Origin of the sequence: Pseudomonas sp. Irchel 3H7, from assembly GCF_900187605.1 — a bacterium.
In the GTDB taxonomy this organism is placed as follows: Bacteria; Pseudomonadota; Gammaproteobacteria; order Pseudomonadales; family Pseudomonadaceae; genus Aquipseudomonas.
Map to the genome: position 1 here is coordinate 115,344 of NZ_FYEA01000001.1, position 450,496 is coordinate 565,839.

455 protein-coding genes, 5 tRNA genes and 4 pseudogenes (2 of these 464 only partly in view) are annotated in these 450,496 nt (G+C 58.6%); 212 read left to right on the forward strand and 252 right to left on the reverse strand.

What is annotated here, in order from left to right; genetic code table 11:
- A protein-coding gene (gene yecR / locus CKW38_RS00465) for a YecR family lipoprotein (protein ID WP_095111477.1) crosses the window boundary here: on the forward strand, positions 1–157 show its 3' portion. Its footprint begins 152 nt before the window's first position; the window shows 157 of its 309 coding nt (coding positions 153–309); its start codon lies off the left edge, out of view; it ends in the stop codon at positions 155–157.
- 116 nt (positions 158–273) lie between these two features.
- Here yecR and CKW38_RS00470 read toward each other — a convergent pair whose 3' ends face one another.
- Positions 274–1,902, reverse strand: coding sequence for a hybrid sensor histidine kinase/response regulator (locus CKW38_RS00470; RefSeq protein WP_095111478.1), 1,629 nt, complete (start codon positions 1,900–1,902; stop codon positions 274–276).
- Positions 1,903–2,017: 115 nt separating this feature from the next.
- Here CKW38_RS00470 and CKW38_RS00475 point away from each other — a divergent pair, with 115 nt between their 5' ends.
- Positions 2,018–2,617 carry a response regulator transcription factor gene (locus CKW38_RS00475; RefSeq protein WP_007910868.1) on the forward strand — a complete coding sequence of 200 codons (600 nt, stop codon included), beginning with the start codon at positions 2,018–2,020 and terminating at the stop codon, positions 2,615–2,617.
- 93 nt (positions 2,618–2,710) lie between these two features.
- Here the strand turns inward: CKW38_RS00475 and CKW38_RS00480 are convergent, their stop codons facing one another.
- Positions 2,711–3,709, reverse strand: coding sequence for a bile acid:sodium symporter family protein (locus tag CKW38_RS00480; protein ID WP_007910866.1), 999 nt, complete (start codon positions 3,707–3,709; stop codon positions 2,711–2,713).
- An 84-nt stretch (positions 3,710–3,793) separates the two neighbouring features.
- On the opposite strand from CKW38_RS00480, the gene CKW38_RS00485 reads away from it, so the two are divergent.
- Complete coding sequence (locus CKW38_RS00485) at positions 3,794–4,582, forward strand: helix-turn-helix domain-containing protein (protein WP_095111479.1); 789 nt, start codon at positions 3,794–3,796, stop codon at positions 4,580–4,582.
- Here the strand turns inward: CKW38_RS00485 and CKW38_RS00490 are convergent, their stop codons facing one another.
- Positions 4,583–5,527, reverse strand: a complete 945-nt coding sequence (locus CKW38_RS00490; RefSeq protein ID WP_007910862.1) for a Dyp-type peroxidase — start codon at positions 5,525–5,527, stop codon at positions 4,583–4,585.
- Between the two features lie 164 nt (positions 5,528–5,691).
- On the opposite strand from CKW38_RS00490, the gene CKW38_RS00495 reads away from it, so the two are divergent.
- On the forward strand, positions 5,692–6,666 hold the full coding sequence (locus CKW38_RS00495; protein ID WP_007910861.1) for a TerC family protein: 975 nt from the start codon (positions 5,692–5,694) through the stop codon (positions 6,664–6,666).
- 116 nt (positions 6,667–6,782) lie between these two features.
- Here CKW38_RS00495 and CKW38_RS00500 read toward each other — a convergent pair whose 3' ends face one another.
- Together CKW38_RS00500 and CKW38_RS00505 are read right to left on the reverse strand one after the other, a co-directional pair.
- Complete coding sequence (locus tag CKW38_RS00500) at positions 6,783–7,883, reverse strand: polyamine ABC transporter substrate-binding protein (RefSeq protein WP_007910859.1); 1,101 nt, start codon at positions 7,881–7,883, stop codon at positions 6,783–6,785.
- 249 nt (positions 7,884–8,132) lie between these two features.
- Positions 8,133–9,539: a cytosine permease gene (locus CKW38_RS00505; RefSeq protein ID WP_095111480.1), complete on the reverse strand. Its 1,407-nt coding sequence runs from the start codon at positions 9,537–9,539 to the stop codon at positions 8,133–8,135.
- A 324-nt stretch (positions 9,540–9,863) separates the two neighbouring features.
- Here CKW38_RS00505 and CKW38_RS00510 point away from each other — a divergent pair, with 324 nt between their 5' ends.
- Positions 9,864–10,349: a flavin reductase family protein gene (locus tag CKW38_RS00510; protein ID WP_007910854.1), complete on the forward strand. Its 486-nt coding sequence runs from the start codon at positions 9,864–9,866 to the stop codon at positions 10,347–10,349.
- Between the two features lie 152 nt (positions 10,350–10,501).
- Positions 10,502–11,545 carry an LLM class flavin-dependent oxidoreductase gene (locus CKW38_RS00515; protein WP_007910852.1) on the forward strand — a complete coding sequence of 348 codons (1,044 nt, stop codon included), beginning with the start codon at positions 10,502–10,504 and terminating at the stop codon, positions 11,543–11,545.
- A gap of 71 nt (positions 11,546–11,616) precedes the next feature.
- On the opposite strand, the gene CKW38_RS00520 is transcribed toward CKW38_RS00515, so the two are convergent.
- Positions 11,617–12,066, reverse strand: a complete 450-nt coding sequence (locus CKW38_RS00520; protein WP_095111481.1) for a helix-turn-helix domain-containing protein — start codon at positions 12,064–12,066, stop codon at positions 11,617–11,619.
- A 180-nt stretch (positions 12,067–12,246) separates the two neighbouring features.
- Here CKW38_RS00520 and CKW38_RS00525 point away from each other — a divergent pair, with 180 nt between their 5' ends.
- The 6 genes from CKW38_RS00525 (at position 12,247) to argE (ending at position 17,374) form a co-directional block, all read left to right on the forward strand.
- Entirely contained in the window at positions 12,247–13,065 is an 819-nt protein-coding gene (locus CKW38_RS00525; protein ID WP_095111482.1) for an alpha/beta fold hydrolase, read from the forward strand.
- 63 nt (positions 13,066–13,128) lie between these two features.
- On the forward strand, positions 13,129–13,395 hold the full coding sequence (locus tag CKW38_RS30525) for a DUF4880 domain-containing protein (RefSeq protein ID WP_007910846.1): 267 nt from the start codon (positions 13,129–13,131) through the stop codon (positions 13,393–13,395).
- Between the two features lie 207 nt (positions 13,396–13,602).
- Positions 13,603–14,922: an NAD(P)/FAD-dependent oxidoreductase gene (locus CKW38_RS00535; protein WP_095111483.1), complete on the forward strand. Its 1,320-nt coding sequence runs from the start codon at positions 13,603–13,605 to the stop codon at positions 14,920–14,922.
- Between the two features lie 58 nt (positions 14,923–14,980).
- Positions 14,981–15,397, forward strand: coding sequence for a RidA family protein (locus tag CKW38_RS00540; protein WP_007910844.1), 417 nt, complete (start codon positions 14,981–14,983; stop codon positions 15,395–15,397).
- A gap of 154 nt (positions 15,398–15,551) precedes the next feature.
- Positions 15,552–16,229 (forward strand): DUF1028 domain-containing protein, encoded by a 678-nt coding sequence (locus CKW38_RS00545; protein WP_095111484.1) that lies wholly within the window; start codon positions 15,552–15,554, stop codon positions 16,227–16,229.
- Complete coding sequence (gene argE / locus CKW38_RS00550) at positions 16,226–17,374, forward strand: acetylornithine deacetylase (protein WP_095111485.1); 1,149 nt, start codon at positions 16,226–16,228, stop codon at positions 17,372–17,374. Before CKW38_RS00545 ends, argE begins: the two co-directional genes overlap by 4 nt.
- Positions 17,375–17,392: 18 nt before the next feature.
- Here argE and CKW38_RS00555 read toward each other — a convergent pair whose 3' ends face one another.
- Positions 17,393–18,304 (reverse strand): LysR family transcriptional regulator, encoded by a 912-nt coding sequence (locus CKW38_RS00555; protein WP_095111486.1) that lies wholly within the window; start codon positions 18,302–18,304, stop codon positions 17,393–17,395.
- Between the two features lie 235 nt (positions 18,305–18,539).
- Here CKW38_RS00555 and CKW38_RS00560 point away from each other — a divergent pair, with 235 nt between their 5' ends.
- Together CKW38_RS00560 and CKW38_RS00565 are read left to right on the forward strand one after the other, a co-directional pair.
- Complete coding sequence (locus CKW38_RS00560; protein WP_095111487.1) at positions 18,540–19,955, forward strand: cytosine permease; 1,416 nt, start codon at positions 18,540–18,542, stop codon at positions 19,953–19,955.
- Between the two features lie 99 nt (positions 19,956–20,054).
- Positions 20,055–20,678, forward strand: coding sequence for a glutathione S-transferase family protein (locus tag CKW38_RS00565; RefSeq protein WP_007910836.1), 624 nt, complete (start codon positions 20,055–20,057; stop codon positions 20,676–20,678).
- Between the two features lie 6 nt (positions 20,679–20,684).
- Here the strand turns inward: CKW38_RS00565 and CKW38_RS00570 are convergent, their stop codons facing one another.
- Complete coding sequence (locus CKW38_RS00570; protein ID WP_095111488.1) at positions 20,685–21,182, reverse strand: helix-turn-helix domain-containing protein; 498 nt, start codon at positions 21,180–21,182, stop codon at positions 20,685–20,687.
- Positions 21,183–21,280: 98 nt separating this feature from the next.
- On the opposite strand from CKW38_RS00570, the gene CKW38_RS00575 reads away from it, so the two are divergent.
- Together CKW38_RS00575 and CKW38_RS00580 are read left to right on the forward strand one after the other, a co-directional pair.
- Entirely contained in the window at positions 21,281–21,919 is a 639-nt protein-coding gene (locus tag CKW38_RS00575) for an isochorismatase family cysteine hydrolase (protein ID WP_095111489.1), read from the forward strand.
- On the forward strand, positions 21,916–23,481 hold the full coding sequence (locus CKW38_RS00580) for an aldehyde dehydrogenase (NADP(+)) (RefSeq protein ID WP_095111490.1): 1,566 nt from the start codon (positions 21,916–21,918) through the stop codon (positions 23,479–23,481). Before CKW38_RS00575 ends, CKW38_RS00580 begins: the two co-directional genes overlap by 4 nt.
- A gap of 27 nt (positions 23,482–23,508) precedes the next feature.
- On the opposite strand, the gene CKW38_RS00585 is transcribed toward CKW38_RS00580, so the two are convergent.
- Entirely contained in the window at positions 23,509–24,387 is an 879-nt protein-coding gene (locus tag CKW38_RS00585; RefSeq protein ID WP_007910829.1) for a LysR family transcriptional regulator, read from the reverse strand.
- A 103-nt stretch (positions 24,388–24,490) separates the two neighbouring features.
- Here CKW38_RS00585 and CKW38_RS00590 point away from each other — a divergent pair, with 103 nt between their 5' ends.
- Positions 24,491–25,882, forward strand: a complete 1,392-nt coding sequence (locus tag CKW38_RS00590) for an aldehyde dehydrogenase family protein (RefSeq protein ID WP_095111491.1) — start codon at positions 24,491–24,493, stop codon at positions 25,880–25,882.
- Positions 25,883–26,131: 249 nt separating this feature from the next.
- Here CKW38_RS00590 and CKW38_RS00595 read toward each other — a convergent pair whose 3' ends face one another.
- Both CKW38_RS00595 and CKW38_RS00600 read right to left on the reverse strand, forming a co-directional pair.
- On the reverse strand, positions 26,132–27,676 hold the full coding sequence (locus tag CKW38_RS00595; protein WP_095111492.1) for an MFS transporter: 1,545 nt from the start codon (positions 27,674–27,676) through the stop codon (positions 26,132–26,134).
- 132 nt (positions 27,677–27,808) lie between these two features.
- Positions 27,809–28,639 (reverse strand): oxidoreductase, encoded by an 831-nt coding sequence (locus CKW38_RS00600; RefSeq protein WP_095111493.1) that lies wholly within the window; start codon positions 28,637–28,639, stop codon positions 27,809–27,811.
- A gap of 130 nt (positions 28,640–28,769) precedes the next feature.
- Between CKW38_RS00600 and CKW38_RS00605 the strand changes: the two genes are divergently transcribed.
- Positions 28,770–29,660, forward strand: a complete 891-nt coding sequence (locus CKW38_RS00605) for a LysR family transcriptional regulator (RefSeq protein WP_095111494.1) — start codon at positions 28,770–28,772, stop codon at positions 29,658–29,660.
- Positions 29,661–29,663: 3 nt separating this feature from the next.
- Here CKW38_RS00605 and CKW38_RS00610 read toward each other — a convergent pair whose 3' ends face one another.
- Complete coding sequence (locus CKW38_RS00610) at positions 29,664–30,833, reverse strand: DUF1624 domain-containing protein (protein WP_095111495.1); 1,170 nt, start codon at positions 30,831–30,833, stop codon at positions 29,664–29,666.
- Between the two features lie 219 nt (positions 30,834–31,052).
- On the opposite strand from CKW38_RS00610, the gene CKW38_RS00615 reads away from it, so the two are divergent.
- Positions 31,053–31,649 (forward strand): paraquat-inducible protein A, encoded by a 597-nt coding sequence (locus tag CKW38_RS00615; RefSeq protein ID WP_007910822.1) that lies wholly within the window; start codon positions 31,053–31,055, stop codon positions 31,647–31,649.
- Positions 31,646–32,332: a paraquat-inducible protein A gene (locus CKW38_RS00620; RefSeq protein WP_007910821.1), complete on the forward strand. Its 687-nt coding sequence runs from the start codon at positions 31,646–31,648 to the stop codon at positions 32,330–32,332. Before CKW38_RS00615 ends, CKW38_RS00620 begins: the two co-directional genes overlap by 4 nt.
- Here the strand turns inward: CKW38_RS00620 and CKW38_RS00625 are convergent.
- The gene (locus CKW38_RS00625) at positions 32,265–35,291 is read right to left on the reverse strand and encodes an FAD-binding and (Fe-S)-binding domain-containing protein (protein WP_095111496.1); all 3,027 of its coding nucleotides are present in this window, start codon (positions 35,289–35,291) and stop codon (positions 32,265–32,267) included. The genes CKW38_RS00620 and CKW38_RS00625 overlap by 68 nt on opposite strands.
- Positions 35,292–35,448: 157 nt before the next feature.
- On the opposite strand from CKW38_RS00625, the gene CKW38_RS00630 reads away from it, so the two are divergent.
- Positions 35,449–36,333 (forward strand): LysR substrate-binding domain-containing protein, encoded by an 885-nt coding sequence (locus tag CKW38_RS00630; RefSeq protein WP_095111497.1) that lies wholly within the window; start codon positions 35,449–35,451, stop codon positions 36,331–36,333.
- A gap of 97 nt (positions 36,334–36,430) precedes the next feature.
- Here the strand turns inward: CKW38_RS00630 and CKW38_RS00635 are convergent, their stop codons facing one another.
- Both CKW38_RS00635 and CKW38_RS00640 read right to left on the reverse strand, forming a co-directional pair.
- Complete coding sequence (locus CKW38_RS00635) at positions 36,431–37,705, reverse strand: glucarate dehydratase family protein (RefSeq protein ID WP_095111498.1); 1,275 nt, start codon at positions 37,703–37,705, stop codon at positions 36,431–36,433.
- A gap of 30 nt (positions 37,706–37,735) precedes the next feature.
- On the reverse strand, positions 37,736–39,103 hold the full coding sequence (locus CKW38_RS00640; protein ID WP_095111499.1) for an MFS transporter: 1,368 nt from the start codon (positions 39,101–39,103) through the stop codon (positions 37,736–37,738).
- A gap of 117 nt (positions 39,104–39,220) precedes the next feature.
- Between CKW38_RS00640 and CKW38_RS00645 the strand changes: the two genes are divergently transcribed.
- Positions 39,221–40,120, forward strand: a complete 900-nt coding sequence (locus CKW38_RS00645; protein WP_095111500.1) for a LysR substrate-binding domain-containing protein — start codon at positions 39,221–39,223, stop codon at positions 40,118–40,120.
- 139 nt (positions 40,121–40,259) lie between these two features.
- Here CKW38_RS00645 and CKW38_RS00650 read toward each other — a convergent pair whose 3' ends face one another.
- Together CKW38_RS00650 and CKW38_RS00655 are read right to left on the reverse strand one after the other, a co-directional pair.
- Positions 40,260–40,865 (reverse strand): DUF6338 family protein, encoded by a 606-nt coding sequence (locus CKW38_RS00650; protein WP_095111501.1) that lies wholly within the window; start codon positions 40,863–40,865, stop codon positions 40,260–40,262.
- Positions 40,866–41,065: 200 nt separating this feature from the next.
- Positions 41,066–41,401: a hypothetical protein gene (locus CKW38_RS00655; protein ID WP_007910806.1), complete on the reverse strand. Its 336-nt coding sequence runs from the start codon at positions 41,399–41,401 to the stop codon at positions 41,066–41,068.
- Positions 41,402–41,586: 185 nt separating this feature from the next.
- Between CKW38_RS00655 and CKW38_RS00660 the strand changes: the two genes are divergently transcribed.
- On the forward strand, positions 41,587–41,826 hold the full coding sequence (locus CKW38_RS00660; RefSeq protein WP_007910805.1) for a hypothetical protein: 240 nt from the start codon (positions 41,587–41,589) through the stop codon (positions 41,824–41,826).
- A 66-nt stretch (positions 41,827–41,892) separates the two neighbouring features.
- Here the strand turns inward: CKW38_RS00660 and CKW38_RS00665 are convergent, their stop codons facing one another.
- Entirely contained in the window at positions 41,893–42,090 is a 198-nt protein-coding gene (locus CKW38_RS00665) for a hypothetical protein (RefSeq protein ID WP_007910804.1), read from the reverse strand.
- 225 nt (positions 42,091–42,315) lie between these two features.
- Here CKW38_RS00665 and CKW38_RS00670 point away from each other — a divergent pair, with 225 nt between their 5' ends.
- Complete coding sequence (locus tag CKW38_RS00670) at positions 42,316–42,678, forward strand: NUDIX hydrolase (protein WP_095111502.1); 363 nt, start codon at positions 42,316–42,318, stop codon at positions 42,676–42,678.
- 4 nt (positions 42,679–42,682) lie between these two features.
- Here CKW38_RS00670 and CKW38_RS00675 read toward each other — a convergent pair whose 3' ends face one another.
- The 3 genes from CKW38_RS00675 to CKW38_RS00685 form a co-directional block, all read right to left on the reverse strand.
- Complete coding sequence (locus CKW38_RS00675) at positions 42,683–42,925, reverse strand: DUF1652 domain-containing protein (RefSeq protein WP_007910802.1); 243 nt, start codon at positions 42,923–42,925, stop codon at positions 42,683–42,685.
- A 108-nt stretch (positions 42,926–43,033) separates the two neighbouring features.
- Positions 43,034–43,933 carry a polysaccharide deacetylase family protein gene (locus CKW38_RS00680; protein ID WP_095111503.1) on the reverse strand — a complete coding sequence of 300 codons (900 nt, stop codon included), beginning with the start codon at positions 43,931–43,933 and terminating at the stop codon, positions 43,034–43,036.
- Positions 43,934–44,064: 131 nt separating this feature from the next.
- Positions 44,065–45,012 (reverse strand): ABC transporter substrate-binding protein, encoded by a 948-nt coding sequence (locus tag CKW38_RS00685; RefSeq protein WP_095111504.1) that lies wholly within the window; start codon positions 45,010–45,012, stop codon positions 44,065–44,067.
- A gap of 294 nt (positions 45,013–45,306) precedes the next feature.
- On the opposite strand from CKW38_RS00685, the gene CKW38_RS00690 reads away from it, so the two are divergent.
- The 4 genes from CKW38_RS00690 to CKW38_RS00705 all read left to right on the forward strand — a co-directional run bounded on the left by CKW38_RS00690 (position 45,307) and on the right by CKW38_RS00705 (position 48,504).
- Positions 45,307–46,287, forward strand: coding sequence for an aliphatic sulfonate ABC transporter substrate-binding protein (locus CKW38_RS00690; RefSeq protein ID WP_007910797.1), 981 nt, complete (start codon positions 45,307–45,309; stop codon positions 46,285–46,287).
- 60 nt (positions 46,288–46,347) lie between these two features.
- Positions 46,348–47,190: an ABC transporter permease gene (locus tag CKW38_RS00695; protein WP_095111505.1), complete on the forward strand. Its 843-nt coding sequence runs from the start codon at positions 46,348–46,350 to the stop codon at positions 47,188–47,190.
- Positions 47,191–47,219: 29 nt separating this feature from the next.
- Positions 47,220–47,900, forward strand: coding sequence for an SOS response-associated peptidase (locus CKW38_RS00700; protein ID WP_007910787.1), 681 nt, complete (start codon positions 47,220–47,222; stop codon positions 47,898–47,900).
- Between the two features lie 331 nt (positions 47,901–48,231).
- Positions 48,232–48,504 carry a hypothetical protein gene (locus CKW38_RS00705; protein WP_007910785.1) on the forward strand — a complete coding sequence of 91 codons (273 nt, stop codon included), beginning with the start codon at positions 48,232–48,234 and terminating at the stop codon, positions 48,502–48,504.
- Positions 48,505–48,551: 47 nt separating this feature from the next.
- On the opposite strand, the gene CKW38_RS30105 is transcribed toward CKW38_RS00705, so the two are convergent.
- Genes CKW38_RS30105 through CKW38_RS00715 form a run of 3 tightly spaced genes read right to left on the reverse strand, consistent with a single transcriptional unit; the run spans position 48,552 to position 49,761 of the window.
- The gene (locus CKW38_RS30105; RefSeq protein WP_007910783.1) at positions 48,552–48,698 is read right to left on the reverse strand and encodes a hypothetical protein; all 147 of its coding nucleotides are present in this window, start codon (positions 48,696–48,698) and stop codon (positions 48,552–48,554) included.
- Positions 48,699–48,751: 53 nt separating this feature from the next.
- Positions 48,752–49,063 (reverse strand): AzlD domain-containing protein, encoded by a 312-nt coding sequence (locus CKW38_RS00710; protein WP_176472272.1) that lies wholly within the window; start codon positions 49,061–49,063, stop codon positions 48,752–48,754.
- Positions 49,063–49,761 carry an AzlC family ABC transporter permease gene (locus CKW38_RS00715; protein ID WP_016983007.1) on the reverse strand — a complete coding sequence of 233 codons (699 nt, stop codon included), beginning with the start codon at positions 49,759–49,761 and terminating at the stop codon, positions 49,063–49,065. Before CKW38_RS00715 ends, CKW38_RS00710 begins: the two co-directional genes overlap by 1 nt.
- Positions 49,762–49,947: 186 nt before the next feature.
- On the opposite strand from CKW38_RS00715, the gene CKW38_RS00720 reads away from it, so the two are divergent.
- On the forward strand, positions 49,948–50,322 hold the full coding sequence (locus CKW38_RS00720; protein ID WP_095111506.1) for a DUF2784 domain-containing protein: 375 nt from the start codon (positions 49,948–49,950) through the stop codon (positions 50,320–50,322).
- Here the strand turns inward: CKW38_RS00720 and CKW38_RS00725 are convergent, their stop codons facing one another.
- Positions 50,323–50,850: a DUF3087 domain-containing protein gene (locus CKW38_RS00725; protein ID WP_095111507.1), complete on the reverse strand. Its 528-nt coding sequence runs from the start codon at positions 50,848–50,850 to the stop codon at positions 50,323–50,325.
- Positions 50,851–51,073: 223 nt separating this feature from the next.
- Between CKW38_RS00725 and ppnN the strand changes: the two genes are divergently transcribed.
- Complete coding sequence (gene ppnN / locus CKW38_RS00730; protein WP_007910770.1) at positions 51,074–52,447, forward strand: nucleotide 5'-monophosphate nucleosidase PpnN; 1,374 nt, start codon at positions 51,074–51,076, stop codon at positions 52,445–52,447.
- 58 nt (positions 52,448–52,505) lie between these two features.
- Here ppnN and CKW38_RS00735 read toward each other — a convergent pair whose 3' ends face one another.
- Positions 52,506–53,477 (reverse strand): hypothetical protein, encoded by a 972-nt coding sequence (locus CKW38_RS00735; RefSeq protein ID WP_221178395.1) that lies wholly within the window; start codon positions 53,475–53,477, stop codon positions 52,506–52,508.
- A gap of 347 nt (positions 53,478–53,824) precedes the next feature.
- Here CKW38_RS00735 and CKW38_RS00740 point away from each other — a divergent pair, with 347 nt between their 5' ends.
- The gene (locus CKW38_RS00740) at positions 53,825–54,766 is read left to right on the forward strand and encodes a polyprenyl synthetase family protein (RefSeq protein WP_095111508.1); all 942 of its coding nucleotides are present in this window, start codon (positions 53,825–53,827) and stop codon (positions 54,764–54,766) included.
- Between the two features lie 52 nt (positions 54,767–54,818).
- Here CKW38_RS00740 and CKW38_RS00745 read toward each other — a convergent pair whose 3' ends face one another.
- Positions 54,819–56,219 (reverse strand): FAD/NAD(P)-binding protein, encoded by a 1,401-nt coding sequence (locus CKW38_RS00745; protein ID WP_095111509.1) that lies wholly within the window; start codon positions 56,217–56,219, stop codon positions 54,819–54,821.
- Positions 56,220–56,783, reverse strand: a complete 564-nt coding sequence (locus tag CKW38_RS00750; RefSeq protein ID WP_007910768.1) for a helix-turn-helix domain-containing protein — start codon at positions 56,781–56,783, stop codon at positions 56,220–56,222.
- 85 nt (positions 56,784–56,868) lie between these two features.
- Between CKW38_RS00750 and CKW38_RS00755 the strand changes: the two genes are divergently transcribed.
- The 7 genes from CKW38_RS00755 (at position 56,869) to CKW38_RS00785 (ending at position 64,109) form a co-directional block, all read left to right on the forward strand.
- A complete protein-coding gene (locus CKW38_RS00755; RefSeq protein WP_095111510.1) occupies positions 56,869–57,810 on the forward strand; it encodes a DMT family transporter in 942 nt (313 codons plus the stop codon).
- A gap of 241 nt (positions 57,811–58,051) precedes the next feature.
- Positions 58,052–60,970, forward strand: coding sequence for a monovalent cation/H+ antiporter subunit A (locus tag CKW38_RS00760; protein WP_007910764.1), 2,919 nt, complete (start codon positions 58,052–58,054; stop codon positions 60,968–60,970).
- Positions 60,970–61,314, forward strand: a complete 345-nt coding sequence (locus CKW38_RS00765) for a Na+/H+ antiporter subunit C (protein ID WP_007910763.1) — start codon at positions 60,970–60,972, stop codon at positions 61,312–61,314. Before CKW38_RS00760 ends, CKW38_RS00765 begins: the two co-directional genes overlap by 1 nt.
- Positions 61,311–62,990 (forward strand): monovalent cation/H+ antiporter subunit D, encoded by a 1,680-nt coding sequence (locus CKW38_RS00770; RefSeq protein ID WP_007910761.1) that lies wholly within the window; start codon positions 61,311–61,313, stop codon positions 62,988–62,990. Before CKW38_RS00765 ends, CKW38_RS00770 begins: the two co-directional genes overlap by 4 nt.
- A complete protein-coding gene (locus CKW38_RS00775; protein WP_095111511.1) occupies positions 62,987–63,475 on the forward strand; it encodes a Na+/H+ antiporter subunit E in 489 nt (162 codons plus the stop codon). The genes CKW38_RS00770 and CKW38_RS00775 overlap by 4 nt, the downstream gene beginning before the upstream one ends.
- Positions 63,472–63,750 (forward strand): K+/H+ antiporter subunit F, encoded by a 279-nt coding sequence (locus tag CKW38_RS00780; protein ID WP_007910754.1) that lies wholly within the window; start codon positions 63,472–63,474, stop codon positions 63,748–63,750. Before CKW38_RS00775 ends, CKW38_RS00780 begins: the two co-directional genes overlap by 4 nt.
- Positions 63,747–64,109: a Na+/H+ antiporter subunit G gene (locus CKW38_RS00785; protein ID WP_095111512.1), complete on the forward strand. Its 363-nt coding sequence runs from the start codon at positions 63,747–63,749 to the stop codon at positions 64,107–64,109. The genes CKW38_RS00780 and CKW38_RS00785 overlap by 4 nt, the downstream gene beginning before the upstream one ends.
- Positions 64,110–64,205: 96 nt before the next feature.
- Here the strand turns inward: CKW38_RS00785 and CKW38_RS00790 are convergent, their stop codons facing one another.
- Positions 64,206–64,646: a DUF3995 domain-containing protein gene (locus CKW38_RS00790; protein ID WP_007910751.1), complete on the reverse strand. Its 441-nt coding sequence runs from the start codon at positions 64,644–64,646 to the stop codon at positions 64,206–64,208.
- 94 nt (positions 64,647–64,740) lie between these two features.
- On the opposite strand from CKW38_RS00790, the gene CKW38_RS00795 reads away from it, so the two are divergent.
- Positions 64,741–65,130 carry a DUF2946 domain-containing protein gene (locus CKW38_RS00795; protein WP_095111513.1) on the forward strand — a complete coding sequence of 130 codons (390 nt, stop codon included), beginning with the start codon at positions 64,741–64,743 and terminating at the stop codon, positions 65,128–65,130.
- Positions 65,131–65,223: 93 nt separating this feature from the next.
- Complete coding sequence (locus tag CKW38_RS00800) at positions 65,224–67,356, forward strand: TonB-dependent siderophore receptor (RefSeq protein WP_095111514.1); 2,133 nt, start codon at positions 65,224–65,226, stop codon at positions 67,354–67,356.
- A gap of 89 nt (positions 67,357–67,445) precedes the next feature.
- Here the strand turns inward: CKW38_RS00800 and CKW38_RS00805 are convergent, their stop codons facing one another.
- The 3 genes from CKW38_RS00805 to CKW38_RS00815 form a co-directional block, all read right to left on the reverse strand.
- Positions 67,446–68,462 carry an ABC transporter substrate-binding protein gene (locus tag CKW38_RS00805; protein WP_007910744.1) on the reverse strand — a complete coding sequence of 339 codons (1,017 nt, stop codon included), beginning with the start codon at positions 68,460–68,462 and terminating at the stop codon, positions 67,446–67,448.
- A gap of 130 nt (positions 68,463–68,592) precedes the next feature.
- Positions 68,593–68,787, reverse strand: a complete 195-nt coding sequence (locus CKW38_RS00810; protein WP_007910742.1) for a hypothetical protein — start codon at positions 68,785–68,787, stop codon at positions 68,593–68,595.
- The gene (locus CKW38_RS00815; protein WP_038366424.1) at positions 68,784–69,254 is read right to left on the reverse strand and encodes a hypothetical protein; all 471 of its coding nucleotides are present in this window, start codon (positions 69,252–69,254) and stop codon (positions 68,784–68,786) included. Before CKW38_RS00815 ends, CKW38_RS00810 begins: the two co-directional genes overlap by 4 nt.
- Before the next feature lie 400 nt (positions 69,255–69,654).
- On the opposite strand from CKW38_RS00815, the gene CKW38_RS00820 reads away from it, so the two are divergent.
- Together CKW38_RS00820 and CKW38_RS00825 are read left to right on the forward strand one after the other, a co-directional pair.
- Positions 69,655–69,906, forward strand: a complete 252-nt coding sequence (locus tag CKW38_RS00820) for a hypothetical protein (protein ID WP_095111515.1) — start codon at positions 69,655–69,657, stop codon at positions 69,904–69,906.
- Positions 69,907–69,954: 48 nt separating this feature from the next.
- Positions 69,955–70,191, forward strand: a complete 237-nt coding sequence (locus CKW38_RS00825; protein WP_007910733.1) for a DUF2789 family protein — start codon at positions 69,955–69,957, stop codon at positions 70,189–70,191.
- 7 nt (positions 70,192–70,198) lie between these two features.
- Here the strand turns inward: CKW38_RS00825 and CKW38_RS00830 are convergent, their stop codons facing one another.
- The 3 genes from CKW38_RS00830 to CKW38_RS00840 form a co-directional block, all read right to left on the reverse strand.
- Positions 70,199–70,402: a hypothetical protein gene (locus tag CKW38_RS00830; protein ID WP_095111516.1), complete on the reverse strand. Its 204-nt coding sequence runs from the start codon at positions 70,400–70,402 to the stop codon at positions 70,199–70,201.
- Between the two features lie 113 nt (positions 70,403–70,515).
- Positions 70,516–72,120 (reverse strand): methyl-accepting chemotaxis protein, encoded by a 1,605-nt coding sequence (locus tag CKW38_RS00835; protein ID WP_095111517.1) that lies wholly within the window; start codon positions 72,118–72,120, stop codon positions 70,516–70,518.
- Between the two features lie 227 nt (positions 72,121–72,347).
- A complete protein-coding gene (locus tag CKW38_RS00840) occupies positions 72,348–72,752 on the reverse strand; it encodes a TraR/DksA family transcriptional regulator (protein WP_003225981.1) in 405 nt (134 codons plus the stop codon).
- Positions 72,753–73,153: 401 nt separating this feature from the next.
- Here CKW38_RS00840 and CKW38_RS00845 point away from each other — a divergent pair, with 401 nt between their 5' ends.
- Complete coding sequence (locus CKW38_RS00845) at positions 73,154–74,062, forward strand: MurR/RpiR family transcriptional regulator (RefSeq protein WP_007910728.1); 909 nt, start codon at positions 73,154–73,156, stop codon at positions 74,060–74,062.
- Positions 74,063–74,118: 56 nt separating this feature from the next.
- Here the strand turns inward: CKW38_RS00845 and CKW38_RS00850 are convergent, their stop codons facing one another.
- Complete coding sequence (locus CKW38_RS00850; protein WP_095111518.1) at positions 74,119–75,345, reverse strand: hypothetical protein; 1,227 nt, start codon at positions 75,343–75,345, stop codon at positions 74,119–74,121.
- Between the two features lie 364 nt (positions 75,346–75,709).
- On the opposite strand from CKW38_RS00850, the gene CKW38_RS00855 reads away from it, so the two are divergent.
- The 4 genes from CKW38_RS00855 to CKW38_RS00870 all read left to right on the forward strand — a co-directional run bounded on the left by CKW38_RS00855 (position 75,710) and on the right by CKW38_RS00870 (position 79,795).
- Positions 75,710–76,315, forward strand: a complete 606-nt coding sequence (locus tag CKW38_RS00855) for a glutathione S-transferase (RefSeq protein WP_095111519.1) — start codon at positions 75,710–75,712, stop codon at positions 76,313–76,315.
- Positions 76,316–76,317: 2 nt separating this feature from the next.
- Positions 76,318–77,424, forward strand: coding sequence for a DNA alkylation repair protein (locus CKW38_RS00860; RefSeq protein ID WP_095111520.1), 1,107 nt, complete (start codon positions 76,318–76,320; stop codon positions 77,422–77,424).
- Between the two features lie 480 nt (positions 77,425–77,904).
- Complete coding sequence (locus CKW38_RS00865) at positions 77,905–78,822, forward strand: hypothetical protein (protein ID WP_095111521.1); 918 nt, start codon at positions 77,905–77,907, stop codon at positions 78,820–78,822.
- Positions 78,823–78,832: 10 nt separating this feature from the next.
- Entirely contained in the window at positions 78,833–79,795 is a 963-nt protein-coding gene (locus tag CKW38_RS00870; RefSeq protein ID WP_218222320.1) for a hypothetical protein, read from the forward strand.
- Positions 79,796–79,984: 189 nt separating this feature from the next.
- Here CKW38_RS00870 and CKW38_RS00875 read toward each other — a convergent pair whose 3' ends face one another.
- The 10 genes from CKW38_RS00875 to CKW38_RS00920 all read right to left on the reverse strand — a co-directional run bounded on the left by CKW38_RS00875 (position 79,985) and on the right by CKW38_RS00920 (position 87,601).
- A complete protein-coding gene (locus CKW38_RS00875) occupies positions 79,985–80,641 on the reverse strand; it encodes a DUF2931 family protein (protein ID WP_095111523.1) in 657 nt (218 codons plus the stop codon).
- A gap of 31 nt (positions 80,642–80,672) precedes the next feature.
- Positions 80,673–81,332, reverse strand: coding sequence for a DUF2931 family protein (locus CKW38_RS00880; RefSeq protein WP_095111524.1), 660 nt, complete (start codon positions 81,330–81,332; stop codon positions 80,673–80,675).
- Positions 81,332–82,873, reverse strand: a complete 1,542-nt coding sequence (locus tag CKW38_RS00885; protein WP_095111525.1) for a phospholipase effector Tle1 domain-containing protein — start codon at positions 82,871–82,873, stop codon at positions 81,332–81,334. Before CKW38_RS00885 ends, CKW38_RS00880 begins: the two co-directional genes overlap by 1 nt.
- A gap of 138 nt (positions 82,874–83,011) precedes the next feature.
- Positions 83,012–83,374, reverse strand: coding sequence for a DUF6124 family protein (locus CKW38_RS00890; RefSeq protein WP_016982978.1), 363 nt, complete (start codon positions 83,372–83,374; stop codon positions 83,012–83,014).
- A 391-nt stretch (positions 83,375–83,765) separates the two neighbouring features.
- Positions 83,766–84,272: an excinuclease ABC subunit C gene (locus tag CKW38_RS00895; RefSeq protein WP_176472262.1), complete on the reverse strand. Its 507-nt coding sequence runs from the start codon at positions 84,270–84,272 to the stop codon at positions 83,766–83,768.
- Between the two features lie 169 nt (positions 84,273–84,441).
- On the reverse strand, positions 84,442–84,804 hold the full coding sequence (locus CKW38_RS00900) for a DUF6124 family protein (RefSeq protein ID WP_095111527.1): 363 nt from the start codon (positions 84,802–84,804) through the stop codon (positions 84,442–84,444).
- A 496-nt stretch (positions 84,805–85,300) separates the two neighbouring features.
- Complete coding sequence (dapF, locus tag CKW38_RS00905) at positions 85,301–86,119, reverse strand: diaminopimelate epimerase (RefSeq protein WP_095111528.1); 819 nt, start codon at positions 86,117–86,119, stop codon at positions 85,301–85,303.
- On the reverse strand, positions 86,100–86,603 hold the full coding sequence (locus CKW38_RS00910) for a GNAT family N-acetyltransferase (protein WP_095111529.1): 504 nt from the start codon (positions 86,601–86,603) through the stop codon (positions 86,100–86,102). Before CKW38_RS00910 ends, dapF begins: the two co-directional genes overlap by 20 nt.
- A gap of 13 nt (positions 86,604–86,616) precedes the next feature.
- Positions 86,617–86,829 carry a DUF4287 domain-containing protein gene (locus tag CKW38_RS00915; RefSeq protein ID WP_016982975.1) on the reverse strand — a complete coding sequence of 71 codons (213 nt, stop codon included), beginning with the start codon at positions 86,827–86,829 and terminating at the stop codon, positions 86,617–86,619.
- A 223-nt stretch (positions 86,830–87,052) separates the two neighbouring features.
- Positions 87,053–87,601 (reverse strand): cytochrome b, encoded by a 549-nt coding sequence (locus CKW38_RS00920; protein WP_095111530.1) that lies wholly within the window; start codon positions 87,599–87,601, stop codon positions 87,053–87,055.
- A gap of 209 nt (positions 87,602–87,810) precedes the next feature.
- Between CKW38_RS00920 and CKW38_RS00925 the strand changes: the two genes are divergently transcribed.
- From CKW38_RS00925 to CKW38_RS00960, 8 genes are all read left to right on the forward strand, one after another.
- Positions 87,811–88,488, forward strand: coding sequence for a thermostable hemolysin (locus CKW38_RS00925; protein WP_095111531.1), 678 nt, complete (start codon positions 87,811–87,813; stop codon positions 88,486–88,488).
- On the forward strand, positions 88,478–89,959 hold the full coding sequence (locus CKW38_RS00930) for an AMP-binding protein (protein WP_095111532.1): 1,482 nt from the start codon (positions 88,478–88,480) through the stop codon (positions 89,957–89,959). The genes CKW38_RS00925 and CKW38_RS00930 overlap by 11 nt, the downstream gene beginning before the upstream one ends.
- Entirely contained in the window at positions 89,956–90,630 is a 675-nt protein-coding gene (locus tag CKW38_RS00935) for a TenA family transcriptional regulator (protein ID WP_095047431.1), read from the forward strand. The genes CKW38_RS00930 and CKW38_RS00935 overlap by 4 nt, the downstream gene beginning before the upstream one ends.
- Positions 90,617–91,426 (forward strand): SDR family oxidoreductase, encoded by an 810-nt coding sequence (locus CKW38_RS00940; protein WP_095111533.1) that lies wholly within the window; start codon positions 90,617–90,619, stop codon positions 91,424–91,426. Before CKW38_RS00935 ends, CKW38_RS00940 begins: the two co-directional genes overlap by 14 nt.
- Complete coding sequence (locus CKW38_RS00945) at positions 91,423–92,067, forward strand: tetratricopeptide repeat protein (protein WP_095111534.1); 645 nt, start codon at positions 91,423–91,425, stop codon at positions 92,065–92,067. The genes CKW38_RS00940 and CKW38_RS00945 overlap by 4 nt, the downstream gene beginning before the upstream one ends.
- Before the next feature lie 11 nt (positions 92,068–92,078).
- Positions 92,079–92,741 (forward strand): response regulator, encoded by a 663-nt coding sequence (locus tag CKW38_RS00950; protein ID WP_007910671.1) that lies wholly within the window; start codon positions 92,079–92,081, stop codon positions 92,739–92,741.
- Complete coding sequence (locus CKW38_RS00955; protein ID WP_095111535.1) at positions 92,738–94,153, forward strand: ATP-binding protein; 1,416 nt, start codon at positions 92,738–92,740, stop codon at positions 94,151–94,153. Before CKW38_RS00950 ends, CKW38_RS00955 begins: the two co-directional genes overlap by 4 nt.
- A 157-nt stretch (positions 94,154–94,310) precedes the next feature.
- The gene (locus CKW38_RS00960; protein WP_095111536.1) at positions 94,311–94,874 is read left to right on the forward strand and encodes a GNAT family N-acetyltransferase; all 564 of its coding nucleotides are present in this window, start codon (positions 94,311–94,313) and stop codon (positions 94,872–94,874) included.
- Positions 94,875–94,923: 49 nt separating this feature from the next.
- On the opposite strand, the gene CKW38_RS00965 is transcribed toward CKW38_RS00960, so the two are convergent.
- Positions 94,924–95,997, reverse strand: a complete 1,074-nt coding sequence (locus tag CKW38_RS00965; RefSeq protein ID WP_095111537.1) for an NAD(P)-dependent alcohol dehydrogenase — start codon at positions 95,995–95,997, stop codon at positions 94,924–94,926.
- 249 nt (positions 95,998–96,246) lie between these two features.
- Here CKW38_RS00965 and CKW38_RS00970 point away from each other — a divergent pair, with 249 nt between their 5' ends.
- Positions 96,247–97,173 carry a universal stress protein gene (locus CKW38_RS00970; RefSeq protein ID WP_095111538.1) on the forward strand — a complete coding sequence of 309 codons (927 nt, stop codon included), beginning with the start codon at positions 96,247–96,249 and terminating at the stop codon, positions 97,171–97,173.
- 28 nt (positions 97,174–97,201) lie between these two features.
- Here CKW38_RS00970 and arsH read toward each other — a convergent pair whose 3' ends face one another.
- From arsH to CKW38_RS01000, 6 genes are all read right to left on the reverse strand, one after another.
- Positions 97,202–97,897 (reverse strand): arsenical resistance protein ArsH, encoded by a 696-nt coding sequence (gene arsH / locus CKW38_RS00975; RefSeq protein WP_095111539.1) that lies wholly within the window; start codon positions 97,895–97,897, stop codon positions 97,202–97,204.
- A gap of 9 nt (positions 97,898–97,906) precedes the next feature.
- Entirely contained in the window at positions 97,907–98,377 is a 471-nt protein-coding gene (locus tag CKW38_RS00980) for an arsenate reductase ArsC (RefSeq protein WP_007910659.1), read from the reverse strand.
- A 28-nt stretch (positions 98,378–98,405) separates the two neighbouring features.
- The gene (locus tag CKW38_RS00985; RefSeq protein WP_007910657.1) at positions 98,406–99,689 is read right to left on the reverse strand and encodes an arsenic transporter; all 1,284 of its coding nucleotides are present in this window, start codon (positions 99,687–99,689) and stop codon (positions 98,406–98,408) included.
- Positions 99,690–99,712: 23 nt separating this feature from the next.
- A complete protein-coding gene (locus CKW38_RS00990) occupies positions 99,713–100,060 on the reverse strand; it encodes a metalloregulator ArsR/SmtB family transcription factor (protein WP_007910655.1) in 348 nt (115 codons plus the stop codon).
- A 53-nt stretch (positions 100,061–100,113) separates the two neighbouring features.
- Entirely contained in the window at positions 100,114–100,584 is a 471-nt protein-coding gene (locus tag CKW38_RS00995; protein WP_095111540.1) for a GNAT family N-acetyltransferase, read from the reverse strand.
- 74 nt (positions 100,585–100,658) lie between these two features.
- Entirely contained in the window at positions 100,659–101,564 is a 906-nt protein-coding gene (locus CKW38_RS01000) for a LysR family transcriptional regulator (RefSeq protein WP_007910650.1), read from the reverse strand.
- Positions 101,565–101,697: 133 nt separating this feature from the next.
- Between CKW38_RS01000 and CKW38_RS01005 the strand changes: the two genes are divergently transcribed.
- Both CKW38_RS01005 and CKW38_RS01010 read left to right on the forward strand, forming a co-directional pair.
- A complete protein-coding gene (locus CKW38_RS01005) occupies positions 101,698–103,344 on the forward strand; it encodes a GMC family oxidoreductase (protein WP_095111541.1) in 1,647 nt (548 codons plus the stop codon).
- 170 nt (positions 103,345–103,514) lie between these two features.
- Positions 103,515–105,137: an MFS transporter gene (locus tag CKW38_RS01010; RefSeq protein WP_007910646.1), complete on the forward strand. Its 1,623-nt coding sequence runs from the start codon at positions 103,515–103,517 to the stop codon at positions 105,135–105,137.
- A 54-nt stretch (positions 105,138–105,191) separates the two neighbouring features.
- On the opposite strand, the gene CKW38_RS01015 is transcribed toward CKW38_RS01010, so the two are convergent.
- Entirely contained in the window at positions 105,192–105,560 is a 369-nt protein-coding gene (locus CKW38_RS01015; RefSeq protein ID WP_095111542.1) for a DUF427 domain-containing protein, read from the reverse strand.
- Between the two features lie 807 nt (positions 105,561–106,367).
- Entirely contained in the window at positions 106,368–107,774 is a 1,407-nt protein-coding gene (locus CKW38_RS01020; protein WP_095111543.1) for a serralysin family metalloprotease, read from the reverse strand.
- A gap of 277 nt (positions 107,775–108,051) precedes the next feature.
- Here CKW38_RS01020 and CKW38_RS01025 point away from each other — a divergent pair, with 277 nt between their 5' ends.
- The 3 genes from CKW38_RS01025 to CKW38_RS01035 all read left to right on the forward strand — a co-directional run bounded on the left by CKW38_RS01025 (position 108,052) and on the right by CKW38_RS01035 (position 111,387).
- The gene (locus CKW38_RS01025) at positions 108,052–109,995 is read left to right on the forward strand and encodes a DNA topoisomerase III (protein WP_042705047.1); all 1,944 of its coding nucleotides are present in this window, start codon (positions 108,052–108,054) and stop codon (positions 109,993–109,995) included.
- A gap of 48 nt (positions 109,996–110,043) precedes the next feature.
- Positions 110,044–110,547 (forward strand): GNAT family N-acetyltransferase, encoded by a 504-nt coding sequence (locus tag CKW38_RS01030; RefSeq protein ID WP_095111544.1) that lies wholly within the window; start codon positions 110,044–110,046, stop codon positions 110,545–110,547.
- 510 nt (positions 110,548–111,057) lie between these two features.
- Positions 111,058–111,387: a hypothetical protein gene (locus CKW38_RS01035; RefSeq protein ID WP_007910633.1), complete on the forward strand. Its 330-nt coding sequence runs from the start codon at positions 111,058–111,060 to the stop codon at positions 111,385–111,387.
- A gap of 257 nt (positions 111,388–111,644) precedes the next feature.
- On the opposite strand, the gene cynR is transcribed toward CKW38_RS01035, so the two are convergent.
- A complete protein-coding gene (gene cynR / locus CKW38_RS01040) occupies positions 111,645–112,532 on the reverse strand; it encodes a transcriptional regulator CynR (RefSeq protein WP_095111545.1) in 888 nt (295 codons plus the stop codon).
- Between the two features lie 121 nt (positions 112,533–112,653).
- Between cynR and cynS the strand changes: the two genes are divergently transcribed.
- The 3 genes from cynS (at position 112,654) to CKW38_RS01055 (ending at position 114,111) form a co-directional block, all read left to right on the forward strand.
- A complete protein-coding gene (gene cynS / locus CKW38_RS01045; protein ID WP_095111546.1) occupies positions 112,654–113,121 on the forward strand; it encodes a cyanase in 468 nt (155 codons plus the stop codon).
- An 81-nt stretch (positions 113,122–113,202) separates the two neighbouring features.
- Positions 113,203–113,439, forward strand: coding sequence for a DUF2790 domain-containing protein (locus tag CKW38_RS01050; RefSeq protein ID WP_095111547.1), 237 nt, complete (start codon positions 113,203–113,205; stop codon positions 113,437–113,439).
- A 12-nt stretch (positions 113,440–113,451) separates the two neighbouring features.
- Entirely contained in the window at positions 113,452–114,111 is a 660-nt protein-coding gene (locus tag CKW38_RS01055; RefSeq protein WP_095111548.1) for a carbonic anhydrase, read from the forward strand.
- A 122-nt stretch (positions 114,112–114,233) separates the two neighbouring features.
- Here CKW38_RS01055 and CKW38_RS01060 read toward each other — a convergent pair whose 3' ends face one another.
- Together CKW38_RS01060 and glsB are read right to left on the reverse strand one after the other, a co-directional pair.
- Positions 114,234–115,736, reverse strand: coding sequence for an aldehyde dehydrogenase family protein (locus CKW38_RS01060; RefSeq protein WP_095111549.1), 1,503 nt, complete (start codon positions 115,734–115,736; stop codon positions 114,234–114,236).
- A gap of 199 nt (positions 115,737–115,935) precedes the next feature.
- On the reverse strand, positions 115,936–116,844 hold the full coding sequence (gene glsB, locus CKW38_RS01065) for a glutaminase B (protein WP_007911001.1): 909 nt from the start codon (positions 116,842–116,844) through the stop codon (positions 115,936–115,938).
- Between the two features lie 138 nt (positions 116,845–116,982).
- Here glsB and CKW38_RS01070 point away from each other — a divergent pair, with 138 nt between their 5' ends.
- Positions 116,983–117,471 (forward strand): GFA family protein, encoded by a 489-nt coding sequence (locus CKW38_RS01070; protein WP_007911003.1) that lies wholly within the window; start codon positions 116,983–116,985, stop codon positions 117,469–117,471.
- Between the two features lie 102 nt (positions 117,472–117,573).
- Here the strand turns inward: CKW38_RS01070 and CKW38_RS01075 are convergent, their stop codons facing one another.
- The 3 genes from CKW38_RS01075 to CKW38_RS01085 form a co-directional block, all read right to left on the reverse strand.
- The gene (locus tag CKW38_RS01075; protein WP_095111550.1) at positions 117,574–118,860 is read right to left on the reverse strand and encodes an ATP-binding protein; all 1,287 of its coding nucleotides are present in this window, start codon (positions 118,858–118,860) and stop codon (positions 117,574–117,576) included.
- Positions 118,861–119,568, reverse strand: coding sequence for a response regulator (locus CKW38_RS01080; RefSeq protein ID WP_095111551.1), 708 nt, complete (start codon positions 119,566–119,568; stop codon positions 118,861–118,863).
- A gap of 245 nt (positions 119,569–119,813) precedes the next feature.
- Entirely contained in the window at positions 119,814–120,422 is a 609-nt protein-coding gene (locus CKW38_RS01085) for a tRNA-(ms[2]io[6]A)-hydroxylase (protein ID WP_095111552.1), read from the reverse strand.
- Between the two features lie 159 nt (positions 120,423–120,581).
- Here CKW38_RS01085 and CKW38_RS01090 point away from each other — a divergent pair, with 159 nt between their 5' ends.
- Positions 120,582–121,445, forward strand: coding sequence for a universal stress protein (locus CKW38_RS01090; RefSeq protein ID WP_007911011.1), 864 nt, complete (start codon positions 120,582–120,584; stop codon positions 121,443–121,445).
- A gap of 87 nt (positions 121,446–121,532) precedes the next feature.
- Here the strand turns inward: CKW38_RS01090 and CKW38_RS01095 are convergent, their stop codons facing one another.
- Positions 121,533–122,003 (reverse strand): DUF1289 domain-containing protein, encoded by a 471-nt coding sequence (locus tag CKW38_RS01095; RefSeq protein ID WP_038366489.1) that lies wholly within the window; start codon positions 122,001–122,003, stop codon positions 121,533–121,535.
- A 468-nt stretch (positions 122,004–122,471) separates the two neighbouring features.
- Here CKW38_RS01095 and acnB point away from each other — a divergent pair, with 468 nt between their 5' ends.
- Positions 122,472–125,081 (forward strand): bifunctional aconitate hydratase 2/2-methylisocitrate dehydratase, encoded by a 2,610-nt coding sequence (gene acnB / locus CKW38_RS01100; protein WP_042704862.1) that lies wholly within the window; start codon positions 122,472–122,474, stop codon positions 125,079–125,081.
- A 303-nt stretch (positions 125,082–125,384) separates the two neighbouring features.
- Here the strand turns inward: acnB and CKW38_RS01105 are convergent, their stop codons facing one another.
- Complete coding sequence (locus CKW38_RS01105) at positions 125,385–126,665, reverse strand: HAAAP family serine/threonine permease (protein ID WP_007911014.1); 1,281 nt, start codon at positions 126,663–126,665, stop codon at positions 125,385–125,387.
- A gap of 486 nt (positions 126,666–127,151) precedes the next feature.
- Entirely contained in the window at positions 127,152–127,397 is a 246-nt protein-coding gene (locus CKW38_RS01115; RefSeq protein ID WP_095111553.1) for a hypothetical protein, read from the reverse strand.
- Between the two features lie 241 nt (positions 127,398–127,638).
- Here CKW38_RS01115 and CKW38_RS01120 point away from each other — a divergent pair, with 241 nt between their 5' ends.
- The 5 genes from CKW38_RS01120 to CKW38_RS01140 all read left to right on the forward strand — a co-directional run bounded on the left by CKW38_RS01120 (position 127,639) and on the right by CKW38_RS01140 (position 131,176).
- The gene (locus tag CKW38_RS01120; protein ID WP_095111554.1) at positions 127,639–128,022 is read left to right on the forward strand and encodes a tautomerase family protein; all 384 of its coding nucleotides are present in this window, start codon (positions 127,639–127,641) and stop codon (positions 128,020–128,022) included.
- A 218-nt stretch (positions 128,023–128,240) separates the two neighbouring features.
- Entirely contained in the window at positions 128,241–128,765 is a 525-nt protein-coding gene (locus CKW38_RS01125) for a cysteine hydrolase family protein (protein WP_007911018.1), read from the forward strand.
- Between the two features lie 344 nt (positions 128,766–129,109).
- Positions 129,110–129,592, forward strand: a complete 483-nt coding sequence (locus CKW38_RS01130; RefSeq protein ID WP_095111555.1) for a DUF4822 domain-containing protein — start codon at positions 129,110–129,112, stop codon at positions 129,590–129,592.
- Positions 129,593–129,607: 15 nt separating this feature from the next.
- Positions 129,608–130,036, forward strand: a complete 429-nt coding sequence (locus tag CKW38_RS01135; protein WP_095111556.1) for a hypothetical protein — start codon at positions 129,608–129,610, stop codon at positions 130,034–130,036.
- A 171-nt stretch (positions 130,037–130,207) separates the two neighbouring features.
- Positions 130,208–131,176, forward strand: coding sequence for a 2-hydroxyacid dehydrogenase (locus CKW38_RS01140; RefSeq protein ID WP_007911024.1), 969 nt, complete (start codon positions 130,208–130,210; stop codon positions 131,174–131,176).
- Here the strand turns inward: CKW38_RS01140 and tssA are convergent.
- The 5 genes from tssA to CKW38_RS01165 are packed head-to-tail and all read right to left on the reverse strand — an operon-like array spanning position 131,173 to position 138,679.
- Positions 131,173–132,255 (reverse strand): type VI secretion system protein TssA, encoded by a 1,083-nt coding sequence (tssA, locus tag CKW38_RS01145; protein ID WP_095111557.1) that lies wholly within the window; start codon positions 132,253–132,255, stop codon positions 131,173–131,175. The two genes, CKW38_RS01140 and tssA, sit on opposite strands and share 4 nt — an antisense overlap.
- Positions 132,252–136,073, reverse strand: a complete 3,822-nt coding sequence (locus tag CKW38_RS01150; protein WP_095111558.1) for a type VI secretion protein IcmF/TssM N-terminal domain-containing protein — start codon at positions 136,071–136,073, stop codon at positions 132,252–132,254. The genes tssA and CKW38_RS01150 overlap by 4 nt, the downstream gene beginning before the upstream one ends.
- Entirely contained in the window at positions 136,070–136,834 is a 765-nt protein-coding gene (locus tag CKW38_RS01155; RefSeq protein ID WP_095111559.1) for a DotU/TssL family secretion system protein, read from the reverse strand. The genes CKW38_RS01150 and CKW38_RS01155 overlap by 4 nt, the downstream gene beginning before the upstream one ends.
- An 18-nt stretch (positions 136,835–136,852) precedes the next feature.
- Entirely contained in the window at positions 136,853–138,184 is a 1,332-nt protein-coding gene (tssK, locus tag CKW38_RS01160) for a type VI secretion system baseplate subunit TssK (RefSeq protein ID WP_007911031.1), read from the reverse strand.
- A 45-nt stretch (positions 138,185–138,229) separates the two neighbouring features.
- A complete protein-coding gene (locus CKW38_RS01165) occupies positions 138,230–138,679 on the reverse strand; it encodes a hypothetical protein (RefSeq protein ID WP_007911033.1) in 450 nt (149 codons plus the stop codon).
- A gap of 227 nt (positions 138,680–138,906) precedes the next feature.
- Here CKW38_RS01165 and tssB point away from each other — a divergent pair, with 227 nt between their 5' ends.
- From tssB to CKW38_RS01220, 11 genes are all read left to right on the forward strand, one after another.
- Complete coding sequence (gene tssB, locus CKW38_RS01170) at positions 138,907–139,449, forward strand: type VI secretion system contractile sheath small subunit (RefSeq protein WP_007911036.1); 543 nt, start codon at positions 138,907–138,909, stop codon at positions 139,447–139,449.
- 31 nt (positions 139,450–139,480) lie between these two features.
- On the forward strand, positions 139,481–140,962 hold the full coding sequence (gene tssC / locus CKW38_RS01175) for a type VI secretion system contractile sheath large subunit (RefSeq protein WP_007911038.1): 1,482 nt from the start codon (positions 139,481–139,483) through the stop codon (positions 140,960–140,962).
- A 102-nt stretch (positions 140,963–141,064) separates the two neighbouring features.
- Complete coding sequence (locus tag CKW38_RS01180; RefSeq protein WP_007911046.1) at positions 141,065–141,562, forward strand: Hcp family type VI secretion system effector; 498 nt, start codon at positions 141,065–141,067, stop codon at positions 141,560–141,562.
- 15 nt (positions 141,563–141,577) lie between these two features.
- The gene (gene tssE, locus CKW38_RS01185) at positions 141,578–142,021 is read left to right on the forward strand and encodes a type VI secretion system baseplate subunit TssE (RefSeq protein ID WP_042704864.1); all 444 of its coding nucleotides are present in this window, start codon (positions 141,578–141,580) and stop codon (positions 142,019–142,021) included.
- The gene (gene tssF, locus CKW38_RS01190; protein ID WP_095111560.1) at positions 142,005–143,798 is read left to right on the forward strand and encodes a type VI secretion system baseplate subunit TssF; all 1,794 of its coding nucleotides are present in this window, start codon (positions 142,005–142,007) and stop codon (positions 143,796–143,798) included. The genes tssE and tssF overlap by 17 nt, the downstream gene beginning before the upstream one ends.
- Positions 143,762–144,787, forward strand: a complete 1,026-nt coding sequence (tssG, locus tag CKW38_RS01195; RefSeq protein ID WP_007911053.1) for a type VI secretion system baseplate subunit TssG — start codon at positions 143,762–143,764, stop codon at positions 144,785–144,787. The genes tssF and tssG overlap by 37 nt, the downstream gene beginning before the upstream one ends.
- 2 nt (positions 144,788–144,789) lie before the next feature.
- Positions 144,790–147,330, forward strand: coding sequence for a type VI secretion system ATPase TssH (gene tssH / locus CKW38_RS01200; protein WP_095111561.1), 2,541 nt, complete (start codon positions 144,790–144,792; stop codon positions 147,328–147,330).
- 111 nt (positions 147,331–147,441) lie between these two features.
- Positions 147,442–148,125: a hypothetical protein gene (locus tag CKW38_RS01205; protein WP_174245056.1), complete on the forward strand. Its 684-nt coding sequence runs from the start codon at positions 147,442–147,444 to the stop codon at positions 148,123–148,125.
- A 72-nt stretch (positions 148,126–148,197) separates the two neighbouring features.
- On the forward strand, positions 148,198–149,268 hold the full coding sequence (locus tag CKW38_RS01210) for an OTU domain-containing protein (RefSeq protein WP_007911069.1): 1,071 nt from the start codon (positions 148,198–148,200) through the stop codon (positions 149,266–149,268).
- A 64-nt stretch (positions 149,269–149,332) separates the two neighbouring features.
- On the forward strand, positions 149,333–151,342 hold the full coding sequence (gene tssI / locus CKW38_RS01215) for a type VI secretion system tip protein VgrG (protein WP_095111562.1): 2,010 nt from the start codon (positions 149,333–149,335) through the stop codon (positions 151,340–151,342).
- Positions 151,343–151,354: 12 nt separating this feature from the next.
- Positions 151,355–151,897 carry a toxin-antitoxin system YwqK family antitoxin gene (locus CKW38_RS01220; protein ID WP_007911071.1) on the forward strand — a complete coding sequence of 181 codons (543 nt, stop codon included), beginning with the start codon at positions 151,355–151,357 and terminating at the stop codon, positions 151,895–151,897.
- Positions 151,898–152,156: 259 nt separating this feature from the next.
- On the opposite strand, the gene CKW38_RS01225 is transcribed toward CKW38_RS01220, so the two are convergent.
- Positions 152,157–152,552, reverse strand: a complete 396-nt coding sequence (locus tag CKW38_RS01225) for a DUF4280 domain-containing protein (RefSeq protein ID WP_007911072.1) — start codon at positions 152,550–152,552, stop codon at positions 152,157–152,159.
- A gap of 190 nt (positions 152,553–152,742) precedes the next feature.
- Here CKW38_RS01225 and CKW38_RS01230 point away from each other — a divergent pair, with 190 nt between their 5' ends.
- Both CKW38_RS01230 and CKW38_RS01235 read left to right on the forward strand, forming a co-directional pair.
- Positions 152,743–153,810 carry a phosphotransferase family protein gene (locus tag CKW38_RS01230; protein WP_095111563.1) on the forward strand — a complete coding sequence of 356 codons (1,068 nt, stop codon included), beginning with the start codon at positions 152,743–152,745 and terminating at the stop codon, positions 153,808–153,810.
- Positions 153,811–153,832: 22 nt separating this feature from the next.
- Positions 153,833–154,600, forward strand: a complete 768-nt coding sequence (locus CKW38_RS01235) for an SDR family oxidoreductase (RefSeq protein WP_007911074.1) — start codon at positions 153,833–153,835, stop codon at positions 154,598–154,600.
- Positions 154,601–154,723: 123 nt separating this feature from the next.
- Here the strand turns inward: CKW38_RS01235 and CKW38_RS30300 are convergent, their stop codons facing one another.
- The 3 genes from CKW38_RS30300 to CKW38_RS01250 form a co-directional block, all read right to left on the reverse strand.
- Positions 154,724–154,864: a hypothetical protein gene (locus tag CKW38_RS30300; RefSeq protein WP_256588323.1), complete on the reverse strand. Its 141-nt coding sequence runs from the start codon at positions 154,862–154,864 to the stop codon at positions 154,724–154,726.
- A gap of 1,081 nt (positions 154,865–155,945) precedes the next feature.
- On the reverse strand, positions 155,946–156,203 hold the full coding sequence (locus CKW38_RS01245; protein ID WP_007919628.1) for a DUF1652 domain-containing protein: 258 nt from the start codon (positions 156,201–156,203) through the stop codon (positions 155,946–155,948).
- A gap of 135 nt (positions 156,204–156,338) precedes the next feature.
- The gene (locus tag CKW38_RS01250) at positions 156,339–157,835 is read right to left on the reverse strand and encodes a helix-turn-helix transcriptional regulator (protein ID WP_095111564.1); all 1,497 of its coding nucleotides are present in this window, start codon (positions 157,833–157,835) and stop codon (positions 156,339–156,341) included.
- A 290-nt stretch (positions 157,836–158,125) separates the two neighbouring features.
- Between CKW38_RS01250 and CKW38_RS01255 the strand changes: the two genes are divergently transcribed.
- Positions 158,126–158,317: a hypothetical protein gene (locus CKW38_RS01255; RefSeq protein ID WP_007919624.1), complete on the forward strand. Its 192-nt coding sequence runs from the start codon at positions 158,126–158,128 to the stop codon at positions 158,315–158,317.
- Positions 158,318–158,501: 184 nt separating this feature from the next.
- Here CKW38_RS01255 and CKW38_RS01260 read toward each other — a convergent pair.
- Positions 158,502–158,763, reverse strand: a pseudogene (locus CKW38_RS01260) (helix-turn-helix domain-containing protein); the annotation flags it as partial.
- A gap of 130 nt (positions 158,764–158,893) precedes the next feature.
- On the opposite strand from CKW38_RS01260, the gene tssI (CKW38_RS01265) reads away from it, so the two are divergent.
- The 3 genes from tssI (CKW38_RS01265) to CKW38_RS01275 are packed head-to-tail and all read left to right on the forward strand — an operon-like array spanning position 158,894 to position 163,700.
- A complete protein-coding gene (gene tssI / locus CKW38_RS01265) occupies positions 158,894–161,185 on the forward strand; it encodes a type VI secretion system tip protein VgrG (RefSeq protein ID WP_095111565.1) in 2,292 nt (763 codons plus the stop codon).
- Positions 161,182–162,753 (forward strand): hypothetical protein, encoded by a 1,572-nt coding sequence (locus CKW38_RS01270; protein WP_095111566.1) that lies wholly within the window; start codon positions 161,182–161,184, stop codon positions 162,751–162,753. The genes tssI (CKW38_RS01265) and CKW38_RS01270 overlap by 4 nt, the downstream gene beginning before the upstream one ends.
- A 5-nt stretch (positions 162,754–162,758) precedes the next feature.
- Positions 162,759–163,700 carry a PoNe immunity protein domain-containing protein gene (locus CKW38_RS01275; protein WP_176472263.1) on the forward strand — a complete coding sequence of 314 codons (942 nt, stop codon included), beginning with the start codon at positions 162,759–162,761 and terminating at the stop codon, positions 163,698–163,700.
- 6 nt (positions 163,701–163,706) lie between these two features.
- Here the strand turns inward: CKW38_RS01275 and CKW38_RS01280 are convergent, their stop codons facing one another.
- Together CKW38_RS01280 and CKW38_RS01285 are read right to left on the reverse strand one after the other, a co-directional pair.
- Complete coding sequence (locus CKW38_RS01280; protein ID WP_095111568.1) at positions 163,707–164,153, reverse strand: NUDIX hydrolase; 447 nt, start codon at positions 164,151–164,153, stop codon at positions 163,707–163,709.
- Positions 164,154–164,241: 88 nt separating this feature from the next.
- Entirely contained in the window at positions 164,242–164,481 is a 240-nt protein-coding gene (locus tag CKW38_RS01285; protein ID WP_095111569.1) for a hypothetical protein, read from the reverse strand.
- 98 nt (positions 164,482–164,579) lie between these two features.
- Here CKW38_RS01285 and CKW38_RS01290 point away from each other — a divergent pair, with 98 nt between their 5' ends.
- Complete coding sequence (locus CKW38_RS01290) at positions 164,580–165,011, forward strand: nuclear transport factor 2 family protein (protein ID WP_007919607.1); 432 nt, start codon at positions 164,580–164,582, stop codon at positions 165,009–165,011.
- 165 nt (positions 165,012–165,176) lie between these two features.
- Here CKW38_RS01290 and mqo read toward each other — a convergent pair whose 3' ends face one another.
- On the reverse strand, positions 165,177–166,823 hold the full coding sequence (mqo, locus tag CKW38_RS01295; protein WP_007919606.1) for a malate dehydrogenase (quinone): 1,647 nt from the start codon (positions 166,821–166,823) through the stop codon (positions 165,177–165,179).
- A gap of 470 nt (positions 166,824–167,293) precedes the next feature.
- Between mqo and CKW38_RS01300 the strand changes: the two genes are divergently transcribed.
- Positions 167,294–167,725, forward strand: a complete 432-nt coding sequence (locus tag CKW38_RS01300; RefSeq protein WP_095111570.1) for a nuclear transport factor 2 family protein — start codon at positions 167,294–167,296, stop codon at positions 167,723–167,725.
- A 179-nt stretch (positions 167,726–167,904) separates the two neighbouring features.
- On the opposite strand, the gene CKW38_RS30560 is transcribed toward CKW38_RS01300, so the two are convergent.
- Both CKW38_RS30560 and CKW38_RS30565 read right to left on the reverse strand, forming a co-directional pair.
- Positions 167,905–168,768: a methyl-accepting chemotaxis protein gene (locus CKW38_RS30560; protein WP_371857955.1), complete on the reverse strand. Its 864-nt coding sequence runs from the start codon at positions 168,766–168,768 to the stop codon at positions 167,905–167,907.
- Positions 168,763–169,518, reverse strand: a pseudogene (locus CKW38_RS30565) (MCP four helix bundle domain-containing protein); the annotation flags it as partial. The pseudogene CKW38_RS30565 and the gene CKW38_RS30560, both read right to left, overlap by 6 nt.
- Before the next feature lie 244 nt (positions 169,519–169,762).
- On the opposite strand from CKW38_RS30565, the gene sodC reads away from it, so the two are divergent.
- The 3 genes from sodC to CKW38_RS01320 all read left to right on the forward strand — a co-directional run bounded on the left by sodC (position 169,763) and on the right by CKW38_RS01320 (position 171,241).
- Complete coding sequence (gene sodC, locus CKW38_RS01310; RefSeq protein WP_007919603.1) at positions 169,763–170,284, forward strand: superoxide dismutase family protein; 522 nt, start codon at positions 169,763–169,765, stop codon at positions 170,282–170,284.
- Positions 170,285–170,444: 160 nt separating this feature from the next.
- Entirely contained in the window at positions 170,445–170,759 is a 315-nt protein-coding gene (locus tag CKW38_RS01315) for a DUF2388 domain-containing protein (protein WP_095111572.1), read from the forward strand.
- A gap of 80 nt (positions 170,760–170,839) precedes the next feature.
- Positions 170,840–171,241, forward strand: coding sequence for a hypothetical protein (locus tag CKW38_RS01320; RefSeq protein WP_176472264.1), 402 nt, complete (start codon positions 170,840–170,842; stop codon positions 171,239–171,241).
- Here the strand turns inward: CKW38_RS01320 and ligD are convergent, their stop codons facing one another.
- The 3 genes from ligD to CKW38_RS01335 are packed head-to-tail and all read right to left on the reverse strand — an operon-like array spanning position 171,242 to position 176,192.
- Positions 171,242–173,833, reverse strand: a complete 2,592-nt coding sequence (ligD, locus tag CKW38_RS01325) for a DNA ligase D (protein ID WP_007919600.1) — start codon at positions 173,831–173,833, stop codon at positions 171,242–171,244. It abuts the gene before it with no gap.
- Between the two features lie 17 nt (positions 173,834–173,850).
- Positions 173,851–174,804: a class I SAM-dependent methyltransferase gene (locus CKW38_RS01330; protein WP_095111574.1), complete on the reverse strand. Its 954-nt coding sequence runs from the start codon at positions 174,802–174,804 to the stop codon at positions 173,851–173,853.
- An 11-nt stretch (positions 174,805–174,815) separates the two neighbouring features.
- Positions 174,816–176,192, reverse strand: coding sequence for an iron-containing redox enzyme family protein (locus tag CKW38_RS01335; RefSeq protein ID WP_095111575.1), 1,377 nt, complete (start codon positions 176,190–176,192; stop codon positions 174,816–174,818).
- A 244-nt stretch (positions 176,193–176,436) separates the two neighbouring features.
- On the opposite strand from CKW38_RS01335, the gene CKW38_RS01340 reads away from it, so the two are divergent.
- Positions 176,437–176,895, forward strand: a complete 459-nt coding sequence (locus tag CKW38_RS01340; protein ID WP_007919594.1) for a transposase — start codon at positions 176,437–176,439, stop codon at positions 176,893–176,895.
- Between the two features lie 92 nt (positions 176,896–176,987).
- Here the strand turns inward: CKW38_RS01340 and CKW38_RS01345 are convergent, their stop codons facing one another.
- Positions 176,988–177,761, reverse strand: coding sequence for a tellurite resistance TerB family protein (locus tag CKW38_RS01345; protein WP_095111576.1), 774 nt, complete (start codon positions 177,759–177,761; stop codon positions 176,988–176,990).
- Positions 177,762–178,020: 259 nt separating this feature from the next.
- Between CKW38_RS01345 and pcsA the strand changes: the two genes are divergently transcribed.
- Positions 178,021–178,743 (forward strand): phosphatidylcholine synthase, encoded by a 723-nt coding sequence (gene pcsA, locus CKW38_RS01350; RefSeq protein ID WP_007919592.1) that lies wholly within the window; start codon positions 178,021–178,023, stop codon positions 178,741–178,743.
- 125 nt (positions 178,744–178,868) lie between these two features.
- Here the strand turns inward: pcsA and CKW38_RS01355 are convergent, their stop codons facing one another.
- A complete protein-coding gene (locus CKW38_RS01355) occupies positions 178,869–179,681 on the reverse strand; it encodes a class I SAM-dependent methyltransferase (protein ID WP_007919589.1) in 813 nt (270 codons plus the stop codon).
- Positions 179,682–179,714: 33 nt separating this feature from the next.
- Positions 179,715–179,987, reverse strand: a complete 273-nt coding sequence (locus CKW38_RS01360) for a DUF4242 domain-containing protein (protein ID WP_095111577.1) — start codon at positions 179,985–179,987, stop codon at positions 179,715–179,717.
- Between the two features lie 225 nt (positions 179,988–180,212).
- Here CKW38_RS01360 and CKW38_RS01365 point away from each other — a divergent pair, with 225 nt between their 5' ends.
- Entirely contained in the window at positions 180,213–180,674 is a 462-nt protein-coding gene (locus CKW38_RS01365; RefSeq protein WP_095111578.1) for a GNAT family N-acetyltransferase, read from the forward strand.
- Between the two features lie 17 nt (positions 180,675–180,691).
- Here CKW38_RS01365 and CKW38_RS01370 read toward each other — a convergent pair whose 3' ends face one another.
- From CKW38_RS01370 to CKW38_RS01380, 3 genes are read right to left on the reverse strand one after another with little or no spacing between them, the layout of a single operon-like run.
- A complete protein-coding gene (locus CKW38_RS01370; protein ID WP_095111579.1) occupies positions 180,692–181,903 on the reverse strand; it encodes a cytochrome c biogenesis protein DipZ in 1,212 nt (403 codons plus the stop codon).
- A 36-nt stretch (positions 181,904–181,939) separates the two neighbouring features.
- Positions 181,940–182,194, reverse strand: a complete 255-nt coding sequence (locus CKW38_RS01375) for a hypothetical protein (protein ID WP_007919581.1) — start codon at positions 182,192–182,194, stop codon at positions 181,940–181,942.
- Positions 182,195–182,223: 29 nt separating this feature from the next.
- A complete protein-coding gene (locus CKW38_RS01380) occupies positions 182,224–182,487 on the reverse strand; it encodes a DUF2790 domain-containing protein (RefSeq protein ID WP_095111580.1) in 264 nt (87 codons plus the stop codon).
- A 298-nt stretch (positions 182,488–182,785) separates the two neighbouring features.
- Between CKW38_RS01380 and CKW38_RS01385 the strand changes: the two genes are divergently transcribed.
- The 4 genes from CKW38_RS01385 (at position 182,786) to CKW38_RS01400 (ending at position 188,269) form a co-directional block, all read left to right on the forward strand.
- Positions 182,786–183,526 (forward strand): response regulator, encoded by a 741-nt coding sequence (locus CKW38_RS01385; RefSeq protein ID WP_095111581.1) that lies wholly within the window; start codon positions 182,786–182,788, stop codon positions 183,524–183,526.
- Positions 183,523–184,830, forward strand: coding sequence for an ATP-binding protein (locus tag CKW38_RS01390; RefSeq protein ID WP_095111582.1), 1,308 nt, complete (start codon positions 183,523–183,525; stop codon positions 184,828–184,830). The genes CKW38_RS01385 and CKW38_RS01390 overlap by 4 nt, the downstream gene beginning before the upstream one ends.
- 240 nt (positions 184,831–185,070) lie before the next feature.
- The gene (locus CKW38_RS01395; RefSeq protein ID WP_095111583.1) at positions 185,071–187,254 is read left to right on the forward strand and encodes a hypothetical protein; all 2,184 of its coding nucleotides are present in this window, start codon (positions 185,071–185,073) and stop codon (positions 187,252–187,254) included.
- A complete protein-coding gene (locus tag CKW38_RS01400; protein WP_095111584.1) occupies positions 187,241–188,269 on the forward strand; it encodes an NAD(P)/FAD-dependent oxidoreductase in 1,029 nt (342 codons plus the stop codon). Before CKW38_RS01395 ends, CKW38_RS01400 begins: the two co-directional genes overlap by 14 nt.
- A gap of 1 nt (position 188,270) precedes the next feature.
- On the opposite strand, the gene CKW38_RS01405 is transcribed toward CKW38_RS01400, so the two are convergent.
- Positions 188,271–189,023 carry a DUF2063 domain-containing protein gene (locus tag CKW38_RS01405; RefSeq protein ID WP_095111585.1) on the reverse strand — a complete coding sequence of 251 codons (753 nt, stop codon included), beginning with the start codon at positions 189,021–189,023 and terminating at the stop codon, positions 188,271–188,273.
- Positions 189,016–189,855, reverse strand: coding sequence for a DUF692 domain-containing protein (locus CKW38_RS01410; RefSeq protein ID WP_095111586.1), 840 nt, complete (start codon positions 189,853–189,855; stop codon positions 189,016–189,018). The genes CKW38_RS01405 and CKW38_RS01410 overlap by 8 nt, the downstream gene beginning before the upstream one ends.
- Before the next feature lie 402 nt (positions 189,856–190,257).
- On the opposite strand from CKW38_RS01410, the gene CKW38_RS01415 reads away from it, so the two are divergent.
- Positions 190,258–191,304: a class I SAM-dependent methyltransferase gene (locus CKW38_RS01415; RefSeq protein WP_095111834.1), complete on the forward strand. Its 1,047-nt coding sequence runs from the start codon at positions 190,258–190,260 to the stop codon at positions 191,302–191,304.
- 54 nt (positions 191,305–191,358) lie between these two features.
- Positions 191,359–192,201 carry an NAD-dependent protein deacetylase gene (locus tag CKW38_RS01420; RefSeq protein WP_007919572.1) on the forward strand — a complete coding sequence of 281 codons (843 nt, stop codon included), beginning with the start codon at positions 191,359–191,361 and terminating at the stop codon, positions 192,199–192,201.
- Positions 192,202–192,551: 350 nt separating this feature from the next.
- On the opposite strand, the gene CKW38_RS01425 is transcribed toward CKW38_RS01420, so the two are convergent.
- A complete protein-coding gene (locus tag CKW38_RS01425; protein ID WP_095111587.1) occupies positions 192,552–193,439 on the reverse strand; it encodes a LysR family transcriptional regulator in 888 nt (295 codons plus the stop codon).
- Between the two features lie 267 nt (positions 193,440–193,706).
- Here CKW38_RS01425 and CKW38_RS01430 point away from each other — a divergent pair, with 267 nt between their 5' ends.
- From CKW38_RS01430 to CKW38_RS01440, 3 genes are read left to right on the forward strand one after another with little or no spacing between them, the layout of a single operon-like run.
- Complete coding sequence (locus tag CKW38_RS01430; protein ID WP_007919568.1) at positions 193,707–194,405, forward strand: CoA transferase subunit A; 699 nt, start codon at positions 193,707–193,709, stop codon at positions 194,403–194,405.
- A 23-nt stretch (positions 194,406–194,428) separates the two neighbouring features.
- On the forward strand, positions 194,429–195,094 hold the full coding sequence (locus tag CKW38_RS01435) for a CoA transferase subunit B (protein WP_007919566.1): 666 nt from the start codon (positions 194,429–194,431) through the stop codon (positions 195,092–195,094).
- An 11-nt stretch (positions 195,095–195,105) separates the two neighbouring features.
- Positions 195,106–196,287, forward strand: coding sequence for an acetyl-CoA C-acetyltransferase (locus CKW38_RS01440; protein WP_095111588.1), 1,182 nt, complete (start codon positions 195,106–195,108; stop codon positions 196,285–196,287).
- A 224-nt stretch (positions 196,288–196,511) separates the two neighbouring features.
- Here the strand turns inward: CKW38_RS01440 and cobF are convergent, their stop codons facing one another.
- Together cobF and CKW38_RS01450 are read right to left on the reverse strand one after the other, a co-directional pair.
- Positions 196,512–197,267 (reverse strand): precorrin-6A synthase (deacetylating), encoded by a 756-nt coding sequence (gene cobF / locus CKW38_RS01445; protein WP_095111589.1) that lies wholly within the window; start codon positions 197,265–197,267, stop codon positions 196,512–196,514.
- Positions 197,267–197,836: a histidine phosphatase family protein gene (locus CKW38_RS01450; protein ID WP_007919562.1), complete on the reverse strand. Its 570-nt coding sequence runs from the start codon at positions 197,834–197,836 to the stop codon at positions 197,267–197,269. Before CKW38_RS01450 ends, cobF begins: the two co-directional genes overlap by 1 nt.
- A 329-nt stretch (positions 197,837–198,165) precedes the next feature.
- On the opposite strand from CKW38_RS01450, the gene CKW38_RS01455 reads away from it, so the two are divergent.
- From CKW38_RS01455 to CKW38_RS01490, 8 genes are all read left to right on the forward strand, one after another.
- Entirely contained in the window at positions 198,166–199,020 is an 855-nt protein-coding gene (locus CKW38_RS01455; RefSeq protein ID WP_007919561.1) for a MurR/RpiR family transcriptional regulator, read from the forward strand.
- Positions 199,021–199,022: 2 nt separating this feature from the next.
- On the forward strand, positions 199,023–199,667 hold the full coding sequence (locus CKW38_RS01460; protein WP_007919558.1) for an isochorismatase family cysteine hydrolase: 645 nt from the start codon (positions 199,023–199,025) through the stop codon (positions 199,665–199,667).
- Positions 199,664–200,995, forward strand: a complete 1,332-nt coding sequence (locus CKW38_RS01465; protein ID WP_095111590.1) for a glutamine synthetase — start codon at positions 199,664–199,666, stop codon at positions 200,993–200,995. The genes CKW38_RS01460 and CKW38_RS01465 overlap by 4 nt, the downstream gene beginning before the upstream one ends.
- Positions 200,979–201,731: an N-formylglutamate amidohydrolase gene (locus tag CKW38_RS01470; protein WP_095111591.1), complete on the forward strand. Its 753-nt coding sequence runs from the start codon at positions 200,979–200,981 to the stop codon at positions 201,729–201,731. The genes CKW38_RS01465 and CKW38_RS01470 overlap by 17 nt, the downstream gene beginning before the upstream one ends.
- 81 nt (positions 201,732–201,812) lie before the next feature.
- Positions 201,813–203,162, forward strand: a complete 1,350-nt coding sequence (locus tag CKW38_RS01475; RefSeq protein WP_007919552.1) for an APC family permease — start codon at positions 201,813–201,815, stop codon at positions 203,160–203,162.
- 118 nt (positions 203,163–203,280) lie between these two features.
- The gene (locus CKW38_RS01480; protein ID WP_095111592.1) at positions 203,281–204,297 is read left to right on the forward strand and encodes an arginine N-succinyltransferase; all 1,017 of its coding nucleotides are present in this window, start codon (positions 203,281–203,283) and stop codon (positions 204,295–204,297) included.
- 61 nt (positions 204,298–204,358) lie between these two features.
- Complete coding sequence (gene astA / locus CKW38_RS01485) at positions 204,359–205,393, forward strand: arginine N-succinyltransferase (RefSeq protein WP_095111593.1); 1,035 nt, start codon at positions 204,359–204,361, stop codon at positions 205,391–205,393.
- Between the two features lie 167 nt (positions 205,394–205,560).
- Positions 205,561–206,430 carry an oxaloacetate decarboxylase gene (locus CKW38_RS01490; RefSeq protein ID WP_007919546.1) on the forward strand — a complete coding sequence of 290 codons (870 nt, stop codon included), beginning with the start codon at positions 205,561–205,563 and terminating at the stop codon, positions 206,428–206,430.
- Positions 206,431–206,562: 132 nt separating this feature from the next.
- Here CKW38_RS01490 and CKW38_RS01495 read toward each other — a convergent pair whose 3' ends face one another.
- Positions 206,563–206,865 carry a hypothetical protein gene (locus CKW38_RS01495; protein ID WP_007919544.1) on the reverse strand — a complete coding sequence of 101 codons (303 nt, stop codon included), beginning with the start codon at positions 206,863–206,865 and terminating at the stop codon, positions 206,563–206,565.
- Between the two features lie 799 nt (positions 206,866–207,664).
- On the opposite strand from CKW38_RS01495, the gene CKW38_RS01500 reads away from it, so the two are divergent.
- Both CKW38_RS01500 and CKW38_RS01505 read left to right on the forward strand, forming a co-directional pair.
- Positions 207,665–208,618 carry a reverse transcriptase domain-containing protein gene (locus CKW38_RS01500; protein ID WP_007919542.1) on the forward strand — a complete coding sequence of 318 codons (954 nt, stop codon included), beginning with the start codon at positions 207,665–207,667 and terminating at the stop codon, positions 208,616–208,618.
- Positions 208,618–209,958 (forward strand): ATP-dependent endonuclease, encoded by a 1,341-nt coding sequence (locus CKW38_RS01505; protein ID WP_007919540.1) that lies wholly within the window; start codon positions 208,618–208,620, stop codon positions 209,956–209,958. The genes CKW38_RS01500 and CKW38_RS01505 overlap by 1 nt, the downstream gene beginning before the upstream one ends.
- Before the next feature lie 80 nt (positions 209,959–210,038).
- On the opposite strand, the gene CKW38_RS01510 is transcribed toward CKW38_RS01505, so the two are convergent.
- Both CKW38_RS01510 and CKW38_RS01515 read right to left on the reverse strand, forming a co-directional pair.
- On the reverse strand, positions 210,039–211,277 hold the full coding sequence (locus tag CKW38_RS01510) for a M20/M25/M40 family metallo-hydrolase (RefSeq protein WP_095111594.1): 1,239 nt from the start codon (positions 211,275–211,277) through the stop codon (positions 210,039–210,041).
- Positions 211,278–211,488: 211 nt separating this feature from the next.
- Complete coding sequence (locus tag CKW38_RS01515; RefSeq protein WP_095111595.1) at positions 211,489–212,562, reverse strand: diguanylate cyclase; 1,074 nt, start codon at positions 212,560–212,562, stop codon at positions 211,489–211,491.
- Positions 212,563–212,739: 177 nt separating this feature from the next.
- Between CKW38_RS01515 and CKW38_RS01520 the strand changes: the two genes are divergently transcribed.
- From CKW38_RS01520 to CKW38_RS01595, 16 genes and pseudogenes are all read left to right on the forward strand, one after another.
- Positions 212,740–214,194 (forward strand): NAD(P)/FAD-dependent oxidoreductase, encoded by a 1,455-nt coding sequence (locus CKW38_RS01520; protein WP_095111596.1) that lies wholly within the window; start codon positions 212,740–212,742, stop codon positions 214,192–214,194.
- Positions 214,195–214,215: 21 nt separating this feature from the next.
- Complete coding sequence (locus tag CKW38_RS01525; protein WP_007919529.1) at positions 214,216–215,142, forward strand: alpha/beta fold hydrolase; 927 nt, start codon at positions 214,216–214,218, stop codon at positions 215,140–215,142.
- A gap of 132 nt (positions 215,143–215,274) precedes the next feature.
- Positions 215,275–216,774 carry a glycolate oxidase subunit GlcD gene (gene glcD, locus CKW38_RS01530; protein ID WP_095111597.1) on the forward strand — a complete coding sequence of 500 codons (1,500 nt, stop codon included), beginning with the start codon at positions 215,275–215,277 and terminating at the stop codon, positions 216,772–216,774.
- On the forward strand, positions 216,774–217,823 hold the full coding sequence (gene glcE / locus CKW38_RS01535) for a glycolate oxidase subunit GlcE (protein ID WP_095111598.1): 1,050 nt from the start codon (positions 216,774–216,776) through the stop codon (positions 217,821–217,823). Before glcD ends, glcE begins: the two co-directional genes overlap by 1 nt.
- Before the next feature lie 2 nt (positions 217,824–217,825).
- Positions 217,826–219,046 carry a glycolate oxidase subunit GlcF gene (gene glcF, locus CKW38_RS01540; protein WP_095111599.1) on the forward strand — a complete coding sequence of 407 codons (1,221 nt, stop codon included), beginning with the start codon at positions 217,826–217,828 and terminating at the stop codon, positions 219,044–219,046.
- 88 nt (positions 219,047–219,134) lie between these two features.
- Entirely contained in the window at positions 219,135–220,514 is a 1,380-nt protein-coding gene (locus CKW38_RS01545; protein ID WP_095111600.1) for a VOC family protein, read from the forward strand.
- Positions 220,515–220,944: 430 nt separating this feature from the next.
- Complete coding sequence (locus tag CKW38_RS01550; protein WP_007919523.1) at positions 220,945–221,460, forward strand: Hcp family type VI secretion system effector; 516 nt, start codon at positions 220,945–220,947, stop codon at positions 221,458–221,460.
- 131 nt (positions 221,461–221,591) lie between these two features.
- Positions 221,592–223,634, forward strand: coding sequence for a type VI secretion system tip protein TssI/VgrG (gene tssI, locus CKW38_RS01555; protein ID WP_095111601.1), 2,043 nt, complete (start codon positions 221,592–221,594; stop codon positions 223,632–223,634).
- Complete coding sequence (locus tag CKW38_RS01560; protein WP_095111602.1) at positions 223,624–224,361, forward strand: DUF4123 domain-containing protein; 738 nt, start codon at positions 223,624–223,626, stop codon at positions 224,359–224,361. Before tssI (CKW38_RS01555) ends, CKW38_RS01560 begins: the two co-directional genes overlap by 11 nt.
- The gene (locus CKW38_RS30305) at positions 224,361–229,070 is read left to right on the forward strand and encodes an RHS repeat-associated core domain-containing protein (RefSeq protein ID WP_095111603.1); all 4,710 of its coding nucleotides are present in this window, start codon (positions 224,361–224,363) and stop codon (positions 229,068–229,070) included. Before CKW38_RS01560 ends, CKW38_RS30305 begins: the two co-directional genes overlap by 1 nt.
- A gap of 10 nt (positions 229,071–229,080) precedes the next feature.
- Positions 229,081–229,434 carry a hypothetical protein gene (locus CKW38_RS29420; RefSeq protein WP_141232643.1) on the forward strand — a complete coding sequence of 118 codons (354 nt, stop codon included), beginning with the start codon at positions 229,081–229,083 and terminating at the stop codon, positions 229,432–229,434.
- 184 nt (positions 229,435–229,618) lie between these two features.
- Positions 229,619–229,766, forward strand: a pseudogene (locus tag CKW38_RS30570) (RHS repeat-associated core domain-containing protein); the annotation flags it as partial.
- A 375-nt stretch (positions 229,767–230,141) separates the two neighbouring features.
- On the forward strand, positions 230,142–230,762 hold the full coding sequence (locus CKW38_RS01580) for a hypothetical protein (protein WP_095111605.1): 621 nt from the start codon (positions 230,142–230,144) through the stop codon (positions 230,760–230,762).
- 374 nt (positions 230,763–231,136) lie between these two features.
- Complete coding sequence (locus tag CKW38_RS01585; protein ID WP_095111606.1) at positions 231,137–231,424, forward strand: barstar family protein; 288 nt, start codon at positions 231,137–231,139, stop codon at positions 231,422–231,424.
- Between the two features lie 102 nt (positions 231,425–231,526).
- Complete coding sequence (locus tag CKW38_RS01590) at positions 231,527–231,886, forward strand: SMI1/KNR4 family protein (RefSeq protein WP_095111607.1); 360 nt, start codon at positions 231,527–231,529, stop codon at positions 231,884–231,886.
- Between the two features lie 139 nt (positions 231,887–232,025).
- Entirely contained in the window at positions 232,026–233,051 is a 1,026-nt protein-coding gene (locus CKW38_RS01595; protein ID WP_095111608.1) for a hypothetical protein, read from the forward strand.
- A gap of 72 nt (positions 233,052–233,123) precedes the next feature.
- Here the strand turns inward: CKW38_RS01595 and CKW38_RS01600 are convergent, their stop codons facing one another.
- The gene (locus CKW38_RS01600; protein ID WP_095111609.1) at positions 233,124–234,098 is read right to left on the reverse strand and encodes a tetratricopeptide repeat protein; all 975 of its coding nucleotides are present in this window, start codon (positions 234,096–234,098) and stop codon (positions 233,124–233,126) included.
- A gap of 51 nt (positions 234,099–234,149) precedes the next feature.
- Positions 234,150–234,968: a VanW family protein gene (locus tag CKW38_RS01605; protein ID WP_095111610.1), complete on the reverse strand. Its 819-nt coding sequence runs from the start codon at positions 234,966–234,968 to the stop codon at positions 234,150–234,152.
- Between the two features lie 224 nt (positions 234,969–235,192).
- Here CKW38_RS01605 and CKW38_RS01610 point away from each other — a divergent pair, with 224 nt between their 5' ends.
- On the forward strand, positions 235,193–235,996 hold the full coding sequence (locus tag CKW38_RS01610) for a glycosyltransferase family 2 protein (RefSeq protein WP_095111611.1): 804 nt from the start codon (positions 235,193–235,195) through the stop codon (positions 235,994–235,996).
- Between the two features lie 341 nt (positions 235,997–236,337).
- Here the strand turns inward: CKW38_RS01610 and CKW38_RS01615 are convergent, their stop codons facing one another.
- The 7 genes from CKW38_RS01615 to CKW38_RS01645 form a co-directional block, all read right to left on the reverse strand.
- On the reverse strand, positions 236,338–236,922 hold the full coding sequence (locus CKW38_RS01615) for a hypothetical protein (RefSeq protein WP_042704991.1): 585 nt from the start codon (positions 236,920–236,922) through the stop codon (positions 236,338–236,340).
- A gap of 85 nt (positions 236,923–237,007) precedes the next feature.
- On the reverse strand, positions 237,008–237,205 hold the full coding sequence (locus CKW38_RS01620; protein WP_007919492.1) for a hypothetical protein: 198 nt from the start codon (positions 237,203–237,205) through the stop codon (positions 237,008–237,010).
- Positions 237,206–237,215: 10 nt separating this feature from the next.
- A complete protein-coding gene (locus CKW38_RS01625; protein WP_095111612.1) occupies positions 237,216–237,458 on the reverse strand; it encodes a hypothetical protein in 243 nt (80 codons plus the stop codon).
- A gap of 166 nt (positions 237,459–237,624) precedes the next feature.
- Positions 237,625–238,692: a lipocalin-like domain-containing protein gene (locus tag CKW38_RS01630; protein ID WP_095111613.1), complete on the reverse strand. Its 1,068-nt coding sequence runs from the start codon at positions 238,690–238,692 to the stop codon at positions 237,625–237,627.
- Entirely contained in the window at positions 238,682–241,153 is a 2,472-nt protein-coding gene (locus CKW38_RS01635) for an FtsX-like permease family protein (protein ID WP_095111614.1), read from the reverse strand. The genes CKW38_RS01630 and CKW38_RS01635 overlap by 11 nt, the downstream gene beginning before the upstream one ends.
- Positions 241,150–241,803 carry an ABC transporter ATP-binding protein gene (locus CKW38_RS01640; protein ID WP_007919484.1) on the reverse strand — a complete coding sequence of 218 codons (654 nt, stop codon included), beginning with the start codon at positions 241,801–241,803 and terminating at the stop codon, positions 241,150–241,152. Before CKW38_RS01640 ends, CKW38_RS01635 begins: the two co-directional genes overlap by 4 nt.
- Positions 241,804–242,002: 199 nt before the next feature.
- Entirely contained in the window at positions 242,003–243,700 is a 1,698-nt protein-coding gene (locus tag CKW38_RS01645) for a sulfatase-like hydrolase/transferase (RefSeq protein WP_095111615.1), read from the reverse strand.
- A 386-nt stretch (positions 243,701–244,086) separates the two neighbouring features.
- On the opposite strand from CKW38_RS01645, the gene CKW38_RS01650 reads away from it, so the two are divergent.
- From CKW38_RS01650 to CKW38_RS01725, 16 genes are all read left to right on the forward strand, one after another.
- A complete protein-coding gene (locus CKW38_RS01650) occupies positions 244,087–245,439 on the forward strand; it encodes a UDP-glucose/GDP-mannose dehydrogenase family protein (protein WP_095111616.1) in 1,353 nt (450 codons plus the stop codon).
- Positions 245,436–246,473 (forward strand): NAD-dependent epimerase, encoded by a 1,038-nt coding sequence (locus CKW38_RS01655; RefSeq protein ID WP_007919479.1) that lies wholly within the window; start codon positions 245,436–245,438, stop codon positions 246,471–246,473. The genes CKW38_RS01650 and CKW38_RS01655 overlap by 4 nt, the downstream gene beginning before the upstream one ends.
- Before the next feature lie 18 nt (positions 246,474–246,491).
- Entirely contained in the window at positions 246,492–247,238 is a 747-nt protein-coding gene (locus CKW38_RS01660) for a sugar transferase (RefSeq protein ID WP_007919478.1), read from the forward strand.
- Positions 247,238–247,885 (forward strand): CpsD/CapB family tyrosine-protein kinase, encoded by a 648-nt coding sequence (locus CKW38_RS01665; protein ID WP_095111617.1) that lies wholly within the window; start codon positions 247,238–247,240, stop codon positions 247,883–247,885. Before CKW38_RS01660 ends, CKW38_RS01665 begins: the two co-directional genes overlap by 1 nt.
- Before the next feature lie 21 nt (positions 247,886–247,906).
- The gene (locus CKW38_RS01670) at positions 247,907–248,929 is read left to right on the forward strand and encodes a polysaccharide biosynthesis/export family protein (protein ID WP_007919474.1); all 1,023 of its coding nucleotides are present in this window, start codon (positions 247,907–247,909) and stop codon (positions 248,927–248,929) included.
- A 16-nt stretch (positions 248,930–248,945) separates the two neighbouring features.
- On the forward strand, positions 248,946–250,538 hold the full coding sequence (locus CKW38_RS01675; protein WP_095111618.1) for a Wzz/FepE/Etk N-terminal domain-containing protein: 1,593 nt from the start codon (positions 248,946–248,948) through the stop codon (positions 250,536–250,538).
- Positions 250,535–251,623, forward strand: coding sequence for a glycosyltransferase family 4 protein (locus CKW38_RS01680; protein WP_095111619.1), 1,089 nt, complete (start codon positions 250,535–250,537; stop codon positions 251,621–251,623). The genes CKW38_RS01675 and CKW38_RS01680 overlap by 4 nt, the downstream gene beginning before the upstream one ends.
- Positions 251,620–252,987 carry an O-antigen ligase gene (locus tag CKW38_RS01685; RefSeq protein WP_007919446.1) on the forward strand — a complete coding sequence of 456 codons (1,368 nt, stop codon included), beginning with the start codon at positions 251,620–251,622 and terminating at the stop codon, positions 252,985–252,987. The genes CKW38_RS01680 and CKW38_RS01685 overlap by 4 nt, the downstream gene beginning before the upstream one ends.
- The gene (locus CKW38_RS01690; RefSeq protein ID WP_095111620.1) at positions 252,984–253,952 is read left to right on the forward strand and encodes a glycosyltransferase; all 969 of its coding nucleotides are present in this window, start codon (positions 252,984–252,986) and stop codon (positions 253,950–253,952) included. Before CKW38_RS01685 ends, CKW38_RS01690 begins: the two co-directional genes overlap by 4 nt.
- The gene (locus tag CKW38_RS01695; RefSeq protein WP_007919437.1) at positions 253,945–255,081 is read left to right on the forward strand and encodes a glycosyltransferase; all 1,137 of its coding nucleotides are present in this window, start codon (positions 253,945–253,947) and stop codon (positions 255,079–255,081) included. Before CKW38_RS01690 ends, CKW38_RS01695 begins: the two co-directional genes overlap by 8 nt.
- Positions 255,082–255,094: 13 nt before the next feature.
- The gene (locus CKW38_RS01700) at positions 255,095–256,096 is read left to right on the forward strand and encodes a polysaccharide deacetylase family protein (RefSeq protein WP_007919436.1); all 1,002 of its coding nucleotides are present in this window, start codon (positions 255,095–255,097) and stop codon (positions 256,094–256,096) included.
- A complete protein-coding gene (locus CKW38_RS01705; protein WP_007919435.1) occupies positions 256,093–257,400 on the forward strand; it encodes an oligosaccharide flippase family protein in 1,308 nt (435 codons plus the stop codon). The genes CKW38_RS01700 and CKW38_RS01705 overlap by 4 nt, the downstream gene beginning before the upstream one ends.
- A complete protein-coding gene (locus CKW38_RS01710; protein WP_095111621.1) occupies positions 257,397–259,316 on the forward strand; it encodes a hypothetical protein in 1,920 nt (639 codons plus the stop codon). Before CKW38_RS01705 ends, CKW38_RS01710 begins: the two co-directional genes overlap by 4 nt.
- Before the next feature lie 68 nt (positions 259,317–259,384).
- A complete protein-coding gene (locus CKW38_RS01715; protein ID WP_095111622.1) occupies positions 259,385–260,074 on the forward strand; it encodes a GNAT family N-acetyltransferase in 690 nt (229 codons plus the stop codon).
- A 4-nt stretch (positions 260,075–260,078) separates the two neighbouring features.
- Positions 260,079–261,269 carry a GNAT family N-acetyltransferase gene (locus CKW38_RS01720; protein ID WP_095111623.1) on the forward strand — a complete coding sequence of 397 codons (1,191 nt, stop codon included), beginning with the start codon at positions 260,079–260,081 and terminating at the stop codon, positions 261,267–261,269.
- Entirely contained in the window at positions 261,266–261,958 is a 693-nt protein-coding gene (locus CKW38_RS01725) for a hypothetical protein (RefSeq protein ID WP_007919427.1), read from the forward strand. Before CKW38_RS01720 ends, CKW38_RS01725 begins: the two co-directional genes overlap by 4 nt.
- Before the next feature lie 125 nt (positions 261,959–262,083).
- On the opposite strand, the gene CKW38_RS01730 is transcribed toward CKW38_RS01725, so the two are convergent.
- A complete protein-coding gene (locus CKW38_RS01730) occupies positions 262,084–262,881 on the reverse strand; it encodes a class I SAM-dependent methyltransferase (RefSeq protein ID WP_095111624.1) in 798 nt (265 codons plus the stop codon).
- Positions 262,882–263,139: 258 nt separating this feature from the next.
- Between CKW38_RS01730 and CKW38_RS01735 the strand changes: the two genes are divergently transcribed.
- Positions 263,140–263,487: a hypothetical protein gene (locus tag CKW38_RS01735; protein WP_095111625.1), complete on the forward strand. Its 348-nt coding sequence runs from the start codon at positions 263,140–263,142 to the stop codon at positions 263,485–263,487.
- 146 nt (positions 263,488–263,633) lie between these two features.
- Here the strand turns inward: CKW38_RS01735 and CKW38_RS01740 are convergent, their stop codons facing one another.
- From CKW38_RS01740 to CKW38_RS01760, 5 genes are all read right to left on the reverse strand, one after another.
- Positions 263,634–265,076 (reverse strand): sigma-54 dependent transcriptional regulator, encoded by a 1,443-nt coding sequence (locus CKW38_RS01740; RefSeq protein WP_095111626.1) that lies wholly within the window; start codon positions 265,074–265,076, stop codon positions 263,634–263,636.
- Positions 265,045–266,535, reverse strand: a complete 1,491-nt coding sequence (locus CKW38_RS01745) for a HAMP domain-containing sensor histidine kinase (protein ID WP_095111627.1) — start codon at positions 266,533–266,535, stop codon at positions 265,045–265,047. Before CKW38_RS01745 ends, CKW38_RS01740 begins: the two co-directional genes overlap by 32 nt.
- 94 nt (positions 266,536–266,629) lie before the next feature.
- A complete protein-coding gene (locus CKW38_RS01750) occupies positions 266,630–267,733 on the reverse strand; it encodes an SCO family protein (RefSeq protein ID WP_095111628.1) in 1,104 nt (367 codons plus the stop codon).
- Complete coding sequence (locus CKW38_RS01755; RefSeq protein ID WP_095111629.1) at positions 267,730–270,537, reverse strand: multicopper oxidase domain-containing protein; 2,808 nt, start codon at positions 270,535–270,537, stop codon at positions 267,730–267,732. The genes CKW38_RS01750 and CKW38_RS01755 overlap by 4 nt, the downstream gene beginning before the upstream one ends.
- A gap of 355 nt (positions 270,538–270,892) precedes the next feature.
- A complete protein-coding gene (locus tag CKW38_RS01760) occupies positions 270,893–272,341 on the reverse strand; it encodes a sensor histidine kinase (protein ID WP_095111630.1) in 1,449 nt (482 codons plus the stop codon).
- A gap of 425 nt (positions 272,342–272,766) precedes the next feature.
- Here CKW38_RS01760 and CKW38_RS01765 point away from each other — a divergent pair, with 425 nt between their 5' ends.
- The 6 genes from CKW38_RS01765 (at position 272,767) to CKW38_RS01790 (ending at position 279,150) form a co-directional block, all read left to right on the forward strand.
- Positions 272,767–274,113 (forward strand): hypothetical protein, encoded by a 1,347-nt coding sequence (locus CKW38_RS01765; RefSeq protein WP_095111631.1) that lies wholly within the window; start codon positions 272,767–272,769, stop codon positions 274,111–274,113.
- A 35-nt stretch (positions 274,114–274,148) separates the two neighbouring features.
- The gene (locus CKW38_RS01770; protein WP_095111632.1) at positions 274,149–276,377 is read left to right on the forward strand and encodes an Ig-like domain-containing protein; all 2,229 of its coding nucleotides are present in this window, start codon (positions 274,149–274,151) and stop codon (positions 276,375–276,377) included.
- Between the two features lie 73 nt (positions 276,378–276,450).
- Positions 276,451–276,915, forward strand: coding sequence for a curlin (locus CKW38_RS01775; RefSeq protein ID WP_007919411.1), 465 nt, complete (start codon positions 276,451–276,453; stop codon positions 276,913–276,915).
- Between the two features lie 26 nt (positions 276,916–276,941).
- Positions 276,942–278,393, forward strand: a complete 1,452-nt coding sequence (locus CKW38_RS01780; protein WP_095111633.1) for a curlin — start codon at positions 276,942–276,944, stop codon at positions 278,391–278,393.
- Between the two features lie 276 nt (positions 278,394–278,669).
- Positions 278,670–278,876, forward strand: a complete 207-nt coding sequence (locus CKW38_RS01785) for a hypothetical protein (protein WP_034152589.1) — start codon at positions 278,670–278,672, stop codon at positions 278,874–278,876.
- Entirely contained in the window at positions 278,866–279,150 is a 285-nt protein-coding gene (locus tag CKW38_RS01790) for a type II toxin-antitoxin system RelE/ParE family toxin (protein ID WP_080761993.1), read from the forward strand. The genes CKW38_RS01785 and CKW38_RS01790 overlap by 11 nt, the downstream gene beginning before the upstream one ends.
- A gap of 172 nt (positions 279,151–279,322) precedes the next feature.
- Here the strand turns inward: CKW38_RS01790 and CKW38_RS01795 are convergent, their stop codons facing one another.
- The 21 genes from CKW38_RS01795 to CKW38_RS01895 form a co-directional block, all read right to left on the reverse strand.
- Complete coding sequence (locus CKW38_RS01795; RefSeq protein ID WP_095111634.1) at positions 279,323–279,694, reverse strand: DUF6124 family protein; 372 nt, start codon at positions 279,692–279,694, stop codon at positions 279,323–279,325.
- A 905-nt stretch (positions 279,695–280,599) separates the two neighbouring features.
- On the reverse strand, positions 280,600–281,460 hold the full coding sequence (locus tag CKW38_RS01800; protein WP_095111635.1) for a CsgG/HfaB family protein: 861 nt from the start codon (positions 281,458–281,460) through the stop codon (positions 280,600–280,602).
- A 28-nt stretch (positions 281,461–281,488) separates the two neighbouring features.
- The gene (locus CKW38_RS01805) at positions 281,489–281,920 is read right to left on the reverse strand and encodes a curli assembly protein CsgF (RefSeq protein ID WP_007919401.1); all 432 of its coding nucleotides are present in this window, start codon (positions 281,918–281,920) and stop codon (positions 281,489–281,491) included.
- Positions 281,917–282,309, reverse strand: a complete 393-nt coding sequence (csgE, locus tag CKW38_RS01810; RefSeq protein ID WP_095111636.1) for a curli production assembly/transport protein CsgE — start codon at positions 282,307–282,309, stop codon at positions 281,917–281,919. The genes CKW38_RS01805 and csgE overlap by 4 nt, the downstream gene beginning before the upstream one ends.
- Positions 282,306–282,845 carry a type II secretion system protein gene (locus CKW38_RS01815; protein ID WP_095111637.1) on the reverse strand — a complete coding sequence of 180 codons (540 nt, stop codon included), beginning with the start codon at positions 282,843–282,845 and terminating at the stop codon, positions 282,306–282,308. The genes csgE and CKW38_RS01815 overlap by 4 nt, the downstream gene beginning before the upstream one ends.
- Complete coding sequence (locus tag CKW38_RS01820; protein ID WP_007919395.1) at positions 282,820–283,194, reverse strand: type II secretion system protein; 375 nt, start codon at positions 283,192–283,194, stop codon at positions 282,820–282,822. Before CKW38_RS01820 ends, CKW38_RS01815 begins: the two co-directional genes overlap by 26 nt.
- 5 nt (positions 283,195–283,199) lie before the next feature.
- Complete coding sequence (locus CKW38_RS01825; protein WP_095111638.1) at positions 283,200–283,673, reverse strand: type II secretion system protein; 474 nt, start codon at positions 283,671–283,673, stop codon at positions 283,200–283,202.
- 2 nt (positions 283,674–283,675) lie between these two features.
- Positions 283,676–285,523, reverse strand: coding sequence for a secretin N-terminal domain-containing protein (locus CKW38_RS01830; protein WP_007919391.1), 1,848 nt, complete (start codon positions 285,521–285,523; stop codon positions 283,676–283,678).
- Complete coding sequence (locus CKW38_RS01835; protein WP_095111639.1) at positions 285,520–286,032, reverse strand: hypothetical protein; 513 nt, start codon at positions 286,030–286,032, stop codon at positions 285,520–285,522. The genes CKW38_RS01830 and CKW38_RS01835 overlap by 4 nt, the downstream gene beginning before the upstream one ends.
- Positions 286,032–286,580 (reverse strand): GspMb/PilO family protein, encoded by a 549-nt coding sequence (locus CKW38_RS01840; protein WP_095111640.1) that lies wholly within the window; start codon positions 286,578–286,580, stop codon positions 286,032–286,034. The genes CKW38_RS01835 and CKW38_RS01840 overlap by 1 nt, the downstream gene beginning before the upstream one ends.
- Positions 286,567–287,112, reverse strand: coding sequence for a PilN domain-containing protein (locus tag CKW38_RS01845; RefSeq protein WP_007919382.1), 546 nt, complete (start codon positions 287,110–287,112; stop codon positions 286,567–286,569). The genes CKW38_RS01840 and CKW38_RS01845 overlap by 14 nt, the downstream gene beginning before the upstream one ends.
- 1 nt (position 287,113) lies before the next feature.
- On the reverse strand, positions 287,114–287,917 hold the full coding sequence (locus tag CKW38_RS01850; protein WP_095111641.1) for a hypothetical protein: 804 nt from the start codon (positions 287,915–287,917) through the stop codon (positions 287,114–287,116).
- Positions 287,898–289,604 (reverse strand): GspE/PulE family protein, encoded by a 1,707-nt coding sequence (locus CKW38_RS01855; protein WP_095111642.1) that lies wholly within the window; start codon positions 289,602–289,604, stop codon positions 287,898–287,900. The genes CKW38_RS01850 and CKW38_RS01855 overlap by 20 nt, the downstream gene beginning before the upstream one ends.
- An 81-nt stretch (positions 289,605–289,685) precedes the next feature.
- On the reverse strand, positions 289,686–290,216 hold the full coding sequence (locus CKW38_RS01860) for a response regulator (RefSeq protein ID WP_007919379.1): 531 nt from the start codon (positions 290,214–290,216) through the stop codon (positions 289,686–289,688).
- 219 nt (positions 290,217–290,435) lie between these two features.
- Positions 290,436–291,197 carry a SurA N-terminal domain-containing protein gene (locus CKW38_RS01865; RefSeq protein WP_007919377.1) on the reverse strand — a complete coding sequence of 254 codons (762 nt, stop codon included), beginning with the start codon at positions 291,195–291,197 and terminating at the stop codon, positions 290,436–290,438.
- A 15-nt stretch (positions 291,198–291,212) separates the two neighbouring features.
- Positions 291,213–292,763 carry an ABC transporter substrate-binding protein gene (locus CKW38_RS01870; RefSeq protein WP_095111643.1) on the reverse strand — a complete coding sequence of 517 codons (1,551 nt, stop codon included), beginning with the start codon at positions 292,761–292,763 and terminating at the stop codon, positions 291,213–291,215.
- 9 nt (positions 292,764–292,772) lie between these two features.
- Positions 292,773–293,393 carry an SCO family protein gene (locus CKW38_RS01875; RefSeq protein WP_095111644.1) on the reverse strand — a complete coding sequence of 207 codons (621 nt, stop codon included), beginning with the start codon at positions 293,391–293,393 and terminating at the stop codon, positions 292,773–292,775.
- Positions 293,390–294,040: an SCO family protein gene (locus CKW38_RS01880; RefSeq protein WP_095111645.1), complete on the reverse strand. Its 651-nt coding sequence runs from the start codon at positions 294,038–294,040 to the stop codon at positions 293,390–293,392. The genes CKW38_RS01875 and CKW38_RS01880 overlap by 4 nt, the downstream gene beginning before the upstream one ends.
- 14 nt (positions 294,041–294,054) lie before the next feature.
- Complete coding sequence (locus tag CKW38_RS01885) at positions 294,055–295,977, reverse strand: YncE family protein (RefSeq protein ID WP_095111646.1); 1,923 nt, start codon at positions 295,975–295,977, stop codon at positions 294,055–294,057.
- A 640-nt stretch (positions 295,978–296,617) separates the two neighbouring features.
- Entirely contained in the window at positions 296,618–302,452 is a 5,835-nt protein-coding gene (gene mnxG, locus CKW38_RS01890; protein WP_095111647.1) for a manganese-oxidizing multicopper oxidase MnxG, read from the reverse strand.
- 199 nt (positions 302,453–302,651) lie between these two features.
- Entirely contained in the window at positions 302,652–303,260 is a 609-nt protein-coding gene (locus tag CKW38_RS01895) for a lytic transglycosylase domain-containing protein (protein WP_053119059.1), read from the reverse strand.
- A 206-nt stretch (positions 303,261–303,466) separates the two neighbouring features.
- Between CKW38_RS01895 and gspG the strand changes: the two genes are divergently transcribed.
- From gspG to CKW38_RS30280, 3 genes are all read left to right on the forward strand, one after another.
- Positions 303,467–303,895: a type II secretion system major pseudopilin GspG gene (gene gspG / locus CKW38_RS01900; RefSeq protein ID WP_007913548.1), complete on the forward strand. Its 429-nt coding sequence runs from the start codon at positions 303,467–303,469 to the stop codon at positions 303,893–303,895.
- 14 nt (positions 303,896–303,909) lie between these two features.
- Positions 303,910–305,097, forward strand: a complete 1,188-nt coding sequence (locus CKW38_RS01905) for a type II secretion system F family protein (RefSeq protein WP_095111648.1) — start codon at positions 303,910–303,912, stop codon at positions 305,095–305,097.
- Between the two features lie 75 nt (positions 305,098–305,172).
- Positions 305,173–305,751 carry a hypothetical protein gene (locus CKW38_RS30280; RefSeq protein WP_095111649.1) on the forward strand — a complete coding sequence of 193 codons (579 nt, stop codon included), beginning with the start codon at positions 305,173–305,175 and terminating at the stop codon, positions 305,749–305,751.
- Between the two features lie 266 nt (positions 305,752–306,017).
- Here CKW38_RS30280 and CKW38_RS01915 read toward each other — a convergent pair whose 3' ends face one another.
- Positions 306,018–306,917 carry a LysR family transcriptional regulator gene (locus CKW38_RS01915; protein WP_007913544.1) on the reverse strand — a complete coding sequence of 300 codons (900 nt, stop codon included), beginning with the start codon at positions 306,915–306,917 and terminating at the stop codon, positions 306,018–306,020.
- 161 nt (positions 306,918–307,078) lie between these two features.
- On the opposite strand from CKW38_RS01915, the gene CKW38_RS01920 reads away from it, so the two are divergent.
- The gene (locus CKW38_RS01920) at positions 307,079–308,101 is read left to right on the forward strand and encodes an alpha/beta hydrolase (protein WP_095111650.1); all 1,023 of its coding nucleotides are present in this window, start codon (positions 307,079–307,081) and stop codon (positions 308,099–308,101) included.
- Positions 308,102–308,209: 108 nt separating this feature from the next.
- On the forward strand, positions 308,210–309,637 hold the full coding sequence (locus CKW38_RS01925; protein WP_095111651.1) for a mechanosensitive ion channel family protein: 1,428 nt from the start codon (positions 308,210–308,212) through the stop codon (positions 309,635–309,637).
- 78 nt (positions 309,638–309,715) lie between these two features.
- Here the strand turns inward: CKW38_RS01925 and ycaC are convergent, their stop codons facing one another.
- The 7 genes from ycaC to CKW38_RS01960 form a co-directional block, all read right to left on the reverse strand.
- On the reverse strand, positions 309,716–310,339 hold the full coding sequence (gene ycaC / locus CKW38_RS01930) for an isochorismate family cysteine hydrolase YcaC (protein WP_007913541.1): 624 nt from the start codon (positions 310,337–310,339) through the stop codon (positions 309,716–309,718).
- A gap of 70 nt (positions 310,340–310,409) precedes the next feature.
- Positions 310,410–312,248, reverse strand: coding sequence for an amidohydrolase (locus tag CKW38_RS01935; protein ID WP_016987824.1), 1,839 nt, complete (start codon positions 312,246–312,248; stop codon positions 310,410–310,412).
- 43 nt (positions 312,249–312,291) lie between these two features.
- Positions 312,292–312,918, reverse strand: coding sequence for an antibiotic biosynthesis monooxygenase (locus CKW38_RS01940; protein WP_095111652.1), 627 nt, complete (start codon positions 312,916–312,918; stop codon positions 312,292–312,294).
- On the reverse strand, positions 312,911–313,324 hold the full coding sequence (locus CKW38_RS01945; protein WP_007913538.1) for a DoxX family protein: 414 nt from the start codon (positions 313,322–313,324) through the stop codon (positions 312,911–312,913). The genes CKW38_RS01940 and CKW38_RS01945 overlap by 8 nt, the downstream gene beginning before the upstream one ends.
- Positions 313,325–313,579: 255 nt before the next feature.
- On the reverse strand, positions 313,580–313,939 hold the full coding sequence (locus CKW38_RS01950) for a DUF6124 family protein (protein WP_095111653.1): 360 nt from the start codon (positions 313,937–313,939) through the stop codon (positions 313,580–313,582).
- Between the two features lie 516 nt (positions 313,940–314,455).
- Positions 314,456–315,379, reverse strand: a complete 924-nt coding sequence (locus tag CKW38_RS01955; protein ID WP_095111654.1) for a LysR family transcriptional regulator — start codon at positions 315,377–315,379, stop codon at positions 314,456–314,458.
- A gap of 54 nt (positions 315,380–315,433) precedes the next feature.
- Entirely contained in the window at positions 315,434–316,417 is a 984-nt protein-coding gene (locus CKW38_RS01960) for an MBL fold metallo-hydrolase (RefSeq protein WP_095111655.1), read from the reverse strand.
- Positions 316,418–316,665: 248 nt separating this feature from the next.
- On the opposite strand from CKW38_RS01960, the gene CKW38_RS01965 reads away from it, so the two are divergent.
- Together CKW38_RS01965 and CKW38_RS01970 are read left to right on the forward strand one after the other, a co-directional pair.
- Positions 316,666–317,097, forward strand: a complete 432-nt coding sequence (locus CKW38_RS01965; protein WP_007913516.1) for a helix-turn-helix domain-containing protein — start codon at positions 316,666–316,668, stop codon at positions 317,095–317,097.
- A gap of 125 nt (positions 317,098–317,222) precedes the next feature.
- Entirely contained in the window at positions 317,223–320,111 is a 2,889-nt protein-coding gene (locus CKW38_RS01970; RefSeq protein ID WP_095111656.1) for a winged helix-turn-helix domain-containing protein, read from the forward strand.
- Here CKW38_RS01970 and CKW38_RS01975 read toward each other — a convergent pair.
- Both CKW38_RS01975 and CKW38_RS01980 read right to left on the reverse strand, forming a co-directional pair.
- Entirely contained in the window at positions 320,088–321,545 is a 1,458-nt protein-coding gene (locus CKW38_RS01975; protein WP_095111657.1) for a winged helix-turn-helix domain-containing protein, read from the reverse strand. The genes CKW38_RS01970 and CKW38_RS01975 overlap by 24 nt on opposite strands.
- A gap of 90 nt (positions 321,546–321,635) precedes the next feature.
- Positions 321,636–322,586, reverse strand: coding sequence for a GlxA family transcriptional regulator (locus CKW38_RS01980; protein ID WP_007913509.1), 951 nt, complete (start codon positions 322,584–322,586; stop codon positions 321,636–321,638).
- A 215-nt stretch (positions 322,587–322,801) separates the two neighbouring features.
- Here CKW38_RS01980 and CKW38_RS01985 point away from each other — a divergent pair, with 215 nt between their 5' ends.
- Positions 322,802–323,524 (forward strand): pirin family protein, encoded by a 723-nt coding sequence (locus tag CKW38_RS01985; protein WP_007913508.1) that lies wholly within the window; start codon positions 322,802–322,804, stop codon positions 323,522–323,524.
- A gap of 49 nt (positions 323,525–323,573) precedes the next feature.
- Here CKW38_RS01985 and CKW38_RS01990 read toward each other — a convergent pair whose 3' ends face one another.
- Positions 323,574–324,038, reverse strand: a complete 465-nt coding sequence (locus CKW38_RS01990; protein ID WP_238539533.1) for a hypothetical protein — start codon at positions 324,036–324,038, stop codon at positions 323,574–323,576.
- 177 nt (positions 324,039–324,215) lie between these two features.
- Positions 324,216–325,091, reverse strand: a complete 876-nt coding sequence (locus tag CKW38_RS01995; protein WP_007913506.1) for a LysR family transcriptional regulator — start codon at positions 325,089–325,091, stop codon at positions 324,216–324,218.
- A gap of 111 nt (positions 325,092–325,202) precedes the next feature.
- On the opposite strand from CKW38_RS01995, the gene CKW38_RS02000 reads away from it, so the two are divergent.
- The 3 genes from CKW38_RS02000 to CKW38_RS02010 all read left to right on the forward strand — a co-directional run bounded on the left by CKW38_RS02000 (position 325,203) and on the right by CKW38_RS02010 (position 328,519).
- Positions 325,203–326,402 carry a YbfB/YjiJ family MFS transporter gene (locus CKW38_RS02000; RefSeq protein ID WP_095111658.1) on the forward strand — a complete coding sequence of 400 codons (1,200 nt, stop codon included), beginning with the start codon at positions 325,203–325,205 and terminating at the stop codon, positions 326,400–326,402.
- A gap of 61 nt (positions 326,403–326,463) precedes the next feature.
- Positions 326,464–327,462 carry an NAD(P)H-quinone oxidoreductase gene (locus CKW38_RS02005; RefSeq protein ID WP_095111659.1) on the forward strand — a complete coding sequence of 333 codons (999 nt, stop codon included), beginning with the start codon at positions 326,464–326,466 and terminating at the stop codon, positions 327,460–327,462.
- A 112-nt stretch (positions 327,463–327,574) separates the two neighbouring features.
- Entirely contained in the window at positions 327,575–328,519 is a 945-nt protein-coding gene (locus CKW38_RS02010; RefSeq protein WP_007913502.1) for an alpha/beta hydrolase, read from the forward strand.
- Here the strand turns inward: CKW38_RS02010 and CKW38_RS02015 are convergent.
- On the reverse strand, positions 328,516–330,327 hold the full coding sequence (locus tag CKW38_RS02015; protein WP_007913497.1) for an ABC transporter ATP-binding protein: 1,812 nt from the start codon (positions 330,325–330,327) through the stop codon (positions 328,516–328,518). The two genes, CKW38_RS02010 and CKW38_RS02015, sit on opposite strands and share 4 nt — an antisense overlap.
- A gap of 222 nt (positions 330,328–330,549) precedes the next feature.
- Here CKW38_RS02015 and CKW38_RS02020 point away from each other — a divergent pair, with 222 nt between their 5' ends.
- Positions 330,550–330,963 carry a VOC family protein gene (locus CKW38_RS02020; RefSeq protein ID WP_007913495.1) on the forward strand — a complete coding sequence of 138 codons (414 nt, stop codon included), beginning with the start codon at positions 330,550–330,552 and terminating at the stop codon, positions 330,961–330,963.
- A gap of 57 nt (positions 330,964–331,020) precedes the next feature.
- Here CKW38_RS02020 and CKW38_RS02025 read toward each other — a convergent pair whose 3' ends face one another.
- Positions 331,021–331,350, reverse strand: coding sequence for a hypothetical protein (locus CKW38_RS02025; protein ID WP_007913493.1), 330 nt, complete (start codon positions 331,348–331,350; stop codon positions 331,021–331,023).
- A gap of 154 nt (positions 331,351–331,504) precedes the next feature.
- Between CKW38_RS02025 and CKW38_RS02030 the strand changes: the two genes are divergently transcribed.
- Positions 331,505–331,780, forward strand: a complete 276-nt coding sequence (locus tag CKW38_RS02030; RefSeq protein ID WP_007913492.1) for a hypothetical protein — start codon at positions 331,505–331,507, stop codon at positions 331,778–331,780.
- A gap of 336 nt (positions 331,781–332,116) precedes the next feature.
- On the opposite strand, the gene CKW38_RS02035 is transcribed toward CKW38_RS02030, so the two are convergent.
- Entirely contained in the window at positions 332,117–332,578 is a 462-nt protein-coding gene (locus tag CKW38_RS02035) for a hypothetical protein (protein ID WP_007913491.1), read from the reverse strand.
- Between the two features lie 762 nt (positions 332,579–333,340).
- On the opposite strand from CKW38_RS02035, the gene CKW38_RS02040 reads away from it, so the two are divergent.
- The 3 genes from CKW38_RS02040 to CKW38_RS29435 all read left to right on the forward strand — a co-directional run bounded on the left by CKW38_RS02040 (position 333,341) and on the right by CKW38_RS29435 (position 334,429).
- Positions 333,341–333,550 (forward strand): hypothetical protein, encoded by a 210-nt coding sequence (locus tag CKW38_RS02040; RefSeq protein WP_095111660.1) that lies wholly within the window; start codon positions 333,341–333,343, stop codon positions 333,548–333,550.
- A gap of 111 nt (positions 333,551–333,661) precedes the next feature.
- On the forward strand, positions 333,662–334,063 hold the full coding sequence (locus CKW38_RS29430) for a hypothetical protein (RefSeq protein ID WP_141232644.1): 402 nt from the start codon (positions 333,662–333,664) through the stop codon (positions 334,061–334,063).
- Positions 334,064–334,228: 165 nt separating this feature from the next.
- A complete protein-coding gene (locus tag CKW38_RS29435) occupies positions 334,229–334,429 on the forward strand; it encodes a hypothetical protein (protein ID WP_141232645.1) in 201 nt (66 codons plus the stop codon).
- A 175-nt stretch (positions 334,430–334,604) separates the two neighbouring features.
- On the opposite strand, the gene CKW38_RS02045 is transcribed toward CKW38_RS29435, so the two are convergent.
- Positions 334,605–334,817: a hypothetical protein gene (locus tag CKW38_RS02045; protein ID WP_095111661.1), complete on the reverse strand. Its 213-nt coding sequence runs from the start codon at positions 334,815–334,817 to the stop codon at positions 334,605–334,607.
- Between the two features lie 195 nt (positions 334,818–335,012).
- Between CKW38_RS02045 and CKW38_RS02050 the strand changes: the two genes are divergently transcribed.
- Positions 335,013–335,402 (forward strand): hypothetical protein, encoded by a 390-nt coding sequence (locus tag CKW38_RS02050; protein ID WP_095111662.1) that lies wholly within the window; start codon positions 335,013–335,015, stop codon positions 335,400–335,402.
- On the opposite strand, the gene CKW38_RS02055 is transcribed toward CKW38_RS02050, so the two are convergent.
- The 31 genes from CKW38_RS02055 to CKW38_RS02205 form a co-directional block, all read right to left on the reverse strand.
- Positions 335,384–335,890 carry a lysis system i-spanin subunit Rz gene (locus CKW38_RS02055; RefSeq protein WP_095111663.1) on the reverse strand — a complete coding sequence of 169 codons (507 nt, stop codon included), beginning with the start codon at positions 335,888–335,890 and terminating at the stop codon, positions 335,384–335,386. The two genes, CKW38_RS02050 and CKW38_RS02055, sit on opposite strands and share 19 nt — an antisense overlap.
- Positions 335,890–336,312 (reverse strand): cell wall hydrolase, encoded by a 423-nt coding sequence (locus CKW38_RS02060; protein ID WP_095111664.1) that lies wholly within the window; start codon positions 336,310–336,312, stop codon positions 335,890–335,892. Before CKW38_RS02060 ends, CKW38_RS02055 begins: the two co-directional genes overlap by 1 nt.
- Positions 336,313–336,369: 57 nt before the next feature.
- The gene (locus tag CKW38_RS02065) at positions 336,370–336,612 is read right to left on the reverse strand and encodes a hypothetical protein (protein WP_095111665.1); all 243 of its coding nucleotides are present in this window, start codon (positions 336,610–336,612) and stop codon (positions 336,370–336,372) included.
- A complete protein-coding gene (locus CKW38_RS02070; protein WP_095111666.1) occupies positions 336,609–336,899 on the reverse strand; it encodes a hypothetical protein in 291 nt (96 codons plus the stop codon). The genes CKW38_RS02065 and CKW38_RS02070 overlap by 4 nt, the downstream gene beginning before the upstream one ends.
- Positions 336,900–336,909: 10 nt before the next feature.
- Positions 336,910–337,878, reverse strand: coding sequence for a phage tail protein (locus tag CKW38_RS02075; RefSeq protein WP_141232646.1), 969 nt, complete (start codon positions 337,876–337,878; stop codon positions 336,910–336,912).
- 89 nt (positions 337,879–337,967) lie between these two features.
- Positions 337,968–338,651, reverse strand: a complete 684-nt coding sequence (locus CKW38_RS02080) for a hypothetical protein (protein WP_095111668.1) — start codon at positions 338,649–338,651, stop codon at positions 337,968–337,970.
- Between the two features lie 316 nt (positions 338,652–338,967).
- Complete coding sequence (locus tag CKW38_RS02090) at positions 338,968–342,573, reverse strand: DUF1983 domain-containing protein (protein ID WP_095111670.1); 3,606 nt, start codon at positions 342,571–342,573, stop codon at positions 338,968–338,970.
- Positions 342,574–342,631: 58 nt separating this feature from the next.
- Complete coding sequence (locus CKW38_RS02095) at positions 342,632–343,192, reverse strand: tail assembly protein (protein ID WP_095111671.1); 561 nt, start codon at positions 343,190–343,192, stop codon at positions 342,632–342,634.
- Positions 343,193–343,264: 72 nt separating this feature from the next.
- Positions 343,265–343,663, reverse strand: a complete 399-nt coding sequence (locus tag CKW38_RS02100) for a hypothetical protein (protein ID WP_256588329.1) — start codon at positions 343,661–343,663, stop codon at positions 343,265–343,267.
- 32 nt (positions 343,664–343,695) lie between these two features.
- Positions 343,696–344,589, reverse strand: coding sequence for a hypothetical protein (locus CKW38_RS02105; protein WP_095111672.1), 894 nt, complete (start codon positions 344,587–344,589; stop codon positions 343,696–343,698).
- Positions 344,590–344,622: 33 nt separating this feature from the next.
- Positions 344,623–345,378, reverse strand: coding sequence for a C40 family peptidase (locus CKW38_RS02110; protein ID WP_095111673.1), 756 nt, complete (start codon positions 345,376–345,378; stop codon positions 344,623–344,625).
- 2 nt (positions 345,379–345,380) lie between these two features.
- Entirely contained in the window at positions 345,381–346,130 is a 750-nt protein-coding gene (locus CKW38_RS02115) for a phage minor tail protein L (protein WP_095111674.1), read from the reverse strand.
- 9 nt (positions 346,131–346,139) lie between these two features.
- On the reverse strand, positions 346,140–346,478 hold the full coding sequence (locus tag CKW38_RS02120) for a phage tail protein (RefSeq protein ID WP_095111675.1): 339 nt from the start codon (positions 346,476–346,478) through the stop codon (positions 346,140–346,142).
- Positions 346,478–349,528, reverse strand: a complete 3,051-nt coding sequence (locus CKW38_RS02125; protein ID WP_095111676.1) for a phage tail tape measure protein — start codon at positions 349,526–349,528, stop codon at positions 346,478–346,480. Before CKW38_RS02125 ends, CKW38_RS02120 begins: the two co-directional genes overlap by 1 nt.
- Before the next feature lie 27 nt (positions 349,529–349,555).
- Positions 349,556–349,825: a DUF1799 domain-containing protein gene (locus CKW38_RS02130; RefSeq protein ID WP_095111836.1), complete on the reverse strand. Its 270-nt coding sequence runs from the start codon at positions 349,823–349,825 to the stop codon at positions 349,556–349,558.
- A 53-nt stretch (positions 349,826–349,878) separates the two neighbouring features.
- Positions 349,879–350,259 carry a phage tail assembly chaperone gene (locus CKW38_RS02135; protein ID WP_064116694.1) on the reverse strand — a complete coding sequence of 127 codons (381 nt, stop codon included), beginning with the start codon at positions 350,257–350,259 and terminating at the stop codon, positions 349,879–349,881.
- Between the two features lie 9 nt (positions 350,260–350,268).
- Complete coding sequence (locus CKW38_RS02140) at positions 350,269–350,928, reverse strand: phage tail protein (RefSeq protein WP_095111677.1); 660 nt, start codon at positions 350,926–350,928, stop codon at positions 350,269–350,271.
- Between the two features lie 39 nt (positions 350,929–350,967).
- Positions 350,968–351,396, reverse strand: a complete 429-nt coding sequence (locus CKW38_RS02145) for a phage tail terminator-like protein (protein WP_095111678.1) — start codon at positions 351,394–351,396, stop codon at positions 350,968–350,970.
- Positions 351,393–351,989, reverse strand: a complete 597-nt coding sequence (locus CKW38_RS02150; RefSeq protein WP_095111679.1) for a hypothetical protein — start codon at positions 351,987–351,989, stop codon at positions 351,393–351,395. Before CKW38_RS02150 ends, CKW38_RS02145 begins: the two co-directional genes overlap by 4 nt.
- A complete protein-coding gene (locus tag CKW38_RS02155; protein ID WP_095111680.1) occupies positions 351,986–352,354 on the reverse strand; it encodes a hypothetical protein in 369 nt (122 codons plus the stop codon). The genes CKW38_RS02150 and CKW38_RS02155 overlap by 4 nt, the downstream gene beginning before the upstream one ends.
- Positions 352,355–352,396: 42 nt before the next feature.
- Positions 352,397–352,621 (reverse strand): hypothetical protein, encoded by a 225-nt coding sequence (locus CKW38_RS29440; RefSeq protein ID WP_141232647.1) that lies wholly within the window; start codon positions 352,619–352,621, stop codon positions 352,397–352,399.
- 40 nt (positions 352,622–352,661) lie between these two features.
- Positions 352,662–353,165: a DnaT-like ssDNA-binding protein gene (locus CKW38_RS02160; RefSeq protein WP_095111681.1), complete on the reverse strand. Its 504-nt coding sequence runs from the start codon at positions 353,163–353,165 to the stop codon at positions 352,662–352,664.
- Between the two features lie 57 nt (positions 353,166–353,222).
- Positions 353,223–353,813 carry a hypothetical protein gene (locus CKW38_RS02165; RefSeq protein ID WP_095111682.1) on the reverse strand — a complete coding sequence of 197 codons (591 nt, stop codon included), beginning with the start codon at positions 353,811–353,813 and terminating at the stop codon, positions 353,223–353,225.
- 45 nt (positions 353,814–353,858) lie between these two features.
- Positions 353,859–354,821, reverse strand: a complete 963-nt coding sequence (locus CKW38_RS02170) for a major capsid protein (RefSeq protein WP_095111683.1) — start codon at positions 354,819–354,821, stop codon at positions 353,859–353,861.
- Between the two features lie 12 nt (positions 354,822–354,833).
- On the reverse strand, positions 354,834–355,562 hold the full coding sequence (locus tag CKW38_RS02175; RefSeq protein ID WP_095111684.1) for a hypothetical protein: 729 nt from the start codon (positions 355,560–355,562) through the stop codon (positions 354,834–354,836).
- Positions 355,563–355,641: 79 nt separating this feature from the next.
- Positions 355,642–356,307 carry a hypothetical protein gene (locus CKW38_RS02180; protein ID WP_095111685.1) on the reverse strand — a complete coding sequence of 222 codons (666 nt, stop codon included), beginning with the start codon at positions 356,305–356,307 and terminating at the stop codon, positions 355,642–355,644.
- Between the two features lie 51 nt (positions 356,308–356,358).
- Entirely contained in the window at positions 356,359–357,447 is a 1,089-nt protein-coding gene (locus tag CKW38_RS02185; protein ID WP_095111686.1) for a minor capsid protein, read from the reverse strand.
- Positions 357,422–358,840 (reverse strand): DUF4055 domain-containing protein, encoded by a 1,419-nt coding sequence (locus CKW38_RS02190; protein ID WP_095111687.1) that lies wholly within the window; start codon positions 358,838–358,840, stop codon positions 357,422–357,424. The genes CKW38_RS02185 and CKW38_RS02190 overlap by 26 nt, the downstream gene beginning before the upstream one ends.
- On the reverse strand, positions 358,837–360,138 hold the full coding sequence (locus CKW38_RS02195; RefSeq protein ID WP_095111688.1) for a terminase large subunit domain-containing protein: 1,302 nt from the start codon (positions 360,136–360,138) through the stop codon (positions 358,837–358,839). Before CKW38_RS02195 ends, CKW38_RS02190 begins: the two co-directional genes overlap by 4 nt.
- Positions 360,125–360,586, reverse strand: coding sequence for a DUF2280 domain-containing protein (locus tag CKW38_RS02200; RefSeq protein ID WP_095111689.1), 462 nt, complete (start codon positions 360,584–360,586; stop codon positions 360,125–360,127). The genes CKW38_RS02195 and CKW38_RS02200 overlap by 14 nt, the downstream gene beginning before the upstream one ends.
- Before the next feature lie 32 nt (positions 360,587–360,618).
- Positions 360,619–361,242: a putative metallopeptidase gene (locus tag CKW38_RS02205; protein ID WP_095111690.1), complete on the reverse strand. Its 624-nt coding sequence runs from the start codon at positions 361,240–361,242 to the stop codon at positions 360,619–360,621.
- 107 nt (positions 361,243–361,349) lie between these two features.
- On the opposite strand from CKW38_RS02205, the gene CKW38_RS02210 reads away from it, so the two are divergent.
- Positions 361,350–361,859 (forward strand): hypothetical protein, encoded by a 510-nt coding sequence (locus CKW38_RS02210; RefSeq protein ID WP_095111691.1) that lies wholly within the window; start codon positions 361,350–361,352, stop codon positions 361,857–361,859.
- 32 nt (positions 361,860–361,891) lie between these two features.
- On the opposite strand, the gene CKW38_RS02215 is transcribed toward CKW38_RS02210, so the two are convergent.
- The 13 genes from CKW38_RS02215 to CKW38_RS02265 form a co-directional block, all read right to left on the reverse strand.
- Positions 361,892–362,224, reverse strand: coding sequence for a phage holin, lambda family (locus CKW38_RS02215; RefSeq protein WP_095111692.1), 333 nt, complete (start codon positions 362,222–362,224; stop codon positions 361,892–361,894).
- Between the two features lie 161 nt (positions 362,225–362,385).
- Positions 362,386–362,739: an SPOR domain-containing protein gene (locus CKW38_RS29445; RefSeq protein WP_141232648.1), complete on the reverse strand. Its 354-nt coding sequence runs from the start codon at positions 362,737–362,739 to the stop codon at positions 362,386–362,388.
- Between the two features lie 282 nt (positions 362,740–363,021).
- Complete coding sequence (locus tag CKW38_RS29450; protein WP_141232649.1) at positions 363,022–363,201, reverse strand: hypothetical protein; 180 nt, start codon at positions 363,199–363,201, stop codon at positions 363,022–363,024.
- A 111-nt stretch (positions 363,202–363,312) separates the two neighbouring features.
- Positions 363,313–363,615: a hypothetical protein gene (locus CKW38_RS02220; RefSeq protein ID WP_095111693.1), complete on the reverse strand. Its 303-nt coding sequence runs from the start codon at positions 363,613–363,615 to the stop codon at positions 363,313–363,315.
- Positions 363,616–363,774: 159 nt separating this feature from the next.
- The gene (locus CKW38_RS02225; RefSeq protein WP_095111694.1) at positions 363,775–364,452 is read right to left on the reverse strand and encodes a hypothetical protein; all 678 of its coding nucleotides are present in this window, start codon (positions 364,450–364,452) and stop codon (positions 363,775–363,777) included.
- On the reverse strand, positions 364,449–365,030 hold the full coding sequence (locus CKW38_RS02230) for a recombination protein NinG (RefSeq protein ID WP_095111695.1): 582 nt from the start codon (positions 365,028–365,030) through the stop codon (positions 364,449–364,451). Before CKW38_RS02230 ends, CKW38_RS02225 begins: the two co-directional genes overlap by 4 nt.
- Positions 365,027–365,497: a hypothetical protein gene (locus tag CKW38_RS02235; protein ID WP_095111696.1), complete on the reverse strand. Its 471-nt coding sequence runs from the start codon at positions 365,495–365,497 to the stop codon at positions 365,027–365,029. Before CKW38_RS02235 ends, CKW38_RS02230 begins: the two co-directional genes overlap by 4 nt.
- Positions 365,490–365,717, reverse strand: a complete 228-nt coding sequence (locus tag CKW38_RS02240) for a hypothetical protein (RefSeq protein ID WP_095111697.1) — start codon at positions 365,715–365,717, stop codon at positions 365,490–365,492. Before CKW38_RS02240 ends, CKW38_RS02235 begins: the two co-directional genes overlap by 8 nt.
- Complete coding sequence (locus tag CKW38_RS02245) at positions 365,714–366,511, reverse strand: hypothetical protein (RefSeq protein ID WP_095111698.1); 798 nt, start codon at positions 366,509–366,511, stop codon at positions 365,714–365,716. Before CKW38_RS02245 ends, CKW38_RS02240 begins: the two co-directional genes overlap by 4 nt.
- Complete coding sequence (locus tag CKW38_RS02250; protein WP_095111699.1) at positions 366,498–367,469, reverse strand: phage replication protein; 972 nt, start codon at positions 367,467–367,469, stop codon at positions 366,498–366,500. Before CKW38_RS02250 ends, CKW38_RS02245 begins: the two co-directional genes overlap by 14 nt.
- Position 367,470: 1 nt before the next feature.
- Positions 367,471–368,193, reverse strand: a complete 723-nt coding sequence (locus tag CKW38_RS02255; RefSeq protein ID WP_371857956.1) for a Rha family transcriptional regulator — start codon at positions 368,191–368,193, stop codon at positions 367,471–367,473.
- Between the two features lie 153 nt (positions 368,194–368,346).
- On the reverse strand, positions 368,347–368,772 hold the full coding sequence (locus tag CKW38_RS02260) for a phage regulatory CII family protein (RefSeq protein ID WP_095111701.1): 426 nt from the start codon (positions 368,770–368,772) through the stop codon (positions 368,347–368,349).
- Between the two features lie 79 nt (positions 368,773–368,851).
- Entirely contained in the window at positions 368,852–369,058 is a 207-nt protein-coding gene (locus CKW38_RS02265; RefSeq protein ID WP_007965032.1) for a Cro/CI family transcriptional regulator, read from the reverse strand.
- A 107-nt stretch (positions 369,059–369,165) separates the two neighbouring features.
- On the opposite strand from CKW38_RS02265, the gene CKW38_RS02270 reads away from it, so the two are divergent.
- Genes CKW38_RS02270 through CKW38_RS02280 form a run of 3 tightly spaced genes read left to right on the forward strand, consistent with a single transcriptional unit; the run spans position 369,166 to position 370,820 of the window.
- Positions 369,166–370,032, forward strand: coding sequence for a S24 family peptidase (locus tag CKW38_RS02270; protein ID WP_095111702.1), 867 nt, complete (start codon positions 369,166–369,168; stop codon positions 370,030–370,032).
- 25 nt (positions 370,033–370,057) lie between these two features.
- The gene (locus CKW38_RS02275) at positions 370,058–370,285 is read left to right on the forward strand and encodes a hypothetical protein (protein ID WP_095111703.1); all 228 of its coding nucleotides are present in this window, start codon (positions 370,058–370,060) and stop codon (positions 370,283–370,285) included.
- On the forward strand, positions 370,272–370,820 hold the full coding sequence (locus tag CKW38_RS02280) for a hypothetical protein (protein WP_256588330.1): 549 nt from the start codon (positions 370,272–370,274) through the stop codon (positions 370,818–370,820). The genes CKW38_RS02275 and CKW38_RS02280 overlap by 14 nt, the downstream gene beginning before the upstream one ends.
- 37 nt (positions 370,821–370,857) lie before the next feature.
- Here the strand turns inward: CKW38_RS02280 and CKW38_RS02285 are convergent, their stop codons facing one another.
- Complete coding sequence (locus CKW38_RS02285) at positions 370,858–371,178, reverse strand: DUF1654 domain-containing protein (RefSeq protein WP_095111704.1); 321 nt, start codon at positions 371,176–371,178, stop codon at positions 370,858–370,860.
- 891 nt (positions 371,179–372,069) lie between these two features.
- On the opposite strand from CKW38_RS02285, the gene CKW38_RS02295 reads away from it, so the two are divergent.
- The 4 genes from CKW38_RS02295 to CKW38_RS02310 are packed head-to-tail and all read left to right on the forward strand — an operon-like array spanning position 372,070 to position 373,315.
- Positions 372,070–372,261: a hypothetical protein gene (locus tag CKW38_RS02295; protein ID WP_095111706.1), complete on the forward strand. Its 192-nt coding sequence runs from the start codon at positions 372,070–372,072 to the stop codon at positions 372,259–372,261.
- Between the two features lie 27 nt (positions 372,262–372,288).
- Entirely contained in the window at positions 372,289–372,585 is a 297-nt protein-coding gene (locus CKW38_RS02300) for a hypothetical protein (RefSeq protein ID WP_095111707.1), read from the forward strand.
- Between the two features lie 28 nt (positions 372,586–372,613).
- A complete protein-coding gene (locus tag CKW38_RS02305) occupies positions 372,614–372,862 on the forward strand; it encodes a hypothetical protein (RefSeq protein ID WP_095111708.1) in 249 nt (82 codons plus the stop codon).
- A 3-nt stretch (positions 372,863–372,865) separates the two neighbouring features.
- On the forward strand, positions 372,866–373,315 hold the full coding sequence (locus tag CKW38_RS02310) for a hypothetical protein (RefSeq protein ID WP_095111709.1): 450 nt from the start codon (positions 372,866–372,868) through the stop codon (positions 373,313–373,315).
- Positions 373,316–373,333: 18 nt separating this feature from the next.
- Here CKW38_RS02310 and CKW38_RS02315 read toward each other — a convergent pair whose 3' ends face one another.
- Complete coding sequence (locus CKW38_RS02315; RefSeq protein WP_095111710.1) at positions 373,334–373,654, reverse strand: hypothetical protein; 321 nt, start codon at positions 373,652–373,654, stop codon at positions 373,334–373,336.
- A gap of 94 nt (positions 373,655–373,748) precedes the next feature.
- Here CKW38_RS02315 and CKW38_RS02320 point away from each other — a divergent pair, with 94 nt between their 5' ends.
- The 5 genes from CKW38_RS02320 (at position 373,749) to CKW38_RS02340 (ending at position 377,417) form a co-directional block, all read left to right on the forward strand.
- The gene (locus CKW38_RS02320) at positions 373,749–374,639 is read left to right on the forward strand and encodes a RecT family recombinase (RefSeq protein ID WP_095111711.1); all 891 of its coding nucleotides are present in this window, start codon (positions 373,749–373,751) and stop codon (positions 374,637–374,639) included.
- Complete coding sequence (locus tag CKW38_RS02325; RefSeq protein WP_095111712.1) at positions 374,636–376,264, forward strand: YqaJ viral recombinase family protein; 1,629 nt, start codon at positions 374,636–374,638, stop codon at positions 376,262–376,264. Before CKW38_RS02320 ends, CKW38_RS02325 begins: the two co-directional genes overlap by 4 nt.
- The gene (locus CKW38_RS02330) at positions 376,261–376,503 is read left to right on the forward strand and encodes a hypothetical protein (RefSeq protein WP_095111713.1); all 243 of its coding nucleotides are present in this window, start codon (positions 376,261–376,263) and stop codon (positions 376,501–376,503) included. Before CKW38_RS02325 ends, CKW38_RS02330 begins: the two co-directional genes overlap by 4 nt.
- Positions 376,500–376,964 (forward strand): hypothetical protein, encoded by a 465-nt coding sequence (locus tag CKW38_RS02335; protein ID WP_095111714.1) that lies wholly within the window; start codon positions 376,500–376,502, stop codon positions 376,962–376,964. The genes CKW38_RS02330 and CKW38_RS02335 overlap by 4 nt, the downstream gene beginning before the upstream one ends.
- 75 nt (positions 376,965–377,039) lie before the next feature.
- Positions 377,040–377,417: a hypothetical protein gene (locus CKW38_RS02340; RefSeq protein ID WP_095111715.1), complete on the forward strand. Its 378-nt coding sequence runs from the start codon at positions 377,040–377,042 to the stop codon at positions 377,415–377,417.
- Here CKW38_RS02340 and CKW38_RS02345 read toward each other — a convergent pair.
- Together CKW38_RS02345 and CKW38_RS02350 are read right to left on the reverse strand one after the other, a co-directional pair.
- The gene (locus CKW38_RS02345; protein WP_095111716.1) at positions 377,404–377,631 is read right to left on the reverse strand and encodes a hypothetical protein; all 228 of its coding nucleotides are present in this window, start codon (positions 377,629–377,631) and stop codon (positions 377,404–377,406) included. The genes CKW38_RS02340 and CKW38_RS02345 overlap by 14 nt on opposite strands.
- Positions 377,632–377,760: 129 nt before the next feature.
- Positions 377,761–377,949, reverse strand: coding sequence for a hypothetical protein (locus CKW38_RS02350; RefSeq protein ID WP_095111717.1), 189 nt, complete (start codon positions 377,947–377,949; stop codon positions 377,761–377,763).
- Between the two features lie 80 nt (positions 377,950–378,029).
- Here CKW38_RS02350 and CKW38_RS30575 point away from each other — a divergent pair, with 80 nt between their 5' ends.
- Positions 378,030–378,197 (forward strand): hypothetical protein, encoded by a 168-nt coding sequence (locus CKW38_RS30575; RefSeq protein ID WP_371857952.1) that lies wholly within the window; start codon positions 378,030–378,032, stop codon positions 378,195–378,197.
- Positions 378,167–378,433 carry a hypothetical protein gene (locus CKW38_RS02355; RefSeq protein ID WP_371857953.1) on the forward strand — a complete coding sequence of 89 codons (267 nt, stop codon included), beginning with the start codon at positions 378,167–378,169 and terminating at the stop codon, positions 378,431–378,433. Before CKW38_RS30575 ends, CKW38_RS02355 begins: the two co-directional genes overlap by 31 nt.
- Here CKW38_RS02355 and CKW38_RS02360 read toward each other — a convergent pair.
- Complete coding sequence (locus CKW38_RS02360; protein ID WP_095111718.1) at positions 378,430–379,089, reverse strand: hypothetical protein; 660 nt, start codon at positions 379,087–379,089, stop codon at positions 378,430–378,432. The two genes, CKW38_RS02355 and CKW38_RS02360, sit on opposite strands and share 4 nt — an antisense overlap.
- Positions 379,090–379,140: 51 nt before the next feature.
- Here CKW38_RS02360 and CKW38_RS02365 point away from each other — a divergent pair.
- Positions 379,141–379,414: pseudogene (locus tag CKW38_RS02365) on the forward strand (cytosine methyltransferase); the annotation flags it as partial.
- 177 nt (positions 379,415–379,591) lie between these two features.
- Here CKW38_RS02365 and CKW38_RS02370 read toward each other — a convergent pair.
- Entirely contained in the window at positions 379,592–379,837 is a 246-nt protein-coding gene (locus CKW38_RS02370) for an I78 family peptidase inhibitor (RefSeq protein ID WP_080761994.1), read from the reverse strand.
- A gap of 85 nt (positions 379,838–379,922) precedes the next feature.
- Here CKW38_RS02370 and CKW38_RS02375 point away from each other — a divergent pair, with 85 nt between their 5' ends.
- The gene (locus CKW38_RS02375; protein ID WP_095111719.1) at positions 379,923–381,980 is read left to right on the forward strand and encodes a DNA cytosine methyltransferase; all 2,058 of its coding nucleotides are present in this window, start codon (positions 379,923–379,925) and stop codon (positions 381,978–381,980) included.
- Between the two features lie 388 nt (positions 381,981–382,368).
- Here CKW38_RS02375 and CKW38_RS02385 read toward each other — a convergent pair whose 3' ends face one another.
- Complete coding sequence (locus tag CKW38_RS02385) at positions 382,369–383,034, reverse strand: DUF2971 domain-containing protein (RefSeq protein ID WP_095111721.1); 666 nt, start codon at positions 383,032–383,034, stop codon at positions 382,369–382,371.
- A gap of 52 nt (positions 383,035–383,086) precedes the next feature.
- Between CKW38_RS02385 and CKW38_RS02390 the strand changes: the two genes are divergently transcribed.
- Entirely contained in the window at positions 383,087–383,734 is a 648-nt protein-coding gene (locus tag CKW38_RS02390; RefSeq protein ID WP_095111722.1) for a hypothetical protein, read from the forward strand.
- Here CKW38_RS02390 and CKW38_RS02395 read toward each other — a convergent pair.
- The 3 genes from CKW38_RS02395 to CKW38_RS02405 all read right to left on the reverse strand — a co-directional run bounded on the left by CKW38_RS02395 (position 383,731) and on the right by CKW38_RS02405 (position 385,761).
- Entirely contained in the window at positions 383,731–383,961 is a 231-nt protein-coding gene (locus tag CKW38_RS02395) for a hypothetical protein (RefSeq protein ID WP_095111723.1), read from the reverse strand. The two genes, CKW38_RS02390 and CKW38_RS02395, sit on opposite strands and share 4 nt — an antisense overlap.
- A 369-nt stretch (positions 383,962–384,330) precedes the next feature.
- Entirely contained in the window at positions 384,331–385,281 is a 951-nt protein-coding gene (locus tag CKW38_RS02400) for a hypothetical protein (RefSeq protein ID WP_095111724.1), read from the reverse strand.
- A 138-nt stretch (positions 385,282–385,419) separates the two neighbouring features.
- Positions 385,420–385,761, reverse strand: a complete 342-nt coding sequence (locus CKW38_RS02405) for a hypothetical protein (protein WP_141232650.1) — start codon at positions 385,759–385,761, stop codon at positions 385,420–385,422.
- A gap of 595 nt (positions 385,762–386,356) precedes the next feature.
- Between CKW38_RS02405 and CKW38_RS02410 the strand changes: the two genes are divergently transcribed.
- Positions 386,357–386,569 (forward strand): hypothetical protein, encoded by a 213-nt coding sequence (locus CKW38_RS02410; RefSeq protein ID WP_034152736.1) that lies wholly within the window; start codon positions 386,357–386,359, stop codon positions 386,567–386,569.
- Entirely contained in the window at positions 386,569–387,681 is a 1,113-nt protein-coding gene (locus CKW38_RS02415) for a tyrosine-type recombinase/integrase (protein WP_095111726.1), read from the forward strand. The genes CKW38_RS02410 and CKW38_RS02415 overlap by 1 nt, the downstream gene beginning before the upstream one ends.
- An 89-nt stretch (positions 387,682–387,770) precedes the next feature.
- On the opposite strand, the gene CKW38_RS02420 is transcribed toward CKW38_RS02415, so the two are convergent.
- The 9 genes from CKW38_RS02420 to thrS form a co-directional block, all read right to left on the reverse strand.
- Positions 387,771–387,847: transfer RNA gene (locus tag CKW38_RS02420), tRNA-Pro, on the reverse strand.
- Positions 387,848–387,936: 89 nt separating this feature from the next.
- Entirely contained in the window at positions 387,937–388,293 is a 357-nt protein-coding gene (locus CKW38_RS02425; protein WP_003179985.1) for a MerR family transcriptional regulator, read from the reverse strand.
- A complete protein-coding gene (gene ihfA / locus CKW38_RS02430; RefSeq protein ID WP_002553164.1) occupies positions 388,274–388,576 on the reverse strand; it encodes an integration host factor subunit alpha in 303 nt (100 codons plus the stop codon). The genes CKW38_RS02425 and ihfA overlap by 20 nt, the downstream gene beginning before the upstream one ends.
- Positions 388,577–388,579: 3 nt before the next feature.
- Positions 388,580–390,958 carry a phenylalanine--tRNA ligase subunit beta gene (gene pheT, locus CKW38_RS02435; protein ID WP_095111727.1) on the reverse strand — a complete coding sequence of 793 codons (2,379 nt, stop codon included), beginning with the start codon at positions 390,956–390,958 and terminating at the stop codon, positions 388,580–388,582.
- 26 nt (positions 390,959–390,984) lie between these two features.
- A complete protein-coding gene (pheS, locus tag CKW38_RS02440) occupies positions 390,985–392,001 on the reverse strand; it encodes a phenylalanine--tRNA ligase subunit alpha (protein ID WP_003226365.1) in 1,017 nt (338 codons plus the stop codon).
- A gap of 109 nt (positions 392,002–392,110) precedes the next feature.
- Positions 392,111–392,467, reverse strand: coding sequence for a 50S ribosomal protein L20 (rplT, locus tag CKW38_RS02445; protein WP_007913489.1), 357 nt, complete (start codon positions 392,465–392,467; stop codon positions 392,111–392,113).
- A 28-nt stretch (positions 392,468–392,495) separates the two neighbouring features.
- A complete protein-coding gene (rpmI, locus tag CKW38_RS02450) occupies positions 392,496–392,690 on the reverse strand; it encodes a 50S ribosomal protein L35 (RefSeq protein WP_002553160.1) in 195 nt (64 codons plus the stop codon).
- Positions 392,691–392,750: 60 nt separating this feature from the next.
- On the reverse strand, positions 392,751–393,302 hold the full coding sequence (infC, locus tag CKW38_RS02455; protein WP_171057393.1) for a translation initiation factor IF-3: 552 nt from the start codon (positions 393,300–393,302) through the stop codon (positions 392,751–392,753).
- Positions 393,302–395,224, reverse strand: a complete 1,923-nt coding sequence (gene thrS / locus CKW38_RS02460; protein ID WP_007913488.1) for a threonine--tRNA ligase — start codon at positions 395,222–395,224, stop codon at positions 393,302–393,304. Before thrS ends, infC begins: the two co-directional genes overlap by 1 nt.
- A gap of 371 nt (positions 395,225–395,595) precedes the next feature.
- On the opposite strand from thrS, the gene CKW38_RS02465 reads away from it, so the two are divergent.
- Together CKW38_RS02465 and CKW38_RS02470 are read left to right on the forward strand one after the other, a co-directional pair.
- Positions 395,596–395,898: a hypothetical protein gene (locus CKW38_RS02465; protein ID WP_095111728.1), complete on the forward strand. Its 303-nt coding sequence runs from the start codon at positions 395,596–395,598 to the stop codon at positions 395,896–395,898.
- 288 nt (positions 395,899–396,186) lie between these two features.
- Positions 396,187–396,399, forward strand: a complete 213-nt coding sequence (locus CKW38_RS02470; RefSeq protein ID WP_003179963.1) for a cold-shock protein — start codon at positions 396,187–396,189, stop codon at positions 396,397–396,399.
- 72 nt (positions 396,400–396,471) lie between these two features.
- Here the strand turns inward: CKW38_RS02470 and CKW38_RS02475 are convergent, their stop codons facing one another.
- Both CKW38_RS02475 and CKW38_RS02480 read right to left on the reverse strand, forming a co-directional pair.
- On the reverse strand, positions 396,472–396,789 hold the full coding sequence (locus CKW38_RS02475; RefSeq protein ID WP_095111729.1) for an I78 family peptidase inhibitor: 318 nt from the start codon (positions 396,787–396,789) through the stop codon (positions 396,472–396,474).
- Positions 396,790–396,958: 169 nt separating this feature from the next.
- Entirely contained in the window at positions 396,959–397,264 is a 306-nt protein-coding gene (locus CKW38_RS02480; protein WP_007913485.1) for a hypothetical protein, read from the reverse strand.
- A 131-nt stretch (positions 397,265–397,395) separates the two neighbouring features.
- On the opposite strand from CKW38_RS02480, the gene CKW38_RS02485 reads away from it, so the two are divergent.
- The gene (locus CKW38_RS02485) at positions 397,396–397,608 is read left to right on the forward strand and encodes a hypothetical protein (protein ID WP_095111730.1); all 213 of its coding nucleotides are present in this window, start codon (positions 397,396–397,398) and stop codon (positions 397,606–397,608) included.
- Between the two features lie 32 nt (positions 397,609–397,640).
- Here the strand turns inward: CKW38_RS02485 and CKW38_RS02490 are convergent, their stop codons facing one another.
- From CKW38_RS02490 to CKW38_RS02525, 8 genes are all read right to left on the reverse strand, one after another.
- A complete protein-coding gene (locus CKW38_RS02490) occupies positions 397,641–398,669 on the reverse strand; it encodes a nucleoside hydrolase (RefSeq protein WP_007949847.1) in 1,029 nt (342 codons plus the stop codon).
- A 32-nt stretch (positions 398,670–398,701) separates the two neighbouring features.
- Positions 398,702–399,106, reverse strand: coding sequence for a D-ribose pyranase (gene rbsD / locus CKW38_RS02495; protein ID WP_007913481.1), 405 nt, complete (start codon positions 399,104–399,106; stop codon positions 398,702–398,704).
- Complete coding sequence (gene rbsK / locus CKW38_RS02500) at positions 399,103–400,020, reverse strand: ribokinase (RefSeq protein WP_095111731.1); 918 nt, start codon at positions 400,018–400,020, stop codon at positions 399,103–399,105. Before rbsK ends, rbsD begins: the two co-directional genes overlap by 4 nt.
- Positions 400,021–400,044: 24 nt before the next feature.
- On the reverse strand, positions 400,045–401,064 hold the full coding sequence (locus tag CKW38_RS02505) for a LacI family DNA-binding transcriptional regulator (RefSeq protein WP_007913479.1): 1,020 nt from the start codon (positions 401,062–401,064) through the stop codon (positions 400,045–400,047).
- Between the two features lie 3 nt (positions 401,065–401,067).
- On the reverse strand, positions 401,068–402,045 hold the full coding sequence (locus CKW38_RS02510) for an ABC transporter permease (RefSeq protein WP_007913478.1): 978 nt from the start codon (positions 402,043–402,045) through the stop codon (positions 401,068–401,070).
- Entirely contained in the window at positions 402,042–403,595 is a 1,554-nt protein-coding gene (locus CKW38_RS02515) for a sugar ABC transporter ATP-binding protein (protein WP_007913477.1), read from the reverse strand. The genes CKW38_RS02510 and CKW38_RS02515 overlap by 4 nt, the downstream gene beginning before the upstream one ends.
- Before the next feature lie 56 nt (positions 403,596–403,651).
- Positions 403,652–404,608, reverse strand: a complete 957-nt coding sequence (locus CKW38_RS02520; protein WP_007913476.1) for a sugar ABC transporter substrate-binding protein — start codon at positions 404,606–404,608, stop codon at positions 403,652–403,654.
- Between the two features lie 201 nt (positions 404,609–404,809).
- Complete coding sequence (locus CKW38_RS02525; RefSeq protein WP_007913475.1) at positions 404,810–405,259, reverse strand: hypothetical protein; 450 nt, start codon at positions 405,257–405,259, stop codon at positions 404,810–404,812.
- A 348-nt stretch (positions 405,260–405,607) separates the two neighbouring features.
- Between CKW38_RS02525 and CKW38_RS02530 the strand changes: the two genes are divergently transcribed.
- The 3 genes from CKW38_RS02530 to CKW38_RS02540 all read left to right on the forward strand — a co-directional run bounded on the left by CKW38_RS02530 (position 405,608) and on the right by CKW38_RS02540 (position 407,858).
- A complete protein-coding gene (locus tag CKW38_RS02530) occupies positions 405,608–406,696 on the forward strand; it encodes an asparaginase (protein ID WP_095111732.1) in 1,089 nt (362 codons plus the stop codon).
- 198 nt (positions 406,697–406,894) lie between these two features.
- On the forward strand, positions 406,895–407,164 hold the full coding sequence (locus CKW38_RS02535) for a DUF1654 domain-containing protein (protein WP_090282667.1): 270 nt from the start codon (positions 406,895–406,897) through the stop codon (positions 407,162–407,164).
- A gap of 4 nt (positions 407,165–407,168) precedes the next feature.
- Complete coding sequence (locus CKW38_RS02540; RefSeq protein WP_095111733.1) at positions 407,169–407,858, forward strand: endonuclease; 690 nt, start codon at positions 407,169–407,171, stop codon at positions 407,856–407,858.
- A 103-nt stretch (positions 407,859–407,961) separates the two neighbouring features.
- Here CKW38_RS02540 and CKW38_RS02545 read toward each other — a convergent pair whose 3' ends face one another.
- Together CKW38_RS02545 and CKW38_RS02550 are read right to left on the reverse strand one after the other, a co-directional pair.
- Positions 407,962–408,153, reverse strand: coding sequence for a hypothetical protein (locus CKW38_RS02545; protein ID WP_371857954.1), 192 nt, complete (start codon positions 408,151–408,153; stop codon positions 407,962–407,964).
- 10 nt (positions 408,154–408,163) lie between these two features.
- Positions 408,164–408,532 (reverse strand): hypothetical protein, encoded by a 369-nt coding sequence (locus CKW38_RS02550; RefSeq protein ID WP_007913471.1) that lies wholly within the window; start codon positions 408,530–408,532, stop codon positions 408,164–408,166.
- A 250-nt stretch (positions 408,533–408,782) separates the two neighbouring features.
- Between CKW38_RS02550 and csrA the strand changes: the two genes are divergently transcribed.
- Positions 408,783–408,977: a carbon storage regulator CsrA gene (csrA, locus tag CKW38_RS02555; RefSeq protein ID WP_003179932.1), complete on the forward strand. Its 195-nt coding sequence runs from the start codon at positions 408,783–408,785 to the stop codon at positions 408,975–408,977.
- A 218-nt stretch (positions 408,978–409,195) separates the two neighbouring features.
- On the opposite strand, the gene CKW38_RS02560 is transcribed toward csrA, so the two are convergent.
- Entirely contained in the window at positions 409,196–409,651 is a 456-nt protein-coding gene (locus CKW38_RS02560) for a DUF2214 family protein (protein ID WP_007913470.1), read from the reverse strand.
- Positions 409,652–410,352: 701 nt separating this feature from the next.
- On the opposite strand from CKW38_RS02560, the gene CKW38_RS02565 reads away from it, so the two are divergent.
- From CKW38_RS02565 to CKW38_RS02580, 3 genes are all read left to right on the forward strand, one after another.
- Positions 410,353–411,309 (forward strand): site-specific integrase, encoded by a 957-nt coding sequence (locus CKW38_RS02565; protein ID WP_095111734.1) that lies wholly within the window; start codon positions 410,353–410,355, stop codon positions 411,307–411,309.
- Between the two features lie 622 nt (positions 411,310–411,931).
- On the forward strand, positions 411,932–412,633 hold the full coding sequence (locus CKW38_RS02575; protein WP_095111735.1) for a hypothetical protein: 702 nt from the start codon (positions 411,932–411,934) through the stop codon (positions 412,631–412,633).
- Between the two features lie 109 nt (positions 412,634–412,742).
- Positions 412,743–413,375, forward strand: coding sequence for a hypothetical protein (locus tag CKW38_RS02580; protein ID WP_095111736.1), 633 nt, complete (start codon positions 412,743–412,745; stop codon positions 413,373–413,375).
- A gap of 536 nt (positions 413,376–413,911) precedes the next feature.
- Here CKW38_RS02580 and CKW38_RS02585 read toward each other — a convergent pair.
- Positions 413,912–414,220, reverse strand: coding sequence for a hypothetical protein (locus CKW38_RS02585; protein WP_095111737.1), 309 nt, complete (start codon positions 414,218–414,220; stop codon positions 413,912–413,914).
- 113 nt (positions 414,221–414,333) lie between these two features.
- On the opposite strand from CKW38_RS02585, the gene CKW38_RS02590 reads away from it, so the two are divergent.
- From CKW38_RS02590 to CKW38_RS02610, 5 genes are all read left to right on the forward strand, one after another.
- On the forward strand, positions 414,334–414,555 hold the full coding sequence (locus CKW38_RS02590; RefSeq protein WP_082149858.1) for a helix-turn-helix domain-containing protein: 222 nt from the start codon (positions 414,334–414,336) through the stop codon (positions 414,553–414,555).
- A 32-nt stretch (positions 414,556–414,587) separates the two neighbouring features.
- Positions 414,588–414,803: a hypothetical protein gene (locus CKW38_RS30325; protein ID WP_095111738.1), complete on the forward strand. Its 216-nt coding sequence runs from the start codon at positions 414,588–414,590 to the stop codon at positions 414,801–414,803.
- A gap of 87 nt (positions 414,804–414,890) precedes the next feature.
- Positions 414,891–415,652: a recombinase family protein gene (locus tag CKW38_RS02600; RefSeq protein ID WP_095111838.1), complete on the forward strand. Its 762-nt coding sequence runs from the start codon at positions 414,891–414,893 to the stop codon at positions 415,650–415,652.
- A gap of 327 nt (positions 415,653–415,979) precedes the next feature.
- Positions 415,980–416,729 carry a hypothetical protein gene (locus tag CKW38_RS02605; protein WP_095111739.1) on the forward strand — a complete coding sequence of 250 codons (750 nt, stop codon included), beginning with the start codon at positions 415,980–415,982 and terminating at the stop codon, positions 416,727–416,729.
- Between the two features lie 346 nt (positions 416,730–417,075).
- On the forward strand, positions 417,076–417,708 hold the full coding sequence (locus CKW38_RS02610) for a hypothetical protein (protein ID WP_095111740.1): 633 nt from the start codon (positions 417,076–417,078) through the stop codon (positions 417,706–417,708).
- A gap of 54 nt (positions 417,709–417,762) precedes the next feature.
- Here CKW38_RS02610 and CKW38_RS02615 read toward each other — a convergent pair whose 3' ends face one another.
- A complete protein-coding gene (locus CKW38_RS02615) occupies positions 417,763–418,338 on the reverse strand; it encodes a hypothetical protein (RefSeq protein ID WP_095111741.1) in 576 nt (191 codons plus the stop codon).
- 226 nt (positions 418,339–418,564) lie between these two features.
- Here CKW38_RS02615 and CKW38_RS02620 point away from each other — a divergent pair, with 226 nt between their 5' ends.
- Positions 418,565–419,998, forward strand: coding sequence for a hypothetical protein (locus CKW38_RS02620; protein ID WP_095111742.1), 1,434 nt, complete (start codon positions 418,565–418,567; stop codon positions 419,996–419,998).
- Positions 419,999–420,139: 141 nt separating this feature from the next.
- Here CKW38_RS02620 and CKW38_RS02625 read toward each other — a convergent pair whose 3' ends face one another.
- From CKW38_RS02625 to CKW38_RS02635, 3 genes are all read right to left on the reverse strand, one after another.
- Entirely contained in the window at positions 420,140–421,132 is a 993-nt protein-coding gene (locus tag CKW38_RS02625) for a hypothetical protein (protein ID WP_095111743.1), read from the reverse strand.
- Positions 421,129–421,488 (reverse strand): nucleotide pyrophosphohydrolase, encoded by a 360-nt coding sequence (locus tag CKW38_RS02630; RefSeq protein ID WP_095111839.1) that lies wholly within the window; start codon positions 421,486–421,488, stop codon positions 421,129–421,131. The genes CKW38_RS02625 and CKW38_RS02630 overlap by 4 nt, the downstream gene beginning before the upstream one ends.
- 294 nt (positions 421,489–421,782) lie before the next feature.
- Positions 421,783–421,859 (reverse strand) — tRNA-Val (locus tag CKW38_RS02635).
- A 183-nt stretch (positions 421,860–422,042) separates the two neighbouring features.
- Here CKW38_RS02635 and CKW38_RS02640 point away from each other — a divergent pair.
- Complete coding sequence (locus tag CKW38_RS02640) at positions 422,043–423,326, forward strand: FAD-binding oxidoreductase (protein ID WP_095111744.1); 1,284 nt, start codon at positions 422,043–422,045, stop codon at positions 423,324–423,326.
- 42 nt (positions 423,327–423,368) lie between these two features.
- Here CKW38_RS02640 and CKW38_RS02645 read toward each other — a convergent pair whose 3' ends face one another.
- The 23 genes from CKW38_RS02645 to leuC all read right to left on the reverse strand — a co-directional run bounded on the left by CKW38_RS02645 (position 423,369) and on the right by leuC (position 448,548).
- Positions 423,369–424,340 carry an XdhC family protein gene (locus CKW38_RS02645; protein WP_095111745.1) on the reverse strand — a complete coding sequence of 324 codons (972 nt, stop codon included), beginning with the start codon at positions 424,338–424,340 and terminating at the stop codon, positions 423,369–423,371.
- Position 424,341: 1 nt separating this feature from the next.
- Positions 424,342–425,577 (reverse strand): cytochrome c, encoded by a 1,236-nt coding sequence (locus tag CKW38_RS02650; protein WP_095111746.1) that lies wholly within the window; start codon positions 425,575–425,577, stop codon positions 424,342–424,344.
- A gap of 2 nt (positions 425,578–425,579) precedes the next feature.
- Positions 425,580–426,119 (reverse strand): (2Fe-2S)-binding protein, encoded by a 540-nt coding sequence (locus tag CKW38_RS02655; RefSeq protein WP_007913466.1) that lies wholly within the window; start codon positions 426,117–426,119, stop codon positions 425,580–425,582.
- On the reverse strand, positions 426,112–428,943 hold the full coding sequence (locus CKW38_RS02660) for a xanthine dehydrogenase family protein molybdopterin-binding subunit (RefSeq protein ID WP_095111747.1): 2,832 nt from the start codon (positions 428,941–428,943) through the stop codon (positions 426,112–426,114). Before CKW38_RS02660 ends, CKW38_RS02655 begins: the two co-directional genes overlap by 8 nt.
- A gap of 473 nt (positions 428,944–429,416) precedes the next feature.
- A tRNA-Asp gene (locus CKW38_RS02665) sits at positions 429,417–429,493 on the reverse strand.
- Positions 429,494–429,587: 94 nt separating this feature from the next.
- Positions 429,588–429,664: transfer RNA gene (locus tag CKW38_RS02670), tRNA-Asp, on the reverse strand.
- A gap of 56 nt (positions 429,665–429,720) precedes the next feature.
- Positions 429,721–429,796 (reverse strand) — tRNA-Val (locus CKW38_RS02675).
- A 216-nt stretch (positions 429,797–430,012) separates the two neighbouring features.
- Positions 430,013–430,789 carry an SDR family oxidoreductase gene (locus CKW38_RS02680; protein ID WP_007913464.1) on the reverse strand — a complete coding sequence of 259 codons (777 nt, stop codon included), beginning with the start codon at positions 430,787–430,789 and terminating at the stop codon, positions 430,013–430,015.
- On the reverse strand, positions 430,786–431,997 hold the full coding sequence (locus CKW38_RS02685; protein ID WP_095111748.1) for an O-succinylhomoserine sulfhydrylase: 1,212 nt from the start codon (positions 431,995–431,997) through the stop codon (positions 430,786–430,788). Before CKW38_RS02685 ends, CKW38_RS02680 begins: the two co-directional genes overlap by 4 nt.
- Before the next feature lie 73 nt (positions 431,998–432,070).
- On the reverse strand, positions 432,071–433,576 hold the full coding sequence (gene purF, locus CKW38_RS02690) for an amidophosphoribosyltransferase (RefSeq protein ID WP_007913462.1): 1,506 nt from the start codon (positions 433,574–433,576) through the stop codon (positions 432,071–432,073).
- Positions 433,577–433,617: 41 nt separating this feature from the next.
- Entirely contained in the window at positions 433,618–434,178 is a 561-nt protein-coding gene (locus tag CKW38_RS02695; protein ID WP_007913461.1) for a CvpA family protein, read from the reverse strand.
- A gap of 98 nt (positions 434,179–434,276) precedes the next feature.
- The gene (locus CKW38_RS02700) at positions 434,277–434,927 is read right to left on the reverse strand and encodes an SPOR domain-containing protein (RefSeq protein ID WP_007913460.1); all 651 of its coding nucleotides are present in this window, start codon (positions 434,925–434,927) and stop codon (positions 434,277–434,279) included.
- A complete protein-coding gene (gene folC, locus CKW38_RS02705; protein ID WP_095111749.1) occupies positions 434,911–436,218 on the reverse strand; it encodes a bifunctional tetrahydrofolate synthase/dihydrofolate synthase in 1,308 nt (435 codons plus the stop codon). Before folC ends, CKW38_RS02700 begins: the two co-directional genes overlap by 17 nt.
- Positions 436,215–437,135 (reverse strand): acetyl-CoA carboxylase, carboxyltransferase subunit beta, encoded by a 921-nt coding sequence (accD, locus tag CKW38_RS02710; protein ID WP_007913458.1) that lies wholly within the window; start codon positions 437,133–437,135, stop codon positions 436,215–436,217. The genes folC and accD overlap by 4 nt, the downstream gene beginning before the upstream one ends.
- A 227-nt stretch (positions 437,136–437,362) precedes the next feature.
- Entirely contained in the window at positions 437,363–437,983 is a 621-nt protein-coding gene (locus CKW38_RS02715; RefSeq protein WP_095111750.1) for a phosphoribosylanthranilate isomerase, read from the reverse strand.
- Positions 437,984–438,048: 65 nt separating this feature from the next.
- Positions 438,049–438,873 carry a tRNA pseudouridine(38-40) synthase TruA gene (gene truA, locus CKW38_RS02720; RefSeq protein WP_034152768.1) on the reverse strand — a complete coding sequence of 275 codons (825 nt, stop codon included), beginning with the start codon at positions 438,871–438,873 and terminating at the stop codon, positions 438,049–438,051.
- A gap of 244 nt (positions 438,874–439,117) precedes the next feature.
- Positions 439,118–441,763 carry a FimV/HubP family polar landmark protein gene (locus CKW38_RS02725; protein ID WP_095111751.1) on the reverse strand — a complete coding sequence of 882 codons (2,646 nt, stop codon included), beginning with the start codon at positions 441,761–441,763 and terminating at the stop codon, positions 439,118–439,120.
- A gap of 208 nt (positions 441,764–441,971) precedes the next feature.
- On the reverse strand, positions 441,972–442,982 hold the full coding sequence (locus CKW38_RS02730; protein WP_095111752.1) for an aspartate-semialdehyde dehydrogenase: 1,011 nt from the start codon (positions 442,980–442,982) through the stop codon (positions 441,972–441,974).
- Positions 442,983–443,258: 276 nt separating this feature from the next.
- Positions 443,259–444,371: an aspartate-semialdehyde dehydrogenase gene (gene asd, locus CKW38_RS02740; RefSeq protein ID WP_007913448.1), complete on the reverse strand. Its 1,113-nt coding sequence runs from the start codon at positions 444,369–444,371 to the stop codon at positions 443,259–443,261.
- Positions 444,372–444,436: 65 nt separating this feature from the next.
- Positions 444,437–445,519 (reverse strand): 3-isopropylmalate dehydrogenase, encoded by a 1,083-nt coding sequence (gene leuB / locus CKW38_RS02745; protein WP_003226430.1) that lies wholly within the window; start codon positions 445,517–445,519, stop codon positions 444,437–444,439.
- A gap of 54 nt (positions 445,520–445,573) precedes the next feature.
- Positions 445,574–446,341: a class I SAM-dependent methyltransferase gene (locus CKW38_RS02750; RefSeq protein ID WP_095111754.1), complete on the reverse strand. Its 768-nt coding sequence runs from the start codon at positions 446,339–446,341 to the stop codon at positions 445,574–445,576.
- Between the two features lie 132 nt (positions 446,342–446,473).
- Positions 446,474–447,118, reverse strand: coding sequence for a 3-isopropylmalate dehydratase small subunit (gene leuD / locus CKW38_RS02755; RefSeq protein ID WP_007913445.1), 645 nt, complete (start codon positions 447,116–447,118; stop codon positions 446,474–446,476).
- A gap of 11 nt (positions 447,119–447,129) precedes the next feature.
- A complete protein-coding gene (gene leuC / locus CKW38_RS02760) occupies positions 447,130–448,548 on the reverse strand; it encodes a 3-isopropylmalate dehydratase large subunit (protein ID WP_007913443.1) in 1,419 nt (472 codons plus the stop codon).
- A gap of 140 nt (positions 448,549–448,688) precedes the next feature.
- Here leuC and CKW38_RS02765 point away from each other — a divergent pair, with 140 nt between their 5' ends.
- Together CKW38_RS02765 and CKW38_RS02770 are read left to right on the forward strand one after the other, a co-directional pair.
- Positions 448,689–449,573: a LysR family transcriptional regulator gene (locus CKW38_RS02765; RefSeq protein WP_007913442.1), complete on the forward strand. Its 885-nt coding sequence runs from the start codon at positions 448,689–448,691 to the stop codon at positions 449,571–449,573.
- A gap of 74 nt (positions 449,574–449,647) precedes the next feature.
- Positions 449,648–450,496: the start of a PAS domain S-box protein gene (locus CKW38_RS02770; RefSeq protein WP_095111755.1), read on the forward strand. Its footprint extends 2,430 nt past the window's final position; only the first 849 of its 3,279 coding nucleotides appear in the window; its start codon is at positions 449,648–449,650; its stop codon lies beyond the right edge, outside the window.

Below are 450,496 nucleotides of genomic sequence, written 5' to 3' on the forward strand. Positions count from 1 at the left end.
CGCCGAACAAGGCCTGACCGTCGCCGCACAACGCTGCAAGACCTGGGGCTACAAGAACGCCGAAGTGACCGGCTCGGAGAAAAACATCTGCCGCACCATGGGCCAATACAACTGCCTGCAAACCATCATCACCCAGGATTACCTGTGCAAACGCTAGACGCTTGACCCTGTAGGAGCTGTCGAGTGCAACGAGGCTGCGATCTTTTGATCTTGCTCTTCTCATCAGCATCAAAAGATCGCAGCGTGCCGCAGCTCCTACAGCCCCATGGACACCTACAAGGCATTTTCGGTGGGTTCGGGCTGGCGATCGCGCAGGGCTCGCAAGGTCGCGCGCAGTTCGGCCGGGCGTACCGGTTTGGACAGGATGGCGATGTCGCGGTCGTGCAGGGCTGCCTGGATTTTCTCGACGTCATGCCCGGTGATGATCATCGCCGGTACCGCCCAACCGCGCTGCCTGCGCACATCATCAATACATTCGATGCCGGTGGCATGGGTGCCGAGGTCATAGTCGGCGACGATGATGTCGCAGTCGGTGACCAGATCCTGAGCCGTCAACTCGGCCTGAACCACACAGCCCCAGCGCTCCAGCAACGCTGAAGTCGCCAGCAGCACATTGCGGTCATCTTCCACCAGGCACACCTTCAGCCCGGTCAGCAAACCGACTTGGCGCGCCTCATTCCGATTAATCGTTAACGGCGCTGGCGCGGCGATCGGCAACCCGTACAAAGTCACCGCCGTTCCGCGCCCAAGCCGCGAACGCAGAGTAACGCCGACACCAATCAACTCACCCAGACGCTTGACGATCGACAGCCCCAAGCCCACGCCTTCGACGTCTTTATCGCGCACTTGCCGTACCCGATAAAACTCCTCGAACACCTTGGCCTGATGCTCCTCGGCGATACCGTTGCCACGGTCATAAACCACGATTGACAGCCCTGCCCCGTGCCGACGCACACCGATCAATACCGGCCGATGCGCACCGTATTTGAAGCAGTTGGACAGTACGTTCTGCACCATGGTCGCGAGCAACGCCGGATCCGTGCGCACCCAATATTCACAGGGGCGCACATGCAATTCGACCCCGGCCCAACGCGCGGCTTCAGCGTTCTGGCGAATCAGATCCGCGAGCCATTCCCCTAAATTGAGGGTTTGCAGTTTGGGCAGAACCCGGCCGTTATCAAGGGTGTACAGATCGAGAATCGAGCGGAACAGTTGCGAAACGTTGAGCAACGAACGGTCGATATTGTCGACCAAGCGCCGTTCCTCCTCGCCCAGTCTCGACTCACGCAGACAGGCAGTAAACAGACCGATGGAATGAATCGGCTGACGCAAATCATGACTGGCCTGGGCGAGAAACCGCGACTTTTCCAGATTCGCCGCCACCGCCTCTTCGGAGGCCTTACGCGTGCGTTCCAGCAACAAGTGCGCATAGAACGGAATCACCGTGCTGGTGAGCATCAGCATCAACACCATGAACGGTTGCGCCTGCCACACCGGCGTCAGGCGATAAACACACAGCAATGCCAGCAGCGCCAGCGCCGTGGCAATCGCCAGATAGCGCGAGCCATAGCGCATGCCATTGCCGAGGTTGACCCAGATGATCACCGCGTACAGCGGCAACGCCATCTCGCCGCCCACCACCAGACCAAAGCAGGTGCCGGTGTAATCATGGATCATGGCGAAAATCCGTCGCGCCGGGTAATGCCCTGGCCAGCGCGCAATCGCCTGACGCAGGGCGATCGAGGCCAACAAAAACACAATGATGTAGGTAATGATCGGCAGGTATGTATCGAAGCGCTGGCCTGGCAAAAAACCCAGTATCAGCATGTAAACCACGGCAATACTGGCAATGATAATGCGCAGGTTGGCCTGATCGAGTTCGGTGTTTTTCTCGAACTTCATGGTTAAACGTCCTTGTGCGGCAATCGTCAGTTTCCGAATCAGCCTACAGGCAACCTTCGCGCCCGGTGCTAAGGTGCAAGCCTTGAGTAACGCCTGACCCAGGGAGGGTCATGCCATGACCTGCCGAATTATCATAGCCGACGATCACCCGCTGTTTCGCGAAGCGATGCTGCGCACGGTGCAGCGATTGCTGCCCGAAGCCGTTATCGAAGAAGCGGGCGATCTCGACGCCGTACTGGCGCTGCTGCCTTTGGGCGAGCCGGACACATTGATTCTCGACTTGCGCTTCCCCGGGCTCACGTGTGTGAGCCAGCTCGCCGAACTGCGTCGACGCTTGCCGCGTACCACGCTGATTGTGGTGTCGATGGTCGATGATGAGTCGTTGATCAGCGAAGTCATGACCGCTGGCATTGACGGTTTTATCGGCAAAAACATTGCCCCCGATGAAATCGGTCAGGCGATTCTGGCGATTCGTGAAGGTGAGGTGCTGGTGAAGTTTGCGCCGTCCGGCTTGCTGCCGCTGGAAACCGGCGCCGCCCTTACGCCTCGTCAGCAAGACGTCCTGCGCTTGATCGCGCAAGGCAAGACCAACAAGGAAATCGCCCGTGAACTGGATATTTCCCCGTTCACGGTGCGGATTCATGTGTCTTCTTTATTACGCACACTGAACGTGCCCTCACGGGCGGCTGCCGTGAAATACGCCGGAACTCTGTAGGAGCTGCCGAAGGCTGCGATCATTTGACTTTGTTTTTTAAAAGACAAGATCAAAAGATCGCAGCCTTCGGCAGCTCCTACACGAGGCGGTGCGTTATGGATCGACTTGCGCCATCAGCTCCGGCACCGATTCCGGCCGTTTCGCATAACGCTGAGCGAGCACCGCGCAGACCATCAATTGAATCTGATGGAACAGCATCAACGGCAGAATCAACACACCAATCGTGCTACCGGCAAACAACACCTGCGCCATCGGCACACCGGTGGCCAGGCTCTTTTTCGAGCCGCAGAACAAAATGGTGATGCGATCTTCCTGGCTAAAACCGAACGCCTTGCCGAGCAGCGTCGACGCCAGCAAGACCAGCGCCAGCAGGATGCAGCAAACCACCACCAGCCCCAGCAACTCGACCAGCGGGATCTGATGCCAGATGCCTTCGTTGACCGCTTCACTGAATGCGCCGTAGACCACCAACAGAATCGAACCCTGATCAACGAACTTCAGCCAGTTCTTGTTGCGCCCCACCCACGCGCCGATCCAGCGACGGGCGATCTGCCCGGCAATGAATGGCAGCAACAACTGCACGCTGATTTTCAGAATCGCATCCAGCGTCGATCCGCCATCACCGTGGACGTCGAGCAGCAGCGTCACCAGCAATGGCGTGAGGAAAATCCCGAACAGGCTAGAAGCTGCCGCGCTGCAGATCGCCGCCGGAATATTACCGCGCGCCAACGAGGTGAAAGCGATCGCTGACTGCACCGTGGCCGGCAAGGCGCACAGGTAAAGCATGCCCATATACAGCTTGTCGCCGATCAGTGGAGACAACAGCGGTTTCAGCGCCAGCCCGAGAATCGGGAACAGCACAAAGGTCAGGCCAAATACCAGCAAGTGCAGGCGCCAGTGCCCGGCACCGGCGATGATCGATTCGCGGGACAGTTTGGCGCCGTGCAGGAAAAACAGCAGCGCGATGGCGATGTTGGTCAGCCAGCCGAAGCCGACGGCGACCTGGCCGCTGGCCGGCAGGAAACTGGCCAGCAGTACGACGCCGATCAGCGTCAGGGTGAAGTTGTCGGGCAAAAAGCGTGGGCGAGTCATGGTCGGTTCATCCGGGGGTTGCCAGGGCGTGCCGACGACTCTAACGTGGCTGCGAATTACCGACTAACGCCGAAGGGCCACAAGATGCCGCCTAAAGGACATGACAAAAGCGTTCGGCGCAGCATTCCCGGGCTGCCCAGCCTGCCGCGTCCACTGTACGGGCGCACCGAATCGCTGCCCAATCGCGCGCTGACCCGGCGCCACAGTCACCCGTGGGTGCAGTTGTCCTATGCGATTCAGGGTGTGCTGGAAATCCAGACCAGCGCCGGCCGCTTTGTCGCCCCGCCCGAACGCGCGGTGTGGATCCCGGCGGGCGTACCGCATCGGGTGTTCAGCTCGCCGCACACGGAAATGCGCAGCCTGTACATAGATTGCAGCGTTGCCGGATGGGCGCTCGAGCGCTGTCATGTACTCGGCGTCAGCGATCTGCTCAGGGAGCTGATCCGCGCGTTCAGTCAGGTTCCGGTGGAGTACGACCAGAGCGGCCCGCATGGACGTCTGGCGCAAGTGATCCTCGATCAACTGGCCGAAGCGCCGCAGATCGACCTGATGCTGCCGCTGCCGCAAGACGCGCGCTTGAAGCAGATCTACCAGAGCCTTGAACAACACCCGGAACAACAGACCACGCTGAGCCACTGGAGCGAGAAGTTCGGCGTCACCGAGAAGACCCTGACCCGCCTGTTTCTGCGCGACACCGGCCTGACCTTCCGCGCCTGGCGCCAGCGCTTGCGCCTGCTCGGCGCGCTGACACCGCTGGAGAAAGGCGAACGCGTCACCGACGTCGCGCTGGCCTGCGGTTACGACTCGACATCGGCGTTTATTGCCGCGTTTCGTCAGCAGTTTGGGGAGACGCCGGGGGAGTTTTTTCGTTGATCAGCGATCCGCCAGCTCTTCCAGTAAATCCGCCGACGGCACGAAATACAGGCTACCGGTGACCGCCGTGCTGAAATCCAGCAACTTGTCGTAATTACCCGGCGGCTTGCCGACGAACATGTTTTCCAGCATCTGCTCCATCGGTTCCGGCGAGCGCGCGTAACCGATAAAGAACGTGCCGAACTCCCCTGCCCCCGGTCGGCCGAACGGCATGTTGTCACGCAGGATCTTCACTTCCTCGCCGGCTGCGTTGGTGATAGTGGTCAGCGCACTGTGCGAGTTGCTCGGTTTGACCGCGTCATCCAGTTCGATGTCGGAGAGCTTGGTGCGCCCGATAACGCGTTCCTGCGCTTCAACGCTCAAACCGTTCCACGCGGTCATGTTGTGCAGGTACTTTTGCACCAGCACATAACTGCCACCGCTAAAGCCCGGATCTTCGTCACCGACGATGGTGAAATTGACCGCTTTGCGTCCGACCGGGTTTTCCGTGCCGTCGACAAAACCGATGATGCTGCGCATGTCGAAATAGCGGAACCCCTGAACCTCGTCGACCACCGTCACCGCATCGCCGAGAACCGCCATGATTTGCGTGGCCAGTTCAAAACACAGATCCATTTGATCGGCGCGAATGTGCAGCAGCAGATCGCCCGGGGTTGCCGGCGCGTGCCGCCCTTCCCCGCCAAATTCGCGAAAACCGTGCAGCGATGCCGGGCGTGGATTACCGAAAAGTCGATCCCAGGCGTTCGAGGAAAAGCCGCAGATACAGGTCAGATTGCCTGTCGGTACGCGCTTGCCAACCGAACGCACCAGCCCGGCGACATCGCCGCACCAGTCTTTGACGGTTTGCGCGGCTTCAGCCCCGTCGTTGAGCGTCGCAACGATGAAAATCGCGCTGCTGGTGATCGGACTGCACACCGCTTGAGGTTCGAGAATGTCGGTATTCATCGCTGAAAACATTGCTCCGTAAAAAGTGCCCGAGCTGTTAACGAGGGCGGATAGTTCGTTTTTAACGAACTGTTGCGCAGAAATAAACGATTTTTCTTTGCCGCAAACTGGTCGCTAGCATGGCCTCGTCTGACCCCAATCCAAGAATAGACAGGGAGCGTGACATGCCAGCCACCAACATCAATATCGGCGAACCATGGATGTGGGGCGCCTTCATCGTCTTCGTACTTGCCATGCTGGCATTGGACCTGTTTGTCTTCGGTGGGCGCAAGGCGCATCGGGTCTCAGTGCGCGAAGCCTTGTCCTGGGTCATCGCCTGGTGCCTGCTGGCATTGAGTTTCGCCGCCCTGCTCTGGTGGTATCTGCACGGCGCGTTCGGCGCCGAGATTGCCCGGGAAAAAACCCTCGAATTCCTCACCGGTTATCTGATCGAGCAATCGCTGTCGATCGACAACATGTTCGTCTTCGTGATGATCTTCAGCTACTTCGCCGTGCCGCCGGAGCTGCAACGGCGGGTGCTGTTGTACGGCGTGCTCGGCGCGATCGTGATGCGCGCGGTGATGATTTTTGCCGGGGTGTGGCTGGTGTCGCAGTTCGAATGGCTGCTGTATGCGTTCGGCGTGTTCCTGATCTTCACCGGGATCAAGATGCTGGTGTTTGCCGACCACCAGCCGGACCTGGACAAGAATCCGCTGCTGCGCTGGGTGCGCGGGCATATGCGCATCACCAGTGGTTTTCACGGCGAACGGTTTTTCGTCCTGCAGAACGGCGTGCGCTGGGCCACGCCGATGTTTCTGGTGCTGGTGCTGATCGAGGCCAGTGACTTGATGTTCGCGGTCGACAGCATCCCGGCGATTTTCGCCGTGACGACTGATCCGTTCATTGTGTTCACTTCGAATATCTTCGCGATCATGGGCCTGCGCGCGCTGTACTTCCTGCTGGCGGACATGGCGGACCGCTTTCACTTGCTCAAGTACGGGCTGGCGATTGTGCTGGTGTTCATCGGCGGCAAGATGGTGTTGATGCCGTGGTTGCACATGCCGGTGGAATGGTCGCTGGCGGTGGTGGGCGGGGTCATCCTGAGTTCGGTTCTGCTGAGTCTGGTGATGACTAGAGAAACCGAACGCAGCACGGAATGACACACCACAAAACCTTGTAGGAGTGAGCCTGCTCGCGATAGCGGTCTGTCAAACGACGCGATGTTGACTGATCTGGCGCTATCGCGAGCAGGCTCACTCCTACAGGGGGAGCGGTGTTACTTATCGGACTTGATGTTGGTCCACACGCGGGTGCGTACACGCTCAAGTTTTTGCGGCAACGGCTGCACGACGTAGAGGTTTTTCAGCGCTTCCGGGGTCGGTGTCAGGTTCGGGTTGTCAGTGATTTCCTTGTTGATCAGCGGCATCGAATCCTTGTTCGCATTCGGGTAGCCGAGGAAGTCGCTGATCGGCGCAATCACTTTCGGGTCGAGCAAGGTGTTGAGGAATTCATGCGCCTCGGCGACGTTCTTCGCGCTCTTCGGAATGGCGAAGGTGTCGAACCAGATCGGCGCGCCTTCCTTCGGCAAGCGCCAGTCGACCACCACGCCGTTTTTCGCCTCTTTGGCGCGATTGCCGAACTGGTAGAAGCTGCCGGAATAACCGATGGCCACGCAAATATCGCCGTTGGCGATGTCAGTCATGTATTTGGCCGAGTTGAAGTAAGTCACGTACGGGCGAACCTTGAGCATCAGCTCCTTGGCTTTTTCATAGTCGGCGGGGTTCTGGCTGTTCGGGTCGAGGCCCAGATAATGCAGGGCCAGCGGTAGGATTTCCGTCGGCGAATCAAGCATCGCCACGCCGCAGGATTTGAGCTTTTCCATGTTCTCCGGCTTGAACACCAGATCCCAACTGTCCACCGGCGCGTTGTCGCCCAGTGCCGCTTTGACTTTGGCCGGGTTGAAGCCGATCAGCACGGTGCCGACCATGTAAGGCACGCCGTACTGGTTGCCCGGATCGTTCTTGCCCAGCAGTTTCAACAGTTCCGGGTCCTGGTGGCTCCAGTTCGGCAGTTTGGATTTATCCAGTTTCTGAAACACGCCAGCCTTGATCTGCGTTTCAAGGAACTGGTTCGACGGCACCACCAGGTCGTAGCCGGAGTTGCCGGTCAGCAGTTTGGCTTCGAGGGATTCGTTGGTGTCGAAGGTGTCCCAAGTCACTTTGATGCCGCTTTTTGCGGCGAAATCCTTGGGCACGGACGGCAGGATGTAATCCGCCCAGTTGTACACGCGCAGTTCGCGTTGCTCAGCCTGGACCGCGCCGGCCAACAGCGACAGCCCACACACAGTGGCACCCAGAATGCGTTTCATCGTGACCATGGTTGTTCCCCAAAAGGCAGCGTGAGTTCGATGGTTTTTATGTTCTGTACACGGCAGCGGCTGTAAAGGTAGCCAAGGGTAAAAAGGGTCGAGCGTCTCGTTGTGGTTTTGATTCTTGCTGACAGCGTAGCTGGAGCACAGTGGGGGATGGGCCAAAAGGGGATCGATGTGGCCAATTTGATTGACCGCCGGGATGCGGAAACAACAATGCCCGGCGAAGGGCCGGGCATTGTGCTGAAGCAGATCAGGTCAGTCGGTGTAACCCAACCTGGCCGCCCTGCTCTGCTGAGTCTGGCCGCGTGTCGCCAGGCAGTAATACAACGGAACGGTCACCACCAGGCCGACCAGCCAGGACAAGTCCGCGCCCTCAACCAGATTGGCGTACGGTCCGACGTACAGCGAGGTGTTGGCGAACGGCAACTGCACGAGGATGCCGATAAAGTACGCAATGATCGCGTGCTGATTGAAGCGCCCGTAAATCCCGCCATCGGCGCGGAAGATCGAGGTAATGTCGTAGCAGCCGCGCTTGATCAGATAGAAGTCGATCAGGTTGATCGACGCCCACGGCACCAGCACCAGCAGCAGCGCCAGAATCAAACCGATGAACTCGGAAATAAAATCCGCCGACGCGCCCAGCGCAACCACGCAGCAACCCGCGAGCACGACGCTCGACAACACGACGCGCACCTTGATGCTCGGCGTCCATTGGCTGGCGAAAGTCTGGATCGAGGTAATGATCGACAGCACCGCGCCATACAGATTCAGCGCGTTGTGGCTGATGATATTGAGCAGAAACAGCACCATCAGAATCGGCCCGAGCCAACCCGTCGACTGCTTGACCGCGACCATCGCTTCAGTGCCTTCCGGGGTCGCCAGCACGGCCACCGCGCCGAAGCTGAACGACAGAATCGTGCCCAGGGTCGCGCCCAGATAAGTCGCCCAGAACGGTTTGGCAATGCCAATATCCGCCGGCAAGTAACGCGAATAGTCGGACACATACGGCGAGAAACTGATCTGCCAGATGATCCCCAGCGACACCGTCGCCAGCCACCCCGACAGGTTAAAACTGCCGCGAGTGAGAAAGTCCGCCGGTAAGTCATGGGCGAAGATATAGATGAAACCGGCGAGCAACGCGCTGCCCATCACCCAGGTGCCAATGCGGTTCAGCGTGTGAATGAAGTTGTAGCCGATCACCCCGATCGCCGTGGCCGCGAGTGCGCCGATCAGAATGCTCAGCGGCGCCGGCACCGAGGGCGCGATGCCGACGATGGATTTGCCGGCGAGCACGATGTTGGAAATAAAGAAACCGATGTAGATCAGCGCGGCGAAGAACACGATCAACAGCGCGCCATAACGGCCGAACTGGCCGCGACTCTGGACCATCTGCGGAATGCCCATGCGCGGGCCTTGCGCCGACGCCAGCGCAATCACCACGCCGCCAATCATGTGTCCCAGCGCAATCGCCAGCAGCCCCCAAAGCAAATCGAGGTGGAACACCTGAACCACCATGGCGCCGGTGACGATGGGCAGTGGCGCAATGTTGGTGCTGAACCAAAGGGTGAATAGGTCGCGGGCCTTCCCGTGGCGTTCCGCGAGTGGGACGTAGTCGACCGTATGGTTCTCGATCAACGGATCTTGCCGGGACATCTGGGACATATGCATGAACTCGAGTTTGTCTGTTCTTATCGTTGTATGAAGCCAAACCGGGAGGACTCTATGGTCGCCCCTCAGATGCAGACCATATTATGGTATTCCAAACAATTCACAAGACTGATCCGCAGTTTGCGGCGCCATCTGATATGCCATGCTCGCTGAATCCGTGGCCTGCAGACCAGCCGAAAGCCCCGTAAATGCTGAGTTCCCGACGAACGCGGCACGTTTATCGGTTCAGCTTAAAAGCCCTTGCAAAGATTGAATACTGGTATACCATCAGACCAACAAACACATAAAAACAGCAGCACCACACCCGAGGACCGACCAATGATCGATGCCGCCATCTACAAACAAGTCATGGGCTCGTTCCCGTCCGGCGTAACCGTTATTACCACCCTGGACGATGACGGTCAGATTGTCGGCCTGACTGCCAGTGCGTTCAGCTCGCTGTCGATGGACCCGGCGCTGGTGCTGTTCTGCCCCAACTACAGCTCTGATTCCTACCCGGTACTGATCAAGAACAAGCGTTTTGCGATCCACGTTCTGTCCGGCGGCCAGCAAAGCGAAGCCTATGCCTTCGCCCGCAAAGGCAAAGACAAGGCGCAAGGCATCGAATGGACCTTGAGCGAACTGGGCAACCCGATCCTCGCCAACGCGACGGCTATCATCGAATGTGAACTGTGGCGCGAATACGAAGGCGGCGACCACGCCATCATGGTCGGCGCGGTGAAGAATCTGATCGTCCCCGAGCAAATTAGCGGGCCGCTGGTGTACTGCCACGGCAAGATGGGCGCCCTGCCCGTCCTGGCCTGATCGTCAGCCCCGCACAATTCAACTGTAGGAGTGAGCCTGCTCGCGATAGCGATTTATCCGATGTCGATGTTTTTTCTGACACACCGCCATCGCGAGCAGGCTCACTCCTACAAGTTTTGTAGCCTCAACAACAAAAAATCCGAGGAAGCGTCATGAAATTTTCCCTGTTCATCCACATGGAACGCTGGGACGAAAGCGTCAGCCACCGCCAACTGTTCGAAGACCTCACGGAACTGACCCTGATGGCCGAGGCCGGCGGTTTCAGCACCGTGTGGATCGGCGAACACCACGCGATGGAATACACCATCTCGCCAAGCCCGATGCCACTGCTCGCCTACCTCGCCGCCAAGACCACCACCATCCACCTCGGCGCCGGCACCATCATCGCGCCGTTCTGGCACCCGTTGCGGGTAGCCGGTGAATGCGCGTTGCTCGACGTGATCAGCAACGGTCGCATGGAAGTCGGCCTGGCCCGTGGCGCCTATCAGGTTGAATTCGATCGTATGGCCGGCGGCATGCCTGCCTCCAGCGGCGGCCAGGCATTGCGCGAAATGGTCCCGGTGGTCCGCGCCCTGTGGCAAGGCGATTACGCCCACGACGGCGACATCTGGAAATTCCCCACCTCGACCAGCGTGCCGAAGCCGATCCAGAAGCCGAATCCGCCGATGTGGATCGCCGCCCGCGACCCGGATTCGCACAACTTCGCCGTGGCCAACGGCTGTAACGTAATGGTCACGCCGCTGATGAAGGGCGACGAAGAAGTTCTCGACCTGAAGAACAAGTTCCAGACCGCACTGGATAACAACCCAGACGTGCCGCGTCCGCAATTGATGGTGCTGCGCCACACCCACGTGCACACCGCTGATAATCCGGACGGCTGGAAAGTCGGCGCGAAAGCGATCTCGCGTTTCTACCGCACCTTCGATGCGTGGTTCGGCAACAAGCAAACCCCGGTCAATGGCTTCCTCGCGCCAAGCCCGGAAGAGAAGTTTGCCGGGCGTCCGGAATTTGAGCTGGAGAGCCTGCACAAGACGGCGATGATTGGTACGCCCGAAGAGATCATTCCGCGGATCAAGTACTACCAGGAACTGGGGGTAGATGAGTTCAGTTTCTGGTGTGACAACAGCTTGCCGCATGAAGAGAAGAAGAAATCGCTGGAGCTGTTTATCAAGCATGTGGTGCCGGCGTTTCGCTAAGTAACCTGGCATCGGAAAGACTTGAAACACGTCATCTGTGGCGAGGGGGCAAGCTCCCTCGCCACACTGAATCAGTGTTCTACGCCAAGCCGCGTCGCCACATCTGCGGGGCCAAGCGTTCGGCCATCGGCAGACTGCAATTCCAGCTTGCGAATGGGCTGGCGGTCCCTTGCATCGACCATCACCGAACCTGGCTCACCCGGCCCATACATGAACTCTCCCCCCCACTGCGATAGCGCAACGATCACGGTCTGCAAGGCTTTGCCGCGCTCTGTCAGCACGTATTCCTTATAGGCACCGCCATCAGCAGCCGGCGCGGTTTGCAGGATGCCCTGCTCCACCAGCCCCTTTAAGCGCGCGCTGAGCATGTTTTTTGCGATATCCAGACTCTTCTGAAAATCATTGAAACGGCGAATTCCGTCCAGCGCATCGCGGATGATCAGTAGTGACCACCAGTCGCCGATCAGGTCCAGCGTGCGGGCAACGGGGCAGGCGTTGCCCTGCAAACTTTTGCGTTTCACTTAGACGTACTCCCTCGTATCAGTGGCCGACCGTGCGGCTTTGGGTTGCATCATACAACTCTGCAGCAGATCCACGACTGTACCGACGCAAAACCAGCACCTGCATACAAGTAGCCGGCGCGCTTTGCGCTGATAGTGAATGCCGCCATTTCGGCACTGAACCCCGAAGCAGGAGTTTCCATGAGTACATTCACCACGCAAGACGGTACCGAGATTTACTACAAGGATTGGGGCAGCGGCAAACCCGTGCTGTTCAGCCATGGCTGGCCGCTGGATGCCGACATGTGGGAATACCAGATGGAATACCTGAGCAGCCGTGGCTTTCGCACCATTGCGTTCGATCGCCGTGGTTTCGGCCGTTCCGACCAGCCGTGGACCGGTTACGACTACGACACCTTCGCCGATGACATCGCGCAGCTGATCAATCATCTGGACCTGCGCGACGTGACCCTGGTCGGCTTCTCCATGGGCGGCGGCGACGTCAGCCGCTACATCGCCCGGCATGGCAGTGAGCGGGTTGCCGGTCTGGTGTTGTTGGGCGCGGTGACGCCACTGTTCGGCAAGAAAGCCGACTTTCCACAGGGCGTCGACACCTCGGTGTTCGATGGCATCAAGGCCGGCCTGCTGCAGGATCGCGCGCAGTTCATCGCCGATTTCGCTGCGCCGTTCTATGGCACCAACCAAGGCCAGAAAGTCTCTGCCGGCGTGCTCACGCAAACCCTGAATGTCGCCCTGCTGGCGTCACTCAAAGGCACGGTGGATTGCGTTACCGCATTCTCGGAAACCGACTTCCGCCCGGACATGGCCAAAATCGATGTGCCGACGCTAGTGATCCATGGCGACGGCGATCAGATCGTGCCGTTCGAAACCACCGGCAAACAGGCTGCCGCACAAATCAAAGGCGCCGAGTTGAAGGTCTACGCAGGAGCGCCACATGGCTTTGCGGTGACCCATGCGCAGGCGTTGAATGAGGATTTGCTAGCGTTTCTCAAACGCTGAAAATTCGCCATTAAAAAAGTCCGTCGGCATCGGCTTGACGGACTTTTTTGTTACCCTCGTCAAATGACCCCTTCCGACCTCAACGCAATGGACGAAGACATCTCTGTGCAAGCCGCCGATTGGTGCATGCGTCTGCACGATGACGATTGTCCGCCGGCTGTCCGCCAGGATTTCCAGCGCTGGATAGAGGTCGACCCGCGCCACGCTTTCGAATACGCCAAAATGCTCGAGATCTGGGATCTCAGCGGCCAATTGCCGGATGAACCCGAGACGGCGAAAAAACTCCTCACCGCTCATGGGGTAGCGCCTGAGCGCAAGCGTGAAATCTAGCCGCCAGGTTTTGCCCTTCCCTTCCCGCGGCCAGAGCTGCAGCCCGCATTGTTAAAGGCTTTCGCCGCTCTGCATCAGAATTTTATCTTCACATCCCAGCTTAATAATATTTTACCGATATCCCCCCTCTCCCTAGTCTGACCTCAAGCCAAACGGACAAGCCAACAGCGGCCCGAATCCCACTGCCTTGCTAGGAAGGATGTAGAGATGACCCCTGAAATAATAAAAACAGACACGCTGATCGTGGGTGCCGGCCAAGCGGGCGTGGCCATGAGCGAGCACCTGAGCAAACTCGGTGTGCCGCACCTGGTGCTGGAGCGCAATCGCATTGCCGAACGCTGGCGCACCGGGCGCTGGGACTCGCTGGTTGCCAACGGCCCGGCGTGGCACGACCGCTTCCCTGGCCTGGAATTCGATGACGTCGATCCCGACGGATTTGCCCCGAAAGAACGTGTGGCGGATTACTTCGAAGCCTATGCGAAGAAATTCAATGCGCCGATCCGCACCGGCGTTGAGGTGAAAAGCGTGGTGCGCAATGTCGGTCGCCCGGGTTTCACCGTCGAGACATCCGAAGGTGTGATCGAAGCCAACCGCGTGGTCGCCGCGACTGGCCCGTTCCAGAAACCGGTGATCCCGGCGATTGCTCCGCAAGACCAACGTCTGTTGCAGATACATTCCGCTGATTATCGCAACCCGCAGCAACTGCCGGCAGGCGCAGTGCTGGTGGTCGGCGCCGGTTCTTCCGGGGTGCAGATCGCCGATGAACTGCAACGTTCCGGCACGCAGGTTTACCTGTCGGTCGGCGCCCATGACCGCCCGCCTCGCGCTTATCGCAACCGGGATTTCTGCTGGTGGCTGGGCGTGCTCGGCGAATGGGATCAGGCGGCGATGAAACCGGGGCGCGAGCACGTGACCATCGCCGTCAGCGGCGCCCATGGCGGTCGCACCATCGATTTCCGTGGTCTGGCCCATCGCGGCATGACCCTGGTCGGCGTCACCGAATCATTCAATAACGGCGTGGTGACCTTCAAGCAGGATCTGCTCGGCAACCTCACTCGCGGCGACGAAAATTATCTGGCGTTGCTGGATGCCGCCGATGCCTACATCGAGCGCAACGGCCTCGACCTGCCGGAAGAACCGGAGGCGCGCGAAACCTATCCGGACCCTGAGTGCGTGAAGAATCCGCTGGCCGATCTGGATCTGGCCAAGGCTGGCGTCACCTCGATTATCTGGGCCACCGGGTTCGCCGTGGATTACTCGTGGTTGCAGGTCGCGGCGTTCGATGACAAGGGCAAGCCTGTGCATCAACGCGGCGTGTCGAGCGAACCGGGGGTGTATTTCCTCGGGCTGCCGTGGCAGTCACGCCGGGGGTCGTCGTTCATCTGGGGTGTGTGGCACGACGCCAAGCATGTTGCCGATCACATCGCCACCCAGCGCAAGTATCTGGATTACCGCGATGCCGAGCAGCGTGAAGCCGCACTGCATTCGAGCAGCCACAACAAAGCCGCCGATACCGTCGACGCTTGATTGCCTTTTTTCGCTCCGGCGCCGATTGCGCCGGGCCAACCTTCTTCAGGAGCCTTTCATGAGCCAGCCCACCCACACTCGCATCCGCATGTTCAACACCAAAGACACCTACCCCAACCAGACGCTGGACAACGATCTGTGCCAAGCCGTGCGCGCCGGCAACACCGTGTATGTGCGCGGTCAGGTCGGCACGGATTTCGACGGCAATCTGGTCGGTCTCGGCGACCCGCGCGCGCAGGCTGAACAAGCGATGCGCAACGTCAAGCAACTGCTGGAAGAAGCCGGCAGCGACATGAGCCACATCGTCAAAACCACCACTTACTTGATCGACCCGCGTTATCGCGAGGCGGTGTATGGCGAAGTCGGCAAATGGCTCAAGGGTGTATTCCCGATCTCCACCGGGTTGGTGGTGTCGGCACTGGGGCAGCCGCAGTGGCTGATGGAGATTGATGTGATTGCGGTGATTCCTGAGTAAGGCATCACACCGCGTTATGGCCATCGCTGGCAAGCCAGCTCCCACAGGTATCGGGTTGATCACAACATCTGGGCTTAACTCAAAACCCTGTGGGAGCTGGCTTGCCAGCGATGAGGCCCTCAAGGACAACATCTTCCTAGAAAGGAATAAGCAGATGACCTTTTCAATCACAGCCCGCTGCGCCGAAACCGGCCAGTTCGGTGTCGCCATCAGCTCCTCCAGCATCGCCGTCGGCGCCCGCTGTCCGTGGCTGCTGCCGGGGGTCGGCGCGGTGTCGAGCCAGAACATCACCCTGCCGTCCCTCGGCCCGGAAGTCCTTGCGCTGATGGAGCAAGGTTTGACGCCGGACGATGCGCTGGACAAAGTCCTCACCCGCAACGGCTACAGCCAGTACCGCCAGATCACCGCGATCAACCACCTTGGCCAGACCGCGTATTTCAGCGGTGCGCAAACCCTCGGCGTGCACAACGCCGTGACCGGCGAACAGTGCGTCGCCGCCGGCAACATGCTCGCTGGGCGTTCGGTCATCGAAGCGATGGTCAGCGCCTTCGAGGATGGCGAAGGTCAACTGGCTGATCGCCTGCTCAAAGCCCTGCACGCCGCACAAGCGCTCGGCGGTGAAGCCGGCCCGGTGCATTCGGCCGCCGTTGTGGTGGTCGGCGAGCAGACCTGGCCGATCGTCAACCTGCGCGTGGATTGGGCCGATGAAGACCCGATCGGCCAGCTGCAAAAACTCTGGAACGCTTACGAGCCGCAGCTTCAGGACTACATCGACCGCGCCCTCGATCCGGCCAAGGCACCGGGTTATGGCGTGGCCGGGGATGATCGATGAACAGTGTCGAGTTGCTCAAGGCGCTGGTGGCGTTCGACACCACCAGCCGAGAATCCAACTTGCAGCTGATCGAATTCGTCCGCGATTACCTCGAAGGTTTCGACGTCCCGAGTGCGCTGATTTACAACGACGAGCGCAGCAAAGCCAACCTGTTCGCCACGATCGGCCCGGTGGATCAACCGGGCATCGTGCTGTCCGGGCACACCGATGTGGTGCCGGTCGATGGCCAGCCGTGGACGCTGCCGCCGTTCGAACTGACCGAACGCGACGGCAAGGTGTTTGGGCGTGGTACCGCAGACATGAAGGGTTATATCGCCTGCGTGCTGGCCTTGGTGCCGTTGCTGGTTAAAACGCCGCTGCGCCTGCCGGTGCACATTGCCCTGTCTTACGACGAAGAGGTTGGCTGCCTCGGCGTGCGCTCATTGCTCAAGGTCTTGCAGCAACGCCCGATCAAGCCATTGTTGTGCATCATCGGCGAACCGACCGAACTGAAACCGGTGCTTGGCCACAAAGGCAAACTGGCAATGCGCTGCGACGTGCACGGCCATCCGTGCCATTCGGCGTACGCGCCGCTCGGCGTCAATGCGATTGAATACGCCGCCGAACTGATCGCTGAGCTGGGTCGTCTCGGTCAGCAACTGAAAGCGCCGGAGCATCACGATGCGCGCTTCGACCCGCCCTACAGCACGGTGCAAACCGGGGTGATCAGCGGCGGCAAGGCCTTGAACATCGTGCCCGCCGATTGCCGTTTCGATTTCGAAATCCGCGCCCTGCCCTCGCAGGATCCGGCGCTCGTTGCCGAAGCGCTGCAAACCTATGCTGAACGCGAAGTGCTGCCGCGTATGCGCGCGGTCAGTGCGCAGAGTGATATCCGCTTCAGCGCCTTGTCGGCGTATCCGGGATTGGCCACCGATGCACAAAGTCAGGCCGCCGAGCTGATTTCAGTGTTCTGCGGTTCAAAGGATTTCGGCACTGTAGCGTTTGGTACCGAAGGCGGACTGTTTGATACCGTAGGGATTCCCACGGTGGTCTGCGGCCCCGGCAGCATGGATCAGGGCCACAAACCCGACGAGTTTGTCGCCCTCGAACAGTTGCAGGCGTGCGATGCCATGCTGCAACGGATGCTGGCGTTTATCAGCCTCTGACCAGCGGCTCGACGGCACTCACGAGTGCAGTCGGGCCATTTCTACGCGGCAATGGTCAACAAACAACTGCACCGGTTTGGTCAGTTGCACCCGCCGCAACCAGGCCGCCGACAAGCCCGACCCGGTGACGTTTTCCGCCAGCGGCACACAGACGACTTGCTGGCCGTCGTAGGTGTAGTCGCTGAACGGTTTGGTCACCAGAATCGAGAAGCCGAAACCGTTGCCGACCATGCCGCGCACCATCTCGATCGATGGCGAGCTGAAGACGATGTTCGGCGTCAGCCCGCGCTCTTCGAAGATGCTCACGAAATAGGTGCGGCTCGGCACCACGTCGAGCAGAATCATCGGTTCCAGCACCAGATCATGCAGCGAGACTTTCGCCTGTTGCGCAAAGCGATGGCTGGCCGGCAGCAACGCATAAGGCTGCTGCGGCGGCATCAGCGGCGTGGTTTCAATGGTGCTGTCCAGATCGTGCTCGAACATCATCGCGACGTCGATGCTGCCAGCGGTCAGAGCCTGCACCAGCTCTTGTTGCTCGCCATCACGAATGCGGATTTCCACCCCCGGCCAGCGCGCCTTGAACCCGGCGATCAGGCGCGGCAGGTACAGCGGCGCGACGGTTTCGAAGCAGCCGATATCGATCTGCCCCGCGACCACATCATTGTCGGCCAGGGCGTTCTGCTCAAACTCATGGGCCACCCGCAGCAGTTCCAGCGCCTTGCGATAAAACCGCGAACCGCTGGGCGTCAGAGAGACGCCTTGGGCGTGATGGCGAATGAACAACTGCACGCCGAAACTTTCTTCCAGATGCTTGATGGCCGTGGAGACCGATGGTTGCGCGATGTAGAGCTTGCGCGAGGCTTCGGCGACGCTGCCGCAATCAGCCGTGGTGACGAAATATTTGAGCTGGCGCAGGTTGTAGGCGGCCATGTGAGTCTCCCAAAGAGCGCGGGTGTTCGCCCTGTTTCCCTGGCGCACGATCAAGCTTGAACATACCGGACGCCGGCGCCAGCCGAAGCATATTTTTTTTAAGGTCTGAAGCAACAAACTTACTAATTTATCTATGCCGATGCTTTGCACATGATCACTTCAACAAGAAATGCGCCGCCCGTGCCGGCGCTTGCCGAAGTACGTCCACGTACTCATCCTTGCCTTGGAGTTCGTCATGGCTACCCCTGCAGCATCCTCCGCTCCGCTGATTGAAAAACACACGATAGGCTACGTGCCCCCCGAAGATCGCCACGGAAAGGTCAGGGATCTGTTCACGCTCTGGTTCGGCGGCAACATCGCACCGTTGCCCATCGTTACCGGTGCACTGGGCGTGCAGTTGTTTCACTTGAATCTGCTCTGGGGCATCGTCGCGATTCTCGTCGGCCATCTGGTCGGCGGCGTGCTGATGGCGCTGCACTCGGCGCAAGGCCCGCAGATGGGCATCCCGCAGATGATCCAGAGCCGCGCGCAGTTCGGCTCCCTCGGCGCATTGCTGGTGGTGTTGATTGCCGGCGTCATGTACATCGGCTTTTTCGCTTCCAATATCGTGCTGGCCGGCAAATCGCTGCACGGTGTGGTCGACAGCGTTCCAGTGCCCGTCGGCATCGTCATTGGCGCAGTCGGCTCGGGGATCATCGGCATCATCGGCTACCGTTTTATCCACGTGCTCAATCGCATCGGCACCTGGGTGCTGGGGATCGGCATCGTCGTCGGTTTCGGCTACATCTTCACTCACATCCAGACTGACGACTTCCTCACCCGGGGCAGTTTCAACCTCTCCGGTTGGCTGGCCACCGTGTCGCTGGCGGCGCTGTGGCAGATCGCGTTCGCGCCGTACGTGTCCGACTATTCGCGTTACTTGCCAGCGGACGTAAAAGTCTCGTCGACATTCTGGACGACCTATCTGGGTTCAGCGCTGGGTTCGAGTCTGGCGTTCATCTTCGGTGCCGTCGCCGTGCTGGCAACCCCGGTGGGCATGGACACCATGGACGCGGTCAAACTCGCCACCGGTTCCATCGGCCCGCTGATGCTGGTGCTGTTCCTGCTCAGCGTGATCAGCCACAACGCCCTCAACCTGTACGGCGCGGTGCTGTCACTGATCACTCTGGTGCAGACCTTCGCCTACCGCTGGATCCCCACCGCCAAGAGCCGCGCAGTGATCTCGATTATCGTGCTGCTGGCCTGCTGCTTTGCCGCCGTGGGCGCCTCGAAAGATTTCATCGGCCACTTCGTCGACATGGTGCTGGTGTTGCTGGTAGTGCTGGTGCCGTGGACGGCGATCAACCTGATCGACTTCTACGCCATCCACAAAGGCCAGTACGACATCCTGTCGATCTTCCAGGTCGACGGCGGCATCTACGGGCGCTACAACCCGCAGGCGTTGCTGGCTTACGCGATCGGCATCGCCGTGCAAATTCCGTTCATGAACACGCCGCTGTACGTCGGCCCGGTGTCGGCGCACATCAACGGTGCGGATCTGTCCTGGCTGGTGGGACTGCTGGTGACCTCGCCGCTGTATTTCTGGCTGGCCAACCGCGACACGTCTTATCGTCGGCGGATGATGGGCGGGAAACTGGCGAGCAGTCTGTGAGATTGATGCGCTGAAAAAGAAGGCCCGCACTGTGCGGGCCTTCTCCGTTACGCTGTGGTATTTCTGTAGGTCTGACGACAATTGGGTAAGGGACATCCAATGCTGCGAATACTCGGTAAAGCCTCATCGATCAACGTGCGCAAAGTGCTGTGGACTTGCGCTGAATTGCACATTCCTTTCGAGCGCGAAGACTGGGGGTCGGGCTTCAAATCGACCAACGATTCGGCGTTTCTCGCGCTCAATCCCTGCGCCATGGTGCCGGTGATTCAGGACGGTGATTTCACGCTGTGGGAATCGAACACGATCATTCGTTATCTGGCCGCACGGTATGACGGTTCGCACCTCTATCCGACTGACGCGCAAACCCGGGCGCGGATCGATCAGTGGATCGACTGGCAGGCGTCGGAGCTGAATCGCTCGTGGTCGTACGCCTTCATGTCGCTGGTGCGCCAGTCGCCCGACTATCAGGACAATGCCGCGCTGGCGAACGGCATTGAGCAATGGTCGAAGACCATGGCCATCCTCGACCGGCAACTGGAAAAGACCGGCGCCTACGTCAGCGGCGAACAGTTTTCCCTGGCGGACATTCCCATCGGACTGTCGGTGAACCGCTGGTTCGAAACCCCACTGGCTCACCCGGATTTTGCCGCGGTGAAAGCCTATTACGAGCGCTTGAGCCTGCGTCCCGGCTACTTGCTGCACGGTCGCAACGGCACGCCGTGATCGAGCTTATTTGCCTTTGAACGCCTCACGCCGCGCCTGCCGTTCGGCGGCGTAGGCTGCTTGTGGCTGACTGATCAGATCCTCCCGACGCAACGGTTCGCCGCAGTGCTCGCACAGCGGCCCGAGGCCGGCGTCGTGGTTGCAGTTTTTGTGGGTCATGTTCACTGCAAGCCCCTCTTCCGGTGTTTTGCACCAGGTTTCTCCCCACGCCCGCAACGCAATGATCACCGGATAGAACGCCTCGCCCTTCGCGGTGAGGTGGTACTCGTAGCGTTTCGGTCGCTCGTTGTACAAGCGGCGCTCGACCAGCCCATCCGCTTCCAGACATTTCAGACGCGCGGCGACCATTTGCGGCGTACCGCCGGTCTGCGCCTGAATCTCGTCATAGCGATGATTGGCCATGAACAACTCGCGCAAAACCAGCACCGTCCAGCGGTCGCCGACGATCGTTTCGGCCCGGGAAATCGGGCACAGCGTGTCGGGAAGACTATCGTTTACTGCCATCAGGGCTTGCCTCTTTTACAGTTACTATGATTATCATATCTACAAGATGCCGGGACAAGCCCTGTGCACCGATAATCCCATTGCCGGAGCAAGCCGCCATGTCGAATACCGCCTACCCGCTGGACAGTACCGCCTATCTGCTGGTCGATCCATACAACGATTTTCTTTCGGACGGTGGCAAGATTTTCCCTTTGATCAAACCGATGGCTGAACAGAACGGCCTGCTCGACAACCTGCGCAAACTCGACCGCACGGTGCGCGAGCTGAACATTCCGGTGGTCATCGTACCCCATCACCGCTGGGAAAAAGGCGACTACGAAAACTGGGATCACCCGACTCCCACGCAATGCAAAATCATGCACATGCATCATTTTGCCCGGGGCGAATGGGGCGGTGAATGGCACCCGGATTTTGCGCCGAAGGACGGCGATATCGTGGTTCAGGAGCACTGGGGTTCCAGCGGTTTTGCCAACACCGACCTGGATTTTCGCCTGAAGCAGCAAGGTGTCACCCACGTGATCATCGTCGGCTTGCTGGCCAACACCTGCATCGAAGCCACCGCGCGCTATGCCTCGGAACTGGGCTACCACGTCACCCTGGTCCGCGATGCAACAGCGGCCTTCAAAGCGGAAATGATGCACGCCGCCCACGAACTCAACGGCCCGACATTCGCGCACGAGATTGCCAGCACGGACGAACTGATTGCCAACCTCCAATCACAAGGTGAAGCGCAATGAATCTGACCGGCCACTTGCTGATTGGCGCGGCGGATGTCGCCGCCACCGAAGGCACGATGAAAGCCCTGAATCCGGCCACTGAACATTTGATCGAACCGGACTTCGCTTTCGGCGGTGCGGCACAGGTTGATCAGGCAGCGACACTTGCCGACGTGGCATTCGACCGCTACAGCCATACCTCGTTGGCCGAACGCGCGGCATTTCTCGAGAGCATCGCTGACAACCTCGACGCAGTACGCAGCGAACTGGCGGCACGCGCGGCACTGGAAACCGGACTGCCCGAAGCTCAGCTTGAGGGCGAAGCGTTGCGAGCCGCGACCCAGTTCCGCCAATTCGCCGATGTGGTGCGCCGGGGCCGCTTTCTGCAATTGGCCATCGACCCGGCGCAACCCGAACGTCAGCCGCGCCCACGGATGGATCATCGCCTGCAAAAAATCGCCATCGGCCCGGTGGCGATTTTCGGCGCGAGCAACTTCCCGATTGCCTATTCGGTGGCGGGCGGCGATACCGCGTCGGCACTGGCGGCCGGGGCAACGGTGATTCTCAAGGCACACAACGCGCATCCCGGTGCCTCGGAAATCCAGGCCCGCGCCATTCGTAAAGCCGTGCAGGCGCATGGCTTGCCCGAAGGTGTTTTCTCGATGGTGCGCGGTGGCGGCAATGCCATTGGCCAAGCGCTGGTCGATCATCCGCTGATCAAAGCCGTGACCTTCACTGGCTCCGAACCGGGTGGCATGGCGCTCTATCGCCGCGCGCAGTTGCGCCCTGATCCGATCCCGGTGTTCACCGAGATGACCAGCGTCAACCCGACCTTCATCCTGCCCGAGGCACTGGCGGCTCGCGGCGCCGAGATCGGTGATGGCTTTATCGAACGCATGCTGGTCAACGTCGGCCAGGCCTGTTTGTGTCCGTCGATCCTGATCGCCATCCGCGGTGCGGGGTTTGATCAGCTGCGCAACGCCATGCGCAAACGGGTCAGTGAGGCGCCGGCGCGGACGATGCTGACGCCGGGCATTCATGGTTCCTACGTCGAGGGTCTGATGGCGATGGAGCACGCCGGCGCGCAGCTGATCGCGGCAGGCATACCGGCGGATGCCACGCTCGCCGGACGTGCTGCGTTGCTGGAAATCGAGGGACACCAATTGCTCGGCGAACCAGAGTTGGCCCTCGAAGTGTTTGGTCCGTCGGCGCTATTGGTTGCTGTCAACGATGAGGCCGAGCTGCTGGCCGTCGCCCGTTCGTTCAAGGGTCAGCTCAGCGCGGCGATTCACCTTGAAAGTATCGATCTGGAAGTGGCGCGGCGCCTGCTGCCGATTCTCGAACGGCGCACCGGACGCATCGTAGTCAACGCCTTCGCCCACCCACAGGAGGTGACCTTCGCCACCGTACACGGCGGGCCGTTTCCGGCTACATCGGACAGCCGCTTCACGTCGGTCGGCATGACCTCGATCGAGCGCTTCTTGCGGCCCGTCGCGTATCAGGGGTTTCCCGATGAGTTGTTGCCAGAGGTGTTGCGCGAAGGGAATCCGCTGAATCTGCCGCGCAGCGTCGACGGGCAATAACGGCGATCCGGTGCGCGGCAGCTGCGATCAAGCATCTGCACGCACCACCCCGCGCTCTTCCAGCAAGCGCACAAACATGCTCAAACTGCGCGACACCGTGCCCCGCCGCCACACCAGCCAGGTGGTCAGATAACGAAAGTCCGCCGCCAATGGCCAGACGCTGACGGTCGCACTGCCGGGCATGCTCTGGAGCATTTTGCGCGGCATCAAGGCCAGCCCGGCACCCGCACTGACACAGGCGAGCATGCCGTGGTACGACTCCATTTCGAAGATCTTGCCCGGGACCGCCGCGTCGGTGCTGAACCATTTTTCAAAGTGGTGACGGTAGGAGCAGTTGGAGCGGAAGGCATAAATGTTCTCGCCGTTTACGTCCGCTGCGCGCTCGACGGGGGCGTGATTGATCGGGGCGATGATGACCATTTCTTCCTCGAACGCCGGCACGCCTTCCAGCGTCGGATGCAGCACCGGGCCGTCGACAAACGCTGCGGCCAGGCGCCCGGAGAGCACGCCGTCGATCATTGTGCCGGACGGCCCAGTGGACAGGTCGAGGTCGACTTTCGGGTGCAACTGGTTGTACGCCGCCAGCAATTCGGGAATGCGCACCGCCGCCGTACTTTCCAGCGAACCCAAGGGAAAAGCGCCCTGCGGTTCCTCCCCCGCCACCGTCGCCCGCGCCTCTTGCACCAGATCGAGAATGCGCCGTGCATATTCGAGAAAACTCCACCCCGCCGGCGACAGACGCAAACGGCTTTTCTCGCGAATAAACAGATCAACACCCAGATCCTGCTCAAGCTGTTTGATCCGCGTGGTCAGGTTCGACGGCACGCGATGGATCTGCGCGGCGGCGGCACTGATGCTGCCGTGCTCGGCAACCGCTTTGAAGATTTCCAGCTGCACCAGATCCATAGTCATTCTCCATTCGTGAAAGAAACGATCTTTATTATTCAGTTTCCAGAAAACAAACACCACCCTACTCTAGGCTCATCCGACGAACATGCAGGACGAAGCCATGAGCCAGATTTCCAGCCAGACCCACGCCATCTCGATCAACCCCGCCACCGGCGAGCAGATCGGCCACTACGCGTTTGAATCCGCCGCCGCCCTCGACGCCGCGCTGACCCGCGCAGCTTTCGGCTTCGGCAAATGGAAGCGCAAGCCGTTGCAGGATCGCTCGCGCTTGTTGACCGCGCTGGCCGCTGCGCTGCGTGAAACCAGCGATGCCATGGCGACGATGATCACTCAGGAAATGGGCAAGCCCATTGCTCAGGCCCGTGGCGAAATCGAAAAATGCGCCAAGCTCTGCGAGTGGTACGCCGAGAATGGCCCGGCGATGCTCGACGCTGAGCCGACCCAGGTTGAAGGCGGCAAGGCGCGCATCGAGTACCGTCCGCTCGGCCCGATCCTCGCGGTCATGCCGTGGAACTTCCCGATCTGGCAAGTGCTGCGCGGTGCCGTTCCGGCGTTGATCGCCGGCAACACTTACGTGCTCAAACATGCGCCGAACGTGATGGGCAGCGCCTATCTGTTGCGCGATGCCTTCACCCGCGCCGGTTTCGCCGAAGGTGTTTTTGAGGTGATCAACGTCACTCCGGAAGGCGTTTCCACGGCCATCGCTGACCCGCGCATTGCCGCCGTGACCCTGACCGGCAGCGTACGTGCCGGCATGGCCATCGGCGCTCAGGCCGGTGCCGCATTGAAAAAATGCGTGCTGGAACTCGGCGGCTCCGATCCGTTTATCGTGCTCAACGACGCCGATCTGGATGAAGCAGTGCAAGCCGCTGTGATCGGTCGCTACCAGAACTCCGGCCAGGTTTGCGCCGCCGCAAAACGCCTGATCATCGAAGAAGGTGTGGTCGAGGAATTTACCCGCAAGTTCGTCGAGGCTACGCGTAAGTTGAAGGTCGGCGATCCATTGTCCGCCGAGACCTACATCGGCCCGATGGCGCGTTTCGACCTGCGTGATGAACTCGACCAGCAAGTGCGCGACACCCTGGAAGAAGGCGCCACCTTGCTGCTCGGCGGCGGCAAGCCAGAAGGCCCGGGCAACTACTACGAGCCGACCGTACTGGCCGATGTCACCGACCGCATGACCTCGTTCAAACAGGAACTGTTCGGCCCGGTCGCTTCGATCATCACCGCCCGCGATTGCGCGCATGCCGTGGCCTTGGCCAACGACAGCGAGTTCGGCCTGACCGCGACCATTTACACCGCCAACGTGGCACTGGCCCAGCAACTGACCAGCGAACTGGACACCGGCGGCGTATTCATCAACGGTTACTCCGCCAGCGACCCGCGCGTGACTTTTGGCGGCGTGAAGAAGAGCGGTTTCGGTCGTGAACTGTCGCACTTCGGCGTACGCGAGTTCTGCAACGCCCAGACCGTTTGGCTGGATCGCAAATAATCCAGACACCGGAAAACCCTGTGGGAGTGAGCCTGCTCGCGATAGCGGTACATCAAGCGATGAAGATGCTGAATGCAGCGGCCCCATCGCTGGCAAGCCAGCTCCCACAATGACTGCGGTGTAACCACTGATGCTGCAGACACCCTGGAACCCTGTGGGAGCTGGCTTGCCAGCGAACGCGGTGCATCAGTCGATATTTATGCCAACTGATAGTCCGCTTTCGCGAGCAGGCTCGCTCCCACATTGAGTTTATGCGGCAGCCTGTTGTGGCTCGGCGATGCTGCGATCCTTGCTTAACAACCCCAGCACCACCGCCGCCGATGCGAGGGTAATCACCGTCAGGATGTGCAGCAAATACTGAAACGCCGCAGCATACCCTTGCACCAGACGTTCGTTGGCCAGACCTGGCACGGTATTGATCGCATGCGCCATATCGCCGGTGGTCACCCGGTGCGCGGTCTCGGCAATCAGCGACGCCTCGGCACTGCCTGTCACCGCGTGTACGGCACCCGACAGATCAGCGTGCAGCAATGACGCCAGCACCGCCGCGACAATCGCCAATGCAATTCCCTCACCCGCCACTCGCACAGTGCTGAAGATGCCCGCCGCCATGCCTGCGCGCTCTTTTGGCACGACACTGACCGACAAACCATCCATCAGCCCCCACGGCAAACCGGCGCCAATGCCGATCAGCAGCATCGGCACCACCAGCGCAAATTTCGCGTCACCGACGTTGTACAGACTCAGCCAATGCAGGCCCACGGCAGCAATCAGGAACCCCGCGCCAGACAAGATGCCAGCGGAAACAAAACGCGCCAGCGAGGCCGCCAGCATCGGCACCACCAGCATCGGTGCGGACAACGCCAGTAGCAGCAGACCGGCATCGATCTCGCTCAAGCCCTCAACGCCGATGAAGCGCAGCGGCAACATCACCACCAGCACGATGTAGCAGAAACAGGTGCCGATCGGCAGCATCTGCACGCCAATGAATCGCGGATAACGGAACAGAGTCAGATCGAGCATCGGCCGTTCGACACGCGTTTCGACGATCACAAAAGCTGCCAGCAACAACGCGGAAGCGCCTAATAAAGTGATCACCAAAGGACTGTCCCAACCACTGTCCGGCGCCTGGATCAGGCCAAACGTGAACAACGCCAGCATTGCGCTGAATAGCAGCGTGCCCGGCCAGTCCAGCCCCTTGGCATCGGGGTCGCGGGTTTCGCGCATGCGCGGCAGACCGAAGACCATCGCAATCATGCCGATCAACGCGGTAAAGACAAAAATCGCCCGCCAGTTGAAAGCCTCGATCAGCGCACCCGCCACCAACGGCCCGAAGGCCAGACCAATGCCGAACGTCGTGCCAAGCACGCTGTAAGCGCGAGTCCGGGCATGCCCTTCGAACTCTTGCGCCAACGCCGCCGAACCGCTGGCCAGCGCCGCCGCCCCAGCCACACCTTGTACGGCGCGCAACACATCCAGCCAGAACACCGACGGCGCCAGACTCTGCGCAAACGAGGCAGCGGTGAACAGCAACATGCCGAAGGTGAACAGGCGTTTGCGTCCGTAAACATCAGCCAATGCGCCGGCGGCCATCAGCAAACTGCCGAACGTCAACATGAACGCGTTGGTGATCCAGGTCAGCGCCACCGGGCTGCCGCCCAGATCGCGACCAATGGCCGGTGTCGCCACCGCACCGCCGGTAAAACTGAGGGGCAGGACCAGAGCCGAGAGGCACACGGCCGCGAGTATGAGCAACTTGTCGCGCGCTCCGTGCGGCTGAGTCATAGAAATCATTCGTTCCATCCTTTGAGAAATCACAAAGCTGCGCTGCGCAGCGAATAAGGCGCGAAATACACAGAAAAATCCACCGAAGTTTGCGCACGAAAAAGATGAGAGCGAGCAGCCTCGCTCTCACAGCTCCGGCGTTCAGTTAGCGAAATCGGTAGACAGCGCCAGCTCATTCCACTCGGCCAACTCCTGCGCCACCAACCGATTCTTCGCCTCGATCCGCGCCACCGTGTCACTGCCCAGCGCCAGGCGTTGCGGCGGGGTCGGTGCATTGACCAGCGCCAGCATCGCCTCGGCAAACTTCAGCGGATCACCCGGTTGTGCATGATTGGCCGCCTCGGCGAACGCACGCATCTTGCCAACGGTTTCGTCATAGTCCGCCAGCTCAAGCCGGGTTTTGATCAGGGACTGCTCATCAAGGAAATCCGTGCGGAAGAAGCCCGGCTCGACCACCGTGGTTTGAATGCCCAGCGGAGCCAGTTCCTGATGCAATGCTTCGGTGATGCCTTCGACGGCAAATTTGGTCGAGCCGTAAACGCCCCAGCCCATGTACGCCTGATAACCACCGATCGACGAGATGTTGATCACCCGACCACTGCGTTGCGCCCGCATATGCGGCAACACCGCGCGGGTGACGTTGAGCAGGCCGAACACATTGGTCGCGAACAAGCGCTCGGTCTCGCTGGCGCTGGTTTCTTCGACGGCGCCGAGCACACCAAAACCGGCGTTGTTGATCAGCACATCGATACGGCCAAAACGCTTGATTCCTTCAGCAACCGCTTGGTGCGCTTCTTCCTCGCGGGTGACGTCGAGGCGCACCGCCAGCAGGTTCGGTTGCTCGCCGAGGCGGTCAGTGATGTCTTGCGGGTTGCGCGCGGTAGCGATGACCGCGTCACCGGAACGCAAGGCCTGCTCGGCGATGAGAATGCCAAAACCACGGGAAGCGCCAGTAATGAACCAGGTACGCATAACAACTTCTCCTGTTAGAAACCCTGACATGGGTGCCGGGCCTGTTTGATAAGTTGAAGCGACTTTAAAGCCATGCTACTGATGCGATAATCCCAACAATTTTGCATGACTTTGTGAAAGGCATTCACAGATGAAATCACCTTCGGCGGCGGATCTCAGCGTTTTCCTGTGCACCGCGCAGCACCTGAACTTCAGCAAAGCGGCCATCGAACTCGGCCTGAGCCCCTCCGCTCTTAGCCATTCAGTGAAGGCGCTGGAAAATCGCCTGGGCGTGCGTCTGTTCAATCGCACCACCCGCAGCGTGGCGTTGACCGAGGCTGGCGAGCGCCTGTACGCGCGATTGAAACCGGCCTTTCGCGACATCGACGATGCGCTGGAAGACCTCAACCATTTCCGCGACAAACCCTCGGGTAATTTGCGCATCACCTGCGGGCGGCAAGCCTGCGAATTGGTGTTGCTGCCGATTGCCAGTGAGTTTTTGCAGGTGTATCCGGACATTCGTCTGGAAGTGGTCGAGAGCGATGCGCTGCTGGATATCGTCGCCAATGGATTCGATGCCGGGGTGCGCTTCGGCGATCGCCTGGAGGCCGACATGGTGTCGCTGCCGATTGGCCCGACAATGCGTTCAGTGGTGGTCGGTTCACCGGCGTTTTTCCAACGCCACGCGGCGCCACAAAAGCCTGATGACCTGCACGGACTGCCGTGCATCCGCCACCGCTACCCCAGCGGTTCGATGTACCGCTGGGAGCTTGAGCGCGGTGGCATTGCCCAGGAAATCGAAGTCAACGGCCCGCTGACCCTCGGCGATGTCAGCCTGATGGTCGGGCCCGCGCTGCAAGGGCTTGGTCTGGCTTATGTGTTCGAAGACATGGTCAGCGAACACCTGGCCAGCGGGCGGCTGCTGCAAGTACTGGCTGACTGGTGCCCGTACTATCCAGGTCTGCACCTGTACTACCCGAGCCGCCGTCATGTGCCGGCGGCGCTGAAGGCGTTTATCGACTTCGTGCGCAACCGGCACTAGCGCTTAGAGGTACTTCAGCCAGGCGATGTCGCGGCGACGGGCCTTCAACGCCGAGAACCAGCGCACCGCCGGGAACAGCGCAATCGCCAGAAAAACGGCCGCCAGCCAGATCGCCGAGACGGACGAAAAACCGAAATAGCTGCCCTGATTCAGCCCGAACAGGGCCACGCCGATCAGGTACAACACCTTCAACGCGTACAGATGCAGCAGGTAGAAAAACATCGGTGCCGAACCGAAAACGGTTAGCCAGCGAATCCAGCGACGATCCTGTAACCGCTCGAACGCCAGTAGCAGCAACAGCCCGACGCTCACCGTCAGTGCGATAAACAGCAACGACGGTGGGTACTTGGTGATGTTGAAAAAACTCATCAGGGTTTGCAGCAGCGTGTCACCCACGGCCCATGGTTTCTCGCCATAACCGTTGATCAACCGCAACCCGACAAAACCCAGCAGTCCGGCGCTACCCGCAATCAGCAAGTGCTGTTGACGAAATACCGCTTCAACGCCGCGAGCAAACCACGGCCCCAGCGCATAACCGAGACCGATCACACCGATCCATGGCAACAACGGATAGGAGGTACGCAAACGCAGGTTGTCGCTAACGTCGATCCAGCCGCGATCATGCAAAATCGCCCACGGCACATGCAGCGCCGACTCCACTGGAAAATGCACGGCGTCGAGCAGGTTGTGCCCGGCAATGATCATCAGGCTCAACGTCAGCAACAGCCAGCGCGGCAGCCAGACCAGCAGCGACAAGGCGATCATGCTCAAGCCGATCGCCCAGATCACTTGCAGATAAATCACGCTCGGCGGCAACTGGAACGTCCATGCGAAGTTCACCAGCGTGAATTCCAGCACCACCAGAAACAGACCGCGCTTGAACAGAAACGCACTGACATCGGCCTTGCCCGCGTACTTTTCACCGAACAACCACGCCGACAACCCGGTCAGCAAGACAAACACCGGCGCGCACAGATGCGCCAGAGTGCGGCTGAAAAACAGTGCCGGCTCGGTGCTGGCAATGTCCATCGGGTCACTGACCTGGCGGTGCAGCAAAAAGGTTTCGCGCACGTGATCCAGCAGCATGAACAGAATCACCAAGCCTCTGAGGGCGTCAATGGACAGCAGCCGGCCAGTGGTCAATGGGGCAGAACGAGGGAGCACAATCGTCATAAGCGTTTCGCAATCGAAAGGAAAACAACAGGGGCCACAAGGGCTAGCCCTTAAAATTTGCGTTACCTTATAACATCAAAAAGCAAAATCCAAATCCGGATCGCCCGTGATATTCGGAAAAAAACCAGCTGATCGCGCCGCGCCATTTGCCCAATAGCCTCAGGCTTCTATAGTGATCAGGTCTCCCTTGCCCTTGCGGCCTGCTGTCGAGCGTTGTCCATGGTCAACACCGAACACCTGATCATTTGCGAGCACTGCGACTGCGTGTACGAAAAAGCCGTGCTGGCCAAACACCAGAAAACCTTGTGCGTGCGCTGCGGCGGCGTCCTCCAGCGTTTCAACGGTCTGAGCGTCGAACAGCGTTTGGCCCTGACATTCACGGCGGCGATGCTGTGGCTGTTCGCCAACTTCTATCCGGTGATGAGCATCAGCCTCAAAGGCCTGAAAAACAGTGCGACGCTGTGGGATTCGGTGCTGGCGCTGAGTCAGGGACCGATCACCTTCATGGCGATGGTCGCGGCGATTTCGATCATCATTGCCCCGGCGTTTCAACTGGTGCTGCTGGTCTGGGTGCTGAGCTTCGCGTTGTCCTCCCGACGCGCGCCGGGCTTCAAGCTGTGCATGCGCTGGCTGGAAACCCTGCGGCCGTGGAGCATGCTCGAAGTGTGCCTGCTGGGGGCGATGGTGGCGGTGTTCAAACTGGCCGGATTGCTCGACGTGTTGCCCGGCATCGGCCTGTTCGCGCTGGCCGTGCTGAGCTTGATGATGATCAGGATTGCCGGCCGCGACATCCGCGACCTCTGGGACATTTTATGAAACGGCCACCGACCGCCAGCGAACTCAATCTGTGCTTGTGCCACAGCTGCGGACTGGCCTGCGACATGACCGACGAGCCGCACGAGTGCCCGCGTTGCGACGCGCCGCTGCACCGACGCAAGACCAACTCACTGACTCGTACCTGGGCCTACATGCTCGCGGCGCTGGCGTTTTACGTGCCGGCCAATCTGCTGCCGGTGATGAACACCACCATGCTCGGCAGCGGCGCCGACAGCACGATCATGAGTGGTGTACTGGAGTTCTGGGAGCACGGCGCGTGGGACATCGCCCTGATCATTTTCATCGCCAGTATCGCCGTGCCGGGAGTCAAGTTCGTCGCCCTCACGCTGCTGTTGATGACCGTGCAACGCGACAGCGCCTGGGCGCGCAAAGAACGTTCGAAGCTGTACCGCTTCGTCGAGCTGATCGGCTATTGGTCGATGCTCGACGTGCTGGTGGTGGCGCTAGTCGCAGCATTGGTGAAGTTTCAGGCGCTGGGCGATATCGAACCACGACCGGGCATTCTGTTTTTCGGCCTGGTCGTGGTGTTTACCATGCTCGCGGCGATGAGTTTCGATCCGCGCCTGATCTGGGACAAGGACACGGGCGACACCCTCAGCGACGCTGAACCTCAAGCAACACCTGCAACGGATGACGCAGTGCCTGATCCGACTGGCGCTTGACCTGACTGCGGCACGAATAACCGGTCGCCAGTGCTTCGCCCTGCTCCGCCGGCGCGTCGACCTGACGGGCCCACGACTGCTCGTAGATCACCGCCGAGGTCTGGCGATTGCGCGCCTCGTGGCCGTAAGTGCCGGACATGCCGCAGCAACCGGTGGATTGTGTGGCCAGCTGCAAACCAGCGCGTTCGAACACCTGCTCCCACTGACGGGTCGCGGCCGGGGCGTTGGTTTTCTCGGTGCAATGGGCGAGCAGTCGGAACGTTACGGTTTTATCCTGCGCCGCCTGCTCCGGCATCACCTTGAGCAACCACTCCTGCACCAGCGCCACTTCCGGGCATTGCTGCATACCGGGGACTTTCAGGTATTCCTGGCGATACACCAGCGTCATCGCCGGATCGAGGCCCAACAACGGCACGCCCACATCGGCCAATTCGCGCAACTGTCGGGCATTGCGCACTGCCGCGCGGTTGAACGCCGAGAGGAAGCCCTGCACATGCAATGGCTTGCCGTTGGCGCTGAACGGTGCGAGATACACCTGATAGCCAAGGCGCGAAATCAGCTCGACCAGATCGGCCAACAGCGGCGCTTCGAAGTAGCGCGTAAAGGCGTCCTGCACGATGACCACGCTGCGCACGCGTTGCGCCTCGGTCAGCGCCGACAGAGTCGACACCGTCGCCGGTTGCACCTGCCAACGGCGCATCGCCGCATGGAAATCAAAACGACTGAGCAACGGCACGTCGATCATGCCGCCGACCCGTTCCAAGCTGCTGCGAACAAATGAAGCGCCCATCAATCCGTTGTACAGCGCCGGAATCCGCGCCATGTACGGAATGCTGTACTCCAGCGAAGCAATCAGATAATCGCGCGCCGGACGCAGATAACGGCTGTGATACAGCTCGAGAAAGCGCGAACGAAACTCCGGCACATTGACCTTCACGGGGCACTGCCCTGCGCAGGATTTGCACGCCAGGCAGCCGGCCATGGCGTCGTAGACTTCGTGGGAGAAGTCTGCGGACTGCGTACGGCTGTTGCGCCAGCGCTGCCACAAGGTGCTGAAAAAGGCAGGCTTGCGAATGGCATCGGACAACACGTCGACACCCGCCTCGCCCTGCAAACGCAGCCACTCGCGAATCAACGAGGCGCGGCCCTTGGGCGATTGCGCACGCTCGCGGGTGGCTTTCCACGACGGGCACATCGCATCGTCAGGGTCGAAGTTGTAGCAGGCGCCATTGCCGTTGCAATGCATGGCGGCGCCGTAGTCCTGCCAGACTTTTTCGTCGATCTGCCGATCCAGTTCACCGCGCAAAGTCACTTCGTCGATTTTCAGCAGCGCCGCGCCGGTGTTGGCCGGGGTGGCAATTTTGCCCGGGTTGAACTGGTTGAACGGGTCGAACGCGGCTTTCAAGGCTTGCAGGGCCGGATACAGCTCACCGAAAAATGCCGGCGCGTATTCCGAGCGCAAGCCTTTGCCATGCTCGCCCCACAACAGGCCGCCGTAACGTTGGGTCAGTGCCGCAACGCCGTCGGATACCGGACGCACCAGCGCCGCTTGCTGCGGGTCTTTCATGTCGAGAATCGGCCGCACGTGCAGCACGCCCGCGTCGACGTGACCGAACATGCCGTACTGCAAACCGTGGCTGTCGAGCAGGTCGCGCAGTTCTGCGATGTACTCAGCCAGATGTTGCGGCGGTACAGCGGTGTCTTCGACAAACGGCTGCGGGCGCGCTTCACCGGCGACGTTGCCGAGCAGGCCCACCGCACGTTTGCGCATGCCGTAAACCTTGTTTACCGCCGCATGGCCGACCGCCAGCGTGTGGCCCAAACGCTCAACCGTGCGGTCGCTGCTCAAGTGTTCGACGAATGCTTCGACCCGGCGCTGCAAATCCTCCGGATCGTCGCCGCAGAACTCCACCAGATTGATGCCCAGGGTCGGGCGCTCGGCGCTTTCCGGGAAATACTCGGCGACGCCGTGCCAGACGATGTCCTGCATCGCCAGTAGCAAGACTTTCGAGTCAACGGTTTCGATCGACAACGGTTTGAGCGCCATCAAGGCGCGGGCGTCGCGCAACGCGTCCATGAACCCGGCGTAGCGGATGTTCACCAACATCGTGTGTTTGGGGATCGGCAACACATTCAGCCGCGCCTCGACGACAAACCCCAGCGAGCCTTCAGCACCGCACAGCACGCTGTTGAGGTTGAAACGGTTATCCGCCTCACGCAGGTGCGCGAGGTCATAACCTGTCAGGCAGCGGTTGAGATCGGGGAAACGCTCTTTGATCAGTTCACCCTGCTCATCAATGATTTGCCGGGCACAGCGGTAGGCTTCACCGACGCGATCGTCGCGGGCACACAGCGCTTCAAGCTCAGTTTCCTCAAGGGGCAAACCGTGCAGGCGCTCGCCACCGCGCAGGACCATATCGAGTTCGAGCACATGGTCGCGGGTCTTGCCGTAGGTGCAACTGCCCTGACCGCTGGCGTCGGTGTTGATCATGCCGCCGACGGTGGCGCGGTTGGAGGTCGACAGTTCCGGGGCGAAAAACAGCCCGGCGGATTTCAGCGCAGCGTTGAGCTGATCCTTGACCACCCCGGCCTGCACGCGCACCCAGCGCTCCTCAACATTGATTTCGAGGATGCGGTTCATGTGCCGCGAGAGGTCGACGACGATGCCATCGGTCAGCGATTGGCCGTTGGTGCCGGTGCCACCGCCGCGAGGGGTGATCACCACTTGCTGGTACGCCGGTTCGGCGATCAGTCGTGCGACCCGTGCCACGTCATCGGCATCCATCGGAAACACCGCGGCTTGCGGCAGGCGCTGATAGATCGAGTTGTCGGTCGCCAGCACCACGCGGCTGGCGTAATCGGCGCTGATTTCACCGCGAAAGCCGCTGTTCTTCAGGGTGTTGAGGAACTGTTGGTAATCGCTGGTCAGGGCTTTGGCGGGGGACAGCTGGGCAATCATCGGTCAGGTTATCTCGGTCAAATCGGGCCGTGTGGCGGTGAACAGTTGTACGCAACGAATGATTGCGTCAGGCTCCGCCATCTCATGGTGCCCATGTTCATTGCTGGCGAACGCCGGGACAACCGTAAATTCGACCCGCTATTGATGACTTTTACGAATGAATCCGCGCACGCTCACCCCTTCCATGTCGTTATTGCTGGCTTTCGAGGCCGCCGCGCGCCATGAAAGCTACACCCGCGCCGCTCATGAACTGTCGCTGACGCAGAGTGCGGTCAGCCGCCAGGTGCAGATTCTCGAGAAAATGCTCGGCATGCGTTTGTTCAGCCGCGAAGGCCGGCAAGTGGTACTGACCGATGTCGGACGGATGTATCAACGCGAACTCGCCGAAGCGCTCGGGCAGATTCGCAGCGCGACGTTGCAGGCCATGGCATTTGGTTCGGGCATTCACAGTTTGCGTCTGGCGACGCTGCCGACCTTCGGCTCGAAATGGTTGCTGCCACGGCTGAAGGATTTCTACACCGCGCATCCGGGCATGACCGTGCATTTGCATTCGCGGATCGAAGCAATCGACTTCGATACCAGCGAAATCGATGCGGCGATCTGTGTTGGCGGCGGGGACTGGCCGGGATTGACTGCCCTGCCCCTGCATACCGAAGAATTGGTAGTGATCGCCAGTGCGCAGTTGTCCGACGCCGAACGCGATGACGCCCAACAGCACATCGCCGGGCAACTGCTGCTCAATGTCAGCAGCAATGCTCAGGCCTGGGCGGAGTGGTTCAGTCATCACGGCTTGCCGCACCGCAGCATGCGCATCGGCCCGAGTTTTGAAATGACCTCGCACTTGATTCAAGCGGTGCGGGCCAATATTGGCGTGGGGCTGGTGCCGCGAATTCTGGTTGAGGATGAGTTGCTCAGCGGTGAGTTGCTGCAACTGGGTGAGCCGATTACCAGTCGACGCAGCTATTACCTGGTGTATCCGCCGCGCAATGAGAATTTGCCGTCGCTGAAAGCGTTTCGGGATTGGCTGCTAGAAACGTTGTAACCATGAGGACGCCAATCGCGAGCAGGCTCACTCCTACAGTTGGAATGCGTTTCCCTGTAGGAGTGAGCCTGCTCGCGATGGCGTCAATTCAGGCACCTCAAAATCTCGGCTTGATCGCCCTCCAATCCGGCTTGTAACGCTGCATCTGCCGCACATCATCACGCTGGCGAATCCCGCACGTCAGGTACTGATCATGCAGCTTGCCCAACTGATCATGGTCCAGTTCCAGCCCAAGCCCCGGCGCCCGGGTGATCTTCACGCAGCCATCGACAATCGGCAGTTTGCCGCCCTTGATCACTTCTTCGTCCGGTTCCTGCCACGGGTAATGGGTGTCACAGGCGTAATCCAGATTCGGCACCGCCGCCGCGACATGCGCCATCGCCATCAGGCTGATGCCCAGGTGCGAATTGGAATGCATCGACACGCCAACGCCGAATACATCGCACATCTTCGCCAGCGTTTGCGTGTCGCGCAGGCCGCCCCAGTAATGATGGTCAGCAAGGACGATCTGCACGCTGTTCTGCGCAACGCTGCGACGGAACTCGGCGAAATCGGTGACCACCATGTTGGTCGCCAGCGGCAGACCCGTGCGTTTGTGCAGTTCGGCCATGCCGTCGAGGCCAGGGGTCGGGTCTTCGTAATATTGCAGATCATCGCCGAGCAATTCGGCCATGCGAATCGAGGTTTCCAGTGACCAGTTGCCATTCGGATCGATGCGCAGCGGGTAGCCGGGAAAGGCTTTTTTCAGCGCCTTGATGCACGCCACTTCATGCTCCGGCGGCAACGTACCGGCCTTGAGCTTGATGCTCTTGAAGCCGTACGCCTCGATCATCCGCGCAGCTTGCGCAACAATCTGTTGTTCGCTGAGTGCTTCGCCCCAGTTGTCCGGTTTATAGGGCGAATCGACATGCTGCGCGTACTTGAAGAACAGATAGGCGCTGAACGGTACCTCATCGCGAATCGCGCCGCCGAGCAGGTCCACCAGCGGCACATTCAGGTAATGCGCCTGCAAATCGAGGAAAGCCACTTCGAACGCCGAATAGGCATTGCTCACCGCTTTACTGGCGTGGGAACCGGGGGCCAGTTCGGCACCGGCGAGACTGGCAGGTTTGTTCGCGGCAACGGTCGCCTGGACGATGGCGCGCAACTGGTTGAGATTGAACGGGTCGAGGCCGATCAGTTGCGCCTGCAATTGCTGCTGGATCGCCAGCGCCGGGGCATCGCCATAACTTTCGCCAAGGCCGATGTAGCCGTTGTCGCTTTCGATCTCGATGATCGAGCGCAAGGCGAAGGGTTCATGAATGCCGCTGGCGTTGAGCAGCGGCGGATCACGGAAGGCAATCGGGGTCACAGTTACGCGGGTGATTTTCAAGATAACGCTCCTGACAGATCAACAATCAATTCAATGGCTCGCGGCCGGGCTGGCCGTCACAACAACGGCGGTCTCGTCATGGGGCTTTGCCAGGGATTTACCCTTGGCACCCGGCGCGGTGCGGGCGAAAAAGATCACCACCGCAGCGATCAGCGACGTCGCCGCCAAGCCATATAGTCCGCCCTCGATGGAGCCAGTGGTTTCTTCGAGGAAGCCGAACGCCGTCGGCGCAACGAAGCCGCCGAGGTTGCCGATGGAGTTGATCAGCGCGATCACCGCAGCGGCGATACGCGCATCCAGATAGCTTTGCGGAATCGGCCAGAACAACGCCGACGCAGCCTTGAAGCCGATGGCGGCGAAACAGATGGCAACGAAGGCGAAGATCGGCCCGCCAATGGTCGACATGAACATGCCGATCGCCGCGATCACCAGCGTCAACGCCACCCACGCCTGCTGGAATTTCCACTTGCCGGCCATCGCCGCAAAACCGTACATGGCGACAATCGAAATGATCCATGGGATCGAATTAAGCAGGCCAACCTGAAAGTCGCCGAGATTGCCCATTTTCTTGATCATGCTCGGCAGCCAGAACGTCGCGCCGTAAATGGTCAGGGCAATGGAAAAGTAGATGAAGCAGAACAGCGCAATCTGCCGGTCCGCCAACAACTTGAACATCGACGGCTTGGCTACCTGTACCGCCTCACGAGCGCGCTGCTCCTCGGCAATCGCCGCCACCAGCGCTTCGCGTTCCTCTTCGCTCAACCACTTGGCCTGACGCGGATGCGATTGCAGCCAGAACCATACGAATGCGCATAGCACCACCGACGCCGCGCCTTCGATCAGGAACATCCACTGCCAGCCATGCAGGCCCAGACCGCTGATATGCAGCAGCGCACCGGACACCGGGCCGGAGATCACCGAAGCAATCGCCGAACCGCTGAGAAACACTGCCATGGTCTTGCCGCGCTCGGAAGCCGGCAGCCACTGGGTGAAGTAATAAATGATCCCCGGAAAGAACCCCGCCTCGGCCGCACCAAGAATAAAGCGCAGCACATAGAAACTGGTTTCACCTTTGACGAAGGCCATGGCCATGGCGGCAGCGCCCCAGGTGAACATGATCCGCGTCAGCCAGACTCGCGCGCCGTAACGTTGCAGAAGCATGTTGGACGGCACTTCGAACAGCGCATAGCCAACGAAGAACAATCCGGCGCCGAGGCCGTAAGCCGCCGCGCCGATGCCCAGATCGGTTTCCATGTGACTGCGCACGAAACCGATGTTGACCCGATCGATGTAGTTGACGATGAACATCACCACGAACAGCGGCAGCACGTGGCGCTTGACCTTGGCGGCGGCACGGGCGAGCACCGTGACGTCCAGCGGACTCTGGAGGGTTTTCAAAGGCGACTCCCGATCTTGTTTTTTTAGGGATGGCGTGAAGCGTTGAGCCGATCATGGACGGGGTCATTGATCCCGTCTAATCTAACTTGGCATTCGATTGATACCCGGATTAGATCAATGTTCGAACTGACCCAACTGCGCTGCTTCACCACCGTCGCTACCGAACTCAACTTTCGCCGCGCCGCCGAACGGCTGAACATGACGCAGCCGCCGCTGAGCCGGCAGATCCAGTTGCTCGAACATCACCTCGGCGTCGAGCTGTTCACCCGCAGCACCCGCAGCGTCGCGCTGACCGCCGCCGGCCGTGCTTTTTTCATCGAAGCCCAGAACCTGCTGGAACGCGCGCAGCAAGCGGCAGTCACCGCCCGGCGGTTTGCCGAAGGCGACATTGGTTCGGTGAACATCAGTTTTGTCGGCAGCGCGGTGTATGAGTTTCTGCCCAAGGTGATCGCCGAGGCGCGACTGAAACAGCCGCAGGTGAAAATCGATCTGACGGAAATGAACACGTACCAGCAACACGAAGCCCTGCGCGCGCGCCGCATCGATCTGGGCATCGCCCGTGCGCCATTATTGGAGCCGGGGTATGCCACCGAGTGCCTGGTGCGCGAGCCGTTTGTGCTGGCAGTGCCGAGCGGTCATCCCTTGGCGACGGCGGCTGAAGTGGCGGTCAGTGACCTGGATAAACAACCGTTCCTGATGTATTCACACGCTGCTTATCCGCCGTTCAACGAATTGCTGACCGGCATGCTGCGCTCAGCGCGGGTTGCGCCGGATTATGTGCAGTGGCTGGGGTCGTCGCTGACGATACTGGCACTGGTCAATGCGGGCATGGGCCTGGCGCTGGTGCCGCGTTGCGCCACCAGTGTGGTGTTCAAGAATGTAGTGTTTCGCGATATCGATTTGGGCGAAGGGGTGCAGAGCGAGCTGCATCTGATCTGGCGGGAGAACAACGACAACCCGGCGTTTGCGATGTTGCTGGAAGCGATTCGCCGGGCGGTGGCTGAGGGTTGGGGGTGAAAGGATGACGGTGCTGATCAGCGCTTTGGCGGTGGAGGCGCACTTGGCCCTTTGACTAGCGGTTTTGCCAATGGCTTGCCGTCTGGCCCCACGAAGAGACGCGCCACGTGAGGTGGCATGGGATTGGGTGCTTTGGCGCTCATGAAACAACCTCCTCGACAGAATTGAATTCGACCCACTGAACTTTCGAGGAATCTATCACCATTAATTCGGCGCCAAAAGTGAGCACCTCGCCACCATCGCCAAGCCATTGTGGATTCAGCAAGATGAATTGTCCTTCCGAGGGACCGGAGGGCCACTCCAAAGGCCAGCCAAACAATCGCCTCTCGTCATTCAGTTGCAAAGTGACAAGGCGATCCTGTCGCTCAAAGGCGCTGTACCACTCGCTAGGATGGGAGCTTTTGCGTGTCAGGTGTCGCTTGCGTAGCCACACATGCAACACCCCGTTTGAAGCCAGATAACAGAAAAGCCCGGCGAGACATACTGAAACAATAAATGCCCACAATGCCTCCGCCCGAGCATCCCATTTCCCTACAGAAAAGCCTTTCGAACCCACCCACAGACAAATTGCCCCAATCCCCAATACCGCGCCCTGAATCACAAACGTGAAAATCAGCGCCTGCACAATCTGCCCGAACGTATCGGGTCGCTTGAACGCCGTCAGCGAATAAAAAATCCACGCCGACAAAAACCCGGGAATCAAGTACTGCAACAACGGGATAACTTCTTTGACCAGATCATCCATGATCCGCGACTCCTTGAAAGACCGGCCGATCTGACTATCGACCGCCCCTCAAAAGCCTAGTGCACACGGAAAAAACCCTTCGTGCGCAACTGTCACCGTTCATTTCGCGAATCAAATCCACACCTTTCAGCCTCCAGGCAGCCAAAAAAAAGCAGAAACCGACGATACGGCTTCTGCTTTTTTTGCCCCTGCAGGCGTCGTTACAGGCAGTCACGCACCGATTGGCGCAACGACCCGGACTTGGCCCACGGCGGGCCCTGATACAACGAAACCCGGCTGCCGTCCTTGTATTTGACGATGTCGAGAATCTCGTCCGCCGTGATGATGCTCGGCGCGGTGATGCGGTAGCCGTTGGAAATCGATGTCTGATAAGTCTTGGCTACATCCTTCTGCCACAACGGTAATAAACACGCAGCATAGTCTTTGGGCGACTTGGCGCTGGTTTTGCTGATATTCGGCTCACCCGGCACCAGCGACGCCGGCAACGAGCAGCCTGCCAACAGGGTCAACGCCAGACTCCCGATCCATATCCGCATGGTGTATTCCTGATCTGAAAAAAAGTGAATGTAGCGTGTAAGCGGCGCTACATCCATCGTGGCACCGCGCCCTCGGCGCAATCTGCACAACTTTTCACAACCGTTCAGCGTGCTGACGAACAGGCTTTGCCCATCGACGAAAAATGCGACTACTCTTTTCTACCGAGAATGTTCTGGAGGTGATCATGCGGCTCAATGAATACGAACACGAACTTCAACGCGACCTGCAAAGCGTTGCATCGGACTTGAGATGGTCGGCGGTCGACCTGAAACGTATCGCAGAACAACTGCGCAAATCCGGCAATGAGGCAGATGCGCAAAGCGTGCTGAGATCCTGTGAGGTGCTGCAAAGCGATGAAGAACGGCTGCAACTCTATGCCAGGGAAGTGAAAGCCCGCGCCATCAGCCGGACCAAGGTCCACTAAGCCACTCTCCCCCCAAAAAACAGAAGCCCCGACAATTGCCGGGGCTCTTTCATTACAGCCAGCCTGTCAGTGGGTTTTGTGACTTTGCGCGCGCGCCGAGCGTTTTTTGTAGCCAGGCAGGGCGGCGGCGTAGGCCAGCGCTTCCTCCCGGCTGCCAAACGACGCCAGCCGATCGCCCTGAGTACAAACCCGCCATGGGCCATTGTTCACGCTAAGCACGTCATAGCCGTTCATGTGCATCTTGTTCAACATCGGCATGCTCATGGACACCTCCATTTTTTGCTAACGGTCAGATCCAGCTTCACGCTTTTACCTTACACCTTGATTCGCACGAAATACCGACCGAGTGTCGCAAGCCGCGACAGTCACGGTGTCGGCACTTTTCGCCGCTGCGAACGCTCCAAACTTCAATGAAACCTTTGCCGCAGGCTTCGGCTCAAATATTGCAGTTTTATTTCTATTTTGTGACAAGCGGTAAACAGGTAACAGATGAAAGTACGCGCAACCGTTATATGCGAGCAGGATCGCCACGTTCTCCTGGTACGCAAACCCCACTGCCGCTGGACATTGCCCGGTGGCAAGGTCGAGCCCGGAGAAACGCGAGCGCAGGCCGCCGTACGTGAATTACAGGAAGAAACCGGCCTGGATGCTGACGCTGTGCTGTACCTGATGGAACTGCACAGCGGCAGCACGCAGCACCATGTCTACGAGGCGTCCGTGTCGGACTTTGAGCAAGTGCGCCCGCAAAACGAGATCATCGATTGCATCTGGCATCCGCTGGATTCAGTGCGCAATCTGCACACCAGCGAGGCGACGCTGCGCATCGTTCAAGCGTTCCAACGGCGTTTATGAGGCATTAGCCGGCGAAGGCTCGACGACCAGCGCTCATTTCGGTGCGTAATTCACCGATGAAATTGGAAATGTCACGGATCGTGACGAGGTGCTCCGGGGAAACGCCATTCAACAGTAATTCGACGCGTCCGCTGTCCGGCTCGTACACCTTGATTTGCAAAAGGCCTTGCGAACTCGGAATGCAATCGCACTTGAACGCAGGAAAGCCGGATTCGACAATCCGGCAGATATCGTCAATGGCAAGCATGAGTGAACGCCTCGCAGGCGGGTCGATCGACTGGTTGAGCATAGATGAGCAATGTGTGACCCGCCCGGTACAAAAATGCCAACCCGATCACAACTTTCCACCCTGCCCTCAGTGCGCATCGTGATCCCAAATCCAGTTCCACATTCCCGGCAAATTCACTGGCTCCGAGCTTTTATCCACGGTACGCGCCAGCGCAGCTTTCTCCAGTTCGGCGTGATCATCGTAGAAAGGCTTGTCCGCCAGCTTCACGCCTGTCGCGGCGGCGCTATCGAGCAGAATCTGCAGGTATTCGCGCGTGTGCCGCGCGGTATAGCGGTTGAGATCATGAAACGTCACCACCACCGGAATCACCCCGTCCACAGTCGGCAACTCGCCGAGGGCAATACGTTCACGGACTTCCGATAACTGCCGCAGCATGTTTGCCCGACGCCGGGGGCTGGCATTGAAGCCCCAGATCTTGCCGTCGTTGGCACTTAAATCCGTCAGCAACACGTGCAAACCGTGCTGTTGATAGGCGGCGAAGGTGCGTTTGTCGTAATTCCAGAACGGCGGGCGCAGCAACGTCGGCGGCGCCCCGGTGATGGCTGCGATATCAGCCGTGCCGTTGGTCAGTGACTCTTCGAGTTCTTGCGGGTCGAGCAAGCGATGATTGGTGTGCCAGTGGGTGGCCGTGTGAAACGCCAGTATGTGCCCCTCGTCATGCTCACGCCGCATGATGGCGCGACCGATGTCACTGTTGCCCGCTCGTGGCGCGCGCGTCTGCACGAAGAACACCGCTTTGATATTCGGCAACAGCGGATTGTCCTTGAGGCTGTCGAGCACCGTCGCCGACGGATTCCAGAAACTGGATGCACTGGGGCCATCGTCAAACGTCAACAGAAAGCGCACCGGTGCCTGGGTTTTCAGGCGTGATTCGGTTTGCGCAGTCATTTCTATCGGGGCGGCGATACAACCGGCCAACCCGAGGGCGATGAGCGCAGCACAGAGAATCTTGAATCCGGATGTCATGTTTTGCCTTGAGCACGGCGACGGCCGTCATGTTGTCGATTGGCAAAACTCCCTCGCCCTTATCCATCCTTGCGCTCCGATACGCGAGCGGAGGTTGGATAAGGTACACAGGGTTTGGTTCCGGCGCTCGCTCAGTGCGCCAATGCCTGTTGAAAAGACGTGTCGATAATCCCGGCGGTGGCCAACGGTGCCGGCAGCGCTTTGACTTTGAACAGGAAGTCGGCGGTGCTTTGCAGGTCCGTCGCCGCTTGCGTATCGACCGGTCCCACCGTCATGTGCGCCTGACGTAACCAGTGGCGCGACACCTGCTGATCGAGATTGGCTTTCTTCGCCCACAGATCGGCGTACTCATCCGTATGACTATCAACCCACGCCCGTGCCTGTTTCAAACGACCGAGAAAATCCGCAATGGCCGCACGTTTGCTGTCGATCGACGGCGTCGACGCAGCGATTGCACTGAGCCCCGGCATCAGATTTTTTGCGGTCAGGATCGGCCGCGCGCCGGAGAACACGATCTGCTGGGAAATGTACGGTTCCCACACCGGGAAGGCGTCGATGCTGCCCTGTGGCAGGGCTGCGGCGGCATCAATCGGCATCAACTTGACGAACTCGACGTAGTTTTCCGGCAGACCACCCTGCTCCAGGGCGCGCAAGGTCAACTGCTGACTCCAGGCGCCGGGCCAGTAGGCAACTTTCTTGCCCTTCAGGTCGGCGATGGTTTTTACCGGCGAATCCTTCGGCACCAGCAGCGCGATGGTGTCCGGGTTTTGCCGCGAAACGCCGATCAGCTTTACCGGCGCCTGCTTGGCGGCCAGAAACAGAAAACCGGAATCGCCCAAAAAGCCCAGATCCAGCGAGCCGGTTTGCAAGGCTTCCGCCAAAGGTGCAGCGGCCTGGAAGTGTTTCCAGTCGACGGTATAAGGCGCGTCTTTCAACACGCCGGAGGCCTCCACCGAGGCACGGATGTTGTAGTAGTTCTGATCGCCGACATGCAGGACCAATGGCTCATCTGCATGGGAAAGCGGCGAGGCAAACAGTGCGGTGATTAGCGCACTGCGCAGGAAACGAGAAAGCTTCATGGGCTGACCTGCAAAGGGAAACTGCATAGACCATAACGCTGTTATTGCCTGGTTTTGAAATTCGATTAACGCATAAGCTCATCACCGTTGATCACGGCTGTTTGCTTGGCAACAGTGACGAATCACAGTGTTGCTCAAGCAACAGCTGGAATCCTGCAACATCCCCTCAAGCCCTTTTAAAACGGCGCTTTCAAGTACATGGCACAGAGCCTGCAATATTCCATTCATGCAGGAAGCATTCGATAAAAATATCTTTTTGGACATAAGAAATCTGTGCCTTTGCCGGAGCGCCCCATGACATCGTTCTTTCCTCGACTCAAAACCCTGCTGGCTGCCAGCGCCATGGTACTGAGCCTGCAACCGCTCGCCCACGCGGCTGAAACCGCGCCGGCAGAAGTGCATCTCGACTACGCCTATTACTCGCCAGTCAGCCTGGTGCTCAAGCACTTCGGCTTCCTCGAAAAAGCCTTGCCGCAGACCAAGGTCAGCTGGGTACTGAGCCAGGGCAGCAACCGCTCGCTGGAATACCTCAACAGTGGCGGCGTGGATTTCGCTTCCAGCGCCAGCCTCGCCGCGGTGCTGAGCCGCGCCAACGGCAGCCCGATCAAATCGGTCTACGTTTACAGCCGTGCCGAATGGACAGCATTGGTGGTGCGCAAGGACTCGCCATATCAGACCATCGCCGACCTCAAGGGCAAAAAGATCGCCGCCACCAAAGGTACCGACCCGTATCTGTTCACCCTGCGTAGCCTGCAACAGGCCGGGCTGAAAAAAGACGACGTGGAACTGGTCCACCTGCAACACCCGGATGGTCGCACTGCGCTGGAAAAGGGCGATGTTGACGCCTGGGCCGGACTCGATCCGCACATGGCCGCCAGTCAGGTCCAGGCCGGTTCGCGCCTGCTTTATCGCAACCCGGCGTTCAACAGTTACGGCGTGGTCAGCGTCACCGAGCAATACGCCAAAGAACATCCGCAAACCATCGACACCGTGATCAAAGCCTACGAACAGGCCCGCGACTGGGCGCTGAAAAATCCCGATGAGTTCGCCGCCCTTCTCGCCAAAGAGTCCGGCTTGCCACTGGACGTAGCCAAGCTGCAACTGTCGCGTACCGATCTGAGCAGCCCGCAACTGACCCAACAGGACATCAGTGCCTCCAAGGCAGCGGCGCCGATTCTGGTCTCCGAGGAACTGGTGCGCCGTGGGGTGAATGTCGATCAAGTCATCGATCAATTGCTCGACAGCGGCGTGCAGCAAGCCGTCGCCCACCAGTAATCGATCAGTCTCACGACACATCCGCTGCTGTCGCGGATGTGTCGTGAGCGGAGCTCAACCATGACCACTCACAGCAAAGACTTGCCCGCGCCACTTGCCGTGTCGCGCCAGCGCCCGGCGGGTTTCAGTCCGGCGTGGCAGCGCCGTTTCAAAGGCTTGGCCGTGCCGCTGCTGATCATCATCGCCCTGGAAATTATCGTACGCATCGGTTGGTTGCCGTCCTACCAGATGCCGGCGCCGAGCGAGATCGCCCTGACCCTCACCGACCTCGCTGAAGGCGCACTGTGGAAACACATCGGCGCCAGCCTGATTCGCGTGTTGCTGGGTTTTGCCATTGGCGCCAGTCTCGCGCTGGCGTTTGCTGCCTGGGTCGGTTTGAGCCGCGAAGCAGAGGCCTATCTGGAACCGACTTTTGCAGCGCTGCGTTCCATTCCGAGCCTGGCCTGGGTGCCGCTGCTGCTGTTGTGGCTGGGCATCGACGAGACCTCGAAAATTGTCTTGATCGCTATCGGCGCGTTCTTTCCGGTGTACGTCAACGTGGTCGCGGCCATTCGCAACATTGATCGCAAACTGGTGGAAGTCGGCCGCATCTATGGCTTCAGCCGCTTGCAACTGGTGCGACGAATATTGCTGCCCGCTGCCCTGCCCGGCCTGTTCACCGGGTTGCGCAGCGGCATGAGTCTGGCGTGGATGTTTCTCGTGGCAGCAGAGTTGATCGCGGCCACCAAGGGCCTGGGCTATCTGCTCAGTGACGGCCGGGAAACCTCGCGGCCGGACATCGTGCTGGCTGCGATCATCGTGCTCGCCTTGCTCGGTAAACTCAGCGACGGCTTGCTGGCCATGCTCGAACGCCGCTGGCTGAGCTGGCGCGACACGTTCACCGGCCAAGGCGCCAGCGACTAAGCTGAAATCTCCAACCGGAGATTCAGCCCATGTGCGGAAGACTCTCGCAGTACCGTGGCATTCATGACTTCGTCGCGGTGCTGAGCATTCCCGACGCGTTGATCAATCACGTTGGCGATGCGCCGCTTGATCGCTATAACGCGGCGCCGACCACCGCGCTGGCCGTCCTGCATCAACAAGGACGGCACCTGCAGGCCGACAATCTGCGCTGGGGCTGGCGCCCGCATTGGGCCAAGGATCGCCCGCCCCCCATCAATGCCCGGGTCGAGAAAGTCGCCCATGGTCCGTTCTTCCGGGCGATCTGGCGACATCGCTTGATTGTGCCCGTGGACAACTGGTTTGAATGGGTCGACAGCGGCGACAAAACCCGGCAACCCTGGCTGATTCGTCGCGCGGATCATGCAGCGGTTTTCTGCGCCGCCATCGGACAATTTCCGACAACCGAAACGGCGGCCCGGGATGACGACGGTTTCGTGATTATCACCGCCGACGCCGCCGGCGGCCTGCTCGACGTCCACGATCGCCGACCGGTGGTATTCCGCGCAGAGTTGGTGCGCGAATGGCTCGACCCGGCGACACCCGTTGAACGCGCTGAGCAAATGTTGCTGTTCGAAGGTGAAGGCAGTGAAGTGTTCGAGTGGTACAAAGTCGGCAAAGCCGTCGGTAACGTGCGCAATCAGGGGGCCAGTTTGATTATTGAGCAGACTTAAACATTTGCCGACTTCACGCGTCTATCAATGTAGGAGCTGTCGAAGGCTGCGCTCTTTTGACGCAGCGCTATATGAGATAAACCCATTGCAAATTTTAGCAACTCATAAAGCGAATCACTGCCGTTACAAACCCTGTTTCATTTTTGAGACGGCGCACATAAAACACACGTTCGAATGAACTAACCGCCTGTCTGACATTTCAACCGTCATACATACATTTAGATGCACTACGGATAGCATGCGCGCCGCATTTCCATTTGGTATACCAGTTGACCAAAGAGTCAACAAACCAGGAATCCCCTAACGTCTACAAGCCTTGCAGAGAAATAAGTTGCGCGACGATTTTGCAATCAAACAGGTCAGCGACCTGGAGTGTATTTATCTGTCGATGACAGAACGCTTTGAACTCGACTGTTTTATCGGCCACTACATCAAGACCCGAAACCTGCGTGCCGTACCCGATATCGAACGCGTCCTGCGCACCACACTTGAAGGGTATCCCGGCCACGCGCCGGTGATGGTCAACGAGCTGAATGCGTGGATTGATCGAACCTTGGGATATCGGGCCACACACCCCGATTTCACGCAGTTGGACGATCTTTGAAACCGTAAAAAAGCCCTGCGTTTGCGGGGCTTTTTCGTAGAAATCACTCAAAACTTGCGATCGGGGTCTGAAAGCTCTCTGCCGTCATCGTGCTTCCAGGTTTGTTCCTTATGCTTCTCCCGCTCTATTTCCTCTTCAGTCGGCTCATCCGTCTCTTGCTCATCCGTCTCCGGAAGCTTCTGCTCAGTCGCCATGTGCACCTCCCGTTATCAGTAAACCTGCATCCCTGAAGCGTAGAACAGACAACTTACAACCACCAGCGCAGCAAAAAGAAGAACGCCATGCTCAACAGCATGCTGAGCAAAGTATTGCGCGTGTATATCACCAGTGCGATCGCCACCAGCGAACTAAGCAAATACGGATTATCCCACTGCAGATTCAGCTGTTTGTCCGGCATGAAGACAATTGGCCCACAGATAGCGGTCAACATCCCCGGTACCGCAAACCCGAGAAACTGCCGCGCATTGCTGCTCAAACGCACGGGCAATCGCGGCTCGAGAAACACGTAGCGATTGAGAAACACCAGAATCCCCATGCCAAAAATCACCGCCCAAACCATCATGTGCGCTCCCGATACAGCTTGTTGCAGATAAACCCGGCAGTCATTCCGGCCAATCCGGACAAAACCAGCGCCGAACCCCATTGCCAGTAACTGAACAGCACCGAACAAAACAGCGACACCGCTACACACACCACCGTCGGTACGTTACGCACCACCGGCGTGATCAACGCGATAAACGTGGCGGCAATCGAGAAATCCAGCCCCAGGTGCTCAAGCCCCGGAATGCTGCTGCCGAGGACAATGCCGGCCAGAGTGAACAGATTCCAGGCGATGTAGAACGTCAGGCCGACGCCCAGCGCATACCAGCGATTGAATTGCTGGCGATCATGCTGACTGGTCAACGCGAACAACTCATCAGTGAGCAAAAAACCTAGCCCTATGCGCCAGCGCCCCGGCAGCGGCGAAATCACCGAACGCATGCTCATGCCATACAGCAAGTGCTGCGACGTCAGCAGCAGCGTGGTCAACAAAATCGAGAAAATCCCCGCGCCGCCCTTGAGCATGCCGATCGCGACCAATTGCGCCGCACCGGCAAACACGATGCTCGACAAGCCTTGGCCTTGCAACGGCGTGAGGTTAGCTTCAATCGCCATGGAACCGGCCAGCAGTCCCCACGGCGCGGTGGCCAGAGACAATGGCATGATCGCCGCCGCGCCGCGAAGAAACGCACTGCGCGGCATAAGTGAGTCAGACATAAACGTTCTTCAACCAGGAAAACGGTCGCAGACTGTGCCAGCCATTTCGTCTTTTTGGCTTGAACAATCTTGCGCACTTGTGGGAAATCGGCCGGATGCGCGCGCAATTCGCTGATTTTCGCACTGACCTCTAATGCCCTGAGCGGCGTAACATAGCGCCATTCACAATCGCGTCAGGGAGACGACATGCTGTACCGAATCGCAGCCGACGGGCTGGTGCTGTTTCATTTGTGCTTCATTCTGTTCGTGCTGTTTGGCGGGCTGCTGGTGCTCAAATGGCCACGTTTGATGTGGCTGCATTTGCCGGCTGCCGCCTGGGGCGTGGCGGTCGAGGTGTTGCACCTGACCTGCCCGCTGACCTACTGGGAAAATCTCATGCGCCACGCTGCCGGGCAGACTGAATACGCCGGCGGCTTCATCGAACATTACATCTGGCCGATCATCTACCCGGCCGGGCTCACCCCGCAGATTCAACTGGCGCTCGGCAGCGTGGTGCTGGCGACCAACCTGTTGGTGTATGGCCGCTTGATCCGTTCGTGGAAGTTGCGCCGAGCGCTGTAATCAGCGCGACGTCGGCTTTAAGGCTTCGAGCCAGGCCGGATCCAGGCGCGTCTGCTCGGTGTCGAGTCCCAGCGCCTGCATCCGCTCCTTGTGCGCCTCGACTTCGCGCCACAGCTGCCCATGATCGCTGGAGTTACCGTCCAGTTCATGCATCTGCGTCAACCCAAGATGATAGAAACGCAGCACTTTCATGGCCGTCGCATCGTTCTGCTCCACCGCCGCCGTGACCTGATGCATCACATTGGTGATGCTCATCAGGTTGCGCTTGAGTCGCCAGCTGTACACGGCTGGCGCCATCCAGCTCTGATTCCAGAAACGCCCGCGCAATAACGCAGCCGTCAGCAGAAATGCCACAAACACCCCACCGACATTGAAGCGCAGGTTATCGCCGCCAGGCTCGCCAAACAGCGCCACGGCCACGCTGGAAAACAGCATCGCCAGCACCAGGAACAGCACGGCGATGATGATCGTGCTGCGTCGCGTCTGCTGGCGAAAAGTGGCGGCATCCATCGGCTGAATCTCGAACATCACAAATGACTTCCTTGAGCGACAAAAGGGCTAACTGAAAAAACCGGCCGGCGCATTATCGCCTCTACCGCGGATTTAGCTATGCTGGGGCTCCTTTTCATCTTTTCAGCGTCCAACGGGGACATGGCGGTATAGCGCAGATCGTGCCATCTTCATTCATGGATACACACTATTCGGATGCCATTGCTCAGCTTCGTGATGACATCGTTTTAAGGATCATTGCATGACCCAACGACACGTAATCAATGCCTCGGTCAGCCCGAAAGGCAGCCTGGAAACCCTTTCTCAACGTGAAGTTCAGCAACTGAGCGAAGCCGGATCCGGCAGCACCTACACCCTCTTCCGCCAGTGCGCCCTGGCCATCCTCAACACCGGCGCCCATGTCGATAACGCCAAGACCATCCTCGAAGCCTACAAGGACTTCGAAATCCGCATTCACCAGCAGGATCGCGGCGTACGCCTGGAGCTGCTGAACGCTCCGGCCGACGCGTTCGTCGACGGCGAAATGATCGCCAGCACCCGCGAAATGCTCTTCAGCGCCCTGCGCGACATTGTCTACACCGAAAACGAACTCGACAGCCAACGTATCGACCTGAGCACCTCGCAAGGTATCAGCGACTACGTTTTCCACCTGCTGCGCAACGCGCGCACCCTGCGCCCGGGCGTCGAGCCGAAAATCGTCGTGTGCTGGGGCGGCCACTCGATCAACACCGAAGAATACAAATACACCAAGAAAGTCGGCCACGAACTGGGTCTGCGCAGCCTCGACATTTGCACCGGTTGCGGCCCCGGCGTGATGAAAGGCCCGATGAAAGGCGCGACCATCGCTCACGCCAAACAGCGTATTCATGGCGGGCGTTATCTGGGTTTGACCGAGCCGGGCATCATCGCCGCCGAAGCGCCGAACCCGATCGTCAACGAATTGGTGATCCTGCCGGACATCGAAAAACGTCTGGAAGCCTTCGTGCGCGTTGGCCACGGCATCATCATTTTCCCGGGCGGCGCCGGTACGGCAGAAGAATTCCTCTACCTGCTGGGCATCCTGATGCACCCGGACAATAAAGGGCTACCGTTCCCGGTGATCCTCACCGGGCCGAAGCACGCCGCGCCGTATCTGGAACAGCTCGACGCCTTCGTCATCGCCACTCTCGGCGAAGCGGCCAAGCAGCACTACGAGATCATCATCGACGACCCGGCCGAAGTGGCGCGGCAGATGACCCAAGGCCTGAAAGCAGTGAAGCAGTTCCGCCGCGAGCGCAACGATGCGTTCCATTTCAACTGGCTGCTGAAAATCGACGAAGGCTTCCAGCGTCCGTTCGATCCGACCCACGAAAACATGGCGAATCTGAAACTGCACCGCGACCAGCCACCGCATGAACTGGCGGCCAACCTGCGCCGGGCGTTCTCCGGTATCGTCGCCGGCAACGTCAAGGACAAGGGCATTCGCCTGATCGAAGAACACGGGCCGTACCAGATCCGTGGTGACGCCGCGATCATGCAACCGCTCGATGCCCTACTCAAAGCCTTCGTCGCCCAGCACCGGATGAAACTGCCGGGTGGCGCGGCGTATGTGCCGTGCTATCGAGTGGTGGCGTAACCTACAAGCATGAAGATCCGAAGATGATGCTTCGGGTCTTCGTGGCGGTTCGACCTGTTCAATTTGGCCTGAAACGTATTTCCCGATAGCGCGGTACCGACAGATGCCAGCCGACGTTGCCAAGCCATTGCACTCTGAATGCCTCGGCGCAGCGCAATGCTTGCTCGCGCACGTCGGTTTCACACCCAATTTGATCAAGCTCGTCGGGTAGTCGCGACTGCAGTTCGAGAAACTGTCGCATCCACACCTCAATTCTCTGATTCACTTCAGTCGCTGCCTGATCCGGACTCAGTCCATGATGATGTCGAAGGTGAGTCAGGAGGTTGTAAACGTCCTCATCTGGATTAGCCAAGATGCAGAACGACAGCACATCGTTGACCGCTTTCATTAAATTCAGTGATAGCCTGCGCAATTCCTGCCATAGCGAACAGTAATAAACCGTTGCGGGAAGATTTATCTGATGGGCAAAGTACGTAAACTCAAAGCACACCTGAAAACCTCCGGCATTGCGCCACACACTTTCATAATCGGCCAGTCCAGGCTGGGTTCCGCCGAGGCGATGCGTCGAAGCACTGACGCAGCAAAACAGATAGCTGCTGTATTGATCCAGTGTTCTTCGTACCCACTGCTCAGGCATTGACGCCCCTGCGCGACGTATAATGTCTCTCAATCCCCCGGGCAGTCCTGCGCACTGACCTGCGCCACGCTCGCTCGCAACTTCGTGCACTTGTCGCAACGCCCTCTCCAAAGCATCAGGAGAGCAACTCAGATCCTCATCGGCCAAATCATCCTGACAACTGAACCACCCGGTCAGATCAGAGAGTACATTCAGCGTTTGCGCGTTCGCATGGGGCCACATGAAGGCAGCGTATTTGCCTGGTAGATAAATATCCAACTGGTGTATCGCCCGTTCGGAATCTGTCAGCCCCAGACTTTCAAGCCAGGCACGCGTCTGTTGTTCGGCCTGGTCGGCCATAGGACTTGGTGCGACATCAATCAATTGCAAGGCCGGTGGCAGTGAGTAACTCATGCGGCAACTCCATGATTATCGAGTGAAATATCACGCAGCGTGCTGAAGAAGACCGGAATAAACATAACGTCATATTAGAGAAACAACATTGTTCCAGGCGCAGCGAGCTCAGACAGTCCCACTAACCCTAGCTCAGCAAAACAAGGTTTCAACTCTCCGTTTTACCGTCCATCGACTATCACGGCCAACCTGATATAGAACGCAATCGCGAAAACTTTATAATTAATAAGTCCTAAAAAAACCAAACACCCAACACTCTTTACGCTACTTTCTAGAGACGTTGACTGTGACACCCTGGCAACCAGGTATTCAAACGCCGCTCTGATTGACACCGGGAGTAAACTGCCATGTTTCCTTCAAACCCTGAGCAATATGCGGCTGCCAAAAAAAGCTGGGTTGTTGCGTTCGAGTATCAGGAGCAGCATGCGGGCATGAAGGTCAGAACAGACCTGACACGGGCCTTGGCGAATGTATATCGACTCTCTTCCGATAAAACCCGAATAATTTGTGACTGTGTCGAACGTTTCAACACGGCCTCGCTGATACACGATGACATTATCGATCAAGACCGGATTCGTCGTGGAGCCGACTCCGTGTGGGTCAGATACGGAGTGGCCGCAGCACTGATTTCAGGCATGTATGGTTACATTCAAGGGTTGAAATCGCTCAGTGAATCAGGACGCATGACATTGGTTCAAGCAGGCCTCGATAGCCTGGAGGAATTGCACATCGGCCAGTACCTCGACACCTTGCTCAGCGAGGGAACGGACTTACCCACCATGGAGCAATACCGCTATGTTGCTCAACTGAATACCGGGTGTTTTTTCATATTCATTCTTAGAGCCTGCCAACAACTCAAGCCCCTACCCCAGCAATGTTACCGATCACTGAAATCAATGCTGCTTGAACTTGCCGTCTACTATCGCTTTGTTAACGATTACTGCGACATCAATCACATTCCGCATTATGCAAAAAAAGGGTTTGCGCCCGATCTTGAAGCAGGCCCCAAATCGTTCCTGATGATTATTGCAAACCAGCCATTACCCAAGAGCAATAGAAGCGAAATACAGAAACGGCAGATAATAATTAATTGGGGAAACGCTGATGTATTTTGCAAAGCCTTGAAGATCATGGAAGACAGCTATGCAATCCTGCCAGGCTTTCTCCAACGCGCACAGCAACAGTGCAATGAACTGGACTTCAGCCAACTTCATAAATTTCTCGATACCGTGCACTTCCAACAAAAACCGGTGGATGATTTCTATGCATCCCTTCAATTGAATACTTGAGAAATCGCCTCTTCGAAAATTCATGTCGCGGTGTACTACAAGCAGAACTGCCTCAACCAAGGCCTGACAGGCGCAATGCCAAAGCCTTGGCCTGCAATGCCACATCCGTCACCGCCGTACTCTCCCACCACATCCCGCGCAATGGCGGCCCCATAGCAAACAACTGCTCAGCCGCACATCCCTCGGCATCCAGCACCGCGCCATCGATTGCCGCCGCAATCCCCAACGCCAACGGCCCCGACCGCACCAGACCGCGCGCCAGCAGTTGCTGCGGCAACGGTCGCGCCACTCGGCGCCAGTCGTATTCGATACCGCTGGAATTGATCAATGCGGCGCCTTGCACCACGCAGGTTTGCGACTCACCGCGCCGCCGAATGCGAATACGGACGCCACCGTCCGGACTTGTCTCAAGCCCTTTGAACGAAGCTGCCTGAATACGCAATCGCCCTTCTTTATAAAGACGCTCAACCAGCGCCGCACTCAACGGCGGCGAACGGTGGTGATGACTTTCCCACCACGGCCGTACATGCCGTACGAATTGTCGACGCTGCGTGTCAGTCGCCTGACTCCACAAACGAGCGATATGCACCCGAACCGTGTCCAGTGGCGCCTGCCAATCGATGCCTTGCGCGATGGCTGCCCGGCAATGCCGGCGTAATTCGCGCAATAACTGCCGAGGCGTGCGAATACTGTGATCGTCGCTGAGAAAATCGATCCAGCCCGGTGGCTGTCGGCGCACATGGGGCAACAAGCCGTGCCGGGAAAACACTTCAATTGGCCCGCGATGCCCGGCCTGCTCCAGCGACACCAGGGCATCGACCATGGTCAGGCCAGAGCCGATGATCAACACGGTCGATTGCGGGTCGAGTTGACGCATCGCCGCGACATCCCACGGATCAAGCGCGGCGGCGTTGAGGCCGCTGGAGGTTTTCTGCGGGGTTCGCGCGGCAGGGAACATTCCGGTCGCCAAAACCCCGTAGCCACCGCGCAGTGCCTGACCATTGCTCAGCGTGAGCTGCACCGAACCGGCATCGACTTGCAGGTCGACGACTTCCGCACGAATGTGCTCAACGCTTGAGCCAGTCTGCGCCCCGACTTTACGGGCCTCGGCCAGACGCTGCTGCACATAGACGCCGAACAATCCACGCGGCGCAAACAGTTCGCTGACCGGCACGTCCTGCTCGGCCGATTCAGGCCAGCCACCGCCGGCAATGTGCTCGGTCAGCCATTGCGTCAGATCATCAGGATTATCCGGATCGACGCTCATACGTGCGGCGTTGCCGTTGAGCGTGTGTCCCAACTCGACCGCGCTGTACGCCTCGCCCCGTCCCAGTTCCGCACGCGGCTCAATGATCAGGACCTTGCGCCGGCCAGGCAGACGTAGCAATTGCACCGCCAGCATCGTGCCGCTGAGGCCACCACCGATAATCAGGATGTCTGCGCTCTGACTCATTCAAATCACCACATTGCGCACAAACCGCGCCGCAACCTCGCCATCGTTGCGATAGGAATGCGGCTGGTTGCTGGCAAACATAAAAAACTCACCGGTGCCGATGTGCTGCGGCTGATCCCCGAGCATCAGGGTAAGGCAGCCTGCAAAGACGAAAATCTGCTCGCTCCAGCCCTCGGCATCTGCTTGCGACGGGTAGACCTCACCCGGTTGCAGACACCATTCCCATTGCTCGACTTCACGAGTCGCCGTGGCTTTGGAGAGCAACACCGCTTTGCTGCCCGGGTGGGTTCCTGCCCAGGCCACCTCGTTGATGCGGCTCGGGTCGCGGGCATCCGGCGCTTGAATCAGATCGCTGAACGCGACATCCAGCGCTTCGGCAACGCGATCAAGAGTGGTCAGGCTGACATTTTTTTCACCCGCCTCGATCGCCACCAGCATGCGCCGGCTGACCCCGGACTTTTCTGCCAGCGCGGTCTGGCTCATATCGGCGGCATGCCGTAGACGCCGCACATTCAGGCTGACGTGTTGCAGAACGGACGCCCGTTGCGTTGAATCTTTGTGCACTATATTGCTCACTCGGTGAGGTTGGGCAGTATACTGCGCAACGTTGGGCGCATTGTGCGGCCTCCTTTTTAAAGTGCGCAAGGTCATGACGTCGCAGAACAGCTCCTCCACTCCTCTCCGTTTCTCTCGTTTCAGCAAAGCCGAGTGCGTGCTGGTGCTGATCACCATGATCTGGGGCGGTACCTTCCTGCTGGTTCAGCACGCGATGACCGTCAGCGGCCCGATGTTTTTTGTCGGTCTGCGCTTCGCCGCTGCGGCGGCTATCGTCGCGCTGTTCTCATGGCGTCATCTGCGCGAACTGACCCTGTTTGAACTCAAGGCCGGCGCCTTCATCGGCGTGGCGATCATGCTCGGTTATGGCTTGCAGACGGTCGGTCTGCAAACGATCCCGAGCAGTCAGTCGGCGTTCATCACCGCGTTGTATGTGCCGTTCGTGCCGTTGCTGCAGTGGCTGGTGCTCGGGCGTCGTCCGGGCTTGATGCCGAGTATTGGCATCATGTTAGCGTTCACCGGTTTGATGCTGCTGTCAGGCCCGTCCGGCGCAGCGCTGAATTTCAGCCCTGGCGAAATCGCCACGCTGATCAGCGCTATCGCCATCGCCGCCGAAATCATTTTGATCAGCACCTATGCCGGTCAGGTCGATGTGCGCCGAGTGACTGTCGTGCAATTGGCAACCACATCGGTGCTGTCGTTCCTGCTGGTGGTGCCTACCGGGGAAATGATTCCGGATTTCTCCTGGACGCTGCTGGTGACCGCCCTGGGGTTGGGCGCGGCGAGTGCGGCGATTCAGGTGGCGATGAACTGGGCGCAGAAAAGTGTCTCGCCAACCCGGGCGACGTTGATCTATGCGGGCGAGCCGGTATGGGCCGGGATCGTCGGGCGGATTGCCGGGGAGCGGTTGCCAGCGATTGCGCTGGTGGGCGCGGGGTTGATTGTGGCGGCGGTGATTGTCAGTGAATTGAAGACCAAGGGTAAGGTTGCCGAAGCAGAAGCCGACGCTGAGCAGGCGCGGGAAACCCAAGGTTAATCTGCAATGTCCTTAGTGCCTGGGCTATAGCTATCGCGAGCAGGCTCACTCCTACAAACGCGTTCCCCTGTAGGAGTGAGCCTGCTCGCGATGGGGCCATCACAGGCGCCGTCCCTTCACCTGAAACAATGCCAAACAGAAAATTCCAGACTACTTTGTAGGATTCTGAGACATCCTGGCGTTTGGTGATCAGGGAGCTGGCACGTATGATGCTTCACAAACTTCCGCAGATTAGAAGCCTATGTCCCTGATAGTTCTACTGCTTCTGCCATTCATTGGCAGCTGTCTGGCAGCGGTGCTGCCTCACAACGCGCGTAATACCGAATCCCTGTTGGCAGGTCTGGTCGCTTTGATCGGCACCGTCCAGGTCGCGATGTTGTACCCGCAAATTGCCCACGGCGGCGTGATCCGCGAAGAATTCATGTGGCTGCCCAGCCTCGGTCTGAACTTCGTTCTGCGCATGGATGGCTTCGCCTGGCTGTTCTCGATGCTGGTGCTGGGCATCGGCACCCTCGTCTCTTTATATGCCCGTTATTACATGTCGCCGGACGATCCGGTGCCGCGTTTCTTCGCGTTCTTTCTGGCGTTCATGGGCGCCATGCTGGGCCTGGTGATCTCCGGCAACCTGATTCAGATCGTGTTCTTCTGGGAGCTGACCAGCCTCTTCTCGTTCCTGTTGATCGGCTATTGGCACCACCGCGCCGACGCCCGTCGCGGCGCTTATATGGCGTTGATGGTCACCGGTGCCGGCGGACTATGCCTGTTGGCGGGGGTCATGATTCTCGGCCATGTCGTCGGCAGCTATGACCTCGACAAGGTCTTGGCCGCCGGCGACATGATTCGTGCACACGCCCTCTACCCGATTCTCCTTCCTCTGATTCTTATCGGCGCACTCAGCAAAAGCGCCCAGTTCCCTTTCCATTTCTGGCTACCGCACGCGATGGCGGCGCCGACACCGGTTTCGGCTTATCTGCACTCGGCCACCATGGTCAAGGCCGGGGTTTTTCTGCTCGCACGCCTGTGGCCGTCGTTGTCCGGCAGCGAAGAATGGTTCTACATCGTCAGCGGGGCTGGCGCCTGTACGCTGTTGCTCGGTGCGTATTGCGCGATGTTCCAGAACGATCTCAAAGGTCTGCTCGCTTACTCGACCATCAGCCACCTCGGCCTGATCACATTGTTGCTGGGCCTGAACAGTCCACTGGCTGCCGTGGCGGCGGTATTCCACATCCTCAACCATGCGACATTCAAAGCCTCGCTGTTCATGGCTGCGGGCATCATCGACCACGAAAGCGGCACCCGTGACATCCGCAAACTCAGCGGCCTGATCAAACTGATTCCGTTCACCGCAACGCTGGCCATGGTGGCCAGTGCCTCGATGGCGGGTGTGCCGCTGCTTAACGGCTTTCTGTCGAAAGAAATGTTCTTCGCTGAAACCGTGTTCATCAACGCCACGGCGTGGGTCGAAGCGGCACTGCCGATTGTCGCGACCATTGCCGGTACGTTCAGCGTTGCCTACTCGCTGCGCTTTACCGTCGATGTGTTCTTCGGTCCACCGGCTACCGACCTGCCGCACACTCCGCACGAGCCGCCGCGCTGGATGCGTGCGCCGGTGGAATTGCTGGTATTCACCTGCTTGCTGGTGGGGATTTTCCCGGCGCAGATCGTCGGTCCATTGCTAGCGGCAGCGGCATTGCCCGTCGTCGGCGGCGAACTGCCGGAATACAGCCTGGCGATCTGGCACGGCCTGAACGCACCGATGATCATGAGCCTGATCGCCATGTCCGGCGGCATCATTGTCTATCTGTTGCTGCGCAATCAGCTCAAGCGCGGACGCTTCAAATACCCGCCGTTGGTTGGCCGCTTCAACGGCAAGCGCCTGTTCGAACGCAGTCTCGTGGTGATGATGCGCCTGGCCCGACGTCTGGAGCGGCGACTCGGCACCAAGCGTCTGCAGATGCAATTGTTCCTGATGGTATTGGCGGCGGTGCTCGCCGGCCTGATCCCGATGTTGCACAGCAGCCTGAGCTGGGGCGACCGGCCAAAGATTCCCGGCTCCATCGTCTTTGTCACCCTGTGGCTGCTGGCGATTGCCTGTGCCCTCGGCGCCGCGTGGCAGGCCAAGTATCACCGTCTCGCTGCTTTGACCATGGTCAGCGTCTGCGGCTTGATGACCTGCGTCACCTTCGTCTGGTTCTCCGCACCGGATCTGGCGCTGACGCAACTGGCAGTCGAAGTGGTCACCACCGTGCTGATCCTGCTCGGTCTGCGCTGGTTGCCACGCCGTATCGAAGAAGTCTCGCCACTGCCAAGCAGCCTGCGCAAGGCACGCATTCGTCGTCTGCGCGACTTGCTGCTGTCGATTGCCGTCGGTGGCGGCATGGCGCTGCTGTCCTACGCCATGCTGACGCGGCAGACGCCGAACGATATCTCTTCGTTCTACCTCAGCCGCGCCATGCCTGAGGGCGGCGGCAGCAACGTGGTCAACGTGATGCTCGTGGACTTCCGCGGCTTCGACACACTCGGCGAAATCACCGTGCTGGTCGCCGTGGCGCTGACCGTATTCGCCCTGCTACGGCGTTTCCGCCCACCGAAAGAAAGCCTGCAACTGCCTGCCCAGCAACGCTTGCTGGCGCCGGACGTGGTCACCGATCTGGTCAACCCGCGCTCGGCGAGCGACACCGCGCTCGGCTTCATGATGGTGCCGGCCGTGCTGGTGCGCCTGTTGCTGCCGATTGCGCTGGTGGTGTCGTTCTACCTGTTCATGCGCGGGCACAACCAACCGGGTGGCGGCTTTGTCGCCGGTCTGGTGATGTCGGTGGCGTTCATCCTGCAATACATGGTCGCCGGTACACAGTGGGTCGAGGCGCAAATGAGCCTGCGGCCACTGCGCTGGATGGGCACCGGGTTGCTGTTTGCCACCGCTACCGGCCTCGGGGCGATGGTCGTCGGTTATCCGTTCCTGACCACCCACACCTGGCATTTCAGCTTGCCAGTGCTGGGGGACATCCATATCGCCAGCGCATTGTTCTTCGATATCGGCGTGTACGGCGTGGTGGTTGGTTCGACGCTGTTGATCCTCACCGCCCTCGCCCACCAATCGGTGCGGGGCCACAAGACCGCATCGCTGCCCAAGTCCGTCGCCAGCAAAGGAGCCGTCTGATGGAAGAAGTCATCGCAATCGCCATCGGCGTGCTCGCCGCGTCCGGCGTCTGGCTGATCCTGCGGCCACGGACGTTCCAGGTGGTCATGGGCCTGTGCCTGCTGTCGTATGGCGTCAATCTGTTCATCTTCAGTATGGGCAGCCTGTTCATCGGCAAGGAGCCGGTGATCAAGGACGGCGTCACCCAGGATTTGCTGCACTACACCGACCCGCTGCCACAGGCCCTGGTACTCACCGCGATCGTCATCAGCTTTGCCATGACCGCGCTGTTCCTCGTCGTGCTGCTCGCCTCGCGCGGCCTGACCGGCACCGACCATGTCGACGGCCGGGAGCCTAAAGAATGATGGCAATGACTCACCTGATCGCAGCACCGATTCTGTTGCCGCTGCTGACCGCCGCCATCATGCTGATGCTCGGCGAGCGGCACCGACCGCTGAAGGCGAAAATCAACCTGTTCTCCAGCGTCGTCGGTCTGTTCATTTCGGTGCTGTTGCTGCAGTGGACGCAAACCACTGGCGTACCCGGTTCCATCGGCGTGTACCTGCCGGGCAACTGGCAGGCGCCATTCGGCATCGTGCTGGTAGTCGATCGGCTGTCGGCGCTGATGCTGGTGCTGACCGGGATCATCGGCGTCAGCGCCCTGCTCTTCGCCATGGCACGTTGGGATGGCGCCGGTTCGAGCTTCCACGCCTTGTTCCAGATTCAATTGATGGGCCTGTACGGCGCATTCCTGACGGCGGATCTGTTCAACCTGTTCGTGTTCTTCGAAGTGCTGCTGGCCGCGTCTTATGGCTTGCTGTTGCATGGATCGGGTCGGGCGCGGGTCTCGTCGGGGCTGCATTACATCTCGATCAATCTGCTGGCCTCTTCGCTGTTTTTGATTGGCGCGGCACTTATCTACGGCGTCACGGGCACGTTGAACATGGCCGATCTGGCGCTGAAGATTCCGCTGGTGCCGGAAGCTGACCGTGGCTTGCTGCATGCCGGCGCCGGGATTCTCGCCGTCGCGTTCCTGGCCAAGGCCGGTATGTGGCCGCTGAACTTCTGGCTGGTGCCGGCCTACTCCTCGGCCAGTGCGCCGGTCGCGGCGATGTTCGCGATCATGACCAAGGTTGGCGTCTACACCCTGCTGCGCCTGTGGACCCTTCTGTTCTCAGGGCAAGCCGGAGCCTCGGCATTCTTCGGTGGCGACTGGCTGATCTACGGCGGCATGGCGACCATGGCCTGCGCGGCGCTGGCGATTCTCGCCGCGCAACGCCTGGAGCGCATGGCCAGCCTGAGCATTCTGGTGTCGGCCGGTATCCTGTTGTCCGCCGTAGGCTTCGCCCAACCGAATCTGATCGGCGCAGCGCTGTTCTATCTGGTCAGCTCAACGCTGGCATTGAGCGCGCTGTTCCTGCTGGCCGAGCTGATCGAACGTTCTCGTTCCGCCAATGAGATCCCGCTAGAGGATGAAAGCGAACTGCTGCCGCGCCCGCAGGAATCCCTGCAACCACCCAAAGGCATCAACCTCGATGACGAGCAGAAAGCCGTGGTCGGTCAGGTCATTCCGTGGACCATGGCGTTTCTCGGCCTGAGCTTTATTGCTTGTGCGCTGCTGATCATCGGTATGCCGCCGCTGTCTGGCTTCATCGGCAAACTCAGCCTGATCGGCGCATTGCTCAATCCGCTGGGCCTGGGCACCGCTGCGCCGATTTCCATCGCTGCATGGGCGTTGCTGGCGCTGCTGATCCTCACCGGCCTCGCGTCGTTGATGGCGTTCTCGCGCCTCGGCATCCAGCGCTTCTGGACGCCGGAGGAGCGCCCTTCGCCGCTGCTGCGCAAACTCGAATGTGCGCCGATCTTCCTGTTGCTGGGGCTGAGTATCGTCCTGACCTTTAAGGCTGAACCGCTGCTGCGCTACACCCAAGCTACCGCCGAGGCGCTGAACAACCCGCAGCAATACGTCATGGCGGTGCTCGGCACCCGCGCTGTTCCGAGTCCGGAAGCCAAATCGGCGATGCTGGAGGTGCAGCCATGAAGCGCGTGTTTCCTGCACCGTTGTTGTCGTTGGCATTGTGCGTTCTGTGGCTGACCCTGAACCTGTCGATCAGCCCGGGCAATCTGCTGCTCGGCGCGATGCTGGGTTTTGCTGCACCGTTGATGATGCGCAAACTGCGTCCGAAACAGGTACGCATTCGCCGCCCCGGGACAATCCTGCGCCTGTTCTTCCTCGTCGGTCGCGACGTGGTGGTGTCCAACCTGATTGTCGCGTGGGGCGTGCTCAACGCCGGTCGTCGCCCGCTGCGCTCGGGCTTTGTCAAAGTGCCGCTCGACCTGCGCGATGCCCATGGCCTCGCGACCCTGGCAATGATCTGCACGGTGGTGCCCGGCACGGTTTGGTCGGAACTGTCGCTGGATCGCAGCATTCTGTTGTTGCACGTCTGGGATCTGGATGATGAAGCGCAATTCATCGAGCACTTCAAGTCCACCTACGAGCGGCCGTTGATGGAGATTTTCGAATGAGCCCATTACTGTCGAACGCCATCCTGCTGACGCTGTTCCTGTTCTCGCTGGCCATGGTGCTGACGCTGGTGCGTTTGTTCAAAGGCCCGTCGGCACAGGATCGAGTCCTGGCGCTGGATTACCTGTACATCGTCGCGATGTTGATGATGCTGACCCTGGGTATTCGTTATTCCAGTGACACTTACTTCGAAGCGGCGCTGCTGATTGCGCTGTTCGGCTTCGTCGGCTCGTTTGCCCTGGCGAAGTTCCTGCTGCGTGGCGAGGTGATCGAATGAATACTGAATTGTCGCTATGGATCGAGATTCCGGTGGCGATCCTGCTGGTGCTCAGCGGTCTGTTCGCGCTGATTGGTGCAATCGGGTTATTGCGCATGAAGGATTACTTCCAGCGCATGCACCCGCCGGCACTGGCCTCAACGCTGGGGGCGTGGTGTGTGGCGTTGGCGTCGATCATCTGCTTCTCGGCGCTGAAATCCGGGCCGGTGATACATGCCTGGCTGATTCCGATTTTGCTGGCGATCACTGTGCCGGTGACGACCTTGCTGCTGGCGCGGGCGGCGTTGTTCCGCAAGCGCATGGCCGGGGATGATGTGCCGGCCGAGGTAAGCAGCCGCCGCACCGAGAGCGGTAGCTGAACCGTTACAAGATCGCAGCCTTCGGCAGCTCCTACATTGGAATGCGCTCCCCCCTGTAGGAGTTGCCGAAGGCTGCGATCTTTTGATCTTGCTTTTCTAGACCCAAGCCACCGCCAACAACCCCGCCCCCAACACCGCACACAACGGCGAATACACCCAGGTATCCAGCCGCGCAAACCGCGAATCCTTCACTTCCTTGAAAAAACCGACCAGATTCGAATCACCAATCGCCCGGGCAAACATCAACAGCGCAATCGCGCTGATCACCCATTGCAACGCCTTGTGCGTCACCGCCGGCATGCCCCAGCCCACCCGCATACACACCAACGCCGCAATCACCAACAATGCCGCCGCCACAATCAACGTGAGCCAGCCTGACGGCTTGAACGCCGGCCGCACCGTTGCGACAAATCCGCGCACCGGCACCTGCGGCACCACCACCGCAGCCGCCCACTGCCCGCCCAGCGCCCAATACACGTGCATCAAGGCGATCACCGCAAACGTTGTCACCAGCCATTGAGCCAACACAAAGGTCATGGTTGAAATCCTTGGAAAGGGATTTGAACAAATCATCCTAGTCGGATTTTTTTCAAGTGCACGACCGATCAGCGGTACGGTAAAGTGCCGCCCCATGAAATTCTCCCGTTCCGATCGCTCACTGCTGGCCTGGATGCTCTATTGCTGCGTCCTGTTCAACGTGTTCGCCTGCAGCATCGGTCACGGACAAATGGTCGGCATGCAGCTCAACGGTATCGGCGGCCAGTTCTGTACAGTCGACCCGGCCACTCAAGCGCCGCTCGCCAGCAACCCCACCGAAGAACAACTGCCCACCCTGTCCAAGGCATTTGGCTGTCCGCTGTGCTCGGTCGGCGGTGGCATGGGCCCAGCATTCAACTCCAGCCTCACGCTGGCGATCCTGCCCGAACACCACAGTCCGCCGCTGGCGCCCATCGTCAGCGCCGACCTCCCTGCCCGCTTCACCTGGCCTTCAGCCAACCCTCGCGCCCCACCGCTCGCCTGAGTGTCTTTGCCTTTTTGATTTGTCAGCCCACTGCGCCAACGTGCGGCGTTCACCTGTGCGCTGACTCCTAGACAAGCATTCAGGATTCAAATGATGAAACAACTCACTTTGCTGGCGAGCCTATGCGGCTGCCTGTCCGTTAACGTCTGGGCGCAATCCACCGTGGATCTGGCGCCAATCACCATCGATGGCGAGTCCGGCGCGGAACCGGGCCTGAGCCTCGACCAATCCAGCGGCATGGCCTCGCGCCTCGGCTTGAGCGTGCGCGACACACCCGCCTCGGTGGCCATCGCCAAGCGCAACGATATCGAACGCCATGGCGCGCAGAACTTCCAGGACGCCGCCAACACCTTGCCCGGGGTCAACGCCAGTGCGCCGCCGGGATTTGGCGGTTTCGTTTCCTATCGCGGCTTCACCAGCAGCCAGATCACCCAGATGTTCAACGGCATCAACGTTTCCGGCGGCCTCGCGCGGCCTGTCGATTCGTGGATCTATGATCGTGTGGAACTGGTCGGCGGCCCGTCATCGCTGATCAACGGCGCGGGCTCGGTTGGCGGCTCGCTGAACTACGTAACCAAACTGGCCACCCGCGATGAACAGGCCGTTGAAGGCCGGATCAGCTACGGCACCTACGACACCACCGAAACCGCGTTCGGCCTTAACCATGCCCTGACTGACCCAAGCGCCGACGTGCAGCACTACGCGCGACTCGACGTCAGCCACAACACCAGCAACGGCTACATCGACCGCCAGGAGCGCGATGCCTGGAGCGTGGCGTTCTCACTGCTCAGCGATCTCACGCCCGACCTGTCGCACACGTTGGCGCTGGAATATCAGGACGAACACGAAGACAGTCCGTACTGGGGCACGCCCGTACTCAATCCCAAGGCCGGCGAGTTGAAAATCGATAAACACAATCGCTTCAACAACTACAACGTCGAGGACGGTCGCTACGAGCAGCGGACAATTTGGGTGCGCTCGATCATCGACTACCGGATCAACGACAGCACCACCCTGCGCAACACGCTGTATCACCTCGACAGCCAGCGCGATTACCGCAACCTCGAAACCTACCAGTACAACGCCGACAACACGGCGGTGAACCGTTCGACTGCCTATCAGGTACGCCATCAGGGCGAGCAGAACGGCAACCAGTTCGAACTGCGCCACGACAACACGCTTTTCGGTCTCGACACGACGTGGTCGGGGGGCTTCGAATACAAGGTCAACCAGACCACCAACTCGCCACTGAACGTCAAAGGCGCGAGCACGGTCGATCCGAACAACTATCGTCCGGGGCACTTCTACGACATCCCGGGCACCAACCCCAAACTGATCAGCGACAAGACCAACGAGGTCACCACCAAAGCGCTGTTCGTGGAAAACCGGCTGGCGTTGACCGACAAGCTGTCGCTGCTCACCGGTCTGCGTTATGACGACATTGATCTCGACGTGACCAACCATCGCACCGTGACCGCTGCCAATCCCAAGCACCTCAAACGCAGTTGGGAGCCGGTCACCGGCCGCGCCGGCCTGACCTACCAATTCATTCCATCGGCCAACGTCTACGTGCAATACAGCACCGCCGCCGAGCAGCCGAACGGTACGCAGGACTTCGACGTTTCGACCGGCAAACAGTGGGAGATTGGCAGCAAATTCGATTATCTGAATGGGCGTGGCTCGGCGACGATTGCCGCCTACACCATTGAGCGAAAGGACTTCGCGGTGACCGATCCGCTGGACCCGACCACCAGCATTCCGGTCGGCCAGCAAACGTCAAAAGGCATCGAAATCGCCAGTTCGCTGCGGATCACCGACAAATTATTGGCCGAAGGTAACTTCGCCTGGGTCGATGCGCAGTACGATGATTTCACCGAAAAGAATGCCGCCGGGGTGGTGGTGTCGCGCAAGGGCAACACGCCGACCAACGTGCCGGATCGAGTCGGTAATCTGTGGCTGACGTATGACTTTTCGCCGCAATGGCAAGGTGGGGTTGATGCACGATATGTGGCGTCGGTGTATGCGGACACGGCCAACACCATGACGGTGCCGTCGTACACCTTGTTCGGCAGCTTCCTCAGCTACAAGGTTGATTCGCACACCACCGTGACCGGGCGCGTGCGTAATCTGACCAATGAGGTGTATGCCGAGTTTGCGCATGTTTCGCCGGCGTATTACCTGGGCACACCGCGCACCTTCGAACTGGCGGTGCAGATGAAGTTTTAAAAGCATCGCGAGCAGGCGAAGGCCTACAGGGGAATGCTTTCCAAATGTAGGCCTTCGCCTGCTCGCGATGAGGCCAGCCGCATCAGCCTCTATTTCAAATCAGCCGAAACTTTCTCCGCCACATCCTTCGGCAACCAGGCCTGCCACACGTCCGGGTGCGCCTTCATGAATGCCACGGCCGCATCCCGCGGCGCGGTGTGCTTCTCGCTCATGTCCGCCAACGCCTTGTTCAACGGCTCAATCGGAAAGTCCACTTTGCTGAAGAACTCGGCAATCTGCGGATATTGCTTCTGGAACGGCGTAGACACGCCAATCGACAGCTTCGACGCCAGCGAACGGGTCGGTTTTGGATTGGGATTATCAGCATCAGTCAGCGTCTTCCACGCCTCGGCATCAAACGGCGGCTCTTCCAGCTGCACCAGTTTGAATTTGCCTAGCAGCGGCGTCGGTGACCAGTAGTAAAACAGCACCGGTTTGCCGCGACGAATCGAAGAGCTGATCTCGGCATCCAGCGCCGCGCCCGAACCACTGCGGAAATTGGTGTAATCGTCCTGCAACCCATAAGCCGTCAACTTCTGCTTGTTGACCACTTCCGAGGTCCAGCCGATCGGGCTGTTGAGGAAGCGCCCCTTGCCCGGGGTTTCCGGATCCTTGAACACGTCCTTGTACTTTTTCAGATCACTGACACTGCGCAGCTCCGGTGCCAGCGGCTTGATGCCTTTGGCCGGATCGCCCTTGATCACGTACTCCGGCACCCACCAGCCCTCGGTAGCGCCCTTGACGGTATCGCCCAGGCTGACGACTTTGCCTTCGGCCTCGGCCTTGACCCACACTGGACTGCGCCCGGCCCACTCCTCGCCAATGACCTGGATGTCATTGTTGGCCAGTGCGGTTTCCAGCGTGATGGTGGTGCCAGGCAAGGTGTCGGTCGGCAAACCATAGCCCTTCTCGACGATGATCCGCAGGACATCGGTAATCAGGCTGCCACTTTCCCAGTTCAGGTCGGCAAAATGGATCGGCGCCTGGGCGGCCATCACCGATGGCGCTGATGTCAGCAAACCGAACGTGGCCACGCTGGCGGCCAATAACCGTCGAAATCCGTTCATGCATTGCACCTCGTGCTGTTCACAGCAATGGCAGGATGGCCTGACAGAAGACCGCAAGCCTCTGAATACTCAGTCAACTGACTGTAGCCGAGGTTCCTGCTTTTTCCGGGTCATGCTGCGGACGAGGTTATCAATCAGACTTTTCCTGCAAGCGTTGCAGCTCGCGTCTGACCATGCTGGCGTATTCCGCAGGGCGCAACTGGTAGATCTGCGCAGCCAGCCAATTCAGCCAGGCGCCTTGCAGCTCAGCCTTGGCGGCGAACAAACGCTGGGCCTCCTCGCGTGCAGTGTCGAGGTTCTGCGAATGGAAATCCGCGCGGCTCACTCGCTGGCCTTGAACGTCACCAGTTCGCCCTTGCGCCACTTGGCGGCTTTGGCGGTCACGGCTTTCAGCGTTTTGGTCAGGCCTTCCTGCAATTGCTGATGAGCGGCGAACACGGTCACCACGCTGTGGCCTTCCTTGAACAGGATCGCGTGCCCGTCAGCGGTCTCGACGAAAGCGTAATCGCCCAGTCCATAGACCGTGAGTTTGATTTCGCGAAAACGGATATCCATCTTGCCGCCTTCACGGCTGGGCAAGACCGATGCACTGAAATGATCGCCGACCTTGAGCTTGAGCCCCGGCTTGTCATCAACCACCAAGGCGCTTTCGGTGTCGATCTCGGCCACGTAAATGCCTTCGGCGTTCTGCTCGGTGATGTAAACAAAACGCGACTGGAACAACTTGACCAGCTTTGCACGCAAATCACCCAACACGAACAAAGCATGCATATCGAGATTACTGACTGCCAAAGAAACATCCCCACATCTGAAAAAACCGCACACGGAAAACGCGCACGGCAAAAAAACGGCCAGGCCGATGTCACTGCCAAATAAATCAATAAAGCCCGAATCGAGCAGAGTGCTCATTCAACACGAGGCTGGTAAGACTACCGGATTGTCACTCGCGAAACTCATCCCGAAGTCGCCAAAGCTTGAAGGAAAAATCCTCACCGTTGGCAAGAGCAGTCTGACTACGAACTTTAGGGAAAATTCTCACGAAAAAAAGCACTTTTCCGACATATCGCTGGCGAAAAATTGCTTTAGATAAGCCCTGTCGCCAACGGGTACTGGCGATTCTAGAGCAGCGATGCTCATTCCGACTACCCGCAACGGCCTGTAAATATCGGCCAACTGATGAAAAGGACTTCATATGTGCACTCGGACTCACTTTGCCATGACCACAGACGCCCGGATCGAATCACCGCTGATCCTGCGTGCCACTGATATGAGCGACCATTGCCCACGTTTTCAAGTCGTACCGGCCGGCAACGCCTTCTTCCACATAAAGGAAACATCGACCGGCCGTGTAAGAGGTTTCCGTGAAGATCACAACGAAGCCTGCGCCCTCGCCCGCTCACTGGAATCAAAGATCGAACTCCTGGCGAGTGGCTGCCTCAGATAAAGAGAGCGATCCACCGCGCCGTAACGGCGCCCATTGAAGGAGTACACGATGGAACTGCCAGCATACGATCTGAAAACCCTGTTCGATCAACTGGGGTTGCCTTCAGAAGGTAACGCAATCGACGATTTCATCGAGGCGCATCCATTGGATGCAAACACCAAACTGATCGACGCCGATTTCTGGTCACCGCAACAGGCACAACTACTCAAGGAATGGCTAAGGGCCGATGGCGAAGAAGCGGTGATGGTCGATGAACTGAATGTGCGCTTGCACCGCGGCAAGTAATTCTGGATCAGTGAAGGCTGTCACATGGTTCGGCTTGCAACTGCGCGAGCCATGCAGCCTTGCACTCCTCGGCCTCGTCGCGACTGGCAAACGCGGTGCCGCGACGCTCGCCATTGAGCAATACCACCCAGCAAATGCTGCGCCCCATTGCGCGCAGTCCGGCCGGTACGCCACTGCCGATCATCACCGCGACATCAACTCTGCACTGCATGCAGCCCTCCCGAAATCATTAGCAACCTAACTAAGTCGTCAGATTAATGGTTTCCTTCGAGCGGAAACAGCAAGCTCCGTGCACAGATTCATTGCATCAGAAGTAACAATCGCTCAACGCGGTTTTTCCGGCTTATAGCCCAGACGCAATCCACCCCAGTGCCGGCCCTTGATCATGATCGGCACCGACAAATCATGCATCAGCTCACCGGTGTCGCGGGTGTAAGTCTGCAACAACACCGGTTGTTGATGGCTGCCGCAGCGAATACCGGTGCGGTCAGCAAACTTGCGTTTGGTGCGATTGTTCACTGCGTCGACCTGCGCATCGCCGGTTAACGGCTGACTGAACAGCTGATTGTGCGTCGGCACATAACCCTGTTGCGTACAGGCAATGGCGAATACCAACCCCTCGTGACGCGGCAACAATGGCTCCTGAATCGCCGGCAGCACCTGATCGGTGTAGCGGTCGAAACGGGTTTGAAATTTCGCCGGTTGTGTATTCGGGATCGGCTGATACTGACGATCAAACAGGTCCTCAAGGCTGATCCGGCCCTGCTCGACATCCGCCTCGAAACGCGCAGCAATCTGGCTCGCGCCCTCGCGGGCCAGATCGTAGATGCGCTGGTGATAGTCATCCAGCCCGACCTCGGCCAGACGCTCGCTGATGGTTTCCGCCTGCCCTTCCATCTGCACCGCCGCTTCAGCGAGGCGGCGAGTCTGTTGATCGCTGATCGCCAAATCGCTGCGCATCTGTTCGATGGCCTTGAACAGGCTGTCGAGTTGCTCACGATTGGTTTCCGCGCCCTGAGCAATTTCACCGACCTGGCTTTCCACCCCGGCTGCCAGTCGCGCGATGTTCTCCAGATGCTGACCGGTGTGCTCGACCTGCTCGACACCGGTCTGCAGATCACTCGACAGCTGGCGAATCTGCTCCACCACCTGCGCCGTGCGTTGTTGAATGTCAGCGACCATCTCACCCACTTCACCGGTGGCCGACGCCGTGCGCGCCGCCAATCCACGAACCTCATCCGCCACCACGGCAAACCCGCGACCATGCTCACCGGCTCGCGCCGCTTCGATCGCCGCGTTCAATGCGAGCAGATTGGTCTGGCTGGCAATCGACTGAATCACCAGCGTCACGCGCTGAATATCATCGCTGCGCAGACTCAAGGCTTCGATCAGTTCACGGCTGGCATTGGCGCGCTGACTGAGTTGATGCATGCGCGAGATCGAATCCACCAGTTCCGTGCGCCCCGCTGCGCTGCTGTGATGCGCCTGACTGGCCGCCTCAAGCGCGGCACGGCTGAGTTGTGAAGTGGCGTGTTCGGTGGCGATCATCACCTCGGCATTGCTGACGATCTGCGCCGCCGCATCGAGTTGCGATTCGAGTTTGCTCGCCAGTTCCTTGACCGAAAACGCCACGCCGGCCGCCGACAACGCGTTATGGCTGGTGGTGTAGGAAAGGTCGCGGGTCAGTTCGGACATTGCGCTGCCAGTGTCGGCAGGCTGGACATCGGGGATGGCGCGAGAACGCAAGCGCGGTAGCCAGACAATCAGCACCGCCAACGGCATGCCAATGTACAGCGACCATTCGGCCAGGGACATGCCGGCCAGCAACAGCATCAGGGCGATGCTTTGCAGGGTCGGTGCGATCCAGCGGTTTTTCGGCAAAAGCACTGGTGCAGGCAAAGCCCCAACCAGAGATCCGTCTCTCGTCATATCAACACCCCACGCTTGTTCTCGTTATTGTGACTGCATTAAACGCCACTACAACGCCATTATCCATGGTCCGTTAGTCGTGGGGTCTGTGGCAGGTCAATGGAACGGCGCGGGCTTATTGCAGACGAGCAAAAACAAAGATCGCAGCCTTCAGCAACGCCCATGTAGGAGCTGCCGAAGGCTGCGATCTTTTCAAGGTGCCCTGTTGAAAGGGTCACCCCACAGAATCAGGCCTGACGCTGGTGCTTGTCGATCTGCTCGTGACGCTCTTGAGCTTCGATGCAGTACTTGGTGGTCGGGCTGATCAGCAGGCGCTTCAGGCCAATGGCCTCGCCGCTGTCATCGCACCAGCCAAAACTGTCTTCCTTGATGCGCTCAAGGGCTTGTTCCAGTTGCGGCAGCATGCGCTGGTCGCGATCGATCGCGTTTACCAGCCAAGTGCGCTCTTCTTCAACCGAAGCCGCGTCTGCCGGGTCAGCCGGGGTGTCCAGGCTTTCGATGGCGATACGGTTTTGCTCAATGCGCTCGTGGGTTTCGACTTTCATGTTCTGCAACAGCTCAGTGAAGAAAGCGTGCTGCTCTGCATTCATGTAGTCATCTGCCGGCATGGCCAGCAACTTGTCCTTTGTCATTGATATCTCTATAAAAAAACGTGCATTAAGGCGAATTAGGGAGCGTTTCGGCGAACCGCGAGCGGTCGGCGAAAAGGCATCGTTTATTGCAAATGCCACCCGGCACTCAATTTACGAGGGGCGGCAGTCTAAGGCCCGAATGAGGCCTCAGCAACTGTAAATACAGGGAATTTGTCCGACAACGTCCGGAAAGTGCTCTGACACAGCGTTCACACGGCCATCGGAGTGCGTTTATAGCAAGAAATTCAGTCGAGCGGCTGTATATAGAAGACAAACGGCTAACCACACAACGCCCAGACCCAATTTTTTACCACGCACTGCATCGTTTCAGCAAAGCAGAACCGCAAAAGCCCCCCTACTATCAGGCCCACCGTGTGATCAAACAGCCTGAAGGATGACCTATGCCCCGCCCCGATCTGCCGGCCACCGACGAGGTTTCACTCGCCAGCCCCCCGATCAATGCCGAGCGCCTGCTGCAACTGATCACCGACGAATACGACGCCCTGCCGCGTCAACTTAAACGCATCGCCAGCTACATCAGCCAGCAGAGCGACCGCATTATGGTCGACCGCATCAGCGACATCGCCCGCGAGTGCGAAGTCCACCCGTCCGCCATCGTGCGCTTCTCGCAACGCTTCGGTTTCAGCGGCTTCAGCGAAATGCAGGCACTGTTCCGCAGCGCCTACACCCACAAAGCCTCACCGGTGCAAAACTACCAGCAACGCATCCGCAGCATGATCGCCAACCAGTCGCAGCAAGCCAGCGCCGGCGACCTCGCCCGCGAATGCATCGACGCCACCCGCTCCGGCATCGAACGCCTGGGCCGTGAACTCGACGACGCCGCGTTCGAAAAAGCCGTCGACCTGATCGTCAACGCCGACAACATTTATGTCGTCGGCGTGCGCCGCTCCTTTGCCGTCGCCGACTACCTCGTTTACAACTTGCAACACACTCAGAAGCGCATTCACCTGGTTTCCGGGCTGGGCGGCAGCTATCGAGAGCAAATGCGCAGCGTGCGCGCGAACGATCTGGTCATCGCCATCAGCTTCGTGCCCTACGCCAAGGAAACCCAGCACTGCCTGCGCTTCGCCCGACAACAGCAGGCCAACACCCTGATCCTCACCGACAGCCACCTCTCGCCCCTGGCGAAACTCGCCGACAGCGTATTGCTGATAAACGAAGGCAGCGCCCTTGCCTTTCGTTCGCTGAGTGCGACGTTGTGTTTGTGTCAGGCCTTGTTTGTCGCGGTGGCGTATCGGCTGGAACTGAATGTTGATGAGATTCACGAACAGGCGGGGTTTGACGACTGACAACCCAATACAGCGACGACCCGCCCGAGCAGATCGACGCTGTGATTTGCTGCCACCTACTCGAGATTGACCTTGATGATCTGTTTCAACGGAAAGGTATCAATATTCGACGCTTCGACGACTTTGCGATCCTTGATCAACGTGTCGATATCAATGTTGATGCCCGAATAACCGATAGCCACCGGTGTATCGAAAACTTGACGCAACGTCAGACTCGTCGCGGAGGACTTCACCACTGAACCGGTCACACCCGGCATCGCAGGCGTTACGGACTCCACGCGTTTACGGATATCAGCGTTGACCTGTGCCAGTTCCGCCTCTTTCTGTTTAACAAGCGCCTGATTGGTCGCCGGCACGACGGCCGCTGGCTTGTCGGCAGCCGCCTTGGTATCGCCTGCCTTGGCCACTGCGGACTTCCCGTCTGCCGCGCCATCCCCCTTGGCAGTTGGCTTTAGCGCGCGAAGCTGATTCTCAATAGCCGTTTTGCGCTCATCCAGATCTGTCAGTGCCCGTGTAACCGCAGCCAATTGCGCACCGTTGCTTTCGGTCGAGGAAACCACCACATCCAACGAGCGCGCCAGATAGACCTGGGTTACCAGTACAAGCACAGACGTCGTGTCATTCTTGTCGTTGACCTTCGCATCGTTTTTCAGCGAAACCACCGCATTTGTCAGCTTGTTGCGTTGAGCGTCGGTGTATTTGCTTAAATATTTGTCGGCCGCAAGATGGGCATCGCTATACAGCACCCCATACGTTTCCGCCAATGGCACCGAGTACGCCACCGAATATCCCGACTTGCGCGCGCCCCCAAAAAATGCGCCGATCGCGCTATTGCTGACCCCTAGCCCGATATCACTCTCAGCCAGTGAGGCGAAGGTGAAACCGGGAAAGGCCACCAGTGCATTCATTTTCACGTTGGTGTTCGGTACAAAAAGGTCCGGAACACTGGTCGCCGTCACAAGTCCGGATTTGTCCACCGGAGTTTTCTGCGCAGTGATGTAAGGCGCGGCCTTCTTCAGTTCCTCATCCAGCCTCATCCGATCAAACCAGACCGAACTCATGTAGTAATCAGCGGTTTTCATTTTGTTACCGGCCTTCGCGGCTCTTACCACATAAAAATCGCCTACTTCAAAGTTGCCACGCGGCGGAAATATCGGTTTGAAGTTCAACTGCTCCGTATTCGCCGACCACTGCTGCACGACCGCCCCGCGCTCCGGGCGGCTACTGCAAGCGACCAACCCAATACACAACGCACAAATCGTCAAACGATGAAAATTGTTCATGACATGCCCCTCGGACCCTTTTATGTGACCGACGGCGCGCACTCTTACTGCGCGCACGGCAGTGCCTCATCGCTCTAGGGTTGATGGACTGCAAGGGAGTAATACAAACGAGTACTGAATCAGAGGGCCTGAGCTCGCTTAACTTTTCCATCCCTGGACGGTGCTGGCACTTTGACTATAGATCCGCCAAAACACCTCGCAAGGTCAATGAAAGCCTTTATTTTCGGATGTTTCACCGATGTAACAGTTTCTGTTTCACGGCTATTACAGAAGGCCAAAACTTTTTTCCCGGTAGTCAACCAACAGCTTTTCCCGCTACATTCGATCCCCATCGTCAGGTCGTGATTTGCCAAAGGAGTTGCACATGAAACTGATCGGAATGCTCGACTCACCCTACGTGCGCCGCGTAGCCATCTCCGCCAAACGCCTTGGCATCGACCTCGAACACGAGTCGGTCTCGGTGTTCCGCCACTTCGAGCAATTCCAGCAGATCAACCCGGTGGTCAAAGCCCCCACGCTGCTCCTCGACGACGGCGTAGTCCTGATGGACTCGACCCTCATCCTCGACTACCTCGAAGCCAGTTCCGGCAAAAGTCTGCTGCCGAGCGACCTGAAACAACGCGCCCACGCCCTGCGCCTGATCGGCCTCAGCCTCGCCGCCTGCGAAAAAGCCGTGCAGCTCTACTACGAACGCAACCTGCGCCCGGCCGACATTCAATACCAGCCGTGGGTCGAACGCGTCGAAGGCCAACTCGCCGCCGCCTTCACCGCCCTCGAGCAAGAACTGGAAAAAACCGGCCTGCCCACCGACGGCACCCTCACCCAGGCCGGCATCAGCCTCGCCGTCGCCTGGAGCTTCACCGACCTCGTCGTCCCCGACCAGATCGACACCCGCCGCTACCCGCACATCGCCCAATACACCGCCTACGCCGAAACCCTCGAAGCGTTCGTCAGCACCCCGATGACCTGACCATGAGCACCACCGAAACCGCCGCCCCGGCGTTAAAGGAAATCTTCAACGCCGAGCGCTTGCAGCACATCGCCCGAGAAATGAGCGCCGTGTACCCGGCGTTCAAGGCCAAGGCGTTTCTTAAACACGCCCAGGACGGACTCGCCGAATTATCAGTGATGCAACGCATGGCCCGTGTCAGCGAAAGCCTGCACGCCGTATTGCCGTTGGATTACCAAGATTCCCTCGATGTATTGCGTGAACTCGCGCCAAGGCTGAACAGCGGATTCGTCAGCATGTGCCTGCCGCATTACGTCGCCAGCTACGGCGGACATGCGTTCGACACCTCCATGGACGCCCTGAAGTACTTCACCACCTTCGGCTCCTCCGAATTCGCCATCCGCCACTTTCTGCGCAGCGACCTGCAGCGCTCGCTAGAGCTGATGCACGACTGGACCCGCGACGAAAACCACCACGTTCGACGCCTCGCCAGCGAAGGCAGCCGCCCTCGCCTGCCTTGGTCGTTTCGGTTGGAAGCGGTGCAGGCGGATCCGCGGTTAGCGGCTGGGATACTGAATCGATTGAAGGCGGATGAGAGTTTGTATGTGCGCAAGTCCGTGGCGAATCATTTGAATGATGTGACGAAGGTGCATCCGGAGTGGGTGCTGGACACGATTGAAGGTTGGTCGTTGGAGAACAAGCATACGGCGTGGATTGCCAAGCATGCGTTGCGGAGTTTGATTAAGCAGGGGGATTTGCGAGCGCTGACGGTGATTGGTGCAGGGGCGAAGGCTGAGGTTGAGTTGTTGGATGTGCGGGTTGAGCCGGCGGTGATTAGGTTGGGGGAAGCGATTACGTTGTCGTTTGTGGTGAAGTCGACGGTGGCGCATGAGCAAAGGTTGGTGATTGATTATGCGATTGACTATGTGAAGGCGAATGGTGGGGTTTCGGGGAAGGTTTTTAAGTTGAAGACGGTGAATTTGGTGGGGTTTGGGAGTGAGGTTGTGGGGAGGCGGCAGGTGATTAGGGATTTTACGACGCGGAAGCATTTTGTGGGGCGGCATGGGGTACGGGTTATGGTTAATGGGGAGGTTTTGGCTAGCACGGTATTCGAAATCGTCGCCGGATGACGTCACGTATAGAATCCGTTGATCTGGCAGAAACACTGATTTATATGGAATTACGGACGGGGCTGCCTTTGGCCAATAGTCACTCAAGTGCACGCTTTTAACTGATGTGGTCGGTAGTGGCCTGTCGCGAAGGTAAGATACCGATTTATAGGTGCATTCTCCTTCTTTATTAGAACTAGGCCGCAGGCTCACACTGACTACTAAAGTTTTCGCAAACCACCTTGAATTCTTCACCCAATTCTTGCTGGATGGCTTCCGGATGGCAGTCTCGAAGAATATTGCACAATTGTCTGCATTCCAAGGACCGGGTAGGCCAGCAACTCTTTTGACAGGCAAAAAATTGACCCATAGAAAGCCGTAAGCTGGTCGTAGACAACGCGCCCGCAACTCCGTAATGTACGTAGAAGTCATGTCATCTCTACCTCCCCCGCTATATGTCGTGTTTGCTAGCACGCCACTCAAGCTGATCAAGGGTTATGCATGAACAAGGAATGTTATCGACACAAATGGCGCAAAAAGTCACCCAACTTTGTCGCCCACTTAACAGTTAGGGTTAAAATGCAAAATTACTGGGCACCATCAAGAATTATTGGCCTGTTCGGCATTGCCTTTGTTGTCTTGGCGGCAACCACAAGCTATGCAGGCATAATCAATCCAATATTAATATTGAACGAAAACCAAGTTCTTTATCTGTTTTCAACTTCAGCGCAAGTGCTAGCCGGGGTCTACGGGCTAACTCTCACAGGCTTCATATTTTTCCGCAACGAGCTTAGTCGCGAGGAGATCGAGGATGAAACTTTAGTCGAGGCAATAGATAGCCTTAAAAGCAGATACTTCACTTTACTAATATTTGTAACACTATCTTCTATTATTACGTTACTGCTCTCAAATCTGGCTATATCCTACGAAAGCACAGGAACATCGCTTGGCACGATAATTATAAACTCAGCGCAATCTGCATTTGTAACCACTCTGCTGGCTGTCACCTATTTCATTTTTGAAGTTATATCACCCAAACGCATTGAACGAGAAAGTAGGAAGCTTCAGAGCCAGGTGGACCCTGTAAGAGAGGAAACAAACAAAGGAAGCCTTGAAGAGTTCTTGAAAAATTACAATCAAATTGAAGAAATCATTGCCAAGTATGGATCTGTATATCAAACAACCTCTTCCATGGAACATGCCAGTCGACCTCGTCGGAATATTTCCAATGCAAAACTATCCGAAATACTCTTCCGAAACGAGAAAATCAGCGAGTCACTATATGGTGAGATCAGAGCTCTAATAACTCTTCGCAACTCGATAATTCATGGCGCCGAGCCAGTTGTCAGCGAGCACATTGTGATTAACTCCTCCACTATTTTGAGTGAATTAAGGAATGAACTAGGTCTAGACAATTGATGACTCAACAGTGGCTCAAGTCGTTCGCTTCGCTTACTCGGGGCGGGCTAAAGCCAGCCCCTCAACCAAATATTATATTTCACAGCCATCACCGAGTTTGATTATGCAGCCAAAATACGAAGAAAAAACATTCGAGAGCTATTTCAATACTGAACTTGATCGTAGAGCTTCAATTTACTTTCCTTTTGGACAAGTGCAAGAAGGAGGCATTGGTGCAGATGCCTCAGGTTTCTCTCGGAGTCGCTGGCTTTGGTGGCGTCTTGGCAATCCTTATTTTTTACGCATGCCATTTGAAGGGGTAAATCTCCGCGAAGCTGCCGACGAGATGGAAATCTATATTGGCCGAGAAATTAAAAACATCCCCAATATTAAAGCGAATCTTTTTTTTCAGTATAAAAGACCAGAATTGATCACCTCAAAATTTGGCTTGGAGTGGTCACACTGGCACCAAAATTATTTCAGATACGACATTTATCAAGAACAACAAGATCTACTACAACATTTAGCATCCAAATTTGGAACCAAGGCGCTTATTCTTTATGCATCTCCTGCCCTAGAGGATGTGAACGACCTTGTAGACGCTAAACAGCGTAAATGCCTGATCGAAAATACCAATTTTAGACCCGCATCTGAGTTAACTGGGCATCATCGAAACACCTATATCAAAGCGGGAACATATTCCATTGCTTGTAGCGAACCAGAACCCATGGAGCGATTTGATTTGCTGCATCAGCTTGAAGCCTTCAAGGGTAACAAAAGCATTAACAACCAAGAGAGCATAATCGAAGTTGCAAATACAGTGCGGAATATTGCCCTACGGGATTCAGTTTTTGGCGCAGCATATACGCGTGAGTTAAATATTTATGTCGAGGCAGGCATTGATAGATTCCCACTGCTATTTTCCGTTGTCTCCATGAGCGTGTTCAGGGAGCTGAGCGGTATTCAATGGGTTCTCGCCCTAGATAATCAATGATACATAATAAGGTTCTCAGCCTCTCGTCTCACTCGCTGGGAGGGGCTAAAGTCCGCTACTTAACCTAAATATCGTCTTTCCGTAAATGGCCGGAAGCGATCCCTTGTCAATTCAGCGTTGACGCGACAGCTGTCAAAAATGATAACTCAAAACAACAGAAAGGCAGAAGACGCGTCTCCTGCCTGTTTCCTACCAACTTCCATACGGAATGCCGTACTTTTCGACGTATCGCTTAGCTTTCTCACTTACCGGATAGGCATAACGACCACCGTGTTTCCCTTGTTCCGGCCCCAAAGCTTCTATCCCACCTTGACCACGGGCGACCTCAATCGGATTTCGACATGAGTCTCTAACCCATGCCTGGAGTACGCCGCCCGGAGCGAGCCCCACGTACAGCGACGCCATAAACCGCGCGGTTTTCTCCGGTGTTTCCGGGCAACGCTGGTGTGTTGACTTCACCATCAGTTGCCTGCCTTCCTCCGGAATTTCGATGAAACCTTGATAGGTTTTTTGCTCCGTTATGGATTGCCAGCGGACAAAGATTTGTTTTGGAAGATCAGCGCCCGTTACAGGCATCCCGGTACCCGATATTGTCCCCCAACCACGAGCAGACTCTGTGCGGATATCGGGCTCACCGCTAGCAGCAGTGCTCTTGCCAGCGCGAAAGAAAATTCTGTTATTGATGTCTTGGACGGAGCTGTCCTCTACCCAGACCTTCATGTAATTCGGCTGAACGAACACTAACTCCCACCATGGATATTTAGGGTCATTTTCGCCGGTTTCTGGGCCTCCGATTTGGCAGCCAGATATCAATAAAGTGCCCAGCAGCGCAATCCTTGCGTTCATTACAAAAGATCCATTCAGTTAAGTGTCGCGACTACCAACTTCCGTATGGAATGCCATATTTATCGATATACCGCTTTGCCTTTTCACTCACCGGATAAGCGTAACGCCCTTCGTTCTTACCTTGGCTCGGCCCCAGTGGCTCAATTTCAGCCTGCGCTCGAGCGACTTTAACCGGGTGGTGGCAAGAGTCTCTTACCCAAACCTGCACAACACCACCGGGGGCCAACCCTAAATAAACCGACGCCATAAATCTCGCTTCCTGATCAGGCGTCTGCGGGCAACGTTGATTGACGGACGCCACCATCAACTGCCTGGCTTCCTCTGGGATTTCTACCCATGCCTGCCACGTTTTCTGTTCGACAATCGATTGCCAACGGACCCAGATGCGAACAGGTAAATCTGCTCCCACCACTCTCCTTCCGCTGCCGCCTACCCCACCTGTCCAACCTCGGGCGGACTCCGTTCCATCTTCAGGCTCTCCCCCCGCAGCGGTGCCGCCGCCGGTTTTATAGAAAATCCTGCCGTTAATGTCTTGAACAGAACTGTTCTCTACCCAGACTTTCATGTAGTCCGGCTCGGTAAACGCCAACTCCCACCACTCGGATTTCGGGTCATTTTTTGCTGAAAGTGGATCCGCGGACTGGCACCCAGTAATGAACAGCGCGCATAGCAGGGTAAAAAGTACTTTCATCACCAAAGTTTCCAGTCAGCTACATGAGGGTGTTGTACGCGTATCGAGTCCGGCGTCGGGGCATTGATGTAAACGGCACGGACGCCACTGCCATCTCTGCGCCCGAGAGGATGGTTCCAATTTGCAGACATGTGAATGTACTTCAGCTTCAGAAATTGGTCTTCTTGGATTGAGGTGTCGTAACTACCCGCCAGAAATCGATCACACAGCGCTTGAAGCTCTGCGGGCACTGCCAACTCAGGCGTATCGGGAATGTCTTGAAACCGAACGCCCTTCTCTTTTGCCAATCGGTGCATCACTCGTAGATATACCCTGGAGAGCAAGCCACTCACAGGACGTTTGAGTTGCACTGCGGCATATACGCGCTTCATACGTGGGCTGAGCCGTTCCTGCCGATCAATTGGCAGAAGAAGGGCATCAGGCGTGACGATCTCCAGCATCTCTTCTGGCCATCCTTTGGCGAGCCACTGCGCCTTCACCGTCACGGCATCGCGGTAGATCGAAGTAGTGGAGACGTCGGTAAATTGCGACACCACAAGCGTTTGCATCGGACTGATGAGTACGCACTCTTGGACCTCGTCGCGGTAGCCACCGCCGATGTCGGAATGAACCCCGGGCAGAGTTATTTCCAAGTGATCCGCTTTAACGCGGCTCAAAGCGAAGTTGGCCCGATATTCGTCACGCGCGGATAACTGCACGACATCAGTGAAGAAACGGCGGTCGAGGTAAAGTTTGATTCCTGTGGCGATGGGACTTTTGATATCCCCCAGATTCGACCAGCCAGCAATGGATGGCACCGTATCAAAAAGGCCAATAAAACCCATGTTGATGCTGCTTTTGTACTCTTCGATGAAGGTCCGGCTGAGGGCGTAGGCGTTGCTGCGCAACACTTCCCCGAGTGGCCCCTGCTTTCCACGTACGACCTCGTTGGCAAAGTGTCTTGCTGCAGCAGCACCGCGGCTGAAGCCGAATGCATCAAAGGTCAGGGACGTAATTTCACTATTGGGATTGTTGTCCAACACGTCCTTGATACGCGTTTTGATCTCTGCAAACGACAACTGAACACGGCCCGCCACGCCTGTTTCGCCTCGGCCAGTACCACCACCTAACGTACTGTCCTTTTTGCCTGACTCAGTTCCTATTCCCTCGATGTAAATCATCCGGAACGCTTGCTTCTGCGAACTATCCCCTTCGGCCCTTTGAGGTGCGAAGTACAGTTCGCTCAGTTTCTGAACATTGGTGGTGCTATTGGCGTAGCTGCTGTCCGGATCCTTCATATAGGGCTGACAACTAGCAGGAATATCTTCCGGCGCAATCGGATGCTGCGCCCCACACAGCAATCCCGCCGCCGTGTTATTCGCATTATTCCCAGTGCCATCAAAGAAAACTCCAATCCTCAACGCGATCCCGATTTTCTCAGGTTCGCGCGCGGGTTCTTTCCCGTGTTTCTCATATTCCGCCCAACGCTGGGCGTGAATATCGACGGGTTTGGCTTCTTCGTAACGAAAATTTTTCGGGGGGTTGGGTACGTAGCCACTCATCCGTGATTCCTGGTTCTGATCCTTGAGAACGGCCCGAAGGTTGACAGCCGAGGCTGGTGCGCGCAAGCCGTGGCCGTGTGCCAGCCAGGGTGTGACAGCGGGGTTCGACGAGGGTTTCCCCTCGTCGGGATGGGTTGGTTAGCTGGCGATCTCGACGTTATCCAGCGCTTGGTTGACGGCGATTTCGCCGAGCATCACGACTTGGGCGATGCCCAGTGCGGTTTTGCGGTGTGGGGTGTCGAGCATGGCGGCGAAGTTGAGGAGCATTTCGCTGGCGGAGCCGAGGGTTTCGCTGGCGTTGGCGAGCAGGGATTCGCTGTTGTACTTCGGGTTGGCGAGGTACATGCGTTCGGGCTGTTGGGTGCTGGCCATGATTTGGCTGGCGGGTTTGAGGTAGTGGTCGAGGGCGCGTTCGGCGGCTTCGTGGAATCGCTTGGAGTCGGGGGATTCGTAGGGGGATGTGGGGTCAGTTTCGGGTGGGTTGGGTGTTGGTTTGATCATGGTTGTGCTCCTGGTTTTCATTAGGAGCTACCAGCATCACTTGCAGATGATGGGTGGCAGCTATGTGCGGGTCTGCAAGACCGGGAAACCAGGCACCCGGCAGACCCGAAGGTCTCCCGCACAAAGCTGCCATTGAGCGGACACGAACGGGTGTCCTTTGGCTGGCTGTGCGACTGGTTTTTCCGGCGGGCTTGCAGACCCGATCACTGATGAGCAGTGACGGGAATCAAGGTACGGAGGGAGTGCCAGACGCACAAGCCGGCGGATTCTGGCTTAGTCGTAGGCGATGGCGCAAGGAGTTGTAGGGCGTAGCCAGCAACGAGAGACACCTATTAAACAAACATGTAAATCATCTGTTTAACAGGTCAGTTGAGATGCAGAGAATTCCGAATCAATGGGTCTCAAACGAATTCCACTGGTGAGTATCAAGATCCAGCGCGCAGTAGGGTTCGAAAACGTAAAGCACAAGCGGATTCTCAATATCAATCGCTGCCACCTGGAGTGACTTGAGATAGGACTGAGCCTCTGCGAATGATGTACCGAATAGAGGATCATCCATTGCCTTCGCGCGCGTCAGCTTGGAAATCGTTTGATCTGGATGTTTTGCCATCGCAATTCGAAATGCCAGGCTAGCGTCGAAGTGTGTTTTACCGAAGACGTGCTGACGAAGCCTACTGATCACGCTTCTTGAAATACCAACGTAGATAGGCACGCCGTTGTCGATCAGCACGTAGCAACCCGAAAAATCTTGCGCCAGTTTGAACTGCTTCAGCAACGATTTAACGCCAACACCGGGCACTGAAAAGTCCTTCATCTCTCGCGGAGTTTCGAGAGAGCTTTTCATTCTGGTCATATGGCCGGGCAGAACCGTTTGGGCTAACTCTTCAAATGTGTGCATGCATTCGTGTAACGCCATTGGAGAACCGCTCGGTCGAGAGATGGATGCCAACGCTATCGCGTCAACTTAGGCCATTACAAGCGATGTGACACATGTCTATTTAAAGCGACTCCTGAACATAGATCTCTGTAGCGAAGAACAGAGGAATCGCTACAGAGATCGTTAACATCTAGCTGGCGATTTCGACGTTATCCAGCGCTTGGTTGACGGCGATTTCGCCGAGCATCACAACTTGGGCGATGCCCAGTGCGGTTTTGCGATGGGAGGTGTCGAGCATGGCGGCGAAGTTGAGGAGCATTTCGCTGGCGGAGCCGAGGGTTTCGCTGGCGTTGGCGAGCAGGGATTCGCTGTTGTACTTCGGGTTGGCGAGGTACATGCGTTCGGGTTGTTGGGTGCTGGCCATGATTTGGCTGGCGGGTTTGAGATAGTGGTCGAGGGCGCGTTCGGCGGCTTCGTGGAATCGCTTGGAGTCGGGGGATTCGTAGGGGGATGTGGGGTCGGTTTCGGGTGGGTTGGGTGTTGGTTTGATCATGGTGAAACTCCTAGTTAGTAAAAAGGAGCCTTCACATTCGCTACCAAACGAAGGTGGCGGCCATACGCGGGTTGGTAGACCGGTAACTAGGACCCGGCACACCCGAAGGTGTCCTGCGCATGGCCACCATTGAGCAGAGACCTGATGAGGTCTGCGAACGGTTCGCGATGCGACTAGTTATGGCGGGCTACCAAACCCGATCACTGTTTTTCAGCGACCGACAGACGATAGAACCCGCGACCTAGACGCACAAGCCGGCGGATTCTGGCTTAGTCGTAGGTAACGGCGCAAGGCGTTGTAGGGTTTCGGTGGTTACTTAAGGCTTCGTTTAAACAGTGGTGGTTTTACTGTTTACTTCGGTCAGTGGTTGATGGGGTGACTGGGCTGGCGTCATCGCTAGCAGGCTAGCTCCCACAGGGTTATGTGGTCGGGTTGGAATGGGTGGTGGCTGGGCTGGCGTTATCGCGAGCAGGCTCACTCCTACAGGGGATCGTGGTCACTTGAGGTCGAGTTGGGTGTCTGGGAGGGTGCCGGAGAATGTGGTTTCTACCGGGCCGCTCAGGGTTACGGAGCCTGAGCCATTCCAGTGGACGGTGACGGGGCCGCCGTCGCATTCGACGTTGACGGTGTGGTCGAGCAGGCCTCGGCGGATGCCGTTGACGGCCGCGCCACATGAGCATGAGCCGGAGCCGAGCGGGATGGCGCCGTTGCGTTCCCAGATGCGCAGGCGGATGTGTTGGCGGTCGATGATCTGCACGAAGTGGACGTTGGTTTTTTGCGGAAATAACGGATGGGTTTCGAGGCTCGGGCCGAGGGTGGCGATGTCGACGGTGCCTAGGTCGTCGACGAAATACGTGCAGTGCGGATTGCCCATGTTGCACGCGGTTGGAGCGCCGGCGAGCGGTAGAAATAGCGTGTCGTGTTCTTGCGCCAGAGGGATGTCTTGCCAGTCGAACAACGGTTCGCCCATGTCGACGGCGATCAGTCCGCTGGGCGTGCGTTCGCAGGTGAGCAAGCCACGGTTTGTGCGCATGGTGATCGATGTTCGGCTGGCTTCGCGCATCAACCTGTCCGCCACGCCACGGGTGGCGCTGCCGCACACGTCGAGCGCAGAGCCGTCGGCGTTCCAGAATTCCACGCGCGCATCGGCGTCTGCGCAATCGAGGACCACGGCGAGTTGGTTGAAACCGATGCCGCGATGACGATCACCCAGGCGCCGGGCGAGTTGGCCGGTGACGGGGTTGATGATGTTGCGTGAGTCGATCACAACGAAATCATCGCCGTTGGCGTGCATCTTATGGAAGGTGAGTGGCATTCGCTGCGCCTCTGCTGCGCGTCATGTTGATCAGCGCTGAACGTTTGCCACCCGGCGCCGGGCGTTCTTCGATGGAGTACGGCACGAAGCCAAGTTTCGGGTAGAGCAGCAGTCCTGCAGTGTTTTCGTTAAAGCAGGACAGTTGCACTTCCTTGGCCTGGTATTTTTCGAAACCCAGCGCGGTCATGGTCTCGACGATGTATCGCGCAACCCCCTGGCCTCGGGCATATGGCGCGACGATGACGTTGCCGATGCAGCAGATGCCATCGTGCTCAGCGCGGTAGAAGTTGGCGAAGCCAACGAACTCGCCGTTGGCCAGAAAAGCCGTGGAGTCGAAGCGTTGGCTGATTGCGCTGTGCATCTGCTCTTCCGTCAGCGGGAAGTTTGCTTTCGGGAACATGAAGAACAGCTCTTGTTCGCCCTGCGGAAAGCTGCAGAGGGTGTTGACGTCGTCGGCCGTCACTGGCCGGTGGGAGAAATTCATCGCTGCCCTGCCCTCACTTTTTACCCGCCAGATGATGCGCAACCAAGGCGTTGGCATGACCGTGGCCCATGCCGTGTTCTTCCTTGAGCCACGCCACCAGTTCCATGTGTTTCTTGTCGGTGATACCGGCGAGCAGGTTCAGCCAGTGATCAATCGGCTGGCCGTATTTTTTCTCTATGGAGGGGAAGTACGACGCCGGGCCTTTTACCTTGTTGTCTTCGCTCATGCTGCAAGCTCCCTGTGGTCACGACGGAGGGTCGGCGGACGCTCCTTGTCGGCAGGTCATAGAGTGGACGCGAAGTGCGGTTCCGGCAACTGCCCCGCTCTGCCAGACACCACAAAAACCCTGTAGGAGTGAGCCTGCTCGCGATGGCGTTTGTTCAGTCAACACCGACACTGACTGGACTAACGCTATCGCGAGCAGGCTCACTCCTACAGTGATATCTGCGTTATTCGGTGCGGCCCGGCAGCATCCGCACCAGCGTGTTATCCCGCACCCAATAATGGTGAAACAACCCCGCCAGCGCATGCAGCCCGATCAGCCAGTAACCGGTGCTGCCAATCAGTTCATGCCAGTACTTCAGTTGTTTGGCGAAGTCCGGGTCGATGGCCACGGGTGCCGGGACGTGGAAGCCGAAGTACGGGAACGGTTTGTCGGCGGCGGCGAGCATCAGCCAGGCGAGGATCGGTGTGGCTATCATCAGGCCGTACAGCGCCAGGTGTGTCAGGTGCGCGATACCGGTCTGCCAAGCAGGGGGTTTGGGCGTGATCGGTGGGCGTGGGCTGAGGCGGCCGAGCAGGCGGAGCCAGACGAGGGCGAAGATGCTCGCGCCGAACAGGCCGTGGAAGCCCATCAGCAAGCCGCGTGCTTCGCTGCCCTTGGGCAGGTAGCCCTTGATTTCGACGCATGCGTAGACGCCGACAAACAGCGCCAGCATCAGCCAGTGCAGGGTGATTGAGAGTTTTCCATAACGGGTTACGGCGGTGTCGCGGGTCATAAGCTGCGCCTCGTGATTGTCGTGAGTGACGGCCGATTCGTTCGACCGCCTCGCTCCGGTTGTTGGGCGAACCGACGGCGTTACCCTGCCCGCCCAGTCTTAAGAGAGTCTGAAGACAGACCCTCACGTTAACCTTTTTTTACCTTCAGACTTCGTTAAGAAATGGCTTGGATACTCCGCTCAAACCTATTGAGGGAGGCGTTCTGCCCATGCCCGATTTTGACTGGAACATCCCCCTGCCCCTGCGCTTCGGTCAAGCCGAAACACCGCAGATGACACTGACCGGCGCGCTGCCCGACGACACTCTCCGAGCGACGTTTGAAAGCTTTATCCAGCAACGCTTTCGCAAGGCCCACGGCGCCGACATTCGCCACTTCATGCCCGAGCTGTTCGGCATGCACAACGGCGATGGCGAGTTGTGCGCCGTGGCCGGGGTGCGTCGCGCGCATCTGGAATCACTGTTCCTTGAGCGCTATCTGGATGAGCCGATCGAGCCGCTAATCAGCGCGGCGGCGGATCGTGCGGTCGAGCGCAGCGCCATCGTCGAAGTCGGCAACCTCGCCGCCAGCGACACCGGCAGCGCGCGCCTGAGCATCATCGCCATCACCTACCTGCTGGCCATGGGCGGCCTGGAATGGGTGACGTTCACCGGCAACATCGGCCTGGTCAACAGCTTCCATCGCCTGGGTTTGAAGCCAGTGACATTGTGCGCCGCTGACCCGGAACGATTGGGTGACGAGCGTCAACACTGGGGCAGTTATTACGAAAGTAAACCTTGGGTGCATGTCGGCAACATCCGCGCCGGGTTCGTCCATTTGCGCAATATCGGCCTGTTTACCCGTTTGGGTTTGCCGGGTTCGATTGAAGGAGCCTGTCATGTCGCTTGAACTGCAACGCTTCCAGGAAACCCTGCGCGACCATGCCCGGCACAATGACCACGCGACGGCCCTGTGGGGCGACACGCTGAAACTCGATTACGCCACGCTGTACGCCGAAGTGTTGTATCGCCAGGAGCGCCTGCGCGACGAGCAGGCGCAAGTGATTGCGCTGGCGTTGGACAACGGCGTCGACGCGATGCTCTGGGATCTGGCCGTGCTGTTCGAAGGCCTGACCTGCGTGACGCTGCCGCCGTTTTTCAGTGCGGCGCAGCGCGCCCATTGTCTGCAACAGAGCCAGGCCGAACGGGTGATCGCCGAGCCGGAGCTGGGCGCCGAATTGCTCGCGGCTGGTTATGAACAACGTGGCGAGTTCTGGTGCCGCTCCTTCAGTGGCCCCAGTCGCATGCCGGCCGGTACCGCAAAACTCACCTTCACCTCCGGCACCACCGGCACGCCGAAAGGTGTGTGCCTGAGCGCCGACAGCCTGTTGCGGGTCGCGCGGGAGCTGGATCAGGCCAGCGAAGCCACCGGCCCGCAGCATCACTTGGCGCTGTTGCCGTTGGCGATTCTGCTGGAGAACCTCGGCTGCTACGCCGCGCTGTATGCCGGCGCGACACTGAGTTTGCCGAGCCAGAAAACCCTCGGCATTCAGGGCGCCAGTGGCGTCGAGATTCCGCGCTTGCTCGGTTATCTGGCCAGCCGTGCGCCGGAGAGTCTGATCCTGGTGCCGCAGTTGCTGTTGTTACTGGTCAGCGCCGCCGAACAAAAAGCCTTCGACCCGCAAACCCTACGCTTTGCCGCTGTCGGCGGTGCGCGCGTCTCGGAGGATCTGCTGCACCGCGCGCAACGGGTCGGGCTGCCGGTTTACGAAGGCTACGGCCTGTCCGAATGCGCCTCGGTGGTGTGCCTCAATCGCCCCGGCGCGCGCCGCCCCGGCAGCGTCGGCCGGCCGTTGCCGCATGTCGAAGTGCGGCTGGCCGAGGACGGCGAAGTGCTGATCAAGGGCTCGACGTTGCTCGGCTATCTGGGGGACGCGCCGTACGCCGATGAGTGGTGGCCGAGCGGCGATCTGGGCGAGTTCGACCCGGAAGGTTTTCTCTATCTCAAGGGCCGCAAGAAGCACCAGTTCGTCACCAGTTTCGGGCGCAACGTCAACCCGGAATGGGTCGAGTCGGAGCTGACCCAGCGCCGCCATATCGCCCAGGCGTTCGTTTACGGCGAGGCCTTGCCGCATAACCACGCCCTGCTCTGGCCACATCGTCCGGACTGCACCGATGCCGAACTGGCCGCTGCCGTCGCCGAAGCCAACGAGGCTTTGCCCGATTACGCCCAGGTGCATCAGTGGACGCGCTTGCCGCAACCCTTCAGCGCCGCCAATGGCCTGCTCACCGCCAATGGCCGCCCGCGCCGCGATGCCATCGTCGCGCAGTACCACAACCAATTGACCGAATCCGCTGTTTCCGAGGAGTCCGCATCATGAGTTTTTTTGACACCCTGCAAGAAGCCACGCAACAGGAACGCCACGAACTGTTCAACCTGCCGATCATCGTCGATGCCCTGCAAGGCAAGGTCAGCCTCGACAGTTATCGGGCGTTTCTCGCGCAGGCGTATTACCACGTGCGTCACACCGTGCCGCTGATGATGGCTTGCGGTGCACGCCTGCCGACGCGTCTGGAATGGCTGCGCAAAGCGGTGGCCGAGTACATCGAAGACGAATACGGCCACGAGCACTGGGTACTCAATGACATCGCCGCGTGTGGTGGTGATCGTGATGCGGTGCGCGACGGTCAGCCGTCGTTGTCGATCGAGCTGATGGTCAGCTTCCTTTATGACCTGATCGCCCGGGGCAATCCGGTGGGTCTGTTCGGCATGGTCAACGTGCTCGAAGGCACCAGCATCGCTTTGGCCACCCACGCGGCGGGCAGCATTCGCGAGCGTCTGGCATTGCCGGAAACCGCGTTCAGTTACCTGAGTTCCCACGGTTCGCTCGACATCGAGCACATGCAAACCTATCGGCGCCTGATGAATCAGCTGGAAGATCCTGCCGATCAAGCCGCCGTGATCCATGCCTCGAAAGTCGTTTATCGCCTGTACACCGACATGTTCCGTGGCTTGCCGCGTGACGCGGAGGCTCAACATGCAGCTGCGTGATGCGCGGGTGGTGCTGACCGGTGCCAGTGGCGGCATCGGCCTGGCCATCGCCGAAACCTTGTGCGCCGCCGGTGCCCATGTGCTCGCGGTGGCGCGGCATCAGGAAGCACTGCTGCCGTTGCTCAAGCGCTACCCCGAGTCTTTGTGCTGGGTCGCCGCTGACCTGACCTTCCTCAGCGACCGGCGCAAAGTGCTGGTCGCCGCCGAAGCCATCGGTGGTATCAACCTGCTGATCAACGCCGCCGGGGTCAATCACTTCGCCATGCTCGAACAGCTCGATGACAGCGATATCAACGCGATGCTGGCGGTAAACATCAGTGCACCGATGTGCCTGACCAAACTGCTGCTGCCGCTGCTCAAGCAGGCCGACAGCGCCATGGTGGTCAACGTCGGCTCGACCTACGGCTCGATCGGCTACCCGGGTTACGCCAGTTATTGCGCGACCAAGTTTGCTTTGCGCGGATTTTCCGAGGCACTGCGCCGGGAGCTCGCCGACACCCGGGTCAGCGTGCTGTACGTCGCGCCGCGCGCCACGCGCACCTCGATGAACAGCGCCGCCGCGCAAGCACTGAACGACGCACTCAAGGCCAACGTCGACGATCCGCAAACCGTAGCCTCAGCGGTGATCCATGCGATTGCCGGTGATCGCCGCGACCTTTACCTGGGCTGGCCGGAACGCTTCTTCGTCCGCCTGAACAATCTGCTCCCGCATCTGGTGGATCGAGGCCTGCGCAAGCAGTTGCCGTTGATCCGCCGTCTCAGTGAAAAACCTGACCACGAGTCGCCAAAGCCATGAAAAAACTATCCGCATGCCTGTTGCTCGCCGCCCTCAGTCAAAGCGTCTGGGCGCTGGAACCGGCCGACCAGCAACGCCTCGAGGGCATCCAGCAGAGCTGGGCGCACATTCAATATGAAGTGGCGGAAAAACAGCGCGCCGCCGCGTTCGAACAATTGGCCAACGAGGCCAACGCGTTCACCACCCAGCGCCCGGCGGTGGCCGAAGCGTGGATCTGGAAAGGCATCGTCACCAGCAGTTGGGCCGGTGCCGAGGGCGGCCTCGGTGCCTTGGGCAAAGCCAAGGACGCCAAGGCCGATCTGGAAAAATCCCTGACCCTCGACGCCAAAGCCCTGCAAGGCTCGGCCTACACCAGCCTCGCCGCGCTGTATGACCGCGTACCGGGCTGGCCCATCGGTTTCGGCGACAGCGACAAGGCCGAGCAACTGCTCAAGCAAGCCTTGCAACTCAACCCCAACGGCATCGACAGCCTGTACTTCTGGGGCGATCACCTCTACCGTCAGAAGCGCTACGCTGAAGCCAAAGCCGCGCTGCTCAAAGCCCAGCAAGCCGCGCCGCGCCCGGGCCGGGAAAGTGCCGATGCCGGGCGCCGCAAAGAAATCGCCAGCCTGCTGGTGGACGTGAACAAGAAACTCGACTGACAGGAGTCCGCGTGCGTTTATTACTGGTTGAGGATGACGTGGCGCTGGGTGAAGGCATTCATCAGGCGCTGGGCCGCGAGGGTTACACCGTCGACTGGCTCAAGGACGGCAGCAGTGCGTTGCATGCGCTGCTCAGTGAAACCTTCGATGTCGCCGTGCTCGATCTCGGTCTGCCGCGCATGGACGGCCTGCAGGTGCTGCGCCGCCTGCGCGACAGCGGTTCGAATCTGCCGGTGTTGATTCTGACCGCCCGCGACGCTACTGAAGATCGCATCGCCGGGCTCGACGCCGGGGCCGACGACTACCTGATCAAACCGTTCGACCTGGACGAACTCAAGGCACGCCTGCGCGCCTTGTTGCGGCGCAGTGCCGGGCGCGCCCAGGCGTTGATCGAACATGCCGGCATCAGCCTCAACCCCGGCACCCAGCAAGTCAGCTATCAGGGCCAGCCTGTGGCCCTGACGCCCAAGGAATATCAGTTGCTGCACGAACTGCTGTCGCCGCCGGGCCGGGTGATGACCCGCGATCAACTGATGCAGCTGCTTTACGGCTGGAACGAAGAAGCCGAAAGCAACACCCTCGAAGTGCACATCCACCACCTGCGCAAGAAATTTTCCACCGACCTGATCCGCACCATTCGCGGCGTGGGTTATCTGGTGGAGGAGCGTCGATGACCTCGATCCGCCGCCGCACGCTGACCTTGATCATCGGCCTGTTGCTGGCCGGCCTCGCGGTGCTCAGCACCTTCAACCTGCACGACAGCAACCACGAAATCGCCGAAGTCTACGACGCGCAATTGGCGCAGAACGCGCGCCTGCTGCAAGGCGTGATGCGCATGCCCTTGGCCAGCAAACAGCACGCCGAACTCTACCAGGCGTTCAACTCGGCGCTGGGCGAAGCGGTGCCGCGCGGTGAAGGTCATCCGTACGAACGCAAAATCGCTTTTCAGGTGTGGAATCCTGTCGGTGATGTGTTGGTGCACACCGCCAGCGCACCGTCCTTCAGGGCGCCACCGACTCAGCCCGGCTTCAGCGACGTGGTGGATCTGAACAATCGTCACTGGCGCGCCTTTCTCCTTGAAGACAAACAGAACGGCCTGCGCATCTGGGTCGGTGAGCGTGATGACGTGCGCGCCGATCTGGTCGACCGCATCGTCCGCCACACCCTGTGGCCGAATGTGGTCGGCAGCTTGCTGCTCGCGGCGATGGTCTGGCTGGCCATCGGCTGGGGCCTCAAGCCGTTGGCGAACATGGCCGAGACCTTGCGCGCCCGCCACAGCGGTTCGCTGGAGCCGTTGCAACTGGCGCCGCTGCCCAGTGAGCTGGAGCCGATGCAGGCGGCGCTCAACCGCATGCTCGCGCAGATTCAGGAAGTGCTTGGCCGAGAACGGCGCTTTATCGCCGATGCCGCCCACGAGATGCGTACGCCGCTGGCGGTGCTGCGGGTGCATGCGCAGAATCTGCAGGAGGCTGGCACCGAACAGGAGCGCCGCGAATCGCTGGCGTTTCTGATCGCCGGGGTCGACCGCACCAGTCGCTTGGTCAACCAGTTGCTGACCATGGCGCGCCTGGAGCCGAAACCCAATCCACCGCCGCTGCAACCCATCGACCTCAGCGAAACCGTGCGCAACAGCCTGGTGCAACTGACGCCATGGTTGCTGAGCAAACACCTGGAACTGGCTTTTGAAGACAGCGCTGAACCGTTCAACATCATGGCCAGCCCCGGCACGATCGACATTGCCCTGAACAACCTGATCACCAACGCTGCGAACTTCTCCCCCGAACACGGCGTGATCACCGTGCTGCTCAGCCAGTCCGAGGGGTTTTATCACTTGAGCGTCGAAGATCAGGGGCCGGGCATTGATGAAGCAGATCGGGCGCGCTTGTTCGAACGTTTCTACAGTCGCGGCAATGCCCACGGCGCGGGGCTGGGACTGACCATCGTCAACACCATCGCCACGCAGTTGGGCGGGCGAATCACTTTGGTCAACCGCGCTGAGGGCGGCCTGCGCGCAACCTTGTCGATTCCCGACGGGCATCCGCGCCCCGCATCGCAACGCAGCACCCGCGAACCGCCGCAGAGTTGAGCCTGTTGCGGAAACAGAAGCACCATCGCCCGCTGAAAAACAGTGGCCGCGTGTCGGAATCTGATCCAGATCAGTTCCCGGGGCTGACATCGGTGTAGAACAGACTCAGCGCACTCTCCTGCGCGTTGCTCGTTCAGCCCCGATGGAGGCTCATCTCATGCTCACTGTCAAAGACCACAATGACCGCGCGGCGCCGGCCTATGCCGCGCACCAAGGTGAATACTGGATCGAGTCGCTCAAGGATGGCCGCCACGTCTTGGTCCGTGCCCTGGCCGCCAAGGATCGCCAACGCGAATATGCGTTCATCAAGCGCTTGTCGCCCGAGTCCCGACACCTGCGCTTTCTCGCACAGATCAGTGAGCCGGGCACCGCGTTGCTCGATCAGTTGATGGACGTCGATTACAAACAACGCGCGGCCTTCATCGCACTGGTTCACGAAAATGGCGAATTGATCGAGATCGGCATCAGCCGCTACGCCGCCACGGGCGAGCAGGACTGTGAATGCGCCGTCACGGTCGCCGATGAGTGGATGCACCTCGGCCTGGCCACGTTGCTGATGGAACATTTGATCAAGGCTGCCCGGCACAACGGTTTCAAACATCTGTATTCGGTGGATTCGGCCAGCAACACGGGCATGCGCGACCTCGCCCGATCAATGGGCTTTGAAACCCACAGCGATCCTGATGATCCGCACCAGGTCATTCATCGCCTGAGTCTGTAGCGACATTCCTGCGCCCCGCACCTTTAAACGTTGCGGGGCGCATTGCCGATCAAGGCGTGATCGCCACCTTCATCACCCCATCGCGCTGATGCGCGAACAGTTCATACGCGGCTTCGATATCGTCCAGTTTGAAGTGGTGGGTCACCAGCGGCGACAGATCGACACCACCGCTTTGCACCACCGCCATCAGCCGGCGCATGCGCTCCTTGCCGCCGGGGCACAGGGTGCTGACGATGCTGTAATCGCCCAGCCCCGCCGCGAAGGCATCGTAGGGAATGCGCAGGTCCGACGCATAAACCCCGAGGCTCGACAAGCGTCCGCCCGGGCGTAACACCCGCAAGGCAGACTCGAACGTGCCCTGGGTGCCCAAGGCTTCGATGGACACATCCACGCCGCGCCCGTCGGTCAACGCCATGATTTGCTCGACCACGTCGCCGTCCTTGAAATTGACCACATGGGTCGCGCCCAACTGCCGCGCGACACTCATGCGCTCGGCCACCGCGTCGACACCAATGATCACGCTCGCGCCCTTGAGCCGCGCCCCGGCCACCGCGCACAGGCCGATCGGCCCCAGCGCGAACACCGCAACGCTGTCGCCGATACTGACTTCGCCACGTTCGGCGCCGGAGAACCCGGTGGACATGATGTCCGGGCACATCAGCACTCGTTCGTCGCTCAGCCCGTCGGGAATCGGGCACAGGTTGGCCAAGGCATCGGGCACCAGAACGTACTCCGCCTGACAGCCATCGATGATATTGCCGAATTTCCAGCCGCCGGTGGCGCGAAAGCCGTGGCGAGTGTCCGGCCCGTCCTGGGAGCCGCAACCGCACAGACAGGCGTAGCTTTGACCGCTGGGGGTGATGGCGCCGGCGATCACTCGCTGGCCTTCGAAAAATCCGCGCACCTGTGAGCCGAGCTTCTCGATCACGCCCACCGGTTCGTGACCGACGGTCAAGCCTTTGGCCACTGGATACTCGCCGCGCAGGATATGCACGTCGGTGCCGCAGATCGTCGTGGTGGTGATCCGCACCAGCGCGTCCAGCGGGCCAATCTCGGGGATCGGTTTGTCATCCAGCACGATGCGATTCTTTTCGACGAATATCGCCGCTTTCATCATGGCCATGATCAAGACTCCTGTGCAGGTGTTTGCAGTGAGTTCAGCACCTTTCCAAGGCTGCGCCGAACTGACCGACACAAGGTTGATAACGATCAATCAATGCAGGATTGCGCATCGCCGATGCCGCACGTCGGACGCAGGCATTATTGGGCCGCGTCATTGACAAAGATCAAGCCACGCCCGGCGGCACGGAGCAACATGAACTGACGCCGTTGCGTCTGGCCGGCCAATGCCGCTACCCACAGGAGATTCGTCATGTCCGAGCAAGCACGTTTCATGCTGGTAGCTTCACCGCTGATGAAACACAGCCCTGCGTTTGATCGGGCCGCGGCCCTGGCCAAGGCATCGGGGGCGGCGCTGCACATCGTGGCATTCGATTACCTCGAAGGGCTGGCGACCGCCGGATTGGTCAACGAGCAGGCCCTGGAACAGATGCGCCTGGGTTATGTAGAGCGCCACCATCAATGGCTAGAGGACCAGGCGCGGCCCATGCGCCACCTCGGCGTGACCGTGACCACGGAAGTGGTGTGGGTCGACAATCCGTTGCATGAAATCCAGATTCACCTCAAGGAGCAGCCGATGGCCCTGCTGATCAAGGATCTGCAGCACGCCTCGTTCATGTCACGGCTGATGTTCACCCCGCTCGATGTTCATTTGCTGCGCGAATGCCGGGTACCGCTGCACTTCGTCAGCCATGTCCAGCACGCCCGGCCCCGGCGGATCGTCGCGGCGATTGATCCGTTTCATCGCGACGAGCAATACGCCGACTTCAACGACCGTATCCTGCGCGAGGCCGCGAAACTGGCCAGCCTCTGCGATGCCGAACTGGATGTGGTCTATGCCTACGACCTGTCATCAATCAGCGCCGACGAGTTCGGCTTTGGCAACGCCTCGACGTTTTTCACCGAGGGCAAGGCGAAAACGCTGTTCGATGCGCAAGGCGATGCATTCCGCGAACTGGCCGAGCGCAACGGCATTGCGCCGGAACGCCAGCACATGATCATGGGCAATCCGGCCAACGTGCTGTGCAGCTACGCCGATGCCTATGACATCGATGTGATCGTCATGGGCCGTATCGGCCATCGCGGCCTGGGTCGGTTGATCGGTAGCACGGTGGAACAGCTGTTGTACAAAATGCCCTGCAGCGCCTGGGTGGTGTCGCCGCAAGTACTGGTCGACTGAACGCAGCCGTCCCTCTCGAGGGACGGCCTCAGATCGAACGCTGGTTGACCCGCGCCATCAGTTGCTCGGCGCTTTCCTTGCGCTCGGAATAGCGGTCGACCAGATGCGCCTGTTGATCGCGCAGCAGCACGGTGAACTTCACCAGCTCTTCCATCACATCGACCACACGATCGTAGAACGGCGACGCTTTCATTCGCCCGGTGTCGTCAAATTCCATGTAGGCCTTCGGCACCGAGGATTGGTTGGGGATGGTGAACATGCGCATCCAGCGGCCCAACACGCGCAACTGGTTGACCACGTTGAACGACTGCGAACCGCCGCAGACCTGCATCACGGCGAGGGTCTTGCCTTGGGTCGGGCGTACCGCGCCGAGTTCCAGCGGGACCCAGTCGATCTGTGCCTTGAACACGGCAGACATTGCGCCGTGCCGTTCTGGTGAGCACCAGACCTGGCCTTCCGACCACAGCACCAGCTCGCGCAGTTCCTGCACCTTGGGATGGTCGACCGGAGCGTCGTCGGGCAGTGGCAGACCGGACGGGTTGAAGATGCGCGTTTCGGCGCCGAAGTGTTCGAGCAGGCGCGCGGCCTCCTCTACCAGCAAACGGCTGAACGAGCGTTCGCGGGTCGAGCCGTAGAGCAGCAGGATCCGCGGTTTGTGCGCGCCCGCCTGCGACGGTTTGGCGTTATCGAACAGATTGAGATCGAGGTTGGGCAGTTCGGACATAAATCCTCCTTAAAGCGCGCCGATGCGGTCGAGCTCAGCCTTGAGTTGATCGCGGCTGAGCGAGTGGAAAGGCAGATCGAGGAAGGCCTGACAGCGTTGGCCGATGCGCATAAGGGTGGCGTGAAAAGCCGCGTCGACAGTGGCTTCGTCGCCCTTCACTTCGGACGGATCTTCCAGCCCCCAGTGGGATTTCAGCGCCGGGCCGAAATACACCGGGCAAGTCTCGCCAGCGGCTTTGTCGCACACGGTGATGACGATGTCCGGCGGGTTGCTTTCAAAAGCGTCGTTGCCTTTGCTGTGCAAACCATCAATGGCGATGCCGGCCTGTTGCAGCGTCGACAGGCTGCGCGGCAAGACCTGACCTTTGGGAAAACTGCCGGCACTCACCGCTTCGAATCCCGCTGGTGCCAGATGATTGAACATGGCTTCAGAGAGGATGCTGCGGCAGCTGTTGGCCGTGCACATGAACAGAACTCGCATGGATTGCTCCTACCGCCTTTGGCGGACATCAAAGGCTCAGGCGCAGTGCCAGGGCCGAAAGAGTGATCAACAGAACCGGAAGGGTCAGCAGAATGCCGACCTTGAAGTAGTAGCCCCAGGTGATGCGCAGACCTTTGCGTTCCAGCACATGCAGCCAGAGCAACGTGGCGAGGCTACCGATGGGGGTGATTTTCGGGCCGAGGTCGCAGCCAATGATGTTGGCGTAGATCATCGCTTCGCGAACGAGCCCTTGGGCGTCGCTGGCCTGGATCGACAACGCACCGATCAGCACGCTGGGCATGTTGTTCATCACCGATGACAACAGCGCGGACAGCAGGCCAGTGCCGAGGGTGGCACTCCATAAACCTTGCTCGGCCAAGCGGTCGAGGACGACGGCCAGCAGGTCAGTCAACCCGGCATTCTTCAGGCCATACACCACCAGGTACATGCCCAGCGAGAACACCACGATCTGCCACGGCGCATCACGCAAAACCCGTCGGGTAGCGATCTTGTGGCCCTTGGCAGCGACCGCAAAAAGGATCGCCGCACACACTGCCGCAACGGCACTGACAGGAATCCCCAGCGGTTCCAGTGCGAACAGTCCGACCAGCAATATCAGCAGTGTCCAGCCGCCGACCACGAAGGTGGCGTGGTCGCGAATCGCTGCTTTGGGTTCCTGAAGCGCCTCAACCGGGTAGCGCTGTGGCACATCGCGCCGGAAGTACACAAACAGCACCAGCAGCGTCGCCGCGACACTGACCAGACTCACCGGCACCATCACCGATGCGTATTCGGCAAAGCCCAAGCCGAAGTAGTCGGCGGAGACGATGTTGACCAGATTTGATACCACCAGCGGCAGGCTGGCCGTGTCGGCAATAAACCCGGCGGCCATGACGAATGCCAACGTCGCCGCCGGTGAAAAGCGCAGCGCCAGCAACATCGACATGACAATGGGCGTAAGGATCAGCGCCGCACCGTCGTTGGCGAACACCGCCGCCACCGCCGCGCCGAGCAACACGCAGAACGCGAACAATCGATAACCACTGCCCTTTGCCCATCGTGCAACGTGGAGTGCCGCCCACTCAAAGAAGCCGGCTTCATCCAGCAGCAGACTGATGATGATCACCGCGATAAACGTGGCGGTGGCGTTCCAGACGATGGCCCACACCGTGGGAATGTCCTGCAGCGAAACGGCACCGACGGCCAGGGCGATCACGGCGCCGAACGTGGCGCTCCAACCGACGCCTAATCCTTTGGGCTGCCAGATGACGAGTACGAGGGTGAAGACGAAAACAGCGAAAGCCAGCAACATTTCAGAACTCTCTAAATCCGGATTCAGCAGCAGGCGGCTTCGCGCACCGGACGCCCGTCCATGTTCTGCAGGCGGGCGACGTTGTCCTTTAGCCAATCAGCATTGGCCAGGGACGTCACTTGCAGGATTTCGCGCACCCACGCTGGCAGATCCGGGTTGAGACGGTAATAGACCCACTGGCCCTGACGGCGATCAAGCAACAAGCCATTACTGCGCAGTTGCGCGAGGTGACGGCTGATTTTCGGTTGGCTGTCGTCGAGCGCACACATCAGCTCGCAAACGCAGAGTTCACCTTGATCGGAAATGAGCAGCATGGCGCGGACGCGGGTTTCGTCAGCGAGGCTCTTGAAGACTTCGGTGGGAGTGATCATGGGACGGGCTCATCACATACGGAAATCCGAATATACGGATATCCATATATAAATCAACCCGGCAAATGCCATCGACCAAAGAACCCTGTGGGAGCACCTGTCGTCACCAGCGTTTTCAACAGCGAATGACGACTCCACGGGCCGCAGTACTCAGGCACATGCGCGATCAATCTATATCCGCAGCGGATGTACCACCGGGCGACGTTGTCATCCAGCGTTTCGATCAAGGCATCCACGCACGCCCTTTCAACGGCCAGCGCCTCAAGCTTGTGCAACGCCTCAGTACCCAGCCCGGTTCCGCGCCATTGCGCGTCGATCCACAGGTAATTGACAAACAGACGCCGGAATTCGGTTCTGCCGGTAGCGCCGCCGATCAGTGTTCCCTCCTCCATCAGCGCACAGGCGATGGCTTCAGCTTGTCCGCCGCGAGCCTCAGACAAGGTTCGGCCATGCTGTAAGACGCCGTCACTGATGGCCTTCAAGGTGTCCGCATTGATGTCGCGAACGCTAAGCCATTCCCTCATTGCTGCTCTCCATTGCCAAAGGCCTTGGTGCTACTCAAGCAAAAGCGGCGCCAACAGCAGCACAGCAAAAAGGATTAACGGCTGCCGGCCTGCGATCTGCCCAGCAGCAAGCCCTGCTCCGCCTCACACAACCCCACCACATAATCCCAGACCACCCGCAGCCGCACCGACTTGTGCAACTCGCGCCGCGTACTGATCCAGTAACTACGCTCGATGCTCTCATCCGGCAGCAACGGCACCAGATCGGGATCCGATTCGGCCATGTAGCAAGGCAACACCGCAATGCCCAATCCCGACCGCGCCGCTTCCTGCTGCGCAATGACACTGGTGCTGTGAAACACAACCCGAGGGCTGCGGCAGAAACTGTTGAGAAACATCAATTCCTGGCTGAACAGCAAATCATCGACATAACCAATCCACGCATGCCGCCCAAGGTCTTCGCGGCTTTGCAGTGGCGGCGCCTTATCGAGATAGCGTTGGCTGGCGTACAACGCGAGTCGATAGTCCGTGAGTTTGCGCGTAACCAGCATGTCCGCCGCCGGGCGCTCCAGATGAATACTGATTTCCGCTTCACGGTTAAGGATGCTGACGAAGCGCGGCACGGCGACCAGTTCCACTTCCAATCCCGGATAGCGTTCGAACAAGCCGATCATGCGGCTGGCGAGAAACTTGATGCCCAGCCCTTCCGTCACCCCCACACGAATCTTGCCCAACGGCGCGGTGGATTGGGTGATCTCTTCCTGCGCCAGCAGCGCGACGTTTTCCATCGCTTCAGCGTGTTTAAGCAACGCCTCCCCCGCCGGGGTCATTTCGTAGCCTTGGGCGTGCTGGACGAACAGCGCGGTGCCGAGGCTTTTCTCGATGGCTTCGATGTGGCGGGCGACGGTGGCGTGGGTGGTGTTGAGGCGGCGGGCGGCGGTGAGCAGGCGGCCGCTGCGTTGCAGCTCGAGAAAAAACCGCAGGTCGTTCCAGTCGAACATGGCGTGTCCTTGTCGGCTATGGTCTATGCAGGCTGTTTGAAAACGCACAGCGGCTGCGCAAAAACTAACATTCTTTTAACGAAAGCTAACAACTAGAGTGTCCGACAATAAAAACAAAAAGCGAGGTCAGGGAATGCAGACTTCCCTCGATGAATACGACTACATCGTGGTCGGCGCCGGCCCTGCCGGGTGCTTGCTGGCCAATCGACTGTCGGCAGATGCGCAGCAGCGCGTGCTGTTGCTCGAAGCCGGCGGGCGCGACAACTATGCGTGGATTCACATTCCTGTCGGTTACCTGTTCTGCATCGGTAACCCGCGCACCGATTGGTGCTTCAAGACCGAAGAACAACCGGGCCTCAACGGCCGCGCGCTGAGCTATCCGCGCGGCAAAGTGCTCGGTGGTTGTTCGTCCATCAACGGCATGATCTACATGCGTGGCCAGGCCAACGATTACGATGGCTGGGCGGCCGAAGGCAATCCGGGCTGGGCCTGGAACGACGTGCTGCCGCTGTTCAAACAAAGCGAAAACCATTTTGCCGGCGCGGCTGAATTCCACGGCGCCAAGGGTGAATGGCGGGTCGAACAACAGCGGCTGTCATGGCCGATTCTGGATGCCTTTCGCAGTGCCGCCGAGCAAAGCGGCATCGCCAGCATCGATGACTTCAATCAGGGCGACAACGAGGGTTGCGGCTACTTTCAGGTCAATCAGAAATCCGGCGTGCGCTGGAACGCGGCGAAGGCATTTTTGAAACCGGTGCGTGATCGGACCAATCTGACGGTGCTGACCGGGGTTGAGGTTGACCGGGTGTTGCTGGAGGACGGTCGCGCCTCGAAAGTCAGTGCGCGCCACGAAGGCCAGATCAAACAGTTCAAGGCGCGCAGAGAGATTGTCCTGTGCGCCGGCGCGGTCGGATCACCAAGCATTTTGCAGCGCTCCGGGATTGGTCCTCGGCCATTGCTCGAACGCTTGGGCATCGGCGTGATTCATGAGTTGCCCGGCGTTGGTGGCAACCTGCAGGATCACCTGCAATTGCGCCTGATCTACAAACTGGAAAACGCCCGCACGCTGAACCAGATCGCTGGCAGCGTGTGGGGCAAGATGGGCATGGGCCTGCGTTATCTGTATGACCGCAGCGGGCCGCTGTCGATGGCGCCGAGTCAGTTGGGCGCGTTTGCGCGTTCGGGGCCGGAGCAGACCTCGGCGAATCTTGAGTACCACGTGCAGCCACTGTCGCTGGAGCGTTTTGGCGAACCGTTGCACAGCTTTCCCGCCTTCACCGCCTCAGTTTGCGACTTGCGTCCGCAGAGTCGGGGACGCATCGACATTCGTTCGGCGGATCCACAGGAAGCGCCGCTGATCCAGCCCAACTATCTCAGCCATCCTGAAGATTTGCGCGTGGCAGCGGATGCGATTCGCCTGACCCGGCGCATCGTCAGTGCCCCTGCCCTGCAAGCGTTCAAACCGGTCGAGTATCTGCCCGGCGCCAACCTGCAAAGTGAAGAGGAACTGCAGGAAGCGGCGGCGAAGATCGGTACGACGATTTTCCATCCGGTCGGCACCTGTCGCATGGGCAATGACGGTGATGCAGTGGTCGATGCGCAACTGCGCGTCCACGGCGTGCCCGGGTTGCGCATTGCCGATGCGTCGATCATGCCGCGCATTACCTCGGGCAACACCTGTTCGCCTACGCTGATGATTGCCGAGAAAGCCGCACAACTGATCCTCAACCCCAACACCAGGAGCAGCACCCCGAAATTGGAGCTGGCCCAAACTCTGTAGGAGCTGCCGAAGGCTGCGATCTTTTGACTTTGGATTTTCCAGATCAAAAACAAGATCAAAAGATCGCAGCCTGCGGCAGCTCCTACAAAGAACCGCGTTTAATTCAAGGCATCACCCGGACACGCAACACCAGTGGAACAACAAAAACAATCACTGTGAGGGATACCGATATGTCAGAACACGTTCAGCCGCTGGACGCCGTGCGCAGCGTCGAGACCAGCCCGGATACACGCAAAGTCATCTTCGCTTCATCACTGGGGACGGTGTTCGAGTGGTATGACTTCTTCCTCTACGGCGCCCTCGCGGCAGTGATCAGCAAGCAGTTTTTCGCCGGGGTCAACGACACCACGGCGTTTATCTTTGCGCTGATGGCTTTCGCTGCAGGGTTTATCGTGCGGCCTTTCGGGGCGCTGGTGTTCGGTCGGTTGGGGGACATGATCGGGCGCAAATACACCTTTCTCGCGACAATCATTCTGATGGGCGTCGCAACGTTCTGCGTCGGTCTGCTGCCGACCTACGCCAGCATCGGCATCGCCGCGCCGATCATTCTGGTGGTGCTGCGCATGCTGCAGGGCCTGGCGCTCGGCGGCGAATACGGCGGCGCTGCGACCTACGTGGCCGAGCACGCGCCAATCGGCAAACGCGGCTTCCACACCAGTTGGATTCAGTCCACCGCGACCCTCGGCCTGTTGCTGTCGCTGCTGGTGGTGCTCGGTTGCCGCTATTTCACCGGCGATCAGTTTGAAGTCTGGGGTTGGCGGATTCCGTTCCTGTTGTCGATCGTGCTGCTGGGCATTTCCACCTGGATCCGCCTGAGCCTGCACGAATCGCCGGCGTACCTGAAAATGAAAGAGGAAGGCAAAACCTCGAAAGCGCCGATCCGCGAATCTTTCGGCAAATGGGAAAATCTCAAAGTCGTGTTGATCGCCCTGTTCAGCATCAACGCCGGGCAAGCGGTGACCTTCTACGCGGCGCAGTTTTACGTGCTGTTCTTCCTCACCCAGTTCCTGAAAATGGACCCGGCAGTGGCCAACACCTTGCTGATCATCAGCGTGGTCATCGGCGCGCCGTTCTTTATCTTTTTCGGCTGGCTGTCGGACAAGGTCGGGCGTAAACCGGTACTGATGCTCGGCCTGCTGCTGGCCACAGCGCTGTACTTCCCGATCTTCAAATCCCTCGCCCACTACGCCAACCCGGCGATCGATCAGGCCAGCCGTCAGGCGCCAATTACCGTACTGGCGGATCCGGCAACTTGCACCTTCCAGTTCGATCCGGTGGGCAAAGCCAAATTCGACAGCCCGTGCGACAAGGTCAAAACCTTCCTGGTCAAGCAAGGGCTGCCCTACTCCAGCGCCGCCGCCCCGGCTGGCAGCGCCGTGCAAGTGAGCGTCGGCGACGTCAAACTCGACGGCTTCGATGAGGCTGCCCTGCGCGGCGCGATCACCCTCGCCGGCTACCCGCAACAAGCCGATCTGCAGCAGATCAACAAGCCAATGATCGTCGCCCTGATCGTGGCACTGATCATCATCTCGGCCATGTGCTACGGGCCGCTGGCGGCGCTGATGGTCGAACTGTTCCCGACGCGTATTCGCTACACCTCGATGTCGCTGCCGTACCACATCGGCAACGGCTGGTTTGGCGGGTTCCTGCCGACGGTGTCGTTCGCGCTGGTGGTGTACACCGGGGATATCTTTTATGGGCTGTGGTACCCGGTGTTGATTACCGGGGTGAGCCTGGTGGTGGGGATGATCTGTCTGCGTGAGACGAAGAATATCGATCTCGACAAGAACTGAAACTCAACCAGAAAAATCAATCGGCGAGGGCTTTTACCCTCGCCGTTTTTTTGCTCAGGCATCTGCCTTGATCACTTCGAACTTCACCTGATCCGGATAAAACGCCACGTAGTCGCGGATCGGTGCCACTGACACTTTCGGATTCTCGTAGGTCCACACCGCGTTCGCCCCTTCATGCCCCGGCACTTGCAGGCTGAAGTAATTGGCATCGCCCTTGTAAGGGCAGTAACTGGTGTGGTCGGTGCGGGCGAAATACTTTTCGTCGATGTCTTCGCGCGGGACGTAATAGACCGGCGGATAGTTGGCTTCGTTGAGAATCATGACGTGGGAAGAAGCGGCGACCTGGATGCCGTGGAATTTAACTATCAGGCAGCCGGGAAGTTGTTCGAGGGCAATGACGGGACTGGGACCGGGGCTTTTCATGGGTTTCTCCTGAATACGGCGAAGAGACCGGTTCAGGTATAGCCCATCGGTTCTGGTTAGGGTGGGTTTACAGCCGAACGGCCCATCAACCTCAAAAGCCCCTCACCCTAGCCCTCTCCCTGAGGGAGAGGGAACCGATTGGGGGATATTGGCGAACTTCACCGACTTGAACGATTGGCTTTGAATCCATAATCGACCCGATTTTTCAGGTCGATGTATGTCGCCAGAGAACTCGGTTAGTCTCCTCTCCCACTGGGAGAGAGAACCGATTGGGGATACTGGCGAGATTCACCGACTTGAACGATTGGCTTTGAATCCATAATCGACCCGATTTTTCAGGTCGATGTATGTCGCCAGAGAACTCGGTTAGTCTCCTCTCCCACTGGCAGAGAGAACCGATTGGGGATACTGGCGAGATTCACCGACTTGAACGATTGGCTTTGAATCCATAATCGACACGATTTTTCAGGTCGATGTATGTCGCCAGAGAACTCGGTTAGTCTCCTCTCCCACTGGGAGAGAGAACCGATTGGGGATACTGGCGAGATTCACCGACTTGAACGATTCGCTTTGAATCCATAATCGACTCGATTTTTCAGGTCGATGGATTTCGCCAGACAACTCGGTCAGTCCCCTCTCCCACTGGCAGAGAGAACCGATTGGGGATACTGGCGAGATTCACCGACTTGAACGATACGTTTTGAATCCATAATCGACTCGATTTTTCAGGTCGATGGATTTCGCCAGACAACTCGGTCAGTCCCCTCTCCCACTGGGAGAGGGTTAGGGTGAGGGCCGCTCCAAGCATCACGCAACAATATCAGTCGCCACCGCTTGCCCCACCACGCCCACAGCAAAGTCCACCGAACCCTGCCCCGTCAGATCAACCATCAGGCTGGTCTGATTGGTCTGCGCGAAGTAAGTCAGAATCGCGTCGCCCGCATGCCCCGTGAAACCGCTGACAAAGTTCAGCGACGCCGCACCGGTGGCGAAACCGGCGATCCCCGACAGGTCGATCTTGTCCAGGCCGCTGGTGAAATCCATGATCCAGTCCGGCGCGGTCATGGTCGAGTCGCTGGCAGCGCCAAATACAAAGGTGTCTGCACCTGCACCACCCCACAAGGTATCGCCACCGCCACCACCGTAAATGATGTCATTACCGGCACCACCGACCAGTTCGTTGGCAACGGCGTTGCCGATCAGCAGGTCATTGCCTGAACCACCAATGGCATTTTCCACGGTCACGCCGTGAGCGATGGAGACGTTACCCACCAGGCCACCGACATCGGAGAAGGAACCTTCATTGAGGTTGATCTTCTGGTTCTGGCTGAAGCCGGAGAAATCCAGCGTGTCATTACCGCCGCCATCCCACACCGAGAAAACCACTTTGGAAGACGCCGAAGTGGCGCTGTAGAAGTCGCGCTCGGCATTGGAGTTGAAACCGTAGGTGGTGTCATCGGCGCGGGTCGCGTAGTTGGCGCCATACAGTTTTTGCACCGCGACGATATCGTCCAGCAATGGCGCCGAAGCATACGCACCGCTGCCGTCCTTGCTGAAGTTCTGCTCGGTGTTGGCTTCGCTCCAGTAGCTCATCAAGCTGTAGCCGCGAGTGTCTTCGGCGTACTTGGCGTCGTTGTAGGTCGGGTTGCCGTTGCCGGCGTTGTAGGCCCCGGGGTGCGACAGGCCGAGGGTGTGGCCGATCTCGTGGGTCAGGGTCTGGCGCCCGTAGTTGTTGGTGTCCGGGGTTTTGTTGACCTGATACTGATCGTTGATCAGGTACCACGACTGGCCGTCATAGCTGCCGCCGCTCGGCAGGTAAGCGAAGGCCGCACCACCGGTGCTGACATCGTAGTTGCCGAAAGTCATGTGGCCATCGCCGCCCTTGCCTTCAGTGAACGTGACATTGGCGACGTCAGCCCAGGATTGCATGGCCAGCACGGCCTGAGCTTTTTGCTGGGCGCTGAATTCGCTGAAGTTGCCCAGTTTGACGTTGTAGTTCGCCGGTTTCTCGGTCAGGAAGGTATAGCTGAGGTCGATCTTGCCGTCAGCGTTCTTGTCGCCCCACGACAGGCCTTTACGCAGGATTTCATCCGCAGCCTGATCGGCAGTGAATGAAGGTTTGCCATTGACCAGCCCGACGCCACGGTCATACAGGTGGCTGAACGTATTGATTTCGTCGAAGGCGCTGCTGGTTTTCGATTTGGCTTGAGCCATGATGGACTTCCTTGTTTCTGAGTAGTCAGTGTCGACAGACCACGGCGATCTTCTGGCGAGATCGTCCTGTCACTCGCGTGTTTGAATCGGCGAAAAACCTGACACAGGCGCCAGCCGGGCGCTAATCAATTTCTCGATAGCCCGGCCTGCGTCCCGGTATTGCCCGTCACGTGCTGCAATGTTTTTTATCTGTATATCCATACAGATAAAAGTTGCCCCTGAGGCCAAGTCCGGCCATTCTGTGCACCTGTTCGGACCTTGATCGACGATGGTGGTTATGCGGCTGTACCTCTGTGAAAAACCCTCCCAGGCCAAAGACATTGCGGCCGTGCTCGGCGCCAAACGTCGGGGCGACGGCTGCTGGCTGGGAACGGACGTCACGGTGACCTGGTGCATCGGCCACTTGCTCGAAACCGCGCCACCGGATGCTTATGACGCTCGCTACAAGCGCTGGGTGCTGGCTGATCTGCCGATCATTCCGGACAAGTGGAAAATGACCGTCAAGCCGCGCACGGCCAGCCAGTACAAAGCGGTCAAGCGCCTGCTGGGTGAAGCCAGCGAACTGATCATCGCCACTGACGCCGACCGTGAGGGCGAGATGATCGCCCGGGAACTGGTCGAGCATTGTCGTTATCGCGGGCCGATCCGCCGTTTGTGGCTGTCGGCGCTGGATGAAGCATCGATCCGCAAGGCCTTGGCCGCTTTGAAACCGGGAGCCGAGACGTTCAGCCTGTATCACTCGGCGCTGGGCCGCTCGCGGGCGGATTGGCTGATCGGCATGAACATGAGTCGGCTGTTCACACTGCTGGGGCGTCAATCGGGTTATCAAGGGGTGTTGCCGGTGGGTCGCGTGCAGACGCCGACCTTGCGGCTGGTGGTCGATCGCGATCGCAGCATTGCCGATTTCGTGCCGGTGCCATTCTGGGCGATCGATGTCGATCTGCTGCACAACGGCACACCGTTTACCGCACAGTGGCGCGCGCCGGCGGATGCCTGTGACGATCAGGATCGCTGCCTCAATCAGGCGTTGGCCCAGCAAGCGGCGGCTGCGATCAGCAGCGCAGCCAGCGCCCGAGTGGTCAAACTGAAAACCGAGCGAATGCGTGAGGTGGCGCCCCTGCCCTTCGATCTCGGCACCTTGCAGGAAGTCTGCTCGAAGAAACTTGGCCTAGGCGCGCAGGAAACCCTCGACATCGCCCAGGCGCTCTACGAAACCTACAAGGTCATCACTTACCCGCGCAGCGATTGCGGCTACTTGCCACTGAGCCAGCACAGCGAGGCACCGGGGATTCTCGCCGCGTTGCGTCAGGCCGATCCGGGTCTTGAGGCGCTCAAGGGGTTTCTGGAGCCACAACGCAAATCCCGCGCGTGGAACGACGCCAAGGTCAGCGCTCACCACGGCATTATTCCCACCGCTGCTGCGAAGAATCTTGAACGCCTGACCGGCAAGCATCGCGCGGTGTACACGCTGATCCGCGCGCGCTATCTGGCGCAGTTCCTGCCCAATCATGAATACGATCGCACCCAGGCCGATTTCGATTGCGCCGGTGAGGCGTTGCGCGCAGTCGGTAAACAAATCATCGAACCGGGCTGGAAACGCGCATTGCCCGAAGCACTGGCAGCGGCCAAGGGCCGCGAGGCGCCCGCGCCGCAAACCTTGCCGGCACTTACGCAAGGCGTGGAGTGCGCGGTGGCTGACGTTAAGTTCAAGGACCTGTGGACGCAACCACCGAAACCCTACACCGAGGGCGATCTGATCAAGGCGATGAAAAACGTCGCCAAACTGGTCGAGGATCCGCTGCTCAAACAGAAACTCAAGGACACCACCGGCATCGGCACCGAGGCCACCCGCGCGTCGATCATTCAAGGGTTGCTGGATCGTGGCTATCTGGTGAAAAACGGCAAGGCCCTCGCCGCCACCCCAGCCGCGTTCAGCCTGATCGATGCGGTGCCCCGTGCGATTGCCGACCCCGGCACCACGGCGATCTGGGAGCAGGCGCTGGACATGGTGCAAAGCGGCGAAATGAGTCTGGAAGAATTCGTCACCAAACAAGCGGCGTGGATGAGCAAACAGGTGACACGCTGCTCGAGCCTCAGCCTGACCATCAGCGGCCCGCCACCGGCTGGTAAAGCGGCGGCACCGTGGAAGAAGAAACGCAAATCGACCCGCAGCAAAACCACGGGTACGACAAAACGCACAGCGAAACCGTCAGGCAAATAAAACCCGCTAGTGTTTCTGCAAGGCTCAGCACTTTCAGGAACCCGGCGCATGGCCAATATCGAACTGCACCCTGCTCAGCGCGATGAGCAGGATATCATCGAAAACCTCATGCAGTTCTACATGTACGACTTCAGCGAATGGCTGCCGCTGAAGCTCGCCGAACACGGCTTCTTTTCCATCCAGCCAAAAATCGACTACTGGCGCCACCCGGCCACTCGACCATTCCTGATCCAGGTCGATGGCGAACTCGCCGGTTTCGTGACCGTCGATAACGAAATCCATATCCCCGGCGCAGAACACAACATCGGCTACTTCTTCATCGCGCGACGCTTTCGTGGCCAAGGCGTCGCGCAGTTTGTCGTCTCTGCCCTATTGAGCCAGATCCCCGGTCAATGGCAGATTTTCCATATCGACGCCAACCTGCCGGCACAGCGCTTCTGGGCTGGGCTCATCCCGCAATTGAGCGGCGGCGAGTTCACCCGCCAGCAGCGTGAAGTGGACGGCTATCCGTGCACGTTCTACCGCCTGCACACGCCTTTTTCCGTTGCCTGAACGGATTCTTTCTCATTCCAAAACAGCTTTGTCCGACAATATGTAGTGAGCAAAAATAATCACTACAAAACCGTTGACGGCGTCGTTTTGCTTTTGCATGATGAAGACGTTCCCCGATCGGGAACATCGGTAACACGCTTGAGCAAACTCGTCTGACCGCCGAGTTGTTTTTTCCGGATACACGCTGCCCACAAGGCAGATTGAAGAAGCTGACCTGGCCTGAACGTCCAGTACAAGGACGAGAAGCGCTGGCGAAAATTCTCAAGACGCTTGTGGTCGACACGGTAAATGTCGTCAAGGAGCCTCCCGGTTTTCGCTGCTTCTCCTCGTTGTGACGCTATTGCGTAGCAGTTATTCAACACGACTACATGCAACAGATGCACGACCCCGTACTTCACACGGGCGAGCGCTGACGTCCTGGTTTCGGTGCCAGGGATCAACTAACCGATGGGCTACCTGTATTAGCGAATCAACTTTGAAAGATCACCAGACTGGTCAAGGGGCAAAATCATGAATCTGAACAATCAACCTACTATCGAAGAACTGGCTCGTATGTTCGCTGCGCAGAAAGACAGCCACGACAGCCATATTCTCTGGATCAGCAAGTCGGGGCAGGTGCATATCGACTGCCTGGCGACCCATGCTGACGAAGACGAGTTCGACCGCAATCATCAGAACCTGCTGGCCCGTCTGAAGATGTACCGCCGTGGCCACGGTTATGTTGGCAAGAAGGCTGCGGCCGACAAGGACTTCATCGGTAATGTTCTGCAAACGCTGAAACAGGCGTGGGATTCGATGCAGAACAACAATGAAGTTCGGGTAATTGATCGGTTCTGCTGAGTTAGTCATTAAATAATTGAAAGGCCTGCTTCCTTAAAGGAAGCAGGCCTTTTTTTGTTCGCTTGCATTGATTTGGCGTGACTGGAATTGTAGCCCCTCACCCCAGCCCTCTCCCGAGGGAGAGGGAGCCGATCGAGTTGTATAAAGTCATCCTTTAACCCGGAACACCGAGTTGATTGTGGATTCAGCAAAACACTCTCAGGTCGGCGTATTACTCCAACATCCCTCGGTCAGTCCCCTCTCCCACTGGGAGAGGGTTAGGGTGAGGGGCTTCCCATGCCCAACACCAACTCCACAAACGCCACTGCCGCCGCACTGTGATAATTATTGCGCCGCCGCAACAACGCAGCCCCACGCTGCGGCGCATCACCTTCAACCCGCAACCGGCGCAATGCCCGATCCTCCGTCGCAATCGCCTGCGGCAACATTGTCGCCAGCGGCGAAAAACGCACCACTTCCAGCAACGTACTCACCGAATTCACCTCGATCCGCACCTGCGGCGTAATCCCGTGCTGCCGGAAATACTCATCCACCGATAACCGCGTAATGAAGTCCGGCGCCAACAAGGCGAAATCCAGCGAAGCGATATCATCCGGTGTCAGCACCGCCACACTGTCATACAGCGGATGCTCCCGCCCGACCATAATCCCCAGCGTTTCGGTAAACGCCGGAATACATTCGATATCGACGTTACGCACCGGCGTAAACGCAATCGCAATATCCAGCGAGTCATCCGCCAGCCCCGCCTCGATGTCGTCCATCGACAGCTCGAAAATCTGCAGATGAATCCCCGGATATCGCGCCGCAAAATCGCGCACCAACGGCCCGACCAGATAGGCCATGAACGTCGGCGTCATCGCCAGACGCAACGTCCCGCGAGACAAATCCTTCACGTCATGCAACGCGCGTTTACCCGCCTCCAACTCCACCAGCACCCGCCGCGCGCATTCGATGTAGGCCTCGCCGGCATCGGTGGGTTTGACCGTACGCGAAGTGCGATCAAACAAGCTCACCCCAAGGGTTTCCTCCAATTGGCGAATCTGCTGCGACAGGGTCGGCTGCGACACATGCAATGCCTCGGCAGCACGGGTGAAGCCGCCGTGATCGGCAACGGCCAGCAGATAACGCAGATGTCGCAGCAGCATGGGAAACACCATCTATAGGCAGGGCTTATGCCAAGCATTGTATATCGGTCTTGGACGCTATGGATCAATCAGCAGAAGATCAATCCCACACAGCAAGCCAACCCCCGAAAGGAGTGACACCATGCAACAGTCCCACGCCTACAACGACACCAGCCTGGCCCTGACTACCCGCATTCTCGATGCCAAGGCACGCAAAGATCTGTCGTGGCAGGCTCTCGCTGACGACACCGGTCTGAGCCTGGCGTACGTCACCGCCGCCCTGCTCGGCCAGCACCCGCTGCCGGAAAACGCCGCCCAAGTGGTCGGTGACAAGCTCGAACTGAGCGCTGAAGACGTCGCGGCGATGCAGATCATCCCGCTGCGTGGCAGCCTCAGCGGTGTGCCGACCGACCCGACCATCTACCGCTTCCACGAGATGATCCAGATCTACGGCACCACCCTCAAAGCGCTGGTTCACGAACAGTTCGGCGACGGCATCATCAGCGCGATCAACTTCAAACTCGACATCAAGAAAGTCGAAGACCCGGAAGGCGGCTCCCGCGCCGTGGTCACCCTCGACGGCAAGTTCCTGCCCCTGCGTCCGTTCTGATCCGCACCGGCCCGCACCCTGCGTGCGGGCCAACACACCTCAAATGGCTACCCGTCACCAAACACATCTGGAGGCTGCCCCATGCAAAAAATTCTGTTGATTCTGGCCCTGCTCGGCGGCATTTGCGCCCAGGCATCTGCCGCTGACGAGGCCGTTGCCTACCGCTACGGCATGCAACTGGACATCGCCCACGTGCTGAGCATTACCCCGGTTGCCGATGTGTGTGGCGTGGTGCCGGTGGAGATGACGTATCTGGACAGCCACGGCGGCAAACACATTCTTCAATACAGCGAATTCGGCAGCGGTTGCTCGAACTGAGAGGACAACACCATGAAAAACCTGATTGATGGCTTCCTGAAATTCCAGAACGAAGCGTTTCCACAACGCACCGAACTGTTCAAACACCTGGCGACCACGCAACAGCCCGGCACCTTGTTCATCACCTGTTCTGACAGCCGTGTCGTGCCGGAACTGCTGACCCAACAAGAACCCGGCGAGCTGTTCGTGATCCGCAACGCTGGCAATATCGTGCCGTCCTACAGCCCGCATCCGGGCGGGGTTTCGGCAACGGTGGAATACGCAGTGGCGGTGCTCGGGGTGACCGACATTGTGATCTGCGGGCATTCTGACTGCGGCGCGATGACCGCGATCGCCAAGTGTAAATGCATGGATCACCTGCCCGCCGTCAGTGGCTGGCTGCAGCATTCCGAGTCGGCGAAAGTGGTTAACGAGTCGCGGCCGCATGCCAATGACGCGGCGAAGTTGAGTTCGATGGTGCGCGAGAACGTGATCGCGCAACTGGCGAACATTCAGACCCACCCGAGCGTGCGTCTGGCTCAGGAGAAAGGTCTGCTGAATCTGCATGGCTGGGTGTATGACATCGAGATGGGCTCGATCGATGCGCTGTCCGCCGACCGCCGCACGTTTGTGCCGCTGGCTGACCAGCCGGCGACTTGCGCGATCCATGCACAAACCACCCATGCTGCCTGAGCAACTGATCGTTCCCACGCTCTGCGTGGGAATGCCTCCGGGGACGCTATGCGTCCAGTGACGCGGAGCATCACGGGCTGCGTTCCCACGCTGGAGCGTGGGAACGATCACTGACTACGAGATCAGCGTTTTACGGTGAGGTCGATCTGGCTCATCCGGCTACGAACAGTGAATACGCCATCCCCTGAAAGAATCGCACTGCGCGCAAACAAGCGCCCGCTCTCCCAGTTCGAAAGGCCTAGCTCCGGCTTGTTCAACGCATATTGCCCATCGACCCAACGGGTAATGCCATTGCCCACGAACGGAGCGTTGACCGCGTTGTAAAAGCGCTCCTGCACCTGCGCATCCTCACTGATCAACGACACAGTGAACTGCGGGCTGTAGCGGTTGAACAAGGCGATCGCCTGATCCAGATCGTCAACGATCATCAGGCTGACTTCCGGGGTTTCTTCCCATTCCCACTCACAGCCCAATGCGGATTCCGCCAAGGGTTCTGCCAGTGCTTCGGTCTGATAACCCTCGGCGCGATAAACCTCGACCGTCGCGTTCTGCCACTCACTCGGCAAGCAGCCTTCGCTACCTTCGACGATATGCAATTTGCAGCCCTGGCCACGCGCAGTACCGGCCTGTTGCAGCGCGTCGAGAAACAACGGCACCAGTTCCGCCGCGCGATCACGCTGGATCAGGCAGACATTGAGCGTGTTGCAGACTTTGCGGTCCAGCGAGTTGCGCACCACCGCGGCAAAGCGATTGGCGTCCGCTGCACGATCGGCGATCAACCACGCGCCACCCGTGCCATGCAGGCTGACGGCGGTGCCGGCTTGCTGGGCAATGCTGCCCAACTGACTGACCGCACGACCCGAACCGCGCGCCACGGCCAACGACAGACGGCGGTCAGCGAACATCGCCCAACCGGCGGCATGATTGACACTTTCCACCAACGACACCGCACCGGCCGGCAGACCGGCGTCGGCCAGCGCCGGGTTCAAGGCATGAGTGACGATGGCTTGCGCGGTGCCCAAGGCATCGCTGCCGATGCGCAGCACAGCGGTGTTGCCGGTGCGCAAGACACCGGCGGCGTCGGCGAACACGTTAGGGCGTCCTTCGAAGACAAACGCGACGATGCCCAATGGCGAGACAACCTGTTCAACCTTCCAGCCGTCGTGCTCGACGCTGCTGATGACTTTGCCGCGCGTGGCGGCGGCATCACGCCAGGCGCGCAGGCCGGCGATCATGTCGCGACGCATGCGCTCATCGGCGAGCAGCCGGGTGGTGGAGCGGCCGCGCGCTTTGGCCCTTTCGATGTCGGCGAGGTTGGCGGTTTCGATGTGCGCCCAGCACGCCGGGGTTTCCAGACGTTGCGCAAACAGGTCGAAAAACTGGCTGATGGCCTCATCGGACACCGCCGACAGCGCGGTGAACGCCGCTGCCGCACGCTCGATCGCCACGGACGCTGCTTGTTGATCGGCCACGGGGATCAACAACAGCTCGCCACTGATCTGCTCGACCAGCAGGTGGTCACCGGGTTGAAAGCGCGCGGCCAGTTCGGGGCTGACCACGGTGACGCGGTTACCAGCGAAAGGGATCGGCGTGCCAGCGACTAGACGTTCGAGCGCAAGAGACATGAAGCGGATTCACCATGCAGGGAGCGGCCGGAAAATGTAGCGGATTACTCGATGAAATACACCTCTTCAAACACTTAAGAAACCTGTGGGAGCTGGCTTGCCAGCGATAGCGGTGGTTCAGTCAATTTATAGTGACTGACAGGCCCTCATCGCTGGCAAGCCAGCTCCCACAGGGTTTTGTGGTGTCTGTGTGATCGGATCAGAACACCGACCAGCCAATCCGCGCACTGAGCATCTCCAGTGCCGCCATCCCCGCCAGCGAATTCCCCGCAGCATTCAACTCCGGCGACCACACGCACACCGTGAACTGCCCCGGCACCACCGCGACAATCCCGCCACCGACGCCGCTCTTGCCCGGCAAGCCGACGCGGTAAGCGAAGTTACCCGCTTCGTCATACAGCCCGCTGGTGGCCATGATCGAGTTGACCTGCTGGGTTTGCCGACGTGTGAGGATCTGTTCGCCGCTGTGTTTGCAGAAACCATCGTTGGCCAGAAAGCAGAACGCCCGCGCCAGATCGATGCAGTTCATGCGCAACGCGCAGTGACTGAAATAGCTGCGCAGCACCGCTTCGACATCGTTGTGAAAATTGCCGAACGACTGCATCAGATACGCCATCGCTGCATTGCGCGCGCGGTGCTGGTATTCCGAGTCGGCGACTTTGCCGTCGATCATGATCTGCGGATTGCCCGACAGTCGGCGGACGAAATCGCGCATCGACAGGGTTGGTGCGGCAAAGCGCGACTGGTTGATATCGCAGATCACCAGCGCACCGGCGTTGATGAACGGATTGCGCGGCCGACCGCGCTCGAATTCCAGCTGCACCAGCGAGTTGAACGGTTGCCCGGACGGCTCGTGACCGAGGCGTTCCCAGATCGCTTCGCCGGAATGATCGATCGCCTGCACCAGGCTGAACACCTTGGAAATACTCTGCACCGAGAACGGCGTCTCGGCGTCACCGGCGCAATACATCTCGCCGTCGTTGCCGTACACGGCGATGCCCAGCTGATTGGCCGGCACGGTGCCGAGGGCGGGAATGTAGTCAGCCACCTTGCCCTGCCCGATCAACGGGCGGACAGCGTCAAGAATCTCGTTCAACAGCGCTTGCATGCCGGGTTCCGAAGTCTCGCCCCATGGGATTGCGGGGACACTGGGGCTAGACGCTGCGCCCGCCCGTCGAATCACACCGGCCACCATCGCACTGAATGTTCTAGGCTCAACCGCACATTCAAAAACGGGAGAGCACCCATGCAGCTCGAAGGCTCCTGCCATTGCGGCGAGGTCACATTCAGCCTCACCAGCGCCCACCCCTACCCTTATCAACGCTGCTATTGCTCGATCTGTCGCAAGACTCAGGGCGGCGGCGGTTATGCGATCAACCTCGGCGGCGACGCGACCAGCCTCAAGGTGCGCGGGCGCAAACACATCAGCGTCTATCACGCGAAGATGAAGGACGCTGACGACCAGCGCGCCCATCGCAGCACCGCTGAACGGCATTTCTGTTCACTGTGCGGCAGCGGCTTGTGGCTGTTCAGCCCGGAGTGGCCAGAGCTGATTCACCCGTTCGCCTCGGCCATCGACACACCGCTGCCGGTGCCGCCGGAGCACACACATCTGATGCTCGGTTCGAAAGCGCCTTGGGTAGAAGTAGACGCTAAATCGAAAGACAAACAGTTCGACGTCTACCCCGAAGAATCCATCGCCCAGTGGCATGAACGCCTCGGTTTGACCCGCTGAACCGTGCCCCCTGTAGGAGTGAGCCTGCTCGCGATAGCGGTGGATCAGACACACCCATGCTGACTGACCCGGCGCTTTCGCGAGCAGGCACAGGCCACAGAACTAATCCAGATGCGCCCAGGTCATCCGGAACGACGCTCCACCCCAGGGAGAATCCCCCACTTCAACCTGCCCGCCATGCGACTGCGAGACCCGGCGCACCAACGCCAGGCCCAAGCCAAACCCGCCGGTACGCCGATCCCGGCTGGCATCCAGCCGCGAAAACGGCTCAAAGATCTTCTCGCGCCCGTGCACCGGCACCCCCGGTCCATCGTCGTTGACCCGCACTTCGTAATAGTCGCCGGTGCGCACCAGCGACACTTCAACACGTTGCTCGGCATAGCGAATCGCGTTGCGCAGCAGATTGATCACCGCCCGCGCCATGAATCGCGGCTCAATGCGCACGGTGTCGAGCCGGCAATCACCGATCAGCAACTGCACCCCCGCCGCTTCGGCCTCCAGCGCCACGCTGCCAGCCACGCTATCAAGCCAATTGGCAGCCTGGATGTTTTCGCGTTTGATCACCGTCGCGCCACGTTCAAGGCTGGCGTAGGTGAGCAATTCGGAAACCATCTCCTCCAGTTCACCAAGGTCTGCGTACATGTCGGCAATCAGCTCGCGGTTCTGGCTGGCGTCCGGCTGCTGCTTGAGTTGATCAAGTTCAAACGACAGCCGCGCGATCGGCGTGCGCAATTCGTGGGACACGGCATTGGTCAGTTCACGCTGGTTAGCGATCAACCCTTCAATGCGTGCTGCCATCAGATTGAAGTGCTCGGCCAGATCGCGGATGTTCGAGCGTTTCGACAGTTGAATGCGCACCGACAGATCGTTGTCGCCGAAACGCTCGGCAGCCAGGCGCAGTTTCTCCAGATCGCGCCAGTGTGGACGTACCCAGAAAAACAGCACGATGCCGATCAGCACGGCGATCATCAGGTAGGCAGCGGCGATGTAGAACGGCATCAGGCTCGGCTCGGCCGGCAAGCGGATGCTGAGCAACTGCGGCCCCTCATCAATCGCGGAAATGTACTGGTTGTACTGGTCGCGGATCACCAGCAGCCCTTTGGCCAGTTCGGCTTTTTCCTCGTCGCTCAGGGCCAGTTCAGTGGTATCGACCAGCGTCAGCCCCAAACCGTAATGCGGGCGGATCGTTTCCAGTTGCTTTTCCCGGGCGGTGCCGTCGAGGTCACGCAACTGCTGGCCCAATGTCCATGCCTGGCCGCGCACGGCCTCACGGTTGTAGTCCTGCATCTGATAATCGAGCAAGGCATCAAAGGTGCGCTCGACCGTCTGCAAGGCCAGCACCAGACCCAACGTCATGACCAGAAACAGCCCAAGAAATAACCGCAGCATCTACAACTCCCACGCGAACGGATTGAACAGATAACCCTTGCCCCACACGGTTTTGATGCACATCGGCTCGCGGGGATTGTCTTTGAGTTTGTTGCGTAATTTGCTGATGTACACGTCGACGCTGCGGTTGAGGCCGTCGAAGGCAATCCCGCGCATGCGATTGAGGATGTCGTCGCGCGACAGCACTTTGCCGGCGGCGCTGGCCAGCAACCACAGCAGCTCGAATTCCATGGTGGTCATTTCGATGACCTCGCCCGCCAGCCGCACTTCACGGCAACTGCGGTCAACGCTCAACTGGCCAAACTCCATATAACTCACCACGTTGCTGTCCGGCACCTGCCGCCGTTGCAACGCGCGCAGCCGGGCCAGCAACACCGGTGGCTTGATTGGTTTGATTACGTAATCATCGGCGCCGGACTCCAGACCGAGGATATGGTCGAGATCGTCTTCCTTGGCGGTCAGGATCACGATCGGTGTGTCCGACACGCTGCGAATTTCCCGGCATACGTGCAGACCGCTCTGCCCCGGCAGCATCAGGTCGAGCACCACGACTTTCGGCTTGAATTCCAGAAAGGCAGCCACGGCCAGGTCTCCACGATGCACCGTACGCACCTCGTAGCCGTGTTGTTCGAGAAAGTGGGCGATCAACGCCGCCAGACGCTCATCGTCTTCCACCAACAGGACTTTGCCAAAACCCAGGTTATCCATAACGCCCGTCTGCCGCCCTTGTGTGAAGTGGTCGGCATTATGGCGGCTTTCATGGCGCAGGCGTTTGTTTCAGGCAGCAAAAACCGGCCGCTTGGGCCGGTTTTCGGTGATGTTTCATACTCTTAAGAGTTTTTAACATTCATGCACTGATCGCTACATCTGTAGGAGCTGCCGAAGGCTGCGATCTTTTGCTTTTGACGAAGCCGGATCAAAAGATCGCAGCCTTCGGCAACTCCTACACGGAGTCATGCGGTGGCAGGCACACCGCTGTGGAAGCGGAACTCTTCGTCCGGCGACTCGATCAATTCCAGCTCGGCGGCGCGGACTTTCTCGATGACCTGAGCAATATCCTTCGCATCGCCGTACTGATAGGCCAGTTTCAGATAACCCTGAAAATGCCGCGCCTCGCTTTTCAGCAGGCCAAAGTAGAACTTGCCGAGTTCTTCGTCCAAATGCGGCACCAGCGCTTCGAACCGCTCGCAACTGCGCGCTTCGATAAACGCGCCGACCACCAGCGTATCCACCAGTTTCACCGGCTCATGGCTGCGCACCACCTTACGCAAGCTCGAGGCGTAACGACCGGCGTGGAGCTGACGCAGTTCGATCTTGCGCCGCTTCATGATGCGCATGACCTGCTCGTGGTGCACCAGTTCTTCCCGGGCCAGACGCGACATCATGTTGATCAGGTCGACGTGGGAATGGTACTTGGCAATCAGGCTCAGGGCGGTGCTGGCAGCCTTGAACTCGCAGTTCTTGTGGTCGATCAGCAGGGTTTCCTGATCGGCCAGGGCGGCCTGAACCCAGGCGTCGGGGGTGCGGCAGCCAAGGAATTCGTGGATTTCGGGAAGGATCATGGGGCTCACGGTAAAAGGTGTTCGAGCGAAGGGCGCCGATTATACCGGCCTGTCCGCAGACCACCAGCGGCTGGCGTTGATATGCATCAAGTCGCGCACGATCGAGCAGCAACTATAGTTGTGCAACGCCGTGCCTTTTCTTTGCTGGAGACTCCGCTCATGCAAGCCATTCGCAGCATTCTGGTGGTCATCGAACCCGAACATTCGGAAAGCCTGGCGCTCAAGCGCGCCAAGTTGATCGCCGGCGTAACCCAGGCCCACCTGCACCTGTTGGTGTGCGACAGGAAACACGACCACGCCGGCATGCTTGGCGTACTCAAGGCTGCGCTGGTGGCCGACGGCTACAGCGTGACCACCGAACAGGCATGGAATGAAAGCCTGCACGAAACCATCATTGATGTGCAGCAGGCCGAGGGTTGCGGGCTGGTGATCAAGCAGCATTTCCCTGACAGCTCACTGAAAAAAGCCCTGCTGACCCCGGCGGACTGGAAGCTCTTGCGCCACTGCCCTACCCCGGTGTTGCTGGTGAAAACCGCAGGTTCCTGGAAGGACAAAGTGATTCTGGCGGCGGTGGACGTGGGCAATGCCGATGGTGAGCACCGGCATTTGCACACGACGATCATTGATCATGGCTACGACATTGCCAGTCTGGCCAAGGCGCATTTGCATGTGATCGCGGCACATCCATCGCCGATGCTGTCGGCGGCGGACCCGACGCTGCAACTGAGTGAAACCATCGAGGCGCGTTATCGCGAGCAATGCCGGGCGTTTCAGGCGGAATTCGATGTCGATGATGAGCATCTGCACATCGAGGAAGGCCCGGCAGATGTGTTGATCCCGTTCATGGCGCACAAGCTGCAGGCGGCAGTGACCGTGATTGGCACGGTGGCACGCACCGGTTTGTCAGGGGCATTGATCGGCAATACGGCGGAAGTTGTGCTGGATGCACTGGAGAGCGATGTGCTGGTGCTCAAACCGCAGGAGGTTGAAGATCATCTGGTGGAGTTGGCGGTGAAGCATTAAAGATCAAAAGATCGCAGCCTTCGGCAGCTACTACAGCTAGAACGCATTCCCATGTAGGAGCTGCGGCATGCTGCGATCTTTTGACCTTCAGGCGCCAAAGGCGTCTTTGAGGAATCCGGGGGCGATGTAGCGCTGATAGTGCGCTTCCGACAGCAGGAAGAATTCCCGATCAATGGCATCACGCAATTCCGGCAGGTTCCAGTCGCGAAACTCCGGCAGCAACACCATCCCGTAGGCTTCCAGATTAATGATCACCCGCGCGCCACGGGCGATCAGCTGATACGCCCAGCAATACTCCGACTGATGCGGCACGAAGCGGATCTTGCGCTGTTCCAGCTGCTCGCGCAGGCGCGCCGAATCGAAAATCTCGACCTTGCCCGCCATCACTTGTGACAGCAATTGCTCCAGACGCAGCCACACTGCACGCTTTTCCTCCTCGTTGTACCCATTCCAGTGGATCACTTCGTGGTGGAAACGCTTGCAGCCACGGCACACCAGATCACCGTAAACAGTGGAGCAGAGGCCGACGCAGGGGGTCTTGATGGTCTGATTGGGCATAAGATAGGCAAAACACTGAAACGCGGAACAGGTCGGCATGTTAGCCCTTTGTCGGGCATTGATCACCCCTCAAACATCAGGGTCACAGCCGCGCGCGGCATTTGCCCCGGCCACGCGCATTGCCACGAAAGTCCAATAGAGCGCGACTTACCTTTAAATTTTTTTTGCCGTAGAATCAGCCAGCCTTTTAAGGCGCCAATGTCCGTTAGAAGCTGTTTTCAAAGCGTCACGAGCACAGTCGTTCCTTCAGAGCGGTGTTGGCGAGGGATTTTTCCAGCGGGGAAAAATCCACCGCCAACCCTCATCAGCTCCCCGTTCTGCAGGCGTAAAACTTTGAAAGCAGCTTCTGTAAGGAATTGCCGGTAATTCTGGCCGAACGACCCACAACGTCGTGAGGAGCATGAGTACGGCAATTTCGGGATGAGCGTCCCGGACACCCATTTGGGACCACTGATGAGGGTAATAACTGTGCTTGAAGCCTACCGCAAACATATCGAAGAGCGTGCAGCCCTGGGTATCGTTCCCCAGCCGCTTAACGCCGAACAAACAGCAGGCCTGGTCGAGCTGCTGAAAAACCCTCCGGCTGGCGAAGAAGAATTTCTCGTTGACCTGATCACCAATCGCATTCCACCAGGCGTGGACGAAGCGGCCTATGTCAAAGCCGGCTTCCTGTCTGCACTGGCCAAGGGCGAAGTTTCCTCCCCTCTGCTGGACAAAAAGCGCGCTGTAGAACTGCTCGGCACCATGCAGGGCGGCTACAACATCGTGACCCTGGTTGACCTGCTGGACGACGCCGAACTGGCGCCAGTCGCTGCCGCGCAACTCAAGCACACCCTGCTGATGTTCGATGCGTTCCACGACGTGGCGGAAAAAGCCAAGAACGGCAACGCTCACGCTAAAGCCGTGCTGCAATCCTGGGCTGACGGCGAGTGGTTCAAGAACCGTCCGACCCTGGCCGACAAGATCAGCCTGCGCGTCTTCAAGGTTACCGGCGAAACCAACACCGACGACCTGTCCCCTGCTCCAGATGCCTGGTCGCGTCCAGACATCCCGCTGCACGCCCTGGCCATGCTGAAAATGGCCCGTGACGGCATCGTTCCTGATCAGCAGGGCGCCATCGGCCCGATGAAGCAGATCGAAGAAATGCGCGGTCAAGGCTTCCCGATCGCCTACGTCGGTGACGTGGTCGGTACCGGTTCCTCGCGTAAATCGGCGACCAACTCGGTACTGTGGTTCTTCGGCGACGACGTTCCTTACGTGCCGAACAAGCGCGCTGGCGGTTTCTGCTTCGGCAGCAAAATCGCTCCGATCTTCTACAACACCATGGAAGATGCCGGCGCACTGCCAATCGAGTTCGACGTTTCCAACATGAACATGGGCGACGTGATCGACCTGTACCCGCATGCTGGCAAAGTCTGCAAACACGGCACCGACGAAGTCCTGACCACCTTCGAAATGAAAACCCCGGTGCTGTTGGACGAAGTCCGTGCCGGCGGCCGTATCCCATTGATCATCGGCCGTGGCCTGACCGAGAAGGCTCGCGCCGAACTGGGTCTGCCTCCGTTCGATCTGTTCAAGAAGCCGGAAGCTCCAGCTGAAAGCACCAAGGGTTTCACCCTGGCGCAGAAAATGGTTGGTAAAGCTTGCGGTCTGGCAGAAGGCCAAGGCGTTCGTCCTGGCACCTACTGCGAACCGAAGATGACCACCGTAGGTTCTCAGGACACCACCGGTCCAATGACCCGTGACGAACTGAAAGACCTGGCGTGCCTGGGCTTCTCCGCTGATCTGGTGATGCAGTCCTTCTGCCACACCGCGGCGTATCCAAAGCCGATCGACGTGACCACCCACCACACCCTGCCTGACTTCATCATGACCCGCGGCGGCGTTTCCCTGCGTCCGGGCGACGGCATCATCCACTCGTGGCTGAACCGCATGCTGCTGCCAGACACCGTCGGTACCGGTGGTGACTCGCACACCCGTTTCCCGATGGGCATTTCGTTCCCGGCCGGTTCCGGTCTGGTTGCGTTTGCTGCGGCCACCGGCGTTATGCCGCTGGACATGCCGGAATCGATCCTGGTGCGCTTCAAAGGCAAAATGAAACCTGGCATCACCCTGCGTGACCTGGTTCATGCGATTCCTTACTTCGCTATCCAGAACGGCCTGCTGACCGTCGAGAAGAAAGGCAAGAAAAACGCCTTCTCCGGCCGCATCCTGGAAATCGAAGGTCTGGAAGGTCTGACCCTGGAGCAGGCGTTCGAACTGTCCGACGCCTCGGCCGAACGTTCGGCTGCCGGTTGCACCATCAAGCTGTCGAAAGAATCGATCACCGAGTACCTGAACTCCAACATCACCCTGCTGCGCTGGATGATCGGCGAAGGCTACGGCGATGCTCGTACTCTGGAACGTCGTGCTCAAGCGATGGAAGCCTGGGTGGCCAACCCGGAACTGATGGAAGCCGATGCCGACGCCGAATACGCCGAAGTCATCGAAATCGATCTGGCCGACATCAGCGAGCCGGTACTGTGCGCGCCGAACGACCCGGACGATGCCCGTCTGCTGTCCAGCGTTGCTGGCGAGAAGATCGACGAAGTGTTCATCGGTTCGTGCATGACCAACATCGGTCACTTCCGCGCTGCCGGTAAGTTGCTGGATCAGGTCAAAGGTCAGCTGCCAACCCGTCTGTGGCTGTCGCCGCCGACCAAGATGGACGCTCACCAACTGACCGAAGAAGGCTACTACGGCATCTACGGCAAGGCTGGCGCACGCATGGAAATGCCGGGCTGCTCGCTGTGCATGGGTAACCAGGCACGCGTTGAGCCGAACAGCACCGTGGTGTCGACGTCGACCCGTAACTTCCCGAACCGTCTGGGCGACGGCGCGAACGTCTACCTGGCTTCGGCTGAGCTGGCGTCCGTTGCTTCGATCCTGGGTCGCCTGCCGACCGTCGAGGAGTACATGGAATACGCTGGCAAGATCGACAGCATGGCGGCCGATATCTACCGCTACCTGTCCTTCGACCAGATCGCCGAGTTCCGTGAAGCTGCTGCGAACGCCAACATCCCGGTCGTTCAAGCCTAACGTAACAACGCAATGAAAAACGCCGCCCATCGTGAGATGAGCGGCGTTTTTTTATGCCTGATGGAGGGTGGTTGTCTGTTCGGGCCTCATCGCTGGCAAGCCAGCTCCCACAGGGGTTTATGGCGTTTTCAAGAGGCTGAGTTTTACACATGACCCTGTGGGAGCTGGCTTGCCAGCGATGGCGGAGTGTCAGTCGACATCGTTGCCAATGACTCACCCCTTTCGCGAGCAAGCTCAGCTCCCGAGCCAAAAAAAACCGCTGTGCCCGGGCAGGCACAGCGGTTTTTATCGATTGAAGCCGTGTTACATCGTCAGCTTGTAAACCAGTGCCGAAATCGCTACCAGACCTACCGCCGTCACAAACACGTTAGACGCCTGACCACGATAGCGTGCCATCGCCGGAACCTTGCGAATCGCATACATCGGCATCAGGAACAGAATCGCCGCGATTACCGGGCCGCCTACAGTTTCGATCATGCCCAGAATGCTCGGGTTCAGCGTCGCGATGATCCAGCAGATCACTAGCATGAACGCCGCCACGATACGATCCAGTGCCTTGGCGCTCGGACGCTTGCCGCTCTTCACGATCAAGCCTTTCAGGCCCTCACTGGCACCGATGTAGTGACCGAGGAACGATTTGGAGATCGCCACGAACGCAATCAGCGGCGCCGCAAAGGCGATGGTCGGGTTGCTGAAATGGTTGGCCAGATAAGACAGGATCGACAGATTCTGCTCTTTGGCTTCCGCCAATTGCTCTGGCGACAACGTCAGTACGCAACTGAACACGAAGAACAGCACCATCAGCACCATCAACGCGTGTGCGCGGGACAGAATCTGCGAGCTGCGCTCTTCAGCGTGGACGCCGTAACGACGCTTCTGATCGACTGCAAACGCCGAGATGATCGGCGAATGGTTGAACGAGAACACCATCACCGGAATTGCCAGCCACAGCGTGTGCAGCAACGCAGACGGTGCCGGCACGTGCGAAGCGGTGGCGAGGATGCCGCCGTTCCAGTGCGGAATCAAATAAACGGCGAGAAACAACAGCGCGACAATAAACGGATAGACCATCAGGCTCATGGCCTTGACGATCGCCTGCTCGCCACAACGTACCACCGCGAGCAAACCGAGGATCAGCACGAACGACAGCAGCGCGCGCGGTGGCGGTGTGATGTGCAGTTGATGCTCGAGGAAACTGGCGACCGTGTTGGTCAGGCCGACGCTGTAAATCAGCAGGATCGGGAAAATGGCGAAGAAGTACAGCAGCGTAATCAGCGCACCGGCCTTGATGCCGAAATGCTGCTCGACCACTTCAGTGATGTCGGCGCCTTCGCGACCGGAAAGCACAAAGCGGGTCAGGCCACGGTGGGCGTAGAACGTCATCGGGAACGCCAGCAGCGCGAGGATCACCAGCGGCCAGAAACCACCCAGCCCTGCGTTGATCGGCAAAAACAGTGTGCCGGCGCCGATGGCCGTCCCAAACAGTCCCAACATCCAGGTGGTGTCCTGGCGATTCCAGCTCGAAAGTTCAGCGGGTGCTGCTGCATCAAAGCGCTCTTCGACGCTATTGGCCTGATCATTCATCCGGTCGGATCTCCGCATTCCGGTCACTTGCCACTCGGTCAGGACGCGTCGGAAAAAACCGACAGACATGCTCCGGCCGAAACAGGGGCGCGATTCTCCGTGATAAATGAGCAGAAGCAAAGACTTAGCTGAGGAATGGTTGTGCGGAGCAGATCAGCGGGGTGTCGTTTTCGGATTAATAGCTGTCGCCCCCAGCTAAGTTGAATGTCGCTTTTAGCGCGCGTCCAAGCTAAGCGGTCTCTGGAAAACATTTCAGATCGAACGAAGCACTATCGTCCCGATGGTGATGACGACCAGCGCAAATATTGCCCCCATACTGAACCTGAATAATTCTGAGCGAATCTCAGCCGGGGACAGACCTCTGGCCTCTTCAGCGAACTCGGCGTCCTCTCGTCGAAGTCGTTCAGCTCTGGCTTTAGGGTCCTCTATGTACATGTTTATTGTCCTTTGCGAGGTCACGAGACCAATCTGTTATGTAAACCGTTGTTAAGCATCCGGAACGCTTGAACACAAGCAATGATGTGTGAAGCGCTTCATTTGGAGCTTGGTCAATATCCCGAATACAGCTGTAATCGCAGTCAGCAGCCCCGTGCCTACCGCTACCGGGTACCAGAACCTTTCTCGCTTTAATTTGTTTTCCTCAGCCATAAGCTTGCGCCTCTCGACAATGAGCTTGCGTGATTCGTTTTCTAGTCTTTCGAGTTCCAGATTTTCCCGATCATTCTGAAGCATGCGCCTTCCTTGGCTATTGGCAGCCGTTACCTTGGCTGCTTTGTACCCTCATGATTTCGCATTGATCACCTGCCGGGTAGCGGACGAGTCTGGCGGTTTCGTAGGCAAAATCCGTGAGTAAAGTAGGCAGCCTCATACAGTGACTTTTAAGGAACTGCGTCGATTTCAAGCCCCCAATCCTTTCAATTTGCCCCACATGATCTAGCGTGAGATGAGTCCCCTGCCCTGCGGAGCCTTCCCCATGCCACTGGTTCGTGTCGACATCAGACAAAACCCCGACCCCACTTTCGCCAAACGCATCGGCGAGCAGATCTACGCGGCCCTGCGCAGTTGTATCGATGTGCCCGAGCACGACAACTTCCAGATCCTCACCGAGCATGATGACCAACACCTCGTCTACGACCCGCAGTATCTGGGGATCCAGCGCAGCGATGGCGTGGTGTTCATTCAAATCACCATCAGCGAAGGGCGCACGGTGGAGAAAAAGCAGTTGCTGTTCAAAACCATCGCCGAAAGCCTGCACACACAATTGGCGGTGCGCCTGGAAGACGTGTTCATCAATCTGGTCGAGGTAAAAAAAGAGAACTGGTCATTCGGCAATGGCGTCGCGCAGTACGTCACTTGACCCGCTCATTGACAGCCCGTTATCAGCGCCAGCATGATCGGCCCATGAACATTCGCGCGCTGCAACTCACCCGTACCACCACGACCGCCACCGGCGGGGCGTGGTGTTTCTGTCTGAGGTGACCCCAGCGCAGCAAACCCAAGGCCCCGCCAGCAATGGACGGGGCCTTGTTGTTTCTCCCGTCCGTGCGGCATCTGCAGCACCCAAGGAGAAACACCATGCCCGCAGCACTGTTGATCATCGATATGCAGGTCGGTCTGTTCCACGGACCGGAAAAGCCCTATCAGGGCGAACGGATTCTGGCCAACATCCGGCGCCTGGTCGCTCAGGCCCGCGCGACTCAAGTGCCGATCTTCGCCGTGCGCCACACCGGCCCGGATGGCTCACCGATTGCCGCTGGCAGTCCATTCTGGCAATTGTTGCCAGCGCTTGAACTGGACGCTGACATCGACACCCTCTTCGACAAATCCCGCCCCGATGCTTTCCATGGCACTGACCTCGCACAGCAACTCAAAGCCGCACAGGTAGAAGACCTCTATGTGGTTGGCATGAAAAGCCAGTTCTGCATCGACAGCACCTGTCGCAGCGCTGCCGATCTGGGCTTCAGACCACTGCTGGTCAGCGACGCCCACACCTGCATGGACACTGCTGCGCTATCGGCCGAAGCGATCATCAACCATCACAACGCGACCCTCGGTGCCGCTTTCGCACGGTTAATCGACAGTGCTGAAGTGAAGTTCTAAGGAAGCCTCCCGAAATAGACGCAACTTCACTTGCTGCGGTTGCGTCAACCAGACATTTGTTACGGCATCCCTTGTCCTACGGTTTCGTGTAATCAGTTAATGACGCCAGCGACGTTAACCACAGAAAACGCCAACAAATAAACCAATCAACCAACAAACTTTCAGAACAATCCTACAAGTTAAACAGCCACAAATACTCATAACAAAATATTACTTAAAATCGAATACCAGCCATTTGTTACAAACAACTACCCAGCCATTGAACAATATTCCATGGCAGGTCTATATTTTTATCGCTCCGAATTCGAAGACTAATAATTCAAGTGTGATCAAGAGGACACAGCATGCACAAGAACATGATGACCGGCCTGTTGTTGGCCGCACTGCTTGCGCCGCTCGCCAGCGCCAACGCCGATGTCCGCGAGCTGGCTTCTTCGCCGCGATGGCTGACCACCAAGGTCTATATCGACGGCGCCCCTGAAACCGACGTCAAAGCGAAGTACCCCGGCGTCGTTGGTATATCGACGTGGGATCCCGAGCGCAATCGATACGAATTCTTTTACACCGATACAGGCGAATCAAAGTACAACAATGGCGGTGGCGGGTATTTCTTTGTCACCGGCGATCAGCAACAGCACATTCTTGTGCCGGATATCGGCCCGACCAAAACATGGGTCAGGCGTTTGGAAACACTGAACAAACGTGAGTTCACTTATTCTCGGGAAGTCCCTCGCGACATGGTCGACAACAATCCTCTTGTGCGCATTCATGTCGTTCACGCGCCCTATACCGGAACGATAGAAACCAAGTCCGCCATCAAACAATAAAACCAGGAGTTCGCTATGCAAAAGTCAATTAAAACCCTGCTGATGTCGACGTTACTGATTTCTTCTGTCTATTGCGCCGGGGTCAGCGCACAAGCTGCCACCCAGCCCGCAAAAAATGCCGTCGCCACCGCCGACAACGCGATGATGCTGACCGTGTTTCTGAAACATGATCAAACCCGACCGTTAAGTGAACTAAAGGCTCAGCTTGCGCAACAGGGTTTCCATAAAACGTTCCCCCCGACCGGAGTCGAGGTGGTGAGCTGGAACATCATGATGGGGATCGGCCAGGTCGTGACCGTGCGCTTTCCTGTCTCGCGTCTGGCGGAAGTTAACCTGGCGCTGGAAAACACCGCATGGGGCAGTTACCGCACCGAGTTCTATCCGACCTACGATATCAAGCCGCTCGCGATGGCTGAGCAAGCCAAAGCCCAAGCGGCCCAATGATGTCGACAGCACAGCGGATCACCGGTGTGCTGCCTAACCTTGCTTCTTGCCCGAAGCCGTCCAGAATCAAAGCACCACTGCGCCAATGACAACGATTGCCAAGTCGCTGCGGATTCAGCACTCTGAAACGACTTTCGCGACCAACCCGCCGACGTTCACAGGAGCCGCGCAATGCCCGCCACCGTTCTGGTACTGGTTGAAACCATCAATGACTACTTGCCGATTCTCGAACATCAGGGCTTCCACCTGATCCTTGCCCCCACGCCCGCTGAACGTGCGCAAGCCATTGCCACCCAAGGCAGCCGCATCGACGCGGTGCTGACCCGTGGCCCGCTGGGTCTGACAGCCGATGAGATCGCCGCCCTGCCCGCGTTAAAGATCATTACGGTCATCGGCGCCGGTTACGAACAGGTCGACTTGCAAGCCGCCAGCAACCGTGGCATTACCGTGACCAACGGAGCCGGAGTTAACGCCTCATCGGTGGCCGACCATGCGCTGGCAATGTTGTTGGCACTGGTGCGCGATATACCGCGTTGCGACGCCGCAGTGCGCCGGGGTGAATGGCCGAAGATCATGCGCCCGTCGCTGGCCGGCAAACGCCTGGGGGTTCTCGGACTCGGCGCAGTGGGCATGGCGATCGCCAAACGCGCGAACCTCGGTTTCGACATGCAGATCAGCTATCACAGCCGTCAGGTGCGCAACGATGTGCCGTACGCGTTCTGCTCGACGCCGACCGAACTGGCGCGAGCGTCGGACTTCCTGATCGTCGCCACGCCCGGCGGTATCGGCACACAGCATCTGATTACCCGCGCGGTGCTCGATGCGCTCGGTCCGAAAGGGTTTATCGTCAATATTGCCCGCGCCAGTGTGATCGCCACGGCGGATCTGATCACCGCCCTTGAACAACGCAAAATTGCCGGCGCCGCGCTGGATGTGTTCGACCACGAGCCACAAGTGCCGGATGCGCTGAAAACCCTGAGCAACGTGTTGCTGACACCCCACGTCGCGGGGCTGTCACCGGAAGCGACGCAAGGCACGGTGGAGCTGGTGGGCAAAAACCTCGTGGCGTTCTTCTCGGGCGAGCCTGTGCTGACGCCTATCGCGCTGCCGCCAAAACTCAACAATCAACGCGTGCACTAAAGCACCCCGAGCAACGTCCACAAACGCCGCGATTCCGCATCGGCACTGATCAACTCACCGAGCAACTCGCTCAGCGGTTTGTTGCCCCACTCGACGCCGCGCCGAATCAGATACGGCACGGGGCTGTGAGGTTCGGTGCGGGCAAGGTATTCGGCGATCAGCAGCAATTGTCGGTAAGCCTCTTCGCGACTGGCCGGTTCGCGAAATACCTGGGCAGCCGGTGCAGGTTCTTCTGGTTGCGGCAAGGCGACGGGGGCTTCGACCACCGGTGCCGGCGAAGCCGGTTGTTGTGGGTGCATGGCGATAAACTCCTGAACCAACGTCAGCAGCGCTTGAATAATGTCCTGCAAGGGCCGCAATCCCGGGCCCTGATCCCCTAGATAAGCATTGCTCCAGCTTTCGAGCCGCTGCAGATGTTGCAGGCTCAGCAGCAGATTGCCCTGGGTGCGCAACCAGAACGCCAGCGGCGTGGCGCGGATCTGATCGCTGAGTTTTTTCTGTTCGTTGCGCGCGGTTTCTGCCGAGCTCTTGGCATTCTTGCTGTCGTTGGCCTGCACCTGCTGAATCTTTAAACGCCGCCAGACTTCAAGCGTATAAACCTCGAAATCACTGTTGCGAGTGCCGAACAGCGGCACGCGAGTGAGCAAGACTTCACTGTAGCGACGCACCAGCCATTCCAGCGGAATCACGCGCCACGACTGATCGCCCTCCTCGGCTTGTGGGTGCAAGTGCTCGGGGAAACGCTCACATAAACCGGCGATCAGCGCCAGGCTGCCGGGCAAACCGTCCAACGCTTGCAGGTGCAGCCAGGCTTCGCCAAGCCACGCGCTGAGCATCAAGTCCTTGCTGCGCTCGAGCAATAACGCAGTGGAGAGCTTCTCGACTTCCGACCAGTTCGCCCGCTTCAGTGTCGACTGCCAGACGCCGGTCGGCAGGCTGGCATCGTCCTCGCGGCGCAAGTCGCGCAACTGATCGAACTCACGCTCATAGCGCAAATCGACGCCACAGGGCGCATCCGCGCTGATCGGCGCGAGCAATTGATCAATCAGATCTGGCACAGCGGCCGATGGCAGGTTCACAAATCTTCCTTCTGCGATTCAAGGGCGACGGTGCTGCCGGTCACCTGAAACGGTGAGCGCGGCGCACGGGTGGGCAACGGCGCGATCGACAGCGGCAGTTTCGAGCCCTGGCTCATCAGCGACAGACGCACGAACATCCGCGTGAATTCGCTGGTGACGCTGTCCGGCGCCCCGGTTACAGGTAAACGCAACGTCAGCGGGAAATCGGTGTAATCCACGTTTGGCTGACGCTGCACCGAGAAATGCGCGCGCATCAGGCGCAGCAGCGACCATGGCCCGCCGTACTCCCAACCGGCCTCCAGATCACGCACCACCAGATTCGGTTGCAGCGGGTCGTTGACCGGACGCTCCTTGCCGTTTCGCGCCCAGCGCAGGGTCAGGCGGACAGGCTGGCCGACCATCCAGCGCAGATTCGGTTGCTCGGCTGCCGGATAGTTGATTTGCTGATTGCCGGCGAGCAAGCCCCAGGCAATCACCTGATCGGCGCCCAGCTCATCATCGCGATCGGTGCGCCAGCGCACGTCCAGCTCGACGCCAAGGATGCCGCTCTTGTCGCGCACGAACAGCGGCGTCAGCCAACTGCTGGCTTGCTTCAAGCGGTTGAGAAAATCCGCCGCGGCGAGGCGTTCCGGGGTCTGGTTGGTGGCAAGGCCGGCCTGCGCGACCGGCAGTTTTTTGTCGATCAGTTGCAGAAAATATTCAACCCGCGCCGGATCGGCGTCCTGCATCTGCACGCCGTTGGCGAACGGAAAGCGATCCGCCAGATATTGATTGAAGTAGTTGGCCAGCTCATTCCATGCCGCAGCGGCCTGTTGCACTTGCAGCATCTGGCAACGCTGCATGGCTTCCTGTTGCAGCTCCACCGCGCGCATCGCCAACGTGCCGCGTCCGCCGGCGATGTTGGCGGTCTGCAGCATTTGCAGGCAGGAATTGACGTCCATCTCGACGAAATCGCGGCTGACCAGTTGCTCGATCTGTGCCGGCGAACTGGCCGGGTTGGCCTCTTTGTATTTGCGCAGTTCGTCGTTGAGCGCACTGAACTGCGTCACGCGTTCGTAATCCAGGGCCGAGAGATTGGCTTGCTGTGTTGTCAGCCACTGCAACGAAGACGTGCGCCGCTCAGTGATGCCGAGCATGGTGTTGAACTGCTGCTTGAGGCTCAGTTTCAGATCCTGCACGTCGCTGGCGCCGAACAGTTCCAGACCAAGGTTTTTCGAACCGTCCCACTGGCTGATTTCGGCCCGTCCGCCGAACAGTGGTTGCGCGGTGATTTCATCCAGACCACCAATAAGCTGCGCCATGGCGCGGCGGTTGAGCGCCGCTTGCAGACGCGTGGCGAGATCCGCGCGGTGCACCTCGACGAAAGCCTTTTGCAGGGCCATGGCTTGCTCGGCCTGCACATTGAACACAGCGTAAGGATGCGCCTGATCGTTGTGATCCTTGAGGCTCAACCACATCGCCTGGGCGGCGGCACGCTCGGCGGCTTTGAGCACCGCAACGCGATAGTCCGGTGGAATGCGTGGCAGTTCTTCGGCGATGTAGCTGTTGTAGTCGGCGAAATATTTCAGCGATTCATTGAGGTCATCACCGTCCACGGTCTGGCCTTGCATATTGACGTTGTCTTCGCTGGCACGCAGGGCGACCGAAACGAAGTCGCGCTTGAACAGGGCCTGTATCGCGTTATCGAGTTTCACCACTTGCTCTTGCAACGCCAATTGCCCGCTGACTTGCTGTACCAGCAAATTGTCCCGCGAGCCAACCTGTGCGATCCATTGATCGCGGAAACTCTGCTGCAAGCGTGACGCTTGTGTGTCGAGGTCTTGTTGGACTTGCGCGCCCAACAATGTGCTCTTGCCCACTTTGGCGAGGAAGTCACCATAACCCGGCACCAATTCCTGGCCTTTGCCACGGCTCCACGTTGCATTGGTCAGGGCAATTGCCGCTTGCAGATCGTCGACCAGCGCGGTCAGCTCTTCGAGCTCGCGCAGGCTGTTGCCACTGCCGGCCTCCAATTGATCGAGGTGCAACTTTAGATAACCGGCCTTGCTGACAAAGTTGTCGGCGAGAAAATACTGATCCAGCCAGCGCTGCATCAATCCGGAAAAGTTGCTGACGATCAGTGGTCGGTCGACGCTCAGATCCAGCGCCTGCAAGCTGCCGTCTTCCGCGGCCACGAGCAGCCGATTGTAGAACGCCGCGTAGGGCAAGGTGCCGGTGTTGAGGTTCAGCGACAGCGCGTTGTTGCTCAATTGCACCAAGTCGTCCAGTGGCGCGCGCTGATTGTTTTGCACCTGATTGAATAGCTGGTTCTGCTGTTCCAGACGCAAGGCCCGATCCACCAGATCGTTCGCCTTCAGATAGTTCTGCCACTGCGCCGGGTCGTCGCTTTCGACACTGCTGCGTCGGTCGGTGCTGCGGATCGCCTTGATCTGCGCCAGTTGCGCACTCAACAGGTCATGCAGCGGCACCATGATGTGGCGCTGGGTGGACTGCAAGACTTGCTGCTCAAGCTGATTGTCGAGCGAGGAAAACCACGACGTCGGGAACACCAGAGAAACGTAGTTCCAGTGCGGCGCACGCTCCAGCACGCGCCAGAAGGTCTGCACATTGCGTCGGGTCGAGTCGACCCGTTGCGCCTCGTCGCTGATCGCCACGTAGCCCTTTTGCGCGCCTTGCATCTGCCGCGCCAGTTCGTGGGCATCCTTGACCGACACCTGCCAGACCCAGAGCATCGCCACGGCCCAGATCACCCCGACCACCAGCGCCACGCCGGCCGTCAGCCGCTGCCAACGCTGACGCAAACGCAGCAGGCGCGGTACGCCTTGCGCCAAGCCGCGCTCACCGACCAGGCGCTGACGCCACAACTGGCGCACGAACACGCTCTGCTGCAAGCCGCTGTCGTCAGCGGAAAATCCATCTTTGGCATCCTCCGAGGCCTGACTGGCGCTGAAATAGACACCGCGAAAACACGGCGCTTCCCCCTGGGCGTTGCCTTGAAACACCGGTTCCAGAACACTCTGCAAACCGCGTCGCAAGGTTTCCAGACGCTCTGGCAAGGCGTACAGATCGGCGCTCAACTGGCCGGACAAGGTGCCGATTTCGATGATGGCTTCCGCTATGGCGCGATGGATGCGATCGAGTGCCTGATCGCTCCACTGCCCTTGCCAAACCGCATCGCGTGAATAAGGTGACGACCAGCCCAGGGTACGCTCGCGGGCCTCGTCGGGCAGCGCGCTGATCAGTTCCTGGAATCCCGGCAGTTCTTCGAGTCCGGTGATGATCACGTACACCGGCACACTCAGGCCAAACCGTTGCAACAGGTCGATGAAGCGCCGGCGCGCGGCCAGACCGAGGCTGGCGGCCTGTTCCAGATTGCTCAGACGACTGACCGGCACCAGCCAGACCACCCCGTCCAGCGGCCGCTTGCTGCGCATTCGCAGGATCAAACCAAGTAATCGCCACCAGCCGCCACGCTGCAAATGCATACCGTCGTCGGGCAGAAACAGCGCTTGCGGCACCACCAGCACGGCGCCTTCGGGATCTGACCACCAGCGGCCGAACCAGGCGGGTTTGTCGGTCGGTTGCAGACGCCATTCACTGACCAGTTGCGTGCCCTGGGTTTCGTCACCGAGCATCAGCAGCCATGGCATCTGATAGCGGTCATGACTGCCCTGCTCTTGCTCCATTTGCCGCACGGCTGCGTAAAAACTGCGGATCGCTGCGCCACTCTGGGTGCGCAACCACCACACGGCCACGGCGATGATCACCACGACCAGCAGCAGCGCGACAACCCACGCAACCATCGTCAGGGTGCTCATGAGTCTTGCTCCGCAGGCACCACCGAGTCGATGATCTGCAGCACCGGGTCCAGTTCCGAACGAATGTCCCGCCAGAGCAACTGGCCAAGCCCGGTCAGCAACAGCAGCATCGCCAGAATCCCCAACGCCAGGCGAAAGCCATCCGGCAGCGCCGTGCGCACCGGCAGTTGCAATGGCGTGGTCAGCGACGGCTGCGTCAGACGCTGACTGACATCGACATAACTGGCCTCGCCCTGCCAGGCAAAGGTGTACAGCGCCAGCCGCCACTTCTCCAATTGCGCCTGACTGTGTTCTCCGCGCAAACGCCCATGGAAACCGAGGATCAGGCATTGCAGATACACGTTGGCCAGATCGCGCGTGGTCGGTTGCTGTTCATCAAGCAAAACTTGAATCGCCGCCGGCACTTGTTCGCCGGCCTGACGACTGGCATACAGACGCGACTCCAAAGGTTTGTCCTGCCACGCTGCTTGTCCAGGCCAAGGGGTGAACAGCAGGGTTTCATCGACCAGTGCGACGAACGCGTAAACCAACGCCTTGACCTGCTCGGTCGCCGAATCACCGACTCGCGCATAAGCGGTGCGCCACAATCGCTGCGAGGCCTGTGTCGAGAGTTCGACCACGGTCTCCACCAGCGCCGCTTCGTCCTCGCTGTCCTTGGGCAATTGCACCCAGTCCTGTTGCCATTGCTGCCACGTCTGGCGGAACGCGCTGCTCAACGGTGCGTCCTGCAACCCAAGGCTTGCGGCACTTCCTTGCGACATACGGCGTTCCTTGTGTGATCAGGCACTTTCACTGTTCTGGGCGACAAACAGCACCACTTGCCACGGGCTGCTGGTCAGTTTCGTCGCCGGCGCGGCGATAATCAGCGGCAGTTGCGCGTCGAACCACGTACCTTCGGCGGTGATCACAAACAGCCGCGTGTCCTCGCCAACGCTGTAGGCCACCTGTTCGCTGCGGCTCATGACCTGGTGCGACAAACCGCTCATGCGCTGGCGACTGAGCAGCGCAATGTGCGGTGCCGAGGCGATGATCGCGCCACGCAACCAGTCAATTGCCGCTTGTTCGCTGGCGCCGTTGGGCATGCGCAGACCGATCACCAGACGCTGACTCGGCTGCTCGTCCGGCAGTTGAATGGAAAAACTGTGCTCACCGCGCTCGAACGGCAGGCTGCGATAGCCGGCGCGGATCAGTTCGAGGGTGATCTCCAGCCATTGCAGCACGGCGTCATAACCGCGCTGCAATTCGACAAAATCCAGCGCTGCAAACGCCGGCACGCCGGCCAGCGGATCGAGCGCCGACCACGCGCCGGCCAGACCGAGCAATTGCACATAGAGGGTTTGTGGATGAGCAATACGGCTGTTCAGCGCGCCTTCGACTTCCGGCAGACGCGCCCACAACGCCGTCAACTGGCGGCGGATTTCCAGCGCATCGTCCTGATTGCCGGCCTGCTGCGCCTGACGCAAACGGCCACCGAGAAACAGACACTTCTCCCGCGACCGCGCGCAGAGACCGGCGATGCGTCGACCGAGCGCCGACTCCGGCAACAGGATCGGCGTCGGCGCCGTGTAAGACAGCGGCAGAAAACCGCCACCCTCCTTGCGGATTTTCAGCAGCGGCAGGCAGATCGAATCGGCCTTGTTCAATTGCGTGCACAGGCGTGGATTAGGCCGCCACACGGTGATCGATTCAGGAAATTCACCGCTGGTGAGATCCGGCAGCGCGTCGCCCACCACCGACTGCAAGCGCCCTTTGAGCGGCAGCAACTGACCGGCCCGCCACATCGGGCTGATCGCCAGGTAAACGGTAACGGTGGCGTCGTCGGTGGCATCGATCGCCGCGCCGACATCCAGTTCCAGCGCCGGCCCGATCCCGGCCTGCAAATCTACCGGCAGGCCGTCGGGCATCGTCCCCTGCAGCGACAAGACGCGCACCACGCCAGCGCTCAGCGCCGAAGGATCGAATTCCATGTGGCTGACGCCCCAGAACCACGGGTTGCACGCTTGCGCCAGATGCGCGCCGAGCGCTTCGGCCCGCAATCCTTGCAACTGAAAATGCTGCGGCAGCAATTGCATGCCTTCGTGCCAACAAACCGCGTCAGGTAGCAGACTCATACGACTCCCTTCGACAAGCCGCGATCCGGCGGCAGCGGTGGTGTTTCAGTGTTCGGTGGCGTTGACCAGGCTCATCTCGCGGCTGTCGAATTTCAGCCACGCCTCACTCTGATCGTCGAGCCGCAAGCGGTGTGCTCCGGGTGTGTTATAGCTGGCGAAGACTAAAAGTCCAGCAGCCTTCTTGCCCCCCAACGGGAAGGGTTGGCGGTCGATGAATTGCCCCGGCACCAGCTCCAGTCCCCACACGCTCATCAACTGACGATAGTCGCGTTGGTACTGTTCGCGCCCGGCGAACCACTGGCTGGCACTGATGCCTGACAACTGTTTGAGCAGATCCGGGTCGGCGACTGCAATGAAGTCCACGGCAATCGGCGTGTCGTCGTTGGCTTTCGGAGCGACGTCGAGGGTCAGGCTGTCGAGGTCCACCTTCGGCCCGAAGAGGGAGCAACCGGCCAGGGACGCAAACAGCAGTGTTAGAAAAAGTCGTCTACGCAAAATGAATTTTCCTTTTCGCGAACCTGTCCAAAAATGTTTTTGCTTGCTTTTTTATAGACCTGTTCTAGCGTCTTGGGTAGTTCGGTTCCTACAGCCGAATCAAGAAGGTTTGTCAAAGGAACGACAGGTCATCTGCCTCCCTTTCTAACCTACGGTCCAGCAAGGGAAAGCGATGAACGGGCCTCCCCGATGCATTGCGCCCGCTCATCGCATCGGAGTCCGCCGTCATGGCAGAAAGTACTCAGCACAAGCTCGACCGGGTGCGCCCGCCCCGAGTGCAAATCACCTACGACGTCGAAATCGGCAACGCCATCGAGAAAAAGGAACTGCCACTGGTGGTCGGGATTCTTGCCGATCTGTCGGGCAAGCCGCTCGAACCATTGGCAAAACTGACTGACCGGCGTTTTACCGAAATCGACCGCGACAACTTCAACGAAGTGCTCGCCTCGATCGGCCCGCGCGCCACGCTGCAGGTCAACAACACCCTCAGCGGCGACGACAGCAAGCTCAACATCGAACTCAATTTCAAACACATCGACGACTTCGACCCAGTCAAGGTGGTGGAACAAGTCACACCGCTGCGCCGCCTGTTCGAGGCCCGCCAGCGTCTGCGCGATCTGCTGACCAAACTCGACGGCAACGATGACCTGGACAAGCTGTTGCGCGACGTCATCGCCAACACCGAAGGCCTGCAGGAAATCAAATCGGCCCGCCCGGACAACGCTACCCCGGCAGCTGATGCCGAGGCGCCGGCCGAACCGCAAGCCTGATCGTCCACTTACATCGAGGGGAGAATTCGCCATGCCCGCTTCAGCTCAGAAACAAGCCAGCGACAGTACGACCGAGACACTTTCCCTGCTTGACCAGATCATTCTCGACGGCCGCATGGCCCACGATGACAGTCAGCAGGATTACGCCCGCGACATGCTCGCGGAGTTCGCCACCCAGGTCCTCGACGAAGGCATGGCCATCGACAAGGACACCGTGGCGATGATCAACGACCGCATCAGTCAGATCGACGAACTGATCAGTGCCCAGCTCAACGAGGTCCTGCACCACCCCGACCTGCAAAAACTCGAAGCCTCGTGGCGTGGCCTGCACCTGCTGGTGCAGAACACCGAAACCAGCACCCGACTGAAACTGCGCCTGCTCAACGTCACGCAGAAGGAGTTGCAGAACGATCTGGAAAAAGCCGTCGAGTTCGACCAGAGCGCGCTGTTCAAAAAGATCTACGAAGAGGAATACGGCACCTTCGGTGGCCACCCGTTCAGCCTGTTGGTCGGTGACTACACCTTTGGCCGGCACCCGCAGGACATCGGCCTGCTGGAGAAACTGTCGAACGTCGCCGCCGCGGCCCACGCGCCGTTCATTGCCGCCGCCAGTCCTCGCCTGTTCGACATGAACAGCTTCACCGAACTGGCGGTGCCGCGTGATTTGTCCAAGGTCTTCGAGAGCCAGGAGCTGATCAAGTGGCGCTCATTCCGCGAGAGTGAGGATTCGCGCTACGTATCGCTGGTGCTGCCGCACTTCCTCCTGCGTCTGCCCTACGGCCCCGACACCTCGCCGGTGGAAGGCATCAACTACGTCGAAGACGTCAATGGCACCGACCACAGCAAATACCTGTGGGGCAACGCCGCGTGGGCGCTGTCGCAACGCATCACCGAAGCCTTTGCCAAATACGGCTGGTGCGCGGCAATTCGTGGCGCTGAAGGCGGCGGCGCGGTCGAAGGTTTGCCGGCGCATACCTTCCGCACCAGCTCCGGCGACCTGTCGCTGAAATGCCCGACGGAAGTGGCGATCACCGACCGCCGCGAGAAGGAACTCAACGACCTCGGCTTCATCGCCCTGTGCCACAAGAAAAACAGCGACGTCGCGGTGTTCTTCGGCGGCCAGACCACCAACAAGTCCAAGGTCTACAACACCAATGAGGCCAACGCCAACGCGCGGATCTCGGCGATGTTGCCGTACGTGCTCGCGGCCTCGCGTTTCGCCCATTACCTGAAGGTGATCATGCGCGACAAGGTCGGCAGTTTCATGACCCGCGACAACGTGCAGACCTACCTCAATAACTGGATCGCCGATTACGTGCTGATCAACGACAACGCGCCGCAGGAAATCAAGGCGCAGTACCCGTTGCGTGAAGCCCGCGTGGACGTCACCGAAGTCGCCGGCAAACCTGGCGCCTACCGGGCGACGGTGTTTCTGCGGCCGCACTTCCAGCTTGAGGAACTGACTGCATCGATCCGCCTGGTGGCAACCTTGCCGCCACCGGTTGCCGCTTAAAGCTCCAGAGAAAACCCTGATGGCGAGAGGATTTATCCCCTCGCCACGGGCTCCGTGTTCAGCCCATTTGCCTAATGTGAATTTCTTCAGGAGTTTCAAGCGATGGATGCAATCATTCTCGACCTCGGCGGCGACATCAAAGGCGACAGCCTGCTCGAAGGTTTTGCGGACAAGATCGAAGTCATGTCCTACAGCCACAACGTGGCGATGCAAGTCACCAACGACGTCAGCAACTCGGAGCGCACCTCCGGCAAACCCCATGTCGGCGAGTTCACGGTGACCAAGTTTATCGACAGCTCGACACCGTCACTCAACGAATACTGCTGCGCCGGCAAACCGATCCCCGAAGCCATCATCACCATCGGCCGCAACGCCGCCGAGGGCAGCGGGCAGTTGATGCCCTTTATTGTCTACACCCTCACCAACGTGGTGCTGTCCAACGTCAGCGTCAGCGGCGGTACCGGTGGCAAACCGGTGGAAACCGTGTCGCTGAACTTCACCAAGATCAAATGGGAACTCACCGCGCAGAAAGACGACGGCACCAAGGAAGGCACGGCCGCGTCGACCTGGGACATGGCCGCCAACAAGCTTGTCAGCTAACCCGGCGCCTTGGCCATGGCAGGCACCGGCATGCGCGCGCCGCTGTTCGAACGCCTCGCGTCCAGCGAGGCCGAGAGCACGCGCGAGTTCGATCGGCAGGACTTGCTCGACTCGGTGCACGCCGAGCTCGGGCGCCTGTTCAACACCCGCCGTGGTCCACTCACGCGGACCACGCCAGCGAGTGTGATCGACTACGGCATCGCCGACTGGAGCGCCTTGCAACAGCAACGCAGCGATGATCGGCGGCGACTGGCGCGGGACATCCGCGAAGCGATCATGCATTTTGAACCGCGCCTGCTGCTGGGCGAAGTTCAGGTCAATCCCTTGCCCGAACACCCGCAGCGCATGAGCATTCGCTTGCTCGGCGAATTACGCAGCGGCCAGCAGCACTGGCCGGTAGCCTTTGTCATCGAGCCTGGCGGCGAAGGGCTGGAGGTGCGCCATGAGCGACTCGATTGACCCGCAACTGCTCGATTACTACCAACGCGAACTGACCTGGCTGCGGCATGCCGGCAGCCAATTTGCCGAACGATACCCGAAAGTCGCGCGGCGTCTGGAACTGTCCCCGGGCGAATGCCCCGATCCCCACGTTGAGCGTTTGCTGGAAGGTTTCGCCCTGCTCGCCGCCCGCCTGCAACGACGTCTGGATGACGACTACGCCGAGTTCAGCGATGCGCTGCTCGAGCAACTTTATCCGTTGGCGATGCGGCCGTTGCCGTCCTGCGCCATCGTGCAGTTCGAGCCAGACCCAGGCAAAGGCAAACTCGACGAGGGCTATCCCCTGCCCCGCGATACGCCATTATTCGTCACCACCAGCAAGGGCGAGAGCATTCACTTTCGCACCTCGGCCGCCGTTCGGTTATGGCCGATCGAAGTCACCGAAGCGCTGTTGCTGGGCAGCGATGAAGCCCAGGCGTTGACCGGCGTGGCGCAATCGCGCTCGGCATTGCGTTTGAGTCTGCGCTGCCTGGGCGAGAGCCAGTGGGCTGATCTGGGCATTGAGCAATTGCGCATCCACCTGGCCGCTTCCCCGGTGGTCAATGCTTGCCTGTATGACCTGCTTGGCGCGCATGCGATGCAGGTATTGGCGGGATCGCCGGGCAGCGTTCCGACGGCGCTGAAAGGTTTGCCGAACATCGTCGGTTTCAGCGATGACGAAGCACTGTTGCCGGATGAAGACGGTGTCCATCCGGGCATGCGCTTGCTGGCCGAGTATTTTGCTTTCCCGGATAAATTCCACTTTTTCGATCTGCCCTTGAGCGGTGTTTCCAGCGACAGTCAGGCCCTCTATCTGTATATCGTTTTCGACCGTGTCCCTGCTAGCCGCCTGCACTTGCAGGCCAGTGATATCGCCTTGGGCTGCGCACCGGTAATCAACCTGTTCCCGCGGACTTCCGAGCCGCTGCGTCCCGACGGCACGCGCAGCGAGTATCGACTGATCGCCGACAGCCACCGCGAGAACAGTGTCGAAATCCACAGCATTCGCGGCATGCGCGCCAGTACTCGCACCGGTGTGCAGCGCCTGCCGGCGTATTACGGCAGCCAGCACAGCGGCGGCGACCAGCAGCGCTACTGGCATGCGCGACGGGTCAACGGCATGACGCCAAACCGGCTCGGCAGCGATTTATTGGTGAGCGTGGTCGACACCCGTTTTGAACCGCAAACCGATCTGCCTGATTACAGCCTTACCGCCGAGTTGCTCTGCACCAACCGTCATCTGGCGCAAACCCTGCCGGCCGGTACGCCGCTGGGTTTCGAGCGCCCCGGCCCGGTTGCCTGGGCCCGCCTGCGCAATCCGCCGAGTGCACAAAGTCAGCCGCGGCTGGACGGTGATTCGCGCTGGCGCCTGGTGTCGCAACTGACCCTCAATCATCTGTCGCTGGTTGAAGGCCCGCAGGCGCTGGATGCACTGAAAGAGATTCTGCATCTGCACAACCTGCGCGATGAGGCCAGCGCCTTGAGGCAGATCGAAGGCCTGCTGCACCTCAGCTGCGAACGGGTAATCGGCCATGTTGGCGCTGATGCCTGGCGCGGCTGGCGCAATGGTCTGGAAGTGCAGTTGCAGCTTGATCCGCAGCATTTTGTCGGCAGCAGCGCGGTGTTGTTTTCGGCGGTGCTGGCGCAGTTCTTTTCCCTGTACGCCACGGCCAACCGCTTTGTGCGCACCGTCCTGATGCAGTCCGACAAGGAGGTCAAGGCATGGCAACCCCAAGCCGGCATGCCCCTGTCGCTCTGACCCTGAGCCAGCGCCTGCGCCGTGAGCCGCAGGCCTTCGAATGGTTGCAGGCGTTGCTGTTGCTCGAACGCGAGCAGCCGCAGGCCGACCCACTCGGCAGCGGCACCTCGCCGCAGACCGAAGCGCTGAAACTGCGCGGACCACTGACGCCGGCTTTTGCCGCCAGCCAGATTGAAGCCCTGCACGAAGCGCCTGGCGAACCGCTGACACTCGACACACCGATATTCGGACTCGGCGGCCCGGATGGCCCTCTCCCCTACGCCTATCAGGATTGGCTGCAACAACGGGCGCGGGCCAAAGATCATGCACCGGCCGCGTTTCTCGATCTGTTCCAGCATCGCTTGCTCAGCCTGCTGTACAAAGTGATGCGCAAACACCGGGTGGCGCTAGGCTTTGTCACGCCGGGGGCGTCGCCGGTACAGGCGCAATTGCGCGCGCTGACCGGTTTGCTGCCCAAGGCGTTGCAGGAGCGCCAGGCTGCTCCCGACTGCGCCGTTCTTGCCTGTACGGCGTTGTTTGCCGATGGCCGTCGCTCACTGGCGGGATTTGCCGCGATCGTGCGCGAGCAGTTTGCCGTGCCGGTCGAGTTGAGCGCCTACGAAGGTGCCTGGCGGCAGATCCCGTCCGCCAGCCGCAGCGTGATCAAACCCGGCGGACGCAACCTGCAACTGGGCCGCAGCGCCGTGGCCGGCACGCGGGTCTGGGATGAGCACGCCGGCATTCGCCTGACCCTCGGACCATTGCCGTCGACGCAAGCGGCGCGCTTTCTGCCGGATGGCGAAGCACACCCGGCACTGGCCAGTCTCGCGGCACTGTATTTCGGCCCGGATCTGGACATCAAACTGGTGCTGCGGGTACGCGGTGCCGGGCCGCTGAAACTCGCTCGCCAGACTCCGGCACTGTTGAGCTGGAACGGTGGGTTGCAGCGTCAGGCCAGCCTCGGCGTGCAAACCATCGAAACCCGACTGCGTCAGCTGGAGATTACCTGAACATGGAACTGGCCAGCCTGATCGGACGCCTCAACCCGGACAACCGTCGCGCCCTCGAACGCGCCGCGCAGCGCTGCTTGCAGCGCGGGCATCACTTTGTCGAAATCGAACACCTGTTGCTGGAACTGCTCGATATCGAGGGTGGCGACTTGGCTTTTCTGCTACCGCGTTTCGGCCTCGAACGTGATGCGCTGACGGCCGAGATCAACAAGGCGCTGGACCTGTTCAAGGCAGGCAGTACGCGCACACCGGCACTGTCGTCGCACACCCTCGGCTTGCTCGAAGATGCGGTGGTGCAGGCCAGTGTGCTGGGACTCGACAGCATTCGTTCCGGCTTGCTGTTGTTGGCGTTGGTTGATCGCGATGAGCGCCGCAGTCTGCTGCTCAACAGTGCCTCGTCGTTGCTGCGGATTCCCAAAGAAGCGCTGCGCGCGAATCTGCTGGAGTGGACGGAAAACTCTCGTGAACATGTCGGTGCGCGTAAGGGTTCATCGGCCAATCCTGCACCGCGCCAGGACTCGCTACTCGATCAATACACTCAGGATCTGACGGCCGACGCTCATGCCGGGCGCATTGATCCGATCGTGGGTCGCGACGGTGAGATTCGCCAGTGCATCGATATCCTGCTGCGGCGCCGACAAAACAACCCGATTCTGGTGGGTGCACCGGGCGTGGGTAAAACCGCCGTGGTCGAAGGCCTGGCCCTGCGTATCGCCGCCGGTGATGTACCGCCATCGTTGCAAGAGGTCAGTCTGCGCGTGCTTGACCTCGGTCTGCTGCAGGCCGGTGCCGGGGTCAAAGGTGAATTCGAACAGCGTTTGAAAGGCGTGATCGACGCGGTGCGCAATGCTGACAAGCCAATCATTCTGTTTATCGACGAAGCCCACACCCTGATCGGTGCTGGCGGCGCCGAGGGCGGCAGCGATGCGGCCAACCTGCTGAAACCGGCGCTGGCGCGGGGCGAACTGCGTACCCTCGCCGCCACGACATGGATGGAATACAAAAAATACTTCGAGAAAGACCCGGCCCTCGCCCGTCGCTTTCAACTGGTGCAGGTCGAAGAGCCGGATGAAATCACAGCAGTGGAAATGCTCCGAGGCGTGGCCGCCAAACTCGAACAGCATCATGGCGTGCAGGTACTCGACGCGGCGATTCATGAAGCGGTGAAACTTTCGCATCGTTACATTTCCGGCCGCCAGTTACCGGACAAAGCCATCAGTGTGCTCGACACGGCATGCGCCCGGGTCGCGCTCGGCCAGCACGACGTGCCGCCGCCGCTGGAGAGCCTGCGTCATCGGCAAAACAGCCTCAAGGATGAAGTCGAGCGCCTGCGTCGCGAACAGGCCACAGGGCTGGATCACCGTGAGCGCATCACCCTGCTGGAAACTGAATCCAGCGTAAATGTGCAGGCCATCCGCGAACTGGAAACCCGCTGGGGCGAGGAACGCGTCGCGGTGCGCGAGCTGCTCGATACCCGTCGTGAGTTGCTGGCCTTGAGCGAGCGCGCCGACAGCGACAAACCCGATGAAGCCACCGACAGTCGCATTGATCATCTCGCGGCTGAATTACTGCGCCTTGAGGCCGGACTGGACGCCATCCGCCAGGACGATCCGCTGGTGCCCGAACAGGTCGACACTAAAACCGTCGCTGCGGTAATCGCCGGCTGGACCGGCATCCCCGTCGGCAAAATGCTCGCCGACGAAGCCCACGCCGTGCGCACCCTCGGCACGCGCATGGGACAACGCGTGATGGGCCAAAGCACCGCGCTCAATACCATCGCCCAACGTTTGCAGGCCTACCGCGCCGGACTCACCGACCCACAAAAACCGGTGGGTGTGTTCCTCCTCGTCGGCCCTACCGGTGTCGGCAAAACCGAAACCGCTTATGCATTGGCCGATGCGTTGTATGGCGGCGAACGCAACCTGATCAGCATCAATCTTTCGGAATATCAGGAAGCTCACACCGTCAGCCAGCTCAAGGGCGCCCCACCCGGCTATGTCGGTTATGGCAGCGGCGGCGTGCTGACCGAGGCGGTGCGGCGCAAACCGTATTCGGTGGTGTTGCTGGATGAGATCGAAAAGGCGCATCCGGATGTGCTGGAGGCGTTTTACAACGTGTTCGATAAAGGCTTGATGGAGGACGGCACCGGGTTGGTGGTGGACTTCAAGAACACCGTGATGTTGGCCACCAGCAACGTCGGCGCTGAGCTGCTGCTCGACACACCCGTCGCGCAACTCGGTTCTGACGCCTTCAACGAAGCCCTGCATAAAGTCCTCCTGCAAGCCTTCCGCCCGGCATTTCTGGCGCGCATGACCGTGGTTGCGTATCGGCCGCTGGATGAGGCGACGCTGGAGGGGATTGTGTTGGCCAAGCTTGAGAAGTTGCGTGGCCGCTACAAGGCAGCGACCGGCAAACAATTCGAGTTTGATTCGGGAATTGTCAAAGCGGTGCTCGCCAAGTGCAGCGCGGCCGGTGCGCGGGATGTCGAGAATGTGTTGATGACGCAAGTGACGGGGAAGTTGGCGGAGTGGGTGTTGGAATAGCTTGACGTGATAGGGAGACACCAATCTCAGTAGTTGCGTGCTAACAGCGGTTCATTCTCAGCGATGCTCCCGTCCAGACGGGCCTTTCAACCATCCAGCGGCAGATAAAAAATGTCCAAATACCTATCGCAAGTCCTCCTGTCTTTCCTTTCAGGACACGGTGACGACACCATCAATAACGGGACGAACTCCATAATCGCCAAAGGAAATACAACCGGGGTCACATCGCACTCGTTCATTGCCAATACAACATCCCCTCAAACCGTCGCACAGACAGCGTCCGGAACGATGGGGCCATGGCGTCTCTACGTGCGTGGACATGGCAGTCATTCCAAGCAAACGCTGGGATCATTCTCCGTTGATCAGGTTGCCTGGTATCTCAGTGAGTGTGGGCTCGGCACCAACTTGCCAGACGTCATTTCGGTGACTTCGTGCAAATTGGCACTCGGCACAGATCAATCCACCACCGAAAAAGTTTTTCAGCCCTCTTATGACAGCTTCGTCGGCAGGCTACATAAGCTGCTTGGAAACAAGTACAACCTGTACACCACCATGCACGGCAGAACAATGAACAATAGTGTCGTTAAAAATGCAGGCGCCCATACAGGTCGAAAAACAACCCGCACGCCAGGGGGCAAACATCTTCATCAACAGTCATTCGCAAAAGTTACTTACTACTGGGATAGCAGCAAAAACCAGCAGGTGAAATTTTCCTATAACGAAATGGAGATTGACGCCGAAGTCAGCGAAGCAATGGATATTGACTGGACTCCCGACATGATGGACATCGGGTAAGCGCTGACAACGTCTACCCATAAATAAATAAACAAGCAGTCCCTCCCATCCCCAACCGAGAAGCGGTGCATCATGTGCAACTTCAAAAAGATAATTACGATCGAAAGCATTATTGATGAGTTTCGGCTAACCATCGACCCCCATCAAAGCAAACCGCTGGAGTACACCATTTACTCTGCACCTGCTCGTTTCGATGATTCCACTCCGCTGAATTTCGCTGAGAACCAAACCTGTTTCTATCGGGCGATGACCGCCGAAGAGTTCGAGGCGTTCCGGTTCGGCACCGTGTTATCCGCCGCTGGCCATCAGGGATTCGCATCATTCCGCAACTACAGCAAAGCCTACCTCAACAAAATGTTCGGGCGTAGTAACTATGCGGTACTCGTCGAAGTTTATGCTCCCCAATGGATCAATGAGCTTCACACTCACGGGTGGTCAACCGGAAAGGCGGAAAGCGGCGACATGTCTTGGGGTATTGGCCAGACTCAATCCAATGGTTGGACCAACAAGGGAACAATCAAGGCTTCCAACAAAAACCTCGCACGCTCCCCTCTAAGCATATTTCAGACCACTCGTCGTACATTCAAAGTCGTCAATCTCATCATCAAAGCCAAAACCAAGAAAAATGAAGCCCTTAACGCGCCTTCCGACGCACCATGGTTCGGGATATTCAGCACGATAGACACTGACCTGATTTCACCCAAGGACATCGAGTTACTCAAGAAAAGCAACGGTTTTTCATCAGATCTTCCGCGACTACCAATCAGTGAATCTCGTGATGAAAATGGAATACCCACAGATGGCAACTGTTTGTTCCATACGCTCTCAAGATGTCTTCAGCAAAGGGGGATGCATGGAATATCACACGAGGACCTCAGAAACTACGTTTGCTTGTACATGGATAACAACCCGGCCTTCTGTGAAACCTGGGGCATCACGGTGGCGTACATTACAAACATGCGACTATCCGGAACTTGGGGTGGAGGTATAGAAATAGCGATCATTGCGCAAATATATAATGTAAAAATCAACGTCATGATCCCCAATCAGGGATTTACTTCAATGATTGCGTTCAATGCAACGACTGAAACAGCGCCCATTCAAATTGAATACAGAAACGGCAATCACTACACCACGCCGTGAGTGCTGCCAGCGGAAAAAATCGTCACCGTCCTCCATGAACTGAAAGCTCACCAAAGGCCAATTCATGCCTCGCGCCACCGACAGCAGCACTACGATTTCACTCACCGCCACTTCGCTGTCGGCGCTGTTCCCTGAGTCGTTTTCAGGCGACGAAGCCCTGAACATATTGGGCTCACAAACCCTCAACGGTCTCAACGACGGCACTTCTCTTACGCTGACCAGCGCTATCGCTACCCACGTCACCACCACTCTGCACAACGATGCGCAGATGCGCGAGTTCGACGCACTGGTAGCCGAGATCCGCCAACTGCCCGCCGATGCCACAGCCGAGCGCTATAAGATCCTGCTCAGACCGTGGCTGTGGTGGCTGACCCTCGCGAGCAACAACCGCGTGTTTCAGAACCTCGCCACGTCGGACATCGTCACGACGATTTTCAAGGCCCATGGCTTCACCGATTTCAAACTCTCGCTGACCGGCAGCTACACGCCCCGTGAATACTGCGTGCAGTACGGCGAAAGCGATTTCGCTTTTGTTTCGCGGCTACTGGAAGAGGAAGGCATCTTCTGGTTCTTCACCCATGACGAAGGCAAGCACACGCTGGTGCTCGGCGACAGCAACGATGCCTTCGTGCAAATCCCCAACGGGCCGAAGGTCAAGTATTTTGGGCAAGGTCTGGGGGAGCGTGAGTTGCACGGCATTCGCTCCGGGCAGGTGTGCCTGCAAGCTGTGTCCGGGGTGTACCGGGCGACGGATTACGAATTCACCACGCCAACCACTTCGCTCTACGGCCAGGCCGAAGCCGTGGCCGGGCCGCTTTCGATCTACGAGCACCCGGGCGGCTACAACGCCAAGGCGCGCGGTGATGCGCTGACCAAGCAACGGGTTGACGGCTTGCGCAGCGAGGAGAAACGTTTTGTCGGCGAAAGCGACTGCCGTTGGCTGATTCCGGGGCACTGGTTCACCCTCGAAGGGCACGACGATGCCAGTCTGAACGTCGATTGGGTCGTCACGCGGGTCACCCATGACGCCAGCCACGACAGTTATCGCAACCGCTTCGAAGCCATCCCCAAAGCCACGCCGTTTCGTCCGCAACGTGTGACGCCAAAACCGCGCATGCATCCGCAGACTGCAATCGTCGTCGGTAAATCCGGTGAGGAAATCTGGACCGACGAATACGGCCGGATCAAGTTGCAGTTCCCCTGGGATCGCGACGGCAAGAATGACGAAACCAGTTCCTGCTGGGTCCGCGTGGTGTTGCCGTGGAGTGGCAAGGGTTTTGGCATGCAGTTCATTCCGCGCATCGGTCAGGAAGTCATCGTCACGTTTATCGACGGTGATCCGGACCGGCCACTGGTCACCGGTTGCGTTTATAACGGCGACAACGCCCTGCCCTATGCCCTCCCGGCCAATCAGACGCAATCGGGAATCAAAACCCAGTCATCCAAGGGTGGCGGCGGTTTCAACGAGCTGCGCTTCGAAGACAAAAAGGACGCTGAAGAAGTGTTCTTGCAGGCGCAGAAGGATTTCAACATTAACGTCCTCAATGACACCACTGCCACCGTCGGCCACGACGAAACCCTCACCGTGCAGAACGCGCGCACCCGCACAGTGAAGGACGGCGACGAGACGGTGACGCTGGAAAAAGGCAAACGCAGCGTCACGATTCAGACCGGCAGCGACAGCCTCGATGTAAAGGACAGCCGCACGGTGAAGGTCGGCGCTGATCAGAACCACAGCACCGGCGGCAACTACACCGACAAGGTCAGCGGTGATTACAGCCTGACCGTGGATGGCAACCTGACGATTAAAGTCAGCGGCACCCTGACCCTGCAAAGTGGCGGCAGCTTCACGATCAAGAGCGGCGCCGATCTGGCAACCTCGGCCAGCACCTCGATCACGCACAAGGCCGGCACTGCCTTGACCAATCAGGCCGGTACTTCACTGGACAACAAGGCCGGGACGACGTTGACCAACGACGCCGGGATCAGTCTGACCAACAAGGGCGCAGCCTCACAGACCGTGGACGGCGGTGGCATGCTGACCATCAAGGGCGGTCTGGTGCAGGTCAACTGACAAGGAGAAACCATGGCGATCACACCGCTGGATCTGCAGCAGGATGACAAGCAGCTCAAGGGGCGCCTGCAGGACGGTCAGCTTGATGGCCCGCTGAACATCAAGGATGACGGGCGCAAACAGGCGGATCTGAATTACAACCAGGGTGAATTGCACGGCACCTCACTGCTGTATCACACCAACGGTAAGGTCTCTGCACAGATGCCGTTTGTACGCGGCAAGTTGCAGGGCGTTGCCAGTTTTTATGCGCCCGAGGGTTTTCTGCAACGTAAAGCGACGTATCGCCGCGGCTTGTTGCATGGCGAGGCGTTCAATTACTTTGCCGACGGACAAGTGGCGGAGGCTGAGTTTTATCGCGATGGTGTGCGTGAGGGGCGCTATCAGCGCTTTCACCCCAATGGCAAACCGGCGGTGGAGGCGCGCTATGTGAATGGCCAGTTGCTGGAGCCGGAACAAGGATTTGCCGAGGACGGGCGGCCTTTGGGTGCGGATGGCAAGCCGATTTCGCGGGTGCGCTGGTGGTATCGGCAGTGGGCGGATCCGCAGCAGACCTGAAAACCCGGAAGAGCCCCTCACCCTAGCCCTCTCCCAGAGGGAGAGGGAACTGATCGGGGGAGATTGGCGAGTTACGCCGACGTGAAAGACTTGCTGTGAATCCATAACCGACCCGCTCCGCAGATAGGTCGAGGCACAGCACTAATAATCGGCTCGGTTATTCAGGTCGATGTACAGCGCGAGACACCTCGGTCGGCTCCCTCTCCCTCCGGGAGAGGGCTGGGGTGAGGGGCGGCGGTATTCGGACAAACGCAAAATCTCAGGGAATGAGCATCTGCATCTGCCCCGGCACCACAATCTTGATCACCCCCGCCCAGTTGCACATCAACGTTGAGTTGGCATCGATCGCCGGCATCCCGCCCAGCAACAACGTCGGCGCCCCGCCGGGAATCCACGGTGTGGCCGTCGCCGGAATACACGGCATCGGCGTCAACACCCCCAACGCAGCCGCAGTTGCAGCGGCGACCATCGGATTGGCCATGCTCATGCACACCCCGAACGGCAGGATATTCACCAGCGGGATGTGATCCATGATGTTCGCCGCCGGCATCCCGCCGGTCAGCGTGCGATTCACCGGCAACACGTTGAGCATCGACGGCGCGGCGCCGAAGCTGCATTGCAAAGTGGCCGTGGCACAGACTTGCGGACAGCCCATTTCAAAGCTCCTTTTTGCCCATGGCATACCCGCTAAACCTTAGTCTGCTGCGGCCCGTCGCGCACATTCTCAAAGGTGATTATCCGGCAACACGCTAACCTATAAGACCGACCTGCGCTTGTGACTGCCCGAGCGCACCATTAGATTAGCCAATGATGTCTGGCCTCCAAAATAAGCAGAAGGGATAAGCATGGCGCTTACTGACCAGTCCACCCGTATCCGCTCTGGCGAAGAACTCGATGCCAGCCTGATTGATCCGTACCTTAAGGCGCACATTCCGGGCCTGAGCGGCTTGCCTGCGATCAGCCAGTTCCCCGGCGGTGCCTCGAACCTGACCTACCTGCTGGAATACCCGGAACAGGAATTCGTCCTGCGCCGCCCGCCGTTTGGCCACAAAGCCAAGTCTGCCCACGACATGGGCCGCGAATTCCGTATCCTCAATCAATTGCGCGACGGTTTTCCGTATTGCCCGAAAGCCTACCTGCACTGCACCGACGAATCGGTGATCGGCGCCGAGTTCTACGTGATGGAACGGGTCAACGGCATCATCCTGCGCTCGGAGCTGCCGCCGGAACTGGGCCTCGACTCAGCGAAAACCGAAGCCTTGTGCAAAAGCTTCATCGACCGCTTCGTCGAACTGCACCGGGTCGACTACAACGCCTGTGGCCTCGGCGATCTAGGCAAGCCGGAAGGCTACGTTGCCCGCCAGATCAAAGGCTGGAGCGAACGCTACGAAAAGGCCCTGACGCCTGACGCGCCACACTGGGAAAAGGTCAAAGCCTGGCTCAACGACAAGATGCCGGCTGACCACCCAACCTCAAGCATCGTCCACAACGACTATCGCTTCGACAACGTCATTCTCGACCCGCAAAATCCGATGCAGATCATCGGCGTGCTGGATTGGGAACTGACTACCCTCGGCGACCCGCTGATGGACCTGGGCAACACCCTCGCCTATTGGATTCAGGCGGACGACCCGGCGCCGGTGCAACTGATGCGCCGTCAGCCGAGCCACGCACCGGGCATGCTCACCCGCCGCGAGTTCGTCGATTACTACGCCGAACGTTCGGGCATCCAGATCGACAATTTCGACTTCTACTACACCTACGGCCTGTTTCGCCTGGCCGGCATCGTGCAGCAGATCTACTACCGCTTCTACCACGGCCAGACACAGGACAAACGCTTCGCGCAGTTCATTCACATGAACAAACTGCTGGAGCAGATGAGCTTGCAGGTCATTGCGAAATCGAGCCTCTGACGGCCCACACCCAGGAACCCTTATGTCCAAGACTCAGTTGTTCGACCTCGACGGCAAGATCGCTTTCGTCTCCGGCGCCAGCCGCGGCATCGGTGAAGCCATCGCCAAACTGCTCGCCCAGCAAGGCGCCCACGTGATTGTCTCGAGCCGCAAACTCGACGGCTGCCAACACGTGGCCGATGCGATCATCGCTGCTGGCGGCAAAGCCACCGCAGTGGCCTGTCACATCGGTGAAATGGAGCAGATTGCCCAAGTGTTTGCCGGGATCAAGGAACAGTTCGGCCGCCTCGATATTCTGGTCAACAATGCCGCGACCAACCCGCAGTTCTGCAACGTGCTGGACACTGACTTGGGCGCGTTCCAGAAGACTGTCGATGTGAACATTCGTGGCTACTTCTTCATGTCCGTCGAAGCCGGCAAACTGATGCGCGAAAACGGTGGCGGCAGCATCATCAACGTCGCGTCGATCAACGGCATTTCACCGGGGATCTTCCAGGGCATCTACTCGGTGACCAAGGCGGCGGTGATCAACATGACCAAAGTCTTTGCCAAGGAATGCGCGCAGTTCGGCATCCGCTGCAACGCCCTGCTGCCGGGCCTGACCGACACCAAGTTCGCCTCGGCACTGGTGAAAAACGATGCGATCCTCAAGCAGGCACTGACGCAGATCCCGCTCAAGCGCGTGGCGGATCCGAGTGAAATGGCCGGTGCGGTGTTGTACCTGGCCAGCGATGCGTCGAGCTACACCACCGGCGTTGCGCTGAATGTGGACGGTGGTTTCCTGTCCTGATCCCGGGTAAATGATTAACCCCCTGTAGGAGTGAGCCTGCTCGCGATAGCGGTGTGTCAGATACATAAATGTTGACTGACACACCGCTATCGCGAGCAGGCTCACTCCTGCAAGGGTTGTGCATCAGGCAATGACTTTCGGCAATTGCCAGCCGTAATGCACCGACAGCAAACGCAGAGCCAGACACATCGCCCCCGCCAGCAACGCCGCCGCTACCGGTGCAACGCCCAGCCTGCGCGCAACGGCAAACAGCGCCAACCCCACCGGAGGGCGACGATAAACGCAATCACCATCACCCCAAACAAGTCGAGCTGACTGTGCATCGCCGCAATGGCGCCTTCCACGGCAACCACCGCCGCACCGTCCAGGACGGCGACCAGCACAACCCGCTCAACCCGAGACTTGCGCCCCGCCGGCGCTACTGCGTGACACAACGGGTAGTGGTGATGTGTCGAGTAACCTGCCCGTCGGCGTACACGTCACCGGCGACTTCAGTATTTTCGAGCACCTGGCAAGTACGTTCCGGTGGCGGAGGTGGCGCAACCGGTGGAGGGGGTGGAGGACTGGCACAACCCGCCAGCAAAACGGCAAAAAAAGCCAACGGCAACACGCGTTTCCCAAGATTGTTCATAGGACGACCCGCGATGAATGGAAGAGCAACTTCCGCGACCCAACCGACCACGGAAGACCTGGCCACTCATTCTTTATAGCCGAGCGCCCTGCAAGCGCCAGTGAATTGGCCCGATTGGGTGGTAATGGCTGTCGATTTTGCGTCGAGGTTTGAGCGAGTTAGCAGAGTGAAACGCACATTGCCAGACAAGGCCTCTTCGCGAGCAAGCTCGCTCCCACAATGGAATTGAGTGCATCCAGCAAAAGATTAGTCGGCCATAAGACCGCCTTCGCGAGCAGGCTCACTCCCACAGAAAAGCAAAAGCAAAACAACGCAAACCAACCATCGCATCCGCTTTTCACCACTCAACAGGATGAGCGTTAGCTCGGCTGCGGCTTTTGATCTTGACCTGGGAGCCCGTCGGCAGGCTGAGTGGAGGGATTGATCCGGGGGTGGGAGCGCAGCGACCGTTCGACGAAGTCGAACACATCAAGAGGAGGTGCAGCGAAGCAAACCGTAGACGATGCCACCGGATCGATCCCGGAGCGAAGGAACCCCGAGCCCCAGCGAGCGGGCCGAACGTCAGGGCGCAGACCTTTGGTTCCTTTGGGGCGTTTGCCAAAGGGACTCGCCGTAAGGGCGAAACCGCCAGCGGCAACACCCGCAGCAACGGATCTACCCCCACCCCCCAACAGCATGGTCGGCCCAAAGGCCGCCAAGAACCAAAGGGCGGCGCTAAGCCAAATCCGGATCCCGAAACGAACGCAAAGAATTGCTCTCAAGCTCATACCGCAATTCTTCAATCAAAGCATCAACCGACTCAGGCGTCCGCAGCGCATTAAGTTTCAGCCCACTGATCACCAGATCCACCTGCCCCGACACCGGGTGATAAAGCTTCACCGTCAGCGAATGATCGCCGTCCACCAGACACTCACACGCCAGCGGCGAAAAACTGCGTTCAAGCTGCGTGCGCAACTGCGCAAGATTCATCATCAGACTGTTCCTATAACGACTGCGAAGGGCCGCGATCCCGAGCCAAAAAACCTCGTATCGCACCCCACCAGACTAAGAACAGACCTCACCCGCCAACACCTCAATTTGCACCAGTCCAACTAGTGCATTTGCACCCTATCGTTGACCCTTGGCGCTCGATTCGCCGGCAAACAGCCCACGCTCCCGCGCCCAGACAATCGCCTCACTGCGGCTGTGCACATCAAGCTTGGAATACACCGTCGCCACATGATTTCGCACCGTATTCGGAGCGAGTTTCAGCCGCGCCGCGATCTCCTTGTCCGCCAGCCCTTCACAGATCAACCCCAGCACATCACGCTCACGCGCCGTCAGATCAGTGAACGAAACGCTGGGCAGTTGCGGCGAGTTGACCTTCTTCACATTGGCCAGTTTCTCGATCAACGTGCGGCTGAACCAGGAAGCGTCCTTCATCACCTCCTCAATCGCCGCCACCAACTCAAGCTCGGTGCGCTTGCGCTCGGTGATGTCCATCAGCACCAGCAAATAACACGGCGTGTCCTGAATATTCACGGTATCGGCGGATAGCGCACATTCGAGCAGGTCCGCATCCTTCTTGCGCACCCGCACATCGACCCGATCCACCCGACCGTTTTTCGCCAGCGCCGCCAGCAACTGCGTGCGTGCACCACTGTCATCGATGAAATCCAACTGCGTCACGGTTTTACCGAGCACGTCCTCGCTGTCGAAGGCCAAGGCCTCAAGGAACGCCTGATTGACGTCGATCACCTGCTGCTCGTCGGCACTGCAAATCAGGATCGGCACCGGTGTCAGGCGAAACGCCTTGGCAAAACGTTCCTCACTCTGACGCAACGCCACCTCGGCCTTGTGCCGCATCTCCATGTCGACGAAGGAAAACAACATGCAATCCTCATCGTTGAGCGTCAGCGGCTGCCCGGCGACGATCACTTGCTTGCTGCCGCCGTCAGGCAGGCGCAGTTCAGCCTGCATCTGCGGGATGGTCGCAACGTCGCGCAGGCGCTGAATCGCCAGATCCCGGTGTTCGGCCTGCTCGAAAATGTCGATTTCATAAGAGGAAGTGCCAATCACCTGTTCACGGGTGTACCCGGTCATTTCCAGAAACCCCGGATTGACCTTGATGTAACGCAAATCACTGAGCCGACAGATCACCGCCGGCGCCGGGTTGGCGTTGAACGTCCTTTCGAAGCGCTGCTCGGCGTTGGCCCAATCGGTGACGTCGCTCATGATCAGCACCAGCGACTCGGGCTGCCCTTCGCGGTCCGTGAGAATCATGCTGCGCACGCTGTGCACCCAGATACGTTCCGGGTCGTCGGTCGGCGACACCTCAATCAGCACGTCATTGAAACTCTCACAGCGCGCCACCCGGCTGATCGGGTAGTTTTCGGCGGTGATCGAATGATTATTGCGATAGCGCAGGTTGAACTTCTTGGCGTATTCGTCGGCATTGTGACCCAGATCGGTGATCCGCTTGACACCGTGCATGGCCAGCGCGGCTTCGTTGGCCCAAAGAATGCTCTGATCCAGCTCCAGCAAAATCACCCCGTCGGACAGCCCGGCGATGATCTGCTGCAACTGGCGGCGGTTGGTTTCGGTGGTCAGGACTTCCTGGCTCATTGGATCTCCACAAGTGATACGCCCATGTGAAGAGTACGACCGCGGCGGCCTCTGATCGTGCCGAGCATAAATGTTCGCAACGGCACAAATCCGTTTGTTGAAGTGAGCCTGCAAACGATAGCGGTGTGTCATTTGACTTTATATTGACTGTCACACCGCTATCACGAGCAGGCTCACTCCTACTGGGGATGACGGTGCATTCGCGACTTCCTGCTTTGTCGACTAACGTTAATACCTCATCGGATTGAGCCCCTGCCCGCAACACCGGGCTCTTGATCAAGGAGAGACTGATGACGTCGCGTCGCACCATCGAACAGACCTACCGCACCTGGTCCAACCCGATTCTGCTGGAGTTGAAAAAACGTGAGCACCAAATGGCGCCAGTCGAGCGTCAGGCCCTGGAGAATGTCTTGGTGGAAAGAAGGCTGCTGGACATCGGCGGCCCGGAGGGTATTGAACGTCGACGAAACAGCGGTGCCTGACACTGCGCTTTCGCGAGCAGGCTCGCTCCCAGAGGTTTCTGGGTAACTCACAAAGCTTGTGTTCACCCGCAATCACTGTGGGAGCGAGCCTGCTCGCGAAGGGGCCAGCAAAGATGCCTTGATCATTGAGGCCGACGCACCGCTCTCACCCGTCCACTGTCGCCGCCACCGCAATAAAAGCGATCCGCGCTGCCAGCGCCACCTCGGCCTCGGCCTCGGCGACCACACAACGCGCCCGTGACAGCGGCTCATTGCTGCCGAACGCCTTTATCGCCCTTTGCAACAACGCCTTGGCGCGGGACAGATCACCGAGCTGAGCCATGGCAATTGCGCGCAGCGCGCAGCGCCAGCGCCGGCGGGTCCTCACGCAGAGCGACGTAGTTCACCGCGCCTAGCGGGTCACCAGCAGACAGCGCGCGGCCGGCGGCGTTGATCAGCGAATCCATGGCTCGTCCGTCCCTCGATGGCTGAATCGTGAGCTGAGTCTGATCGCTGATTATGGCGCGTTTGGGAGCTTGATCGGCTGTTTCAGTTGTTGCAACATCGGCACAGCTTTTCCAATGGATGGAGTCGAGCATGCTGGATGCAAACGCTAGCCACATTACCTTCACTGTCGAAGGCGCCAACGCCGACCTGCAAGTCCTCAGCTTCACCGGTCGCGAAGCCCTCAACCAACCGTTCCGTTTCGACCTCGAACTCGTCAGCGCCCGCCCCGACCTCAAACTCGAAGAGTTGCTGCACAAACCCGGCATCCTGACTTTCGGCGCCACCGGCGAAGGCAAGATCCACGGTTTGGTCTATCGCATCGAGCAAGGCGACTCAGGCAAGACCCTGACCCGTTACAGCCTCAGCCTGGTGCCACAACTGGCCTACCTGCGGCACAACCACGATCAGCAGATCTTCCAGCAACTGACCGTGCCGAAGATCATCGCTCAGGTGCTGGAAGATCGCGGCATCCTCGCCGACGCCTACAGTTTCCAGCTCGGCACCGAATACCCGCAGCGCGAATACTGCGTGCAGTACGACGAATCCGACCTGCACTTCATCCAGCGTTTGTGCGAAGAGGAAGGCATTCACTTCCACTTCCAGCACAGCAGCAGCGGCCACAAACTGGTGTTCGGCGACGACCAGACCGTGTTCCGCAAGCTGAAACCGGTGAGCTACCAGCAAGACTCCGGCATGGCCGCCGACAAACCGGTGATCAAGCGTTTCAACCTGCGTCTGGAAACCCGCACCACCCGCGTCAGCCGCCGCGACTACGACTTCGAAAAACCAAAGATCCTCCCCGAAGGCGCGGTCAAAACCGAGTTCGCCCCGGACCTCGAGGACTACGACTACCCCGGCCGCTTCACTACTCGAGAGCGCGGCAAGTTCCTCTCCACCCGCGCCCTCGAACGCCATCGCAGCGACTACAAACTCGCCGAAGGCAAAGGTGACGAACCAACCCTCACCAGCGGCCATTTCCTCACCCTCGCCGAACACCCGCGCGCCGAGTGGAACGATCTGTGGCTGCTGCTGGAGGTCTTCCACGAAGGCAAACAACCGCAAGTACTCGGCGAAAACGTCACCAGCGACGTCACCGACCACAAAAGCGATTTCCACCAGGGCTACCGCAACAGCTTCCTCGCCACCCCATGGGACGCGAACTACCGCCCTGCCCTCGAACACCCGAAACCAAAAGTCCTCGGCAGCCAGACCGCCGTCGTCACCGGCCCCGCAGGCGAAGAAATCCACTGCGACCAGTACGGCCGCATCAAAGTGCAATTCCACTGGGACCGCGACGGTCAGTCCAACGACAAAACCACCTGCTGGATGCGCGTCGCCAGCGGCTGGGCCGGCGCGGCGTACGGCGGCATCGCCATCCCGCGCATCGGCATGGAAGTCCTCGTCACCTTCCTCGAAGGCGATCCCGACCAGCCACTGGTCACCGGTTGCCTGTACCACAAGGAAACCGTCGTCCCCTACGACCTGCCGGCAAACAAAACCCGCAGCACCTTCAAAACCCTGAGTTCACCGGGCGGCAAGGGCTACAACGAATTCCGCATCGAGGACAAGAAAGGCGCCGAGCAGATCTACATCCATGCCCAGCGCGACTGGGACGAAAACATCGAGCACGACCAGAAGATTCGGGTGGGCAACGAACGGCACGACACTGTCGAAGCCAACACGCTGAGCGAGTTCAAGGTTGAAGAGCATCGGATTACGCATCTGGATCGCATCAGCGAGATGCGTGCGGATGATCACCTGACCGTGGGTGTGACGCAGCATCTGAAGGTGGGGACTGCGCAGTTTGTCGAGGCCGGGTCAGAAATCCATTACTACGCCGGCCAGAAGGTTGTGGTCGAAGGCGCAATGGAACTCACGGCCAAGGCTGGTGGGAGTTTCGTCAAGGTTGATGCGGGTGGCGTGACCATCAGCGGGTCTGAGGTGAAGGTGAATACCGGCGGCGCGCCTGGCGTGGGGACCGGGATCGCCATTCTTGCTCCGCTGATTCCCGGACTGGCGGCGACTGACACGGCCGGCAACTTGATGGAACGGGCCAAAACCAATCCCACCTGGCTTGAACTGAACCTGCACTACGACAATCTCGAACCCGTACCCGGCGCGTCTTATCGCGTTGAATTCGCCGATGGTTCGACTCGCGAAGGTGTGCTCGACAGCGACGGATTCGCCCGGCTGGAAGACGTGCCAAAAGGCCCCGCGAAAGTCTATTACGGTGAAGACCCTCGTCCCTATGATCGTCCGGCAGTGGCCGTGGTTGACGCTTCTGACGATAAAATCGACGAAGATCTGCGAAAACTGGGTCTTGACCCCGCCACCGTTGATCTACAGGCATTGGTCGAAAAAGCCGCAGGGAGGCTGGCATGAGCGAACAAACAAGCAGCAACGACGACCGCACCGGGGCTTATCAGGAAGCGGCTATCGAACTGGGCAAAGGCATTGCGATGGGTGCGGTGCCATTTCTGGGCCAGGCCATTGACGTGTACGACACCATTGAATCCGCCGTTCTGCTGTACAAATCGGACACGCCCGGAGCCAAGGAAGATGCCCAGTTCGACTTGCTCCTGGCAGTGATCGGCTGGATACCCGGCGCGGGTGACGGCTTGAAAAAAAGCATGCGTATCGTCAACCGCAACCCTCAACGATTCGCCCCGGTTTTGTTCGATCTGCTGCGGTTCGTTCTGCAGGAATGCGGCATCAAGACCAGTCCGGAAGAACTCCTGTCACGTATTTTCAACGCCGGCAAACTGCGTGCGGAAATGGACGACATCATTTCCGCGATCAGAAGTTCCTCTGTTTACAAGGGCTCGCCGGGTTGGGTTCAAACCGCCGTGGTGACCGTCCTCGCTACCGCCCGAGACAACATGCCGGCGATGCTTGGCATTGTCGAAAAACGCCTGATCAAATGGAAAGGCATGCAGCGCAACAGCTCCGCCGCCTCGTCCGGCACCAGTCACCCACGGCGCGCGGAAAAACCCGCCAACCGCGATTCCTCCGTCGGCACTCAAGGCAAGGACGGCGCCAGCGGCACCCACTCCAACCGTGTCGAATCCTCCAAGGTCGGCGTTCATGCGCCTTCGAGCATTTTGAATGAAGGCTTGGGCGTCAGCGGCGAACATATCGCCGATTACATCTGCGCAGTCGAATTCGGTTGGGGCAAAGATTGGGATGGACATGACAAGGGGGCGGATGGCAAATGGCTGGAGGGGCTGCCGGGTGCCACGAAAACCGGAAAACTTTCTTCGGGAGGCAGCCCTAAAGCCAGGCATGTCCTTTACAAACTGTCTGACGGCGCCAATGGAACCGGTATCGACGCGGTCTGGCGCGCGAAGCCAGCGAACAATGGCGGCGAAAAATTCGCGATTGTCGAAGCGAAGGCGAGCCGCGAAGAAGATGCACCAAAATTCATGCGTAGAGCCAATAACACTCGAAAACCCGGCATCGCCTCCAAACTGGGAGAATCGGGCATATCGGGCGTAACGCGCATCGCCGACGCAAGCCAACTGCTTGAACCGATCGAAGATACCCCTGAGGCCGGTGCCAGCAAGCCCTCAACGTCGATGAGAACCGGAAAAAACAAACCGCAGGCATCCAGCCGCTCACCGGCCCCCTCTGCCAAGATCAAAGAAATACTGGTTCAAATGAGCAGTCAGTGGATCACCCAAAACCTGAACAAGGCTGTGGCTGGTCGCGCACTTGCCGCACAGGTCCTGGCCTCTTACAGTCGCCATCTGTTTTATTCCCCGCTTTATCATTCCAGCGCTAGCCCGAAAGACCATGCCGAAGCGCGGTTTCAGAATCTTGCAGAAAGCACCCATCGCACACACAAGGCGTTTCATTACAACGAAACCGAGGTGAAAGCGGCTGTAAACAAGCGCAAAAAATCCTTGGCAAAAAAATATGGCGCGAGGGACTCCCTCAAGCTTGAGGCATGACATCAATGAGCAAACGCCAGAAATTCTTCTCTGATCATCAGTACAACCACTTCCTGAAAGAACATGACGAAGTCATCGAGTTCTTCAAGACCAATCGTTTCAAATCCGACTCCGATGAAGAGGAAGCATCCCAGCGTGCCCGATACTTCCAAAGTCTGGCTTTGGACAAATTGTTGGCAACTTACACCGCAGGAATGGACGTTGAGTCTCTGGTTCCGTTACTTGAGGACCTGATCGAAAAATATGAAGTGCGCCAGCAAACCCTCGCCGACTTCGAAGGAGCGCCACAGATTTCTCCGTTGGCTATCGATGACTGGCCAGATCAGTACGAAGAAGCTGTGCAAGTAATCGGTCTGTGTATTCTGCTGCACCGTAACGACTTGCTCGTACGCTTTGTCAAAATGCTGGACAACGCAGGTTATGCCGGGGACGACACGCTATTCGAAGATCTGTTGAAGAAGGTACTGCCCAACCGTCATGACGTTGACCAGTGGTATCACGACGTATACACCCCGCTAATACAAGCAATCTACGCCGACACGCGCGAAGAGGCGTCCGCCCTGCTGAAAAAGTATTGCCAGGGCTGGTACCCCGCTTTTGAACAAGCACCGTGGCACGACACTCATTTACAAGGAGAAGACGGCAATTACGTTGGCTATTGGGCAATCGAGGCCGCCGCCATCGCGTTTTTGTATGGCATCGACGACAGCAAAGTCGACCATATGGTTTATCCAAAAGATCTGGTCGACTATGCGAGAAATCACCAAAGCCCACGAATGACACAAGTTGGCCGAATCGTTGCCGGCGATGCATGCAGCCGGACCGGCTATTGGTTCACTCCTGCTCAGGCGAACTCACGCCGTCATTTCCAACAGGGTGAACTCATGCCGAAGATCAACGACTCCCGTTGGGGCGATACGCTTTGGTATTGGTCGGGGGAAGCGTGAGTGGATTCAGCCGAGCAATCCGGCGCTTTTCAGCAGTTCGAGCAAGCCTTTTGGCACCAAGGGCGCCTGCTCGCTGAAGCTTGAGCTGTCATGCCAGCGCGCGGTAAAGGGCGCGCCGTCGCTTTCATGGCCATCGATCTGTGCGTGATCGTATACGCCCTGATCGACAAACGTCGCGTCGTATACCTGGACAATTTCGTGTCCCGGTTTGCCGTTGTAAACGAAAAGACTTTCGAGTGTGCCGAGCAGACGCAGGTCCGTCATGGACAGCCCCAACTCCTCCTGCACTTCGCGCACAATGGTTTCGGCGCTCGTCTCGCCGAACTCGATACCGCCGCCGACGGGCCGAAAGCAGGTTTGCTCGCTCACCGGGTCACGAAATTCGTTAACCAGAATTTTGCCGTTGTGATGAAAAACGCAAAGTGCGAGCGCGCGAATGCGGTGTTCGGCCATGACTGAAGTCCATTTACAGGTGTGGGGGCGCGGCATTTAAACATGCTTTGCGCGACACATCCGTGGACGTCACTGGAACAGGGTCGACTCAGACCGGAGAAATCGTTGCGAGCAGGCCGATCAGAATGGTCAGTGTCAGAAAGCCACCCAGAAAAATCGCCATCTTGTTCATGTTGCTCTCCTCAATGCTGAACTTGCGGTGCACTGGGCGCTTCGAAATGAAGGACTGCCGCGAGTGCCGAACCGTGGGGCTATTTTGAGCCGCTGACTGAGCCGGTAACAGAGGCAGATCCAGCGAAAAAATACGGATCAGATGCGCATGGGCCATGGGCCGACATTCAGATCGCGGCACAAGGGTTCAATTTTGGCGTGGTTGATCTAGAGTCATTGCCGTCGCGACAACAACAAGAAAAACCTGGAGTGAACATGACCGACCTGAATCTGCAACCCAACGTCGCCGCATCGCTAGGCAAATGGCACGAAATGATCCGCACCGGCAACCTCAGCGCCCTGCCCGGCCTGCTCGACCCGCAAGCCGTGTTCCGCTCGCCGATGGCCCACACGCCTTACCCGGGTGCGCCGGTGGTGTCGATGATCCTCAATACCGTGTTTGAAGTGTTTGAAGACTTCACCTACCACCGCGAACTGGCGACCGCCGATGGCTTGAATGTGATTCTGGAGTTCAGCGCCAAGGTGGGTTCGAAGGAGCTGAAAGGTATCGACATGATTCGCTTTGACGAGAACGGCAAGATTGTCGAGTTTGAGGTGATGGTGCGGCCGCTCAGCGGTCTACAAGCCTTGGGCGAAGAGATGGGCCGGCGGCTCGGTGCTTATCTGGCGTCCGCCAAAGCCCTGTAGGAGCTGCCGCAGGCTGCGATCTTTTGATCTTGATCTTTCAAAAGCAAGATCAAGATCAAAAGATCGCAGGCCTCGTTTCACTCGACAGCTCCTACAAAACTATTTGCCATGAAAAAGCCCACTGACCGTCGCCGGTTCAGTGGGCTTTGTGTGTCAGGCGTTTAGTTACAGCGCCATGTCACGTGCAGCGTTTTCCTTCGGTGCTTCAGCTTTTCCAGCGGCAGGTGCAGCCGGAGCAGCAACCTGACCAATCACCGGAGGCGTCGGCAGTTCGAGGATTTTGGCGGTGTAAGCCCACTCCGCAGCCACTTTGGCTGGATCGCTGTTCAGCTGAGTGCCGTAGCTTGGCACGATCTGGTGCAGCTTGGCTTGCCACTCAGGGGTAGCCACTTTGTCTTTGAAGACTTTCTGCAGCACGCTCAGCATGATCGGTGCAGCGGTCGACGCGCCTGGCGATGCGCCCAGCAGGCCGGCGATGGAGCCGTCTTGTGCAGCAACGATTTCGGTGCCCAGTTTCAGCACGCCGCCAGCGGCTTCATCACGCTTGATGATTTGCACGCGTTGGCCGGCTTGCCACAGGCGCCAGTCTTCGGCTTTGGCGTTCGGGAAGTATTCCTTCAGCGCGTTCAGACGGTCTTCATCCGACAGCATCAGCTGGCCAGCAAGGTACTCGACCAGCGGGTATTCCTTGATGCCGACCTTGGTCATAGGCCAGATGTTGTGGGTGGTGGTGCTGGTCAGCAGGTCCAGGTACGAGCCTTCTTTCAGGAACTTGGTGCTGAAGGTCGCGAATGGGCCAAACAGAATGACGCGCTTGCCGTCCAGGACACGGGTGTCCAGGTGCGGAACAGACATAGGTGGGGCGCCAACCGACGCTTTACCGTAGGCCTTGGCCAGGTGCTGTTCAGCGATGGCCGGGTTATCGGTCACCAGGAACGAGCCGCCTACCGGGAAGCCAGCGTATTCCTTGGCTTCAGGAATGCCCGACTTCTGCAGCAGGTGCAGTGCACCGCCGCCCGCGCCGATGAAGACGAACTTGGCGTCGGTTTCGGTTTTAGTGCCGTCTTTCAGGTTTTTGTAGCTGACGCGCCAAGTGCCATCGGCATTCTTGGTGATGTCCTGGACTTCGCTCGACAGTTTCAGATCGAAGTTAGGCTTGGTCTGCAGGTACGTGGCGAACTGGCGGGTGATTTCGCCGAAGTTCATGTCGGTACCCAGCGGGCTCCAGGTGGCCGCGATTTTCTGGTTCGGGTCACGCCCTTCCATCATCAGCGGGACCCACTTCTTGATCACAGCCGGGTCTTCGGAGTACTGCATGCCGGCGAACAGCGGGCTCGCTTGCAGGGCTTCGTAGCGCTTTTTCAGGAACTTGATGTTGTCATCGCCCCACACGAAGCTCATGTGCGGAGTGGTGTTGATGAACGAGCGAGGGTTCTTCAGAACGCCTTGCTGAACCTGCCAGGCCCAGAATTGACGGGAGACCTGGAACGCTTCGTTGATCTCGACGGCTTTCGGGATCGTCACGTTGCCTTTGTCGTCTTCCGGGGTGTAGTTCAGCTCGGCGAGCGCCGAGTGACCGGTACCGGCGTTGTTCCAGCCGTTGGAGCTTTCCAGGGCGACGCCGTCGAGGCGCTCGACCATTTCCATCGACCAGCTTGGCTCCAGCTCATTGATCCACACACCGAGGGTGGTGCTCATGATGCCGCCGCCGATCAGCAGGACGTCGACTTTCTTTGCTTCGTCAGCATTGGCGGATGTCATCCCCATCGCCAAAGCCAGACCCAGCAGGGCTGTGTTCACTTTTTTAAACATCTGTTGCACCTATGATAAAACGCCTTCCGCCCGCCGCTGTTATCAGTATGCGATCCGCTTTGATGACGCTCAGGCTAGCGTCGCAGATTCCGGCACACTTCAATTTTGACGGGTGGGCACACAAGGCCGACATGCTGCATCGACCTCAGTTAATGTCCCTTCTGAACTGACTTCTTATCATTATTGGCTCAGCTACTTGAGCGACAGGGATTCCGTCGGCCCGCCCAAAGGCAAGCAAACTGAATAAGGTCAAACCAAGTTGGCGCGAAGAATATCACGTCAGGGCAAACCCGCGCGTCTGTTCCCGACTTGAGAGTCTTTTTCCGCTCAGGACACTATCGGCCGACGAAGGCTGAACATGACCCCGACGATCATCGCGTTGAAGCAGTGCCTTATCTGAAAATAATCTGCTAGGTTGTACGATGACTGATGAATCAGTCATCCCTCTATAACAACAAGGAAATACGTTCATGACCAAAACCCGACTGCTGATCGGTTTTCTCTGTGCCTTCAACGGTTACGCCATGGCCGCCCCTGCCCCGGCAGAAAAAAACGTCGCCCAAGCGGTAGACCATCTGACCCAGGCGATGCTGCACAAGGACATCGCCGAACTGAACGCCCTCACCGCGCCCAACCTGACCTACGGTCATTCCAGCGGCAAGATTCAGGACAAGAAAGAGTTCATCGCCGACATCGAAACCGGCAAGAGCGCGTTCAAGACCCTGGAAATGCAGAATCAGACCATTACCCTGTCCGGCGATACCGCGCTGGTGCGCCACCACTTTTCTGCTCAGGCGTTGAAGGGGACCGAGGTGGTGCCGACGGAGATCGAGAATTTTCAGATCTGGCAGAAGCAGCATGGCAAGTGGTTGCTGGTGGGGCGGCAGGCGTTCAAGTTTTGAGGGGGGCTATCTAGCCTGAATGAATATTGACCGGGCTGGCCTCATCGCGGGCAAGCCCGCTCCCCACAGGGTTCGATGTTGTAAATGCAATTGTGTTTACACCACCGCCCATTGTGGGAGCTGGCTTGCCAGCGATGAGGCCAATTCAGACACCACAAGTGCAATTGTTCCAATCGCTATCACAACCGAAACCGATCCACCGACTGCGCCAACTGCCCCGCCAGGCTCGACAACTCATCGGTGGTATTCGCCGTTTGCCCGATCACCCGGCTATTGCCTTCGGACATTCCGGCAATCATTTCCACCTGATGGGCGATCTCGTTGCTGGCTTGGCTCTGCTCGCCAATCGTGCGGGTGATGTCGTTGACCAGTTGCGTCGTGCTCAGCGTAGCATCGAGAATTTCACGTATCGCCCGCTCGACATCCGCCGTCACCGCCATGCCCTTGTCGACCTGCGCGACCCCCGCCTCCATGCTGCTGACCGCCTCGCGGGTGCTGTGTTGAATGCGTGCAACCATCGCGGCGATTTCCTGGGTCGAGGCGCTGGTGCGCGCTGCCAGACTGCGCACTTCGTCAGCCACCACGGCGAAACCCCGGCCCTGCTCGCCGGCGCGGGCCGCTTCAATGGCGGCATTGAGCGCCAGCAGGTTGGTCTGATCGGCGATGCTCTTGATCACCTGAATGATGTTGAAAATGGCTTCGGATTCCTGATCCAGCGTACGAATCACCTGGGCCGACTGCTGCGCTGATCGGGCGATATCGTCCATGTCGCTGACCACCTGATGAATGACACCGCCGCCCTCTTTCGCCAGGGTTTCGGCTTGATTAGCCATGCTCAGGGCCCGTTCGGCGTGACGGGTGATTTCTTCGATGCTCGCGGTCATCTGGCTGGCGGCTGCGGCCATGGTGCCGGCGGCGACGCTTTGTTGCTGGCTGCTGTCGGCGACCTGATGGCAGCCCTGGCTGAGTTGTTCGCTCATGCCACTGACGCCATGAGCATTGCGCCGCACCACATCGATCATGTTGCGCAAATCGCGCTGCATGGTTGCCAGCGTCCGAATCAGAACACTGGCTTCGTCCTTGCCGGACGGCTCGGCGATCGGCTCGCTGAGGTTGCCGTGGGCGATGCTCTCGGCGATGCGACTGGCGGTCTTCAACGGCCCCATGATGCTCAGAATCACCCAGCGCCCCTGGATCAGGAGCAGTACAAGACTGGCGATCAACACCACGCCGAGCGCGACGTTAGCGCTGCGGATGGCTGATTCGGTACCTGCACTGGTCTGCCGCGTATTGGACTCGATCAACTCGCTCAATGCGGCCATTTGCTCTTCCAACTGGCCAAACGCCGTGTTGAAGGTGCCCAGTTCCTGTTGAGCGGCATCAGGATTGTCCAGCGCCAACCCGACAATCCGTTCGCCCGCGTTGATGTAGGTATCGAGGCTCGGTTTGATCTGCTCCAGCGCCGTGCGCAATGTCGGGTTGATCGGCAGCTTGAGATTCTCCTCGAGCACCTCACGAAAATGCCCGGCATGCTCGTTGATCGAATCGCGCACCTCGCTTGCCGTGCTGGTGCTCTTGCCCAACCCCACCAGCATCGCCGAGTAGACATCTGCGCGCAGGGCGTCGTGCATCATGTCGGCTTCCATGTGGTTGCGCAGCGCGCTCATGCTGACCGCGTTATCGCTCACCGCCGAGGCCATCCGCTGGTTGCCGACGTAACTGACCAGACTCACGATCAACGCCGTCAGCAGACTTGTCACAATCAGCAACACTAAACGCAGTTTGATCGACACCGGATTTTCCTCTCTCGTTACGCCCGTAAGCGCTTGTCAGTCTTCAGTTAAGCCTATTTGCGCAGGTCTGCCGCGCCAGAGCGTGTCGGCAGGTGTCGGCATGCTGGCCAAAGGCAGCAAAACTTTCGGATTGCGCGGCAAGTCTCACTTTTCAACGCGCACGGCCAACGCCTTCATCACCGGTTAATGCCGGCAGGCTATTGAGTCCGTCGTTCTGAATTCTCATGCAGCAAAAGGAAACGCTATGAAACGCGCATTGTGGTTGGGTTTGCTCGGCACCTTCGCCATCAGTACCGCACAAGCGGCGACGGAAAAAGTCACCATCAATCTGGTCAGCGCCGACGGCGCGCCGCAAGCGATCGGCTCGGTCACTATCAGTGAGACGGCGTATGGCCTGTTGTTCACGCCCGATCTGAAATCCTTGCCGGCCGGCGTTCACGGTTTCCACGTGCATGAAAACGGTAGCTGTGAAGCCGGCATGAAGGACGGCGTGAAAGGCGCCGCACTGGCCGCGGGCGGACACTTCGATCCGCAAAAAACCGGCAAGCATCTCGGCCCTTACGCTGACGGTCATTTGGGTGATCTGCCAGCGGTTTACGTGAGCGCTGACGGCATCGCCAACTACCCGGTATTGGCGCCGCGCCTGAAAAACATCTCCGAGATCAAGGGCCACGCGCTGATGATCCACGCCGGGGGCGACAACCACGCCGACATGCCGAAACCGCTGGGCGGTGGCGGCGATCGCATGGCCTGCGGGGTGATCTGACTCACCGCAGCTTGAAAGTCGGGCAACCCGCCATGGCGTTGCCCGCGTCTATTTTGCAATAACGCAGACTTTGCTGCGCCACGGAACTCCCGCCGCGTGCGCCCCTCTCACATTATGTAATCCTTCCCTTTTTGCTTCGCGCTTGTGGAGGAACACCGTCATGCGCAAGTTAGTGCTCATTTCTTCCTTACTCTTATGCCTGCCTGTCGGTTCGGCGTTGGCCCGTGTTGATGCGGGCGATGTCGCCACCTCGGCCGGTGTCTCCGCGTCGCTGTACTCGACCTTCAAGGATCACAAAATGGTGATTCCGGCCCGTGACGACTTGTCTGCATTTGTCGCCAGTGGCGGGGCCATTCGTGGGGTTTATCTTGAATCGGTACTGCAACAGGTGCGCCAGGACAATCCTGGCATCAACGCCAGCGATGAAGATCTGGCCAACGCGATTCTGGTGCATTACGAAGGCCTGAATCAGTAGCCGTCACGGAAAAAGCAGCCGATGGATGGCCGCTGAAGGCGCATAGGCAAAACTGTCCGACGGCCTCTATGATGGAGGCCATGACGACTTCTGTGCCCTTGCGCTCCCCCTGCCCGCCCGGCGCCTGCATTTGCGGGCGCGATCCGTTGCTGGAGACGCCCGGCGCGGATTTGCGCATCCTGCGTCTGACCCGAGAGGAAGAAAAACGCCTGCTCGCGCGCCTCGAAATGCTCAAAGACCTGAATGACCTCAAACATCTGCAACAGCGGATGTTCGAGCAACTGGGCATTCGTGTCGATGTCGCCCCCGGTTTCAACGAAGTGCGCACCATGCGTGGCATCGCCATTCAGATCGGCGAGTTACCGGGCCTGTGCCGCAAGACTCGCGCAGCAATTCCCGCGGCCATCCGACGCGGCCTGGAAAACCACCCGGAAATCGCCTTCGAATTGCTCAACGCCCACGACTTGCTGCGCGACACCTGATCACTTTTTCAGCCCAAGGCGTTTGCGCATCTCGGCGGTGATGCTCTGGCGGGTTTTCTTCATGTCAGCCCACGGCGCGTCACCGACTTCAGCCAGCCGCTCGTGAACGTTATGCACGTTCCACTGATTGCCGCCCTTGATCTCGGCGACCTCTTCGCGAAACAGCGGCACCGACACCGGCAAACCTTCGCGGGTACGCGCGGCGTAAGCGCAAATGGTGGTGGCGCCCAGACCGTTGCGCAGGTAATCGATAAAGATCCGCCCGACGCGATTTTTCGGCCCCGACACCGCAGAAAAGCGGTCCGGCAACAGTTTGGCAATATGACTGACGATGGCGTGGCTGAAATCCTTGACCTCGTCCCAGCCAAGTTTGCGGGTCAGCGGCACCACCAGATGAATACCCTTGCCGCCGCTGGTTTTGAGAAACGCCTTGAGGCCCAGTTCATCGAGCACGGTCAATGTCAGCGCCGTCGCTTCGACCATGCTTTTCCACGGCAGCGCCGGATCCGGGTCGAGGTCAAGGACGAAGCGATCGGGCTTGTCCAGATCGACCGTGGTCGCGTTCCAGGTGTGCAGTTCGACGGTGCTCATCTGCACCGCGCCGATCAGCGCTTCGGCGTTGTTGATCAGCATCACCGGTTGTCCGGTGACGTCCTTGTCCAGCGTGGTGATGCCGGGGATCGCCAGACGTTCGGCATTTTTCTGGAAGAACAGTTCGCCGGCAATGCCGTCCGGCGCGCGCACCAGGGCCACCGGGCGATCCTTGAGTTGCGGCAGAATCCATTCGGCGACGCTGGCGTAATACTCGGCCAGTTGCATCTTGGTCGTGCCGCTGACCGCATCGATCACCCGGTCCGGGTGCGTGATGCGCACCTTGCCGTTGGCTAGCCCGAGCTGTGACGGCGCGGTGTCGGCATTGCTCGCCGGGGCTTTTTTCGGCGTTTTCTTGCTGGCGGTTTTCTTCTCTGCAGTCTTCACCGGTTTCGCTCGCTCCTCAGTGATGGCTTTGGCCGGTTTGTCATTGCGCAAGCCATGGAACACGGCGTGGCGCACCGAACCGTCCTTGGTCATTTCAGCAAACGCGACTTCCGCCAGCAGTTTCGGCTTGAGCCAGTGCACGCCTTTGGCCTCGAAGCCGCTGGGTGGGTTGACCACCGCTGCCTTCTTCGCCTGCAACGGTTTGAGCTGCTCCAGAATGCTTTTCAACGTCGACTCGTTGAAGCCCGTGCCGACCTTGCCGGCGTAGCGCAACTCGCCACTGTCGCGATCATGCAGCCCCAGCAGCAAGGCGCCGAAAGCACTGCGCGCGCCTTTCGGATCGGTGTACCCAACGATCACGAACTCCTGACGGTGCTTGCATTTGAGCTTGATCCAGTCGCCACTACGCCGCGACACATACGGCGAGCCAAGGCGTTTGCCAATCAGGCCCTCCATCTGCATCTGGCAGGCACTGTTAAGCAGTGCATCGGGGGTTTCGTCGAAGGCTTCGGAGAAGCGCAACAAGGGGTGTTCATGATTGCCGAGCACCGTGGCCAACGCGGCGCGGCGCTCTTCGACCGGCACTTCACGCAGGTCGACACCGTTGAGATACGGCAGGTCGAACAGGTAGTAGAGAATATTGCCGCTGCTTCCAGCTTCAAAAGCATTTTGCAGGGCCTGAAAGTCCGGCACGCCGTGCTCATTGGCGACCACCATTTCACCGTCGAGCCATGCTGACTCCAATCCCAGCGCGGCCAGGGCGGCGGCCTGTTGCGGCAACTTGTGCGTCCAGTCATGACCGTTGCGAGTGAACAGTTGCACCTGATCATGATCGATGCGCGCCATGATCCGGTAACCGTCGAATTTGATCTCGTAACTCCACTGCCCTTCGGGCGCACTGTCGACCAGTGTCGCCAGTTCCGGCTTGAGTTGCGTCGGCAGTTTGGCCTTGTGCGCCCCCGTCAGCTTGCCGGTGGCGGTTTTGCGCGTCTTCGCCGCGGGCTTTTTCAGCGGTTTGCTGTGCTCGGCGGCCAGCTTGGGCTTGCTCACGAGCGTGCGTTCGCTCAACACACTGTCCGGCTCGGCCACCAGCACGTCGTAGTCATCCTGCGGCCGCGCAGCAGCGTCCTGATGCTTGATCAAAAACCATTGTTCCTTCTTGCCCGGCATGTGCGTGCGCACCAGATTCCAGATGCCGGCAAGCTTCTCGCCTTGCAGTTCGAACTTGAGCTTGCCCTTTTCGTAGGCCTTGTGCGCATCCTCCAACGGGATCCACACACCACGATCCCAGACGATCACATCACCGGCGCCGTAATGCCCTTCCGGAATGTTGCCCTCGAATGTTGCGTAATCCAGCGGATGATCCTCGACATGCACCGCCAGACGCTTGACCTTGGGATCGAGCGACGGCCCTTTCGGCACCGCCCAACTCTTCAGTGCGCCATCGAGCTCCAGGCGAAAGTCGTAATGCAGGTGCGAGGCATCGTGCTTCTGGATGCAGAACTGCAACGCGTGATCGGCGCCGGTTTTACGCCCTGAGCGCTTGACGGCGGCCGGTTCCGACGTCGCCGAAAAATCGCGCATGCGGTTGTAGTCGTCGAGGTTCCTGTTCATCGTGCACCTGCCTTGTTTCAGCCCAGTCGGGTCACGGTCAGCGCCACCACTGCGATGCGGTCGACCCGTTGATAACCGGGGTTGAGCAGTTCTTCGCCAAAGACATCCGGATCGAGTTCACGGTACGTCCAGCCAAAGCGCTGCTCGTCCAGTCGTGGCAGCACGGTGTCGAGAAACGGGTCGCGACCATCGACCATCGCCACACCGGTGTAGAGCAGCAACGAGCCGCCGGGAGCCAGTCGATTCAGTGCCTGTTCGACGATGCGCAACGACAGCCCTGCCCCCAGCGTTCCGCCACCATGGCGATAAGCGCGTTCCGCCGGGTCGGCCATGTATGGCGGGTTGGCGACAATCAGGTCGAACTCGCCGTCGACGCCCTGCAACAGATCACTGGCGCGCACTTCGACGTTGGCGACTTCCGCCAGTGCCGCATTGATCGCGGTCAGACGCAGCGCCGCAGGGTTGATATCCAGCGCCAGCACCTGCGCCTCGCGGCGGGCGCGGCCGATCAAAATCGCACCGACGCCAGCGCCACAACCGATGTCCACTGCGCGATGGATTGGCGCAAAGTTCTGCTGCAGGTGGGCGTGGATCAGTTGCGCGAAACGGTAGGTGTCGGGGCCGAAAAACACCGCATCCGCCGCTTCGGTGGGGAATGCCGAATGCACGAACAGCAAATCATCCAGGCTCGACCAGCGCACCCGACTCTTCAGCTGGCCTTCGTAACTATCAATGACCTGCGCGTCTTGCAGTTGCCGCTGTTCATCGGCCGACAACAACCCCGGCGCGAACGGACGCGACCAACCGAACACGTCGCGCAAAGAGTCGGCCATCTGGCCCTCGTCACGCTGGTTGACCCGTTGATGGGTCAACGGCGTCGGAGTGGTGAACCGATATCCGTCTGCCAACAAGCGCCGGCCAAGGTGCAGCAGCACGAGGTCGTTGGGGCAGAGTTGTTCTTCCTGATTCATCGGCAAGGTCCTTAAGGCAAGCGGGATTTGAGTTCGATAAAGCGGCGGGTGGCGAGCAGCCCGGCGGGATGTGCATGCCGGGCTGGGGCGAGCCAGGGGATCAGAACTGCCATCTGCGACAAGGCATCCTGACCTTGCAGCGCCGCGTTGAGCGCCTGGATGTCGGGATCCTGTTCAAGCCCTTCGATGGGCGCTGCGGTTTGACTGTGCCGTCGAACAGGTTTCGCTTGGTCTGACGACGTCCAGTCGCCGGCGATCCAGTCGTGCACCAGTTGTTTCTCGTAGGTATTGAACACGCCAAACATCGCCGCACCATCACCCGCGATCAGTTGCCAAAAGCGACTGGCCTGCGGGTCTTCATGGCGTTTGATCCAGCCTTTGTTCTGCAATGCCTGGAGGAACCCGGGCAATTGCTCCGGTGCGGCCAGCCACTGATTGACGGTCTGCCCTTCGAAGCGGCAGTAATCGGAGTGCATGTGCTGGGCGAAGGGACACTTGCGCTCGAGCATCGCCAGTAACTCGTGCTCAAGGTCGAAACCTTCAATGATCGCGTGACTGCCCTGCCCGAGGTCGTTGAGCCGATAACCCAACGAGACCCGGCGCAAGAACTCCGTGCGATCAGCCTCGAGCGGCAGCAGATCGAGCGCCGCCTGCACAGCCTTTTGCGCATGGCCGGTGCTGGCGTTGTCGATGGTCACATGCAGGGTGAAGTAGTAGGGATCGATGCCTAACTCACTGAGTTCGTAACTGCTGATCAACAGGTGCAACGGCAGTTGTTCATAGCCGAGGTTGTAGCCGATCACTTCGGGCAAATAATCAGTACCGCAGATGCCGAGTGCCAGTTGTATCGCGCCTTGCAGGTAGCGTTCATCGTCGATGGCGCTGCTGTCCTGCAGATCGTGCTCGGCGAGCAATTTCTGGTAAATCACCACGTGGTTCTGCGCCGGATTGCCTTCGCCCAACTCTTCCAGAAAGGTCCGCAGCAGGCCCTGGAAACGCGGGTCCTGCCAGCGCGGTAACAGGCCAGAAAGCCAGGCGCCGTCGACCAGTTTGGTCGGTGCCACCGCTTGCAGAAAATACAGTGCCTGCGCCTTGCCGCGGAAGAATTGCCGAGGCCCGCCGGCCTTGCGTTGTTGCAGGTAGTCGGCGTATTGCCGGGCCACATCGGCGCAATGCTCGGCCACCCAAGCGTGCCACGTCGTCGGATCTTCGGGCAGGGAATCGGTGAGTTGCGCGGCGAGTTGCAGTTGCTCCTGCAAAAACGCCCGCGCAAGGTCCTGGCAATCGTCATCGCGCAACAGCGTTTCATAGACTTGCCGGATGTTCCCGGCGGCGTTCATCGCATGCGGTTGGCCAGGCGCAGCTTGCAGGTGTGTCAGGACAGTCATGGCAAAATTCTCGGTCGGTTGGCAGGACGCTGTTCCACACGCCTCTACAGCAGCAGAGAGGCGGCGCCTGTGAAAAATTCAATCGACGTGAAAATTGCCCGGACGGACGGCCGTCAAAAGCACTGAAACACCGTGTAGGAGCTGCCGAAGGCTCCTACAGGGTTACATCGTGCAACGGATTGAGTTCGCGTAAGGGCGAGAGATGGCTAACGTTCAGGGACGATGTTTTTGGGAGGGCAAAGGAATGCCTGTTGCTGCAAAGGCGTGTGGATTACGCAAGGGACGTTATAGCGAGGCTGGACGTATTTATCTGCTCACCGCCGTCGTTTACGAACGTCATTCAGTATTTTCGGATTGGCGTTTGGGAAGACTGCTGATTGAGCAAATGCGTGCAGCCAATGACGAGGGAATGGTTCAGTCGCTGGCGTGGGTGGTGATGCCGGATCATCTGCATTGGCTGATTGAATTGAAACAAGGTTCATTGGCAGCGCTCATGTGCCGCGTGAAATCGCGCAGTTGTCGTTCGATCAATCTCAAGCGCAGCAGTCAGGGACGGTTATGGCAACGCGGTTACTACGACCGGGCGTTGCGTCGCGACGAAGACCTTAAAGCGGCGGCCCGATACATCATCATGAACCCGTTGCGCGCCGGATTGGTTCGGCGTGTGGGGGACTACCCATTGTGGGATGCAATCTGGCTTTGAAGATCAAAGGATCGCAGCCTTCGGCAGCTCCTACATGGAATGATGTACACCCTGTAGGAGCTGCCGAAGGCTGCGATCTTTTGATGTTGCTTTCAGGCCTGACCTTTGGCCTGCTGTTCCAGATGCACCTGCAAACTCGGGTCGATCTGCAAGGCTGCTGCCAGCTCGTCCAGATAACTGCGCTCCGCGTCGCGCTGGTCATCCACGAGGATCACGCTGACCAGATACATCTCAGCGGCCATGGCCGGATCGCCTTTGGCCGCCTGCGCGACTTCGTTGGCGTCCAGCGGTTTCGAGACTTCGTCCTCAAACCATTGCTGCAATAGTGGGTCGTCGGTGTGTTTGCTGATTTCCCCACTGATCATCTGTTGTTCCCGGGCGTCGATCTCACCGTCAGCCTTGGCCGCCGCAATCAACGCGCGCAACACAGCATGGCTGTGTTCCTCGACTTCCGGACCGGCAAGGAGATTCGCCGTCTGCGGGATCTGTTGCGGTGCCGAACTGGCCTGGCTGCGTTGCCAGGCCTGATACGCCTGGAACGCCATCATGCCCAACGACGCCAGCGCCGCATAATTGCTCCCGCCGGAGCGGCTTTGCGTGCTGCCACCGCCACCCAGTGCCCCACCCAATGCGCCGCCCAGACCGCCACCGGCACCGCCGCCGAGCAAACCACCGAGCAAACCACCTAATCCGCCCAGCCCCCCGGCTGCAGAGCCACCACGTGTGCCGGTGGAATCCGCGCCGCCGAGCAGGCCACCCAGCAACCCGCCTAAACCACCCAAACCATCGCCGGCAGACGCTGAAGATTGTTGACCTGCCGAGGCCTGGCCTCGCAGCAGTTGTTCAAGCAAATCGCTGGTGTTCATGACGTCATCCTCAAGCATTGACAGTGACTGCGTCTGGCAACGATAGCCCCCTCAAGCCATAGCGCCAGCACCGTTTGGCTGACACTCAAGCGCCTGGCGGATTTCGCCCGCGTATTTTTTCGCCGGCCAGCTAAGATTGATCAGTGGTGAACCTTATCCCGGCCAGACCGGTCGATAGCTGCAACCCCGACCCGGTTTGCCGGCGCCCTGCTACTCAAGGGTGATACCCGGCTTGCTTCACTTTCTGGAGAACGCCCCCGTGATATCGACCGTACACATCGCCAGGCTCAAAGCATGGGGCGCCCATGGTTTTACTGCGACTGGCGTGGTCACTGCCTTTCTGGCCACCCTCGCCTTATTGGAAAACCAGCCGACCCATTGTCTGATGTGGCTGGGCGTGGCGCTGATTGTCGACGGCCTCGACGGCGCACTGGCGCGCAAGGTCAACGTGCAATCAGTGCTACCGAGCTTCGATGGTTCGATCCTTGATCTGGTGATCGATTACCTGACATATGTATTCATTCCGGCATTGTTCATCTATCGCTACATTCCGCTGCCGGACTACACCCTGCTGCTGACCGTGTCGCTGATTCTGGTGTCGTCGCTGTTCTGCTTCTGCAACGTCAACATGAAGAGCAAGGACAACTACTTTGTCGGGTTTCCGGCAGCGTGGAATGTCGTCGCGCTGTGCCTGTACATCATCGGGCCGGGGCCGTGGATCACTTTTCTGACGGTGATTGGTCTGGCGCTGTTGACCGTGACGCGGATGAAGTTTTTGCATCCGTTCCGTGTGCGCAGGTTCATGCCGATCAACATTGCGGTGACGGCAATCTGGCTGCTGTGCAGCCTGTCGCTGGTGCTCAACCACCCGGTGATCAACCCGTTGGTGATGGGCTTGTGGTTACTGATGTCGGCATACTTTCTGGGGATCTGCATCTGGCGTACGGCGCTGGAGTGGTTTGATCGGCCGCAGGTGAAATAGACCCCAGAGCCAAACACACATCCAATGTAGGAGTGAGCCTGCTCGCGATAGCGGTGTATCAGTCGAAAAATATTCAGCTGACAGACCGCTATCGCGAGCAGGCTCACTCCTACAGGGATCTTCATTCAGCGTTTAGTGATCACCACCTCCAGATACTCACTCGGCACCACCAGCGAACCTTCCCCCGCCCGATTCAACCGATTGAGCAAATCCGCCAGATCACTCTCAAGCGCCTGCCCGCTCTCCGGCGGTAATGCCGCAAAGGCCTTGTGCACCGGCCCGTACCAATGGCGGAAAATATCGATGAAATGCGCGGCCGAGCGATAGCGAAAGTTGAACTCGCGCCGCGTCACGCGCAGCAGAAAATCACGGTCATCGAAATGCTTGTGCAGCCAGGCATCGGAGCCCCAATTGGAGGGCGGCTGGGCACCGGCAGGCGGTGGCAGATGCCGGCCAAGGGTCTTGAACATCAGGCCAACAAAACCTTCCGGCGTCCAGTTGGCCAGACCAATGCGACCGCCACGGCGACAAACCCGACCGAGTTCAGCAGCGGCCTTGTCCTGATCCGGGGCGAACATCACGCCAAAGGTCGACAGCACCGCGTCGTAACTCTCATCAGCGAACGGCAGTGCCTCGGCATCGGCAACTTGAAACGTCACGTCCAAATGCTCCGCCCGGGCCCGATCCTGCCCGCGCTCCAGCAATGCCGCGACGTAATCGGTCGAGGTGACCAGACAACCGCGCCGTGCCGCCGCCAGCGTCGCATTACCGTTGCCGGCAGCGACATCCAGTACCTCTTCGTCGCAACGCAGGTCGCAGGCTTCGGCGAGGTTTTCACCGACGATTTGCAACGTCGTGCCGATCACGGCGTAGTCGCCACTGGCCCACGCGACTTTCTGGCGTTCCTTCAAGGCAGTCAGATCAATCGGGGTACTCATGACAGTGCGCTCCGCTACAAATTGGATCAGTGATTATTCGGCCGTAGTCGGGTCAATGACCGTCATCACACGCGCCACACTGTTGGCAGGGAATCCACCGAGCCTGGCGTGTTCGCGCACCTGCTCTTCGTCAGGCGCGATGTACACGCAATAGATCTTGTCAGCGGTGACGTAACTATGCAGCCACTGCACTTGCGGACCGAGTTCACGCAATACGTCACAGGACTTGTGCGACACGGCTTTGAGTTCTGCTTCCGACAGCTTCCCGGCCCCTGGAATCTCGCGTTCAATCACGAATTTAGGCATGGCTACCTCGCGCTCTTGTTATGGGGCAAGGCCGGCAGTGACCCTGCTCACGCACTATCGCGCCGAGACCACGCGGCGTCCCTGCCAATCGTCTGGCAACCCTGTAAAACCGGGGGTTTGCCGATGAGCGGTGGAAATCTGTAAAGCGTCTGGAACACCTTGAGGATTGCCAAGGTTGGGGGATTGGTTTCTGATGCTCGCTCGCTTCTGGAACGGATTCGTCAGATGTCACTGAAAATTGATTGGCTCGCGCATCACATGCACCACAGCGACCACTATGCCCAATGGATTCACCAGCAATTTCCCTACGAATACGTCGACCAACCACTGGCCGAATGGCAGCGTGAATTTGCCCTGGGCCAAGGCAATGGTGACTGGTCCTGCCTGATCGCCATGGACGGTGAACGTCTGGTCGGCGGCGCGGCGCTGGCACGCGATGACCTCGCTCTGCGCCCGGATCTCGGGCCTTGGCTGGCCTGCGTGTTCGTCAGCCCTGAAGCACGCGGGCATGGGCTGGCGGAACGTTTGATTGAAGGGATTTGTCAGGAGGCGAAAGGCTGCGGCTTTGCACGCCTGTATCTGCACACACAGAACAAGCAGGACTACTACGCCAAGCGCGGCTGGCAAGTCCTGGAGCGTTTTCGCGCCTGGGACAACGAACAATGGCTCATGGTCCGCGACCTCTGAGCCATTGGTGTTGCTGATCAGGCCGCCGGCGCCTTCGCCTCCTGCAGCAACTGCTGGATCATCTGCTCCTGCGCTTCGTAGCGACCTTCGCCGAAGTGGCTGTAACGCACCTGCCCCTTGGCGTCGATCAGGTAATGCGCGGGCCAGTATTGATTATCGAAGTTGCGCCAGATCGCGTAGTTGTTGTCGATGGCCACCGGGTAGGTGATGCCGAGTTTTTTCACCTGTTCCTTGACGTTGTCGATGATCCGTTCGTAACCGTATTCCGGGGTGTGGACGCCGATCACCACGAGACCGTCCTTCTCGTATTTCTTCGCCCAGTCTTTGACGTACGGCAGGGTGTGCTGGCAGTTGATGCAGTCGTAGGTCCAGAAGTCCACCAGCACCACTTTGCCACGCAGGGATTCAGCGCTCAGCTCGGGCGAGTTCAGCCATTGCACCGCACCAGCCAGTGACGGCATCGCGCCTTTGCCCTCCTCCATCGGCGAGTCCGCGCGGACTTTGCTGATGAAGTAGTCGACCACTTTCGGCACGTTCTCCAACACGCTTTTTTCGACGCTGGCGACGCTTTCAGAGGAGGTCTTCGCCAACAAGGTTTTATCGAAGCCGGTAGCAATAACCGCTGCCGTTGCCAGTACCGCAACCCCGGCACCTCGGCGCAACCAGCCAGTAAACGGAATCGACGGTTTCAGGCGATTGACCAAACCGCGCCCGGTGAAAATCAACGTGCCCAGCGACAATGCACTGCCAGCGCCGTAGGCCAGCAGCAACAGGCTGGTCTGCGCATTGGCGCCTTGCAGCATGGCACCGGTGAGAATCACCCCGAGAATCGGCCCGGCACAGGGTGCCCACAACAACCCCGTGGCCACGCCGAGCATGATCGAACCCATCGGCCCGGCCTTTTTCCGGGTGTCCGGGTCGAGACGGTTGCCGAGCATCACGAACGGTCGTGTCAGCCAGTCGCCGATGCGCGCCGAGATCAGCGACAGGGCGAACACGCTCATCACGATCAGCGCGGCGTAACGTCCGCTGTTGCTGGCCTGGATCACCCAATCGCTGCTGACCACGGCAAGGCTTGAGATCAGCGCGAAGGTCAGGGCCATGCCGCCGAGAGTCAACAGTATCGAAGCGCGACTGCGTTGGGCGCCGGCAAACAGAAACGGCACCACCGGCAGGATGCAGGGGCTGAGCACGGTCAGCAGACCGCCGAGGAATGCGATGAGGTACATGTGAGTCACCCTTGATCAATGAATGTGACGAGCCATTCAGACGTTCTGGCTGTCCAGCCAATGGCTCTGCGGCGTGCGGCTGGCGCCGTTCTCGGCAAACATCTGGCCCTGCGGCGTGCGGCTGGAGCCGTCCGCAGCAATCAAGCCATCGCTGCCCTGCTTGGCCACCGGCGTCAGTTGGAAGCAGGTGCTGCTGTGGCAGCTATGCTGTTCAACCGCGGCGTTGGCATGGGCGGCAACGCCGGCCAGGGAGAAGGCGATGGCGGTCAAAAAGCGCGATACGTTGTTCATGGCTGTTTCCTTCTATAAAGAGTGATGACTTAGTTGTCGTTGTTGCAGCCGTCGGCAAATTTGCTGTAATCGAGCACGCGGGTCTGACCGGCCGAATCGAGGTAGGTCATGCGTGCCTCGACGATGCCGCAGGACACCGAGTTGTCCTGTTTCAGCGAGAGCACTTTCTGGATATCCAGGTGGGTGCCGTAGGTGTAGGTTTGCGGGGTGGCAGCGGCTTCGGCGCGGGCCGACAGCGTGCAGATGTTCAGGGCGGCAAACAGGCAGGCGGCAATGACGGATTTGTTGTTCATGGCGTTTTCCTCAAGGCTTCAGTGGGGTTTGAGCCGAGGCGATCTGTGTGGGCCTCGATGGAGCCTATTTGAGGCTCGCGAGGTATCGCGTCTGTGTCAGGAACAGGCGCGTTTCAATCGCTGTGTATCCCTGTCATCGGGGGATACACAGCGATACAAAACCCTGGAAAATTCGCGTTTTTGCGTTCCCGTGTATCCGCCGACACGGCAGATACACTGCAATACAAAGGCAGGCAGGCGAGTCATTGAAGGCTCTATAGACTGCACGGCATTCCCCTTCTGACTGAGGCTTGAACCGATGGATCATGTCGATCACATTCTCGTCGTCGACGACGACCGCGAGATCCGTGAACTGGTGGGCAACTACCTGAAGAAAAACGGTCTGCGCACCACCGTGGTCGCCGATGGCCGGCAGATGCGCAGCTTTCTCGAAGCCAACACCGTCGACCTGATCGTGCTCGATATCATGATGCCCGGTGACGATGGTCTGCAGCTGTGCCGCGAACTGCGGGTGGGCAAACACAAGGCCACACCTGTGTTGATGCTGACCGCGCGCAACGATGAAACCGACCGCATCATCGGCTTGGAAATGGGCGCCGATGATTACCTGACCAAACCGTTCGCCGCCCGCGAATTGCTCGCGCGGATCAACGCCGTGCTGCGCCGCACAAGGATGCTACCGCCGAATCTGGTGGTCACCGAGGCCGGGCGCTTGCTGGCTTTCGGCCGTTGGCAACTGGACACCTCGGCCCGTCATCTGCTCGACAAGGACGGCACCATGGTCGCCCTCAGCGGCGCCGAATACCGCTTGCTGCGAGTGTTCCTCGATCACCCGCAACGGGTGCTCAGCCGCGATCAACTGCTCAACCTGACCCAGGGCCGTGACGCGGATCTGTTCGACCGCTCGATCGATTTGCTGGTCAGCCGTTTGCGTCAGCGTCTGCTCGATGATGCGCGCGAGCCGGCCTACATCAAGACCGTGCGCAGCGAGGGCTACGTGTTCTCGCTGCCGGTCGAGATTCTCGGGGCGCCGGCATGAGCGTGAATCTGCACTGGCCGCGCACCCTCGCCTCACGCCTGTCGCTGATTTTCCTGATCGGCTTGCTGCTTGCGCAGGCGCTGTCGTTCGGCGCGCAGTATTACGAGCGTTACCAAAGCGCGAAAAACACCATGCTCGGCAATCTGCAAACCGACGTTTCGACCTCGATTGCAATCCTCGATCGCCTGCCTGGCGAAGAACGCCCTGCCTGGCTCGAGCGGCTGGCGCGAAAAAATTATGGCTACCTGTTGAGCGAGGGCGATCCGGGCACGCCGATCGAGCCCGGTGATGTGCCGGTGGCCGTCACCTCGATCACTGACGCAATCGGTGATCGCTATCCGCTGACCTTCACCGACATTCCCGGGCCGAAGAAACACTTTCAGGGCCATCTGCGCCTGAGCGACGGCAGCCCGGTGACCATCGACGTGCGCCCCGCGATGGTCCCGTTGTCACCCTGGTTGCCGGCGGTATTACTCGGCCAACTGGCGCTGATGATCGCCTGCACCTGGCTGGCCGTACGCATCGCGGTCCGCCCCTTGACCCGGCTGGCCAACGCCGTGGAAACCCTCGACCCCAACGCCCACCCGATCAACCTCGATGAAAGCGGCCCCACCGAAGTGGTCTACGCCGCGCGTGCATTCAACACGATGCAGGCGCGCATCGCTGCCTACCTCAAGGAGCGCATGCAATTGCTGGCAGCGATTTCCCATGACCTGCAAACGCCGATCACGCGGATGAAACTGCGCGCCGAGCTCATGGACGATTGCACCGAGAAAGACAAGCTGTGGAATGACCTCAGCGAGATGGAACATCTGGTGCGCGAAGGCGTTGCCTATGCGCGCAGCATCCATGGCTCGACCGAGGAAAGCCGCCGCACCAACATGGACTCCTTCCTCGAAAGCCTGGTGTTCGACTATCAGGACATGGGCAAGCAAGTGAACCTGGTGGGCAAGAGCGCGGCGGTCATCGATACTCGGCCCCATGCCTTGCGCCGTGTTCTGGTCAACCTGACCGACAACGCGCTGAAATTCGCCGGCGCCGCCGAAGTCTGGGTTGAAGCCAACAAGGGCAGCCTGGCGATCACCGTCATGGACCGCGGCCCGGGCATTGCCGACGCCGAACTGGCGCAGGTGCTGCAACCGTTCTACCGCGTGGAAAACTCGCGTAATCGCGATACCGGCGGCACCGGCCTGGGGTTGGCGATCGCCCAGCAACTGGCCATGGCGTTAGGCGGCTCGCTGACCTTGAGCAACCGCGAAGGCGGCGGGTTGTGTGCTGAGCTGAAGTTGCCGCTGCACCCCTGAACCTTTCAACGGCGTTGTTTAAATGCTACCAACCGGCGCCGGTCGTTAGCCTGCGCATCGCAGCGCCAATGCCTACAACCTCATCAGAATCCACCGACTGTGCGCCTTGGTCGTTGCGCTTATCGTTGTGCTGCCCGTTTCGCACTGATCACCACTGGTCGCGACTGTCAGATCTGACAGTGGCGAGTCAGCGCCGGGCTGCGGTTCCATGACGATTGGCCCAACCTGTCGAGGCGCAATATGAATCTGCTCGAATCCGTCACACAAGTGTGCAGGCGACTGGCGCCCGGCGGCTGGCATTCGTTGATGCTCGCGCATGGCCTGGACCTGCTCGCCGAACCGCTGGCGGCGGAATTGGGCAAACCGTTGAACGTCGACCGTTCACTACCCGGATTCGCCGACTTCGCTCGGGCCGGCAGCCGCGCAATCGAAGCCGGCGTACCGTCACGCAGCCTGCTGTATCACGCATTGGCTTCGCCACGGGTCATCAGCGATGAAAACGGCCAGACACTACAGCTGTTTCCCACACCTGCTGAAATCGAAACAGTGCTCGACTATGTCTACAGCGTCAGCCCGCCCACGCTCGACAGTTTGCGCAGCAAAGCGTTGGGCGCACCCTTGGCAATGGTCGCGTTCGCCAGTGAATATCGTTGCGCGGCCGACACCGTGCATGGCCGGCATGCCGATCTGTGTTTCTCGCGCACCGGTATCGCCCGCGTCGGCACCGCCCCCGCGCGCTATGACGCAAAACTGCGCAGCTTTTTGCCCTTCGTCGACGATGACCCTTACCGCATCCGAGTCATGCCGGTGCGCTACAGCGCCTACATCGCCGTCAAACTCAAAGGCGATGCCACGCGCTTCGGACCGATGGATTTTCAGGTGGAGCTCGATCCCGAACTGGATTTCTGGGTGCCGCTGCACAAGCTGTTCAACGGCGCACAGTGCCTGGAGGGCATGAACCTGACGGTGACGCTGGACAACCACCAGATCAACGAAAAACTGCGGCATATCCATTTACGCCACAGCGGCACCGGCTGGCAGGAACCGCAGATCAGCCAGCCGCCCTTCGTCGTTACCGCCGACCTGGCGCATTGGGCACCAGTGACGGATGGCGGCCCGGGGCTGCTGTTACCCGTGGCCAAACCGCGGCTGGTCGAGCCGGCCGCGTACCAGGGTCAACCGTTGTCCTTTGTGATGCCGGCCAACAGTGGCGGCATGATTCACGGGCGTCACCGGGTCGAGGCGGATGGCAGTATCGAAGACCTGAACGAGTATGAAAATGTCGAAGAATTGCTGCGCCAGGGGGGTTACCGCGCCTTGCACTATCAGGACAGCACCGCCGATGGCTGGGTGCGGCCACGGTGCCCGGCGCTGGAAAAAAGTTTGCCGACAGTCGCGGCCTACTCAGTGATCGGCCCACCGGACTTCTATCCGCTGTGCAGCCAGCGCAACCTGTTGCGCTGGGTCAGCGACGAGCCGTCATTGCCGAGTACCGGTCTCTGGCACGCCCGACTGGAAGCGCTTTCCAATGTCCGCTACTGCGCCAACCTGCACTTGCAGGATCACCTGTTCTCCCCCGCCGATCGCGGGGTGAGTGCCATCGTCGCCCTCGCCGATCAATCCGACACTGTGCAATCCGAAGCCCCGCTACCGCCGCCATCACGGCCTACCTCACTGCCCGACGGCGCCGCCGGGGTGTTCGGGCCAGGCTGGGAGGTCGGCTGGGTTCGTCAGCGCACCGTGGACGAAGAATGGATCAACGTTCTCGCCGGTTATCAGATGGCCAGCCCGTTTCCCGAGGATGCAAAAATCTGTGCGGCGCTGGGGTCTTTCTGGCCCGGCGTGGCACCCGACTCAGCGCGGGTCTTCGAGCCGCGCGCGACCCTGCACAGCATCATTCCCCTGACCGATGAGGACATCGGCATGGGCGGCGGTGTGGCCTGGGATAATCAGCGCGGCCCGCAACTGATCACGCATGACAATCGATTGATCGCCCGATACCACGCGTACGCCCATGCCGACTACACCCAAGTGGCTCTCGACAACCTGTTTTCCCTGGGCATGACCGGTCACACCTCGCAAACGGCGTATCAGCAACGCGTGCTATCGATGTATCGCGTGTACCGCGTGCTTGGCGCCGCCAACGACAAACAATTGCGCAATACATGGCCGCTGTTGTCGTTCATTGAAGTGCAGCGGCCGAATGCCGAACTGGACACCGCACAGGCGGAATCCGGGCAGGTCCTCGACGGCTGGGTGCAGCGCTTTTTGCTGTACAGACGCGGTGCCGTGCGGATCGCTGAAAGCGATTTCAGGTTGCGCGACGTCGAAGTCGAAGCGCTGGTGATTCTGTTGCTCGACGCCGATGCGATCCTGATCAAAACTGACGCGCTGCCGTGGCAGGTCGCCCATGCAGCATTTTGATGTCGTGATCGTCGGCGCCGGCCCTGCGGGGTGCGCAACGGCAATCAGTTGCGCCCGGCGTGGCTTGCACGTGGCTTTGATCGAACGGCAGGCGTTCCCACGATTTCGCCCCGGCGAAAGCCTGCATCCGGGCATCGAACCGTTGTTACGCCTGCTGGGGGTTGCCGAGCCCTTGTGTGGCCGCGCGGCCCGGCGCTTTGACGGTCACTGGGTAACGTGGAACGGCGCGCCGCATTTCAACGGTTTTGGCACCGATGACAGCGGCATTTGGCAGGGCTTTCATCTCGAGCGAGCCCAATTGGACGCAACGTTGCTGGCGCAAGCCGCTTCTTTGGGCGTAGAGGTCATCCAGCCCAGCCGGGCACGGCGGGTGCTGACGCAGGCTAACCGGGTGATCGGCGTCGACACCGACAGCGGCTGCCTTTACGCAAAATGCCTGATCGATGCGAGTGGCGCTCGCGACTGGCTCAGCCGCCAACTCGGCCTGACGACTCACAGTTGCTCCGCGCCACTGGTGGCTCGTTACGGCTACTTGCAAGGCTCTAACGCAGACTATGCCACGACGGCACACTTGCTGGCCGACCCTGAGGGGTGGACGTGGATCGCCCAGGTTGAGGATCGTTTGCTGCACTGGACGCGCCTGACCTTCGAACGCAACACTCGGTCGGTGATGCTCCCTTCCACCCTGCAATCATTACCAGCGGTGGGTGCCGTGCGCGGCGCCGATGTGACCTGGCGCCTCACCCCGGCCGCCGCCGGGGCCGGTTATTTCCTGGTAGGCGATGCCGCCAACCGGCTTGATCCGGCGGCGTCCCACGGCGTACTCAAAGCGCTGATGAGCGGCATTCAAGCCGCGCAAGCCGTGGCGGATTTTCTGCGCCAACCGGCCTTGCAAGTGCCTGCCCAGATGCAATATCGACAATGGCTCATCGACGGGTTCACACGCGATGTGGCGCAACTGCGCAACTTCTATCGTCAGCATCCTTGCCCGCCGTCGTGGTTGCCTGCCCATTGATTCAAACGATGCTGCAGAGCACGGCGTCTTCATGCATTTGCCGCAACAACATCAATCCGTTTTCCATGAATGCAACGGTTGCAGTCTCCCCCGCCTCCACCGCCAAACCTTGCAACTGCTGACGGCCATCAAGGGCGGGATATTCGTCGATGCGCTGCAGCAACCGCCAGGCCAGCGGACTCAGTTCGGAAAACTTCACGTTCCAGTCAGCCGTGCGTCGCACCAGTAACAAGGTCGGTTGAGCCGGTGGCGTGGCGGGCTGATTGTCCGGGTCGAGTTCATGCACCGGCCATATATACGCCAGCGGCCAGGCCAACGCCGAGATCAGCAGCGGGCGTTGCAGCAACAACGCCGGATCGGTCGACGGCAGCGCCTGAGCATCGGACTGTTGCAGGGCCATCTCGACCCATTCGTAATGCGCCAGCTCCAGCAGAAACGCCGGCCACTCACCCTCGCGCAACACCTGCGGTTGCGCAGCGAGATAGTCGAGAAACGTTTCGGCGATCTCACCGAACCTGGGTGTCTGCGCCCGCCAGTCACGCAAGAATCCTCGCACCAGCCAGCCCCAGCGTTTTTCCCCAATGATTCGAATCAACACCGGGAAGGTGCCACTCAACAATTGCGACAGGTTGTTGAATACCAGGTCCCGGTAGACGTTAACCCGTTGCACATTCATGTCGACGGGCGGCGACTGATGTTCGGGATCACGCAAGTACCGGGTCAGCGCCTGCTGTTGCTGTAGCAGGTTATCCACGATGGCTGCCCCCCGCTTGTAAATGGCGAATGGTCTGCAACTCGGCAATCAGTTCGGAAAATGCTGGGAAGTTGAAGTCCCGCTCCAATAACGTTGGCTTAGCGCCGAACCGCGCGTAGGCCTCAGCCAGCAATGCCCAGACCGCCGGCTTCACCGAGGCACCATGGGTGTCGATTTTCAGCGTATCGGACTCATCGAAATGCCCCGCCACATGCATGCCGACCACCCGGCCCGGCTCAATGCCGGCGAGAAAGGTTTGCGGTTCGAATCCGTGGTTGATCGCGTTGACGTAGACATTGTTGACGTCCAGCAGCAGGTCGCAATCAGCCTCGCGCAGCACGGCATTGGTGAAGCTCACCTCGTCCATGTCCTGACGCGGGGCGGCGTAATAGGAGACGTTTTCCACGGCCAGACGCCGGCCGAGCATGTCCTGAGCCTGACGGATCCGCGCGGCAACGTGGTGCACCGCTTCTTCGGTGAACGGCAACGGCAGCAAGTCATACAGATGCCCGTCATCGCTGCAATAACTCAGGTGTTCGCTGTACAGCGCCACGTTGTAATAGTCGAGAAACACCCGGACCTCCTGCAAGAACCCGACATCCAGCGGCGCCGGCCCGCCGAGTGACAGCGACAAACCGTGGCAGGACAACGGGTAGCGTTCGGCCAGTTCACGCAATGCTGCACCGTGGGCGCCGCCGACGCCGATCCAGTTCTCAGGGGCGACTTCGAGAAAATCGAAAGCGCCGCTGCGCGCAGCTTGCAAGTCTTTCAGCAGGCCACGGCGCAGGCCGAGGCCAACACTGGGTTGCGTCAATAAGGGAGGCGTTTGCATGGGTATACCTCTGCAGTAGGTTTTTCCCAGTTGAACCGCCGGCTGTATCACGGCTGTGTGCAACGACCGGACTTTTGCAGCCGTGTGTATCCCGCCGCCATCTCGATACACAGGGATACACACCTGCCTAATGTGGGAGCGAGCCTGCTCGCGAAAGCGTCGGCACTGACAAGATCAGAATTGCCTGAAATGCCGCCTTCGCGAGCAGGCTCGCTCCCACAGGTTTTCGTTGCTCACAAATCCAGCGACACGCCCGGACCGGGGCTAGACTCCTTTATTACCCAGTCGAGGGGGACGCAGGACGTCAGCCGTGCCCTGCCCAACTCCGTGACCACCGCCCGGTGGCGCACGCCTCGACCTTCGACGCCGCCGGACCGTGATCCTGTTTCAGGAGCACACATGATGGACGAGGCGAAGCTCAACCAATTCATGGGCAAACTGGTCAACGACATGGGCGGCGCGGCGATGCTGGCCAATGTCATCGTCGGCGAAGAACTCGGTTTGTACCGGGCGATGGCCGACAGTGAGCCAATCAGCGCCGATGCCCTCGCCGCCAAAACCACCTGTAATCCGCGTCTGGTGCGCGAATGGCTCAGCGCTCACGCGGCGTCCGGCTATATGGAGCACCACGACGGCCAGTTCCGTCTGCCGGAAGAACAGGCGCTGGCCCTCGCCGTCGAGGACTCGCCGGTCTACGTCGCCGGTGGTCTCGGGGTGGTGGCGTCGTTTTTCCACGACAAAGACAAACTGGTCAAAGCCATGCGCGGCAATGGCGCTCTGCCTTGGGGCGATCATCATCCGTGCATGTTCACCGGCACCGAGCGGTTCTTCCGGCCCGGCTACAAAGGTCACCTGATCGCCGAATGGCTGCCGGCGCTGGACGGCGTGGTGGCGAAACTGGAGGAAGGCGCCAAAGTCGCCGATGTCGGCTGCGGCCATGGCGCCTCGACGGTGATCATGGCCCAGGCCTTTCCCAACTCGCGCTTCGTCGGCTACGACTATCACGCGCCCTCGATCACTGTCGCCACCCAACGCGCCGAGGAAGGAGGAGTCAGCAGCCGGGCGAAGTTTTTCCAGGGCTCGGCAAAGAGCTACCCCGGCGATGACTACGACCTGATCTGCTATTTCGACTGCCTGCATGACATGGGCGACCCGGTCGGCGCCGCCCGTCACGCTTATGACTCGTTGAAAGACGACGGCACGGTGTTGCTGGTCGAGCCATTCGCCAACGACACGCTGGACGACAACATCAACCCGGTCGGACGGCTGTTCTACGCCGCCTCGACGTTTATCTGCACACCCAACTCGCTGTCGCAGGAAGTCGGCCTCGGCCTGGGCGCGCAAGCCGGGGAAATGCGTTTGCGCAAAGTGTTTTCCGAGGCCGGGTTCAAGCACTTCCGTCGGGCCACGCAGACACCGTTCAACCTGATTCTGGAGGCGCGCAAGTAAGCCATGCGGGTCGCGTGCTAACCTGCTGGCACTGCCCACTTCGGAGCGCTGACCATGCTCGACAGCCCGACCCGCGAACACCTCGACACCCTGCAAGAGGTGATGGCTGATGGCGACTTCATCGTACTGACCGGGGCCGGCATCAGCACGCCTTCGGGCATTCCGGACTACCGCGACAGCGACGGAGTACGCCGTGGCCGACAACCGATGATGTACCAGGAATTCCTCGCCGCCCCCGAGTCGCGCCGCCGCTATTGGGCACGGGCCATGCTCGGTTGGCCAAGGGTGCGTCAGGCGCAACCGAACGCGGCTCACGAGGCATTGGCCGATTTGCAGCACGGTGGGCTGATCCGTGACTTGATCACCCAGAACGTCGACACCCTGCACGATCAGGCCGGCAGTCACGACGTGATCGAACTGCACGGCAGCCTGCATCGGGTGTTGTGCCTGGACTGCGGTCAGCGCAGCGAGCGCGATGCGATTCAACAACTGATGGAATTGCACAATCCGTATCTGGCCGGGGTCGACGCGGTGCAGGCACCGGATGGCGACACTCTGCTTGATCCGGCGTTCGAGGCGCGTTTTCAGGTGCCGCACTGCCCGCATTGCTTTGGCGAGCGGATGAAACCGGACGTGGTGTTTTTCGGCGAAAACGTTGCGCAGCACACGGCGGCACGGGCGATGGCGGCGGCAGAAAATGCCGCGGGGATGTTGGTGGTGGGGTCTTCGTTGATGGCGTATTCGGCGTTTCGCCTGTGCCGGGTGATCGCCGATCGCGGGAAACCGTTGATTGCGATCAATCTGGGCAAGACCCGGGCGGATGATTTGCTGGATTTGAAGATTGAAGCGTCGTGTGAACAGCTTTTGCCGTTGTTGGTTGAAGTGCTGGATCGGTGAGTTGCTGCACTTTGTGCTCGACTCAGGACCCAAGCCCCTCACCCTAGCCCTCTCCCAAGGGAGAGGGAACTGACCGAGTTGTCTGGGCTGAATACTGCGACCTGAAAATGCTGAGTCGAGCTCACAATCTGAATAACCACGATCTGCTCCCTTTCCCCGAACACTAGGCCTCGCCCTCGCCCTCGCCCTCGCCCTCGCCCTCGCCCAAGGGAAAGGGAATTGACCGAGTTGTTGCTAGCGATACATCGACCTGTAAATTTCGAGTCGAACCCATTTTTTGAAATGCCCCCGATCAGCTCCCTTCCCCCTCGCCCCCTCTGGGGGAGAGGGTTGGGGTGCGGAGGTAGATCTCACAGTCGCCCGAGATCTTCAGCCTTGAGAATATCGAACAACGCCTGCGCCGCCGCCGACAGTTCATTGCCCGGTTCGGTCAGCACACCAATCGCCCGCTCCACCGAGTCATCCAGCGTCAGGCAATGGGCGCCCAATTCCTGCATCTGCCCGGCGCACAACGCCGGCACGGCACTGACGCCCAGCCCACTGGCGACCATCCGCCCGACCGTTGCCAATTGATGGCTTTCAAATTCTACCGGCAACTTCATGCCCCGCGCCTGCAAGTGCTCTTCGAGCATCACCCGCACCGTCGAGGGCCGCTGCAAGGTGATGAACGGCTCCTGCAATAACGTCTGCCAATCGATCTCGCTGCGCTGCGCCAATGGCGAATCCTTCGACACCACCGCGACGAAGCGATCTCTGTACAGCGGCGTAAATGTCATCGAGGTGTTTTGCATCGGCTCGAACGCCACCCCCAGCTCAACCTGACGATCACGGACCATTTCCAGCACTTGCTCGTTGATCACGTCATTGACCGTGACGTTGACGTTCGGATAGCGCGCGCGAAACGTTTTGAGGATCGGCGGCAACAGGTTGCCGGCAAACGACGGCATCGCCGCTAACGTCACCCGCCCGCGTTGCAGGCTAAAGCGTTGACGCATCTCGTCTTCGGCGTTGTCCCAGTCCGCGATCAGCCGTCGAGCCAATGGCAGCAAGGATTCACCTTCGGCAGTCAGTGCGACGTTGCGGGTGTTGCGACTGAACAGGCGCCCGCCCAGTCCCTCCTCCAGCGCTTTGATGGTCAGGCTCAACGCTGATTGCGAGAGATGCAGGCGCTCGCAAGCCACGGCGAAACTCAGGCTCTGGGCCACGGCGAGAAAGGCGCGGATCTGTTTGATGGTCATACTCAAACCTCAGGATCGTCGGTGGTGATCGTTCCCACGCTCCTGCGTGGGAATGCAGCCCGTGACGCTTCGCGTCACTGGACGCCGAGCGTCCCTAGAGGCATTACCACGCGGAGCGTGGGAACGATCAAAGCAGCACGCCATAACGCGACTATTGAGCTTTATCAATCAATCGACCTTAAAAATCAACTTAACAAATATATCTTCCAGCGAGACACTCCAACCATTCGGCTAGCCAGCCGCCCGCAAATAATAAAAGAGGTGCATATGGCAGGTTTCGACAAGCGCGTGAGTTCCTACGAGGAAGCCCTGGCCGGGCTTGAGGACGGCATGACCGTCATCGCCGGCGGCTTCGGTCTGTGCGGCATTCCGGAAAACCTGATCGCCGAGATCAAGCGCAAAGGCACCCGCGACCTCACCGTCGTCTCCAACAACTGCGGCGTCGACGGTTTCGGCCTTGGCGTACTGCTCACCGACCGTCAGATCAGCAAAGTCATCGCCTCCTACGTCGGCGAAAACAAGCTGTTCGAAGAGCAACTGCTCAAGGGCGACATCGAAGTCATCCTGACCCCGCAAGGCACCCTTGCCGAGAAGATGCGCGCAGGCGGCGCCGGTATTCCGGCCTTCTTCACCGCCACCGGCGTCGGCACTCCGGTCGCCGAAGGCAAGGAAGTGCGCGAATTCAAGGGTCGCAAGTACCTGATGGAAGAATCCATCACCGGCGACTTCGCCATCGTCAAAGGCTGGAAAGCCGACCACTTCGGCAACGTCGTCTACCGTCACACCGCGCAGAACTTCAACCCGCTGGCCGCCACCGCCGGCAAGATCACCGTGGTTGAAGTCGAAGAAATCGTCGAACCCGGCGAACTCGACCCCTCGCAGATCCACACCCCGGGCATCTACGTCGATCGGGTCATTTGCGGCACGTTCGAAAAACGCATCGAACAGCGCACCATCCGCAAATAATTCAGGCTGACGGAGAATAAAAAATGGCACTTACCCGCGAACAAATGGCTCAGCGCGTCGCCCGCGAAATGCAGGACGGCTTTTATGTGAACCTCGGCATCGGCATTCCGACCCTGGTCGCCAACTACATTCCTGAAGGCATGGAAGTCATGCTGCAATCGGAAAACGGCCTGCTCGGCATGGGTCCGTTCCCGACTGAAGAAACCATCGATGCCGACATGATCAACGCCGGCAAACAGACCGTGACCGCGCGCATCGGCGCGTCGATTTTCAACTCCGCCGAATCGTTCGCGATGATCCGTGGCGGTCATGTCGACCTGACCGTGCTCGGCGCGTTCGAAGTCGACGTCGAAGGCAATATCGCTTCGTGGATGATCCCCGGCAAACTGGTCAAGGGCATGGGCGGCGCGATGGATCTGGTGGCCGGCGCCGACAACATCATCGTGATCATGACCCACGCCTCCAAGGATGGTGAGTCCAAGCTTCTGGCCAAATGCAGCCTGCCGCTGACCGGCGCCGGTTGCATCAAGCGCGTGCTGACCGACCTCGCCTACCTGGAAATCGAAAATGGCGCTTTTGTCCTCAAAGAACGCGCACCTGGCGTCAGCGTCGAGGAAATCGTCGCCAAAACCGCTGGTAAACTGATCGTCCCGGATCACGTACCGGAAATGCAGTTCGCTGCCCAGTGAGGAATTCGAAAATGCAAGACGTCGTAATTGTTGCCGCCACGCGAACCGCGATCGGCAGTTTCCAGGGTTCGCTGGCCAGCTTCTCCGCGGTGGATCTGGGCGCGGCGGTGATCCGCCAGTTGCTCGAGCAGACCGGGCTGGACGGTGCACAGGTTGATGAAGTGATCATGGGCCAGGTGTTGACCGCCGGCGCCGGCCAGAACCCGGCGCGTCAGTCGGCGATCAAGGCTGGCCTGCCTCACGCTGTGCCAGCGCTGACCCTGAACAAGGTCTGCGGTTCGGGCCTTAAGGCTTTGCACCTGGGTGCGCAGGCGATCCGTTGCGGCGACGCTGATGTGATCATCGCCGGCGGCCAGGAAAACATGAGCCTGTCCAACTATGTAATGCCTGGCGCACGCACCGGTCTGCGCATGGGCCACGCGCAAATCGTCGACACCATGATCAGTGACGGTCTGTGGGATGCGTTCAACGATTACCACATGGGCATCACTGCCGAGAACCTCGTCGACAAATATGAGATCAGCCGTGAGCAGCAAGATGCTTTCGCCGCTGCTTCTCAGCAGAAAGCCGCCGCCGCGATTGAGGCTGGGCGCTTTGTCGATGAAATCACCCCGATCCTGATCCCGCAGCGCAAAGGCGATCCTGTTGCTTTCAAGGTCGACGAGCAACCGCGTGGCGACACCACCGCCGAATCCCTGGCGAAACTGCGTCCGGCGTTCAAAAAGGACGGCAGCGTCACCGCTGGTAATGCTTCGTCGCTGAATGACGGCGCCGCCGCCGTGATTCTGATGAGCGCGGAAAAAGCCAAATCCCTCGGCTTGCCTGTACTGGCTACCATCGCCGCTTATGCCAACGCTGGTGTCGACCCGGCGATCATGGGCATCGGCCCGGTATCGGCGACCCGCCGCTGCCTCGACAAGGCTGGCTGGAACATCGACCAGCTCGACCTGATCGAAGCCAACGAAGCGTTTGCCGCGCAATCGCTGGCGGTGGCCAAGGATCTGCAATGGGATCTGGACAAGGTCAACGTCAATGGCGGCGCCATCGCTTTGGGCCACCCGATCGGTGCATCGGGTTGCCGCGTGCTGGTGACCCTGCTGCATGAAATGATCAAGCGTGATGCGAAAAAGGGTCTGGCGACCCTGTGCATCGGCGGCGGTCAGGGTGTGGCGCTGGCGCTGGAACGCGCATAACCAGAGTTCAACAGTGAATGGCGGATCCACGACATCCGCCGCTTGCTGGCAACAAAAACCCGGTGCGACTTGCGTTGCACCGGGTGTTTTTTTGCCTGTTGGAAATGTGCTTTGAATGTTCCGGCCCTATCGCGAGCAGGCTCACTCCTACATTGGAATTGTGAACCCATTCAATTGTAGGAGTGAGCCTGCTCGCGATGGGGGCCAGTCCAAGCACCAACAATCTAAGGCTTGCGCAGCAAATACGTATCCATGATCCACCCATGCTCCGCCCGCGCCTTCTTGCGCACCCGCTCGATCTCATCCGCGACATCCGCCAGCCTGCCGCTAATCAGAATCTCATCCGGCGTGCCCAGGTAAGCCCCCCAGTAAATCTCGGTCTGCTGATCGGCCACCCGGTGATACGAATCCTCAGCATCGAGCATCACCACCAGACTGTCCGTATCACTCACCTGCCCTGCCGCCAAACGCCGCCCGGTGGTGATTTCGATGGAACGACCGATCGTGTTCAGCGGCACCTTGTGCTGCGCCGCCAACGCCTGAACGCTGGTGATCCCGGGAATCACCTCAAACTCGAAGGCACAGGTGCCCGAGGCCAGGATGGCCTGGAGGATACGCACGGTGCTGTCGTACAACGCCGGGTCGCCCCACACCAGGAAACCACCGCACTGGCCGTCAGATAATTCGTCATTGATCAGGCGTTCGAAGGTCTGCTGCTTGGCACGGTTCAGGTCATCGACACTGGCCGTATAGTCGACATCACCGCGTTTGCGTTCCGGGCTGTGGGCTTCGACAAAGCGATAGTCAGGGTCGTCGATGTAGCGCTCACAGATCTCGCGGCGCAAGTCGATCAGCTTGTCCTTGCTCTGGCCTTTATCCATCAGAAAGAACACATCGACCCGGTTCAGCGCTTTCACGGCCTGCATCGTGATGTAGTCGGGATTACCGGCACCGATGCCGATCACCAGCAGTTGTTTCATCAAAGTGCTCCTTGAACGTCGAGGCCCGGCAGACGCAAGCGCCAGCGCCCGGTGAAGCGCAATTCGACCGCTGACAACGGTTCGACATCAATGTCATGAAACGCCGAACCGCGCATCACGTGGATCAGCGCGGCGCGGATGACAAACGGATGCGTCACCGCCACTACATGTTCTGGTGTGGTTTGCAGACTGCTCAGCCATACCGCCACGCGCTCGCATAACTGCGTCACTGATTCACCGCCGTGAGGTGTCGCATGGGGATCTTCGAGCCAGGCGTGCAACGCCGCGCCTTCAGCGTTTTGCAGGGATTTGATCGATACCCCATGCCAGCGCCCCCAGTCACAATCGCGCAGCGCCTCATCAACCTGCGCATCCGCGCCAAACCACGCCGCAGTCTGGCGCGTGCGCAACTCCGGCGCGCAAATCAAACGTCGCGCGGCGTCGAAACGCTCGGACAATTCGCCCGATGCCAGCCCGATATTTTCAACAGGCTCATTCGTAGGAAAACACGCCAATTTCTGTGCGACGGTTCGCGCATGGCAAATCAATGTCAAACGAGTGGTCTGCACAGGTATCGCTCCGGTGGGCCTTCATGAAAATCAGCGGCGCAAAGCCATTCTGTCGTTAATTGTGCCGTAAACCGAGGGCTGCAGGGCTGCCGGATCGCCTCGGTCACAGCAGAAAAAAGCACAAATACGGCGATCTCTGACACTGCCGTGGGCGATGGACTACAAGCCCGATCGAATTACGTGTAGCCCTTGTTACACGGGCATCTCGCTTCATTCCGGAGCCTTTTCAACACACTGAAAAATTCACTAGACATGTAACGTCAGTTACATAAATACTGTTTTAACGGATTATGAAGCGAATTCAACACCCTCATCCAGCAGGAGCCCGGATGCCCCCTCTCAGAGACCTGATCACCGATCCCGGCCTGGATCTTACGCCGTCGGAGCGCAAAGTCGTTCGCGCCTTGCTTGATCAGTACCCACGCAACGGTCTGGGGCCGATGGCGCGTCTGGCCGAACATGCCGGGGTCAGCGATCCGACCATTGTGCGGCTGGTGAAAAAACTCGGCTTCGGCGGTTATGCCGAATTCCAGGAAGCACTGCTCAGCGACATGGACCACCGCTTGCGCTCGCCGCGCACGCTGCTGCAACCGCGCGCTCATCAGCACAAGGACGACGCCTGGAGCCACTATCTGGGCGACAGCCATCGCCTGCTGGTCGAAACCCAATCGCTGACCCAACCCGAAGACGTGCGCATTCTCACCGACTGGCTGCTCGATGCCCGGCATCAGGTGTACTGCTTCGGCGGGCGCTTCAGCAGCCTGATGGCCACTTACCTGCTCAATCACCTGCGCCTGCTGCGCCCCGGTTGCTTCGCTTTGGAAGACAACGCGCAATTGCCCGATCGCCTGTTCGATCTGCAACGCCAGGATGTCGTGCTGCTGTTCGACTACCGCCGCTACCAGACTCAGGCCCTGCGGGTCGCCAGCGCGGCAAAGAACAACAACGCGCGCGTGGTGCTGTTCACCGATATCTATGCCTCGCCGCTGCGCGAGCTGGCCGACCTGATCATCAGCGCGCCGGTGGAGTCGGCCTCGCCGTTCGACACCATGGTGCCCGCGCTGGCTCAGGTCGAAGCACTGATTGCCTGCCTGACCTTGCGCACCGAAAACCTCGCCGATCGCCTGGAAGGCATCGATGCCCTGCGCAACGACTTCAACACCCACCTGCTGGAGGATAAATAAGGATGTTCAGCCTTCCCCACCGCTCGCCACGGGATCTGCCGTTTGTCACTGACCATACCGCATTGTTGCTGGTGGACATGCAGCGTGCCTGGCTCGAACCGCAGTTCGACGCGCACCTCAATGGGCCTGACGCCGAGTATTTCCTGACCCGTGCGCACATGCAGGTGGTGCCCAACCAACGTCGTTTGCTCAGTGCCTTTCGCGAGGCGCGGCAGAACGTGCTGCACACGATTATCGAGAGCCTCACCGCTGATGGTCGCGACCGCTCGCTCGACCACAAACTCTCGGACATGCACCTGCCCAAAGGCAGCGTGCAGGCCAGGATCATTGAAGACCTGACCCCGGTGGAAAACGAAATCGTCCTGCCGAAGACGTCATCGGGCGTCTTCAACTCGACCAACATCGACTACGTGCTGCGCAACCTGCAAACCCGTCACCTGATCATTGCCGGCATCGTCACCGACCAGTGCGTCGACATGGCCGTGCGCGACGCCGCCGATCGCGGCTATCTGGTCACGCTGGTCGAGGACGCCTGCGCCACCTACAGCGCCGAACGCCATCACGCCTGCCTGAATGCGATCAAGGGTTACTGCTGGATCACCGACACCGACACCGTGCTCGCCCGCCTGCAGGAGATGCGGTCATGAGCACGCGCCTGACGCCGCTACCGATGACCACGCTGGTCACCACCGACCTGATCGGCATCACCCGCGGCCGCTCGTTTCCCACTGATGAGCTTGAGCATTATCAAGCCGCCGGGTGCGGCTGGGTGCCGGCCAACAGCGCATTGACGCCGCAGGACATCATTGCCTCGACCAATCCGTGGGGCGCGTATGGCGATCTGCGGCTGATTCCCGATCTGAGCAGCCGCGTCACCGTCGGCAATGGCCCGGACGCCGATGCCCCAGCGCTGGATTTCATCCACGGCGATATCCGCGAAACCGATGGCCGCCCGTGGGGCGCCTGCCCGCGCACGTTGTTGCGTGATGAAATCGAACGTTATCGCGATGGGTTGGGCTTGCAGGTCAACGCCGCGTTCGAGCACGAATTCAACCTGCACGCCGGTTTCGCCGAGCACCTGGCGTTCTCTCTCGAAGCCCAGCGTCAGGGCGCCGCGTTCGGCGGCTGGCTGCTCAGCGCCCTGCGCGCCGGCGGAGTCGAGCCGGAAATGTTTCTGCCGGAATACGGCAAGCACCAATACGAAATTACCTGCCGCCCGACGCTCGGCGTCGCGGCAGCCGATCGCGCCGTCAACGTGCGTGAGATCACCCGCGAGATCGCCCGGCAAATGGGCCTGGACTTGAGCTTCGCGCCGAAGACTGCCGCCGACGCGGTGTGCAACGGCGTGCACCTGCATGTCAGCCTGCTTGATCTGGGCGGTCTGCCGATGCTCTACGACGCTGGCACCAGTAACGGTCTGTCGAGTCTCGGCCAGCATTGGGCAGCGGGAATCCTGCATTACTTGCCGGCGCTGTGTGCGTTTACCGCACCGACGCCGGTGTCGTACGAACGCTTGCAGCCGCATCACTGGAGCGCCTCCTACGCCTGTCTCGGCCAACAGAACCGCGAAGCAGCGCTGCGCATTTGCCCGACGGTGACCCTTGGCGGCAAGCCCGTGGCCAACCAGTTCAACCTCGAATTCCGCGCCATGGACGCTACCGCCTCGCCACATCTGGCCATGGCCGCGCTGTTGATCGCCGGTCGGCTGGGCATCGAACAACGCTTGGCACTGAACGCGATCACCGATGAAATTCCCGATTCACTCAACGACGAGCAACGCCAGGCCCGGGGCATCGTCGCCCTGCCCGCCTCGCTGGCCCAGGCGCTGGATTGCCTGCGCAACAGTGGCGCCTTCACTGCATGGCTGCCCAAGCCGCTGCTCGACACCTATTACGCCCTGAAAACCGAGGAACTGGCGCTGACGGAACAGCTCTCGCCCGCTGACTTGTGTGAGCACTATGCACGCCTGTACTGAATCCGCCGAGCTGGGGTTGTACACCCGACCGGCCTACAACCTGAGCCGCGCCGACTCGACGCACCCGTTGATTCTGGTGTGCGAACACGCCAGCCGCTACATCCCCGAAGCTCTGAACAATCTGGGCCTGGACGAGGCCGCCGCTGGCGAACACATCGCCTGGGACATTGGCGCGCTGCAACTGGCCGAGCAGTTATCGGAGATGCTCGGCGCAACCCTGTTGAGCGCCAATTATTCGCGGCTGCTGATCGATCTGAACCGGCCACGGCACGCCCCGGACAGCATTCCGGCGCAGAGCGAGATTTATCAGGTGCCGGGCAACCGTGAACTGGACGAAGCCACCCGCGAATACCGCCGCCAGACCTTGTTCAAGCCGTTTCACGCGCGCTTGCAAACGCTGATCGACGAACGTGTTGCCAAGGGCCAAGCGGTGCGTGTGGTGGGGATTCACAGTTTTACCCCGGTGTATTACGGCCAGCCGCGACCGCTGGAGGCCGGCGTGTTGTTCGGTCAGGCCAAGGCCTACGCGCAACGCCTGCTCGACGGCCTCGGCGAACACCCGCTGAAAGTCGCCGGCAATCAGCCGTACAAGATCGATCCGCTGGGCGACATGACCGTGCCGGTGCACGGCGATGCCCGTGGCCTCGACTCGGTGCTGATCGAGGTGCGCAATGACTTGCTGCGCAGCCCCGAAGCCGTATCGCGCTGGGCCGGCTACTTCGCGCCATTGCTGTAGTGAATGAAAGACTGCTGACGCTGTAAACGATGGACCGATAACAACTAAAACGACCGACTGGCTGACAAGGAGTTGCGCTTCATGGAAATTGAAGAATTCGGCTACAAGCAAGAGTTGAAACGTAGCCTGACGCTGACCGACCTGGTGGTGTACGGGATGATCTTCATGATCCCCATCGCCCCGTTCGGTGTGTATGGCTACGTCAACGCCGAGGCCCCGGGGATGGTGCCGCTGGCGTACATCATCGGCATGGTGGCGATGCTGTTCACCGCGCTGAGCTACGGCAGCATGGCCAAGGCTTTTCCGATCGCCGGTTCGGTGTATTCCTATGCGCAACGCGGCCTTAATCAGCACGTCGGCTTCATCGCCGGTTGGCTGATGCTGCTCGATTACCTGCTGATCCCGCCGCTGCTCTACGTCTATGCGGCGATGGCGCTCAACCATTTGTACCCGGACATCCCGAAAGTCGGCTTCATTCTGGCGTTTCTGGTCAGCGCGACCTTCGTCAACCTGCGCGGCATCACTTTCACCGCACGGATGAACATCATCTTCCTGCTGGCGCAACTGGTGGTGCTGGGGATCTTCCTGTTCTATGCGTGGAATGCCCTGCACAACGGTGGCGGTAATGGCGAGCTGACCCTGGCGCCGCTGTATCACCCGGAAACCTTCAACTTCGCCCTGCTGATGCAAGCGGTGTCGATTGCCGTGCTGTCATTCCTCGGCTTCGATGCGATCTCTACCCTCGCCGAAGAAATCAAAGGTGATCCGGGCAAAAGCGTCGGCAAAGCCGCGCTGATCACGCTGGTGGTCATGGGGGTGATTTTCGTTGCGCAAACCTGGATTGCCACCGATCTGGCGGCCGGCATGGGCTTCAAATCCGCCGACACTGCGTTCTATGAAATCGCCGAAATCGCCGCCGGCAGCTGGCTGGCGACCCTGACTGCTGTTGCCACGGCATTGGCCTGGGGCGTGGCCGTGGCAATCACCTCGCAAGCCGCGGTTTCGCGCCTGCTGTTCGGTATGGCCCGCGACGGCAAATTGCCGAAGGTGCTGGCCAAGGTGCACCCGAAACACAACACGCCGTACCTGAGCATTTATCTGGTGGCGGTGCTGTCGCTGGTGATCTGCTACCTGTTCATCAACTCGGTCGACACCCTGACCTCGCTGGTCAACTTCGGCGCGCTCAGCGGTTTCATGCTGCTGCACCTGACAGTGATCAACTACTACTGGCGTCGGCAAAAGTCCGGTCAGGTCGTGCGTCACCTGATCTGTCCGGTGGTCGGTTTCATCATCGTCGCGGCCATCATGTACAACATGGGCGTCGATGCGCAGAAACTAGGCCTGATCTGGATTGCCCTGGGTCTGGTGTACCTGTTCTTCCTCAACAAGCTCGGCGCCAGTACCGCGCTGCCTGACCCGAGCAACGGCTGACAAGAAAAAGAGCGGCGTCTGACAACAAATCAGGCGACCGCCGATTTATCGCGTGGAAACCGACAGTGATAGTCAGGTTCGGCGACTTTGCCGAACCTTTTGATACAGGAGTATATCCATGCTGGTCTTACGCCCAGTCGAACAGACTGATCTGCCCCAGCTACAACAATTGGCCCGCGACAGTCTGGTGGGCGTGACCTCCCTGCCGGATGACAGCGAACGCCTGCGCGAGAAAATCGCCGGTTCCTGTACCTCGTTCGCCAGTGCGGCAGAGGCTAACGGCCCGGAGAACTACTTCTTCGTTCTGGAGGATCTGGACAGCCAGCGGCTGGTTGGCTGCTCGGAAATTCTCGCCACTGCGGGCTTCGACGAGCCGTTCTACAGCTTGCGCAACCGCCATTTCACCAGCGCTTCCCGCGAGCTGAACATCGAACACGGCGTGCCCGCGCTGTCGCTGTGTCACGACCTCAACGACCACACCCTGCTGCGCGGTTTTCATATCGACGCTGGGCTGGTGCGTACGCCGTTCTCCGAATTGCTGTCACGGGCGCGGCTGTTGTTCATCGCCGCCCATGCGCCGCGCTTTGCCGAGGCGGTGATTACCGAAATCGTCGGCTACAGCGACGAGGCCGGCCATTCACCGTTCTGGGATGCGCTGGGCAAACATTTCTTCGACCTGCCCTATGCGGAGGCCGAACGCCTGTGCGGGTTGCAGAGCCGCACCTTTCTCGCCGAACTGATGCCGCAATACCCGATCTACGTGCCGATGCTGCCGCAAGCCGCGCAGGACTGTATCGGTCGCATTCACCCGGACGGTCAGGAAGCGTTCGACATTCTTGAGCGTGAAGGCTTCGAGACCAATAGCTACATCGACCTGTTCGACGCCGGCCCGACCCTGTATGCGCGCACCTCGAATATCCGTTCGATTGCTCGTAGCCAGACCGCAACGGTGCAGCAACGGCCGCAGATCGATGCCCGTGGTCGTTACCTGCTGAGCAACGACGCACTGCACGGCTTTCGCGCGATCATGACCGAACTCGATTATCAACCCGATCAACCGCTGGCCCTCACCCCCGCAATGTGCGCGGCGCTGAACGTGACCGATGGCAGCCCGATCCGGCTGATTGCCCTGTGAAACCCGCGCGGTTGCGCAGCCAACGACAGTGCCCGAACAGGCGCGCAGAAGGAGTTACAGCATGATTGTCCGCCCGGTCAAAGTCAGCGACCTGCCAGCCTTGATGGCGCTGGTGCAACAGGCTGGCCCGGGGTTCACCACCCTGCCGGCCAACGAAGATCGCCTGTCCCACCGGGTCCGCTGGGCACAGCGGGCGTTCGCCGAACAAGTCGAACGAGCCGACGCGGACTATCTGTTTGTGCTCGAGGACGACGACATGCGCGTGGTCGGCGTCAGCGCCCTGGCCGGGGCGGTCGGCCTGCGCGAGCCCTGGTACAACTATCGGGTCGGGTTGACCGTGAGTTCGGCGCCGGATCTGGGCATTCAACGGCAGATCCCGACACTGTTTCTCAACAACGAACTGACCGGCCAATCGGAGCTGTGCTCGCTGTTTCTCGGCCATGATCAGCGCCACGGCAGCAATGGCCGCCTGCTGTCGCTGGGGCGGTTGCTGTTCGTTGCCGAGTTCCCGCACCTGTTCGGCGAAAAAATGATTGCCGAACTGCGCGGCAGTGCCGATGAACACGGTTGTTCACCGTTCTGGGACAGTCTGGGCCGGCATTTCTTTCAAATGGACTTCAGCCATGCCGATCACTTGTCGGGGCTGGGCAACAAATCATTCATCGCCGAACTGATGCCGCGCCAGCCGCTGTACACCTGCATGCTCACCGAACAGGCCCAGGCGGTGATCGGCCAGGCACACCCGAATACCGAGCCGGCGCTGAAAATCCTCCAGGCCGAAGGCTTCACCCACAAAGGCTACATCGACATCTTCGACGGCGGCCCGGTAATCGAAGCGCCGGTGCGCAGTATTCGCACCGTGCGCGAAAGCGTCGAGTTGACCCTGAGCCTCGGTAGTCCGGATGAACAGGCGCCGCTGTGGCTGATTCACAACCGGCGCCTGGAAAACTGCCGCATCACCGTCGCCCGCGCCCGCCGTGTCGGTAGCAGCCTGGTGATCGACCGCCTCACCGCCAAGCGCCTGCAACTGCAACCGGGCAATTCGGTACGGGCGGCGATGCTGCCCAATCAACAGCAACAGGCGGTGGCGGCCTGACGGTCACCACCGCAAAAAGGTAAATCCTTTCAGCAAAAGCGTCCGCGACATCCTGTCCCTTGCAAATTCGTCATGATCATTGACCCATTCGCGTGATAGCCTTTTCATTCTTCGGCGTTGACACCTTTGTTCAAGCCTTTCCATTCCTTTGTATTGGTGGAACTCGTATGACCAGGCTTTCCCATCAAGATTTGCGCCGTAACTTCCGTCAACTGCTGGCTTCCGACACCTGCTATCACACGGCTTCGGTGTTCGATCCGATGTCCGCGCGGATTGCCGCTGACCTCGGTTTTGAAGTGGGGATCCTCGGCGGTTCCGTGGCCTCGTTGCAGGTGCTGGGTGCCCCGGACTTTGCCCTGATCACCCTCAGCGAGTTCGCCGAACAGGCCACCCGCATCGGCCGCGTCGCCCAATTGCCAGTGATCGCCGACGCCGACCACGGCTACGGCAACGCCCTCAACGTGATGCGCACCATCGTCGAACTGGAACGCGCCGGCGTCGCCGCCCTGACCATCGAAGACACCTTGCTGCCGGCCCAATTCGGGCGCAAATCCACCGACCTGATCACCGTTGCCGAAGGCGTCGGCAAGATCCGCGCGGCGCTGGAAGCCCGGGTTGATACGGAAATGGCGATCATCGCCCGTACCAACGCCGGCATCCTGCCAAATCAGGAAATCATCAGCCGCACTCGCCAATATCAGGCGGCCGGGGCTGACGGCATCTGCATGGTCGGAATTCAGGATTTCGATCAGCTTGAACAAATCGCCGAACACCTGACCGTGCCGCTGATGCTGGTGACCTACGGCAACCCGGCGTTGCGCGATGACAAACGTCTGGCCGAACTCGGTGTGCGTGTGACCATCGATGGCCATGGTGCTTATTTTGCGGCGATCAAAGCGACGTATGACAGCTTGCGCGAACAGCGGCAGATCTTTACCCAGGCGTCCGACTTGAGCGCGACCGAGTTGACGCACACCTATACCCAACCGGAGGAATACATTCTCTGGGCCAAGGAATACATGAGCGTCAAGGAGTGATGGGTTGGCCGGGCTGACGCCATCGCTGGCAAGCCAGGCTCCCACAGGTTATGCGGTTCGACATCAATTGATGGTTCAACACCAAACCCTGTGGGAGCTGGCTTGCCAGCGATGAGGTCTGCCGCTACACCGCTAAACCGGCGTCTTGTAAGCCTCCTCCCGCTGCACCGCCCGCGCCTGAATCACATTCAGAATCGCACAGCCCTCGCGCATCAACAGATGCACCGCGCTGGTCACCCGTGTCAGATCACAATCGGAAATGCCCTTGAGGTTGAGACTGGCAAAGGTGTCGGCCAGATCCCGCACAACCACAAACCGGTGCATCGCACAGGCGGCCATGTCGCTGAGTTCTGAGTGGGTGTTGAGGAAGAGCACCGGGGATTCGGCGTCGTAGGTGTCGATGGGGAGGAAGCGGGGCATTACTTGTTCGTTCATAGGTGTATCTCCAGGTAATGCAACCACCGTTCGCGGCCAAACGAATAAGGTGGCAGCTGTGTGCGGGTTGGCCGACCAGATACCTGAAAGATCCGGCACACCCGCAGGTGTCCCGCGCACAGCTACCATTACACGCTGCTCAGTCCTTGAAGGTCTGAACAATGGCACTGTTGCATTTCAGGTTACCGACCGACCAAGGTCGTTCGCGGTGTTTTTCCGCGAGCACGAACTATAGGGGTAGATACCGAAACGCGGCAACAGGGTACGTTGTAGGAAACGTCTTGGAAAGTTGTACGCAATAAAGAGGGCTCGTAGGATCCGCCTAGAAGCGCACCAGACGCTCTCATTACCGCTTAGCCTGCGCATCATCCTGCCTCTTGTTTTCCGTTCTGCCCTGAATTAGAGTCCGACTCATGCCAGTGACTAGGAGCATCTCCAGTCATCAAATCTGGCCTCTACAGGTGTCTAGTCTCCTTTTACGTTTGTGTGTCTCTCTAGCAGTCAGCTAGGAGGCACACAGATAGTAAACTCTGCCTTTCAAGCAGGCGTATTCCGCATCCATCCACTCTCGCCATAGCTGATTCAGCTACCTATCGATTTCTGTCTAGATTACTACTGCTCTCGTAATTACTCCTCACCCTGTGAAATTTCCTACCCTATACACTCCCTCTGAAATGTATTTTTCCTACGTAAAACAGAGCAATTTCTCTTTTTTTTGAAATGATTGTGCAATGCGATGTTTTGCGGCATATTTTATCGAAAGCCACCCATCGCCCCAGTTAAACTCTAGGGTTAACAAATGAACAAAAGACCTTTAATAGATCTATTAACAGCGATGCATCAGGGAAAATTCAATTTCCCTGAACTGGGCACTGGAAACATCAACGACTTATACGAAACAAAAATCTATAACAACAGAGAAATACACATCCCAAACAAAAAACTAAAAACATTTCATTCATTCCTAAAACTTTTTCTTCTAGAACACCTAAGCACAAACGAAGAAGTTGTATTCTCATATCGAAAGGGTGTCAACGCTGTAGATGCAGTATCAAAGCACTCAAATAGCAAATATTTCTTCCAAACAGATATAAACGATTTTTTTAACAGCATTGACGAAGAACTGGTAAAAACAACAATAATCAGAGATATTGAAAAATGTCCAATTTCAGATATAAACCTGCACATCGACAACATCATTAAAACCCTAACAATAAAAAATTCTGTACCGGTCGGATTTTCAACGTCACCTCTCCTTAGCAACTCGTGCTTATTCATTTTCGACAACAGCCTCAAGGAGTACTGCGACAAAAACTCACTAACACTATCGAGGTATTCCGATGACATAATTGTCTCAGGCAAAAAAAAAGAACCCATACTTGAAGCCGAGAGATATATCGCCCAACTACTATCAGACACCACAAAAAACAAACTCTCACTAAATATCAAAAAAAGCAAACACACCCAAACAGGAAACAAAATAAAATTACTTGGAATGGTGATACTTCCCAATGGAAAAGTAACTATAGATATAAAGTTCAAAAAAGATACAGAAGTAAAACTACACTACTATTTAACAAACAAAGAAAAATTCATTGAGATTGTCGACTCAGACATAGAAACCGCAATAGAAAAACTGTCTGGACACTTAAACTATTACAACACAGTAGACCCAAGCTATTTAGACAAGTTAAGAAAAAAATACGGCGCCACCACTGTTGATATGTTTCTTCACAAATCGGACAGATTATAATGCTACTCTCAGTCGAACTAAAAAATATACAACATATTAAGAATATGATTTTTAGCTTAGACCTGAGCCAAAACAAGCTAACTTGCCTTGTAGGCAAGAATGGAATTGGAAAGACGACACTTATTAAATCAATTCTTAATTTTCGCTCCGCAGATACATTTTCAAAAACCACGTCACCTGGAGTGTTCAAGGATGGCAGTGAAGTCACGTATAAAATTGGGAATGACGAGTACCTATTCAGCTTCGATGCGACGATTAACACCCTCAACTGTAAGTCAGCGATCCCGGATGAGATTAAGAAAACTATTGATGTCGAACTGCCAATGCCGTATGGCCAGAGATTTAATCATTTCCAAAGTATCAGCACTGCCGACAAAGATATCAGAACAGCAATTATCCTAGGCAAATTCACAACACCTCACGAACTTATTGAATTCCTCAACGACATTTACTCCTGCGACAAATTCAACAACTTAATTGAAGTACAAGTAAAGAACACCAAATACTATTGTATCCCTCTCGAAAAAGACAGGTACGTAAGAGAGGACCATCTAAGCTCTGGCGAGTTTTTCTTGATTAGCCTTTATCGAAAAATCACCAATCGATGCAAACTGATTGTAATTGACGAAATAGATATCTCATTAGATGCAGCAGCTCAAGCTCATCTAATCCGACGGCTACGCGCTTTTTGCGACACATACAAAGTAAACATATTCTGCACAACTCATTCCCTAGCACTAATAAGAACTCTTAAAGACAAAGAGCTTTTCTACATGTCCAACAGCGAAGGAAGCGGCGACATAATTCCCGCATCATATAATTATATAAAAAGCATAATGTTTGGATTCAAAGGGTGGGACAAATACATCCTGACAGAAGACGACATGTTAAAAAATCTACTTGACTTCATTATCGCGAAATATTGCCCAACCAATTTCTCACAATACAAAATCGTCCCTATCGGAGGCGGATCAAATGTGACAAAGCTATTAGCACTCAACGCAAAAGAGCGTTTCCTTTCCAATCCGGAAAATGTAATCTCTATACTTGACGGCGACCAAAGAATATACAAACATATAAAAAACTGCCCCAACACCTATTTCTTGCCTTTCGACAGCGTGGAAAAGAGAATATTCCAAGACCACAAATTATCAAAATTTCTGCCAGATTTTCAATGCCCCGAAGCCATTGTCACCGATAAACATTTCTATAAAAAAATTATTGAAACCAACGAAACCACCGACCCTAAGATATTCGAATACCTTTGCAACTCCTCGATGGAGGATATAACTAATCTCAGCAAAGAAATCGCGTCTTTTTTAGCTCAAAGACCTGATTAACTCTACCTATTAAACCTTTGTTACTTCCGAAAGCTAAACAGCTCACAACCCATAACGGCCGCTCAGCTCTCGCTCATTTATTATTTTTTCTTGGCCAACTCCATAATCATCCGCGACAACAAATAAATCCGCGGCGCCACGCTCGCCACTTCGGCGTATTCCTCCGGCGTGTGAATATTGCCGCCAACAATCCCGAAGCCATCCAGCGTCGGCGTGCCAACCCCGGCCGACAAACTCGCATCCGCCGCACCGCCACTGCCCTCCTCCGTCAACTTGCGGCCAATCTCGCCGTAAATCCCCTGGGCCATGGCCATCAGACGATCCGACTCAGGCGTCTGCGGCATCGGTGGCAGCCCGCGTTGCAACGAAGTCTTCACTTCCGTCTCAGCAATCAGCTTGTCCTGCGACACCCGCGCCAGATCCTTCTCGATCCGGTCGAACTCCTCCGGCACCGCCGCGCGCACGTCGGCCTTGGCGGTGGCTTGATCGGGAATCACGTTGGTGCGGTCACCGGCCTTGAGCACTGTGAAGTTGATGGTGGTTTTCTTCGCCTCATCACCAAGTTTGCCCAACTGAAGAATCTGGTGCGCCGCTTCCATCGCGGCATTGCGCCCCAGTTCCGGAGCGACGCCAGCGTGCGCGGCTTTGCCCTTGACCTCGACCAGCGCCGTCGCGCTGCCCTTGCGCCACACCACCAGACCATCGGCCGGGCGGCCCGGCTCCAGATTGAGGGTCACGTCGTGCTGTTTGGCGGTTTTCTTGATCAGGTCGGTGGCGACGTCCGAGCCGGTTTCTTCACTGGCGTCGAGCAGGAATGTGATTTGCGCGTAGTCCTTGAAGTCGAGGTTTTTCAGGACTTTCAACGCATAGATCCCGGCGACGATGCCGCCCTTGTCATCCATCACCCCCGGCCCGTAAGCACGGCCGTCCTTGATGTGGAACGGCCGCTCGGCCGCCGAACCTTCCTTGAATACCGTGTCCATGTGCGCCATCAGCAGGATTTTCGCCTTGCCGGTGCCTTTTAACGTCGCGAGTACATGGTTGGATTTTTCCGGCGTATTGGGCACCAGCTCGATGGTGGCGCCGAGTTTTTTCAGCTCATCGATGGCGATGTCGCTGACTTGCTTGAGGCCCGGTTCATAGCCGGAACCGGAGTCGATATTGACCAGCCGCTCCAGCAGTTTCAGTGCTTCTGGCTGGTATTGCTCGGCATCGGCGAGCACTTGTTTGTGCGGTTCGGCGAAGGCGTGGGCAGCGGAGAAAGCGAGAGACAGGCCGAGGCTGGCGGCCAGCAGGGAGCGAGAAAATGAGAACGTCATGAAGCGATCCTTGTTTCGCGTCGGGGGGATTTAACCGTACCCGACATCGGCGCGAGGCTCTACACCGAATGCGACCTCTCCCAGACCGACACCGAACAAATTTGTAGGAGTGGGCCTGCTCGCGATAGCACTCTGTCAGTGACATTGATGGTGACTGACACAACGCTATCGCGAGCAGGCTCACTCCTACAGGGGATTGGGGTCAAAAAGCTCAGACCGAATCCAGCAATGTCCGCCGCGGCTTGTCATCGCAATTGCAGATCACCCGGTTACGCCCGCTCGCCTTGGCCTCGTACAACGCCTGATCGGCATCATTGAGCCAGCGCGTCGCGTCAGCATGCGCCGGATCGTACGCCGCCAGGCCGATGCTCAAGCTGACCTTCAACGCCGGATTCTGCTCATAGCCCAGAATCGCGAAGCGTTCGCGCAACGCCTCCATGGCCTGCGCGGCATTGAACAGCGGCAGATCCGGCAAAATCACGCAGAACTCATCACCGCCATAACGCCCGGCAACGTCTGTCGCCCGCAGGTTTTGTTTAAGTAACTTGCTCAACTGGCGCAACACGATGTCGCCCGCAACGTGGCCGTAAGTGTCGTTAATTGCCTTGAAGTGATCGATGTCGATCAGCGCAATCGCCGCGCCCTGCTTCTGCCGTTTGCAGCGCTGAAAAGCAATCTCCAGTTGATCCTTCCAGGCGCCGTGGTTAAGCAGCCCGGTCAGGCTGTCGGTGCGGCTCAGGGCCAGCAGTTCGCGTTTATGTCGACCGAGGGTGTAGGCCTGGCGAAAGCAGATCCAGCCCAGCGCCAACGGGTACAGCAGCAGTAACGGGAAGCAGGCGTACATTTGCGCAGGGGTGGTCTGCGGAATGAATGTCGGAGCAAAGACCACCAGCCCGACGCCGACCCCGAGCAACTGCGCCGCAGTGCCTGCCAATAGAAAACGTGAACCACCGATGGCGACGTTGTTCATCGCCATCATCGAAATGGTCGTGGCAGTGGGCAACGGATTGAAATGCATGGCGGCAAGCCAAAAGCCGCCGAAAAAGGCGTCGATCAACAGATTGCGGTGTTCAGCGTGGTAAGGAACCCGGGCGCGGCGTGCCCATTGAAACGCCAGATGCGGCCAGACCAGGCCGTTGAAGAACATCAGTGCCCAGACCCACAGCGGCGGATCGAGCGAGTACATCGCCACGCTCACGCACACGAGCCCCAGAATCAACCCGAGGATGCGCGATGTATAAAGCCTCCTGGCCAATGAAAGTCCCTTTCCTCCGGTATTTCCCATAAGGACCTCGATCACGCACACCGCAGGACGGATGTGCTGGAAGTCTAACAGGGCGACGTTAAATAGCCATCACCGGCCAGCGGGCTGAATAGAGCGACATCAGGGCCGCGCACAGTGCAAATATTTGGCTATACATGAAAGGAGCAAAATGGAAAAACAACTATAAGAAGGAGGCCCATGCACACCTATCTCGTGTTGATCATCGGCAGCGGTTTTGGCGGTCAATGTGCTGCGATCAACCTGCTCAAAGCCGGGATCGACGATTTTCGCCTGCTGGAGCGACGGGACTTCTTTGGCGGCACCTGGTGCCAGAACACCTACCCCGGCGCGGCGGTGGACGTGCCGTCGCCGCTGTATTCGCTGTCGTTCGCGCCGTACCGCTGGTCGCAGATGTTCGCCGGGCAGGCCGAACTGCAGCGCTACACCGAGCATGTCATCGAGCAATTCGGTTTGCGCGAGCGCGTAGAGTTGCAAGCCGATGTCGAGCGTGTCGAATGGGACGACACGGAAAAACGCTGGGCCGTGCACACCGCCAGCAAAGGCACCTTTTATGCGCAGTTCCTGATCAATGCCACCGGGCCATTGAGCCAACCGGTCATCCCACACTTTCCCGGCCAGGATCGCTTTCAAGGCAAGACTTTTCATACAAACAACTGGGATCACAGCTACGACTATCGCGATAAACGCGTGGCCATCGTTGGTAGCGGTGCCAGTGCGGTGCAAGTGATTCCAGCCATTGCGGAACAGGTCGAGCAACTGCACGTGTTTCAACGCACACCGCATTGGGTGCTGCCCCGCGCCGATCGTCAGTTCGGACCGCTGCAACGCTGGCTGCTCGGTCTGAAACCCGCCTACAAATTATTGCGCTGGCTGATTTACTGGCAATTCGAAACCCGGGTCATCGCCTTCAAATATTCCAAAGCGGCGATTCACATGGTCCAGCAGCACGCCCTGCGTTTTCTCAAACGCCAGGTGCCGGACCCGCTGCTGCGAGAAAAACTCACCCCGGACTTCACCATTGGCTGCAAACGGGTACTAGTCTCCAGCACCTATTACCCGGCGCTGAGTCGCGCCAACGTCACCTTGCATACCCGCGAGCAAGGCATTGCGTCCATCGACGAAACCGGCATCAACACTCAGGACGGTCAGCACATCGACGTTGATCTGATCGTCTGGTCGACCGGTTACGACGCCACCGACGGGGTGATTTCCTACCCGGTCAGCGGAAAAAACGCCGTGCAACTCAGAGATGTCTGGGCGCAATACCCGCGCGCGTATCTGGGCACCAGCCTGCCGGACTTTCCCAACCTGTTTATCGTCACCGGGCCCAACACCGGCATCGGTCACACCTCGGCGCTGTTCATCATCGAATCGCAGATGAACTACATCCTCGACTGCATCCGCACCGTGCAGGCCAAAGGCCTGCGCAGCATTGAAGTGCGCCGTGAAGCGGAACGTACCTACACTGAGATGATTCATCGGGAAATGCAGCGCACGGTATGGAAGTCCGGTGGTTGCCACAGTTGGTATCAAAGCAAGAGCGGTCATGTGATCGCGATGTTTCCCGGCTTCAGTTTCAGCTATCACCGCTTGACCCGAGCGCTGAAACCGGCCGACCACATTCTGTCCTGAACACGTAAAAGGAAGACGTCGATGCTTTTGCTGTTTGTCGCCCTCGCGGTTTTCGTAGCCTGGAGTTGGTTGAGTTATCCGGCGGTCGGTCATTGGCTGTACGACCTGAACATGGCCATCGAGGCCAAGTTGTACAAATTGCACAAGATCGAAGTGCCGATCGCCGAGATGACCGTCTCGACCTGGCAGGGCGGGCCGTATGAAGCGGCCAGCGCGATTCTGATGCTGCATGGCTACAGCGCCGAGAAGAACCTGTGGCTGCGCTTTTCCCGGCATTTCGTGCGCCAGTATCGGGTGATCATTCCGGACCTCGCCGGCCATGGTGAAACCGGCTTCAAGGCTGGCGGCGGTTATGACATTCCGTTGCAGGCCAAGCGCATGATCCAGTTGCTCGACGTCTGCGGCGTGGAGAAAGTCCACGTGATCGGCAACTCGATGGGCGGCTACATCGCCGCGTGGCTGGCGGCGACGTATCCCGACCGCATCGCTTCGGTGGCATTGATCGACCCGGCGGGCGTCACCGCGCCCGAGGTCAGCGACATGGAGCGGCATCTGGCGCGCGGGCATAACCCGTTTCTGATCAACTCGCGGGAAGAATTTCGCCAGTTTTACGCGATGACCATGGAGTCGCCACCGTGGGTGCCGAACCTGGTGCTGGACGCCATCGCCCAGCGCTACGAGCAACAACGCGATGAACTGGAAGAGATCTTCCGCGATTTTCGCGCCAGCCCGCCGATGGAGCCGAAACTGCCCGACATCAAATGCCCGGCGCTGTTGCTCTGGGGCCGCAAGGATCGGCTGATCGACGTCAGCAGCGTGCCGGTGTGGAGCAAGGGCATCGCCAATTTGCGTGTGGATGTCTGGGATCACGTCGGGCACATGCCGATGGTTGAACAGCCGGGGAATACTGCGCGCCTGTATCGGGAATTCCTCGGAAGCCAGAAATGACACTCAACACATCCTGTGTAGGAGCTGCCGAAGGCTGCGATCTTTTGATTTTGCTTTTTAAAAACAAGATCAAAAGATCGCAGCCTCGTTTCACTCGACAGCTCCTACAAAGTGACGAGGTCTGAGGTTTAGATGAATATTCTTTATGACGAACGCCTCGACGGCCCGTTGCCGCAGGTGAACAAGGCCGAATTCCTCAAGTCATTGCAGCAAACGCTGCCAGACCTCGACGTTTTGTGGCGCGAGGAGGAACTCAAACCCTACGAATGCGACGGCCTCTCCGCCTACCGCACCACGCCGATGCTGGTCGCCCTGCCCCGTCGACTCGAACAAGTGCAAACCCTGCTCAAACTCTGCCACCAGAAAAACGTCCCAGTGGTTGCCCGTGGTGCCGGCACCGGCTTGTCCGGCGGCGCCTTGCCGCTGGAGCAGGGCCTGCTGCTGGTGATGGCGCGCTTCAACAATATCCTGCACATCGACCCCGACGCGCGCACCGCGCGGGTTCAACCGGGGGTGCGCAATTTGGCGATTTCCCAGGCAGCCGCGCCTTTCGGTCTGTATTACGCGTCGGATCCATCTTCGCAAATTGCCTGTTCGATTGGCGGCAACGTCGCCGAAAACGCTGGCGGCGTGCATTGCCTCAAGTACGGATTGACCGTGCACAACCTGCTGAAAATCGAAGTGCTGACCATCGAAGGCGAACGCCTGACCCTCGGTTCGGACGCGCTCGATTCAGCCGGTTTCGATTTGCTCGCCTTGTTTACCGGTTCTGAAGGCCTGCTGGGGATCATCACCGAAGTCACGGTCAAGCTGCTGCCCAAACCGCAAGTCGCGAAAGTCCTGCTGGCCAGTTTCGATTCTGTGGAAAAGGCCGGCCGCGCGGTCGCCGAGATCATCGCGGCGGGGATCATTCCCGGCGGCCTGGAGATGATGGACAACCTCGCCATTCGCGCCGCTGAAGATTTCATTCACGCCGGTTACCCAGTCGACGCCGAGGCGATTCTGTTGTGCGAACTCGATGGCGTCGAAGCCGACGTTCACGACGATTGTCAGCGGGTGCGCGAGGTCATGACCGCGGCCGGCGCCACCGAAGTGCGTCAGGCCCGCGACGAAGCGGAACGCGTGCGCTTCTGGGCCGGACGCAAAAATGCTTTCCCGGCCATCGGCCGTTTGTCACCGGACTATTACTGCATGGACGGCACCATCCCGCGCCGCGAATTGCCCGGCGTCTTGCAAGGCATCGCGCGCCTCGCCGAAGAATACGGTTTGCGCGTGGCCAACGTGTTCCATGCCGGCGACGGCAACATGCACCCGCTGATTCTGTTCGACGCCAATCAACCCGGTGAACTGCACCGCGCCGAAGCCTTGGGCGGCAAGATCCTCGAACTGTGCGTGCAAGTTGGCGGCAGCATCACCGGTGAACACGGCGTCGGCCGCGAGAAAATCAACCAGATGTGCGCGCAGTTCAACAGCGACGAACTAAGTCTGTTCCACGCAGTAAAAGCCGCGTTCGACCCACAAGGCCTGCTCAATCCCGGCAAGAACATTCCGACCCTGCACCGCTGCGCCGAATTCGGCGCGATGCACATTCACGCCGGGCAATTGCCGTTCCCCGAACTGGAGCGTTTCTGATGGCCGATGTCGACGCCGCCAGCGCCCTGCTCGATCAGGTCAACGAAGCGCGGGCCAATGCCACGCCGCTGAAAATTCAGGGTGGCAACAGCAAAGCCTTTCTCGGCCGCGAGGTCGCCGGCGAGGTGCTCGACACCCGCGCCCATTGCGGCATCGTCCGTTACGAGCCGACCGAACTGGTGATCACGGCGCGCGCCGGCACGCCTCTGTCCGAGCTGCTGGCGGTGCTGGACGCTGCCGGACAAATGCTGCCGTGCGAGCCGCCGGCATTCGGCGAAGGCGCGACGGTTGGCGGCATGATCGCCACGGGGTTGTCCGGGCCTCGGCGGCCGTGGTCTGGCTCGGTGCGCGACTTTGTCCTCGGCACGCGGGTGATCACCGGCCTCGGTCAGCACCTGCGTTTCGGCGGCGAAGTGATGAAAAACGTCGCCGGTTATGACCTGTCGCGGCTGATGGCCGGCAGTTACGGCTGCCTCGGCGTGCTCACCGAAGTGTCGCTGAAAGTCCTGCCGAAACCACGGCAGTGCCTGAGCATTCGCCTCGACATGGACTGCTCGCGGGCGCTGACCAGGCTTGCCGAATGGGGTCAGCAACCGCTACCGATCAGTGCCGCTTGTCACGATGGCCAGAGCCTGTATCTGCGTTTGGAGGGCGGCGAAGGTTCGGTGACGGCGGCGCATCAACGCCTGGGTGGCGAGCCGCTGGACTCGCAGTTCTGGCGTGATCTGAATGAGCAGAGGCTGGCGTTTTTCGATGAGGGCCGGCCGCTGTGGCGCCTGTCACTGCCGAACAATCTCGGCCCGCTGGATCTGCCCGGCGAGCAGTTGATCGACTGGGCCGGCGCGCAACGCTGGCTGAAATCCGACGCGGAGCACATCCACATTCTCGCGCAGGAACTGGGCGGCCACGCTACCTGTTTCAGCCATGGCGCCAGCAATTCGCCGTTTCAGCCATTGCCCGCGACACTGCTGCGTTATCACCGACAACTCAAGGTGCAACTCGACCCGCAAGGGCTGTTCAACCCCGGGCAGATGTACGCGGAGTTCTAGCCATGCAAACCACCCTCAGCGAACAATCGCGACAACTGCCCCGTGCCGCCGAGGCGGAAAAGATTCTGCGCACCTGCGTGCACTGCGGTTTTTGCAACGCGACGTGTCCGACCTATCAATTGCTCGGTGATGAACTGGATGGCCCGCGCGGGCGCATCTACCTGATCAAACAAGTGCTCGAAGGCGCACCGGCGACGGCACAGACGCAACTGCATCTGGACCGCTGCCTGTCGTGCCGCAACTGCGAAACCACCTGCCCGTCCGGCGTCGACTATCACAACCTGCTCGACATTGGCCGCGCGGTGGTCGATCACGCGGTGCCACGTCCGGCGGCGCAACGTCTGTTGCGCGAGGGTTTGCGCGCATTGGCGCCGAATTCAGGGTTGTTCAAAGGCTTGTTGCGGGTGGGCACGACGTTTCGGCCGCTGTTGCCGCGTTTGCTTGAAAGCAAATTGCCGCAGCACTTGCGGGTTAACGGCTCGCGCCCTGCCCCTCGGCATGCCCGGCGGGTGTTGTTGCTTGAAGGCTGCGTACAACCGGGGTTGTCGCCAAATACCAATGACGCCACGGCGCGGGTGCTGGATCGCTTGGGCATCAGTGTCACCCCGGTGGCCGAGACCGGTTGTTGCGGCGCGTTGGACTATCACCTCGACGCGCAAGCCAAAGGCCTCGACCGCGCGCGGCAGAACATCGATGCCTGGTGGCCGCACCTGCAAAACGGTGCAGAAGCAATTGTGCAGACCGCCAGCGGTTGCGGCGCATTCATCAAGGATTACGCGCATTTGCTGGCAGACGATCCGCTGTATGCGGCCAAGGCCCGGGAAATCAGCGAGCGCACGCTGGATCTGGTGCAGGTACTCGCGCAGGAGCCGCTGGAACAGATCTGCGCCGCCACTGAACGGCGGATTGCCGTGCATTGCCCGTGCACGTTGCAGCACGCGTTGAAACTGGGCGGCGCGGTGGAAGCTGTGCTGACGCGCCTCGGTTTCAATCTTACCGCCGTGCCCGACGGCCATTTGTGCTGCGGCTCGGCGGGCACCTATTCGCTGACGCAACCGGTGCTGGCCCGACAACTGCGCGACAACCGCCTCAACGCGCTGGAGAGCGGCCGCCCTGAGCTGATCGTCACCTCCAACGTCGGCTGTCAGAGCCATCTGGCCAGCGCCGGACGCACGCGGGTGATGCACTGGATCGAACTGGTGGATCAGTCGTTGGCAGAATGAAGTTCGTAGGATTCTTCGTTTGCCCGCGTGCGAGAAGGCTGCGATCTTTTCCCTCATCCATTCCGTGACCGTGGCAGGAATTTTTTTCATGACCGTGCAGCCGTTCGTCAGCCCCGACCTGATCCGCCAACGCTTCTCCAAAGCGATGTCCGACATGTACCGCGAAGAAGTGCCGCTGTACGGCGCGCTGATGGAGTTGGTGGAGCAGACCAACCGCGAGGTGCTTGCACGTCAGCCGGACATCGCCCGCCAGCTCGACAGCACCGGCGAAATCCAACGGCTGGACATGGAGCGCCATGGCGCCATCCGCGTCGGCACCGCCACCGAACTGGCCACCCTCGCCCGCTTGTTTGCGGTGATGGGCATGCAACCGGTGGGTTATTACGACCTGACCCCGGCGGGCGTGCCGGTGCATTCCACGGCTTTTCGCGCAGTGCATGAGGACGCGCTGCAAGTCAGCCCGTTTCGAGTGTTTACGTCGTTGTTGCGCCTGGAGTTGATTGAAGATCCGCAGCTACGCGCCTTTGCCGAATCAGTGCTGGCCAAGCGTTCGATCTTTACCCCGGAGGCATTACGCTTGATCGCGCAGGCTGAAACCGCAGGCGGACTGAATGAAAGCGAGGCCGAGGCATTCGTCCTGCAGGCACTGGAAACCTTTCGCTGGCATCACAGCGCCACGGTTACTGCCGCGCAATACCAGACTTTAAGCGCCCAACACCGCTTGATCGCCGACGTGGTGGCGTTCAAAGGCCCGCACATCAACCACCTGACGCCGCGCACGCTGGACATCGATAGCGTGCAGGAACAGATGCCGGCCCATGGCATCACCCCAAAAGCCGTCATCGAAGGCCCGCCGCGCCGGCAGTGCCCGATCCTCTTGCGCCAGACCAGTTTCAAGGCGCTGGACGAGCCGATCGCCTTCACCGATCAGAACCAGACCCGTGGCAGTCACAGCGCGCGTTTCGGCGAAATCGAACAGCGCGGCGCGGCACTCACCCCCAAAGGCCGGGCGCTGTATGACCGCTTGCTGAATGCCGCGCGCGATGAACTCGGCGACTTCCCCAACGAGGGCAATGGCGCACGCTACAACGCGCTGATGGCTCAGCACTTTGGCGAATTTCCTGACAGTGTCGAAGGCATGCGTGAACAAGAGTTGGCGTACTTTCGCTATTTCGCCACGGAAAAAGGTCTGGCTGCTGGAGGACTTGGGCAGTCGTCTCTGGAGGACTTGTTACGCGATGGTTATGTGAAAGCGGAACCGTTGGTGTACGAAGATTTCCTGCCGGTGAGTGCGGCGGGGATTTTTCAGTCGAACCTTGGGGACGCGGCGCAGGCGCACTATGGCGAGCACTCCAATCGGCAGGCCTTCGAACAGGCTCTGGGGCGCGCAACCATTGATGAGTTGGGGTTGTATGCCGCGACGCAGCAGCGTTCGATCGAGGAATGCCTCACCCAATTCGCGCGTTGAAAAATCAAAAGATCGCAGCCTTCGGCAGCTCCTACAGTGGAAATGCATTCCAAATGTAGGAGCTGCCGAAGGCTGCGATCTTTTGATCTAAAAGTTTTAAGCAGCCGCCTCGACCAAATGATGGCGTGTGGCCATTGTGCGCAAGAAGTTGCGCACTTGTTTTGCAAAACCGACCGAAAAAACCTCTGAAAGCACCGTCGTACAAGGCCTGCAGCCAAGTGCGCAAGAAGTTGCGCAGTACTGCGCAACTTCTTGCGCACTTTTGCCTTGAGCGAGCGCTTTATTTCGCACAAGCGCCTGAAAAATCAGTCAAACACCCCGGCCCGTATGGCTGCCACAATTGTTGGCACGCTCCTTGATAACAGTCAGGCACCCACCGGGCGATTTCGCCTCCCGGGCACCTTAAATTATTCCGCAAGGAGAGCACCCCATGGCAACACCAGCGTACATGTCGGTTACCGGCGAAAAACAAGGCCTGATCACTGCAGGCGCTTTCACCGCTGACTCCGTAGGCAACACCTACCAGGAAGGCCACGAAGACCAGGTTATGGTTCAGGCTTTCAGCCACGACGTGATCATCCCGCGTGACCCACAATCCGGTCAGCCAACCGGTCAGCGCGTTCACAAGCCAGTTGTGATCACCAAGGTCTACGACAAAGCTTCGCCTCTGCTGCAAGCCGCTCTGACCTCCGGCGAGCGCATGAGCGAAATCGTTATCCAGTGGTTCCGTACTTCTGCTCAAGGCACCCAAGAGCACTACTACACCACCAAACTGGAAGACGCGATCATCGTCGCCATCAACAACAAAATGCACAACTGCCAGGATCCAGGCAACTCGCACTTCACCCACCTGGAAGAAGTGCAGTTCACCTACCGTAAAATCACCTGGACCCACGAAGTATCCGGTACTTCGGGTTCCGATGACTGGCGTGCTCCAGTCGTTTAATTACGGCTGATCGTTACAAGCATCGGCCAGCTCTGCTGGTCGATGTTGTTTACGCCCCTCCAGAATTTCGCGTACGTTGAGCCGCTTTGCGGTCGTCGACGAACGCCGCTGTACAGCACGAGGAACAAGGGATGTTCGCGCCGGCCAATGAAACCCACTTTGCCCTGACCATCGAAGGTCTTTCCGCCGATTTCCAGGTGTTTACCCTCACCGGTCGGGAAGCCATCAGCCAGCCTTTTGTCTTCGAGGTGGAGCTGGTCAGTGAGCAGCCGTCGCTGGACCTCGAAACCCTGCTGCACAAACCGGCCTTCCTGCAACTGTCGCCCGACGGCAGCGGCATCCACGGCCAGATCTACCGCGCCGCGCAAGGTGACTCGGGCAAACGCCTGACCCGTTATTCAGTGACCCTGCGTCCGCAATTGTCTTACCTCGCGCATCGCGTCAACCAACGCATCTTCCAGAACCTCACCGTACCGAAAATCATCGGCATGGTCCTCGAAGAGCACGGCATTCAAAGCAACGCCTACGAATTCAAGACTGGTTCGATCTATCCCGAGCGCATCTACTGCGTGCAGTACGATGAATCGGACCTGCATTTCATCCAGCGCCTGTGCGAGGAAGAAGGTATTCACTACCACTTCCAGCACACGGCGACGGCGCACAAACTGGTGTTCGGCGATGACCAGACGGTATTCCCGAAACTCAAGCCTGTGGCCTATCAGCAAGACTCCGGCATGGTCGCCAGCGACCCGGTGATCAAGCGTTTCGACCTGCGCCTGGAAACCCGCACCAGCCGCACCACCCGCCGCGATTACGACTTCGAAAAACCGCGCCTCACCCTCGAAAGCGAGAACCGTGGCGACGCCCTGCCCGACCTTGAAGATTACGACTACCCGGGCCGCTTCGTCGACCGCGAGCGCGGCAAACACCTGGCCAAACGCGCCCTCGAACGTCATCGCAGCGACTTCCAGTTGGCTGAAGGCAAGAGTGATCAACCGTTGCTGGTCAGCGGCCACTTCCTCGCCCTGACCGCGCACCCGAAAGCCAAATGGAATGACCTCTGGTTGCTGACCGAAGTCCTCCACGAAGGCAAGCAGCCGCAAGTGCTCGAAGAGTCGGTAACCAGCGACACCACTGCGCTGAAAGACGATTTCCATCAGGGCTACCGCAACCGCTTTCAGGCCACGCCGTGGGACGTGCCGAATCGCCCGCCCCTGCGCCACCCGAAACCGCGCATCCTCGGCAGCCAAAGTGCCGTGGTCACGGGCCCGAAAGGCGAAGAGATCCATTGCGACCAGTACGGCCGTGTCAAAGTGCAATTCCACTGGGACCGCGAAGGCCAGGCCGACGACAAGACCAGCTGCTGGCTGCGCGTCTCCAGCGCCTGGGCCGGCGCCCAGTACGGCGGCATCGCCATCCCGCGGATTGGCATGGAAGTGCTGGTCACCTTCCTTGAAGGCGATCCCGATCAACCGTTGATCAGCGGCTGCCTGTACCACAAGGAAAACACCGTCCCGTATGAGCTGCCGGCGAACAAGACCCGCAGCACCTTCAAGACCCTGAGTTCGATGGGTGGTGGCGGCTACAACGAACTGCGCATCGAAGACAAAAAAGGTCAGGAACAGATCTACCTGCACGCCCAGCGCGACTGGGACGAAAACATCGAGCACGACCAGAAAATCCGCGTCGGCAACGAACGCCACGACACCGTCGAAAAGAACAGCTACAGCGAGTTCAAGGCCGAAGAACACCACACCGTCTACGCCGACCGCAAAGTCGAAACCCGCGCCAACGACCACCTGACCGTCGGCGTCAATCAGCACATCAAGATCGGCACCGGCCAGTTCATCGACGCTGGGCAAGAAATCCACCTCAGCAGCGGCATGAAGGTGGTAATGGAAGCAGGCGCAGAGCTGACCCTGATCGGCGGCGGCAGCTTCATCAAGATCGACGCCGGCGGCGTGACCCTGAGCGGCCCGGTGATCAACATGAACTCCGGCGGCAGCCCCGGCAGCGGCACCGGCGCCGCCCCGCTGATGCCCGGAATCCTGAAACAGGCCGACGCCGACAAGGCCGGCCAGGTCCTGACCCCGGCCCAGATCAACACCCTCAAACGTAACGCGCCATTCTGCGAAGAATGCGAAAAATGCAAGGCAGGTGCCTGTGCCATCTGATCGAATTACGCCCAAGGACTGGCTGGCGCAACAGCCGTTGCAGACTGGCGAGCGTTTGTATCTGGTGATCAGTGCGGCGAGTGATTCCGACGCGCTGAAAAATCTCTACCTGACCGAACCCACCGCCCAGCTCCTACCGATCTGGGGCGGCACGCCCTACTCCACCTGGCAACCGGTGATGCCGTATGTCACCGAACTCAAAGCCAATTCCGCGTTCCTGCCGTGGATCGCTGAAACCGATGCCCTCGATTGGGGCTGGCTGGCGGTGTCGCGTTCCGAGCCGAATGAAGTGTTCGAGCATCTGCGCAGTCTGACGCAGGTGAAGATGCCGGACGGGACCGAGGTGTTTTTCCGGTTTTGGGATGGGCGGCATATCTATCCGATTCTGCAGGGGCTGGGGGAGAAGGCTGGGGAAGTGATGCCGATGTTTGAGCGGTATCTGATTAACGGGCAGTCGCTGGATGTTGGGACGCGGGTTGTGCCGAAGGTGAAGGATTGGCCATGGTGGGAGGTGCCGAAGCCGTTACTGGATGGCTTGACCAAGGAAAATCCGACGACGCTGATCAGCAACTTGATGCAGTGGCTGGAAGAAGACCGTCCGGACATTTACACCGCTTGGCCCGAAAACAACCTGAAGCTGAAAATCAGCCGTTTCGTGCGTCGTCCGGACGCACCGAAAAACCTTAAAGAAGCACTGTTAAATCACCTGATTCTGGAGCAAGGCTGATGGATCGCGTTGCCTTTGTTGACAACCAACTGAACACCTTCAAGGACAGTCTGAAGCTGTATCAGGAACAAACCAAAACCTGGTATGCGAGGGCTGCCGACAAGGCCAGTCGAGCCGCTGACTTGCCCTCCCTGCTGGGTATGGAGCGAGTGATCAAGGTTGGCGACACCAGCAAAGCGGTGAGCATGACTGACGGCAATTTCACCTCGAATGTGGCTCAGTGCCCGCTCAAGGGCCCGTTGCTTATCGAAAGTAAGTTCGAGTCGGTTTACGACATTCCGGTAGGCGATATCGAAGTCGAAATCGTCGCCGTGGAAGGTGGTGCAGTCAGCAAGGTCAAACTCGACGCGCAAGGCAAAGCCGCCTGGACAGGTGGTATTCCCGGCAAGTTCTACAAGATTCGCGTTCATAACGAAGTGACACCAGCGCAGATCGATGCGCTGTTCAGCTCCTACAGCGGCGTGACAGCTGACCTGGAAGGTTTTCTGCGTAAGGAGTGGGCAGGTTTCAAACCGCAATGGTCGAACCTTTCCACCTCGGGCACTGCAATGGCGATTGGTACCGGCATTCTTGAAGGTGGCTGGGAGGCCATCAAGGGTGTGTGGGATGGCATCAATCAGGTGCTCGACATCCTGCAGGACCCGGGCAAATTTGCGAAAGATCTTGGCGCCGGTGCGGATGAACTGATCAAAGTTGCCAAAAGCTCGCCGGACGTTATGAAAAAGGCCATGTTGCTGGCCAGTGACGAAGCTGCTTTGTTCCTGTTGGTACGCAGCGCCGTGATCTGGCTGGCGGGCTTGCCGCCGATGAAGATGGCGGGCGACATAGCGAAAACCACCACGGCAATGGTCGTCGGTATCGCCATCGATATCGTGATTGGTGTGGTATTGACCATCGCGGCTGAAGGTACCGGGGTTATCTACCTTGCCGCCCGTCTGAAGAAGTACGGTGAGCTTGTCCTCAACGCCGTCATCGGCTTTGTGAAGTCGCTGTTCAAGATCATCAATGGCTTTATGGAATACGTCGCGAAATACACCGCTGTTGCGGCGCGGGGTGTGACGGCCAAGGTGAGAAACGGAATCTCCGAGTTGCGTTTTGATGGGAAGAAAAACGCGAAACTTGCCGAAGGCAAAATAGCTGACGATGCCTCGAAGCAAGCCACGACTCCCGCTAATAAAAGCGCGGAGCCTGTGTCCTGCACGCGCGTCGACAAGTGCCCGGTTTCGATGGTGACCGGTGAAGAACTGTTGACGCTGACCGATGGTCAACTCGATGGCCTGCTGCCGTTTGAATGGACACGCCTCTATCGAACCAGCGCAGTGGAAATCGATTGCGGCCTAGGTTATGGCTGGAGCCACGCACTCGCGCATCGTGTCGAGATCGTTGGTGACGAAGTCATCTGGACCGACCACGAGAACCGCGCCACAGTTTTCCCACTTCCAAGCGAGCAACGTCCGGCCATCACCAACAGCCTTTCCCGTGCTGCCATTTTTCTCGGTGACGACCCATCGGAACTAGTTCTAGCACAAGCCGGCAAGCGACCATCGTTCTACCACTTCCGCTTTAACAGCAAAGGCGCCACCCTGATCGCCATCAGCGACAGCTATGGCAATCGACTGCACGTTACACGCGACATCCACGGTCGCATCAAACGCCTCGACAACGGCGCCGGTCGCGCCCTGCTTCTACGTTACGACCGCAAACACATTGTCGCGGTCGACTATCAGCAGTTCCTGCCCGCGGACAATCTGGAAGACGCCTGGAATACGGTGCAGACGCTGGTCACCTACTGCTATGACACCCAGCATCGTCTGATCGAGGCGAAGAACGCGGCCGGTGAAGCCGAACATTATCGCTACAACGAACAGCACGTCATTCTCGAGCGGCAACTGGCGGGCGGCGCTGCTTTCTACTGGGAGTGGGAGAACGAAGGCAAACTGTCTCGTTGCACACATCACTGGGCCAACTTCTCGCAGATGGAAGCGCACTACGCCTGGGATGACAAAGGCAGCGTGACTGTCACCAACGCCGACGGCAGCGAAGAGGTGTACACCCACGATGATCAGGCGCGACTGATCAGCAAGATCGACCCGGACGGTGCCGAGCATCTCAAGGCCTACAACGACAAAGGCCAATTGATCGCGGAAAAGGATCCGTTGGGTGCCGTCACCGAGTACCGCTACAACGACAACGGCTTGATGACTGCCGTTATCCCGCCGGAAGACGAAGCCACAACGTACGAATACATCAACGGCTTCGTGAGTGATGTTCATCGCGGCAAAGCCAGTTGGAAGTACCAACGCAACCGACAGGGCGATATCACCCAACAAATCGACCCGGACGGCAACGCCACGCTATACAGCTACGACGGCCAGGGGCGTCTGCTGGAGATTCGCCACCCGGACGGCAGCCGTCATCAACTCGGCTGGAACAAACTCGGCCAGTTGCTGGAAGAACGCCTGCCCGATGGCGGCCAGCGCAAGTATCGTTACGACGCACTGGGTCGGCAGATCACCCGCCAGGAAGAATCCGGCGCCATCACCCAATATCAATGGGACGCAGCCAATCGTCTTGCCCAAGTCACGCTACCGGGCGGTGCAACCCGTGCGTTTACCTATAACGCTTACGGTAATGTCACCGCTGAACGCGATGAACTCGGCCGCATCACCCGGTACGAATATGCCGAAAATCTGCATCTGGTCAGTCGCCGCATCAACCCCGACGGCAGTCAACTGCGCTATCGCTATGACAACTCGCGCCTGCTGCTGACTGAAATCGAAAACGAGCGCGGCGAGCAATACCACCTCGACTACTACGCAAACGGCCTGATCCAGCAGGAAACAGGCTTCGACGGTCGTCGCACGGCATACGAGTATGACCTCAACGGCCAACTGCTGAAGAAAACCGAATTCGGCGACGATGGCAGCGAACTGGTCACTGAGTATCAGCGCGATGCTGCTGGTCGGCTGCTGGTGAAAACCTTGGCCGATGGCGAAGAAATCCACTACAGCTACGACGCCCTCGGTCGCCTCGTAAACGTCGACGACGGTCATTGGCCGCTCGCCTATAAATACGACCTGCAAGACCGCCTCATCGAAGAACACCAAGGTTGGGGCACCCTGCGCTACGACTACGATAGCGTTGGTCAGCTCAAACACTGCCGCCTCCCTGACGGCAGCAAACTCGATTACCGTCACCAACCCGGCGGGCAACTGAGCAGCATCGACCTCAATGGCTCGCGCCTGACCTCTCACCAGTTCAGTGCTGGGCGCGAACAAAAACGTCAGCAAGGTTTGCTGCTCAGCCAATACCAGTACGACGAACAAGGCCGCCTGCAAGCCCACACTGTTGGCCAGCGAGACAAGAACCTGTTCCAGCGTCGTTATAATTACGATGCCAACGGCAACCTCGCTGGCATTGATGACAGCCGCAAAGGCAATCGCAGCTACCACTACGACCCGCTCGATCGACTCATCAGCGTGCGCGGTGCTACTCCGGAAAGCTTCGCCCATGACCCGGCGGGCAACCTGCTGGGCCAAAGCAATGAAGGCACCGCAAACCTCGCCAACGTCAAAGGCAACCGCCTGCTGATGCAAGGTGACCGCCATTATGACTATGACGCCTACGGCAATCTGATCCGCGAACGGCGTGGTACGGGTCAGAAACTGGTCACCGGATACCGCTACGACTGTCAGCACCGCCTCGTCGGCGTCAGCCTGCCGGGTGGCAGCACTGCAACCTACAAGTACGATGCCTTCGGTCGACGTATAGAAAAAACCGTCGACGGCCACATCACCGAATTCCTGTGGCAAGGCGAACGCCTGATTGCCGAAAGCGCCGAAAACCGTTACCGCAGCTACATCTACGAACCGGGCAGCTTCCGCCCATTGGCGATGCTCGATGGCGAAGGCCCACGTAAAGCAACACCGTTCTATTACCAACTCGACCACCTCGGCACACCGCAGGAGCTAACCGACTACAGCGGTGAAATCATGTGGTCGGCGAAGTACCGAGCCTACGGTAATCTCGCTGCGCTGGACGTCAGTGAGATCGATAACCCGTTGCGGTTCCAAGGTCAGTATTTCGATGCGGAGACAGGGTTACATTACAACCGGCACCGCTACTACAATCCGAGCAATGGCCGTTTTTTGACGCCGGATCCGATCAAGCTTGTGGGAGGATTGAACAACTACCAATACGTTACCAACCCAACTGGGTGGATTGACCCCTTAGGGCTAAACAACTGCCCTGGCGTCACCATGCATAAAGGCGTGCCCATCAGTAATGATGCTCGAGGTCACCTCGAAAGAGCCGATGGCTATAGCTCCAAGTCTGGCGTTAAAGGAGCTCATAACCGAGATGAATTCCTCCAAGCAGCCACTGACAATAAATTACATATCCTTTCAGAGACGCAAAGTCCCAGCACCCCTGGTCTTTCGGAAATTACCTATGGGCGAGACTCTCTGGACAGAACGGGTAAGGTTGATGGTATTAAGGAGTTTGGTAATCCGAAAACAGTCTACGACCCGAGTGTAATATCTACTGACCAGATGTTCGAGGCGGGAAAAGAGGCCGCTGCCTCAGGTTACAGCGAAGCGAAAGCCAGTGGAAAGCGGGTATATAGTGCGTACCATAATGGTATAAAATTTCGAATTTATCTGGACGAGACGCTAACAACCGTCACAAACTTCCACCCTTCCATGAAGTGATGACAAGAATATGACTACGCTGACTACAAGCCAAAAAAACACAATCCATAATTGCTTATTAGATCTTTTGGAGTCCTCGTCGCTGCACAACCCCAGCTTTCTTCCAAAAGCGCTGGAAAGCCTTCTCGAATCACAAGGATTCGGAATTGAAATGTCAGGAGTTTATATCAGCACTGATGCTGACCCAGATAACATTCCCGAATACCTAATAGAAGGTATTGCATTCGAATTCATGGAGAGTCATGTTTCCCTACCTTTCAATGAAGCCATTGAGTGCATAACAGAGTGGTGTCAGTCGGAAAAACTGCCGAAAACTATGCATATCGAACCAACGCTGAAAAAACTGCAAGATAAATACAAATAATCCGACCCACTTCAAATTATCGTAAACGGGGAATAAAACGAGGTAAAACGGGAGGTAAAACGGGGACAGACCACGATTCCTTATTTTAAAACGGAGCAGATGACAGTTTTTTGAATCTATATAAAAAAGGGGACAGATTTATTTTCTACAAACTGAAAATAAATCTGTCCCCTTTTCTGCTTGACACCGCTACTACAATCCGGGTACTGGACGGTTTTTGACACCGGATCCGATCAAGCTTGCGGGTGGGTTGAATAATTACCTGTACGTATCAAACCCTACAGGTTGGGTGGATCCTCTTGGGCTTCAGCAGTGTCCGGGTAGCGATTCGGCCGAACCTGCCACACCTGTCAAAACTGGGAATTACCTAGACAAGCCCGAAAATGCTGATGGTTCCTTAAATATTGGTGCTGGTACGAACCCGATTGAAGGCTATTACAATATCGATATTGACCCTAAAGCTCCAGGCGTACACGCTGGCAATGCAACGGATTTATCGGGTATAAAATCAGGATCGCAAAGTCATATCAATATGGATAACCCATACGGTTACGACCCTTTAAACCCAGAAATATTAAGGGTATTAGCCGACAATGGACAAATCACCCTTACAGGCAGCGCATTCGCGAACAAATACATAAAAAAATCATTGACGGCAATCAAACAGAATCAAAACAACTTGATCAAGTTATAATCGAGAGAGCAAAATGAATTTTTTAATTGACATTAAAAAATCCTTTGGCGCTATCGATTTCGACAATGCCGGCGGAGTCATATCCTATATAAATATCCCTCCTACTGAAAACATTCATAATAGCTTTCAACTCGAAATTTTTAATGTCGTTCTTAACCTAATAGACGAACCAGTAGTCTCTTCAATAAAACTTCAGAATTCAAAATTCCTAGACAACATGGACGAGGACGGCTTCCTAATACTCAAGAAAGCAATCATTACATTTGAGAAGATGAAGGGTCATGAAAAACTAATACGCCTATTAAACCAAGATGAAGGTTACTTGACGCACGAGTCTTACGGCCCCAAATCAGCGAACGAAGATAAAATCTACGACGTCGGAGGGAGATCATTCTCAACACCACAGTTATCGATCAATCTTGCCATAATCTCACCAAAAAAAGTAACTATCGAGTTCACCCCTTCGAACCACACTTATATAGCAACATACGAAGAACTCCAGAACTCAGTAGAACTCTTAATTTTACAAGCAAATCGTGTCCAACCTCCAATTCAGGGAATATTCGACACAACCTACAGCAATATGCACACCGTTAGCGATTTTGATGCGGGTTATCGAGTATACAAACAATAGAGCAATGGTAAGTGGGGGCAGTCCATATCTACACTGAACAACCAAAAAGATTTTTTCACTTCACCTAACAAATATTAAAAAATAGAAGCCCTAACGCGTAAACGTGACCAGGGACATTACGTTTCTTTTCCATAAAAAAAAAGACTAAAAAAAGGGACAGATTTATTTTCTATGGGGTATCGATGATCATGACTGCGTTCATACCAGTGATAGCACTCAATAAAAAATCCACTCTAGGTAACCGAAAGAGCAGGGAAGAGATCACGGCTTCGCGTTTCAAACGTGGTTCCCTCCTGGGTACTGCCCAAATGACAGACTGCTTTATCAATAGCGATCATTACGCCCCCCCCTACTGAAAGTGGAAGCAGATAAATATGATAATTCAGCTTGATGGATCATCCATCTCAACCGAGGAAGAATTCCATAAACAGATATCATCTTCTTGTTCGGTCAACCAATACTACGGAAACAACCTTAATGCTCTTTGGGATCTGCTCAGCACCGACGTAGAGCGCCCAATTGAATTAATCTGGACAAACTCAAAGCATTCAGAAAAACTAATGGGCGACTCATACAAAAAAATATTAATCATTCTTGATCGAGTGAAAACTCAAGCTGAAAGCTTTGGACTGGATGAGAAATTCAATTACCAACTGAAATAATAAAGACGTAACTGGGGAGCAGGCCAAATTTTATTTTTCCGAAGGTGGTCTTACCCAAACTTTTTCGCGCTCTAAACATGGTCTTCCCCTGATTAATCACTTATGAAAATCCATCTCAACATCGATGACCTACCCGCCTACCCATACCCTACGAGCTTCATAAAATTCGCATCCATTGAACCAGAAACAGACATCGAGCCTTGGTGGCTGCTGGTATACAACGAAGGTACAATCAGCAACTGGTACAAAACACTCAAACGGCTTTATCCAAAACGCACATTGATCCCATTCGCCAAATTCAACGCGAATGATGATATCGCGTGTTTTGATGGAGAGGATCTTTCTGGGCAGCCCCATGTGTTGATAATTCATGCTTATGCGTCAGAGGGCTGGGAACTTCACGCCACCTACGCTAGCTTCGATAAGTGGCTAGAAGAAGCCATGGTGCAAAATGCCGAGTAGCTCAACGAGGACTAAAAACTTTAATCCCGACAAGCCTGGTATTTGCTTTAAAAAAAACGAGAGAACCGCATGCAGCCCCTGAGAAATCTCGTTGTTTAACCTCTACTCCCCCGGACTGAACAATCAAAGGACTGTACCCTTGAAACGCCTGAATCGCCCATTTTCCATCCTCCTCGCCCTCACCTTCTCCCTTAATGCGACTGCACTGTCCCTTCGCTCCGAACAACGCCCCGACGGCACCACGGCCCTGTTACTTTCAAATGAACCCGCCGCAGAACGCGCGCCAAAGCTCAACCAGGATCCAGCGGTGCGCTCTGCACTGGTCGATTTTTTTGGCTATCAAACCGGTAGCTACACCAACGACAACACAATGATTGTGCAGCAAGTTCTGGAAGCGCTTGACTCGGAAATGTCGACGTTTGCGGACAGTGTGCCTGCCGGCAGCAAAATGATTACTGCCATGGATGATGGCAACAATGGGTTTGAGCGCGGCGCATTGTTGCTTAACGACAAAGGCCAGTTGGTCGCTGTCGGGTTGGTCAATGGCCACTGCACGGTCAAGTCGCGTGAGGAAGCTTTGACCTGTAACGATGCCCCGCAAACCGTGCTGACCATTTTCCAACCGCAAGGCGCTAAACAAGCTGATGCCGAATCTTTGATTGGCTGGAGTAAACAACTACCTCCGATGATGGCGATATGGGCGGAAAGTGATGACCCGGAACGCCGAGCCAACGCGCAGAAAATTGCCAGCGTTGAATACGCTGCAACCAAACCGGAAGAGGGAGCGTGGACAGCGGCACAGTTACCTTCCGACTTTCCCAAAGCCATGCTGGCGATGCTTCCGCAGCGGGCTCACCTGATAGGTGCTGGCGCCCACGGTGTTTTCACGACGCCGGGGATGGAGGGCACGCCGATTGAAGGTGATTGGGACAAAATAGCCGGCCGTCCACAACATGAGTTCGAAGTCATTCTCCGGACTTTTACAGAGTACGCGGACGTCATCGACTTCTATCAGCAGCATGCAAAGGATGCCGAAATCAGCGGCAACCAGAGAAAGGCACTCGTTGAAGGCTATATTGGTGGCGGCACCTACAAGATTGAAATCAGTAATAGAAAAGACGAAGGCACAGTGATCACACTCTCTGCTTGGCGACAAGAAGTCTGATTCATCCAAAAATGAAAAAAGGGCGATCCCATGATCGCCCCCTTTCAAATCAAGATACCCTTCCTTTGAAAATCAAAGCTTTTCCAACGCTTCCTCCGCTCCCGGAGCACGGCGTTCGTTGGCTTTGAGCATCCAGTACTCGGCCTTGGATTTGCTTTTAGGCAAGCCGCCACGTCCTTGTGCGTACATTTTCCCAAGCGCCAACTGCGCGTTGCCAAAATCGGCATCAGCAGACTTGCGGTAAAGCTTGGCTGCTTCATGTTGGTTTTTTACGGTGCCTCGCCCCTGTTCAAGCATTTGCGCCATTTCATACTGCGCGTACTTATTGCCGAGCGCAGCCGATTTGCCAAACCAGGAAAATGCCAGAGCTTCATCCTTGTCCACACCTCGTCCTGCGGCAATCATCTCCGCGAGGTTCAGCTGTCCGTAATCGTCACCGGTTTCAGCCAGTTTGCGATACCACTGAGCGGCAACAACATCGTCCTGTGTAACTCCGTCACCCTTCTCATAGAGGCTTGCCAGCAGCATGTAGGCTGAGGGATACCCACCTTCGGCGGATTGGTGGTAGTACGCTAATGCTTTGTCCATGTCCTTGAGATTTTTGATCGATCGGCCACCGCGATGGTAGATCTGCGCCAAACTGAACTGGGCTTTGGCGTTACCTTGTTCCGCAGCTTTCAAATCCCAGTAAACACTTGCGTCTTCACCCTCAACGCTTCGATCCCAACGAAGTTCCTCAGCCAATCCGACTTGCGCTTCAGCATTACCTTGCTCTGCAGCTTTGCGAAACCACACTTCCGGCATGCCCGGTGACCACTGCTCAACCACCCCGCAGAGGTTCTCTTGAATGGCTTTGCCAAACTGCGTCTGCGCGTCAAGATCACCTGCGACCGCTTGTTCATGCAGCCGCTCAGAATTTGGCGCGCACTTCCCTGCCTTCATACCGTCGTAGTAATCACGCGGCGCTTGTGCCCAGGTATTAAAGGCGATGAACATTGAAAAAAGCGCAGTGCTCGCCATACCGACAGTTTTGAAACGGTTGATCATTTGTTACTTCCTTGTGGCTTAAAAAATCCAACGAAAACCTTGCGGAAAATACTAGCTCGCTTCGAACATCCGCTCGTCCACGTCGTACTTAACCACCACCCGATTCCGATACAACCTCACCCTCTCGACCAACTCCCCAACCTGCCCCTTCTCCCGCACTTCTCGCCAGATTTCATTCTCCCGATACACCCGCGCGCCCTCCCGCACAAACCGATGCGCCTCCTGGAATACGTGATACCGATACTCCCTCACCCGATCACACAACAACTCCCCTTCAAGTTGTGTCTCGCCCACGTTCAACTTCAGCTGAAAGCTCCGATCCGTCGGGTTATGTAGCACCAGATCAACGTAGTTATAGAAAATTGCCGCCCCAGACCCGAACGGCAGCACCCGCCCCTCATCCGGAAACGGGTCGAAGCTGTGGTTGGAGCGCTCGACCACCACCAGCGGTGAATGAATGGCCATCCAGTGGATCAGGTTGCTCAGTTGGCAAATGCCACCGCCTACCCCGCGTCGTGCCTCGCCGAAGGACAGTTCCATGCCTTCAACGTAGCCGCGCTTCAACGTCGGGCGGCCGACGAGGCGGCAGAAGGAGAAGTGTTCGCCGGGGGCGATGATGACGCCGTCGATGGCGGCGACGGCGAGTTTGAGGTTGATGACTTTGTTGTGTTGCAGGGCGAGGTCGGAGTCGCCGAGTTTGCGGATGAGTTTCGAGGTGTGTTTGAGGTAGCGAAATGGCAGTCGTTCGGCTGCGGCGACGGGGCGTGCGTAGCGTTTGCTGGAACAGTGCCAGGCAATCTGGCGGAACAGTCTTTTTTGCCACACGCGCAGCCAATACAAGGCCGGGTGGTAGAGGGAAAGTGGTTTCATCCGTGACACAACGGCGTGCGCCGTTTCTTCCTTGAACCGTGAGAGGGGCGCGCATTTTATCCGGTAATGACCGGCAGCACCCCATGCATTTCACAAGACCAGCCGCCCCTCTTCGGCATACCTCTACCGTCACATTCGCAAATTAAGGTTCGACTAAGGTTGCATCGCTACGATCGCGGCCAAGAAACCTTGTTGCCCTTGAATCGCAGATGAGTCCTTCCGACATGAAAGCGTTTGATTTACCAGCCCAGCCAGCGTCGAATTTCAGCCTTGTCCTGGTAAATTACAAAACCCCGGACATCACTAAAATGTGCCTCGAACTTCTGCGCGAGCACGTCCAGGAGCAACGCATTCCGGTGTGGGTGGTGGATAACGATTCGGCGGATGCCAGTCTCGATTACTTGCGTTCGCTCGACTGGATCAACTTGATCGAACGGCCTTCGCCGGGCAAGGAAGCTGGCCATATTGCGCACGGTAAAGCACTGGATCTGGCACTGGAAAAAGTCGACACCGATTATCTGTTTCTGTTGCACACCGACACCTTTGTCTATGACAAGGAAGTGTTTGCCATGATGATGCGCGAGTGCACGAAAACGCCGGACATGGCTGCAGTCGGTTGTGTCGAACAACTCAATCGCGGGATTGTGCGTGATACCTGGCGTTTAACTTCGCGTTTCTGCAAGCACTATGTTCGTAAAGCGAAAGTGCGTCTGGGTATGCGTTCGAAAATGCCAAGGCCGTACAAAGAAACGCATCTGAAAAGTTTCTGCACATTGTGGAATGCGCGCTTGATGAAGTCCCAAGGCCTGCACTTCTGCATGGATGACCTCGTGCCCGGCTACACGTTGCAAGATCGAATGAGCAGCCTGGGCTATGGCATCAAGTTTCTATCACCGCGCAAGATTTTCAGCTATCTGGATCACATCCAGGCAGGCACCGTCGCGGCGGCGGGCACCTACGGGAAAAATCACCGCAGGACAAAAATGTATCAGGCCACGCTGAAGCGCTTTCAAGAGCAGCAAGCCTGACGTGCAAATCTCGGTTTAATCCACCGCAAACAAAAAGGGCGACTTTTAAAGTCGCCCTTTTTGTTTGCAGAAATTGTATACAACTACTCCGTAGAGGTGTTCGCCCAGTGTAATGGCCTGGCAATCCATGCACCGGTAAAGAGCCCTGACACTGGGCGAACGGGAGGGATTTTAATGGAAGTTGGCAGATATGTCCTCATGCTTAAACATGAAATTTATGTACCAGAAAGTTAAAAAGTGTGTACCACCGATATTTACCGGGAAACTTCCGACAGACTTTTTTATATGATTGTTCTCATACATAAACCTGTACAAGAACAATCATTCTGTAGAGCTAATACTCAACTTTCGTGTTGACTGGTCACTTTCAAGATATCGGTGTAAGTGACAATAACGCTCTGCCCTTCTTTCAGATCTTTCAGTTTGGCTTGGATTTCAGGCTTTTTCACGTCGAGAACTTTCGACACGCCCGCCGGGTTTTGCAGGGTCACCTGATTTGTCTTCAAATCAATTTTGGTGATTTTCAATTGCACCTGAACCTGACGGTACGCTTCGCCGCCGGGGTTATCGCTGCCCGGAGCCTTACGCAGCTCACCGGTACGTTCGGTGGTCCCAGGCAGACCTTTATCCACATCGGTATCGAGGTAGGCGGCGACGGAACGCTGTACCTGGATGTTGACCTGATCGCCGGCCTTGAGATTGGCGAGGTTTTTCGCCTTGTCGCTGAGCTGAACATGAACCGGCTTGCCTTCGGCACCTTCGAGCACAACCTGATGGTTGGCGGCATCGACGGAGATCACTTTGGTGGTGACCTGATCGGCTTCAACAGTGGCGGACAGCGGAATATCGGCAGCCAGGGCGCCGAAGCTGGTGGCGGACAGTACGGTTGCGAGGGTGATGGCCTTGGCCAGTGCGTCGAGCTTCATATGCATTACTTTCCCTGTGATGAATGGCAGCGCCCGGCGCCGAATTGGCTTCGGCGACGAACGTGCCACTGAGCATAGACGCTGTTCAGGGCTTGGCTTTGGTTTGTGTCGAGGAGGTCTGTTGTTTGGCGGTGTCCTGCGCGGTGGACTCGCCGCTGGGCGTGCCTTTGCCAGTGTTTTCACGCTGTTTCGGGTCGGTGGGGCGCAGGGCGTCGTTGTCGCGTTCGGTTTCGCCCGGTGGCCGGGGTTCGTCGGGGTGTTCGCCTTGGGTGATGGGTTTCATGGGGCTGTCCTCAGGCTTCGGGGTCGTCGAGTTCACGGACGACGTTGATCGCGGGTGAATCCTTGTGCAGGTCGTCGGCCTTGGCACGCAGGATCTGCCATTGCTCAAGGTCGATGGCGCCTTGGCCGAGCAGGTCGTCGGCGATGCGTTGCAAGTCAAAATAGTGCGCGTCGGGGGATTGCTGCCAGTAGGTTTCGTCGTCGAACAGGTGTTGCCAGGTGGTCATGTCTGGGGGTTGCAGGTCGTCGCTCATGGCTAATCCTCGGCAGGTTTCTCTGTAGAGGACAACACAGTAAGCCGAGTTCAAACCGATCCATTGTAGGAGCTGCCGAAGGCTGCGATCTTTTGATGTTGGTCTTAAAAGCAACCTCAACAGATCGCAGCCTTCGGCAGCTCCTACAGGGATTTGCGGATACCTTTCAGTACCCGGTCATTTCCAGATAGCCCCGGCCGGGATGACTGCCGCTGATGCGCACCGGACCTTCCCAGTACGGGATACGCAGGTTCATCCAGGCGTTGGGGTTGAGCGCGTCGAGGGTAATGTCGAGGTGTTTGTCGGGGATGCTGATCGTCCATTTCACCGGCATAACCCGGCCAGCGACTTTCGCGGTGTCTTGCGGGTTGAGCTGGATCTGCGAGCTATTCAGGGTTTGCGTCTGGCCATCGGCGGCGATCCACGTGCCGGTGAGATACGGCGCGCCGTCCTTCTGGCGCATGCGGTAAAGCATCACGTGTTCGCCGCTGTCCAGGTGCAGGGAGAACCAGTCCCAACCGGTTTGATTGGCGGTCAGCGGTTGGCTGCTCCATTCCCGGTCGAGCCACGCGGGGCCACTGACGGTGTAGCTCTGGCCGTCGATCTGCAACGTTCCGCTGGCCTGGAAAAACGGCTGGCTGTAGTAATACGACGCCTGCCCCTCTTCGGATTTCTGACTGAACCCCTTGTCGCCCTGCAACACCAGCGGGCGGCTGGAAGTCAGGTGCAGTTGATAGGCGAAATCCTTATCGCGAGCGCTGAGTTGCAGGTCGCTCAGGGGATCCTGCGCCTGACTGGCAAACCGCCAATCATCGATCCACGCCTCGAACGGCGCCAGTTGCACACCCGCCTGCCCCACCCCGCCTCGGGCGTAACGTTCGGCGGCGTGATGCACCGTGCTCGAAGTCACCGCCGCATGCCCCAGCCAGATCGTCTGATCAGCCCACCCAGCCTGCTCCGCCACTGGTTTCAATGCACTGCGAAACAGCGTCCACTGCACGCCGAATTCGTTACCCTGCTGATCCTTGAGATTGGCGGTGACGTACCACCACTCGATGCGAAACCCCTCATGCGCAGCGTGATCCGCCGGAAAACTGAACACTCGCCCCGGCACCACCGGCGTGAACGCCAACGCCTGATCGCCCATCCCGGCGAAGCCTTTCTGCTCCGGCAGCGATTGATCGCAACCACCGAGCAGCAACAAAACCATCAGCACAACGAGGTTAATCCTCATGGGCAAACGTCCTCAGCAAATCTGCCGGTTGCGTGCGATACAGCGAATACAGCGGCCATGCCGACGCCAGTAACGTCGCCAACAACGCCAATCCCATCAACTGCAGCAATTGCCACGGAAACACCCGCAACGGCAGCCGCCAGCCAAACGCTTGCACGTTGATCACCGCGTCCAGACACCACGCCAGCGCGATCCCCAGCGGCAACGCCAGCACCAATGTCAGCACCGCCAGCAGCCACGTCTGGCCGAGATTGAGCAGCATCAATTGCCGCCGCGTTACGCCCAACGCCCACAGCGGTGCAAGTTGGCCGAGGCGACTTTGACTCTGGGTCAGCAGGCTGATGAACAGCGCCACGCCCGCCACCGCCAGGGTCAGACTGTTCAACGCCGCTGTCGCCGCAAAGGTGCGTTCGAAAACCTGCACCGACCAGCCCTTGAGCCGCGCCTGGTCAACGATGCGGCTGTCCTCCAGTTGAAAGCGCGCCTGCAAGCTATTCAACAACGCCGGGATGCTCTGCGGCTCGATGCGCAGATTGAAACGGTTCGGCGTCAGTTGCGGCCAGCCGCGCAGCAGGTGGTGGATACTGACCAGCAAATGCCCCTTGGGATTGCCGTAGTCGGCGTAGATGCCAACGATGCGCGGCGACCAAGTGCCGTTGGGTGTCGGAATCGCCACATTTTCACCCACGTGCAATTTCAGGCGCCGGGCGATTTGCTCGCTGAGCATCACCGCATCATCCGTGGCCAGATGTGCCCACGGATCGTCGCCCATCGCATCAAGCAGCGGCCAGTGCTGGCGATAATGCGCGTGATCGATGATGCCGAACACTTCCGCCGGCCAGCCTTGCAACGTCACCGCGACCTGCCAGTTGGGCAGAATCGCCGCAACATTCGGCTGCTGCTTGAGCCAGCTGTACATTTCCCGCGACTGCGCCGGATTGCTCGGGTTGATATACAGCTCGGCGCTCAGGCGTTGTTCGAGCCAGTCGTTGAAGGTCTGGCGAAAACCGGCGGTCATGCTGCCCGCACCAATATTGGCGGCGAGCGCCAAAAGCAATGCCATCAACGCCAGACTCAGTGCCGGCAGTTGCTGGCGGCAATCGGCAAGAAACCACTGACCGAGCACCGAGCGACTGCGTCCGAGCAACTGATTCAACAGCGCGCTGAGCAACACCGGTAGCGCCAATGCTGCGCCGATCAGCAATCCGGCCATCAGGACAAAACCGCTGGCCAGACTGTCGCCCCAGATCAACGCCGCCAACGCAATCAAAACCAACCCTGCCGCCAGCCAGCCTTGTCGACGCAACCACCGAGCATATTGCTGATGCCAGGCTTGCGGATCCGCCACGGCCAATAACGGCAAACGGGCGGCGCGCAACAGACTGTTGGCCCCGGCAAGCAACGCGCCGAGCAGGCTCAAACCGATGCCGCTGAACCACCACCACGGACTGAGGCGCAGCTGCCCCGCCACTTCGGCGCCATACAAACCGCGCAGGCTGGCGGCGACATCCGGCAGCAAGACACTGGCCAACCAATAACCGCTGATCACGCCGAACAGCCCGCCGATCAGCGCCAGCACACCCAGCTCAACGATCAAGCAAAAAATCAGCATTCGCGCGCTGACCCCACAGGCGCGCAGCGTACGCAACAAGCCGCGCCGTTGCTCCAAAGCAAGGCCGATGGCGGCGTGGACAATGAACAAGCCGACCACGAACGAGAGAAATCCCAGCGCATCGAGATTCAGGTGAAAGCTTTCGGTCAGTCGCGCCAGATTGTTTTCCTCGCCGCTGCTTTTGAGCTGCAACTGCCCCTTGAACACGGCGGGTAACTCGGCGTGAAAATCCTTGGGCAACAACAGCCGCGACAATTGCCCGGGTTGTTCCAATAGGGTCTGCGCGACGCCGATGTCGACCAGCAACAGGCCGGGCGCCATGTCCTTTTGCGCGAGCAATGGCGGCAATCGCAGACCATTAGCCGTTTGCGGCGTGTCGCCTTCGCGCAGACCCAGCGCTTGCAAGGTTTCCGGTGAAATCCAGGTACTGCCCGGCGGCGTGAAAAACTCGACGACACGCTCAATCGGCAGCGCCTGCCCGGCCACTGCGGAATCGGCCGGCAATGACACCGGCTCGATGCCCATCAGTTGCAGGCGCTGATCTTCATGCCCCTTGAGCAGCAACCGACCCTGCAGCAGTGGTGACACCGGCCAGCCCTGTCGACGCAGATCAACGAACCATTGCTGCGCAAAAGTCGCCCCGTTCGGTGTGCTGAGACTGGCCTGCGGTTCACCGCCGATCAATTGGCTGGCCCGCGCGTAGCTGTCGCGCGCCTGACTGTTCAACGCTTCGACGCCAGTCAACAGACTGGTCGCCAGCCACAACCCGGTCAGCACACTGAAAAACTGCACCGGATGACGCCGCCAATGGCTGAGCAACGCGCGTAGCGTTTGCGCAAAGACGATCACGTCAGCCGTCCACTGGACAACACCACTCGCTGCGCCAATCGGGCCGCGACTCGCGGGCTGTGGGTGACCATCAACAAAGTGGTTGGCGTGTCATCGAGCAATTCCAGCAACAACCGCAGGACTTCGTCGCTGGTGGCTTCGTCGAGGCTACCGGTGGGCTCATCGGCCAACAGCAATTTCGGCTGCGAGGCCAGCGCCCGGCCCAACGCGACCCGCTGCTGCTGACCACCGGAAAGTTGCTCGGGATAACGCTTGAGCAAATCGCCGAGGCCCAAACGCTGCACCAGATGCGCCTGCCAACGCGGCTCATGACGCCCGGCAAGGCGCGCCTGAAAAGCGAGATTGTCTTCGACGCGCAGGCTGCCGATCAGGTTGAACTGCTGGAACACCAGGCCGATTTCGCTGCGCCGCCAATTCGCCAGTTGCGCCTCGTTCATCGTTTCCAATCGATGCTCGCCGCTGCGAATGCTGCCGCTGTCGACTTTGTCGAGGCCGGCCACCAGGTGCAGCAAGGTGCTTTTGCCACTGCCGGATTCGCCCATCAGTGCCAGGCTGCTGCCGGATTCCAGCGTCAGGTCGACGCCTTGCAGCACCGGCAATGGGCCTTGCGGGGTGAGATAACTTTTGAAGACGTTTTCAACACGAAGCATGCCGCCACCTGATCGGTCAGTGTGGGGCAAGGATAGCGGATGCCGGTGACAGAGCTGAATCTTGCGGTGAACTCTATGGCCTCATCGCTGGCAAGCCAGCTCCCACAGGGAATGAGGTAGTTCACAAATATTGAATTCACCCTAAAACACTGTGGGAGCTGGCTTGCCAGCGATGGGGCCAGTCCTGCCAACCCAAAATCTACTGACCGGCCGCGACACTCGCCGGCGCCTGCGATGGCGTGACAATGCTGCCCAGATCAATGTGCTTCCACTCAGGCTTGGCCCCCAGCCGCGCATTGAAGCGGTAGTTGAAGGTAAATTCATCCGCCGTCGCGACACTCAGTGGCTTGCCATAAACAGCTTCGATCCCCGTCAGGTCATAGCCCATCAACTGCAACAGCGTCGGGAAAATGTTGTAGTGACTGGAACGATCCTTGTTCGCCGCCAGTTGTGCCGACCAGTCCAGCGTTTTCAGATCGCTGCCCTGAATCACCACCAGCGGCACCAATCCTTCCTCCTCCACTGGATCGCCACCGCAGTGAGTGTTCAAGCCCGGATTACCGCGCTCATGCAAATCCTGGCCATGATCAGACGTATAGATCAGCAACGCATTGTTCAGATTGCCCTGAGCGAAGACCCGCGCAAAGAACTCGCCGACATTCCACAACACGGTGTTCTTGTAGGCGTTGCGGTACAGCACCCAATCATCAGGCTGACCATTGAAACCGTTGCGCTCGCCGGTATCGGCCACCTCGGTGAACTGCCCGCGCGGCAAGGTCGGGCGGTAGGCCATGAACGCATCCGGGTATTTGTCATGCACCGGGAAGTGCGCGCCGACCTTGTTGATCACCACCAGCTCCGGCTGGTCATCGTTGAGCAATTCGATCAGCTTCGCTGCCGCCGCCATGTCGCGATCGCGCACGCTGGTCTGGTCGAATTGCACGAACTGGTCGATGTCCTTCTTCTCGGTTTCGGTCATCAGGTTCTGCAGGTTGCCGGCGGTGCGCTGGGCGTCGATGTACACGGTGCGCAGACCGGCCTTCTTGGCGTACTGCCAAATCGACGGCAGCGTGCTGTTGATGCGCATGTAGTCGGCGCGGGTGCCGCCATAGCGCAGGGTCACGTTGGTGTCGGCGCTGCAATTGGCGATGGACGCCGCGTAGCCGTAATTGAAGACATCGACGCCGGGACGCGCCTGTTTGAGGTTGCTGTGCACACCGAACGGCGCGTTGATGTCGAGGTAATTGCCGGAGATGCTTTCGTCGATGATCAGCACGATGTCATGCCCGACGGCTTGTGAGGTGCGCGCCAGCGTCACTGGTTCGCGCGGGCCGACGGTGTTGTGCAGCGCTTCATAGGCAAACAGATTGAGGTAGGCCAGCGGCGTGTACATGATCGGCAAGCCGCGCGCGCCCTCACCCGCACGCAAAAACAGCACGGCACTGAGCAGCAGCACACCACACAGTGGCGCCGCCACACGCAAAGCGTTGGGAACCGCCAACCCATGGCGGGGCTTCAGACCGATGCCGAACAGCAACAGCAAACCACTGAGCACGCCACGCAGGAGCGCGTCCCGGTACTGGTACGCCGCTTCCTGGATGAAACCGCCGGAGTAAACCAATGAGACGAAACCGCTGTAGGTCAGGTAATCCGCCGTGACCCGGGTATAGACATCGAAAAACACTGCCGAGACAAACATTGCCAATGCGAACACGTGGCGAATGAGAGCCTGCCTTATATACGCCATTAGATATAACGCCAAAGTAAGCGCCAAAAACATCGCGCCAAAAAGAAGTACAGAAAAACTGAAGCCGATAGCATTTAACCGATCAATGTAATATTCGGAATAAATCAACAAATAAACAATTAAGAACAATTCTTTGGCATATCTGAACATGGCGATACCGATCGAGCAAACGGCAGGGAGTCAAAGGTTTGTCAGTCAGAACCTGACACTAGCACCCGGCCATCAAAGCGCAAGAATTGACTGTTTTTTATAGAAAGCGTCAAAAAAACGGTGACTCAAATCTGACACAACCAAGACGCTACAAGCCTTTAAATTAGCGGCTTACGACCGTTTATCGCTTATTTAAAATCTGAACAAATCTGCACAAAAGCAACAAATTCAATCGCAGCAATGACTTGATGGCCAATCGCCAAAAAATGCTCAAGTGTTATACAGATGCAACATGTCATTTTGCTGACACGCTTTTCAAACGCTGCGCTATACCCCTTTAACAATCTCATTCCGTAGTTAACTTTTGGTGTTATTGAGGTGCGCAGATGGACGTGAGCGTATTTGGCACTGGCTATGTCGGACTTATACAAGCCGCCGCACTTGCAGATGTCGGTCATCGCGTTTTATGCGTGGACATTGACCCAAACAAGATTAAACAACTGCAACAAGCGGTGCCGCCCATTAGCGAGCCAGGTTTGTCCAGCACGCTTGAGGAAAACATCAAGGCCGGCCGTCTGCTGTTCAGCACCCAAGCCAGCGACGCGGTCGAGCATGCCGAGCTGATTTTCATCGCCGTCGGCACCCCGGCCGATGAGGATGGCTCCGCCGACCTCAGCCACGTGCTCAACGTCGCCAGGCAAATCGCTTCGTATATGGAAGCTGACCGCACCCTCATCATCAAATCCACGGTACCGGTGGGCACGGCTGATCAGGTGTTGGCTACCGCCAACAGCGAACTGCTGCGCCGCGGCAAGACTGATCTGCAAGTGCGGGTAGTGTCCAACCCGGAATTCCTCAAAGAAGGTAGCGCCCTCGCCGACTGCATGCGTCCGGACCGGATCATCGTCGGCACCCGCGACGACGCGGCCCGCGAGCAGATGAGCGAGCTATACGCACCGTTCTGCCGCAACCACGAAAAACTGATGTTCATGGACAACCGCAGCGCCGAACTGACCAAGTACGCCGCCAACGCCATGCTCGCCACGCGCATCAGTTTCATGAACGAGTTGGCCAATCTCACCGAACTGCTCGGTGCCGACATCGAAGCGGTGCGCAAAGGCATCGGTTCGGATCCGCGCATCGGCTACCACTTCATCTATCCGGGCTGCGGCTTCGGTGGCTCGTGCTTTCCCAAAGACTTGCGCGCCCTGCTGCACACCGCCGAACACAACGGCATGCCGCTGAAACTGCTGCGCAGCGTCACCGACGTCAACGACCTGCAGCGGCACATCCTGTTCAGCAAACTCAAAGCACAGTTCCCGCAAGGCCTGGCGGGTAAATCGATTGCTGTATGGGGTCTAGCGTTCAAACCAAACACCGATGACATGCGCGAAGCACCGAGCCGTTATCTGATGGATGCGCTGTGGGCCGAGGGTGCCAGTGTGCAGGCCTACGACCCGGAAGCCATGTCCGAATGCCGGCGCCTCTACGGTTACCGCAATGACCTGCACCTGTGCGCCACCCGCGACGACACCCTGGAAGACGCCGATGCCCTGGTGATCTGCACCGAGTGGAAAAACTTCCGCGTGGTCGATTTCGAGTTGCTCGCCGAAAAGCTGCGTTCGAAGGTGATCATCGATGGCCGCAACCTCTACAACCCGGAACAAGTGGCGGCCGCCGGCCTGCATTACAGCGGCATCGGTCTACGTCACATAGCCCCTGAAGGACTACGGCCATGAAGGTCTTGGTCACCGGTGCGGCCGGCTTCATTGGTGCCCATTGCGTGCTGCGGCTGATGCGCGACGGACACTCGGTGGTCGGTCTGGATAATTTCAACGCCTACTACGACCCGCAACTCAAGCACGATCGCGTGCAATGGGTGCGTGAGCAGGTCGGCGATTTCCAGCTCGCCACGGTTGACCTGGCCGATGCCTCGGCCATCGAAGCGCTGTTTGTCCGCGAACGTCCGCAAGTGGTGATTCACCTGGCGGCGCAGGCCGGGGTGCGCTACTCGCTGGAAAATCCACGGGCATATCTGGACAGCAACCTAAACGGTTTCCTCAACATTCTGGAGAGTTGCCGGCATCACCCGGTCGAGCATTTGATTTACGCCTCGTCGAGTTCGGTGTACGGCGCCAACCAGCACACGCCGTACTCGGTGCAGGACGGCGTCAATCATCCGCTGTCGCTGTACGCCGCGACCAAGAAAGCCAATGAACTGATGGCGCACAGTTACAGCCACCTGTTCGGCATTCCTTGCACCGGCCTGCGCTTTTTCACCGTGTATGGGCCTTGGGGCCGGCCGGACATGTCGCCGATCCAGTTCGCCCGGGCGATCAGCGAAGGGATGCCGCTGAAGCTGTTCAACTACGGCGAACACCAGCGCGATTTCACCTACATCGACGACATCATCGAAAGCATCGCTCGCCTCACCCACCGCCCGCCGCACGCCGATCCGCAATGGGATCGCAAGCAACCCGACCCGGCCAGCAGCATGGCACCGTGGCGGTTGTTCAACATCGGCGGGCAGCATCCGGTTGAACTCAAGACCTATCTGGCGCTGATGGAAAAGCACCTCGGCCAGAAAGCCATTGTCGAGCTGCTGCCGCTGCAACCGGGCGACGTACTCAACACCTGCGCCGAGGCCAGCGACCTGGCTCAGGCCACCGGATTTCAGCCCCGGATAGAGCTGGATGAGGGACTCGGATGCTTTATCGCCTGGTTCCGCGACTACTACCCCACTGCCTATCGCCCACGCGCCGTTCGCGGCTGAATGAATGTGGAGGACTCCATGACTGGACATGAGAAAAGTGTAGCGATCCAAGAAATGCGCCGCGACAAGCGCGTGGATCCCGAGCACCGAATGCGTCTCGACGCGGCGATTCATCGCCAGGGTCGCGGCTGGTTTACGGGCCGCGACGGCGGTCGGCCATGGCAACTGTCACGCACCAATCGGGTGGTCGCCTGCCTTGGGGCGCTGCTGATCCTGGTGCTGATCTCGCCGCTGTTGCTGGGTCTGGCGCTGGTCATCAAATTCTCCAGCCCCGGGCCGGTGATGTTCGTGCAGAAACGCACCGGATATCGCGGCCGCAAATTCGGCATGTTCAAATTTCGCACCATGGTGGCCAACGCCGAAGAACTGAAAGAGTCGCTGCGTCACCTCAACAAACACGGTGCCGACGCGATCGATTTCAAGATCGACCACGACCCGCGCATCACCCGCATCGGCGGTTTCCTGCGGCGCACCAGCCTCGATGAATTGCCCAACCTGATCAATGTAGTGACCGGCGACATGCGCCTGGTCGGGCCGCGTCCGACCTCGTTCAACGCTTACCGCTACAAGGACAACCACCTCGCGCGTCTGGCGATCTACCCCGGCATGACCGGCCTGTGGCAGATCTCCGGACGCAGCAATATCGACTTCGACCAGCGCGTTGAGTTGGACCTCAGCTACATCGCCGAGCAGAGCCTTCTGCTTGATCTGAAGATTCTGTTGAAAACCCCCTTCAAAGTATTCAGCGGCCACGGAGCAAGCTAATGGACGGTTCAACCAATAAAAGCCTGAGCATCGCCACCCCCAGCGAATCGAACCTGACCTCGACCGTGCTGGATCTCGATCTGCGGATCCTGTTCCTGACCGCCGCCAACCCCGGCGCCGGCACCACCACCAGTGCCCTGGCGCTGGCCAGCCAACTGGCGCAAATGAGCAGCGGCCAAGTGCTGCTGGTCGACGCCAGCCAGTCGGCCGACAACCTCACCCAGCAGTTGAACCTGAGCAAGGAGCGCGGCCTGCGCGACTTGCTGTTCAACCCCGACAAACCGCCGCTGTTGCAGGACTGTGTGGTGCAGGTCTCGAGCCTGCCGTTCCACGTGCTGCCCAACGGCCGGCCAATCCGCACCCTGGAGCACCTGACCGCCGAGCGTCTGAGCCCGTTGCTTGATCAATTGGGCAGCCAGTACCGCTTCGTGGTGATCGACGGCGACGCGGTGTACTCCGCCGCCGACACGCTGGTGATCAGCACTCAGGTCGACGGCGTGGTGTTTGTGGTACGCGCCGAAGACACCCGTTGGGAAGTCGCCCAGGCCGCCGTGCAACGCCTGACCCAGGCCGGGGCAAAAGTGGTCGGTAGCGTGTTCAACCGGCGCAAGTACTACATGCCCAAATGGCTTTACAAAAACCTGTAAGCGAACGCAAAGGATGACGCCATGAACGCCAAAATGCTTGTCCTGCTGTTGCTGCCGCTTGCAGGCTGCACCAGCAATTCCGAAACCCGCAACATGCCGGTGAATATCCTCACCGCCACACCGGCCAATGCGCAGGCCACCGACATGCCGAGGGTCGAGCAGACCCTGCGCCCGAAAGATGTGCTGGATGTGATTTTCCACATCAGTACCAGTGGCTCGGACGCTTACCGCGTGCAGTCGGGTGACCAGATCGGCCTGAACTTCACCGCCGCCAGTCAGCTCAACGGCACGCAACTGGTGCTGCCTGACGGCACCATCGAACTGCCGGGCGCCAACACCTCGGTGAAAATCGCCGGGCTGACCAGCGACGAGGCGCGGCAGGAAATCCAGCGCGCCTATCAACGCAAGCAGCTGTTCCAGCCCAACCGCAATCAGCTCTCGGTGCAGATTCTCAGCCCGCTGAGCAACGAGCAGAACCTCAAAAGCGCGCTGAACCACCCGGCCACCGGCATGAGCCGCGAAATCACCGTCGGCACCGATGGCTATGCGAGTTTTCCGGAAATCGGCGCTGTGCCGCTGCAAGGCATGACGGTCAATCAACTGGAAACCTTCCTCAATAGCAAGTACGCGCAATTGCCGGGACGGATGACTGTGGATGTGCTGCTGAAATCCACCGCCGGCAACGAGATCTACGTACTCGGCGAAGTCGCTCAACCGGGCTCGTACCCGATCCGCCGTCCGGTGTCGGTGCTTGAGGCGCTGACCCTGGCGCGCGGTACCAATGTCAAGGCGCGTCTCGATTCGGTGGTGATCATGCGGCGCAACGGCAATCAGGTGCAGGCCATGAACTACGACGTCGAGAAAGCACTGTCGGGCGATGCGCCACAGATCGCCTACCTGCAACCGGACGACATGCTTTACGTACCGAAAACCAAATTGGCCAGCGCCGGCGAACTCGCCCGCCAATTGGCCGATGTGGTGCTGTTCCAGGGCGTGGGTTTCAGCTTCGGCTACCGCGTCGACAACAAAGGCAGTGACAACTGACTCTCAGGTGAACGACATGAACCCAAAAGAAAATTACCTGCACGAGTTCTTCAGGATTTTCTTCGCCAACAAGCAACTGGTGAAGCGCATCTTCCTGATCTTTGCAGTGATCGCGCTGTTGCTGCCGCTGTTGCTCAAACAGAGCTTCGATATCACCGCACAGGTGATCGTGCAGTCGAAAAAACTGTCTCAGGGCGATGCGACCACCTCGCTGACCCAGGACAACGCCACCTTCATTCCGCCATCGCTGGCGGATATGGAAACCGAAAGCAATATCCTCCGTTCGCCGGCGCTGATCCGTCAGACCATCAGCGAACTGCGCGATCAGGGTCAGTACAACCCGCCGCCGGGGATGCTCAGCAAGCTGCTCGGCGAACCGTTCAAGAATTACGTCAGCACGCCGCTGCGCGAATACGTGATCAATCCGCTGCGTGATGCACTGGGCATGGAAACCGATCCGGTGCGCGACACGGCACTGGATGGCTTGACCCAGGAAGCCATCGACAATCTGAAGATCGAAACCCTGCCGGGTTCCAATGTGATCTCGATCGTCTACAGCTTCCCTGATCCTGCCCAGGGCACAACGTTCGTTGCCACGTTGCTGCGCAACTATCTGGTCGATCGTCAGGCGCTGCAATCGATCGAGCTGCCGCACTCGTTCTACGAGACCAAGAAGCATCAATATCAGGTGCGGCTCGACGGTCTGGAAGGCGCACGGCTGAGCCTGCTGGAAAGTGTCGGTTCGTCCGATCCGAAAGAGGAAATCACCTTTCGCCTCAACGCGATCAACACTGAAGAGCAGGCACTCAACCTGTATCGCGATCGCTTGCTGCAAAGCCAGCGCTGGCTCGATTACCTGAAAACCAGCCTGGCCGCCGCCAACACCAACAAGCTCAACGACTACACCTTCCCGTTCACCTTCACCACCACGGTGGACAACATCGCGTTCGAAGACCGTGAGATCCGGCAGATGGGCGAGGCACTGACCACTCAGGTCAGCCGCTATATGAATGACCTCGCGGTATTTCAACCCAGTAGCGAACCGATGTTGCTGACCCGCGAGCAAATTGCCCGCACCCGCCAGCAGTTCCTCAAAGTGGTCAACAACCGCATCCAGGAACGCAAGATCGACCTGTCGGTGGTCAGCCAGGTCATCGAGCAGAAAACTGCGCGCATTGCCGAATTCAAGAATCGCATCCATCAATTGCAGCAAACCCAAAGCAAGCTGCGCCAGATGGACACCGAGATCGGCGCATTGCACGCAGCGTTTTCAACCTATGCGCAACGCTTTGCCGAAAGCAGCACGACCCGCGCGCTGGACAACGACTTGTCCAACGCCCGTGTCTTGAGTCCACCGTACGAACCGACCGAGGCGGCGTTTCCCAAGCCGATGCTGATCATTCCGTTTGGTTTGCTCACCGGTCTGCTGCTGGCCATTGCCTTCGTCTATGTGCGTGAGTTCTTCGATCACCGCTTCAAACATCCGGCGCAAATCAGTCATGAACTGGGCCTGCCGGTGCTGTTGGTAATCAATGAAGAAACGTCGCAGCCTGGCAATCCGCACAAGAACTGGACCATGCCCAGCCTGGTTCACTGGGTGCGCAATTGAACGCGGCGTCCACCCCGTGCGTCGCCCTGCCGATCATTCATTTGCTCAGCAGCGGCGGCTTCTACGGAGCCGAGCGGATGTTGCTGGATCATTGCCTGGCGACGCCGGGGCAGCATCAGGTGCTGTTCCTCGACGCGCCAGCCGAGCTGATCGAGCGCTTTCGTCAGGCCGGGGTGGACGCCCGCGGCTGTGCCGGGCTCGGCGGACTACTGCGGCACTTGCATCAGCGCCGTAGTGACAAGCCCTTGCTCAACACGCACAACTTCAAAGGACAACTGTTTGGCTGGGTCGGCGCAACGCTGTTGCGCCTGCCGCTGGTCATCACCCAGCACGGTTTCACCCCGCGCAGTCGCAAACAGAAGTTCTACACCTGGCTGAGCCTGCAATTGTGCCGCACGGCCTCGGTGAAGCGGGTGATCTGTGTAGCGCAAAGCATCGCTGCGCTGCACCGTGAGGCCGGCGTCCGTGCAGAGAAGTTGCAGGTGATCCCCAACGGTTTGCCAGCGGCGTCAGCGGCGCCGCCGCTGGAACGACAACGCTGGCTGGTCGGTTACGTCGGTCGGTTGAGCAGCGAGAAAGGCCCGGATCTGTTTCTCGATGCGCTGATTGCGTTGTGTCACCAGCATCCGCAACTGGACGCGGTGATGCTCGGTGACGGTCCGGAACGTGAAGCCTTGCAGGCGCGTATCGACGCTGCCGGTTTACCACAGCGGATTCGCTTGCCGGGCTATCAGACGGCGATGCAAGGCTGGTGGCAGCAACTCGATGCGCTGGTGATCAGCTCGCGCACCGAGGGTACACCGATGATTCTGCTTGAAGCGATGCAGGCCGGTGTGCCCGTGGTGGCGTTCGCGGTCGGTGGCATTCCCGATGTCTTGCAGGACCGCCACAACGGCCTGCTCGCCGCACCGACCGATACCGCCGCCCTCGCCCGTCAACTCGACACGTTGCTGGCCGAACCGAAACTGGCCGCGCAACTGCGCGACAACGCCAGACGCACACAACAGGAACGCTACGACCTCAAGGCTTTGGCTGAACGCTGGTCGCAGCTGTACATCCACACGGCAGGGGAGGCACGCGCATGATTTTCCCGCTCTCGATCGTCAGCCTGCTGGCACTGGTCTGCATGGCTTTGCTGGTCAGTCCTTATCCGTATCTGGCGCCGGGGGCAGTGCTAGGGCTGCTGGGTTTCACGGTGCTGTACCGCAAACCGTCGTGGGGCCTGCTGGGTATTGCCGCGCTGGTGCCGTTTGAAGGGTTCTTTAAGGACAGCGCGTTATCGGGGAGCAAATTCATCGGTGCTTCGCTGGCACTGATCCTGGCGTTGCAACTGGCATTGCATCAGATTCCATCGCAGCGCCTGCGCAGCAATCTGTGGCGCTACCTGATCGGTTTCATGGCGCTGTACCTGCTGAGCCTGCTCGCCACCGACAACATGGGCATGTCACAGAGTCATCTGCGTGAACTGAGCGTGGGCCTGATTCTGTTCGTGATCACTTTGTTGATCGGCCGCGAGCTGAACCTCGATCTGTTCGCCCGGCTGGTCACGCTCAGCGTTAGCGCGACCTGCGCGATGGCGATGTTTTCCAGCAGATTCCAGGACAAGGGCCGCGCCGCCGGCCTGCTCGAAGACCCGAATGCCTTTGCGCTGCTGATCGCCTTCGCCGTGCCGCTGGGCCTGCTGCTGGTGATTCGCAGCCCGAACCTGCTGCAACGATTGTTCTGGGCGGGCTGCTGCCTGTTGCTGCTCGGCGGCATGACCAAAACGGAGTCGCGCTCAGGGCTGGTGGTACTGGCCTTGAGTCTGGCGATCGGGGTCTGGCATTACCGCCAGCACCTCAACCGTATCCGTCCGCGGCATTTCGGATTCGCCATGCTCGGCGCCGCCATCGTGCTGCCATTGGCGATTTATGCGATGCCTGCCGGTTATCTGGCGCGCATCCAGTCGCTGAGTATCTTGAGCGCCGGGGCCAAGGCTCAGGATGAATCCCTCGGCCGTCGCGCCTCTTACATTGTCGTCGGCAGCCAGATCATCCGCGAGCATCCGCTGCTCGGCTCGGGCCCCGGAACCTTCCCGTTGCACTATGCGACCACCGGTTATGCCAAGGCATTCTCGGCCAACCGCAAGATCGGCGATCTCTATCGCCGGGCGCATAACACTTATCTGGAGATCTTCAGCGAATTGGGGATTCCCGCCGGCCTGCTGTTTGTCGGCTTGCTCGTGCAGGGTTTCTACAACCTGATCCGCGCACGACGCGAATGGCTGCAACGGCGCGAATGGCAGCACGCGGACCTGATGACCCATCTGGGAATGAGCTTTCTGTCGTTGACGTTGTTTCTGATGTTTCTCAGCGCGCCGAACCTGAAATACCTGTGGATCATGCTTGCACTGACCTGGGTGCTGCGCCTGAAAGCCGAGCAAGCACCGCTGACGGAGGCCAGAGCATGAGCCGGATCAGCATCGTCATTCCGATGTACAACGAGGCACGGCACATCGGCCGCACCCTCCTGGCCGCTCGCAAGGCTGCGAACGCCGCCGACATCGACTGTGAACTGATCGTCGTCGACAACGGTTCCACTGATGACGGGCCACAGATCGCTCGCGCCTTCGGCGCACAGGTGCTGGTGCTGCCCGGCCTGCTGATCGGCGCCTTGCGCAATCGTGGCGCAACGGTTGCCAGCGGTGAATGGCTGGCGTTCATTGATGCCGATATCGAAATGCCCGAAGACTGGCTGAACGAATTGTTCGCTCTCGAAGCGCAGAATCAGGGCGACATCTTTGGCCTGGATCTGCACACCCCCGCCGCCGCGCCGTGGTACGCGACCGCCTGGCAACGGCGCATGTTGCGTCCATCAGCGCACGCCAGTCGCACCGTGGACTGGCTGCCCAGCGCCAACCTGTTGATGCGCAAACGCTGGTTTGACGTCGTCGGCGGATTCAACGAAACCCTGCGCACCGGCGAAGACAAGGAATACACCTTGCGTCTGAGCACACAGGGCGCACGGCTGCTGTCGACCAGTAACAGCATTGCCCTGCATTGGGGCTACGAAATGAACTGGCGCGAGTGGATGGGCAAGGAGCTGTGGCGCCAGGGCAGCCATCTGCAGTTGCTGCGCACCCATGGCATGAGCCTGCGCCTGCTGCGTTTTCCGCTGCTGTCGTTGCTGGTCTGGATGACGGATTTTCTACTGATCGTTGCCTTGCTCGCCGGCCTCGCGCAGCTCGCGGTGATCCTGCTGGTGCTGACCCTGCTGCCGAGTCTGATGCTCAGCGTGCGGCAGAGCATCAAGCACCACAATGCTCGCCTCACCTTGCAACTGTGGGGTCTGCACTGGTTACGCCTGCACCTGCCCAGCGCGGCACTTATTCTCAGTCTGTGTCATTGGAACGCCAGGAGGCCCGCCCGTGGCTGAATTCATTTTTTGCCTGTGCCTTGTGCTGCCGGCGTACGCCTACATCGGCTATCCGCTGCTGCTGACCTTGCTGGCGCCGCTGTTCCCGGCCTGGCGGCACGCGCCGGCACCGCCGCTGAACGTCAGCATCGTCATCGCCGCGCACAACGAGGCGCGACACATCGAGCACAAGTTGCGCACCCTGCTGGCCCAGGATTATCAGCCCGCAGCGCTGCAGATCATTCTCGCCAGCGACGGCTCGAGCGATGACACCGTGGCCTGCGCGCACAAAGTGATCGATCCGCGCATCACCGTCCTCGACCTGCCGCGCCAGGGCAAAGCCGCCACACTGAATGCCGGCGTCGCTGTGAGCAGCGGCGACATTCTGGTGTTCACCGACGCCGACAACCAATGGTCGCGCGACACCCTCGGCCATTTGCTCGCGCCGTTGAGCGATCCGCAGGTCGGTGCCTGCGCCGGGCACATGGTGATCCCGGTCACCGGTGGTGGCCTGAGTATTGGCGACAGCCTCTATCGGCATTACGAAGGCTGGTTGCGCCGGGTCGAGAATCGCACCGGCTGCATGGTCTCCGCCGACGGCGCCCTGCTCGCCTTGCGCCGCGAACTGTTCCAGAACGTACCGGCCGAGGTCAACGACGACTTCTTCATCAGTACCTGCGCGCCGGTCGCGCACAAACGCATCGTTTACGTACCCCAGGCGCAAGTGATCGACCAGGGCGTTGATGAAGCGGGCAAGCAATGGCGCCGCCGCCAGCGGGTCACGGTTGGTGGCCTGCAAAGCCTGGCGCAACGCAGCGCACTGCTGAACCCGTTCAAGTACGGCCTTTATTCCATTGCCTTGATCAGCCACAAACTGATCCGCCGTCTCGCGCCGATTCTCTTGCTGCCGCTGCTGCTGAGCAATTTCTGGCTGTGGAACGAGCACGGTTTCTATCGCCTGAGCCTGATTGCGCAATTGCTCGGCTACGCGGTTGCCATCGCCGGCCTGCTGGATTCGCAACACCGTTTACCCAAACCGTTCCGCCTCGCAGCATTCCTGCTGGTGACGCTGGCCGGCATGAGCGTCGGTCTGTGGCAATTCCTGCGCGGGCAACGCTACGCACAGTGGAATCCTGACCAGAATCGTTGAGAGGACTCATGCCATGGCGATCAAACAACTGCTGAAACGCACCAGCGGCTGGCTCTATCTCAACTCGTCAGTGGGGCGCAACCAGTTGCACGGTGCTGGGGTCATTTTGATGCTGCATCGGGTGCTGGCCAACGACCGTGCCGCCAACCTGCCGCACCGCAATGAATTGTGCGTCGGGCCCAAGGCCTTCGAGCATTTACTGCTGTGGCTGCGTCGGCATTTCGATTGCGTGCCGCTGATGGAAATCCTCCAGCCCAATTCGCTGCGCAGCGAGCGCCCACGGGTGGCGCTGACCTTTGATGACGGCTGGCGCGACAACGCCGTCAACGCCTTCCCGCTGCTGCAGAAACATCAGGTACCGGCGAGCATTTTCCTCTCCACCGATTTCATCGGCAGCCGTCAGCGTTTCTGGTGGGAAAGCCTTGGCGAAACCCTGTGGGGCAGCCACGGTGAAAAAGCGCGGATGCACTTGATCGAGTGCCTGCAGTTCATGCATCACCCATTGCCGGTACTGCTCGATGACATCGATGTCGACCGCCGCAGCCTGGCGCTGCTGCATTTCCTCCAAGGGTTGAAGACGCTTGACCCGCAGGAACTGGAAAAACTCACCGATGAGTGCCCAGCCGAATCACAGCCGCAAGCGCTGGACTGGCATCAAGTGCGCGCGCTGGAGGCTTCCGGTCTGGTGCGCTTTGGCCCGCACGGTGCCAGCCACGCCATCCTCACCGGCCTTGATGATCAGCGCCTGAACGAAGAAATCAGCCGCAGCCGCGATGCCTTGTACAACAGCTGCAACCGCCCACTGCCGGTGTATTGCTACCCCAACGGCGACAACGATGAACGCGTGCGCGAGCAGATCGCCAATCACGACTACCCGTTCGCCCTCGGCACCGGCACCGGCATTTATCGCGGCGAAGGCGACCCGCTGAACCTGCCGCGCTTCGGCGTCAGTCAGCGCATCGCCTGCAATCCGGCGTTGTTGTCGTGGCGCATTTATCGCGGGGCACGGTCATGAGTCGCGGTAGCTACCTCAAGCATCTGGCCCTGAGCATGGGCACCAAACTGGCAATGATTGCCTTGCGCCTGCTGCGCAATGTGTTGCTGGCGCGGATTCTCGGCCCGAGTGAACGCGGTTTGTTCGCCCTGCTCAGCACCCTGCCGGATCTGATCAGCGCGGCGACCAGCGGCGGCTTGAATTCGGCAGTCGGTTATCAAGCGGCCAATCAGCGGCCAATGGGCTTGTTGCTCGCTCAGGTGTTGGTGTTCGGCTGTGTTCTGGCCGGGCTGCTGACCTTGCTGGTGGTCGCGCTGGCCCGTGAGTTCGGCAGCGAACTCGATGTGACGATGCAGCTCGGTCTGCTGGCGTGGCTGTTGCTGCTGGCGGTGCCGTTGACCGTCCTTAAAAGCGGTTTGCTGACCTTGCACAACGCGTCGGGCGGCGTGGTCGCCTTCAATGTTCTGCGTCTGATCGAATCCCTCGCGCCGCTGCTATTGTTTGTTGCGCTGTTCTGGATGTGGAAAGAGGCCGCACTCGAAGCCGCGCTGATCAGTTGGCTGGCCGGCATCAGTCTGGTGGTGCTGGTCGGCTGGATGTGGCTCAAACGCGCACAACCGCTGCAACTGCAATGGGACCGTGCGAGCCAGAACGAGCTGCTGCGATTCAGTGCGCGCAGCCATCCGGATCTGCTGTTCCAACAGATCATTCTGCGCTCCGACTACTTGTTTATCGGCGCCCTGCTGGGCAGTACCGCGCTCGGCCACTACGCCATGGCCAGCGCCGCCGCCGAATTGTTGCTGATCGTTCCGGAGGCGGTCACCACACCGCTGATGAAGCGACTGCTGCAACAGGACAAAGGCATGGACAAGGTCACGCCGCTGGCCCTGCGCCTGACCGCCACGGTGATGCTCGGCGCCTGCCTGACGATGGCAGTGATCGGCGAATGGTTGATCGTCACGCTGTTCGGTGCGGCGTATCAACCGGCGTATCCAGCGCTGCTCGCGTTGCTGCCCGGCCTGCTGGGCCTGTGCTATGCGAGCATTCTGCGGCTGGATCTGATTGGCAAGGATCGCCCCGGCACGGTGTCGTTGCTGATGGGCATCGGCGCTCTGCTCAACCTGGCGCTGAATCTGCTGTTGATTCCTGCCTTCGGCATTGTCGGTGCAGCGGCGGCTTCATCAATCGCCTATCTGGCGGTGACGGTGGCGATGCTGGTGCTTTATTGCCGCTTGAGCAACGTGCCGTTCTGGCAAACCTTGATCATCCTGCCCAGCGACATCACCCCGATGTGGTTGATGCTGCAACGTCGGAAGACAGCATGAAACGCCTGGCCCTGCTGTTAGGACTCGGCCTGACGCTGAACGGTTTCGCGGCGCCGATGCAGTGGGGTGACCTGCGCGACGGCAGTCTGTACCTGCAAGCGGATCGCCCGGACACCGTAACAGTGCGATGGGTGCCGGCATGGCAGGCCGAGGCCAATGAAGAGCATATTTATCTACTCGACGGTCAGGGCAAGCTGCAGGGCGAACGGCTGATCAAAGCCAGCGAAACTCGCGGTTCGCAGAGCTGGCCGTTGCTGCCCGGCGCTGCCAGTTATCGCCTGGAGATTCCCGGCTACAGCTTCCGCAGTTATCGCGTCGAGCATGACGATAAAACAGTAGCGCTGTTCAGTCCGGCCAAAGTGCATTTCAGTGTCGAAACCGGCAATGGCGATGAGCTGTTTTTCCAAGTGGCACCGGGAGAACACGCGGTGCTGAACGGCAAATACCATGGCGGAGTCAACGCGCTGCAAGCCCAGCGCATAGACGATGGACAACAACTGTCGTTGGCCCTCAAGCCCTACCGCGCCTATTGGCAATTCGATCAAGTGGCCTTACCGGTCAGCGACCAGCCCCAGGTCTGGCGCTTGCGCCTGCAGGGCAGCGGCAAAGCGGCCTTCTGGCTCGACGGCACGGCCAATCTGTTTGCGCAAAATCCGCAGCAGCTCCAACCCTTGCGTGAAGAGCCGGGCCAGGTACGCCTGACCCTGCACGATAAGGTGCTCGGTCGCACCCCCGATCTGGGCATTGCCCTGCCCAATCTCATGCCGCCCGCGGCCAGTCATGCCGCACTGGATGCCTTGAAACCGAGTGCGGCGAGTTATTACAGCTACGTTGACGTCACTTCGAAAAATACCCGTTTCGCAGACCCGGTTCGTCAGCTCTATCAGACTCGCTTCGGCATCCGCCAGGACATCACACTGCTCGCTGGCACCGGGCGTCGGGCCGATCTGCGTGCCGACGTGCAAAGCAACAACGGCCTGGAGGCATGGCTCGCCGGCACTCGTGCCCTGGAGGGTCAAGGCACGCATTACATCGGCTTCGCCGACGAGCCGAACCTGAACTATTCAAGCTACGAAGATTATCGGGCGATTTTTGTCAGCATGGCCCGCCAAGTGCGCAGCGATCCGGCCAATGCCAAGGCCGGCGTGCGCATCGCCATGCCCGCCAGCTCCCGTTTTGTCAACGGGCCGTTCGCCCGCAACGCAGCGGACAAGCGCGGCATCGATTGGGCGCGGCGTCTACTCAGTGAATCCGCCGATCAGGTCGATGCATTGGCCTGGCATGAATGGATGATCCGCGACCTGCTGGCGACCCGGGTCTACCGCGACAGCGTACGCCGCGCAGCAGACCTGGTGGGGCTGGACGCTAACGGTCAGCCACGCAAAGCGTTGCTGCTGGATCAGACCAATCTGTCCAGTGGCTCAGCCCTGAGCCCCTACGATCAGGAAACCCATTACACCGCGCTGTGGTGGGCCTCGGTGGTCATCAACGCCTCTCAGGATGGCCTGCTGAGCATGCTCAACTGGTTTCAGGCCGCCGACGAACCGCCCTACGGCAAAGGCATGGTGCGCATACATGACGATGGTCGCTTCGAGCTGAAACCGGTGGGCCTTGCCCAACAATTCATCGCCCGGCATTGGCTGCCGCAAGTGCTGCAACTGGATAACGACGCTTTTGAGGTGGATGTCCTGGCGATGGCCGGCGACAAGCAGCGCGCCCTGCTCGGGGTGAACAAAGGCACGCGCCTGCAACGGGTTGATCTGAGCGGTGCCCGGTGCCCGCTGAACCAAAGCGCCCTGCGTTTCTTCGGCGCTGACAATCGTAGCAGCGACGCATCGTTTTCCTGTGAAAACGGGCGGGTGCGTTTCGAATTGCCGGGGCAAACCCTGTTTGCCCTGAACTGGAGCGCTTCATGAACTGCCCTTCGATGTTCTGCCCCGCGAGCCTCTTGCTGTGCGTGGGATCCTCAACAGGAGAAGAGACCATGGATGTTTTGCGAAGACTCAGCGGACATATCCGTCGTAAAGGCCTGCGAGCGACTTTGGCGAAGATCCGCAGAATGTACATTTTTGCCCATCAGGAACTGCTGTGGATGGAGCGCGATCTGGTCAGCCCCGTGCCGCCGCACAGCCTCAAACCCTACCCGCCACTGCGCATGCTGAAGATCACCGTAAACAACGTCAGCGCCTTTGCCCGCTACTTCGGCAACCGCGTCGGTGTCATGGCCGATTTGGCCAGTGACGGTCACACGGGGCATATGCATGTCGACGACAAAGGCGATGCCGTGGCGTTTATCTGGGGCACGCCGCGCGACTATTTCGATCGGCATTACTACCGCTGCCGGTTTCCGGTTAAACCCGGCGAGTTTTTCGAGTTCGGCGGCGAACTGACCCGTGCCTACTGGGGCACCGAATTGTCGGTAGATCTGCAACTGCGTCTGTGGAAAGCCATGGCCGCCCAAGGCTGCCGCAAAGTGGTCGATGTCTGCGACTCGAGCAACGTCCCGGCGCTCAAGCTGCACCTGCGCATGGGCTATACCGAACAACAGCGGATCATGAATATCTACACGCTGTTCGGCCGCTGGCGCTTCTATCGCGAAACCCGCTACAGCGGCTCGCGTCTGGCGGCGCTGGGTAAAACTTCCCGTCCACCTGTCAAAGCAACGGCGGTCTGAACCCATGGTGATGCGATTCGAATGGCGCACCTCTCTATGCGCTGCCGACTTCCCGGCAACAGCCTTCGAGGCACTGCGCCTGCGCGTGGCCGATCACACGCCGTTCAACAACCTTGGCTGGTTGTGCGCAGCAGAGCAGGCCCTGGACGAGGATCAGCGCCTGCACATTCTGCTCGGCTGGGAAGCCGAGCAATTGCTGCTGTGCCTGCCACTGGTGGCCAGCCGCGAACGCTTCACTGGCGTACCGTTTCGCGTTTTGCATCACTTGGGTTATCCAATGGCCGATCGCCTGGCCCTGCTGTCGTTGCTCGGCAGCGAAGACATGCACAAGGCGCTGGTGCTGATCCGTAAGCATCTGCCCCACGCGCTGCTGCAACTCAATGAACTGTCGGAACCTGCCGGTGAAGAAAGTGCGCTCACCGAATGGATGGCGCGCAGTTCCACGGCTGAACGACGCCTGAGTTGCCGAGTGCCAGTGCATCTGATCAGCGACGCCGATCATCAGGAGATCTCCGGCGACCCGCGCTACAAGCTGCGTCGGGCGCGCAAACGGATTGCCGCATGCGGTGCGCAAGTGCGACGAATCACCCCCGATGCGCTGTCGATGCCTACGATTTTAGAAGCGCTGCAGGAAGTCGAGTCGGTCAGTTGGAAAGGCGATGAAGGCGTGGGGATTTTCGCCACCGAACGCAGTCGTCAGTGGATGCAAAGCGCTTTCACCGCCCTCGCCGCTCAAGGACTGGTGCGGGTCGTGACGCTGGAGCTGAACGGCCGCTGCATCAGCTATCGCCTCGGCCTGCTCGAACAGGGCCGCCTCTACGATTACAACCTGGCGTTTTTGCCGCAGTACGCCGACCTCGGTAGCGGGCGGGTGTTGCTGGAGGAATGGATTCGTTGGGGGCTGGAAGAGCACTGGCGCTGGATCGATGCGTCGCGGGTCAGCCTGGAAAACTCCAGCCATCAACTGCACGAACGCATGACCGGGCAACTGGAACACTGGCGCTGGAGTTTCTACTCGTGGCGCCCGAGCGGTCTGCTGCTGGGCCTGGGGCTACGCCTTTGGCACCACGTCAAACCGGCCCTGCAAAAATGGCGCGCACAGCGTGCCGGCAACTCGACGGCGGCGAACACATCCGAAATTCAACCGGCAACACCATCCAACACACCTGGGCTAGCGCCTCGGAGGGCATCATGAGCGTCATCGAAAATCTGCTTCTGCGCATCAAACAAAAAGGCCTGCGCCGCACCCTTGGCGCGCTGTGGAAACGTTACGTGTTCGCTCATCGTGAACTGCTGTGGATGGAGCGCGACCTGGTCACGCCGATTGCCCCGAACAAACTGCGCCCCTGCGAAGGTTTGCGCAGAGTCGACATCACCGAGGACAACGCCAAGGCATTCGGCAAGTACTTTGGTGACCGCGTGGAGACCATGGCCGAATTGGCCGCTGAAGGACATACCGGGCATATGTACCTGGACCAGGACGGTCACACCGTCGGGTTCGTCTGGGCCAGCACTCAAGACTATTACGACCGCCACTTCTACCGCTGCACGTTCCCGGTCAAGCCCGGTGAATACTTTCAGTTCGGTGCCGAAATTACCCGGCACTATTTCGGCAGTAGCTTGACCGTCGATGCACAGACCGCACTTTGGCAAGTCATGTCTGCCCGAGGCTTCAAAAAAGTCGTGGATATCTGCGACAACGCCAATGTACAGGCGCTGAAGATGCATATTCGCCTGGGCTATCAGGAACAAGGGCATATCACCCATGTTTACGACCTGTTCGGGCACTGGCGTTTCTTCCGCGAATCGAACTACAGCAACTCGAGACTGGAGGCGCTGCGCAAGCCGGAAAGACCGGTAGTGACGGCGGCGGCGCAGGCTTGATTCAGTCTGGATATTTGTGGCGGCTTTGATGCCGCCATCGCGAGCAGGCTCACTCCTACAGGGGTATGCATTTCAAATGTAGGAGTGAGCCTGCTCGCGATGAGGCCGGTTGCCGCACCGATCAATCACGCCTTGGTGGCGACGAGGGTAAAGCACATCGGCATCTGCGCCTCTTGATTCAAATACCGGTCATAAACCTCTTCCCGGTTCGAATGCGCATACTCCTTGAAGTGCGCAATATTCAGCCCCGCCGCAATGGCAGCGCTGAAGATGGCGCCAAGGTTATGCACAAACCAATACGACTTCGCCGACTGCTGCTCAACCTTGCCGCCATAGACAATTGGCTCTTCCTGGACAAACGGCTCGGCGCGAAAGTACGAACTGGCGAGGCGATACGGATCTTCCGCCTCCGGATCGACCATTTCCAGAAACGGATGGGTTTCATAGATCACCAGTTGGCCACCCGGTTTCAGCGTTGAAGCGACATGGCGGAAGAACTCGCCGATGTCCGGCATCCAGTTCAAAACACCAATGGTGATCAGCGCCACATCGAAGCGGTTCTGCAACGACGTCGGCAGATGATGGATATCGCTTTCGATGAACTCGGCGTTGTGCGGTGAACGCTTGTTCAGCTCGCGGGCCTGTTCAAGAAACGCCGCCGATTGATCGACACCGACCACGCTTCTGGCACCCAGCGCAAACAGCGAGAGACTCTCGCGGCCGTTGTTGCAGCCCAGTTGAATCACCTCTTTGCCATCGACCGCCAGCAACCCGCTCAAGGTCTCATCAACGCAAGAGAAATCCGCCTGCGCGACCTCGCCGAGCAAAGCCTGCCAGCCAGGCGAATCCTGGTGATGGCGAGCGGAATCGTTCCACGCCTGTCGATTGCTCTCGATGGCGGTTTTATTGTTGGGCACTTCCATGGCGCACTCCGGACGATGCTGGTGATTGAGCGGATCCGAGTCTAGATCAGCTCTTCAATTGCGGTTGTTGCAAACTTGTAAGCCAATTCGTGTAGGAGTTGCCGCAGGCTGCGATCTTTTGATCTTGTTTTTAAAGGTCAAGATCAAAAGATCGCAGCCTGCGGCAGCTCCTACAGGGATCCGATGTGGATCGAGCGTTGGGGGCGTGGGCAGCTATAGTTAATAGCCTTGGGGAAAACCGCACTCGCAGGTGCCGCCATGCATATGCTCGATCGGCTGTTGTTGACCGGCTGTCTGCTCGCTGCCACTCAGGCGCAAGCGCTGGACAGCAATTTCAATTATTACGGGCCCAACCAGCCCTTCGCCCACCCTGCTCCGTATTCGCTGGGTTCCACGCCGCCCAAGCCTTACGACGATACGGCGCCGCAGGATTTTGTGGTGCTTCCGGGTGACCATGAATTCTACGATTCACAACTGCCGACGGTGGCGGATGCGACGGTGCGGGTGTTTATCCGCACCTACGATGCCGAGCGTGGGATTTATGTGAATGACGAGGTGCTGGATCCGAGTTGTGTGCTGGAGTGTTTGAGTCGGCAGCAGCATTGATCCGGGTTGCCCACAACATCTGCTGCCCCATCGATCCCCTGTAGGAGTGAGCCTGCTCGCGATTACGGTGTGTCAGTCGACCTGTTTATTGGCTGACACACCGCTATCGCGAGCAGGCTCACTCCTACAGGGGATTTGCGGTGGGGTTACCACTGCCGTTTATCGGGCCGGGCGAGGCCGAGTTTTTCGATGCGGTAGCGCAGCATGTCGCGGCTCAGGCCCAGCAGGCGCGCGGACTTGGTGACGTTCCAGTCGGTCTTGTCGAGCATCTTGCGCACCATGTCGCGTTCGACTTCCGGCAGGTTCATCGACTCCATATTGCTCGCCGGACGCGGTTCATAGTGCGGCACAGCCTCGTAATGTTGATGCTGATGCTGCGGCGGCAGCTCGTCGCACAGACTCATGCACACATTCAGTTGATGCGCGGCGATCGTGTCGCTTGGCGCCAGCAGCACGGTCTGCTCAAGCATATTGCGCAACTCGCGCACATTGCCCGGCCAGGTGTAACTGAGCAGCAACTCCTCAGCCTGCTGACTGAAATGCAGATTCGGTTTGCCGTATCGTTTGCCATGACTGGCAAGGAAGTGCCGGGCCAGTAGCAGAATATCGTCGCCCCGCGCGTACAGGCGCGGCACCTTGATCGAAATGATCCGCAAGCGGAAAAACAGATCGCGGCGGAATTTGCCCTGCTGCACCATCTGCTCCAGGTTGCAATTGGTCGCGCTGATCACCCGCAGATTGACCTTGCGCTCCTTCACCGAACCGACCCGGCGAATGGTGCGGTCCTCCAGCAACTTCAGAATCTTTGCCTGCAACAGCAGATCCATCTCGCCGATCTCATCGAGAAACAGCGTGCCGCCATCCGCTGCTTCCACTAACCCGACCCGGCGATCCTTGGCATCGGTGAACGCACCCTTCTCATGGCCGAACAACTCCGACTCGACCAGATTCGACGGGATCGACGCACAGTTGAATTCAATGAACGGACCTTTGCTGCGCGGGCCGTCGAAGTGCAACGCCCGGGCCACCAACTCTTTGCCGGTGCCGGTCTCGCCTTCCACCAAAACCGGGGGCAGATCGGTGTTGGCCATGCGTCGCTCGGCATCGAGCAACTGGCCGATAGTGTTCTTCAAATACTGCATCGGCGCCGAGTCGCCGATCAGCGCCTGCACCCCGGATTTCTGCGCCTCGCGTTCCTGATAGAACGACAGCGTGCGCTCCATCCTTTCGGTGGCCAGGGCCTTGTCGAGCAGCAGTTTGAGCTCCGTCAGCGCGACCGGTTTGGTGACGTAATGAAAGGCGCCCTCCTTCATCGCCACCACGGCATCTTCAACGTTGCCGTAACCGGTCATCATGATCACTTTGAGATCCGGCGCGCTGATGCGCAGCTTCTGGATCAGCTCGTGACCACTCATGCCCGGCAGCGAGTTGTCGGTCAGCACAATGTCGGGCATGAAGGTTTCCAGTTGCCCTAACGCGTCTTCGGCCGAATGGCAGACCGTCACCTCGAAGTCTTTGCGCTCCAGGTAGGTCTGAATATTTTCGGCCAACAGTTCGTCATCCTCGACCAGCAGAATGCTGTGTTCCATATTCCCCTCCCGATGCCACTTTGAAGTTGAGACTGACGCGGGTTCCCTCCTGCTCTTTGCTGGTCAAAACGACCGAGCCCTGAAAACGCTCCATGATTCTTTTGACCAACGCCAGGCCAACCCCGAGGCCGCCCTGCTTGGTGGTAAAAAACGGTTTGAACACCAACAGTTGCTGCTGCGCGCTCATGCCCTTACCGGTGTCGCTCACGGTCAGACGCACGCTGTCGGGCTGCGGCGATTCTAACTCGACGGTGAGCACACCGCCCTTGGGCATGGCTTCGAGGGCGTTGGCAAACAGGCTATTGAGTATTTGCGTCAGCAGCACCTTGTGACTGACGACCGGCGCGCAATTCTGCGGCGTGAAGCGCACTTCGACGTTGCAGCGTTTGATCAATGCTTCGAAGGCGCCAACGGTGTCTTCGACCGCCATGACCAGATCCACCGCCTCGCCGTCGTCATTCATCGGCCGCAGCGACACCAGCAACTCGCGCACCCAGCGTGACATGCGATCAACCTGGCTGATGATGTCGCCAATGTTGCGTTGCGCACCGGGACTGGCGACTTCCTGGGCCAGTTCGGCGCTGGAGCGAATGGTCGCCAATGGATTGCGCAGGCTGTGCGCCACCGCCGAGGACATCTCGCCGAGGGCAACAAAGGTTTCGTTGCTGATCAACTGTTGCTGCTGGCTCTGCAGCAGTTTCGCCGCGCGGCGGACGATCCAGAACAACGCCAGAAATATCGCCGCGCCTCCAAAACAGGTCGCCGCCCAGATCGAGGCGAAACCACGGTCGATGCGATCAACCAGATCCGCCGGCTCCTTGTAGACCTCAACCATGGCGACGACTTTGCTTTTGTCGGCGTTGAACATCGGGATGTAGTTCTCGATGAACAGGTATTTCGGTTCGCGCAACATTTGCTGCTCGGGTTTCTCATCGTCGATCTTGTGGTAGCTGGAAGACACCGGCACTTTCATCTCGAATGATTCGTCGAGCTCATCGTCATCCTTGATGTGCACACCGATAAGCTCAGCGTTGGTCGACCAGATCACCGTGCGATCCAGCGCATAAACGGTCGCGAGCAAAATATCCGGCAAGTGTTCGACGTGATCGAGAAACTCGGTGCGTGCCGAAACCTGTAGCGCCGGGTCAACATCGGGGTACTGGTTGTCTTGGCGCGGGTCGAGCATTTCGCCCATCGTCCGGTTCGGATTGATTTTGGCGTGACGCATTTCCGCCGCGCCAATGGCCTCAACGAATTGCGCGGTCAGCAGCGCATCGCGCTCGACACTTTCGGTGACCACGAAGCGTGTGGAGATATAACCCAGCCCCAACGCCACGGCGGCGATGATGAAAAAACTCGCGAGCGAGAACCAGCGCAGCAAATTGAACTGCTCGCGCCAGCCCTTGCATGCGACCGATGCGTTCGGTGCAGAGGTTTTTTGTGCTTCCAGTCGCTGCATGGGAGTGGCCCTGGAGTTTTATATCGCGCTGCTTACAGCCATCAGTGTAGGTGGCTCTGACCGCGACACACGGTTCAATGATGCTATTTCGCCGCTACCGCATCTGACTCACCGTCGCGGCTGGATCGCCCGGTTTTACTGGCGTCAAAGCACCGTCGGTCATGGCCGCAGTGGACGGTTGCTGACGCTCTGTTTCATCGCTGAGAAAGTCGATGATCGACTGCGCGGATTGCTCATCGAGGCGCAGATTGGGCATCGGGATTCGCTCGAATTGTTCGTAGAGTTGCAGGGCAATCGGGTCTTTTTCCGCGAGCAAGCGATCCGGTTCGCGGATCCAGCGATTCAACCACTCGGGATCGCGGTGGCGGGTTACGCCGATCAGGTCAGGGCCGATGCTGCGCATGCCAAGGCCCTGGCCATCCTGCGGGCCGAGGCTGTGACACGAGGCGCAACGGGTGCGGAACAATTCTTCGCCATTGCTCGGCGGGCGAATGTCCGGAGCGTTGGCGTAACTTTCCTCGATGCTCGGCTGTTTCCAGTTCTGCAGGGTGTTGGCCAGTTGATCGGCGAGGATCCACGGGTTTTCGAACGGTGAGGCTTTCATCCAGCGCCCGGTACTCTGGTTGCCGACGATCAGGCTGAGGTTGTGATCCTTGCTGCGACCGTTGTCGACGCCTTCGATGAACAACCCGAGTTTTTTGCGCAGGTCGGTGACCTCTTCGAACTCGCCGGTGAGAAACTTCCAGCCGGGGCCGACCTTGAAGCGTTGCGAATAAGCCTTGAGCACTTCGGGCGTGTCGCTGAGCGGGTCGATGCTGATCGAGTAAAAGAAAATGTCTTGCCCGACCCGATCCCCCAGCAGTTTCTGCACCTGGCGCAAGCGCGCGGTTTCCAGTGGGCAGGAATCGCTGCACGAAGTGAAGATGAAGTTGATCACCACCACTTTGTCTTTGATCAGGTCATCGAAGAAATGCACCTGCTGACCGTCCTGATCGGTCAGCAAGGTGTTGGGGAAGTAGTTGCCACCCCACGGGGTGGCGGATTCACTGGCCGCTGACGGCTCGCTGACACTGGCCTGATGTGCCGGCAGCACGCGGCTGCCGAGCACACAGGCGACCAGTAGCAACACCAGATGCATGCCCAGCGCCCGGGAGCGCGGGGTATGCACAGGTTGGCTATCAACGTGGCGGCGGTTCATGGCTTGACCACCACTTGTGGGCCCATACCGTCGCCGCTGCGGAAAGTTGGCAGCGCGGCGGAGTTGACGTAGCGCACACCGTCCCAGCTTGGCAGTGGGGTTGGCATCAACTGCAGTTGCCCGGGTTTCTCCAGGTCCCAACGCAGCAGCATCGAGTTGTCCTCATGCTGAGTGTTGTGACAGTGCTCCATGTAGGTCCCGGCAAACTCGCGGAAGTTGATCGCCATTTCCACACTGTCCAGACCATCGGCTTCGGAGCCGATCCGGTAGACATCCTTGCGTGCCCATTTTTCCCACTCTGGCGGTGCCTTGCCGCCGCGACTGAGGATGATCCCCTCTTCGAAGTGCACGTGTACCGGATGGCTCCAGCCCTTGCCGCCGGCCTTGATGTTCCACACTTCGAGGGTGCCGAACCCGGTGACACCGGCATCGGTCGGGCCGCTGGACAGCTGAGTCGAAGCATTCAAGCGACGCGGGTCCATGTGGAAGCCGAAGCCGCCATCGGTCTTGACCGTCCACGGCGCCTCATCGGTGCCGTCGGAGCGGCCGAAGGTGAAAGTGCGGTGGCGGGCCTTGGCCAGCACGACTTTATCGGCGGCGTTGTCGCGATGGAGTTTCAGCGGGATCATCACCAGCCCTTCAGCCTTGCCCGGTTTGGCCGGCTCGTACGCCGCTGGGTTCATCGCCAGATCCTGACCGGTGTAGGCCTTGACGTTGAGCTGCAAGACCTTGCCCACCGCCGGATCTCCCCGGTCCCACTGCGGGCCATTGCTGGTCTGCTTGATCACTGGCAGGTATTTCTCCGAAAGTACGTCAGCCAGCGGAATCATTTCTTTCGGGCCTTTGCCGTCGTCCTGCGCCTGCAGGTTGAGGAAGAACAGCTTGTCACCGGGCTTGATACCGTTTTTCGAGAAATTGACGATGATGTCGAAGCGCTCGGCGATGCCCTGCGTCGGCAGGATCGCGTTGTGGTTCTGTTTATCGCCATCGGCGTCGAGGTCCATCGAACCGTCGAACGGCACGCTGTGTTCCATGATGTTGCCGTCGTTGGCGATCATGTGGAACGGCACGCGGCTGTACGTCACACCCGAGTTTTTCGGCCCCTGAAACTCGCCGCCACTGCCTTTGATTTCCCGCACCAAGGCCAGTTTGAAGTAGCGCGACACCGAGCCGTTGAGAATGCGGAAGCGATAACTGCGCGCACGCACGTCAAGGGTCGGTTTCCACTGCCAGTTGACCAGCACCTGATCGCCGATGAAGCCATCGGTGTTGAAGGGGTTGAACCACAATTGGCCTTGTTGATCCCAGGCCTTGTCGGCGAGCACCAGATTGACGTCATAGTCGCGGTTGCCCCACGGCAAAGCGCTGCCGCTGGGCAGACGCAGGTTGACGCCGTCGTTCACCGACTCGTTGCCGCGATCCAGCGCGCTGTAGTAGTTCATCATCGCCGCGTTGCCCTTGTAGACGTTCTGCGCGGTGAAATCGAGCATGTGATCGTGGAACCAGTGGGTGCTCATGGTTTCGCGCCAGTCGCCACGGATCTTGATGGTGCCGTTGTCACAGGTTTTCTTCGCCGGTGCGAGGTCGTTGACCCACAGGGTTTCGCCGGGGGCGCAGGGGAACGCTGCGCGCGGGTCTTCAGCCTTGGTGTTGATGCTGTCGTAACCGGCGAGCTGGATCGGCCAGCGATAGTCGTAGAACTGCCCCGGAAAGAAGAACGCGTTGGCATAGCCGTCGCTTTCCGCTGGCGCGTGACCGTTGTGCTCGTGGGTGCTGATGGTGTGCAGGCCAAAACCACGGTTGGCCGACGGATCGATCGGCAAGCCGTTGTAGTGGCGCATCATCACCGGTTGGCCGTAGCGCACCATCAACAGTTTCGGCGGCAACGTGCCGTCGAAGGTCCACACCGAGTTGTGGTTTTGCGCCGGCATCGCCGGGTGGAAACGCGGGTCGACGCCCTTCGAGGTGCCGTCGGTCAGCGGTACACCGGCGACGTTGTGGTACAGACCGCCGGGGCCGAATTCGCCCACCGCGTAATGGTGCATTTGCACGCTGTCACGCAGGCCACCGTTGAGGCGCGCGCCGGTCTGTACGGTTTTGTAAGCGACTTGCGGGTAGAACTCGTTCCAGCGCTGGTGCGCCCAGCCTTTTCCGGGTGGCCGACCTTCGGCGGACGAGCCGATGTGGCGGTTGAGGAACACTTCGATCTGCGCCTGCCACGGGTTACGGTCGACGACATTGGCGAACTGGCTGGGGAATGGCGTCAGCCCCGGTTGACGCAGGAACGCGTCGAGGGCGCTGCCGGGTGGCGCGCTGCGGGCGACGTTGTTCGGGTCCTGAGCCGGTGCCGGGCCAATCGCGGCCGGCGGAAATGGCAACGGCGCGGCCGGGGTGGTCGGGTCGAGCTTTTCCGGGCCAAACTCTTCGAACAGGGTCAACTGCTGGGTGAACGGTTGCGCGCCATAGAGCGGGCTCGGCTTGCCGTTGGTGGGGTAGTTGAAACTCGTCTGCACCGTCGGCGGCAGAATGTTTTCCGTGCGGGTAGAGTCGCGGCTGCCTTTGACGCCGTCGGGCAAGTCGAAGGAATCTTCGTTGGCCTCAGGCAGGGTCAGGATGTTATTGAGCGCGCCGGCGCGGTCGGCCGGTTCGTCGTAGTACGCCGAGGGATCGGAGACTTCTGGCTGTCGCTCGTCATCAATGGGACTGGCGCGAACGCCGGCCATGCTGCCGAGGGTCAACATCAGAAAGACGCTCAGAGGCGTCAGCAGGAAAGTGTTGCTTGGGTCACGCGTTGCTCTGTCCATCACCAGCCGCCTCATCAAGGAAGGGGTGATGGTGTTTTGCAACTACTGCGCCAAGAAATTATTTCTAGTTGTAACAGGGACTTGGAAAGTCTGTGGGTTCCCCCACTCCCCGGTGACCGGGGCTTGACACCCACTGATGGGGGAAGTTCATAAATCTTTTGAGGTAATGCAAACCTCATGTAGGAGCTGCCGAAGGCTGCGATCTTTGAGATTGATCGTTCCCACGCTCTGCGTGGGAATGCAGCCCGGAACGCTCTGCGTCCCATCGGAACGCGGAGCGTCCCTTGAGGCATTCCCACGCAGAGCGTGGGAACGATCAGTCAATAGATCGCAGGCTTCGGCAGGAATGGACGAATCAGGGGACCAGTTGAAAGGCCAGACGAACGGTGGTGCCCTCGCCTTCGCGGCTGTCGAGGGTCACGCCGCCGCCGAAGCGCTCCATGATGCGTTTGACCAGCACCAGACCGACTCCGAGGCCGCCAGACTTGGTGGTGAAAAACGGCCGGAACGCCATGGTCCGTTGCTCTTCGTTCATGCCTTTACCCGTGTCGCTGAGCACCACGCACACGCCACGGTCTTCGCTCGGTTCCAGGCTGACGGTCAGCGTGCCGCCCTTGTCCATCGCCTCCAGCGCATTGGCCAGCAGGCTGTTGAGGATCTGTGTCAGTTGCACCGGTTGGCTGAGCACCATGGGCGTGTGCTGCGGATGAAACACCACCTGCACGCCGGCTCTGGCGATCTGCTGTTCAAACGCGACAAGGCTTTCGTGCAGCGCTGCCACCAGATTCACCGGTTCCGGATCATCGTTGAGCGGACGCAGTGACTGCAGCAGCTCGCGCACCCACTTCGACATGCGATCGACCTGGCCGATGATGTCGTTGATGTTCTTCTGCGCCGGGCCGGCGTCGAACTCCAGCGCCAGTTCAGCGCTGGAACGAATGGTCGCCAGCGGATTGCGCAAACTGTGCGCCACGGCGGAAGACATCTCGCCCAGGGCGACAAAGGTTTCGTTGGCGATCAGTTGTTTTTGCTGGGCCGCGAGCAGAATCGCCGCGCGCCGTACGATCCAGTACAGGCCCAGATAAATCAGCCCGCCACCCAGTGCAGTCGCCAGCCAGATCAGAACCAATCCGCGCTCCATGCGTGCGATCAGATCCTTGGGCTCCTTGTAGATTTCGACCATTGCTGTGACGTTCTTGCCCTCGGCGTCAAACAGCGGAATGTAGTTTTCGATGAAGATGTAGTCCGGTGGCGTGATGAATTTCTGTTCTTCGCGAGCCTTGTCGACGTCGTGGTAGCTGGCGGATACCGGAATCTTTTCGTTAAAGGCGCGATCGAGGTCTTCATCGGCATGAATGTTGGTACCGATCAGCGCGGGATTGGTTGACCAGATCACCTGCCGGTCGGGCGCGTAGATGTTGGCGAGAATCACGTCTGGCAGGTGTTCGATGTGATCGAGAAACTCGCCCCGAGCATCGGCCCGGGCTTGCGGACTGACGTCGGGAAAGTTCGCGTCCTGACGCGGGTCGAGCAATTCACCCATCGTGCGGATATTGGGAATGGAAACGTGACGCACCTCGGCCGAAGCGATGGCCTGTATGAACTGTGCGGTGAGCAAGGCATCGCGCTGCACGCTTTCATCAATGACAAAACGCGTCGACACCGCGCCAAGCGCGATGGCCACGGTACCGATCACCGCCATGCTGATCAGCGAAAACCAGCGCAGCAGGTTGAACGACTGCTTGCGCGAGCCCAAGCGCAGATTGCCCTCCTCGACCGGAAGCGATTTCGACTGCATGTTCATGGCGGCGACTTCCCGATACATCCCTATAGGGTTATAGCCCACGGGTGGGGGTTTGCCCGGTTGCGGGGATATCGCCCCGATAAACACCTCCCAAACCCACCTCAGATCTGTGTAGGAGCTGTCGAGTGCAACGAGGCTGCGATCTTTTGATCCTGCTTTTGTGAATCAAGATCAAAAGATCGCAGCCTGCGGCAGCTCCTACAGGGGTTCTACGTACGACGGGCCACTAAGAGCATCCCCACCGTCCCCGATTCTGGGGAATGACGCCCTTTTCCCGCTGGCCAAAAACCTGACCCTTCTGCGCGTCAAGCCCTCTACCCCGGCCCTCTCCCGCCCATCCACTACACCTTGGCATGGAAGGTGTACAGGCCCTGTGCAACTGACCCATCCCCAAGGGGCAGGTACTTTGATAGAGGGATTAACTCATGCACCCTTTACTGTCCAAAACCGCGACTGTCCTGGTCGTGAGCGCATTGGCCCAGGGCATCGCCCAGGCCGCTTTGTTTGCTGTTGATCCGGGTCCGTACACGCCGGCCAACGGCGGTTTCGCCAGTTGGTATCAGGACTCACACGGTCGCACACTGGATCTGTGCCTGTCCAAAGCGCTCAGCTCCCGAGTACCCAGCGCCCCCGGCGCGCCGTCTTACATGTGCTCGCTGCTGCCGACCCCCGGCGTGTTCGATGACGCGCAACCGATTGTCTTCCCGACAAACTTTCCCGACGAAGCGTTCTGGTTCACCGGCGAAACGGCCCTCGTCGACGCCGCACGGGGAATTGATCTGGGCTACGTCAGCGCCATCGAAGCCGCGTTCGCTGCCGAGGAACCGGTTGAAGGCGATCAAGTCAGCTTCGCCCGTATCCGTATTCGCGTCGATGTACCGACCGCCGGCACCTATGTCATCACCCACCCGTATGGGGTCGACGTGTTCAACATCGACACCCCCGGGCGGCGCGCGATCAACATGACTCGCGACATTGGTATCGGCACGCCGAAAACCTATGACGGCGCGCTCAAGGGTGACATCGGACCGTTCCTGCGCAGCGTCAACGGTCCCTACACCGAGACCAACCCGCTGACCGGTGCCGCCGAACAATTCGTCGGCGACCCGAACCTCAACGAGGCAGTCACCGGCAGCCCGTTCAACACTAACTACGTACGCATCGAAGGCCCTAACGGCCTCGATCTGCGGACGAACGTGTTCGCCGTTTCGGGCAAGTTGTCGACGGTGGTCCGGCCTACACCATTGATCACCCAGCGCAGCACTTACTCGCGTACTGCGGGAACCAGTGCGCCGGTCGCCCAGCAGGATGTGTTCGTCCTCGCGCCGCCAGCGCCAGGCACCGTCGCCGTTACCAGCAGCACCCCGGTGCTGAACATGACCGAAGCCAACAGCACCGGCAGCTGGTACGCGCAGTCCTCGGTCAACCCGACCTTGCCAACCACCTTGCAAGTGACCGCCGACAACCACCTGGCCATCGCCAGCAGCACGCCGACCACTCTGCCCATGACCCTGACCGACCTGGTGGTGATCCAGAGCGCGCAATACAGCCTGAGCTCCGGACAACTGACCGTGGTCGCCTCGACCAGTGACGAAACCTCGCCGCCGGTACTCACCGCCACCTCCGGCAGCGGCGCCGCCATCGGCGCGCTCGGTGGCGACGGCGCGGTGAAAACCCTGGCCACCGGGATCTCGCCGATACCGCCGGCCAAGGTTCGGGTGACGTCGTCCAACGGCGGCAGCGATACCGAAGAAGTGGTCATCGTGCAATGAACGCTCACATGCCCAGATCCGCATCAGGAGGCATCATGAACAAGTGGCCACGCTTTGCGCTCAACGCGCTCGGGCTCGCTCTCTCGCTGACCGGCAGTGCCTATGCGCAACTCGCCGCCGTCGACCCCGGCCCTTACACCTTCGCCACCGGGAAATTCCCGATGTGGTATCAGGACAACAATCTGCTGTCGATGGAACTGTGCCAGTCGCGCGCCGCCAGTTCGCGCGTTGCCGCGACCACACCGCCGGCCTACATGTGCATTCTCTTGGCCGAGCCAGGCATCTACGACGATGCCCAGCCGATGATTTTCCCAGACAACTGGCCGCCGGAAGCCTTCTGGTTCCTGGCCGAAACCACGATTGCCGACAACGCTGCCGGTTATGGTGTGGACGCTTATGTCGCCGGGATCGAAGCGGCATTCGCCTCGGAAAATCCGGCGGACGGTGATCAGCAAAGCTTTGCGCGGATTCGCATCCGGGTAAACGTACCCGTTGCCGGCACCTACACCATCACGCACCCGTATGGCGTCGAGACGGTCAATGTCACCGCACCCGGGCGCCGCGCGATCAACATCACCCGCGACATCGGCATCGGCGCACCGGGCAATTTCACCGGTGCCGTCAATGGCGCCATCGGACCGTTTCTGCGCAGCGTCAACGGCCCTTACACCGAAGTGAACCCGGACACCGGCGCCACGGAAACTTTCGTCGGTGACCCGAACCTCAACGAAGCGGTGACCGGCAGCCCGTTCAACACCAACTTCCTGCGCATCACCGGGCCTGCCGGAACGATCCAGTCGAACGTGTTCAGCCTGTCCGGCAAAGTGCTCGACAACCGTCAGCAGACCCAGGTGGAAATCGACCGCGCCACCTATCGCCGCACCGCCGCCGGCGTGCGTGCCGAAGTGTTTGCCAAGGCCAGTAACAGCTCGACCCTGTGCTTCCGTGAAACCGTGGCGCTGCTGCCCGGCCCACCGCCAACGCCGTGCCAGACCAGTCTGTTGGGTGACAACAATGGTCTGTTCTTCGGCCACCGCTTGGGCACTGGCGCGGTACCTCCGGTAGTCGTCGTGACCGCCACCAACCCCGCCGGCACCACGCGTCCGACGGCCGTATCAGCCAAGCTCACCGACGTGGTGAAAGTGCAGACCGCGCGCTACAACTGGGCCAACCACAGCCTGCTGATCGAGGCCACCTCAAGCGATGAAGTGGCGATCCCCGACATGGTTGCCCAGGGCTACGGGCGTCTGTCGAAAACCGGCACCCTGCAGCGCATCACCGTCGCCGACCTGACCCAGCCACCGGCCACCGTGACAGTGAAATCTGCCGCTGGCGGTGGTGACACCGAAGCGGTCGTCGTGGTCGGCAGCGCGCCAGACACCGGTGAAAACCAAGCGCCAATCACCAACGCCGACAGCGGCAGCACCAGCTTCGGCGTGCCGATCACCCTCAGTCTGTTGACCAACGACAGCGATCCTGATGGTGACAATCCGCTGGGCATCACCGCGTTGACTCAACCGGCCGCCGGCCAAGGCACTGTCGCGCTCAATGGCACCACATCGGTGGTCTACACGCCGCCAGCGGTAGTCAACGCGCCACTGACCACCACCTTCACCTACAAAGCGCAGGACGCCAAAGGCCTGGCCTCGGCCAATCCAGCCACCGTAACCATCACCGTCGCACCGAACCAGGCACCGACCGCCGTCGCGGACGCTGTCGCCACGCTCGGTGTGGCAATCCCGATCAACGTGCTGGCCAACGACACCGATCCGGAAGGTAACGTGCCACTGGCCGTCAACAGCCTGACCCAACCGGCCGCCGGCCGAGGCACGGTTAGCAGCAACGGCACGGTGATCACCTACACCCCACCGGCCACCGTGACCACGGCGTTCACCACGACCTTCACCTACATCGCCCGGGACGCCTTCGGTGCCCTGTCGACGCCGGCCACAGTCACGGTGCAAGTGTCGCCACGGCCAGCAGCGGAAACGTTCGCCGTCACCGCGTCAACGGTGCAGGCACGCTCTGGCGGGCGCTTCAACTGGGACTTCACCGGCACCTCGTCAGTGACCACCGGCAACACCATCACCGTGCAGGTCACCACCCCTTCCGGGCTGGTCACCCTTGGCACCACCACGGTGCCGTTGACCGGACGCTGGCGGCTGACGCTGAACAACACGCTCGTGGTGCCATCGGCCAACCCGACCGCGACGATCCGCTCGTCCCAGGGCACCGTGCGCACGGTCTCGGTGACCACGCTCTAGGCCTGCGCCCCAGCCACTTGCGGGTGGCTGGGGCGTGCTTCGCAACCGGATAACGCCACACAGGATTTTCACCATGAACACGTCGACCGCCGCCCTGCTTTGCCTGCTCCTGCTGTGCAGCAGTGCAGGCGTGCGCGCCGACGACCTGATGGAAAACGACGACCTGGTTGCGACCAGCAGCGACCTCGGCGAACTGCCCCCACCGGTGGGTCAGCAAGCCCTGATCGACCAGCTCGGCCAGGCCAACGTCGCCCTGCTGCAACAGAACGGTCAGTCGCTGCTCGGGCAGATCGTGCAGTCGGGCAGCAATCAGGAAGCGTACATCCTGCAACAGGGCAGCGACCTGATGGCGCTGATCAACCAGAACGGTTCCGGCAACGCCGCCTCGATCACTCAGAACGGCAGCCACAACCGCGCGCAGATTTCGCAAAACGGCAACAACAACGACGCCAGCATCGAGCAGGCCGGCGCGGGGCTGCAAAGCGCCGTGACCCAGTCGGGCAACGGCATGAGCGTTTCGGTCAAGCAATATCGCTAAGCACTGCAATCATCGGAGAGTTCATCATGTTCAAACTGACGCCCCTCACCGCCGCCATCCTGGTCATGATCAGTGCCCAGGCCATGGCCGACGACAGCCTGTCCAACCAGAACCAGGCCGGTACCGCCAACATCGCGGACGTGAAACAGACCCAGGCCCCGTTCAGCACGGCCACCCAGACCCAACTGGGCCAGGGCAACGACGCCGCCGCCGTGCAAGACCACGCCAGCAGCGTGATCACCCAGGACGCGGTCGGCGACTACAACGCCGCTTACGCCGAACAGCTTTACGAAGACAACGCCACCATCACCCAACAACAGGTCGGCGCCTTCAACACCGCCCACGCCAGCCAGTCGCTAGGCTTCGGCGCACCGAACAGCGCCCTGCAACAGCAGCAAGGCACTGGCAACTTCTCGTTCATCTATCAGGATTCGCAAAACGGCAGCGAAGGCAAAACCTTCCAGTTCGGCGACAGCAACGAAGCCAACATCGAGCAACTCTATGAAGGCACCGGCAACAGTTCAGTGATCACCCAGTACGGCACCGCCAACTACGGCACCGCCGAACAAGTGCTGCACAACGGCGGCCAGATCGGCATCAACCAGGCCGGCGAAGGCAACTACGCCTACGGCGACCAGCGCAATGGCACTGGCGGCAACATCACCATCAACCAGTTCGGCAACCTCAACGGCACGGAAATCTGGCAGGACGCGCAACTGGCCAGCCAAGCCACCGTCAACCAATACGGCGACAGCAACGAAACCGTGGTCGACCAAAGCTTCGGCGAAAACAACAGCGCCGCTGTCACCCAGGTCGGCAACAGCAACGCGATCTACGCCGACCAGTTCGAATCGGTCAACTCGACACTGGCGCTGTATCAGGTCGGTAACGGCAACGTGCACTTTACCTACCAGAACGGCGACAGCCACGTGCTCAACGCCACCTCCGTGGGCAACGACAACAAGGTCTACGCCAGCAACTGGAAAGGCCCGCAATCCGGCGGCCAGTTCGGCAGCGGCCAGCGTGCGACCGTTACTCAGGCGGGGAATGGCAACATCGCCAGCTTCACTCAGGATGGCGTCGGGCAGGTTATGACCACGCATCAGACTGGCACGGGTAACAAGACCACGGTCAGTCAGGCTGAGTCGTATAACGAGCTGTATTTTGATCAGAATGGTAGCGACAACATTTTGATATCGGATCAGCGCGGGACAGGGAACCTGGTGCAGGGTTCGTCGAATGGCACCGGCAACAGTGCTGAGTTCGATCAATCCGGGACTGGCAACCAGGCGTATACCGCGCAGCTGTATGGCAGTGACAACATGATCACGGTGAAACAGGCGGATACGATGAACGTGGCGTATGTGACCCAGGGCGGGACGGGGAACATTGCCAATGTCGATCAGAGCGGGGTTACGCAGACGGCGAATATTCAGCAGTTCGGGTCGGCTAACCAAGCGACGGTGTTGCAGCAGTAGGGGTTGGGTGTTGATGGGCCGCGATTCTCTGGTGAGGGAGGTCGCGGTTTTTTTTGCGCTGACGTTTGAGTTGCGTCCTACGGAAAACGGAACGTTTTTAGAAATTCGGGGAGTTTTCTGACAAGTTCTGGCGGTTGGCCGTCGGAAGTGCAGGCTCTAGGATTTGCCGGGACAACTTGATCCTCATGGAGCTTGGCCTACATGCAATTCATCCAGACAGCGACGACAGCGATACCGTTAACGAATAGACTTCGAGGCACCAAACCCGGAGGTTCTATGATCGACCCGTCCTTGATCGACCCACTGTGCCCGGTTGTTTCGGATCTTGATCCCGAGGAACAGGCTGCAAGTTATGACCGTTGGTTTCGGGCCGAAGTACAGGCCTCTCTCGATGATCCGCGCCCGAGTATTCCCCATGAGCAAGTGATGGAGGAAATCAACGCCTTGATGGAATCAATGCGCAAAAGCGCTGATGCAGATTAAGTGGCGACCCAAGGCTCGGGTCGAACTCTCGAAAATCCTGAAGTACATTGGCGAGCGAAATTTTGTAGCGGCGACTGCACTTCACAAGTCCGTCGTAAAAACTACATCTGCGCTTTGTTGGCATCCACACCTGTATCGCAAAGGCCGCTCTCCCGGCACTCGAGAGATTGTGGTAAGCCCGAACTATCTCGTCGTTTATCAAGTGGCGGACCAAATTGAGATTGTGAGCATCTTGCATACGCGTCAGGAGTACCCTCGACGCGACCCCGGTTAAGATCGCTTCCTCGTCTCAACACAAGAAACCGTGCTTCCCGTGGAGGTACGGTTTTTTGATCGTTCCCACGCTCTGCGTGGGAATGGCTCTCGGGACGCTCCAGTTCCAAATTGCGAATTTGATGCAGAGCGTCAGGGGCTGCATTCCTTTGCTGCGCGTGGGAACGATCTAATTAGCCATCCTTCAACTCGACGTGATCCAGCGCTTGATTCACCGCCAATTCGCCCAGCATGACGACTTGTGCGATGCCCAGTGCGGTTTTGCGCTGTGAGGTTTCCAGGGAGGCGGCGAAGTTGATGAGCATTTCGCTGGCCGAGCCGAGGGTTTCGCTGGCATTGGCTAGCAGGGATTCGGTGTTGTATCTGGGGTTGGCGAGGTACATGGGTTCCGCCTCGTTTGCACTGGACATGATGTGGGCGGTGGGGTTGAGGTAGAAATCGAGGGCGCGGTCGGCTGCTTCGTGGAGTTTTTTGCTGTCGACGGAGGCGTAGGGGGATGTGGTGTTGGTGTCTGATTCTGGGGGGTTGGGTGTTGGTTTTTTCATGGTGATTCTCCCTCATTGATAGTTGCAGCTGGCCCATTCGACTTCCAGGAAAAATGGGTGGCAGCTGTACGCAAGCTGGAAATCCGGGAGAGAGCAACCCGGCAGACACGAATGTCTCCCGCGCACAACCGCCATAACAGAGTGCACACAATGAAAGTGCGCAAGCATACGTTATGAAAGGCGTATCTGCTCTCTCGTGTCTTCGGGTTTCCATGCCCGGTCGCTGAATTGGCAGCGACGAACACAGGCTAGAGAGCGGACGTCCGACGGACAACCTGAAAACCTTGTGGGAAGGTTCCGCTGATTCAGACACTTCTTTAAACACACTTCAGATCGCAGCCCTCACCCTAGCCCTCTCCCGGAGGGAGAGGGGACTGACCGTGGTGTTTGGGAAATGTACGCCGACGTGCGATACCCCGTTGAACTCAGATTTTGAAAGGCCCAAAAATCGGCTCCCTCTCCCTCGGGAGAGGGCTGGGCGGGCGGCGTTCCGATGAGGGGCGGAATCCACCACAAATCCAAAGCCGACCACGCTGTGCTCCTCACCACTCAATAGGCCGAGTGTCAGCTCGCCTGCTCTTGATCTTGATCCACGGGCGACGTCGGAAGGCTGAGTGGAGGGATTGATCCGGGCGTGGGAGCGCAGCGACCGTTTGGCGCAGCCAAACACAGCGGGAGGAGGTGCAGCGAAGCAAACCGTAGGCGCTGCGCCCGGATCGATCCCGCAGCGAAGGAACCCCGAGCTTTAGCGAGCGGGCCGCACGCAGGAGCAAGCCTTTTCGGTTACCTTTTCGGCGTTTGGAAAAGGTGACCCGCCGTAAGGGCGGAACCCTAAGCAGCCGTTACCGCAGCAACGGATATGCACCCGCCCAACCAGAACCTGGTCGGCCCGAAGGCCGCCACGTTCACTCCGCATCCGGATCAATCTTGTTCTGGCTCAAATACCGATTCAACACATCATCCTGCCCAGGCACAGAAGCGTCCCCCGCCACCTGCCACAACCGCCGCTCAATCCCCTGCGCCACCATATGCCCCACCGCCGCCTCAATCGCCGACAACACACAAAGCTGCGCCGGCTCATTCGTCGTATACCCAACCTCAGCCTCAAGCAACTTCTTGAACTCGATAAACTTGAAAATCCCGGCACTGCGCGCCACCGAATAAATCGTCTTGCTGGTCATCACATTCGCCAACACCTGCCCACTGCGCACATCCACCGCACGCAAGTTCACAGTCACCTGATCCACCCGATACTCACGCTGCAAATCAATCCCCAGATACCGCGCCCCTTCCCCACCGCTACGCACATTGGTGTCATAGGCGATGATCCCGCCTTCGAGCATCATGTTCGCCGCCTGCAACGGTGGCAGCTCACCCTGAATATTCACCGGCGTATTCGGCTTCTTCTGCGACGCACGAATAATCTTGCGCTCGGTCAACAGGTTCTGCAGCCCTTCCCGCTCCAGCACCACAAACCAGCCACTGGCCTGCATCGCGTCCATCAACATCGACGCCGCGCCCTGGGTCACGCTGGTGGAAAACGAACTCGCCGGCGTCGGTTTGTACTGCCCGGTCTGATCACGGAAGCCGTACACCACCGCCATCAACCGCCCCTTGGGTCGCGGCATCTTCAGCAAGTCGTAATAAGTCGAGGCCCTTGGAGTCAGGGTCGGAGTTTCGGTGTCCTGCTCGGCCGACATCGGCTCACGCAGACTGCACCCTTGTAATGTCGCCAACAGCAGCCCTAACGCGATGATCTTTTTCATGTCCGTTCTCCCCGGAACCGTCAGCCCGTCACGGGTTGAGGCCGTTCACCTGAATTTCCGAAACCTCACCGGTCGCTCGATCGGTCACTTCAATGCTCAGTGCCCCGGAGTCGTCGATGACGTTGACGATAAAAGAGTCGGTGGACAGGCTCCCCGTGTTGCCGGTGGAGATGTTGTCCAGCAACTGCCCTAGCAGCCGCGATTGCAATTGACTGGTGAAGCGCTCCAGCGCCGACGTCCCGGCCACTGCCGAGCGGCTCTGGATGTCCGGATCGTCGTGATCGTTTTGCGCCTGAGCGTTGTTGAGCAACCAGGTACCGTTCAGCGGATTGCCGCCGAACGACGGATTGACCGGCGTGTAGACCAGTTCAGTGGCCTGGACAGCGGCAGCGCTGGCGAGCCCGATCAACAACCCCGAGATCCACAATCCGCTGCGCCGTGAGAACGTTGTGCTGTTCATAGTTCGTCCTTCTCAAGGTCGGTGGTGTCCTGCAACAGAGCCTCCAGCTTGCGCTGGACAACCTGGCGTCGAACCCAGTCGGCGGCCGCGTAGGCCTCGTCCTTCAGTTCCACGGTGTTCGGCGGCAGGAAGCGCCGATAAACCAGGCGTTGCTGATATTCCACGGTCACCAGGCTGCCCCAGCGCGCGTCGGGCCGCTCGCGCACCACCAGGTTGAAATCCATCGGGCTGGTGTCGCGCAGGCGTTCACTGAACGAGTAGTAAAAGTCGTGGCCGATGTGCGAGATCGTGTCATCGACGATGAAGCCCATCATTTCGTCTTCCTCACCGGCCTGCGCGCAGCACGCCGCCACGGTGAGCATCAGCGCGCACCACCAGTGGCGAGTCATGGCTGCAACGCCTGCGGCAGATTCGACTGGCCTTTCGCCGGGCCATTGGTGCCGTCGAGGAAGGCTTTTTCGGCGACGAACTGCCAGTCTGAATAACGCTGCATGCCGTCGAAATCCGACCACTGTGTCGGGAAGTCCGCCTGCTTCAACGGCAGCTCGGTCGAGGGACTGTTGAGGCCGGTGATGCGGCCATCGAAACCGCGTTGCAGTGCCCACTCGCCCTGACCGATCGGGTCTGGATAGAGCTGACGCAGATGATGTTTCGCCTCTGGAAAGCGCTGATCTTCAAGCAGGTCTGCCAACTCTTTCGGGTACTGCGCCAGCCCCGGCGAACTGCGGTAGTAGCTGCGCAGCGCCTGCGCGTATTGGGTGCCGACCCAGAGCAACTGGCGTTCACGGTCACGGCGCGAAGCGGTCGACCACAGTTCGCCGGCACTGGCCAGCCCCATGCCCATCACCACAATCAGGAACAGCACGCCCAGGTAGGTGAAGCCACCCTGCTGCGCGCGGTTACCACTCGGAATACTGGCTGCCATCACGCGCCCTCCCGGTAGCACCGCTTTTGATATCAGCCACGCCGCCGGCGACGCCGTCCGGTGGCGCAATCAGCACCCACTGGTCTTTGCGTTCGGTGATCGGATCGAGTGGCGCGTTGCGCAGGTAACGTTGTTCGATCAGTTGCTCGATGGAATCCGGATACCGCCCGGTGTCGCCGTAAAAGTGATCCAGCGCCTCGCGCATCGCCGACAGGCTCTGGCGCAGGGTGGTTTCCTTCGACGCTTCGAGGCTGTTGAAGTAGCGCGGCAGCGCGATGGTCATCAGCGTGGCGATGATCGCCATCACCACCATCAGCTCCAGCAAGGTAAAACCTTTTTCCCGGCGCATGAGGTTCACCACTCGCGGTAGGCGATGCCGTTGAGGCCCTTGCCCCGGGCGTGGGAGTAGACGTCGAACACGTCCTCGCCATCGCGCGGGTTCTGAGCCGAACTGTTGTAGGCGCGCACGCCCCAACCCCCTTCGTCATCACGTTTGGCCGGCACCAGCGGATCGCGTGGGATGCGGCGTAAAAAGTAGAACTTGGCGCCCTTGGCGCTGCGCACATCGCGCACGCCTTCGACCAGCACTGTCAGGTTCGGCGGGTAGCCGCTGCTGTTCAGCGACTTCTCGATGTAGCCGGCATCGAACGCGCGTTTATAGGCGTCGATGCCATCGCGAATCTGGTACAGCGCGTTGCGTAATTCCTGCTCCTTGCCACGCCGCACCAAAGTCTCGGTCAGCGGCGCGGCCATGCTCGCCAACAGGCCGATCAGGGCCAGCGTCACCACGACTTCGATCAGGCTGAAACCGCGTTGGCAGGCGTTCATGATCAAGGCTTCTCGACGGTGACACGGGTGGTGGCCACGGCCGACTCACCGACGGTACGCGGCTGCGCGGCAGGCGACGGCATCACGTAACTCTGCGAACGATCCGGTGCCTGGATGTGCATGCTGGTTTCGGTACCAGTGGAGAACTCCATGTCCGACGGGCTCTGGTACGGCAGGTTGCGCACGATCCGTGGGGTGATCGACAGCACCAGTTCCGATTTGCCGACGGTGTCCTTGTTGCTGCCGAACAGCCGGCCAATCCCTGGGATATCGCCGAGGCCCGGAATCTTGTTGCCGGTGGCGCCGTGATCATTGCGCATCAGGCCGGCGAGGATCTGCGTTTCGCCGTCGTGCAGGCGCAGTGAGGTTTGTGCGTTGCGGGTGTCGACCTGCACCGGGATCGTGCCCTGACGGGTCGGCTCCAGCGGCGTGGCGTTACTCACTTCGAGAGCAATCTTGATCGCCACTTCGTTGTTCAGGTGCACGGTCGGCTGCACTTCGAGTTTCAGACCGACGTCCAGATAAGTGACGCTCTCAGTGATCACCGGGCCTTGCGTCGACGGCACCGAAGTCGCGCTGATGATCGGCACGCGCTGACCGATGTGGATCCGCGCCTGCTCACGGTTGCTCACACGAATCACCGGGCTGGCGAGGGTGTTGATGTCATTGTCCTGGGCGTTGATCTTGGCTTGCGGCGACGGCGAGATCGAAATCCGGCTGGAATTGATGCCTTTCAGTTGATCAAGCAGAGTCACCGCCGAACCGTCGCTGTTGACCACGCCGAAGGTGTTCGGCCATTGCAGCCCTAGGTCGAGAATGCGCTGGGTGGCGACTTCCATCACTTCCACCTCCAGCACCACTTCCGGGTTGGACTGATCTTGCGACTGCAGAAGTTTCTCGGCCATGCGCACGGCGTCTTCGGTGTCGCGCATGGTCAGGGTGTTGAGGCGTTCGTCGACGAACACGTCGCGGGTCTTGAGCATGGTTTTGACCATGTTCAGCGCGGTGTTGGCGTCGATGCTGGTCAGGTAGAACGTGCGCATCACCAGTTCCTGGTAATCCTTCACTTTCTGTGGCGAGTCCGGGTAGATGAGCAAGGTGTTTTCGTTCACCACTTTCTGGTGCAACTGGTTCTGTTGCAGCAGCAGGGTCACGGCGTCTTCGATGCGCACGTCACGCACGAAGATCGTCGCTTTCATGTCCGGGCGCAGGTCTTTGTCGAAGATGAAGTTCAGTCCGGCGACCTGCGACAGCACTTCGAAAATGGTCTTCAGGTTGGCGTCGCGAAACTCCAGAGTCACCGGCCGATCAAGCTTGGTGCGCAGTTGCGGATAAGCAATCACGTTGCGGCTCTGCACCAGACGAATGTTTCCTTGCAGCGCCAGCGCGCCTTCGTTGTTCGGGTCGAGTTCGAGGATCTGTTTGACCTGCCGATCAGCGCCGTAGATGTCGCCCCGGCGCAGGTCGCCACGGGCCAGTTCGAGTTTTTCGTCCATGCTGCGCAGGTAGTCCATCTGCTTCAGGGCATCCTGAGCGCGGCGGTTGTTCGGCTCGATGGTCAGCGCGCGGTTGTAGGCCACCCGCGCCGAGGCGAAATCGCGGCGCGAACGGTCGGTGTCGCCGGTCGTCAGCAACGCCGTGATGGCCTTGGCCCGACCGCTGTTGAGCAGCAAGTGCAGCTCGGTGTCCCGTGGGTTTTCGCGCAGACCTTCCTCGACACGGGCCAGCCCCGCTTCGTACTGACCCTGTTCAATCAGGTCGGCGGCTTCCTTGTTGGCCACTTGTGCAGAACTGCACGCGGCCAGCCCGGCACACAGGCCCAGGCTCATCAGCAAACGGGAACGGTTCATTGCGTACTCCCCACAGACAGGGTCTGCGACAAATGCAAGGGCAGGTAGACCAGACTCAGTTCCAGATCGGAAATGCCGGTGATCTTCCAGGTGTCGTCGATCACATCCCCATTGCGCACGACGTAGATCTTTTCGCCGTTCTGCAAAAACACTTGCAGGTCGCTGCGGTCATGCAGCCTGCCGACGAACTGAAACGGCACCGGTGGCAGGCTCGGGGCTTGCACCACTGTTGCTGGATTGATGGCAATTTCGGTGACCGTGGCCAGAGTCGGCGCGGCCTTCCAGGATTTGGCGGCAAACAGGTCGCCGGCCGGGCTCAAATCCTTGATCGGGGCGTCTTTGGCCTTGGCGGTGCTGGCCGGCAGCGCGCCACGGGTTTTCCCCGGCGTAGCGACGGCCACTTCGTTGGAATCGGCGTCTTCGCTTGGCGAGAAATATTCCGGCAACCACGCCAGCGCGGCCGCTACGCCGAAGAATGCCAACCAACCTGTCACGCGCTTGGTATTCATCACGACCTCGACAGGTAAAGGGTCATACGGATCCGGCCATTGAGGTCGGTGTCGCCAATCTTCTTGCGTTGCAGTTCGAGGTCTTCCACCACCACCGCCGGCAACTGCCCGAGCAAGGCGTGCAGGAAGCGGCGCAGTTGCGGGTAGCTACCGCGCACTGGCAGGAGAATCTGATAGCGCGCCAGATGGGTTTTCGGGTCGACGCCGAGGGCATATTCACCGCGCGCCAGGGTGATGTGCTCCTGGGCTGCAAGGGCGTAGATGCGATCGATGGCGACGGTGGCTTGCGGCTGCGCCGGCAGTTTGTTGCGGAAGTCGTCGAGCTGACGCTGTGGCACCACCGGTGGCGCGATGCTGCCGTCTTCAACCTTGGCCAAGTACGCGGTGGCTTCCTGAGTCTGCAGGCTCAGGTGCTGCAATGATTGCCAACCCGGCAGCAAACCACCGAGTGCCCAAGCCACGGCGATCAGCAGCAGCGCCAGCCCGGCGAGGCCCGGAACACCGAGACCTTGCAGGTATTCGTGGACGATCAGTCTAGGGATTCGCATCGCCAATCTCCCAAGTCGCCGACAGGTTGAATTGCACCGGTTGTTCCGGCGATTTGACGACGATTTCGTGGCTGAGCAGCGACACGTCCGACAGCTCGTCGCTGGCTTCCAGACGTTTGTGGAAGTCGAGCATCGCTTGCAGATCTCGCGCTTCGGCGCTGATGCGTACCTGACCTTTACGGGCATCCGGGGTCAGGCTCAACAGCGCAACGTCATCGCGCGGCATCGCTTCGAGCATGGCGAACAGGCGTTCCCACGGCCGGCGCAGTTGCTGTGAGACCTTGCGCATTTCGGCGAGGTTTGCCGCTTGCTCGCGGGTTTCCGCCGGGCTCAGGGTGGACTTTGCGCCGCTGTCGCCGGTGAGCTGACGCTGGGTGGTTTGCAGGTGGCCTTGTTGCTGTTCGGTGTGCGCGCCGAGGTGCTGTTGCACGCCGAAGCACAGCAGCGCCAGCAGCACACCGCCACCGAGCAAACTCCAACCCAATGGGCCGGAACGTGGCCGTGGCTGAAAATCGAGGTTAAGGGCGCGCATGTCAGGCCACCGCCCGGGACATGACGTACAAGCCGTCACGCACGGTCATCGAGTCGTCTTCAAGGGTGCGCAGTTGCACGCCCGCCACGTCCGGATGCGCATCGAGGCGCGCCGGTGCATGCAGATAAACGTTGAAGGCACGTTCGCTGGTCGAGGCTTGCAGCTGCCGTTCGCGACCGATCAAGGCATTCAGCGCCGCGTCGCTGTCGCTGCCGCCCACCGAACGCACGCCAGCCCAGCGCCCTTCCCTCGCCAGCAACAACACACTGCGTTGCGGCTCGGCGACGACAAATAGGAAGTCGCCGGCATCGAGGCTTTTGTCGAAGCGATTGAACGCCGCCATCAGGTACGGCTGCACCGAGCGCAGGCGCAAACCGCGACCGCTGACCAGCACCCGCAGACGTTCGAGCAAGTCTTGCGGCAAAGCGCTGGCGATGCGGTCGTAACCGGCAGGCTCAGCGGATAACACCAGACTCCACGGCTGAGTCGGCGCGCCAAACAAGTCTTCGAAACACAGTTGGGCAAAGCCGCGCAGCTCTTCAGGACTGCTGATTTGCGCGCTCCACGGCACCAGGCAGAAGCGGCTGAAATGGCCGGAGATGACCACGCTCAATTCGGCACCGGCGCGGGCGTGTTCACCGAGCAGGCGATCGAGGGTATCCAGCGCCACCGCGTAGCTCTGGAAGCCTTCGTCGATGTAGCCGACGCTGCCCAGCCACAGGGTGTCGCTACCGCGCCGCTGACCGAGGCCAACACCGCTGGCGCCGAGCACGGCGACAAAACGCTCACGAGATAAATGTGACACGATTGATCTCCTCCAGCGTGGTGCGACCTTGTTCCACAAGTTCCAGCGCCGATTCGCGCAGCAGGCGCAAACCACGGGCACAGGCCAGGGCTTTGATTTGTTTGATCGGTTGGCGCTCGACGATCATCTGGCGCAGCTCGTCGTCGAGGTGCAGCAACTCGGCAATCGCCGTGCGCCCGCGATAGCCGCTGCCCCGGCAGTGGCCGCAGCCTTTGCCGTGGACGAAGTGGTAGTGATCGACTTTCTGCGGATCGAGGCCCGAGGCGCGCAGCTCTTCATCACTCGGATTGACCGGTGAGCTGCAACTGGCGCACACCAGACGGATCAGGCGCTGGGCAAGAATCGCGTTGAGCGCCGAGACCAGGCTGTACGGGTCGATGTCCATTTGGGTGAAGCGGCCGATCACGTCGAAAACGTTGTTGGCGTGGATGGTGGTGAACACCAGGTGGCCGGTGAGCGCCGACTGCACGGCGATCTGCGCGGTGTCCGGGTCGCGGATTTCGCCGACCATGATTTTGTCCGGGTCGTGGCGCAGGATCGAGCGCAAACCCCGGGCGAAGGTCAGGCCTTTTTTCTCGTTGACCGGGATCTGCAGCACCCCCGGCAGTTGATATTCGACCGGGTCTTCGATGGTGATGATCTTGTCCACGCCGTGGTTGATCTCGGTGATCATCGCGTACAGCGTGGTGGTCTTGCCGCTGCCGGTCGGGCCGGTGACCAGGACCATGCCGTAAGGTTCGGCAGCGAGGCGGCGCAACTGGCGCAGGGTTTCGTCTTCAAAGCCCAGCGCCTGCAATTGCACGCCGCAGACCTTGTCAGCCAGATCCTGTTTGTCGAGGACACGCAGCACCGCGTCTTCGCCAAAAATGCTCGGCATGATCGACACACGGAAGTCAATCTGACGGCCACTGATGCCGATCTTGAAACGACCGTCCTGCGGCACGCGTTTTTCGCCGATGTCCAGTTCAGCCATGACCTTGACCCGCGAAATCACCTGCTCGGCGAACTCGTTGCCCTGGACTTTGCTGATGTTGTTGAGCACGCCGTCGATGCGGTACTTGATCACCAGACCGTGGCCGGTGGTGCCGAGGTGGATGTCGCTGGCATGCATTTTCAGCGCGTCGTAGAGGGTCGAGTTGACCAGTTTCACCACGCTGCTGGCATCTTCGCTGATGCTGGTCAGCGACAGGCTTTGCAGGGTGTCGATTTCGTGGTGGGTATCGCCTTGGGCGTTCAGCGATTCGACGGCGTGGAAGCTTTCTTCGTGACGGGCCAGATAGGCCTTGAGGTCATCGGCGTGCACCAGATGCAGCGGCGCTCCGTGCAGGCAGTCATCGATCCAGGCCAGCCGCGCCGGGTCGAAGGGGTCGGCAAATACGCCGATGACTTCGTCGTTGTGGCGCAGCAGGATGAATTCACGTTTCAGGCATTGTGCGAGGGTGACGCGGTCGAACACCGGCGTCGCCGCAAACAGGCTGTCGGTGTCGAGCACCGGGTAATGCAGGGTGGCGCCGAGGGTGTGAATGAACGGCATCGGCGCCAGTTCACAGAGTACGCCAAGGGCTTCAAGCACGCGTTCGCCGGAGGTGGCGGCCCGCGCCCGGGCCTGGGCAAGCTGTTCACTGGAAAAGCGTTCCGGCGCGCTCGGCGCCAGCAGAGGTTCGACGACAACGGACAGACGTTCCATGGCTTGCTCTCCAACCGGGGCTCAGTGCCCTGTCGGCGCGGCAAACCTTGACGGCAAGTGCCGGAACGTCTGATCGCGCCATTACTCCCCGGTGAGCATTTGATCGTCGTCCGGCGCCATGGATTGCGACTGCCGTCGCCGATCCGCCAACACCCAACTGCCATCGTACAACTGCAACGGGAAGCTCTCGGTCCTGCTCTGGCGTCGTTCGACGAAGCCCTCGGAAGGGCTCGCACCGGGTTTCGCTTCGCGCTTGATGCCCAGAAGGTCGCAGACAGCTCGGGCCAGTTCCGCCAATGGAAACGGTTTGAACAGGATGTGGCTGACTTGCAGTTGCCGCGCCCGCTCACAGACTTCAGCGGTGGGGTGACCTGTTATCAGCACAAAATTACACGTCCTGTTCTGGCGGACCGCGTCGAGCACCTCAAAGCCTTCCATATCGGGCAAGCGGTAATCGAACACCAGCACGTCGGGGGCAAACGTTTCGGCCAAACCGATACCCGTCGCTCCGTCATGTGCAATCCGGACGTCCAGCCCCTGCGCCGACAGATAATCCTGAAGGTTCTGTGCAAGCAGCTGTTCGTCTTCGACAACCAGTACTTTGTTAACCAAGGTCGACTCCTTGAAACAGCAGGTCCGATGCCCCCGCCCTGAGAGTGCGCCTTACCAGGGGTAACGCACACTTCATGCCAGGCTGAGCGCCGGTAATTTTATCTCTTCATGTCCTTGAATTTAATGACAATGCCCGCTCGTCCCGGTACCCCGTTCCCCAGAAACGGGGAAGCACCTGAATGGGCATCGAAGCCATTCCCCACTATTGGGGGGGAACCTTCAGTCGTCGTCAATTCGTTCGATCCTGTTCTGCACCCGTAATTGCGCGAGCACCTGACGACGAGCCTGGGTCTGTTGCTGTCGGGCGAGCTCTGCCCTGACTGTATCCAGCCCCTGCAAATCTGGGACATCGGCGGCCTCCAGGTGGTTCGGCAAATAAATCACATGCCAGCCGAACGGTGAGCGCACCGGTTGGCTGGCAAACGTCGCGGCCTCGGCAATCGGCGCGCGCATCTGCATCAAGCGTAGACGCGCTGCGGCCACTGTGGCTGCATCCGCTTGCGCGGGCACGCGGATCAGCAGGTGGCGGGGTTGCAAGGTATTGGCGCGGATCAGCTCGGCAAACATCTGCTGCGCCGCCATTTCCCGGCGGGTGTACTCGGTGAAGGACGCTTCGTCGAAACCGGCGTCCTGCAAGCGCCGGACGAATTTATCCGTGCCGCCGATGGCACTGCGGGTCTGCTCGACTTGCTGAAGCACCACTTGATCGTCGATCTGCACCCCGCGCTTTTGCGCTTCCTGCCACAGCAGCTCTTTGTCGATCAGCGCTTGCAGTGCTGCCTGGCGCAGCTGTTTATAGGCTTTGGGATTACGAATGCTCGCCACGGCGCGACCCTGATCTTCCAGGTATTCGGCGAAGAAGCGCTCAAAGCGAAACCCGGAAATCTCCTCGCCGTTGACTCGCGCCACGGCCGGCTCGTTATTGGCCCACGCCAGCGGCAGCCAGCAGGTCAGCAGCATTATCAGCGTTGTGAGCTTCATGATCGGGCCCTCCATTCAGGGGCTGGCAACAATCGGTTTATAGGGTGCGACCAGATAAAAGCGCTGATCGGGCAAATCCACGGTGACCACATGGGCGCCGCTCAAGCCCAGGCGTCGTCCGGGGCCGAAACTCAGGCGCGGGGTCAGGCCAGTGTCGAAGTCGTGCAGGCCTTCCAGCGCCGTCACCAGTTTTTCGCGGCTGGCGTCGCGGCCGGCCTGTTTCATGCCTTCGCTGAGCAGCAACATCGAGGCGTAGGCGCCGACTTGCAGCACCGCATGCTGGGCGCCGAGGCCCTGGCCTTCGCGCAGCAGCGTCAGGGCCATGCGCCCGGTCTGGGTCCAGTCGCTGGGCACGAACGGATAGGCGAGAAACACCCGCCGAGTAAAGCCGTCGGGGACTTGCAGCAGATCGCCGGCCACCTGGCTGGAGGCGGCGAACAGATACGGCACCTGCCCGGCGCTTTGCAGCCGCGTCGCCAAACGACTGAAACCGCCGCCAGTACCCAGATAAAACACCGAGCGCGAACCCAGCGGTAGCGCATCCGCCGTCGGGTCGTAGGCTTGCAGTTGGACTTTTTGCCAGCCGTGATCCTGTAAATACTGGCCGAGGTTTTGCGCGGCCAGCGTTTGTGCAAGATCATCTGGATAGGCAATCAACGTCGGCCCTTGCAGCACGCGCAAACTCGCCGTGGCGTAGTCGGCCAGCGCGATCAGTTGCTCGCGCAGGCCGGGCAACGGTTCGAAAATCTGCGGACTGGCCTGCATCGATCCGAGCAATGACAAGGCGCCAATCAGCGGTACGCCAGACTGCTCCAGTCGACTTGCCAGTTCGCTGTCGAGGGCCGGCGCCAGCGGCGCGATCAGGGCGAACACCTGCTCCTGCTCGATCAAACGCTGCAACGCCTGCTCGGCACTGGCGCGGTCCGGGCCGGGATCGATCACCGTCAAGCGCAACTGCCGGCCGTGTATGCCACCGGCCTGATTGATCCGCTCGACACTGCCGTTGAGCACCGCTGCCACTGTCGCGCCCTCCTCGGCCAAAGGGCCTTGGCTGGGCAGCAAGGTGCCCAGGTGCAAAGTCTCGGCATCGAGGCCGGGGTCGCGTTCATCGGCGAGGCGTTTGAGATAGGCGGTGAGGTTGCGCTGATCCTTCATCGACAACAGAAAGCGCGGCATGCTCGGGTCGAGGCGATTGTGGCCGGGGTCGCGGCCCTGCTCGATGACGGTCGCCAGACTGCTCTCGGTGTAGGCCGGATAGCTGCGCCCATTGACCTGTTGCTGGCCATACGTGCTGGTCAGTCGCGCCCAGTTCAGCGGCGGCGGACGCACCCCGCCTTCCGGTCGACCGAGGCCATCGGCGCCATGGCAATTGGCGCACGGCAGGCTGGTTGCCGGCAGCAACACATCTGCCGCACCGACCCGCGCCATGATCGCCTCGCCACTGGCCGACAGACCCAGGCGGTACAGGCGCTTGCCCGCCGCCTCTTCCGGGCTCAGCGGCGCAGCGCTCGCGCCAAGGCTGACGCCAGCGAGCAGGATCAGGGCGAGGACGCGGCTCAGGTTCATGGCGCGGACTCAACGGCCAGCCACGGGCATTGTCAGCAACTGCAAGCGCTGGGCAATGGCGGCGGCCGGGGCATCGGGACGGATCTTGCTCCAGCGTTTATTGGCGACATCGCCGACGATCAACTGCGTGGAATGCTGCTCGGGCGTCGGCACGATCTGGCCGATGCGGCTCAATACCAGGTCCATCTGCGCTTTGTCGCCAGTAAGAAAAAGCCAATGAGGGTCATCGGAACCCTGCTTCAAGGTGTAAGCCTTGAGCACCGCTGGCGTGTCGCGCAACGGGTCACTGGTAAGGGAAATAAAGGTGATGTCCTGCGCCTTGTCGCCCAACAGCTCGCGGACTTCCTTGAGCTTTTGCGTGATCAGCGGGCAGGCGTCGTTGCAACTGGTGAAGATCACGTTGAGCAGCACTATGCGGTTTTGCAGTGCGTCGCTGTAGAAGTGCAAAGTCTCGCCGTTCTGATCTTGCAACGGCGTGTCGGTGAACCAGGTTTTCGCGTCGTGGGTGCCTTTGGCCGGCGCGGCAGCCACGGCGGCTGGCGGCTCAGAGACATGGCCTTCGTGAGCGAACGCGACGTTACCGAGAATCCAGAAACACACGGTCAGGGAGATCCAGTCGAGCAGTCTCATGGCTGTTGCTCCATGGCGATGGCGGTGTGTTTGGCGTGGGTGCGCAGGCCGCTGAGTTTTTCCACTTCCTTGGCCAGCAGCGCCGGATCAGTGAAGCCGTAGTAGCGCATCCAGTGGCGGCTGTCGCCGTCGCCGACGAGGATCAGCGGTTGATGACTCTTCAGATCGCCACTGAAACTGCCGAGGCCCTTGAGGGTTTCATTGATCGACTGTGGCGAGCCGGTCAGCCAGCTCCAGCCCGGCCCGCGCTGGAAGGTACGGGCATAATCCTGCAGGCGTTTCGGGTCGTCACGCTGCGGGTCTATGCTGATTGAGACCAACTGCACTTCTTCGCCGACCCGCGCGCCAAGCTGCTTCTGCACCTTGCCCATGATCGACGAAACCACCGGGCACACCGTGGTGCAACTGGTGTAGATAAAGCTCATAACGACGATTTTGCCCTGCACTAGGTCTTGTTCGAGGCGCACGGTTTTACCGTTCTGATCGAGCAGCGGCACATTGGCGAATTTCACTTGGGCATGCTCTTGGGTGTTGCTGGCCGGGGCTTTATGTCCGGCGTGTTCGTCGGCCGAATGAGCGTGGACTTGTTGAATGCCAAAGCTCAACAGGCACAGGGTCAGTAGGCCACTGGATGCAAATCGGTTCATGTCGAAACTCCTCTTCAACGGGCCAGGCCGGGGGTGACCCGAACACTGGCAAAGGTCTTGTCATCGAAACCGGCACCCAACGAGGCTGCACGCACATGCAGATACCAGGCGCCGCTGCGGTCGAGGGTGATTGGCGCCTCGTACACGCCGTCGGCGACTTCCAGCGCCGCCACTTCACGCGGGTGCGAAGTGGGCGCGAGGTAGTAGCGCAGTTGCACGTCTTTCACGCCGCTGCGCTGGCTTTTGTCTTTGCCTTGCACAATGCGGAAACGCACAACGTACGGGTCGTTGAGTGCCACGGCAGTCTTGTCGAGGAGGAACTCGACTTTCGGCTGGCCGAGGTGTTTTTGCGGTTTGCCGTCAGGCTCAATCTGCGCAGTGAAGCAGTGAATGATGTTCGGTTGGTTGAGCAGGAACGCCACGTCGAAACGCCCCGCTGCCGGCAGCTTCACCCGCGCGCTGTAGAGGCCCGGCGAGACTTCGCGCAGGCTGCGGTCGATGACCATGGCGGCGCGGGCGATCTGGCCACGGTTGGGGTAACCGGACATCGGCGCGTTCATGCCTTCGGCGTAGAAATAGGTGGTGTTGTCGACCGGATTGACCACGAACACCGCGTTGTCATCGCGCGACACCGCCAGGCTTGAGGCCAGCGGCAAATCCCCGGCCAGGCGCGGCGCTTGCGGGCCGGCCTCGAAACCTTGGCTGATCGGCTGGCGACCTTCGCCGAGGGAGGACAGGTTGATCATGGTGACTTTCGGCGAAGCGAGTCCGCGAATGTAAGCGTAGGCCTGGGTGAACACCACTTGGTAAGGTTCGGCGCTGACGTCGAGATTGTGGATCGCGCTGTTGGTGGAGGCGTCGATAACCGTGGCGCGGTTTTCCAAGGTGTTGAGCACAAGACCGAAGCGGCCGTCGGCGCTGAAGCCCATCGGGCCGAGGCCTTGTTGCAGTTTGATCACCCGGCGGATGGCGTGGGTGCTGGCGTCGATCACGGTGACGGTGCCGTCTTTACCATCGGCCACGTAGACCGCGCCGGACAGCGCCGAATAGGCGACTGACAGCGGATGCGAGCCGGTTTTGATCTGCTGGACGATGTTCAGGCTGGCGATGTCGATCACGCTGACGGTGCCGTCGTCGCGGTTGCTGACGAAGGCAAAACGGCTGTCCTTGCTGAAGCTGATTTCGTGGTGGCCGCGCCCGGTCTGCAAGTGTTTGAGAGGTTTGAGGCTTTGGCTGTCGATCACCGTCACGCCGGAGTCTTCGGCTTTGCTGGCGTTGTTGCCGACCCACAGCAGACGTTCATCCGGTTGCAGTGCCACGCGCACCGGTTGGCTGCCGGCGGCGATCGAGTCGAGGACTTTGAATTGCTCGCTGTCGATGACGGCCACTTCGCCCGCCGTTGGCATCGAGACGAACACACGTTTGTTGTCTTTGGGCGTGACCCAATCCATCGGTGGTTGCTTGAGTTCGATGCGCGCCAGGGTGCTGGTGATGCCGCCCACTGACACCGACGGATCGACCACGGCGATGCTGGCGTCGCGGTTCATCACCAGCAGGAAATAGCTGTTGAGGTCGAGCAACGGCCGCGCGCCGATGTTGGATTTGAGGAACACCCCGACCCGGGCTTTGCAGCTCTTGTCGCGGCCCTGGGCTTGATCGGCGGCGAGGGTTTGCGGATCGACCCAGGCGCCCGGCGCCACCCCGGACAACGGCTGGCCGGAAGCGCTGTCGGTGACGCGGAACTGCACATCGGCGAATTCGCCTTCGCGCAGCTTGCCGTCGGCGGCCAGCGGCTTGAGGTCGAAATCCACCGCCACGCCGTCACGGTTCAGCGTCTGCTCGCCAGCGGTTTGCGCCAGCGCAATCTCACTCAGCGTCAACAACGCCCCGGCCATGGCCAGGGTGCAAATACCGACGATGTTGATGATCCTGTTCATACCACCCTCCCCTGTAACATTCACTTCCAACCACTGCCGCCCTCACTGCCTACCCTCACCCCTCTGTAGGAGTGAGCCTGCTCGCGATGGCGTCATCCGCCTCACCATCCGAAACCGAGTTGTCCCGATCGCGAGCAGGCGAAGGCCTACATGGGATTTGCATTCATCCCGCCAACCTCACTGCCCACCGCAGACCCTGTGGGAGCTGGCTTGCCAGCGATGGCGTCCTTTCCGTCACATCAATGGCGCCTGTGCCGCCGTCATCGCTGGCAAGCCAGCTCCCACAGGTTTTGTATCCATCCCGTCAATCTCACTGGCCCCCCTGGCCCCTTGTGGGAGCTGGCTTGCCAGCGATGGCGTCCTTCCTGTCACATCAATTGCGCCTGTGCCGCCGTCATCGCTGGAGAGCCAGCTCCCACAGGTTTTGCATTCATGCCGCAATCTCATTGCCACACCTGGCCCTTTGTGGGAGCTGGCTTGCCAGCGATGGCGTCCTTCCTGTCACATCAATTGCGCCTGCGCCGCCGTCATCGCTGGCAAGCCAGCTCCCACAGGTTTTTTATCCAGCCCGTCAAACTCACTGGCACCCCAGCTCCCACAAGGATTTGCATCCACAGGCATGTTGTCGTTGCACCTGCTTCTACTGCCCCTGCGGCGCCGGTTCCGGTTCGTTGGTCACCCGCAGCAATCCCCATAACCCGGAGGTGTTGCCGTAGGCGCCGTAGTCGCGGAACAGGTAGTCCCCCGGGATCGCATTGCTACCGCCGGCGCTGGGGATCATGAAGCTGAAGTGCGCGGCCGGCAGGATGCTTTCGTGGGCGCCGATGTACATCGACATCGGGTTGTAGCCGAAGCGCACCGAGCCCACGCCCGGCGAGCCCATCGGATAACCACCGACATCGCTCTTCTCGGCCTGGAACGGATTCACCGACCAGACATGCCCGTCGAGCTGGAACGTGGTGCCGCGACTGCCACCGCTCGGCATCAAAATATGCGTGCGCAACGGTTGCCCCGGTTTGGCATACAGCACCGGCGTCTGTGGATCGCCACCGACCAGCGCATTGCTGTAAGCCATGTGCGCATTGGTCATGTCGCCGTAACCCGCGCCGTCGGCATGCCCGAACGGTGCATCCGGAGCGAGGCCGAAGCGATACCACAGCGGTTCGGTCTTGTAGTTGATCGCCATGCTCGAGTTGTCCTGCGGATCGGTCGGCACGCCGAAGCCTTCGGCGGCAATCCCTTCCACCGGCCGGCCATTGGCCCAACGGGTGTTCAACGCCTTGTGCCAGACCATCGCGAAGTCGCGGTAGCTGGTTTGCCCTGGCGCCGTCACCGTGGCGTTGACCTTGCGTGCATCGTCAACCCAGGTCGCGCCGATCGGCAGAATGCTCATCGCACCACCGAGGCCTTTTTGCGGCTGCTTGATCACGTCCGCCGGGGTGATGTTCAAACCGCCGAACTCCACCGCGGTGGCGTTAATGTTGTCGACGCTGCGGCCCAGTTGCGTCACCGGTTTACCTTCACGCTCCAGATGCCCGGCGTAGTACTGATAGGTACGGGTCGGGTACGCGCCGCTGCTGCCGACGCGCGGTGGCACGGTTTGGATCGGGTTGGCGCCGACGTTGGCACCGTCGGATTTAGTGATGTCATACGCCAGCAATTGCGCGTGCAGGCCGACGTGGCTGGACGGCCGCATCAGGTTGTTGCTGAAGGTGGTCGAGCCCAGACCGCTGTTGCGATCACGCTTGACCATGCCTTGCATCACAGCGGTTTGCGTCAGGTCAGGCATCACGCTCGGCAGACGGTTTTCCAGGGTGATGTTGATGCAGTCCCCCGCCGCTGCACGCAGCACCAGCGGCTCGACCGGAATGCCGGGTTTCAGCTTGCCACTGACCGGATCGAGATCGGATTTACGCACATAGAGGATCGCGGTCGGGTCATGCAGCGGCCCGCTCTGCCCGCCGATGGTGATGGTTTCGCCATCCTCCGGATCGGTCACGGTGACTTGTGGAATGCTCACCGTGCGCGAGTTCAGCACCAGGGTGCCGCCCGACGGATTCAGCGGCCCGCCGACATGTTGACCAAGCCCTTCGGGATCACCGATGGTCAGGCCCAGCGTATTGCCGAGGATGTCGTTGGCCAGCGCCGCGACCACTTCATAGTTGCGCTGCACAGTGGGCCGGGTGCCAATGCCGTTAGGGTTGGCGCCATAGCGCGGGCAACTGCCCTCGAACGCCACGGTGTTGCGCATGCCCGCCGGGCTCGGGTTGTTCGGGATGGCGAACAGGTCGGCGCGTTTGGCGGTGTAGTTGCGCATCACGCCCCAGATACCGCTCCAGTAGCCTTCGATCGAAGCGTCCATCGAGTACAGATAATCGCCCGTGGTCGCCGCCGAACTGGACAGCATCGACACCGGCGCAATAAAGCCCATCTGCTCGGAGATGCCGATCATCTGCGACGCACGCCAGCCTGAGTTGGAGCTGTTGCCGAAACCGGAACCGCTCTGCAGCCATTTCACACCGTGCAGGGTGACGTTGTGCTCTTCTTCATGGCCGCCGGCATGCACCCGCAGCCGCACGTTGTCGCCAGTGTAAGTGCGCAGCATCGGCGTGAACGGATCACCCGGTTCGGCGCCGCCCTTGTTGATGTGCGGCGGGAACAGCGTGGTGCCGCCGGTAGGGCCGGTCGCCGAGGTGAGCAGATTCGGCGCCAGGTTCATCGCCGGAATTGCCCGGTCGGTACGGCTTTGCATGGCGAACGACAGATCGCCACCGAGGCCGTCGGCCTGCATGCCGCGCTTGCCGTCCGGACCGACCTTGTTCGGGTCGTACACGCGCAGAGCCAGCGGTTCGTTGCGATAGTTGACGACGAACATGCCCGGATCATCCACCGAAATCGCCTGCGGACATGGCCGGCTCGGGCAGCCCGGTACCTGACCGCCCTGCACTTCCAGCACCCCTTCAAGCAAGTTGCTGGCGTTGTTGCGCACTGGCGGGTTGATTGCGTAGCGGAAGCTGTCGGCGGTGGCCGGGAACGCTTGCGCATTCGGCACACCGTTAGGGCCGGCACCGACGTAGACGCCGGCTTCATAGGCGTGCTGGAAGTCGCTGTATTCGAGGAAGAACTCGCGGAAGCTGTCGTTCTTGCCATCGCCGTCGAGGTCGCCGGTGTTGATCACCGCTTGCCACGACGTCGGGCCGCCGTCCTGGCGCGCGCCGCTGTACAGAGGCTCGCCGGTTTCGGCGTGGAACCAGGTGGAACCGGCCGGTTCCGCCAGCACAGTCGCGTACAGACCAATCTGCTGGTGCGTCGATGGGCCTAAGTGGTCGTGGGTGAAGATGGTGCCGAGGCCGCGATCGACGCCTTTGGCGTTGACCACCGGATCGACGAACCAGCGCTGCATCGCCGTGCGCGCACCGAGCCAATCGGCGCGGCCGTACTGACCGAAGAACGGATGGTTCTTGGCTTTCGGGCAAGCCTGAGTGCCGTCACGCGAATCGGTGCCGGCGCACTGGTTGAACTCGCGAATCGCATGAATGCGCTCCTGCACGGCGCCGGGCGAGAGCACGCCGTCCTCGTAGTTCCAGCCGTTGGAGGAGCCGTCCGCCGAAGTCAGATCCCACTTCGGCAAGTGGATGTGCTGACCGATCACGTCGGTCGGCGTGCGCACCTGATAGTCGTCCATCTCGTATGTGGCCGGCACCAGGTTGGTTTGCTGGTATTGCACGCAATCGAAAGTGTTCATGCGCATCACCAGCGGTTCTGGCGGACGCTGCTTGGTGATCACCGGCCAGGCGTCTTCCCACAGCGCCAGAATGCGCGCCTGCGGAAAGTGATAACCGACCTTGTTGTACACCGCGTCGAACTGGATGTTGGCGGCTTTGTAGATCCGTGGGCGGTCGGCGGTGAAGCTCGAGGCGCCGACAAAAGACATGCCGTCGATGCGTTCACCGCTGGCGAACTCGCCGCTGCCGGCGTTGCTGGTCAGGCGTTTTTGCCGATCGTCCATGCACGGCTCGTAGTACGGCGCGCCAGCCATCGGCAAGGCACCGTTGGTGCGGAACGCCTTGGCCACCACTTGATTGCCGGGCAGCAAGGCATAGCTTGGATGGTCTTTTTTCGCGTGGAAAGCCATCGCGGCCTGTTCGACTTCGGTGCCTTCTTCCGGCAGGTAAATAGGTTTGGCGCGAGTGACTTCCTTGGAGAAATCCAGCGAAGTGGTCACGGTGTGCGCTTCGCCACCCGCCGCAACGCCATCCAGTGCGTGCCGTTGCAAGCCGCCATCCCAGCCGCCGGACTGCGCCGGGTCGAGGTTGGCCCACAGCGCTTTGCCGCTGGCCTTGAGCGATTGCGCGGTGGCCGCGTCGAGCATGTCCAGTGGCGGAGTTGGTGGCCGTTGGCCGACCGAACTTTCCATGCCGCCGATCCAGAACGGATAGCCAGGGTTTTTCAGGCTGCCGTCGGCATTGCGGTTGGCTTCGCTGCGATCGACCAGCGCCAGCGAACCGATGGCTTGACCGCCGGCGTTGCCGCCATGGTGCTCGCCGTCGTCATCGCCCTCTTCTTCGTCATCGTCGTCATCATTGCCGGCGACCAGGGTTTCGCCGATTTTTGGCACCACCACGACTTTGCCCGGCATTGGCGCCATGGCTTTGCCCGGCAGCGGCACAATCGCCGGAATCGGTGTGCCGGCAACGATCTCGCCGTCAGGCAAGGCCCGCGCGCCGGACGCCGGTTTACCGCTGCGCAAGGCAAACGGTTCGCTGTGATAGCCGTCGGCACCCTGTTGCGAAACATCAAGTCGAGTGCCCTCTTCGAAGACATCGTGTACCCGCCACATGGCCCACATGCCTTGGGCAAAGTGCGGATAGAAATGGCAGTGATAGATCGCATCGCCGGCCACGCGGTTGCGGTTGCCCGAACCACCATTGGCGATTTCATAGGTGTAACCGGCACCCGGACCGATGCCCTGGGCGTCGACGTAATCGGAGTTGTCATCGTTAGGGTTGAACAGCCACTGATGGCCGTGCAAGTGGAAGATGTGCTGCTCGTGGCCATTGTGGGTATTGCGGAATTTGACGAAGTCACCGATGTAGCTGTGGTTGACGTTCGACGGTTCCGACGGATAAAGGGCCATGGTGGCTTTCACACCGATCTGATCGGCGCGCGGTGTCTGGCCCGGGGCGATGTTCTCAAGCCCGGTGTTGGCCGGCACATCCACCAGCATCGCCACATCGCCGACGGTGTGCGAGCTGAGGAAGAATTCTTCATAGGCACACGACAGGCAGTCGTGCATCGGCCCCACGCCCAAACGGTTGGCGACCACTTCGGCGCCCATGCCGCCGGAGCCGTAGTTGATCATGAACGAGTCGCGGGTCGGCTCCAGCACATGGGCCATCACCGGGTCGGCCCAGTACGCTGGGAACGCTTGGGTGGCGGCGGTTTCATCCTGGAATTGCGAAGCGAAATCGCGGAACGCTTCGAGGCGGTTGGGAATTGCCGGGTTGCGTTTTCCCACCGACTCCAACGGGTAGGTGCTGGACGGGAAGCTGCCGTCGGCGTTACTGCCCATGACAATCGCGTCGCTTTCGCTGGAAATGATTTCATTGCCATCGACCATGCCGATGATCGGCGTACCGGCCTTGCCTTCGCGCAACCACGGTTCACGCTGTGGATAGCGCGCCTGGTAGTCAACGATGGGTTGGCCGGTGGGTGCGCGACCCGTGGTGGCCAGGCGCATTTCTTCTTCGGTGAGGGTATTGCGATAGGTGCGACCGCCCTTGGGCAGGACGACGACCTGGCCGAACAGTCCGTTGGCAACGTTGCCGGCCGCGCCCTCGCCGCCAAACGTTGCGCCACGGCTGCTCACGGCAAACGCGCCTTCACGTTCGGCGAACAAGGTGTAGGAGCGGCTCGCGCCGGGTGGCACCAGAGTGTTGGCGTTGCGCCCGGTGAAAGAAGAAATGTCATCGATGCTGTTTACCGCTTGCAGGCCGTTGACTTGAAAGCCGACGTGACGGTCGGCGACCTGCTCGTCGACTTTGAAGTCTTCGGCGCCGTTGGCGTTTTCCACGCCCTCTTCTTCGCCCTCGTTTTCAAAGTGCTTGTTCGGGTTGGCCTGATAGTCGAGCAGGTTCTGCAAATTGATCGTCAGGCAATCGCCGGCGGCCACGCGCAACACCAATGGCCGTGGACGCTTGTCCGGACGCAGCGAGACTTTGCCCGGCACTGCGGCGCCGCCGTAAGCCAGCGACTGCTCATGTTCATCAACGACATCGCGGCGCAGGGCGAACATCATGCCGTTGATGTTCTGCGCGCCGAGGCGGTTGAACATCAGCGGTTGATCGAAGGCGACGACGTTAGCCACCAGGTTGCGCTCGCAACGTACGGCCGCGCCGGCCAGCTCGACGCTGAGCATCGAGGCCAGAATCAGCAGCCAGTTAATCAGGGACGGAGCGTGAGGAAAGCCAGCCATGATCAGGAACCTCGTAGTGGGTGTTCGTGGGAACACTTCTCGACAAATGCCTCGGAGCAATCCGCGTGCCACAAAAAATTGCATTAGTGTTCAATCAGTTACCGCAACCACTTGAGAATCCGGGGAATATTCCCCACCCCTTTTCCCCACTTTTCGGGTGTATCCGGTTTGCCCCGAAAGTGGGGAAACCGGGTTGGGGTCACAACGGCGCATCCATCGCCAGGCCTTGCAGACGCCGGTACTGACGCAACACGTTCGGCACGTAGCGCTGGGTTTCGGCGAACGGCGGAATCACCCGGCCACGGCTGAGCACCGCGTCGGGCCCGGCGTTGTAAGCCGCCACGGCAAGGGCGATGTCGTTGTCGAACAGGGTCATCAGGCGCTTGAGGTATTTGGCCCCGCCCTGGATGTTGGCCTTGGGGTCGTAGACGTCGGTCACACCCAGCTCGCGCGCGGTGTCGGGCATCAACTGCATCAGCCCGCCGGCGCCTTTGGGGGACGTGGCGCCGGGGTTGTAATGCGACTCGGCGTTGATTACTGCATGCAACAGCGCTTCGGGTAATTGATTGACCTTGGCTGCCGCCGAGACCAGTTCCGCGTAGGGCTGGTTGGCGATCATTTGCGGCTGTTGATCGAGACTTGCCACAGGCATTTCAGCCTCGTGGATAACCCGCTCGTAGGTACGTCCGGGCCGGTGAACGTTGGACAGTACATAGCTGCCCTTGGCGTCCACCGAGATGAACACATCGGCCTGCGCGGCGCCGCTGAGCAGCACACAACCGAGCAATCCGCTGGCAAGGAATTTCATGTCGGGCCTCCCCGGATCGACCCCGATAAATTGGGGGAAATGCCCCAATGGCCGATCACGTTTGAGCCATACGCAAGCACTGTGCCGACTCTTGAGAGGCCCGTATTTCAAGGGTTTCAGCGTACAAGCGGGTTTTCAGTGGGGCCTGAGCATGGCAATTGCATAAGCCCTTCAGGCGACACGGCTGCCACTCACGGGAGGTCATCATGAAGCTGCAATTTCGTCCGCGTGGCCAACGCGGTTTTACCCTGCTCGAATTGCTCGTGGTGCTGGTGGTGCTCGGCCTGTTGGCCGGGATCGTCGCGCCGAAATACTTCGCCCAACTCGGTCGCTCCGAAGTGAAGGTGGCCAAGGCACAGATCGAAGGACTGAGCAAAGCGCTGGATATCTATCGACTGGAAGTCGGTCACTACCCGTCCACCGAACAGGGCTTGCAAGCCTTGGTCACCGCACCGAGTGACGAGGCGAAATGGACCGGGCCGTACTTGCAGAAAAAGCTGCCGCAGGATCCGTGGGGGCGTAATTACGCCTACCGCTATCCCGGCGAAAACAGTGAGTACGACCTGCTGTCGATGGGCAAGGACGGCCAGCCCGGTGGCGAAGGTGAAAACGCTGAAGTGACCAACTGGCAGTAAGCGGAGCGCGGCCCATGCGATTTCATTTGAAAGCGGTCGGCAAGGCTGGGGTGGTGTCCTTGAGCGTCGAAGCACCCGGCGACAGCGAAGCACGGCGGATCGCCGAGGATCAAGGTTTGCGGGTGCTCAGCTCGCATGCCGACAAGCATTGGCGCTCGCTGAAACTGCGCCAGCGCGAGACCTTCAACCTGGTGTTATTCAGCCAGGAACTGACCACTTTGCTCAATGCCGGCCTACCGCTGATCGATGCGCTGGAAAGCCTCGCCGAAAAAGAAACCGCCCCCGCCGCCCGGAAAACCTTGAGTGAGCTGGTGCGCCTGCTCTACGAGGGCAAATCCTTCTCACAGGCGTTGGGCCAGTTGGCGGCGGTGTTCCCGCCGCTGTACGTGGCGCTGGTGCAGTCCAGTGAGAAGACCGGCGCGGTCGGCGATGCGCTGGGCCGTTATGTCAGCTATCGCCAGCGCATGGACGAGGTGCGGCAGAAGATCATCAGCGCCTCGATCTACCCGATGCTGTTGCTGATCGTCGGCGGTGGCGTGGTGCTTTTCCTGATGGGTTATGTGGTGCCGCGCTTCAGTCTGGTGTTTGAAGGGCTGGGCAATAACCTGCCATGGCTATCGCAGGTGTTGATGAGCAGCGGGATGTTTCTGCATGCGCATCAGGCTGAATTTTTCGGTGCATTGGCAGCGCTGGTCATCGCCCTTGCCGTGCTGCAAAAGCAACCGGCGTTTCGCCGTGGGCTGGATCGACTGGTGGAAAAACTGCCGGCCGTGCATCAACGGATTTTCATGTATGAGCTGGCGCGGTTTTACCGCTCATTGGGGATTCTGCTGCAAGGCGGGATTCCGCTGGTGACCGCCATGGCCATGGTGCGCGGTTTGCTCACCGTCGCTTCGCGGACGCGGCTGGATCAGGCCTGCGAGCGGGTGCGCGAGGGACAGTCGCTGTCTACCGCGCTGGAGCTCAATCACCTGGTGACGCCGGTCTCGCTACGACTGCTGCGGGCCGGTGAACAGTCCGGCAACCTCGGGCAGATGATGGAGCGCAGCGCCGATTTCTACGACGAGGAAATCAGTCGCTGGCTGGAGTGGTTCGTGAAGTTGTTCGAACCGCTGCTGATGACCTTTATCGGCCTGCTGATCGGGGTCATCGTGATCCTGATGTACATCCCGATTTTCGAACTGGCTTCGAGTATTCACTGACTCCGGGAACGGGTCCGCCCCCTGCAACAACGCACTTTTACGTTCCCAAACAAAACCACAAAGACGGAGAACGATATGCACATTAAAAAGCTCGTGCTCGCAATGGCCATCGGCGCAGTTCTGTCGGCGTCTACGGTCCTCATTCCGGACAGTGTGTCCGGGGTGTCCAGTGCTTATGCCAAGGATGGTGGGAGTGGTGGTGGAGGCAGTGGGGGCGGTAGCGGAGGGGGCGGCGGCGGAAGTGGAGGCGGAAGTGGAGGCGGAGGCGGAGGAAGTGGCGGGGGCGGCGGCGGTCACGGTGGCAGCGGTGGCAGTGGTGGAAATGGTGGTGGCAGTGGTGGAAATGGTGGGGGCGGAGGCAGTCACGGCGGGGGCGGCAACAGTGGTAGTGGCGGTGGCAACAGTGGCCACAGCGGCAGCGATCACGGCTCGGGGCACTCGGGCGACAGCGGCTCATCCGGTCGCAGCGGCGCCCATGCTGAAGCAGGAGATGACCATGGCGTCCACCGCGCTGGTGAAGTCGGTGATGACCACGGGGTCCACCGCGCGGGCGAAGTCGGTGATGATCGTGGCGTGCATGCTGCAGGCGAAGTCGGCGATGATCGTGGCGTACATGTCGGCGGCGAGCCGGGCGATGACAAGCGCGCCAACTGATCCATCCTGAAAACACCACACCCCCTGTGGGAGCTGGCTTGCCAGCGATGAGGCCGGGTCAGGCAAAATTGTATTGCCTGACACACCGCCATCGCTGGCAAGCCAGCTCCCACAGGGTTTTGTGGCGTTTACATATTCCGCAGACAACCATAATCCCAATGTAGGAGTGAGCCTGCTCGCGATAGCGGTCATTCTGACACTGAAGCTGTGACAGACAGAATGCTATCGCGAGCAGGCTCACTCCTACAGTTTGATTTGCGTACGGCTCAGAGGGCGACGTGGCTCTCGTTCAGGCGTTCACGCAAAAACTCGACCAACGCCTGCACCGGTCTCGAGGCCTGGCGATGCTGTGGGTAAACGGCTGAAAGTGTCAGCGGTTCCGGCCGCAAATCATCCAGCACCGGCACCAGCCGGCCATCCTTCAACGCCGCGCCGACAATGAACGTCGGCAGATAAGTAATGCCCATCCCCTGCACCGCCGCATCCCTGAGCAACTCGCCGTTGTTCACGCGCATACGCCCGGTGACGTTGACCAACACAGGCTTGCCCTGCCCCGCATTGAACCGCCACTGCACCGAACGCCCATGCCCATACGGCAGGCAGTCATGGCTGTGCAGGTCTTCGGGTTGCTGCGGCGTGCCGCGCTCGGCGAGGTACGCCGGGCTGGCGCAGTACACCCGCTCGATCGACGCGATACGCCGGGCAATTAGCGTCGAGTCTTCCAGTACGCCAATGCGCAGCGCCAGATCGTAGCCCTCACCGAGCAAATCCACCGGGCGGTCACTCAAATCCACCTCGACCGTGACCTCGCGATAGCGCTGCAAAAACATCGGCAGCAGACACCCCAGATGCGCCACGGCAAACGACAGCGGCGCACTCAGGCGAATCGTCCCGCGTGGCTCGGCGGTCTGCCCGGCGATGCCCTGCTCCACTTGCTCGACTTCGCCCAACAGGCGCAACGCCGATTCGTAATAACTCTGCCCCAGCGGTGTGACGTCGAGGCGCCGCGTCGAGCGGTTCAACAAGCGCACGCCGAGGCGCTCTTCCAGTTGCATCAAGCGCCGACTGACGAACTGCTTGGACAGGCCCAATTGATCGGCCGCTGAGGTGAAGCTGCCGGAGTCCATGACCTGGCAAAAAATACGCATGTCTTCGAACGGGTTCATTGTCACTCTCTGGTGGACAGTTAAACGCTTTATAGCCGCTTTTTCACTTTTCGGCAGCCCATTAATCTGTGCTCACGGTGTTGCTGAGGCCTGAACCCCAGCGCCACAGCAGCCCGCAACCCAGGCATAAAAATTCAAAAACATTCAAAAGGATTTCCACCATGAACATCGTCAAGAAAACCCTCACCGCGTCCCTCCTCGCCCTGTCCATCGGTAACGCCTTCGCCGCCGAAAACAGCGGTGTCGAACACAACACCCAAGCCTTCCTCAACGCCCTCGCCGCCGGTGGTGGCAAACCGCTGGAGCAACTGAGCCCGAAAGACGCCCGTGCGGTGCTGACCGGTGCGCAGGCTTCGGTAAAAGTGGACCTGTCCGGTGTTGAAGTCAGCGACAAGGCGATCAAGGTCGATGGTCAGACCATCAACCTGAAAGTGGTGCGGCCGGCCAAGGTCAAAGGCGAGTTGCCGGTGTTCATGTTCTTCCACGGTGGCGGCTGGGTGCTCGGTGATTTCCCGACCCACCAACGGCTGATTCGCGACTTGGTGGTGGGCTCTGGCGCCGTCGCGGTGTACGTCGATTACACGCCGTCGCCGGAAGCGCAGTACCCGACCGCGATCAACCAGGCTTACGCCGCAACCAAATGGGTGGCCGAGCACGGCAAAGATATCGGTGTCGACGGCAAGCGCCTGGCAGTAGCGGGCAACAGCGTCGGCGGCAACATGGCAGCGGTCGTGGCGTTGATGGCCAAGGAACAGAAAGCCCCGGCGCTGCGCTTCCAGTTGCTGATGTGGCCGGTGACCAACGCGCAGTTCGACGACGGTTCGTACCAGCAATTCGCCGAGGGCCACTTCCTCACCAAAGGCATGATGCAGTGGTTCTGGGACAACTACACCACCAACCCGGCCGAACGTGCGCAGATCCATGCCTCGCCGCTGAATGCCAGCGCCGAACAGCTCAAAGGCTTGCCCGCCGCCCTGGTGCAGACCGCCGAATTCGACGTGCTGCGTGACGAAGGCGAAGGTTATGCGCGGCACCTTGATGCGGCCGGTGTAGCGGTGACCTCGGTGCGCTACAACGGGATGATTCATGACTTCGGTTTGCTCAATCCGCTGAGTCAGATTCCTGAGGTGAAAGCGGCGGTGCGTCAGGCGGCGGCTGAGCTGAAAACTCATCTGAATCCATAACGGCAAAAGATCGCAGCCTGCGGCAGCTCCTACATTGGAATACGTTCTCCTGTAGGAGCCGCCGCAGGCTGCGATCTTTTCACTTGCAGACACCACGGAGCCAAGGTCATGACATTTTTCTACACCCACCTGCTGTCCTGGAGCGCCGCCCTGCTGTTGCTCGACGCCGTGCTCTGGCACTTCTCGCCCTTCACCCATCGTGCTCCGAGAGTCGCTGTGCGGCTGGTGCTGTTTCTGGCGTTCACGGCGCTGGTGATCAACGCCGGCGTCAGTCCGTTGCAAGCAGCACAATTTGCCGATGACCGCGTGGCGCAGTTGGGTGCGACGGCGTTGGGGATTCTCTGGTGGCTGTACGCGGCGCGGGTGCTGACCGAAGTCATCGGTTTGGCACTGATGCGCCGCATCGGCCACAGCGGTCGTTTGCTGCAGGACGTGATCGGCGCTCTGGTGTTTCTGGTCGCAACGGTCGCCGCGGCCGGTTACGTGCTGGAGTTGCCGGTGAAAGGTTTGCTGGCGACTTCGGGCGTGGTCGCCATCGTTGTCGGTCTGGCGCTGCAAAGCACCCTGGCTGACGTGTTTTCCGGGATCGTGCTCAACACCACCAAGCCGTATCAGGTGGATGATTTCGTGGTGATCGACGGCGTTGAAGGCAAAGTCTTCGACATCGACTGGCGCGCCACCCACCTGCTGACCAGCGCCGGGACCATGGCCGTGGTGCCGAACTCGGTCGCGGCCAAGGCGAAGATCGTCAACCTCAGTCGCCCGAACAACATGCATGGCGTGTCGATCAGCATTCAGGTACCGAATCACATCCGCCCGCGTCGGGTACTCGATGCGCTTGATCGCACCTTGCAGGGCAGCAGTTCTCTGTTGCTGACGCCAGCGCCGAAAGCCGTGTTGAAAGAGGCCGGTGAAACCATGTCGGAATACGTCGCCAGCGGCTTCATCGCCGAGCTCGGCAAGAAAAGCGAAGTGCGCAACCAACTGTTCGACCTCGCCCACCGGCATCTCGAAGCAGCCGGCATTTCGCGGCATCCGGACGGCGTGATCGAACCGTCGACCCGCGCCCGCGCGTTGCTCGATGAAGTGAAAATCTTCCGCTCGCTGAGCAGTGAGGAGCGTGATCGCCTGGCGGAATCGATGGTTGCGCAGCAATACACCGCAGGCCAGGTGGTGCTGGATCTGGATGAAGTGCCGGACAGTCTGTTCGTGATTGCCACCGGCGTCGTCAGTGCGACTGTGGCGGATGGCGACAGCAAGGTCGAGGCCGGGCGGATGGGGCCGAGTGAGGTCATGGGTGAACAGAGCATTCTGGCGGATACGCCGTCGCAGGCGACGTTCACGGCGTTGACGTCGAGCATCATTTATCGGCTCGACAAGAATCTCACTCGTGAGTGCATGGAACAGCGCACGGAGGTGGGCCGGGCGTTGAACAAGTTGCAGGCGGTGCGTCAGCAGAACAGTCGCCTCGCGTTGATGGCCAAGCCGGTGGCGGTGAGGAAAGGTGGGTTTTTGGGATGGTTGCAGAAGCGTTGAAAGCAAAAGATCGCAGCCTGCGGCAACTCCTACATGAGAACGCATGTAGGAGCTGCCGCAGGCTGCGATCTTTTGATCTTACTTGGCAGTGAACTTGGTATAGCTGTTGATCAGGTTGCGATAGTTAGGCAGACGCTCCGACAGCAGATGCGCCAAACCTTCCATGTCGTTGCGCCAGTCACCCTGCAGCTCGCACGCCACCGAGAACCAGTTCAGCAGGTGTGCACCCGCTGCCGACATCCGCGCCCATGCGGCTTGCTGCACGGTAGTGTTGAAGGTGCCCGACGAGTCGGTCACGACAAACACTTCGTAGCCTTCAGCAATCGCCGACAAGGTCGGGAACGCCACGCAAACGTCAGTCACCACACCAGCAATGATCAGTTGCTTGCGCCCGGTAGCCTTGATTGCTTTAACGAAATCTTCGTTGTCCCAGGCATTGATCTGCCCCGGGCGTTGAATGAACGGTGCATCCGGAAACTGCTCACGCAGTTCAGGGACGATCGGGCCGTTGGGACCTGCGTCGAAACTGGTGGTCAGAATGGTCGGCAGCTTGAAGAACTTGGCGATGTCGCCCAGCGCCAGCACGTTGTTCTTGAATTCGTTCGGGGTGAAATCCTGGACCAGCGAGATCAGACCGGTCTGGTGATCGACCAGCAGTACGACCGCATCATCTTTGTTCAGACGTGTGTAAGGAACGCTCATGGGAAAACTCCTGATGGACGGATGGATGAAGCGTTGAGCGCCGACCGGATGACCGGCGCTTCAGGGGAAATCAGAAAGCGAAGCAGGAGCAGCCGAACGCGCCCCAGAAACCGGCGAAGTCGCTGACCGGCGCGTTCGACATCCGCGCCTTTTCATGGCTGTGGGTGTGCACCGCGCACGGGCCGCTGCACTGGTGAACCTGCGCCTGCAACGGCGAATTCGGCCGCCAGTGGCCCGGGACTTTCACCACCGGCGACCAGTCCGGCAACACCGGAATCGAGCGCGGGCCGAGGTCTTCGAAGTCGCCGGCGGCGTAAACAATCTTGCCGCCGACCACGGTCATGACCGATTCGATCCACTTGATCGCTTCTTCCTCGACATGGAAGAAGTCCGCGCTCAGCGCCGCCAGATCCGCCAGTTGCCCGACCTTGATCTGGCCTTTCTTGCCCTGCTCCGAGGAGAACCAGGCGCTGCCGTGGGTGAACAGTTCCAGTGCGGTGGTGCGCGGCAGACCTTCTTCGTACAAGGCCAGACCGCCGACCGTGCGACCGCTGACCATCCAGTACAGCGAAGTCCACGGGTTGTAACTGGAAACGCGCGTGGCATCGGTGCCCGCACCGACCGGCACACCTTCGGCGAGCATGCGTTTGATCGGCGGGGTCGCCTCGGCGGCTTGTTTGCCGTAGCGGTCGACAAAGTATTCACCCTGGAACGCCATGCGATCCTGGATCGCGATGCCGCCGCCCAGCGCTTTCACCCGCTCGATGTTTTGCGGGGTGATGGTTTCGGCGTGGTCGAAGAACCACGGCAAGCCGTTGAACGGAATGTCACGGTTAACCTTCTCGAACACGTCGAGCATACGGCTGATCGATTCGTTGTAGGTCGCGTGCAAACGGAACGGCCAGCGCTGCTCGACCAGGTGGCGCACCACCGGCTCCAGCTCTTCTTCCATGGTCTGCGGCAGGTCCGGGCGTGGTTCGAGGAAGTCCTCGAAGTCCGCCGCCGAGAACACCAGCATCTCGCCGGCGCCATTGTGACGCAGGAAGTCGTCGCCCTGATGCAACTTGACGCTGCCGGTCCAGTTCTGGAAATCGCTCAGCTCTTCTTTCGGTTTCTGGGTGAACAGGTTGTAGGCGATGCGCACGGTCAACTGGTCGTCTTTGGCCAGTTGCTCAATCACCTGATAATCGTCCGGGTAGTTCTGGAAACCGCCGCCGGCATCGATCGCACTGGTCAGGCCGAGGCGATTGAGCTCGCGCATGAACTGGCGGGTCGAGTTGACCTGATATTCCAGCGGCAGCTTCGGCCCCTTGGCCAGCGTCGAGTAGAGAATCATCGCGTTAGGCCGCGCAACGAGCATGCCGGTCGGGTTGCCGTTGCTGTCGCGGACAATCTCGCCACCCGGCGGGTTCGGCGTGTCGCGGGTGTAACCGGCGACGCGCAGTGCGGCGCGATTGAGCAGCGCACGGTCATACAGGTGCAGGATGAACACCGGGGTGTCCGGCGCGGCCTGATTGATTTCTTCCAGAGTCGGCATGCGCTTTTCAGCGAACTGGAATTCGTTCCAGCCACCGACCACGCGCACCCATTGCGGGGTCGGCGTACGGTCAGCCTGATCCTTGAGCATGCGCAGCGCGTCGGCCAGCGACGGCACGCCTTCCCAGCGCAATTCGAGGTTGTAGTTCAAACCGCCACGGATCAGGTGCAAGTGCGAGTCGTTGAGACCCGGGATGACACAGCGGCCATGCATATCGACCACTTGCGTGTTCGGCCCGCGCAGGGCCATGGCCTGGTTGTCGTTGCCGACGACGACAAAGCGGCCGTCGGTGATGGCCACGGCACTGGCCAGCGGTTTGGTGCGGTCTACGGTATGAAACTGGCCATTGAATAAAATCAGATCGGCGCTCATCGCAGTTCCTCAAGCAAAGTGAAAAGGAGCGAACCTCGCGCGCTCAACGCGGCGAGGTGTCTTGGGAATCGAGGTGTTCATGGGCCTGGCTGGCTTCGAGCCATGGCGAAAACAAACGGGTGACCGGCGGCATCACCACGTACACCACCGACAGGACGATGGTCAGGGTGATCAGGAAAGTAGCGACCACATAGTTGGAAAGAAGCGGATGCAGCGCCAGCAGCGGCCCCCAGATCAGTGGCACGAGCAAGGTGTGCGGCAGAATCACCAGCAGCGTGACCACAGCTTGTTTCCAGCGCGGCGGCGGCGAAGCGGCATCGGCCAGTGGCGTAAACCAGAATTCATTGATTGGCGCGACTTCGGTCTGATCGCCATCAGCCAGCATTGGCGCCGCTTCGGCGACCAGCGCCTGACGCTGCGACGACTCAAGCCACCCCTGCATCGCTTCGGTGCTGCTGAAACGCAGCACACAGGTGTAGAAGTCGAGACGGCCGCGCTTGCCGCGCACCACGTCCACACCCAAATGCCCCTCACGCTGCCCCGCCACGCGGACGATATTGCGCAGCCAGGCCTCATATGCTGACTCGAAACCGGCCTTGACCCGGTGTTTGATGATCAACGTGACCGTCTCATCGGCCCCCGGTGACTGTGGATTGAGGACTTCAGGCATAACGCAACACTCCGGGCAAACGAACAGAAATCGCCAGCCGTCCCGGCCCGGCGATCAACACAGTGCTAAACAGGATCAGCAGCAACCAGCCGAACTGCCCCTCGGCCACACTCCATTGCGGATGCACGACCAGCAACGCCACCAGCAGCACAAAGAGAATAGGCACGCAGGCCAATCGTGCCAGTAACCCGGCGACGATCAGTAGTGGGCAGAGGACTTCGGCGAAGATCGCCAGGATCAAAGTGAGGTGAGATCCGAGGTGGAACGGGTCTTCGATCAGTTGCAGTTGCGCGGTGAAGTCGAGCAGCTTGGGCAAGCCGTGGACCCACAGCAGAAACAACCCGCCACTGACCCGCAGGAACAGCAAACCGATGTCGCGTGCCTGTTCATCTGTTGAGGCATTCATGACCCGACCCTTGAAATGTCATTGGCTGGAATCATGCCAATGATGGTCGGGAGGAAATTGGATGGGTGTGCTCAGTTCTTGCGATCAACCAGGTTGCCGGGAACGCCGAAGAACGCTGTGGGAGCTGGCTTGCCAGCGATAGCGGAGTGTCAGGCGACGTCGCTGTTGGCTGATCTGACGCCATCGCTGGCAAGCCAGCTCCCACAGGGTTTCTGAGCGCCCCAAGTTCCGCGTGGGAACGATCAATGGTCCGGGTTAGCCCGGTAACTCCAGGTTATCCAGCACCCGATTCACCGCCAGCTCACCGAGCATGATCAACTGCGCAATCCCCAACAACGCCCGGCGCTGCGGCGCGGGCAACAGGTGGGCGACGTCCTGGGCAATGGTCTTGGCCGAGGCGAGTGTTTCGCTGGCATCGGTCAGCAGTTCTTCGGCTTTGGTGTCGGCGGTTACGGCATACATGCCTCGGGTTCTGCGTGGCGGTGGCGTGGAGCCGGGTGGCAGGAGGTAATGGTCGAGGGCGCGGTCGGCGGCTTCGTGGAGTTTTCGGGAGTCGATGGATTCGTAGGGCGATGTGGGGTCGATGTCGGGCGGGTTGGGTGTGACTTTGAACATGGTGAATCTCCTTTTTAGAGCCGGGATCACCACGTCCTGTCGCTAAACAGGATGGGTGGCGACCGTATGCAGGTTAGCGAACCGGTAAAAAGGCAACCCGGTAGACCCAAAGGTCTCCCGCATACAGCCGCCATAGCGAAGTGCAGACGATAGCCTGCAACGAAGCATGGAGCGCTGATGCACTTTTTTTGGTCCGAGTCGCTAAACCCGATCGCTGAGTTTTCAGCGACCACCAAACGATAGAGACCCGACCACAAGCGCACAAGCCGGCGGATTCTGGCGTAGCTGTAGGCAACGGCGCAAGGATGCGTAGCCTGAAAGAGTGTCTGAGGGTGTTGCTTAAACGGCGATGTTTAAACCACCAACAACTCAGGGATCACGCCGTCCCAATGTGGGAGCGAGCTTGCTCGCGAAAGCGGTGTGTCATTCGAAGTATTTATCGACTGACACGACGCCTTCGCGAGCAAGCTCGCTCCCACAGGGGATCAGTGCTGTATTTGAGATTTGCGCAGGGATTCAGCTAGCCGGGATATCCAGCGGCGCCGCCATGAACTGGCTGATCCGCGCTCTGAGCCATTTTTCCGCCGGGTCGTTGTCATGCACCCCGCTCCAGGCCATCGACAATTGCGCTGCATCAATCGGGAATGGCGGATCTTCGGCACGCAAGGCACAACCTTCAACCAACGCGCAGGCGGCGTAATCCGGCACGGTGGCGATCATCTCGGTGCCGGCCAGCAAGGCGCGCAAGCCGCTGAATTGCGGCACGCCGAGGACGACGCGGCGGCTGCGTCCGACCTTGGCCAGGTCCATGTCGATGTTGCCGCTCAAGTCGCCGGAGAACGACACCATCGCGTGCGGCCGCTCGCAGTATTCGTCCAGCGTCAGCGGGCCTGGGCGGTCATCGCCGCGCAGGACTTTACAGGGAATGTCGCGCAGTTTTTTGCGCTTGGCGTTGGCCGGCAATTCAGTGGTGTAACTGACGCCTACGGAGATTTCCCCGGAGGCCAACAGTGCCGGCATCAGCAGGTAGTTGGCACGGCGCACGACCACGACAATCCCCGGCGCCTCTTGCTGAAGCTGGCGCAGCAGCGGTGGAAACAGGCCGAATTCGGCGTCATCCGACAGGCCGATGCGAAACACATCGCAACTGCTCGCCGGTTCGAACTCCTTGGCCCGGCTCACCGCACCAGAGATGACGTCCATCGCCGGCTGCAACTCCTTGAGAATCGCCAGCGCCCGCGCGGTCGGCTCCATGCCCCGACCGTTACGCAGCAGTAACGGATCGTCGAACAGATCGCGCAACCGGCCCAGCGCCGCGCTGACCGCAGGCTGACCCATGAACAGTTTTTCAGCGACGCGGGTCAGGTTCTTTTCGAACATCAGCGCTTCGAAAATCACCAGCAGGTTCATGTCGACGCGACGCAGATCGTTACGGTTCATGGGCATGTTTTCCTTTTCGGTGTCAGCTGTTTTTGCGGGTGGGCGCTGCGCACTTTACTCGATTAACGGCACCTTGGCCGCGCGCTTGTACGGACCGTATTCCACGGGCACCCACTGAAAGTGTTTGCCTTGCGCGGTGATGTGACCGATGCCCGGGAACGGCAGGTGCGCCGCCGTCACCCACGTCTTGCTGGCCACCGCCGCACTGAAGACTGCCTGACGCGCGTTGATCGCTTGCGCACTGTTGACATCAAAGCCGATGGACACTTCCGGATGCTCAAACTGTACAGCCAGGTTATGCACCAGATCCCCCATGAAAACGATGCTCTGATTCTGCGAGGTGAAACGGTAGGTAGTGCTGCCCGGCGTATGGCCGGCTTCGAGTGTCGCTTCGACTAATCCCGGCAACGGTGACTGGCCAGCGGCAAAAGTCTTGAAGCGCCCGGCGGCGACGTAGGCCGCGGTGGAGTCCTGGGCGATCTTGAAAAACTCTTTGGCGCCGGCCGGAGCTTTGGCCAGCGCGGCCGGATCGAGCCAGTAATCCGCTTCAGCCTTGGCCGCGTACACCGTGGCATTCGTGAACAACGCTTGTTTCTGTGCATCGACCAGACCACAGACATGATCGAGGTGCAGGTGCGTCAGCAAGATCGTATCGACCTGCTCTGGCTGGTAGCCGGCCGCCCGCATATTCGCCAGAAGCTGTCCGGCGGTGGCGCCAATGCATTGTCCGGCGCCGCTGTCGACCAGAATCAGTTGCTTGCCGGTATTGACCAGAAACGCATTGAACGCCGTCTGGACACCCGGGGTTTCAATCGAACGGCGTGCCAGCAGCGCACGAATCTGGCCCTGACTCATGCCCTGCAACAGCTTCGGTGACAGGTCGTTGTAACCATCGAACAACGCGGTGACCTCGTAATCCCCCAAGGCCAGGCGGAAATAGCCGGGCGCCTGAGTGCCCTGCTGTGGTGCCTGAGCCATGGCGCTGGACGTTACCAGCGCGAACGTCAGCGCCGCCGCTGCTTTAAAGATGCCATTCATTTGATTTCCCCTGGACCTGCCGATTGCGACGCCCCATCGGTTCGCCACGCTTGCAGTCATCGTGCCGCAAACAGCGGGGCGCAGACTTGCAGGGATGTGCTGAGTTCAGGTCAATGCGCGGGAATTAACAACGATTAACTCGTCAGCCTCCCGCCCTCGGCCAACAATGAAACCCTCTGCGCAGCGTTGTTTTTTTGACCTGAGGGGATGCGCCGACCGTGCATTCCCCATCGACACGGACTTTGGCCATGGCTCACTTACAGCACAGCGTCGCCCTCGCCCCGGCCAACGAACCACGCAAGACCGGCGTCGGCGGACTCAGTCCGCAACGTGAACGACAGGTCAAACAGCTGATCCTCGAACGCCTCGGCGAAAGCCTTGAGGTCACCGAACTGGCTCGCGCCTGTTCACTGTCGCGCAGCCATTTTTCCCGCGCCTTCAAGTGCAGCACCGGGCTGTCACCGCAGGACTGGATTCGCACCCAGCGCCTGGCGCGGGCCAAGCTGTTGATCCAGCACACCGACCTGAGCCTGACGCAAATCAGCCTGGAATGCGGCTTCTGCGATCAGGCGCATTTCTGCCATATGTTCACCCGCAGCGAAGGCATCAATCCGTTTGCCTGGCGCTGCCAGATCATGCGTGAACCCAAAGCTCACCGTGCACAGCCTGCCGTGTTTTGATCGCGGCCCCCGTTGCACTGACGCTCAAACCTGAGGATTATGCCGGGACACCCCGGATTAGAAGGCCTGCGCACGCGCCCGGCACTACTCCGCTCTGTCCGCCGCAGCACCGCAGGAGTGAGCTGTTGAGTCTTTCACCGAATCAGGCCCTCGGTTTTGGCCCTTATCGGATTCATCCCGGGCAACGTTTGGTACTCGAAGGCGAGCAGCCGTTGCGTCTGGGCCGACGGGCGATGGACATCCTCCTGATTCTGCTGGCGCATGCCGGCGAAGTGGTGAGCAAGCAACAATTGATGGCAGGGGTCTGGCCGGACACTGTCGTTGAAGACATCAACTTGCGTGTGCACATGGCGGCGCTGCGCAAGGCGCTCGGTGACGGTCAGGCCGGCCAGCGTTACATCATCACCGTGGCGCAGCGGGGTTACAGTTTCGTCGCACCGGTTTTGCTGAAATCCATGGAGGAGCGCCCTGTGGGCAATGCTGGCGGTCGACACAATCTGCCCTTGCGGCGCACGCGGATGATCGGCCGCCAGCCGCTGGTCGACAGCTTGATGACGCAACTGCCGCGCCAACGCTGCATCACCCTGGTCGGCCCCGGCGGGATCGGTAAAACCACGGTGGCCCTGCGGGTAGCCGAACAGTTGATCGGGCACTATCGCGACGGCATTCGTCTGGTGGATCTGGCACCTCTGAGCGATCCCCGGCTGATCTGTTCACACCTGGCCGCCCTGCTTGATCTGGCACTTCTCGAAGGCGACCCGCAGACAGCACTGGTCAAAGGCCTGCAACAACGGCAGATGCTGTTGTTGCTCGACAACTGCGAGCATTTGATCGATGCCGTCGCAGCGCTTAGTGAAAGCATTCTGCGTGGGGCGCCGCACGTGCATATCCTCGCCACCAGCCGCGAAAGTCTGCGGGCCGAAGGCGAGTACGTACAGCGTCTGGACTCCCTCGAATACCCACCGATGACGACGATGCTGGATCGTGAGCTAACGCTGAATTTTTCGGCGCTGCAGTTGTTCGTCGAACGAGCGACGGCCGCGCAGGAAAGCTTCGAACTGAACGATGCTCAGTTGCCACAGGCAATCGAGATCTGCCATCGGCTCGACGGCATTCCACTGGCATTGGAGCTGGCGGCCGCGCAGGTCACCGAGCTCGGACTGGATGGTCTGCTGAGCCAACTGCAAGGCCGTTTACCGCCGCTGGCAGCGGGCAATCAAAGCAGTCTGGAGCGTCATCTCACTCTGCGCGCAACGCTGGACTGGAGTTTCAATCTGCTCGATCGCTGCGAACAAACCTGCCTGCGTCGTCTGGGCGTGTTTCGTGGTGGTTTTACCCTCGAGTCGGCGGCAGCCGTTATCGTCGGTCAGCAGATCGACCCCGGCATGGTGTTTGTGTCGATCACGCAACTGGTGGCCAAATCCCTGCTCGCCGTCGAGGTCGGTGACGAGGACGTGTTCTACCGCTTGCTCGACACCACCCGACGTTACGCGCTGGAAAAACTCGATCACGCCGCCGAATGCGAGGAAACCCGCGAACGCCATGCCGAACGCTGTCTGGCGTTGATGCAGCAGGCGCAGAACGATTGGGAAAACACGCCGACCTTGTTATGGATCGATCGCTACGCCCGAGGGCTGGAAGATTTGCGCGCAGCGCTGGACTGGAGCCTGAACGGTGTCGGCCCTGGTGGTTTGGGGATTCGGCTGACGGCGGCGTCGGCACCCTTGTGGCAGGAGTTGTCGCTGCTCAAGGAGTACGGCGCCTATGTGCGCCGGGCGCTGAGCCTGTTTGATGAACTGCACGAACCCTGCCCGCGCCTGAAAGTCGCCCTCAAACTGGCCCTTGGCAGTGCCTGCTACCACACGTGGGGTGGCACGGCGGAAACCATCCAGGCCTTCGCCGAAGCCCGCCAGTTGGCCCACGAGCACGACGACGTTGCCGGACAATTGCGCGCAGTCTCCGGGCACATGGCGGTCAACCTCAGTTGCGGGCACTACCGCATGGCGCTGGCACAGAGCGAGCACTTCGACCGCCTCGGCCTGCACGGTGACCCGCTGTTGTCACTGAGTACCCACCGCTTGCGCGTATTGGCTCTGCATTATGCCGGCGACCAATTGCAGGCGCGCATCCACGCCGAACAGGTCCTCCAGCGCATGGCGCACAGCGGCCATGTCAACCGTTTCACTCATGGCTTTGGCGTGCAGTACGACCAGAGCGTCGCGTCGCTGACGGTGCTGGCACGGGTGTTGTGGATGCAGGGTCTGCCAGAGCAAGCGTGGCGCACAGCGCGGCAGGCACTGGACATTGCCGTGCAAATCGACCATGGCACTTCGATTTGCTACACCCTGGCGCTGGCCAGTTGCCTGATCGCTCATTACAACGGCGATCAGCAAAACGCCCGGGCGCTATTGCAGTTGCTGCTCGAGCAGTCGCAGAAACATTCGGTGCTGCTGTTCAACACTTGGGCGCGGCACTACGCGCAGGTGATCGAACCACAAGTCAGTGCGCCTGTGTCGACAGGCAGCGGCGGGCTGATCGGGGAAATCATGGTGACTCTGGATGACCGTTTTGTCGACGACGCACTGCTTGAGCGGGCGCTGAGTGGTGATGCGGGGTGGAGCACGGCGGAGATTCTGCGGGCTCGGGCGGATACGTTATTGAAGGGAGGGATGGTTTGTCTGGGCGGGCCTCTTCGCGAGCAGGCTCGCTCCCACACTGGTTCCGAGTACATCCAGAATTCCTGTGGGAGCGAGCTTGCTCGTGAAGGGGCCATTCAGGAAGCCGAAGCACTCCTGCAACAATCCCTGACCATCGCCCGCACTCAAGGCGCGCTCGCCTGGGAACTGCGCAGCGCCACTTCATTGGCGCAACTCTGGCAGCGTCAGTCACGCTGTCGCGAGGCGCTGGATTTGCTCAGTCCGATCTATCAACGTTTCACCGAGGGCTACGCGACCCCGGACCTGCGCAAGGTGCACTTGCTGATCGACGAATTACGCGAGGGCGCGCACGTCTGAAGCCCGGCGAATCCGCTTGATGTAACGTGCATGCCGGCGTTCAAGATCAATCCCCTCACCACTGCGCTCAAGTTCCGTGCGGGCATAGCATCGGATGGTATTGAGCATCCGGTACCGGCCTGCACTGGCGCCGCGTTCCAGTGACAGCCAAGACTTCTGCGCCAGGCCTTCGATGATCGCGGCCAACTCCGACACAGCCAGTCGCGGGCAACTGATCACCGCCAACGCAGCCTCCAGCGTAAACGCCAGTTTGAACACCGATAGGCGTTGCAGCACGCGTTGTTCCTGCTCACTCAAGCATTGATAGCTCCAGTCGAGTGCCGCCTGCATGGATTGGTGCCGCGCCACTGCAGTGCGCCGGCCATGGCTGAGTACTTGCAGGCCGTTGGCCATTTGCGCTTGCAAACCTACCAGCGCCAGCGCATCGATCTGCGCCGCCGCCAGTTCGATCGCCAGCGGCAAACCGTCGAGTTGACGACAGATCTCAAGCACGGCACTGACATCCTGCTCGCGCAAGCGGAAATCATGCTGTCGCGCCCGCGCACGGCTGACGAACAACTGCACCGAGGAATGTCCCATGGCTTCAGTGATGCAATTGGCTGCCGAGCGCTTCGGAATGGCCAGCGCTGGAACACGCTGCAGGGTTTCCAGACTGACCTGTAAGGCTTCACGACTGGTGGCGAGGATCGACAGTCGAGGCGCGGCTTCGAGCAACGTTTCAACCGCTAATCTGCAAGCATCGCGACGGTGGTCACAGTTATCCAGCAGCAGCAACGCATGGCGAGTCGACAGCCCGGTCAAATCGCTCTTCAGGGTGCGCAGCACATGGTCGAGCAGCGGCGTGTGGTCGTCGATCAAGCTCAGATCTACTTGCCATACACCGTCTCTGTAGTACTGCAAAAGCAGTTCCGCGACCCGCAGCGCCACGGTGGACTTACCTACGCCCGGCGCTCCGGTGATGGTCATCAACCGACACAGCGGCATTTGTCGCACCAACCCGCCAACCAGCGAGTCACGACCGGTGACCGAGGTCAGTCGCGCTGGCAAATTATGCTGGGGTGTCTGCAAGCCCTCGAAAACCACTTGCGCGGCGCTGTCGCAGCGGACCGGGGCGATAAAGCTGTAACCGCATTGTGGTACATGGACGATGTAACGCTGACCGTTCTCGCCGTCACCCAACGCTCGCCTGAGCGCCGCAATGTGCACGCGCAGGTTGATCTCCTCGACCACCGACGTCGGCCATACCAGCGCGATCAACTGCTCCTTTCTGACCACTCGACCGGCACGCTCGACCAGCACTTGCAGAATGTCCAGCGCGCGACCGCCCATGCGCAAGGGCCGATCTCCATCGAGTATCAGCCGTTGCCGCAGATGGAAGGCGTAAGGGCCGAAATGCAGCACCGACGCCGTGTTCAAATCGTTGAGGCTATCCATGCCAACTATCTTGGCAGCCTCAGATGACGCGACAACCGCTACACGAGGCGCAGCACGGACATCCGAGTGCGCCAGACGGACACAAGCGCTCTAGCTGAACTGTTCGCGGTATTGCGCGGGAGTCAGGCCGAGCTTTTCAGCGAACAGCGAACGCATGTGCCGCACACTGCCGAACCCACTTTTGTAAGCCACGGTTTTAAGCGGCAGATCACTGGTTTCCAGCAGATTGCGCGCGCAATCGATGCGCGCACTTTGCAGAAACTCCATCGGCGTCATGTGGATGTCGCGGGTGAACACCCGCGCAAAATGCCGCGCACTCATGTTGGCAATGGCGGCCATGCGCTCGACCGTAAAGGCTTCGTCGAGATGCTCCAGCACATAGCTTTGTGCGCGGGTGATCGGCGTTTCCTGTGGCGCCACGGCAGCCATCAGCGGACTGAACTGCGCTTGACCGCCCTGCCGCTTCATCACCACCAACAGGACTTTGGCGACATCCTGGGCGAGTTTTTTGCCGTGATCGCGGGCGATCACGGCCAGCGCCATATCGATGCCGGCAGTGACGCCACCCGAGGTGATCAGATTGCGATCCTCGACATAGATCTGATCGGTCGTGACATGGGCTTTGGGGAATCCTTTGATCAGGCGTTCGGTGTAGTTCCAGTGCGTGGTCACACGGTAGCCATCAAGTAATCCGGCATGCCCCAACACAAACGCGCCGGTGCAGATCGAACCGTAATATTCAACGCGCCGGACGGCGTCTTTGAGCCAGGCAAACAACGACGGAAACTGCTGGTTGTAGGCACCGGGGCCTCCCGGCACCAGCAGCAAATCATAACGTTCGGTGTCGCCGCCAATGGTCCGGTCCGCCTGCACCATCACACCATTGGAGGCCCGCAGCGGTCCATCTTCGGTGCCAAGCGTGATCAATTGATAATGCGCATCGGGTTTCAGATACCGATTGGCAACCGAAAAAACCTCCAATGGCCCGGCCATGTCGAGCAGGAGAAAGTCGGGGAACAGCACCATTGCCACGGTTTTCATGGGAGGACATCACTTCAATCAAAGAAACATGAGACAGGCCAGACATTATGGCCAACTGTAGCCGTTTGAGCGCAAAAGTTTTGTGTGACGGCTATCGCAAAACTGTCAACCTGAAAGGGACAGTCTTTCAATTTTCATCTACTTATTGCGCAATCCAGTAAACAGTAACCTTCTCCTCACTCGGACGAATTCACGTCCCGCAAGGAGATTTCATCATGCTGACTCTTCGCAAAGCCTCCGATCGTGGCCTCGCCAATCATGGCTGGTTGAAGTCCTTTCACACCTTTTCCTTCGCCAGCTATCGCAACCCTCGCGAACAGGGTTTTTCCGACCTGCTGGTGATTAACGATGACCGCGTTGCCGCGGGCAAAGGCTTCGGCCAGCACCCGCATCGCGACATGGAGATCTTTTCCTATGTGCTGGAAGGTGCGCTGGAACACAAGGACACGCTGGGCACCGGTTCGGTCATTCGTCCAGGCGACGTACAATTAATGAGCGCAGGCAGCGGCGTGGCGCACAGCGAGTTCAACCATTCAGCGATCAAACCGGTGCACTTCCTGCAGATCTGGATTGTGCCGGAGGTTGCCGGAGCCAAACCGCGCTATCAACAAGAGCATTTCAGCGCCGAGAAAAAACGCGGTCGCCTGCAGTTGATCATTTCGCCGGACGGCAAGCACGGTTCGCTCAAGGTGCGTCAGGATGCACGGGTCTTCGCCGGGCTGTTCGACGGCAAGGAAAGCGCCACACTGGAACTGGCTGCCAACCGCTATGCCTATGTGCATGTCGCGCGTGGCAGCGTTGAACTCAATGGCCAGCCATTGCACGAAGGTGACGGCGTGCGGGTTCGCGAAGAACAGTTGCTGACCTTGAGCAACGGTGTCGATGCCGAAGTGCTGGTGTTCGACCTGCGGCCGCAGGAATTGCCAGAGATGCCATGACGCGGTGTTTCAATGCTCACGAAAAACGGCCTTCTTTGAAGGCCGTTTTCTATTGTGCTGATTCGGGTGCTTGTTGCGAAGCAGGTCTGGGTGCGCCTATATCTTTACCTACCTGGATCGCCGCGAGTGTCGTCTGCAAGGTGGTTAACACCGCTGCCTGATTGGCGAAGTGCGCCCCCACGACGATGGTGATCATTCCGAGAAAATGGACGGCTGTTGTCGCCCAGTAATGCGCCTTCACTGTCGAGGCTTGTTTGATGGCTTCTTTTGAATCTTCGGCGATTTGTTGTACACCGTCCCACATCAAATCGTATCGTTTGTCCCTCTCCGCCTGAGTCAAAAGATAAGCATCGATTTTTGCCGACACACCCTCGAACCGAGCGTCCATCCTGGTCTCAATGGTTTCGATCCGGGCATTGAATTCTTCACGGCTTATTGCGTTCATGGCTTGAGTATTCCGGCTTTTACTCGATAGATCACTGATTGGATTTTGACTGAATTCCGAGGTTTTCAATTCGACACCTTCCTGGGTCTACATACCGTCCCTGGTATTAAATCGGTGAGTTTCCAACGCCTCTCACCGAGCTGAAGAAACGATAGGCCCCATCCAGAATGCTGACAAGCCGGGCGATTCTGCCTCTGGTGTAGGCCGTTTCGTCAGAGGTTGTAGCCCTGCCAAAACAGCATCTACCTATTCATTCTCCGACGCGAACACATCGACAATCTGCTCAATCACCGCCCTCACCCGCGCGGTGTGGCGCAGGTCCGCGTGGGTTACCAGCCATACCTCATACGGGAGCGGCGTAGTGCGCTCCGGCCATAGCCTGATCAAGCCATCGCGCTCACCCATGTATACCGGGATTTCTCCTACACCCAACCCTGCTGCAATCGAACGACGGACGAGCAAACTGGAACTGAGGCTGGCGACGATCCGACCGCGACTCAACGGCTCCGATACCAACGTCAGGTCCTTTTTGCCTTGCAGATACGGTTGATAAACCACCAGATCATGCCCCTCAAATGCCGTGCCCGGCGGCGGTACGCCATTGGCGTCTATATAGGCTTGAGAGGCGAACAGCCCCACTGGCCATCGGGCAATGCGCCGGGCGATCAGGTCAGGGTTGTCCGGCCGGGTGTTGCGCACCGCGATATCCGCCTCACGCTTGGCCAGGCTGAGAATCTGTGTGGACGCATCCAGTTGCACGCGCACGTGCGGGTGCTGCTCGTGCAAGCGGGCAATCGCCGGAATCAGAAAATCGATGGCCAGCGAATCCGTGGTGCTGACGCGCACCGTGCCAGTCAGACGATCGTCCAAGCCTTGAATCTGCCGCTCCAGCTCCAGCGCCGAATGCTCCATTTTCTCCACGCTTTTAAGCGCTGCTTCGCCGACCGCCGTCAACGCGTACCCGTCAGAGGTGCGCAGGAACAACGTCGCGCTCAGGGACTTTTCCAGTGCCGTGATGCGCCGCCCGACGGTTGCCTGATCCACCGCCAAAACCCTCGCTGCACCGCGCAGCGTCGATTCGCGGCAAACGGCAAGAAATACCCGTGCGTCATCCCAATTCATGCTGTCTCCAGGCGATGCAAATTCGCATCAGCGTGCCGCTTAATCGCTGCATTAACGCAGCAACGATAGCCGATATGCTGAACGCCATAAACCTTCCGCGAGATCGCTATCATGCGCACTTCAACCTCCACCGGCATCTGGCTGTCGATCTTCGCTGGCCTCTGCGCCAGCCTGGTCAGCATCGGACTGGCGCGTTTCGCTTACACCCCGTTGATCCCTTGGCTGATTGAGGCGCAGTGGTTCAGCGCCAATGATGTGGTCTACCTCGGAGCCGCCAATCTGGTGGGTTATCTGATCGGCGCCCTGCTCGGCCGGCCTGCAGCACGCCAACTCGGCAATAAAAATGCCTTGCGGCTGATGATGCTGGTGGTCACGGCGGCATTTTTTGCCTGCGCGTTTCCGTTGTCGGTGAGCTGGTTCTTCGGCTGGCGGCTGCTGTCCGGGATTGCCGGCGGCGCGATCATGGTTCTAGTGGCCGCGACAGTACTGCCGCATGTCCCGGCGGCGCGTAAAGGGCTGGCCAGTGGTGCGATTTTTCTGGGTATCGGTCTCGGCATTGCCGGTTCCGGGACACTGGTGCCACCGCTGTTGAGCCTTGGCTTGCAGGCAACGTGGCTGGGCCTGGGGGCTTTGGCCTTGTTGCTGACGGTGCTGAGCTGGTTTGCCTGGCCGTCTGATTTCCTGCACCCGGTCGTTGCGCAAGAAATAGTGCCCGTAGAACCAACACCGCGTGGTGTGTACTTGCTGTTCGCTCAATACGCTTTTATGGCAGCCGGCCTGGTGCCCGCCATGGTGTTTCTGGTGGATTACGTGGCGCGTGGACTCGGTGCCGGGGCGCATATCGGCGCGTTGATCTGGGTGATGTACGGCTTGGGCGCGATTGTCGGCCCGGTGAGTTATGGCTTTCTCGCCGATCAACTGGGCGCACGGTCCGGCATTCGTCTGGTGCTGGTGGTGCAGGCGATTGCCCTAGGACTGCTGGCGATCTCCCACTCGTTTCTCGCGCTGGCGTTGCTGGCGGTGATTCTCGGTTCATTTCCGCCGGGCATTGTGCCGCTGGCGCTGGCTCGGGTGCATGAATTGGTGCCGGAGCACCATCGCCAGCAAATCGCCTGGAGCCGTGCCACGGTGTCATTCGCCACGTTTCAGGCGCTGGCCGGGTTTGCCTATTCGGCGCTGTTCAATGCCAGCAGCGGGCATCACGCGTTGTTGTTCGTTATTGCCGCTGGCGCGATCGTCGTGGCGCTGCTGCTGGAGCAAGCCATGAAATGGCTGCCCGCCCCGGTTGAGCCGCGCTGCTGCGCAAATTGAAGGGAATCATTGCTTGCGCAGCACGCTCCCACTTACACAACTCAAGCCAAGAGGAATCGATATGTCCCTGCCCAGCGAAATGACCCGAATCGAAATCACCGAGCCCGGTGGACCCGAGGTCTTGCAACCCCGCCGCGTACCGCTGCCAGTCGCCGCAGAGGGCGAGGTGTTGATCCGCGTACACGCCGCCGGAATCAACCGGCCGGACGCCTTGCAGCGCGCCGGCAAATACCCGATGAAACCCGGCATGAACCCGATTCCCGGGCTGGAGGTCGCCGGTGAAGTCGTGGCGCTCGGGGCGGGTGTCAATCAGTTCGCCGTGGGCGACAAAGTCTGCGCGCTGACCAATGGCGGCGGTTATGCCGAATACTGCGCCGTCCCCGCCGGCCAGACCCTGCCGATTCCCGACGGCCTGGACTGGGTGCACGCCGCCGCGATCCCGGAAACCTTCTTTACCGTATGGGCCAACCTGTTCGGCCTCGGTGGCGCCAGCCGTGGTCAACGCGCATTGATTCATGGTGGCACCAGCGGCATCGGTACTACCGCACTGATGCTGTGCCGAGAATTCGGCATAGAAGCGTTTGCCACCGCCGGCAGCCCGGACAAATGCGCAGCGATCAGCAACCTTGGCGGCTTGCCGATCAACTATCGCGAGGAGGAGTTCGCCAAGGTCATCGCCGATAAAACCGCAGGCCAGGGCGTCAATGTGATCCTCGACATCATGGGCGGCTCGTATCTCAACGATAACGTCAGCGCTTTGGCGATGGATGGCCGTCTGGTCATGCTCGGTTTCCTCGGCGGCGCACGGGCCAACGACTTTGACCTGCTGGCAATGATGGCCAAACGCGCGGTGATCACCGGCTCCCTCTTGCGTGCCCGTACCGCTGCCGAAAAAGCCGCGATTGCCGATCAACTGCGCGAGCACGTATGGCCAGCACTGTCTGCCGGGCGCTGCCTGCCGATGATCGACAAGGTTTATTCACTCAACGACGCGGCTCAGGCTCACGCACACATGGAGGCTGGCGACCATATCGGCAAGATCGTGCTGCAGGTCGTGTAAGTCTTTGCAGCATTTGGTAATCGTTGCGCCGGGGCGGTGGTCGAAAAACTCACGCGCAGACCGAGGCATCTGGTAAAAAGCCTTCTTTGTCTGCGCCTGGGTGAAACGTTTAATGTTCCTGTCCTTCATGACGCGTCTGCGACGCCGCCGTTTGGCGTTTGCCTGCATGGCCGCGCTGATTATCGGCGTGCCGACCAGTTGTGCCGTACTCGAACACACCGAACGCAAACTGCTGTTTCGCATCGAACCGGGCACTGCCGGTTGGTATCGCGGCTTGCCCGGCAGCGTGCAGGAACTCGACCTGCAACCGAAGAGTTTCAAGGCCGGGGAAAACATTCATGCCTGGTGGTGGCCGGCGGAAAAGGCCAATGCGCCGGCCATTCTCTATCTGCATGGCGTGCGCTGGAACCTCACCGGGCAGTTGTTTCGCATCGAACAATTGCGCGCGGCGGGTTATTCGGTGTTGGCCATCGACTATCGCGGTTTCGGCAAGAGTCACGGTGATCTGCCATCGGAAAGCAGTGTCTACGAAGACGCACGCGTGGCGTGGGAGCGCTTCAAACTGCTGCAACCGGATCCGGCCAAACGCCTGATCTACGGGCATTCCCTCGGTGGTGCTGTGGCGATCGATCTGGCAGCGGAACTTGGGCAGGCCGCCGCCCGCGATCACTCCGCGCTACCCGTGCGCGGACTGGTGATCGAGTCCACGTTTACCACGCTGGCAGATGTCGCCGCCTCTGTGGCCAACACTTCATTGCCGGTGCGCTGGCTGCTGTCGCAGAAATTCGATTCGATCGACAAGATCGCCGACATTCACATGCCGCTGCTGGTGGTTCACGGTCTGGCTGATGCTTTCGTTCCTCCGCGCTTCAGCGAGCAACTGTTCAACGCCGCGCAACAGCCCAAGCGCCTGTTGTTGGTGCCAGGAGCGACGCACAACAACAGCATGGCGCTCGGCGGGCAGAATTATCGCAAGGCGCTCGACAGCCTGATGCAGAGCAAACCAGCGCCGCGGATGGCCGGACCGGCGACCGTGCGCAGCGGGCGGGACACTTAGCGGTAGCCGCGAGCCTGCAAATCGAACAGTTGCGCGTAATGCCCCGCAGCGGCGACCAGTTGATCGTGGCCACCCTGCTCCAGAATCCGGCCTTGTTGCAGGACGATGATGTGGTCGGCATTGCGCACGCTGGAAAAACGATGGGAAATCAGCAAGGTCATGCGCCCTTCGCTGTGCTGGCTGAAATGCTCGAACACCGCCGCTTCGGCCGCCGGATCAAGGGCGGAAGTCGGCTCATCGAGGATCAGAATGTCGGCCTCACGGCGCATGTACGCGCGGGACAAGGCAATTTTCTGCCACTGCCCGCCAGACAATTCCTGGCCCCCGGCAAACCAGCGTCCCAATTGCGTGGCATACCCCTTGTCCAGTCCTTCGATAAAGGGCGCCGCCATCCCTTGGGCAGCCGCCTCTTTCCATCGTTGCGAATCGTTGAACGCCAAGGTATCGCCGACGCCGATGTTTTCTCCGACGCTGAACTGATAGCGGATGTAGTCCTGAAAAATCACGCCAATACGTCGACGTAACGCGGTCTCCTGCCAATCCTGCAAATCACTGCCATCGAGCAGGATGCGCCCTTGATCAGGACGATAGAGCCGGGTCAGTAATTTGATCAGCGTGGTCTTGCCTGAACCGTTCTCTCCGACCAACGCCATGCTCTGGCCTGGCACCAGTTGCAGGTCAATATTTTCCAGTGCCGGTCGACTGGCACCCGGATAACGGAAACCGACGTTTTCGAAACGCAAACCATCGCCCGGGCAGGCACCGACCGTCAGGTGGCCGCTATCGACCTGAACCGGTTCGGCTAGATATTCATAAAGACTGGTCAGGTAGAGGCCGTCTTCGTACAGGCCGCTGATTGCACTCAGGCTGCTGCTCACCGCGCTTTGGCCTTGCTTGAACAACACCAGATACATGGTCATCTGGCCAAGACTGATCTGGCCATGCACAGCATCAATCACCACCCAGGCATAGGCCACGTAAAAAGCCGCCGTACCGAGCAGACCGAGGCCGAAACCCCAGCCATCGCGCCGCAACGTCAGACGTCGATCTTCGGCATACAACCTGGCGAACGTGTCGCGGTAGCGTTGCAGCAACAGTGGTGCAAAACCGAACAGCTTGACCTCTTTGATATAGGTTTCGTGGGACAGCAAGGTTTCGATGTAATTCTGCTGCCGACTCTCCGGCGCGCGGCGGGTGAACAGGCGAAAGGCGTCACCGGAAAAATGCGCCTCGGCAAAGAACACCGGCAATGCTCCGACCACCAGCAGCACCAGCGCCCAAGGGGAAAAGTGCACCAGCAGCACACCAAAGCTGATCAGCATGATCAGGTTTTGAATCAAGCCCAACGACTTCATGACCAGTGCCAATGGCCGGGTCGAAGCCTCGCGACGCACACGCACCAGTTTGTCGTAGAACTCGGAGTTTTCGAACTGCACCAGTGACAGGGTCTGTGCTTTTTCCAGGATCAGCGTATTGACCTTCTGCCCTAGCTGCACCCGCAACAGCGACTGCTGCACCGAGAGCGCCCGTTGCGTGCCGGACAACAGCGCCAACACCCCGGCCTCCAACAAAACGTAACGCAACACCGGCCACAACGGCGCACTGCCGTGTTGCGCGTGCAACTGCATCGCTGCGACCACGGCATCGACAATTCGCTGCCCCAACCACGCCGCCAGTGCCGGCAGCAGCCCGGCCACCAACGTTGCCAGCACCAGCCCCAGAAACAAGCCACGCGATGTCCCCCAGACCAGGCGCAAGGCGCGCTGCGCCTGATCGAACAAGGACGTGAAGCGTGATAGATCAGGCATGGGGCGTTGGACTCTGCAGGTGATGGTGATGCGTCATGGTACTCCAGCGCTTGGACTGAATTTCACACAACGACCGCGTTATCGTCGAAGCGCTTTTCAGAACAAAAACATCTGGAAGACTCAGGCCTTTCCGGCGTCCAACGCTCTGCTATGTTTTAACCGCCTAACGCGGAACCCGGCGACACCCGCCATGCTCCGCGCCTGACTGCCGGGAGCAGAGACATGAGAATCGACCCGTACCTGATCTTCAACGGTGACTGCCGCGAGGCCTTCACCTTTTACCAGCAAGCCTTGCAAGGAAAGCTCGAAGCGATGATGACATTCGGCGAGACACCCGCCGCCGAGCATGTGCCCAAAGAACACCACAATCTGATCATCCACACCTGCCTGAAAGTGGGTGATCAGATGATCATGGCCTCGGACACCACACCCGACCGCCCGACTCAAGGCATGAGCGGCTGCTCGATTTCGCTGAATGTCGACAGCATCGCTGAAGCTGAGCAGGTGTTTAACGCTCTGGCCAAGGATGGCCGCATCGATATGCCGCTGGAGGCGACTTTCTGGGCGGTGCGCTTCGGCATGCTGGTGGATCGTTTTGGCGTATCGTGGATGGTCAATTGCGAGAGCGAAAAGTGAGACAAACTTTTCGCCAGGCATGAAAAAGCCCAACCGGTTCAGGTTGGGCTTTTTGCTTCAGCGCTGGGCCAGTTCGTGGCGTACGCATTGTTCATAATAGGTCTGCTTGACCGCTGCGGGTTTGAGCTTTGATGGACTGTCGTAGGTCTGCTCGGTGATCCCCATCGCAGTCATGCGCATCCACGGCTGCTGGAACTTGCGCACCTGCAGGCGTTTGCGCGCGCCATACAGCGAAATCCCCGCAAGCTTTGACTGCTGCGCGCCGGCGGCGATGTCCGAACCCCATACACAGGCAAAACGATGACTCTTGCTCAACTCTTTCGCCTGAACCCCACAGGCGATGACAGCCAGGGAAAGCGTTGCAACGGTTATTACAATCGTCCGCATATAGCCAACCTAACCTTTTGAAAAAAGGCGATTTTGCCGGGGAAGCGAAAGTCCGGGGGCCAGCAATTTGCCTTCTCGCCACTCGTCCGGTGGCCCGCACCTTTCGCCTCTCAGCACTTCCAAACTGAACACCCCTCAGTGGAGCGTACAGATAATGAACAAGAATATTGCTGCCCTGTCCCTCGCCAGTCTGCTGCTCATTGGCCCTGCCTGCACATTGGCTGCCGAGGAGACTAACGCTGGGTCTGCTGCCCCGCCGACCGCCCTGCCAGGAGTCAATTCCGGCAGCAAACAATCCAATGAAGAAAAGGCGAACAAGAAAGGCGAGGAATCGTCAGGCGGCAACGCAGGCGCGCAATCGCACGAAACGGAAAAGGACGCTGCGACTTCGAGTGACTCGGATGACATCAAGAAGAAGCCTGCACAATAGCCGCTCTTTTTCCGTCTCGCGGTGAGCTCCAAACATTGCAACTAGCGAGCCGGGCACCATGAATACACGCTAGCCGCGCTGGCATCGCATAAAGGGACACGTACTGAAAAGGCCAATACTGAATGCATTGGCCTTTTTAAATGAATTATACGACCGGGACAGAGTAACTCTGATAGTCGCTCAGTGGCACCTCCTGTTTGTGCTCGCCCCAAGCCCCACCCTTTATTGATTTGTAGTACCAGAAAAACCCACCGACAGCACAGCTGCCAAAATTAAAATCGAACGAAACATGAGACCATCATAATCCCGCACAAATAGAAACGCCAAGAACCACTCTTAGTTCGTGAACTTGTCCTTTGTATATTGAGTACCAATGGGATCACCAAGAGAATTTGTCGGTGTTAGTGTCCGTCCTCCTGCAGAAACAAACCTAAGTTGGAGGGAACCGTCATTGTCATCAAGACCGTCAAACGTGTCATTGATCATCATCCACACATCCTCACCACCGCTGAACGCCCCTCGCAGACCCAGCGCCTCTGGCGATCCATGCTCACCGACTCTGAATATTGCCTGCCCCACTATTGCCTTCTCGCCGCTATAAGGATATTTCTTGTCCCCCTTATCAATATTCATAATGTAGTAGTTGCCCTTGCCTACACCATATCCTTTAGCATCACAGGTTCTGGCGTCTCGCTCGCGAGTATTGAAGCACCATGTACCATCTGCATAAAGATTGCCTGCCGAAGGGATTTTCCCGATACGTTGCCAGCCTTTATTCGCATGAATTTTACTTTCCATTTAGCAACACCTCATCAACAAAGAATAGAATTCTGCCTGCAGCAAAAAACTATAGCTCGATATTTTTTGGCGTCAAATAAACTTACGACCTATACACTTCTATATACCAGAGCTATAAAGCAACATCAGCACTATGGCGCTATTTCGAAAGTGTTAAGTTGTTAAAGCAAGAGACTTGATTACCCCCAAAAGACGCGACACGCTGGAAGTAATGTCGTCTGACATCGGAAATAATGGCTTTCATCGACATCTTGCCTACCTGAAGCGCAATGAGTCTGCGGATGTCCGCGTTGGTGATGAGGTTACTCGCTGAGCATGCATTGGTGCAGTCGTGGCGAATACGACCGCATGACCCACGCAACCCGATGTCGCAGCTTTTGGCTGAGTCGGCATCGAGGTCAATCAGTTCGCGAGGACCGGCTCTGATCATCTTGAGGAGAAAACGAGATGCCCCCCGCAAATTCCCCACGCATGAAAAAGCCCAACCTTTTCAGATTGGGCTAAGTCATTGAATTATATGGTCGGGACGGAGTGATTCGAACACTCGACCCCTAGCACCCCATGCTGGGGACTGTAGCGGCCTAAACTATTGTTTTATATGAACAACATGCTGTTTTAGCCATAGCAAAACATCCGTTTTTTTGTGATTATGCAAACGTAAATACGCGGCCTCCAGAGGAGGTTTTGCGCACCATCTCCCCGGCGTTCTGCCGTAAAATAATTCCCCCTGCTACGCTGGTTTCGTCATAAGAGGAAACCAAAATGCCTAACTCCGACCTACTCCCGCCCTTGCTCTTCAAGATCAACGAAAACCAACTCGCCCTCGAAGCCGCCATCATGGAGCTGTCGAACTGGGTCGAACAACGCGGATCGGCCGACGTCGCCGAGAATGTGCGCGGCGCGCTCTGGGCGATCGACAAAAACGAAGAGTTCATCAAGATGACGCTTGCGGTACTGATGACACCCGAGTAACTGCAATCGGTCAGGAGTTTCGCACTCGCTTCCCAGCCCCCCAGCCCCCCAGCCGGAACATGTACCGATTTCAAATACCGATACTAAAAATATAAACAATGGAATGTCTGAATGAAAAAAATCGCACTGTTCCTCACTTTTTTTTGTGTCGCCGGATGCACTACACCGCCAAGGCCTGCGCCTCAGAAACCTTTAGTTCTTTATCGATATCCGATGAGTGAAAACACAGTTCTGCTTGCCCACACGTTGGCGAGTCACGACCTGAAGGATCCGGATAGCGCAAAGTTTCGTGATGCTTTTTTCATAACCTCAGACAGCCGAGGAGAATCACGAGACAAATCGAAAGACTCCTGGTGTATCGAGATAAATGGGAAAAATAGCTACGGCGCCTATGTTGGGTACACATGGGCTCTTCTTCCGGCTGGCGGTAACTCAATCATCATGGGGAGCACTCCAACCGGAGTCGTGGCTAATCAGCTATGTGCTTCTGCGATTTACCCTTCAGCAGGATAATTTTTACCTCAATACACAAGGCGATCTTCGATGTCTATTGGAGTTTGTCTACCTTGCTATACTCATCTGAACCTCTGAACAAAGGAGCGGTACAAGATGCTGTTACTTCCCGCCGAATGCTTAGCGGGGGTCCAAACCGGTGTAAACCGCGAAGGAATCTGATGTATGCAAACCAGTTTTGCTTATCTTGATCGATCCCGTGAGAAGGCGAGTTCGGCCTTTGATCGACACTGCATCCAATGGGAGCTGCTCCAAGCGAATCCGGCTCCTACAGATGCAGATTTAATCCCATGGCTTTCTGCACGTGATGAACTCCACGCTGCGCAAGCAGAGTTCGAGGAAGAGCTCCGTCAAGCATCCCGTTGAGCGAAGCTTCCTTCCATATCACCGGTCACCTTGCCCACCACCATATCAAGGTGACTTGGAGTGCACGCAACTTACTGATACAAAGGGCAAACAGCGCTAAATTCTCAAGTTAAAAAAACACCTTTATCACCAATAAGAATCAACAACTCAGCGCTGTATTTTCCTACAGTGCTTTTCAATTTTGACCGGTAAGACCTCCAGTAGCTTTTCGAAGCGTGGCGGCGCGCTGTGTCACACCATCCATGCATTTATCAATTTCGGCGTGCGGGAGCCTCAAACATCCAAACGCATCCTGTTCAACGTCCTTGGAAGCCGTAAAAAATGAATACCCTATTCCGACAATTCCGAGGGTGAAGATGAAATAAACCCCATACAACGCTTTTGCCATAATCAGGACTCCCCTTTTGGTTTGACTTATGAGGCTACCGCAAAGAATCGCCAAATGCAGTCAAACTGACAGCACTTCCCTCCTCCAGCGTCTTGCCGACCGAACACCCAATCCAAAACCCTACAGCTCGTCGCCTCACCCTCGCCGCCCCACGCAGCCTCGATTACTGTATATACAACCAGTAACCAGCAAGGCATGCCCGTGGACCCCCTCTACATAGAAGACACCGACGACTGGCTTGGCTGTCCGACGCCGCTCGAAACCTGCCGGCACCAGCTCGCCCTCTACGAAAATGAATTCGAAGAACTGAACCTTCAGCTGCAACAGTCCAGGGAGCGGATATTCAAGCTGGTTGAGATGCACGCGGCGGCGTCGGCCGAGTGCGAAACCCTCCGCTCTCAATTGAGCGTTGCGAAGTCAGAAGCATTGGATGCAAGCCGGCGAGCGACCGATATAGAGACCAACAGCAACTGGGAGCTGATGGCGAACGACAAGCACATTGCTGAGTTGCGAACCCAAATTCGGATCCTCAGCGGAGACAATCCATTCAAAGACCCCTTCCCTCATCAGCGGGACAATTCCTGAATGTAGGCTTGGCACGCTTGCAACGCGATCAATCCACGGTCGCCGGTGTCGGTGATGGCGATAATTCGTTGAGCATGCTCCGGGTCAAGTCGGGCGCGTACGGCTGCATGATCCACGCTGCGGGCGCCGGCGGTGGCAGGCACGTCGCAGCCTTTGGCAACGTCGGTTGCGTCGAGGAGGACTGACAGCCGCAGATCAGAAGTGGCAAGGCGATCGCGCAGGCGATCTTGGTCACGTTGGGCATCGGTCATTTTCTCAAAGTGGGTTTTCTCGCTGGCCGAAAGCTTCTGATAGAGCGCTAGGCGCTTATCCTGCTCGGCCTGTTGGGCGGTAGCCGCAGCGATGGTCAGTTGATTGAGGGTTTCCGCGCTCAGCCTCGCCTGCTCCGCCAACTGTTTCCCATAACGCCAGTCCTGAAACTGCCAGGCGCTGCCGAAGCCGACGAGCACCAGCGCAAGCGCTCCCACCGCTTTCCAAGGTACGACCATCACGGCACATCCCTGAAGAACACGTGACCACCCAACTTGAGCGTCTGCTTTGCCTTCGCCGCCCAGGCCGGGGCCTTGATGCTGGTGGCGTAGTAGTGCGTGGCACCGCCGGTAGGATCGGTCACTTTCCCATCGATCACCTGGTCAGCCGCGATCCGGCACTGCGCCAGCTCGCGGAACGGAATCTGCTTCACGCCAATCAGGAACTGATAGTTCGGGTCGGTCTTGTTCCAGCAGCTGAACTGGTACTTTGCCTGGCAAACGCCAGCGTAGCCCTCACCCCACCACGAATTTTCCCTCCCATCAAACACGCGGTTGCGAATCGTCCAGGCCACGGCGATCTGGCCGGCAGTTCCTTCGCCGCGGGCCTCTCCCCACAGCGTGCGCGCGAGGATGTCTCGATCTTTTTCGGTTGCAGTCATCATTATCTCCAAGCACAAAAAAACCGCCTCATGGGCGGCCGGGTATTCTTGATTCGATCACGCCGGATTGGCTTGCGGCAGTGGGTACCGCGCTTTAATCGCCGCTACTGAGGCGACCCACGGCGAATAGTCCGGCTCCAGTCCCTGACTGAGTGCGTCATAGGCGATTTCCAAACGCAGCGGATCCGACTCCGCCTGATAGGCCGCACGGCGCTGCGCACGGGCTGTTTCGAAATCGGCCTGAAACTGCTCAGACTTCCGCTGCTCGGCGGTGATCACTTTGCTGAAGTCGATGTTCATTCCGGCAGCCTCACTTCGCCGTCTGGCGGGTTGACGATATCGACCGGAAAGCACGCAGCCTCACCGGCGTCCACGGCAATTGGAAGTGACAAAGTGATAACCAGCTGGCCGTTTACCCGCTCAACCGGGAGTTCGACCCGCCGGCATCCTACGGCTTCGGCCGGCAATGTCGCGCCGTCCGGCAATGCAGTGAAGTCGAAGGTCTCACCGTCAATGGTGAGCGCGTCGCCAGACTTGGAAAGCGTCATGACGCCGTCCATGCGGATGGGGGAAAGCTTGATGATCATGAAGTACTCCTTAGAACCAGCGGCCGGTTGCGAACAGACGCGAAGCGCGACCGGTGGAATCGTTGTAGAAAGCCATTCGCGACCAGTTCACGCTGGTTGGTGTCGGCGGTGCATTTTGGGTCATGACGCCGTTACCCGTGTTGGGCATCCCTAGGAATACCGGTTCTGCCCCAGCCACGAACGCGGCAGGAAACGTCCAGACGGTACCGGAGCTCATCCAGCCATTCCCTTGTGCTGTCGTCGCCGTAGTCGCACCGGTCGTGCAAGTACAGAACTGCGTCCCGTCAGCAAAACGAACCCAGGTCCCGTTGACGTTCGACCCACTCTCCACGACATTGCGCCCAGCAAGCTGAAGACCCACTGGTACGTTCAGCACGCCTGCATAGGAGTAGGTCATGAACGGGCCGCCGGCGGTGTTGGCCTGGTTGACGGTTCGCCAACTGAAACCGCCGGTTCCGCCGCCTTGATTGCAGGTGAAGGACACTGCACCAGACATACCGCTGCCATTACCGGTTTCGTTCCAGCCTAGGAAACCACCACCGCCCGAGGGTACTGCCCCGGTCACCACACGAAGCGAATTGAAAATGGGCGTATAGGCGCCACCCGCCACAGGCATAGCACCAATAGCAGCAAGCAATTCAGTGTTGTTGTTCGTCGCGACCCCGACACCGCCCTTGGTCAATGGCAGGATTTCGTAGTTACCCGTGGTGCCGAGGGCAGCGAGTTTCCCTCCCCACTGCAGGTTGATGTTATTAAAGGCATCAGCCAGCGCTTTCGGATAACCCTGAACCGGCATAATTGCGTATGTTGCCCCGCTCGCAGTTGCACCTTTGTAAGCCGGTATAATTGAAATAACTGTCGCGCTAGCAACATTTCCTATTTCGTAATTCAAACCATCCGGCCCAACGAAGGCGTCACCTATCTTTGCGTTTGCGGCAAAGTCTGCATTCACACCAATAACCGTCGTCGATCCGTTCATGACATTAACTGTCCCGCCTCTAAGCCAAGGCATAGTTACCCCCTCTTTGGCAAAATACCAAACATGTAATTTAAATTAATACCATTGTATCAGCCGAGCTTTGCAAACATCGCCGGCAACCAGAATGCATAAGGGTTTGAGAATGCGACAGTTACCGCATATAGCGCCTTATTTTTGAAATCCCACCACGAATAAAGAGCCCTACCAACGTTATCATTGTTATACATTCGGGTGGAAAACGAGTTAGCCAGAAGGTATTCATTTTCAGGAAAATCAAATGGTACAGTATAGTAGTTAATATATTCGCCCTGCGCCCCTCGACCAGTCATCACGTAAGTCCAGTTTTGGAACGCGCGAGTAAACAATACGCTCGGCGTACCAGTATCGAAAATAGGCTTGGCAGTCTCGGAGAAAAGTCTGACTCCGTATTCTGCAATCGACTGAGCACCAAACGAAGCGACGATATACCTGCCGTTTGGATAAAACCCGATCTGGTTGTACATCCCCGTCAAAAAACCTGTCCAGTTACCGGGACTACCTATCAAGCCAGCAGCGCCGCCCAACTGTGCCATCCCGTCAACCGTATCCGGCCTGATGAAAATAAAGGGCTGTTCGATGGTGGTTATAGGGGTTGGGAAGGTGACCACAGAGCCATAATTACCGGCGCCGTAGTTCGGCGAATATCGCCCTGTGAAAATCACACACAGCCTTGCATATTCCGAATCCAGGACAACTTCATTGTCTTTATTGACAAAACTCAGACCATAGGTCATTAGCGAAACCTCACAACAAACAATCGCATAGAACCTGCTGATGTATTACTGGCCTCGAACATGCGCGTATAGTTATACACGCGCGCGACACCATTCAGCATTTCAGTCTCAAACTGTCTATCATTTGACGTAGGTGTTGTTATTGGCAGGATAAACGCGATTGCATTATTTGGATTACAGCCGGGAACAGCAAAGTCCTGTGTTCCTTTTGCGTTAGGAAAGGTCACCACCACTGACAATACCAACCTAACAGTGAATGAGTTCTCGTCAATCTCCGGAAGTCCTTGTGCACTCCACGTGCCCAATCCATATTCCATTATGAAAGCCTCCCGAATTTGGCTCGCAGTGTTCCAGCTGCATCGAATGCCGCAAGTCCATCATTATTGAGAAGAGACGAACCTCCAGAGCCAGCGCTTCGCAGTGTCAATGTCCCGGCTGGAATGTTGATTTCCAACAGCGGCTGGCCTTGAGCGTTTAATGTTGCCGAACGCAGCGTCATGCCTAGGACCAGATCCTTGATGAAGGCTTGGCTAATAATTGCGGTGTTCATGAACACCTGGCCACTCTGTACAACAAATGGCGCAATCATTTGGCCGCTCACTTCATCAAGGATCGCGAAACGTTGAGCGAACGCAAGGATCTGCGACTCTTGCTGTTCACCCTCCACGCCGATGGCGAGGCCAGCCATCACTGTTCTGTTTCCCACAGTGGTGGAAGTTTTGATGGTGGTCAGCGCAGACACTTTGCCGTTCAAACCAGAAACGGCGGTGCTCGCGGTTTCTGCTTTTGCGGTGGCGTTGTTGGCGGTAGCCGAGATGGTCTCGATGCGCTGCGCCGTGGCTTCTTTATCTGTTGCAACCGCAGATTCCAGTGTTGAGAGATTCGCGGCATTTTTCCCTACCGCAGCATCAATGGACGTGAAGCGCGTTGCTGACGAAAGCTTCTCCTCCGCTATTACCTTCTCATTTGTCACGATGCTGGCCGTGTTGTGATATGCCTTCAGCGCCTCGCTCATTGCGCCAGTGCCGTCATCCTCTCGCCACGCCGCTTGCAAGGCCTGCATCGTTGACGCCTGCGCGGAAACCTTGCCATCGATGGTTTGAATCAGCGTCGTGTGCTGCTGGATCTGTAAGGCCATCGCATTGGTGGTTTCGGCAATGGTGCCCATGTCGTACCAGAACTCAGCATTCGGCGGCGTTGTGCCGGCCGGCACAGCCTTGATGGCTGAAAATAGCCGGCCATCCAACCGCACTATTTCGCCTTTTCCGTATGGCTTCGCCGGGTCATAGACCATGGCATCGGTGATTTCGCCGATCAGGTTTTCAAGCTCTTGCTTGGCTTGCTCAAGCCGCTCATTGACCGAACCCTCGCCATCGCCAGAGATTTTCCCAATCTCTTTAAAAAGCTGCTCTCCCAAGGCTGACTCTTGGATTTTCCCGAGGAAATACTGCTCGTACTCAGACTGGTCGATGCTCACCTGCCCGTTGACACCATTTACTGCTGGGTACCATGGCCCTACGTTGCCAATGCGATCGACCAGCCTCCCCCAGAAAAACAGACTGGTGCCCGGCACAACGTTCTGCATTTCGTGGTTCGATTGGGGATAGGCGAAATCCGCCAACTTCACAGCAGTAGCCAGATCGTTGATCTTGTTGTTCCAGATCTCCGTGCGCTGGGTGTCTTCCGCACCAGGTGGAAACCCCCATTCCAGACCAATGCCGTAAACCTTGCTGATCGTTTTCAGATACGCCAGTGCGGGCGGCAGCCCCTGCTTCCCGCTGAGGTTCGTCAGTATCGAGTTGCGCCATGGCGAAGTGATGTCGAACGCGCTCACCGCACGCACCCGCGCCACGTAGGCACCGGCATAGATACCGACCACGTCTGCGTTGGTCATACCTGTGCGCTGTAGTTTGATCCAGTTACCGCTGTCCTTGCGCCATTCCACGTCATAGCCTACCGCCCCGTCCACGGCGGGCCAGCTTATGGTCATGGTGGCCACGGCCAGACCCTGCACGATCGACGACGTCGACGACAGTGTCACGCTCGCCGGCGCTGGAACAACGGTGATCGGGATGACGCTGATCGGCCGCTCTTCCAAGCGGGCGCCGGTATCGATATAGGCGAACTTGCTCGGTTCAAATTGCAACGCACTGATTTCGTAGTCGCCTTCGGTCGTGCGTTTGGTGCGCAGCACGCGGTACAGCGGGATTGCCAAATCATCGGCGTCGAGCGCCCATTGCAGTTGCGCAACCGGTGGTTCGCTGTAGGCAACTGTGACGGTCACGGCGCGGCCGTTGACGCTCTGCACTGTCCGACCTTCGGCGCGTCCACCCGGCAGGTTGATGATCAGCCGGTCGCCGGCTTTGGCCTGGGTATCACGATCAAGTGTGATCACCCGCCCCGCCACTGCCGAGATCCGGCCACCGACTTCACGACCAGCGAGCAGCGAATCGGCGACCGGAATGACATGGCCAGGCAGCGGAATCACACCTTCCATACCGGTCTTAAACGACACGGTGCGGTCTTGGTTGTTGCTCAAGATCGCCCACTTGCCACGGCGCTGGGCCTCAGATGCGCGTGTGCAGCCAATGGCGCTCAGCTCGGTCGGCCGATCACCATACCGGCGCTGCAGATCGAGGTCAGAAAACGGGATGACGTCTGTGTCGTAGTTGTTCGCCGGGTTGTCATAGCTGACCAGCGCCCGGGTGTAACGGGTCTTCGCCGAAGCGCTGCCATAGGAGAACTTTCCGTCGATAACGTTGGACCGGGTGAAGACGTAGTCGAAGTCCTGCGCTCGCGGCATGTCTGCCTGCATCACCAACTGTCCCTGCGCCCAGTACGTCATGCCTCGGTAAATCGCCGAGATATCGCGCAGCAGCGACCAGGCATCGGCCTTCCCCTGCAGGTTCATGTCACAGAGGAAGCGTGGTTCCTGCCCGCCCAGCCCGTTCGGCACCAGCTGGTCGCAGTATTGGGCGATGCGATACAGCTCCCACTTGTCGACCATGAACGGCTTGATGCGCTTGCCCAAGCCGAAGCGCTCTTCAGTGCAAATGCCGTAGGTGATCCACGCCGGGTTATTGGTCCAGGCCGATTTCATCGAGCCGTCCCACGTCCCCGTATAGGTGCGCTGAATCGGGTCATAGTTGCTCGGCACCATCCAGCGGCGAGCCTTGCACTTGACGGTGACGGCCGGGATGTTGGTGAACTGCTCAGCGTCGAACTCGATGTAGAGAAGCGCGGTGTTCGGGTAGCGCAGCTTCGCGTCGATCACCTCGGTGTAACCAGCCACCAGCATGGTGTCTGCGATCTTGTTGGTGTTCTGGTTCGGCGTCAGGCGGCGCACGCGAATCTGCCATCCTGTGGTGGCATCCGGTAGATCGACGCGGCGCGAGCGCTCGTAGCGCGTGGTGGTCTTGCCATCGACCGCATCCACCAGCACCTGCTGATAGGCGCCGCCGTCGGTGGCCACATCAATGGCGTACTCGATGCGATAGCCACCGACATTGCCTTCGTTGTCGACTCGCTGCAGCGCTGGCCAGGCCAAGCGCACGCGCACGGCGGACAGCTGAGTGTTAGTGATCGACCGCACCCACGCGGTATCGCTGCGCAGTTCGATGTTCAGCGATGTCTCATTCTCCACGGCCGGAATGCCGGGGATGTAGGTCTGATCCACGGAGCCCGGGCGCCAATCCCACTTCACGTTCGGGAAGTTGTAGTTGCCGCTGGAATCGCGGATTGGCGTGTTGTCCAGATAGATGTCGTAATCGGTCGGGACGCCGTCGAATTCACCCTCGCCCACGGCGATCAACAGCTTGGCCAAGTTGGTCGAGCGCAGGCTGTCGCTGGCTTCGGTTGGCGACTTCGGCTTGCTGCTGCCGCCCTTCTCGCCACGGATATCGATCTGTGCTGCTGCGCCCATGCTTTCCTCCAGGCATAAAAAAACCGCCTCGAGGGCGGTAGGTGTGCTGCTGTCCTGATTACACTTTGTCTTCAGCCAGGATCGAGGCCGAGATGATCATCCCGCCCCACCGGCGCTCGCCGATGCAGATCGGTACCGGGTTGCCGCTTGCCGTGGTGTTCTTGGCGCTTCCGAAGGCGTAGGACGGTGAGTTTTCTGGGGATGCGCTTTGCTTCAGGCCCTTCGCCTGAGGGCTGAGCATCTGTATCACACCACCAGCCACCAGCCCGGCACCCAACTGCACGGCCCAAGGCTGACCGAAGTACGAGCCGGCCACGACCAGAACTGCGCCAATGATCGTCTGAAGCAGGCCTGCTCGTTTGCTCCCGGAAATGACTGGGACGATGCGAATCTCTTGGGTCCCGCCGAGACCGAAATCTTTTTCAGCTACGTTTTTCCGGTTTCTGAAAATCGCAAAACGCATCCCTTTGCGCTCAAGATCTTTAATAGCGCCTTCGAATCCTTCAATCGTGCACTTCAGCGCTTTGAATGCCTCGCCCACTGACTTGCTGCCGAGCTCTCGGCGATGAACGCGACCAAACAGCTTGATAAGCGGGCCTGAGAGAAGAATGGTTGTCATAGCTGGGTTGTTACTTGCCGTCGCTGCCACAGCTTTCTCCGGTCATAAAAAAACCGCCCGTAGGCGGCTCTGTCATTGCATCGTGGGTGATAAGTCCATGCTCATTGATGAGTCGATGGATATCCTGAATTTCTTGGTGGCACCAGCCTTTATGTTGGCTTCCCGCTCTTTAAGGCCGCTGCCGCATGATGATGCGCCGACGATGTGCTCACCGGCGGAAACGTAGAACTTTGCAGTTTCACCAGAACCAATCTCGGCAGCTTTTCGCCCGTCGATGCTCACTGATGTATTGCAGCCGCCACCAACAAAGCCGGAATCACGGGTAACGATCAAGACAGCGTCACCGGAGGCTGGCTTCTGATATGCGAACAGGCGCGAGCTTGGCACGGGATCCGCCTTTCCTGACGGAACTGGCGTGGTTGCACAAGCAGTCAGCAACATTAGAGCGATAACGGTAGATATGAATTTCAAAGTTCTCTCCTTGAGGCCCACCTATTCACGTATCACGGAACAAAAGGGCTGATTATCTCGTCCGCTATGATAAATGGTTCCGAATACGATTTTTTGCCAATCGAAAAATAGGACGCTCTCCGAGTATCCGTATCGAGAAGCTTACCGCCCCTATTTGGCCAGGAAGGATAAATTCCATCTGGATCAGGCTTTCCAAAAACCGATGTTAGATACTTGGCTCCAGAATTGTAGCCCGCCTTGGTTCCAGGAATGACGACCGCGCTATAAAAGAAGCCATCAAAAAAGCACAGTGTGCTCTTTTGCATTTTTTCCGAGCCAAGAACGCCAGGCAAATTATCCCCTGCGTAGCAAACATCTAACCCCTCACCCTTTGCCTTTTGTAAAGGCGGCCCAACATCTGGATATCTTTTACCAAGCTGATAGCCAAGCAGAGCCAGCGGTTTCCCTTCATCTATGGATAGATCAAGTGCGCCCGAATCAAATTTGTATTGGCGAGTACCTATTCCACTCACGTTCAATTCGACAAAAACCTGTTTAGCTCTGGCTACGGCGCCGGCGAAAGCCACAACCTGTGTCGGTATCAATTGCCGTCCATCATCAGACGCAAAAAGCTCTTCTCGAACCTTGCCGTCGTCAAATTTTACACTTGCATTACAAAGCGATTCGCCTGGTTTAGGACAGCCTTTGACCTTTCCGTCTTCCAGATGCAAAACCACGCCAGGCTTTCCATCTTTTTTGTCCAGTACCATCAAGGTAGCGCTGGGGCCACCGCCATTCATAGGCTTTGCTGTTTGGCTGAAAGCCATCGTAACGCTTCCGCGCATCTCGTCTTTTACTTCTGACTTAACCCATTCGGCATTTACGAAAGGCGCGAACATCATTCCAGCCAATAAAGTTGCCGACAGCGAGCTTGCGTTGTTGCTCATCTATGCCACTCCTGTGAAAAGGTTTATACCTTATCACCGAGATCGACGGTGACGTAGCACCAGTCGCGCGCGGTCAAGCCACGGCCCGCCGAAGACAATGACCTCCGATGGCCTGCCGTATAGGTGGTGCAGCAGGAATGGCCCGGGGCCGAAAGTCGCTGCGTCCTCGCCGGGCAACGCCGGGTCGGGGCCGAGAAAGATCCCGGCGTGGTTCGGGAAAACCGTGCGCCCCACTTCCATCACGATCATGTCGCCGCGCTGCGGCTGGTCGACGCGGTAGAAGCCGGCGGCCTCGTAATTCGCCTCGTAAAGACTGGTGTTGTCTTTGCTCTCCCACCAGCCATCGGCACGCTTGAAAGCTTCGAACTCCAGCCCCCACTCGCGCTTGTACCAATCGGCGCACACCTGCCAGCAGTCCCAAGCCCCGTGCACAAATGGCCGTTTCAGCAGCGGCACCTCGCCGGTCGGCACAATGGTGCGCAGGTCTCCTTCCGGCCAGCTCAGGATATGCCAAGGCATTGCGGTCGCTTCGCACATGGCGAGGTCACGCGGTGACGGTCGGCTGGTTGCGTCCGGATGCGAATGAACCACGCCGATTACTTCGCCGACGTCTTCGGCCACTGCGTACTCCTCCGGATCGATTCGGAACTCTTCGTTCGGCACGGTCGAGACGTTGATGCAGGGGAAGTATCGTTGCTTGCGTCCTATCGCCAGCAGCAGCCCGCAGCACTCTTTCGGGTACTCGGCCGCCGCGTGCGCCTGGATCGCGTTCAGTATGTGCTTGCGCATGATCAGCTCCTTGCGATCAGGGAAACGGCCGGGAAGCCACCGAAAGGCAGCGGGTTTCCCTCGCTGAAGCGCGGTATGCAGCCTTTGCCCAACGTGGCGTCGCACTCGTCCAGTTCCGGGTTGTCGGTAACGACGCCGTCCTTGGTCACGTATGGCCCGGTGTATCCGCAGTTCGGCCCACGATAGCCACCAGTGAGGCACCAGTGGCACAGCGTCGTGGCCTGCCGGCCGATGGATTCGTTACCTACGTCGCCCGGGCTGGCCAGTTCCCAACTGACATTCTCCCCGTCCTCGTTCGTTTTCTGGTCGATGTACCAGACCTCAATTGTCTCTTGGGTTGGATCTGCCGTTGGATTGCCGGTCGGAAAGTTGGCGGCATCGAGGTAGGTGCCGAGCGTGTGCCGCATCGTCAGCTTGAACTCGAGCAGATCCTCGAACGCGAGGCACAGCGCCGTGATGCGCCCATTGACGTTGCCCACCGATAAAGTGGGCCGCACGGCAGTGCCGTCGCCGTTCGCCTCGATCCCTTCAATCTGCATCGGCCAGGCGCTGTACTCATTGCCCTGCCAGTAGATCGCCTTCGCCGGGAGCTGGTCGGCATCGTCGCCGGCAGCGATCAACCCGGCCGCCGTGTGCGGAATCGCGTGCCCGTGAAAGCGCAGAACGTCCGCACCGTAGTCCGTGCCGTCCAATTCGAAGAGCAGCACTTCGCTGCCAGGCTCAAGCACCTGAATGTCACTGATCAGCGGCATGATTGCCCCTTATGGTTTGAATGCCCGCTCGAACGTGGCGGTGAGTTTGAAGACCTCACCGCCCATTGGTGTGGGAGCGGGATTTTTGCAGGTGAACAGTCCGAGTTCGCCGAGCGGCGTTGTCCAGAGAAACGCCTTTGCCCCGGCGTGCCTATCGAGGAACGCCATGATCTGCTGCACCTTGGCCTTGTGGCCGACGCAGGTGATCGGGTAGGAGTCCTCTTTGTTGTTTGGTCCGTCGCCGACATTTTGGGCGTAGCCATTGCCGAACTTGGAGGAGCGCACCCGATAGTTGATATCGGGTGTTTCCCCGCGCCCGGTTGGCCATGTGAATTTCTCGATGGCCATCAGGCCCTCCCATTTGCGTTTCGGAAGCTGGTACCGCCTGGGTACCAAGAGTCGGCGACGGCTTTTTCGGCCACCGCCCGCATTTGCGACTGAAGGTTTTTCGACAGGGCTTGCTGGTCGATCTGCATCCCTTCGGAGCTGCGATCCTGCGTCATCACCGTCACCGGCGCGTTGATGCTGATCGAAGTTCCGGAGCCGCCACCGGCAGCGATAACCCCCAGCTTTCCGCTAGAGGTCCTGGTCAGCGGCATGATCGCCTCCGGCCCCGCCTCCCCCATGACCCCCGCCCGGCCGCCGGCCATGCCAAAGGCAGTCGGCGCGCTGACGATGCTGTTGGTGAAGGCACCGCCGTTGGCGAACATCTGCACGCCCGACGACCAAGCACCGCCGAGGGCCTGCGGGAAGTAGGTACTGGAGTAACCCGCCGAAGAGGCGCCGAGATTCGACGACGTTGCACCTGCTGATCCAGCCGCCAGCCCATTACCGCCACCACCGCCAGTGAAGTAACTGGTGGCAGCGCCGACGAGACTGCTCAGCAACGCCGAACTGGCCTGACGGGTCGCGATACGCGCCATGTCTGCCAAGATCGACTTGGTGAAGTCCGCAAACGATAGCTTCCCGGTCATGGCGAAGTTGACGACGGCGTCTTCCATCGAGCTGAAGGCATTGCCGAACAAAGTCTTTGTCTGTCCGGCAATGTTGCTCGCCGAGTCCAGATAGTTGGCCCAGGCCGACGCTGCGCCTTTCGTCCAATCACCCTGCGCCGCCTCCACGTCCGCGTAGTTCTGGCGGATCTGGTCGGTAGCCGCCTTGTTCGCGTCGGCGAGAGCCTGCGATTTACGGCTGAACTCCTCCTCCGACATGTTCCGAGACGGATCGGACTTCTGATTTGCCAGCTCCAGCGACTGCTGAGCGAACCGATCCTGCTGGCTGTTCAGCTCACTGCTGAGCGCGTTCTGGCGATCGCCCTGCCCGACGCCGAGAACGGCTCGCTGCCCTGCCAGCTCCAGCGCTCGCTGCTGCTGAGCCAGCGCCTGAACGTAGGTAGTGATCGCACGCTCTTGGCGGGCGAGACGGCCGGTCTCGTTTGTGGCCAGAACCTCGAGCTGGCTGTCCGCCTCCTTCTGCGCTTTGACCATGCCTGCGCGGGCGTCGGCGATCTTCTGGTCCAGTTGGATGCTTTGCGCGGTAGAGGTGGTTTTCTTCGCCTTCGCAACTTCCAGAGCAGCAATCTCCGCCTCGTAGGCCGCGGTCACCTCGTCGCGCTCGTTACCGATCAGCGCTTCGCGTTTAAGGACATAGTCGGCTTGAGAAACGAGTCCGGCCTTCTGCGCTGCGTCCAGTTTCTTCTGGGCGTTTTTGTACTCATCGCTGATGGCCGCCAGGTTGTTCTTGGCATTGTTGAAGCCGGTCAGGTCGACCTGAGTGCCTGCCGTTTTTGCATCCTTGAACTGGTCGTTGATGTTCGCAATGTTCTTGTCGATCGCGGCCTGATTCAGCCGCGGGTCGTTGGGGGCGACCTTGCGAATGTCTTCGAGTTGGCGCTTGTACTCCTTGATCGCTTCGGTGCGCTTCTGCTCATTGGTCAGCGCAGATTTCGTCAGCGCATCAATCTTGATCATTGCCTGCTGAGACGCCAGCTCGGCGTTCGCCTGCTCGCCTTGCCATTTGGCGATATCGGCTTCGGCAGCCTTCTGATCCTCCAGCATGTTGAGACGATTCTGGTAGAGATCAATCATCTCCTGTTTGTTCTGGAACAGGCCGACATTGCCTGCCTGAGCACTCGCCAAGTCGCGTTGAGCTTGCTCGATATCGGCGCCGATATCGCTACGCCCGATATTCTTCAAGCCATCAGCAGCTCGAGCAACGGCGTTGTAGCCCTTCTCCCAGAAACTCAGGTTCTCGAGGATTCGCGGCGTGCGCTCGTTGATTGCATCAGCAAACGATTCGGTGGCCAGTTTCACGGCGCCGGCATGGTCGCCTTGCTTCTCCAGTGCAGCGATCTGCGAGTAAACGGACGCGGTCAGGTAGTGGTACTGCTCATTCAGCGCGGCAGACGCCTTGACCGGGTCGTCGGCGAGCTTGGCGAACTCGGCAACTGTCTCGCTCACTGCCTTGCCTGTCGCTTCCTGCATCGACACGGCGGCTTGGGTTATTTCGGTGAAGCTCTCGCCGGCAATCTTTCCGTTGTCGGCAAGCAGAGCCAGCACGGCTGCGGCTTGGCCGGTGGTGCCAACGGTTGCACTGACCTGACGGGCCATATCGCCCAATTGCCCGGCGCTCACACCGGCGTAGTTGCCAGTCAGGATCAGCGATTTGTTGTAGCTGTCCTGCTCCTCGCTGCCCTTGTAAAAAGCGTATGCCAGTCCACCCACGGCAGCGGTAGCCAGCGCAAGCGGGCCGAGGATGGCAAGCAGTCCCGCCGCACCCTCACCCGCACCAGCGCCAAGTTGTGCGACTGCGCGAACGCCGCTACCCCAGTCGCCTGACGACAGCGCGTTTCCCAGCTGAACGACGTTTTCCTGTGCTTGGCGGGTGCCGAGGCGCAGCTTGTCGAAGCCGGTGGTAGTTTTGTTTAGCTTGTCGTAGTCCTTATCGATCTTGCTCAGGGCGGTGTTGTACTCGTCCTGACTGATTCGGCCGGCGTCCAGATGCTTGCCCAATTGCTCGACCTGCGTATCCAGCTTCGCCAGCGCGGAGCGGGCGGGATCGATGGCGCCCAGCAGGCTATTCAGCGCCTTCTGTTCATCCATGGCCGACTTGGCCAGCGCTACCTGTTGCTTGTCGAGCTGCGCAGAGATCTTCGCGGCCTCAGCCTCGCCATAGGCGCCGGTCTTGGTCAGCTTCGCCAATGCATCGCGCTGTTTGGCAAGGTCCTGTGTGGTCTTGGCGTTGGTAGAAAGCGACTTCTCCAGCGCCTGCATTTCGTTCATCAGCGAAACGGCGGACTGCTCGGCCCGGCCGCCAGCTTTCGCCATTTCATCTAGGCTCGTTTTGGCCTCGATCGCATCGGCCGAGTCGATCTTGACGCCGAGTTCTGCAATGTTCATCGACTCACCTTGAATAAGTGCCCGTGGTTACGGGCTGTTTTCCCTTTCCTCCGCCATCACGCGCAGGGCTTCGCCTTCCAGCACCTGCAGGTCAGGAAAGATTTCAGCGAGTTTCTTTTTCTTGATGCCGAGGAATTTGGCGACGTCGCGAATGCAGTTGTAATCGAGACCGATCGGGCCACCGGTGCCGACCCGCCACTGCGTGGACATTCGGTTGAACAAGAGAAAGGCCGGCCAGTTGCATGGCCAGACCTCTACATCGTCACCGCACAAATCGGCAGCCGTCAGCCCGAGGATTGCCAACTGCTCAGCAGATGGTCCGCTTTCGTACAACGCCGCGGCGGCCGCCCTCAGTTTCCCAAGCGGGCCTGATTGAATGCGCTCTGGTAGGCATTCACCACCGCTTCAGCAGTTCCTTGGCATGACTTCACAAGGGCAAGGATGCTCTTGTCGTCGAACTTGTCATCAAAGCCCCAACCCGCGACCAGATCCTTGATCTGCTGCACCTGATACTCGGTTTCGGCAGCAACGACATCCGACAATGTGGTGCCTTCCCCGAACCCCTCGCGCATTTCCTTCGCCTTCAGGTTCCATTCGTCGAACAGCGCTGCGAGTGCCGGGCGATCGCGATACTTGAAGGTGAACTCGATTGCCTCGGGCTCACACCCAACGACGGGGATGTGCACAAGTGCCCTGAACGTAGGGTTCTGAGCGATCCTGATCTTTGCCATGAGAAGTCCTTATGCGCCAGCCAAGTAACGGAGCGAACGAGCAGAAAGCCCGATGCTGATGGTGCGCGTCATGACGTTGTTGCGCTCCATCGTTGGATCGGGAGTGATGCTCACATAACCCGGATAGAGGATCTGATCGCCGTTGCGCAACTTCATGCGCACGATGGCCAGCTCTTTGGTGTCATCGAAGCCCTCGACTGTCTCGACGTATTGAGCGGTCGGCTGATCCTCCACCACGATGGTGATCGTGGTCGGGTTTCGGTTGGTTGGAAATTGCTTGTCGTCGTCATCTTCCAGGTAGCCGACAGTTTGGTATTGCTGCTCACCGCCGGAGGATGTGAAGGACGTAACTTTCGAGATTTGCGTCCATCCGGACACAGGAATCACTGAGCCAGAACCTGCGCCAACAGTGAATTTGTCAGTGTTGATGGTATTGAGACCAGCCAAGGCAAAAGCATCGGCAGTGACGCCGGACGCCTTTACTGCACGGTCATTGATCAGCGCCCAACCGGAGTTGATCAGCAAAACGTCGCCATTTTCGATGCTGTGCCCCACAGAAGCAGCGACCGGCGGTTTCGCATTGGTCAAGGCAGTGAAAGCGACGGCGGATCCCATAATGCTGGCAATCTCCAGCACAGCGCCGTTCGGCAGCGGGAAGCGTGCGGCCATGGTGTGTTTCCTCTTGAGTGCCCGCCTGACGGCGGTAGGTTATGCCCCAGCGGGCGGTAGGTCTGCGACACCTGCGTAGGTGAAGCTGGCCGGGACCGTGTAGGTCGCCGACTCTGTGATTGTTGGCCCTTGATCTACTGGTTCCGTGATGAGGCCATCGAACCCGTTGCGGGCCAGTGGCGTGTCTACGCGAAAGAGTTGGGTCAGCTCTTCAACAAGCGTCTCTGCGGTGGCCATGGCCTGGGCAGATGGACAGACGATGCTGATCTGATAGACGCCGGTGTACTCGTAGGCGTCCCCGCCGAGATAGCGGCAGGTGGTGTTGGCTGGTAGCTGGAAGGCCCGCAGATAGGTTTCAGATGGATTCGGCGTAAATGGCTGATTCGAGTAGGCCACTCGTATTGGGCGCGCAGCCGACCATGCGGCCAGCTTCGTTTCGATGGCCTGACGGGCGCGTGCATGACTCATACCTGATTGTTCCTGATGGCCTCCTGCACGATCTGCTGGAAGCGAGCCACGGTTACCCGGACCATGCCGCCGGGGGCCTGAGTGGAATGGCCGAACTCAAGCGGGATCGCATAGGGCAAGTTGTTGATGATGTAAGCCATCTGGCCGGCAGTGAAATCGCTCATCGCGGCGACAAGCGCGGCGGTAGTTTCGGCGCCGCTCGGGTCAACCTCGTCGAAGGTGACGCTTTCGACCACTCCGAGGGAGATGTGCCAGTTCGCGCGGAAGCGGCCGCCGACATATCCTTTCGGTGCAACGATATCCATGCCGTCGTTGAGCTTGCGGCCTTTCTTGAGTCTGCCGCCCTTGGTGAGGTTGACCGGATCGCTGCGCAGCGCGCTGTTGTGGTCGTCGACGGCCTTGTTGTACTGCGTCGCCACTGCGTTCTGCGCCCAGATCTCCGGGTTACCCACTGGAGACATGCGGATCAGGCTGCTGCCGACCTCGATGATGATCTCGCGCACACTGGCGTCGATGGCTTCGCTGGTCTGGGCGGCAAACTCGGCCAGGCTCAGAGCGAAGCTACCGGACTGGCCGGCACCTGCCCGGCTCACGACCGCACCTGCAGCTCATACAAGATGGGCGTACCGGCAGGGCTGACCTCTTTCAGCGGCGGGACGATGGCCCAAGTACGGTCCTGAGTGACCACCTTGTCGAGCAAGCCCGGTACCCAGGACAGGCCCTGCGCGGCAATCTTGAGCTTCTTGTCGCCCTGCTTGATAAGGCTGTTGTTTTGGAATTCTTGGCCGGTGAAGTCGAGCAGGATGCCTTGGGCGATTTGCTCGACGGGCACGCCTGGCGCTTCGCCGCCGAGATCCGGGTCGTACTCGCCCGGCTGAGTCTTGCTGATAGTCACCGGCTGGCCGAACTCTGTGATCATCTCCAGAGCCATCACGGCCATTTCGTCGTAATAGGCCATGGTGGCTCCAGATCTCGAAGTAAAAGCCTCGGCTTCAGTAACTTACATGCGTAGAGGTTGTGAACTTGCTGAACGCTTTTTTTCTGGAAATGCATTTCGCCGCTCATCAAGCATCATATTCGCGAAGTCAGCCGCTACAAGTGCTGGGTTACCTGTGCTTCCACCTTTGATGATCAGTGCATTAAGCGCCGCGCTTGCATATGAATCCCAAGCGTCCTTTTCATCCTGATCTGAACTCTTTGAATTAACTCGATGCTCTGCAGACATGACGAACTCCTTATCAATGGAAGTCCTAGCCTACGCTTGATCAAGCGCGAACGGCGAACAGACCACGTCGTGACAGATAATCCGCAAACTGCGTGGCGCTCGGTCGATCCGGCGCCGCCGGCAGTAGTCGGCCGCTGGTGTTAGGGATAGTCGCGTACTCGCGCGTCACCGCACCTTCGACTCGCTCCAGTGTTACCGCGCCTTTGCGTTTCTCGATCGGATCGACGTCGTCGGTATGGATCTCGACCGCCAGCGACATCTGGCCGTACTGGATCCGCGCAGGTAGGTAGTTGTCGGGCTTGAATTCGTAATCAAGCTCGACACCGCGGCGCGGCCAGGACAGGGCCTGCTCGCTGTTGGACTTTCGCCCCTTCCACGTCATGCCATCCATTGCCAGCGCGGCTCGGCGTAACAGGGCTTCCTGTGCTAGCACATCTGCGGGGATGACCACGCCGAACTTCACGGCGTAGATGGCCAGATCTTCGGCAGATGCGTAGCTTTCGGCGTCAGGCTTGCCGGTACCGTCCTCAATGATGAGAGTCATGAATCAGCTCGCTGTTGTGTGCTGGATCGGGTGCCGCGTTGGCGGGCACCCGGATTATTAAGCCTGTTGCAGATCAGCAACTGCCTTTTCCAGCGATTCTACCGAAGCGTTCGCCCGGTACGTCACGTTGGCGGCGTCGAGCTGCGCTTTGAGGCTTGCGATCTTCTCGGCATTATCGACCGGCTCCGCTGCCGCCTTGAGATGTGCGACTTCAGCGCGGAGTGATTCAACTTCTCCCGCCAAATTATCGCGTTCGCCCCCGATGGTGACGACGCCTTCGTGAATGGCTTTCAGCGCACCGTACAAGCGGGTCGGCAGTTCGCCGGCGCCTGGGTGTTCCAGCTCCGACTGACCTTCCGCGGCTTCGATCAGCCGCTGGATGCCATCGCGCTCGGCGCGTAGCGTGAAGTTATCCTGCTCCAGGCTGGCAATGGTGTCAGCGCCGCTCGAATCAACTGGCTGGCTGATCAGAGGTTTCAACACAGAAACTTCGACGCTAAGCGCCTCATAGGCGTCGACCACTTTCGGCCAGTCGCCAATCACAACTGCGTGGGTTACACCCGCTTCAGGCCGATCGAAATGCGCTGGATTTCGATACCGCTTTTCCGGATCGAAGTCCGAGTTCTGGGTGGAGTAAACCAGTTCCATAAAAGTCTCCGTAGCGGCCATCGCTGACCGCTTTCAGGGCCAGTATCAGCCGCCGGCTGGTGGCGTAGTGGTCAGGGTGATCAGCACACCAGCAGTCACTTTGTTGCTGTTGGAATGCTTGACCCAGTTCGCAGCCGAACCCACGGCGGCAAGCGTTGGGTTCGCACCACCAGCGGCTTCCTTCCAGCTGTAGCCGAGCACATCGATGTTGACGGTGCCTTCAGCGCGGTAGCCGATACCCAGGTTCTCTTCGTCATTCACCGCGTAGGAGCGGAAGCCAGGCGCCTGCGATTCAGTGATCACCACAGCGTTTGGCAGCAGGCCGAAGATCACATCTGTGGGCGCGGTATCGGTGACCAGCACCGGCTTACCGAGAGTACCAGGGAGACCGCCGTAGATGACGACACCCGCCTCTTCGTAGACTTTGTTCGCGATCGCCTCGTCGACGATGTCGAAGTAAGCGCTGGAGTGCATGACCCACAGCGCGATGCGACCGAATTTGTCGCCGAACTTACGCATGCCGCGGGTCAGGGTCTTTTTGCCATCCGTCTCGATGTTGGCCGAAACCACCATGTCAGCGTTGGAGCTGATCGAGGCGCGCAATGCAGCAGTGGCGTATTGGATGAAACCTTCCAGAGTGGCGTCGGCAACGTCGGCACCAATGATCTGGGAAAACTCATCGACCGGACGACCGCGGCGTTTGAAGGCCTCTTCGGTGGTCTGGTACGGGCCGTACTTCCATGGCGCCTTGACACCAACGGCCTCGCCGGCGCCGATCTTCTTCGCAGTCACTTTGCCGGTGGAGTTGACGTCACGGTGCTCCAGCGAGCCGCCGATCTTGTAGAACGAGCGTTTGCGGAAGTCGCCTTCGATCAGTTCGTTGTCGAGAACGATCGCGCCATTGGACGATGCGTTGAATACATCGAGGTTGTCCTGGACACGCTCCAGGTATGCGGTTTGCGCCTCATCGTTGTAAATGATCAGGTCGCTGTTCACAGTCGTTGCCATGGGTGAATCCCCTTACTTGGGCAATTGCAGGTATGCGGTTTGGCCGTGCTTGCGCTGGTAGTCGCGCTTTTGCTCGGCAGTCATTTCGGAGCGCTTGAATGCAGCCTGGCCGCCACCCCCGCCCGGGGCATGTGTTCCTGAAGCCCTTGGCCACAGGTGAGGCGCGCTTTCGCGCAGCGATTCCGCCCATTCGAGCGGGGTCAGAGGGGTCTTGCCGTCTTTGCCGAGGATGACCTGGCCAGATTCATCAACGGCGACCGCTTCACCCTCTTCGTTCAGCGAGAACACGCCTTTGGCGCGCAGGATGATGTCGTCGGTTGCTTCCGGCAGTGCGCCGGCTTTCAATGCTGCACCACGTACCGAATCGCCCAGGACTTTGCCTTGGAACTTGGCGGCGAATGCTTCAGCCTTTTCAGCCCGTGCGGTGACGGTCTTCAACTGCTTGTCGTAGTCGCCACGCAGGCGTTCAGTGCGGCGGTTGAATACCTCGTCCACCTTTCCCTCTGTCAGCAGCTTGGTTTCTTCGTCTTGGCCGGCCCGGCTGAGCAAGCCTTTGACGGCGTCAATGTCGATGCCTTCAAACTGAGTTTCGAACTGGGTCAGCTTGCCGGTGGTTTCCTTCAGCTTGCCCAGCAGCTCAGAGTTTTTGGTTTTCAGACCAGAAACAGAGGTTTCAACGGCAGTCGCGATAGCGGCCTTGATTGCCGGATTGTCCAGGTCGATTTCGTTTTCTTCTGCCACGTTGATGCACCCCTTGGGTATGTGTTGCCCGCTTTGCAGGCATAAAAAAACCCGCCGAAGCGGGTTAGATTCATGATCGTCAAATGTATAAGTCGAATCGATTCAGAAGGATGTTATCCATCTCTCTCAAGCTTAATGGTCGCTCCAGATAATCTTCGAAAAGCTGGCGAGCCCGAAGGAAGTGATCCACGTAAACCCTGTAGTTTTTAGATTGCCCTGCAGTTGTATGTGCGAAAACCCAATCGTGCTCATCTGCCACCCATTTCAAAGCCGTTCGAGCTCTAGAGTCCATCATCGGAAACAGCTTTGGGCGATGAAAATGGAGATATTTTGAAGAGAAACTGCTGCAATCTTTTTCAGTTATTTTGGTGACTGCATCGCATAGAAAAGCATGGGCCTTTACAACGTCGCCGATCAACATCGGCGTGAGTTCCTGATCCTCATCCAGCATATCGAGCAACTCTCCGACCATCGAGTCGGCAATGGTCTGCCCCAATAGGTCGTAGAAATTAGCTGTACCAGTGACGGGGTCAACTTCGCTTGGTGTGCGCCGCTCGGCAGATGCAGAGAGGCTTCGTCCAATGATCAATGCCTTAGATGCGATCTGAGCCTTGTCAGTATTGCTCGGGTTATCTTTCACAAACTGATAAAGCATTCGGTTAGCAGGGATGAAAATCCCACAACCTTCATCAGTGCCGATGATCTCACTGGTCAAATACGGAATGTCTGGCTTGGTAAGGTGCATGTGTAACTCCCTGTCTATGTCAAAGACACCTTAACGAAGCCAATCGCTATTTCAAGCCAAACCCGCCCTTTCAAATGCCAAGGGCTCCAAGCCTTTCATCTGCAACAAGGTCAGCGGAGCGAAGTTCCGATCGAGTTGCAGCTCCGCGAAACGCTCGACGCTCAGCCCGCCCTCGCGGAACAGCTTTGCCCGCACCGGCCCGATCGCCACATCCTGAAACGACGCCGGCTGCTGCTGGAGCCAATGGTAATAGTCAAGGCTCGCGCTGACCTGACCCGCTCCATCGGCTCCGACCGAAGCTCGGGTAGCCCCCTTAGCGAACATCTCGCTGAGCTTGGTCAGCAAGACGAACGTGGTGCGGCAGTTCGGGTGAAACGGAGGCCTCGGCCCAGAATCGACCGGAAACCGCCGCTTATCCATCGAACGACATTGCTGGCTGGTCTTGCTGTCCAGCGTGGCGACCATTTCAACCTCGGAAACGATGTCCGTGTTGGCCTTGGCCACCTCCATGCGTGCCTGGGACGACACATGCTGAATCGCTGTATTCACCACCGTGCTGGCATTACGGTTGGTGGTGGCTAGAATCCCGTCCTTGTAGCCGGCCGACTTCGTGCCGCGAATGTTGCGGATGATCTGGAAGTTCGTCTGCCCCTCGAAGATACCCTGCCGAATCGTGCCGGTGACGCGCTCGCGCTCGGCACTGGTCCAGCCCTTGATGAACGACTTCAGCAGCTTGCCGCCGCCGGTGCCGCGCACACTGAGGGGATTGGTCAGCACCGCCGTGCGAATAGCCGCCGCCGTCGGCGCGACCACATCCAGCGAGACACCAACCGGCGCCGACCGGGCCAGGCTCGACGCTTCAAACTCAGCCTCGTAATTGGCGATGTCGATCAGGTCGAGGTTCAGTTGTGCGCTGTAGCGGTCGAAGATACCCAACAGCAGACTGTCGACCTCTTTCAGCAGCGCTTCCAGCCGCTTGACGTTGTACTCGGTCATATCGGACTGGGTGAGCCGATTACGGATCGATCGGTCGATCTCCTTCAGGAAGGGAGCGAACTTGCCGACCTCCCCTGCCTTCAGCTTTTCGAGGAAGACCGCGTGCCGAATCGTGGCGTCAAGGATTGCTTGGTTTGCCGCCATCTACTTTATCCTCGTCGTCCAGGCCCAAGCCGTCGCCCTGCTCTGCCAGCTCGCCATCGATCTGCTGGTCTGTGCGCTCAGGCGCGATCAGGCCAAGTTTGCGAAGGTAAGCACGCAAATCCGCTTTGGCGAATCCACCGTTCTGCCAGAGGCCGACGAGTGCAGTGATCATTTGCGGATCAGCCGTCAGTTCCACGAATTCTTGGTTGATCTGGTAAGCGACCTTTGCGTCGTCGACGCCCATGTAGGTGCAGCACCACATGATCGCCCGGGTATAGGCCTCACTAACGTTGGCCACGCAACCCGCGAGCACCGACGTCGACGCGGACTGATCACCGCGTGCTTCGGTCGCCGTCTTGGACGAGAGAGAAGCCACGACCATCCGGGCGCCGAGTTCGATCATCATCTGGTTCTTGTCCGCCATGGCCTCCTTCACCAGCGTGTTCGGCAGTGGCTGGGCGTAGCCGAACTGGCCACCGGCCGGCAGCATCATCGGCGCACGGGAGCCGACGTAGACGCCGTTCTTCTCCATCCAGTCGCGCCACTGCTCATCCAGACCGGAAATCCAAGGCTGGGCCTGGCCGCACCAGAAGACGCTGTCTTCATAGTCAGCGCTGTTCCGGTAGTGGCCCAGGTTGATCATTGCAATGTCGTATAACGGTGACTCGTCAATGCTCGGGTCATTGTTCTGTGCGCCTACGAAGGTGAACGGGATCTCCTTCAGGCGGCCGGCGGCGCCGGTGGGTTTGAATTCCTGCACAACGGCGAGCGGCCCGCCACCTTTCGGCCCGGATCGGCGCCAAACGCGGCAGACAAAGCCATCATCATCGAGCGCCAATTCCCGGTATTGCTCTACCACCTTGAAACCGAAGCCGTCTTCGATCTCCGGCGACTCGCGCAGCACCACCAGGGTCAACACGCTGTGACCGTTCACCATGCCCGTGCGCCAGTTGATGATGTCTTCGGCGCAGTACGACAGGATCACAGAGTGGCCACCGGTTCCGGCGTCCTGGTGGTAATCGATGTATAGACCATGCCGTCCAGCCTCAAGCACCTTTTCCAGCGTGCCTTGCGAGTGCTGGTAAATGCTCACCCCTGAGCCGTTGGCGTTGTCCTGCAGGTATTCCATCTTCTTCGCGACGGTCAACGTCGGGTCTTTGTGAAACGCCAAACCGAGCAAACCATTGCGCGTGTGACCGGTGGCGTTCTTGAACACCGCCCGTTCGCGATAGGCCTTGTTTCGATCTACGTTCTCCGGCGACTTGTCGTGAGCATTGATGTACGGCAGTCGGTCAACAACCCTGTGCTGACCGGCGCAAACATCGCGCACGGTTGCCCAGCGATCCAGCACTTCGATGTAGTCCGCCCGCTTGAAGGAGACGTCGTTGCTCATCGGGCGTATCCCATTTTGATAGCAGTGACCGGTTTGATGATCGGGTACTCGCGGTGAATGAAGTAACCGCCGCCGTCGTTGGCGTGGTCGTTTCCTTGGCTCTTGTCCGGCTCGCCGTTCGGCGCCCAGATCTGCTGTTCCAGGCCATCGGCGTAGGTCGGGCATGTAAACGGGTTGACCAGGTAACGCCGCTCGCCCTGTGCATTGCAGAACATGGCGTTCATGGCGTTGATCCGATCCTTGACCGGCGGGTTGGCCGCCGGCGCGATGACTGTGAAGCCCGCCTGCTTGAGCATGGCGATATCGGTGAGGCTCGCATTGACCGACTTACGCGAATCACCGGAGGCGTCCGGGTAGATCCGAATCTCGCAGGTTTTCTTGTAGTCGTTGCCGGTGTGTTGCCAGTACCGTTCTTTGAGGCGGCGGATCATGTCCGGCGTGTCATAGCCATCCATTAACTCGTCCACGGCGCGCGGCAGGCCCTGATCACGTTTGACGTGGGTAATCGCGGCCATCTTCCCGACGTTGAAGTCCATGCCGATGAACAACGGCTCACCGGGCTGCACAGTGTCGAAGCACTGGTTCAACTTGCGGTCGTAAGCGTGGTAGATCGATCCGGACGTCAGGTTGACGAACTGGCCGTTCAGGTACGCGCGAATCAATTGCTCAGGGTATGACTCCATCAGCGATGCGATGTAGTCATCCGGCAGGTTCAGCTCGTTGTCGAAGGTGCTGGCCTGAATCAGTCCATACATTTCCTTCAGCGCCGGCTTGTCGCGCAGCTGCTTGACGAACTGGAGAAAGACGAACTTGAAGCCTTCCGGCGTCGTGGTCACGTCCACGCCGTTTTTAAGCCCGGGCAGGTTGTAACGCATCCGAGCAATGATCTTGCGCCAGGCTTGCTGAGCCTTGATCGACGTCAGCACGTCCAGTTCATCGACCAGAGCGTGACCGATCTTGAAGCCGACGATTGTTTGCGGCTTCTCCATCGACCGGCAAATCACAGTACCGCGATACTGCCGGCCGCTGTAGATATGAACCTCATGGTTCGCCTGATTGATCTTGGTCTTTAGGCCCCAGTCGTAAGCCACCTCCTCCATCGTGGGATAGAAGATGTCGCGGATCTGCGGGTATGTCGGCGCGAAGTACCCAGCGTTGACGCCGGGCCACTCCATGAAATGCTTGCTCAGCGCCGAGCATCCGACCCAGGTCTTCCCGGAACCGAATCCAGCAACGAATGCGCGAAACTTGTGGGGCAACAGGAGGAACTGCGACTGCGGAACATTAAGGCTCGGCATTCGGCTTCCTCGCATCCACTACGTCGACCTGGATGCGCGTCGGGATTGCCGGTTCATCGTCGGGCTCGTCCTTCCGGTTGCGGTTGACGTAGACGTCGCCGACTTCCTTGGCGGCCTGCTCGAGGATCTGCATGGCGAGTCCGATGTTCTTCATCGTCTCGGCCCGTTCGACAAACCGATTCATGGCGCGGAGCCGGAACGCTCGGTTGGCGATTGGGATCTCAGCCGTCTCTTCGCGGAAGCGCTTGCGGGTATCTTCAAACACCGCCTTCCACTTCACGCCAAGATCACGGCCAGCGTGTTTCGTTGGGTCGTACTGCTCGCACTGCTGGCGAGACACCTCGACGCCGAATGTTTCCTTGACCGCCTGCACTACCTGAGTCGGCGTATCAAAGCAGGCCAACGCCTGCACAATGAAGCGCTTCACCTCATCTTTCAGGGCTGCCATATGGGTTTATTCCGTCAAGGTCCTGTCAAGGATCAGGCCGACTTGAGCAGACAGGTTCCGCAGGCCCTCGATATGTTCATTTTTCCTACCTCAGCAGGATTGTTTGCAGCGTCCACCAGCTCTTGCACTTGAGGACTTGCCCCATAGCGACGCACCACACCGACGAACTCTTCAACGTCGTGTCCGCGCATCTCGAGCTTGGGTAAGCCTTCTTGTGTGAACGCTGGTTGACCGTACCTATCGGTCGCCTGGGCTATGTGATACAGCTCATGTTCGACCAGCGCACAGAACTCAGCGTCAGAACACTGGGCGCAGTAGTCGGCAGCCAAGGTGATGATGAAGTCCGGCACATCGCCGAACCATTCACGCATCTGCTGTTCCATCCGGGCCTTCTGCCAACCTCCAGCGCGGAACGCGACCTGCTCGGCCTGGCCGACGACTGTGCGCCCCTTCTTCGTGAAGGCAGCAGACGCCCACATCACACGAATGTCCGCATCGATCAGATGGTCGTGCTCTTCGTTGTGAATGCTTCCGGTATCGGCGAGGATCTCAGCGTGGAGCCAATCCCAGACATCTGTAGCGGGTTCAAGCGATATTTCAATTGAGCTGATCTTAGATGGCACAAGAATAGATGCAGGTGGTTGTGGCCTGTTCATGGTTCTCCAGCCACTGATAGAATGTTGAATTAGGTCACTCTATTGACAGCATCCGCTGCTTATAAGTGAGACATTGAAATTCAGAATATCTAGGTAGATAAACGTTCATGAAATGGAGTCGTTCCGCAACAAGGCTAATCGCTGCCGTATCGGTCATTGGCGGTATCATAGGGCTTTTTCTCAACGGCCCATTTTTAGACGAAATCCGATTAAACATCTTGAGAACAACGAAATACTTTTACAATTCAGATTACACGATCGACGGCAAGACACTTCTTATTATATGTTCAACGTATGCGCTTTGCCTTGCCGGCTTCTGTTTTTTGTGGTTCCGCTACCAAAAAAGAACCGCGGCTCTGGATGTCGCAATAAAGAAACTGACCGGGCAAGACCTATCACCTGCGCACTTAGAAATGCTATTTAATATGTCAACCAACAATGGATTAATGTTATTCGACCCTTTCCCTTCGCCTAAAACATTTATCCTCCAGCAACTCATAAGCTGGGGTTATGCGTATACCCCAGTGCATCCAACTTTTGCACAGAAGACAATACTCACTGATAAGGGTTATATGGTCCTGTATGCCCATGAAGTAGCCAAGTCAGCTAAATTGTGACCACGCATTCCTAGATTCTGATCAGTTTACAATTACTCAACCTTCCTACTTGGCAACTTGAAGTCAGTCACCCGATCCGCGATGTTGCGGATCTTCTCCACTCCAAGGAAACCCACCCAACCGCCGGCGAATGTCGCCATGCTCTGCGGCAGACCGAAGAAGTCTAGGCCGCTGATGATGGTCAATGTGAGGCCGCCGCAAATGGCGCCCTCCACCAGCATCTGGCGACGAGTGCCGCCACCGTAAGTGATCCTCAAGACGGCCATCGCGCAGGACAGTGCAGCCGCATAGAGGATCGGCGAATGCTGGCTCAACCACGCAAGCGCTATCGCCCATGTGTCTGGTTTGTCTGGCATGTTTGGCATCTCGGTTCCTCCCGGTCAGGGAGTGGTGGTCAATGGGCAGGAGTTCACCTGCATATTTGATCCGGCTCCAACTGCACTCACGATTTAGGCGATGGCGTGGCAGAGCCGAAAACGAAAAAGCCCCTGCGAATGCAGAGACTTAGATAAGAAGAGTAAAACAGTTAATTACCGAATTTAAACTTTATCGGCTTTAATGGATTTATAGGTTTACCACCATTTACATTGGGCGGGGGGAGTTCACATGTAGGATCTTCAGCGCCGCACTCAGGCAATTTTTTCGCCGCCTCTTTTGCAAGATCCTCTGTTTCTAAGGGGCCGATTCTGATCTTCCCCTTGCAATAAACAAACCATCCCGTACCAACACCATAACCATTCAACGGACCACTATTTTCAAAGCAAGCATCACTTGTTTTTGCCCGTTTCTCGGCGGCATTTTTAGTAGCGAATGCAGTACCTTTCTTGCCACACCGAAGGAACCATCGTTCAACAATATTAAAGCCGTTAAAAGTACTCATAGTAAGCTCCATCTATCTAGAGCACCAAAATATAACATGCCCTCCCCAACAAGAATATCCGCGAATGCATCTAGGGCCTTTTAATGGGGAGCAGTGAACGATTCGTCGACCCTTGAATTATCAGGCACAGCCAAGGAGCAGCTTGAAACCATACTGCGAGGGCTGCCGGCGTTGATTCAGTACGTCGCACTCTCCGGCTATCGACGTCCAGGTCTTCCCGAGGGCTGCCCTGGCTATAGGAAAATTCGAAGCATAAAAAACCCGCATTAAGCGGGTTGATTTTCAGTTTTTCTTTTCGGAGGCTTTGGCTTCTGCCATCGCCTGATATTGCTTTCGTCTGTTAGCTATGAGGGCATCTGCTTCAGCCTCATACTTTAGCTCGCCAATGAGCACCATGCCGTCGAATACGTTGTATCGCGGTATCCCACGACCTGGGCAGAGTACTTTTCTCAGCTTGTCCACAGTTCACCCCTGTTACAAAGGGAAGAATGCTACCAGAAATGAAAAATCCGGCGCAGTGGCCGGACTTAAAGGAAACCCGGCATTAGGCGGGATTCTAAATAAACAAAGTGGTTAGCCGTGGGCCATGAAAGGATTGTCCAAAAGCACAGGGCGCTTGCTGACACTATCAAGATAGTCATAACCAGCCCAAGTGATTCGCACAACCTTGACCAGGTCGTCATCGCTCATTTCAACGTAGCCTACGTCCGCAAGCAGACGAATGTGGCCGTTAACCAAGTAAAGCGGCCACTCCTCAGCCTTCTCAACCGATAGGTTTTGAAACAACTCCAAGGCTGAGATATTCAGATCCCACTCAGCCGTGGCTTTCACACAGTAGTGAACAATTGACGCGAGCAAATCCGGGCTTCGTTCCATTTTTTCCTCATAAGCGCTGGATGCGCGCTCGGATGATATCTGAAGCCAACCCACAAACAAAAAACCCGGCGCTCGGCCGGGCTTGAATGCCTATGTGCGTTGCGCGTTACTTATGCACTATGAGGAAAATACGCTAGAAACGCCGTCATGTCAAGATGATTATGCCGCCTCTTGATCTTTTTCCGCGTGAATAACCTGCCATAGCGGTTGCTGCGCCTGAATATCCACTTCCTGAATGACTTCTTTCAGGGATCCCCACAATCCCAACCAGTCACGCGTCCAGTTTTTCGGGTCGATTGTCACACCGAAGAAGGCATCCATCTCAGCCGCCACCCGCGCGGGCCCCCACTCCGCCGCGCCCTGCACCTCCCCCTTGTACGACTGCAGGGCCAGAGTGACCAAGTACTGCGCCTTGACGCGCTTGGCCGAAGTCAAGTCGGGCAATCCCGCCTTGGCGGTGATCAGCAATACCGCATTCAGCAAATGCCGCAGGTTCATCGCCGGGTGATACAGGTAGTGCCCAAATTGCTGAACCTGGAACGGCAGCGTGTCGATCGCACGCAGCACTTTTCCGATCATCGCCAGATGTGCGGCGCGGGCAGTGGATCGGCCAACTGGCGTGCGCCGCGTCTCGCTAATGCTGATCCTCTGACGAACGATCTCGATACGCTCCTCCTTGTCACCACCCAGTGCCGCGAACACAGCCTCATGCCGGCGCATGCGGGCGCCCTTCTTCACCGGTGCCGATTCACCCCGCTCAATTGCTACAGCGCTGATCGACGCGTTCGATTCGTGCTGAGCCTCAGTCCATACCTGCCTTGCGTTGATCAGTTTCATGCTGCTTCCTTTTTCAGTTCTCTGGTCTTTGCCCGATATTCGGCCTTGATGGTTTTGATTTCTTCGACGGTTTGCTTGCAGGCCGGGTGCGGCCCTTCCAGCCAATCGACCTTTTCCGGGCCGATCAGCTGCAGGAGCGAAAGCCGGTAATTCACCAGGTTGCCGGACAGGTGCGTGTTGCATGGCGCGCACTGCTTCCACACGTTGAGCGGTTCGAATCGCAGCTCAGGGTTCGCTCCTACAGAGCGGTAGTGCCCGGCGTGGTATTGGCCTTCGTGGTGACGACCGCAGCTCACGCATGGGCGATCGGCATCACGCAGGCGGATCCACTCGTTGAAAGCTGCTTGTGCTTCGCGCATATGCTCCGCCCTGCTCTTCAGCTTCTCCTTGCGGACTTTGATCTCACGGCGCTCGCACTGGTCGATTGCCTTGCGAGCTTTCTCTTGATGACGCGGGGCATCAATGGCTGCACAGGCCGGACTGCAAACGGCCTGCCCCATGCGCGAAGGGATGAAGGATTTCCCACACGATACGACACAGCATTTCTTCGGCTTTGGCTGCCTCCTTGCGATCGTCATGCAGCCTCCTGGCTCAAGAGATCGTCGAAGTGCACGCCCTGCTGAGCGAAGCGCGCGACTATCCGGTCGGTGTAAGCCACGCCTTGGGCGCGGTTAAACAGGCTGGTTACAGGGAAGCCATCCGGACCGAAGAGCTTGCAGCCGCCCATCATGGCCAGTTTCGTCTCGTACGGGAGGTGACGCATCACCCGGTACCACTCCGCCTGAAACCCGGCATCCTCGTTCAGCAGGATCTGCACGCCGACGTGCAACTTGCAGTACCGGCGAGCGTCGGCCTCGTCGCCGATCTGGGTCATCTCTGCGATGCGCTTGTACATCGCGAACCACAGCCGGTTTTGGTCGAGCGTGCGGTCCTTTCCCGGGCGCAGCGATACGACGACGAACTTCTTGTCGCGGTACATAGCGCTAAGCTTCGTGATGGCCTCGGAGAGTTTCGCCTGACAGTTCACTGAGATTTTGTCAGCCATGGGTGGCCACCTTGTTCGGCAATCCGTTGATCAGCTCGCCGAGTTGCCGTGTCAGTCGCTCGTTCTCGGCCAGCAACTCCAGCGCCACCTCTTCCACTGTTTTCTCCCCGAGAAAGTCTTGCAGCGCCTCGGTGTTGCGCTTCCAGTCTGCACAATCGGTACGGTACGACGCCGCCTCGGCCCACAGCAGCTTCTGGAGTTTTTGTTTGTCGATGGTCATTGAGCTGCGCTCCTTGCTTCCAATTGTTCGGCCTGCTGAATGAGCAGCGCCCGGCGATCCGCCAGCTCATTGGCTGCCAGAATTCGCAGTTCTGTTTTTTCCTCTGCCGATGTTTGGCGCATGGCGAGCATCGAATCCTTCACCGCGGCGAGCTTCTCGCGCAGTTTTGGCGAAGGCCGTGCTACATCACCGGTCAGCAGCGCAACGACGGCCCGGCCGTCTTCGGTAACCGGCGCGACACTCAAGTCGGCCAAGTACAACTGCCCGCGTTCATGTGGGATCCGTTGCATCTGCACCGCCTTGGTGATCGCCTGGGTACGGCGGTTGGCGTCGAAGCCGACCGACACATGCCAGTTCACTTCCTTGCTGTCCTCCCGGGCCTGACCCACCAGACGCTCGTAAGCACTGTTGAACGCCATGCGCGCACCGACCTTGTCGCCGGCGTCGAGGACAGGTTTCGCAGCTGCCAGCGCGAGCTGAACTTCGTCCGTCAGCACCACGGTTTCAAACTCGTCATTGGTGGTCATGGCGATTGCCCAGGCTTCGTCCTTGCCCGGGCGCCCGTCGGCGATCTGCACGCGCTGGAGAATGTCGGCCATTGCCAACTTGCCTCTCACCTCAAAGCGACAAGCTTTCAGCGCGGATTTCACGACCGGCACCGGGTAAGCGCAGAGGTCTTCAGCCATGATCGCCGCAGTGCCTGGGTTCATTTCCTGACCCATGGCCTCGGCGGTGGCGCAGATCGCAGCAGCGAGGCTGGCAACCTGCTGATCATCCATCTCAAATGTACTCATTGCGCTCCCCTGCTTTGCGCTTGGCCAAAACCATCTGAGCGGCTTGCTCTGCAGCAGAGACGTTCGCTTCGGTACGCTCCATCTGGCGGGCAGTTGTCCCGTTGATGCGCTGACCGGTAACCCACTGGGTGTGGTAGCTCTCGGCGTTGGCCAGCAATTCGTTGAGGCTGTGGCACTTGCGCAGGACAGCGGCATCGCTGGTTTTCAGGTAGTGCGCGGCGACATGGTGAGCGACATCGGCGCCGAGGCGGTCGACCAGTTGGCCGAGCTGGCCACCGACCTTGGCGTTCCACACAGGCCAGGTGCTGTAGCGCTTGCGGTAGGCCATGGCGTAGTTCGCCCAAACCTTGAAGGTTTTGCAGGACTGGTCTTTTGGGCCTGGCATGTCGGCGGGAATCTCAACCCGTGGCGCATCGGTGCGATCAACTACCAGAATCAGATTGCGGGCCGGCTTGTCCGGGCTGCCTTGCAAATCCTGACTGGTATCCTGATTGGTACCCTGATGATTGGTATCCTGATTTGTCGGAGATTTTTCCGACCCTTGCTCGGATTTTTCTCCGACCTTGTTCGGATTTTTTTCCGAGGTAGATCGGATTTTTTTCCGACCTCCGTTCTTTGGTGGGGTCGGATATTTTTCCGACCCATCCAGTTTCTGGTTCCACTCAATTGCCTTATCGGTCAGGCGAAACAGGGTGATGTTCGACGTGCTGGAAAGCTCAATCAGACCGGCCTCTTCCAGTGCCTTCAGCATGCGGTAAGCAGTGTCTGGCTTGTCAGTAAGCAGCGGCAGCTCCTCGATGATCTTGGCCTTGCTCAGCGCGAAGAAGATCCCGTCGTCAGTCTTGATTGGCTTTGTCCAGCTCGGGCAGCCGTAGACGAAGGCGAACAGCAGGGCTTGCTGAGAATTCAGCCCCCACTCCAGCGCTTTCACCTGATTGATCGTGACGGTGAATTGCATATCAGGCCTTCCCGACCAGTTTGGCTAGTTCGAGGAAGCGATCGACGTACCAGTGAGGCTGCGTCTCGCGTGGGGATTGAGGGTTGGTCAGGTTCTTGCCGTAGGTCATGCCCTTCTCGGTCAGCGACCAGAACGGAACCATTTCCTGTTTGGAGTTCTTGCGCTGGAGCTGCTTCAGAAAGCCCTTGGTTTCCAGTGCCCGGTTGAACGCAGCGGGAGACACGCGAATGCCGTTGTCTTTCAGCAAGGCCGTGGCTGACTTGGTGGGCATCGAGGATCCGCCGGTAGCATCTGGCGCGGCGTCGACGGCGTAGCCTGGGAGAAACTTCGGATCAAGACCGTTGTTCTGGGCGATCTTCGTGAGCATCGCCATCTGGCAGGATGGAGCCGGCTTCAGCAGGCGCGTGAAGCACTCCATTATGGCGATCTCGCCAACGACCTTGGTGCCATTGAGCAGAACCTGCTCGCGGGCGCCCTGCTGCTGCTCCAGCTCCCGCCAACGGCGAATCACCTTCATGCGCATCGGGGCGCTGTAGCCGGTGAGCAGGCAGTCGGTGTGTTCGCGGTCGAGCATGTATTCGACCTGCTCCCGGTTTTGACCGTCCAGATAGATGTGCTCAAAACTGAGTACATCTAATTTCAGTTCTTTCAGCATCGCAGCGATGTCGCGCTTCACGTTGGCGTGCCGCTTGCCGGTGACGTTAGCGATCTCTCGTGAGGACATCGTGGTACGCGACACGTTTTCAGAATTCGAAAAACGTGTCGCGACACTGTTGGGGGTATTGCTGGATTCTGTGTGTTGGTGCATGATTCGCTCCAGTTGTTTACCGCTGTAGAAAAAGCCGACCTCGTACGTCGGCTTTTTTGTGTCTGAAATTCAGGCTGCCTTTACGGACTGCTTGAAAACTTCCAGGCTGACGATCACTTCCTCAGCTTCCTTAAGCAGGCTCGTTTTCTCGAGCGAGCAGACTCGACCGTCAACCTGTGCGTCGAACGCAAGCCGGGTAACGTCGGCAAGATCGGCATGCAGTCGCAGCAGAGCGGCGTTGAGGTTGATTCCTTCCGGCCGCTCCTTCGGGACCAGGTCGAAACCGAACGCCTCCGCCCAAGCCTTTAGCGGGCGGAAGTCCTGGGTAAACTTCATGATCCGGTGCAGCTCTTCCAGGTTCATGCGGTGGGTGTCGTAGTCCGGGTTTGCCTTCTGCGAAAGCAACGTCCGGGATTTGAAGTCCGCGCCCTCGGCGATCTTTTTGGTGCCATGGTCGTCAACCACGTCGTAGATCGCTCTCATCAACTCCTGCATGTCACACCTCAAAAATTGTTACGTGGCTCTGCGCCACCAGCGGCGCGATCATTTGCTCAAGGAACGGCGGACTTCGATGTCAGGCGGCGGTTCTTTGAACCGGCAGCTGGCACGGAAATGGACGAACCTCCTCCGCTGTCAGCTTTCCGTCCTCATGTTCGATGACCAGGATTTCCCTGGCCGCCTTCAAGGCTTTTGAAATGGCTGGAGCGCTGACGCCAAGGCCCTTGGCGACAGCGGACTGACCAATTCGCTCAACCAGTTCTGGCAGTGGCGTCTTTTTCATGTCGTTGCCTCAGCAAACTTTGTCAGCCCAAATATTAACCGCCGGTTAGCTTTCAAGCAATACCGGCGGTTGCCGCAATAAAATTAACCAACGGTTAAATTTCACGGATGAGCAGAAAGAAAGAGCTGTCCCCAGAACTGAAAGCTGAGTGCGACGCCGCTAAGGCGCTTTTCGTATCGAAAAAAAACGCACTCGGATTGACCCAAGCGAGTCTTGCGGCGGAGGCTGATATATCGGCCGCTGCGGTAGCGATGTACCTGAACGGAACGAATCCTCTGAATGCCAAGTTCGCGGCAGTTCTATCGCGCTTACTCGGCGTTCCAGTCGAGCGGTTCAGTAAGCGACTCGCCCGCGAGATCAGCGGGCTGACAAGTGTCGCCGAAGCGCCATCGGCTTCGACGCTTTCAGCAGCTGATATGGTCCGCGCGATGCTTGATAAGCAGGGCAAAGGGCTTACTGACACCGCCAGACAAAGATTGATGGCGGCCGCTGAAGCAGATGATGCCGGCGGCGCCATCGAGATTGACTACTACCGGCCAGGAGTTGTGGGTGATGAGGTGTGGATCGCCCACTACGACGTCCGCGCCGCGATGGGCGGCGGTCAGATCCCGCATGACTATCCCGAGATGCTGCAGGATGTGCGCGTAAGCCCTCAACATCTTCGCGAGATGGGTGTCGAGTTCAAAGAGCACTTCCATCTGAAAATGGTGACCGGCTGGGGCCAGTCGATGGCGCCAACGATCAAGCATCGCGATCCGCTCTTGGTCGACATCAGCATCCGGGAGTTTGTTGGGGATGGGATCTATATGTTTTCTTGGGAAGGACATCTATACATCAAGCGTTTGCAGTGGCTGGGCGATGAACAGATCAGGATGATTTCCGACAACGATCGGCATCCACCGCAAACCATTCGGGCAGATGAGACATTCATTCAGGCGCGTGTGCTGCTCGTCTGGAACGCTCACCTGGTGTAATTGCCATTTTTCATAAGGGCGCCATATGGACAAGAGCGAAGAACTGCATCTGAGAATGCAGGTTAGTAAACTCAGTAGGATAGCTGTCATAAATCTGGAAACAGTCATGCGTCTGGCTAATGCAATTGAGAAAATCCCTAATGCGCCCGAATCCGTACGCGATGATCTAAAAAACGCCTCAAAGACCATTGATGAGCAAATCGAAGTCCTCCGCGAGCTGTATGGTATGGGGGAAAAAAATGAGTCAGTCTGATTTCACTGATGCCGGCCTCCCGGACTCCTGGGCCAAGAATCTACAACGCCTTCAAAAGGCCGAGCTAGACTCCCAGCTGGATGACAAGCCTGAAGTTAAAGCCGATACTGCAGTCATGAACGACATAACTCGCGAAGAATTCAACGCAAAACTTGAGACTATTGAAGCCCGGATGGATGCACGGGTTGAGTCTGTTTCATCGAAAATAGATGCGTTTCTCGCTACCCAGTCTGCGGTTCAAGTTGAGCGAGATAAAGCTCAGACGGAACGAGACAGGCGTTTTGAGATGCTCGCTGAGCGGGCTACAGAAGCAGCAAAAGGCGCTGAAGAAGCAGCAAAACAAGCGGCAACAGTAAAATCGAATTATTGGGCTGCCGTCGTTGTTCAGCTGCTCGCCGTCGTCGCGATCCTGGTGGGCGCATATTACGCAAACCAGGCCAACGTCCTAGGCGCAATGCAGACCACGATGTCGGCGTTTCAAGCAGGCAAGGCCGAGACACCTCCACCTCCTTCAGCGCCCGCTCCAACCAAGTAATGCAAAGCCCGCCGATAGCGGGCTTTTTTTGTACCTTTTAGAATGGAGCTGCCTGCTCCATCGCTACTTCAAACAGATCCTCCACCTCGGCGACACGCTCCTCCTCAATTTGAGGATCCCACCTGAGCGTAACTGAGTCGTCGTCATTGAATTTCATGTCTATGCATTCCGTCTCGGACAGCAGCCCCATCACCTCTTCCCACTCTCGCACACCGTCCGTGTCCAACCGATGGATCGTCACCCATCGCTGAATCTGCGCGACTGGGTGATTGATCATCGACGAGACGCGCAGCTCAAGACGCTCAAGGCCAGACATGCCAGCGCTTTCGAGCCGGTTTTGTTTTTGTGCCGCCGCCATCTACTTCACTCCCGATAGCTGTATATCCATCCAGTCAAACAAAGGATAACCAAATCTTCCGTGAATTAAATTAACCGGCGGTATTGACGGCAAAGTAACCGCCGGTTAATTTACACCCATCGCAGCGACACACAGCCACTGCGAAGGGCCTCAAGAGGCCCGCTGCTCTTTAACAGTCAGGAATCTTCGCGGATCGATCCCCGGAAACGGGCATAGCGCGAAACACAAACTTCGATCCCCATGCAGGCTCTGGAACCTGCCGGACTCCCCATATGGGAGGACGCCAAACCATGCAAGCCAGCCGGCGAAGAACACCGAACACGAAATGTGTGACGCCGGCCAGGTGGGGAAACCGCGGCGCTGTGCATGGGGCGGAGAAAAGAGAACGCCGGCCCTTTTATTTTGGGCCGGACACTCTTCAGAAAACCCTGCGAAGGACTTTGTGAAGAGTGTGCAGCTATCTGCGAGCTGAACCGTAGCTACCAGAGAGTTTTCTGGCTCTCACCTTGTCGATCTTCGATATCAGATGAGTACGCTCTACGACCAAACTCTCCTTGCAGATACGAATCTCACGAGCGATCTGTCCAGCCCTTCGTGCAGGAGCCTCCTCAAGCTCAGCCTGAAGACGCTCTATGCGCTCATGCAGCCTTGCGATTCTCTCTTTGGTACTGAGCTTCCCACCGGTTTTTTTCTTTGAAGGCTGATCAGTCATTGCCGGAGCTTCCTGCATGGTGATCCATCAGGTGGAGAGTAGTAGAGCAACCTGAGGCGCGCGCCTTATAAAAATGTCGACACCACCCGAATGCCCCCCCCCCCCTCCGCGCCCAACGGCAGCCAGCGGATCGGATGAGTGCATCCGAGTTTTGTTGGACCAACCACATGGAGCAAATCATGGCCGAGCAACGAGCGCCGTATCCGCGGTCGGCGGACAACGCCGATCAGATGAATCTGCCCGACGGCAAGACCTGCGGCGACTGCGTGCACTGCAAGCGCTGCACCGCGATGGTCGGCCACATCCCGGCCGACGAGTCTTGCGACTGGAGCCCATCGCGGTTTCGTGAAGCAGTCATCGCTACCGCCTAACCGGTGAACCAACGAATGGAGAGAGTCATGGCCAAGAAGGTTGGCGTGAAAACCCGGAGCGCCCAAATCGGCGTTCGAATCAGTCCGCGCGTTAAGTACATGCTTGACGTAATGGGTCGCATCCAGCGCAGAACCATGAGTGGAGTTATCGAGTCAGCACTATTGGCCTTTGTCAGGCCCAACGAAGAATCCTTGGCGGATCAAACATGGTCGACTGATGAAAACGAACGGCTGCTCAACCTTTACCTTGCGGCGCCTCACCTTCTGTCATTCGACGAAGAGATAGAGGCGAAGCGGCTAATTGCAGCCAAAGCCACCGCCTAACGCCTAACGCCTAACTCTGGAGGCGCCCATGCACCCAAGCGTTCAGCTCGGCAAAGAAGTGCGCGCAGCACTGCACATTCGTTCTCGCATCGCTACGGAAGATCTCTACGCACTGATCGGCCGGCCACTACAGGTAAAGATGCCCCGCTTCATTGTGAAGCCGGCAGGTGTTGCCTTCTTCCATGTCGTGGATGGCCGCACCGGCAAAACCCGTGGCTTCCGTCGCGATCACAACGATGCCTGCGCTTTGGCGCGCAAGCTTGAATCTCAGGAGTAGACCATGACTCATTTCCTCAACACCGTTGAAGGGCCGGACTGGCTCCATGACGCAATCAACTCGCTGATCTGCGGCGACAACGTCACGGCGCCGCGAGCTCACGGTAAGACGGTTGCTTTGGTGACTCCGCAATCGCTGTGGGAGGCGCTGGCCGAACACTTGGGCGCACAAAAACACATTGCCCCACTGCTCACGGATAACCGCGAGTATCCGATTGAGCGAATGATTTGCGAGATTATCGCCGACGGACGCCGCATGCACGGAAGGGCTTATGACTTGGCTATCGAAGCATTGGGCAAGCCGAGGAGCCAAAATAGCCCGACCGCTCTTCATGAGGTGGCTGAATCACTTATCCGGCCCCATGCAAATGAATACGGCCGGGCACGCGCCGAAGAGCTTGAAGCAAGCCGCGCAGCAGACTTGGCAGAGCAGCGCAAAGCAGACGCCGCGTAAGCGTCCAGCTAGAGTTCGCTACGCCGACCTCTCCGCTTTTCTTAATGCCGCAGCTTGCTTCTTTGCATCAGCCACCCGCTTTGCAACATCACGAGATAGCTCAAGGATGGTATTAGAGGCGCTCTGATAAGAATAAAAAAAGCCCTTTCCTTGCGGCTCGTAAATGGTGCTTCCGCGAGCGGTACCCGCCTTGTAGATCTCCTTGATGCCCAAGGCCGTTGCCAGATTCACCATAATTTCTTCGAGAGTCTCGCGCTGATCCAGACCAGTATTTTTTATGGTCCCACCATAAAAACCATTCTGTGGTTTTGGCGCCTGAACAATCTTTGTCTTTGCCATTCCTTGACCTCGCGAATTAAGTGAATCGAGGATTATCTCACATCCATTTTTTTGAATAGAACAGCGCTCCGCAAGGATAGCGCGGGAGACACTTATGTCCGCTCAAAGCGTGGCGCCGGTGGCGCACGACCGAAACCTCCACATCCTTCCGCACGCAGCAACCAGTACCAGCGCTTTGGTGCTGGACGGCGACAGCCTGGACAAGATGATGCGCCTGGCCGAAGTCATGGCCACCGGCCGCGCCACGCTGCCGAAGCACTTCAACGGCAACCCGGCGGATTGTCTGGCGGTCGTCATGCAATCGATGCAGTGGAAGATGAACCCGTTCGCCGTGGCGCAGAAAACGCACTTGGTCAACGGCGTGCTGGGCTACGAGGCTCAACTGGTAAACGCGGTGATCACCACCTGCGCGCCGGTGGTGGATCGCCTGCACTACGAGTGGTTCGGAGCCTGGGAAAAGGTGATCGGCCAGTTCGACATCAAGACCAATAGCGAAGGCAAACAATACCGTCAGCCGGGCTGGAAGCTGGAAGACGAGCAAGGTTTGGGCGTGAAGGTATGGGCGACCTTCCGCGGCGAAGACGAGCCGCGAGTCCTTGAATTGCTGCTTGCCCAGGCTCGCACTCGAAACAGCACGCTCTGGGCTGACGACCCTCGCCAGCAACTGGCGTACCTCGCCACCAAACGTTGGTCGCGCCTCTACTGCCCGGACGTGATCCTCGGCGTGTACAGCCCAGATGAGCTGGAAGAAACCGCACCAACCATCCGTGACGTATCACCGGGGCGTGGCGCGGCACCGGTAGAACTCCCGCCCTACCCCGACGAAAAGCTGACAGAGAACTTGCCTAAATGGCAAATCGCTGTCGACGACGGCCGCTCCGCCCCTGATCACCTGATCGCAACCGTCAGCAGCAAATTCACTCTGAGCGAAGAGCAGATCGCCAAGATCAAAGCGCTCGCGCCAATTGAAGGAGACCACGAATGAAAATCCACAATGTCGCTCAGGGTTCCGAAGCCTGGCATGCGCTCCGCGCCAACTACTTCACTGCGTCAGAAGCGCCAGCAATGATGGGCGCGTCGAAACAGATGAAGCGCACCGAACTGCTGCACGCAAAAAAGACAGGTCTCGATCGAGATGTGTCGTGGTGGGTGCAGAAAAACCTCTTCGACAAAGGGCACGAAGCGGAGGCACTTGCTCGGCCAATTCTCGAAGGGCGAATCGGAGAAGATCTGTTCCCCGTCGTCGGCACCGAAGGTGACCTGCTCGCATCCCTCGACGGCTGCACAATCCTCGGCGACGTACTGTTCGAGCACAAAATGTGGAACGAGCAGCTCGCCGCCGACGTTCGCGCCGGCAACCTTGATGCGCACTATTACTGGCAGCTCGAACAGCAGCTGCTGGTGAGCGGCGCCGAGAAGGTAATCTTCGTCTGCTCCGATGGCACTGAAGAAAACTTCGTTTCGATGGAATACACGCCGGTATCGGGGCGGTCCGCGACACTCGTCGCAGGCTGGAAACAGTTCCAAGCCGATCTGCAGGACTTCACTCCCGCTGAGGTGATGCCGGAAGCCGTAGGCAAAACGCCGGAATCATTGCCAGCGCTGCGCATCGAGGTGACCGGCATGGTCACCGCCAGCAACCTAGAGCAATTCAAAGCTCACTCCCTCGCTGTTTTCGGCTCGATCAACACCGAGCTGCAAACGGATCAGCACTTCGCCGACGCAGAAAAAGCGGTCAAGTGGTGCGGTGATGTCGAGGAGCGTCTGGAAGCTGCCAAGCAGCACGCGCTGAGCCAAACCGAAAGCATCGACGCACTGTTCAAGACGATCGATGACATCGCGGCGGAGGCACGGCGCAAGCGCCTAGAGCTGAACAGTTTGGTAAAAGCCCGCAAGCTCAGCATCCGTGAAGACATCGTCATGGATGCGGCCAAGGCACTGCAGGCCCACATTGACCAGATCAACGCTTCACTGGGCGGCAAAGCGTGTATGCCGGCGGTGCCTGCAGATTTCGCTGGAGCCATCAAAGGCAAAAAAACGATCAGCAGCCTGCGCGACTCTGCCGATTCCGAGCTGGCCCGGGCAAAGATTGCCGCCAGCCAAATCGGCGACAGCATCCGGAGCAACTTGGCCAGCCTAGACGAGCTCGCCGCCGACTGCATGTTCCTCTTCAATGATGTGCAGCAATTGGTGATGAAGGCGAACGAAGACCTGGTCGCGCTGGTCAAGGTGCGGATCTCGGAACACCGGAAGGCGGAGGAGCAGAAAGCCGAAGCGCAGCGCGAACAGATCCGCCAACAGGAACTGAAGCGAATCGAAGACGAGGCTAAAGCCAAGGCTCCGGTTGAGCCTGAACCAATCGCCTCCCCGGCGCCGGCAAAAGTCTCCGCGCCAATTCAGCCGGCCCAGAAATCAGCGACCACCACCGCGGCGACGGTAAACCTGCAGGCCGAAGTTTTCGATCTGGAGTCGCTGATCAAAGCCGTAGCCTACGGCCAAGCCCCTATTTCGGTACTGACCGTAGATTGGGACAACCTCGACGCACTGGTCGCCGAACAAGGCGCCAAGTTCAGCATGGCCGGCGTGAGGCTGGTCAAGGTGGCCGCATGATCAGCCTCAACCTCAACGCAGTTCGTGAAAAGCAGACTGAGTCGGAACGGATCGCCGCTGCGATGGCTCACTTTTGGGCGCATCCCGGCGGCAGCTTCAAAGAGTTGCCGCCGGCTCGCATGAAGCCAAGGCCTGCGCGGCGTGACTGGGTAGACCCTGAAACAGTCCTCAAGCGGCGCCCGAAGCCGATATCGGCCGCTGACCGCAGGGCTCTGCGCAAAATGGCGGACTCGCTATGAAGTCGAAACGCAAACCCAACAACGGTTTCGCCCGAGCTGAACGCAGTTGCCGGGCGCTGCTGCGCACCAACCACGTCGCGGTCGTGAACATCGATCCCAGCGGCAGCCAGATCATGGCGAACTGGAAGAGTTGCCGGCAGATCCGCAGTCTGGCGATCGCCAGCGCGATATTCGACTTCTCCTACCGCTGGACGATCTACATCGGTGCCATGTGTCGCGACGAGCGCGGCACCGAGTACATCATGTCGGTGGAGATCTCGCCTGAAGGCATCTACAAGGTCGCGCGCCTGGCTGACGCAATCGAGCATTACTATTTGGAGCTGCGCAACAGCGCGAACCCGACCCACCTCGTCGCATCAGGCTGGATCGCCATTCCGGATGAAGTCTCGATGGACGAAGCCCAAGCCGCGAAGCTGTTCTACGCCGCCGGCGCCTGGCATCAGGTGAAGGTAGCAGCGTGAGACGTTGCAGACCCCAACAACGCAAACGACAGACCTGGCTGGACTTGCCAGCCAGCGGAATTGAAGAGGTAGGCCATGGCCGGAGAACAGGAGCTGACGGCGGAAGCCATCAAGCAGCGCAAGAAGCGCGAGAAGGCAGCAGCAAAGGACGCTGCATTGGGCGTCGAGAAGTTTACGGTTGAAGTCGCCGGGGTGTTCAAGCCTGATCTGAAGGCGGTGATGAAGGCCCACGGCATCAACAACCAGCAGGACATTCACCAGCGGCTGTTGAAGAATCTGATCGAGGCCGATTTCGAGACGCAGGCTCGCATGCTGCGATGTGTCACGACACCTTACGAGCCGAGCGCAAGAGTGTTGCGACAATTTAGGACCGCTACCCGGGAATATCTTACCCAGCACCCCGGAGAATCTGAGGACGAAGTAATCGAGCCGAGTTCGATTACGCCTCTTTAGATCCCAACCGCTCACCCATCAACACCGAGTTATAGGCGTCCTGAAGTTCGATGCTCGCGCGGGAAAGCGCTTTTCCTGACAAATCGCGAGGATAGCTATCTGTCATGGGAAGTGCGCAATCAACAAGATTACGAAGGTCGTAACCCTGTTTTTTTGAAGCGATCATGAGGGACATGAGGGCGGTTTGGAGCGCTGTTTCGCGAGCAGTGGCCATTTCTTTCTCCCTTTTAGCATCGTGCCGAAGAGGGAAAAATTAACCTATCGGTCATCAAAATGCCATCAGCTTGTAACTCCGCCGATCGTAAAAGCAGATCCGGGCGCATCCACCGCAGCGGCGAAGGTGTCAACGAAAGCTCGGTTCTTCGAATAGTCGATGTTTCGACTCCATGTAGCTGGCCAGGTCGATCACCTCTCGTAGAAAAACGACCACCTCCAGCTTCACCGCATCATCCGGCAGCCCTATCCGTTTCAGCATCGCTTTAGCGTCTTCTTCGATAGCCGCTAGCGCATCTACATCGCTCTGCAACCTCATCTCGGCCTCCTGCCAGTGTGAGTTGAGTCATAGATACATCACTAGTGACGTGCCGGCCAGCGGAACTGAAGAGGTAGGTCATGGCCGAAGAACAGCAGCTCCCGACGGAAGAGCCGCAGCCGACGACGGAGGCCACCGAGCAGCGCAGGAAGCGCGAGAAGGCAGCAACCAAGAACGCTGCATTGGGCGTGGAGAAGTTTACGGTTGAAGTCCCGGGGTGTTCAAGCCAGACCTCAAGCGGGTCATGAAGGTCCACGGCATCAACAACCAGCAGGAGATTTACCAACTGCTCCTGATGAACCTGATCGCCGCCAACTTCGAAACCCAGGCCAAGATGCTGCGCTGTGTCACGACACCTTTTGTAATTAACGAAAAGGTGTCGCGACTGATTGAGGCAGCCGGCGTGAAGTCGCTCGCTATCGATCCTCCAGAGCCTGAAGACGAAACTATTGCGCCAAAACGATCTTTTTCGCAGAGTGGTTAGTTCGCCAACAGAGAATCCTTCAACTCATACAATCTTTTCATCTCTAGTATGCGCAGCTTAGCAAAATCCTTATAAATAGATTCATCATCATGCCCGAGAAGCTTAGAAGTTTCTAATAGCATTTTAGGATCTAATAGATCCGCAGCCACATCGACAATGTTCTTATGTATCCAGAATCCCTCACGCCATGGGCAAGTTGGCCCAACAGCTACCTGGTAAAGTTCTGGAAGCATCCTGTCTATGCAAGCAACTAACTCAGCTCTCACAAAATCAACTGCTTCAATTCGCTTTATCTCTGCCACGATGTCCCAGAAATCGGCGTCAATGGCTGGCTTGTCTGGACTTTGAAACCAGGCTCTTATTATAAAAGATTTAGTTCGAAGCATTAACCGAAGCAATTCAGCTTGTGATCGCTTTAGAACTTCGATCGATTTGATCGCATCATTCTTCACCTCTCGCAACTTAACAACATTTCCGGCCACTGATATTTCTTGTACTTCCGGCGCAAAAACAACTATCCCACTGATGATTGTGAATACTACAACGAACGATACAAACTCAGTGCCACTCAGCTTTCCTGAGAGTAACAACCAAAGACCACCGCCACTTGCCAACACAAAAATAAAAAAGCCCGCGATAGCCAATTTTTTCCGCATGCGTCTTCTCCATTTCACCATCTAGTCACTATAGCGCTACAAGGATCCCGCATGGAAATTACCTACGGCTCGGTCTGCTCCGGCATCGAAGCGGCAACGCTTGCATGGAAGCGGCTCGGCATGCGCGCCACCTGGTTCGCCGAGATCGAAGCCTTCCCCAGCGCGGTGCTGGCCCACCACTACCCGAACACGCAGAACCTCGGCGACATGACCAAACTCGGCGCCCAGGTGCTGGTCGGCATACGCGAAGGCCCTCGCCGATTCGCGCGGCGCCCTCACAATCAAATACGTGGAGCCTGCAGGTGCATTTGAATATGTTCGAACAGGGAGCGCGAGATCCCATCAGCGAGTGCCCGGGCGGGTAATGCTGCAAGGCGAGCGGCAAGAGCAAGAAGCGGTGCTTTTCTTTGGGAAGGGATTGGGAACTTCGACATGTGAAAGTTTTAGAGCCCTGCAAACTGCAAAGGCACCGCCTCAAGCAGGGCATAAAACGCCATTCCAACTATTTAATTTGCAGCTCGGGATCGCAATAAACTTCTTCAATTCTACCGCTTTCGCTTAAAAAAATAGTAACTCGTCCCGGCTCAATCTCTTGAGTCACGACGTCACCTTGGCGTACTACACGGCACGCTCTACCGATCAGATCCTTAATCGAAATCGGTGCGTTGGATAGTGGAAATGGTACCGGTCGATAGTCCCATGGCCATGGCACGTCACCACCACCATCTCCACCACTATTTCCGCCCATAAGGCACCTCCTTTAATCGGCGTGATTGCCGAACCATAAGCAATAGTTCATCAAACTCCATCACGCCAGCCAGCGAGGATCCCCTATGTCCGCACAACAGAAGAAACACCCCTTCGATTTCAAAACTCAATACGGACTCGGCTTCAGCACTCAGGACGATGAGATCGTTGTCGATTTCTTCTGTGGTGGTGGTGGCGCCGGTACCGGGCTGGAAATGGGACTGGGTCGCGCGGTGAACGTGGCGAAGAACCACAGTCCGCAGGCGATCAGCATGCACACGATGAATCACCCGGGCGCGGTGCACTACACCACCGACGTGTTCGACGGTGATCCGGATACCGAGTGCGGCGGAAAGGCCGTCGGCTGGTTCCACATGTCGCCGGACTGCACGCACCACAGTCAGGCGGCCGGCGGTCAACCGCGCAAGCGCGAGATCCGGAACCTGTCGTGGATCGGGCTGAAGTGGGCCGGCAAGAAGAAGCCTCGCGTCATCAGTTTGGAGAACGTGAAACAGATCCTCCAGTGGGGGCCGCTGATCGCCAAGCGCTGCAAGTCGACTGGCCGGGTGATGAAGCTGGGCGGCTCCATTGCCGAGCCTGGCGAAGTCGTACCGGTTCACCAGCAGTTCCTTGTGCCTGACCCGAAACGCCGCGGGCAGACGTGGGCGGTTTTCGTCGCTGAGTTGCAGAAGCTTGGCTACAAGGTCGAATGGCGGGTCATCAAGGCCTGCGACTTCGGTGCACCAACCAGCCGCGAGCGACTGTTCATGATCGCCCGTTGCGACGGACAGCCGATTGTATGGCCCGAGCCAACCCACGCGAAGAATCCGGCCAAGGGCCAAAAGAAGTGGCGCACCGCCGCGGAGTGCATCGACTGGACGATCCCGAGCAAAAGCATTTTCGACCGCCCGAAACCACTGGCACCCGCCACCCTGCGCCGAATCGCCAAGGGCATGAAGAAGTTCGTCATCGATGCTGCTGATCCATTTATTGTTCCGATCGCGAATTGGTCCGGCGAAAGCGTGCAGTCTGCAAATGAGCCATTGCGCACCGTGACGTCTTGGCCGCGCGGGGGATCGTTCGCTATGGCCAGCCCGATCATCGCCCCAGCCACGCACCAAGGTAGCGACCGGATCAACGACCCACACGCCCCGCTGCCTACGGTGACTTGCGCGAATCGCGGCGAGCTGACACTGATCAGCCCTACCCTGATTCAAACCGGTTATGGCGAGCGAGCTGGGCAAGAGCCTCGAGTGCCTGGCTTAGATCAACCGCTAGGAACAGTGGTTGCCGGTGGTGTGAAGCACGCACTCGCCGCGGCGCACCTGGTGAAGTTCCGGTTTGCGGACGAAGGAAAAGCGCTCGATGAGCCGCTGCCGACGATAACCAGCGGCGGCAACTACCAGCGCCCGGCCGGCGCCGCGCACGCCATGGGCATCTCTACGGTGTTCATGGCGCAGATGAATGGCGGATTCAACACCACCGACGCCAAGAGCATCGAGGACCCGATGACCACGGTGACCAACACCGGAAGCCAGCAGCAGTTGGTGACGGCGAACCTGGTGCACTTGCGTGGCAACTGCGATGCCCGGGACGCCAGCGACCCGTTGCACACTATCAGCGCCGGCGGCACGCACCACGGTCTGGTTACCGCTTTCATGGAGCGCCAGTTCGGCGCCAGCGTTGGCCAGGGTGTGGACGAACCGGCGCCCACTATCACGGCCGGCGGTGGCGGGAAAAGCTCGTTGGTTGAGTTTCAGCTTTCGCCAGAGGTTGAAGCCGGTGCACTGCGTGTAGCGGCATTCCTGATCAGCTATTACGGCACCGAGAACGTGAGCGGCACTGGCGAACCAGCACCGACCATCACCACCAAAGATCGCCTGGGTCTGGTCACCGTGACGATCAAAGGCACGCCGTACGTGATCGTCGACATCTGCTTGCGGATGCTGCAACCCGTCGAACTGTACAAGGCTCAGGGCTTCCCGGCTGACTACATCATCAGCCACGGTGCCGACTGCAAGCCATTCACCAAAACACAACAGGTCCACATGTGCGGTAACAGCGTCAGCCCTCCCCCTATGGCGGCGCTCGCACGGGCCAACGATCCTTGGCGCGCAGTTGAGCGGCAAGCAGTGGCCGCCTGACTCACGCAAACAACACCAGCCAAGGCATCGTGTTGAGCCATTCGATTAGGTGGTACATCTGCTTCATCACTTGGTCGAGCAGCATTTGGCACAGAAGGTCTTTAAGAAATTGTTGTATGTAGGCTCCTTGGGTAACCGCAAAGCCAAGGAATTGGTTCCTTGGTCTATAGGTGGCCCAATTAACCAAATCCAGTCCCGCCATTCCTCTTGGGCTTTTTCCAACTACCCAACTCCACCGCCCGGGCATGATCGGGCGTAGGATGCCCCGGCTATCAGAAAATGCTCGACTACTCCGACATCTAATTCGACATGCTCGCCGGCCAAGACGAAGCCATTGTCTGCTTCTGCGTGATTGAATATTCTGAAGACAAAATCTGTGTTGTAGCAATCAGCGCCAAACACTTTTATCTCTTACTATTTCAAATTTTGAAAATGCCGGTCGGGCTTTAAACACTTCTACCATATTTAACTCTTCGCCCAAAGCATCGCGTATCGCTGCATTAGAATCTGGAAAATTGCACCCAGCGATGACCCGCTTAAGCTCTAGCTGCGCCCCAAACTTAGTGAAATACAAATCTCCTTCCTTTTCTGAAGACCGAAGTGATTTTAATAAGCGCATTTCTCGCTCATAGCTCCAACTCCGATGCTTCGTGCTAAAGAAACTCATTAGCCAGTTAAATGCTTTTTCCTGAGTATCGACTAAACCCGGATGAAAAATCTTTCTTGCTCCCGTGTACTCGACCTGATGCAAAATATCTGAAGAGACATCAAACCCCAAGCAAATGCCTTTATGTTTATCTCCGTAATGCGCCCACTGCACTGGACTTCTGTAAGAGCGGCTAAAGCACAAGAAACCAAACTGCAATGCAAAGGCAATCTTTAGATTCTTTACCGCCTCTCTTTTTACTTTATCGGTCAACTCATAAGCCATAAGTTCAAACGGATCATTCAACTCCATTATTCTTGCAACTTTAAGTCGCCGATTGATAATATTTTTCAAACCATATTCGTAATTACAAAAATGGTAAACCCGAACAACCTCCGCTTTACTCATACTTCTTAGTCCGTGAGTCGAAAGCTCAATGATACATTGATGAGATACCCTAATGCCCACAGAAAACAAACCGGTCGAGCCTGGCTTTGACCTGAACGCGCCCGATGGTGGACGCGGTTACATCGTCCACCTGTTTAAGACCGTGCTCAAGCGTCACGACTACCGCCAGTACATCAACGAGCGGCTGGCCGGCGACTTCGCATGTACCCTGGCTCAACACTTCGAACGCATCACCGCCGAGCGTGACGCCCTGCAGCAGCGCCTGAACGCAGCGGATCAGCGGATTGATGATTTCGCCGGCGGCGATTGTGAATGGTGGCAAGACGACGAAAGCGGAATCTGGAACACCGGCTGCGGCTCTACGTGGTCATTTCAGGATGACGGTCCGGAAGAGAACGGCATGAACTTCTGCCATTCCTGCGGTAAGCACCTAGTGGTGGAGGCGGCTGAACAGGAACAGGATGACGACTGGGTTATGAACCCGTGCAAGCAAGGCCACCGCGATGTCGGTGCGGCCGGTGGTGTGGCGGCGTGCAACCAGTGCGACGAGAAGATCGAAGCAGCCACGACGCAGGAAGCTTTTGAGCGCTGGAACGCGACACACCTAGTCATCGAATCAGCCGAATCACGAGAAGAGTACACCTGTACTCCTTCCGAAAAATTACCTCTTTCTCCCTCGAAGTCAGCGACATTCGTCTAATTCGACGTTCCGACTTCAGACGGAAGCTTGTCGGTGCCAGCGATGTTCGGGGTATTCATAAAGGCATCCCAATTTCGATAGGCTTCGCGCTGCCTTTCGTTGGCAGCATCCCAAGCTGGGCCTGATACACATCTAGATGAAACCAGCGTCATCATTCCCATGGTGGCAGCATCAAGCTCTAAAAGAAGCTGGTGCGACTCAAATCTGAAGTCGTCGATGGAAGGCATAACCTTTCTCCTGCGCGGAACTCACCGCCATTGAGAAACAGCTGCTCTTCGAAGAGGAGAGTACGGTCACTTCGGATAATTCATGCAGTCTGACCACCGGTCAACTTTACCTACATCTCTCCCCCTTCAAAGTCAGCCGCTATAGCGGCAAGGTCGAATCATGCCAAGAAAAAACCAATTGATCGTCGACTTGTCCGGGGAAAGACGGTCGCCCGACGCCCGTTCAAGGATTCTCAAATACCAAGCCTCAGCGTGTCCAGCTCTCCGGAACATCAGTGGATAACACCTTCGGCTCTTGTACATGCAACATGATGGTTGGAGCACATGCTGCAGGGCGTAGGTGATGCCTTCCGCCCGGTTTGCACTACGTTAGAGGTCCACGTAAACCGCAATCGGGTCTAAAATCACCTGATTACTATCCAGCTGCGTAAACATTTTCTCCAACCCATGCAACGCCTGCGATGCGCGCATGAGAATCTCGTTCATGTTGTCGCTATCCATAAGATGTTCAGCGTCGATACTATCGGTGCCGGAGTCGTTTTCACCGATCGGCGCAGGGCGTACCCTGGTCAATATTCCCACAAGCACAAGATCGACGTCTGAAACCCTAGAGTAAGTCTTCACAATGAAGTCCTCCTCATCTTTTAAGCAAACCCTTTTTAAATCTGCAGATACCACGCAATCTGAAAGCTGCATGAACACATCAAGTCTAGACTTGTAGCCATAGGATAAGGTTTTTGCCATATTCTCATAATGAAGCTTATCATTCGCAATAATTTCTTTTGCTATTTGAGGCTTTGAGAGACGGGCCAGCTCGGCAAGGAGGTGAGAAGTTTTTTGAGACTTAGAGCCCGCCTGAATTTCAAGCAATTCGGATATTAAGGCGGCTCTCTCATCATTTGCCGACAAAATAGACAGACACTGCTGCATATCTACAAGCGTTTCAAGAGACCTCACAGTCGCAGCAGCGTCTATCAATTTTGCTTTGGCTTTTATCTTAACAATACGTGCGCCACCATCACCGAGATCGAAATCACCAAAGCTAGCACTGGAGCAGAACTCCTTAATTTTGTCCTCTTCCAAAAGTTTGGCTTCAAAAATAGAATAGGCGTAATCATGTAAAAATTTCTTTTCGAAACTCGAAGAGGTAGATTCAATAATTTCCGCCATTTTCTTTCCGCTATTGACAGGACCTTCTTGTTCTTCCACGTCAGAGCTGGCGCGCCGTGCCTCTTTTAGTACGAAATCCGTAACACCTTCCATCAGCTGTGAAGATAACGAGTACATCTTATACTCATCAAGGTAAACGAAGCTTCTCACGCTCAGACTTCCTTTTCATAAAATCATTGTAGTAATGTTCACGAGTATCCGCTTTACGCGTACTCCTGGCCGACCAGACGGCGAAAGCTACCGAAAAGAGAAAAAAACCAATCCCTATACCTATAATCAAGACATTGATCATCCCGACACCTCTTGAGTGACAGCGGACAAATAAGTTACACGATCAAATACCGCCCAACAAATGGCGAATGAACCAAATGCCATGACGGCGGACGCCACCAATATCGCCTTAGAATTTATATCTTGATATACATCAGCAAGAAGGGAGAAAGCATACAACACCGCGTAGAATATCACAGCCAGCACTGACAACCCAACAGCCGCCTTCTTCCACTCTACTTCATGCTCTTCGTTGTATCGTATTTCTGCAAGAATCGATATCTGAATAACAATACCTAGAGATATCAAATCTGAGGCACTAAATAACGGAACTTTGTCCCCATTTATCAAACCCGACACTATTAATCTTACAAAGATTGGCACCATGCCAAAAAGGACGGTGTAAACCAGCCAAAGCAGTTTCTTTTCGCTGAACGTGGCAATAACTACCTCCCTGAGACATCTCGATCGTCAGCTTACGGATGAACATCATAGCTGCCGAGGCCATCCTCAACCAAATTTTTCTGCTCAAGCGCACGTCAAAGATGTTTGAGTTCCTCCTCGCATCACATAGATCTCGAGACCTGCGTGCTCGCTACCTTCATAACTGGCTTAGGAGCTGGTCGCCTCGTGGCACATGTCACCTCCACTGCTTTACATATTGCTGCCGGATGGCAACCGGTTGTTTGGAGCAAAGAAAAGTTTTCTTCTCGGTCGCCACAACTCCTCTCCAGCCAATAATTACCGGACCTCGGCCCCTGATGGAATGACGATTCATTCATAAAAGTCAGTTGAACGTGACCAGCACGCTCAGCATTTCGGCTCCGCTGGTACTCGGGAAACCTGCTGAACATTCACTTTTATACATTAAGTAGCGCACGAACCAACCGTAAATCGGACGCTTGCGCTAACAATAAATCACCTTCTGCCGCCACGCGCGGCATGGAGCATCACAATGAGAAAAGAACTGATCAAGATCAGTGAATTCCAGCGCCGGCGCTGGGGTGAAAACGGCACACCACCCTGCCCCCAGGCGATCCGAAACTACATCCGCAACGGCAAGGTGCCCGGCGAGCAGATCGGCAAACTCTGGTACGTTGATTGGACGGCATTCAGCAGGTCAGACGGCAATGACCTGGTCGCGATGGTATTGAAAGGAGCTGCATGATGGTCCCACGGCCGCGCAACAAGGCGAACAAGAGCCTACCGCAGAACCTGTATTTCGATTCGCGGCGCGCGACCTATCGCTACCGCCGGCCCACCGACGGTAAATGGTTCCAGTTCGGCTCTGACCGGATCAAAGCGATCGATGCCGCGAAGCAGTTGAATCTGGAGTTCATGCATGGCGCTGACTTGGTCGGCGCCGTGATGGGCAGCACATCGGAATCGTTCGCCGGCTTCCTGGACGCATACGAAAGTGATGTTCTGCCGCCGAGGGAACTGGCGAAAGGAACACTGGGCCTGTACGCCGTGCATTTCCGTCGTTTCCGGAAACAGTTCGAAGGCAAAGCCATCGATCAGATCACGATCCGCATGATTGCGGAGATGCTGGACGCCCTCACCCCGCGCACTGCCAACCAATGCCGCGCGCTGCTGATCGACATCTTCAACCACGCAGCGGCCAAAGGCCTGTGCCCGGACAACCCGGCCGCCAGCACCATAAACCGCATCGAGAAAAAGCAACGCAAGCGACACACCGTCGAAGGCCTGAAGGCCATCCGGGAGAAGTCACCGTTCTGGCTGCAGAACGCAATCGACCTCGCGCTCATTACTGCGCAGCGCCGAACGGACATATTGAATATGCGATTCGATGGTGTTCGGGAAGGTTTTTTGTATGTGGTGCAGCAGAAGACGGCCAAGGCCAGCGACGCGGCGTGGATCCGGTTCAAAGTGACCGAAGAGCTCCAGGCGGTAATCAGCCGGTGCCGGGATGACATCGTCTCGCCTTACCTGATCCACCGCCGGCCCGATCGCAAAAAGCAAAAGCAGGCGCAGACAAAAGACCACTGGACTCAGGTCGAAGAGAGATATTTGACGCGAGCCTTCAAAGAGGCCCGGGAAGTGGCAGGTTGTTACAAGGGATGGAAGGAAGAGGAAATGCCAGGCTTCCATGAAGTGCGCGCGCTGTCGCTGCACCTGTATCAGAAAGCCGGAAAGGACGGTCAGAAGATCGCCGGCCACGCCAGCGAGACCATGACGAAGAACTACCAGAAGGACCATGCCGAGATCGTCTGGTCAGAGGCAATTCCTGATCTGAATATCAGCGAAATCACCGGGTAGTTTTGCGCAAGTTTTGCGCGGGTTTTGCGCAGGCACAAAAAAGCCGATCCACATGATCGGCTTAAGTGTCTGATTTTACTCAGGAATTATGGTCGGGACGGAGTGATTCGAACACTCGACCCCTAGCACCCCATGCTAGTGCGCTACCGGACTGCGCTACGCCCCGACTGGTCTTGCAACTCGTTCTTCATCTCGAAGAACGCTCAAGAATATAGCGCAAGCGTTTGAAAACTGGAAGTATTCAAACGCTGCTTTTTATTTCTTGAGAACCACCAGTACATCTTCCAATTCGGCAATCATTTGCCGAATCATCTGCTTGTATTGGGTCGTGTCGTCTTTGGCTTCATCGCCGGACAAACGCAGGCGTGCGCCGCCGATGGTGAAACCCTGATCGTAAAGGAGCGCGCGGATCTGCCGGATCATCAGCACGTCCTGGCGCTGATAATACCGGCGGTTTCCGCGGCGTTTGACGGGGTTGAGTTGAGGAAACTCCTGCTCCCAGTAGCGCAGCACGTGTGGCTTTACGGCACACAGCTCGCTGACTTCACCGATGGTGAAGTAGCGTTTGCCCGGGATGACGGGTAGTTCGTCGTTATGACTTGGTTCCAGCATAAGCCTCAACTCGGGCCTTCAACTTCTGCCCTGGACGAAAGGTGACCACACGGCGAGCCGTGATCGGGATTTCTTCCCCCGTTTTCGGGTTGCGGCCAGGCCGCTGGCGTTTGTCCCGAAGGTCGAAATTGCCGAAACCGGACAATTTGACCTGCTCGTTGTCTTCAAGAGCGTGCCTGATTTCCTCGAAAAACAGTTCTACCAATTCCTTGGCTTCCCGCTTGTTCAGGCCCAGCTCTTCATACAGACGTTCCGCCATCTCAGCTTTCGTCAAAGCCCCCATACGTCACTTCCTTAACGTGGCGTTCAACCTTTGTTCGAGCGAGGTGAGGATATTTTGCGTCGTCGAATTCACCTCATCGTCATTAAGAGTGCGCGATGGATGCTGCCAGGTCAAGCCAACTGCAAGGCTTTTTCTATCAGGATCAATACCTTTACCCTGATACACGTCAAACAGCCTGAGATCTGTGAGCCATTCGCCTGCATTTTCACGGATTACGTCCAGTACGGCTGCAGACGCGACGTCTTTGTGCGCAATCAGTGCAAGGTCACGACGCACTTCAGGAAAGCGCGACAACTCATGGAATTTCGGCATTTTACCGAGTGCCACTTCTGCCAGAACCAGTTCGAAAACGAAGACCGGACGATCCAGACCCAAGGCTTTCGACAATTCCGGGTGGATGGCACCGATGAAGCCGACTTCACGCCCTTCGCGCTCGATGCGCGCGGTTTGACCCGGGTGCAGCGCCGGGTGTTTGCCCGGTGCGAAGGTGAACGAATCCAGTGCACCGGCAAAGCCCAGTACGGCCTCCACGTCAGCTTTGACGTCGAAGAAATCGACAGTGTCGCGACCTTGCGCCCAGCCTTCCGGCAGGCGGCTACCGCAAACCACGCCGGACAGCATCGGCTCTTGCTTCAGACCTTCCAGCTGACCAACGAAGCGCAGACCGCTTTCGAACAGACGCACGCGATCTTGCTGGCGGTTGAGGTTGTGCTGCAGCGCTTTGACCAGACCCGGCCACAGCGACGAACGCATGGCGGCCATGTCATTGGAGATCGGATTGGCCAGCAACAGCGGCTCGACGCCCGGGTTGAACAGCTCGAACTGACGCGGATCGATGAAGCTGTAAGTGATCGCTTCCTGATAACCACGCGCTACCAACAGACGACGCAGTTCCGGCAGATCGCTACGCGCTTCAGCCTTGGCTTGCGGCGCCAGGCGCGCTTGCGGGTAACGAACCGGCAGACGGTTGTAGCCGTACAGACGGGCCAGCTCTTCGATCAGATCGACTTCCAGGCTGATGTCGAAGCGATGGCTTGGCACTTCTACTCGCCACTGGCCTTCACCGTCGGCAGCAATGCCAAGACCCAGGCCGCCGAGCAAACGCTCAACCTGGGCGGAATCCATTTCCATACCGAGCATCTGAGTGATGCGCTGGGAACGCAGAGTGATCGGCGCGATCGACGGCAGATGCTGCGCACTGACGGTCTCGATGATCGGGCCGGCTTCACCGCCAGTGATTTCCAGCAGCAGGCCAGTGGCGCGCTCCATGGCTTCACGGGCCAGTTGCCAATCGACGCCACGCTCGTAGCGGTGCGAAGCATCGGTGTGCAGGCCATAGGAACGGGCCTTGCCCGCCACTGCGATCTGATCGAAGAACGCACTTTCCAGAAATACGTCGCGAGTGGTCGCGGAAACACCACTGTGCTCACCACCCATCACACCGGCAATCGCCAGCGCGCGAGTGTGGTCAGCGATCACCAGCGTATCGCTACGCAGGCTGACTTCCTGACCGTCGAGCAGCACCAGCTTCTCGCCCTCTTCCGCCATGCGCACACGGATGCCGCCATTGATTTCGGCGAGATCGAAGGCGTGCAGCGGCTGACCCAGCTCGAGCATCACATAATTGGTGATGTCGACGGCAGCGTCGATGCTGCGCACGTCAGCGCGACGCAGACGCTCAACCATCCACAGCGGCGTCGGCCTGGACAGATCAACGTTGCGGATAACGCGGCCCAGGTAACGTGGGCACGCGGCAGGCGCCAGCACTTCTACCGAACGCACTTCGTCGTGCACGGCAGGAATGGCCATGACCACCGGACGGGTCACCGGCGCGTCGTACAGCGCGCCGACTTCACGAGCCAGACCGGCCAGGGACAGGCAGTCGCCGCGGTTCGGGGTCAGGTCGACCTCGATGCTGGCGTCTTCCAGATCCAGATACACACGGAAGTCTTCGCCCACCGGCGCATCAGCCGGCAGCTCCATCAGACCGTCGTTGCCTTCACCGACCTGCAACTCGGCTTGCGAGCACAGCATGCCGTTGGACTCGACGCCGCGCAGTTTGGCTTTCTTGATCTTGAAGTCGCCCGGCAGCTCAGCGCCAATCATGGCGAACGGAATCTTCAGGCCCGGACGCACGTTTGGCGCACCGCACACGACCTGGAAGGTTTCCACGCCATTGCTGACCTGGCACACGCGCAACTTGTCGGCATCAGGGTGTTGCTCGGTGCTCAGCACCTCGCCCACGACCACGCCGCTGAAAACACCGGCAGCCGGGGTCACGCTATCGACCTCAAGGCCGGCCATCGACAGACGAGCAACCAGCTCGTCGCGATTTACCTGCGGGCTAACCCAGCCACGCAGCCATTGTTCACTGAATTTCATCCTGCTCTCCTAAGAATTCGTTACGACTAGCGAAATTGCGCGAGGAACCGCAAGTCGTTGTCGAAGAACAGACGCAAGTCGTTCACGCCGTAACGGAGCATGGCCAGACGCTCGACGCCCATGCCGAAAGCAAAACCGGAGAACTCTTCCGGATCGATGCCGGACATGCGCAGCACGTTCGGGTGAACCATGCCGCAGCCCATCACTTCCAGCCAGCCGGTTTGCTTGCAGACGCGGCAGCCTTTACCGCTGCACATCACGCATTCCATGTCGACTTCAGCGGATGGTTCGGTGAACGGGAAGTACGAAGGACGGAAACGTACGGCCAGCTCTTTTTCGAAGAACACCCGCAGGAATTCTTCGATGGTGCCTTTGAGATCGGCAAAATTGATGTCGCGATCAACCAGCAGGCCTTCGACCTGGTGGAACATCGGCGAGTGAGTGATATCGGAGTCACTGCGATACACGCGGCCTGGGCAGACGATGCGGATCGGCGGCTGCTTCGATTCCATGGTGCGGACCTGTACCGGCGAGGTATGGGTGCGCAGCAGCATGTTGGCATTGAAATAGAAGGTGTCATGCATCGACCGGGCCGGGTGATGGCCTGGGATGTTGAGCGCTTCAAAGTTGTGATAGTCGTCTTCGACCTCAGGGCCTTCGGCAATGCCGTAGCCGATGCGGGTGAAGAACTGTTCAACACGTTCCAGAGTCCGGGTCACCGGATGCAGACCACCGGAGGTCTGACCACGGCCCGGCAATGTCACGTCAATGGATTCGGCAGACAGTTTGGCAGCCAGTTCGGCTTCTTCAAACAGAGCCATGCGCGCATTGAGAACGCCTGTAACACGTTCCTTGGCAACGTTGATCAGCGCACCGACTTGCGGACGCTCTTCTGCCGGCAAATTCCCCAGGGTCTTCATCACCTGAGTCAATTCACCCTTTTTGCCAAGGTATTGAACCCGGATTTGCTCCAGGGCATTGATATCTTCAGCGCTTTGCACAGCCTCTAGTGCTTGAGAGACCAGCGCATCCAGGTTTTCCATGTACAGACTCCAGATACAAAATAGGGGAAGAGCTTGAAGGCTCTTCCCCTATTTAAGACGTTTACCACCTGGCCCCACGGAAGTGAGGCAGGGTGATTGTCGGGGGTACTTAAGCCAAGGTGGCTTTAGCTTTCTCGACAATCGCAGCAAACACCGCTTTTTCGTTCACTGCCAGATCAGCCAGAACCTTACGGTCGATCTCGATGGACGCTTTTTTCAGGCCAGCGATGAAACGGCTGTAGGACAGACCGTTAACACGAGCACCAGCGTTGATACGAGCGATCCACAGAGCGCGGAACTGACGTTTTTTCTGACGACGGTCACGGTAGGCGTATTGGCCTGCCTTGATTACCGCTTGCTTGGCAACACGGAATACGCGGGAGCGTGCGCCGTAGTAGCCTTTAGCAAGTTTCAGAATTTTTTTGTGACGCTTACGGGCAATGACGCCACGCTTTACACGAGCCATGAGTTACTTCCTCTATTCTTGACTAAAATTAACGAAGGCGCAGCATGCGCTCGACTTTTGCCACGTCAGACGGATGCAGCAAGCTGCTACCGCGCAGTTGACGCTTACGCTTGGTCGACATTTTAGTCAGGATGTGGCTCTTGAAAGCGTGCTTGTGCTTGATACCGTTAGCAGTTTTCAGAAACCGCTTAGCAGCACCACTTTTGGTTTTCATTTTTGGCATGTTCGGATACTCCGCATTCAGTTGATAAACATAATCAGAAGGCCTGCCGTGCCCTGTTGATTACTTCTTCTTTTTCGGGGCGATGACCATGATCAGCTGGCGTCCTTCCATCTTAGGATGCTGTTCGACCGAACCGTACTCGAGCAGGTCAGCTTCAACCCGCTTGAGGAGTTCCATCCCCAGCTCCTGGTGGGCCATCTCACGGCCGCGGAATCGCAAGGATACCTTGGCCCTGTCCCCATCACTCAGGAAACGTACCAGGTTGCGCAGTTTTACCTGGTAATCCCCTTCCTCCGTCCCTGGACGAAACTTGATTTCTTTTACCTGAATCTGCTTCTGGTTCTTCTTCGCCGCGGCAACCTGCTTCTTCTTTTCGAAGATCGATTTGCCGTAATCCATCACACGGCAAACCGGTGGGATTGCGTCTGCGGAGATTTCCACCAGATCAAGCTTTGCTTCTTCAGCAATACGAAGCGCTTCATCAATCGAGACGATGCCAATCTGCTCGCCATCAGCGCCAATTAACCGAACCTCGCGTGCCGAGATATTCTCGTTGATCGGGGCTTTCGGTGCAGCTCGTTTATCTTGTCTCATTTCACGCTTAATAATAATTACTCCGAATCTGGGCGACCACGCCGGGAAACCGCTTGCGCGAGAAACTCAGCGAACTGGGCGACGGGCATCGAGCCCAGGTCAGCACCTTCACGAGTACGCACAGCGACAGTCTGCATCTCGACTTCCTTATCTCCGATAACCAAAAGATAGGGAACCTTGAGCAAAGTATGCTCGCGGATTTTAAAGCCGATCTTTTCATTTCTCAAGTCGGACTTGGCACGAAATCCGCTTTCGTTGAGAGTTTTTTCAACTTCTGCAACAAAATCTGCCTGTTTATCAGTGATATTCATGATCACCGCCTGCGTTGGCGCGAGCCAGGCAGGGAACGCACCTTCATAGTGCTCGATCAGAATCCCGACGAAACGCTCGAAGGAACCGAGGATCGCACGGTGCAACATCACTGGGTGTTTGCGGCTGTTGTCTTCAGAGACGTATTCAGCGCCCAAACGGACAGGCAGGTTAAAATCGAGCTGCAGAGTACCACATTGCCAGACGCGGCCGAGGCAGTCTTTCAGCGAGAATTCGATCTTCGGACCGTAGAATGCACCCTCACCCGGCTGCAGATCGTACGGCAGGCCCGCAGAATCAAGGGCTGCAGCCAGTGCGGCTTCAGCGCGATCCCACAGTTCGTCGGAACCGACGCGTTTTTCCGGACGAGTGGACAGTTTCATCTCGACATCGGTAAAGCCGAAGTCACGATAAACGTCCATGGTCAGCTTGATGAACGCTGCGGATTCGGCCTGCATCTGCTCTTCAGTGCAGAAGATGTGGGCGTCGTCCTGAGTGAACGCACGTACGCGCATGATGCCGTGCAGCGCACCCGACGGCTCGTTGCGGTGGCAAGCACCGAACTCGGCCAGACGCATCGGCAGTTCGCGGTAGCTCTTCAGGCCTTGGTTGAACACCTGCACGTGGCATGGGCAGTTCATTGGCTTGATGGCGTAGTCGCGGTTTTCCGACTGGGTGGTGAACATGTTGTCGGCGTAGTTGGCCCAGTGCCCGGATTTCTCCCACAGGCTGCGGTCAACGACTTGAGGAGTCTTGATTTCAAGGTAGCCGTTATCGCGCTGGATCTTGCGCATGTATTGCTCGAGCACCTGGTACAGAGTCCAGCCGTTCGGGTGCCAGAACACCATGCCCGGGGATTCTTCCTGGGTGTGGAACAGGCCCAGACGCTTGCCGATCTTGCGGTGATCGCGCTTTTCAGCTTCTTCAATGCGCTGGATGTAAGCCGCCAGCTGCTTTTTGTCTGCCCAAGCGGTGCCGTAAACGCGCTGCAATTGCTCGTTCTTGGCGTCGCCGCGCCAGTAGGCACCGGACAGTTTGGTCAGCTTGAAGGATTTCAGGAAGCGGGTGTTCGGCACGTGCGGACCGCGGCACATATCGACGTATTCTTCGTGATAGTACAGGCCCATGGCCTGCTCGTTCGGCATGTCCTCGACCAGACGCAGCTTGTAGTCTTCGCCGCGGGCCTTGAACACTTCGATCACTTCAGCACGCGGAGTGACTTTCTTGATGACGTCGTAATCTTTCTCGATCAGCTGCTGCATGCGCTGCTCGATAGCAGCCATGTCGTCCGGCGTGAAAGGACGCTCGAAGGCGATATCGTAATAGAAGCCTTCGTCGATGACCGGCCCGATGACCATCTTCGCAGTCGGGTACAACTGCTTGACCGCGTGGCCAACCAGGTGAGCGCAAGAGTGGCGAATGATCTCCAGCCCCTCTTCATCCTTTGGCGTGATGATTTGCAGGGTCGCGTCGCTGCTGATGATGTCGCTGGCGTCGACCAGTTGGCCATTGACCTTGCCGGCCAGAGTGGCTTTGGCCAGACCGGCACCAATGGATGCGGCGACCTCGGCTACGGAAACCGGGTGATCGAATGAACGTTGACTGCCGTCGGGAAGAGTAATAGTTGGCATGGCGCCTCCTCTCCTAGTGGTGACCCCTACCAAAGGTCACGTGGGTTGGGATGAGCCAGTACAAGATCCGATCCAGGCCATTCAATGACGAACGCCTGCCTTACAGCGGCAGGAGCCTTGCGGCCAACCGGAAAACCGAACCAGAGTGACTGGGATTCAAATCGAAATATTCGTACGTTGACCGCTGCCGGGACTGAAGGTCTGCCGGAGCCTGAGAACGCTTGAGCCCGGCATGCTAGCACAGATGAGCGGTCACTTATGCCTCTGTTTTGCCAGAAGGCAAATCGTCCGTTTTTATGCCAGAGTGCTGAACTTGATGGCCCCTTCAGCCCTCAGATAACAAGACATTGACCCACAAGGAGCATCCTCGCATGCGTCTGAATACCCTGTTCGCCGTCGTCGCCCCTATCGTTATGCTGCTACCGCTGAGCGCCCACGCCGACTGGCCGAAGGGCGAGCGTGAGAAGTACATGGCGCAGTGCACCCAAGCGGCAACTCCGCAAATTGGCGCTGCTGCAGCCAAATCGCACTGTGCTTGTGGTGCTGATGCCATCAAGTCCTATCCTGCCGCCGACATTCAGGCGCTGATGGACAATAAGGCCTCCCCAGAACTGCAGCAAAAAGCACTGGGTCAAATTGCCAAATGCAAGGCAAATACACCGGCGAAAAAGTGATCAAAACACCTTTCTGACCCGGCTCAGCGCCCCTGAAACGGGCTGATTTTGAGCCTTTTCAGACGATTTATGCAGGTTTTACAGGTTTTTTTATTGTCTTTACGTTCTGCCAAAAGCCTTGTAAACCGGGGCTTTCAGCCGAATCAGGCAGTAAAGAAAACACGTCTGATTGGCAAACAGCACGTCCGGGGGGCTACCAAAGCGAACATTTCGACTATGATACCCGGGTGTGCCCAGTTGGCCTGAGCAGCACAGTACTGAAAAATATATGTTTCTTGGAGATACACCATGTCTAATCGCCAAACCGGCACCGTTAAGTGGTTCAACGATGAAAAAGGCTTCGGCTTCATCACTCCTCAAGGTGGCGGTGACGACCTGTTCGTACACTTCAAAGCTATCGAATCCGACGGTTTCAAAAGCCTGAAAGAAGGCCAGACCGTCTCTTTCGTGGCTGAGAAAGGCCAAAAGGGTATGCAAGCTGCACAGGTTCGCCCAGAGTAATTTCTGCGCGCACTAAAAAAACCCCGTCCATGTGACGGGGTTTTTTATGCCTGCAACAAAAGCCTTCGCTGATCAGCCGCAGTTGACGCGTGTGATCACCAGGTTGTTGTCGGTGTTCAGATTCAAGCGATCCGAGCGGTACTCGAGCGTGATCATGTCATTCGGCTTGAGGAAGCGGGCATTCTGCGCCCCGGCTTTGTTGCGCGCCTGCTCCAGCAGCTCTGGCGAAGCTTTCTTGCCAATGGCGAACTCCGCCGCCGTGGCTTCACAGCGGCTGTGACCGGCTTCGGTCGCCGCAGATTCCTTTGCCGACTCGCTGGAGGTCGTGCTGCAACCGGCCAACATGGCGGCGGCTATAAGTGCACCCAGTGTCGCGAACTTCAAAGGCATGAAGCCTCCTTGTTTTCAAAATGGTTAAGCTGAGATCGTGCGACCGCCATTCCGGCGTTTGGTTTCACGGCCAAGGCCATCACCCTGCCCCACGATTGGAAAAACGCCGAGTGTGCCTGAGCGGCATGCGTCTATTCATCAATCAATCGTGACTGAATATTAACGGCGCTCAGTAGACGTCGATGTAGTCATACGGCGGATTCGGCCAGTTGTCCTTTAGCGCGTTGAAAATCTGCATCACCCACACCTCATCACTGGCCGCGACATTGCCCACATACCCTGAACCCTTGGCCCAGGTTTCCAGGCGAAACAGCAAACCGTCGATATCCTGCCCACCGGTAACGCCGGAAGAAATGTAAGCGATACCGCCCTTGGTCACGCGCAGTTGCGTGTGTTCGTCATCGCTGGCCGAAGCGAGCAACTGGCGCACCGCATCGAGCGTGAGGCCGTCAGGGGTATTCAAATCGATCTGCACAGAACGGTCCTTGGAAAGCCTTGAAATACCAAGTGTCGCATAGCGCTCCGTTCATGCCTAAGTCGCAGTGCCAAATGCCCGACAAAATGGTTAACTCGAATCCATGATCTTCCGACTTTTCGAGCGCTCTCATGACCACCATCAGCATCGACGCCGCCATTAATGCCAAATGGACAGACGGACACAGCTCTTACAGCCCGGGAACCACCGAGGAGCTTGCGCTGATTGGTATCGATCTATTGGTCAAGGAGTTGGGCACTGATGCGGCCAAGCACTTCATCAAGCAGATTTTCGAGCGTTACCCGACCGAACAGGTCGCGCATAAACACGCAGAGAAGGGATAAAACCCGCAGGCTGGCACCTGCGGGCGAATGATTTACTTCAGACGCTTCAGACGCTCGGTCAGCAAGTCAAAGAAACCCTGAGCATCGCCATTTTCAACCCAAAAGGCGTTCTTGGGTGCCTTCAGGCCGTCGTACCAATCGACGATGGTCTGACCAAAAGTCGGCCCTTCACGACTATCCACCACAACATTCACCGAACGACCGGTGAACAGTTCCGGCTTGAGCAGATAAGCCACAACGGTCGCGTCATGCACCGGGCCACCCGGAATACCGTAGTGTTCCATATCGCCTTTGATGTACTCGTTGAGAATGTCGCCGACAATCTTGCTCGCGTTGTTGTTCAGTGCAGCGATTTGTTTCAGGCGTGCATCACTGGTGAGGATCTTGTGGGTCACGTCCAGCGGCAGGTAAGTCAGTTTCACGCCGCTTTTCAACACGACTTCAGCCGCTTGCGGGTCAGCAAACAGGTTGAACTCGGCCACTGGGGTGATGTTGCCTCCGTTGAAGTGCGCACCGCCCATGATCACCACTTCCTTGATGCCCTGAACGATTTCAGGCTCCTGGATCAGCGCCAGCGCCAGGTTGGTCTGCGGCCCGAGCATGGCGATGGTGATGCTGTGCGGCTTGGCTTTTTTCAGGGTATCGATCAGATAGTTGACGGCATTACCTTCAGCCAGACCCTTTTTCGGTTCGTGCACGGTGACACCCGACAGGCCTTCCTTGCCATGGATGTTCTCGGCGTAGATAGGGGTGCGCATCAGCGGCTTCGGCGCACCGGCATAAACCGGTACGTCTTCGCGCCCTGCCCACTCGCGAGCCAGTCGTGCGTTACGCGACGTCTTGTCGAGGCGCACATTGCCGGCCACGGTGGTCAGCGCGCGAATGTTCAGCTCGTCCGGCGAGGCCAGGGCGAACAGCAAGGCAACCACATCATCGGCACCCGGGTCGGTGTCGATAATCAGGTCGATTTTCTCCGCCGCCTGGGCGCCGGTGGCAGTGATTACGGACAAAAGCAGAAAGCTCCGGATGAATTGATGCAGTTTCTGAGCATAGCGTTGCATGGCGCATTCCTTGTGCATGTGGAATCGAAAAATCAGAACGTAACTCCGGCGACCAGCACGATATTGCAGTACGGCTGGCATTCGCCTGTACGAACAATCGCCCGAGCCTGTCGGCTGAGAACCTTGAATTGCTCGTGACTGAGCAGATCACGACGACCGAGAGCACCTTCCTCATTCAACGCATCCAGCGTATTCAACGCGGTCGGCTGTTTGTCGAAGATTTCCTTGGCCAGTGCATGGCTTTCCACCTGCATCTCGCTGAGCACGACTTTCAGGGTGCTGACGAAATCCGGTACGCCATGGGTCAGCGCCAGATCAATCAGCTCGACACCAGGCGGCACCGGCAACCCGGCGTCACCAATGACCACCATGTCGCCGTGGCCCAGAGAAGCAATCAGCCGCGACAATGCGACGTTGAGCAGAGGAGTCTTTTTCATGCGGGTTTAAACGCCTGTACGTCGGACTGGGTTGGAATTGACGGTTGCGCACCGGCGCGGGTTACCGACAGCGCGGCGGCAATCTGTCCGTAGCGAATCGCCTCGGCCTCGGACTTGCCATTGGCCAGCGCCGCCGCAAAACCACCGACAAAAGTGTCTCCGGCGGCAGTGGTGTCGACAGCCTTCACTTTCGGTGCCGGGAAATGCTCAAAGCGTTGGCCATCGGCAAACAGCGAACCTTGAGCACCGAGCGTAATGATGACTTTGCCCGCCCCCATGGCGATCAACTGGCTGGCGGCACTTTCTGCGCTTTCCAGCGAGCCCACCGATAATCCGCTCAACACGGTCGCTTCGCTCTCGTTGGGGATCAGGTAGTCGATCGCGGTAAACCAGTCTGCCGGCAGTGGACGACTGGCTGGCGCCGGATTAAGGATGACAACTTTACCCAGCGCGCGCGCACGTTTGAGCGCATGCCCCACTGTCGCATCCGGAATTTCGAGCTGGCAGATGATCACGTCGGCGGCCTGCAGCACCGCATCAAAACGGTCGATCACTGCGGGCGTCATGGCGCCATTGGCGCCGGCGACAATGACAATGGCGTTCTGACTGTTGTCATCGACCACGATCAACGCCACACCACTGGAATCAGCGACCGTGCTGACGGCCTGACAATCGATCTGCTCGGCCAACAAGGCGTTGCGTAATTGCACGCCATAGTCGTCATTGCCAACGCAACCGACCATCGCGACCTGAGCACCCAAACGCGCCGCCGCCACCGCCTGATTGGCACCCTTGCCGCCGGACACCGTGGCAAACGAATGACCGATCAGCGTTTCACCGCCGACGGGCAGCCGCGGCGCCCGGGTCACCAGATCCATGTTCAGGCTGCCTATTACCACTACATTTGCTGGCATACATCATTACTCGTCAATTCGGTTTCAGCGATATTCGGTGAACACGCCGGACAACGGTGCGGTCGATTCGCGCAAAACAATACTCGGGGTCACGATCCGCTGATCAGTGCCCAGATTCGGCGTAGCGATCCTTCGCAGCAGTACTTCGGCCGCCATCTCGCCCAACTGCAGGATCGATTGCCCCACAGTGGTGAGTGCCGGATACACGTAACGACTCATCTGGATATCGTCGAAACCGATCACCGACAACTCGCTCGGCACACGAACATTGCGCTCTGCCGCGGCGCGCAGCACGCCGATACCGATCATGTCGTTACCGGCAAAGATTGCGCTGGGCGGGTTACCCTCAAGCAGAATCGCCGCTGCGCTGTATCCACCCGTACTGGTGAAATCACTTTCCAGCATGCGCTCCGGGCGGACTTCAACGCCCGCCTCTTTCAGCGCTCGGCAATATCCGGCCAGACGCATCTGCGCCACACTGGTACTCGCCGGACCGCCAATGGTGGCGATGTCGCGATGCCCCAATTCCAGTAAATGCCGGGTCGCGAGGTAAGCGCCGTATTCATGGTCGATACGCACCAGATCGGCATCGACACCGTCCAGACCACGGTCGACGATGACCATCGGCGTTTTCACCCCGGCCAGCCCCTGCGCCAGTCCGCTGTCACCGCCAGCGGAAGCGACGATCAAACCGTCGATGCGCTTCTCCAGCAACACACGCAAATAGCTGCGCTGCTTTTCAGGATTGTCGTCGGAGTTACAGAGGATCACGCAGTAGCCGTTACGCTCGCAGTAATCCTCGATACCCCGCGCCAGTTCCGCAAAGTACGGGTTGAGACTGTTCGGCACCAGCAGGCCAATGGTTGCAGTGGTCTTGGCCTTCAGCGAGCGCGCTACCGCACTCGGCACATAGTCGAGGCTCTTGATCGCCGCCTCGACTTTCAGCCGCACCTCCTGACTGACCGGCCGGGTGTTGTTCACCACATGCGACACCGTCGTGTAGGAAATTCCCGCGAGGGCTGCCACATCCTTGATCGTTGCCATGTTTTAGCCCCGGCGACTGGCGCGCTGACTGCGATAAGTGTCGAGCACCACCGCGATCACAATCACCGCACCGGTGATGATACGTTTGGTCGGCTCGGTCGCGCCGATCTGCGCCAGACCCGCCGCCAGCACGGAGATGATCAACACACCAAAGAAAGTGCTGATCACCGAGCCGCGCCCACCCATCAAACTGGTACCGCCAATGACCACAGCAGCGATCACTTGCAGCTCCAGACCGGAACCGGCGTTCGGGTCAGCGGCTTCCAGACGGGAAATCTGAAACAGCGCGGCGATACCGGCCAGCAGGCCCATCAAGCTGAACACCAGAATCTTGTAGGGTTTCGGATTGATCCCCGCCAGACGCACCGCCTCTTCGTTGGTGCCGATGCCGATCAGGTAGCGACCGAATACGGTGCGGGTCAAAACCGCTTGAGCGATGATGATCACCAGCAGAGCAATGATGAACGACGGCGAGATGCCGAACGCGATCGGGTTCGACAGCCAGGCGAACGAATCACCGATGTACGCGGTGCGCGATCCGGTCATCTGATACGCCAGACCCCGAGCCATTTCCAGCACACCCAGAGAGACGATGAACGATGGAATCCGCCACGCAACAGTAATCGAACCGGTGACGGTACCGGCCAGTGCCGCCACCGCCATGCCGAGCAATGCCGACGGCAAAACGCCCCAGCCCCAGCCGAGAATCGCGACGCTGACGGTCGAAGCGGCCAATGCGAGCACCGAGCCCACCGACAGGTCGATGCCGCCGATGATCAACACGAAAGTCATGCCGACCGCCAGCACCATCAGGTCAGGAATCTGGTTGGCCAGGGTGCTGAAGGTGTTATAGGACAAAAAGTGGCTGCTCAAGACCGAGAACAGCGCAATCATCGCCAGCAAGGCACCGGCCAGGCCCAGATAAGTGCCCAGACCATAGAAGTTGCCACTACGTTTGCCGGCAGGAGATGCAGTTTTCATGGGAGATCCCTAGGCGCCGCTTCGTTGAGCAACGCATCACGTTTTTGGTAGCCGGCGAACGCGGCGGCAAGCAAGTCATCCTGGGTCCAGCTGTCGCGCTCGAAGGTGTCAATCAGCCGCCCGGCGGACAGCACGCCGATCCGGTCGCAGATCAGCATCAGCTCACGCAGGTCACTGGACACCACCACCAGCGCTTTGCCCTGGCGCGTCAGTTCGCCGAGCAGGGCATAAATGTCAAACTTGGCGCCGACGTCGATGCCACGGGTCGGTTCGTCGAACAGCAGCACTGAACAGTCGCGCTCCAGCCAGCGGCCGATCACGACCTTTTGCTGGTTGCCACCGGACAACTCTGAAACCAATTGTGTCGGGCTCGAGCTACGGATGCGCATGGCGTCGATCTGACGCTGCGCCAGAGCGATCTCGTCGCCGTTGTTGACGACACCGCCACTGGAAATTTCCGGCATGTTGCCGAGTGCGATGTTGGCACTGATCGACTGACTGAGCAGCAGGCCTTCACCCTTGCGGTCTTCGGTAATCAACGCGATACCGTTGCGCACCGCATCGACCGGCGAGCGCACACTGACCACTTTGGCCGGGGAGCCGAGCGCGATGGTGCCGCTGTCGGCAACGTCCGCACCAAAAATCAGGCGCAGCAGTTCTGTGCGCCCTGCCCCGATCAGTCCGGAAATCCCGAAGATCTCGCCGGCACGCACTTCGAACGAGACATCGCGCACTTTGTCAGAGCGAGTCAAACCCGTGACAGTCAGCGCCGGAGCACCGATCTTGCGCGGGCCCATGTCGATGTGCTCGCCCAGTTCGCGACCGACCATCAGCGTGACCAGTTGCTCGCTGTTGTAATTGGCCATCGGCTCGACGCAGACCAGATTGCCGTCACGCAGCACGGCAATCCGTTGCGCGACGCGGGCCAGTTCTTCGAGACGGTGGGAAATGTAGATGATCGAGACGCCGCGTGCCTGCAAGCGGGTGATCTGCTCAAAGAGCATTTCGACTTCACGTGCGGTCAGCATCGCGGTCGGCTCATCGAGAATCAGCACGTGGCAATCGCCGATCAGGTTACGGGCGATTTCGACCATCTGCTGATGCCCGATACCCAACTCGCCAACCAGCGTATCCGGATCGATCGCGTCGAGACCGACCTGCGCCATGGCTTCGATCGCGGCTTTGCGCAACTGCTTGCGGCTGATCCAGCCGCCGTTGCTTGGCAGGTTGTCGAGAAACAGGTTCTCCGCCACCGACAGGGTCGGCAACAGATTGAGTTCTTGCATGACCATACGCACGCCGAGCTCTTCAGCCTGGGTACGGCTGCCCGGACGATAGTCCTTGCCGTGGAATTGCATCTGGCCGGTGGTCGGTGTGACCAGTCCGCCAATGATTTTCGACAGGGTACTTTTGCCGGCGCCATTCTCGCCGGTCAGCGCCAGCACTTCACCGCGCATCAGCGTCAAGTCGATGCCGGTAAGCACCGGTTGCGCATAGGTCTTACCGATACCGCTGACCGAGAGGACAGCGTTCGGGGCGGAAACTGACATAAAAACTCTCCATGCGCTCGCCCGGACGGACGAGCGCCGTTGTGTCGCCAGAAGACTTACTGGGTGACCAGCTCGACCGGTGTTTCGATCACACCATTGGCGCCGCTGTCGACTTTCTCGCCCTTGATGATTTTCAACGCGGTTTCGATACCGAACACAGCTTGCTTGGCAGCGAACTGGTCAGCGGTGGCCAGCACGCGGCCATCTTTCAACATCGGCTTGATGGCATTGATGTTGTCGTAACCGACGACCTTCACCTGCCCAGCCTTGCCGGCGGCACGCACAGCAGAGACAGCGCCTACTGCCATGCTGTCGTTGCCGGCCAGCAGCGCTTTGACGTCCGGGTATTCGCTGAGAATCGAAGCGGCAACCTTGTTGCCTTTGTCGATTTCCCAATCACCGGATTGCAGGGAAACGATCTTGATCTGTGCAGCGTCCATCGCATCCTTGAAGCCAGCGGTGCGCTGCTGGGCGTTGGTGGTCGTGGACACACCTTCAATGATGCCGACTTCGTCACCGGCCTTGAGCTGCTTGGCCAGATATTCACCGACCAGACGCGCACCTTTGCGGTTGTCCGGACCTACGAAGGGCACGCTGATGTTTTTGCTTTTGACGATGGCCGGATCGAGCTGGTTGTCGATGTTGATCACGGTGATGCCGGCATCGACGGCTTTCTTGATCACCGGCACCATGGCTTTGGAGTCAGATGGGGCGATAACCAGCGCGTTGACCTTGGCCAGGATCATCTGCTCGACGATGCGAGTCTGGCCGGCAGTATCCGTTTCGTCCTTGATACCGTTGGAGATCAGGTCGAAATCGGCGGAGTGTTCTTTCTGGTAGGCCTTGGCGCCATCTTCCATGGTCAGGAAGAATTCGTTGGCCAGTGACTTCATGACCAGCGCGACTTTGGGTTTCTCGGCAGATTCGGCGAATGCCGAAGAGACAGGTAGTGCGGCGGCTGTGGCAGCCAGCATAGCGACAGCAAGAAGACGTCCAGCGAATGGCAGCTTCATGGGTTCACTCCGATCTTATGATTATTGTGAGCAACGCTTGCGCTGACGTAAGCTACATGGCTTTCTTGCGGGCCATACAGCGCCGTGAAAGCCGCGCAAACGTTTGCGTAGACCGAACTATGCGAATCCCGCCGACATTTGTCAACAATCAGAAATCGTCATTTGTTGTAGGGCGAATCGTCGGACTCGCCCCTTCACTGCTTATGCCGTGGTGCTGACCAGATTACCGCTGGTGGAACTCTTCGTCATTTCCTTGACCAGTGCACCGGCCACTTCTGCCATCGCAGCGCTGGTTTGCGCGATTTGCCCCTGAATGGACATCACCGCTTGCGATTTGGCCTCAGGCGTCGGATAGGTCTTGGCTTGTGCGGCCGCCAGTTGTTGTTGCTGCTCCTGAAGTTGCTTTTGCAGTTCCTGCATTCGCTTGAGCAGCATCTTGACCGTGACGCTCAGGTTGTCGCCGCTTTCAGCCTTGCTGTCTTCTGGCGCGGCGGCGCCACCGGTCCTGACCTGATTGTTCGATTCCTTCTCAGTGCCCAGCGCCTCGGTGGAAGCCTCCGCTCCCGCCTCGCTCAATGCATTGATAGTCGCTGCGGTTTTGCCGCCGATGGTGACTGCCGCAGGATTAGATAAACCGACCGTCAGTGACATGTGAACTCCGTAGATTCTGTTTCCTTGGACAACCATCGGCCCCCGCGAAAGTTTCTTTAGCAGAAAAGCCGAAACCGGCCACTCGAAATACTCGACAAAAGCAGTAGTCCTTTTCGGAGAGCCGAACGCGAAAGTGTCCATCGTTCGGAAAACCGGATAAACGATTCACCCCGATATTTTCAAACCCATAAAATCTTGATGTAAATCATCAAGTTAAACATTTCTCTGACGCAAAGTACGGCTGGTACAGATCCTGCTCCCCTCACCGCACCCCAGGCATTCAGATCGGCTTGGGGCGCATCTAGATGAACCTGCATCAGCACCGTCTCACTACTAGAGAGAAAAATAATGAAATCTGCTTTCAACACTTTGGTTCCGGGCGCTTTGGCCCTGCTTCTGCTCTTGCCTTCCGCCCTTCAGGCGAAAGAAGTCGAAACCCAGACCAAGCTCGCTAACGTCGTGGTACTTGCAACAGGCGGCACCATCGCTGGTGCCGGCGCGAGCGCCGCCAATAGCGCCACCTATCAGGCGGCAAAGGTTGGCGTCGAACAATTGATCGCCGGCATTCCCGAGCTGAGCAAACTGGCGAACGTGCGTGGCGAACAAGTCATGCAGATTGCTTCGGAAAGCATCACCAACGAAAACCTGCTGCAACTGGGTCGTCGCGTGGCCGAACTGGCTGACAGCAAAGACGTCGACGGCATCGTCATCACCCACGGCACCGACACCCTGGAAGAAACCGCTTACTTCCTCAACCTGGTAGAAAAAACCGACAAGCCGATCATCGTCGTCGGCTCGATGCGTCCGGGCACGGCGATGTCCGCCGATGGCATGCTCAACCTCTACAACGCCGTGGCCGTGGCCAGCAGCAAAGAAGCGCACGGCAAAGGCGTACTGGTGACCATGAACGATGAAATCCAGTCCGGTCGTGACGTCAGCAAGATGATCAACATCAAGACCGAAGCCTTCAAAAGTGCCTGGGGTCCACTGGGCATGGTGGTAGAAGGCAAATCCTATTGGTTCCGCTTGCCAGCCAAGCGTCACACCATGGATTCGGAGTTCGACATCAAAAATATCAAGAGCCTTCCTGACGTAGAAATCGCTTATTCCTACGGCAACGTCAGCGATACCGCCTACAAGGCCCTCGCACAATCCGGTGCCAAGGCGATCATCCACGCCGGTACCGGTAACGGCTCGGTGTCCTCCCGCGTTGTTCCAGCCCTGCAAGCACTGCGCAAGGATGGCGTGCAAATCATTCGTTCGTCCCACGTCAACGCTGGCGGCTTCGTTCTGCGTAACGCCGAGCAGCCAGACGACAAGTACGACTGGGTTGTGGCTCACGACCTGAACCCGCAAAAGGCCCGCATCCTGGCAATGGTCGCTTTGACCAAAACCAACGACAGCAAAGAGCTGCAACGGATGTTCTGGGAATACTGATTGACCTTCGCCCGATCAATTCTCGATCGGGCATCCTGCGCACTACTCGCCCAATGGGCGGGTGGTGCATCGCTTGCAACTCTCTCGCACTTTTCCCACAAAAAAATCGACACGGCCTACACCAAACTCTGAAAACCGCTGTCAGAGGATTTTCTTGAATTTTAAGCAGTTGCGAAAATGCTTACAGTTAAATACTGTATGCACGTACAGCTTAATAAGGATAACCTCGTGGCCACTTCCCCTGATGCTCCTGACGCTTACGAACGCATGGGTATGCGCGTTCAAAAAATCATCAATTCGCCCACCGCTCAAAAAGCCAAAGCCGCACTGATCTTCCGCTTGCCCGACGAGCCGATGGACGACTGGGAGCGCCTGCTCGAGGAAATCGACGAGAACGACAACGTCACCCTCGCCTATCGCGACGACGGTGGCGTGCAGATTTTTTGGGTTGTGCCGAAGGAAGATTGATTCAATGAGTGTCCGCTGTTTTGCTTTGCTGCTGCTGTTCATCACCATGGGTGCCCAGGCTGGTGCACCCCGCACATTTACCGAAGCCAAGAAGGTCGCCTGGAAGCTGTACGCGCCACAGTCCACAGAGTTTTATTGCGGGTGCAAGTACACCGGCAACAAGGTTGATCTGAAAGCCTGCGGTTACGTACCGCGCAAGAACGCCAAGCGTGCGTCACGTATTGAATGGGAGCACATCGTGCCGGCCTGGCAGTTCGGCCATCAGCGTCAGTGCTGGCAGGAAGGTGGACGAAAGAACTGCACCCGTTACGACCCAAGCTATCAGAAAGCTGAAGCCGATCTGCATAACCTGGTGCCGAGCATTGGCGAGGTCAACGGAGACCGCAGCAACTTCAGCTACGGTTGGTTGCCGGTGCAATCCGGGCAGTACGGCTCATGCCTGACCCAGGTCGACTTCAAGGCGAAGAAGGTCATGCCCCGCCCTTCGATTCGCGGCATGATCGCCCGTACGTACTTTTACATGAGCAAGCAGTACGGCTTGCGCCTGTCGAAACAGGATCGACAATTGTACGAGGCATGGGACAAGACTTACCCGGTGCAGGACTGGGAGCGTCAGCGCAATCAAAGCGTGGCGTGCGTGATGGGGCGCGGCAACGAATTTGTCGGGCCGGTGAACATGAAAGCCTGCGGTTGATTGCAGCACGAAAAAGGCCTCGAACATAACGTTCGAGGCCTTTTTATTTTGTGCTTGGCTGGCCGTCTTATTGTGCCGCCAGTAGCCCATCAGATTAAGTGTCTCACGAGGTATGAACGCGCTCTTTGATCTGGTATCTGCGCAAGCTCATCAAGGCTGCCGACTCTCCGGCAATCCAGCCGTAAAAGCCTTCAGTGGCGGTGTCGGCGATTTCCCAGAGAATGTCCTTTTCTATGTCGACGTCAGCCAATTCAATCGTTTGTCCCGCTGAAGACGCATGAACGGGCAGAAACACGCGCGCACGTTTACGGCGCGAGCGGATGCTCGACCAACACCGATTCAACGTTCTGCTTCTTGGCCTTCACCAAAGCTGCATCCACCTGCACCTTACGCGCCTCAGCTTCAGCCTGAGAGTTGAACGGACCAATCAGAATTCGCGTTTTGCCGCTGCTGTCCTTGATCACCGTAGGCACAAAGGCGTGCTCGATCAGCCAGCCACTCAGGTCGCTGACAGCTTGTGGCGTTTCGCCGCGCACTTCGAGATCCCATTGTGGTGCCACAGCCGCCGACGGCGCCGTTACTGCAGCCGATTGTGGTTTTGGTGCGTCTACACTCTTGCCTTCACCACACCCTGCCAATACCAGTGCCGCGACTACCCAAACCAATTTGCGCACAACGCTTTCCTCGAAATTCTCAAAGCCGCGATCTTATCATTCATAAATACTTCGCGAGGCCCGCAAAATGGGCACAAAACAACGAGATTGATGGTTGCAGCCTCTGTATAGTTACGCCCTGGGAATTAATGCCGCTTCTGCGCGTCAGAAAGAGGCACCCAAACCGTGAGACTTCGCACTAATCTATACGTACCACCGACCTCTGCACTGTCTGAATCAGGTGCCCTACAAAGCAATCAAGGAGAAGACCATGCTGATACTCACCCGCAAAGTCGGTGAAAGCATAAACATTGGTGATGACATTACGATCACCATTCTGGGCGTAAGCGGCCAACAGGTCCGCATTGGTATCAACGCTCCGAAAAACGTTGCCGTGCACCGTGAAGAGATTTACCAGCGCATTCAGGCTGGCCTGACCGCCCCGGACAAGCCACAAACTCCCTGAGCCGCATCGCAGTCAGTAGCCAGTCCGTTTACCTCGTGGAATGACTGGCTAGAGATTCACGCGCCGTTTTGCCATCCGCTTCCCAAGCTCCTTGGGCACGGCGCCTGACACATGATCCTTCCGCGTTATCCTCCCGCCCTTTCTGCTGATCGATACTACCGAGCATTCTCAAGGCTGGCTGTCGGACATTTCCGATAGAGCGAAGGGAATTCGCCTTCCTACCCGAACGTCACACCACGTGCCATGCCTGTGGCTGCAACCATCATCAGCACCATTAGCAGCGCTTCGACGTGACTGATGCGTGCAAACAACTTTGCTCTTCCAGTATCGAGTACCGTCCCCCGCGCCTTGGCGATCCGCCATTTGATCAGCGTGATCATCGGCGCAAGCTCCATCAACAGAATCAGAACGAACAGCGTCATCTTCAGGTGAAACAGCGGCTGATGAAGATAATAGTCAGTGCCTTTTTCGTAACCGCCAAAGGCTCGCATCCCGCCCGTGATCAACAAGATCAGCGCGCAAATCCCCCAGAAATTGTCAGCCAGCAGAACCCGACCGGCCTCCCCCGTCCCGGCCGCCAGGCGACTGAACGCCGTCCCACGCGTCAGTACCGCCCAAAAACCCAAGGCAAATGCCAGCAGATGAACAGCTGCAAGAAACCAATGAACCAGCATCGATACACCCTCATCAGAAAGAGTTGAAAATCGGCCAGTCAGTAGTAGTTGAAAAAACAAGGATTTGCCTGCGGGGTGTCGCCAGGCCTTCAGAAGAGATCGAGAGGAGATATTTCAGCCATTTGAGGCAAATCGCAGGCAAAAAAAATCCCAAGCAGCTGATGGAAGCTTGGGATTTAAAAATGCATAAACCGTGGTGGTGAACGCGGGGCGGATGTTACTTAATTCAACGGACAGTAACAACGTTTTTTTGATAACTGGCTGGTTAGTAACACTCGTAAGCTGTTCAATATCCACACTTTTTCAAAGGATGCATGCGACGAGTGGCGATTTTTCAAGCGCCCGACGGAATCATTTGCACCAAAAGCAAAACCTGCCTCGGCGTAGGAACCGTTGGCGAAGCAGTAAGAACCAAGAAGGTCTACTTATGGAAATTCGAATGCCCTGAGATCGTCTAAACGCGAAGTCGAGCAGGCGCTCTGATGAGGGCTTTGCAAAAGTTTTGCAAATCGCAGACAACAAAAAAGGGCTCACCTTTCGGTGAGCCCTTCTAGACCGCCCAGCAGAGCGGATTTTGTTTGGTAGGCGCGATTGGACTCGAACCAACGACCCCCACCATGTCAATGTCTGCTTGAGCAAGCTGCAAGCTATGGTGCTCAAGGGTTTCACAGAACGCCCATTCACATGATGAGGCGTCAAATATGGCCACTTTCCGCTTACTCCCGTCCGGCAGCTGGAACGCTCAGGTACGGGTCAAGGGTAAATCTCCGCAGTCCAAAACCTTCTGCACCAAAGCGGAAGCAGAGTTATGGGCGAGCCAGGTCGAAGCAGTGACAATGGATCGCAAGCACCACACCATCTATACGTTGGGCATGACCTACTGCGAAACCATGCTCAAGGGGAGAGGAAGCTATGAGCACGCACTGAAGATCGTGGAGCATCTGGCCAAACACTTCACGCAGCCCATTCACGAAATCACCCCGCAGATGATCAACGACTTCAAGATCATGCGACTGAAGAGGGTGAAACCATCCACGTGCAGGACGCAGCTTGCATTCATGTCGCGGTTCTACAGGTTCGCCAAACGCGGATTGCTGATCGACATTCACAACCCTGTTAGTGACATCGCACTCCCCAAACCAGACCGGTCTTCTGACAAGGTGATCCGTGCAAACGAGCTAGAGCGGCTGCTCGCGAAGCTCTCACCAACCATGAAACTCATTGTTGAACTGGCATACGAGACCGCCATGCGACGATCAGAAATTCTGAAGTTGACGAAAGACTGCCTGCATCTCAAAGACCGTATTGCCGACGTGATAGATGGAAAGAACGGCACACGATCAGTTCCCCTAACCCGCAGAGCCGTTGAGATTCTTGAACTTGCCCAGTTGATGGCCACCTTAGAACGTCACCCACATGGCACGATTTTCACCGTAACCCCACATGCTGTTTCGCAGGCGGTGCGACTTGCACGTATTAAGGCTGGACTTGATAGCAGCGTCAGGCTGCACCAACTCAGGCACACCCGAATCACCAACGTGGCGAAGAAGGGATTCAACAATGCACAGATCATGATCGTCTCGGGCCACAGGGACACTCGATCCGTCGCCAGATACTCTCACCTGAACGTCAGGGATGTACTGCACCTCATCGACTGATCAACTGAACAGACTGCCAACCTTGACGAACTTGGGGTTGGCGGCCTGCAGAAACCCGCCCAATACCCCAGAAAACTGCGTTAAAACCAGTACTAGATTCGCCTGCTTCTGAACGAGCACTTCCATTCCGCCCAGTGTTTACAAGGCCAACTGACCGCTTGGGCTAAGCAGGACGCTTCCTCTCCTCTAGAAACCGGTTTATCCAAGATGGCACGGTGCCATGTGGCTCTGAATGGTTAGCCTTCCAAAAAAATCCCAATCACATCTGAACGCCTGCCGCAACTACTCCTTGACAAATGGTGCGTAGTTGTGAGACTATAGCGTCTGCCGAAAACTGGCAGAACAGATCGCCGAGAAACCTCTACGTGGCAAGTGCTGAAAACGCACGAAACCGCAGGAGGTTTTTTAACGCCTGAATTTTGGCTGACCACCACCTGACGGTCACAGCAGATCATGAGAAGCCCCATGACAAACGCAGTAGAAGCACCACCAACATTGAGGTCGACGACATCGAATAGCTGAGTTCCTGCTCCTCTGTAGAGAGAAGAATGACGAGCCCGATGCCGACCAATGTGTCGGTTTTTTTTCGCCCATTTTTTTCCAACTGAACGGAGGTAACACCATGCAGCAACACAGCACCATCGATACCATCAAAGTCATCCACGTATTGCCCTTTTTGGCTGGACATCATCTTGACTACGGCCTGGGGGAAGAGCTCCCCCTCTTCGCTCCGTCGGCAACCGACACTTTGGTGTATGGCGTTGGCTATGACTCGGCAGCAAGACGCGAAGTGCTCGGTTTGCCAGTCCACGAGTCAACGGGACGCCCACACAGCAAATGGAAAGACATGCTCAACCGGTGTTATAAGGCTGGGGCTTCCGCTTATGCAGGATGCACAGTGTGTAAGAAGTGGCATGACTTCCAAGAGTTCGCTGACTGGTACGTATCCCAGCCTTATTCGAACGCGCCTGACGTGGAGTTGGACAAAGACATCCTCGACCAACACAACAGCATCTATTCGCCGGAGTTCTGTTCTCTGGTTCCAAGGTTGGTCAATCAGATGTTCCGTAACACCCGCAGCCAGCGCGGAAAGTTGCCCATCTGCATTAAGGAAGGGCCAAGGGGAAAGGGTTTTACTGCACGCATTTCGAAATATGGCAAACAAGTTCATCTCGGGACGTTCAGCGACATCTTTTCTGCGTTTGAAGCTTACCAGGCAGCATACTCGGTTTACTGCTCTGAGGTCGCGGATGAGTACGAAGGGAAAGTTGATCCGCGTGTGATCGAGAGACTTAGAACTTGCTCCCGCAACATCCGAAACTGAAGTAAGCCCAGCCGAAACACCGCCGCAGGCAAGTGCCTGCGGATAACAAACCTACCGAGGCATTCGCCCATGACATGAACTTGAAAACAGGAGAGCCACATTGACTAACATGCACCCTACTCCCCCCTCGAAAGACCTGATCACTGCTGAAGGCCTTGTTGTAGACAGGCTAACTGGCGAGATTCACGGATATGACGATAAACCATCAGTACTTTCTTGCCGTATCGATTTTCAGTCAAGTCTCCGTGACTGCCGAAGCGTGGATGACTTTGAACGCTACTTGAAGTTTGTTGATCGACGAAAACTGCCGGAGCACACTCTGCACCCGTTACGTAACGAAGTGGACTTTGCTCGTGGCGAGTGGTGTCGCACTGGGATCGATTGTCGTATCACGCTACCCCAGCAGCGGTTGCTGGAAAAACTGCATCGGTTGGTTTTGTACCGCAATGTCATCTTCATGACGCAAGCTGAGTTGGCAAAGGCGCTAGGTTCTGCGGAATCAAACCTGATGAAGAGGCTGAGAGTGCTCGAGTGTGCAAACCTGTTGCGTGTCACCACTTCGCGAAATAGTGACATTCGCACTGGCGAGATCAAGCTGGCCATCAACCCTCGGCTCGTTTTCCGAGGTTCTGACAGAACACGAGCATGGTACGTTAACGATTGGTATCGCCCTGTAGGAGACTTGTCTTCAGGGCTGGAGTACGCGATGGAGATGGATCGTTGCATCAATATTGCTGCGTAATGCTTACGTATCTTTCCTGAAAAAGTTACGAAAGAAATCGTCTGGAAGCCACGTGAATCAAGGCACCTGAAAAAGTCCTGTTATATAAAAGCATTCACTCTCTTCGGCTGCGACCGTTGAAGGAACACTGTTTAAAAGTAAACACTTGTCGGACCAGCAAAAGTTAACACTGGAGGGCGTACCATTCCGATTCTGGATAAGCACACTAATAATCAAATGAAATCAACACGCATCCAAGCTTTTTGCTCTTGATCTGCTCCACCGAAGGTGACGTGCAATAACTTTCAGCGAGCGCTGACGGGAATACAACCGAATACGTCCCGATTCGTTTTTGCACCAACAGACAAGAGCAAGATCAAGATCACAAGCGAAGAGATGGATTTGTGGAATGTTGTTTGTTGCTGGAGTACATCCGGAGGATTGTCGACGGTCACGCCATGGCTGAATTCCGTTGAAAACTCTCGTTTTCGGTGCAAGCAACCACGCCTGCGGAGCAGGAGATTATCCCAACGAGCTCCGCTTTCGGTGTGCAGAGACTACCGCAGGTAGAAGTACAGGAAGACTACGACCAGAACCACGAATAACACCCGCCCTTGAAGCACTTCGGAGTTGAGTTCGTCGTTCCTGATCTGCTTGTAAGTCTCGTTGTCACTCAAACCTTGCGTCTTGTAGAGCATGATCTGATTGATCTGCTTGTCGAGCTTCCTGTTGTGGGCGTCATTGCTCCGCATGGTGATTCCCCACACGATCAACCAAAGACCTCCAGTCAGCACTGTCATAATCACGTGCAGGATGTGGTTCGTTTTCTTCTTCTGGGTAGTTAGTACAAACAGCTTTTCGTTCATGGCTCATCCCTGTCAGGTGCTTGCTGGTCGAGCGATGAGGATATCAATGTATCAGTTGGTGTGTCATCAATTGGTGTGTTCACGATTGGGGTTCATCCCACCATGATTCTGGCATGCAGCCAAATCAGAATTTGAGAAAGGGCTTCGGCCAACGAATCCGAGAGCTACGCACCAGTCAAGGCTTCAGTCAGGAGGCTTTCGCTGATCGCTGTGGGTTCGTGCGAACGTACATGTCCCGAATTGAAACGGGCACAGCCAACCCCAGCCTAGATGCAGCGAAGGTGCTTGCTGATGGACTGGGAATGACCCTGTCAGAGCTGCTACAAGGGCTCTAGCGGCCTACAAACACAATCTCAAGGAATGAGCTGTGACAGACAATACAGACGCTCACATAGCCACAGCGGACGTGCTAACCCTTCTGCTGCATAACCAGCATGCGCTTGCATCAGCTATAGAAGAACTGTCCTTGTGGGCTAAAGCCAGTGGTTCAAGCGAAGCCCATGAGAACGCCGTCACCGCATTGCAGACTCTCGATGCGAATGCATCAGCTATCACCGCTGGAATCCTCAAGCTGCGGCAATAGAACGGTTAGAAATTGATATAACACTTCTAGAACGACCATTCGAGAAATGTTATGATTGCCCTCAGACGGAATTCCGAGGGCGGGAACATGACCACCGATACCAACATCACCACCAACACAATCGACGTAGTCAGCTATTGTCGTGTGTCCAGTCAGGGGCAAGGTGAAAGCGGATTGGGTCTTGAAGCTCAACGTGAGTACATCGCTCGTGCAGCCCAACAGAATGGTTGGAGCATCGTTGGTGAGTTCGTTGATGTAGTCTCGGGTAAGTTGGCCATTGAGGATCGTCCCGAAGGCAAGAAGGCACTGGCAGCGTGCAAAGAGCTGGGTGCACAACTGGTGGTCGCTAAGCTGGATCGTCTATCCCGTTCGGTTCACCACATCGCCCGCCTGATGGAGGAAACAGAGTTCAAAGTTGCAACGATGCCCACCGCCAACTCTTTCCAACTCCATCTGTTTGCAGCCCTTGCCCAACAGGAACGTGAGTTCATCGCCAACCGTACCAAGGAAGCTCTAGCAGCCCTCAAGAAGCGTGCGGACGCTGGCGACGCACAGTCTGTTGAAAAGATTTCCCGCCGCTCTGAAGCGCTGGATAAAGGCCGTACAGAAGCCAATCGTGCGAAGGCCACTGTGGCAGTTCAACAGCGCGTGAATACATGGCAAGAGTCTGTGCGTGATCCTATAGACCTGTGCATCCACAAGGGTGGTCGTACACTCCAACAGGTTGCTGAATGCCTGAACGGCAAGGGCATCACTACAAGCCGGGGAGGCCAGTGGTCTTCTATGCAAGTGAGCCGCGTGATGAAGAACCTGGCCCTTCACTTCCCTTCGAATGAAGGGGCCCTGTAAGTTCTTGCGGGGGCCGACTCCCCATCAAGGTTGCACGATGCACTATAGCCTCGCCTACGCGGGGCTTTGTCGTCTATGTGTTTGAGAGTGCTTCACCTTATTTTCAGAAAGCCACGGTTTCCAGCAGGGTGCTATGGCTTTTGTTAAGCAGGTGGAGCGGTTCGCTAGATTATTTTTCCAGCCGGGACACCAAACGACTATCGAAGTGCACCGGAAATTTTCGCGGGGACTGGGAATTGCAGGGTAAGGGTTCCTCCTGCGCCAGCACACTGGCTATACGCCATGCCTGCTCTGATACACTTGGCGCTTCACCTAAAGGAGAACGGCATGGCATCGTGGAAATGGGTGGCAGGTGTTGGAACTGCCGCAGTCGGCATCATCGCCGCTCCTGTAGCTGACTCGCTAGTGAAGGAAGGGAAATTTCCTGACGGTCTTGGCGCTGTGGCGAGCACTCTGTGGGGCTGGTTCTCTACCGCGCTCACTGCACACGTTTCTGCCCCTCTATGGGCAACTATTTTGGCTCTCCTGCTGGTTGGAATTAGTCTGCGTGGCGTGATCATGGCAAAGAGACAAGCTCCTGAAGGGGGCGAGACGATGCCCGACGCTGCCCAGCTTAAGCAAGACCTAAACAGACTCACCGAACAACACGCTGATCTTCAGATCACGAACCAGCAACTCCAGACACAGCTGGAGGCAGAGACAGAAATGCGGAAGTCCCAGCAGAGCACTAATGCAGCGCTTGAAGTTGAAATTGTCTCCCAGAGAGATGCAAATTCTGACTTGAAGCAGCAGCTTGCAGCGAAACTTAAAACCCCAGCAAACAATGAAGTAGAACTTCCTGCTTTTGCATCCAAGGTCTTGAGCATCATAGCCGGGCTCGTGAACCATCGAGTTACACCGACGCTGCTTCTCATCAGTAGTTCTGGCCCGGGACAAATTAAGGCGGAGGGGGCGATTGATATCCTGCTTGAACACCAAATGATTGTACCGACAGATGGAATCGGCGGTGTTGCATTCAACCTCACCCCGAAAGGCCGTGCATACTTCCTTAAACAGGACGGAGAAGAAAAACGATAAAGAGTGCGAGTCAGCATCTCGCCCGATTGGCGCCCCACTCTATTTCCACTCATACCACACCCGGCGGTTTTTCCATTCAAGGCCTACGTGGCGCACACCGCTGCGATGGTTCAAGTCGAATATCGCTTTGCGTTTCTCTGGCGTGACATCGCAACTAAACACAAGACCGACCAGCGATTGTTCGAAACTGATATTCATCCCACCAACCCATAAACTGTATGGGCGTACAGTATATAGACCTCCGAGCAGCTTCAAGAGTTGTGTTGTGTGGGTGTACCACGTCGGTTCGTTTTCAGACGAATGACTCTGATAACATCCGCGAAATCGGGCGGGTACGGGAGTTCATATGCAAACGAGCGACGCAGTGCAGAGGTCTAAACTGAAGAAAGTTCTGGGGTGGACAGGTGGCACCCTCGCGGCCTGGATCGCCACGAAAATCTTCGACAGTTACTACGATGTTTCACTTCTCAGCGCCGCATCTACAGCGGTGGGCACTGGGCTAGCGAACACATGGAGCTTGTTGGGTCAGTCTTTCCCGATTCAGCTTTGGATGCTTGTTGGCCTCACTGTTTGTGTCTTGCTTCTGCTCGGGGTTGGCCTTTGGGGCATCAAAGATGCGTACAGAGCTCTAGAGGATGCTGAAAAAGAACTGAACGCCGCTTATGCGAAGATTGCAGAGTTGAAAGCTCCTGCGTTGCTCCCTCTGACCACTGTGCAGGATACGGTGATAGGAACTATCGCTATCTATGGAAGTGCAGGTAAGACGTGCCCAACGACGGCGATTCCGACTCACACCGATTTAACGTTCTTGGAGACGGATGGCGCGTTAGACGTGCTTGAATCAAGAAAAATGATTTCGTTCGAATACTCTGCATCCGGAAAATACGTGGCCTTAAGCGCCGTCGGCCGTGCGTATGTACTGCATCCGGATTTCGATATCGCAGCCGCTACAGCCGAGTCGCACCCACCTGAACTGTAATCTCCTTGGATTCCTGCTTTGGACACGACGCGATCACCTGCTGAAGATCGTAGGCTACTCTATCAGTGAAATGCTGTACTCACCGTAGGTCAGTGTTTGGTGCAATTCGATTTCAGCAGTCGCAACCCATTCTCTCCAGATTTGGTCTATGTCGTCAGAACATTGCCTCATGAAGTCGACGGTTAAAAATGCTTCCCACTCGCCTCGAAGATCGAAATCGTCATAGTTAGTCCCTGGTTGAAAATCCACCGTTTCATCTACCTCGATGGTACCCGGCTTGCCGTGTGCGATTGTGTCACGAAAGCTCTTCAACTCTTTGATGGACGAGTACGGGCGCACTGAAAAGTCAGGCTCCAGCCCGAGAGCCTTCAACACAATCTCGACCTTCTTGTCGAACCACCGCCTTTCCTTAAAATCCTCCACCTTCTGTTCGCCAATGAAGTTAAGGCGTGATTCAAAGGTGAAGGCCAACATGACGAGACAGGCGGTGATGTCGAGAGCCATCCCGTGCCGGCTCCCAACCGCCTCCATTTCCTCGATACGAGTCTTGAGGTGGTGAGCCGTGTTGGAAATATCGTTGTGTATGTGAATGTTCTTCTTAGCGATCTTTTGCACGCGAAGCTTTTTCATTTCACTTCCTTCATGCAGTAACTGTATTTACCCCAGCTTACGCCCCGTACTGAAAGCTCGCCATACCGTCCCAACACCATACGACCTCTCCATCGCTTGTCGAGGAATCGGGAAGCTGAGAATTTTAAGATCACGCTTAGGATACGAATCACAACATTACTGTAGATTTTCACTCGGGTTCGAGATATACACCAAGGATGACGTTACTAACCAACAGGAGGTTGCGATGGCTAAGATCACCAGCTTAGAGACTATATCCAGCGAGTTCGGCATTGATCCCATGGAGCTTGAAAAGTTAGACATTATCGACACCCAACTTACTGTCGATACAAATTTATTCATTGATCCTTTACTTCTACCAGATAGTAAACACGAAGAAATAAACACGGGAGCCGCAACGGCTTATGAACAAAGATTCGAATTCATAATAAAATTGCTCGCCGCATCCACACAAAAAGGCGATATCACGTGGCGAAAAGCAGAAAAATTATTCAACTTCTCGGAAGTTAGCTGGACTTGCCTAGGCTATAGCTCATCAGTAAGAGGGTCTGGATTCGGGCCAGAACTCACCTCAAGTACACTGGAAACGGCGGCCCAGATAGTAAAGCTAGGAATCACCGACATTGATTTCTTCATGGGTTTATCACTATTTGAGGAGGGTATCGGCCCCGATAGAATAAGCGACATGACCACAAACATAATACTTCCCCATCTAATTGAATTTACGATCAGACAAAATAAAACATTAAAACTCCCAACAAAAGGATTCAAAATCAAGGATGAAACATTCCACCTTCCCGAAAACCCTTACTCGAAAGATCCGTTGATATTTGTCCCAAGAGACATTGTGAGAGATCTGCCGATAGCCAGTGACTGGAGTGACATCTCTCGGATCGCACGAGAAACCGAAGAATATCGTGAAAAAGTGAGCGGAGGCGTAGGGAAAGTCTGGGCCACCATGTCCAAGAAAAGAAAACAAACACTCCGAGACAACGCACTAAAAAGTAAAGAAGCATTTGAGCAAATATTGGAACTATTAAAGGAGGTTCCAAAGACCCCCTATAATTTTGACGCAGATCGTAATGGAGAGGCATTCTGGACACGACTAAAAGATATTGCTGACAAGCACCCTCTGACTATATCCGACCGATCAAAAAGAATAACCAATTTAGAAGAAGCAAAAAAACTAGTCGACACTATAATTTTACAGTTTCAAGACCTTATAGAAAATAAAGGAATCTGGAAAGAACTTTGGTCTGACGACAAAAAACCCCGCCGAGAAAAGGCAGCACAAAGACTATTTTTTGTTATTGCATATTCATACTGCAAAGCCAACAACCTAGACGTCACACCGGAAGCAGACACAGGAAATGGCCCTGTTGACTTTAAATTTTCGTTTGGTTTCAACACTAGAATTGTAGTAGAAATAAAACTATCTACAAATGATTTGGTTCACGGCTACACAAAACAGCTTGAAATATACAAAAAAGCTGAAGACACTCAGGAGGGAGTTTATTTAATTATTGACGTCGGAAGCATTGGAAAAAAATATAACGATGTACAACGCATGAGACGCGAAGCGATTGAGAGCGGCCAGAAGACCTCAGCAATATATCTAGTCGATGGAAATAAAAGAGACTCAGCAAGCAAACGCAAATAAAAACGATTAAAGATAAGTTTGAGCCAGAAAACCAACAGAAACAACTTAACACTAACTGGCTCAACCTTTTAAATATCGAGCAACAGAACAGACCACTATCTTTTCTTTGAATAATGCCTTGAGTAAGTTATAGCCATGTAGCTAGACTTCAAGTAGCTCCAAAACTTCAGCAGGCTCGAAGCCATGCGTGTCTCTGTGCCATTTAAAGTACTTCTTCGTTCTCTGGCTCCAAGCAGGTACGACATTACCCAAGATACCATCAATGTAGCTCGATATAGCCGCGGACGGTTCGAGAGAAGGGTGCCTAACAACCACTCCATTATTTACCGATATATATCCGAACTCAAAAAGCGGGTCACATCCCATACGGCACATAGGGGCTGCAATGTTTTCGATATCCAGCTTTTCCTTTATGTCGCAGGAAGCCCGTTTTTTGATGTGCGCAGCAACCAGCATGTTACGGGGATATTCGTTCAAGCAGATGCAGCATGTACCAGTGGCCAAGCCTTTAAAGAGGTGTTTCACGAGGAACCGGTGCTCGTTCCTAGTCGATCTCGTAGCAGAACCATCCGTTTCGATCTCGAGACCAATTTCAATGCGAGCCTCTTCGAGACTTATAGGCTCATCAACAAGCTCGTAAAGTAGGTTCTCGTAGCGATTAATAATCGCTGCACTGTCTGACTCGGAGAAGCGATTGAAAGACATACGAGGCTGGCTTTCGGTACAGAGAAGTATGTCAGAATATGGAATGGACACATGACGTACATCCGAAACGAAGTAAATGTTCTCCCAAGTAGTGCCCCCACTTTCGTCTTTAAGACCCCACAAATGAAGAGCAAGGTCTCGATTACGGGTGCGATGAGTAAACCTCGACGCAACTGTAATCATTCCTTTGACATTGAAGATGACTACGTCGCCTGGAGCCATTCTCAACCAAGCAGCTTCGGTATTGCTGGGCGATAGCCCCCAGATATACAGCCTGCCCGAGGGATTCTCTGCTCGCAGTATCGCACCAAGTGCAGGCTCAAGAAGGTGCACGATATCGTCAAGAAAGATGGGGTTGAGTATGGTGTTCTGAAGGTTCTGCCTCGCAACTGGATCGGAGCAAGGTTGGTACACAACTGCGGCGGTCATTTCTCTCTCCTTGAGTACTTAACAGCATTGCCCTTGGACTTATCAACGGGATACTTCTTCGCATTTAGCTTGATTTTGGCTTGAGCCGCCGCTGCAATGTCAATCTGTAGCCTATCTCCCAATCTGAGCAGGTAAAGCAGAACATCGGCCATCTCTTCTTCAACGGCCTTTACTGCCTCATCGCTAAGGACAGCACGCTCACTCTGTTCAGCAGTGAGCCACTGAAAGAGCTCTGTAAGCTCCCCCACCTCACCGGACAATGCCATCACTAGATTCTTGGGAGTATGGAACTGATCCCAGTCCCTCTCAATAGCAAACGCAGCCAGATCGGACTGCAGTTGTTTCAGTACGTCCATTCCGATCCCTTGCACCATGATCAAGATAGTGTGGACGCTAACGACTCCGACAAAGCCTGTCTAGCCACCAACACATCACACGCTCACCAAGACCACTCGACAACACAACCCCCACCCTCCCCTCCTGCGAAACGTAGAAGAATCACTGCTCAGAGCAGGTCTTGTAGGCGTTCACATTGCTCCGTGTGAACGAAGCCTATATTTTGTGAACGTTCTGCATGAAATCCAAGACAACAAAAAAGGGCCCACCTTTCGGTGAGCCCTTCTAGACCGCCCAGCAGAGCGGATTTTGTCTGGTAGGCGCGATTGGACTCGAACCAACGACCCCCACCATGTCAAGGTGGTGCTCTAACCAACTGAGCTACGTGCCTGCTGTGAGGCGGCATTCTACGGAATTCCGGAGGGGTGTCAACACCTTTTTTTCACCTAACCCTATGAATATGCAAAATATTTAATTTCGGGGCTCCGACGAAGATTTTCCGGTGGCTGGCGGAGGTTTTTCAACTCGGGTAGGATCGACGCACTCGTAAAATATATTAAACAGAGGCTGCAGGATGGCGAACACCCTTTACCCAGAGTCCTATTACGCTGCGTCGGCCAACGCCGTACCGCCCCGCCCTGCCTTGCAGGATGATGTGGAGACGGACGTCTGTGTGATCGGCGCCGGGTATACCGGATTGTCTTCTGCCCTGTTTCTGCTGGAGAACGGTTTTCGCGTCACCGTACTGGAAGCGGCCAAGGTCGGGTTCGGCGCCTCCGGGCGTAATGGCGGACAGATCGTCAACAGCTATAGCCGTGACATTGACGTCATCGAACGCAGCGTCGGCCCCAAACAGGCGCAACTGCTCGGGCAGATGGCGTTCGAAGGCGGCAGGATCATTCGCGAGCGCGTGGCCAAGTACAACATCCAGTGCGACCTGAAGGACGGCGGCGTATTCGCAGCCCTTACCGCCAAGCAGATGGGCCATCTGGAATCGCAGAAACGCCTCTGGGAGCGTTTCGGCCATACGCAACTCGAGTTGCTCGATCAACGCCGCATCCGCGAAGTGGTTGCCTGCGATCAGTACATTGGCGGCATGCTCGACATGAGTGGCGGCCATATTCATCCGCTGAACCTTGCGCTCGGCGAAGCAGCGGCGGTCGAGTCACTCGGCGGCACGATCTATGAACAGTCACCCGCCGTACGCATCGAGCGCGGCGCCAACCCGGTGGTGCACACGCCGCAGGGCAAAGTCAGGGCCAAGTTCATTATCGTCGCCGGCAACGCTTACCTCGGCAATCTGGTGCCGGAACTTGCGGCCAAATCGATGCCGTGCGGCACGCAAGTAATCACCACCGAGCCGCTGGGTGACGAGCTGGCGAAAGCGCTGCTGCCGCAGGACTACTGCGTTGAAGACTGCAATTACCTGCTCGACTACTACCGCCTCACGGGCGACAAGCGCCTGATCTTCGGCGGTGGCGTGGTGTATGGCGCGCGCGATCCCGCCAACATCGAATCGATCATCCGCCCGAAAATGCTCAAGGCCTTTCCGCAACTCAAGGATGTGAAGATCGACTACGCCTGGACCGGAAATTTCCTGCTGACTCTGTCGCGCTTGCCACAGGTTGGGCGCCTGGGCGACAACATCTATTATTCGCAAGGCTGCAGCGGCCATGGCGTGACCTACACGCATTTGGCGGGCAAGGTCCTCGCCGAAGCATTACGCGGTCAGGCCGAGCGCTTCGATGCATTTGCTGACTTGCCGCACTACCCGTTCCCCGGCGGACAACTGTTGCGCACGCCGTTTGCCGCACTGGGCGCATGGTATTACGGGCTACGCGATAAATTCGGGATGTAAAAAAGGGCCGCTGATCGCGGCCCTATTTATTGAACACAGCACTCAGAGCTGATCCCGAGCAATCCCGCTGCGGATCCGCAAGATATCTGCCAACACTGCCAAGGCAATTTCCGCCGGCGTCTTGCTGCCGAGGTTCAGACCAATCGGCGCATGAATCCGCGCCAGCTCAGCCTCGCCCAAGCCGCCAATCCGACGTAACCGCTCGAAGCGCTTCTGCGAGGTCTGCAGCGAACCCATCACGCCAATGTAGAACGCTTCGGTGCGCACCGCCTCCATCATCGCCAGATCGTCGATGCGCGGGTCATGCGTCAGCGCCACCACCGCCGTATCACGATGACAGCCACCATCAGCAATAAACACCGACGGCAATTGCCGACGAATTTCCACGCCATCCAGCACCACGCCTTCGAGCACTTCATCGCGCGGATCACAGAGAATCACCTCAAACCCGAGGCCAACGGCAAACTCGGCACACGCCTGCGCCACACTGGAATACCCAGCGAGCAACAAACGCTGGGCCGCGCCGACACGAATGCGCACCCGATCAATCTCGCGCTCGATCCGCGCACCCTGCTCGCGATCAGCGAACAAAGTGCGCGCACCACTGGCCAGATCAACCTCGCGAATCAAGCGACGCTGACCAAGCAACGCCGACTCCAATTCGCGCAGATGCGCCTGCACCTCGCAGCCAGCGTCAAATTTCTCTACCAGCACATCGAGAATGCCGCCACAGGGCAGGCTGACCCGCGAGCGCGGATCGTCGCCTTCGCCGTAACGCACGACATTGACTGTATCGAGAAACGCACCTTCGGCGACGCGCTCAAGGAAATCTTCCTCGACGCAACCACCCGAAAGCGAGCCGATCCACTGTCCGCCATCGTTCACCGCCAGCAGCGAACCCGGCGCGCGCGGTGCCGAGCCGTAAGTGGTCAGCACGGTGCAGAGCCAGATGCGCCGCCCTGCCACCGACCACTCCAGCGCTCGCCGCACTACTTGTAGATCGAGATGCTGCATGTCAGTGCGCCTTGTGCTCGATGGACGGTGCGTCGGCCTGCAGTTTCTGCACATCGCTCACCGCCAGTTCAGCCGACTGACCGCCCCAACCTTGACGCAAGTAGTTGAGCAGGTCGGTCAGCTGTTCAGGCTTTAGCTTGCCGGCGAAACCCGGCATCGGCTGCATGTGCTCGAAGCCGGAGAACTTCTGCTCGCCGATCCCATCCTCGATCACCCGCAACAGGTTGCGTGGGTCTTCCAGGCGCAGTGTGGTGTTGCCGCGCATGGCCACCGCAATGTGCGGCTTGCCTTCGCCACCGACCGCATGACAACCGGCGCAGACGTTCAGGTATTCCTGCTGGCCGCGCTGAGCGCTGGCGCTGAGTTTCTCTACCGGCACTTCAACCAGCGCTTTGGCTGCCGGCGGTTTGTCGCCGAGCAGGAACGTCGCCATCGCCGCCAGATCGGTATCGTTCAGGCCCTGCGTGCTGTTGTGGAACACCGGGAACATCTCGTTGAACATCGTCCCTTGCGCACTCATACCGTGCTTGAGGAACGTGCTGAGATCCTGCTCGTTCCAGCCGCGCGCGGCCAGATCAGTGGCCAGCAGGCTCGGCGCCAGGTAGCCATTGAGGATGCCGCCGGTCAGGCGTTTATCCAATTGCATCGCGCCCGGCAGGCCACGTGGCGTGTGGCATTCGCCGCAGTGACCGAGCACTTCGACCATGTACTGGCCGCGCTTCCAGGCTTCACTTTTGCCTTCGGCCGACTCCAGCTTCAGCGCTTTGCCGTACATCATGTTCCAGCCGATCAGGCCCGGACGCACGTTGAACGGAAAGCTCAGGCTGGTGACCGGTGCTGCGCGCTCGATCGGCTCGATGGTTTTCAGGTACGCATGGATCGCATCCGAGTCTTCACGCGGCATCAGGTGATAGGAGGTATACGGCATCGCCGGATAGAGGTTGGCGCCGTCACGACGCTTGCCTTCAGTCAGCGCGGCGAAGAACTCGTCATCGCTGTACAAACCAATGCCGTGCTCTTTGCTCGGTGTGATGTTGGTGCCGTAGATCGTGCCGAACGGTGAAACGATCGGCAGACCACCGGCAAACGGTGCGCCGCCCGCTGCCGTGTGGCAGGCCATGCAGTCGGCCGCGCGGGCGAGGTATTCGCCGCGCTTGACCTGATCATCGGCGTGGGCAAACAACACCGGCGCAGCGAGGCCGACCGCCAGGGTCAGGCGGGTCAGAAAGAGCTTCATGCTTAACCCTCCTTGACCAGGCCGAGATCGGTCAGCACGTTGCGGGTGGCGTTGTAATAACGCACGTACCCGGTGCAACGGCAGACGTGATGGCCGAGGCTGTCCTCGATGACTTGTTCGAGCTTGCTCTGCACGGTCGGCTGGCGTTGCAGCTTTTCGACCAGCACGGTCGCGGCGTTGACGAAGCCCGGTGCGCAGTAGCTGCACTGGAAGGCGAACTCGTCGACGAAGCGCTGCTGGATCGGGTTCAGCTCGGTGACCTGGCCCGATTCGTCACGCTTGGCGTGGGATTCGATGGTGCGGACTGTCTTGCCTTCGAAGTAATGCGCGCCGGTGATGCAGGTGCGCACTTCCTCGCTGGTGCCGTCCGGGTTGTCGACGATCACCACGCAGGCGTGGCAGATACCCTGACCGCAGCCCAGACGCGAACCGGTGAGGTTTTTGTATTCGTGCAGGTAGTCGATCATCGGCAGGTCATCAGGGATGTCCACCGGGCCGACGGATTGACCATTGAGGGTCAGTTGAAACGGACGGTTAGCCATTGAGGGCCTCCTTGATGCGCACAGCAGTGATTGGCAGATCGCGAACACGTTTACCGATGGCGTGCGCCACGGCGTTACCAATGGCACCGACGATCGGGATCATCACCACTTCGGCGATGCCTTTGGACGGATCGCTTGGCGACAGCGGCGGCAGAATCTCCGCGGTCTGCTTCCACACCGCAACGTGACGCGCCATCGGCAGACGGTAACGGTTGAAGTTCCAGTCACCCTCCCCCGGCCCACCTTCGTACAGCGGCATCTCCTCCATCAAGGCGTGACCGATGCCCATGGCGATACCGCCTTCGAGCTGGCCCTTGACCAGTTCTTCGACCAGCACACGACCGCACTCGACCCACGAATGGTGGTTGAGCACCTCTACATCCAGCGAGCCCTTGTTGACCTTCAGCTCGACCAGCGTGGCGACCGGGCTGTAATAAGTCACGGCAGCGTTGTTCAACTGCACAACCGGGTAATTGATGTTCTGGCGATCCAGCAGGTGGAAACCAGACGTGGCCATCAACGCTTTCTTCGCTTTCGGCGCGCCGTCACCGTATTTCACGGCGAGACCATCGAGCGGCAGACGCTCGCGCACGCCGTCGATGCTGTATTCGGCCTCGGCCCAGCTCCAGCGGTTGAACGCGTGAACGGTGGCGCCAGTCACCAGACCACGCTCGTGAGCGCGCTTGGCCAGCTCTTCGAAGCTCAGCGGCTGCATGCCGTTAGCCGTGAGTTTGCCGTCGACCCAATGCGCATCTTCGCGACGCACAACGTAAGGGTTGGCTTGACCGCCGTAAGGACCCTGACGCCAGATTTCCATGGCCGCCGGCCACAAACCATTGTTGAACAGCACTCGCGCCGCTTCACGGGTGGCGTGACTGAAGTAGTACGCCGAGTTGGTCGCCGACGAGGCCGAAGCCAATTTGCCGACCCAACGCGGGTTGCGCAGCAGATTGTCCTGTTCGGCCTGGCTCATGATGTAAGGGTTGCCGCTGGTGATTAGCTGCATTTCCTTCCATTCGGTTTCGCCAGTCTTCACTTCGTGCGCCGGGCTGCCAAGGAAATCAGCTACGACCAAGGCTTGCGAGGTGGACATGCCGGTACCGATTTCAATGCCGATATGGCGCAGGGTGATGCGACCGTCAGCAGTGAATTCGATGCTGGCCATCGGCGCTTCCGAACCGGTGCCGAAGTCCTTCTGGCAGATGGCGAAACCGACGCCGTACCAGTTATCCGGGTCTGCGGCTTCGCGTTGTTTCTTGATCGCGTCGCGGTTTTTCCAGACTTCGTGCACCGAGGCTTTGTCGAGGATTTCGTGCAGACGCAAGGCACCGGCCGGGATCGCGCCCTGGGTGTTTTTCATACCGGAACGCAGAGCATTCTTGCGACGCAAGTCGATCGCATCGACACCGAGGCGATTAGCGATTTCGTCGACCATCATCTCGGTCGCCGCCATGCTTTGCAGGGTGCCGTAGCCGCGCATCGAACCGGCCTCAACGCCACGCGAATGGTAGGCAGTGACTTGCAGGTCGTTCTGAGGCATGTAGTAGATCGACTGCGCCGCCGTGGCGCCCACTGCCGCTACGGATGGGCTGTAGTTGATTCGGCCACCACCGTCGACGGTCATTTCGGCGCGGAAAATCTTGAAGCTGTAGTCGTTCTTGTCCACGGCCAATTGGTAGCGGATGTCGAACGGGTGACGCTTGATACCGCTCTGGAATTGCTCGTAGCGGTCGTTGGCCAGACGCACCGGCACACCGGCGCCGTACAGCGCAGCAAGGGCTGCGTAGTAGACGAAGATGTTGTGGTCTTTGGAACCGTAACCGACGGTGTAACCCGGGTGCATGTTCAGATTGTCGAGGCCGAAGCGCGACGGCGCGATCATCTTTGCGGTCTCGGTCGCCGCTTCCAGCGGGCACTGGGTGGCCACCACGAAGTGCAGGGTCTTGGTCTTCGGGTCGTACCAGCCGTTGCCGTTGTCCGGCTCCATTGCGGCCGGCTCGATCGACGGGGTCTTGTAGCGCTCGTCGAATACCAGCCAGTTGTCCGGCGGCGTATCGATCTCTTGCTTCATGCGGTCGGCGTAGAACAGGCCGCGCTCGGTCAGGTTGCCGTGCAGGTTCGGCTGGGAATTCCACACCGGACGACGGTTTTTCAGCATCGGGAACAGGATCGAGTCCTTGAGGCTGGCGAATTCGTCTTCGTCTGCCGAGGTCGCGCCACCCACACGTACGTAGCGGAAGCTGCCATACGGATCGCCTTCGTAGAACGGCACTTTTGCACCGTAACGAATCGCTTTGTCATTGAATTTGAGTTTGTTCTTGGCCTGACGGAAACGCTCGAAGTCGTTCCAGATCAGGATCGCCACAGGATGACCGATGAACATCGGCACCTTGCCTTCCGGCAGCAGTGGATCCGGGGCGTGCTCTTCCGGGAAGACGATGCCGTCCTTGTCCAGATCCGCGGCGGTGACGATGCGATCAGGCTGCAAATCGGCGCCGAGCCACGACAGGTCGTAACCGGCGTAGATGCGGTCAGCCTTGATGGTTTTCAGCAGCATGGCGTGGCCTTGCTGCTCGGGCCAGCCCGGCATGTCCTTGGAGCGGATGTCGCGGGCAAAGACTTTGCTGCCGCAGACTTTGGACAGTGCGTCGTTACGCTGACGCGCCTTGCCATTGTTGCCGAGCCATTTCTCGGACGGCACGGTGACGCTGTTTTCCATCAAGGCAGCCAGCGCCTGACTGCTGAGCGGCGTGAGCGTGACGCTCACACCCGCCACCAGCCCGCCCTGGAGGAACGAGCGCCGGGATATTTCACGGTTGGACATGGATCATCCTCTGGGCGGTTATGTGTCCGCCCTTCTGGTTATCTACTGGGGAATCTCGAGTCTTGCAGAAGCCCTTTCTGGCGAAACAAAGGGCGTGTTGACAGTGCAAAGCTGACCGAAGGGTTAACTTTAAAGGTTTCTGCGCTCGCAGCAAACAACCAGTTACGAAAATTTGACTAAAGAATCAAAAAATCAATGCGACGTGGCACCGCAGGATGTTTACAGGCATCCCTTGCAGGAGCTGTCGAGTGAAACGAGGCTGCGATCTTTTGATCCTGTTTTTTACGATCAAGATCAAAAGATCGCAGCGTGCCGCAGCTCCTACAGGGAGCCGGGTTGCGTGATGGGAGCGGAAGGCAAATTTCAGACACAAAAAACCCCGGTCTTTCGACCAGGGTCTTTGCTATCGATTCCGAATCAACCAAAGGTTGCTTTCGGTGCTTCAAGGCGTTCAGTGGTCCTTGAAGCAGATATGGCGCAGCGGACGGGACTCGAACCCGCGACCCCCGGCGTGACAGGCCGGTATTCTAACCGACTGAACTACCGCTGCGTATCGCTTTGAGCTTGCGCTCAAGTAACTCGTTTTGACTGCAGGCTTCGGTGCCTTGCAATCGCGAACCAGACAATGCCTGACTCGTAAAATATGGCGCAGCGGACGGGACTCGAACCCGCGACCCCCGGCGTGACAGGCCGGTATTCTAACCGACTGAACTACCGCTGCGCGTCGGTGCAGGCACTTTCAGCCTACGTTCTTGCTTACGCAAGTTTCTCGGGGAGTGGTGGGTGATGACGGGATCGAACCGCCGACATTCTGCTTGTAAGGCAGACGCTCTCCCAGCTGAGCTAATCACCCGTTTGCATCTCCGAGGCCGCGAAATTTACGCAGGTAGCAGACCTAAGTCAATAGCAGGATTGAAGTTTTTCTGAAAAAGACGAAATTGTTTCCATCCTGCAAAACCGCTTTCGCGAGCGAACCCGCTCCCACAGGGGGTCTGCATTCCAAATGCGGGAGCGAGCCTGCTCGCGAAGGCGTCAGTTGATTCAACGCAAATTCAGAGAAAAAGGCGATCTACTCGCTGTAGATCATCTTTTTCGTCATGCCGCCATCGACGACGAACTCCTGCCCGGTGACAAAACCAGCATTCCTCGACAGCAACCAGGCGACCATGGCCGCCACGTCCTCGACCGTCCCTACCCTGCCCGCCGGATGCTGAGCATGATCAGCATCCGCCAAAGGCTCCGCTCGACGTGCAGAAGGATCGCGCGCATCGATCCAGCCCGGACTGACGGCGTTGACGCGAATCTCCGGCCCCAGACTGATTGCCAGCGCATGCGTCAGCGCCAACAAACCGCCCTTGCTCGCCGCATACGCCTCGGAGTCCGCTTCCGACTGCCGCGCACGAGTAGAGGCCAGATTGACGATCGAACCGTTGTGCGCACGCAGATACGGCGCACAGTGCTTGGCCAGCAACATCGGCCCGCTGAGGTTTACCGCCAGCACGCGGTTCCAGTAAGCCAGGTCGAGGCTTTCGAGCGTGATGTTGTGCGGGTCAGCGACCGCCGCATTGCACACCAGTGCATCGAGGCGACCAAACTGTCCCAACACCTCAGCGACACCCAGCGCAACCTGAGCCTCATCAGCAACGTCCATCGCGATGAACCAGGCATTTTCGCCCAGCACCTTCGCCACTTTCGAACCGCGCGCACGATCCAGATCCGTCAGCACCACTTGCCAGCCTTCGCTGATCAACCACGCCGCAATCCCCAGACCGATGCCACGCGCGGCCCCCGTGACCAGCGCAACGCGGCCATGGGTACCCGCTGACGGAGTGGACAACTCGATCACAACGCCGCCAGACCGCGCGCCAGGTCGGCTTGCAGGTCGACTACGTCTTCCAGACCGACCGCGATGCGAATCAGGCTGTCACGAATGCCCGCAGCTTCACGCTCCTGCGGCGCCAGGCGGCCGTGAGACGTGGTGCTCGGGTGCGTGATGGTGGTTTTGCTGTCACCGAGGTTGGCCGTGATCGAAATCAAGCGGGTTGCATCGATAAAGCGCCACGCGCCCTCTTTGCCGCCCTTGACCTCAAAACTCACCACCGCACCGAAGCCCTTCTGCTGACGCCGGGCCAACTCGTGCTGCGGATGACTCTTGAGACCGGCGTAATGGACCTTCTCGATGCCGTCCTGCTGCTCCAGCCATTCGGCCAGCTCCTGGGCATTGGCACAGTGCGCCTTCATCCGCAGGTTCAGGGTTTCCAGACCTTTGAGGAAGATCCATGCGTTGAACGGGCTCAAGGTCGGCCCGGCAGTGCGCAGGAAGCCGACGACTTCTTTCATCTGCTCGCTGCGACCGGCAACCACGCCGCCCATGCAACGGCCCTGGCCGTCGATGAACTTGGTTGCCGAGTGCACAACGATGTCAGCCCCCATTTTCAGCGGCTGCTGCAAAGCGGGCGTGCAGAAACAGTTGTCGACCACCAGCATCGCGCCTTTTTCGTGGGCGATTTCAGCCAGTGCGGTGATGTCGACCAGCTCGGCCAACGGATTGGATGGCGACTCGACAAAGAGCAGTTTGGTGTTGGACTTGATCGCCGCATCCCAGGCCGACAGATCGGCCAACGGTACGTAATCGACTTCAACGCCGAAACGCTTGAAGTACTTCTCGAACAGACTAATGGTCGAACCGAACACACTGCGCGAAACCAGCACGTGATCGCCGGCGCTGCACAAGCTCATCACCACCGCCATGATGGCGGCCATGCCGGTGGCGGTCGCAACGGCTTGCTCGGCGCCTTCCAGCGCAGCAATGCGCTCTTCGAACGCACGCACGGTAGGGTTGGTGTAACGCGAGTAAACGTTACCCGGCACTTCGCCGGCAAACCTTGCGGCCGCATCGGCGGCGGTGCGGAACACGTAGCTGGAGGTGAAGAACATCGGATCACCGTGCTCGCCTTCCGGCGTACGGTGCTGACCGGCACGTACGGCCAGGGTATCGAACGCTACGCCTTCGAGATCGCTGTCCAGCCGACCGGCATCCCATTCCTGACTCATGCTGTCACTCCTTGCCCTGTTCGCGAAAATTGAAAGTCAGATACAAAACCGGCCCCTCAGGGCCGGTAGAAACTCAGTTGTTGTACAGATCGATGATCGCACTGACCGCCTGGGTCTTGATCTTCGAGGAGTCGTTACGCGCCTGTTCGATCTTGTTCAGGTACGCCTCGTCGACGTCGCCGGTAACGTACTTGCCGTCGAACACTGCGCAATCGAAGTTCTCGATCTTGATCTTGCCGCCACCGACCGCTTCGATCAAGTCAGGCAGGTCCTGATAGATCAGCCAGTCAGCACCGATCAGATCCGCCACGTCCTGAGTCGAGCGATTGTGCGCGATCAGTTCGTGCGCGCTCGGCATGTCGATGCCGTAGACGTTCGGGAAGCGAACCGCTGGAGCCGCCGAGCAGAAGTAGACGTTTTTCGCGCCGGCTTCGCGGGCCATCTGGATGATCTGCTTGCAAGTGGTGCCGCGCACGATCGAGTCGTCGACCAGCATCACGTTTTTGCCGCGGAACTCCAGCTCAATGGCGTTGAGCTTCTGGCGTACCGACTTCTTGCGCGCAGCCTGGCCCGGCATGATGAAGGTACGGCCGATGTAACGGTTCTTGACGAAACCTTCGCGGAATTTCACGCCCAGGTGGTTGGCCAGTTCCAGTGCCGCGGTACGGCTGGTGTCCGGAATAGGGATAACCACGTCAATGTCGTGCTCTGGACGCTCGCGCAGAATCTTCTCAGCGAGCTTCTCACCCATGCGCAGACGGGCCTTGTAGACCGAAACGCCGTCGATGATCGAATCCGGACGCGCCAGGTAGACGTGTTCGAAAATGCACGGAGTCAGGGACGGGTTGGTCGCGCACTGACGGGTGTGCAGCTTGCCGTCTTCAGTGATGTAGACCGCTTCGCCCGGCGCCAGGTCGCGAATCAGGGTAAAACCAAGCACGTCCAGCGAAACGCTTTCCGAGGCGATCATGTACTCGACGCCTTCGTCGGTGTGACGCTGGCCGAACACTATCGGACGGATGCCGTGCGGGTCGCGGAAACCGACGATGCCGTAACCGGTCACCATGGCCACTACCGCATAACCGCCGACGCAACGGTTGTGCACGTCGGTCACGGCGGCAAACACGTCTTCTTCGGTCGGTTGCAGCTTGCCGCGCTGGGCCAGCTCATGGGCGAACACGTTGAGCAGCACTTCCGAGTCGGAACTGGTGTTGACGTGACGCAGGTCGGATTCGTAGATCTCTTTGGCCAACTGTTCAACGTTGGTCAGGTTACCGTTGTGCGCCAGGGTGATGCCGTAAGGCGAGTTGACGTAAAACGGTTGGGCTTCGGCCGAAGTCGAGCTGCCCGCGGTCGGGTAACGGACGTGACCGATGCCCATGTGGCCGACCAGACGCTGCATGTGACGCTGTTGAAACACGTCACGCACCAAGCCATTGTCCTTGCGCAGGAACAACCGGCCATCATGGCTGGTCACGATACCGGCAGCGTCCTGGCCGCGGTGCTGGAGCACGGTTAGCGCGTCATACAGCGCCTGATTGACGTTCGACTTACCGACGATACCGACGATGCCACACATGCGACGCAACCCCTACTTAATGGATCTGAACTGAACAACACTCACTGAGGCGTTTTCGCCGACGGCAAGAGTTGCTCCTTGAACGGAATATCAGCGGGTACGCTGATTCCGCTGGCAAGCCACTGACTGCTCCACCCGAGAATCAGGTTTTTGGACCAATCAGCGACCAATAGAAATTTTGGTACGAGCTGTGATTCTTTCCACCACCCGTCCTGCTGTACCGGCCCCAGGCTCAACAGCCCGACCGCCACGACCACCAGCAACACGCCACGCGCTGCGCCGAAGGCCATGCCGAGGAATCGATCGGTCCCGGACAACCCGGTGACACGTACCAACTCGCCGATAAGATAATTGATCATTGCGCCCACGATCAGTGTGGCGACAAACATGATGGCACAGCCCGCGATCACGCGAGCCGATGGGGTTTCGATGTATCCGGCGAGGTACTCGGACAATGAGCCACCGAACATCCAGGCGACGACTCCTGCGATGATCCAGGTCACCAGCGATAATGCTTCCTTGACGAAGCCGCGGCTCAAACTGATCAAAGCGGAGATGGCGATGATTGCAACGATCGCCCAGTCAACCCAGGTAAATGGCACAGTGCAGCCTACAGACGGATAAGGCGGCGCATTTTAGCAGAGCGCATGCCTCTCGGTAAGCTGCGATTGTCAGTGCATTTCAATCGAGGTGATAGTTTTCAACCGCGCTCAGGCTGGAAGCGTACAACAAAACCCTTGAGGTTCTGCTGACGACCCAACAGATCACGCAGACGATCAGCCTCGGCACGCTCGATCAGCGGGCCGACAAACACCCGATTCTTGCCATCGGCCGAGCGGATGTAGGCGTTATAGCCCTGACTGCGCAGGGTTTTCTGCAGGCTTTCGGCGCTGGCGCGGCTCGACAGACTGGCCAGTTGCACCGACCAGCTCACCGACAGGCCGTTGGCATCGACGCGGCTTTGCGTGGTGTCCGGCTTGCTCGAGGATGCAGTGATCGGCTGAGCAGGTGCCGGAATCGGCTTGGCCACCGCGGGCGGCGCAACAGGCTTGGTGATCATGATAGGCGCTGTTGGCGCCGGTGCGACGGGCGCAGCAGGCGCTGTGTCTTCGGCGACTTCTTCATCCGTTGGCACTGGCTCCTGCGGCAAGGCTTGCGGCTCAGGCACCGCCACCGTTTCCATTTGCACTTGCGGCATGGCCGGCGCTTGCGGAGCTGCCGGCGCCTCAACGGTTACCTGACGCTGCTCGTCCTGGCGGGAAAACAGCATCGGCAGGAAGATCACCGCCAGCGCAACCAGCACCAAAGCGCCAACCATGCGCTGCTTGTACGCTTTATCCAGCAAAGCCATTTGCCGCTTCCTCCGTGGAGCGCCGGGCTAACCATTCAAGGGCCTCGGCGACACAATAAAATGATCCGAACAACAGAATCTCGTCGTCGCTGGTGGCTACCGCGCACTGCCCTTCCAGCGCGGCGGCGACACTGTCATAAGACGTGACGGACGCGCCAAGGTTCTGCAGGGCCGCATGCAACTCACTCACCGGCCGAGCACGCGGTGAATCCAGCGGCGCTACCGCCCAATGCTCGACACTAGCATTCAACTCGCCGACAACACCATCCAGATCCTTGTCCGCCAGCAGACCAAACACCGCCAGGCGCTTGCCGACCGGTGGTCGCGAGGCCAGCCGACGGGCCAGATACTCGGCCGCATGCGGATTGTGCCCAACATCCAGCAACAGATTCAGACGCTTGCCGTTCCACTCGAACGAGCGACGATCCAGTCGACCGACCACGCGCGTCGCCTGCAATGCCGCCAAAATCTGTTGCGAATCCCACGGCAAACCGAGCAGCAGATACGCCTGCAACGCCAGTGCGGCGTTTTCCATCGGCAGATCGAGCAGCGGCAAGTCACGCAGTTCAACCACTTGCCCCTGCGCATCGGTGCCGCGCCATTGCCAGTGCTGATCAGTAATACCGAGGTCGAAGTCACGCCCACGCAGGAAAAACGGACAGGCCAGTTCACGCGCCTTGTCCAGCAATGGTTGCGGAGGATTCAGATCGCCGCACAAGGCAGGTTTGCCCTGACGGAAAATTCCGGCCTTCTCGAAAGCCACGGACTCGCGGGTGTCGCCCAGATAGTCGGCATGATCGACGCCAATGCTGGTGACCAGCGCGATATCGGCGTCGACCACATTGACCGTATCCAGACGCCCGCCCAGACCGACTTCCAGCACCACCGCATCAAGCCCGGCCTGTTGAAACAGCCAGAACGCCGCGAGGGTGCCCATTTCGAAGTAAGTCAGCGAAGTATCGCCGCGCCCGGCCTCGACCGCCGCGAAGGCTTCACACAGCTGCGCGTCAGTAGCCTCGACGCCATTGATCTGCACCCGCTCGTTATAACGCAGCAGGTGCGGGGAATTGTAGACACCAACGCTCAGGCCCTGCGCCCGCAGCAATGAAGCCACGAAAGCGCAGGTCGAACCCTTGCCGTTGGTGCCAGTGACCGTGATCACCCGAGGCGCCGGCTGGCCCAGCCCCATGCGGGACGCTACCTGTTGCGAACGCTCCAGACCCATGTCGATGGCCGACGGATGCAACTGTTCAAGGTAGGCGAGCCATTCGCCAAGGGTGCGCTCGGTCATAGGCCAGCAGGTACCGGAGGAACCACGATTGGCTCGATTGGCGCGGCGACGAATTTCGGCGTCGGCTTGCCAGTCATCTGTGCCAGCAGGTTACCCAGGCGCGGGCGCAGTTCCTGACGGTGGATAATCATGTCGATCGCACCGTGCTCCAGCAGGAATTCGCTGCGCTGGAAGCCTTCCGGCAGTTTTTCACGCACGGTTTGTTCGATAACGCGCGGACCGGCGAAGCCGATCAGGGCTTTCGGCTCACCGACGATCACGTCGCCAAGCATCGCCAGACTCGCCGAAACACCACCGTAGACCGGGTCGGTCAGTACGGAGATGAATGGAATGCCTTCTTCACGCAGACGCGCCAGCACAGCCGAAGTCTTGGCCATCTGCATCAGCGAGATCAGCGCTTCCTGCATGCGCGCACCACCGGAGGCGGCGAAGCAGATCATCGGGCAGCGATTTTCCAGCGCGTAGTTGGCGGCGCGCACGAAGCGCTCACCGACGATGGCACCCATGGAACCGCCCATAAAGGCGAATTCAAAGGCCGAAACCACCACTGGCATGCCCAGCAAGGTACCGCTGACGGAGATCAGCGCGTCTTTTTCGCCAGTCTGCTTTTGGGCAGCGGTCAGGCGATCCTTGTACTTCTTGCCGTCACGGAATTTCAGACGGTCAACCGGCTCCAGATCGGCGCCCAGTTCATTGCGACCTTCGGCATCGAGGAAAATGTCGATGCGCGCACGTGCGCCGATGCGCATGTGGTGGTTGCATTTAGGGCAAACGTCCAGGGTCTTTTCCAGCTCTGGACGATACAACACCGCCTCGCAAGACGGGCATTTGTGCCACAGACCTTCAGGGACCGAGCTCTTCTTGACCTCGGAACGCATGATCGAAGGGATCAGTTTGTCTACTAACCAGTTGCTCATGCTTTCTTTCTCCAGTACCGGCGGCCCGAACGCTCTGGTTCGCAGCCCCGCGTATGCCCTTCAGCTAAATTCATGTGTGTGGCGATGGTTGCCGGACTGCCACGATCAGCGCGAAACATGACCTGCGTGCGATCCAGAAACCCTCAGCCGCGCCTGCTTTGTGCAAGTGCATTGATGGACGGCGGCAGACTGCCAGCCGTCACATCAATATCGGAACCGGCAGGTTCCTATATTCCTTTTACGGCGTTGATGAACGCGCGGATCTTTGCGTGATCCTTGATGCCTTTGCTCGCTTCCACCCCGCCACTGACATCCACCGCATACGGTTTTACCCGTTCCACGGCATCTGCGACGTTCTCCGGGGTCAAACCACCCGCGAGAATCAACGGCTTGCTCAACGTCTGCGGAATCAATGACCAGTCGAACGCCTCACCGGTTCCGCCGGGCACACCTTCGACATAAGTGTCGAGCAGCACGCCACTGGCGCTCGGATAGGCATCAACCGCCGCCGCAATGTCATCACCGGCCTTGACCCGCAACGCTTTGATGTACGGACGATGCCAGCCTTCGCAGTCTTCAGCGACTTCATCACCATGAAACTGCAACAAATCCAGCGGCACGGCGTCAAGGATTTCACCCAACTCGCAACGGCTGGCATTGACGAACAGCCCTACGGTAGTCACAAACGGCGGCAATGCCTGAATAATCGCCCGCGCCTGCTGTACGGTTACCGCACGCGGACTCTTGGCATAGAACACAAACCCGATCGCATCGGCCCCGGCCTCAACGGCGGCCAGCGCATCTTCTATGCGGGTAATCCCGCAGATCTTGCTGCGAACGGCTGACATATCGAGAAAAACTCCGAGGCAAAATCCGAGAAAGTCCCGGATGGTAACAAAAGCGTTCGAGGGCGTCAGCCGTCAAGTTCGGAGAAACCCGTAAGGAAATGTGGCCCGATAAAACGCTCGGGCAACGGAAATTCGTCGTGGTACTCGACCTGTACCAGATACAAGCCGTACGGATGCGCGGTCACCCCACCGGAGCGGCGCTCGCGGCTTTCGAGGACTTCCTTCATCCACTCCACTGGACGCTCGCCAGCACCAATGGTCATCAGCACGCCAGCGATATTGCGCACCATGTGATGCAGGAAGGCATTGGCGCGAATATCGAGCACGATCATCTTGCCGTGACGGGTCACGCGCAGGTGATGCATCTTCTTGATCGGCGACTTGGCCTGGCACTGACCGGCGCGGAACGCGCTGAAATCGTGAGTGCCGATCAGATACTGCGCGGCCTCGGCCATGCGCTCGACATCCAGCGGGCGATGATTCCAGGTGATTTCTTCATTGAGATGCGCCGGGCGAATCTGATCGTTGTAGATCACGTAGCGATAGCGCCGGGCGATGGCTTTGAACCGCGCATGGAAATGCGCCGGCATCACCCGAGCCCAACTGACGCTGATGTCATGGGGCAGATTGATGTTGGCGCCCATGACCCAGGCTTTCAGCGAACGATCGACCGTTGTATCAAAGTGCACCACTTGTCCGCAGGCATGCACGCCGGCGTCGGTGCGTCCGGCGCACTGTAGCGAAACCGGTGAGTTGGCGACTTTCGACAGGGCTTTTTCCAGCTCTTCCTGCACCGTCGCCACACCCGTCAACTGACGCTGCCAGCCGCTGTAACGCGAGCCTTTGTACTCAACGCCCAACGCGACGCGGTAAAAGCCGTCGGGAGCCATTTCGGCGACCGGGTTATCTATGTTTGCCAAGGTGGGACAGCCTGCTGTTTGTGCAAAGGCGGGCATTATAAGGCTGTGGACCGGGGATACCAGTTTCAAAATCAAAAGATCGCAGCCCTCGGCAGCTCCTACATGAGATGGCGTTCCCCTGTAGGAGCTGCCGAAGGCTGCGATCTTTTGATTCAAAAAAGACAAACAAAAACGGCAGCCTCAAAGGGCTGCCGTTTTTTGTTTACCGCTGGATTTATGCCAGGTGCGAAAGCATTTCCTGAGCTTCTTTTTTCTGTGCCTCGCTCCCCTCACTGGCGACCTCGTTGAGGATGTCGCGTGCGCCGTCGCTGTCGCCCATGTCGATGTAGGCCTGAGCCAGATCAAGCTTGGTAGCGGCTTCATCAGTGCCAGCGAGGAAGTCGAAATCGTCTTCACCCAGATCACCACCGATTGCCGCATCGGCTTCGGTGAAGGTCGGCTCGGCAATGGTTTGCGACAGACGATCCAGCTCGGCGTTGACGTCATCCAGTTCGGCAGCGAACGCATCCGGCTCAGCCGCAGGATTGCTGTCCATTTCGTCGGCCAGTGACAGATCGAAATCGGCCGGCAGCTCCAGATCATCTTGTGGCACGTCAGCCACCACCGGCGGTTCGACTGGCGGCAGATCCTTCACGCCTTCGTCCAGATCCAGCAGGAAGTCATCGTCCGCCAGGTCAACCGCAGGCGCCGGTTCGGCACCCAGGTCCAGATCGAGGTCGAAGTCCGACAGATCATCCAGGTTCTCTTTGATATCGGTCTGCTGTTGCAGCACCGATTCGAAGCTCAGGTCGTCGTCCGCCGGGAATTCATCCAGCTCGACCGGCGCTTCAGGCTCAACCACCGGCGCCGGCTCAACCGGCGTGATGTTGTCGAGATCGTCCAGACTCAGATCAAACGCGCTGTCCAGATCGTCTTCCACAGGCGCTGGCGCCGGTGCTTCAGGCTCATCCAGCAGCAAATCCTTGACGTATTGCGCGTCCAGTTCGGCGGCCACGGCAGCAGCGGCCAGACCTGTCGCAGCGACGACGGCCATTGCCGGGAAGCGGCTTTTCAGCTCTTCGACCTTGGCGAAGTTGTCACCATTGGCCACCAGTTGACGCTCTTGACCGACGAACGCATCGCGGTCGCCCTGCTGACCGTAGACTTCCATCAGCTTCAGACGCAGATCACTGCGTTGCGGCTCCAGGCTGACGCCCTCTTCCAGCAGTGCAGCAGCCTGATTCAGGCGACCGGCGTTGATGTGCGACTGCGCCTTGTCGAGCACGTCATCCGAGCGCTCGGCGGCCGGCGCCACCAGCGGCGCCGCAATCGGTTCAGCCATCACGATCGGGGCAACTACCGGAGCCACTACGGGTGCCGGAGCAGGTGCCGGGGTGTTGAGCTTGACGCTCGCCGCCGGGGTTTCCAGACCTTCGAAGCTGCTTTCCGGCAGATCCTGCTCGGCGGAGAACTCTTGCTCTTCCGACAGAGCGCGGGCCATGCGCAGATGTTTCTCGGCTTCCTGCTGGGCCTTGCGGCGACGTGCCAGCAACAACAGCAGGAGCAGCAGAACCACTACACCGCCACCGACCAGACCCAACAGGATCGGATTGGTCAACAGCTCATTGAAGGTTTTCTCGTCATCGACAGGCGGCTTCGGCGTCACCACTGGCTCGACGACTGGCGTTTCAGCCGGTGGCGCAATGGCGGACTCTGGCGTCGGCGCCGCTTCTGCCGGAGTGGCTGGCGGCGTGGCAGCCAGTTCAGCCGTGATCGCAGGCACCGCCGGTGCAGCAGCGTTGGCGGCCGGCGCAGCGCCCGCCCCTTCGGCCTGCAGTTTTGCCAGCTGATTGTTCTTCAGCTCGATCAGTTTTTGCAGCTTGTCCAACTGACTTTGCAGATCGGACATGCGGCTTTTCAGTTCCTCGTTATCACGACGGGTCGTGTCGAGGCTTTCCTGAGTGACCGCGAGCTTGTTGCTCAAGGCTTTAGCATCACCCGCCGGGCCTTTGCCGCGGGACTTGGCGCTTTCAGCAGAAACCAGACTCAGATTGTCCTGAGCGTTCTGCGCAGCACCGGTATTGCCGCGACCACGATTGGTCGCATCGAGCTGCTGCTGACCGGTGCCCGGTTTGGCCACATAACGACGGCCCTGACGCCAGGCTTCGTTCTGCGCAGCGACTTCGGCAATGGCCTTCGACTGTGGCAACGCAGTGCTTTGCACGGAATCCGGCAGGCGCAGCACCTGACCGGTCTTCAGGCGGTTGATGTTGCCACCGATGAACGCATCCGGGTTCAGCGCTTGAATGGCCAGCATGGTCTGCTGCACCGAACCGCCGGTACGCGCTTTCGCAGCGATTTCCCACAGGGTGTCGCGCGGCGTGGTGGTGTATTGCGTCGAGTGCGTGGCGCCCGTGGTCGGCGCAGTGATGGTCTGCGACGGCGCCGGTTGCGCGGCGGCGTCAGCGGTCTGCGGCGAGAACTTCGAGGGATCGAGCAGCACGCTGTAATCGCGCAGCAGACGGCCATTCGGCCACATCACCTGAACGAGGAATTTCACCATCGGTTCCGACAGCGGTTTGCTCGAGGTCACGCGCAGCACGCTTTTGCCGCTGGCGTTGAGCACCGGGGTGAAGGTCAGATCATTGAGGAAGGCCTGGCGATCGACGCCGGCCTTGGCAAAGTCTTCAGCTGAAGCCAGGCTCGGCACCACTTCGGCAGCGGTGAGATCCTTGACGTCGAGCAGCTCGATTTCAGCCACCAGCGGCTGGTTCAGGGTCGACTTCAGGGTCAGCTCCCCGAGCCCGAGGGCATGCGCCATACCGGAGGACAGCGCCGAGGCGGCCGCTATTGCTAACACCAGTTTGCGAACTTGAACCATAGCCTCATCCTTTGTTTGAACGTTCCTCGGCCAGCGAGAAGATGTTGAATACCGCTGCCGTAAGGCATTGCGCGCGACGACGACAGATGCCGCGCGCGATCATTTCTTTGATGCCCCGGAATGTCCCGGAGGGTGACACGTTATCAAGCGATCTGGGCAAGCATAGCGCTCACCTAGAATCAGTCGACAAATTGTTGCCAAGTATCTTTTACAGCAGGTCTTTTATCAACAACTCAGCCACCTGCACAGCGTTAAGGGCCGCGCCCTTGCGTACGTTATCTGACGTCAGCCACAGATTAAGTTCCGCCGGGTCGTCAACACCGCTGCGCACGCGACCGACATAGACAACATCCTGCCCTACCGCGTCACCGACTGCGGTCGGGTAATCACCGGCTTCGACCAGCTCGATACCGGCCGCGTCTTCGAGTGCAGCGTTGACTTTTGCCAGGTCGACAGCCGACGCTGACTGCAAGGTCACGCTAAAGCTATCGCCAAAAAACACCGGGGCTTGAACGCAAGTTGCGGAAATCTTTAATAAAGGCAGCGCCAGCACCTGACGCAACTCGCGCACCAGACGTTTTTCCAGCAGCGTGTGGCCCTGCGCGTCAGGCGTGCCGACCTGCGCCAGCAGGTTGAAGGCCATCTGCCGATCAAAGAAGGTCGGTTCCAGCGGGCGCATGTTCAGCAGCTCGGCGGTCTGTCGCGCCAGCTCGGTCACGGCTTCACGACCTTGGGCGGAAACGGCCAGATTGGCGGTGACATTCACATATTGCAGATCGATCAGGTCGAGCAGCGGCGCCAGCACCACGGCGAGCGAAGTGGCCGACGGGCTTGGGCTGCTGACCTGGAACGGTGCTTTCAAACTGGCGAGTACTGCGGCGTTGGCTTCCGGCACCACTTGCGGCGCTTGATCGGCCGGCAGCGCACCGGACAGGTCAATCAGCGAGCAACCGGCGGCGTGGGCACGCGCGGCGTAGCTCAAGGTGATGGCCGGGCCGGCGGCGAAGAACACCAGTTTGACCTTGCTGAAATCGAATTCATCGACTTCACGAACGCGCACGTTCTTGTTGCGAAACAGCACCGAACTGCCAGCAGATTCGCTGCTCGCCAGCAGGTGCAGGTTGCCGACCGGGAAGTCGCGCTCTTCGAGAATCTGTACGAGGGTTTCGCCGACAGTACCGGTGGCGCCGATCACGGCAATATCTAGGGTCTGGGTCATGGTGCGAGCCTCTGGCGAAACGGGGGGAGCGGCACTTTACCGGGTGACCGCCATGCAGGCAATTTCTGCCGAGGATTTGCGGCGCCTGCACCGGCCTCATCGCTGGCAAGCCAGCTCCCACAATGGGCGGTGCGATTCACAGATTTTATGTACTCCACAAATCCCTGTGGGAGCTGGCTTGCCAGCGATGGGGCCAATCCAGACACCCGAGAAACCACAGGCATAAAAAAACCCGCACCTCTCACAAGGCGCGGGCTCTTTCATTGCTGCAAACGATCAACGCTCAAGCAAAATCCGCAGCATGCGACGCAGCGGTTCGGCCGCGCCCCACAGCAGTTGGTCGCCGACGGTGAACGCACCGACGAATTGCGAACCCATGTTCAGCTTGCGCAGACGACCCACCGGCACATTCAGGGTGCCAGTGACCTTGGTCGGGCTCAGCTCCTGCATGCTGATCTCGCGCTGGTTCGGCACCAGTTTGACCCAAGGGTTGTGCTGGCTGATCAACCCTTCGATATCAGCGATCGGCACGTCTTTGTTCAGCTTGATGGTCAGCGCCTGGCTGTGGCAACGCATGGCGCCAATGCGCACGCAGATGCCGTCGACCGGAATCGGGCTCTTGAAGCGGCCGAGGATCTTGTTGGTCTCAGCCTGAGCTTTCCATTCTTCGCGGCTCTGGCCGTTCGGCAGTTCCTTGTCGATCCACGGAATCAGGCTGCCGGCCAGCGGTACGCCGAAGTTTTCGGTCGGGTACGCTTCGCTGCGCATGGCATCAGCAACGCGACGGTCGATGTCGAGGATCGCGCTGGCCGGATCGGCCAGTTGATCAGCGACAGCGGCGTGGGTCGCGCCCATTTGCTTGATCAGTTCACGCATGTTCTGCGCGCCGGCACCGGAAGCCGCCTGATAGGTCATGGCGCTCATCCACTCGACCAGACCGGCCTCAAACAAGCCGCCCAGGCCCATCAGCATCAGGCTGACGGTGCAGTTGCCGCCGATGTAGTTCTTGGTGCCCGCATCGAGCTGCTGGTCGATGACCTTGCGGTTGACCGGATCGAGAATGATCACCGCGTCATCGTTCATGCGCAGGCTCGAGGCCGCGTCGATCCAGTAACCCTGCCAGCCGGCTTCGCGCAGTTTCGGGAACACTTCGCTGGTGTAGTCGCCGCCCTGGCAGGTCAGAATCACGTCGAGGGTCTTCAGCTCATCAATGCTGTAAGCATCCTTGAGCGGAGCAATGTCCTTGCCCACGGACGGGCCTTGGCCACCGACGTTGGACGTGGTGAAAAACACCGGCTCGATTAGATCGAAATCCTGCTCTTCCAGCATCCGCTGCATGAGCACGGAACCGACCATCCCGCGCCAACCGATCAGACCTACACGTTTCATCGCAACTACACCTTCTTGAAAAGTGGGCCGCTGCTTGTATTGAATTTCGCAGCGGGCCCGAGAGATTACAGATTCCGCAGCGCGGCGACTACTGCGTCGCCCATTTCCTGCGTACCGACTTTGGTGCAACCGGCCGAATAGATGTCGCCAGTGCGCAACCCTTGATCGAGCACAACGCTAACGGCTTTCTCGATGGCATCGGCCGCGTCATGCAGATTGAAGCTGTAACGCAGCATCATCGACACCGACAGAATGGTCGCCAACGGGTTGGCGATGCCTTTACCGGCGATGTCCGGAGCGGAACCGTGGCAAGGCTCGTACATGCCCTTGTTGTTGGAATCCAGCGAGGCCGACGGCAGCATGCCGATGGAACCGGTGAGCATCGACGCTTCGTCGGACAGAATGTCGCCGAACATATTGTCAGTGACGATCACGTCGAACTGCTTCGGTGCGCGCACCAGTTGCATGGCGGCGTTGTCGACGTACATGTGGCTCAGTTCGACTTCCGGATAATCCTTGGCCACTTGCTCGACCACTTCACGCCACAGTTGACTGGACGCCAGCACGTTGGCCTTGTCCACCGAGCAGAGCTTCTTGCCACGGACCATGGCCATGTCGAAACCGACGCGGGCGATGCGGCGGATTTCGCTTTCGCTGTACGGCAGCGTGTCGTAGGACTGACGCTCGCCATTTTCCAGGGTACGGGTGCCGCGCGGCGCGCCGAAGTAGATGCCGCCGGTCAGCTCACGAACGATGAGGATGTCCAGACCGGCAACGATTTCCGGCTTCAGGCTCGACGCGTCGGCCAGTTGCGGGTACAGGATCGCCGGACGCAGGTTGCCGAACAGGCCCAGTTGTGCACGGATTTTCAGCAGGCCGCGCTCAGGGCGGATATCACGCTCGATGGTGTCCCATTTCGGGCCACCGACGGCGCCCAACAATACGGCGTCAGCAGCGCGGGCGCGGTCGAGGGTTTCATCGGCCAGCGGCACGCCGTGCTTGTCGATGGCGGCGCCACCGATCACGTCATGGCTCAGCTCGAAGCCCAGGCTGTATTTGTCGTTGGCCAGCTCCAGCACCTTGACCGCTTCGGCCATGATTTCCGGACCAATACCGTCACCTGGGAGAATCAGAATCTGCTTGCTCATGCTTTCCTCGTGTCTTCAGTCGGTGCGCCACCTTAGGCGCGCCCGGAAAAATTCTTATCGCTCGGCCATCAGCACGATTACATCTGTACTGAACGAGCCATCGGCATCAATCTCAAAATATTCGCGCACTTCATTGCCCATCGACTGCTGCAACTGGCGGATCGCCGCGCGCATTACTTCAGGCGTGCGCATGCGCTCAACCCAACTGGTGTATTCCAGACGCAGGCGCTGACGCGTGGTACTGCGCACATGCAAACCGGCCTCGCTGACCTGCCGCAGCCACTCAGCGGCGGAATAATCGCGCACATGACTGGTGTCGCGCAGCACTTCGACGCTTTGCAGGTAAGTGTCGAACAACGGACTGCCCGGTGACAACACATCCACGAATGCCGCCACACCGCCCGGCTTCAGCACCCGACGCACTTCGCGCAGGGCCACACCGAGATCGCTCCAGTGATGCGCCGAATACCGGCTGAACACGAAGTCGAACTCGCCATCGGCAAACGGCAAACGCTCAGCGGCGCCGTTGACCGTGGCGATGTTGGTGAAACCGCGATCAACAGCAGCGGTGGCGACCACGTCGAGCATTTGCTGTGACAGGTCGTAAGCCACCACTTCCCGGACCAGCGGTGAGGCGTGAAAGCTCACATGCCCGGCGCCACAACCCAGATCCAGCACCCGGGCATCGCCCTGCCCCGCCAGTTCAGCCTGTAGCAGTGCAAATTCGGTTCCCTGAGCGTGAACGGCGCTGCTCAGGTAGGCAGCGGCCTGTTCACCGAATTGCTTCTGTACGACCTGAGCGTGCTGGGCGGAGCTGGTCATGAGGACATCCTTTTGTTTAAGCCTTGTGTTGCTTTTGAGGGACTCATCGCGAGCAGGCTCACTCCTACATTTGGAATGCGTTCCCCTGTGGGAGTGAGCCTGCTCGCGATGGCGTCATTCGTCATAGGTAAATCACGCGTCGCGGAACAACCACGGCTGGCTAACCCGATGTTTGGCCTCAAACGTCGCAATCGCATCGCCGTCCTGCAAGGTCAAACCGATATCGTCCAGACCGTTCAACAGGCAGTGCTTGCGGAACGCGTCGATCTCGAAGCTGTACACCTTGCCATCCGGACGGGTCACGGTCTGCGCTTGCAGATCGACCTGCAGTTGATAACCCGGCTCGGCCTCGACCTGCTTGAACAACTCATCGACTTCAGCGTCGCTCAAGATGATCGGCAACAAACCGTTCTTGAAGCTGTTGTTGAAGAAGATGTCGGCGTAGCTCGGCGCGATGATGCTGCGGAAACCGTATTCTTCCAGCGCCCATGGCGCGTGCTCACGGCTGGAGCCGCAACCGAAGTTCTCGCGGGCGAGCAATACGCTGGCGCCCTGATAACGCTCGGCGTTGAGGACGAAATCCTTGTTCAACGGGCGCTTGGAGTTGTCCTGATACGGTTGCCCGACATCGAGGTAACGCCACTCGTCGAACAGGTTCGGGCCGAAACCGGTGCGTTTGATCGACTTCAAAAACTGCTTCGGAATGATCTGGTCGGTGTCGACGTTGGCACGATCCAAAGGCGCGACAAGACCAGTGTGCTGGGTAAAAGCTTTCATGCTGCGCTCCTTTAGATCAATTCACGAACGTCGATGAAACGACCGTTCACCGCTGCCGCCGCCGCCATGGCCGGGCTGACAAGGTGGGTACGGCCACCGGCGCCCTGACGGCCTTCGAAGTTACGGTTGGAGGTCGAGGCGCAATGTTCGCCGGACTCCAAACGGTCCGGGTTCATCGCCAGACACATCGAGCAACCCGGCTCACGCCATTCGAAACCGGCTTCGAGGAAAATCTTGTCGAGACCTTCGGCTTCTGCCTGAGCCTTCACCAGACCCGAGCCCGGCACCACGATCGCTTGCTTGATGGTCGAGGCGACTTTGCGGCCCTTGGCGATTACCGCCGCAGCGCGCAAGTCTTCGATCCGCGAGTTGGTGCAGGAACCGATGAATACGCGATCCAGCTGAATGTCGGTGATCGCCTGATTGGCAGTCAAACCCATGTATTTCAAGGCGCGGACGATCGAGTCGCGTTTGACCAGATCCATTTCCTTGGCCGGGTCCGGCACGTTTTGGTCAACGGCCAAAACCATTTCCGGGGAAGTGCCCCAACTGACTTGCGGCTTGATCTGCGCAGCGTCGAGTTCAACCACGGTGTCGAACTTGGCGTCGGCGTCGGAGACCAGATCTTTCCAGGCTTCGACGGCCATATCCCACTGCTCACCTTTCGGTGCGAATGGACGGCCCTTCACGTAGTCGACGGTTTTCTGATCCGCTGCCACCAGGCCAACACGGGCACCGGCTTCGATGGACATGTTGCAGATGGTCATGCGGCCTTCGACGGACAAGTCGCGGATCGCGCTGCCAGCGAATTCGATCGCGTGGCCGTTACCGCCGGCGGTGCCGATCTTGCCGATCACCGCGAGGACGATGTCCTTGGCGGTCACGCCGAACGGCAATTGCCCTTCAACGCGCACCAGCATGTTTTTCATTTTCTTCGCGACCAGGCACTGGGTGGCGAGCACGTGCTCGACCTCGGAAGTGCCGATACCGTGGGCCAGAGCGCCGAACGCGCCGTGGGTCGAGGTGTGCGAGTCGCCGCAGACCACGGTCATGCCCGGCAAGGTCGCGCCCTGCTCCGGGCTGATGACGTGGACGATGCCTTGGCGCACGTCGTTCATCTTGAACTCGACGATGCCGTATTCATCACAGTTGTCATCGAGGGTCTGAACCTGCAAACGCGAGACCTGATCGGCAATGGCTGCGATGCCGCCCTTGCGCTCTGGCGTGGTCGGTACGTTGTGGTCCGGGGTCGCGATGTTGGCATCGATGCGCCAAGGCTTGCGCCCGGCCAGACGCAGGCCTTCGAAGGCTTGCGGCGAAGTCACTTCGTGGATGATGTGACGATCGATATAGATCAGCGCCGAGCCATCGTCGCGCTGCTTGACCAAATGCGAATCCCAGAGCTTGTCGTAGAGCGTTTTGCCGGCCATCAGACGGTTCCTCATCAGCTTGTTTCTATGCCCTGGGCTTATCAATAACCCTTTGGCTTGTGAGGCCGATCCTATGGGGTTAGATTAAATAACTCAAATTCATATTTTTTATGCTTTGGATAACCAACTGGAATACGAACATGGATCTGGCCAACCTCAACGCTTTTATCGCGATTGCCGAGACCGGCAGCTTCTCCGGCGCCGGCGAACGCCTGCACCTGACGCAGCCGGCGATCAGCAAACGCATCGCCGGGCTGGAGCAGCAATTGAAGGTGCGGTTGTTTGATCGGCTGGGCCGTGAAGTCGGCCTGACCGAGGCCGGCCGCGCCCTGCTGCCGCGGGCTTATCAGATTCTCAACGTGCTCGATGACACTCGCCGCGCGCTGACCAATCTGACCGGCGAAGTCAGCGGGCGCCTGACACTGGCCACCAGTCACCACATCGGTTTGCACCGTTTGCCGCCGCTATTGCGGGAATTCACCCGTCGTTACCCACAGGTTGCGCTGGATATTCAGTTCCTTGATTCGGAAGTGGCCTACGAAGAAATTCTCCATGGCCGCGCCGAACTGGCGGTCATCACCCTGGCGCCGGAACCTCACGCACTGGTCAAAGCCACGCCCGTCTGGGACGACCCGCTGGATTTCGTGGTTGCCCCGGAGCATTCGCTGATCAGCAATGGCCCGGTCAATCTGGCGGACATTGCCGGTCATCCGGCGGTTTTCCCCGGTGGCAACACCTTCACCCACCACATTGTCCAACGCTTGTTCGAGGCCCAAGGCCTGACGCCGAATATCGCCATGAGCACCAACTATCTGGAAACCATCAAGATGATGGTCTCGATTGGCCTGGCCTGGAGCGTTTTGCCGCGCACCATGCTCGATGAGCAGGTGGCAAGCATCGTATTGCCGGGCATACAGCTCAGTCGCCAGCTAGGCTATATCCTGCACACTGAACGGACGCTCTCGAATGCGGCACGGGCCTTTATGGCCTTACTGGATGCACAAATCGATCTGCCAGGGACTTGAGGCCAACTTGTGCTACTCCTATAGAGCCGCTGCCCCTGTGCCTAACGCCACCATCAGCTCAAGGCCTGTCCACGATGCCGAAATCTGTTGACCGAATTCCGCCGATGCCGCGTATTCAGGCGATTGACCCGCGTCATTCCGAGCAGAGCTGGGAAAGCGCGCCGCAATTGCTGGCGGCGCTCAACGGCGCGCGGCTCGGCGCCTGGTATTGGGACATCGAGCGCGGGCAGATCAGTTGGTCGCGTGGCACCCAGGCCTTGTTCGGCTTCGATCCTCGGCAACCGCTACCCGAAGATCTGGAATACCTCGACCTGCTGCCGCCGGAAGACCGGGCGAAAACCGTTCGCGCCTTCCACGCGGTGATTGCCGGGGCGCCGCTGGAACAAGCGATGCACCACCGTATCCGCTGGCCTGATGGCAGCCTGCACTGGCTGGAGATCAGCGGCAGCCTGCTGCCGGATAAAAACGGCCGCCCCCGAATGATCGGGGTGATTCGTGAAATCACCCACCAGCGCCAACGCGAACAGGCCCTGAGCAGTTCGGAGAAACGTTTCGCGACACTTTTTCACCTGTGCCCGAACATGGTCCTGCTGACCCGTCAGGAAGACGGCCTGATCAGCGAAGCCAATCAGTATTTCGAAAGCCTGTTCGGCTGGCCGGTGCAGAGCGCCATCGGCCGCACCACTCTGGAGCTGGGTTTGTGGGTGCATCCGGAGCAACGCGGCGAACTGGTCAAGAAGACCAACACCAAGGGCGAATTGATCAGCATGGAGGTGCAGTTTCGCGCCAGTAACGGGCAGATTCACGACGGCATTCTCAGCGCACAGAAGGTCGAACTCGAAGGTCAGCCCTATCTGCTCAGCACCTTCCTCGACACCACCGAACGCAAAGCCGCCGAACACGCCTTGAAGGACAGCCAGGAA

What these genes read in the sequence shown, in the direction of transcription:
- CKW38_RS02560 (WP_007913470.1), bottom strand. Translation starts at nt 409,651, where the DNA reads ATGCTGGTTCATTGGTTTCTTGCAGCTGTTCATCTGCTGGCATTTGCC.
- CKW38_RS00540 (WP_007910844.1), top strand. Translation starts at nt 14,981, where the DNA reads ATGAGCCAGCCCACCCACACTCGCATCCGCATGTTCAACACCAAAGAC.
- CKW38_RS29440 (WP_141232647.1), bottom strand. Translation starts at nt 352,621, where the DNA reads ATGTCTGCAGAGCATCGAGTTAATTCAAAGAGTTCAGATCAGGATGAA.
- CKW38_RS02425 (WP_003179985.1), bottom strand. Translation starts at nt 388,293, where the DNA reads ATGCTGGAACCAAGTCATAACGACGAACTACCCGTCATCCCGGGCAAA.
- CKW38_RS02340 (WP_095111715.1), top strand. Translation starts at nt 377,040, where the DNA reads ATGGCCGGAGAACAGGAGCTGACGGCGGAAGCCATCAAGCAGCGCAAG.
- CKW38_RS00660 (WP_007910805.1), top strand. Translation starts at nt 41,587, where the DNA reads ATGCGGCTCAATGAATACGAACACGAACTTCAACGCGACCTGCAAAGC.
- CKW38_RS01490 (WP_007919546.1), top strand. Translation starts at nt 205,561, where the DNA reads ATGACCAGGCTTTCCCATCAAGATTTGCGCCGTAACTTCCGTCAACTG.
- CKW38_RS01280 (WP_095111568.1), bottom strand. Translation starts at nt 164,153, where the DNA reads ATGGCCGAACACCGCATTCGCGCGCTCGCACTTTGCGTTTTTCATCAC.
- rpmI (WP_002553160.1), bottom strand. Translation starts at nt 392,690, where the DNA reads ATGCCAAAAATGAAAACCAAAAGTGGTGCTGCTAAGCGGTTTCTGAAA.
- CKW38_RS00780 (WP_007910754.1), top strand. Translation starts at nt 63,472, where the DNA reads ATGAGCCCATTACTGTCGAACGCCATCCTGCTGACGCTGTTCCTGTTC.
- CKW38_RS01115 (WP_095111553.1), bottom strand. Translation starts at nt 127,397, where the DNA reads ATGCTTCAGAATGATCGGGAAAATCTGGAACTCGAAAGACTAGAAAAC.
- CKW38_RS02490 (WP_007949847.1), bottom strand. Translation starts at nt 398,669, where the DNA reads ATGCAACGCTATGCTCAGAAACTGCATCAATTCATCCGGAGCTTTCTG.
- CKW38_RS00875 (WP_095111523.1), bottom strand. Translation starts at nt 80,641, where the DNA reads ATGAACGCAAGGATTGCGCTGCTGGGCACTTTATTGATATCTGGCTGC.
- CKW38_RS01620 (WP_007919492.1), bottom strand. Translation starts at nt 237,205, where the DNA reads ATGAAACCCATCACCCAAGGCGAACACCCCGACGAACCCCGGCCACCG.
- CKW38_RS02160 (WP_095111681.1), bottom strand. Translation starts at nt 353,165, where the DNA reads ATGACTCTCATCATTGAGGACGGTACCGGCAAGCCTGACGCCGAAAGC.
- tssE (WP_042704864.1), top strand. Translation starts at nt 141,578, where the DNA reads ATGGCAGGCACCGGCATGCGCGCGCCGCTGTTCGAACGCCTCGCGTCC.
- CKW38_RS01905 (WP_095111648.1), top strand. Translation starts at nt 303,910, where the DNA reads ATGCGATTTCATTTGAAAGCGGTCGGCAAGGCTGGGGTGGTGTCCTTG.
- CKW38_RS02525 (WP_007913475.1), bottom strand. Translation starts at nt 405,259, where the DNA reads ATGTCACTGACGGTCGGTTTATCTAATCCTGCGGCAGTCACCATCGGC.
- CKW38_RS02305 (WP_095111708.1), top strand. Translation starts at nt 372,614, where the DNA reads ATGCACCCAAGCGTTCAGCTCGGCAAAGAAGTGCGCGCAGCACTGCAC.
- CKW38_RS01105 (WP_007911014.1), bottom strand. Translation starts at nt 126,665, where the DNA reads ATGAATGATCAGGCCAATAGCGTCGAAGAGCGCTTTGATGCAGCAGCA.
- CKW38_RS01995 (WP_007913506.1), bottom strand. Translation starts at nt 325,091, where the DNA reads ATGAATTGGGATGACGCACGGGTATTTCTTGCCGTTTGCCGCGAATCG.
- CKW38_RS01380 (WP_095111580.1), bottom strand. Translation starts at nt 182,487, where the DNA reads ATGAACAACAAATCCGTCATTGCCGCCTGCCTGTTTGCCGCCCTGAAC.
- CKW38_RS02650 (WP_095111746.1), bottom strand. Translation starts at nt 425,577, where the DNA reads ATGAAGCTCTTTCTGACCCGCCTGACCCTGGCGGTCGGCCTCGCTGCG.
- CKW38_RS02095 (WP_095111671.1), bottom strand. Translation starts at nt 343,192, where the DNA reads ATGACAACCATTCTTCTCTCAGGCCCGCTTATCAAGCTGTTTGGTCGC.
- mnxG (WP_095111647.1), bottom strand. Translation starts at nt 302,452, where the DNA reads ATGGCTGGCTTTCCTCACGCTCCGTCCCTGATTAACTGGCTGCTGATT.
- CKW38_RS02360 (WP_095111718.1), bottom strand. Translation starts at nt 379,089, where the DNA reads ATGCGGAAAAAATTGGCTATCGCGGGCTTTTTTATTTTTGTGTTGGCA.
- thrS (WP_007913488.1), bottom strand. Translation starts at nt 395,224, where the DNA reads ATGCCAACTATTACTCTTCCCGACGGCAGTCAACGTTCATTCGATCAC.
- CKW38_RS01360 (WP_095111577.1), bottom strand. Translation starts at nt 179,987, where the DNA reads ATGCCTAAATTCGTGATTGAACGCGAGATTCCAGGGGCCGGGAAGCTG.
- CKW38_RS02075 (WP_141232646.1), bottom strand. Translation starts at nt 337,878, where the DNA reads ATGAACGGATCGACGACGGTTATTGGTGTGAATGCAGACTTTGCCGCA.
- CKW38_RS01015 (WP_095111542.1), bottom strand. Translation starts at nt 105,560, where the DNA reads ATGAAAAGCCCCGGTCCCAGTCCCGTCATTGCCCTCGAACAACTTCCC.
- CKW38_RS30280 (WP_095111649.1), top strand. Translation starts at nt 305,173, where the DNA reads ATGCACATTAAAAAGCTCGTGCTCGCAATGGCCATCGGCGCAGTTCTG.
- CKW38_RS02505 (WP_007913479.1), bottom strand. Translation starts at nt 401,064, where the DNA reads ATGGCAACGATCAAGGATGTGGCAGCCCTCGCGGGAATTTCCTACACG.
- sodC (WP_007919603.1), top strand. Translation starts at nt 169,763, where the DNA reads ATGAAACGCGCATTGTGGTTGGGTTTGCTCGGCACCTTCGCCATCAGT.
- CKW38_RS01460 (WP_007919558.1), top strand. Translation starts at nt 199,023, where the DNA reads ATGTTCAGCCTTCCCCACCGCTCGCCACGGGATCTGCCGTTTGTCACT.
- CKW38_RS02240 (WP_095111697.1), bottom strand. Translation starts at nt 365,717, where the DNA reads ATGACCATCGACAAACAAAAACTCCAGAAGCTGCTGTGGGCCGAGGCG.
- CKW38_RS01545 (WP_095111600.1), top strand. Translation starts at nt 219,135, where the DNA reads ATGACCGTGCAGCCGTTCGTCAGCCCCGACCTGATCCGCCAACGCTTC.
- CKW38_RS02605 (WP_095111739.1), top strand. Translation starts at nt 415,980, where the DNA reads ATGGCATCGTGGAAATGGGTGGCAGGTGTTGGAACTGCCGCAGTCGGC.
- CKW38_RS01650 (WP_095111616.1), top strand. Translation starts at nt 244,087, where the DNA reads ATGGACGTGAGCGTATTTGGCACTGGCTATGTCGGACTTATACAAGCC.
- CKW38_RS01720 (WP_095111623.1), top strand. Translation starts at nt 260,079, where the DNA reads ATGGTGATGCGATTCGAATGGCGCACCTCTCTATGCGCTGCCGACTTC.
- rplT (WP_007913489.1), bottom strand. Translation starts at nt 392,467, where the DNA reads ATGGCTCGTGTAAAGCGTGGCGTCATTGCCCGTAAGCGTCACAAAAAA.
- CKW38_RS01300 (WP_095111570.1), top strand. Translation starts at nt 167,294, where the DNA reads ATGACCAAAACCCGACTGCTGATCGGTTTTCTCTGTGCCTTCAACGGT.
- CKW38_RS00595 (WP_095111492.1), bottom strand. Translation starts at nt 27,676, where the DNA reads ATGATTTCTATGACTCAGCCGCACGGAGCGCGCGACAAGTTGCTCATA.
- CKW38_RS02640 (WP_095111744.1), top strand. Translation starts at nt 422,043, where the DNA reads ATGGCGAACACCCTTTACCCAGAGTCCTATTACGCTGCGTCGGCCAAC.
- CKW38_RS02395 (WP_095111723.1), bottom strand. Translation starts at nt 383,961, where the DNA reads ATGCCTTCCATCGACGACTTCAGATTTGAGTCGCACCAGCTTCTTTTA.
- CKW38_RS01825 (WP_095111638.1), bottom strand. Translation starts at nt 283,673, where the DNA reads ATGAACGCCTGCCAACGCGGTTTCAGCCTGATCGAAGTCGTGGTGACG.
- CKW38_RS00575 (WP_095111489.1), top strand. Translation starts at nt 21,281, where the DNA reads ATGTCGAATACCGCCTACCCGCTGGACAGTACCGCCTATCTGCTGGTC.
- CKW38_RS01965 (WP_007913516.1), top strand. Translation starts at nt 316,666, where the DNA reads ATGGCTCACTTACAGCACAGCGTCGCCCTCGCCCCGGCCAACGAACCA.
- CKW38_RS00985 (WP_007910657.1), bottom strand. Translation starts at nt 99,689, where the DNA reads ATGTTGCTGGCTTTCGCTGTTTTCGTCTTCACCCTCGTACTCGTCATC.
- CKW38_RS01955 (WP_095111654.1), bottom strand. Translation starts at nt 315,379, where the DNA reads ATGAACCGTAACGATCTGCGTCGCGTCGACATGAACCTGCTGGTGATT.
- CKW38_RS01755 (WP_095111629.1), bottom strand. Translation starts at nt 270,537, where the DNA reads ATGGACAGAGCAACGCGTGACCCAAGCAACACTTTCCTGCTGACGCCT.
- argE (WP_095111485.1), top strand. Translation starts at nt 16,226, where the DNA reads ATGAACAGTGTCGAGTTGCTCAAGGCGCTGGTGGCGTTCGACACCACC.
- CKW38_RS01550 (WP_007919523.1), top strand. Translation starts at nt 220,945, where the DNA reads ATGGCAACACCAGCGTACATGTCGGTTACCGGCGAAAAACAAGGCCTG.
- CKW38_RS02700 (WP_007913460.1), bottom strand. Translation starts at nt 434,927, where the DNA reads ATGGCTTTGCTGGATAAAGCGTACAAGCAGCGCATGGTTGGCGCTTTG.
- CKW38_RS01925 (WP_095111651.1), top strand. Translation starts at nt 308,210, where the DNA reads ATGACATTTTTCTACACCCACCTGCTGTCCTGGAGCGCCGCCCTGCTG.
- CKW38_RS01205 (WP_174245056.1), top strand. Translation starts at nt 147,442, where the DNA reads ATGTCCAAATACCTATCGCAAGTCCTCCTGTCTTTCCTTTCAGGACAC.
- CKW38_RS01830 (WP_007919391.1), bottom strand. Translation starts at nt 285,523, where the DNA reads ATGAACCGTTCCCGTTTGCTGATGAGCCTGGGCCTGTGTGCCGGGCTG.
- CKW38_RS01225 (WP_007911072.1), bottom strand. Translation starts at nt 152,552, where the DNA reads ATGGGCTGTCCGCAAGTCTGTGCCACGGCCACTTTGCAATGCAGCTTC.
- CKW38_RS01020 (WP_095111543.1), bottom strand. Translation starts at nt 107,774, where the DNA reads ATGGCTCAAGCCAAATCGAAAACCAGCAGCGCCTTCGACGAAATCAAT.
- CKW38_RS01820 (WP_007919395.1), bottom strand. Translation starts at nt 283,194, where the DNA reads ATGCGCCGGGAAAAAGGTTTTACCTTGCTGGAGCTGATGGTGGTGATG.
- CKW38_RS00790 (WP_007910751.1), bottom strand. Translation starts at nt 64,646, where the DNA reads ATGACCTTTGTGTTGGCTCAATGGCTGGTGACAACGTTTGCGGTGATC.
- CKW38_RS01875 (WP_095111644.1), bottom strand. Translation starts at nt 293,393, where the DNA reads ATGAGACTGCTCGACTGGATCTCCCTGACCGTGTGTTTCTGGATTCTC.
- CKW38_RS00515 (WP_007910852.1), top strand. Translation starts at nt 10,502, where the DNA reads ATGAAATTTTCCCTGTTCATCCACATGGAACGCTGGGACGAAAGCGTC.
- CKW38_RS02090 (WP_095111670.1), bottom strand. Translation starts at nt 342,573, where the DNA reads ATGGGCGCAGCAGCACAGATCGATATCCGTGGCGAGAAGGGCGGCAGC.
- CKW38_RS01095 (WP_038366489.1), bottom strand. Translation starts at nt 122,003, where the DNA reads ATGCCCAATCAGACCATCAAGACCCCCTGCGTCGGCCTCTGCTCCACT.
- CKW38_RS02210 (WP_095111691.1), top strand. Translation starts at nt 361,350, where the DNA reads ATGAAATGGAGTCGTTCCGCAACAAGGCTAATCGCTGCCGTATCGGTC.
- CKW38_RS30105 (WP_007910783.1), bottom strand. Translation starts at nt 48,698, where the DNA reads ATGGCGACTGAGCAGAAGCTTCCGGAGACGGATGAGCAAGAGACGGAT.
- leuB (WP_003226430.1), bottom strand. Translation starts at nt 445,519, where the DNA reads ATGAGCAAGCAGATTCTGATTCTCCCAGGTGACGGTATTGGTCCGGAA.
- CKW38_RS00800 (WP_095111514.1), top strand. Translation starts at nt 65,224, where the DNA reads ATGAAACAACTCACTTTGCTGGCGAGCCTATGCGGCTGCCTGTCCGTT.
- tssI (WP_095111601.1), top strand. Translation starts at nt 221,592, where the DNA reads ATGTTCGCGCCGGCCAATGAAACCCACTTTGCCCTGACCATCGAAGGT.
- CKW38_RS01135 (WP_095111556.1), top strand. Translation starts at nt 129,608, where the DNA reads ATGCAAAAGTCAATTAAAACCCTGCTGATGTCGACGTTACTGATTTCT.
- CKW38_RS02465 (WP_095111728.1), top strand. Translation starts at nt 395,596, where the DNA reads ATGCGTCTGAATACCCTGTTCGCCGTCGTCGCCCCTATCGTTATGCTG.
- CKW38_RS02125 (WP_095111676.1), bottom strand. Translation starts at nt 349,528, where the DNA reads ATGAACATTGCAGAACTCGGCGTCAAGATCGACTCGGCCGATGCGATC.
- CKW38_RS01870 (WP_095111643.1), bottom strand. Translation starts at nt 292,763, where the DNA reads ATGAACCTGAGCCGCGTCCTCGCCCTGATCCTGCTCGCTGGCGTCAGC.
- CKW38_RS02040 (WP_095111660.1), top strand. Translation starts at nt 333,341, where the DNA reads ATGCCTAACTCCGACCTACTCCCGCCCTTGCTCTTCAAGATCAACGAA.
- CKW38_RS01605 (WP_095111610.1), bottom strand. Translation starts at nt 234,968, where the DNA reads ATGAAACCACTTTCCCTCTACCACCCGGCCTTGTATTGGCTGCGCGTG.
- CKW38_RS01865 (WP_007919377.1), bottom strand. Translation starts at nt 291,197, where the DNA reads ATGAAGCTCACAACGCTGATAATGCTGCTGACCTGCTGGCTGCCGCTG.
- CKW38_RS00610 (WP_095111495.1), bottom strand. Translation starts at nt 30,833, where the DNA reads ATGACGATTGTGCTCCCTCGTTCTGCCCCATTGACCACTGGCCGGCTG.
- CKW38_RS01745 (WP_095111627.1), bottom strand. Translation starts at nt 266,535, where the DNA reads ATGCAGCGACTGGAAGCACAAAAAACCTCTGCACCGAACGCATCGGTC.
- CKW38_RS00670 (WP_095111502.1), top strand. Translation starts at nt 42,316, where the DNA reads ATGAAAGTACGCGCAACCGTTATATGCGAGCAGGATCGCCACGTTCTC.
- CKW38_RS01140 (WP_007911024.1), top strand. Translation starts at nt 130,208, where the DNA reads ATGCCCGCCACCGTTCTGGTACTGGTTGAAACCATCAATGACTACTTG.
- CKW38_RS02685 (WP_095111748.1), bottom strand. Translation starts at nt 431,997, where the DNA reads ATGAGTCAGGAATGGGATGCCGGTCGGCTGGACAGCGATCTCGAAGGC.
- cynS (WP_095111546.1), top strand. Translation starts at nt 112,654, where the DNA reads ATGCAACAGTCCCACGCCTACAACGACACCAGCCTGGCCCTGACTACC.
- CKW38_RS00485 (WP_095111479.1), top strand. Translation starts at nt 3,794, where the DNA reads ATGCCGCCTAAAGGACATGACAAAAGCGTTCGGCGCAGCATTCCCGGG.
- CKW38_RS00960 (WP_095111536.1), top strand. Translation starts at nt 94,311, where the DNA reads ATGCTCACTGTCAAAGACCACAATGACCGCGCGGCGCCGGCCTATGCC.
- CKW38_RS01750 (WP_095111628.1), bottom strand. Translation starts at nt 267,733, where the DNA reads ATGAACCGCCGCCACGTTGATAGCCAACCTGTGCATACCCCGCGCTCC.
- CKW38_RS01845 (WP_007919382.1), bottom strand. Translation starts at nt 287,112, where the DNA reads ATGCGCGCCCTTAACCTCGATTTTCAGCCACGGCCACGTTCCGGCCCA.
- CKW38_RS01785 (WP_034152589.1), top strand. Translation starts at nt 278,670, where the DNA reads ATGATCGACCCGTCCTTGATCGACCCACTGTGCCCGGTTGTTTCGGAT.
- CKW38_RS00890 (WP_016982978.1), bottom strand. Translation starts at nt 83,374, where the DNA reads ATGATCAAACCAACACCCAACCCACCCGAAACTGACCCCACATCCCCC.
- CKW38_RS00935 (WP_095047431.1), top strand. Translation starts at nt 89,956, where the DNA reads ATGAGTTTTTTTGACACCCTGCAAGAAGCCACGCAACAGGAACGCCAC.
- CKW38_RS01180 (WP_007911046.1), top strand. Translation starts at nt 141,065, where the DNA reads ATGGATGCAATCATTCTCGACCTCGGCGGCGACATCAAAGGCGACAGC.
- CKW38_RS02135 (WP_064116694.1), bottom strand. Translation starts at nt 350,259, where the DNA reads ATGGCAAAGATCAGGATCGCTCAGAACCCTACGTTCAGGGCACTTGTG.
- CKW38_RS02300 (WP_095111707.1), top strand. Translation starts at nt 372,289, where the DNA reads ATGGCCAAGAAGGTTGGCGTGAAAACCCGGAGCGCCCAAATCGGCGTT.
- CKW38_RS01765 (WP_095111631.1), top strand. Translation starts at nt 272,767, where the DNA reads ATGCACCCTTTACTGTCCAAAACCGCGACTGTCCTGGTCGTGAGCGCA.
- CKW38_RS02725 (WP_095111751.1), bottom strand. Translation starts at nt 441,763, where the DNA reads ATGGTTCAAGTTCGCAAACTGGTGTTAGCAATAGCGGCCGCCTCGGCG.
- CKW38_RS01495 (WP_007919544.1), bottom strand. Translation starts at nt 206,865, where the DNA reads ATGAACGAACAAGTAATGCCCCGCTTCCTCCCCATCGACACCTACGAC.
- CKW38_RS01780 (WP_095111633.1), top strand. Translation starts at nt 276,942, where the DNA reads ATGTTCAAACTGACGCCCCTCACCGCCGCCATCCTGGTCATGATCAGT.
- CKW38_RS01055 (WP_095111548.1), top strand. Translation starts at nt 113,452, where the DNA reads ATGAAAAACCTGATTGATGGCTTCCTGAAATTCCAGAACGAAGCGTTT.
- CKW38_RS00490 (WP_007910862.1), bottom strand. Translation starts at nt 5,527, where the DNA reads ATGAATACCGACATTCTCGAACCTCAAGCGGTGTGCAGTCCGATCACC.
- CKW38_RS02575 (WP_095111735.1), top strand. Translation starts at nt 411,932, where the DNA reads ATGCAGCAACACAGCACCATCGATACCATCAAAGTCATCCACGTATTG.
- CKW38_RS02765 (WP_007913442.1), top strand. Translation starts at nt 448,689, where the DNA reads ATGGATCTGGCCAACCTCAACGCTTTTATCGCGATTGCCGAGACCGGC.
- CKW38_RS01250 (WP_095111564.1), bottom strand. Translation starts at nt 157,835, where the DNA reads ATGAGCCAGGAAGTCCTGACCACCGAAACCAACCGCCGCCAGTTGCAG.
- CKW38_RS01610 (WP_095111611.1), top strand. Translation starts at nt 235,193, where the DNA reads ATGAAAGCGTTTGATTTACCAGCCCAGCCAGCGTCGAATTTCAGCCTT.
- CKW38_RS02000 (WP_095111658.1), top strand. Translation starts at nt 325,203, where the DNA reads ATGCGCACTTCAACCTCCACCGGCATCTGGCTGTCGATCTTCGCTGGC.
- CKW38_RS02510 (WP_007913478.1), bottom strand. Translation starts at nt 402,045, where the DNA reads ATGAAAACTGCATCTCCTGCCGGCAAACGTAGTGGCAACTTCTATGGT.
- CKW38_RS00770 (WP_007910761.1), top strand. Translation starts at nt 61,311, where the DNA reads ATGATGGCAATGACTCACCTGATCGCAGCACCGATTCTGTTGCCGCTG.
- CKW38_RS01525 (WP_007919529.1), top strand. Translation starts at nt 214,216, where the DNA reads ATGCTTTTGCTGTTTGTCGCCCTCGCGGTTTTCGTAGCCTGGAGTTGG.
- CKW38_RS01335 (WP_095111575.1), bottom strand. Translation starts at nt 176,192, where the DNA reads ATGACTGTCCTGACACACCTGCAAGCTGCGCCTGGCCAACCGCATGCG.
- CKW38_RS00665 (WP_007910804.1), bottom strand. Translation starts at nt 42,090, where the DNA reads ATGAGCATGCCGATGTTGAACAAGATGCACATGAACGGCTATGACGTG.
- CKW38_RS02010 (WP_007913502.1), top strand. Translation starts at nt 327,575, where the DNA reads ATGTTCCTGTCCTTCATGACGCGTCTGCGACGCCGCCGTTTGGCGTTT.
- CKW38_RS01895 (WP_053119059.1), bottom strand. Translation starts at nt 303,260, where the DNA reads ATGAAATTCCTTGCCAGCGGATTGCTCGGTTGTGTGCTGCTCAGCGGC.
- CKW38_RS01025 (WP_042705047.1), top strand. Translation starts at nt 108,052, where the DNA reads ATGCGGCTGTACCTCTGTGAAAAACCCTCCCAGGCCAAAGACATTGCG.
- CKW38_RS02530 (WP_095111732.1), top strand. Translation starts at nt 405,608, where the DNA reads ATGAAATCTGCTTTCAACACTTTGGTTCCGGGCGCTTTGGCCCTGCTT.
- CKW38_RS01455 (WP_007919561.1), top strand. Translation starts at nt 198,166, where the DNA reads ATGCCCCCTCTCAGAGACCTGATCACCGATCCCGGCCTGGATCTTACG.
- CKW38_RS00845 (WP_007910728.1), top strand. Translation starts at nt 73,154, where the DNA reads ATGCCCCGCCCCGATCTGCCGGCCACCGACGAGGTTTCACTCGCCAGC.
- CKW38_RS02260 (WP_095111701.1), bottom strand. Translation starts at nt 368,772, where the DNA reads ATGCAGGAGTTGATGAGAGCGATCTACGACGTGGTTGACGACCATGGC.
- CKW38_RS01920 (WP_095111650.1), top strand. Translation starts at nt 307,079, where the DNA reads ATGAACATCGTCAAGAAAACCCTCACCGCGTCCCTCCTCGCCCTGTCC.
- CKW38_RS01600 (WP_095111609.1), bottom strand. Translation starts at nt 234,098, where the DNA reads ATGATCAACCGTTTCAAAACTGTCGGTATGGCGAGCACTGCGCTTTTT.
- CKW38_RS01090 (WP_007911011.1), top strand. Translation starts at nt 120,582, where the DNA reads ATGCAAGCCATTCGCAGCATTCTGGTGGTCATCGAACCCGAACATTCG.
- CKW38_RS01800 (WP_095111635.1), bottom strand. Translation starts at nt 281,460, where the DNA reads ATGAAAAAGATCATCGCGTTAGGGCTGCTGTTGGCGACATTACAAGGG.
- CKW38_RS02350 (WP_095111717.1), bottom strand. Translation starts at nt 377,949, where the DNA reads ATGAGGTTGCAGAGCGATGTAGATGCGCTAGCGGCTATCGAAGAAGAC.
- CKW38_RS01050 (WP_095111547.1), top strand. Translation starts at nt 113,203, where the DNA reads ATGCAAAAAATTCTGTTGATTCTGGCCCTGCTCGGCGGCATTTGCGCC.
- CKW38_RS01980 (WP_007913509.1), bottom strand. Translation starts at nt 322,586, where the DNA reads ATGAAAACCGTGGCAATGGTGCTGTTCCCCGACTTTCTCCTGCTCGAC.
- CKW38_RS00860 (WP_095111520.1), top strand. Translation starts at nt 76,318, where the DNA reads ATGAGCACCACCGAAACCGCCGCCCCGGCGTTAAAGGAAATCTTCAAC.
- CKW38_RS30525 (WP_007910846.1), top strand. Translation starts at nt 13,129, where the DNA reads ATGACCCCTTCCGACCTCAACGCAATGGACGAAGACATCTCTGTGCAA.
- CKW38_RS00495 (WP_007910861.1), top strand. Translation starts at nt 5,692, where the DNA reads ATGCCAGCCACCAACATCAATATCGGCGAACCATGGATGTGGGGCGCC.
- pheT (WP_095111727.1), bottom strand. Translation starts at nt 390,958, where the DNA reads ATGAAATTCAGTGAACAATGGCTGCGTGGCTGGGTTAGCCCGCAGGTA.
- CKW38_RS00940 (WP_095111533.1), top strand. Translation starts at nt 90,617, where the DNA reads ATGCAGCTGCGTGATGCGCGGGTGGTGCTGACCGGTGCCAGTGGCGGC.
- CKW38_RS01675 (WP_095111618.1), top strand. Translation starts at nt 248,946, where the DNA reads ATGAACCCAAAAGAAAATTACCTGCACGAGTTCTTCAGGATTTTCTTC.
- CKW38_RS29430 (WP_141232644.1), top strand. Translation starts at nt 333,662, where the DNA reads ATGAAAAAAATCGCACTGTTCCTCACTTTTTTTTGTGTCGCCGGATGC.
- CKW38_RS02620 (WP_095111742.1), top strand. Translation starts at nt 418,565, where the DNA reads ATGGCTAAGATCACCAGCTTAGAGACTATATCCAGCGAGTTCGGCATT.
- CKW38_RS02295 (WP_095111706.1), top strand. Translation starts at nt 372,070, where the DNA reads ATGGCCGAGCAACGAGCGCCGTATCCGCGGTCGGCGGACAACGCCGAT.
- CKW38_RS01410 (WP_095111586.1), bottom strand. Translation starts at nt 189,855, where the DNA reads ATGCAAACGCCTCCCTTATTGACGCAACCCAGTGTTGGCCTCGGCCTG.
- leuD (WP_007913445.1), bottom strand. Translation starts at nt 447,118, where the DNA reads ATGAAAGCTTTTACCCAGCACACTGGTCTTGTCGCGCCTTTGGATCGT.
- CKW38_RS29445 (WP_141232648.1), bottom strand. Translation starts at nt 362,739, where the DNA reads ATGAGTACTTTTAACGGCTTTAATATTGTTGAACGATGGTTCCTTCGG.
- CKW38_RS00835 (WP_095111517.1), bottom strand. Translation starts at nt 72,120, where the DNA reads ATGACGAGAGACGGATCTCTGGTTGGGGCTTTGCCTGCACCAGTGCTT.
- CKW38_RS01285 (WP_095111569.1), bottom strand. Translation starts at nt 164,481, where the DNA reads ATGGCCCATGCGCATCTGATCCGTATTTTTTCGCTGGATCTGCCTCTG.
- CKW38_RS02645 (WP_095111745.1), bottom strand. Translation starts at nt 424,340, where the DNA reads ATGCAGCATCTCGATCTACAAGTAGTGCGGCGAGCGCTGGAGTGGTCG.
- CKW38_RS00965 (WP_095111537.1), bottom strand. Translation starts at nt 95,997, where the DNA reads ATGGCCATGATGAAAGCGGCGATATTCGTCGAAAAGAATCGCATCGTG.
- CKW38_RS01775 (WP_007919411.1), top strand. Translation starts at nt 276,451, where the DNA reads ATGAACACGTCGACCGCCGCCCTGCTTTGCCTGCTCCTGCTGTGCAGC.
- ppnN (WP_007910770.1), top strand. Translation starts at nt 51,074, where the DNA reads ATGACCCAACGACACGTAATCAATGCCTCGGTCAGCCCGAAAGGCAGC.
- CKW38_RS02485 (WP_095111730.1), top strand. Translation starts at nt 397,396, where the DNA reads ATGACCACCATCAGCATCGACGCCGCCATTAATGCCAAATGGACAGAC.
- tssH (WP_095111561.1), top strand. Translation starts at nt 144,790, where the DNA reads ATGGAACTGGCCAGCCTGATCGGACGCCTCAACCCGGACAACCGTCGC.
- CKW38_RS29435 (WP_141232645.1), top strand. Translation starts at nt 334,229, where the DNA reads ATGCAAACCAGTTTTGCTTATCTTGATCGATCCCGTGAGAAGGCGAGT.
- CKW38_RS00605 (WP_095111494.1), top strand. Translation starts at nt 28,770, where the DNA reads ATGAAATCACCTTCGGCGGCGGATCTCAGCGTTTTCCTGTGCACCGCG.
- CKW38_RS01760 (WP_095111630.1), bottom strand. Translation starts at nt 272,341, where the DNA reads ATGAACATGCAGTCGAAATCGCTTCCGGTCGAGGAGGGCAATCTGCGC.
- CKW38_RS01885 (WP_095111646.1), bottom strand. Translation starts at nt 295,977, where the DNA reads ATGAACAGGATCATCAACATCGTCGGTATTTGCACCCTGGCCATGGCC.
- CKW38_RS01130 (WP_095111555.1), top strand. Translation starts at nt 129,110, where the DNA reads ATGCACAAGAACATGATGACCGGCCTGTTGTTGGCCGCACTGCTTGCG.
- CKW38_RS00740 (WP_095111508.1), top strand. Translation starts at nt 53,825, where the DNA reads ATGTTTCCTTCAAACCCTGAGCAATATGCGGCTGCCAAAAAAAGCTGG.
- glcF (WP_095111599.1), top strand. Translation starts at nt 217,826, where the DNA reads ATGCAAACCACCCTCAGCGAACAATCGCGACAACTGCCCCGTGCCGCC.
- CKW38_RS01615 (WP_042704991.1), bottom strand. Translation starts at nt 236,922, where the DNA reads ATGAAGCTCGACGCACTGGCCAAGGCCATCACCCTCGCAACCGTACTG.
- cynR (WP_095111545.1), bottom strand. Translation starts at nt 112,532, where the DNA reads ATGCTGCTGCGACATCTGCGTTATCTGCTGGCCGTTGCCGATCACGGC.
- CKW38_RS01960 (WP_095111655.1), bottom strand. Translation starts at nt 316,417, where the DNA reads ATGAATGGCATCTTTAAAGCAGCGGCGGCGCTGACGTTCGCGCTGGTA.
- CKW38_RS02385 (WP_095111721.1), bottom strand. Translation starts at nt 383,034, where the DNA reads ATGAGTAAAGCGGAGGTTGTTCGGGTTTACCATTTTTGTAATTACGAA.
- CKW38_RS01075 (WP_095111550.1), bottom strand. Translation starts at nt 118,860, where the DNA reads ATGCTGCGGTTATTTCTTGGGCTGTTTCTGGTCATGACGTTGGGTCTG.
- CKW38_RS00795 (WP_095111513.1), top strand. Translation starts at nt 64,741, where the DNA reads ATGAAATTCTCCCGTTCCGATCGCTCACTGCTGGCCTGGATGCTCTAT.
- CKW38_RS00690 (WP_007910797.1), top strand. Translation starts at nt 45,307, where the DNA reads ATGACATCGTTCTTTCCTCGACTCAAAACCCTGCTGGCTGCCAGCGCC.
- CKW38_RS01365 (WP_095111578.1), top strand. Translation starts at nt 180,213, where the DNA reads ATGTCACTGAAAATTGATTGGCTCGCGCATCACATGCACCACAGCGAC.
- CKW38_RS00920 (WP_095111530.1), bottom strand. Translation starts at nt 87,601, where the DNA reads ATGACCCGCGACACCGCCGTAACCCGTTATGGAAAACTCTCAATCACC.
- CKW38_RS00900 (WP_095111527.1), bottom strand. Translation starts at nt 84,804, where the DNA reads ATGATCAAACCAACACCCAACCCACCCGAAACCGACCCCACATCCCCC.
- CKW38_RS02200 (WP_095111689.1), bottom strand. Translation starts at nt 360,586, where the DNA reads ATGGCAGCCCTGAAAGATGAGGTGAAGCGCTTCATTGTGCAGGCGTTG.
- tssC (WP_007911038.1), top strand. Translation starts at nt 139,481, where the DNA reads ATGCCCGCTTCAGCTCAGAAACAAGCCAGCGACAGTACGACCGAGACA.
- CKW38_RS01395 (WP_095111583.1), top strand. Translation starts at nt 185,071, where the DNA reads ATGAATCTGCTCGAATCCGTCACACAAGTGTGCAGGCGACTGGCGCCC.
- CKW38_RS01155 (WP_095111559.1), bottom strand. Translation starts at nt 136,834, where the DNA reads ATGTCGCAAGGAAGTGCCGCAAGCCTTGGGTTGCAGGACGCACCGTTG.
- CKW38_RS02515 (WP_007913477.1), bottom strand. Translation starts at nt 403,595, where the DNA reads ATGTCAGTTTCCGCCCCGAACGCTGTCCTCTCGGTCAGCGGTATCGGT.
- CKW38_RS01030 (WP_095111544.1), top strand. Translation starts at nt 110,044, where the DNA reads ATGGCCAATATCGAACTGCACCCTGCTCAGCGCGATGAGCAGGATATC.
- CKW38_RS00720 (WP_095111506.1), top strand. Translation starts at nt 49,948, where the DNA reads ATGCTGTACCGAATCGCAGCCGACGGGCTGGTGCTGTTTCATTTGTGC.
- CKW38_RS02585 (WP_095111737.1), bottom strand. Translation starts at nt 414,220, where the DNA reads ATGAACGAAAAGCTGTTTGTACTAACTACCCAGAAGAAGAAAACGAAC.
- CKW38_RS00980 (WP_007910659.1), bottom strand. Translation starts at nt 98,377, where the DNA reads ATGCGAGTTCTGTTCATGTGCACGGCCAACAGCTGCCGCAGCATCCTC.
- CKW38_RS01855 (WP_095111642.1), bottom strand. Translation starts at nt 289,604, where the DNA reads ATGGAACGTCTGTCCGTTGTCGTCGAACCTCTGCTGGCGCCGAGCGCG.
- CKW38_RS02055 (WP_095111663.1), bottom strand. Translation starts at nt 335,890, where the DNA reads ATGGTCGTACCTTGGAAAGCGGTGGGAGCGCTTGCGCTGGTGCTCGTC.
- CKW38_RS00775 (WP_095111511.1), top strand. Translation starts at nt 62,987, where the DNA reads ATGAAGCGCGTGTTTCCTGCACCGTTGTTGTCGTTGGCATTGTGCGTT.
- CKW38_RS02615 (WP_095111741.1), bottom strand. Translation starts at nt 418,338, where the DNA reads ATGAAAAAGCTTCGCGTGCAAAAGATCGCTAAGAAGAACATTCACATA.
- CKW38_RS01840 (WP_095111640.1), bottom strand. Translation starts at nt 286,580, where the DNA reads ATGCGAATCCCTAGACTGATCGTCCACGAATACCTGCAAGGTCTCGGT.
- CKW38_RS02335 (WP_095111714.1), top strand. Translation starts at nt 376,500, where the DNA reads ATGAAGTCGAAACGCAAACCCAACAACGGTTTCGCCCGAGCTGAACGC.
- CKW38_RS00625 (WP_095111496.1), bottom strand. Translation starts at nt 35,291, where the DNA reads ATGATTGCCCAGCTGTCCCCCGCCAAAGCCCTGACCAGCGATTACCAA.
- CKW38_RS01740 (WP_095111626.1), bottom strand. Translation starts at nt 265,076, where the DNA reads ATGGAACACAGCATTCTGCTGGTCGAGGATGACGAACTGTTGGCCGAA.
- CKW38_RS02370 (WP_080761994.1), bottom strand. Translation starts at nt 379,837, where the DNA reads ATGGGCGGAAATAGTGGTGGAGATGGTGGTGGTGACGTGCCATGGCCA.
- accD (WP_007913458.1), bottom strand. Translation starts at nt 437,135, where the DNA reads ATGAGCAACTGGTTAGTAGACAAACTGATCCCTTCGATCATGCGTTCC.
- arsH (WP_095111539.1), bottom strand. Translation starts at nt 97,897, where the DNA reads ATGTCCGAACTGCCCAACCTCGATCTCAATCTGTTCGATAACGCCAAA.
- CKW38_RS00600 (WP_095111493.1), bottom strand. Translation starts at nt 28,639, where the DNA reads ATGCGTACCTGGTTCATTACTGGCGCTTCCCGTGGTTTTGGCATTCTC.
- CKW38_RS29420 (WP_141232643.1), top strand. Translation starts at nt 229,081, where the DNA reads ATGACTACGCTGACTACAAGCCAAAAAAACACAATCCATAATTGCTTA.
- CKW38_RS00895 (WP_176472262.1), bottom strand. Translation starts at nt 84,272, where the DNA reads ATGCACACATTTGAAGAGTTAGCCCAAACGGTTCTGCCCGGCCATATG.
- folC (WP_095111749.1), bottom strand. Translation starts at nt 436,218, where the DNA reads ATGACCGAGCGCACCCTTGGCGAATGGCTCGCCTACCTTGAACAGTTG.
- CKW38_RS02225 (WP_095111694.1), bottom strand. Translation starts at nt 364,452, where the DNA reads ATGAAACTGATCAACGCAAGGCAGGTATGGACTGAGGCTCAGCACGAA.
- CKW38_RS00525 (WP_095111482.1), top strand. Translation starts at nt 12,247, where the DNA reads ATGAGTACATTCACCACGCAAGACGGTACCGAGATTTACTACAAGGAT.
- CKW38_RS01465 (WP_095111590.1), top strand. Translation starts at nt 199,664, where the DNA reads ATGAGCACGCGCCTGACGCCGCTACCGATGACCACGCTGGTCACCACC.
- CKW38_RS00885 (WP_095111525.1), bottom strand. Translation starts at nt 82,873, where the DNA reads ATGAGTGGCTACGTACCCAACCCCCCGAAAAATTTTCGTTACGAAGAA.
- CKW38_RS00475 (WP_007910868.1), top strand. Translation starts at nt 2,018, where the DNA reads ATGACCTGCCGAATTATCATAGCCGACGATCACCCGCTGTTTCGCGAA.
- CKW38_RS01975 (WP_095111657.1), bottom strand. Translation starts at nt 321,545, where the DNA reads ATGGATAGCCTCAACGATTTGAACACGGCGTCGGTGCTGCATTTCGGC.
- CKW38_RS00970 (WP_095111538.1), top strand. Translation starts at nt 96,247, where the DNA reads ATGTCCGAGCAAGCACGTTTCATGCTGGTAGCTTCACCGCTGATGAAA.
- CKW38_RS01385 (WP_095111581.1), top strand. Translation starts at nt 182,786, where the DNA reads ATGGATCATGTCGATCACATTCTCGTCGTCGACGACGACCGCGAGATC.
- CKW38_RS00650 (WP_095111501.1), bottom strand. Translation starts at nt 40,865, where the DNA reads ATGGATGATCTGGTCAAAGAAGTTATCCCGTTGTTGCAGTACTTGATT.
- CKW38_RS30575 (WP_371857952.1), top strand. Translation starts at nt 378,030, where the DNA reads ATGGCCGAAGAACAGCAGCTCCCGACGGAAGAGCCGCAGCCGACGACG.
- CKW38_RS00715 (WP_016983007.1), bottom strand. Translation starts at nt 49,761, where the DNA reads ATGTCTGACTCACTTATGCCGCGCAGTGCGTTTCTTCGCGGCGCGGCG.
- CKW38_RS02190 (WP_095111687.1), bottom strand. Translation starts at nt 358,840, where the DNA reads ATGAGCAACGACGTCTCCTTCAAGCGGGCGGACTACATCGAAGTGCTG.
- CKW38_RS30560 (WP_371857955.1), bottom strand. Translation starts at nt 168,768, where the DNA reads ATGCAGCGCGATTTGCGCAACATGATCGATGTGGTGCGGCGCAATGCT.
- CKW38_RS01375 (WP_007919581.1), bottom strand. Translation starts at nt 182,194, where the DNA reads ATGAACAACGTATCGCGCTTTTTGACCGCCATCGCCTTCTCCCTGGCC.
- CKW38_RS01725 (WP_007919427.1), top strand. Translation starts at nt 261,266, where the DNA reads ATGAGCGTCATCGAAAATCTGCTTCTGCGCATCAAACAAAAAGGCCTG.
- CKW38_RS00560 (WP_095111487.1), top strand. Translation starts at nt 18,540, where the DNA reads ATGGCTACCCCTGCAGCATCCTCCGCTCCGCTGATTGAAAAACACACG.
- CKW38_RS00555 (WP_095111486.1), bottom strand. Translation starts at nt 18,304, where the DNA reads ATGGCCGCCTACAACCTGCGCCAGCTCAAATATTTCGTCACCACGGCT.
- CKW38_RS02025 (WP_007913493.1), bottom strand. Translation starts at nt 331,350, where the DNA reads ATGCGGACGATTGTAATAACCGTTGCAACGCTTTCCCTGGCTGTCATC.
- glcD (WP_095111597.1), top strand. Translation starts at nt 215,275, where the DNA reads ATGAATATTCTTTATGACGAACGCCTCGACGGCCCGTTGCCGCAGGTG.
- CKW38_RS02180 (WP_095111685.1), bottom strand. Translation starts at nt 356,307, where the DNA reads ATGCACCTTACCAAGCCAGACATTCCGTATTTGACCAGTGAGATCATC.
- CKW38_RS01475 (WP_007919552.1), top strand. Translation starts at nt 201,813, where the DNA reads ATGGAAATTGAAGAATTCGGCTACAAGCAAGAGTTGAAACGTAGCCTG.
- CKW38_RS00805 (WP_007910744.1), bottom strand. Translation starts at nt 68,462, where the DNA reads ATGAACGGATTTCGACGGTTATTGGCCGCCAGCGTGGCCACGTTCGGT.
- CKW38_RS02205 (WP_095111690.1), bottom strand. Translation starts at nt 361,242, where the DNA reads ATGAACAGGCCACAACCACCTGCATCTATTCTTGTGCCATCTAAGATC.
- CKW38_RS02020 (WP_007913495.1), top strand. Translation starts at nt 330,550, where the DNA reads ATGAGAATCGACCCGTACCTGATCTTCAACGGTGACTGCCGCGAGGCC.
- CKW38_RS00675 (WP_007910802.1), bottom strand. Translation starts at nt 42,925, where the DNA reads ATGCTTGCCATTGACGATATCTGCCGGATTGTCGAATCCGGCTTTCCT.
- CKW38_RS01330 (WP_095111574.1), bottom strand. Translation starts at nt 174,804, where the DNA reads ATGAATCAGGAAGAACAACTCTGCCCCAACGACCTCGTGCTGCTGCAC.
- CKW38_RS02245 (WP_095111698.1), bottom strand. Translation starts at nt 366,511, where the DNA reads ATGAGTACATTTGAGATGGATGATCAGCAGGTTGCCAGCCTCGCTGCT.
- CKW38_RS01400 (WP_095111584.1), top strand. Translation starts at nt 187,241, where the DNA reads ATGCAGCATTTTGATGTCGTGATCGTCGGCGCCGGCCCTGCGGGGTGC.
- CKW38_RS00955 (WP_095111535.1), top strand. Translation starts at nt 92,738, where the DNA reads ATGACCTCGATCCGCCGCCGCACGCTGACCTTGATCATCGGCCTGTTG.
- CKW38_RS02050 (WP_095111662.1), top strand. Translation starts at nt 335,013, where the DNA reads ATGCCCGTGGACCCCCTCTACATAGAAGACACCGACGACTGGCTTGGC.
- CKW38_RS01815 (WP_095111637.1), bottom strand. Translation starts at nt 282,845, where the DNA reads ATGGCAGCCAGTATTCCGAGTGGTAACCGCGCGCAGCAGGGTGGCTTC.
- CKW38_RS01790 (WP_080761993.1), top strand. Translation starts at nt 278,866, where the DNA reads ATGCAGATTAAGTGGCGACCCAAGGCTCGGGTCGAACTCTCGAAAATC.
- CKW38_RS00995 (WP_095111540.1), bottom strand. Translation starts at nt 100,584, where the DNA reads ATGAGGGAATGGCTTAGCGTTCGCGACATCAATGCGGACACCTTGAAG.
- CKW38_RS01125 (WP_007911018.1), top strand. Translation starts at nt 128,241, where the DNA reads ATGCCCGCAGCACTGTTGATCATCGATATGCAGGTCGGTCTGTTCCAC.
- CKW38_RS02715 (WP_095111750.1), bottom strand. Translation starts at nt 437,983, where the DNA reads ATGTCAGCCGTTCGCAGCAAGATCTGCGGGATTACCCGCATAGAAGAT.
- CKW38_RS02185 (WP_095111686.1), bottom strand. Translation starts at nt 357,447, where the DNA reads ATGGCGGCAAACCAAGCAATCCTTGACGCCACGATTCGGCACGCGGTC.
- CKW38_RS02540 (WP_095111733.1), top strand. Translation starts at nt 407,169, where the DNA reads ATGAGTGTCCGCTGTTTTGCTTTGCTGCTGCTGTTCATCACCATGGGT.
- CKW38_RS01935 (WP_016987824.1), bottom strand. Translation starts at nt 312,248, where the DNA reads ATGAGCGCCGATCTGATTTTATTCAATGGCCAGTTTCATACCGTAGAC.
- CKW38_RS01340 (WP_007919594.1), top strand. Translation starts at nt 176,437, where the DNA reads ATGCCTGTTGCTGCAAAGGCGTGTGGATTACGCAAGGGACGTTATAGC.
- CKW38_RS01035 (WP_007910633.1), top strand. Translation starts at nt 111,058, where the DNA reads ATGAATCTGAACAATCAACCTACTATCGAAGAACTGGCTCGTATGTTC.
- CKW38_RS02655 (WP_007913466.1), bottom strand. Translation starts at nt 426,119, where the DNA reads ATGGCTAACCGTCCGTTTCAACTGACCCTCAATGGTCAATCCGTCGGC.
- tssG (WP_007911053.1), top strand. Translation starts at nt 143,762, where the DNA reads ATGGCAACCCCAAGCCGGCATGCCCCTGTCGCTCTGACCCTGAGCCAG.
- CKW38_RS02320 (WP_095111711.1), top strand. Translation starts at nt 373,749, where the DNA reads ATGTCCGCTCAAAGCGTGGCGCCGGTGGCGCACGACCGAAACCTCCAC.
- CKW38_RS02120 (WP_095111675.1), bottom strand. Translation starts at nt 346,478, where the DNA reads ATGGCCATCGAGAAATTCACATGGCCAACCGGGCGCGGGGAAACACCC.
- CKW38_RS01430 (WP_007919568.1), top strand. Translation starts at nt 193,707, where the DNA reads ATGGCAGGTTTCGACAAGCGCGTGAGTTCCTACGAGGAAGCCCTGGCC.
- CKW38_RS00645 (WP_095111500.1), top strand. Translation starts at nt 39,221, where the DNA reads ATGTTCGAACTGACCCAACTGCGCTGCTTCACCACCGTCGCTACCGAA.
- CKW38_RS01320 (WP_176472264.1), top strand. Translation starts at nt 170,840, where the DNA reads ATGACGACTTCTGTGCCCTTGCGCTCCCCCTGCCCGCCCGGCGCCTGC.
- CKW38_RS02105 (WP_095111672.1), bottom strand. Translation starts at nt 344,589, where the DNA reads ATGAGCAACAACGCAAGCTCGCTGTCGGCAACTTTATTGGCTGGAATG.
- CKW38_RS02170 (WP_095111683.1), bottom strand. Translation starts at nt 354,821, where the DNA reads ATGGCAACGACTGTGAACAGCGACCTGATCATTTACAACGATGAGGCG.
- CKW38_RS02035 (WP_007913491.1), bottom strand. Translation starts at nt 332,578, where the DNA reads ATGGAAAGTAAAATTCATGCGAATAAAGGCTGGCAACGTATCGGGAAA.
- CKW38_RS01660 (WP_007919478.1), top strand. Translation starts at nt 246,492, where the DNA reads ATGACTGGACATGAGAAAAGTGTAGCGATCCAAGAAATGCGCCGCGAC.
- tssK (WP_007911031.1), bottom strand. Translation starts at nt 138,184, where the DNA reads ATGAGTCTGCTACCTGACGCGGTTTGTTGGCACGAAGGCATGCAATTG.
- CKW38_RS02215 (WP_095111692.1), bottom strand. Translation starts at nt 362,224, where the DNA reads ATGCCAAACATGCCAGACAAACCAGACACATGGGCGATAGCGCTTGCG.
- CKW38_RS00745 (WP_095111509.1), bottom strand. Translation starts at nt 56,219, where the DNA reads ATGAGTCAGAGCGCAGACATCCTGATTATCGGTGGTGGCCTCAGCGGC.
- astA (WP_095111593.1), top strand. Translation starts at nt 204,359, where the DNA reads ATGATTGTCCGCCCGGTCAAAGTCAGCGACCTGCCAGCCTTGATGGCG.
- purF (WP_007913462.1), bottom strand. Translation starts at nt 433,576, where the DNA reads ATGTGTGGCATCGTCGGTATCGTCGGTAAGTCGAACGTCAATCAGGCG.
- CKW38_RS00850 (WP_095111518.1), bottom strand. Translation starts at nt 75,345, where the DNA reads ATGAACAATTTTCATCGTTTGACGATTTGTGCGTTGTGTATTGGGTTG.
- cobF (WP_095111589.1), bottom strand. Translation starts at nt 197,267, where the DNA reads ATGAAACAACTGCTGGTGATCGGCATCGGTGCCGGTAATCCCGACTAC.
- CKW38_RS01480 (WP_095111592.1), top strand. Translation starts at nt 203,281, where the DNA reads ATGCTGGTCTTACGCCCAGTCGAACAGACTGATCTGCCCCAGCTACAA.
- tssF (WP_095111560.1), top strand. Translation starts at nt 142,005, where the DNA reads ATGAGCGACTCGATTGACCCGCAACTGCTCGATTACTACCAACGCGAA.
- CKW38_RS01685 (WP_007919446.1), top strand. Translation starts at nt 251,620, where the DNA reads ATGATTTTCCCGCTCTCGATCGTCAGCCTGCTGGCACTGGTCTGCATG.
- CKW38_RS02315 (WP_095111710.1), bottom strand. Translation starts at nt 373,654, where the DNA reads ATGGCAAAGACAAAGATTGTTCAGGCGCCAAAACCACAGAATGGTTTT.
- CKW38_RS00760 (WP_007910764.1), top strand. Translation starts at nt 58,052, where the DNA reads ATGTCCCTGATAGTTCTACTGCTTCTGCCATTCATTGGCAGCTGTCTG.
- CKW38_RS02265 (WP_007965032.1), bottom strand. Translation starts at nt 369,058, where the DNA reads ATGAAAAAGACGCCACTGCCAGAACTGGTTGAGCGAATTGGTCAGTCC.
- CKW38_RS02005 (WP_095111659.1), top strand. Translation starts at nt 326,464, where the DNA reads ATGTCCCTGCCCAGCGAAATGACCCGAATCGAAATCACCGAGCCCGGT.
- CKW38_RS02565 (WP_095111734.1), top strand. Translation starts at nt 410,353, where the DNA reads ATGGCCACTTTCCGCTTACTCCCGTCCGGCAGCTGGAACGCTCAGGTA.
- CKW38_RS01655 (WP_007919479.1), top strand. Translation starts at nt 245,436, where the DNA reads ATGAAGGTCTTGGTCACCGGTGCGGCCGGCTTCATTGGTGCCCATTGC.
- CKW38_RS01915 (WP_007913544.1), bottom strand. Translation starts at nt 306,917, where the DNA reads ATGAACCCGTTCGAAGACATGCGTATTTTTTGCCAGGTCATGGACTCC.
- CKW38_RS01120 (WP_095111554.1), top strand. Translation starts at nt 127,639, where the DNA reads ATGCCACTGGTTCGTGTCGACATCAGACAAAACCCCGACCCCACTTTC.
- CKW38_RS01670 (WP_007919474.1), top strand. Translation starts at nt 247,907, where the DNA reads ATGAACGCCAAAATGCTTGTCCTGCTGTTGCTGCCGCTTGCAGGCTGC.
- CKW38_RS02325 (WP_095111712.1), top strand. Translation starts at nt 374,636, where the DNA reads ATGAAAATCCACAATGTCGCTCAGGGTTCCGAAGCCTGGCATGCGCTC.
- CKW38_RS00710 (WP_176472272.1), bottom strand. Translation starts at nt 49,063, where the DNA reads ATGGTTTGGGCGGTGATTTTTGGCATGGGGATTCTGGTGTTTCTCAAT.
- CKW38_RS02230 (WP_095111695.1), bottom strand. Translation starts at nt 365,030, where the DNA reads ATGACGATCGCAAGGAGGCAGCCAAAGCCGAAGAAATGCTGTGTCGTA.
- CKW38_RS00910 (WP_095111529.1), bottom strand. Translation starts at nt 86,603, where the DNA reads ATGAATTTCTCCCACCGGCCAGTGACGGCCGACGACGTCAACACCCTC.
- CKW38_RS02330 (WP_095111713.1), top strand. Translation starts at nt 376,261, where the DNA reads ATGATCAGCCTCAACCTCAACGCAGTTCGTGAAAAGCAGACTGAGTCG.
- glsB (WP_007911001.1), bottom strand. Translation starts at nt 116,844, where the DNA reads ATGCAAGCGCTGTTGAACGAGATTCTTGACGCTGTCCGCCCGTTGATC.
- CKW38_RS02065 (WP_095111665.1), bottom strand. Translation starts at nt 336,612, where the DNA reads ATGAACATCGACTTCAGCAAAGTGATCACCGCCGAGCAGCGGAAGTCT.
- CKW38_RS01245 (WP_007919628.1), bottom strand. Translation starts at nt 156,203, where the DNA reads ATGATGAATCTTGCGCAGTTGCGCACGCAGCTTGAACGCAGTTTTTCG.
- CKW38_RS02660 (WP_095111747.1), bottom strand. Translation starts at nt 428,943, where the DNA reads ATGTCCAACCGTGAAATATCCCGGCGCTCGTTCCTCCAGGGCGGGCTG.
- CKW38_RS00840 (WP_003225981.1), bottom strand. Translation starts at nt 72,752, where the DNA reads ATGACAAAGGACAAGTTGCTGGCCATGCCGGCAGATGACTACATGAAT.
- CKW38_RS02155 (WP_095111680.1), bottom strand. Translation starts at nt 352,354, where the DNA reads ATGGCCTATTACGACGAAATGGCCGTGATGGCTCTGGAGATGATCACA.
- CKW38_RS00915 (WP_016982975.1), bottom strand. Translation starts at nt 86,829, where the DNA reads ATGAGCGAAGACAACAAGGTAAAAGGCCCGGCGTCGTACTTCCCCTCC.
- CKW38_RS01630 (WP_095111613.1), bottom strand. Translation starts at nt 238,692, where the DNA reads ATGAGGATTAACCTCGTTGTGCTGATGGTTTTGTTGCTGCTCGGTGGT.
- CKW38_RS01705 (WP_007919435.1), top strand. Translation starts at nt 256,093, where the DNA reads ATGAGTCGCGGTAGCTACCTCAAGCATCTGGCCCTGAGCATGGGCACC.
- CKW38_RS00725 (WP_095111507.1), bottom strand. Translation starts at nt 50,850, where the DNA reads ATGTTCGAGATTCAGCCGATGGATGCCGCCACTTTTCGCCAGCAGACG.
- CKW38_RS02270 (WP_095111702.1), top strand. Translation starts at nt 369,166, where the DNA reads ATGAGCAGAAAGAAAGAGCTGTCCCCAGAACTGAAAGCTGAGTGCGAC.
- CKW38_RS00480 (WP_007910866.1), bottom strand. Translation starts at nt 3,709, where the DNA reads ATGACTCGCCCACGCTTTTTGCCCGACAACTTCACCCTGACGCTGATC.
- CKW38_RS01270 (WP_095111566.1), top strand. Translation starts at nt 161,182, where the DNA reads ATGAGCGAACAAACAAGCAGCAACGACGACCGCACCGGGGCTTATCAG.
- glcE (WP_095111598.1), top strand. Translation starts at nt 216,774, where the DNA reads ATGGCCGATGTCGACGCCGCCAGCGCCCTGCTCGATCAGGTCAACGAA.
- CKW38_RS01940 (WP_095111652.1), bottom strand. Translation starts at nt 312,918, where the DNA reads ATGCCTGAAGTCCTCAATCCACAGTCACCGGGGGCCGATGAGACGGTC.
- ycaC (WP_007913541.1), bottom strand. Translation starts at nt 310,339, where the DNA reads ATGAGCGTTCCTTACACACGTCTGAACAAAGATGATGCGGTCGTACTG.
- CKW38_RS00685 (WP_095111504.1), bottom strand. Translation starts at nt 45,012, where the DNA reads ATGAAGCTTTCTCGTTTCCTGCGCAGTGCGCTAATCACCGCACTGTTT.
- CKW38_RS00680 (WP_095111503.1), bottom strand. Translation starts at nt 43,933, where the DNA reads ATGACATCCGGATTCAAGATTCTCTGTGCTGCGCTCATCGCCCTCGGG.
- CKW38_RS01275 (WP_176472263.1), top strand. Translation starts at nt 162,759, where the DNA reads ATGAGCAAACGCCAGAAATTCTTCTCTGATCATCAGTACAACCACTTC.
- CKW38_RS02415 (WP_095111726.1), top strand. Translation starts at nt 386,569, where the DNA reads ATGGTCCCACGGCCGCGCAACAAGGCGAACAAGAGCCTACCGCAGAAC.
- mqo (WP_007919606.1), bottom strand. Translation starts at nt 166,823, where the DNA reads ATGTTTAAAAAAGTGAACACAGCCCTGCTGGGTCTGGCTTTGGCGATG.
- CKW38_RS01665 (WP_095111617.1), top strand. Translation starts at nt 247,238, where the DNA reads ATGGACGGTTCAACCAATAAAAGCCTGAGCATCGCCACCCCCAGCGAA.
- CKW38_RS02220 (WP_095111693.1), bottom strand. Translation starts at nt 363,615, where the DNA reads ATGGAACGAAGCCCGGATTTGCTCGCGTCAATTGTTCACTACTGTGTG.
- truA (WP_034152768.1), bottom strand. Translation starts at nt 438,873, where the DNA reads ATGGCTCCCGACGGCTTTTACCGCGTCGCGTTGGGCGTTGAGTACAAA.
- dapF (WP_095111528.1), bottom strand. Translation starts at nt 86,119, where the DNA reads ATGCCACTCACCTTCCATAAGATGCACGCCAACGGCGATGATTTCGTT.
- CKW38_RS01805 (WP_007919401.1), bottom strand. Translation starts at nt 281,920, where the DNA reads ATGAACAGCACAACGTTCTCACGGCGCAGCGGATTGTGGATCTCGGGG.
- CKW38_RS02275 (WP_095111703.1), top strand. Translation starts at nt 370,058, where the DNA reads ATGGACAAGAGCGAAGAACTGCATCTGAGAATGCAGGTTAGTAAACTC.
- CKW38_RS01625 (WP_095111612.1), bottom strand. Translation starts at nt 237,458, where the DNA reads ATGAGCGACGACCTGCAACCCCCAGACATGACCACCTGGCAACACCTG.
- tssI (WP_095111565.1), top strand. Translation starts at nt 158,894, where the DNA reads ATGCTGGATGCAAACGCTAGCCACATTACCTTCACTGTCGAAGGCGCC.
- CKW38_RS01290 (WP_007919607.1), top strand. Translation starts at nt 164,580, where the DNA reads ATGACCGACCTGAATCTGCAACCCAACGTCGCCGCATCGCTAGGCAAA.
- CKW38_RS02520 (WP_007913476.1), bottom strand. Translation starts at nt 404,608, where the DNA reads ATGAAGCTGCCATTCGCTGGACGTCTTCTTGCTGTCGCTATGCTGGCT.
- CKW38_RS01590 (WP_095111607.1), top strand. Translation starts at nt 231,527, where the DNA reads ATGAAAATCCATCTCAACATCGATGACCTACCCGCCTACCCATACCCT.
- CKW38_RS02015 (WP_007913497.1), bottom strand. Translation starts at nt 330,327, where the DNA reads ATGCCTGATCTATCACGCTTCACGTCCTTGTTCGATCAGGCGCAGCGC.
- CKW38_RS00620 (WP_007910821.1), top strand. Translation starts at nt 31,646, where the DNA reads ATGAAACGGCCACCGACCGCCAGCGAACTCAATCTGTGCTTGTGCCAC.
- CKW38_RS02610 (WP_095111740.1), top strand. Translation starts at nt 417,076, where the DNA reads ATGCAAACGAGCGACGCAGTGCAGAGGTCTAAACTGAAGAAAGTTCTG.
- CKW38_RS02630 (WP_095111839.1), bottom strand. Translation starts at nt 421,488, where the DNA reads ATGGACGTACTGAAACAACTGCAGTCCGATCTGGCTGCGTTTGCTATT.
- CKW38_RS01085 (WP_095111552.1), bottom strand. Translation starts at nt 120,422, where the DNA reads ATGATCCTTCCCGAAATCCACGAATTCCTTGGCTGCCGCACCCCCGAC.
- CKW38_RS00930 (WP_095111532.1), top strand. Translation starts at nt 88,478, where the DNA reads ATGTCGCTTGAACTGCAACGCTTCCAGGAAACCCTGCGCGACCATGCC.
- CKW38_RS01150 (WP_095111558.1), bottom strand. Translation starts at nt 136,073, where the DNA reads ATGAGCACCCTGACGATGGTTGCGTGGGTTGTCGCGCTGCTGCTGGTC.
- CKW38_RS01690 (WP_095111620.1), top strand. Translation starts at nt 252,984, where the DNA reads ATGAGCCGGATCAGCATCGTCATTCCGATGTACAACGAGGCACGGCAC.
- asd (WP_007913448.1), bottom strand. Translation starts at nt 444,371, where the DNA reads ATGAAACGTGTAGGTCTGATCGGTTGGCGCGGGATGGTCGGTTCCGTG.
- CKW38_RS00615 (WP_007910822.1), top strand. Translation starts at nt 31,053, where the DNA reads ATGGTCAACACCGAACACCTGATCATTTGCGAGCACTGCGACTGCGTG.
- CKW38_RS00825 (WP_007910733.1), top strand. Translation starts at nt 69,955, where the DNA reads ATGGAACTGCCAGCATACGATCTGAAAACCCTGTTCGATCAACTGGGG.
- CKW38_RS00855 (WP_095111519.1), top strand. Translation starts at nt 75,710, where the DNA reads ATGAAACTGATCGGAATGCTCGACTCACCCTACGTGCGCCGCGTAGCC.
- csgE (WP_095111636.1), bottom strand. Translation starts at nt 282,309, where the DNA reads ATGACTCGCCACTGGTGGTGCGCGCTGATGCTCACCGTGGCGGCGTGC.
- CKW38_RS02625 (WP_095111743.1), bottom strand. Translation starts at nt 421,132, where the DNA reads ATGACCGCCGCAGTTGTGTACCAACCTTGCTCCGATCCAGTTGCGAGG.
- CKW38_RS02235 (WP_095111696.1), bottom strand. Translation starts at nt 365,497, where the DNA reads ATGGCTGACAAAATCTCAGTGAACTGTCAGGCGAAACTCTCCGAGGCC.
- CKW38_RS02070 (WP_095111666.1), bottom strand. Translation starts at nt 336,899, where the DNA reads ATGATCATCAAGCTTTCCCCCATCCGCATGGACGGCGTCATGACGCTT.
- CKW38_RS01370 (WP_095111579.1), bottom strand. Translation starts at nt 181,903, where the DNA reads ATGTACCTCATCGCATTCCTCGGCGGTCTGCTGACCGTGCTCAGCCCC.
- csrA (WP_003179932.1), top strand. Translation starts at nt 408,783, where the DNA reads ATGCTGATACTCACCCGCAAAGTCGGTGAAAGCATAAACATTGGTGAT.
- CKW38_RS01985 (WP_007913508.1), top strand. Translation starts at nt 322,802, where the DNA reads ATGCTGACTCTTCGCAAAGCCTCCGATCGTGGCCTCGCCAATCATGGC.
- CKW38_RS02285 (WP_095111704.1), bottom strand. Translation starts at nt 371,178, where the DNA reads ATGGCGGCGGCACAAAAACAAAACCGGCTCGAAAGCGCTGGCATGTCT.
- CKW38_RS00755 (WP_095111510.1), top strand. Translation starts at nt 56,869, where the DNA reads ATGACGTCGCAGAACAGCTCCTCCACTCCTCTCCGTTTCTCTCGTTTC.
- CKW38_RS01730 (WP_095111624.1), bottom strand. Translation starts at nt 262,881, where the DNA reads ATGGAAGTGCCCAACAATAAAACCGCCATCGAGAGCAATCGACAGGCG.
- CKW38_RS01390 (WP_095111582.1), top strand. Translation starts at nt 183,523, where the DNA reads ATGAGCGTGAATCTGCACTGGCCGCGCACCCTCGCCTCACGCCTGTCG.
- CKW38_RS01345 (WP_095111576.1), bottom strand. Translation starts at nt 177,761, where the DNA reads ATGAACACCAGCGATTTGCTTGAACAACTGCTGCGAGGCCAGGCCTCG.
- CKW38_RS01415 (WP_095111834.1), top strand. Translation starts at nt 190,258, where the DNA reads ATGGACGAGGCGAAGCTCAACCAATTCATGGGCAAACTGGTCAACGAC.
- CKW38_RS01010 (WP_007910646.1), top strand. Translation starts at nt 103,515, where the DNA reads ATGTCAGAACACGTTCAGCCGCTGGACGCCGTGCGCAGCGTCGAGACC.
- CKW38_RS00545 (WP_095111484.1), top strand. Translation starts at nt 15,552, where the DNA reads ATGACCTTTTCAATCACAGCCCGCTGCGCCGAAACCGGCCAGTTCGGT.
- CKW38_RS02730 (WP_095111752.1), bottom strand. Translation starts at nt 442,982, where the DNA reads ATGACCCAGACCCTAGATATTGCCGTGATCGGCGCCACCGGTACTGTC.
- CKW38_RS01700 (WP_007919436.1), top strand. Translation starts at nt 255,095, where the DNA reads ATGGCGATCAAACAACTGCTGAAACGCACCAGCGGCTGGCTCTATCTC.
- CKW38_RS02600 (WP_095111838.1), top strand. Translation starts at nt 414,891, where the DNA reads ATGACCACCGATACCAACATCACCACCAACACAATCGACGTAGTCAGC.
- CKW38_RS01510 (WP_095111594.1), bottom strand. Translation starts at nt 211,277, where the DNA reads ATGACGTTCTCATTTTCTCGCTCCCTGCTGGCCGCCAGCCTCGGCCTG.
- CKW38_RS02145 (WP_095111678.1), bottom strand. Translation starts at nt 351,396, where the DNA reads ATGAGTCATGCACGCGCCCGTCAGGCCATCGAAACGAAGCTGGCCGCA.
- CKW38_RS02250 (WP_095111699.1), bottom strand. Translation starts at nt 367,469, where the DNA reads ATGCAATTCACCGTCACGATCAATCAGGTGAAAGCGCTGGAGTGGGGG.
- CKW38_RS01710 (WP_095111621.1), top strand. Translation starts at nt 257,397, where the DNA reads ATGAAACGCCTGGCCCTGCTGTTAGGACTCGGCCTGACGCTGAACGGT.
- CKW38_RS00785 (WP_095111512.1), top strand. Translation starts at nt 63,747, where the DNA reads ATGAATACTGAATTGTCGCTATGGATCGAGATTCCGGTGGCGATCCTG.
- CKW38_RS01470 (WP_095111591.1), top strand. Translation starts at nt 200,979, where the DNA reads ATGCACGCCTGTACTGAATCCGCCGAGCTGGGGTTGTACACCCGACCG.
- CKW38_RS01645 (WP_095111615.1), bottom strand. Translation starts at nt 243,700, where the DNA reads ATGTTCAGATATGCCAAAGAATTGTTCTTAATTGTTTATTTGTTGATT.
- CKW38_RS02310 (WP_095111709.1), top strand. Translation starts at nt 372,866, where the DNA reads ATGACTCATTTCCTCAACACCGTTGAAGGGCCGGACTGGCTCCATGAC.
- CKW38_RS01715 (WP_095111622.1), top strand. Translation starts at nt 259,385, where the DNA reads ATGGATGTTTTGCGAAGACTCAGCGGACATATCCGTCGTAAAGGCCTG.
- CKW38_RS02390 (WP_095111722.1), top strand. Translation starts at nt 383,087, where the DNA reads ATGCCCACAGAAAACAAACCGGTCGAGCCTGGCTTTGACCTGAACGCG.
- CKW38_RS00580 (WP_095111490.1), top strand. Translation starts at nt 21,916, where the DNA reads ATGAATCTGACCGGCCACTTGCTGATTGGCGCGGCGGATGTCGCCGCC.
- CKW38_RS00570 (WP_095111488.1), bottom strand. Translation starts at nt 21,182, where the DNA reads ATGGCAGTAAACGATAGTCTTCCCGACACGCTGTGCCCGATTTCCCGG.
- CKW38_RS30305 (WP_095111603.1), top strand. Translation starts at nt 224,361, where the DNA reads ATGGATCGCGTTGCCTTTGTTGACAACCAACTGAACACCTTCAAGGAC.
- CKW38_RS02750 (WP_095111754.1), bottom strand. Translation starts at nt 446,341, where the DNA reads ATGACCAGCTCCGCCCAGCACGCTCAGGTCGTACAGAAGCAATTCGGT.
- CKW38_RS02375 (WP_095111719.1), top strand. Translation starts at nt 379,923, where the DNA reads ATGTCCGCACAACAGAAGAAACACCCCTTCGATTTCAAAACTCAATAC.
- CKW38_RS01420 (WP_007919572.1), top strand. Translation starts at nt 191,359, where the DNA reads ATGCTCGACAGCCCGACCCGCGAACACCTCGACACCCTGCAAGAGGTG.
- CKW38_RS02470 (WP_003179963.1), top strand. Translation starts at nt 396,187, where the DNA reads ATGTCTAATCGCCAAACCGGCACCGTTAAGTGGTTCAACGATGAAAAA.
- CKW38_RS02195 (WP_095111688.1), bottom strand. Translation starts at nt 360,138, where the DNA reads ATGCCGAGCCTTAATGTTCCGCAGTCGCAGTTCCTCCTGTTGCCCCAC.
- CKW38_RS00585 (WP_007910829.1), bottom strand. Translation starts at nt 24,387, where the DNA reads ATGGATCTGGTGCAGCTGGAAATCTTCAAAGCGGTTGCCGAGCACGGC.
- CKW38_RS02115 (WP_095111674.1), bottom strand. Translation starts at nt 346,130, where the DNA reads ATGCCGCTGATCAGTGACATTCAGGTGCTTGAGCCTGGCAGCGAAGTG.
- CKW38_RS01440 (WP_095111588.1), top strand. Translation starts at nt 195,106, where the DNA reads ATGCAAGACGTCGTAATTGTTGCCGCCACGCGAACCGCGATCGGCAGT.
- CKW38_RS01835 (WP_095111639.1), bottom strand. Translation starts at nt 286,032, where the DNA reads ATGAATACCAAGCGCGTGACAGGTTGGTTGGCATTCTTCGGCGTAGCG.
- CKW38_RS00830 (WP_095111516.1), bottom strand. Translation starts at nt 70,402, where the DNA reads ATGCAGTGCAGAGTTGATGTCGCGGTGATGATCGGCAGTGGCGTACCG.
- CKW38_RS02110 (WP_095111673.1), bottom strand. Translation starts at nt 345,378, where the DNA reads ATGCGCAAGCACATACTGAACGCGATCCAGGCGCACGCGGCGGCCGAG.
- CKW38_RS01735 (WP_095111625.1), top strand. Translation starts at nt 263,140, where the DNA reads ATGCATATGCTCGATCGGCTGTTGTTGACCGGCTGTCTGCTCGCTGCC.
- CKW38_RS02080 (WP_095111668.1), bottom strand. Translation starts at nt 338,651, where the DNA reads ATGACCTATGGTCTGAGTTTTGTCAATAAAGACAATGAAGTTGTCCTG.
- CKW38_RS00925 (WP_095111531.1), top strand. Translation starts at nt 87,811, where the DNA reads ATGCCCGATTTTGACTGGAACATCCCCCTGCCCCTGCGCTTCGGTCAA.
- CKW38_RS01235 (WP_007911074.1), top strand. Translation starts at nt 153,833, where the DNA reads ATGTCCAAGACTCAGTTGTTCGACCTCGACGGCAAGATCGCTTTCGTC.
- CKW38_RS02475 (WP_095111729.1), bottom strand. Translation starts at nt 396,789, where the DNA reads ATGCCTTTGAAGTTCGCGACACTGGGTGCACTTATAGCCGCCGCCATG.
- CKW38_RS02535 (WP_090282667.1), top strand. Translation starts at nt 406,895, where the DNA reads ATGCACGTACAGCTTAATAAGGATAACCTCGTGGCCACTTCCCCTGAT.
- CKW38_RS01255 (WP_007919624.1), top strand. Translation starts at nt 158,126, where the DNA reads ATGACGTCGCGTCGCACCATCGAACAGACCTACCGCACCTGGTCCAAC.
- CKW38_RS02255 (WP_371857956.1), bottom strand. Translation starts at nt 368,193, where the DNA reads ATGTCCTCACGAGAGATCGCTAACGTCACCGGCAAGCGGCACGCCAAC.
- CKW38_RS01505 (WP_007919540.1), top strand. Translation starts at nt 208,618, where the DNA reads ATGCTACTCTCAGTCGAACTAAAAAATATACAACATATTAAGAATATG.
- CKW38_RS01435 (WP_007919566.1), top strand. Translation starts at nt 194,429, where the DNA reads ATGGCACTTACCCGCGAACAAATGGCTCAGCGCGTCGCCCGCGAAATG.
- CKW38_RS01210 (WP_007911069.1), top strand. Translation starts at nt 148,198, where the DNA reads ATGTGCAACTTCAAAAAGATAATTACGATCGAAAGCATTATTGATGAG.
- rbsK (WP_095111731.1), bottom strand. Translation starts at nt 400,020, where the DNA reads ATGCCAGCAAATGTAGTGGTAATAGGCAGCCTGAACATGGATCTGGTG.
- CKW38_RS02410 (WP_034152736.1), top strand. Translation starts at nt 386,357, where the DNA reads ATGAGAAAAGAACTGATCAAGATCAGTGAATTCCAGCGCCGGCGCTGG.
- CKW38_RS00630 (WP_095111497.1), top strand. Translation starts at nt 35,449, where the DNA reads ATGAATCCGCGCACGCTCACCCCTTCCATGTCGTTATTGCTGGCTTTC.
- CKW38_RS01770 (WP_095111632.1), top strand. Translation starts at nt 274,149, where the DNA reads ATGAACAAGTGGCCACGCTTTGCGCTCAACGCGCTCGGGCTCGCTCTC.
- CKW38_RS01315 (WP_095111572.1), top strand. Translation starts at nt 170,445, where the DNA reads ATGCGCAAGTTAGTGCTCATTTCTTCCTTACTCTTATGCCTGCCTGTC.
- CKW38_RS00820 (WP_095111515.1), top strand. Translation starts at nt 69,655, where the DNA reads ATGTGCACTCGGACTCACTTTGCCATGACCACAGACGCCCGGATCGAA.
- CKW38_RS01500 (WP_007919542.1), top strand. Translation starts at nt 207,665, where the DNA reads ATGAACAAAAGACCTTTAATAGATCTATTAACAGCGATGCATCAGGGA.
- CKW38_RS00945 (WP_095111534.1), top strand. Translation starts at nt 91,423, where the DNA reads ATGAAAAAACTATCCGCATGCCTGTTGCTCGCCGCCCTCAGTCAAAGC.
- CKW38_RS01000 (WP_007910650.1), bottom strand. Translation starts at nt 101,564, where the DNA reads ATGTTCGACTGGAACGACCTGCGGTTTTTTCTCGAGCTGCAACGCAGC.
- CKW38_RS02060 (WP_095111664.1), bottom strand. Translation starts at nt 336,312, where the DNA reads ATGACTGCAACCGAAAAAGATCGAGACATCCTCGCGCGCACGCTGTGG.
- CKW38_RS00510 (WP_007910854.1), top strand. Translation starts at nt 9,864, where the DNA reads ATGATCGATGCCGCCATCTACAAACAAGTCATGGGCTCGTTCCCGTCC.
- CKW38_RS00700 (WP_007910787.1), top strand. Translation starts at nt 47,220, where the DNA reads ATGTGCGGAAGACTCTCGCAGTACCGTGGCATTCATGACTTCGTCGCG.
- CKW38_RS00500 (WP_007910859.1), bottom strand. Translation starts at nt 7,883, where the DNA reads ATGGTCACGATGAAACGCATTCTGGGTGCCACTGTGTGTGGGCTGTCG.
- CKW38_RS01425 (WP_095111587.1), bottom strand. Translation starts at nt 193,439, where the DNA reads ATGACCATCAAACAGATCCGCGCCTTTCTCGCCGTGGCCCAGAGCCTG.
- CKW38_RS01515 (WP_095111595.1), bottom strand. Translation starts at nt 212,562, where the DNA reads ATGGGAAATACCGGAGGAAAGGGACTTTCATTGGCCAGGAGGCTTTAT.
- CKW38_RS00505 (WP_095111480.1), bottom strand. Translation starts at nt 9,539, where the DNA reads ATGTCCCAGATGTCCCGGCAAGATCCGTTGATCGAGAACCATACGGTC.
- CKW38_RS00535 (WP_095111483.1), top strand. Translation starts at nt 13,603, where the DNA reads ATGACCCCTGAAATAATAAAAACAGACACGCTGATCGTGGGTGCCGGC.
- CKW38_RS02030 (WP_007913492.1), top strand. Translation starts at nt 331,505, where the DNA reads ATGAACAAGAATATTGCTGCCCTGTCCCTCGCCAGTCTGCTGCTCATT.
- CKW38_RS01585 (WP_095111606.1), top strand. Translation starts at nt 231,137, where the DNA reads ATGATAATTCAGCTTGATGGATCATCCATCTCAACCGAGGAAGAATTC.
- CKW38_RS01005 (WP_095111541.1), top strand. Translation starts at nt 101,698, where the DNA reads ATGCAGACTTCCCTCGATGAATACGACTACATCGTGGTCGGCGCCGGC.
- tssB (WP_007911036.1), top strand. Translation starts at nt 138,907, where the DNA reads ATGGCAGAAAGTACTCAGCACAAGCTCGACCGGGTGCGCCCGCCCCGA.
- CKW38_RS00990 (WP_007910655.1), bottom strand. Translation starts at nt 100,060, where the DNA reads ATGATCACTCCCACCGAAGTCTTCAAGAGCCTCGCTGACGAAACCCGC.
- CKW38_RS02045 (WP_095111661.1), bottom strand. Translation starts at nt 334,817, where the DNA reads ATGGCAAAAGCGTTGTATGGGGTTTATTTCATCTTCACCCTCGGAATT.
- CKW38_RS01950 (WP_095111653.1), bottom strand. Translation starts at nt 313,939, where the DNA reads ATGTTCAAAGTCACACCCAACCCGCCCGACATCGACCCCACATCGCCC.
- CKW38_RS01070 (WP_007911003.1), top strand. Translation starts at nt 116,983, where the DNA reads ATGCAGCTCGAAGGCTCCTGCCATTGCGGCGAGGTCACATTCAGCCTC.
- pheS (WP_003226365.1), bottom strand. Translation starts at nt 392,001, where the DNA reads ATGGAAAACCTGGATGCGCTGGTCTCTCAAGCACTAGAGGCTGTGCAA.
- CKW38_RS01220 (WP_007911071.1), top strand. Translation starts at nt 151,355, where the DNA reads ATGGCGATCACACCGCTGGATCTGCAGCAGGATGACAAGCAGCTCAAG.
- tssI (WP_095111562.1), top strand. Translation starts at nt 149,333, where the DNA reads ATGCCTCGCGCCACCGACAGCAGCACTACGATTTCACTCACCGCCACT.
- CKW38_RS00865 (WP_095111521.1), top strand. Translation starts at nt 77,905, where the DNA reads ATGAACAAGGAATGTTATCGACACAAATGGCGCAAAAAGTCACCCAAC.
- CKW38_RS00735 (WP_221178395.1), bottom strand. Translation starts at nt 53,477, where the DNA reads ATGAGTTACTCACTGCCACCGGCCTTGCAATTGATTGATGTCGCACCA.
- gspG (WP_007913548.1), top strand. Translation starts at nt 303,467, where the DNA reads ATGAAGCTGCAATTTCGTCCGCGTGGCCAACGCGGTTTTACCCTGCTC.
- CKW38_RS01580 (WP_095111605.1), top strand. Translation starts at nt 230,142, where the DNA reads ATGAATTTTTTAATTGACATTAAAAAATCCTTTGGCGCTATCGATTTC.
- CKW38_RS02165 (WP_095111682.1), bottom strand. Translation starts at nt 353,813, where the DNA reads ATGGAACTGGTTTACTCCACCCAGAACTCGGACTTCGATCCGGAAAAG.
- CKW38_RS01945 (WP_007913538.1), bottom strand. Translation starts at nt 313,324, where the DNA reads ATGAATGCCTCAACAGATGAACAGGCACGCGACATCGGTTTGCTGTTC.
- CKW38_RS01080 (WP_095111551.1), bottom strand. Translation starts at nt 119,568, where the DNA reads ATGGATAACCTGGGTTTTGGCAAAGTCCTGTTGGTGGAAGACGATGAG.
- CKW38_RS01060 (WP_095111549.1), bottom strand. Translation starts at nt 115,736, where the DNA reads ATGTCTCTTGCGCTCGAACGTCTAGTCGCTGGCACGCCGATCCCTTTC.
- CKW38_RS00765 (WP_007910763.1), top strand. Translation starts at nt 60,970, where the DNA reads ATGGAAGAAGTCATCGCAATCGCCATCGGCGTGCTCGCCGCGTCCGGC.
- CKW38_RS01355 (WP_007919589.1), bottom strand. Translation starts at nt 179,681, where the DNA reads ATGAGTACCCCGATTGATCTGACTGCCTTGAAGGAACGCCAGAAAGTC.
- CKW38_RS01640 (WP_007919484.1), bottom strand. Translation starts at nt 241,803, where the DNA reads ATGCTTCGTGTTGAAAACGTCTTCAAAAGTTATCTCACCCCGCAAGGC.
- CKW38_RS01880 (WP_095111645.1), bottom strand. Translation starts at nt 294,040, where the DNA reads ATGAACCGATTTGCATCCAGTGGCCTACTGACCCTGTGCCTGTTGAGC.
- CKW38_RS00565 (WP_007910836.1), top strand. Translation starts at nt 20,055, where the DNA reads ATGCTGCGAATACTCGGTAAAGCCTCATCGATCAACGTGCGCAAAGTG.
- CKW38_RS01795 (WP_095111634.1), bottom strand. Translation starts at nt 279,694, where the DNA reads ATGAAAAAACCAACACCCAACCCCCCAGAATCAGACACCAACACCACA.
- CKW38_RS00880 (WP_095111524.1), bottom strand. Translation starts at nt 81,332, where the DNA reads ATGAAAGTACTTTTTACCCTGCTATGCGCGCTGTTCATTACTGGGTGC.
- rbsD (WP_007913481.1), bottom strand. Translation starts at nt 399,106, where the DNA reads ATGAAAAAGACTCCTCTGCTCAACGTCGCATTGTCGCGGCTGATTGCT.
- CKW38_RS01520 (WP_095111596.1), top strand. Translation starts at nt 212,740, where the DNA reads ATGCACACCTATCTCGTGTTGATCATCGGCAGCGGTTTTGGCGGTCAA.
- CKW38_RS02590 (WP_082149858.1), top strand. Translation starts at nt 414,334, where the DNA reads ATGCAGCCAAATCAGAATTTGAGAAAGGGCTTCGGCCAACGAATCCGA.
- CKW38_RS02345 (WP_095111716.1), bottom strand. Translation starts at nt 377,631, where the DNA reads ATGGCCACTGCTCGCGAAACAGCGCTCCAAACCGCCCTCATGTCCCTC.
- ligD (WP_007919600.1), bottom strand. Translation starts at nt 173,833, where the DNA reads ATGAACAGGAACCTCGACGACTACAACCGCATGCGCGATTTTTCGGCG.
- leuC (WP_007913443.1), bottom strand. Translation starts at nt 448,548, where the DNA reads ATGGCCGGCAAAACGCTCTACGACAAGCTCTGGGATTCGCATTTGGTC.
- CKW38_RS00590 (WP_095111491.1), top strand. Translation starts at nt 24,491, where the DNA reads ATGAGCCAGATTTCCAGCCAGACCCACGCCATCTCGATCAACCCCGCC.
- CKW38_RS00695 (WP_095111505.1), top strand. Translation starts at nt 46,348, where the DNA reads ATGACCACTCACAGCAAAGACTTGCCCGCGCCACTTGCCGTGTCGCGC.
- CKW38_RS02140 (WP_095111677.1), bottom strand. Translation starts at nt 350,928, where the DNA reads ATGGCCGCACGCTTCCCGCTGCCGAACGGCGCTGTGCTGGAGATTGCC.
- ihfA (WP_002553164.1), bottom strand. Translation starts at nt 388,576, where the DNA reads ATGGGGGCTTTGACGAAAGCTGAGATGGCGGAACGTCTGTATGAAGAG.
- CKW38_RS00655 (WP_007910806.1), bottom strand. Translation starts at nt 41,401, where the DNA reads ATGCGGATATGGATCGGGAGTCTGGCGTTGACCCTGTTGGCAGGCTGC.
- CKW38_RS02580 (WP_095111736.1), top strand. Translation starts at nt 412,743, where the DNA reads ATGCACCCTACTCCCCCCTCGAAAGACCTGATCACTGCTGAAGGCCTT.
- CKW38_RS00470 (WP_095111478.1), bottom strand. Translation starts at nt 1,902, where the DNA reads ATGAAGTTCGAGAAAAACACCGAACTCGATCAGGCCAACCTGCGCATT.
- CKW38_RS01230 (WP_095111563.1), top strand. Translation starts at nt 152,743, where the DNA reads ATGGCGCTTACTGACCAGTCCACCCGTATCCGCTCTGGCGAAGAACTC.
- CKW38_RS02280 (WP_256588330.1), top strand. Translation starts at nt 370,272, where the DNA reads ATGAGTCAGTCTGATTTCACTGATGCCGGCCTCCCGGACTCCTGGGCC.